Annotated in this window: 304 protein-coding genes, 3 tRNA genes and 3 pseudogenes; 148 read left to right on the top strand and 162 right to left on the bottom strand. The window is 68.4% G+C overall.

Features of this window, described 5'->3' with window-relative positions; all coding sequences use genetic code 11:
* The 8 genes and pseudogenes from F6X38_RS09620 to F6X38_RS09590 all read right to left on the bottom strand — a co-directional run.
* Positions 1-1,880, bottom strand: a 1,880-nt coding sequence (locus F6X38_RS09620; protein WP_425482842.1) for a PAS domain-containing protein, incomplete at its 3' end; no start/stop codon positions are given.
* Positions 1,881-1,907: 27 nt separating this feature from the next.
* Positions 1,908-2,159 (bottom strand): annotated as a pseudogene (locus tag F6X38_RS24285) (PAS domain S-box protein); the annotation flags it as partial.
* Positions 2,160-2,360: 201 nt separating this feature from the next.
* A complete protein-coding gene (locus tag F6X38_RS09615; RefSeq protein ID WP_150969485.1) occupies positions 2,361-3,146 on the bottom strand; it encodes an NAD(P)-binding domain-containing protein in 786 nt (261 codons plus the stop codon).
* A 34-nt stretch (positions 3,147-3,180) separates the two neighbouring features.
* Positions 3,181-3,681: a Ros/MucR family transcriptional regulator gene (locus F6X38_RS09610; RefSeq protein ID WP_150969484.1), complete on the bottom strand. Its 501-nt coding sequence runs from the start codon at positions 3,679-3,681 to the stop codon at positions 3,181-3,183.
* Positions 3,682-3,880: 199 nt separating this feature from the next.
* Entirely contained in the window at positions 3,881-7,045 is a 3,165-nt protein-coding gene (locus tag F6X38_RS09605) for an efflux RND transporter permease subunit (RefSeq protein WP_150969483.1), read from the bottom strand.
* A gap of 2 nt (positions 7,046-7,047) precedes the next feature.
* Entirely contained in the window at positions 7,048-8,250 is a 1,203-nt protein-coding gene (locus tag F6X38_RS09600) for an efflux RND transporter periplasmic adaptor subunit (protein ID WP_246191276.1), read from the bottom strand.
* Positions 8,251-8,522: 272 nt separating this feature from the next.
* A tRNA-His gene (locus F6X38_RS09595) sits at positions 8,523-8,599 on the bottom strand.
* A gap of 87 nt (positions 8,600-8,686) precedes the next feature.
* On the bottom strand, positions 8,687-9,187 hold the full coding sequence (locus F6X38_RS09590) for a phasin (protein ID WP_246191275.1): 501 nt from the start codon (positions 9,185-9,187) through the stop codon (positions 8,687-8,689).
* A gap of 235 nt (positions 9,188-9,422) precedes the next feature.
* Here F6X38_RS09590 and F6X38_RS09585 point away from each other — a divergent pair, with 235 nt between their 5' ends.
* Positions 9,423-12,680 (top strand): sensor histidine kinase, encoded by a 3,258-nt coding sequence (locus tag F6X38_RS09585; RefSeq protein WP_150969481.1) that lies wholly within the window; start codon positions 9,423-9,425, stop codon positions 12,678-12,680.
* 7 nt (positions 12,681-12,687) lie between these two features.
* Here F6X38_RS09585 and F6X38_RS09580 read toward each other — a convergent pair whose 3' ends face one another.
* Positions 12,688-14,643, bottom strand: coding sequence for an acetoacetate--CoA ligase (locus F6X38_RS09580; RefSeq protein WP_150969480.1), 1,956 nt, complete (start codon positions 14,641-14,643; stop codon positions 12,688-12,690).
* A 165-nt stretch (positions 14,644-14,808) separates the two neighbouring features.
* On the opposite strand from F6X38_RS09580, the gene F6X38_RS09575 reads away from it, so the two are divergent.
* A complete protein-coding gene (locus F6X38_RS09575; RefSeq protein WP_150969479.1) occupies positions 14,809-15,900 on the top strand; it encodes a hypothetical protein in 1,092 nt (363 codons plus the stop codon).
* On the opposite strand, the gene F6X38_RS09570 is transcribed toward F6X38_RS09575, so the two are convergent.
* The 6 genes from F6X38_RS09570 to F6X38_RS09545 form a co-directional block, all read right to left on the bottom strand.
* Complete coding sequence (locus F6X38_RS09570) at positions 15,890-16,723, bottom strand: ABC transporter permease (RefSeq protein ID WP_150969478.1); 834 nt, start codon at positions 16,721-16,723, stop codon at positions 15,890-15,892. The two genes, F6X38_RS09575 and F6X38_RS09570, sit on opposite strands and share 11 nt — an antisense overlap.
* Positions 16,720-17,634, bottom strand: a complete 915-nt coding sequence (locus tag F6X38_RS09565; protein WP_150969477.1) for an ABC transporter permease subunit — start codon at positions 17,632-17,634, stop codon at positions 16,720-16,722. The genes F6X38_RS09570 and F6X38_RS09565 overlap by 4 nt, the downstream gene beginning before the upstream one ends.
* 6 nt (positions 17,635-17,640) lie before the next feature.
* Positions 17,641-18,801: an ABC transporter ATP-binding protein gene (locus F6X38_RS09560; RefSeq protein ID WP_150969476.1), complete on the bottom strand. Its 1,161-nt coding sequence runs from the start codon at positions 18,799-18,801 to the stop codon at positions 17,641-17,643.
* Positions 18,802-18,875: 74 nt separating this feature from the next.
* Entirely contained in the window at positions 18,876-19,973 is a 1,098-nt protein-coding gene (locus F6X38_RS09555; protein ID WP_150969475.1) for a polyamine ABC transporter substrate-binding protein, read from the bottom strand.
* Positions 19,974-20,077: 104 nt separating this feature from the next.
* Complete coding sequence (locus F6X38_RS09550; RefSeq protein WP_150969474.1) at positions 20,078-20,599, bottom strand: GNAT family N-acetyltransferase; 522 nt, start codon at positions 20,597-20,599, stop codon at positions 20,078-20,080.
* Positions 20,600-20,618: 19 nt separating this feature from the next.
* The gene (locus F6X38_RS09545) at positions 20,619-21,410 is read right to left on the bottom strand and encodes an aspartyl/asparaginyl beta-hydroxylase domain-containing protein (RefSeq protein ID WP_150969473.1); all 792 of its coding nucleotides are present in this window, start codon (positions 21,408-21,410) and stop codon (positions 20,619-20,621) included.
* A 126-nt stretch (positions 21,411-21,536) separates the two neighbouring features.
* On the opposite strand from F6X38_RS09545, the gene F6X38_RS09540 reads away from it, so the two are divergent.
* The 12 genes from F6X38_RS09540 to F6X38_RS09485 all read left to right on the top strand — a co-directional run bounded on the left by F6X38_RS09540 (position 21,537) and on the right by F6X38_RS09485 (position 35,190).
* Positions 21,537-23,081: a glutamine synthetase family protein gene (locus tag F6X38_RS09540; protein WP_202617957.1), complete on the top strand. Its 1,545-nt coding sequence runs from the start codon at positions 21,537-21,539 to the stop codon at positions 23,079-23,081.
* Positions 23,081-24,367 (top strand): NAD(P)/FAD-dependent oxidoreductase, encoded by a 1,287-nt coding sequence (locus F6X38_RS09535; RefSeq protein ID WP_150969472.1) that lies wholly within the window; start codon positions 23,081-23,083, stop codon positions 24,365-24,367. The genes F6X38_RS09540 and F6X38_RS09535 overlap by 1 nt, the downstream gene beginning before the upstream one ends.
* Before the next feature lie 129 nt (positions 24,368-24,496).
* Entirely contained in the window at positions 24,497-25,093 is a 597-nt protein-coding gene (locus tag F6X38_RS09530; RefSeq protein ID WP_150969471.1) for a biliverdin-producing heme oxygenase, read from the top strand.
* Positions 25,090-27,681, top strand: a complete 2,592-nt coding sequence (locus tag F6X38_RS09525; protein WP_150969470.1) for an HWE histidine kinase domain-containing protein — start codon at positions 25,090-25,092, stop codon at positions 27,679-27,681. The genes F6X38_RS09530 and F6X38_RS09525 overlap by 4 nt, the downstream gene beginning before the upstream one ends.
* A gap of 118 nt (positions 27,682-27,799) precedes the next feature.
* The gene (zwf, locus tag F6X38_RS09520; protein ID WP_150969469.1) at positions 27,800-29,275 is read left to right on the top strand and encodes a glucose-6-phosphate dehydrogenase; all 1,476 of its coding nucleotides are present in this window, start codon (positions 27,800-27,802) and stop codon (positions 29,273-29,275) included.
* 43 nt (positions 29,276-29,318) lie between these two features.
* Positions 29,319-30,011, top strand: coding sequence for a 6-phosphogluconolactonase (gene pgl / locus F6X38_RS09515; RefSeq protein WP_150969468.1), 693 nt, complete (start codon positions 29,319-29,321; stop codon positions 30,009-30,011).
* 20 nt (positions 30,012-30,031) lie between these two features.
* Positions 30,032-31,852: a phosphogluconate dehydratase gene (gene edd / locus F6X38_RS09510; RefSeq protein WP_150969467.1), complete on the top strand. Its 1,821-nt coding sequence runs from the start codon at positions 30,032-30,034 to the stop codon at positions 31,850-31,852.
* 236 nt (positions 31,853-32,088) lie between these two features.
* The gene (locus tag F6X38_RS09505) at positions 32,089-32,736 is read left to right on the top strand and encodes a trna delta -isopentenylpyrophosphate transferase (protein WP_150969466.1); all 648 of its coding nucleotides are present in this window, start codon (positions 32,089-32,091) and stop codon (positions 32,734-32,736) included.
* 219 nt (positions 32,737-32,955) lie between these two features.
* On the top strand, positions 32,956-33,345 hold the full coding sequence (locus F6X38_RS09500; RefSeq protein ID WP_150969465.1) for a hypothetical protein: 390 nt from the start codon (positions 32,956-32,958) through the stop codon (positions 33,343-33,345).
* Positions 33,346-33,377: 32 nt separating this feature from the next.
* A complete protein-coding gene (locus F6X38_RS09495; protein ID WP_150969464.1) occupies positions 33,378-33,626 on the top strand; it encodes a hypothetical protein in 249 nt (82 codons plus the stop codon).
* Positions 33,627-33,670: 44 nt separating this feature from the next.
* The gene (locus tag F6X38_RS09490) at positions 33,671-34,030 is read left to right on the top strand and encodes a hypothetical protein (RefSeq protein WP_150969463.1); all 360 of its coding nucleotides are present in this window, start codon (positions 33,671-33,673) and stop codon (positions 34,028-34,030) included.
* 83 nt (positions 34,031-34,113) lie between these two features.
* On the top strand, positions 34,114-35,190 hold the full coding sequence (locus F6X38_RS09485; RefSeq protein ID WP_150969462.1) for a catalase family protein: 1,077 nt from the start codon (positions 34,114-34,116) through the stop codon (positions 35,188-35,190).
* A gap of 3 nt (positions 35,191-35,193) precedes the next feature.
* Here the strand turns inward: F6X38_RS09485 and F6X38_RS09480 are convergent, their stop codons facing one another.
* Both F6X38_RS09480 and F6X38_RS09475 read right to left on the bottom strand, forming a co-directional pair.
* On the bottom strand, positions 35,194-37,053 hold the full coding sequence (locus F6X38_RS09480) for a GumC family protein (protein ID WP_150969461.1): 1,860 nt from the start codon (positions 37,051-37,053) through the stop codon (positions 35,194-35,196).
* A 101-nt stretch (positions 37,054-37,154) separates the two neighbouring features.
* The gene (locus F6X38_RS09475; RefSeq protein ID WP_246191274.1) at positions 37,155-38,114 is read right to left on the bottom strand and encodes an endo-1,4-beta-xylanase; all 960 of its coding nucleotides are present in this window, start codon (positions 38,112-38,114) and stop codon (positions 37,155-37,157) included.
* Positions 38,115-38,356: 242 nt separating this feature from the next.
* Between F6X38_RS09475 and F6X38_RS09470 the strand changes: the two genes are divergently transcribed.
* Positions 38,357-39,625: a lipopolysaccharide biosynthesis protein gene (locus tag F6X38_RS09470; RefSeq protein WP_246191273.1), complete on the top strand. Its 1,269-nt coding sequence runs from the start codon at positions 38,357-38,359 to the stop codon at positions 39,623-39,625.
* On the opposite strand, the gene F6X38_RS09465 is transcribed toward F6X38_RS09470, so the two are convergent.
* Genes F6X38_RS09465 through F6X38_RS09455 form a run of 3 tightly spaced genes read right to left on the bottom strand, consistent with a single transcriptional unit; the run spans position 39,597 to position 42,535 of the window.
* Positions 39,597-40,475 (bottom strand): DUF6492 family protein, encoded by an 879-nt coding sequence (locus tag F6X38_RS09465; protein ID WP_150969459.1) that lies wholly within the window; start codon positions 40,473-40,475, stop codon positions 39,597-39,599. The genes F6X38_RS09470 and F6X38_RS09465 overlap by 29 nt on opposite strands.
* A gap of 6 nt (positions 40,476-40,481) precedes the next feature.
* On the bottom strand, positions 40,482-41,291 hold the full coding sequence (locus tag F6X38_RS09460; RefSeq protein WP_150969458.1) for a WecB/TagA/CpsF family glycosyltransferase: 810 nt from the start codon (positions 41,289-41,291) through the stop codon (positions 40,482-40,484).
* On the bottom strand, positions 41,288-42,535 hold the full coding sequence (locus tag F6X38_RS09455) for a glycosyltransferase (RefSeq protein WP_150969457.1): 1,248 nt from the start codon (positions 42,533-42,535) through the stop codon (positions 41,288-41,290). Before F6X38_RS09455 ends, F6X38_RS09460 begins: the two co-directional genes overlap by 4 nt.
* A gap of 210 nt (positions 42,536-42,745) precedes the next feature.
* Between F6X38_RS09455 and F6X38_RS09450 the strand changes: the two genes are divergently transcribed.
* The 7 genes from F6X38_RS09450 (at position 42,746) to F6X38_RS09420 (ending at position 49,018) form a co-directional block, all read left to right on the top strand.
* Positions 42,746-43,726: a glycosyltransferase family 2 protein gene (locus F6X38_RS09450; protein WP_150969456.1), complete on the top strand. Its 981-nt coding sequence runs from the start codon at positions 42,746-42,748 to the stop codon at positions 43,724-43,726.
* Positions 43,695-45,065 carry an O-antigen ligase family protein gene (locus F6X38_RS09445; RefSeq protein WP_150969455.1) on the top strand — a complete coding sequence of 457 codons (1,371 nt, stop codon included), beginning with the start codon at positions 43,695-43,697 and terminating at the stop codon, positions 45,063-45,065. The genes F6X38_RS09450 and F6X38_RS09445 overlap by 32 nt, the downstream gene beginning before the upstream one ends.
* Positions 45,062-46,213: an acyltransferase family protein gene (locus F6X38_RS09440; RefSeq protein WP_150969454.1), complete on the top strand. Its 1,152-nt coding sequence runs from the start codon at positions 45,062-45,064 to the stop codon at positions 46,211-46,213. The genes F6X38_RS09445 and F6X38_RS09440 overlap by 4 nt, the downstream gene beginning before the upstream one ends.
* A 64-nt stretch (positions 46,214-46,277) precedes the next feature.
* Entirely contained in the window at positions 46,278-46,742 is a 465-nt protein-coding gene (locus F6X38_RS09435; protein WP_150969453.1) for a DUF2948 family protein, read from the top strand.
* 28 nt (positions 46,743-46,770) lie between these two features.
* Positions 46,771-48,063, top strand: coding sequence for a histidinol dehydrogenase (hisD, locus tag F6X38_RS09430; RefSeq protein WP_150969452.1), 1,293 nt, complete (start codon positions 46,771-46,773; stop codon positions 48,061-48,063).
* Complete coding sequence (locus F6X38_RS09425) at positions 48,060-48,536, top strand: UPF0262 family protein (protein WP_150969451.1); 477 nt, start codon at positions 48,060-48,062, stop codon at positions 48,534-48,536. The genes hisD and F6X38_RS09425 overlap by 4 nt, the downstream gene beginning before the upstream one ends.
* Before the next feature lie 2 nt (positions 48,537-48,538).
* Entirely contained in the window at positions 48,539-49,018 is a 480-nt protein-coding gene (locus F6X38_RS09420; protein WP_150969450.1) for an arsenate-mycothiol transferase ArsC, read from the top strand.
* Here the strand turns inward: F6X38_RS09420 and F6X38_RS09415 are convergent, their stop codons facing one another.
* Both F6X38_RS09415 and F6X38_RS09410 read right to left on the bottom strand, forming a co-directional pair.
* A complete protein-coding gene (locus tag F6X38_RS09415; RefSeq protein WP_150969449.1) occupies positions 49,019-50,614 on the bottom strand; it encodes a DHA2 family efflux MFS transporter permease subunit in 1,596 nt (531 codons plus the stop codon). It lies immediately after the preceding gene.
* Positions 50,615-50,632: 18 nt separating this feature from the next.
* On the bottom strand, positions 50,633-51,931 hold the full coding sequence (locus tag F6X38_RS09410) for an HlyD family secretion protein (RefSeq protein ID WP_343033210.1): 1,299 nt from the start codon (positions 51,929-51,931) through the stop codon (positions 50,633-50,635).
* A 157-nt stretch (positions 51,932-52,088) separates the two neighbouring features.
* Between F6X38_RS09410 and F6X38_RS09405 the strand changes: the two genes are divergently transcribed.
* A complete protein-coding gene (locus tag F6X38_RS09405) occupies positions 52,089-52,733 on the top strand; it encodes a TetR/AcrR family transcriptional regulator (RefSeq protein WP_161992685.1) in 645 nt (214 codons plus the stop codon).
* A 6-nt stretch (positions 52,734-52,739) separates the two neighbouring features.
* Here the strand turns inward: F6X38_RS09405 and yihA are convergent, their stop codons facing one another.
* The 4 genes from yihA to rpmH are packed head-to-tail and all read right to left on the bottom strand — an operon-like array spanning position 52,740 to position 55,820.
* Positions 52,740-53,420, bottom strand: coding sequence for a ribosome biogenesis GTP-binding protein YihA/YsxC (yihA, locus tag F6X38_RS09400; RefSeq protein ID WP_425482838.1), 681 nt, complete (start codon positions 53,418-53,420; stop codon positions 52,740-52,742).
* Entirely contained in the window at positions 53,417-55,255 is a 1,839-nt protein-coding gene (yidC, locus tag F6X38_RS09395; RefSeq protein ID WP_150969447.1) for a membrane protein insertase YidC, read from the bottom strand. The genes yihA and yidC overlap by 4 nt, the downstream gene beginning before the upstream one ends.
* A gap of 3 nt (positions 55,256-55,258) precedes the next feature.
* Entirely contained in the window at positions 55,259-55,675 is a 417-nt protein-coding gene (gene rnpA / locus F6X38_RS09390) for a ribonuclease P protein component (RefSeq protein ID WP_202617956.1), read from the bottom strand.
* Positions 55,676-55,685: 10 nt separating this feature from the next.
* Positions 55,686-55,820: a 50S ribosomal protein L34 gene (rpmH, locus tag F6X38_RS09385; protein WP_150969446.1), complete on the bottom strand. Its 135-nt coding sequence runs from the start codon at positions 55,818-55,820 to the stop codon at positions 55,686-55,688.
* 330 nt (positions 55,821-56,150) lie between these two features.
* On the opposite strand from rpmH, the gene F6X38_RS09380 reads away from it, so the two are divergent.
* From F6X38_RS09380 to F6X38_RS09360, 5 genes are all read left to right on the top strand, one after another.
* Positions 56,151-57,677, top strand: coding sequence for a sensor histidine kinase (locus F6X38_RS09380; protein ID WP_246191272.1), 1,527 nt, complete (start codon positions 56,151-56,153; stop codon positions 57,675-57,677).
* A 191-nt stretch (positions 57,678-57,868) separates the two neighbouring features.
* A tRNA-Arg gene (locus F6X38_RS09375) sits at positions 57,869-57,945 on the top strand.
* 448 nt (positions 57,946-58,393) lie between these two features.
* Positions 58,394-60,025 (top strand): FAD-dependent oxidoreductase, encoded by a 1,632-nt coding sequence (locus F6X38_RS09370; RefSeq protein WP_150969445.1) that lies wholly within the window; start codon positions 58,394-58,396, stop codon positions 60,023-60,025.
* A 268-nt stretch (positions 60,026-60,293) separates the two neighbouring features.
* Positions 60,294-61,238 (top strand): sialate O-acetylesterase, encoded by a 945-nt coding sequence (locus F6X38_RS09365; protein WP_150969444.1) that lies wholly within the window; start codon positions 60,294-60,296, stop codon positions 61,236-61,238.
* 418 nt (positions 61,239-61,656) lie between these two features.
* Entirely contained in the window at positions 61,657-62,064 is a 408-nt protein-coding gene (locus F6X38_RS09360; protein ID WP_161992683.1) for a MerR family transcriptional regulator, read from the top strand.
* A 108-nt stretch (positions 62,065-62,172) separates the two neighbouring features.
* On the opposite strand, the gene F6X38_RS09355 is transcribed toward F6X38_RS09360, so the two are convergent.
* The 3 genes from F6X38_RS09355 to F6X38_RS09345 form a co-directional block, all read right to left on the bottom strand.
* A complete protein-coding gene (locus F6X38_RS09355; RefSeq protein ID WP_246191280.1) occupies positions 62,173-63,510 on the bottom strand; it encodes an HlyD family type I secretion periplasmic adaptor subunit in 1,338 nt (445 codons plus the stop codon).
* Between the two features lie 68 nt (positions 63,511-63,578).
* Positions 63,579-65,723 (bottom strand): peptidase domain-containing ABC transporter, encoded by a 2,145-nt coding sequence (locus F6X38_RS09350; protein WP_150969441.1) that lies wholly within the window; start codon positions 65,721-65,723, stop codon positions 63,579-63,581.
* Between the two features lie 39 nt (positions 65,724-65,762).
* Positions 65,763-66,089 carry a hypothetical protein gene (locus F6X38_RS09345; protein WP_246191271.1) on the bottom strand — a complete coding sequence of 109 codons (327 nt, stop codon included), beginning with the start codon at positions 66,087-66,089 and terminating at the stop codon, positions 65,763-65,765.
* A 385-nt stretch (positions 66,090-66,474) separates the two neighbouring features.
* Between F6X38_RS09345 and F6X38_RS09340 the strand changes: the two genes are divergently transcribed.
* Positions 66,475-70,776, top strand: a complete 4,302-nt coding sequence (locus F6X38_RS09340; protein ID WP_150969440.1) for a N,N-dimethylformamidase beta subunit family domain-containing protein — start codon at positions 66,475-66,477, stop codon at positions 70,774-70,776.
* 137 nt (positions 70,777-70,913) lie between these two features.
* On the opposite strand, the gene F6X38_RS09335 is transcribed toward F6X38_RS09340, so the two are convergent.
* The 14 genes from F6X38_RS09335 to F6X38_RS09270 all read right to left on the bottom strand — a co-directional run bounded on the left by F6X38_RS09335 (position 70,914) and on the right by F6X38_RS09270 (position 87,488).
* Entirely contained in the window at positions 70,914-71,627 is a 714-nt protein-coding gene (locus tag F6X38_RS09335; RefSeq protein WP_150969439.1) for a Crp/Fnr family transcriptional regulator, read from the bottom strand.
* A 644-nt stretch (positions 71,628-72,271) separates the two neighbouring features.
* On the bottom strand, positions 72,272-73,060 hold the full coding sequence (locus tag F6X38_RS09330) for a response regulator transcription factor (protein ID WP_246191270.1): 789 nt from the start codon (positions 73,058-73,060) through the stop codon (positions 72,272-72,274).
* A 562-nt stretch (positions 73,061-73,622) separates the two neighbouring features.
* Positions 73,623-74,873, bottom strand: a complete 1,251-nt coding sequence (locus F6X38_RS09325) for a DegT/DnrJ/EryC1/StrS family aminotransferase (RefSeq protein WP_150969438.1) — start codon at positions 74,871-74,873, stop codon at positions 73,623-73,625.
* Complete coding sequence (locus F6X38_RS09320; RefSeq protein WP_150969437.1) at positions 74,870-75,844, bottom strand: NAD-dependent epimerase/dehydratase family protein; 975 nt, start codon at positions 75,842-75,844, stop codon at positions 74,870-74,872. The genes F6X38_RS09325 and F6X38_RS09320 overlap by 4 nt, the downstream gene beginning before the upstream one ends.
* 16 nt (positions 75,845-75,860) lie before the next feature.
* Positions 75,861-76,553 (bottom strand): acyltransferase, encoded by a 693-nt coding sequence (locus tag F6X38_RS09315; protein WP_150969436.1) that lies wholly within the window; start codon positions 76,551-76,553, stop codon positions 75,861-75,863.
* Positions 76,543-77,649, bottom strand: coding sequence for a DegT/DnrJ/EryC1/StrS family aminotransferase (locus F6X38_RS09310; RefSeq protein ID WP_150969435.1), 1,107 nt, complete (start codon positions 77,647-77,649; stop codon positions 76,543-76,545). The genes F6X38_RS09315 and F6X38_RS09310 overlap by 11 nt, the downstream gene beginning before the upstream one ends.
* On the bottom strand, positions 77,646-78,683 hold the full coding sequence (locus tag F6X38_RS09305) for a Gfo/Idh/MocA family protein (protein ID WP_150969434.1): 1,038 nt from the start codon (positions 78,681-78,683) through the stop codon (positions 77,646-77,648). The genes F6X38_RS09310 and F6X38_RS09305 overlap by 4 nt, the downstream gene beginning before the upstream one ends.
* Positions 78,680-79,186: an acyltransferase gene (locus F6X38_RS09300; protein WP_150969433.1), complete on the bottom strand. Its 507-nt coding sequence runs from the start codon at positions 79,184-79,186 to the stop codon at positions 78,680-78,682. Before F6X38_RS09300 ends, F6X38_RS09305 begins: the two co-directional genes overlap by 4 nt.
* Before the next feature lie 487 nt (positions 79,187-79,673).
* On the bottom strand, positions 79,674-80,765 hold the full coding sequence (gmd, locus tag F6X38_RS09295; protein ID WP_150969432.1) for a GDP-mannose 4,6-dehydratase: 1,092 nt from the start codon (positions 80,763-80,765) through the stop codon (positions 79,674-79,676).
* 79 nt (positions 80,766-80,844) lie between these two features.
* A complete protein-coding gene (locus tag F6X38_RS09290) occupies positions 80,845-82,869 on the bottom strand; it encodes a GumC family protein (protein WP_161992682.1) in 2,025 nt (674 codons plus the stop codon).
* A 131-nt stretch (positions 82,870-83,000) separates the two neighbouring features.
* Entirely contained in the window at positions 83,001-84,143 is a 1,143-nt protein-coding gene (locus tag F6X38_RS09285; protein WP_150969509.1) for a glycosyltransferase family 4 protein, read from the bottom strand.
* A gap of 29 nt (positions 84,144-84,172) precedes the next feature.
* Positions 84,173-85,276 carry a glycosyltransferase family 4 protein gene (locus tag F6X38_RS09280; protein WP_150969430.1) on the bottom strand — a complete coding sequence of 368 codons (1,104 nt, stop codon included), beginning with the start codon at positions 85,274-85,276 and terminating at the stop codon, positions 84,173-84,175.
* Positions 85,273-86,283, bottom strand: coding sequence for a glycosyltransferase family 2 protein (locus tag F6X38_RS09275; RefSeq protein WP_150969429.1), 1,011 nt, complete (start codon positions 86,281-86,283; stop codon positions 85,273-85,275). The genes F6X38_RS09280 and F6X38_RS09275 overlap by 4 nt, the downstream gene beginning before the upstream one ends.
* A complete protein-coding gene (locus tag F6X38_RS09270) occupies positions 86,280-87,488 on the bottom strand; it encodes a polysaccharide biosynthesis/export family protein (protein ID WP_150969428.1) in 1,209 nt (402 codons plus the stop codon). The genes F6X38_RS09275 and F6X38_RS09270 overlap by 4 nt, the downstream gene beginning before the upstream one ends.
* A 481-nt stretch (positions 87,489-87,969) precedes the next feature.
* On the opposite strand from F6X38_RS09270, the gene F6X38_RS09265 reads away from it, so the two are divergent.
* A complete protein-coding gene (locus F6X38_RS09265) occupies positions 87,970-89,178 on the top strand; it encodes an O-antigen ligase family protein (RefSeq protein ID WP_246191269.1) in 1,209 nt (402 codons plus the stop codon).
* Complete coding sequence (locus F6X38_RS09260) at positions 89,175-91,289, top strand: right-handed parallel beta-helix repeat-containing protein (protein ID WP_150969508.1); 2,115 nt, start codon at positions 89,175-89,177, stop codon at positions 91,287-91,289. The genes F6X38_RS09265 and F6X38_RS09260 overlap by 4 nt, the downstream gene beginning before the upstream one ends.
* A gap of 39 nt (positions 91,290-91,328) precedes the next feature.
* On the opposite strand, the gene F6X38_RS09255 is transcribed toward F6X38_RS09260, so the two are convergent.
* Together F6X38_RS09255 and F6X38_RS09250 are read right to left on the bottom strand one after the other, a co-directional pair.
* Positions 91,329-92,684, bottom strand: a complete 1,356-nt coding sequence (locus F6X38_RS09255) for a UDP-glucose dehydrogenase family protein (RefSeq protein WP_150969426.1) — start codon at positions 92,682-92,684, stop codon at positions 91,329-91,331.
* 181 nt (positions 92,685-92,865) lie between these two features.
* The gene (locus F6X38_RS09250; RefSeq protein WP_150969425.1) at positions 92,866-93,747 is read right to left on the bottom strand and encodes a phytanoyl-CoA dioxygenase family protein; all 882 of its coding nucleotides are present in this window, start codon (positions 93,745-93,747) and stop codon (positions 92,866-92,868) included.
* Between the two features lie 258 nt (positions 93,748-94,005).
* Here F6X38_RS09250 and F6X38_RS09245 point away from each other — a divergent pair.
* From F6X38_RS09245 to fcl, 6 genes and pseudogenes are all read left to right on the top strand, one after another.
* Positions 94,006-94,839: pseudogene (locus F6X38_RS09245) on the top strand (WecB/TagA/CpsF family glycosyltransferase); the annotation flags it as partial.
* A 91-nt stretch (positions 94,840-94,930) separates the two neighbouring features.
* Positions 94,931-96,457, top strand: a complete 1,527-nt coding sequence (locus F6X38_RS09240) for a sugar transferase (RefSeq protein ID WP_425482837.1) — start codon at positions 94,931-94,933, stop codon at positions 96,455-96,457.
* 40 nt (positions 96,458-96,497) lie between these two features.
* Positions 96,498-97,556 carry a UDP-glucuronic acid decarboxylase family protein gene (locus F6X38_RS09235; protein WP_150969422.1) on the top strand — a complete coding sequence of 353 codons (1,059 nt, stop codon included), beginning with the start codon at positions 96,498-96,500 and terminating at the stop codon, positions 97,554-97,556.
* Positions 97,553-99,481, top strand: a complete 1,929-nt coding sequence (locus F6X38_RS09230) for a glycosyltransferase family protein (RefSeq protein ID WP_150969421.1) — start codon at positions 97,553-97,555, stop codon at positions 99,479-99,481. Before F6X38_RS09235 ends, F6X38_RS09230 begins: the two co-directional genes overlap by 4 nt.
* Positions 99,478-100,968 (top strand): oligosaccharide flippase family protein, encoded by a 1,491-nt coding sequence (locus tag F6X38_RS09225; RefSeq protein WP_161992681.1) that lies wholly within the window; start codon positions 99,478-99,480, stop codon positions 100,966-100,968. Before F6X38_RS09230 ends, F6X38_RS09225 begins: the two co-directional genes overlap by 4 nt.
* A 14-nt stretch (positions 100,969-100,982) precedes the next feature.
* Positions 100,983-101,942, top strand: coding sequence for a GDP-L-fucose synthase (fcl, locus tag F6X38_RS09220; protein ID WP_150969507.1), 960 nt, complete (start codon positions 100,983-100,985; stop codon positions 101,940-101,942).
* 163 nt (positions 101,943-102,105) lie between these two features.
* Here the strand turns inward: fcl and F6X38_RS09215 are convergent, their stop codons facing one another.
* Entirely contained in the window at positions 102,106-104,091 is a 1,986-nt protein-coding gene (locus F6X38_RS09215) for a right-handed parallel beta-helix repeat-containing protein (protein WP_150969419.1), read from the bottom strand.
* 626 nt (positions 104,092-104,717) lie between these two features.
* Between F6X38_RS09215 and F6X38_RS09210 the strand changes: the two genes are divergently transcribed.
* Entirely contained in the window at positions 104,718-105,290 is a 573-nt protein-coding gene (locus F6X38_RS09210; protein WP_161992680.1) for a DUF4142 domain-containing protein, read from the top strand.
* A 62-nt stretch (positions 105,291-105,352) separates the two neighbouring features.
* On the opposite strand, the gene F6X38_RS09205 is transcribed toward F6X38_RS09210, so the two are convergent.
* The 6 genes from F6X38_RS09205 to F6X38_RS09180 all read right to left on the bottom strand — a co-directional run bounded on the left by F6X38_RS09205 (position 105,353) and on the right by F6X38_RS09180 (position 111,509).
* Positions 105,353-105,616 carry a hypothetical protein gene (locus F6X38_RS09205; protein WP_150969417.1) on the bottom strand — a complete coding sequence of 88 codons (264 nt, stop codon included), beginning with the start codon at positions 105,614-105,616 and terminating at the stop codon, positions 105,353-105,355.
* Position 105,617: 1 nt separating this feature from the next.
* Entirely contained in the window at positions 105,618-106,820 is a 1,203-nt protein-coding gene (locus F6X38_RS09200; protein WP_150969416.1) for a geranylgeranyl diphosphate reductase, read from the bottom strand.
* On the bottom strand, positions 106,817-108,166 hold the full coding sequence (locus F6X38_RS09195; RefSeq protein WP_246191267.1) for a BCD family MFS transporter: 1,350 nt from the start codon (positions 108,164-108,166) through the stop codon (positions 106,817-106,819). Before F6X38_RS09195 ends, F6X38_RS09200 begins: the two co-directional genes overlap by 4 nt.
* 2 nt (positions 108,167-108,168) lie before the next feature.
* On the bottom strand, positions 108,169-109,077 hold the full coding sequence (gene chlG, locus F6X38_RS09190) for a chlorophyll synthase ChlG (RefSeq protein WP_150969415.1): 909 nt from the start codon (positions 109,075-109,077) through the stop codon (positions 108,169-108,171).
* Between the two features lie 66 nt (positions 109,078-109,143).
* Entirely contained in the window at positions 109,144-110,532 is a 1,389-nt protein-coding gene (gene ppsR / locus F6X38_RS09185) for a transcriptional regulator PpsR (RefSeq protein ID WP_150969414.1), read from the bottom strand.
* 65 nt (positions 110,533-110,597) lie between these two features.
* Positions 110,598-111,509, bottom strand: coding sequence for a cobalamin B12-binding domain-containing protein (locus F6X38_RS09180; protein WP_161992679.1), 912 nt, complete (start codon positions 111,507-111,509; stop codon positions 110,598-110,600).
* Positions 111,510-111,765: 256 nt separating this feature from the next.
* On the opposite strand from F6X38_RS09180, the gene bchF reads away from it, so the two are divergent.
* Genes bchF through hemA (F6X38_RS09110) form a run of 14 tightly spaced genes read left to right on the top strand, consistent with a single transcriptional unit; the run spans position 111,766 to position 127,175 of the window.
* Positions 111,766-112,290, top strand: coding sequence for a 2-vinyl bacteriochlorophyllide hydratase (bchF, locus tag F6X38_RS09175; RefSeq protein ID WP_150969412.1), 525 nt, complete (start codon positions 111,766-111,768; stop codon positions 112,288-112,290).
* Complete coding sequence (locus tag F6X38_RS09170; protein ID WP_150969411.1) at positions 112,287-113,588, top strand: ferredoxin:protochlorophyllide reductase (ATP-dependent) subunit N; 1,302 nt, start codon at positions 112,287-112,289, stop codon at positions 113,586-113,588. Before bchF ends, F6X38_RS09170 begins: the two co-directional genes overlap by 4 nt.
* Before the next feature lies 1 nt (position 113,589).
* Positions 113,590-115,101: a ferredoxin:protochlorophyllide reductase (ATP-dependent) subunit B gene (bchB, locus tag F6X38_RS09165; RefSeq protein ID WP_150969410.1), complete on the top strand. Its 1,512-nt coding sequence runs from the start codon at positions 113,590-113,592 to the stop codon at positions 115,099-115,101.
* The gene (locus F6X38_RS09160; protein WP_150969409.1) at positions 115,076-118,780 is read left to right on the top strand and encodes a magnesium chelatase subunit H; all 3,705 of its coding nucleotides are present in this window, start codon (positions 115,076-115,078) and stop codon (positions 118,778-118,780) included. Before bchB ends, F6X38_RS09160 begins: the two co-directional genes overlap by 26 nt.
* Entirely contained in the window at positions 118,777-119,700 is a 924-nt protein-coding gene (gene bchL / locus F6X38_RS09155; RefSeq protein WP_150969408.1) for a ferredoxin:protochlorophyllide reductase (ATP-dependent) iron-sulfur ATP-binding protein, read from the top strand. Before F6X38_RS09160 ends, bchL begins: the two co-directional genes overlap by 4 nt.
* On the top strand, positions 119,700-120,401 hold the full coding sequence (gene bchM / locus F6X38_RS09150; protein ID WP_150969407.1) for a magnesium protoporphyrin IX methyltransferase: 702 nt from the start codon (positions 119,700-119,702) through the stop codon (positions 120,399-120,401). The genes bchL and bchM overlap by 1 nt, the downstream gene beginning before the upstream one ends.
* Positions 120,398-121,822 (top strand): BCD family MFS transporter, encoded by a 1,425-nt coding sequence (locus F6X38_RS09145; protein ID WP_150969406.1) that lies wholly within the window; start codon positions 120,398-120,400, stop codon positions 121,820-121,822. The genes bchM and F6X38_RS09145 overlap by 4 nt, the downstream gene beginning before the upstream one ends.
* Before the next feature lie 18 nt (positions 121,823-121,840).
* On the top strand, positions 121,841-122,599 hold the full coding sequence (puhA, locus tag F6X38_RS09140; RefSeq protein WP_150969405.1) for a photosynthetic reaction center subunit H: 759 nt from the start codon (positions 121,841-121,843) through the stop codon (positions 122,597-122,599).
* Positions 122,596-123,270 carry a photosynthetic complex putative assembly protein PuhB gene (gene puhB, locus F6X38_RS09135; RefSeq protein WP_150969404.1) on the top strand — a complete coding sequence of 225 codons (675 nt, stop codon included), beginning with the start codon at positions 122,596-122,598 and terminating at the stop codon, positions 123,268-123,270. Before puhA ends, puhB begins: the two co-directional genes overlap by 4 nt.
* Before the next feature lie 14 nt (positions 123,271-123,284).
* Positions 123,285-123,737, top strand: a complete 453-nt coding sequence (puhC, locus tag F6X38_RS09130; protein WP_150969403.1) for a photosynthetic complex assembly protein PuhC — start codon at positions 123,285-123,287, stop codon at positions 123,735-123,737.
* A complete protein-coding gene (locus F6X38_RS09125) occupies positions 123,734-124,030 on the top strand; it encodes a hypothetical protein (protein ID WP_150969402.1) in 297 nt (98 codons plus the stop codon). The genes puhC and F6X38_RS09125 overlap by 4 nt, the downstream gene beginning before the upstream one ends.
* The gene (gene acsF / locus F6X38_RS09120; RefSeq protein ID WP_150969401.1) at positions 124,027-125,094 is read left to right on the top strand and encodes a magnesium-protoporphyrin IX monomethyl ester (oxidative) cyclase; all 1,068 of its coding nucleotides are present in this window, start codon (positions 124,027-124,029) and stop codon (positions 125,092-125,094) included. Before F6X38_RS09125 ends, acsF begins: the two co-directional genes overlap by 4 nt.
* Positions 125,095-125,101: 7 nt before the next feature.
* Complete coding sequence (gene puhE / locus F6X38_RS09115; protein WP_150969400.1) at positions 125,102-125,932, top strand: putative photosynthetic complex assembly protein PuhE; 831 nt, start codon at positions 125,102-125,104, stop codon at positions 125,930-125,932.
* Between the two features lie 28 nt (positions 125,933-125,960).
* Positions 125,961-127,175 (top strand): 5-aminolevulinate synthase, encoded by a 1,215-nt coding sequence (gene hemA / locus F6X38_RS09110; RefSeq protein WP_150969399.1) that lies wholly within the window; start codon positions 125,961-125,963, stop codon positions 127,173-127,175.
* Between the two features lie 99 nt (positions 127,176-127,274).
* Here hemA (F6X38_RS09110) and pufM read toward each other — a convergent pair whose 3' ends face one another.
* The 11 genes from pufM to F6X38_RS09055 form a co-directional block, all read right to left on the bottom strand.
* Positions 127,275-128,201: a photosynthetic reaction center subunit M gene (gene pufM / locus F6X38_RS09105; RefSeq protein WP_150969398.1), complete on the bottom strand. Its 927-nt coding sequence runs from the start codon at positions 128,199-128,201 to the stop codon at positions 127,275-127,277.
* Positions 128,202-128,259: 58 nt separating this feature from the next.
* Entirely contained in the window at positions 128,260-129,084 is an 825-nt protein-coding gene (pufL, locus tag F6X38_RS09100) for a photosynthetic reaction center subunit L (protein WP_150969397.1), read from the bottom strand.
* A 106-nt stretch (positions 129,085-129,190) separates the two neighbouring features.
* Positions 129,191-129,379 (bottom strand): light-harvesting antenna LH1, alpha subunit, encoded by a 189-nt coding sequence (gene pufA, locus F6X38_RS09095; RefSeq protein WP_150969396.1) that lies wholly within the window; start codon positions 129,377-129,379, stop codon positions 129,191-129,193.
* 12 nt (positions 129,380-129,391) lie between these two features.
* Positions 129,392-129,625 (bottom strand): light-harvesting antenna LH1, beta subunit, encoded by a 234-nt coding sequence (pufB, locus tag F6X38_RS09090; RefSeq protein ID WP_150969395.1) that lies wholly within the window; start codon positions 129,623-129,625, stop codon positions 129,392-129,394.
* Between the two features lie 178 nt (positions 129,626-129,803).
* Positions 129,804-130,040, bottom strand: a complete 237-nt coding sequence (locus tag F6X38_RS09085; RefSeq protein WP_150969394.1) for a hypothetical protein — start codon at positions 130,038-130,040, stop codon at positions 129,804-129,806.
* A gap of 50 nt (positions 130,041-130,090) precedes the next feature.
* On the bottom strand, positions 130,091-131,542 hold the full coding sequence (gene bchZ, locus F6X38_RS09080; RefSeq protein WP_150969393.1) for a chlorophyllide a reductase subunit Z: 1,452 nt from the start codon (positions 131,540-131,542) through the stop codon (positions 130,091-130,093).
* On the bottom strand, positions 131,543-133,078 hold the full coding sequence (gene bchY, locus F6X38_RS09075) for a chlorophyllide a reductase subunit Y (RefSeq protein ID WP_150969392.1): 1,536 nt from the start codon (positions 133,076-133,078) through the stop codon (positions 131,543-131,545). It abuts the gene before it with no gap.
* 5 nt (positions 133,079-133,083) lie between these two features.
* A complete protein-coding gene (locus F6X38_RS09070) occupies positions 133,084-134,097 on the bottom strand; it encodes a chlorophyllide a reductase iron protein subunit X (RefSeq protein WP_150969391.1) in 1,014 nt (337 codons plus the stop codon).
* Entirely contained in the window at positions 134,085-135,032 is a 948-nt protein-coding gene (gene bchC / locus F6X38_RS09065; RefSeq protein ID WP_150969390.1) for a chlorophyll synthesis pathway protein BchC, read from the bottom strand. The genes F6X38_RS09070 and bchC overlap by 13 nt, the downstream gene beginning before the upstream one ends.
* A gap of 89 nt (positions 135,033-135,121) precedes the next feature.
* Complete coding sequence (locus tag F6X38_RS09060; protein ID WP_150969389.1) at positions 135,122-136,324, bottom strand: methyltransferase; 1,203 nt, start codon at positions 136,322-136,324, stop codon at positions 135,122-135,124.
* A gap of 40 nt (positions 136,325-136,364) precedes the next feature.
* Positions 136,365-137,246, bottom strand: a complete 882-nt coding sequence (locus tag F6X38_RS09055; protein ID WP_150969388.1) for a polyprenyl synthetase family protein — start codon at positions 137,244-137,246, stop codon at positions 136,365-136,367.
* A 90-nt stretch (positions 137,247-137,336) separates the two neighbouring features.
* Here F6X38_RS09055 and crtD point away from each other — a divergent pair, with 90 nt between their 5' ends.
* The gene (gene crtD, locus F6X38_RS09050; protein ID WP_150969387.1) at positions 137,337-138,914 is read left to right on the top strand and encodes a 1-hydroxycarotenoid 3,4-desaturase CrtD; all 1,578 of its coding nucleotides are present in this window, start codon (positions 137,337-137,339) and stop codon (positions 138,912-138,914) included.
* A gap of 137 nt (positions 138,915-139,051) precedes the next feature.
* Positions 139,052-139,819: a hydratase gene (locus F6X38_RS09045; RefSeq protein ID WP_202617955.1), complete on the top strand. Its 768-nt coding sequence runs from the start codon at positions 139,052-139,054 to the stop codon at positions 139,817-139,819.
* Here F6X38_RS09045 and bchO read toward each other — a convergent pair.
* The 3 genes from bchO to bchI are packed head-to-tail and all read right to left on the bottom strand — an operon-like array spanning position 139,767 to position 143,415.
* On the bottom strand, positions 139,767-140,672 hold the full coding sequence (bchO, locus tag F6X38_RS09040; protein WP_150969386.1) for an alpha/beta fold hydrolase BchO: 906 nt from the start codon (positions 140,670-140,672) through the stop codon (positions 139,767-139,769). The genes F6X38_RS09045 and bchO overlap by 53 nt on opposite strands.
* Positions 140,673-140,680: 8 nt before the next feature.
* Positions 140,681-142,396, bottom strand: a complete 1,716-nt coding sequence (locus tag F6X38_RS09035) for a magnesium chelatase subunit D (RefSeq protein ID WP_150969385.1) — start codon at positions 142,394-142,396, stop codon at positions 140,681-140,683.
* Complete coding sequence (gene bchI, locus F6X38_RS09030; RefSeq protein ID WP_150969505.1) at positions 142,393-143,415, bottom strand: magnesium chelatase ATPase subunit I; 1,023 nt, start codon at positions 143,413-143,415, stop codon at positions 142,393-142,395. The genes F6X38_RS09035 and bchI overlap by 4 nt, the downstream gene beginning before the upstream one ends.
* A gap of 351 nt (positions 143,416-143,766) precedes the next feature.
* Here bchI and F6X38_RS09025 point away from each other — a divergent pair, with 351 nt between their 5' ends.
* On the top strand, positions 143,767-144,207 hold the full coding sequence (locus F6X38_RS09025) for a pseudoazurin (protein ID WP_150969384.1): 441 nt from the start codon (positions 143,767-143,769) through the stop codon (positions 144,205-144,207).
* Positions 144,208-144,276: 69 nt separating this feature from the next.
* Here the strand turns inward: F6X38_RS09025 and F6X38_RS09020 are convergent, their stop codons facing one another.
* Together F6X38_RS09020 and F6X38_RS23325 are read right to left on the bottom strand one after the other, a co-directional pair.
* Positions 144,277-144,735: a TspO/MBR family protein gene (locus F6X38_RS09020; protein ID WP_202617954.1), complete on the bottom strand. Its 459-nt coding sequence runs from the start codon at positions 144,733-144,735 to the stop codon at positions 144,277-144,279.
* A 136-nt stretch (positions 144,736-144,871) separates the two neighbouring features.
* Positions 144,872-145,198, bottom strand: a complete 327-nt coding sequence (locus F6X38_RS23325; RefSeq protein ID WP_161992678.1) for a hypothetical protein — start codon at positions 145,196-145,198, stop codon at positions 144,872-144,874.
* Positions 145,199-145,507: 309 nt separating this feature from the next.
* On the opposite strand from F6X38_RS23325, the gene ppsR (F6X38_RS09015) reads away from it, so the two are divergent.
* Positions 145,508-146,908 (top strand): transcriptional regulator PpsR, encoded by a 1,401-nt coding sequence (gene ppsR / locus F6X38_RS09015; protein ID WP_161992677.1) that lies wholly within the window; start codon positions 145,508-145,510, stop codon positions 146,906-146,908.
* A 40-nt stretch (positions 146,909-146,948) separates the two neighbouring features.
* Here ppsR (F6X38_RS09015) and F6X38_RS09010 read toward each other — a convergent pair whose 3' ends face one another.
* On the bottom strand, positions 146,949-147,740 hold the full coding sequence (locus F6X38_RS09010) for a DUF2189 domain-containing protein (RefSeq protein ID WP_150969382.1): 792 nt from the start codon (positions 147,738-147,740) through the stop codon (positions 146,949-146,951).
* A gap of 281 nt (positions 147,741-148,021) precedes the next feature.
* The gene (locus F6X38_RS09005) at positions 148,022-148,294 is read right to left on the bottom strand and encodes a hypothetical protein (RefSeq protein ID WP_161992676.1); all 273 of its coding nucleotides are present in this window, start codon (positions 148,292-148,294) and stop codon (positions 148,022-148,024) included.
* Between the two features lie 184 nt (positions 148,295-148,478).
* On the opposite strand from F6X38_RS09005, the gene F6X38_RS09000 reads away from it, so the two are divergent.
* From F6X38_RS09000 to F6X38_RS08990, 3 genes are all read left to right on the top strand, one after another.
* Positions 148,479-149,795, top strand: a complete 1,317-nt coding sequence (locus F6X38_RS09000; RefSeq protein ID WP_150969380.1) for a DUF3422 family protein — start codon at positions 148,479-148,481, stop codon at positions 149,793-149,795.
* A gap of 229 nt (positions 149,796-150,024) precedes the next feature.
* Positions 150,025-150,381 carry a hypothetical protein gene (locus tag F6X38_RS08995; protein ID WP_150969379.1) on the top strand — a complete coding sequence of 119 codons (357 nt, stop codon included), beginning with the start codon at positions 150,025-150,027 and terminating at the stop codon, positions 150,379-150,381.
* Between the two features lie 412 nt (positions 150,382-150,793).
* Positions 150,794-151,183 (top strand): response regulator, encoded by a 390-nt coding sequence (locus F6X38_RS08990; RefSeq protein WP_150969378.1) that lies wholly within the window; start codon positions 150,794-150,796, stop codon positions 151,181-151,183.
* Between the two features lie 77 nt (positions 151,184-151,260).
* Here the strand turns inward: F6X38_RS08990 and F6X38_RS08985 are convergent, their stop codons facing one another.
* Positions 151,261-151,740 carry a MarR family transcriptional regulator gene (locus tag F6X38_RS08985; RefSeq protein WP_150969377.1) on the bottom strand — a complete coding sequence of 160 codons (480 nt, stop codon included), beginning with the start codon at positions 151,738-151,740 and terminating at the stop codon, positions 151,261-151,263.
* A gap of 212 nt (positions 151,741-151,952) precedes the next feature.
* Here F6X38_RS08985 and F6X38_RS08980 point away from each other — a divergent pair, with 212 nt between their 5' ends.
* A complete protein-coding gene (locus tag F6X38_RS08980; protein WP_150969376.1) occupies positions 151,953-152,168 on the top strand; it encodes a hypothetical protein in 216 nt (71 codons plus the stop codon).
* 73 nt (positions 152,169-152,241) lie between these two features.
* Here the strand turns inward: F6X38_RS08980 and F6X38_RS08975 are convergent, their stop codons facing one another.
* Positions 152,242-153,369, bottom strand: coding sequence for an epoxide hydrolase family protein (locus F6X38_RS08975; protein ID WP_150969375.1), 1,128 nt, complete (start codon positions 153,367-153,369; stop codon positions 152,242-152,244).
* Positions 153,370-153,560: 191 nt separating this feature from the next.
* Between F6X38_RS08975 and F6X38_RS08970 the strand changes: the two genes are divergently transcribed.
* Positions 153,561-154,361 carry a DUF1206 domain-containing protein gene (locus F6X38_RS08970; protein ID WP_150969374.1) on the top strand — a complete coding sequence of 267 codons (801 nt, stop codon included), beginning with the start codon at positions 153,561-153,563 and terminating at the stop codon, positions 154,359-154,361.
* 39 nt (positions 154,362-154,400) lie between these two features.
* On the opposite strand, the gene F6X38_RS08965 is transcribed toward F6X38_RS08970, so the two are convergent.
* The 4 genes from F6X38_RS08965 to F6X38_RS08950 all read right to left on the bottom strand — a co-directional run bounded on the left by F6X38_RS08965 (position 154,401) and on the right by F6X38_RS08950 (position 162,497).
* The gene (locus tag F6X38_RS08965) at positions 154,401-156,506 is read right to left on the bottom strand and encodes an acyltransferase family protein (RefSeq protein ID WP_161992675.1); all 2,106 of its coding nucleotides are present in this window, start codon (positions 156,504-156,506) and stop codon (positions 154,401-154,403) included.
* Between the two features lie 173 nt (positions 156,507-156,679).
* Positions 156,680-159,829, bottom strand: coding sequence for an Ig-like domain-containing protein (locus F6X38_RS08960; protein WP_150969372.1), 3,150 nt, complete (start codon positions 159,827-159,829; stop codon positions 156,680-156,682).
* Between the two features lie 201 nt (positions 159,830-160,030).
* The gene (locus F6X38_RS08955; protein WP_161992674.1) at positions 160,031-161,011 is read right to left on the bottom strand and encodes an O-antigen ligase family protein; all 981 of its coding nucleotides are present in this window, start codon (positions 161,009-161,011) and stop codon (positions 160,031-160,033) included.
* A gap of 391 nt (positions 161,012-161,402) precedes the next feature.
* Positions 161,403-162,497, bottom strand: coding sequence for an acyltransferase family protein (locus F6X38_RS08950; protein WP_150969370.1), 1,095 nt, complete (start codon positions 162,495-162,497; stop codon positions 161,403-161,405).
* A 285-nt stretch (positions 162,498-162,782) separates the two neighbouring features.
* On the opposite strand from F6X38_RS08950, the gene F6X38_RS08945 reads away from it, so the two are divergent.
* Positions 162,783-163,136, top strand: coding sequence for a hypothetical protein (locus F6X38_RS08945; protein ID WP_150969369.1), 354 nt, complete (start codon positions 162,783-162,785; stop codon positions 163,134-163,136).
* Positions 163,133-164,806, top strand: a complete 1,674-nt coding sequence (locus tag F6X38_RS08940; RefSeq protein ID WP_150969368.1) for a GDSL-type esterase/lipase family protein — start codon at positions 163,133-163,135, stop codon at positions 164,804-164,806. Before F6X38_RS08945 ends, F6X38_RS08940 begins: the two co-directional genes overlap by 4 nt.
* Before the next feature lie 16 nt (positions 164,807-164,822).
* Here the strand turns inward: F6X38_RS08940 and F6X38_RS08935 are convergent, their stop codons facing one another.
* From F6X38_RS08935 to F6X38_RS08905, 7 genes are all read right to left on the bottom strand, one after another.
* Positions 164,823-165,479, bottom strand: coding sequence for an SGNH/GDSL hydrolase family protein (locus tag F6X38_RS08935; protein WP_246191266.1), 657 nt, complete (start codon positions 165,477-165,479; stop codon positions 164,823-164,825).
* Positions 165,476-166,609, bottom strand: coding sequence for an endo-1,4-beta-xylanase (locus tag F6X38_RS08930; protein ID WP_150969367.1), 1,134 nt, complete (start codon positions 166,607-166,609; stop codon positions 165,476-165,478). The genes F6X38_RS08935 and F6X38_RS08930 overlap by 4 nt, the downstream gene beginning before the upstream one ends.
* Before the next feature lie 5 nt (positions 166,610-166,614).
* Complete coding sequence (locus F6X38_RS08925; RefSeq protein ID WP_150969366.1) at positions 166,615-167,502, bottom strand: polysaccharide pyruvyl transferase family protein; 888 nt, start codon at positions 167,500-167,502, stop codon at positions 166,615-166,617.
* Positions 167,499-168,356 carry a glycosyltransferase family 2 protein gene (locus F6X38_RS08920; RefSeq protein ID WP_150969365.1) on the bottom strand — a complete coding sequence of 286 codons (858 nt, stop codon included), beginning with the start codon at positions 168,354-168,356 and terminating at the stop codon, positions 167,499-167,501. The genes F6X38_RS08925 and F6X38_RS08920 overlap by 4 nt, the downstream gene beginning before the upstream one ends.
* 9 nt (positions 168,357-168,365) lie before the next feature.
* A complete protein-coding gene (locus F6X38_RS08915; protein WP_150969364.1) occupies positions 168,366-169,634 on the bottom strand; it encodes a glycosyltransferase in 1,269 nt (422 codons plus the stop codon).
* A 192-nt stretch (positions 169,635-169,826) separates the two neighbouring features.
* The gene (locus F6X38_RS08910; protein WP_150969363.1) at positions 169,827-170,669 is read right to left on the bottom strand and encodes a sugar phosphate isomerase/epimerase family protein; all 843 of its coding nucleotides are present in this window, start codon (positions 170,667-170,669) and stop codon (positions 169,827-169,829) included.
* 74 nt (positions 170,670-170,743) lie between these two features.
* The gene (locus F6X38_RS08905) at positions 170,744-170,959 is read right to left on the bottom strand and encodes a DUF1344 domain-containing protein (RefSeq protein WP_150969362.1); all 216 of its coding nucleotides are present in this window, start codon (positions 170,957-170,959) and stop codon (positions 170,744-170,746) included.
* A gap of 178 nt (positions 170,960-171,137) precedes the next feature.
* Between F6X38_RS08905 and aroC the strand changes: the two genes are divergently transcribed.
* From aroC to F6X38_RS08870, 7 genes are all read left to right on the top strand, one after another.
* Positions 171,138-172,232 (top strand): chorismate synthase, encoded by a 1,095-nt coding sequence (gene aroC / locus F6X38_RS08900; protein ID WP_150969361.1) that lies wholly within the window; start codon positions 171,138-171,140, stop codon positions 172,230-172,232.
* A 50-nt stretch (positions 172,233-172,282) separates the two neighbouring features.
* Complete coding sequence (locus tag F6X38_RS08895; RefSeq protein ID WP_150969360.1) at positions 172,283-173,212, top strand: histone deacetylase family protein; 930 nt, start codon at positions 172,283-172,285, stop codon at positions 173,210-173,212.
* Positions 173,213-173,235: 23 nt separating this feature from the next.
* The gene (locus F6X38_RS08890; RefSeq protein ID WP_150969359.1) at positions 173,236-173,511 is read left to right on the top strand and encodes an exodeoxyribonuclease VII small subunit; all 276 of its coding nucleotides are present in this window, start codon (positions 173,236-173,238) and stop codon (positions 173,509-173,511) included.
* A 137-nt stretch (positions 173,512-173,648) separates the two neighbouring features.
* Positions 173,649-175,565 (top strand): 1-deoxy-D-xylulose-5-phosphate synthase, encoded by a 1,917-nt coding sequence (gene dxs, locus F6X38_RS08885; RefSeq protein WP_150969358.1) that lies wholly within the window; start codon positions 173,649-173,651, stop codon positions 175,563-175,565.
* A 23-nt stretch (positions 175,566-175,588) separates the two neighbouring features.
* The gene (locus tag F6X38_RS08880) at positions 175,589-176,818 is read left to right on the top strand and encodes a class I SAM-dependent RNA methyltransferase (protein ID WP_150969357.1); all 1,230 of its coding nucleotides are present in this window, start codon (positions 175,589-175,591) and stop codon (positions 176,816-176,818) included.
* A 7-nt stretch (positions 176,819-176,825) separates the two neighbouring features.
* On the top strand, positions 176,826-177,467 hold the full coding sequence (locus tag F6X38_RS08875; RefSeq protein WP_150969356.1) for a DedA family protein: 642 nt from the start codon (positions 176,826-176,828) through the stop codon (positions 177,465-177,467).
* A gap of 113 nt (positions 177,468-177,580) precedes the next feature.
* Entirely contained in the window at positions 177,581-178,441 is an 861-nt protein-coding gene (locus F6X38_RS08870; protein ID WP_150969355.1) for a fumarylacetoacetate hydrolase family protein, read from the top strand.
* Here the strand turns inward: F6X38_RS08870 and purD are convergent.
* Positions 178,438-179,694 (bottom strand): phosphoribosylamine--glycine ligase, encoded by a 1,257-nt coding sequence (purD, locus tag F6X38_RS08865; RefSeq protein ID WP_150969354.1) that lies wholly within the window; start codon positions 179,692-179,694, stop codon positions 178,438-178,440. The two genes, F6X38_RS08870 and purD, sit on opposite strands and share 4 nt — an antisense overlap.
* Before the next feature lie 121 nt (positions 179,695-179,815).
* Here purD and ubiA point away from each other — a divergent pair, with 121 nt between their 5' ends.
* Positions 179,816-180,817 carry a 4-hydroxybenzoate octaprenyltransferase gene (ubiA, locus tag F6X38_RS08860; RefSeq protein ID WP_150969353.1) on the top strand — a complete coding sequence of 334 codons (1,002 nt, stop codon included), beginning with the start codon at positions 179,816-179,818 and terminating at the stop codon, positions 180,815-180,817.
* A 4-nt stretch (positions 180,818-180,821) separates the two neighbouring features.
* On the opposite strand, the gene F6X38_RS08855 is transcribed toward ubiA, so the two are convergent.
* The 12 genes from F6X38_RS08855 to F6X38_RS08800 all read right to left on the bottom strand — a co-directional run bounded on the left by F6X38_RS08855 (position 180,822) and on the right by F6X38_RS08800 (position 194,125).
* The gene (locus F6X38_RS08855; RefSeq protein ID WP_150969352.1) at positions 180,822-181,403 is read right to left on the bottom strand and encodes a DUF6101 family protein; all 582 of its coding nucleotides are present in this window, start codon (positions 181,401-181,403) and stop codon (positions 180,822-180,824) included.
* 171 nt (positions 181,404-181,574) lie between these two features.
* Positions 181,575-183,005 carry an FAD-binding oxidoreductase gene (locus F6X38_RS08850; protein WP_150969351.1) on the bottom strand — a complete coding sequence of 477 codons (1,431 nt, stop codon included), beginning with the start codon at positions 183,003-183,005 and terminating at the stop codon, positions 181,575-181,577.
* A 4-nt stretch (positions 183,006-183,009) separates the two neighbouring features.
* On the bottom strand, positions 183,010-183,987 hold the full coding sequence (locus F6X38_RS08845) for an L-threonylcarbamoyladenylate synthase (RefSeq protein ID WP_150969350.1): 978 nt from the start codon (positions 183,985-183,987) through the stop codon (positions 183,010-183,012).
* Between the two features lie 300 nt (positions 183,988-184,287).
* A complete protein-coding gene (locus tag F6X38_RS08840) occupies positions 184,288-185,862 on the bottom strand; it encodes a glycoside hydrolase family 25 protein (protein ID WP_150969349.1) in 1,575 nt (524 codons plus the stop codon).
* A 309-nt stretch (positions 185,863-186,171) separates the two neighbouring features.
* Positions 186,172-188,745 (bottom strand): glycine--tRNA ligase subunit beta, encoded by a 2,574-nt coding sequence (gene glyS / locus F6X38_RS08835; RefSeq protein WP_150969348.1) that lies wholly within the window; start codon positions 188,743-188,745, stop codon positions 186,172-186,174.
* 105 nt (positions 188,746-188,850) lie between these two features.
* Positions 188,851-189,777: a manganese catalase family protein gene (locus tag F6X38_RS08830; RefSeq protein ID WP_150969347.1), complete on the bottom strand. Its 927-nt coding sequence runs from the start codon at positions 189,775-189,777 to the stop codon at positions 188,851-188,853.
* A 119-nt stretch (positions 189,778-189,896) separates the two neighbouring features.
* Entirely contained in the window at positions 189,897-190,814 is a 918-nt protein-coding gene (gene ypfJ, locus F6X38_RS08825; protein WP_150969346.1) for a KPN_02809 family neutral zinc metallopeptidase, read from the bottom strand.
* Positions 190,815-190,897: 83 nt separating this feature from the next.
* Complete coding sequence (locus F6X38_RS08820; RefSeq protein WP_150969345.1) at positions 190,898-191,839, bottom strand: glycine--tRNA ligase subunit alpha; 942 nt, start codon at positions 191,837-191,839, stop codon at positions 190,898-190,900.
* Between the two features lie 74 nt (positions 191,840-191,913).
* Complete coding sequence (locus F6X38_RS08815) at positions 191,914-192,096, bottom strand: hypothetical protein (RefSeq protein ID WP_150969502.1); 183 nt, start codon at positions 192,094-192,096, stop codon at positions 191,914-191,916.
* A gap of 71 nt (positions 192,097-192,167) precedes the next feature.
* Positions 192,168-193,043 (bottom strand): S49 family peptidase, encoded by an 876-nt coding sequence (locus tag F6X38_RS08810; protein ID WP_150969344.1) that lies wholly within the window; start codon positions 193,041-193,043, stop codon positions 192,168-192,170.
* A gap of 97 nt (positions 193,044-193,140) precedes the next feature.
* Entirely contained in the window at positions 193,141-193,920 is a 780-nt protein-coding gene (locus F6X38_RS08805; RefSeq protein ID WP_150969343.1) for a methyltransferase, read from the bottom strand.
* Positions 193,907-194,125: a putative signal transducing protein gene (locus F6X38_RS08800; RefSeq protein WP_150969342.1), complete on the bottom strand. Its 219-nt coding sequence runs from the start codon at positions 194,123-194,125 to the stop codon at positions 193,907-193,909. The genes F6X38_RS08805 and F6X38_RS08800 overlap by 14 nt, the downstream gene beginning before the upstream one ends.
* A 213-nt stretch (positions 194,126-194,338) precedes the next feature.
* Between F6X38_RS08800 and F6X38_RS08795 the strand changes: the two genes are divergently transcribed.
* From F6X38_RS08795 to moaB, 4 genes are all read left to right on the top strand, one after another.
* Positions 194,339-195,355, top strand: a complete 1,017-nt coding sequence (locus F6X38_RS08795) for a polyprenyl synthetase family protein (protein ID WP_150969341.1) — start codon at positions 194,339-194,341, stop codon at positions 195,353-195,355.
* A 175-nt stretch (positions 195,356-195,530) separates the two neighbouring features.
* Positions 195,531-197,384, top strand: coding sequence for a tetratricopeptide repeat protein (locus tag F6X38_RS08790; RefSeq protein ID WP_246191265.1), 1,854 nt, complete (start codon positions 195,531-195,533; stop codon positions 197,382-197,384).
* Positions 197,385-197,389: 5 nt separating this feature from the next.
* Positions 197,390-198,319 carry a 4-(cytidine 5'-diphospho)-2-C-methyl-D-erythritol kinase gene (locus F6X38_RS08785; protein ID WP_246191264.1) on the top strand — a complete coding sequence of 310 codons (930 nt, stop codon included), beginning with the start codon at positions 197,390-197,392 and terminating at the stop codon, positions 198,317-198,319.
* Positions 198,316-198,858 carry a molybdenum cofactor biosynthesis protein B gene (moaB, locus tag F6X38_RS08780; protein WP_150969339.1) on the top strand — a complete coding sequence of 181 codons (543 nt, stop codon included), beginning with the start codon at positions 198,316-198,318 and terminating at the stop codon, positions 198,856-198,858. Before F6X38_RS08785 ends, moaB begins: the two co-directional genes overlap by 4 nt.
* 158 nt (positions 198,859-199,016) lie before the next feature.
* On the opposite strand, the gene F6X38_RS08775 is transcribed toward moaB, so the two are convergent.
* The gene (locus F6X38_RS08775) at positions 199,017-199,517 is read right to left on the bottom strand and encodes a glycosyltransferase family protein (protein ID WP_246191263.1); all 501 of its coding nucleotides are present in this window, start codon (positions 199,515-199,517) and stop codon (positions 199,017-199,019) included.
* 132 nt (positions 199,518-199,649) lie between these two features.
* On the opposite strand from F6X38_RS08775, the gene F6X38_RS08770 reads away from it, so the two are divergent.
* Both F6X38_RS08770 and F6X38_RS08765 read left to right on the top strand, forming a co-directional pair.
* The gene (locus F6X38_RS08770) at positions 199,650-200,804 is read left to right on the top strand and encodes a PA0069 family radical SAM protein (RefSeq protein ID WP_150969337.1); all 1,155 of its coding nucleotides are present in this window, start codon (positions 199,650-199,652) and stop codon (positions 200,802-200,804) included.
* Between the two features lie 87 nt (positions 200,805-200,891).
* Complete coding sequence (locus F6X38_RS08765) at positions 200,892-201,575, top strand: ribonuclease HII (protein WP_150969336.1); 684 nt, start codon at positions 200,892-200,894, stop codon at positions 201,573-201,575.
* Between the two features lie 15 nt (positions 201,576-201,590).
* Here F6X38_RS08765 and F6X38_RS08760 read toward each other — a convergent pair whose 3' ends face one another.
* The 8 genes from F6X38_RS08760 to F6X38_RS08725 form a co-directional block, all read right to left on the bottom strand.
* Positions 201,591-202,070, bottom strand: coding sequence for a F0F1 ATP synthase subunit B (locus tag F6X38_RS08760; protein ID WP_150969335.1), 480 nt, complete (start codon positions 202,068-202,070; stop codon positions 201,591-201,593).
* An 11-nt stretch (positions 202,071-202,081) separates the two neighbouring features.
* Positions 202,082-202,693 carry a F0F1 ATP synthase subunit B gene (locus F6X38_RS08755; RefSeq protein WP_150969334.1) on the bottom strand — a complete coding sequence of 204 codons (612 nt, stop codon included), beginning with the start codon at positions 202,691-202,693 and terminating at the stop codon, positions 202,082-202,084.
* 72 nt (positions 202,694-202,765) lie between these two features.
* Positions 202,766-202,993 (bottom strand): F0F1 ATP synthase subunit C, encoded by a 228-nt coding sequence (locus F6X38_RS08750; RefSeq protein ID WP_150969333.1) that lies wholly within the window; start codon positions 202,991-202,993, stop codon positions 202,766-202,768.
* Positions 202,994-203,075: 82 nt separating this feature from the next.
* Entirely contained in the window at positions 203,076-203,837 is a 762-nt protein-coding gene (locus tag F6X38_RS08745; RefSeq protein WP_150969332.1) for a F0F1 ATP synthase subunit A, read from the bottom strand.
* Positions 203,838-203,945: 108 nt separating this feature from the next.
* The gene (locus tag F6X38_RS08740) at positions 203,946-204,278 is read right to left on the bottom strand and encodes an AtpZ/AtpI family protein (protein ID WP_150969331.1); all 333 of its coding nucleotides are present in this window, start codon (positions 204,276-204,278) and stop codon (positions 203,946-203,948) included.
* Between the two features lie 73 nt (positions 204,279-204,351).
* On the bottom strand, positions 204,352-205,533 hold the full coding sequence (locus tag F6X38_RS08735) for a cell wall hydrolase (RefSeq protein WP_161992673.1): 1,182 nt from the start codon (positions 205,531-205,533) through the stop codon (positions 204,352-204,354).
* Positions 205,534-205,678: 145 nt separating this feature from the next.
* Entirely contained in the window at positions 205,679-207,103 is a 1,425-nt protein-coding gene (der, locus tag F6X38_RS08730; RefSeq protein ID WP_150969329.1) for a ribosome biogenesis GTPase Der, read from the bottom strand.
* An 11-nt stretch (positions 207,104-207,114) separates the two neighbouring features.
* Positions 207,115-207,987 (bottom strand): tetratricopeptide repeat protein, encoded by an 873-nt coding sequence (locus tag F6X38_RS08725; protein WP_161992672.1) that lies wholly within the window; start codon positions 207,985-207,987, stop codon positions 207,115-207,117.
* Positions 207,988-208,153: 166 nt separating this feature from the next.
* Here F6X38_RS08725 and F6X38_RS08720 point away from each other — a divergent pair, with 166 nt between their 5' ends.
* Complete coding sequence (locus F6X38_RS08720; protein WP_150969327.1) at positions 208,154-208,621, top strand: YbaK/EbsC family protein; 468 nt, start codon at positions 208,154-208,156, stop codon at positions 208,619-208,621.
* Positions 208,622-208,624: 3 nt separating this feature from the next.
* Here the strand turns inward: F6X38_RS08720 and F6X38_RS08715 are convergent, their stop codons facing one another.
* On the bottom strand, positions 208,625-209,656 hold the full coding sequence (locus tag F6X38_RS08715) for an aldo/keto reductase (RefSeq protein ID WP_150969326.1): 1,032 nt from the start codon (positions 209,654-209,656) through the stop codon (positions 208,625-208,627).
* 294 nt (positions 209,657-209,950) lie between these two features.
* On the opposite strand from F6X38_RS08715, the gene F6X38_RS08710 reads away from it, so the two are divergent.
* The 5 genes from F6X38_RS08710 to F6X38_RS08690 all read left to right on the top strand — a co-directional run bounded on the left by F6X38_RS08710 (position 209,951) and on the right by F6X38_RS08690 (position 217,346).
* Positions 209,951-211,228: an extracellular solute-binding protein gene (locus F6X38_RS08710; protein WP_150969500.1), complete on the top strand. Its 1,278-nt coding sequence runs from the start codon at positions 209,951-209,953 to the stop codon at positions 211,226-211,228.
* Between the two features lie 121 nt (positions 211,229-211,349).
* Positions 211,350-212,183, top strand: coding sequence for a carbohydrate ABC transporter permease (locus tag F6X38_RS08705; protein ID WP_150969499.1), 834 nt, complete (start codon positions 211,350-211,352; stop codon positions 212,181-212,183).
* On the top strand, positions 212,180-213,022 hold the full coding sequence (locus F6X38_RS08700) for a carbohydrate ABC transporter permease (RefSeq protein WP_150969325.1): 843 nt from the start codon (positions 212,180-212,182) through the stop codon (positions 213,020-213,022). Before F6X38_RS08705 ends, F6X38_RS08700 begins: the two co-directional genes overlap by 4 nt.
* Positions 213,023-213,045: 23 nt before the next feature.
* Positions 213,046-216,069 carry an alpha-mannosidase gene (locus F6X38_RS08695; RefSeq protein ID WP_150969324.1) on the top strand — a complete coding sequence of 1,008 codons (3,024 nt, stop codon included), beginning with the start codon at positions 213,046-213,048 and terminating at the stop codon, positions 216,067-216,069.
* 47 nt (positions 216,070-216,116) lie between these two features.
* Positions 216,117-217,346: an ROK family transcriptional regulator gene (locus F6X38_RS08690; protein ID WP_150969323.1), complete on the top strand. Its 1,230-nt coding sequence runs from the start codon at positions 216,117-216,119 to the stop codon at positions 217,344-217,346.
* Here F6X38_RS08690 and F6X38_RS08685 read toward each other — a convergent pair.
* The 5 genes from F6X38_RS08685 to tssH all read right to left on the bottom strand — a co-directional run bounded on the left by F6X38_RS08685 (position 217,315) and on the right by tssH (position 223,767).
* Entirely contained in the window at positions 217,315-218,394 is a 1,080-nt protein-coding gene (locus F6X38_RS08685; RefSeq protein WP_150969322.1) for an ROK family transcriptional regulator, read from the bottom strand. The two genes, F6X38_RS08690 and F6X38_RS08685, sit on opposite strands and share 32 nt — an antisense overlap.
* 95 nt (positions 218,395-218,489) lie before the next feature.
* Positions 218,490-219,377, bottom strand: a complete 888-nt coding sequence (locus F6X38_RS08680; RefSeq protein WP_150969321.1) for a hypothetical protein — start codon at positions 219,375-219,377, stop codon at positions 218,490-218,492.
* Positions 219,374-220,411 (bottom strand): hypothetical protein, encoded by a 1,038-nt coding sequence (locus F6X38_RS08675; RefSeq protein WP_150969320.1) that lies wholly within the window; start codon positions 220,409-220,411, stop codon positions 219,374-219,376. Before F6X38_RS08675 ends, F6X38_RS08680 begins: the two co-directional genes overlap by 4 nt.
* Before the next feature lie 92 nt (positions 220,412-220,503).
* On the bottom strand, positions 220,504-220,980 hold the full coding sequence (locus tag F6X38_RS08670; RefSeq protein ID WP_150969319.1) for an Hcp family type VI secretion system effector: 477 nt from the start codon (positions 220,978-220,980) through the stop codon (positions 220,504-220,506).
* Positions 220,981-221,025: 45 nt separating this feature from the next.
* Positions 221,026-223,767 carry a type VI secretion system ATPase TssH gene (gene tssH, locus F6X38_RS08665; RefSeq protein ID WP_150969318.1) on the bottom strand — a complete coding sequence of 914 codons (2,742 nt, stop codon included), beginning with the start codon at positions 223,765-223,767 and terminating at the stop codon, positions 221,026-221,028.
* Between the two features lie 235 nt (positions 223,768-224,002).
* Here tssH and tssA point away from each other — a divergent pair, with 235 nt between their 5' ends.
* The 17 genes from tssA to F6X38_RS08580 all read left to right on the top strand — a co-directional run bounded on the left by tssA (position 224,003) and on the right by F6X38_RS08580 (position 247,843).
* A complete protein-coding gene (gene tssA / locus F6X38_RS08660; RefSeq protein WP_150969317.1) occupies positions 224,003-225,043 on the top strand; it encodes a type VI secretion system protein TssA in 1,041 nt (346 codons plus the stop codon).
* A gap of 88 nt (positions 225,044-225,131) precedes the next feature.
* A complete protein-coding gene (gene tssB / locus F6X38_RS08655; protein ID WP_150969316.1) occupies positions 225,132-225,653 on the top strand; it encodes a type VI secretion system contractile sheath small subunit in 522 nt (173 codons plus the stop codon).
* Positions 225,654-225,684: 31 nt separating this feature from the next.
* Positions 225,685-227,163 (top strand): type VI secretion system contractile sheath large subunit, encoded by a 1,479-nt coding sequence (gene tssC / locus F6X38_RS08650; protein ID WP_150969315.1) that lies wholly within the window; start codon positions 225,685-225,687, stop codon positions 227,161-227,163.
* Positions 227,164-227,179: 16 nt separating this feature from the next.
* Complete coding sequence (gene tssC, locus F6X38_RS08645) at positions 227,180-228,592, top strand: type VI secretion system contractile sheath large subunit (protein ID WP_150969314.1); 1,413 nt, start codon at positions 227,180-227,182, stop codon at positions 228,590-228,592.
* Entirely contained in the window at positions 228,589-229,419 is an 831-nt protein-coding gene (locus F6X38_RS08640) for a type VI secretion system accessory protein TagJ (RefSeq protein ID WP_150969313.1), read from the top strand. The genes tssC (F6X38_RS08645) and F6X38_RS08640 overlap by 4 nt, the downstream gene beginning before the upstream one ends.
* A complete protein-coding gene (gene tssE / locus F6X38_RS08635) occupies positions 229,412-229,912 on the top strand; it encodes a type VI secretion system baseplate subunit TssE (RefSeq protein WP_150969312.1) in 501 nt (166 codons plus the stop codon). The genes F6X38_RS08640 and tssE overlap by 8 nt, the downstream gene beginning before the upstream one ends.
* Positions 229,905-231,686, top strand: coding sequence for a type VI secretion system baseplate subunit TssF (tssF, locus tag F6X38_RS08630; RefSeq protein ID WP_150969311.1), 1,782 nt, complete (start codon positions 229,905-229,907; stop codon positions 231,684-231,686). The genes tssE and tssF overlap by 8 nt, the downstream gene beginning before the upstream one ends.
* On the top strand, positions 231,683-232,672 hold the full coding sequence (gene tssG, locus F6X38_RS08625; protein ID WP_150969310.1) for a type VI secretion system baseplate subunit TssG: 990 nt from the start codon (positions 231,683-231,685) through the stop codon (positions 232,670-232,672). Before tssF ends, tssG begins: the two co-directional genes overlap by 4 nt.
* A 13-nt stretch (positions 232,673-232,685) precedes the next feature.
* Entirely contained in the window at positions 232,686-233,897 is a 1,212-nt protein-coding gene (locus F6X38_RS08620) for an FHA domain-containing protein (RefSeq protein ID WP_150969309.1), read from the top strand.
* A complete protein-coding gene (gene tssK / locus F6X38_RS08615) occupies positions 233,894-235,234 on the top strand; it encodes a type VI secretion system baseplate subunit TssK (RefSeq protein WP_150969308.1) in 1,341 nt (446 codons plus the stop codon). Before F6X38_RS08620 ends, tssK begins: the two co-directional genes overlap by 4 nt.
* A complete protein-coding gene (tssL, locus tag F6X38_RS08610) occupies positions 235,231-236,700 on the top strand; it encodes a type VI secretion system protein TssL, long form (RefSeq protein ID WP_202617953.1) in 1,470 nt (489 codons plus the stop codon). The genes tssK and tssL overlap by 4 nt, the downstream gene beginning before the upstream one ends.
* The gene (gene tssM, locus F6X38_RS08605) at positions 236,697-240,188 is read left to right on the top strand and encodes a type VI secretion system membrane subunit TssM (protein ID WP_150969307.1); all 3,492 of its coding nucleotides are present in this window, start codon (positions 236,697-236,699) and stop codon (positions 240,186-240,188) included. The genes tssL and tssM overlap by 4 nt, the downstream gene beginning before the upstream one ends.
* Before the next feature lie 5 nt (positions 240,189-240,193).
* Positions 240,194-241,600 carry a type VI secretion system-associated protein TagF gene (tagF, locus tag F6X38_RS08600; protein ID WP_150969306.1) on the top strand — a complete coding sequence of 469 codons (1,407 nt, stop codon included), beginning with the start codon at positions 240,194-240,196 and terminating at the stop codon, positions 241,598-241,600.
* A 208-nt stretch (positions 241,601-241,808) separates the two neighbouring features.
* Complete coding sequence (locus F6X38_RS08595; protein WP_150969305.1) at positions 241,809-242,975, top strand: polysaccharide biosynthesis/export family protein; 1,167 nt, start codon at positions 241,809-241,811, stop codon at positions 242,973-242,975.
* A 157-nt stretch (positions 242,976-243,132) separates the two neighbouring features.
* Positions 243,133-243,312, top strand: a complete 180-nt coding sequence (locus tag F6X38_RS08590) for a hypothetical protein (protein WP_150969304.1) — start codon at positions 243,133-243,135, stop codon at positions 243,310-243,312.
* A 203-nt stretch (positions 243,313-243,515) separates the two neighbouring features.
* The gene (locus F6X38_RS08585; protein ID WP_150969303.1) at positions 243,516-244,745 is read left to right on the top strand and encodes an efflux RND transporter periplasmic adaptor subunit; all 1,230 of its coding nucleotides are present in this window, start codon (positions 243,516-243,518) and stop codon (positions 244,743-244,745) included.
* Positions 244,742-247,843 carry an efflux RND transporter permease subunit gene (locus F6X38_RS08580; protein WP_150969302.1) on the top strand — a complete coding sequence of 1,034 codons (3,102 nt, stop codon included), beginning with the start codon at positions 244,742-244,744 and terminating at the stop codon, positions 247,841-247,843. Before F6X38_RS08585 ends, F6X38_RS08580 begins: the two co-directional genes overlap by 4 nt.
* A gap of 6 nt (positions 247,844-247,849) precedes the next feature.
* On the opposite strand, the gene F6X38_RS08575 is transcribed toward F6X38_RS08580, so the two are convergent.
* Positions 247,850-248,689 (bottom strand): universal stress protein, encoded by an 840-nt coding sequence (locus F6X38_RS08575; protein ID WP_150969301.1) that lies wholly within the window; start codon positions 248,687-248,689, stop codon positions 247,850-247,852.
* Positions 248,690-248,828: 139 nt separating this feature from the next.
* Between F6X38_RS08575 and F6X38_RS08570 the strand changes: the two genes are divergently transcribed.
* The 9 genes from F6X38_RS08570 to F6X38_RS08530 all read left to right on the top strand — a co-directional run bounded on the left by F6X38_RS08570 (position 248,829) and on the right by F6X38_RS08530 (position 258,414).
* A complete protein-coding gene (locus F6X38_RS08570) occupies positions 248,829-250,355 on the top strand; it encodes an MFS transporter (RefSeq protein WP_246191261.1) in 1,527 nt (508 codons plus the stop codon).
* A 49-nt stretch (positions 250,356-250,404) separates the two neighbouring features.
* Positions 250,405-251,328 carry a 2-hydroxyacid dehydrogenase gene (locus F6X38_RS08565; protein ID WP_150969300.1) on the top strand — a complete coding sequence of 308 codons (924 nt, stop codon included), beginning with the start codon at positions 250,405-250,407 and terminating at the stop codon, positions 251,326-251,328.
* 94 nt (positions 251,329-251,422) lie between these two features.
* The gene (locus tag F6X38_RS08560) at positions 251,423-252,583 is read left to right on the top strand and encodes an ABC transporter substrate-binding protein (RefSeq protein WP_425482836.1); all 1,161 of its coding nucleotides are present in this window, start codon (positions 251,423-251,425) and stop codon (positions 252,581-252,583) included.
* 17 nt (positions 252,584-252,600) lie between these two features.
* Entirely contained in the window at positions 252,601-253,605 is a 1,005-nt protein-coding gene (locus tag F6X38_RS08555) for an ABC transporter ATP-binding protein (protein ID WP_150969298.1), read from the top strand.
* Positions 253,602-254,534 carry an ABC transporter permease gene (locus F6X38_RS08550; protein ID WP_246191260.1) on the top strand — a complete coding sequence of 311 codons (933 nt, stop codon included), beginning with the start codon at positions 253,602-253,604 and terminating at the stop codon, positions 254,532-254,534. Before F6X38_RS08555 ends, F6X38_RS08550 begins: the two co-directional genes overlap by 4 nt.
* A complete protein-coding gene (locus tag F6X38_RS08545; RefSeq protein WP_150969297.1) occupies positions 254,524-255,333 on the top strand; it encodes an ABC transporter permease in 810 nt (269 codons plus the stop codon). Before F6X38_RS08550 ends, F6X38_RS08545 begins: the two co-directional genes overlap by 11 nt.
* Positions 255,334-255,345: 12 nt before the next feature.
* Positions 255,346-256,773 carry a gamma-aminobutyraldehyde dehydrogenase gene (locus F6X38_RS08540; protein WP_150969296.1) on the top strand — a complete coding sequence of 476 codons (1,428 nt, stop codon included), beginning with the start codon at positions 255,346-255,348 and terminating at the stop codon, positions 256,771-256,773.
* 497 nt (positions 256,774-257,270) lie between these two features.
* The gene (locus F6X38_RS08535; protein WP_246191259.1) at positions 257,271-257,852 is read left to right on the top strand and encodes a sugar transferase; all 582 of its coding nucleotides are present in this window, start codon (positions 257,271-257,273) and stop codon (positions 257,850-257,852) included.
* Between the two features lie 187 nt (positions 257,853-258,039).
* Positions 258,040-258,414: a DUF6481 family protein gene (locus F6X38_RS08530; RefSeq protein WP_150969295.1), complete on the top strand. Its 375-nt coding sequence runs from the start codon at positions 258,040-258,042 to the stop codon at positions 258,412-258,414.
* Between the two features lie 21 nt (positions 258,415-258,435).
* Here the strand turns inward: F6X38_RS08530 and gloA2 are convergent, their stop codons facing one another.
* The 3 genes from gloA2 to F6X38_RS08515 form a co-directional block, all read right to left on the bottom strand.
* Positions 258,436-258,843: an SMU1112c/YaeR family gloxylase I-like metalloprotein gene (gene gloA2, locus F6X38_RS08525; protein ID WP_246191258.1), complete on the bottom strand. Its 408-nt coding sequence runs from the start codon at positions 258,841-258,843 to the stop codon at positions 258,436-258,438.
* Positions 258,840-260,483, bottom strand: a complete 1,644-nt coding sequence (locus F6X38_RS08520) for a peptide chain release factor 3 (RefSeq protein WP_150969294.1) — start codon at positions 260,481-260,483, stop codon at positions 258,840-258,842. Before F6X38_RS08520 ends, gloA2 begins: the two co-directional genes overlap by 4 nt.
* Positions 260,484-260,599: 116 nt before the next feature.
* Positions 260,600-261,505, bottom strand: a complete 906-nt coding sequence (locus F6X38_RS08515) for a LysR family transcriptional regulator (RefSeq protein ID WP_150969293.1) — start codon at positions 261,503-261,505, stop codon at positions 260,600-260,602.
* Between the two features lie 93 nt (positions 261,506-261,598).
* Here F6X38_RS08515 and F6X38_RS08510 point away from each other — a divergent pair, with 93 nt between their 5' ends.
* On the top strand, positions 261,599-262,474 hold the full coding sequence (locus tag F6X38_RS08510; protein WP_150969292.1) for an aldo/keto reductase family oxidoreductase: 876 nt from the start codon (positions 261,599-261,601) through the stop codon (positions 262,472-262,474).
* A 5-nt stretch (positions 262,475-262,479) separates the two neighbouring features.
* Here F6X38_RS08510 and F6X38_RS08505 read toward each other — a convergent pair whose 3' ends face one another.
* The 4 genes from F6X38_RS08505 to F6X38_RS08490 form a co-directional block, all read right to left on the bottom strand.
* Positions 262,480-263,550, bottom strand: a complete 1,071-nt coding sequence (locus F6X38_RS08505; RefSeq protein WP_150969291.1) for an ABC transporter ATP-binding protein — start codon at positions 263,548-263,550, stop codon at positions 262,480-262,482.
* 16 nt (positions 263,551-263,566) lie between these two features.
* On the bottom strand, positions 263,567-264,349 hold the full coding sequence (locus tag F6X38_RS08500) for an ABC transporter permease (RefSeq protein ID WP_150969290.1): 783 nt from the start codon (positions 264,347-264,349) through the stop codon (positions 263,567-263,569).
* Complete coding sequence (locus F6X38_RS08495; RefSeq protein WP_246191278.1) at positions 264,346-265,179, bottom strand: ABC transporter permease; 834 nt, start codon at positions 265,177-265,179, stop codon at positions 264,346-264,348. Before F6X38_RS08495 ends, F6X38_RS08500 begins: the two co-directional genes overlap by 4 nt.
* Positions 265,180-265,369: 190 nt before the next feature.
* Entirely contained in the window at positions 265,370-266,395 is a 1,026-nt protein-coding gene (locus F6X38_RS08490; RefSeq protein WP_425482840.1) for an ABC transporter substrate-binding protein, read from the bottom strand.
* Between the two features lie 383 nt (positions 266,396-266,778).
* Here F6X38_RS08490 and F6X38_RS08485 point away from each other — a divergent pair, with 383 nt between their 5' ends.
* Genes F6X38_RS08485 through F6X38_RS08475 form a run of 3 tightly spaced genes read left to right on the top strand, consistent with a single transcriptional unit; the run spans position 266,779 to position 269,905 of the window.
* Positions 266,779-267,213, top strand: a complete 435-nt coding sequence (locus tag F6X38_RS08485) for a MarR family winged helix-turn-helix transcriptional regulator (RefSeq protein WP_161992671.1) — start codon at positions 266,779-266,781, stop codon at positions 267,211-267,213.
* 18 nt (positions 267,214-267,231) lie between these two features.
* Complete coding sequence (locus tag F6X38_RS08480; RefSeq protein WP_150969287.1) at positions 267,232-269,541, top strand: sensor histidine kinase; 2,310 nt, start codon at positions 267,232-267,234, stop codon at positions 269,539-269,541.
* A gap of 13 nt (positions 269,542-269,554) precedes the next feature.
* Entirely contained in the window at positions 269,555-269,905 is a 351-nt protein-coding gene (locus tag F6X38_RS08475) for a response regulator (protein ID WP_161992670.1), read from the top strand.
* Here F6X38_RS08475 and F6X38_RS08470 read toward each other — a convergent pair.
* Positions 269,902-270,621 carry an endonuclease/exonuclease/phosphatase family protein gene (locus tag F6X38_RS08470; RefSeq protein WP_150969285.1) on the bottom strand — a complete coding sequence of 240 codons (720 nt, stop codon included), beginning with the start codon at positions 270,619-270,621 and terminating at the stop codon, positions 269,902-269,904. The two genes, F6X38_RS08475 and F6X38_RS08470, sit on opposite strands and share 4 nt — an antisense overlap.
* Positions 270,608-271,168, bottom strand: a complete 561-nt coding sequence (locus F6X38_RS08465; protein WP_202617951.1) for a sugar transferase — start codon at positions 271,166-271,168, stop codon at positions 270,608-270,610. The genes F6X38_RS08470 and F6X38_RS08465 overlap by 14 nt, the downstream gene beginning before the upstream one ends.
* Before the next feature lie 31 nt (positions 271,169-271,199).
* Between F6X38_RS08465 and F6X38_RS08460 the strand changes: the two genes are divergently transcribed.
* Positions 271,200-271,364, top strand: coding sequence for a hypothetical protein (locus tag F6X38_RS08460; RefSeq protein WP_202617950.1), 165 nt, complete (start codon positions 271,200-271,202; stop codon positions 271,362-271,364).
* Between the two features lie 122 nt (positions 271,365-271,486).
* Positions 271,487-272,773, top strand: coding sequence for a 5-aminolevulinate synthase (gene hemA, locus F6X38_RS08455; RefSeq protein ID WP_150969284.1), 1,287 nt, complete (start codon positions 271,487-271,489; stop codon positions 272,771-272,773).
* Between the two features lie 10 nt (positions 272,774-272,783).
* Here the strand turns inward: hemA (F6X38_RS08455) and F6X38_RS08450 are convergent, their stop codons facing one another.
* The 4 genes from F6X38_RS08450 to F6X38_RS08435 form a co-directional block, all read right to left on the bottom strand.
* The gene (locus F6X38_RS08450) at positions 272,784-273,950 is read right to left on the bottom strand and encodes a pyridoxal phosphate-dependent aminotransferase (protein WP_150969283.1); all 1,167 of its coding nucleotides are present in this window, start codon (positions 273,948-273,950) and stop codon (positions 272,784-272,786) included.
* A gap of 81 nt (positions 273,951-274,031) precedes the next feature.
* Entirely contained in the window at positions 274,032-274,499 is a 468-nt protein-coding gene (gene mscL / locus F6X38_RS08445) for a large conductance mechanosensitive channel protein MscL (protein WP_150969282.1), read from the bottom strand.
* Positions 274,500-274,620: 121 nt separating this feature from the next.
* Positions 274,621-275,076, bottom strand: coding sequence for a secondary thiamine-phosphate synthase enzyme YjbQ (locus F6X38_RS08440; protein ID WP_150969281.1), 456 nt, complete (start codon positions 275,074-275,076; stop codon positions 274,621-274,623).
* A gap of 87 nt (positions 275,077-275,163) precedes the next feature.
* Positions 275,164-275,634 carry a hypothetical protein gene (locus F6X38_RS08435; protein WP_150969280.1) on the bottom strand — a complete coding sequence of 157 codons (471 nt, stop codon included), beginning with the start codon at positions 275,632-275,634 and terminating at the stop codon, positions 275,164-275,166.
* A 129-nt stretch (positions 275,635-275,763) separates the two neighbouring features.
* On the opposite strand from F6X38_RS08435, the gene F6X38_RS23875 reads away from it, so the two are divergent.
* Both F6X38_RS23875 and F6X38_RS08430 read left to right on the top strand, forming a co-directional pair.
* Entirely contained in the window at positions 275,764-276,117 is a 354-nt protein-coding gene (locus F6X38_RS23875) for a DUF952 domain-containing protein (RefSeq protein WP_246191257.1), read from the top strand.
* Positions 276,114-277,211, top strand: a complete 1,098-nt coding sequence (locus tag F6X38_RS08430; RefSeq protein WP_246191256.1) for a quinone-dependent dihydroorotate dehydrogenase — start codon at positions 276,114-276,116, stop codon at positions 277,209-277,211. Before F6X38_RS23875 ends, F6X38_RS08430 begins: the two co-directional genes overlap by 4 nt.
* Here the strand turns inward: F6X38_RS08430 and F6X38_RS08425 are convergent.
* Entirely contained in the window at positions 277,208-278,551 is a 1,344-nt protein-coding gene (locus F6X38_RS08425; protein ID WP_150969278.1) for an MATE family efflux transporter, read from the bottom strand. The two genes, F6X38_RS08430 and F6X38_RS08425, sit on opposite strands and share 4 nt — an antisense overlap.
* A 51-nt stretch (positions 278,552-278,602) precedes the next feature.
* Here F6X38_RS08425 and F6X38_RS08420 point away from each other — a divergent pair, with 51 nt between their 5' ends.
* From F6X38_RS08420 to F6X38_RS08385, 8 genes are all read left to right on the top strand, one after another.
* Entirely contained in the window at positions 278,603-279,505 is a 903-nt protein-coding gene (locus F6X38_RS08420) for a histone deacetylase family protein (protein WP_150969277.1), read from the top strand.
* A 99-nt stretch (positions 279,506-279,604) separates the two neighbouring features.
* Positions 279,605-281,353, top strand: coding sequence for an alkaline phosphatase (locus F6X38_RS08415; RefSeq protein ID WP_150969275.1), 1,749 nt, complete (start codon positions 279,605-279,607; stop codon positions 281,351-281,353).
* A 71-nt stretch (positions 281,354-281,424) separates the two neighbouring features.
* A complete protein-coding gene (locus F6X38_RS08410; RefSeq protein ID WP_150969273.1) occupies positions 281,425-281,889 on the top strand; it encodes a hypothetical protein in 465 nt (154 codons plus the stop codon).
* Between the two features lie 3 nt (positions 281,890-281,892).
* Positions 281,893-282,567 carry an ABC transporter ATP-binding protein gene (locus F6X38_RS08405; RefSeq protein WP_150969271.1) on the top strand — a complete coding sequence of 225 codons (675 nt, stop codon included), beginning with the start codon at positions 281,893-281,895 and terminating at the stop codon, positions 282,565-282,567.
* 3 nt (positions 282,568-282,570) lie between these two features.
* A complete protein-coding gene (locus F6X38_RS08400; protein ID WP_150969269.1) occupies positions 282,571-283,815 on the top strand; it encodes an ABC transporter permease in 1,245 nt (414 codons plus the stop codon).
* 82 nt (positions 283,816-283,897) lie between these two features.
* On the top strand, positions 283,898-285,253 hold the full coding sequence (locus F6X38_RS08395) for an esterase-like activity of phytase family protein (RefSeq protein WP_150969267.1): 1,356 nt from the start codon (positions 283,898-283,900) through the stop codon (positions 285,251-285,253).
* 95 nt (positions 285,254-285,348) lie between these two features.
* Positions 285,349-286,176 carry a UDP-2,3-diacylglucosamine diphosphatase gene (locus F6X38_RS08390; protein ID WP_150969265.1) on the top strand — a complete coding sequence of 276 codons (828 nt, stop codon included), beginning with the start codon at positions 285,349-285,351 and terminating at the stop codon, positions 286,174-286,176.
* Between the two features lie 2 nt (positions 286,177-286,178).
* Positions 286,179-287,213 (top strand): glycosyltransferase family 4 protein, encoded by a 1,035-nt coding sequence (locus F6X38_RS08385; protein ID WP_150969491.1) that lies wholly within the window; start codon positions 286,179-286,181, stop codon positions 287,211-287,213.
* A gap of 3 nt (positions 287,214-287,216) precedes the next feature.
* On the opposite strand, the gene F6X38_RS08380 is transcribed toward F6X38_RS08385, so the two are convergent.
* From F6X38_RS08380 to F6X38_RS08335, 10 genes are all read right to left on the bottom strand, one after another.
* On the bottom strand, positions 287,217-288,242 hold the full coding sequence (locus F6X38_RS08380) for an endonuclease/exonuclease/phosphatase family protein (protein ID WP_150969263.1): 1,026 nt from the start codon (positions 288,240-288,242) through the stop codon (positions 287,217-287,219).
* A gap of 28 nt (positions 288,243-288,270) precedes the next feature.
* A complete protein-coding gene (locus F6X38_RS08375; RefSeq protein WP_150969261.1) occupies positions 288,271-289,368 on the bottom strand; it encodes an ABC transporter ATP-binding protein in 1,098 nt (365 codons plus the stop codon).
* Between the two features lie 10 nt (positions 289,369-289,378).
* Positions 289,379-290,293 (bottom strand): ABC transporter permease subunit, encoded by a 915-nt coding sequence (locus F6X38_RS08370; RefSeq protein ID WP_150969259.1) that lies wholly within the window; start codon positions 290,291-290,293, stop codon positions 289,379-289,381.
* A gap of 6 nt (positions 290,294-290,299) precedes the next feature.
* On the bottom strand, positions 290,300-291,184 hold the full coding sequence (locus tag F6X38_RS08365) for an ABC transporter permease subunit (protein ID WP_150969257.1): 885 nt from the start codon (positions 291,182-291,184) through the stop codon (positions 290,300-290,302).
* A 17-nt stretch (positions 291,185-291,201) separates the two neighbouring features.
* Complete coding sequence (locus F6X38_RS08360; protein WP_150969256.1) at positions 291,202-292,539, bottom strand: extracellular solute-binding protein; 1,338 nt, start codon at positions 292,537-292,539, stop codon at positions 291,202-291,204.
* A 110-nt stretch (positions 292,540-292,649) separates the two neighbouring features.
* Positions 292,650-293,876: an OprO/OprP family phosphate-selective porin gene (locus F6X38_RS08355; RefSeq protein ID WP_161992669.1), complete on the bottom strand. Its 1,227-nt coding sequence runs from the start codon at positions 293,874-293,876 to the stop codon at positions 292,650-292,652.
* A gap of 36 nt (positions 293,877-293,912) precedes the next feature.
* Positions 293,913-295,526, bottom strand: coding sequence for an inorganic phosphate transporter (locus F6X38_RS08350; protein ID WP_150969253.1), 1,614 nt, complete (start codon positions 295,524-295,526; stop codon positions 293,913-293,915).
* Positions 295,527-295,618: 92 nt separating this feature from the next.
* Positions 295,619-295,888 (bottom strand): DUF6460 domain-containing protein, encoded by a 270-nt coding sequence (locus tag F6X38_RS08345; protein WP_150969251.1) that lies wholly within the window; start codon positions 295,886-295,888, stop codon positions 295,619-295,621.
* 70 nt (positions 295,889-295,958) lie between these two features.
* On the bottom strand, positions 295,959-297,620 hold the full coding sequence (locus tag F6X38_RS08340; protein WP_150969249.1) for a cisplatin damage response ATP-dependent DNA ligase: 1,662 nt from the start codon (positions 297,618-297,620) through the stop codon (positions 295,959-295,961).
* Positions 297,621-297,632: 12 nt separating this feature from the next.
* Positions 297,633-298,451: an exonuclease domain-containing protein gene (locus F6X38_RS08335; RefSeq protein ID WP_150969247.1), complete on the bottom strand. Its 819-nt coding sequence runs from the start codon at positions 298,449-298,451 to the stop codon at positions 297,633-297,635.
* Positions 298,452-298,608: 157 nt separating this feature from the next.
* Between F6X38_RS08335 and F6X38_RS08330 the strand changes: the two genes are divergently transcribed.
* The 4 genes from F6X38_RS08330 (at position 298,609) to F6X38_RS08315 (ending at position 301,908) form a co-directional block, all read left to right on the top strand.
* Positions 298,609-298,684: transfer RNA gene (locus F6X38_RS08330), tRNA-Thr, on the top strand.
* A 467-nt stretch (positions 298,685-299,151) separates the two neighbouring features.
* The gene (locus F6X38_RS08325; protein ID WP_246191255.1) at positions 299,152-301,095 is read left to right on the top strand and encodes a methyl-accepting chemotaxis protein; all 1,944 of its coding nucleotides are present in this window, start codon (positions 299,152-299,154) and stop codon (positions 301,093-301,095) included.
* A gap of 5 nt (positions 301,096-301,100) precedes the next feature.
* The gene (locus F6X38_RS08320) at positions 301,101-301,574 is read left to right on the top strand and encodes a hypothetical protein (RefSeq protein ID WP_150969245.1); all 474 of its coding nucleotides are present in this window, start codon (positions 301,101-301,103) and stop codon (positions 301,572-301,574) included.
* Between the two features lie 136 nt (positions 301,575-301,710).
* Positions 301,711-301,908: a hypothetical protein gene (locus tag F6X38_RS08315; protein ID WP_150969243.1), complete on the top strand. Its 198-nt coding sequence runs from the start codon at positions 301,711-301,713 to the stop codon at positions 301,906-301,908.
* Between the two features lie 171 nt (positions 301,909-302,079).
* Here F6X38_RS08315 and F6X38_RS08310 read toward each other — a convergent pair whose 3' ends face one another.
* Complete coding sequence (locus tag F6X38_RS08310) at positions 302,080-302,271, bottom strand: hypothetical protein (RefSeq protein WP_150969241.1); 192 nt, start codon at positions 302,269-302,271, stop codon at positions 302,080-302,082.
* Positions 302,272-302,354: 83 nt separating this feature from the next.
* On the opposite strand from F6X38_RS08310, the gene F6X38_RS23320 reads away from it, so the two are divergent.
* The gene (locus F6X38_RS23320) at positions 302,355-302,528 is read left to right on the top strand and encodes a hypothetical protein (protein WP_161992668.1); all 174 of its coding nucleotides are present in this window, start codon (positions 302,355-302,357) and stop codon (positions 302,526-302,528) included.
* A 510-nt stretch (positions 302,529-303,038) separates the two neighbouring features.
* Here F6X38_RS23320 and F6X38_RS08305 read toward each other — a convergent pair.
* Complete coding sequence (locus F6X38_RS08305; RefSeq protein WP_150969239.1) at positions 303,039-303,536, bottom strand: MarR family winged helix-turn-helix transcriptional regulator; 498 nt, start codon at positions 303,534-303,536, stop codon at positions 303,039-303,041.
* A gap of 301 nt (positions 303,537-303,837) precedes the next feature.
* On the opposite strand from F6X38_RS08305, the gene F6X38_RS08300 reads away from it, so the two are divergent.
* Together F6X38_RS08300 and F6X38_RS08295 are read left to right on the top strand one after the other, a co-directional pair.
* A complete protein-coding gene (locus F6X38_RS08300) occupies positions 303,838-304,188 on the top strand; it encodes a MarR family winged helix-turn-helix transcriptional regulator (protein WP_210248883.1) in 351 nt (116 codons plus the stop codon).
* 210 nt (positions 304,189-304,398) lie between these two features.
* Positions 304,399-304,626 (top strand): hypothetical protein, encoded by a 228-nt coding sequence (locus tag F6X38_RS08295; protein ID WP_150969235.1) that lies wholly within the window; start codon positions 304,399-304,401, stop codon positions 304,624-304,626.
* A 287-nt stretch (positions 304,627-304,913) separates the two neighbouring features.
* On the opposite strand, the gene F6X38_RS08290 is transcribed toward F6X38_RS08295, so the two are convergent.
* The 8 genes from F6X38_RS08290 to F6X38_RS08265 all read right to left on the bottom strand — a co-directional run bounded on the left by F6X38_RS08290 (position 304,914) and on the right by F6X38_RS08265 (position 308,343).
* Positions 304,914-305,375, bottom strand: coding sequence for a MerR family transcriptional regulator (locus tag F6X38_RS08290; protein WP_150969233.1), 462 nt, complete (start codon positions 305,373-305,375; stop codon positions 304,914-304,916).
* 210 nt (positions 305,376-305,585) lie between these two features.
* Positions 305,586-305,732 carry a hypothetical protein gene (locus F6X38_RS23315; RefSeq protein ID WP_161992667.1) on the bottom strand — a complete coding sequence of 49 codons (147 nt, stop codon included), beginning with the start codon at positions 305,730-305,732 and terminating at the stop codon, positions 305,586-305,588.
* Positions 305,733-305,858: 126 nt separating this feature from the next.
* Positions 305,859-306,104: a hypothetical protein gene (locus F6X38_RS08285; protein ID WP_150969232.1), complete on the bottom strand. Its 246-nt coding sequence runs from the start codon at positions 306,102-306,104 to the stop codon at positions 305,859-305,861.
* Positions 306,104-306,415: a hypothetical protein gene (locus tag F6X38_RS08280; RefSeq protein WP_150969230.1), complete on the bottom strand. Its 312-nt coding sequence runs from the start codon at positions 306,413-306,415 to the stop codon at positions 306,104-306,106. The genes F6X38_RS08285 and F6X38_RS08280 overlap by 1 nt, the downstream gene beginning before the upstream one ends.
* Positions 306,415-307,251: a hypothetical protein gene (locus F6X38_RS08275; RefSeq protein ID WP_150969228.1), complete on the bottom strand. Its 837-nt coding sequence runs from the start codon at positions 307,249-307,251 to the stop codon at positions 306,415-306,417. Before F6X38_RS08275 ends, F6X38_RS08280 begins: the two co-directional genes overlap by 1 nt.
* The gene (locus F6X38_RS08270; RefSeq protein WP_150969227.1) at positions 307,248-307,814 is read right to left on the bottom strand and encodes a hypothetical protein; all 567 of its coding nucleotides are present in this window, start codon (positions 307,812-307,814) and stop codon (positions 307,248-307,250) included. Before F6X38_RS08270 ends, F6X38_RS08275 begins: the two co-directional genes overlap by 4 nt.
* Before the next feature lie 42 nt (positions 307,815-307,856).
* Positions 307,857-308,027 carry a hypothetical protein gene (locus F6X38_RS23310; protein WP_161992666.1) on the bottom strand — a complete coding sequence of 57 codons (171 nt, stop codon included), beginning with the start codon at positions 308,025-308,027 and terminating at the stop codon, positions 307,857-307,859.
* A gap of 13 nt (positions 308,028-308,040) precedes the next feature.
* Positions 308,041-308,343, bottom strand: coding sequence for a hypothetical protein (locus F6X38_RS08265; RefSeq protein ID WP_150969225.1), 303 nt, complete (start codon positions 308,341-308,343; stop codon positions 308,041-308,043).
* Between the two features lie 108 nt (positions 308,344-308,451).
* Here F6X38_RS08265 and F6X38_RS08260 point away from each other — a divergent pair, with 108 nt between their 5' ends.
* Both F6X38_RS08260 and F6X38_RS08255 read left to right on the top strand, forming a co-directional pair.
* A complete protein-coding gene (locus tag F6X38_RS08260) occupies positions 308,452-308,703 on the top strand; it encodes a helix-turn-helix domain-containing protein (RefSeq protein WP_150969223.1) in 252 nt (83 codons plus the stop codon).
* Positions 308,700-309,188, top strand: coding sequence for a hypothetical protein (locus F6X38_RS08255; RefSeq protein ID WP_150969221.1), 489 nt, complete (start codon positions 308,700-308,702; stop codon positions 309,186-309,188). Before F6X38_RS08260 ends, F6X38_RS08255 begins: the two co-directional genes overlap by 4 nt.
* A 646-nt stretch (positions 309,189-309,834) precedes the next feature.
* On the opposite strand, the gene F6X38_RS08250 is transcribed toward F6X38_RS08255, so the two are convergent.
* Positions 309,835-310,116, bottom strand: coding sequence for a hypothetical protein (locus tag F6X38_RS08250; protein WP_150969220.1), 282 nt, complete (start codon positions 310,114-310,116; stop codon positions 309,835-309,837).
* Positions 310,117-310,248: 132 nt separating this feature from the next.
* Between F6X38_RS08250 and F6X38_RS08245 the strand changes: the two genes are divergently transcribed.
* From F6X38_RS08245 to F6X38_RS08210, 9 genes are all read left to right on the top strand, one after another.
* Positions 310,249-310,521, top strand: coding sequence for a hypothetical protein (locus F6X38_RS08245; RefSeq protein ID WP_150969218.1), 273 nt, complete (start codon positions 310,249-310,251; stop codon positions 310,519-310,521).
* Complete coding sequence (locus tag F6X38_RS08240) at positions 310,518-310,754, top strand: hypothetical protein (RefSeq protein WP_150969216.1); 237 nt, start codon at positions 310,518-310,520, stop codon at positions 310,752-310,754. Before F6X38_RS08245 ends, F6X38_RS08240 begins: the two co-directional genes overlap by 4 nt.
* Positions 310,751-310,996: a hypothetical protein gene (locus tag F6X38_RS08235; protein ID WP_150969214.1), complete on the top strand. Its 246-nt coding sequence runs from the start codon at positions 310,751-310,753 to the stop codon at positions 310,994-310,996. The genes F6X38_RS08240 and F6X38_RS08235 overlap by 4 nt, the downstream gene beginning before the upstream one ends.
* On the top strand, positions 310,996-311,649 hold the full coding sequence (locus F6X38_RS08230) for an SOS response-associated peptidase (RefSeq protein ID WP_150969212.1): 654 nt from the start codon (positions 310,996-310,998) through the stop codon (positions 311,647-311,649). Before F6X38_RS08235 ends, F6X38_RS08230 begins: the two co-directional genes overlap by 1 nt.
* Complete coding sequence (locus F6X38_RS08225) at positions 311,649-311,939, top strand: hypothetical protein (RefSeq protein WP_150969210.1); 291 nt, start codon at positions 311,649-311,651, stop codon at positions 311,937-311,939. Before F6X38_RS08230 ends, F6X38_RS08225 begins: the two co-directional genes overlap by 1 nt.
* The gene (locus tag F6X38_RS08220; RefSeq protein WP_246191254.1) at positions 311,936-312,433 is read left to right on the top strand and encodes a thermonuclease family protein; all 498 of its coding nucleotides are present in this window, start codon (positions 311,936-311,938) and stop codon (positions 312,431-312,433) included. The genes F6X38_RS08225 and F6X38_RS08220 overlap by 4 nt, the downstream gene beginning before the upstream one ends.
* A 282-nt stretch (positions 312,434-312,715) precedes the next feature.
* Entirely contained in the window at positions 312,716-312,895 is a 180-nt protein-coding gene (locus F6X38_RS08215) for a hypothetical protein (RefSeq protein WP_150969209.1), read from the top strand.
* 228 nt (positions 312,896-313,123) lie between these two features.
* A complete protein-coding gene (locus tag F6X38_RS24280; protein ID WP_425482839.1) occupies positions 313,124-313,528 on the top strand; it encodes a DUF3800 domain-containing protein in 405 nt (134 codons plus the stop codon).
* Positions 313,441-313,986: a hypothetical protein gene (locus tag F6X38_RS08210; protein ID WP_210248882.1), complete on the top strand. Its 546-nt coding sequence runs from the start codon at positions 313,441-313,443 to the stop codon at positions 313,984-313,986. The genes F6X38_RS24280 and F6X38_RS08210 overlap by 88 nt, the downstream gene beginning before the upstream one ends.
* Positions 313,987-314,219: 233 nt before the next feature.
* Here the strand turns inward: F6X38_RS08210 and F6X38_RS23870 are convergent.
* The 6 genes and pseudogenes from F6X38_RS23870 to F6X38_RS08185 form a co-directional block, all read right to left on the bottom strand.
* Positions 314,220-314,384, bottom strand: a pseudogene (locus F6X38_RS23870) (IS1595 family transposase); the annotation flags it as partial.
* Positions 314,383-314,718: a hypothetical protein gene (locus tag F6X38_RS08205; RefSeq protein ID WP_150969205.1), complete on the bottom strand. Its 336-nt coding sequence runs from the start codon at positions 314,716-314,718 to the stop codon at positions 314,383-314,385. The pseudogene F6X38_RS23870 and the gene F6X38_RS08205, both read right to left, overlap by 2 nt.
* Before the next feature lie 109 nt (positions 314,719-314,827).
* Positions 314,828-315,034, bottom strand: a complete 207-nt coding sequence (locus F6X38_RS08200) for a hypothetical protein (RefSeq protein WP_161992663.1) — start codon at positions 315,032-315,034, stop codon at positions 314,828-314,830.
* 87 nt (positions 315,035-315,121) lie between these two features.
* Complete coding sequence (locus F6X38_RS08195; protein WP_150969201.1) at positions 315,122-315,589, bottom strand: hypothetical protein; 468 nt, start codon at positions 315,587-315,589, stop codon at positions 315,122-315,124.
* Positions 315,586-318,693: a hypothetical protein gene (locus tag F6X38_RS08190; RefSeq protein WP_150969199.1), complete on the bottom strand. Its 3,108-nt coding sequence runs from the start codon at positions 318,691-318,693 to the stop codon at positions 315,586-315,588. The genes F6X38_RS08195 and F6X38_RS08190 overlap by 4 nt, the downstream gene beginning before the upstream one ends.
* Positions 318,693-319,052 (bottom strand): hypothetical protein, encoded by a 360-nt coding sequence (locus tag F6X38_RS08185; RefSeq protein WP_150969197.1) that lies wholly within the window; start codon positions 319,050-319,052, stop codon positions 318,693-318,695. Before F6X38_RS08185 ends, F6X38_RS08190 begins: the two co-directional genes overlap by 1 nt.
* Before the next feature lie 387 nt (positions 319,053-319,439).
* Between F6X38_RS08185 and F6X38_RS08180 the strand changes: the two genes are divergently transcribed.
* Positions 319,440-319,751 carry a hypothetical protein gene (locus tag F6X38_RS08180; protein ID WP_150969195.1) on the top strand — a complete coding sequence of 104 codons (312 nt, stop codon included), beginning with the start codon at positions 319,440-319,442 and terminating at the stop codon, positions 319,749-319,751.
* Here the strand turns inward: F6X38_RS08180 and F6X38_RS08175 are convergent.
* Genes F6X38_RS08175 through F6X38_RS08165 form a run of 3 tightly spaced genes read right to left on the bottom strand, consistent with a single transcriptional unit; the run spans position 319,743 to position 322,571 of the window.
* Complete coding sequence (locus F6X38_RS08175) at positions 319,743-320,549, bottom strand: hypothetical protein (RefSeq protein WP_150969193.1); 807 nt, start codon at positions 320,547-320,549, stop codon at positions 319,743-319,745. The genes F6X38_RS08180 and F6X38_RS08175 overlap by 9 nt on opposite strands.
* A gap of 25 nt (positions 320,550-320,574) precedes the next feature.
* A complete protein-coding gene (locus F6X38_RS08170) occupies positions 320,575-320,988 on the bottom strand; it encodes a DUF350 domain-containing protein (protein ID WP_150969192.1) in 414 nt (137 codons plus the stop codon).
* Positions 320,989-320,996: 8 nt separating this feature from the next.
* Positions 320,997-322,571 carry a DUF2491 family protein gene (locus tag F6X38_RS08165; RefSeq protein WP_150969190.1) on the bottom strand — a complete coding sequence of 525 codons (1,575 nt, stop codon included), beginning with the start codon at positions 322,569-322,571 and terminating at the stop codon, positions 320,997-320,999.
* Positions 322,572-322,834: 263 nt separating this feature from the next.
* Between F6X38_RS08165 and F6X38_RS08160 the strand changes: the two genes are divergently transcribed.
* Positions 322,835-323,053 (top strand): hypothetical protein, encoded by a 219-nt coding sequence (locus F6X38_RS08160; protein WP_246191253.1) that lies wholly within the window; start codon positions 322,835-322,837, stop codon positions 323,051-323,053.
* Positions 323,054-323,064: 11 nt separating this feature from the next.
* The gene (locus F6X38_RS08155; protein WP_150969187.1) at positions 323,065-324,846 is read left to right on the top strand and encodes a cell wall hydrolase; all 1,782 of its coding nucleotides are present in this window, start codon (positions 323,065-323,067) and stop codon (positions 324,844-324,846) included.
* On the opposite strand, the gene F6X38_RS08150 is transcribed toward F6X38_RS08155, so the two are convergent.
* From F6X38_RS08150 to F6X38_RS08135, 4 genes are all read right to left on the bottom strand, one after another.
* A complete protein-coding gene (locus F6X38_RS08150; RefSeq protein ID WP_161992662.1) occupies positions 324,769-325,275 on the bottom strand; it encodes an AAA family ATPase in 507 nt (168 codons plus the stop codon). The genes F6X38_RS08155 and F6X38_RS08150 overlap by 78 nt on opposite strands.
* Positions 325,276-325,473: 198 nt before the next feature.
* Positions 325,474-325,695 (bottom strand): helix-turn-helix transcriptional regulator, encoded by a 222-nt coding sequence (locus F6X38_RS08145; protein ID WP_150969184.1) that lies wholly within the window; start codon positions 325,693-325,695, stop codon positions 325,474-325,476.
* Positions 325,696-325,811: 116 nt separating this feature from the next.
* Positions 325,812-326,627: a hypothetical protein gene (locus tag F6X38_RS08140; RefSeq protein ID WP_210248881.1), complete on the bottom strand. Its 816-nt coding sequence runs from the start codon at positions 326,625-326,627 to the stop codon at positions 325,812-325,814.
* Positions 326,624-327,829 (bottom strand): tyrosine-type recombinase/integrase, encoded by a 1,206-nt coding sequence (locus F6X38_RS08135; RefSeq protein ID WP_150969181.1) that lies wholly within the window; start codon positions 327,827-327,829, stop codon positions 326,624-326,626. The genes F6X38_RS08140 and F6X38_RS08135 overlap by 4 nt, the downstream gene beginning before the upstream one ends.
* Before the next feature lie 282 nt (positions 327,830-328,111).
* Between F6X38_RS08135 and F6X38_RS24275 the strand changes: the two genes are divergently transcribed.
* Complete coding sequence (locus F6X38_RS24275; protein WP_425482834.1) at positions 328,112-329,512, top strand: BrnA antitoxin family protein; 1,401 nt, start codon at positions 328,112-328,114, stop codon at positions 329,510-329,512.
* A gap of 458 nt (positions 329,513-329,970) precedes the next feature.
* On the opposite strand, the gene F6X38_RS08125 is transcribed toward F6X38_RS24275, so the two are convergent.
* Positions 329,971-330,363, bottom strand: coding sequence for a DUF2293 domain-containing protein (locus tag F6X38_RS08125; RefSeq protein WP_246191252.1), 393 nt, complete (start codon positions 330,361-330,363; stop codon positions 329,971-329,973).
* 403 nt (positions 330,364-330,766) lie between these two features.
* Between F6X38_RS08125 and F6X38_RS08120 the strand changes: the two genes are divergently transcribed.
* The gene (locus tag F6X38_RS08120; protein WP_150969179.1) at positions 330,767-331,120 is read left to right on the top strand and encodes a hypothetical protein; all 354 of its coding nucleotides are present in this window, start codon (positions 330,767-330,769) and stop codon (positions 331,118-331,120) included.
* Positions 331,121-331,437: 317 nt separating this feature from the next.
* Here the strand turns inward: F6X38_RS08120 and F6X38_RS08115 are convergent.
* A partial coding sequence (locus F6X38_RS08115) for an aldehyde dehydrogenase family protein (RefSeq protein WP_150969178.1) occupies positions 331,438-332,020 on the bottom strand: 583 nt, incomplete at its 5' end.

Genomic DNA, 332,020 nt, shown 5'->3' with positions numbered 1-332,020 from the left:
CGCTCCACCACCTCCGGCGTCATGCCGGTGCCGTTGTCCGACACCGCCATCACCACGTACTCGCCGGGCACCATGTCGCGCTCGGTGGACGAGCGCTGGTCGAGCCGGCGGTTGGTGGTCTCGATCAGGAGGCGGCCGCCGTCCGGCATGGCGTCCCTTGCGTTGATGCAGAGGTTGAGAAGGGCGTTCTCGAGCTGGTTCGGGTCGACCAGCGTCGGCCAGAGCGCCGGCTCGGCCGCGGTGTCGAGCGCGATCTGCGGTCCGACGGTGCGGCGCACCAGCTCCTCCATGCCGGCGACGAGGCGGTTCACGTCGGTGGGTTTGGGGTCCAGCGTCTGGCGCCGCGAGAACGCCAGCAGCCGGTGCGTCAGGGCCGCCGCCCGCCGCGCCGCGCCGCCGGCCGCCGCGATGTAGCGATCGAGTTCGGCGACGCGCCCCTGCGCGATCCGCGCCTCCATCAACTCCAGCGAGCCCGAGATCCCCGCCAGGAGGTTGTTGAAGTCGTGCGCCAGCCCGCCCGTCAACTGCCCAACCGCCTCCATCTTCTGCGATTGACGGAGCGCTTCCTCGGCCTGCATCAGCTCGGCCGAGCGCTCGGCGACCCGTTGCTCCAGCGTCTCGTTCAGAGACTTCAGTTCGGCGAAGGCCCGGTCGCGCTCGCCGGCCACCGCGCGGCGCTCCTCGATGTCGATGAGGACGCCGGGGAAATGCAGCGGCGTGCCGTCCGGCGCGTGATCGACGCGTCCGTTCGCCTCCAGCCAGTAGTACTGCCCGTCGATCCTGCGGACGCGGTACTGATGGGCGTAAGGGCCGCCACGAGCGATTGCGTCGCTGATCGCCTCCGCCAGCCCTTCCCGATCATCCGGGTGGACGGTCGCCACCACCTGTTCGAGGCTCAGCCCCGAGCGTCCGAGCGCCGGGTCCAACCCGAAGGAGCGAGCGAAGGCCTCGTCCACGGTGAAGCGGTCGGCTGGAATGTCCCAGAACCATGTGCCGATGATCGCGCCGGCGGCGAGCGCGAGCTGCACGCGCTGCGCGTTCTCCTGCACCAGCGCCTCGCTGGCTCGGAGCGCCGCCTCCGCCCGCTTGCGGGCGGTGATGTCGCGGAAGAGGACGAGCACCTGCCTGCGGCTCGCCGGTTCGACCCGCGCGGCTGACACCTCGATGAAACGCCCGGCGGTCGGGAAGTCGCGCTCGAAGTGGATCGCTTCGCCGGTCCGCAGCACGCCGCCGTAGAGTTCGATCCACCCGTCGGCCTCGTCGGGGGCAAGGTCGCGGAGCGTCCTGCCGACGATGTCGGGAATGCCCGTATGCCGCTCGTAGCCGGCATTCGCCTCGACATGCTCGTAGTCGCTGAGCGGTCCGTGCGGCCCGTCGAAGAACTCGATGATGCAGAAGCCGTCGTCGACCGCCTCGAACAAGGCGCGATAGCGCTCCTCGCTGCGCGCCAGCGCGTCGCGCGCCGACCGCTGCTCCGTGACGTCGCGGGCGATGCCGACGAAGCGCAGGGGACGGCCCTCCGCATCGGGCTGGAACTCGCCCTTGCGCGCGATCCAGCGCGATTCGCCTGTGTCGGCGCGGCGGATGCGGTATTCGACGTCGCGCGGCGCGTCACCCACGCGGCGGCCGGCGTCGTTCGAGACGAGCCGCCGGTCGTCCTCGACGACGAGCGCCTCGAAGTCCCGCGCCGCGCGAGCCTCACGATGATCGAGACCGTAGAGGCGCGAGAACTCCTCGGTCGCCGTCAGCATGCCGCTCGCGATCTCGACCGTGAACAGGCCGACTCCACCGGCTTCCTGCGCCTGCTGCAACTGCGTCTGCAGTTCCTCGAGCCGCACCCCGGCGAGGTGCTGCCCGGTCCGGTCGCGGAGTACCTTCACGAAACCGGTATGGCCGCCGGCGTCGTCGCGCAGCGGCATCATCTCGCCGGAAGCCCAGAACCGCGTGCCGTCGGCCCGCAGATGCCAGCGCTCGTCGACGCCGCGGCCTTCGCGGAGCGAGGCGTCCATCTCCTTGCGCATCTGGCTGCGCTCGCGATCGGTCGGAGTGAAGAAGAGCTCGGCGCTCTGCCCGATCACCTCATCGGCCTTCCAGCCGAGAATGCGCTCGGCACCCGTATTCCATTCCGTGATCGCGCCATGCCGGTCGGTGACGATCACGGCGAACTCGGTCACGCTGTTCAGAATCTGCTGGTAACGGTCCAAAGCCCCACCTGCCCACGCCGCCCGCGATCGTGCCTGCCCCGTTCACCGACCGAGGGAAGGGCTTCGAAAGCGCCGTCTTCATAGGTGAGTTGCGGCTGACCGGAAAGAGTTCGAAACGTCGGAACCCCCGACCGATCGGGCTATCCGCGCGACGCGTCAGGCCAGCGGCGACGCGCTCCTCGTGATCCGCGCGAGAAGGTCGTCGAGGCCGGACCGGATGGTCGCGTCCACGCCATGGCGGGCGAGATGCGCGAGGAACTGCTCGTTGAGGCCGCCCGCCGTCACGTGCTCCTTCGCCAGTTCCCCGAAGTCGCCCGTCGCCGAGCGCGCGGTACCGGCGAGGCCGGCGAGCAGCAAGCGGACGTAGCTGTCCGCCTGCGACCGGCCCAGCCCCTGCTCCGCCAGCCAATTCGCCACCGAGCCGGCCGCCGCGAAATGCCCGGCCATGATACCGGAAGCGGCGGACATGGCATCGAAGGCCTTCGCATCCGTCGTCTCGATCGCGACGCCGGTGCGGTCGAAGATGTCCTTCACGACGGGATCGGGCGGCATGACCGGCGTCGGCGACGCCCGGTCGGCAGCGGAAGGCAACGGGATCGCCCGAACGACGCGCGTGGCCGGAGCGACGATGGAAGCGATCGTGTCGGCCGAGACCGTCGCGACGAGGCTGACGACGAGGTGGTCGGGCCTGAACCGCAACTCGGACAGGACCTTGCGCACGATGCCGGGCACGACGGCGATCACCACGACATCCGTCGCATCGAGCACCGCTTGGTTCGACGCAGCGACGGCCACTCGCCCAGGGTAGCGCTCGGCGAGCAGCGCCGCAACGGCGGCGCCGCGCGGCGACAGCGTGACGGCGATGTCGTCCGGCTCGTCGTCGAGGAGGCCGACGACCACGGCCCGGCTGATCGCGCCGGCGCCGACGAAGCCGAGCCTCACCGCGCCGCGCCTACCGCGCCGGCGCGTCGGCTCGTCACGCCGCTTCCTTGGCCTTGCGCGGCGCGCGGCGCTTCGGCGCGGGCTTCTCCGCCACGGCGGGCGGCGCTTCCTCGACGGGGGCGGCCTTCGGCTTGCGGCCGAGACCGATCTGCATCGCGAGCGCCGAGCGCGCCGCGGCATAGCTCGGCGCGACCATCGGATAGTCGCCCGCCAGCTTCCACTTGGCGCGATACTCGTCCGGCGTCATGCCGTAGTGCGTCATCAGGTGACGCTTCAGCGATTTGAACTTCTTGCCGTCCTCCAGGCAGATGATGAAGTCGTCGGTGACGGACTTCTTGATCGGCACGGCCGGCACCAGCGGCTCTTCGGCGACGGGCTCGGGCTTGGCCGTGCCCGCTTGCGTCAGGCCGTTGATCACCGCGGTGATGAGTTCCGGCAGCGCCGCACGCTCCAACTGGTTGTTGGCGGCGTAGGCGGCGACGATCCTCGCCGCGAGCTCGGCGGGGGAAACCGTCAAGGACGCATGAGTTTCCATAGATGATTCGATCCGGAACGATATGAGATGAGCCGGAGATACGGATATGGAAGACGAATGTCCATGTAGCGAGGCAGGCACCTACGAGATTTATTTGCCGAAAACTACGGAACCAAATAATTCGCGATGATTTCGAGCTTTTCAGGCGGCCGGGCGGCGCGGCGCGGAGCGCCCCGCCCTCTCCCGCAACGCCGGCTTCCTATGCGGGAGTCGGCTCGCCTCGCGCGGCGTCGGACGCTTCTTGCGGCGAGGCGCCCTTTCGCTCGCGGGTGAGGAGGCGGAAGAACAGCGGGATGAAGAAGATCGCAACGAAGGTCGCAAGGATCATGCCGCCGATCACGCCGGTGCCGATCGAGTGGCGGCTCGCCGAGCCCGCGCCGGTGGAGATCGCCAGCGGCACCACGCCGAAGATGAAGGCGAGCGACGTCATCACGATCGGGCGGAAGCGCAGGCGCGCCCCTTCCAGCGCGGCATCCACGATGGACAGCCCCTCCTCGCGCTTGATGACGATGAACTCGACGATGAGGATGGCGTTCTTCGCGGCGAGACCGACCAGCGTCACCAGACCGATCTGGAAGTAGACGTCGTTCTGGAGTCCGCGCAGCCAGATGGCGAGGAGCGCACCGAACATCGCGAAGGGCACGGCGAGGATCACCGCCAGCGGCAGCGACCAGCGCTCGAACTGCGCGGCGAGGATCAGGAACACCATGACGATGCCGAAGCCGATCGCGATGAGACCCGTGCCGCCGCTGGCGATCTCCTGATAGGCGGAGCCCGTCCATTCGATGCCGTAGCCTTCCGGCAGGCTGCCGGCGACTTCCCGCATCGCCTCCAGCGCCTGGCCGGACGAATAGCCCGGCGCGGGGTTGCCGGTGACCTTCGCGGCGGTGAAGACGTTGAAGCGCTCGATGAGATCGGGGCCGACGACGCGCTGCACCTTGAGGAGCGAGTCCAGCGGGATCATCGAGCCGGAAGCCGACTTGACGAAGACGAACTTCAGGTCCTCCGGCTTCTCGCGGAACGGCGCCTCGGACTGGAGGCTGACGCGGTAGTTGCGGCCGAGTAGGGTGAAATCGTTGACGTAGAGCGAGCCGAAGGTCGCCTGCATGGTGGAGAAGATGTCGGAGATCGGCACGCCGAGCGCCTTCGCTTTCTCGCGGTCGACGTCGATCCGGTATTGCGGCACGTTCGGCGAGAACGTGGTGCGCACGCCCGCGAGTTCGGGGCGCTTCGAGGCGTCCGCGACGAGCTTGTTCGTCACCGAAACAAGCCCCTGCACGCCGCTGCCGCGGCGATCCTGCACGTAGAGCTCGAAGCCGCCGGTGGTCGACAGGCCCTGGATCGGCGGCGGGCTGAAGGCGAGCACCATGCCGTCCTGCACGGCCGCGTTCGCGCCGATGAGCTGGCCCGGCAACGCGCGCCCGTCCTCCTTCGGGTCGGTGCGCTCCTTCCAGTCCTTCAAGGTCACGAAGGCGGTGCCGGAACTGGTGCGCTGCGTCGAGGCGAGAAGGTCGAAGCCCGCGAAGGCGACGACGTGCTGCACGGCGGGATTTTTGCGGATGTTCTCGGCCACCGTCTGCATCACCTGCGTGGTGCGCGACAGCGAGGAGGCCGGCGGCAGGATCGCCACCGCGAAGTTCGAGCCCTGGTCCTCGTCCGGCACCAGCGAGCCGGGAATGGTGGTGAAGAAGTACGCCGCCCCACCGCAGATCGCCGCGAAGACGACGAGGCCGAGAACGGCATGGCGAAGCAGGAAACCGACGCCCCCGACATAGCCGTTCGTCAGCCGCTCGAAGCCGGCGTTGAACCAGCGGAACGGCGCGAGCGGCGGCTTGTGCGACTGCTTCAGGATGATCGCGCAGAGTGCCGGCGTCAGCGTCAGCGCGACGATGCCGGAGATCGTCACGGAGACCGCGATGGTGACCGCGAACTGACGGTACATCGTACCGGCGAGCCCGCCGAGGAAGGCGACCGGCACGAAGACGGCGCAGAGCGTCAGGACGATCGCGATCACCGGCTCGGCCACCTCGCGCATCGCCCGCGTCGCGGCCTCCGGCGCCGGGACCTTCTCCTCCGACATGATGCGCTCGACGTTTTCCAGCACCACGATCGCGTCGTCCACGACGATGCCGATGGCGAGCACCAAGGCGAAGAGAGTCAGGAGGTTGATCGAGAAGCCGAGCGCCAGGAGGACGCCGAAGGTGCCGAGGATCGACACCGGCACGGCGATGATCGGGATCAGCGTGGCGCGGAGGTTCTGCAGGAACAGGTAGACGACGATGAAGACCAGCACCATCGCCTCGATGAAGGTCTTGATCACCTCCTCGATCGAGGCGGTGATGAACTTCGTCGTGTCGAAGGGTACGGCATAGGTGATGCCGTTCGGGAACGAGGCCTGCAGCCCGTCCATCGCGGCCCGCACCGCCTCCAGCGTGTCGAGCGCGTTGGCGCCCGGCTGCAGGTAGATGCCGATCGGCACGGCGGACAGGCCGTTGTAGGTGGCGTTGAAGGCGTAATCCTGCGCGCCGAGCTCGACCCGCGCGACATCCTTCAGGCGGAGCGTCGCGGCGTTGGTGCCGTCCGATTTCAGGATGATGTTCTCGAACGCCTTGGCGTCCGGCAGGCGTCCGACCGTGGTGACGGAATAGGTGAAGGCGAGGTCGTTCTTGTTCGGCTCGGCTCCGAACTGGCCGGCGGCGAACTGGGCGTTCTGTTCCTGGATCGCCGCCTGCACGTCGGCCGGCGTCAGGTCGTACTGCGCCAGCGCATCGGGCCGCAGCCAGACGCGCATCGAGTAGTCGCGCTGGCCGAAAAGCTGCGCGTCGCCGATGCCGGGCACGCGCTTGATCTGGTCGATGACGTAGAGGAGCGCGTAGTTCGACACGTAGGTCGCGTCGTAGCGCGGGTCGGTGGAGCTCATGGTGAGCACCGCGAGGATCGACGACGAGCGCTTGTTCACCTGCACGCCGAGCCGCTGCACCTCCGTCGGCAGGCGGGACAGCGCCTGCTGCACGCGGTTGTTCACGTCGATCGTCGCCTGATCGGGATCGGTGCCGATCTGGAAGGTGACGGTGATCGACATCGTGCCCGACGCGGAGTTCGTCGAGTTCATGTAGAGCATGTTCTGGACGCCGTTCACCTGCTCCTCGATCGTCGCGGCGACGGTCTGGGCAAGGGTCTCGGCGCTGGCGCCCGGATAGTTCGCCGAAATGACGACCTGCGGCGGCACGAGTTGCGGGTACTGCTCGATCGGCAGCGCCCGCATGCCGGCGAGCCCGGCGATGGCAATGACGATCGAGATCACCGCCGCGAAGATCGGGCGGCGGACGAAGAAGTAGCGGACGTCCGCGGAAGCGACGGGCATTTTCATCGGGCGGCGGTGCCCTCGTCCGCTTCGGCGCGCCGGTGCGGATCCGGAGCCGCCATCGGCTTCACGGGCGTGTCGGGCCGCACCTTCACGACCCCGTCGGTGACGACGCGGTCGCCGGAATTCAGGCCTTTCGCGACGATGATCGTCTCGTTCAGCTCCCGCCCGACCTCGATCGGCCGGACCTTCGCGACGTTGTCGTCGCCGACCGTGTAGACGAACTGCCCCTGCGGGTTCTGCATCAGCGCGGTCGCCGGGATCTGGATCGCGTCGTCGATCGCGAGCCCGTTGATCACGACCCGGACGAACTGGCCCGGCAGGAGCTGCTGGCCGGGGTTGGGGAACACGGCACGGGACGAGATCGTGCCGGTCGCCGGATCGATCGCCGCCGAGGTGAAGTCGATCTTGCCGGTCTCGTTGTAGAAGTTGCCGTCGCCGAAGGAGACTTGCGCGGACAGGTTGTTCGCGCCGCCGGCGATACCTTCCTGGATGAGACGGCGGATCTGGAACGCTTCCGTGTCGGCAGCCGAGAAGTTCACGTAGATCGGATCGAGCTGGCTGACGCGGGTCAGCAGGGTATTGACGCTGACGAGGCTGCCCTCGGGGAACTGCTCGCGGCTGGTGATGCCGCCGACGGGAGCCGTCACCGTCGCGTAGGTCAGCGACAGGTTGGCGGTGTCGAGCTGCGCCTTGGCGGAGGCGAGCTGCGCTTCGGCGAGCTTGCGCGTGGCGGTGGCGTCGTCGAGGCTCGCCTTGCTGGAGGCACCGGTGCGGGCGAGCGAGGCGACGCGGTCCTCGGTCTGTCGCGCGTTGGCGAGCTGGGCATCGGCCTGCTGCACCGCCGCATCGGCCCTCGCCACCTCGGCCTCGAACTCGCGCGGATCGATGCGGAACAGGACCTGATCCTGCTTGACGGCGGAGCCCTCGACGAAGGAGCGCTCGGTGAGGATGCCGGCGACGCGCGCCCGGACCTCGACCTCGCGCGACGCCTCGACACGCGCGGCATATTCGAAGGTGATCGGCAGCCGCTTCGCCTCGACGGTCGCGACCGTCACTTCCGGCGGCGGCGCGGAGGGCGCGGCGCTGCCGGCGCCGGTGGTCTGGTTGTTCTGCGCCAACGCGGCAGGCTTCGCCTCGCCCTGGCCGTTGCCGCTCGCTCCTTGCGCGAACGCGCTCCCCGCCGCCCAAACCGTGAGGATCAAAGCCGCGGCGATTCCAGACTTCATCGATACCAACCGGACGCACTCGTTTCGCAGTGCGGCATTATCCGGTTCCCCCGCGTTCGGACAATGACTTGATGGTGAGGATTACCTGCCAATAAGGCGCGGCGCGAGGCTTCTATCGTTTCCAAGCTTCCAACCGCGGCTCCATACCGCAGCGAATATCGCTTTCACCGGAAAGACGAGGCCGCGCACCTAAGCCGCGTCAGGCGACGACCCGTGCGCAGGAATTCGGCGATATACACGAGATGGAATGGTACGGTTGGCTGGAGTTGAACCAGCGACCTTCGGAGCCACAATCCGACGCTCTAACCAACTGAGCTACAACCGCACGGAAAGGCGCGCTCGCGCCTTTCGGAGCCAGATAGAGGCTTTCGCGGGGCGAGGCAAGCCGAAGCTCGGCCCACCCGGGAGCAGCTCACATGTTGCGGGCGGCATCCGACGCGCGCTGGAAGGCCTCGCGGCCGGGCTTCAGCATATCCTGCGCGATGGACTGCGTCAGCGACTGCATCTCCTTGGCCTGATCGGTCGAGGTCTCGATCTGCTGGCGCACATAGCTCGTCTGCAGTTCGACCACCTCGGCGAAGGACTTCGCCGACATCAGCTTCTCCAGATGCGAGAAGCCGAGATCGGCGTTGTGCCGCATGGCGTCGATGGCGCGCTTGGAAAGCTGCAGCGAGCTCTGATGGACGTTCTCCATGGTGGATTCCAGCGTCCGGGTCGCCTCCTCGGCGGCCGATTTCATGCGCGAATAGGCTTCCCGCGACTGTTCCATGGAGCGCTGGGTCATCTCGCGGAACGTCTCGTTCATCCGGGCGGGGTCCATGCCCATCGCGTCCTGGGCGTTGCGGGCCGCCTGTTCGCCTGCCCGCCGCATCTCCGCCATCGGGTCGCGCGCGTCGTCGTTCTCGTCAGCCATCTCGCCATCTCCTTCCGGAAGGCCGCCGGCAAGCCGACGGCGACCGTGTCCCGTCCCATCCCGTTCCGGTCGAGCAACGCCGGCTGCGACGCTTCGTTGCAGCGTGACGCGTTAACCCTCCCCGTAGCTAGTTCGCCACCTCGCATCCATTTCGTGGATACGCCGCGCGGCCGCCGTTATTAAGGGGTTGTTAACGGTGGCCAAGAATGAATTCCCGTCTCGACGGAATGGTGTCATGAGTTCTGCGTTCCGTCCGTTCCTGCTCGAGCTGCTGGCGATCCCGGAAGCGCGCGCGGCGCGGCGCGGCAGGGCGTTCGCCTATCTCGACGAGACGCTGGAGCGCGTCCTTTTCGCCAACGCGGCCGGCGAAGCGCTGTTCGGTGTGCGGCAGGACGAGTCTCCCGCCGCACTGCTCGCCCGGCAGGTCCGCTCGGGTTTCCGCACGCTGGCAGGCGGGGCCAGGTTCCCGCTCCTCGTCCGCGCCCATTCCGCGCGCGCCGCCTTGCCTGTCGCCGCGCTGGCGATTCGCTTCTCCACGGACGGCGGCGCGGCGATCCTTCTCGCCGCCTGCAAGACTGAAGCGACGGCGAACGTCGATCCGCGGCGGCTCCTCGCCACGCTCGGCGAGAGCGACGGCGTCTGTGCCTTCGACGCCGACGGAACGCCGGTCGCGGGCGATGCGTCCGGTATCGGCGACGGCTTGCCCGCCACGGTCGCGAGCTTCGCCGCCGGGAATGCGGCGATCGGCGAGGCCGGCGGCGTCCGCCTGTTCCGCATCGACGTTGCGCTGATCATCGCGGTGCCGGCGGCGAGCGCCTCCCTGCCGGCGGAAGAAGCGCCTTCGGCGGATGCCGCGGCGGCGGAGGACAGCGTGCCCGCGCCTCGCACCGATGGACTGCCGGCCGGGGATGGCGCCTGGAAGCGTCTCCCGCTCCGCTCCGTCTGGAGCGTGCCGTCGCCCGCGGCCGACATCGGCGCTTCGGCCGCCGCTCCGCCGCATTCGAGCGCCGAGCCGCTACCTGAGCCACAGGACGAGACGCGGCAGCCGGTCGAGCGCGAGAGCGCGGTGATCGTGCCGGACGCGCCGTCGGAGGACTTCGACGCGATGGACCCGGCCGTTTCCACCGACGACGAGAAGCCGGCGGAGGCGGACGCCGATCTCGTGCCGTCCGTGGCCGAACCGGGTCTCGGGACGGAGCCGATCGCGCCCTCCGCTGCGGCGACCGACGATGCAGGACAACCGACGCCGGCCTTCGTCGCGCGCCTCGATGCGCCGCCGCTCCGTTTCGTCTGGCAGATCGACGCCGAAGGGCGGTTCCGCTCGCTTTCGCCCGAATTCGCCGAAGCCGTCGGGCCCCGCGCCGCGGCGGTGGTCGGGCGCACCTTCGGCGATGTCGCCGAGGCGTTCGGCTTCGACGAGGCCGGCGCGATCCGCCGTCTGCTGGAGCGCCGCGACACTTGGTCGGGGCGCACGGTGCTCTGGCCGGTGGAAGGAACCGACCGGCGCGTGCCGATCGATCTCGCCGCGCTGCCGACCTATTCGCGCGACCGCGCCTTCGACGGGTTCCGGGGCTTCGGCATCGTGCGGAGCACCGACCACGAAGCGGATGCGGCAGCGCACGGCCTCGCCCTCGCCCGCCCCGCCGTCGCTCCGGTGGAAGCGCCCGCGCCGGCCGAGCCCGAAGTGCTGCCGCCGGCAGCGGCTCGGAAGCCGCTGATCCGGCGGTTCGAAGCCGACCTTCCCGGCGTCTCGTTCGGCCGGCGAGAGGCGCCGCCCCAGTCGCCCGCCGCCGAGCAGGACGGCGCGATCCGCGTCGAGCGCCGCCGCACGAGCGAAGCTACCTTGTCGGAAGCCGAGGAAGCCGCGTTCCGCGAGATCGGCGCGAAGCTCGGCCAGGGGCGCAGCGAGGCCGGGACGGCCGACACGCTGCGCTTCGAGACCCTCCTCCCGGATCCGGCGGCACCCGCTGCCGAACTCGTCGATCCGCCCACGATCGATGCCACGCTTGGGTCGAGCCCTGCCGAAGCCTCGGGCGAGCCGCTTGCTGCTTCCGATATCGAACCGACCCTTGCGGCGCTCCCCCTGCCGGTTCTCGTTCAGAGCCGAGACAGGCTCGTCTTCGCCAACCGCGCCTTCGCCGAGTGGAGCGGCTATGCCGACGTCGAGCGGCTGAACGCGGCCGGCGGCCTGGAAGCGCTGTTCGTGGAGAGCGCCGGCGGCCCGGCCGAAGGCGCGATGCGGATCCGCCGCGCCGACGGCGAAACCGTGGAAAGCGGCGTCCACATGCAGCGCGTCGCCTTCGCCGGCCATTCGTCCTTGCTGATGACGTTCGAGCGGCTGCCGGCGGCCGCCCCCGCGCCGGACGCGGATGATCTCCGCCGCGAGGTCGGCGAGCTTCGGGCCGTGCTCGACATCGCGACGGACGGCGTCGTCATCGTCGATCCGGAAGGCTCGATCCGCGCCGCGAACGGCTCGGCGGAAGCGCTGTTCGGCATGCCGGCGGCGGAGTTCGCCGGTCGGCCGCTCGCCGAGCTCTTCGCGCACGAATCGCGGAAAGCCGTGCTCGATTACCTGGAGATGCTGAAGGACCGGGGTCTCGCCGGCATCATGAACGACGGGCGCGAGGTGATCGGCCGCGTTGCGCAGGGCGGCTTCGTGCCGCTGTTCATCACGGTCGGGCGCGTGCCGGACGAGCGCGGCTGGTGCGTGGTGATCCGCGACATGTCGCACTGGAAGCGGATCGAGGAGGAACTCGTCAACGCCAAGCGGGCGGCGGAGGCCGCGAGCCTCCACAAGAGCCGCTTCCTCGCCAACATCAGCCACGAGCTCCGGACGCCGCTCAACGCCATCATCGGCTTCGCCGACGTCATGGCGTCCGAATGCTTCGGGCCGATCGGCAACGAGCGCTACGTCGAGTATCTCGGCGACATCAAGCGTTCCGGTCACCACGTCCTCGACCTCGTCAACGACCTCCTCGACATCTCGAAGATCGAGGCGGGGCGGATGGAGCTGTCCTTCGAGGCGGTGTCGCTGAACGAGGTGCTGGCCGAGGTCGTCGCCACCATGCAGCCGCAGGCGAACCGCGAGCGGGTGATCGTGCGCTCCAACCTGCCGGCCTCCGTGCCGCCCGTCGTCGCCGACCGGCGGACGATCCGGCAGATCGCGCTGAACCTCCTGTCGAACTCCGTCCGCTTCACGCCGGCCGGCGGGCAGATCATCGCCTCGACGACCTATACGGCCGAAGGCGACGTGCTCCTCCGCGTGCGCGACAGCGGCATCGGCATGACGCCGAGCGAGATCGAGATCGCGCTGACGCCGTTCCAGCAGGTGCACCGGCCGGACGAAGGGCGGAGCACCGGCACGGGTCTCGGCCTGCCGCTGACGAAGGCGATGGCGGAGGCGAACCGCGCCAGCTTCGCGATCCGCTCGACCCCGGGCGAAGGCACGCTGGTCGAGATCGCCTTTCCGTCACAGCGCGTCCTGGCGGACTGACCGCGGTTCAGGTCGCGAGTTCGGCGCGCCCGGCGAAATGGCGAAGCGCGTCGGGGTTGGCCAGCGCCTCGACGTTGCGCACCGGCCGGCCGTGCACGACCTCGCGCACGGCGAGCTCGACGATCTTGCCGCTCTTCGTGCGGGGGATGTCCGGCACGGCGAGCACCTTCGCCGGCACGTGGCGCGGCGAAGCGCTTTCGCGGATGCCGAGGCGGATGCGGCGGACGAGCTCGTCGTCCAGCGCGTATCCGGCCGCCAGCCGCACGAACAGGACGACGCGCACGTCGCCCGCGAAATCCTGGCCGACGCAGATCGCCTCGGCGATCTCCGGCATCCGCTCCACGACGTTGTAGATCTCGGCCGTGCCGATCCGGACGCCGCCCGGGTTCAGCACCGCGTCGGAGCGGCCGTGGATGACGATGCCGCCGTGCTCCGTCCATTCGGCGAAGTCGCCGTGGCACCAGATGCCCGGAAACCGCTCGAAATAGGCGGCGCGATAGCGCGATCCGTCGGGATCGTTCCAGAACGCGACCGGCATGGATGGAAAGGCTTTCCGGCAGACGAGGTCGCCCTTCTCGCCGCGCACCGGCGCGCCGTCGTCGCCGAAGACGTCCATCGCCATGCCGAGGCCCGGTCCCTGGATTTCGCCTTCGAAGACCGGCAGCCACGGCACGCCGAGCACGAAGCAGGAGACGATGTCGGTTCCGCCGGAGATGGACGCCAGATGCACGTCCGCCGCGATGCCGGAATAGACGAAGTGGAAGCCCTCCGGCGACAGCGGCGAGCCGGTGGAGGCGATGACGCGGACGGTCGAAAGGTCGTGCGTCTCGATGGGCCTCAGGCCCTCCTTCCGCACCGCATCGATGAATTTCGCCGAGGTGCCGAAGAACGTCGCCTGCTCGGCTTCGAGGAAATCGAACACGGCGTTGCCGTTCGGGTGGAAGGGCGAGCCGTCGTAGAGGAGCAGCGTTGCGCCGCTGCCGAGCGCGGCGGCGAGCCAGTTCCACATCATCCAGCCGAGGGTGGTGAAGTAGAAGACGCGGTCGCCTTCGCCGATGCCGCAATGCAGGCGGTGCTCTTTGCGGAGCTGGAGCAGCGTGCCGCCCGCGCCGTGGACGATGCACTTCGGCATGCCGGTCGTGCCGGAGGAATAGAGGATGAACAGCGGTTGCGCGAAGGGCAGCGGCTCGTATTCCACCGCCCGCGCATCGAAGGGGCCGAGGAAATCGTCCAGCGTCGCGCCGTTCCGGCAGGCGGCCGCGACGGCTTCCGCTTCGCCGATCAAAGGCACGATCACGGTGCGCTCCGGCGCGAGCGCCGCCGATACGGCCGCCAGCTTCTCGGCGGTGTGGATCGTCTTGCCGCTATACCAGTAGCCGTCGGAGGCGAAGAACAGCTTCGGGCCGATCTGCCCGAACCGGTCGAGCAGCCCTTGCGCGCCGAAATCCGGCGAGGCGGAGGAGAACACCGCGCCGATGCTGGCGCAGGCGAGCATCACCGCCACCGCTTCCGGCATGTTCGGCAGCATGGCGGCGACGCGGTCGCCCTCCCCCACGCCCGCCGCACGCATCGCCTGCTGCAGGTGGGAAACGAGCGCGCGCAACTGCCCGCGCGACAGTCGCCGCTCCAGCCTGTCCTCGGCGCGAAAGACGATCGCCTCGTCCTCGTCGCGACCGGGGGCGAGCAGGTTCTCCGCGAAGTTCAGCCGCGCATCCGGGAAGAAGCGCGCCGTCAGCATGTCGTCGCCGTTCGCGAGGGCCCGCTCGCCTTTCTCGCCACGAATGCCGCAGAAATCCCAGACCGCCGACCAGAACGCCTCGCGGCTTTCGATCGACCAGCGATGCAGCGCCGCGTAGTTGCCGGGATTAGCGCCGGACTGAGGCCGCACGTCCTCGGCAAAGCGCGTCAGCGGGTGCCGTGCGACGTTCTCCGGTGTCGGAGACCAGAGCATCCTTGCGTTCATGCCGTCGCCCTCTCCTGCGGCTCCTGCCGGTTTGGTGGCATGCCGGCACGCAGCGATCAATCGCGCTCGCGACGAGCGGCTCCCGGCGCGAAATTCATTTCCCGGCAATCCATCGCCATCATCATGCAGGACAACGGGCTTCGCCGCCCACCGAACGACAGCGCGATGAACAGCCACAATCCGATCCTTCTCCCGCTCGCCTTCGTCTGCGTCCTCGCACAGGGAATCGGTCCGTCCGCGGCGGCCGGGGCGAAGCAGGCGGCGACAGCGGCTGCGCCGCAGCCGGACGAATGCGCGATGCGCTATCACGCTTCGCTCGGCCGGATCGCCGCGGACGACCTGCCGCTCCTGCGCGACGGTGCGGCGGCCGGCACGGCGAACTCCTCGACCGAAATCGTCGCCGATCAGGCGCTGCCGGGCGTGCCGCTGTTCATGGCGCCGGGACGCCAGCGCTCGCGGGCCGAGATTTCGGCGCTGACGGCGGCGGTGGCGCTCGCCCGCACCCGCGGTCGCTCGACCGCGCTCGCCGGCGGCAACGCCGCCGACCGGGCCTGGATCGCCGCCCGCCTCCGGGAGGACCTCGGCGACTACCTGAACCAGAAGCCGACGCCCTATCTCTGCAGCGGCGTACCGGCCTATCTCGAAACGCTGCGCAGCTTCGCCGCCCGCCTCGGGCCGGCGGGCGACCGCCGCCAGGAATGGATCGCGACGCAGCGGGGCCTCGCCGAGAACTCGATCCGCGCCGCCGGGGACGCGATCGGCAAGGCGAGGCTGACGATCGCGCTGCCGGCGTCCGGCACCGACCTTCGCCCGGCCGCCGGCATCGCGCGCACCGACCCGCCCCCGCCGCCGCCGCCGGCACGGCAGCCCATGGAACTCGGCACCGAAGCCGGTCTCCTCGCCGCGATCGACCATCTCGTCGCGGACGCCAAGGCCGCGAACATCATCGACGACCTGACCGTTCCCGCGACGACGGACGCGACGGCCCCTGCCGCGCCGCCGCCGCCACGCCCGGTCCTCGCGAAGCTGGCGGAAGCGAAACCGCTCGTCACCTCGGCACGTCCCCGCATCCGCGACCGCACCGCGCGGCTGAAGCTACTCGCGGCGTTCTCGGATCTTGAGATGCTGGACTACCTGATGAAGGCGCCGGCCGAGATGCCGGACCCGATCGCCTCCGCGATCGGCAAGACGCTCGGCGACGTCGAGGCCGCCCAGAAGGCCGACTGCACCTGCGGCGGGGCTGCGGTCAGGCCGTAGCGGCTTCGGCCGCCGCCGCCATGCGCTCGTCCCGCTCGCGCCGGACGAGCTTCCGCTTGGCGAGGAGCCCCGAGACGATCACGCCGACCGAGACGAGGGCGATCAGGATCGTGCAGACGGCGTTGATCTCCGGCGTCACGCCGAGCCGCACCTGGCTGTAGATGCGCATCGGCAGCGTCGTCGCGCCGGGCCCCGTGGTGAAGCTGGAGATCACCAGGTCGTCGATCGACAGCGTGAAGGCGAGCATCCAGCCCGACGCCACCGCCGTCCAGATCACCGGCAGGGTGATCACGAAGAAGGTCCGGCCCGGCGGGCAGCCGAGGTCCTGCGCCGCCTCCTCCAGCGAGCGGTCGACGGAAACCAGCCGCGACTGCACCACCACCGCGACGAAGCACATGGTGAAGGTGACGTGCGCGATGGTCAGCGTCCAGAAGCCGCGGTCGAAGCCGATCGCGACGAAGAGGAGCAGCAGCGACAGGCCGGTGATCACCTCCGGCATGACGAGCGGCGCGTAGACGAAGCCGGAGAACAGGAGCCGGCCGCGGAACCGCGCGAAGCGCACCAGCGCCATTGCGGCGAGCGTGCCGAGCACGGTCGCGACCGTGGCCGACAGGATTCCAACGCGCAGCGTCACGAAAGCCGACTGGATGAGCTGGGCGTTGTGCCAGAGCGAGGCGTACCACTGCGTAGAGAACCCGCCCCAGACCGTCACCAGCCGCGAGGCGTTGAACGAATAGATCACCAGGATGATGATCGGCACGTAGAGGAAGGCGAAGCCGACAACGACGGACGCGACGTTGAAGGCGCTCCAGTGCCGCTTCATCGATCCACCTTCGCCTGCGCGCGCTGGAAGAATACGATCGGCACCACCAGCACGAGGAGGAGAAGCACCGCGACGGCGGAGGCCACCGGCCAGTCGCGGTTGTTGAAGAACTCGTCCCAGAGCGTCTTTCCGATCATCAGCGTCTCCGAGCCGCCGAGGAGGTCCGGGATGACGAACTCGCCGACCGCCGGGATGAAGACGAGGAAGCAGCCGGCGACGACGCCCGGCAGCGACAGGGGAAAGGTGATCCGCCAGAAGGCCTTCGTCGGCGGGCAGCCGAGATCGTTCGCAGCCTCCAGCAGCCGGCCGTCCAGCCGCTCCAGGCTCGAATAGATCGGCAGCACCATGAACGGCAGGTAGGAATAGACGATGCCGATATAGACGGCGGTCTCGGTGTTCAGGATCGTCAGCGGCGCGTCGATCAGCCCCAGCCAGAGCAGGAATTGGTTGAGCAGCCCCTCGTTCTTCAGGATGCCGATCCAGGCGTAGACGCGGATCAGGAAGCTCGTCCAGAATGGCAGGATCGTCAGCATCACGAGGATGGGCCGCAGGCCCAGCGGGGCGCGCGCCATGCCGTAGGCGAAGGGATAACCGACGAGGAGCGAGAGCAGCGTCGAGACGAAGGCGATCTTCAGGCTCGACAGGTAGGCGTCGATGTAGAGCGGGTCCTCGAACAGGAAGCCGTAGTTGTCGGCGGCGAACTGCTTCACGCCGTCGACGATCGAGGCGAAGCTCGGCCCGAAGACCGGCAGATACGGCGGCTGCGCGATCGCCGTCGTCGAGAGCGAGATCTTCAGGACGATCAGGAACGGAACGAGGAAGAAGACGAGGAGCCACAAATACGGCACCCCGATCACGACAGTGCGGTAGAGGCGGCCGACAGGCGCTTGCCGGAAGTCCTGCTCCGCCATCGCCGGTCAGCCCGTCAGCACCGCGCCGGCATCCGGCGCGAAGGTTAGCCACACGTCGTCGTGCCAGGTCAGCGGCTCGGCGGCGGAACGCGTCGCGTTGAGGACGGTGGCGCGCATCAGGCCGCCGGTCTTCAGCTTCACGACGTAGCAGGTCACGTCGCCGAGATAGGCGATGTCGTAGAGCTCGCCCTCGAAGGCGTTGCGGCTCGGGTCCTCCGGCGGGCGGCGGCCGATCCGCATCTTCTCCGGCCGCACCGCGAAGGCGACCGCCGTGCCCGGCGACACGGCGAGCGCCGAATCGACCTCAACGACCGAGCCGTTCGCCGCGATCCGCAGGCGGCCGTCCCGATGCTCATCCACCTTGCCGTCGATGAGGTTCACGTTGCCGATGAAGTCGGCGACATAGCGGCTCGCCGGGGCTTCGTAGATCACGGCGGGGATGGCGATCTGCGCGATCTTCCCCTCGCGCATCAGCGCGATGCGGTCGGCCATCACCATCGCCTCCTCCTGATCGTGCGTCACGATCACGAAGGTGAGGCCGAGATCGAACTGGAGATCGGTCAGCTCGAACTGCGTTTCCTCGCGCAGCTTCTTGTCGAGCGCGCCGAGCGGCTCGTCGAGAAGCACGACCTTCGGGCGCTTGGCGAGCGCGCGGGCGAGCGCCACGCGCTGCTGCTGGCCGCCGGAAAGCTGTTGCGGCTTGCGCCGGGCGAAGGGCGTGAGCTTGACGAGCTTCAGCATCTCGGCGACGCGGTCGTCGATCTCCGACCTCGCCATGCCGCTGTCCTGCTTCAGGCCGAAGGCGACGTTCTTCTCGACGCTCATGTGCGGGAAGAGCGCGTAGCTCTGGAACATCATGTTCACCGGCCGCTTGTGCGGCGGCACGCCGACGAGGCTCGCGCCGTCGAGCCGGAGGTCGCCGCTCGTCGGCTCCTCGAAGCCGGCGAGCATCCGCAGCAGCGTCGATTTCCCGCAGCCGGAGGGGCCGAGCAGCGCGAAGAACTCGCGGCTGTAGATGTTCAGCGACAGGTCGTCGACCGCCGTGAAGGTGCCGAAGCGCTTGGTGACGGCGGCGACCTCGATCAGCGGCGTCGAGGCCGGATCGTCCCAGGGTGCGAAGGTGCGGCGGATGCTGCCGAGGGATTTGGGCGAAAGCGTCGCTGCCATGGGCGCTCATGTGGAGGAACTGGACGGCCGGCTCCTGCCGGCCGCATGTGACGGGCCGATGACGGCGGCAGGCGTCAGCGCCCGGTCTTCACCGTGGTGAAGGCCCGGGTCACGAGGCGTTGCGCCTTCGCGTCGTAGGGCTGCTTGATGTAGAGGGTCTTCAGCACGGCCTCGTCGGGATAGACCGCCTTGTCGTCGAGGATCGACTTATCGAGCAGCGGCTGCGAGGCCTTGTTGCCGTTCGCGTAGGACACAAAGTTGCTCGCCTTTGCGATGATTTCCGGCCGCTGCATGTAGTTGATGAAGGCGAGCGCCTCGTCGACGTGCGGCGCGTCGGCGGGGATCGCCATCTGGTCGAACCACATCAGCGCGCCTTCCTTCGGGATGTGGTAGCTGATCTCGACGCCTTGCCCCGCTTCCGTCGCGCGCGACTTCGCCTGCAGCACGTCGCCGGAGAAGCCGACCGCGACGCAGATGTCGCCGTTGGCGAGCGCGTTGATATATTCGGACGAGTGGAACTTGCGCACGTTCGGCGCGGCCTTTGCCAGGAGTTCTTCCGCCTTCTTGATGTCGTCGGGCTTGGTCGAGTTCGGGTCTAGGCCGAGATAGCTGAGCGCCGCCGGAAACAGCTCGCTCGGCGCATCCAGCATGTAGATGCCGCAGCCCTTCAGCTTCTCGGCATTGGCCGGGTCGAAGACCAGCGCCCAGGAATCGACCGGCGCGTTCGGCAGCGCCTCCGCCACTTTCTTGTCGTTCACGCCGATGCCGGTCGTGCCCCACATGTAGTTGACGGAATACTCGTTGCCCGGATCGTAGTTGGCGACCTGCGCCTGCACGAAGTCCCACATGTTGGAAAGGTTCGGCAGCTTCGACTTGTCGAGCTTCTGGAAGACGCCGGCCTGGATCTGGCGCGACAGGAACTCGGCGGAAGGCACCACCACGTCGTAGCCGGTGCCGCCGGCGAGGAGCTTGGTTTCGAGGATCTCGTTGGAATCGTAGGTGTCGTAGACGACGTCGATCCCGGTTTCCTTCTTGAAGTCCTCGAGGATCGAGGCGTCGATGTAGTCCGACCAGTTGAAGATGCGAACCACCTTCTCCTGCGCCCCGGCCGCCGGCATCAGGCTGAGGAGAACGGCGGCGGCCGCCGCGCCTTTGAGGACCATCCGCTGCATCGGGCCTTGAGCCTTCCTTTGTCCGCATGTCGCCCGGAGCGGGCGGTTCGCCGCACTATTCAGCATGTCGCGGCATCTGCCTAGAGGTTCTGCAGCGCCGGTGTTCAGCCGGCGCGCGGCGTGAATTCCACCGCGCGCTTGCGGCGCAGGAGATAGCGCGCGCCCTCGCCGTAGGAGAGAAGCTTCTCGGCCGATACGTCGCGGCTCGCATCGGTGAAGCCGAAGCGTTCCCAGAACGGCACCGTGCCCCGGATCGCGACGAGGCCGGTCTCGCGGAAGGCCGCCCCGGCGTCGAGCGCGTGGTAGACGCCGATGCGAGCGTGGCCCGCCCCGCGCAGGCGCGGCGCGACGACGACGTCGTGGATGTAGTAGCCGTCGGCATCGGTCGGCAGCGCGCCGAGAATCGCGCCGAGCGGCGGCGGGTCGCGGAGCTTGGCGGGATGGGAAACGGCGTAGCCCTCGACGCCCGATTCGCCGAACAGCACCTGGCAACCGGCCGGGAAGATCGCGAGCCGGTCGGCGAAGACCTCGGCGCGCTCCTCGAAAGCGGGATGAACCTCTCGCGCCAGCGCGACCACGCCGTCGAGGTCGCTTGCCAGCATCTCGCGCCAGACAGGTTCGTCCATCCCAACGCCCCGACAGGTTCTACCGGTGCTTCCGGCCGGCTCCGTAGAACATCTTCTCCCACGCTTTGTGCGCCTTGTAACCCTCCCGGATGAAGGGCGTGAACATCGCGAGGTTGAGGATCGCCTTGTTCGTGAGGTTCGCCGGAAAGGTCATCGGCTTCTCGAAGTCGACGAACAGCACGACACGGACCTTGTCGGAGTGGTTCCAGGCCTCGTGCTCGTAGGCGTCGTCGAAGATCAGCGCCTTGCCTTCCTCCCAATGGCAAAGCCGGTCGGCGACGCGGATGGCGATCTTGTCCGGCTCCGGCGGCACGACGAGGCCGAGATGGAAGCGCAGGACGCCGTTATAGGGGCCGCGATGCGCCGGCAGGTGCTTGCCGGGCTCGAAGATCGAGAACATCGCCGACTTCAGTCCGGGAATCTTCTGCAGGATGCGCCAGGTCTCCGGGCACTGGCGGATCGCCTCCTCCGACTTGATGCCGTAGCCGCAGAGGAAGAAGGTCTTCCAGTTCTGGTCGGACGAGATCGAGCGGACTTCCGAGGAAATCTCGTGGAAGGCTGGAAGCTCGCCCTTGCGCACCAGCACGCGGTCGAGTTCGGCACGGATGAGCTTCCATTCCGCCTCCACTTCGCGCGCCCAGGGAAAGGCGTCGGTCGGGTAGACGGGCGGGTTGCCGACAGCGGAATGCTTGAGATTCAGCCGCTCCGCTCCCTCCACCAGCTTCATCACGGCGCGCGCCACCGCGCCGTTGCCGGACATGGTGTCCTCGATCCCGTCCGTCTTGGCCTTCTGCTCTGCACCTGCCGACATCGCGCGCCCCGTTCGATCAATCGAGCGGGACTGCGCCCGCCATGCTCCGGCGTCAAGCAGGAAGCGCGGCTTTCCTCGGCAGGGAGCCTCGGATATGTTCGGCCTCGAGCGTTTTCGAAGGGTCGCATGTCCGAAACGAGACCGAAGTCGTCGCGTCCGCAGACGCCCCAGCGGATCGGACGCAAGCCGCCGCTGGCCGGCGGCGGCAACGAGGCGACCCCGGTGGCGAGCCAGTCCCCCGCGCCGCGCCGCGACTTCGTCACCCCCGGAGCGGAGGCCGTGGAGGGGCCGCGCTCCTTCCTCGATTCGCGCCGCGGCGTCGCCTCGATGACCGAGGCGGTGGACTGGCTGCGCGTGCGCGGCATCGAAGACGTCGAATGCATCACGCCGGACCTTGCCGGCGTCCCGCGCGGCAAGATGATGCCGGCGAAGAAGTTCACCGGCAACACGTCGCTGGCGCTGCCCTCCGCCCTCTTCATGCACACGATTTCCGGCGAGTACCCGGAGGAGACCGGCGAGTTCCGCTATTCGCCGAACGACGGCGACCTGAAGCTGATGCCGGACCTGTCGACGCTCTCCGCCGTGCCGTGGGAGACCGACCCGACGGCGCAGGTGATCTGCGACCTCGTGGACACGCAAGGCGTCGCCGTCGGCTACACGCCGCGCAACGTCCTGAAGCGGGTTCTCTCCCTCTACGAATCGCGCGGCTGGCTGCCGATCGTCGCACCGGAGATCGAGTTCTACCTCGTCTCGAAGAACGTCGACCCGGACTATCCGCTCGTTCCCCCGATCGGCCGCTCCGGGCGGCAGATCCAGGGCGGGCAGGCCTATTCCATCGGCGGCGTCAACGAGTTCGACGAGCTGATCGACGACATCTACCACTTCTCGGACGCTCAAGGGTTGGAGATCGACACGCTGATCCACGAGGACGGCGCGGCGCAGCTCGAAATCAACCTGCGCCACGGCCATCCGGTGGAGCTTGCCGACCAGGTGTTCATGTTCAAGCGCACGATCCGCGAGGCGGCGATGAACCAGAACATCTACGCGACCTTCATGGCCAAACCCATCCAGGGCCAGCCGGGCTCGGCCATGCACATCCACCAGTCGGTGGTGGAGATCGAGACGGGCCGCAACGTCTTCTCCGAGCCCGACGGCTCGGCGTCCGAAACCTTCCGCCACTTCGTCGGCGGCATGCAGCGCTACGTGCCGGCGGCACTCGTCATGATGGCGCCGTACGTCAATTCCTACCGCCGCCTTGTCTACGGCATGTCGGCGCCGACCAACGTCGCCTGGGGCTACGACAACCGGACGACCGCGTTCCGGGTGCCGCCGTCCGACCCGGCGCAGCGGCGCGTCGAGAACCGTCTCCCCTCCTCCGACGCCAACCCCTATCTCGCGCTCGCGGCCTCGCTCGCCTGCGGCTGGCTCGGCATCGTCAATGGGATCGAACCGGACCAGCCGACCGACCGGACGGCGAACGAGGACGGCGGCATCTCGCTGCCGCGCGGCCTCCTCGAAGCCGTCGCCGCCTTCGAGGCGGAGGTGTCGTTCCAGGAAGTCTTCTCCCGGGAATTCGTCGGCACCTATGCCGGCATCAAGCGCGGCGAGCACGAGACGTTCATGCAGGTGATCAGCCCCTGGGAGCGCGAATACCTGCTGCTGCAGGTCTGATGGGAGACTACCAGTCCCCCATCTCGCCGGGCCGGTCCTGGTACGAGGACTCGGTCGGCGAGCGACCGGCCTATCGGGCGCTGGACGGCGATCTCGCGGTCGACGTCGTCGTGGTCGGCGGCGGCTTCACCGGCCTGTCGGCAGCGACGCATCTCGCGCAGCGCGGCGTCTCGGTCGCCGTCCTCGAAGCGCACCGCTTCGGCGACGGCGCCTCGGGCCGCAACGGCGGCCAGATGAACACCGGCCAGCGCCTGTGGCCGGAGGAACTGGAAGACACCTACGGCTTCGAGCGCTCGAAGGCGCTGTTCGATTTTGCCGAGGAGGCGAAGGCGCATCTCCTCGACTTCGCGAGGACGCAAGGGATCGACATCGACTACCGGCCGGGGCAACTCTCCGTCGCCCACAAGCGGCGGCTCGTCGCCGACTACCGCAGCCACGCGGAGACGATGCGCGAGCGCTACGGCTATCCGCATATCGCCTTCATGGACGCCGCCGAGACCGCCGAGCGCCTGGGTTCCGCCCAATACTTCGGCGGCACGCGCGACACCGGCACTGGGCACATCCATCCGCTGAAGCTCCTCGTCGGCTCGGCGAAGGCGGCTGCCGCCAACGGCGCGAAGCTCTTCGAGCGGACGCCGGTCCTGTCGCTGGCGAACGAGAACGGGCGGGTCCGCGCGAGAACCGTGCGCGGCACGGTCACCGCCGAGCGCGCGCTCCTCGCCACCAACGCGCATGGCGGCGGGCTGGAACCGGAGGCGGCGCGGCACATCATGCCGATCCGCTCCTTCATCGGTGCGACCGAGCCGCTGCCCGCCGGTTCGGACGTGCTTGCCGGCGGCGAGGCCGTCGACGACTCACGCTTCGTGGTGCGCTATTTCCGCCGGACCGCCGACGACCGTCTGCTGTTCGGCGGGCGCGAGGCCTATACGAGCGCGGCCGGCGAGATCGGCTCGCACATCCGGCGGATGATCGCCGCGACCTTCCCGCAGATCGCGGACCTGCCCCTCACGCATGCATGGGGCGGCTCGGTTGGGATCACGGTGGAGCGGATGCCCTTCGTGCGCACCGTCGCTCCCGGCGTCACCGCGATCGGCGGCTTTTCCGGCCACGGCGTGATGATGGCGAACTTCTCCGGCCGACTCTACGCCGAGCGCGTCACCGGCAACCGCGACCGCCTGCAGCTTCTCGAAGACCTGCGGATCACGCCCTTTCCGGGCGGGCGGCGCTTCGCGAACCCGATCCTGTTCCTGGCGATGACGTGGTTCGCGCTCCGCGACCGGTTTTGAGCCGGCCGCGTCGAGCTCCCGTGTTGAAATCGCAGCGGGAAAACTGCTAGGTCGCGTCCGGTTGAAACGGCAGCAGCGCAGACGTCGATCGAACCCTTTCCGGCACGGCCCGAGGCCCGCACCGAACCCTTGCCGGAGCCTTCGCTACGTTCGCGCCTGCGCGCCGAAACGCGGCCCGCGCACGAGCGCCTCGACGCGTCCTTCGCCGGCCTCGCCGAGGGCGATCCGACGGATTACGGCCTGTTCCTGCGGATGAACGAAGCCTGCCACGGCGCGATCGAGCCGCTGCTCGCCGCCTCGCCCCTCGCGGCGGCCCGGCCGAGATCGGCGGCGGGCGACCTCCACGCCGCGGCGCTCGCCGACGTCGAGGCGATGCGGTTGCGGCGGATCGTCCCCGCCGCCTTTCCGCTCGCGAAGCCGACGCTCGCCCAATCGCTCGGCATCGCCTATGTTGTCGAGGGATCGAAGCTCGGAGCCAGGCAGATCCTCCGCCGGCTGCGAAAAGCCGCCGACGAGGAAACGGATCGGCTCCCCGTGGCGTTTCTGGAAAGGGCGGCCGGGGGCGCCGACGGCTTCAAGGCCTTTCTCGAAATGGCCGAAACGCTCGTCGCGACCCGTGCGGAACAGGACGTGGCGGTCGAGGCGGCGGACGCGACGTTCGGTTACTTTCTTGATGTCGTGCGGCGCGCTGGCGCGGGCGACGAGCGCGGCGGTAGGGTGAATTGACGGCAGAACCGACAACCACGGACGAGCCGGTCGACCTTTCGAACTGCGACCGCGAGCCGATCCATCTTCTCGGCCACGTCCAGCCTTTCGGCTTCCTGGTGGCGGTCTCGATGGACTGGCTGATCCAGTACGTCTCGGCCAACGTGAAGGACTATCTCGGCGTCGAGCCGGACAACCTGCCGGGCGAGCCGCTGTCGGCGATCTTCCCCGAGACCGCGATCCACTCGATCCGCGGCCGCCTGCAGGTGCTCGCCTCGCACGACGGCTCGGAGCGCCTGTTCGGCTGCGACCTCCTCGGCCAGAACCGCTTCTTCGACGTGGCGGTGCACGTGTCCGGCTCCTCGATCATCATCGAGGCCGAGCCCGCCGAGACCGAGAAGGCGATCAATCCCGGCGCGCTCGTGAAGAGCATGATCGCGCGCATCCAGAAGACCGCCGATCTCGACCAGCTCTACCGCGAGAGCGTCAGGCAGCTTCGCGCCATCACGGGCTTCGATCGCGTGATGCTGTACCGCTTCGCCGGCTCGGGCGCCGGCGAGGTGATCGCCGAGTCGCTGCGCACCGGCCTCGACCCGTTCCTTGGCCTGAACTATCCGGCAACCGACATTCCGCGCCAGGCGCGCGCTCTCTACATCCGCAACCAGACGCGCATCATCGCCGACGTCAACGCCGTGCCGGTGCCGATCCTGCCGGCGGCCGACCCCTACGGCCAGCCGATCGACTTATCGCTGTCGCTCCTCCGCAGCGTCTCGCCGATCCATATCGAGTACCTGAAGAACATGCGGGTCTCCGCCTCGTTCTCGGTCTCGATCGTGATCGACGGCAAGCTGTGGGGTCTCTTCGCGCTGCACCACTACCAGCCGCGCCACCTGTCGATGGAGGTCCGGGCCGCGACGGAGCTCTTCGGGCAGATGGTGTCCTTCATCGTCGAGGGCCGCATCTACAAGGAGCGCCGCTCGGCGGAGGAAGCCGTACGCGAATTGCACGATCGCCTTATCGGCAAGATCGTCGCGACGACGCAGAGCATGGAGGCGCTGGCCGACTTCTCGGACGAGCTGAAGCAGATCATCGGCTGCGACGGGCTGGTCGTCTGGTCGAAGGGCGAAGCGCACGTGTCGGGTCGCGCCCCGACCGCCGACGAGCTGCCGGGACTCGCGCGCTTCCTCAACCGCGCCGCGGCGAGCCGCGTCTATTCGAGCTCCGAGCTCGCCGCCGTCTATCCGAAGGCGGCGGACTTCGCCGATCGCGGCGCGGGCGTCCTCGCGATCCCGATCTCGCGCAGTCCCCGCGACTACATCCTGTTCTTCCGCCGCGAGCTGATCCAGACCGTGAAGTGGGCGGGCAATCCGGAAGCGGCCAAGGAGATGACGACCGGGCCGAACGGCCCGCGCCTGACGCCGAGGAAGAGTTTCGAGGCCTGGCAGGAGACGGTGCGCGGCAAGTCGCGCGGCTGGACCGAATCCGACCTGAAGGCGGCCGAGGCGCTGCGCGTCTCGATCCTCGAAATCCTGCTCCGCTACAACGAGGAGACCGAACGCCAGCAGGGCATGGCCGCCCAGCGCCAGGAACTGCTGATCGCCGAACTCAACCACCGCGTCCGCAACATCCTCAGCCTCATGCGGGCGATCGTGGCGCAGTCGAAGCCGGGCGCGAACTCCGTCGACAACTTCGCCCGCATCATCGGCGGGCGCATTCAAGCGCTCGCTCGCGCGCACGACCAGATCACCAGCGACGACGCCGCCGCGACGCTGCTGCACGACATCATCGAGACCGAGGTCTCGGCCTATATCGCCGCCAAGGCGAGCCGGGTGCATCTCTCGGGGCCGGACATCTTCGTGGAAGCGAAGGCCTTCTCGACCCTGGCACTGGTGTTCCACGAGATGGTGACGAACTCGGCGAAGTATGGCGCTTTGTCCGACTCCTCCGGCTCGATCGACGTCGAATGGCGCATCGACGGGAACGACGCCTGCGCCATCGAGTGGCGCGAGCGTGGCGGCCCGCTGGTGCAGCCGCCGAAGCGGCGCGGTTTCGGCTCCACCATCATCGAGCGGTCGATCCCGCACGATCTCCAGGGCGAATCGAAAATCCGCTACGCACTGACGGGGCTCGAAGCCGAGTTCCTCTTGCCGCCTTCGGTGTTCCATACCGACCGGGTCGCCCGCCGCCGCGAGCCGGACATCGTGGAGACCATCCAGAACGGGCCGTCGTCCGCTGCCGCCGCGCCGCGATCCTACGATGGCATGAACGCCCTGGTTGTCGAAGACAACATGCTGATCTCGCTCGACGCCGAGCAGATGCTGGTCGATCTCGGGATGCAGCGGGTCTTTCTCGCGGCCAGCGTTGCCGACGCGCGCAAGGTCCTGTCCGAGGAGGCGATCTCCTTCGCCCTTCTCGACGTCAATCTCGGCTCGGAGACGAGCTTTCCGCTCGTCGCCAACCTTGCCGAGCGCAACATCCCCTTCGTATTCGCGACAGGCTACGGCGAGCAGGTCGACCTGCCGGCCGAGAACGGTCCCGTGCGGGCGTTGAAGAAGCCCTTCTCCGCCGAACAGTTGCAGGCTGCCGTTTCGGACATTCTTGCACGCTAGAAACAAATCTTGAAAACAGCGACAAGCGTCGCCCAAGCTCCGTGCTGGCATTTTTCAATCGATTAGATTATCGCCGCCGCAGGGCTCGGCGCGTCGCGCCATCTCGGGAAAGGAACCGATGACCAGCCAGATCATCCCGGTCGATCCGTTCGACTACGTCGTGTTCGGCGGCGGCGGCGACCTCGCCGAGCGCAAGCTCCTGCCGGCGCTCTACTACCGCGACCACGACGGGCAGTTGCCGGCGAGCGCGCGCATCATCGGCGCTTCGCGCTCGGCGACCTCCGACGAGGACTACCGCGCCTTCGCCCGCAAGGCGCTGGAAGACCATGTCGGCTCCGACAACCTGGAGGCCGAAGCGGTCGAGCGCTTCCTGTCGCGCCTGCACTACTACGCGGTCGACGCGCGCGCTGAGGAGGGCTGGGACGACCTGCGTCAGTTCCTGGACGACGGCGGCCGCGACCGCATCCGCGCCTTCTATCTCGCCGTGTCGCCGTCGATCTTCGGCGACATCGCCACCAAGCTCGCGGAAAAGGGGCTCGTCACCGACAACACCCGGCTCGTGGTGGAGAAGCCCGTCGGGCGCGACCTGAAGTCGGCGACCGAGCTGAACGACGTCCTCGGCCGGCACTTCCGCGAGGACCAGATCTTCCGGATCGACCACTATCTCGGCAAGGAGACGGTGCAGAACCTGATGGCGCTCCGGTTCGCCAACGCCCTCTACGAGCCGGTCTGGAACTCGACCCATATCGACCACGTCCAGATGACGGTGGCCGAGTCGGTCGGCCTCGAAGGCCGCGTCACCTACTACGACAAGGCCGGCGCGCTGCGCGACATGGTGCAGAACCACATCATGCAGCTCCTTTGCCTCGTCGCGCTGGAGCCGCCGTCGTCCATGACCGCCGACGCGTTGCGCGACGAGAAGCTGAAGGTGCTGCGGGCCCTCACCCCGATCGACGCGTCCAACGTCGAGACACGTACCGTGCGCGGCCAGTACCGGGCCGGCGCCTCCAAGGGCGGCGCGGTGAAGGGCTATGCGGAAGACCTGGGGGACACGAGCGACACCGAGACCTTCGTCGCGATCAAGGCGGAGATCGGCAACTGGCGCTGGGCCGGGGTGCCGTTCTACCTCAGGACCGGCAAGCGCCTGTCGCAGCGCATGAGCGAGATCGTCGTCACCTTCCGTTCGATCCCGCACTCGATCTTCGACGCCTCGGTCGGTCACGTGCAGCAGAACCAGCTCGTGATCCGTCTGCAGCCGGACGAGGGCGTGCGGCAATGGCTGATGATCAAGGACCCGGGTCCCGGCGGCATGCGGCTTCGGCACGTGCCGCTCGACATGAGCTTCGCCCAGTCGTTCCGCACCCGCAATCCGGACGCCTACGAGCGCCTCCTGATGGACGTGATCCGGGGCAACCAGACCCTGTTCATGCGGCGCGACGAGGTCGAGGCGGCGTGGCGCTGGGTCGACCCGATCCTGAAGGCCTGGGAGCAGCGCGCGATGAAGCCGCAGGGCTACACCGCGGGCACCTGGGGACCCTCCTCCTCCATCGCGCTGATCGAGCGCGATGGGCGGACCTGGCACGAACCGGAATAAGGGCGGATCGCTGCCGGCGGCGGCGAGCGGAACGGAGGCTGCCATGATGCATCGCTACGAGAACCGCGAGGCGCTCGCCGAAGCGCTGGCGGCCGGCGTCGCCGCCGTGCTGGCCGGCGGCATCGCGACGCGCGGCGGCGCGACCCTCGCCGTATCCGGCGGCTCGACGCCGAAGCTGTTCCTCCAGACGCTCGCGAAGGCCGACATCGACTGGGCGAGCGTCTGCGTGACGCTCGTCGACGAGCGCTGGGTGCCGGAATCGAGCGACCGTTCGAACACCGCCTTTCTCCGCCGCCACTTCCTGCAGGGGCCGGCGGCGCAGGCTCGCTTCGAGCCGCTGCACGAGGACGCGGAGGCGCCGGAAGACGTGCTGGACGAGATCGAGGCCCGCTTCTCGCGCCTGCCCAGGCCGTTCGATGCCGTGATCCTCGGCATGGGCGGCGACGGGCACACCGCCTCGTTCTTTCCCGGCGGCGATCGGCTGGTGGACGCGCTCGATCCGGCGGGACGCCTCAGCGTCGTGCCGATGCGGGCGGGAGGCGCGGGCGAGCCGCGCGTGACGCTGACCCTGCCGCGCCTCGCCGACGCGCGTTTCCTCGCGATCCACATCGAGGGGATCGAGAAGCTGAGGGCGCTGGAGGCCGCCGAGGCCGCCGGCCCCGAGACCGAATACCCGGTTCGCGCCGTGCTCCGCGCGCCCCGCGAACAGCCGCTCCAGATCTTCTGGGCACCCTGACCGACCGGAGGCCACACGCCATGACCGCCGACCGCCGTATCGAAGCCATCACCGAGCGCATCCGCGAACGCTCGTTGCCGACGCGCGAGGCCTATCTCGCCCGCATCGCCGAGAAGCAGGCGAAGGGCCCGAAGCGCTCGCGTCTGTCCTGCGGCAACCTCGCTCATGGCTTCGCGGCCTGCGGGCCGGACGAGAAGGCCCGGCTCGTCGGCGACCAGGTGCCGAATCTCGGCATCGTCTCCGCCTTCAACGACATGCTGTCGGCGCATCAGCCCTACGAGACCTATCCGGCGATCATCCGCGACGTCGCGCGCGAGTTGGGCGCGACCGCGCAGGTCGCGGGCTGCGTGCCGGCGATGTGCGACGGCGTCACGCAAGGGCAGACCGGCATGGAGATGAGCCTCTTCTCGCGCGACGTGATCGCGATGGCCGCCGCCGTCGGCCTCAGCCACGACATGTTCGACGCCGCCGTCTATCTCGGCATCTGCGACAAGATCGTGCCCGGCCTCGTCATCGCCGCCCTCTCCTTCGGTCACCTCCCGGCGATCTTCGTGCCGGCCGGCCCGATGACCTCCGGCATTCCGAACGACGAGAAGGCGCGGGTACGCCAGCTCTACGCCGAGGGCAAGGCCAGCCGCGCCATGCTGCTGGAGGCCGAATCGAAGAGCTACCACGGCCCCGGCACCTGCACCTTCTACGGCACGGCGAACTCGAACCAGATGCTGATGGAGATCATGGGCCTGCATATGCCGGGCGCGTCCTTCGTCAATCCGGGCACGCCGCTCCGCGACGCGCTCACTAGGGAGGCGGCGCGTCGGGCGCTCGCGATCACCGCGCTCGGCAACGAGTACACGCCGGCCGGCCTCGTCGTCGACGAGCGCGCCGTGGTGAACGGCGTCGTCGGGCTGCATGCGACGGGCGGCTCCACCAACCACACGATGCATCTCGTCGCGATGGCCGCAGCGGCCGGCATCCGCCTCACCTGGCAGGACATCTCGGACCTGTCGGAGGTGACGCCGCTCATCGCGCGCGTCTACCCGAACGGGCTCGCCGACGTGAACCATTTCCACGCGGCCGGCGGCATGGGCTTCCTGATCCGCGAACTGCTCGGCCACGGCCTCCTGCACGACGACGTCCGCACCACTTTCGGCACCGGGCTGTCCGGCTACACGGTAGAGGCGAGGCTCGGCGGGGACGGCTCGGTCGAGCGCGTACCGGTGCCGGTGGAGAGCGGCGATCCGAAGGTGCTGACCACCGCCGACAAGCCGTTCTCGGCGAACGGGGGCCTCCGGATCATGACCGGCAATCTCGGCGAGGCGGTGATCAAGGTCTCGGCAGTGAAGCCGGAACGCCGCATCGTCGAAGCGCCGGCGAAGGTCTTCCACGACCAGGACGAGATGAAGCAGGCCTTCGATGCCGGCGAACTCACCGGCGACTTCGTGGCGGTGGTGCGCTTCCAGGGCCCGAAGTCGAACGGCATGCCGGAGCTCCACAAGCTGACGCCGCTCCTCGGCGTGCTGCAGGATCGCGGCCAGAAGGTCGCTCTCGTCACCGACGGGCGGATGTCCGGGGCGTCGGGCAAGATCCCGGCGGCGATCCACGTGACGCCGGAAGCCAAGGCCGGCGGCGCGATCGGCAAGATTCGGGACGGCGACGTGATCCGGGTCGACGGCGAGGCCGGCCTTCTCGAGATCCTGGTGGACGAGGAGGACTTCGCGCGCCGGCCGCTTGCCGAAGCCGACCTGTCGGGGAACGAATTCGGGCTCGGCCGCGAACTCTTCGCACCGTTCCGCGCGATGGTCGGCAATGCCAGCCACGGCGCGAGCGTCTTCACCTACTGACACCGCCGCATCGCCGGGACGGACAACGCGTCCGTTCCGGCATCCCTGCCCTTGCACCGTCGCCCCGAAGTGAACATATAGGGAACATAGAGTTTACGGATGCGATATCGCCCGGTGGCGCGGAACGAACGCGTGCCGAGACCGATATACCCGCCGGGCCGCCCATCCGCCGCATATGTCACGAGTTCGGTTCGAGATCCGCGTCCGCCGGGAGCGCCGAGACAGGGAGCTGACGAATGAACGCGGCCGACAAGCAGATTTCCGATATCCTGGCCAAGTACGGCGAGCCCTTCGCCGGGAACATCTGGCGCGTGCAGGGCAACGCCGTCATCTATCACAAGGCGCTGGAGCGGATCGCGGCGCAGGCGAAGATCACCTACGACATGCCGACGATCCTCCGTTCCGAGCGCGACGAGGCCGTGATCCTCGTCACCGGGCACATGGGCGAGCGGTCCGAATGGTCGATCGGCGAGGCGCTGATCGACGTGAACTATCGCGTCTCCGGCCGGCAGGCGGCCTATGTCTATGCGATGGCCGAGAAGCGGGCGAAGGACCGCGTGATCCTGAAGCTGATCGAGTTGCACGGCCTCGTCTATTCCGAGGAAGAAGCGGACGATTTCAAGGAGGCTCGGCCTGTCGCGGGCAAGACGCTTGCCGTCGGCAAGCCGAAGGCGGAGACGGTCGTACTCGAAAGCGATGCCGGGGCGGAACTGAAGGCGAAGATCGACGCTGCGAAGACGATCAACGCCGTGACCGATCTGATGCTCGATGCCGGCACGCAGAAGAACTTGGGCGAACTGCCGCCGGGCGTGCGCGACGAGGTCCGAGACTACGCGAAGGCACGTCTGGTGGCGCTCGGCTGGCCGCAGAAGAAGGCGGCCTGAGGAAGGTGCCTGCGCCCATCGTCATTGGACGGACGACGCGTCCACTGAGCGACAATCGCTCGCGAATATAAGCACTTGATCGGGCGACGAGCATTGCGGCGACCGACTCGCCCCGCTATATGTGTTCCCGTTCTGTTCTTTTCGGAAACGGGCTCCTGCTCGCTGCGAACAGATGAACGGAATTGCGATCGGGCAACGGGTACGAGAGGCGCGGCCAGCATGGGTACCGACGGAACGCTCTTCGAAAACCGGGACTGGGCGGTGACGGCGGAGGGGCTGGAGCACCAGCCGACCGGCTACTTCATCGAGCGCGAGCAACTCGGTCGCAAGCGGGGCGACGGCTTTCTGGCATGGCCGCTGCACATGCTGGAAAAGGCCTGGATCGCGCCGGACACCTTCGCCGAAGCCTTCGTCGCGGCGGCCCGGCTTTTCGTGCTTCCGGGCGACGCCCTCGCTTCGACCTTCGCCGAAGCCGGTCTCACCGAAGCCGCTTCCGGCTGGCGGCGGCGGACGGCCGAGATCGTGCCGCACCCGGCGCTTTCCGTGCCGGACAAGGCGGATAAGCGGGAAGACCATCGTGAAACGGCGGCGCGACGCCGGTGCGGCTGACCTGCGCTTCGCATAAAGAATGGGATCGGAACATGACTGAGATCGATGTCGACATGGCCATCCATGCGATGAGCGAGGCCGTCGAGGGGCTGCTCGCCGCCGTGCGGGACAAGCACGGACGCGAGCACGTCGCCGCCAACCGGCAGCGGCTCGTCGAGGAGGTCGGCCGCCTCTACGATAGCCTGAACGTTCCGGGCGATGCGCCGGCAGCGCGGCCGTCGACGGTTTCCCGCCCTCGCGGGCGAAGCACGGCGAGCGTCCCGCAGCGCCGCGTCGCCTGAAGCTGCGGGCTTCGCAACGGGAGGTACGGGAGGAGGATCGACGGATGACGGACCCGAAAAACGAGACGCTCGCCGCTCTGGGCGAACTCGAACTCGCTGTCCGCGAGGCGAAGCGCGCGGTGGCGCGCGAGGGCTTCGACCTTTCTCATCGCGGCCACGCCTCGCGCATCGACCTAGCGAACCGCCTGAGCACCAGCCTGTCGCGCCGCTTCGCCGAGGCGCTCCACGCGGTGAACGGCATGGCGATCGGCCATGACCTCGTCGATCCGGACTATGCCGACATCGTCGCCTCCGTCATCGCGGATGCCTGCGCGGACGAATACGAGCCGGCCGTGGAGCGGCAGCGCTCGCTCGCCGCGGCAGAGGCGCGCGAGACGGCGTTCGGCCGTCGTTTGGCTGCCTAAAGAACGGGCCACCCTTCGTTCCCGCGCAGGAGGAACGGATCGTTCGTGCAACGATTTCAATCGGGTTCTCAGGAGGCCTTCCGATGCCCGTTGGAGTACCCGTACGCTATTCGCCCGCAGTTGAGGACGTTCGTCCCGGCGAGGGAGAAACCGTCCGGCACCTAAACGAGACCTTCGACACGATCCTCGAGACCACGGCGAACGACTACGGCCACGCCGTCCGCTCGGTCCACGCGAAGGCGCACGGTATCCTGGAAGGCACGCTGGACATCGCGGAAGGGCTCCCGCCGGAACTGGCGCAAGGGCTGTTCGCCAAGCCGGGCCGGCATCGGGTCTACCTGCGGATTTCGACCAATGCCGGCGACATCCTGCCGGACGCGATCTCGCTGCCGCGCGGCGTGGCGCTGAAGGTGCTGGATGTCGAGGGCGAGCGGCTGCTCGGTGCCGAAGGCGGCGCCCAGGACTTCGTCATGGTGAACGGCCCGGTGTTCCAGACGAAGACCGCCGACCAGTTCCTCGGCAACCTCAAGCTGCTAGCCGGGACGACCGACAGGCTGGAAGGCACGAAGAAGGTGATGTCGGCGGTGCTGCGCGGCGTCAACACGGCGCTCGGCGCGGTCGGCATCGAGAGCTCGAAGCTGCAGTCGCTCGGCGGCGCGCCGAACGTCGACCCGCTCGGCGAGACCTATTACAGCGTCACACCGTTCCGCTACGGCGACTACATCGCCAAGTTCTCCCTCGCCCCCGCATCGCCGGAGCTGAAGGCACTGAGCGGCAAGACGATCGACGCCGGCGGCCGACCGGACGCGATCCGCGAGACCGTGCAGGCGGAAATGCAGGGGATCACCGCGGTCTGGGACCTGCGCGTCCAGCTCTGCCGCGACCTCGACAAGCAGCCGGTCGAGGACCCGACGGTGGAATGGAAGGAGGACGAAGCCCCGTTCCAGACCGTCGCGACGGTCACCGTCGCGATGCAGGACAGTTGGGACGAGGCGCGTGTCCAGGCGGTGAACGAGGAGATGCGCTTCAGCATCTGGACCGGGCTCGCCGCGCACCAGCCGCTCGGCAACATCAACCGGGCACGGCGGGACACCTACAGGCATTCCGCCGAATTTCGGCAGCGCTTCAACCGCTGCCCGATCCACGAACCGGCAGGCTGAGCCTCAAGCCAGCCGGCGCCTGCGGATTTCCGTGATCGCCGCGCGGACCGAGCGGAGCTCATGCTCGATCAGCTCGGTTTCCGGCCGGCGGGTCGCCGCGTGATCCGCGCTGACGCCGATCGCACGCAACCGCTCGCGCAGAGCGGTGCGCGCATCGCCGGGCGGTAGCGGGGGGATCGAAACGGTCGGCGGGGTCATGACCGCCGCTGGCGCATCCTCATGGGGAGCATCGACCGGCTCGACATCCGCAACGACCTGCGGCGGTGGGATGGTCGGCACCGCTTCCGGCAGCGGCGCCGCGGCGGCGCGGCGATGCGCGGCGCGGTCGGCTTCCGTCCAGATCGCGCGTCCCGAGCGCGGCGCGGCGGCTTCGCGCCGGTCGAGCCGCAGGAAGCCGACGGCAAGGCGCAGCATGGCGATGCCAGCGAGCAGGCTGAGCCCGAGCACGAAACCGGCGACGGCGCCCGCGACCGCGATCAGCTTGCGCGACGGGCCGTTCGACCGGATCGGCGCGGTGGCCTCGCTGATCACGTGGATGTTCGCGGTGTTGAGGCTCTCCTGCTCGCTGGTCTCGCGGGCACGGAGGAGGAACGCCTCGTAGACGGCGCGCGAGGCATCGACCTCGCGCTCCAGCTCGCGCAGCTTCACGAAGGACTCGCTGGTCAGGATCTGCTTCGACTTCAGTTCGTCGAGCTGCGTCGTCAGATCGCGCTCGGTGCTTTCCGCCCGCGCCAGCTCGGTCTGGCCCGCGGCGACGATGCGGCCGAGCTCGCGGCGGATGGAATCGCGCGCCGCGCCGAGCGCGCTCTCGATCGCGATGCGCTGCGGATGGCGCGGCCCGAGCTTCGCCGCCAGGCTCGCGGCCTGCTGCGCGAGGTCCGCCGCGTTCTGGCGCAGCCGCACCAGCGACTCTGAACTCAGTTCCTCCGGCAGCGCCCCCTTCACCACGTCGTCGACGCTGGCTTCGCGCAGTGAGTCCGCCTTCACGCGCAGCGCGGTGATGTCGGCGCGCGCCCGGGCGAGTTGGTCGTTGATGCGGGTGATGTACTCGTCGTCGACGAGCTTGCCGTTGACGCCGATCAGCGAGTTCTTCGTCTTGTAGTCCTCGACGCGGCTCTCGGCTTCGCCGACCGTCTTCTGCAGCTCGCTGAGGCGCGACGACAGCGCCACGGTCGCGCGGCGCGCCGTATCGGACTGGATGCGGCCGATCTCGGCCATGAAGCTGTCGCCGACGAGATTGGCGAGCCGCGCCGACTTCGCGGCATTCTCGGTCTTCACCGACAGCGTGATGATGAAGCTCTTCGGTTCGCGCGCGACGGTCAGCGCATGGCGCAGCGCCTCGTTGACCCTGACGCTCGCTTCGGCCGGGCTGACCGGTTTCGCGGGTTCCATCAGCTTCGCGACGGAGGGCGGCAGCAGCGACAGGACGCCGGTGCGCCGCTCGCCGTTGAACTCGGGATCGTTGGCGAGATCGCCCTTGGCGATCACGTCCGACAGGACGCGGTCCGAGGTCGCGACCGCCGTCTGGCTCTCGATCAGCGCCAGCGTCGCGTCGGAGGGCAGCGCGTTCGGCGCCACCTCGTTCTGCACCACCTTCAGGTCGCGCGGATCGAGGAGGATCGACGTCGAGGCGAGGTAGGTCTTCGGCGTCGCGGAGGCGAGCATGATGCCGAGGCCAAGCCCGGCGGCGGTGGTCGCTACGGCCAGCCAGCGCCAGCGCCAGACGAAGCGGCTGACATAGACGGGGTCGAACGTCGCCGCGACCCGCCGCCGCCGCTCGGGGCCCGCATAGCTCGACGCCGCCTCGGCCTCACGGGACCGCGCCTCGCTCTGCGTCGGATGGGGATCGGTCGAGGTGAACATGCCGGAGGGGTGCCCTAGTGAGGCCGCTTCCCCCGAATGTCGGCGGAAAAACCGAAAATATCCTTAACCAACCGTAAGCGCGCGAACCGCGCGGCGCCGGCTCAACCTTCGCGCAAGCGTTTCTCGATCAGCCTGAACCAGTGCTTCGGGCGGCCCGTCGCGTCGAAGGGGAGCGGACGCGACGGCGTGCCGTCGCCGTGCGGCATCACGTCGTCGACCCAGCTATGGCGATCCGTCATGCCCCAGGCGATCACCGCGAGCGGCGGGCCGGCGGCGAAGACGCCTTCGAGAAGGTCGCCGACGCTTTTCGCCGCCGCCGCATCCTGGCCCGCCGGGCCGCCAGAAATCTTCCAGTCGATCACGTCGAGTTCCGTGACGATGAGCGCGATGCCCATCCGCTTCAGCGCCTCGCCGAACCGACCCAGCGCCTCGATGTCGACGGCCTGGTCGGCGTAGAGGTGCCCCTGGATGCCGACGGCGTCGATGCGGATCGCGGCGTCCTGAAGCTGCCGGGCGATCTCGACGATGCTCGCGCGGCGTCGGTCGTAGCGCTCGCCGCGAAATTCGAGGTCGTAGTCGTTGAGGACGAGCTTCGCCTTCGGGTCGGCGCCCGCGACCGCCCGGAAGGCGATCGGGATGTGGCGGCTGCCGAGCGCGCGTTGCCAGAACGAGTCGCGCATCGGCGCGTCGTAGGGCGCCTCGTGGGCGACCACCTCGTTGCAGACGTCCCAGCTCTCCAGCCGCCCGGCATAGCGGCCGACCACGGCGTCGACGTGCCGGCGCAGTTCCGTTTCGATCTCGCGCGGATCGTTCAGCGCCGCCAGCCAGGGCGGCACGCCGTTCCACCAGACGACGGTATGGCCGCGCGAGCGCTTGCCGTTTTCGGTTGCGAAATCGACCAGCCGGTCGGCCGGCTCGAAGGCGAAAACCTCCCGCTCGGGATGCACCAGATCGAACTTCAGTTCGTTCATCGGCAGGACGATGTCGCAGTGGTCGCGGAACAGCGCCCGGTAGCCGGCATCGTCGAAATATTCGGCCTGAATGGCCGAGCCGAACGGCACTCGCCGCGGCGCGGCAGCGAAGGCGGGACCGGAAGCGACTACCGCAGCAGAGGCCGCACCTGCCAGCAGGGAACGCCGCGTTAAGCCCGTGCCGCTACCGTGCCGCCCCAACAAATCATGCTTTGCAAAGCTCGCTGGGGTGCGGCAAGTTGTCATCGGGTTCGGCCACCGGGCTGCAACGGAACGGCGTGAAGCGCTTGGACGCACTGTTCGGCGGAAAACTTAAGCTCGAGCTAAGCCAGTTGACGGCATTCGCCCATCTGGTCGGCGGCTCCGCCGGGCGGCTGGTGATTTCGCTTGCCTATTTCGTCTCGGTCGCCAACAGCCTTTCGGTCGGCGATTTCGGCTTGTTCGCCACCGCGTCGGCGACGGGCATCATGCTGTCGCGCATCGCCGGCTTCGGCTTCGTCTCGCCGCTCTACCGCGCCGCGACGGTGAAGCGCCGGCTCGTCGGCACCTATACCGCCGGCTTCTTCGCGGCCTTCCTCCTGTCGCTGCCCGTCGTGGCGCTGGCGGCTGCCGGGTTCTATGCCCTCGTCTTCCGCCCCGACATGACGCTCGCCGCATTCGCGGCGGTGATCGCGGCGGAGGTGCTGTTCTGGCGGCCGCTCGAAGTCGCCTGCATCGTCAACAACGGCCTCGGCCGCTTCGGCCGCGCCGCCGTGATGGTGATCGTCGGGACGGCGATTCGCGCCGTCGCCGCCGTGCTCTTCGCGCTTATCGGTTCCGGCGCGCTGATCGAGTGGTCGCTCGCCTATATGGCGGCCAACGCCGTCGCGGCGCTGGTGGCCTACGCGGCGTTCTATCCGCGCATTCATCTGCGCTTCCGGCCGGCCCTCTACCTGTCGCGCTGGCGGGATTCGGCGGGCGTCGCGACGGCCGAGATCATCTTCTACCTGCAGTCGGAGCTCGACAAGCTGCTCGTCCTGTCGATCGGCGGCCCGGTCGTCGCCGGGCTCTACGCCATGCTGATGCGGCTGATCGACCTGACGGCGCTTCCTGTCCGAGCCTTCAACACGATGATGGTGCAGCGCCTGATGCGCGCGCCGGAATGGCTCGCGGCCTGGCGGCGTCGCTGGCTGTTCGAAGGCGCGATCGCGGCCGTTTCCGTCGCGGGCCTCGCGGCGATCGGCGTCCTGCTCTGGATCGCGCCGAACGCGCTCGGCCGCAACGTCGCGGGGGCCGCGCCGCTCGTCGCGACGGCGCTGATGGTGCCGGCCTTCCGCAACATCGTCGAATACCACAGCGAGATCCTCTACGCCCGCGGGCGGACCGGCTCGCGCGCGCTGATCCTGGCGCTGGTCGGGCTCCTGAAGGCCGGGCTGCTCGTGGTCATTCTCGGCCATGCCGATGCGGCGAGCACCGCCTGGATCATCGGCCTCAACGGGCTGTTCTTCGTGCTCTGGCTGGCGTCGGCGAGCGCGACCTACTTCACGCTCGACTGGAGCCGCCTGCAGGAGCGGCAACTGCCGGGACCGTCGCTTACGCCAGCCCCGCAACCCGGCGAATGAGGCCGGGATCGGTGCCGGTGAAGGACTGGACGCCGATCGCCACCTCCGCCGGGTCGAGCCCGCCGACGAAGTCGCGGAGGCTCGCCTCGCTCATCGCCCCGCCCGCCCAGTAGACGCGGCAGATCGAGCGCGCCGCTGGCAGATGCGCGTCCGGCCGGCGCTCGACCTCGTCGACGAAGCGTCCGTAGATCGTGCATTCCGACAGGGCGCGGGTTCCGGCGAGCGCGGCGATCCAGGAGCGGCCCGTCACCGCCTCGATCCGCGCCGTCATGGCGCGAACCGTGTCGGTGCGCCAGGCGATGCCGGTCGCGATGTAGCCGACATCCGGCTCGCCCTTCGCCTCGATGCCGAGCAGCGCGCCGGACTTCGCCCACCAGCGCCGGTGGTCGGCGGCGAACTGCGGCAGGACGGAATGGGCGGGGCCCGCCGCGCGGTAGAAGCGCGCCGCCCGCCCCGAGCGCATCGCGGCGACGTCGAACGGCTTCACGAAGACGGTGTCGGAATCGCAGGAGATCATCACCTCCTCCGGCATGCGCACGGCGGCCGCGATGCGGCGCAACTGCTGCACGTGCCAGCCGCGCAGCGGCGGCCCCAGCGGCGACAGCCAGACCCGGCGCCGGCCGAAGCTCTTCGGGTCTGGGAACGCACGCAGCCAGAACGGCAGGAGGTCGCGCTCGCCGACGATCTCGCGCTTCGGGCCCGCAAGCCCGACGAACGCGGCGACATCCCGGTCCTCGACGAGGATCACGTGCCGCGTATGGCCGCTGACGTGCCGGTCGATGCTTTCGCACAGCAGGCGGCAGCGCTCGAAGTCGCCCCGATAGCTCGCCGTGACGATCGCGGTGCGCATCGCTGGTCAGCCGCCAGCCGGACGGCTTTTGCGAGCCATGAGCCCGACGAAGACGCGCCAAAGGAAGACCGGGTTGCCGAGCACGTAGCGCCGCCAGAGGCGCGAGGGCTCGCCGATGAGGCGGAACAGCCATTCCATCCGCAGGCGCCGCCAGGCGAGCGGTGCGCGGGCCACCCGGCCGGAAAGAAAGTCGAACAGCGCCCCGACGGCGATCACGACCGTCGTCTCGCGGATCGTCACGTGCTCCGCGATGAACAGTTCCTGCTTCGGCACGCCGAGCGCGACGAGGGTGATGTCCGGCGAGAAGTCGCGCAGGCGCGCCAGCACGATCTCGGTTTCGAGGCCGGGCCGGAAGTAGCCGTGCGACACGGCGCGGAACTCGTGGCGCGGCAGGGCGCGCTGCAGGTTCGCGGCCGCCTCCTCCGCGACGCCCGGTGCGCCGCCGAGCAGCGCGACGCGCCGCCGGCCGCCGAGCGCGCGCAGGAGCGCCGGCACGAAGTCGGTGCCGTTGAGGTTTTCCGGAAACGGCCGGCCGTGATGCAGCTTGGCGGCGAGATCGACGCCGATCCCGTCCGCAAGCACGGTGAAGCCGGCGAGGGTCGCGCGATACTCGGCGTTCGTCGCGGCGACGTTGACGCAATGAGCATTGGCGAAGGCGAGCGCCGTGAACTCCACTCGGTCGATGCGCGACTGAAGCTCGTCGATCATCGTCCGCCGGTCGACGTCGGCGATCTCGACGTCCAGCAGTTGACGAAGCGGGATCGGGAGCCGCTCCGGCTCGTCGATCGGCCAAGCGAGGTTGCGGACGGCGCTCACGAACCGACGACCACGGGTTCGGGCAGCGCCGGGAAGACCGAGACCTGCGGCAGGCGTTCGCGGCCCCGCGGACGCTCGAACTCGGCCATCGTGGCGAGGCGCGTGACCGCTTCCTTCACGGCGGCGGCAAGGGAGCGGCGCTGCGCCAGCGCGAAGGCAGGACCGCCGCCGCGACGGACGCGCCCGTCGCGCTCGCCGGCGACGGCGTCGATCAGGGCGGCGGCGAACTCGCGGGCGTCGTCGGCGACGGCGACGTTCCCCGGCATCGTCGCGACGCCGCGGAGCGCCGACGGCGTCGCGACCGCGGGAATGCCCTCCTCGAACGCCTCGATGGTCTTGAGCTGGACGCCGGTCCCACCCTTCGAGGCGAGCGCGATGACGCGCGAGGCGCGCACGAAGGCTTGCGCGTCCGGCACCCGGCCGAGCACGGAGACGTTGGCGGGAACGCGGGGCGGACGACCGTCGAAGCTGCCGGCGACGGCGACGGTGATCTCCTGCGGCAGCCACGGCACGACTTCCCGGAGGAACCAGTCGAGGCCAAGCCGGTTCGGCGCCCAGCTCCAGGTGCCGATCAGGCCGATGTCGTGGCGGCGCAGGCCGTCGTCGCCGATGGAGGGACGCCCGACCGACAGCGGCAGGACGAAGGCGGCCGGGTTCCTGTCGACGCCGAGGCCGGCGAGATCGTCGGCGCTGAGCGCATGGACGATCCGGGCCTCGCGGCAGACCCGTTCCTCCACTTTACGGAGCAGCGCCGCCTCGCGGCGGTACAGGAAGCGGCGAAACGCCGAACGCGAGGTCGCGGCGTTCTCGCCCGCCGAGCGGTGCTCGACATTATGGGCGACGAAGATCGACGGCTTCGCGCCCGCCAGGAACGGATAGGCCGCCGGCATCTGCACGGAATTGAGGATGAAGCCGTCGACCGGCCCGGCCTCCGCCAGCCGGCTCCAGAGCGTCTCGGCATCCATCGTCGCGAGCTTCGCCGCGGAAACCGGCAGGCCGAGCGCGAAGGAGCGCGCCAGCCACGCGGCCTTCTGGCGGCGGCTCGCCCCGGCATTCTCCGGCACGAGTTCGCCGAGCGAGATCTCCCCCGGCTTCGGGACGGGCGAGCCCGGCCGGCGGAAGCCGGCGAAGCTGAGGCGCACGCCCTGCCGCCGGTATTCGTCGGCGATCGCCCGGTTGGCGATCTCGAAGCCGGACCGCGGCTCGTCCGTCGGCAGCATCGAACTGATGAAGAGGAGATGCATTCCGGGACCGTGCCAGCGCTGAACCCGGGAGCATCGTGCATTTCAGTCGTAACCGACCGGCTAAAGGCGACGGTTGCATTTTGATACAACCTGTAGATTGGTTAGCGATCGATTACACAACCATAGCTTCTCCGTTCCGAGTTTGTTTACGGGTCCATGCTCCAATCCGCCGGCGCCGGAACAGGTCCGGTCCCATCGCCGGGAACGCCGATGATTGAGGCCATGTCGATCGAAGCGCGCCCAGCCGGTGGCCCCGAGACGGCCGTCGAGTGCGCGGTGACGCTGCCGACCTTCCGCCGCCCGGACCATCTCCTGCGGACGTTGGAATCCTTGGAGCGGCAGCGCACCCGTCGCCGGTTCGCGGTGATCGTGGTCGACAACGACGCCGAGCGTCTCGAAGGCGTAACGGCGGCAAGCCCGTTCTTCGCGGCCGGCCGCCTCCCCGGGCGCGTCGTGCTCGCGAGCGAGCGCGGCAACTGCCACGCCTACAATGCCGGCTGGACGACGGCGCTTGCCGAATACCCGGAGGCGCGGTTCCTCCTCGCGATCGACGACGACGAATGCGCCTGCGAGCACTGGCTCGAGAGTCTGGTCGCGACCGCCGAGCGGACCGGGGCCGACATCGTCGGTGGCCCGCAGCTTCCCGTCTTCGAAGGCGCCGGGACGAGCCTCTGGGCGCATCATCCGGTGTTCACGCCGCCCTATGCCCGCACCGGGCCGGTGCCGATCCTCTACTCGTCCGGCAACGTCGCGTTCCGCCGCCACGTGCTGGAGGCGATGGGCGCACCCTTCCTTGACCCGGTGTTCAACTTCACCGGCGGCGGCGACAGCGACCTCTACGCCAGAGCCCGGCGCCGCGGCTTCCGCTTCGCCTGGAGCCAAGAAGCCGTGGTGCACGAGACGACGCCGGAGCGCCGCACGGAATTCTCCTGGCTGCAGGCGCGCTCGCTGCGCAACGGCGCGCTTTCCTCGATCATCGAGCACCGGGCCGATGGCAGCTTCAAGGGCCGCACGAAGACGCTGGCGAAGAGCGCCTGCCTGCTTCTCGCCTCGCCCTTCCGCGCGGCGCGCCTCGGCCTCAGCACCCGTTCGGCGGTCATCGGCCTCTACCCGATGAACGTCGCCGTCGGCAGGTTCCTCGCCGAGTTCGGCCGCGTGAATGAGCAGTATCGCCGCCCCGAGCAGAACTGAGGCCGGGCCGCGGGAGCGGCCGGCCGCGAAGTCCGACAGCGTCGTCGCGGCGCTGCGGACCGGGTTCGGCGCGCTGATCCTCACGGCGCTGCTCGTCACCTTCTCGCCTTTCCAACCCTTGAGCCCGGCCACCGCCGACAGCGGCAACCTCGTCAACCAGCTCGGCTACGGCCTCCTCGGCGCGCTGGCGCTCCTCGGTCACGTCCTCTTCACCGATCGCGCCACGGCCTTCGCGCTTCTGAGGCCGACCTGGCTCGTCGTCGCGGGCTGGATGCTGTTCTCCGTGACGCAGTCGAACTGGCCGGATGCCTCGCTCCGCGCGGTCCTGTTCTCGCTGTTCGCGATGTGCGCGGCGACCGGCGCGATCTGCCTGCCGCCGACGGCGAAAGCGTTCCGCGCGAGCCTGGTCTTCGCCGCCCTCGCCGTCCTTGGCCTGTCCTATCTCGGCCTCGTCCTCTGGCCGGACGCCGCGATCCACGGCGCCACCGGCGACGAGCCGGAGCATGCCGGCCTCTGGCGCGGCATCTACAGCCACAAGAACGTCGCCGGCCCGGTGATGGCGGCGCTGTTCTTCGCCGGCCTCTACCTCGTCCGCAGCGGCACGAAGCGGGCCGGCTGGCTGGTGCTCGTTCTCAGCGCGCTTTTCGTCCTGAAGACTGGCTCGAAGACCTCTGCGGGCCTCGTGCCGCTGGTGGCGCTTCTGGTGATCGGTGGCCGGGCGTCCGGCGGCCGCTCCCTGCCCTGCCTGATTCTCGCCGCCGCCGTCGCGGCGATGGCGGCGCTGACGCTCGGCGCCGCGATCTCGCCTCTTCTCAACGACGCGGTGCAGTTCGTGCTGCCGGGTACGACCTTCACCGGCCGCATGGACCTCTGGCGCTACGCGCTCGACCTGATGCAGCCGCGCCAGTGGACCGGCTGGGGCTTCGAGTCCTTCTGGACGACGCCGATCGTCACCGACGCCGAGCGGCCGTTCGAGCTTTCCTGGGATCCCGGCGGCGCGGTGAACTCGCATTCCGGCTATCTCGACGTCGCGATCGCGCTCGGCTGGCCGGCGCTGATTCCAGTGGCGGCGATGCTGCTCGTCCTGCCGATGGCGGACTACATGCGCTGCCGCGAGGGCGAGGAGAGCCAGCGGCTGGCCGACTTCTTCCTGATGGTGCTCGGCTTCATGCTGCTGAACTCCTTCCTCGAAAGCTACCTCCTGAAGCGCAACGACCCGACCTGGATGCTGACCTTTCTGTCGGTCGTCGGCCTGCGGCTCCTCGCCCGCTTCCGCGTCGTCTCCGGCGACGAGGCGGCGACCCTCCAACTGAAACCCGCGGGAGCCGCGTTGCCATGACGAGCGAATCCGGGCCCGCGACGCGGCAGGCGCGCTTCGAGGCGCTGGACGGGCTGCGCGGCGTCTGCGCGCTCATGGTGGTGCTGCTGCATCTGCCGCTGTCCGGCTGGCTCGGCGAGGTGCGGCTGTTCCGCCATTCCTTCCTGTTCGTCGATTTCTTCTTCGTCCTGTCCGGGTTTGTCATCGCGCATTCCTATGCCGGACGCCTCGGAAGTATGGGGCAGGTCGGGCGCTTCGCGCTGGCGCGCTGGCGGCGCGTCTATCCCCTGCACCTCGCGATGCTGCTCCTGTTCGTCGCCTTCGAGACGGCGACGCTGCTGGCGAAGGGGCCAGGCGCGGCGTTCATCGGCGGCAACTCGCCGAACGCGCTCCTCGCCAACCTCTTCCTCGTCCACGCCTTCGGCACCGTGCCGTCGCTCGGCTGGAACTATCCGAGTTGGAGCATCTCGGCGGAGTTCGGCGCGTACCTCCTATTCGCCTTCGGCTCGCTCCTTTTCGGCCGCCGGCTGCTGCCGGTCCTGCTCGGCCTCGTCGTGCTGGCGGCACTGCCGGCGCTCGCGCATTTCGTCGGTCATGTCGATACGACGGTCGCCTTCGGCTGGCTGCGCTGCCTCGCCGGCTTCTCGTGCGGCGCGCTGCTGCGCCTCGCCAGCCGCCCGCCGGCCGCGGGTCCCGCCTCGGCGATGGCGCGGGGGACCATGCTGGAGGCGGCAGCCGTTCTCGCCGTGGTCGGCTTCGTGATCGCGGCCGGCGCAACGCCGCTATCGCTCGCCGCACCGCTGCTGTTCACGCTCGTCGTCGCTGTCTTCGCGCGCGAGGAAGGAGCGGTCAGCCGGCTGCTGAAGACGCCGGAATGCGCCTTTCTCGGCCTCGTCTCCTATTCGATCTACATGACCCATGCCTTCGTGATCTCGCGCCTCGTCAATGTCGGCACGGTGCTCGAAGCGCGTACGGGCCTCGATCTCGTGGAAACGCTGCCCGAAGGCGCGAAGGCCTTTTCCGCCCTCGCCTCGCCACTTGCTCTCACCGCCGCGCTGACGGCAACGATCATCTTCAGCGCCTTCACGTACCGCTTCGTCGAGGTCCCCGGACAGCGCATGCGCTTCTCCGCCCGCCGATCGATGCAGGCGGGAGCGGCGGCCCTCTAGCCGACGCCGGTGGTGCTCCTTAAGTGCGCGGGGACAAGCTTTCTGCGCGTGAAACGGAGACCCGATGGCCGGCCTCAGGCTCGATGCGATGGACGAGGACGACCTCCAGATCCTTTCCGCCTACTGCCAGGACGCGATCGCCGCGCCGGCCGACTTGCGCTTCATGGCGCGCGAGGGTCGCTTCGTGGCGGCGCTCAACCGCTTCGCCTGGGAAACGGTGAAGACGCCGTCGCGCTGGCGCTTCCTGCGGAAAACCCAGGCCTACGAGCGGCGGCGGGCGATTCTCGACTTCGGTCGCGTCCGCTCGGCCCAGTCGATCGGCGTCGGCCAGGGCTCCACCGATACGCCGCTGGTGCTGCTCGCCGTACGCTTCGCGCCGAAGGACCCGCCGGGCGGCACGATCGAGCTTGTCTTCGCCGGGAACGCCGCGATAAGGCTCGACGTCGAATGCGTGGAAGCGCGACTGACGGACGAGGACGCCGTCTGGTCGACCGACCGCCTGCCCGATCACGAGAAACCCGTCGCCTGAACCGGCGCCGCCGCACGGAGAACCGGTCTTGCCCCTACGGCTCGACGCCGCCGCCGACGACTTCGAGACGCGGTTCCGCGCGCTTCTCGCCGCAAAGCGCGAAGTGTCGGAAGAGGTGGACGAGGCCGTCCGAGCGATCCTCGCCGACGTCGCGACCCGCGGCGACGCCGCGGTCATCGACTACACGCAGCGCTTCGACGGCCTGTCGCTGACGCCGGAAACGCTCCGCATCGGCAAGGACGAGATCGAGGCCGCCTACGCCGCCATGGAGCCGCACACCCGCGAGGCGCTGGAGCTCGCGCATGCGCGCATCCGCAGCCATCACGAGCGCCAGCGCCCGACCGACGACACCTATGTCGACGCGCTCGGCGTCGTGCTCGGCAGCCGCTGGACGGCGATCGAGGCGGTGGGACTTTACGTGCCGGGCGGTTCCGCCAGCTACCCGTCCTCGGTGCTGATGAACGCCGTGCCGGCGGCGGTGGCGGGCGTCGCGCGGATCGCGATGGTGGTGCCGGCGCGGGCAGGCGAACTGAACCCGCTGGTGCTCGCCGCCGCGCGGATCGCCGGCGTCGACGAGATCTACCGGATCGGCGGCGCGCAGGCCGTCGCGGCGCTCGCCTACGGCACGGAGAGCATCCGGCCGGTCGCGAAGATCGTCGGCCCCGGCAACGCCTATGTCGCCGCCGCGAAGCGCCGCGTCTTCGGCACGGTCGGCATCGACATGATCGCCGGCCCGTCCGAAGTGCTGGTGATCGCGGACGGCGAAAACGACCCAGCCTGGATCGCCGCCGACCTCCTGGCGCAGGCCGAGCACGACGCGGCGGCGCAGTCGATCCTGATCACCGACGATGCCGGCTTCGCCGACGCGGTGGAGGCGGCGGTGGCCGTGCAGCTCAAACAGCTTTCGCGGCAGGACACGGCTGCCGCGAGCTGGCGCGACTTCGGCGCGGTGATCACGGTGCCGGACCTCGACTTGGCACCGCCGCTCGCCGACCGGATCGCGGCCGAGCATCTGGAACTCGCCGTCGACGATCCGGACGCGATGTTCGCCCGCATCCGCAACGCCGGCGCCGTATTCCTCGGCCGGCACACGCCGGAGGTGATCGGCGACTACGTCGCGGGCTCCAACCATGTCCTGCCGACGGCGCGCTCGGCCCGCTTCTCGTCTGGCCTGTCGGTGCTCGACTTCGTCAAGCGGACGTCGAGCCTGAAGCTCGGCCCCGAGCAGCTCCGTGCCCTCGGTCCCGCCGCCGTGGAACTCGCGCGCGTCGAAGGACTCGACGCGCATGGGCGCTCCGTGTCGATCCGGCTGAACCTTTGAACCCGCCCGCCCTCCCCCGCCTGATCGGCATCGAGCTCGACGATACGCTCGGGCGCGCCGCGCCGCATATCGAGAACGAGCGTGCCGTCGCCGTGGCCGACCTTATCGAGGAGAACGAGTTCCGCCCGAACGGCGCGCCGGACGGGCCCTACCGGTTGAAGCTGTCGACCAGCGCCGGCCGGCTGGTCTTCGACGTGCGGGACGAGGGCGACGCGCCGCTCGTCGTCCACATCCTGTCGCTGAGCCCGCTGCGCCGGGTGCTGCGCGACTATTTCCTGATCTGCGACAGCTACTACGAAGCAATCCGCTCGGCGACGCCCTCGCAGATCGAGGCGATCGACATGGGGCGACGCGGCATCCACAACGACGGATCCGAACTCCTGCGCGACCGGCTCGCCGGCAAGATTGAGGTCGACCGCGACACGGCCCGCCGGCTGTTCACCCTGATCGGCGTCCTGCAAAGGCGGGTATGACGATGTCGCGTGGGTCCGCCGACCGCCAGACCTCCCCCGGCGCGGCCCGCCCGGTCTCCTCCGTCCTGTTCGTCTGCGGCATGAACGCCATCCGCTCGCCGATGGCGGAAGCGGTGACGCGCGCGCTGCTGCCGAAGGTCTACACGGTCTCGGCCGGCGTCCGGAAGGGCGATGCCGACCCGATCGTCGGCGCGGTGCTGGCCGAGCGCGGGCTGACGCTCGGGCTGCGCCAGCCGCAGTCGATGGAGGAACTCGCGGACAGCTACTTCGACCTCATCGTGACGCTGGCGCCGGAAGCGCATCACGTCGCCCTCGATCTCACGGGCGCGCAGGCGGTGGAAGTGGAATACTGGCCGATGCCCGACCCCTCCGCCGTGGAAGGATCGCGCGCCCAGATCCTCGACGCCTATCGCGACGTCCTCAGCCGCATCGAAGCGAAGATCATGGAGCGGCTCGCGCCGGCCGGCGCGCCGGCCCGGTGATCAATGCCCGCCGCCACCGCCGCCCGGCGCGGCCTTCGGCTTCGCGATGAAGATCGACAGGGCGATCAGCGCCGTGAACAGGCAGGTGAGGAGCACGAACACGTCGCCGAAGGACAGGATCGTCGCTTCGCGCCGCACGAGGTTCGTCATCTGCGCGACGGACGTCATGTCGCCGTTCAGCCCGTTCGCCGTCATTGAGGCGGCCATCGAGGCGAAGCGGTCCTCGACGACGCCCCGGCCCCAGCGGACGTTCTCCGCCAGCCGCTCGAAATGCATGACTTTACGATCGGTCAGCACCTGATTGATCAGCGCGAGCCCGACCGCGCCGCCGAGATTGCGGGTCAGGTTGTAGAGACCGGAGGCGCCCTTCATCTTCTGCGGCGACAGCGTGCCGAGGGCGACGTTGTTGATCGGCACCATCGCCATCATCAGGCCGAAGCCACGCAGGATCTGGGGGATGAGCAGTTCCCAGAAATCCCAATCGTGCGTCAGCCCGGACATGATGTAGGTGCCGAGTGCGAAGGACGTGAAGCCGATCGCCATCATCACCCGCGGATCGAGCACCGTGGTCAGCCGGCCCGAGATCGGGGCGGTGGCGAACATCGCGAGGCCGGAGACGAACATCGTCTCGCCGATCATCAGCGAGTCGTAGCCGCGAATCTGGCCGAGATAGACCGGGTAGAGATAGGTCAGGCCGTAGAGGCCGATGCCCATGACGAAGGAGAACAGCGAGCCGAAGGCGAAGTTGCGGTTCGCGAAGGCGGTGAGGTCGACGATCGGCTCCTTCGCAGTGAAGGCACGCCAGAAGAACAGGATGCAGCCGACGGCCGAGACCATGGCGCAGACGAGCACCGCCTGATCCTCGAACCAGTCGTTGTGCGGCCCTTCCTCCAGGACGTATTCGAGCGGCCCGAGAAAGGCGGCGAGGCCGGCGAGGCCCCACCAGTCGAAGGCGTCGAACAGCTTCCAGTTCGGCTTGTCGAAGTCGATGAGGTTCCACGCGGCGGTCGCCACCACGATGCCGGGCACGACGTTGACGAGGAACAGCCAGTGCCAGGACAGGGCATGGCTGAGATAGCCGCCGACCGTCGGGCCGATCGTCGGCGCGAGCGTCGCGACGAGGCCGATCATCGGCGAGACCAGCGCGCGCTTCGAGGGCGGGAAGATGGTGAAGGCGGCGGCGAAGACGCTCGGGATCATGCCACCGCCGATGAAGCCCTGGATGGCGCGGTAGACGATCATCTGGTCGATGTTCGTCGCCGTGGCGCAGAGCGCCGAGGACGCCGTGAAGCCGGCGGCGGCGAGCGAGAAGAGGACCCGCGTCGACATCATCCGGCCGAGGAAGCCGGACAACGGGATCATGATGACTTCCGCGATGAGGTACGCCGTCTGCACCCAGGGAATCTCGTCGCCGGACGCGGCGAGGCCCGCCTGGATCTCGGACAGCGAGGCCGACACGATCTGGATGTCGAGGATCGCCATGAACATGCCGAACACCATCGCCAGGAAGGCGAACATCCGGCGGGCCGGTATGGCGTCCGGCGCCGCCTGCGGACCAGGCGGCGCTCCGGCGGAAGCAGCGGTAGCGGCGGACATGGAAGCGTCCTAGGACGGTTAGCGGGAGGCGTCCGGCTTGGCGGCGTCGATCACTGCCGGCGCGGGCTTGTCGCCGTTGACGGCGGTCGCGTGCTCGGGATCGGGGGTCGTGCGGATGTCGACCTTGACCACCGACGACAGGCCCGGCCGCAGCCGGCCGGCAAGGTCGCGCGCGTGGTCGATCTCGATCCGCACCGGCACGCGCTGGATGACCTTGGTGAAGTTGCCGGTGGCGTTGTCGGTCGGCAGCAGCGAGAAGACCGAACCGGAGGCTGGCGAGACGCTCTTCACCGTGCCCTCGAACTCGCGGCCGGGGATCGCGTCGATCTCCACCGCGACCTTCTGGCCGGGGACGATCTCGGCGAGCTGCGTCTCCTTGAAGTTCGCGTCGACATAGACCTTGTCGATCGGCACCACGGCGGCGAGCCGCCGCCCGGGCGAGACGTAGTCGCCGGGCTGCACTTCGAGATTGCCGACGACGCCGTCATAGGGCGCGCGCAGCGTCGTGAAGGACAGGTCGCGCGCCGCCTGGTCGCGGGCCACCTGCAGCTCCTGCAGTTCCTGCGCGGCTTCCTTCTCCTGCGCGTCGAAGACGAGGACGTTCGCCTTCGCGGCTTCCACGGCCGCGACCGCGCCGGCGAGTTCGGCGACCGCCGAATCGCGAGCGCTTTGCGCGTTGTCCTGCTGCGCCGTCGTGCCCGCGCCCGATCGGGACAGGTTCGAGGCGCGCTTCAGGTCGAGCTCGGCCTGCGCGAGCCGGGTCGCCGCGGCGGTCTTGGTCGCCTCGGCCTGCGTCACGGAAGCTTCCGAGGCCGTCCGCTGCGAGCCGATGCGGCTGATCGCGGCCTGCTTCGTCTGGATCTTCGCTTCCGCCGACCGGAGGGCGAGCGCGTAGTCGCCGTCGTCGATCTGGACCAGCGCGTCGCCAGCCTTCACTTGGCTGTTCTCCTCGACCGGCACCGCATGGACATAGCCCGTCACCTTCGGCGATAGGATCGACATGTCGGCGCCGACGTAGGAATCATCGGTCGAAACGAGGAAGCGGCCTTCGGTCCAGTAATAATGGCCGTACCAGGCACCGCCGCCGAGTGCGGCCAGCGCGAACAATGGCAGGAGAAAACGCTTCGCGCCGCGCTTCTTCGGCAGGGCGGCCGCGACCGGGGGCGCGGCGGGAGGGGTCGGCTCGGCCTTCGGCGCGGCCGGCTCCGGCGCGGGCGCCGCGCGCTTCGCGTCCGGGGCGGGCGTGGCCGTTTCAGACCGGAGCTGGAGCACCATCCCGGCCGTTCCGCCGAGTTCGCTGGATGGCTTGTCGTACATGAGGAAGCCGCCTACATTCGAACCGAACCGTTCAGTTCGATCTTGAAGTAGCGTCATTTCTTGTGCATTGCAAGATCGTGACGGCGACGGGAAAAGATTATTGCACAGCATCGTTGTGGAAGCTTTGATGCGGAGCGACGACCAATCCGGGAGCGACATGAGCGAAGTGCTCGACCACGCCGACAGGGCGACCGCAGGCGAGAAGCCGACCAAACGTCAGCAGATCCTGGCCGGCGCGCACGCGGTCTTCAGTTCGCTCGGCTTCGACGTCGCCTCGATGGACGACGTGGTGAAGGCGGCGAAGGTGTCGAAGTCGACGCTCTACGTCTATTTCCGCTCGAAGGAAGAGCTTTTCACCGCGCTGATCCAAGAGGAGCGCGAGCGCTATTTCCAGGAGATCGGCGCGATCTTCACCGATCCCGGCCACCCGGCCGAGACGCTGCGCATCTATGGCGGCAAACTCGCCCGGAAGCTGACCTCGCCGGAGGCGGTGCGGGCGAACCGGACCGTGATCGGCGTCGTGGAGCGCATGCCGGAACTCGGCCGCTCGTTCTACGAGAGCGGGCCGCAGCGCGCGATCAAGCTGCTCACCGCTTATCTCGACTCGGCCGTCGCCGCCGGCACGTTGCGGATCGAGGACACCGAGCTCGCCGCCAAGCAGTTCATCGAACTGGCCTCCGCCGGCATCATGCGCTGCCGGCTGTTCGGCTACCAAGCCGGCATGCCGGATGCGGCCGAGATCGAGCGCACGGTGGACGCGGCCGTCTGGCTGTTCATGCAGGGCTACGGCACGAAGGCGTGAGCGGCGTCAGCCTGCGGCGGCGAAACCCGTGATTGCGGCTTTGAGGTCGTCGAGGCCGGTGCCCTTCTCCGAGGAGGTCGCGACGATCTCCGGGAAGGCGGCGGCGCGCTTGCGGATCGCCTCGTGCGTCGCGGCGACGAGCTTCGGCAGGCCGACCGGCTTGATCTTGTCGGTCTTCGTCAGGACGATCTGGTAGGAAACGGCGGCCTTGTCGAGAAGGTCGAGCACGTCCGCGTCGTTGCGCTTGATGCCGTGCCGGGAATCGATCAGCACGAAGACGCGCTTCAGCGTCGAGCGGCCTCGCAGATAGTCAAAGACGAGACTCGTCCAGGCGTCGACCTGTTCCTTCGGCGCTTCGGCATAGCCATAGCCGGGCATGTCGACGAGGGCGATCGGCGGCAGGTCGGCCCCCTCCCCCGAATAGCCGCCCGGCACGAAATAGTTCAACTCCTGCGTCCGCCCCGGCGTGTTGGACGTGCGCGCCAGCCCCTTCTGGCCGACGAGCGCGTTGATCAGCGACGACTTACCGACGTTGGAGCGCCCGGCGAAGGCGATCTCGGGCGGTCCTTCCGGCGGCAAAACGTCCATGCGCGGCACGCCGCGGATGAACACCCAAGGGCGCGCGAAGAAGCGGTGCAGGTCGAGGGCGGCGCCGTCCGCCGCCACCGCCGCAGGCCGCTCCGTCACGCTTCCTTCTTCTTGCCGCGGAACAGGTCGCGGATATTGTCGAAGAGTTCGATCTTCACGCCGTTCCGCTTCATGATGATCGACTGCTGGGTGATCGACAGCGTGTTGTTCCAGGCCCAGTAGATCACGAGACCTGCCGGGAACGCGGCCAGCATGAAGGTGAAAACCAGCGGCATGTAGGTGAAGATCATCTTCTGCGTCGGGTCCGGCGGCGTCGGGTTCAGCCGCATCTGGACGAACATCGTGACGCCCATGACGAGCGGCCAGACGCCGATCATCAGCGCGTGCGGCACCGAATAGGGAAGCAGGCCGAACAGGTTGAACAGGCTCGTCGGATCGGGCGCCGCGAGATCCTGGATCCAGCCGAAGAACGGCGCGTGCCGCATCTCGATCGTGACGTAGAGCACCTTGTAGAGCGCGAAGAAGACGGGGATCTGCACCAGCATCGGCCAGCAGCCGGCGGCGGGATTGATCTTCTGCTCCTTGTAGAGCGCCATCATCTCCTGCTGCTGCTTCATCTTGTCGTCGGCGTAGCGTTCGCGCAGCTCGGTGATCTTCGGCTGCATCTCCTTCATCTTCGCCATCGACTTGTACGACTTGTTGGCGAGCGGGAAGAAGAACAGCTTCAGGACGACGGTGACGATCAGGATCGCGGCGCCGAAATTGCCGGTGAACTTGAACAGCCAGTCGATGGCGGTGAACATCGGCCGCGTGATGAAGAAGAAGTAGCCCCAGTCGATGAGCTGGCTGAAATGCGGGATCGCCTGCTGCTCCTCGTACTTCTTCAGGAGCTCGACCACCTTCGGCCCGGCGAACAGGCGCTGCGAAACGGTGGCGGACGCGCCAGCCGCGACGTTCAGCGGATCGGCGACATAGGCGGACTGATAGGATGGCCGGTTCGCGGCGGAATACTGGAAGCCCGGCTGGAAGCCGCGACCGGGCTCGGGCACGATCGCCGCCGCCCAGTACTTGTCGGCGATGCCGAGCCAGCCGGACGAGGACTTCGGCGGCTTCGTGGTGCCGGCCTTCTCGATCGAACTGTAGGTCGATTCCTCCAGCCCTTCGTCGCCGAAGACGCCGAGCAGGCCTTCGAACACGACCCAGGCGGACGCGACCGCCGGCTTGGAGAAGCGCTTGACGATGCCGTAGGGCTGCACCGAAACCGCCGCCGTGCCGCCGTTGCGCACCTCGTCCTTGATCTCGAACATGTAGTCGCGATCGATCGAGATGGTGCGGTTGAAGGTGATGCCGCGGTCGTTCGTGTAGGTCAGCGTGACGGGCGCGTCCGGCCGCAGCGTGCTGTTGCCGGCGACCTGCCAGGTGGTGTTGGCATCCGGCAAAGCGCCGACGTTCTGGCCGGTATAGCCGAACTCGGCGAAATAACCGATCGGCTTGTTCTCCGCGTCGAGCGCGTCGTCCGGCGAAAGCAGCACGATGGTCGGCGAGGCGTCGTCGACGGTCTCGTGGTAGTTCTTCAGGCGCAGGTCGTCGAGGCGAGCGCCCTTGAGGTTGATCGAGCCGGAGATGGTCGGCGTGTCGATCGCAACGTTCGGGCGCGCCGCGACCGCCGCCTCGCGTCCCTGCGCCCGGCCCGCCGCGCCGCCGTTCGGCACCACGCTTTCCGGCCCCGCCGGGGTGGGCGTGTCGTTCTGTGCCGTGCCGGCCGGCGTCTGCGGCGCCTGCAACGAACCCTGCTGCGACCCGGCGGGAATGCCGGCGTCCTGCTGCGCCTCGCGCTGCGCGGCGACGCGCGGGTTCACCACCAGGAACTGCCATCCCACCAGCACGGCGATCGACAGCGCCATGGCGATCAGGAAGTTGCGGTTGTTTTCCATCGATCAGACCCCAGCGCGGCCGCGGGGCGGCGCCATTCCATCCTGCGGCGCGTCCTCGCCTGCCGCCATGCCGGCGGCATCCTGCGCCGGTCGAACCTTGCTCAAGCGTCGATGCAGCTCGCTTCGCAACCGCTCGAAGGCCAGATCCAGCACCTCGCGCCGGGCGACGATCACATAATCGAAGCCTCGGGCCATGTCAGCCCCGCAGGAGGTGCGGATCGCTTCGCGAAGGCGGCGGCGGATGCGGTTCCGCTCCACCGCGTTGCCGACCTTGCGCGTCACGGTCAGGCCGAAACGCGGCTCGGCGCCGTCGTGCCTGTCCAGGGCTTCGATGAAGAAGAACGGACCGCCCAGGCGGCGGCCGCGGCGCGCGGCCAGGAAATCGGCTCGCCGCCGAAGCCGCGCGATGTCGAAGCCCAAGCCTCGGGAATCAGGCCGACAGGCGCTTGCGGCCGCGGGCCCGGCGGGCGGCGACGACCTTGCGGCCACCGGGTGTCTCCATGCGGGTGCGGAACCCGTGGCGGCGCTTGCGGACGAGCTTGCTCGGCTGGTAGGTGCGTTTCATCGTTTCTTTTCCCCGCACTCGATGCGCGGGTCCTTCGAATCTGGTGCGTCGGCTGCGGGCAAGCGCGGACCGGGCACGCGAGCACCCGTTCGTCCGCTCGTGGGCGGCTTATAGGAAGACTGCCTCGCGAAAGTCAATCCGGCCGCGGGAGAGCGCTCGTGCGGGCGAACGAACGACGGTTCGATTGGAAACAGCGCGGTGGCCACCTAGTATGCATTCCGTCGCCGCATCGCCTTCTCGCGCCGCGCCGCGCCGCCGGCCGATCCCGGCTCCAGCGGCAGCAACGGTGTTGCCGTCCATGCGGGCCGGGCGAACGATGATGGAGCGGTTTTGGACATAAGCGCGCGCACCGGCGGAGACATCGAGACGGGACGGAAGGCGGCGCCGATCCGTCGGCCCCTGTCGGTGCGGATCCTCTGGCTGACCCTGCTCGCGGTCATGCTGGCCGAAGTGCTGATCTTCGTGCCGTCCGTCGCCCGTTTCCGGGCGGAATGGCTGCGGCAGAAGCTGGAAACGGCGGCGCTCGCGGGGCTGACAATCGAGCAGCCGCGCGCCGACGGCGAAGCCGTCCTCGGACCGCACCAGCAGGAGGTGCTGCTCGCCACGCTGCAGGCGGACCTCGTCGCGATGACGAGCGGCGGCGTCACCCGCCTCCTCGCCCGCAAGGAAACCATCCCGACGCTCGACCGCCAGATCGACGTCGGCAAAGCCGGCTGGATGCAGCTCGCCGGCGGCGCGCTCGACACGCTGCTGTTCGGCGGCGAGCGGACGATCCGGGTGCTCGGACCGGTGGGCGGGCGCGAGGATGCCGACGTCGTCTCGGAAGTGGTGATGCCGGAGCGCAAGCTCCGCAACGCCATGCTCGCCTATGCCCGCAACATCTTCCTCCTGTCGCTCGCCGTGGCGGTCTTCGCGGCGCTGCTCGTCTACGCGGCGATCAACCTTCTCCTCGTGCGTCCCATCCAGGCGATGACGCGTTCGATGATCCGGTTCGGCTCGGCGCCGACCGACATGGCGCGGATCATCAAACCGGGCGGGCGGCCCGACGAGATCGGCGCGGCCGAGCTGGAGCTCGCCGGCATGCAGTCGACGCTCGCCGCGACGCTGCGCGAACAGCGGCACCTCGCTGATCTCGGCCTCGCGGTTTCCAAGATCAACCACGACTTGCGCAACATCCTCGCATCCGCCCAGATGGTGTCGGACCGGTTGTCGGACGTTCAGGAGCCGCGCGTGCAGCGCGCCCTGCCGATGCTGCTGCGCAGCCTGGACCGCGCGCTGATCTATACCGAATCGGTGATGAGCTACGGCAAGGCGGTGGAGAATGCGCCGGTGCGGCGGCGCATCCGGCTCCGCCGGCTGGTGGACGACGTCTTCGAACTGGCCCCCGTTCCGGCAGGCAGCGATATCGAGCTGCGCAACGACGTCGCCGAAGCGTTCGAGATCGACGTCGATGCCGATCAGTTCTTCCGGGTGCTGAACAATCTCGTGCGCAACGCGGTCCAGGCGCTGGAGGACGACGGCGAGGATCTGATCGTGCGCCGCGTCGCGATCTCGGCGGCGAGGCAGACGGGAGACGGCGCCGTCCTCATCCGCGTCGAGGATACCGGTCCCGGCCTGCCGCCCCGGGCGCGCGAGAACCTGTTCCGCGCCTTCCGCGGCTCGACGCGTTCCGGTGGCACCGGCCTCGGCCTCGCGATCGCGGCCGAGATCGTCGAAGGGCACGGCGGCGACATCCGGTTGTCGGAAGCGGCGCGGGCGGGCACCGTCTTCGAGATACGCCTGCCGAGCGTTCCCGAGGCGAGCGCGAACGGTTCGTCGCCTGCATCCCCACCCGCAGCGCCGAACGGGAGCGGTTGAGGCGGGACCGGACTTCTCCTACCGCCCTATTCCATCCGCTCCTCCGAAACGCACAGACGATGCCGTTTCCACCGTGTGAGCCGCAACTCGGCCGCGGGCCGGCTGAACAAATGCCGGCGAGACGTCTTGCATCGGCTCCGTCGAGCCGGTATCAGGCCATCCAGCGCGGGACGGATGCTCCCGCCGCAAGGGCGCCCGTAGCTCAGCTGGATAGAGCACCAGACTACGAATCTGGGGGTCAGAGGTTCGAATCCTTTCGGGCGCGCCACTTCCGTACAGATCTGCGAACATCGACCGTGCCCACCGTGCTGCCTTTCGCGGCGTTGGCCGGTCCCGCGACGGTCGGCGACGAAGCCCCTGCGGATGCACGGTATCTGACGCGAATTGGGGTCCTGAGGGTCTCATGTCGACGGTGTTCGTGAATTCAGGACAGTTCGGCTACGTCCGCCTCCTCCTTTCGGCGTAAACGGTTCAATCGAAAGGTGCGGATCATTTGCCGTCTGCGGCGTGGGAAAAGGAGGAGCCAATTCGTTAGTCACCGAAGCATTCGGGCGAGTTCCAATGTTCCTGAACCTCCTTCGCTTGATCGACCCTCGCGCCCCAAACCCGGCGAAGCCGAACATTGAAGCATCGAGCCGGCCCTTTGGCGAAAGGTATCGCGATCACGCGTCCATCTGAATCCAGATCACTGTTGGTTGCTTTGTCCGGGTGCGCCGATGATTCACGATGGAAGAGGGGTCAGTGCGAAACTCGATGCCGACATCTGCATCGTAGGAGCAGGACCTGCCGGAATAACTCTTGCGCTCGAACTCGCCGATACCGGGCTGAAGATCGTTCTGCTGGAGAGCGGCGGGGAAGTACACGATCCAGAGACGCAGTCTCTCTACTCCGCACTCAACGTTGGAATAGATTACGAGGCGCTCGAGCGGACGCGAAGCAGGCTGCTCGGTGGAAGCAGTAACTGCTGGGGCGGATGGTGCAAGCCGCTGGATCCCCTCGATTTCGTCGAACGCGACTGGATTCCCGACAGCGGCTGGCCATTCGGCTCGGAGGAACTGGCCGAGTACTATGTCCGCGCGCATTCGTACCTTCATCTCGGCGCGTTCGATTACAGCGAGGCTGCCTGGATCCAGGAGCTGGGAAGGAAGAAGGTCGCGACGCTTCCGCTGGACAATTCTGTACTCACCAACCGGCTCGTCCAGTTCAGCCCGCCCACCCGCTACGGCAAAGCCTATCGCAACCGGCTTTCGCAGTCCTCCACGGTCAACCTCGTGTTGTGGAGCAACGTCTGCGAGATTCGCCCCCCGGAGCGGACGGGGCAACCGCTCGAAGTGGACGTCCAGACATTGAGCGGAAACCGGTTCAAGGTCGAAGCCCGCTCGGTGGTCCTGGCCGCGGGGGGCATCGAGAACGCCCGCCTGCTGCTGCTGTCCCGCGGTTCGCGGAACTGCGGGCTCGGCAACGAGCATGATCTCGTCGGTCGTTACTTCATGGATCATCCTCGGATCCGCTCCTCGACGCTGAGGATCGCCAACCTGCGCCAGCATCGCCGGTTGTACGATTGCAGGCTGGCGAAGACCCGCCAACGCTCCGGCGTCAACCCGAACAAGATCGCCGCATTCATCATGCCGACGCCCGAGACGCAGCGCGAACGCCGCCTGCCCAATTCGCGCTCCTACTTCTTCGGACGGTACTCGTTCGAGGAGTCGAGGATGTTCCAGGCGGTGACGGCGCTGAGGACCCACACGATCAGTCGGCGTCGGTTCGGTCAGACCCAGACCGTCGGAACGGGCGCCCTGGTGAAGAACCTGCTTTCCGGGATGCTGGCGTCGCCGCAAGGGGCGTTGGGGGTGCTCGACCAGGCCGTGAACCTCCCGATCGCATCCCGCCGCCTCACCCTGGAAACGATCATCGAACCGATCCCCAATCGCGACAGCAGGATCAGCCTGGCGGACGGCAAGGATCGTCTGGGGCTCAATCGGGTCTTGGTGGACTGGCGACTGACGGAGCAGGACTCGCGCAACATCCGGTCGACCACGAAGCTCATCGCTTCCGAACTGGTCGAAGCGAAGATCGCCACTTACGCTCCGCAGTCGGCGAACGACTGGGACGGCGGCGTCGCGGGATGTTGGCATCACATGGGCACCACGCGGATGCATGTCGATCCGCGGAAAGGCGTCGTGGATGCCAACTCGAAACTGCATGGCAGCGACCATGTCTACTGCGTCGGAAGCTCCGTCTTTCCGACGGCCGGCAGCGACTGCCCGACGCTGACGCTGGTCGCCCTCGCGATCCGCCTGGCCGACCACTTCAAGCGAAACATGGCCAAGGTGTTGCTGCAGGCCTGACGCGACCCCGTCCCTCACGCCGTCGAGACGCCCACCTGCCATCGTCCGCTTTCGGATGGAGCGGGCAGAGGAAAGGCGACCCTTGTCAGTCGCATCGCACCGTCCGCCTCACCAGAACCTGGAGGCGGACAGAATATAGCCTCGGGGAAGGAACAGTCGAAGACTTCTCTTCCGTAGCGTAAATGTGAGTTGATCTTCCGGGAATTGCGTTTCAGCAGGGCATCGCGGCTCGTGGGAAGCGACCTCGCCGAACGCGGCCGACTTATTGATGACGAACCCCAGGGCGGCTCCCGTGGCTTCATCTCGTCGACAACTATCGATAGGCGTGACGGTCGTTTTCATCGCCTACCTGCTCGGGGCCTACAGCGGCCGGTACGACGCCTTCCCCTTCCCCCTGTTGCGCGCCATCGGATCGACCTTCACGACGAAGCAGCCGACCCGTTTCACCTTCGATAAGCTCGACATTCTGGTCTCGGACGATCAGAAGCGGCCGACCTCTTGTCCGAGGCAGACAGACCGTACGGCGGTTCTTCTGGTCATGGGCCAGTCGAACGCCGCCAATCACGGCGGGCAACGGTTTCGCTCCAAGCATGGCGACGAGGTGATCAATTTCTTCGGCGGAAAATGTTTCGTAGCGGCATCGCCGCTGCTGGGAGCCGATGGCATCACCGGCGAGTACTGGAGCGAGCTCGGCAATCTCCTCCTGGACAGGGGAGCCGTCGACCGGGTCATTCTGGCCCCCGTCGCCGTCAGCGGTTCGAAGGTGTCGCGCTGGACGCCGAGCGGGGATATCCATCCGCGGGTGGTCGAAACGGTCAGGGAGCTGACGACGACGGGCTACCGCGTGACCCGGACACTGTGGACGCAGGGAGAGATCGACTACGTCGTCGGCACCGGCGAAGAGGCTTACCGAGACCGCTTTCTGCAACTCGTCGACTCGCTCAGATCCGAAGGCGTCGCGTCGCCGGTCTACGTTTCGGTGACCTCGAAATGCCTGGGCGAAAGCAACGGCGGAACGCAGACGCATCTGGCCGACAACCCGGTGACGCGGGCTCAGCGATCGCTTCCGAACGCCGCGCCGGGCATCAGGGCGGGGGTGAACACGGACGAGCTGCTCGGCGACGACGACCGCCACGACGATTGTCATTTCGCCGCGACCGGCGAGGAGAAAGTCGCACGGGCCTGGGCGGATTTGCTGGCCGGAGATCCGTGAGCCCTTCGGAGCCGGCGCCGGGCGATCGCATTTCCAGCCGGTCCAGCCTTCGCACGGTCCGCGAGGCTATGTCGCCTTCGGAGTGAATGCCGTCGCGCTCGCTTCCGTCGGCACCGCGCTTCGCCTCATTCGAAAGTCGTCGAGACCATCCCGCCCGTTCCGTCGAATAGTCGGCAAAAAGTCGATTCCGGTGAGGACGAAACGCCGCACGGTAGTCTTAAGACGCATGATCGATGAACCGGCGGATCGCCCGACAGATCGAGGCATCTGTCCTATTTGGGCACTGGCTATTCCCGCACGCGCCTCGATACTTCCCCCATTGAGCCAATCGAAGCATCGCGACCGGGGGTCGTTGCGGCGCGGCGGGAGATGCTGGTCCGCAAATCGTGATCTGGACGCTTTGACAGAAAGCGACGAGATGGCGAATGTCGAACAACTACTTGATCTGAACGGCGCGGAAGTCGAGCCGAAACAGGTCTATCGGATCGGCAATCTGGCGAGGGAGTTCGGCATATCCCTGCGCAGTCTGCGGTTCTACGAGGCGCGGGGCCTCCTGCATCCGCGTCGGCGCGGCACGACGCGGCTCTATTCGCCGGACGATCGCAAGCGCCTCCGCCTCATCCTGCTCTGCAAGCTCGTCGGCTTCTCGCTCATGAAGATCGGGCAGATCGTCAACGACTATCTCGGCACGGGGTCCGAGGTGAAGCGGGTGCGCGACCTGCGGGAGGTCTTCCGTCAACAACAGAACGTCCTGCAGGCGCAGCGCGAAGGACTCGAGACGTCGATCGCCGCATTGGAGATGATCATCTCGACGCTGGAAAAGTGATGTTCCAGCCGGATCGGCAACCGCCCGCCTACCGGCCCGGTCTCGATCCGTCCTGCGGGCCGAGCGCCTCGCGAGCGCTCGGCGGGCGCAAGCCCGGCCGCGGCTACGTCAGGGCTCCCGCATGCTTTCGTCCAACCCCCGAAGCAGCGGATAGAGCAGATACGAGATGACCTTCCGGTGCCCGACCTTGATCTCGGCGCTCGCCGTCATTCCCGGCAGCAACCGGAAACCCTCCGAGGATTGGCCGACCGTCGCATCGGCCAGTCGCACCCGTGCCCGGAAGACGACGGGCATCGAGGGCCTGGATCCGTCGACCTTCGGCTCGCCGTTGAAGGCGTCGCGGCTGATGGTGCGCACCGTGCCGGCCATCGTGCCGAACTTCTGGAACGGGTAGGCGTCGAACTTCACCCGCGCGCCGTCGCCGGCGAGAACGCGGCCGATGTCGGCGGAGCCCACGGAGACTTCCGCCTCCAGCGGGACGTCGAGCGGAACGAGGGTGACGATGGGCTCGGCTTCGCGCACCACCGATCCGATCGAACGCTGCGCGAGTTCCAGCACCACGGCGTCCGCCGGGGCGCTCAGGCTCACCATATTCCGCCGGAGGGCGGCCTTCTTCAACTCCTCGGCGACCGTATCGCGCTGGCCGCGCAGGTCGACCAGCTTATCGAGCAGGTTGCGCCGGAAGTCCTCGATGAACGCCTGTCGCTCCGCCTTGAGCTTGTCCCGAGCGTGCTCCGCCTCGACACTCCGGCCGAGCGTCTGAGCCAGGGTGGCGTTGACGTCGAGCCGAGTGTCGCGCGAGACGAGAAGGTTCAGGAACGAGCCGACCTCCTTCTTGTAGAGCGTGTCGCGGGCGGTCTCGATCTCGCCGAGCGTCGCAATCCGGTTGCGCAGGATGTCCGCCTGCTCCTGGCTCGTGCGGATGGTGGCGGCCTGCGCCGCGATCTGCTCGTCGTAGTTCTCGATCTGGGCGGCATAGAAGGCCTCCGTCTGGTCGAACAGCCGTTGCTGCAGCCTCGCGTCGGGCGCGGCGGCCGCCTCGGGCCGGTACTGAAGGTCGTCGACCTCGGCCTCGATCCGCTTGACCTGCGCGTCCAGCGCCGCGAATCTCGCCTGCTGCTGCTCCATGTCCGATTGGCTGAACGTGGCGTCGAGCGTCGCCAGCCGATCGCCCGCGTGAACCCGGTCCCCGACCGCGACGTCGATCGAGCGGATGATGGAGGTTTCCAACGGCTGGACGACGATCGTGGGCTTCGTCGTGACCAAGCGGCCGGGCGCCACGACGATTTCGTCGACCGAGGCGAGCGAGGCCCAAAGGATCGCGCACGCGACGAATGCGGTCACGGCATAAAGCGTCAGACGGGCGACGCCCGGCGGCACGCGCTCCTCGAGTTCGATCGCGTCGGTCTGGAAGTCCGAGACGACCGGTAGCCGCATCGGCCGCATCGGACGAACGACGATCTGGTTTCTCGGCGAGAGGACGGGGGCGAGCGATGTTCCCGGCTGCGCGTCGCTCATGCCGCCTGCCTGTTCTGGTGCGCCCATAGCTGATGGTACGGCAGGCAGCGCGAGATGAGCTGCTCGTGCCGCCCGATGTCGGCGATCCTGCCCCGGTCGACCACGAGAATGGCGTCGGCATCGACCAGCGTCGAAAGCCGATGCGACACGACGATCACCGTTCGGCCGAGCGCGATCGTCCGGAGGTTCTGGCGAATGATCGCCTCGCTGTCGGGATCGAGCGCGCTCGTGGCTTCATCGAAGATCAGGATCTTCGGATCGGTGATCACCGCGCGGGCGATGGCGAGGCGCTGGCGCTGGCCGCCCGACAGGTTGGCCGCCTCCTCCTCCAGCATGGTGTCGTACCCTTGCGGCAGCCGTTCGATGAACTCCTCGGCCCCCGCCAGGCGCGCCGCGTTGGAGATTTCCTCGATGCTGGCATCGGGCTTCGCCGCCGCGATGTTGTCGCGCACCGAGCCGCGGAACATGAAGCTGTCCTGCAGCACCACGCCGATGCTTCGCCGCAAGTGGACGAGGTCGATCTCCCGCACGTCGATGCCGTCGATGCGCATCACCCCCTGCTGGGGTTGGTACAGGCCCTGGATCAGCCGCGTGATCGTCGTCTTGCCCGAACCGCTCTTGCCGACCACCCCCGACAGCGAGCCGGCCGGGATCGTGAAGGACGCGTTGTCGAGCGCGGGCGCCCCGTCGGCGGCGTAGCGGAAGGAGACGTTCTCGAACTCGATCCGGCCGGCCAGTCTCGGCTGCATCCCGCGAGCCCGGCTGAACTGCTCCGGCTTCTGGTTCATCACCTGCCCGAGCATCGTCGCGGACAAGGCGACGTCCTGGTATTCGTGCACCATGGTGACGATCTGGACGAGCGGTCCGGATACCCGCCCGGCCACCATGTTGAACGCGACGAGCGTGCCGACGGTCATCGTGCCGTTGAACACGTCGAGCGCACCGAACCCGATGATGGCGACGCCCATCAGCTTCTCGATCAGTCCCGACAGGCTCTGGGCGACGGTCGAGATCTTCTCGACGCGGAAGCGCATGGAGATCGCCTGGGCGGATCGATCGTCCCAGATCCGGCGCTGCCGCGGCTCCAGCGCCAGCGACTTCACCGTGCGCATGCCGTGCACGGTTTCGACCAGGAGGGCCTGGCGCTCCCCGTCGGCCAGGTAGAGGGCCTTGAGCCGCCGCTGGAACGGGCCGATCAGTGCCATCACCACGAGGCCGATGAGAGCCGTCGAGCCCAGCACCACCAGGGTCAGCTTCACGCTGTAGAGGAGAAGGACCGGCACGAACACGAACAGCGACAGGCCGTCCAGCAACGTCAGGAACAGCCGTCCGGTCAGAAACTCGCGGATGCGGCTGGTCTGCTGCATGTGCTTGACGAGCACGCCGGCGGACATGTGCTCGAACAAGGCGATCGGCAGGCTGAGGAGATGGCCGAAGGTACGGGTGGCGACGCGGATGTCGATCCGGTTGGTGGCGTAGAGGAGCAGGTAGCGCCGCAGGAACGTGAACGCCGCGTCGAACGCCAAAGCCAACGAGATGGCCACGGTCAGCACCATCAGCGTGGCGTAGCCCTCGTGCACGAGCACCTTGTCGATGACGAGCTGGAAGAAGAGCGGCGTGGCGAGACCGAGCCCGTAGAGCATGAGCGCGGCGACGACGACGTCCGCGAAGAGCCGCCGCTGCTTCGCGAGTTCCGGCAGGAACCAGGCCAGGCCGAAAGGTCGATCGGGGTCGGAGAAGCGGTACGCCCGCTTGACGAGCAGGACCACGCCCGTCCAGTGGGCGCAGAAGTCCGCCTCGGAGAGCCGGAACCGCTCCGGCCGGGCGGCGAGCGGGTCGAGCACCTCGATGCCGACGTCGGCGTCCTCGCCCGGCGCGCTGCCCACGACGACGACCCAGTTGCCGTTGTCGAGTTCGGCGAGTGCGGGATAGGCCTGGCGGAGACCGAGCAGCCCGTCCCACGACAGGTGCGCCAGACGGGTCCGCAACCCGGCATCGCGCGCCATCCTCATGAGCCGGCGCGCGTCCACCGGTTCGTCCTCGACGGCATAGTCGTGCAGAAGCCGCTCCGCCGAGAGATCGACACCATGGTGCCGGGCGACGAGCGCGAGGCAGTGAAGGTTGGTATGCACGTGATCCATCCTCGCCGGAGGGCGCAAGCCCTTTCGGTGGCGTCGGCGTCAGTTGAAGTTGGGTGAGACGTTCGGGCCGGGCGCGGGCTTGGCCGTCTCACCGTTGCCGACGCTCTCGATCCTGACCGGGCGCGCCTTCACGTCGTCGAGCCGCCGGATCGCTCCCGCCTGCACCAGCCCGGCCAAGGCTTTCTGCACGAGTTCCGCCGCATTCGCGAAAGCCTCGACCGACATGACGATGCGCTGCCGGAAGACAGTCTTCGGACTGTCGTTCTCGTCGCGCTCGGTCGCGGAAAGGTTCGTCAGGTCGATCCTGACGATCGACCCGGTGACGGTGATCTCGCTGATGCCGTCGACGTAGATCTGGTCCTGCATGTTCGTCTCCCGGGCGTCCGATCGAATGCCCCCAGCCGGAATGGATGCATCGTCGCCGGGTCGGGACCGGAGCGGGGAAGACCCGCGGGCAAAGGCACCGGATGCCCGCGCGGCCTATCCGATCGGGTGATCGAACGGCGTTGCGGGAGCCATGCTGCACCGGGCCGGCGGTCGCGGAAACACCGACAAGTTGAGCGGAACGATCCCGCGAAAGGCGTAATCGCAGTCCGATCGACGTATCCGGGACAGGGGGAGCTAAGCCGAAGGTTCGCCGCCCCGGAAATTAAGGCCGACTTCTCGCTTCGACCCCGAGCCTGACAAATCGTCCTCGTTTCCAAGCCGATCTACGACCGAGCCAGCCGGGTCGAAGCGAAAGGCCGACGACATGCGATACGCCGACCTGTTCTCCCGATCGTTTTCCGAGCGAGACGATTCGAGGCTGCGCGCCTGGCGGCGGCTCCTGCAGAAATGGCAGAACGAGACGGGCCGCGCAGCCGATGCGAAGCCTGCGGGCGGGCTCGATGCCCACGAAAGCTTCGGGTCGGGCGTCGGCGCGGTATCCTTGCCGTCGCTGGCGATCGCGGCGGCCGAGCCCCGCTCCGCCGCGGCGCAGTCGCTGGCGCCGGTCGCCGTCGACGCGAAGCCGTGCGGCGACTACGTCCCCCTCGCCGTTCCCAAGTCCGACAGCCCGAACGCGGGGGCGCAGGGCTCGGCCGCGGTTCCGGCGCCGCTCGCCGCGAGCGTGGCAGCAGCGCCCGAGAAATCTCTCCTGGCGACCGGCCCCGCCTCGGCGGCGGCGCCGTCGTCGGATCAGCCGTCCGATCTGCCGCAACCCAAGGTCGCGCCTTCCAATTGCTGCGGATCGTGCGGTTACATCAACTGCCCGACGAAGCTTCTCAGCCAGTCGCTCGGCACGCCGGGTCAACTGGCCGGACAATTAACGAATCCGATGAGTTCCGGCAGCGCCGGCTCCATCGCATCCGGAGGGAGCGGCAAGATCGGCGCCTCGACGAGCGACCCGATCCCGTCCCGGGAGACCGTTCCGCTCGCGGGCTGGAACCCGCAGCTCCCCGGCGGCGGCGAGACCGGCACCGCCACGCCCGTGCGCCCGATCGGAAGGCTTACCGGCCCCGCCACGACCATCGTCAAACCCGTACCGAGCAAGGCGACGCCGAGCAGGAACGGGGTCGGGAGCGTCGCGGGCAACGCGATCTCGATCGAAAACCAGAAGCTCGGCAATCCGGAAAGCGAGTGGGGCATCGACGGCGCCGGCAGCTCGAACATCGAAGGCTTCGCGACCGACATCAGCGTCAACCACGGTCAGACGATCAACTTCAAGATCAACACGAATTCCACCGACTACCGCATCGACATCTACCGCCTCGGCTACTACGGCGGCCTCGGAGCGCGGAAAGTCGGGACCATTCAGCACTCCGGCCTGCAGACGCAGCCGGCGCCGTTGCGCAACGCGGCGACCGGCGCGGTGGACGCCGGCAACTGGTCCGTCTCGGCATCCTGGGACGTGCCGGCGGACGCGGTATCGGGCGTCTACATCGCCAAGCTCGTGCGCCAGGACGGAACCGCCGGAGAGAACCACATCCCCTTCATCGTTCGGGACGACAGCAGCCACAGCGACGTCGTCTTCCAGACGGCGGACGAGACCTGGCAGGCCTACAACGGCTGGGGCGGCGCCAACCTCTACGGCGGCAACGGTCCGGCGACGGGCCAGGGCGCCGGACGCTCCTATGCGGTCAGCTACAACCGCCCCATCGCGACACGCGGCAACGTCGGCACCTATGCCGGGCCGCAGGACTACCTCTTCGGCGCCGAATACGCCGCGATCTCGTGGATGGAGCAGAACGGCTACGACGTGTCCTACATGGCGGGCGTCGACGCCGACCGCTTCGGCAGCCTTCTCCTGAATCACAAGGCTTTCGTCGACGCCGGTCACGACGAATACTGGTCGGGACAGCAGCGCACAAACGTCGAGGCGGCGCGGGATGCCGGCGTCAATCTCATGTTCTGGAGCGGCAACGAGGTCTACTGGAAGACGCGCTGGGGCAACAGCTTCAGCAGCGACGCCACCGCCTACCGGACGATGATCAGCTACAAGGAGACCTGGGCCGGCGACGGCATCGATCCGTCGAGCGAGTGGACGGGGACCTTCCGCGACCCGCGCTTCGGCTCCGCGGCGGGCGGCGGCGCCAGGCCGGAAAACTCCCTCACCGGCACGCTCTTCCAGGTCGACGACGTCGGCTCCAACCTGGAATCCATCGCGATCCCCTACGAGGACGCCAGCCAGCGCTTCTGGCGCAACACCAGCGTCGCCAATCTCCAGCCCGGGCAGACGGCGAAGCTGACGAAGAACTATCTCGGCTACGAGTGGGACGAGGCGCCCGACAACGCCTTCACGCCCGCCGGGCTGGTGCGTCTCTCGTCGACGACCCTGCCGGTCGGCTCCTACCTCCTGGATTACGGCAACACGACCGGGAACGCCGATGCGACCCACAGCCTGACGCTCTACCGCGCGCCGAGCGGCGCGCTCGTCTTCGGCGCGGGTACGGTCTACTGGTCGTGGGGGCTCAGCGCCAACCACGACAACGAAGCGACGGCGAGCGATCCCCGCGTACAGCAGGCGATGGTGAACCTTTTCGCCGACATGGGCATCCAGCCGGCGACGCTGCAGTCGGGGCTGATCCAAGGTGTCCGTACGACGGACACCACCGCGCCCACATCGACCTTCACGGCGCCGGGAACCGTCACCGCAGGCGATCTCGTCACCATTTCCGGCACCGCTTCGGACGTCGGTGGCGTGATCGCCGGCGTCGAGGTTTCCACCGACAACGGCACGAGCTGGCACCCGGCCAAGGGCAACGGGACGTGGACCTACACCTTCGCGCCGCAGGTCGCCGGCACATACACGGTGCGCTCGCGCGCCGTCGACGACAGCGTCAACCTCGAGACGCCGGCGGCCGGACAGTCGTTCACCGTGAAGGCGCCGACCTACGTCACGCTGTTTCCGGGTTCGGCGACCCCGGCGGTCGTCAACACCACCGATGCGACCTCGGTCGAACTCGGGGTGAAGTTCCAGTCCTCGGTCGCCGGCCAGATCACCGGCATACGGTTCTACAAAGGCAACCTGGATACGGGCACCCATACGGGCAAGCTGTGGTCCAGCACCGGCACGGTCATGGCGACCCTGACGTTCGCCAACGAGACCGTCAGCGGCTGGCAGACGGCGACGTTCTCCAGCCCGGTGACGATAACGCCCGGCACCATCTACACCGCTTCATACCACAGCAATACCGGCCATTATTCCAATACCGAAAACTACTTCACCTCGAATGTGACGAGCGGACCGCTGACGGCTCCGGCCGCCGGCAACGGCGTCTTCGCCTACGGCACGAACAGCATCTTCCCGACGCAGACCTTCCAGTCGACCAATTTCTGGGTCGACCTGATGTTCCAGCCTGGCGGGACGGGTGGGACGAACCGGGCGCCGGTGGCGGTGGCGGATGCGGCGGACGCGACCGAGAAGGGCGGCATCGGCAACGGCTCGGGCGGCGCCGCCGCCACCGGCAACGTCCTTGCCAACGACACCGACCCCGATGCCGGCGACAGCAAGACCGTCACCGCCGTCGGCTTCGGCTCCACCGCCGGCACGCTCGGCACCGCGCTGGCCGGCGCGCGCGGCAGCCTGGTGCTCAACGCCTCGGGCGCCTTCACCTACACCGTCAACGAAACCAACGCCGCCGTGCAGGCGCTGCGCCTCAGCACCGACACCCTCACCGACACCTTCTCCTACACCATGCGCGACAGCGCCGGCGCCACCGCTTCCACCACCCTGACCGTCACCGTCCACGGCGCCAACGACTCGCCGGTGCTGGCCGCCCAGACCGGCACCCAGACCGCCGTGGTCGGCTCGCCCTTCTCGCTGATGCTGCCCGCCGGCACCTTCACCGACGTCGACGGCGGCGACGGGCTGGCCTACACCGCCACCCTCGCCGACGGCTCGGCGCTGCCGAACTGGCTGAGCTTCGATGCCGGAACGCGCACCTTCGCCGGCACCCCGACCAGCGCCGACCTCGGCACGCTCGGCATCAAGGTCGCGGTCGCCGACCTCGGCGGCCTCGCCGCCAGCGAGACCTTCAGCCTCAACGTCTCCAACACCGCGCCGCCGCCCTCGGCCGTCAGCCTGTTCGCGCCCTCCGCGACGCCGGCCCAGAACGGGCTCAACGACGGCCGGCAGATCGAACTCGGCATGAAGTTCCAGTCCTCCACCGCCGGCCAGATCACCGGCCTCAAATTCTATCGCAGCTCCGCCGACACCGGCGCCGACGTCCTCGACCTGTGGACCGCCACCGGCACCAAGCTCGCCAGCGCCAGCTTCACCAACACAACCGCCCGAGGCTGGCAGACCGTGAACCTCGCCAGCCCGGTCACCATCGCCGCCAACACCACCTACGTCGCCTCCTACCACACCACCGGCGGCTACGTCGCCACCAGCAACGGCTTCGCCAGCGCCGTCACCAACGGCCCCCTCACCGCCCTGTCCGACGCCGCAGCCCCCGGCAACGGCGTCTACTCCTACGGCGGAACCGCAACCGCCGGCGTCTTCCCGCGAAGCACCTTCGGCGCCACAAACTACTTCGCCGACGTCGTCTTCCAGCCGCAGTCAGCCGTGTAGGGAGTGCGGTCGGGCGCCGGGCATGCGGCCTGCCGGCGGATCGCAGGCGGAGCCGCGAGACACCCTGCTGGCACTGCGAGCGCGCGAAATGTGTCTCGATCCGCGCGGCCCGATGGGCGCCCGGCGCGAAGGGTCGATCACTCTTCCAGATAGCTGCGGTCGAAACCCGTCGCCTCGACCAGCTTGCTCCTGTTCAGAAAGATCACGGTTCCGTTTCGGAACATCACCAGCTCGCGTTCCCGCAGGCGTCGGAGAATGCGATTGAGGTGCGTCGTTGTTATGCCGAGGGCATCGGCGAGGATCGGCTGCGAAATCGGGCATTCGTAGCTGTCGTTCGAGAAGCGGCCGATCGAGCCCATGCGGGAACCGAATTCCAGGAGGAAATGGGCCGTACGCTCCAGCGCGTCGCGCTTGCCGATGCTGACCAGGTGCTCGGCGATGATCGCCTCGTCGTGCGCGACGCACCGCAGCAGCGCCGCCGCCAGACGGGGATGCGACTGGACGAACTCCAGGGAGCGGTCCATGTTGATCTTCGTGATCTGGAGGTTTGTCAGCGCGACGAAGGTCTGATCCGACATTCGAAGCATGGAGCTGTGAAGTCCCAGAAAATCCCCCGGGATCTGAATATCGATGATCTGACGTTCGCCATCGGGCAATCGCTTGCACGAATAGGCCCAGCCTTCATGCAGGATGTAGGCCGAGGATCGATGCTGACCCTCGTGGATGATCTCCTTCCCGGCCGCGATCTGCACGCTCGGACCCTGCAGGGCCTGCAGGACTCGCAGTTCGTCCGGCCTTAGATCGATGAAGGCCTCAAGCTTCCGAACGAACGCGTCAATTATCGCCTGCATTTGAAGTCGAGTTTCTCGTCAACGCACGATCCATCGAAAAGGCTTCGGCATCCGACCTGCGGCCCAAAAGGATAATACATAGACTCCGAAATGGTTCAATGAACTCGACGAAATATCCCTCGTCGAAATCTCCGAGGAACGAAGGTTATCCCACGATATTACGCAAAGTAAGATGGCCGCTGACGGGCGGCGGGTCCCGGAATCGTGGCGACCGCTCGGCGGACCTCGTGAGGCGAGCGGTATCGTGGCCATGCGAAGGCGCACTGCCGCGCCCGGATCCGACCGATCGCCGGTTCCTGAACGCGACGGGCATTCCCGCCCGCCATCCTGCACGACGCAGCGGCCTGCCCGTCAGTAACCGAACCGACGCCGAAAAATTCCACCGAGGCGGTTTTTTCCTGATGCGCTGTCGCAATCCAAGGTCGCGACGCCCAGCGCCGGAGGCACCGACCTCGCGGTACTCCGCGCGGCTCGCCGCAGCGAGCGGCGAAAACGGCGCGAACCGGCATTTGTCGGAGGCTCTTTGCCTTTGGTTGCATGGCATCCCAAAAGGCGGCGTCCGAGAATGGCAGCGGCGCGTGGCGGCCCCCGGCGGCGCGCGCGCAGCTTCGCGGGGGATGGTCTCCCTTGGCGGATCGCTCAGGTCAAAGCCAATTCTCTCTTGCGTCTATCTGCGTCGAGAACAGTTTATTGATCTTGAACGCGACTTCGGTCCTGTTGGTGGCCTTGAGCTTCTTCATGATGTTGCGGATGTGCACCTTGACCGTACTTTCCCGCAAATTCAATTCGTAGGCGATGATCTTGTTCGCCTTGCCGCGTCTCAACGCCTCGACGACTTCGGACTGACGAAGGGTGAACATCCCGTCCAGGGGTCGCGCGGATGTGTCGGCGCCCCCCAGCATGTGGCGAAGCGACGTGACGCTGTTCACCGGGACGAATATCCCGCCGACGAGTGCCAGATTGATGACCTCAAGACAGACGTCGATCCCGACCGAGCTGGGAATGTAGCCTTTCACGCCGCATTCCAGGGCGATCAGGATCTGCAAAAGTTCTTCGGAGTCCGCCAGCAGGATCACGGGCGCCGGAGCGACGTCGTTCACGATGGTTCTGATTTCGCTCTCGACCACAGGATCGGAGACCTTCCGGCCGCCGATGTTCAACAGGACGGCCAACAAGGGCAGAGAGCTGTCCCGCATCTGCTTCCAGTCGCCGATCGCGCTGAAATGGAGAACTTCCATGCCGCTCCGGCGGGACCTGATGCTTTGCGCGAAGCATTCCCGGTCGAGGGCGCGAGGATCGATGATCACCAGCGAACGCCCGGTCTTTGTGAAGGCGTCGCCGGAATCGGCTTCGAATGCATCTCCCGCCTTCATAGTCTGCGGCGGGATCGGGGCGTGCGATCCGATAGCAAAGTTCGCGATGTCGAGGTTCATATCGCACCTTCCCGTCGTCATGATCCAATCATCGGCGGAAACTGACTCGATCAGCATCCGGTGGTTGTAAATTCTCAATACAGGTCAAGTCGGTCAGCGTGAGTCGATCCCGACCCTTTCCGACTTTCTTACCTAGAGACAGGTAACACGGAGAATTGCGATCGAGCCTTAACATAGAGCAATGATTGAGAGTTCTATGAGCTAATTCTTCACAGATGCATGCGCACCTAACTTTCGAACGGACGATCGGCGGCGTTCGAGGGGTTCCACAGCGGCGCAGTTCGGAGGTGATAGCGGCTTCCAACCGGTCTTGACGGGCTCCGTCGGCTCGCGGCGGGAAGGAGGTCGCCGAGCGCGACCACAAGCCTTGCCGACCCCTTCGATCTCGGACCGGACAGCGCGCGGCCGATCCGGGCGCGGATCGCTCGCGGGGCGCTGAAGCGCAGGCGGCCGCCGTCTGTGCGACAGGCGGGCGGCGCGCGTTCCAATGTCGGCCGCGCGGCGCGCGTCCGGAACGGCGTCGAGATGTCGAGGCAGAATCCGGCGGAGGCCGAACGAGCCGTCAGGCGGCGGAAGGAGCCTTGCGCGCGAGATCGGCGGCTTCGGAACGCGGGCGCACCGATCGGGCCGGGGCCGGTGAGGGTCCCGACGAGCGGGCGATCGCTTCCAGCGCTTCCGCCGTCGCCCAGACGTCCGCATCGCTCATTCCCGAGAACAGCGGCAGGATGATCGAGCCGTTCTGCGCCTCGACGCTGCGGTTCAGGCTCGAGCCGCAACGGAAGGATCCCGGCCCGGCGTAGGCGTCCTCGAGATGGATGTTCATGATGCCGCGACGGGTGGAGATGCCCTGATCGAGAAGTATCTGCATGATGGTGCGCTGGCTGCCGAGCCTCGACACGTCGACGCAATAGCTCTGCCAGTTGCTGCGGGCCCATCGCGGCTCGACCGGCGTCGCGATGCCGGGTATCGCGGCCAGGGCCTCATCGTATTCTCGCGCGATGCGGCGGCGTTCCTCGACGATGCCCGGAAGCCGCCGGAGCTGCTCGCGGCCGACCGCCGCCTGCAGGTCCGTCATCCGGTAATTGAAGCCGAGTTCCGGGTAGCGTTCGAAGATCACGACGGGCGATCCGTGCCGCGCCGCGTCGGTGACGCTCATCCCATGCTGCCGCCACAGGCGGAACTTCGCATCGAGCGCCGGGTCGGCCGTGGTCAGCATGCCGCCGTCCCCGGTGGTGACGACCTTGCGCGGATGGAAGGAGAAGCACGCGACCGTGCCGTGCGGCTTGCCGATCTTCTCCCAGCGTCCGTCCCAGAGGATCTCGCTGCCCGTCGCGCAGGCCGCGTCCTCCACGAGCGGGACGCCATGCGCCGCCGCGATCGTCGCAAGCCGCTGGAGAGCGCAGGGCATTCCGAGCTGATGCACACACAGGATCGCCTTGGTGCGCGGCGTCATCGCCGCTTCGACCAGCGATGGATCGATGTTGAAGCCGTCGGATTCGATGTCGACGAACACCGGAACGGCGCCGCAATAGCGGATGGCGTTCGCGGTCGCGACGAAGGTATGGCTCACCGTCACGACTTCGTCGCCGGCACCGATGCCGAGCGCCAGCAACGCCAGATGGAGTGCGGTGGTGCAGTTCGAGACCGCGCAGGCGTGCGGCGCACCGGTCAGCGCCGCGAATTCGGCTTCGAAGGCGGCGACCTCGGGCCCCTGCGTGACCCAGCCGGACAACACCACGCGGCGCAGCGCCTCCGCCTCCTGTTCGCCGAGCAGCGGCCGGGCGACGGGTATCTGCCGAAGGGGGGCGCTCATGCCGCCACCGCCGCCGTCGAGGCGCGCTCGCCGCGCCACCAGACGACGAGGTCGCGCAGGCCGTCCTCCAGCGTGAGGACCGGTTCGAAGCCCAGCATGCGTCGCGCCTTCCCGATATCGGCCAGCCGTCGCGACACGGGGTTCACGCTGCGCGGCGGCCGATGCTCGACCGAGCCCTCGGCGCCCATGATCCGCATCAGGGTCTCGGCGAGTTCGAGGAGGCTCGTCTCGCGTCCGCTCGCGATATTGAAGACCTCGTCGGAGACCGCCGATTTCGCGGCGATGACGTTGGCGCGCGCCACATCGCGCACGTCGACGAAATCCATCGTCTGGCTGCCGTCGCCGAAGATCAACGGCGCGCTGCCCGCCGCGATGCGCTCCATCCAGCGGATCAGCACCTCCGTATAGGCGCCGTGGACGTCCATTCGCGGCCCATAGACGTTGAAGTAGCGAAGCGCCACGTAGCTCAGGCCGTTCATCTCGGCGAAGGAGCGCAGCAACGCTTCGTTGAACGCCTTCGCCGCCCCGTAGATCGTGCGGTTGTTGTAGGGATGGTGGGCCTCGGTGGTCGGAAAGCTTTCCGCCAGGCCGAGAACGGAAGCGGACGATGCGGCGACGAGCCGCGAAACACCGGCCTCCACTGCCGCCTCGATGACGTTGAACGTGCCGTTCGCGAGGACGTCCATCGCGAGCCTCGGATCCTCGGCGCATTGCGTGATGCGGAGCGCGGCCTGATGGAAGACGACGTCGACGCCCTCGAAAGCCTCCGCGAGCAGCGAGCGGGACCGTATGTCGCCGTCGATGACGGTGAGCGGGACCTTCGAGGCGGCGCCGGCGAGGTTCTCGCGGCTTCCGCGCACGAAATTGTCGAGGATGATGAGTTCGCGCGGCGCTTCCGCCGCGACGAGGTCGGCGATATGCGAGCCGACGAGGCCGGCGCCGCCGGTGATCAGTACCCGTTTGCCCTTCACCGTCCGCTCCTCCCTCTCAAGTCGAGACCGTTTCCGTCCGCCAGCGCAGGAAGCGGGCCGGCACGCCGGCGACGATCGCGAACGGCGGCACGTCTTCGGCGACCACGGCGCCCGCGCCCACGATGGCGCCCCGACCGATCGTCACCCCCGGCAGGATCGTCGCGTTGGTGCCGATATCGGCCCACGCCTCGATGCGAACCGGCTTGATCTCGAGATCCGTCCGGATCACCGGGACGTCGACCGGCAAGCCGGTGTGCGTCGAGCCGAGAAGCTTGGCGCCGGGTCCCCAGCCGACCGAGTCGCCGACGATCAGGTCGCGAGCGTCCAGGAATGCCTGCGGCCCGATCCAGACGTTGTCGCCGATGACGCACCGGCCGTCGTAGCGCCCCTGGATGCAGGCCCCTGCCCCGACGAAGACGCCGCGCCCGATCCGGAACGTTTCCGGATGCCGGAACATCGCGCCGCTGCCGACCTCCAACCCGTCGCCGCAGCGCGCCGCCAGGGCGCGCCAGATCGTCCGCCGCATCGTCGCGTCGAGGAAACCCGGGCCGGTGATGAACCGGCCGTAGAGCTCGATCAGCCCCGCGGCGCCGTAGTGCTCCCGGAGAGCGGCCGCGAGGGGCGGCTCGAAGGCGGGCGCGGCGCTGGGCGCGGCGCGGCCGTGGACCGCTTCGACGACGCGCGCACCCGCGCTGGCCTCAGGCGACATGGAGGCAATCCTCCAGGGCCGCCGCCACGATCGCCAACTGCTCGTTCGTCATTTCCGGGTAGAGCGGCAGGGACAACACCTCCCGCGATGCCGCTTCCGCCTCGGGGAAGTCGCCGCTGACGTAGCCGAGATCCGCGTGGGCCGGCTGGAGATGGACGGGGATCGGATAGTGCAGACCCGTCTGGATGCCCTCGGCTTCGAGAGCGAGCCTCAGCCTGTCGCGATCGGGCGAGCGCACCGCATAGACGTGGAAGACATGGCGGCGGCCGACCGCGGCGACCGGCTTTCGCAGATGCGGCATGTCGGCAAGCAGTTCGGAATAGCGTCGCGCATGGGCGCGGCGTGCCTCCGTCCAGCGCTCCAGATGGCGCAACTTGACACGCAGAACCGCGCCCTGGATGCCGTCCATCCGGTAGTTGTATCCCTTGACGACGTGATGGTAGCGCTTCGATTGCCCCCAATCCCGGAGCGTGCGCAGCATTTCCGCCTGCTTGTCGTCGCTGGTCACGACGATGCCACCCTCGCCGCAGGCGCCGAGATTCTTGCCGGGATAGAAGCTGAAGCAGCCGGACGCGCCCATGCTGCCGGCGCGGTGGCCGAAATATTCCGCGCCGTGCGCCTGGCAGGCGTCCTCGATCACCGCGAGGCCGTATCGGTCGGCGATCTCGTTGATCGCGTCCATATCCGCCATCTGGCCGTAGAGATGGACCGGAACGATCGCCTTCGTCCGCGCCGTGATCGCCGCTTCGATCCGCTCCGGATCCATGGTGAACGTGGTCGGCTCGATGTCGACCAGAACCGGCGTCGCGCCGGTGTAGCAGATCGCCGATACGCTCGCGACGAAGGTGAAAGGCACGGTCACGACCTCGTCGCCGGGCCCGACGCCGGCCGCGAGAAGAGCGAGATGCAGGGCGCTCGTTCCCGTGTTCACCGCCACCGCATGCTTCGTGCCGCAGTAGTCGGCGAACTCCGCTTCGAAGCGCGCCACCTCGTCGCCAAGCACGTATTGCGCGGAACCCAGAACGGCGAGGACGGCGGCGTCGAGCTCGTCCTTGATGCCGGCATATTGCGCCTTGAGATCGAGGAACGGGATCATGCGACACGACGCGTCGGCTTGAGTTCGACGACGCGGCCCTGGCCGGCGAGCGACTGCGTGGCCGCTTCGAGGATCTGCACCACGCGCAGGCCCGCCCGCCCGTCGGCGGTCGGCCTAGCCCCGGTTTCGATGCAGTCGACGAACTCGCGCAGCTCGATGCCGAGCGCCTCCGCGACCTCGAGATGCGGCGCCCACATGTCGCCGGACCGATACCCGACCAGCGCCTGGTAGATCTTCTCGCCGTTCTTCTGCGGGTTGCCGTTGAGCGTGATGCCCTTGTCGTAGACCTTGATCTTCTCGCTCGGTTCGAGATCGTCGTAGACGATCATGCTGCGGCTGCCGCCGATCAGGGTGCGCCGAACCTTCACCGGCGCGAGCCAGTTCACGTGCACGTGGGCGATCAGGTTCTTCTCGAAGAAGAGGTTGAGGTAGGCGATGTTCGCCGGCTCGCCCGGAACGTGGCTCATGCCGGTCGCGGATACGGCGACGGGCCGCAGCGGGATCACGTAATCCATGATCGAAAGATCGTGGACGGCGAGGTCCCAGATGACGCTGACGTCGTGCTGGAACAGGCCGAGGTTCACGCGAACCGAGTCGTAGTAGTACATCTCGCCGATCCTGGTCTCGACGAGTTCCCGCATCTTCCGGACCGCTCCGGTGTGGATGAAGGTGTGGTCGACGGCGAGCACCAGCTTGCGTCGCGCCGCCTCGTCCACCAGCTTCTGCGCCTCGTCGATGGACGCCGCGATCGGCTTCTCGACGAAGACGTGCTTGCCGGCCATCAGCGCGCTCATGGCGAGCTTGAAATGGGTGTGGACCGGCGTCGCGATCGCCACGGCGTCGACCGTCGGATCGGCGAGCACCGAGCGGTAGTCGTCGGTGATCGCGACCCCGGGATAGCGGGTCAGGATCGGGGCCATGCGATTTTTGTCGAGATCGCAGACGGTCACCAGGCGGACGCCGGGCGTGTCGGCGAAGTTCCTGACGAGGTTCGGTCCCCAGTATCCGTACCCGACGACGGCGACTCCGATCATCGTGCGATCCTCGGATAGGCGGGTTCCCGCGGCGCTTCCGCGTTCCGGCCGATCGGCCGGGCGGGAACGCCGGCCACGATGGCGAAGGCCGGCACGTCCCGCGTCACCACGGCGCCGGCGCCGACAAGGGCGCCCTCCCCGATGACGATGCCCGGCAGGATGGTGGCGTTGCTGCCGATCGAGGCCCCGCGCCGCACATGGGTGGCGATCACCGTCCAGTCGTCGTCCGTCTGGAGCGATCCATCGGCCGTCAGCGCGCGTGGATGGCGATCGTTGCTGAACATGACGCCGTGGCCGACGAAGACGCCGTCCTCCAGGGTCACCCCCTCGCAGAGGAAGCTGTGGCTCGACACCTTGCAGTTCCGGCCCACGACGGCATTCTTCTGGATCTCGACGAACGCGCCTATTCGCGACCCCGCCCCGATGCGGCAGCCGTAGAGGTTGACGAGATCGGCATGATGGACGACCACGCCTGGTTCGAGAACGACATCGGGAGAAATCATCGAGAGGCCCCTCCTTTCGTCGACGCGCCCGTCGCATGACGCGCGACGACGGCTTTCCATGTCGCCGGCTCGCCTTTCGCTCGTCGATCGTCACCGAAGCCGCAATACTGCTCCAGGTCTCGGTGCCGACGAGCGAAGTCGAACGAATTTCGAACAAGACTTTCCTCGCTACGAGAAGACTATCGGGCCTCCGGGTAAAGCAGCGAAAACGTCGTAACGGTGCCTCCGAAAGTGGTAACTGCAGGTGCGCCCCGGACCGCGATGCGACTGCTGATTGCGGCGAGCCGACGGACGTGGCGATCCGGCGATCGCCGGCCGATTGCCGGTCGATTTCGCTCGGGCGGAAAATGGCGAGGATCCGATGCGGAGCGTGCCGCCGGCGCCCGCATCCGCAGCGTCGCGTCCGGCTGCCTCGGCGCGTGCCGGCGCGCCGCCCGTCAGGGCGGGGCGCGGTTCTCGGCTTCGGATTCGACAGGCCGTGGCGCGATCAGCCGACCGCGAGCCAGGCATCCTCGTCGAGGTGACGGTAGGCGGCCTCGCGGGAGATCGTCGCGAGATCGGCTCGCACCATCTCGCGCACCATCTCCTCCAGCGTCACCGACGCCGACCAGCCGAGAACGCGCTTCGCCTTGCTGGGATCTCCGAGAAGCAGATCGACCTCGGTCGGGCGGAAGTAGCGGGGGTCCACGGCGACGACGACCTTTCCCGTTTTCGCGTCGCGGCCCTTTTCGTCGATCCCCCGCCCCTGCCATTCGAGCCGCATGCCGACTTCGGAAAAGGCGGCCTCGACGAAGGCCCGCACCGAATGTTTCCGGCCGGTGGCCAGCACGTAGTCGTCGGGACGGTCCTGCTGCAGCATGCGCCACATCCCCTCGACATAGTCGCGCGCGTGCCCCCAATCGCGCTCCGCGTCGAGGTTGCCGAGATAGAGGCGCGTCTGCAGGCCGAGCGAGATCGCGGCCGCGGCCCGCGTCACCTTGCGCGTGACGAAGGTTTCCCCGCGCAACGGGCTCTCATGGTTGAACAGGATGCCGTTCGACGCGTGCAGCCCATGCGCTTCCCGATAGTTCACCACCATCCAGTATGCGTAGAGCTTCGCCGCGGCGTAGGGCGAGCGAGGATAGAAGGGCGTGCTTTCCGATTGCGGGACCGCCTGCACCTTGCCGTAGAGCTCGGAAGTCGACGCCTGATAGAACCGCGTCTTGTCCCGCAGGCCCAGCAGGCGGATCGCCTCCAGCAGCCGCATCGTCCCCAGCGCGTCGGCATTCGCCGTATATTCGGCGGTCTCGAAACTGACCTGCACGTGGCTCTGGGCGGCGAGATTGTAGATCTCGTCCGGCCGAACCTCCTGAACGATGCGGATGAGGTTCGTCGCGTCGGTCATGTCGCCGTAGTGGAGCGTCAGCCGGACGTCGCGTTCGTGCGGGTCCTGGTACAGATGATCGATCCGGCCGGTATTGAAGGACGACGAGCGCCGCTTCACCCCGTGAACCTCGTAGCCTTTGGCGAGGAGGAGTTCCGCGAGATAGGCGCCATCCTGGCCGGTCACGCCGGTGATGAGGGCTTTGGGTCGGCTCATCTGAAATCCCCTATCGTCTGCGGCCACATCGCTCGTCCGGCCGGAAAGCCGGGATTTCGACCCTGTTCGCGGCGACCGCTCACGTGAGATGATCGTCGAACATGTACAGGGAATGCTGCCTGGGCTTGACCTTGTTCATGGTGACGAAGACCCGGCCCGAGCTTCTTATCCGCTGGAAGGCCGCTTCCACCGCTCGGCGGCCGGTCTTCGCCCACCGCACGACGAGAACCGTCCTCTCGCAAATTCCGGCCAGACGGACCGTATCCATCGAACCGAGCGCCGCTGCGCTGTCGAAGATCACGACCTGTTCGCGCGCGCGGCCCATCTCGACGATCTCGGCCAGGCGGCCGAAGTCGGCGGGCCGGTGCGGAACGGGCCTACCGCGCGGTATGAAATCGATGCCGCTCTCGGTCTGGTGCCGGACGATCTGGTCGAGGCAGGCCTGCTTCGCCAGGAACTCGTTCAACCCCTCCCCCGACCCGGCGTCGAACGACTTGCCGAGGGTTCCGGCCTTCCGGTCCGCGTCCACGAGCAGCACCCGGTGTCCGGTCGAGGCAAGCTCCATCGCCAGCGAGCGGGCGAGGAACGACTTGCCCTCGCCGGCATGAGCCGACGTGACGACGAGGCTCGCGGGAAACCGTCCGCCGTTCGCCTGCTCGATCGAAGCCACGACAGCGCGGATCGCTTCGTTCGGGCCTCCGTCCTCGGAAGGGTCGGAACGCGCCAGCAGCCGTCGCCTGGCTCGCTCGTTCATACGCGGTATCAGCCCGGCGCGATCGATCCTGCCCGCATCCTCCAGTTGGTCGGCGCTGCGGAGCGTCTTGTCCATCATCTCGCGCACGAAAGCAGCGGTGACGGCGACCGAGATCGACGCCAGCAACGCTCCGATCATGTACGGAAGGCGGCCGCGCCCCTGCGGCACGAGCGGAACCGAGGCCGGCGAGAGGATCTCGACCTCCGTTCCCGGGAACGTGGCCTGCGCCACCAGCTTCCGGTGCAGTTCCTCGAGCTTGTCGAGCGCCGTCTGCTCCCGGTCGGAAGCGCGATCGAGCTCCGTCAGCCGCGCCTCCGCCAGATTGGAGCGGGAAAGTTCCTGGTTGGCGACGGCAAGGGCCCGGCGCAGCGAGCCCGCTTCGCGATCGATCGCCGCGAGCTTGCCCGTCTGGGACTTGAGATACGATTTCACCGCCGCATCGAAGTCGCTACGGGCCTTGCGGATCCTGCCGCGCATGTCGACCACCTGCTCGGCATTGTCCCCGTAGGTCTGAAGGAGCTGGTCGAGATCCCGCTGCTGGGTGAAGAGGTCCCGTTCCATCTCGCCGAGACCCGCCGGGAAGGCGAGGCCGAGTTGCGGAAGCGCCCCGTCCGCCGGCTTCAGGGCCGCGATCGTCGCCTCCAGTTCGGCGCGGTCTTCCATGATCTTGGCATGTCGCTCGCCCAGTTCGGCGATCGACCTGATCCGCTCGGCCTGGGCGTCGCTCGAAACGGATCCCGCCGTCTCGCGATAGCTTGCGGCGGCGGCGCGTGCGGCGTCGACGCGGGCCTGCTGCTCGCCGGTGCGCTGGTGGATCCAGCTTTCGGCCGAGTTCAGCCGGTTGCGGATGGTGCTCTTCCGCGCCTCCAGATAGACGCCGATGAGCGCGTTCGGTACGGCCGCGGCCAGCTCCGGGTCGCGCGACTCGAAGCCGATCTGGATGACGTTGGACAGCCCGTCGCGCCTGACGCTCAGGGCCATGTGATATTCGGGGATGATGCGTTCGATGCTGTCGGAGGCCACCGGTTCCGGCTTCCCGTCGTCGAACAGCCCACGCATCGCCTTGCGCAGGCCTTCGAACGCGGAGACCTTCCGCAGGGCCGGGTTGAATTCCTCGCGCTCCGAGAGATGCAGATCGTGGATGACCCGCTCCGTCGTCGCTCTGGACAGGAGCCGTTCGGTTTCCGAGCTGAGGTTCAGCGGATCGGGCCGGCCGAGGTCGCTCGTGTCCAGAGTCGCAACCAAGGGGCTGTCCAGCATGAGCCTCGCTTCGCCCCGATAGGTGGGCATCAGCCCCCAGATGACGGGAGCCGCCGCCGCCGTCAGCAGCACGCTCGTGATCGCGATCATCGGCAGTCTTCGCCGAACGATCCTGAAGCCCGAGGTCAGGTCGAGTTCGTCCGGTCTCGGCGCGATGGGCAGCGGGGAGGCGTAACGCGCCACCGCCCGGGAGGCCCTTTCGGCCGAGGGCATGACCACGGTCATCGCGAACGCGCCGTCATTCGGGTTCGAACGGGAACGGACGCGTAGATCCTTTCCAGGGACCTCGAATAGGTCGCCATGCTAAACCGCGACAGGTAGTGGGCGCGGGCGTTCGCCGAGAGAAGGCGCCGGGTTTCCGGATCGCTCACCAGCTCCGCGAGCGTCGCGGCCAGCGCAGGCGCGTCTCCCACCGGGACGAAGAGGCCGGTTTCGCCGTTGGTGATGACCTCCTCGTGTGCGCCGACGCGGGTGGTGACGACCGCGAGCCCGTGGGCGAGCCCCTCGATGACCGCCATCGCCATGCCTTCGGCGTGCGAGGGCAGGACGAGGATGTCGGCCCGCGCGCACAGTTCGCGCGTCCGGTCGGCATCGAGCCACGACGGCATCTCAACCCGTTGCGAGAGACCCAGCGCCGCCGCCTCCCGGCGGTACTCCTCGACCGGTCCGTCGCCGGCGAGGACCGCCCGCCACGGGAGCCGGGTCATCGCCGGGTCGCCGAGCGCGAGAAGCAGTTCGGGGACGCCCTTGCGCTCGCTCAGGCGGCCGAGAAACACGATCAACGGCGGCTCGCCGGAGCGCACCGCCGGCCGCCCCGGATCGGGCACGCAGTTGTGGGCGACGTCGATCCGGCTCGCCTCGACGCCGAGCAGCGCGGTCAGCATCGCGCGATCGCGCTCGCCGAGCGCCACCACGCGATCGGCGCGTCGGAACATCCGGCGCGTCAGACGCTGCCGGAACGGCGTGCGGGCATCGAAATCGGCGGCATAGTCGTAGTCGTGCAGGTGGAGGACGTGCCTGCAGCCCAGTCGATGCAGCACTTCCGTCAGGATCAGCTTGCGCAAGGTGCTGCCGCGGCCGGCGACATGGACATGGTGGATGAGGTCGGGATCGACGATCCTGTCCTTGACCACGAGAACGCAGGCCCGGAGCAGCCGGGACAGCGAGAAGGGCGCGAACCAGCGCGGTCCTCTCGTGTCGGTGACGCGATGCCTCGTTCCGGCGGTTCCGGCGGCATCGGCGATGTAGCCGACCAGGCGCCCGATCCCGCCGCCGTTCTCCCGCCCGCCCGCGACGTAGTGGCGGACGGCGGCGGGGGAGCCGAACACCGCCCCGCCTCGCGTCGCGGCGGGCGACCCGCCCATGCTTCCCAGCGTCGGAGCAAGATCCTGTCTCATGCGCGTGGCTCTGCGACGGCGCGGTAGATCGAAGCCGCCTGGGATCCGACGTTCTCGGGAGAGTTGACCCCGGTCGCCCAAAGGCGGGCGTTGGTGGCGCATTGGGTCCTGAGCGCTTCGCTGTCCGCCATGAGCCGGATGGCCTGGGCCAGTCGCGCCGGATCGCCGGGCGGAACCACCATGCCGAGGCCGTTGGGCTCCACGGTATCGCGCAGCTCCCCGACATCGGTCACGATGACGGGTTTGCCGAAGGCGGCCGCGAGGTTGAGCACGCCGCTCTGCGAAGCCTCGGTGTAGGGCAGGACGACGATGTCGGCGTCAAGGAAAAGCTGCGCGACCTGCTTGTCGTCGATGTACCGATTGCGGATGTCATAGCGGGCCGGATCGCCCATCACGGAGCGGAAGGCCCAGGGATCGTCGCCGCGGCCGGCGACCGTGACGCGCAGATGGGGAAGCGCGTCGCCGAGCGCGGCCTCGGCGCGGATCAGCAGTTCCAAGCCCTTATACGCGAAGATCCGCCCGAAAAGCAGGACGTTCAGCGTGCCGTCCTCGCGACGACGCACCATCGCCTCCCGCCGCGCGAGATCGGCGTAGCGGTGAATGGCGGGATGGGGAAGCACGTGGACCCGGTCCGGCCGCTTTGCATATCGCTGGAGCGCCATGCGCCGCAGGCCGAAGCCGTGCACGATGAGGTGTTGCGATTGCCTGACGATCAGGTCGGTGCACCATCTGGGCAGCACCCGGGTTTCGGCGTCGCCCGGATGCAGCGCCACGTCGTGGATCGTGGTGATCAGCGGGGCGGAACGCCAGAACGGCGCGGCGAAGTTCAGCCAGAGCGTGTTGTGGCTGAGGAGATGGATGAGGCTGGGACGCTCCTGCCGGACGAGGTGCGTCAGACGGAGAAGGAACCCCGGATTGGCGAGCGAGCGATGCCGCGGCCAGTCCAGGAGGCGCACGTCCACGGACGGCTCGAACCACGAGGTGAGATGCGCGTACTGACGGCGGGGAACGCCCAAGACCACGGGCAGGTGGCGGGCGATCCCGTTGGCGAGAGAGATCGTATAGTCCTCAAGCTCGGATACGAGGAGCAGCGCCTTCATCTCGCCGTATCCTGGAATGCCGGAGGCCGGTCGCCCCGGACGAGATCGCGAGCGGTGCGGACGGCGTCCCGCGCGCGTCTGAGAGGGTTCGGCTCGCCGGCGAAGCGCAGTCCCTCGAAGGCGAGCCCGAGCCCGCGTCGCCAGTCCGTCCCGTCCAGCCTCGCCGCCGCCGCTTGGTACGGGAAGTGATCGTTCAGGCGCAGGCGGCCGGGCAGATCTCGCGCCGCGAGAAACCGGTTCGTCGCGTCGACCACCGCCTGCCAATGCGTCATGCGCTTACGCAGCATGGCGGCGTCGTCCGTCGCCCGGTACCAGTTGTTGGAATGGATCCGGTAGAAGCCTTGGGTGTCCGGCAAGGCGGCCACGTGCCCGACGAGCGGATAGATGCCGGCGAGCCAGGCGTCGGCGGAAATCCGGAACTGTTCCGGTATGTCTCCGACGGCGTCCCAGGCGCTGCGCCGCACCGCGATGGCGGAGGTCATCGGGAACGGCCACCAGCCGGCCGAGCGCATCAGCGCCGGCGCGAGATCGCCCGAGCACAGGGTCCGCGGGATCGGCTTCGAGGTGGGCGTCTCGTCGACCAGCGTCGGCTGCAGCCGGTGATACGTCAGCGAAACCCCCGGCTCGCGGCGAAAGGCTTCCACGACCGCCGACAGCTTCCCCGGCGACCACCAGTCGTCGGCGTCGAGGAAACAGACGAACTCGCCGCGGCTCGCCCGCACGCCGGCATTGATCGCCGCCGCCTGGCCGCGGTTGTCCTGGGCGAGGATCGTCGCGCGGTCGCGATAGGCATGGAGAACCGCCAGCGAGTCGTCGCTCGATCCGTCGTCGACGACGATCACCTCGAAGTCGGAAGCGTCCTGGGCAAGGGCGCTGGCGACCGCCCGTCCGACGAAGCGGCCGTAGTTGTAGTTGTTGATGACGACGCTGACGACCGGCCGCCGCGCGCCGGGCTCGGTCGTGCGCGGCCGCGCCGCCGGGGTCTGGGCCTGCGGCAGGGCGCTCATCCGGTGGCGCCTCCGGCGAGGGAAACGTCAAGAATGTCGCCCGGCAGGACGGCGGTATCCATCAGGGCCTTGATCGTTTCCTCGCGGCCCCCGACCGACCGGTAGATGACGACGACGGGTTCGGACGGCGCGCCCCTCGCCTCCGCGGCGTCGGCGCTCTGGTTCATGATCTGCGCCGTGACCGCGTCCAGCTCGGCCTTCAGTCGGTACCGATCGAGCATCGCGCCGCGCAACTGCTGGCTGATGTCGCTGCGCCACTTGATGTCGGCGGACTTGAATTCGTAGTCGATCGTCGAGCGGTTCTGTCGGGCGCGCGCCGCGAAGGCCTCGCTTTCCAGCATGTCGCGGGCGTTGCGGGATTCCTCGCGCTGGAGGTCCTGGAGGCGCGACAGGGGCGCCAACCCCCTCTGGACCAGCGACCGCGCGGCTTCCATCTCGGTCTTGCTGAGGTCGCGCTCGTTTTCCTGGAGGTCGGCCTGCTGCTTGAGGACGTCGATCTCGAGATCGAGGAGCGCCATGCCGTCGCGTAGTTGCGCCTGGCTGGCGGACCACGTCGCCAACCGATCGTGCAGTATCTTCTCGTCCAGCGATGCGAGCGCATCGGCGTCCCGAGCCGGAACCGTGCCCGGCGCGACGCCGGGCTTGGCGGCTTCGTCCCGGGTCAGTTCGGCCTCCAGCCGCGCGATGAGGCTGTTGGTCTGGAGGAGCTGGTAGCTGTAGGTCTGCCACCTCGCCCGCAGTTCCGGGGCGCTCGTCTGCGACGGTCCGTCGCCGTCCGACCGGCCGACGCCGCCGCCGAGGATGAGAGCGTGGCGAACCGTCAGGCCGGGCTCGTAATCCACCGCACCCGGCCGCCGCACCCGGCCGCCGACGTAGAACGGCCGATACTTGGCGATCTCGACCAGGATGGTCGGCGATTTCAGGATATCGCGTTCGACGAACTCCTCGGCGAGGCGCGCCCGGATCGCGTCCAGCCCCATGCCCGCCACCTGCATGCTGCCGAGCTGGGGCAGCATGATCCTGCCGTCGACGTCGACCTTGCTTTCGATGCCGAGCTTGGGAGCCTCCGCGATGGAGACGCGCAGCATGTCGCCGCGCTCGACCAGCACCTCGCCCCGCGCCGTCGACGGCGCAGAGGCGCAGGACGCGATCAGGAAGATCCCGAGTGGCAGGCGCATGGACCAGGCACGAACGAATGCAACCATCGAAAATGCCGTCCCTCGATGCGGCCCGCGGTGCCCCGCGCCTCGCGAAGGACCGCCGCGCGTCGCCCTGCGTCGATGCTTCCGAAGCCTGAGGATAGCGGCGCGTCGGCGCGGACTGGAATTACGCCAATCGGCACTAGCTCGCGCAGGCGCATCCGCAATTCGGTGGAACTCTCCCCCTGCGTCGAGCGCAACATCGCCTTTGGACGTTGCATGCCCCCGATGGAGGTAGACTTCTCAGCATTTGTGCACGGTTGCCTGTGGGCGGGGGCGGACGATTGTTCTCCGGCACCACGCGACCCGAGGCATGAGCAGAGAAACCATCCAGTTCGGGGGGCCTTCGACGGCCCTCCCCCGGTCTCGCGAAGGCGCCGGGCCGACAGCGGCGCTCCGGCAACCGAAATCCGGCGGCCTGACGATCGACTGGCGAACCATCGAATGGTGGGGAGCCGGAATATCCATCTTCCTTCAGAGCGGGGCCGTGCTGCCGCTCCTGATGTCCGACGCGAACGGCGACCTCGGCGACCCGGCCAAGGCCGAGCTGCGCCTGGTCTGGTTGCCGGTATACGCCTTCACGGCAGCGGTTCTGATGCATCATCCCCGCCAGTTCGCCGACGCGTTCAGGAGGAACCTCCTTCTCAACGTCCTTCTCGCGATGCCGTTGTTCTCGGTCTTCTGGTCGATCGCTCCGTCCGTGACCCTGCGGCGGGCCGGCGGGCTCGTGTTCACGGTGCTCCTCGCCTACCTCCTGGCGCTGCGGTTCACACCGCGGCAGTTCCTCCTGCTGCTGCTAGCGGCGCTGGGACCGTGCATCGCGATGAGCCTCGTCGTTCTGGTCGCTTCTCCGGGCCTTGCATGGATGCCCGACGGCGACGGGGCGATGCGCGGCATCTTCCTCCACAAGAACAGCCTCGGCTGGTATTCGTGCATATCGGCGCTCGTCTCGGCCGTCGTGGCGATGGACGGCTCGCTCGGCTACCGGCGCACCGCGGTCGCGCTTCTGATCGGAAGCCTCATCTGCCTCGCGGGGTCGACGTCGATGACGGCGACCATCGCGGCCTCGACCGCCTGCTGCCTGATCTGGTTCTATTCGGTGCTGCCGAAGGTCCGGGGCGTCGCCCGCGTGGTCTTCGTTCTCGTCTTCGTTCAGGCGGCAGCCGTCATCCTGATCACGCTGCACGAATTCCTGGTTCCGGTTCTCGAGGCGCTGGGCAAGGACGCCACCCTGACCGGCCGGATCCCCCTGTGGGAACAGGTCGACGTCGCGACCGCTCGCCGGCTCCTGCTCGGATACGGCTACCAGGCGTTCTGGACGGAGGGAAATCCGGATGCGTGGACGATCTGGTCGAACGTGAACTGGATGGCTCCCCATGCCCATAACGGCTACCGCGACATCCTTCTCGGCTTCGGGCTGGCCGGGATGACGGTCTTCGCCATGGTCGCGTTGCGCGCGTTCAGGCAGGGCGCCGGCCTTCAATGCCGGGCTCCCGGAGAAGGATGGCTCTTTCTCAACGTGTTCTTCCCGATGGTTCTCGTGATGAACCTCACCGAAAGCCTGTTCCTGCTGCAGAACGACACGATCTTCATCCTTTTCGCCACGACCATCATCATGTTCTCGCAGCACTCGCCGCGGTATGCGACCGGCCTGCCGACGCTTCGGGACGGGCTGCCGGAACTCCGACGCCGATGAAACGCCCGGCGGCGGCCGCCATCTGGGGCATCGGACTGGCTGTCCTCCTGGTTCAGCCGGTCACCGGCACGGAACCGGTGGGCGCGCCCGTCGAACCGGAGCGCGACAGCGCGATGCCGGACTGCGCGACCGGAGCCCCGCTACCCCCGAAAGGGACGGCCGCGGAACGGTCGCGACCGCCGTCGCGCGCCGTGTTCCACGTTTCTCCGGACGGACGCGACACGTGGCGCGGCGACCGTGCGAAGCCGAACGAAGCGCGTACCGACGGCCCGTTCGCGACCATAGAGGCGGCACGCGATGCGGCGCGGGCCCATGGCGCCGCCAGCACGATCATGGTCGGGGGCGGCGACTACTACCTCACCAAGGCCATCGTGTTCGGCCCGCGCGATGCCGGGCTCGTCGTCATGGCCGCATGCGGCGAGACGCCGGTGCTGCACGGAGGGCCCCGGGTCGACGGATGGACGCGGCGGACCGGTTCGCGCTGGACCGCCCGGCTCCCCCTGCCCGCCGGCGAAGTCGTAGGCGACCTCTTCGTCGACGGCGCCCTCCAGACCGAAGCGCGCTTTCCCGACGCTCCGGCCGACGGCGATCCCCGCAAGGGGTGGCTCTTCGCGGCCAAACCCCGAACGGCCGCCGATGCCGATGAAAGCAACACCAGCTTTCGTTTCCACGTCGGCGATCTGCCGCCGCTCGGCGACATGGCAGGCCTCGTCGTCCATATCGTCGGCGGGTTCCGTCCGGGGACGCAATGGGGCAGCGATACCATGCCGGTGGTTTCCGCCGACGCCGCAACGCAGACGATCCGCACTCGCGGGACCGGCTATTTCTTCACCGGCGAGGGCAGTCGATACTTTCTTTCGGGCGCCGCGACGTTGCTGGACGCTCCCCGGGAGTGGCGATACGCCGCCGCCGCGAGCCAGCTCGACTACATCGCGCCGGGCGCCTCGTTCGGCGAAGAAACGGTCGTCGCGGGCATACTGCCGACGTTCTTCAGGTTGAACGACGCCGACGACATGGTCGTGGCGGGGCTGCGGTTCGTCGAGGGATCTCCAGCGGGCAGCGGCAAGTACGGCACCGACACCAGGGGATTCGGCGCGATCAGGCTGGAGCATGCCGATCGCGTCAGCCTGCTGAACAACACGATCGGCAATGTCGGCGTCGGCATCCACGTATCCGAAAGCCAAGGCGTCTTCGTCGCCGGGAACGAGATCGGCCCCACGGCGGGCAACGGCATCTACGTCGGCACCGAATACGGCAGCTTCGGAAAATCGAACGACGCGGAAATCGTGTCGAACCGCATCCACGACGTCGGGCGGGTCTATTTCGAGACCGCAGGCATATGGTTCCAGGCGGCCGACGATCTGAGGATCGCCCACAACCTCATCGAGAACGCCGCGCAGTTCGGCATCATCGGCGGCTCGCTCTGGGGCCAGCAGGATGCGGTGTACCGGGCGGTCATCGAATACAACGACGTCCGCAACGCCAACCAGCGGACGGCCGACGGCGGCGCCATAAAGATGATGGGCGAGCAGGGCGACTGCCAGAACAGCGTGATCCGGTACAATCTCGTCACCGGCACGAACCATCTCATGAACCGGGCGGACGGAACGTTCTGGCCGTCGGGCTACGAGAAGGTCGGCGAATGGCCGTCTCCCGTCAGTTGGGCCATCTACACCGACGGCAGGGCAAGCGGCATCCGCATCGAGGGAAACGTTCTTTCCAGGAACGTCGCGGCGATCGGCATCAACGGCGGCTGGAACAACGTCGTGACGGGCAACGTGGTCGCGCACGGTTCCGGCGCGGCGTTTCACGTCGACGATGGAACCGGCAGGGGGTGGCGGCCGCCGTGGGCACGGCCGAACCGCATCGAGGACAACATCGTCTCGCTCGACGGAAGCGGCGCCCTCGCCGCTTCCGTCTACGCACCGGGCAACGGCGGCGACTACGTGCGGTTCGCGCGCAACCGCTACGACGGAAACCTGAACGACCGGAGCTTCCTGATGGAGCCCGAACTCATGCCGTCAGGGCTGTACGGGAGCCTCGCGGACTTCCAGAGCGCCGGACAGGACGCCGGCAGCGTGGGCGGCGGCCCGGCTTCCGGCGATCCATGAGGCCGGCTCGGCATGCCCCGCGAAGGCCGGGGCGAAAATCTACGCCGACAGCCTGATCGTCTGGGATTGCGGTCTCTCGGCACCGGGAGCCGCGCCGCAGCCGATGCCCGTATAGGCGAAGCCATACGCGGCGAGTTTCGCCGGGTCGAAGACGTTTCGTAGATCGACCATCACAGGGCTCTTCATCGCCGCCTTCAGGCTGCGAAGATCCAGCGACCGGAACTCGGCCCATTCCGTGACCACGACGACGCAGTCGGCGCCCTCCGCCGCCGCCAGAGCGCTCTCCGCGTAATCGATCGACGGCAGGAGGAGGCTCGCCTCGTGCATGCCTTGCGGATCGTAGGCGTTGACGATTGCCCCGCCGTCGAGGAGCGCGGGGATGATCGCCAGGGCCGGCGCGGCGCGCATGTCGTCCGTATTGGGCTTGAAGGTCAGGCCGAGGATCGCGATCCGCCGGCCGCGAACGCTTCCGCCGCAGGCCGCGACGACCCGGCTCGCCATGTTGCGCTTCCGTTGCTCGTTGACGGCCAGCGTCGTCTCCACCAACCGCAGGGGGGATCCGAAGTCCTGTCCCATCCGGACGAAGGCCAGCGTGTCCTTCGGGAAGCACGAGCCGCCGTAGCCGGGCCCCGCATGCAGGAACTTCGGTCCGATCCGGGCGTCCATCCCGATCCCGCGCGCGACTTCCTGCACGTCGGCGCCGGTCGTCTCGCAGAAGTCCGCGATCTCGTTGATGAAGGCGATCTTCATGGCGAGGAACGCGTTGGAGGCGTATTTGATGATTTCGGCACTGCGGCGCGACGTGAACTGAACCTGCAATCGATCGCGGCGGAGCGGGCGGTAGACCTGCGCCAGGACGGTGCGGGCCCAGTCATCCTCGACGCCGATCACGATCCGGTCGGGGCGTTTGAAGTCGTTGATCGCCGCTCCCTCGCGGAGGAATTCCGGATTGGAGGCGACCGCGATCTCGGCCCGCGGATTCACCTGCCTGATGATCCGTTCCACCTCGTCGCCGGTGCCGACCGGAACGGTGGATTTCAGTACGACGACAGTGAAACCCTTCGCCGCTTCGGCGATCGAGGCGGCGGCGGAATGGACGTAGGATAGATCGGCATGGCCGTCGCCCTGCTGCGAAGGCGTTCCCACGGCGATGAACACCACATCGGCGCTCGCGACCGCGGACGACAGATCGGTCGTGAACGACAAGCGACCCGCCTCGGCGTTGCGCACCACCAGTATGTCCAAACCGGGCTCGAAGATCGGTACGACGCCGGCCTGCAGCGCCTCGATCTTCGCTTCGTCGAAATCCACGCAGACCACGTCGTGGCCGACGTCGGCGAGGCATGCGCCGCTCACGAGGCCGACGTAACCCGAACCGATCATGGCGATTCTCATCGACTTGCTCTCCCCTTCCTCGCCGATGTCGTCGGCATCGTTTCGATGCGGCGTTCGCACGGCGGAACTCCACCATGCCTGCGCCGGTGTGCGATTATGGCGGCGCGTTCCGGCGCCCGTGTTCTGCGAGAGGTCCGAGCCTGTCGGGTGAGGCTGACGCCGCGCTTCCGGGCCGCGTCCCCTAGTGCCGCACCAGCGAGACGTCGTTCCTGCTCATGCGAGCCAGCAGGTCAGTGGCGACGTCGCCGTAATCCGACCCGCTGTGACGGCGGGCGGCACCGGCGTAGACGCGTGTCCACTCCTCCGACGAACCGAAGGTCATGAAGATCGCCATTCGGTCTTTCTGCCCGACGTGCAACAGCCGCAGCATCGACCGCGATTTGGTGAAAGCCTTCTGCGGATCGATCTGCAGCCGTTGCGGGAGCTCGTCGAAGACCCTGCGCAGGATCCTCTCGGTTCGCGTCGGCAGCTGCCCCAGATGATCGATGCGGATGTCGAACACGATCGCATCGCCCGCCCGGACGGCCGTATTCCTGACCGGCAGGTGCGAACCGTTCGCTTCCTTATGCGATCCGGGCCTGACTTTCAGAGTGCCCGGGCTCGTCTCGTCCTGATCCTGGAGATAGAGCGCGATCTTGTACACGTGGAAGTCCTCGTCCGTGAAGACTTCCTCCCCCAGGAACGAATGCAGATGATCCGTGTCCTTGTGCCAGTTCGACGTGGTGTTCATCATCACATCGCATTCGCCGGTCAAGAGGACGTGCAGCGGGGATGCGGCCTGCTTCATGATGCGCAGGATCGGTTCCGCGATGACGATCTCCGCGATTCCGGGAACGGCGTGCATGGCCTGAACCTGCATTTTCCCGCCGTAGATGTACCAGCCCTTCGTACTCAGGTGCTTCTTCGCCAGGCACCGCAGGCGTTGAACCTGTTCCTGGGTCAGCACGTCCCGGACGATCGCATAGCCGTCTGTAAGCAGCGCGCGTCGCAACGGCTCGGGCCGCCGGTGCGATCCGCCGGCAGTTTCGAGTGCCGATCCCGATGCAGGTGTATTGGTCAGCAACGTCCCCGCTCCCGTATCCGCCGCCAAAGATGGAGCGAGCATCTTTCGGGAAGTCGAGGAGCGTCAAATCAGGCTTTCGAGGTAGGTTTGTCCGACGAAAGGCAGTCGAGCGCAGCGCTCCGTATGAAACGGGATCAAAGGGATACCGATTTGCCTAAGCCCGTACCCGGAAGGATGGGTGGGGGCACTCGAACCTCGAAGTTATAGTGCCGGGGACGTTGGCGGTTCGCGAACCGGACGCTTTCGGGGGCACCGGTCATGGGGCAATCATCGGGACATCGCGGAGGAGCGCTCGGCTCCGTACTGAAGCGGCATCCGGCATGGGTGAACCTCCTAGGGGTTCGCGTGTCCGCCGTGAATCTCGCAAGCGCGACCGCCCTCATCGGAGCGGCCGTCGCGCAGGGCCGGAGAGGCTATGTCTGCGTGCGGGACGCCCACGGCGTCGTCCGATGCCAGACGGATCCGGAACTGCGATCCATCCATAATCGGGCGTTCCTGGTGACCCCGGACGGCATGCCGCTCGTCTGGGCGCTGAAGATGGCCGGGCACGGCGAGTGCGGCCGGGTCTACGGGCCGGATCTCATGCTCGCGGTCTTCGCGGCTGGCGAAGCGACGGCCGTGCGCCACTTCCTCTACGGCGCGACGCCCCGGACCCTCGAACTGCTGCAGGCCAGGCTGCTCGAACGGTTCCCGGCCGCCCGGATCGCCGGTGCCTATGCGCCGCCGTTCGGCGACCTCCGCGCCCTGGAGGCGGCCGACGTCGCCGAGCAGATAAATCGGTCGGGGGCCGACATCGTCTGGGTAGGGCTCGGGAGCCCCAAGCAGGAACTCTGGATGGCGCACATGCGCCATCGCCTGGATGCTTCGATGCTGATCGGCGTCGGCGCGGCCTTCGATTTCCACGCGGGGGTCAAGCGTCAGGCGCCGAAGATCGTTCGCGGCAGCGGCTTCGAATGGGCGTTCCGCCTGCTGTCCGAACCCCGGCGGCTCTGGAAGCGCTACGCCGTGGTCGTTCCCACCTTCCTCGTCCTGGCCGCGCTGCAGGGGCTGAAGCTTCGCCGCGTCCCCCTCGAAGAGGCTCACGACGCCTCGAGCGGGCGCGCGCGCGGCCTCGGAGCGGCCGCCCAATCCCGTCCGCCGGGCGCGGAAGCTCCGATCGATCGCCTCGCGACGGAGGCCGGCGATGAGTGAGGTCGCCGCATCCCTGTTCACTTCGTGCGCCGAAACCGCGCGATCGTCGGCGGACGCGCTGGAAAACGCGTCGTTGAGGACCGCGTCGGATGTCCTTCCGAGCGCGGTCCCCGAAGGCTCGAAAACGAACTCCGCCGCGGATGCCGGTCTCTCGATGCGGGAATGGGAGCGCCTGCCGACCTTGTTGATCGACAGGCTGCCGCGGCTGGCGACGCAGTTGCTGCTGATCGCCGGAGACGTCGGCGCCTACTTCGCGGCCTATTTCGTCCTGCTGCCGTTCCTGCCGGAGGAGCCGCAGGGCATCGAGCTCGACCGCATACTTCTTCTCCTCGGAGCGGCGTCCATCATCGTCTTCGCTTCGGAGGCACTCTATCCGGGATACCGCTTCTACGGTCAGGAGCATCTCCGCCGCCGGACGATAGGTACCCTGAAGGTCGCCGGACTCGCCGGCATCGGAGCGATCCTGGTGCCGGGCGGCTGGCCGCTGGCATTTCCGATCGTCGGCTTCCTCGGCCTCGGTCTCGCCATCCAGCCGGCGACCTGTCACCTGGCGCGGCGACTGTGCCGGATGCTCGGCGTCTGGGGCGAACGGGCCGTCATCATCGCCGGGCCCAATCGGGCTCCCATTCTGACGGCACACTTCACCCAGTGCTGGCAGTACGGCATCCGGCCGGAGTCCTTGTCATCCGAGAGCCGCCGCAGGGGACGCGACGCTGCCGCACGCATCGCGTTGATCACCGGAGATACCGCATCGGTGCTCGATGAACTGACGGCGGCGCGCTCGCGGTTTTCCGAGATCGTCCTGCTGGCCGACACGCCGAAGCTGCGGATCGCCGGCTTGCGACCGGCGGACCTGAACGGCCAGATCGGTATCCGCGTCGCCTTCGGGAACAGGCGGCCCGGGCTGGAATGGCCCCGCAGGCTGATGGATCTCGCGATCGCCGTTCCGGCCGCGCTCCTGACAGCGCCGCTCGTCATGGCCGCCGGAGCGGCGATCTACGCCATCGACGGCGGCCCGATCTTCTTTCGGCAGGCGCGCGAGGGACTGTCGGGCAAGCCGGTGCACGTGCTCAAGCTCAGGACGATGTACAAGGACGCCGAACGGCGGCTGGACTCCGTGCTGCGCGCCGACCCGGCCATGGCGGCCGAGTGGTCGAAGCACTTCAAGCTGCGGAAGGATCCGAGGATCCTGCCGGTGATCGGGCATCTCCTCCGTTCGACCAGCCTCGACGAACTTCCGCAGCTGCTCAACGTGCTCGCCGGACAGATGGCGATCGTCGGGCCGCGGCCCTTTCCCGGATACCATCTCTCGGCGATGAGCGGCGAGTTCCGGAAGAAGCGCCGCTCGGTGACGCCCGGCCTCACCGGCCTCTGGCAGATATCCGAGCGAAGCAGCGCCGATCTCGACCTGCAGTGCCAGTTGGACGATTTCTACATCGACAACCGGTCCCTTTCCCTCGACCTGCACATCCTGCTGCAGACGATCCCGGCCGTCTTCAGGCGGGACAGCGCCTACTGACCTCCACATCCGCCGACGCGAAGCGAGAAGGAACACGGGCATGCATGCACGCAAACGCATTCTGGTCACGGGCGGTGCCGGGTTCCTCGGATCCTTCCTGTGCGAAAGGCTTCTGAGCGAGGGCAACGACGTCCTTTGCGTCGACAACTACTACACCGGCTCGCGCGAGACGGTCCTGCATCTTCTCGACGATCCGCATTTCGAGATGCTTCGCCACGACATCACCCAGCCGCTCTACGTCGAGTGCGACGAGATCTACAACCTCGCCTGCCCGGCCTCGCCGGTCCACTATCAGTTCGATCCCGTGCAGACCCTCCGGACCAGCGTGCACGGGGCCATCAACCTGCTCGGACTGGCCAAGCGCACCAAGGCGAAGATCTTCCAGGCCTCCACGAGCGAGGTCTACGGCGATCCCGCCGTCCATCCCCAGACCGAGGACTATCGCGGCAGCGTCAACCCAATCGGTCCGCGCGCCTGCTACGACGAGGGCAAGCGCTGCGCCGAGACGCTGTTCTTCGACTACCACCGCCGGCACGGCATCGATATCCGCGTGGCCCGCATCTTCAACACCTACGGGCCGCGGATGCATCCGAACGACGGGCGCGTCGTCTCGAACTTCATCGTGCAGGCGTTGCGCGACGAACCCATCACCGTCTTCGGCGACGGCCGGCAGACGCGATCCTTCTGCTACGTCGACGACCTGATCGAGGGCTTCGTCAGGCTCATGGGGGCGCCCGACGGAACCACCGGTCCCATCAATCTCGGCAATCCCGCCGAGTTCGAGGTGGTGGAACTGGCCGAGCTCGTCGTGGAGATGACCGGCTCGGCCTCGCGCATCGTGCACAAGCCGCTGCCGATCGACGATCCGACGCGCCGCAGGCCCGACATCAGCAAGGCGCGGAACGAATTGGGCTGGCAGCCGACCGTGCCGCTGCGCGAGGGGTTGGAGAAGACAATCGCCTATTTCGAGCGCAGGCTCTCCGGACGTGCCGAGCATCTCGACGACCGGATCGCGGTGCTTTCGATCCCCGCCGCCCGTCCGCGCATCCGGCGGCACGTGGGCGATCGCCTGCTCGACGGGATGCGGTCTCCGACATGAGCGCATGCGCCACGCCCCGCAGGCCGAAGCTGGTGTTCTTCCAGTGGGATCACCAGCCCAACGCGGCGGCCGCCGGGTACCTGCTGCTTCATATGCAGCAGCACGTCAGGTGCCTCGCCACGCATTTCGACGTGGTCGTGGTGAACCACGACAGCGACTATGCCGAGATATGCGACAAGCACGAGCCGGACCTGACGCTGTTCGAAAGCGGCTATCGCTCGCATGGGTCGAAGCGGACGAGGATCGCCAATACGAACGCGCGGCCGGGCGTGCCCAAGCTCGGCCTGCACAACGCGGACCCATGGTGCGACAGGCGGGCCGGCTTTCTGTCGGACATGGAGCACTGGGGGATCGAGACCTTCTTCTCGATCGGCACCATGATGCCGGCATACACGCCGCAGCTCGGCGAAAGCCTGTTCGTCTGGCCCAACTGCGTCGATCCCGAGCTGTATCGCGATTACGGGCAGCACAAGACCATCCCCGTCACCCTCACCGGCCAGGTTCACGGCCTCTATCCCTGGCGGCAGCAGGTCTTTCCCTCGCTTCGGGAGCGCTATCCCTGCCTGGTCTCGCCGCAGTTCGCCTATGAGAGCACCTTGGCCTCCCTCTCGCTGACCGGAGAGGCCTATGCGCGCGTTCTCAATGCGAGCCTCGTCGTTCCGACATGCGGGACGGAAGGCCGGGAACTCGTGCGCAAGCATCTCGAGATTCCGGCCGCGAACGCCTGCCTGATCACCGAAGGCACGGCGGCGCTCGCGGCGGCCGGCTTCGTGGACGGGGAGAACTGCGTCTTCGCCGACCGCCGCGACGTCGTCGAACGGCTGGAGCATCTCTTCGCCCATCCCGACGAGATGCGGCGCATCACGCAAGGGGGCCATGCCCTGGTGCATTCCCGTCATACGCTGCGGCACCGGCCGCAGATCTACCAGTGGTTCATGCTGAACCAGGATCTCGGCGCCGACGAGAAGATCATCCAGCCAGGGCCTTTCGCGGATCTGGTCAAGGTCGACCGCGCGTCGCAGCGCGACAGCGTCCACGTCGTCGGCTCGACGCACGACCGCGCCTTGCTGGCGCAGGGCGATTCCTTCCTGTCGCAAGGACGGGTGGAAGACGCGCGACGATGCTACGCGCGATGCCTCGACTACGTGTCGTATCTGCCCGAGGCGAGGTTTCGCCTGGCGCTCTGCGCCCTGCAGTCCGGGCGACCGGACGAGGCCCGCGAACGTCTTGCCGGCCTGATCGAAGTGACCACCGTCGATTACGGCGCGAGCGATCCGGACCCGGTCGAATGGGCGTATTACCTCATCGCCCTTCTGTGCGACGGCCGGTTCGGGCAGGCCCGCGGGATGCGGAAATTCTACCCGGGCCTCTCGCATCCGGAACTCGCCCGGGTGCATTCGGCGATCGATTGGCTGACCGGGGGCGAGCACCGCTCCTTCGCGGACGGCCGATCCTCCGGACACCGGAAAAGCGTTCATCGGATGCCGAGCCGCAGCGACGGCCGGTGGTTCGCATGGTTGGCCGAGGTCCTCGAAAGCTGCGGTCGTCCCGGCCTCGCGGCGCGGCTTCGCGAGTTTCCCGCCGACACGTCCGTGCGGGCGAATGCGCCGCGTGGAGCGAAGATCCAGGCGACGATGCCGAGCCGAACCGATCTCTATGCCGGCGTCGACCGGCTGATGCTGGTTCTTCGGCTAAGCGCTTTTCGACCGAACGTGCCGCCGATGCCGGAATTTCGCTATTTCCGGCATCTGACACGCGGCATGGCGCGCGCGCTGCTCAAGGGCCGGCTGCAACGCGTCCGCCATGCGCTGGCCGCCCTCCGCCGGCCCTTCGGCTCATATCGGCTTTCCGGCCGACGCCGCGGGCCGAAATCGTCTCGCGGCGCGATCCGATGGCTGCCGTCGCCCACGGACATGTCTCGATGAGCGCCATCCGCAAATCGATCGCCTTCTCGATGGTCGACAGATACCTGTCGCAGATCCTCCTGATCGCGACGACGGCGACGATGTCACGGCTTCTGACGCCGGCGGAAACCGGCCTGTATCTGACAGCCAACGCCTTGATCCTGCTGATCGACAACTTTCGCACCTTCGGCGTTACGATCTACATCGTCCAGGAGAAGGATCTCACTCGCGAGATGGTGCGATCCGCGTTCACGATCATCCTGATCCTGTCCATGGCGCTGGGCGCGGCGGTGTGCCTGACCTCGAATTTCGTCGCGGCCTTCTATGGCACGCCGGAACTGGAGACGCTGCTCGTCGTCTCGGCATTCGGGTTCCTCGGCCTTCCGATCAGCGGGCCGATCATGGGGCTCCTGCAGCGGGACATGGCGTTCAAGGCCATCGCCGGCATCAATATCGCGTCCGGGCTCGCGGGGCTCGTCGTCACGATCACGCTCGGCTTCAGGGGTTTCGGACCGGTGAGCTACGTCTGGGGCTTCGTCACCGCCAGCTTCGCCTTGAGCGCGCTGGCGCTCGTCGCGCGGCCGGTCTTCTGGATCTTCCGGCCCTCCTTCGCCTGCATCCGACAGTTGCTGTCCTTCGGTGCCGCTTCCTCGCTGATCACCGTCTCGAACATGGCGTACGACTTCCTCCCCCGCCTGGCTTTCGGCAAGCTCCTCGGCTTCGACGCCGTCGCCATCTATTCGCGGGCCGTCACCGTCTGCCAGTTGCCGGATCGCGCCGTCGTATCGGCTTTGCATCCCGTCGTGCTTCCCGCGCTCGCCGCGCATCGACGCGCCGGCGGCTCCGTGAAGGAAGGCTATCTGCACGGCCTCGGCCTCATAGCGGCCGTGCAGTGGCCGGCGCTGATCATGCTCGCGCTGCTCGCCGACCCCGTCGTCCACGTCCTGCTGGGATCGCAATGGGGCGCGGTTCCACCTCTGGTTCGCTTGATGGCGATCGGTAACATGGCTCTCGCGCCGGCGGTTCTGACCTTGCCGGTGCTGGTTTCGACCGGGCGCATCCGCAGCGCCGTCCTGTCGAGCCTGATCAGCCTGCCGCTATCGTTCGTGATCGCCTTCGCCGCCGCCTTCTACTTCGGGCTCGAAGCCGTGGCCGCCAGCCTCCTCGTCATCGCGCCGCTCCAGACGGCGATCGCCTACGCCTTCGTCCGCGCCGCGATCGGCGTGGGATGGGGGGATCTGGCCGCCGTCGCCCGGCAGAGCGCTTGTCTCGCGCTGGGCACGGCGCTGGCTCCGCTCGCGATCGTCGCCGCCTCTCCGACAGGTTTCGACCTTGGCTGGTTCCAGACGCTGGCGGTCATCGCCGGCGGCGCGTTGGGCTGGCTGGCGGCCGTGTTCGTGATCGATCATCCCCTCAAGCGGGAACTGGCGGGCGTCCGGGTCTTCCTCCAGACGCTCCCGTATGGAGACGTCCGTCTGCGGCCGCTCGCCGCGTGGCGGTCGCGGTGAGATCGGGAGCGAACATGATCGACGGGGACACGGCGAAACCGACGTACGATCTTTCGGGCAAGCGGGTGTGGGTCGCGGGGCATCGCGGCTTGGTCGGGGCGGCGCTCGTCAGGAGGCTCGAACGGGAGAGCGTCGAGCTGTTGACGGTCGGAAAGGACGAGCTCGATCTGCGTCGGCAGCAGAACGTCGAGAACTGGATGAGGTCGGAAAAGCCCGACGTCGTCATCATGGCGGCGGCCAAGGTCGGCGGTATCCAGGCCAACGTGACCCAGCCCGCCGACTTCATCTACGACAATCTCGTGATCGAGACCAACATCGTGCATGGGGCGCGGTTGTCGGGGGTCGAGAAGCTGCTGCTTCTCGGCTCCACCTGCATCTATCCGAAACTGGCGCCTCAGCCGATCCGGGAGGAATTCCTGCTGACCGGCCCGCTGGAGCCGACGAACCAGTGGTATGCCGTGGCGAAGATCGCCGGCATCAAGCTCGCTCAAGCCTATCGGCGCCAGTTCGGCTGCGACTTCATCTCGGCCCAGCCCACCAACCTGTACGGTCCGGGCGACAATTTCGATCTCGAAACGAGCCATGTGCTGCCGGCGCTTCTCAGGAAGGCGCATGAAGCGAAGGTGAAAGGCGCGGCGTCGGTGTCCGTATGGGGTTCCGGTACCCCGCTCCGGGAATTCCTGCATGTCGACGATCTCGCCGACGCGCTCGTTTTCCTGATCGAGACCTATTCCGACGAAGACCCCGTCAACGTCGGCTCAGGCACGGAGATCACGATCGCCGATCTTGCTCGCACCATACTGGACGTGGTGGGCTACCGGGGCGAACTCGTGTTCGATGGTTCGAAATCCGATGGAACGCCACGCAAACTGGTCGACATGTCGAAACTCGATGCGATGGGATGGCATGCCCGCATCGGCCTGAAGGAAGGCTTGGCGTCGACATACGAGTGGTTCCTGACGGCTTCGAAATAGAAGCTGCCGATTGTCGGACGCTGCCGTCCATCCGGCCTCCCGATGCCGCCATCGGGCCGCGAGCCCGTATGGCGCCGTCTTCGAGCATGACCCTGAATGCGCCGTCGACCGGACCGGTTCAGGATCCGTTGTGGCGATCGGGCGACCGCCACAACGGGTATGGTTACAGGATGAAATCGCCTGCCCCCAGGTGGACGAGGCCCTTCAACTGAACCTCGAAGTCATGGATGCCGTCACCGTTGAGGTCGCCCTGCACAATGGTAGCATCGTTCGCGGACCCGGCGTTGTCGTCATAGTGCCAGGCGAGCGCTCCGGCCTTGTGGTCGAAGAGGGCGTTCTCCTGCGCTTGGAAATGGAAGGTTCCATCGCCCTGCGCCGAGCCGTTCGCATCGATCCCCGAGAAGTCGAGCTTATCGACGCCTGCCTGGAAGTCGGTGATGACGTCGCGGTTCGAGCCTGACCCGGCTTCCGCGTGTGCATTGAAGTCAAACCTGTCCGAGCCGGTGCCGCCGGTCATGATGTCCCTTCCGGTACCGCCCACGATGACGTCGCCGCCGTCGCCGCCGTTCAGCGTGTCCGCGCCGGCACCGCCATTGAGAACGTTGCTGCCGCTGTGGCCGGTCAGCACGTCGTCGTAGCTGGAGCCGGTCAGGTTTTCGATGCTGACGAACTTGTCACCGGTGGCATGCCCGCCCGATGCGGTCCCGGTCGCCAGATTGACGTTGACCGCACCGGAGCCCGCATAGCTGGCCGTATCGATGCCGGTACCGCCGTCGAGCACATCCGCGCCGGCGCCGCCGTTCAGCACATCGTTACCGCCGAGACCCTTGAAGGTTTCGTTGCCGCCGTTGGACTGACCGGTGTGCGGCAGGATATCGTCGCCTTCGGTGCCGGTGTTTCCATTGATCGGCGCGGTCGGCGGCGTCGATATCGGCGTGGTCGGCTTCGACGGTGCCTGGCCGGAGCCCGATTCGTAGGCGCCGATATCGACAACCCCGACGACCCGGGTGTGGCCGTCCAGATCGACCGTACCGACGCCGTACTCGCTGGTTCCGTGATTGATCGCCGCCGAGCCGGAGCCGAGATGGAAGTCGCCGTGCGCTGCCCCTAGGAATTTCGGGTCGACGCCGAGCTGGTTGCCGTTCGCCGTGCTCGGCATCGCGTTGCCGCCGTCGGTCTTGACCGAGGCGTGGCCGGCGGTGCCGTCGTAGGTGAGGTTGTTGGCCCAGACGACGTTCTTGTTGATGTAGCCGCCGGTCGAGGTGTTATCGATCGCGGTGTTGTTCTTGTTCAACGACGGGTCCGCTACGGCGATGTTGTTGACCCAGGTGTTGTTGCTCGACGCCGAATTGCTGAGCTCGCCGCGCCATGTGCCGGAGTTCAGCGGATCCTGATTGTTGTGGTATGCGGTGTTGTTCGCCACCGTGACGGAGTCGCTCCAGGTAACCTGGACGCCCTTGCCGCCGTTGTCGTAGACGAGGTTGCCCTCGACCAAGGTCTTGAACGTATAGTTCGGATGACCGCTCGCCTGCGTGCTCTGGAAATCGTCGATGATGATGCCGTTGCCGTCGGTGTGCGCACCCGACTTCGTGACGTTGTCGTGCGAGATGTTGTCGCGCACGATCGTCCGGTAGCCCTCGGTCGACGTATTTCCGGTGATGTTCCGGTTCTCGTAGACCGAGATGCCGGAAAACCAGCCCGTCGATGCGTTGTTGTAGGTCTCGTTTCCTTCGATCTTGATGTAGTCCGACCCGTTGAACTGAATGCCCGACTCGCCGGCGTCGTGGACCTTGTTGTTGAGAACGGAGACGTGGTGGACGTTGTTCGCTTCGATACCGTCGCCGCCGCCGCCCTTGATGTCGAAGCCGTCGATCGTCACGTAGTTGGCGTTGACGCTGATCGCGTTGTGCGAGCCTGCGGGCGGGCGGATCAACGCCCCGCCGGGCACTTCCGAGCGCAGCGTGATGTCGCCTGCCGCCGAGCCGTCCTTGGTGATGTTGATGCTTTCGGCGTAGGTCCCGGCCTTCACCACGACCTCGTCGCCGGGCTTGAGGTTCGACGACATCGCCCCGCCGATCGTGCGGAAGGGAGAGGACGTGCTGCCGTTACCCCCGCTGCTACCGGTCGTCGCTACATAGTACTTCGTCATGCTTTGCTTTCTTGAACTTCGCGTTGTGCTTGCTGATTGATCTTTTCAGTTGATCCGCCATTGCGGCGGCGCGGTATAGGATCATGCCTGTGAGAGCGCAACAGCAACGCGACAGTCAGAGCGTGAGAAACGCGGCCTCATTGCAGCCACAATATGCGAAGCAATCCGAATTTACCTTTTGAAATACATACATAATTTCGGACCTAACGAATTATGGCCACATAAACCTTCTCACGCGTTGCGAACAATTATTTCTGCAACTATGGCGTTATTGGTTCGTTGAAAATGTTAGGCAAACCCGATGGGCTTGACGTGGATCGATATTGCGTCAACCAAAATCGACACTTTTTTCGAAATCGGCAGTCTCTGGCGTCGTCGCGGTGCCGATCGGCACCGGTCGAAATGGCATTCGGCAGGTCGGCCGCTTCCGTCGCCGGTTCCGGAAAGTAATCGGCAAACCACGCGATGTGGTCGCCGGGGTTCGGTGAGAATCCCCGCGCACCTCGAATATCACGATGGACCCCCGATCAATTGGATCGGCGCCGAGGCGATGCTCTCGCCGCAGCGACTGGAACTTAGCGATTTTCGGCAAGTTGCTGCGTCATTCGCAAGCGGAGGAACGCGCCATGGTCAAACGTGCATTCGTTTCTTGCATATCCGCCGTGCTGGTTCTCGCCACGCCGGTTTTCGCGCAGTCGCAGGGCGACTCGTCCATTCCGACGATCCCAGAAAGCCAGATCGAGCCGCGTTCGCTGTCTTCGACCTACGAGTTCGTGGCGACGGCCGACGCCGCCGACGCCTTCGTGATCTCGGCAGGCGAGCTGGCGCTGCAGAAATCCGGTTCGGACGACATCAAGGCGCTGGCGAAGACGCTGGTCGACGACCACACGCGGATGCAGCAGGAACTGCGAGCGGCCGGCAAGGCGGACAAGACGGAAGTCGCGTCCGCCTCGCCCGATGGCGAGCAGTTGGGCCTCCTCAACAAGATGAAACCGGTCGCCGGGGCGGACTTCGACCGTCTCTACGTCGAGAGCCAGATCTTCGTCCATCAGCGCATGATCGCGGTCTACAAAGGCTATCAGAAGGAAGACAACAACCTCGGCCGCTACGCCGCGAAGACGCTGCCGCAGTTGACGCAGCACTACGCGACGGTGCTCGAGGCGGCGAACGGACTGCAGGTGGTCGGCGCCGTGCAGTAGCGGCCGCCGCTTCCCGAAGCCGACATCGCGGACGATCCGCCGGAAGGCGGATCGTGGCCGGGCTAGCGCCTCAGCCGCTGCGCCAGATCGGCGAGGTGCGCCAGAAACCCGAGGCCGAGCCAGAGCGCTACGGCTCCGGGACTGGGGCCGAGAAGCGCCGAGCGGAGCGCCATGATCAGCGACATGCCGGACAGCGCGTTGGCAAGAAGCGTGCGGGAGGGCGTCTCCCGGCGGAAGACGCCGAGCAGCACGAGTTCGGCGGCGAGCACGAGCAAGGCGACGAGCGTGACGCGGCCATCGAGAACGAAGGCTTCGATCGCCTGCATCCTATTGGAAGCCGAGGCGCAGCAGTTGCGCCACGTCCTTCGCGAAAACGCGGAAATAGGCGAGCGGATCGGCGCGCACGAGCCGCTTGTTCAGGTAGGAATCCCACACCAGACGCTGGATGTCCGGGTCTGCGCAGAGGGCTGCGAACCGCTCGCGGCGCCTGTCGTTCCGGTACCAGAACCCTTGCATCGCCCGAAGCATCAGGAAGATGCGTCCGTGCTCCCGCATGAAGCGCCTGCGGGCGGTCGCCATCACCCTGGCGTCGCCGGTCTCAAGAAATTCGGCGGCAGTCTCCGCCACCAGCCTGCCGCAGAGCATCGCGTAGTAGATGCCCTCGCCGGAGGCCGGCGCGACGACGCCCGCCGCGTCGCCCGCCAGCAGCGCCCGCCGGCCGTCGTCCCAGCGACGGAGCGGCCGCAACGGCAGCGGCGCGCCTTCCGCCCGCAGCGTTTCGCATTCCGACAGGCCGCCGGCGAGGCGCAGCCGGCGCGTCGCCTCGCGCAGGTCGAAACCCTTGCGGGCGCTCCCCGTCCCGACGCTCGTCGTGTCGCCGTGCGGAAAGACCCAGCCGTAGAAGTCCGGCGACACGGCCTCCCCGTAGAAGACGTCGCAGCGCTCCGGATCGAAAGCGGCGCTCCGGCCACGTGGCGAGCGGACGATCTCATGATAGGCGAAGACGAAGGGCGGCCGGGTTTCCGGTGCGAAGAGGTCGCGCCGCACCGCCGAGTTCGCGCCGTCGGCGCCGACGATCATCCGCGCCGAAACCGTTACGGAAGCGGCGCGGCCCTTTTCCCGGAACGAGATCGCGAGGGCGCCGTCGCCCGATGGACGAGCGGTTTCGAAGCGCGCGGCGAGGACCGTCGCGCCCGCTCCGGCCGCCCGGCGTCGCAGCCACGGATCGAAGATGTCGCGGTCGACCATGCCGACGAAACCGCCGTCGATCCGCATGTCGACCTGTCGTCGCGACGGCGCGGCGATCCGCGCCGAGCGGATGTGCGCCGTGAGGAGGCTCGGCGGGATGTCGAAATCCGCGATCAGCCGGGTCGGGATCGCGCCGCCGCAAGGTTTCGTGCGGCCTTCCCGGTCGAGAAGCAGCACCCGGCGGCCGTTGGCGGCCAGGTCGGTCGCGGCGGTCGCGCCGGCCGGACCGCCGCCGACCACGACGACGTCGTAGTCGCACGGCTCCGGCGCGGGGGGTCTCATGCCGGGGCCCGGCGGGAGTTCCACCGGGGAGCGGCGGCGTCCCTCCGCTCGCCTCCCTCGGGCACTCGATGCGGCATGGAGATGCGGACCGCCAGCGCCGCCGACGCCGTGAACCCGGCGGCCTCGATCAGGAACACGCCGGCATAGGCCGCCGAGCCCGGCGCGCCGGCCAAACGCATCGCGTCGACCGCGGCGGCGCCGAGAAAGCCGCCGAGCCCGAAGCCGAGGCCCTGCGCCGCGCCCCACAACCCCATGCGCAGCCCGGTGCGTGTCGGTCCGCCGGCGCCCGCCAGCGCCATCATGGATGCGACCGCCGCGACGGCGAAGAGCCCGTTGGCGAAACCGAGCGCGAAGACGTTCGCGCGAAGCGGCCAGGCGTGCGACCCCGACGCCGCGCCGGCGAGCGCCAGGAGCGCGGCGGCGGACAGAAGGCATCCCGTGACGCCAAGATGTTTCAGGACCGCCGGAAAACGTCGATGGAAGGCGGTGCCGCCGAGGCCGCCGAGCAGCATCCCGGCGAGCACGCCGCCGTTCTGCACGCCGGAAAGCGTCGTCGTCTCGCCCGGCGTCATCCCGAAGACGAGGCCGGCATAGGGCTCCAGGATCAGGTCCTGCATCGAATAGGCGATCATGGACACGAAGACGAAGACCGTGAAGCGGCGCGCCTCGGGGTCGTGCCAAGCGTCGGCGAGACCGGCCCGAAAGGTTTCGAAGGAACGCGTCGCACCGGCGGGCGGCGCGGGAAGAGTGCCCTTCTCGACGCCCGCCAGGGCGAGAACCGCGACCGCCGTCGCCAGAAGCGCCACGGCGGCCGTGACCGCGATAAGGCGATCCATCGAGAAGGGATCGAGGAAACGCCCCGTGGCGAGGCCGGTGATCGCGATGCCGAGGATCATCATCAGCCAGACGAGCATCGCCGTCGCGGGGCGGCGCGCGTCCGGCGTATACGACGCGATGAGCGCCAGAAGCGAGGTTCCCGCGGCCCCGACGCCGAAGCCGATCAGGATGAAATCGACGATGGCGAGGCCGAGGCCGATCGCGAAGCTGTCCGCCATCACTGCGACCGCCAGGGCGGCACCGGTCACCGCCGCCGCGAGAAGCGCGACACCGCCGAGGATCCACGGCGTGCGGCGTCCGCCGGCGTCCGAGCCGTGCCCCCAGAGCGGCCGCGCGATCTGGACGCCGTAATGCGCGCCGACGAGAGCACCCGGCACCAGCGCGGCGAGCCCCAGTTCCACGATCATCACGCGGTTCAGCGTCGAGGTCGCCAGCATGGCGAGCGCGCCGATCGCGGCCTGGACGAAGCCGAGCCGGACTACCGTCCGCCAGCCGAAGGACGCTTCCACGGTCAGGCGCTCCCCAGCGAGCGAAGCGCGACGGCGGCGGCCAGCATGCCGAGAACGTAGAGCGTCGTGCCCGTCGCGTTGTACCAGGCCGCGAACCGGAGCGGATCGCGCAAGAGCCGCCGCATGCAGGCCACCTGCCCGACGAGAAGAGCCACGACGCAGGCGGCATGCACCGGGAAGCCCCAGTGGACCAGAAGACCGGCGACGACCAGCTGCGGCACGGCCATGACCGCGCAGGCGAGCCGCGCCGCGCGGTCGATGCCGAGCGTGGCGGGCAGGCTGGCGAGGCCGGTGCGCCGGTCGCCGCGCACCGACTTGAAATCGTTCAGCGTCATGATGCCGTGCGCGCCGACGCTGTAGAGCAGCGCTGTCACCAGCACCGCCGCGCCGGGAAAGGCGCCCGTCGCGGCGGCCGCCGCCGTGAACCACGGCAGCCCTTCGTAGCAGAGGCCGACGGCGGCGGGACCGTACCAGCCGCTGCGCTTCAGGCGGAACGGCGGCGCGCTGTAGGCCCAGGCGAGAAGCAGCCCGCCGAGCGCCGCGCCGAGGACCCAGGGTCCGAGCAGAAATGCGACGGCGATCGAGAGCACCGTGCTCGCCAGCGCGATCGCCAGCCCCCATCGACCCGGCATCCGGCCGGACGGAATGACGCGATGCGGCTCGTTGATGACGTCGACCTCACGGTCGAACCAGTCGTTGACGGCCTGGCTGGTGCCGCAGACCAGCGGACCCGCCAGGAGGATGCCGCCGATCACGTAGGGCCACCGCTCGACGATCGCGGTGCCGGACGAGATGACGCCGCAGCCGAAGGCCCACATCGGGGCGAACCAGGTGAGCGGCTTCAGGAGTTCGATCGTGGCGCCGAGCCCCGGCACCCGGGGCCGACTGGGAAGGGCGATCGGTTCGGCCATGGCCGAACGCTAGCTTTTACGTCTCCAAGCGTCAAATGAAATTGACACTCACGATATCGCGAGAGTTCAGTCGTCGGTGCCGGCCCCATCGACATCGGCGATGTTGTAGCGCTTCATCTTCAGGTAGAGGCTCTGCCGGCTGAGGCCGAGCATGTCGGCCGCGGATGCGCGGTTGTTCTCCGTGAGGCGCAGCGCCGCCTCGATGCACAATTTTTCGATGACGTCGGCGGTGTCGCGGACGACGTCCTTCAGCGGCACGCGCCCGACGAGTTCGGTGAGTTGCAGCCCCGTATCCGGCCGGTTGACGACAAAGCCCGGGTGGATCGGCTGGACGTTCGACACTTCCCGGATCGCGAGGCCGAACAACGGTCCCTGCCGCCCCGAGAACCTCGCCGCCGAGACCTCGATCGGTCCGCCGCCGCCAAGATCGTCGCGGACGACGGAGGCGAAGCGGCGCATCACGCCGTGCTCGCGCAGGTTTGCCATCAGCACCTGGACGTCGACCGACGATCCGCCCAGCCAGTTGTCGACGGCCCGGTCCTCGATCCGGTCGAAGGTCATGACGCGTATCAGGTCAAGGAAGGCGGGGTTGGCGTCGACGATGTTGTTCTTCTCGTCGAGGACGATGAGGCCGTCCGGAATGGCCCGGACCAGTTCGGCCATCGCGTCGTCGGCGCCGGCGCGGCCCTGCGCGACCGGCTCCTCCCGCCCCAGGCGAAGAAGCAGGTTCGTGCGCCCCGACATCCGGAAGGGGATCGCCCGGACGAACAGCCGCTCCTGCGTGGCCGCCTGGCGCGCGTCGAAGGCGTCGGCGCGGCCCCGCGCCTCGATGCCCCGGAGGCTTTCGGCGGCGGCGGCCTGATCGAGCTTGGAAAAGATCGAGGTCGCCGGCAGGCCGATCAGTTTCTCCGGCCGTCGCCCGAGCATCTCGATGGCGCCCTCGTTGGCTTCGAGAACCCGCAGCGTCTGCCCTTCGACGATGAGCATGGGCTCGGCGGCAAGGTGGAACACGATGCGGTAGCGCGCCTCCACGTCGCGCAGCTTCCGGTAGTCGTCCTCCATCTCGACCTGGGCCGTCACCAGCCGTTGCTGCATCTCGGCCATCGGCCTGAGATCGGTGCCGAACGCGATCCGGTTGGGCGAGTTCGCGAAGGCGACCACGCGGTAGCTGACGGGAAGATCGGTCCTGTCCGCCGCCGGATGGTTGACCTGCCGCGGACGCGTCGGCGAACCTTCGGACAGGCTCGCGAGCAGCCCGTCGATCTTCTCGCGGCTTTCCGGCGTGACCGTGTCCCGCCAGGGCTTGCCGACCCAGGCCTCGATGGCCCAGGCGGCGAGCGCACCGTCGCGGAAGGCGACGTCCAGCACATGCCCACTCGGCGAAAGCACCACCGCGACATCCGAATTGCCCATCGCGAGCGCCGTCGCGGCTTCCGCGTCCAGTCCCGCGAACATGGCGTCGTGAGAGTGGAAAGGTCGGGACACGTCGATGGGCGCCGGTTTCCGATCGAGGGGCGGGACTAGTGGGCGAGGACCGTTCGAGGTTGCACCTTCGCGCGCTTCGCGAGGAAGGCCTCGGCCAGCCTGACGCCGGAGGACGCATCGGTCGCGACGAAGTCGAACCCGAGGTCGAGCACCTCCTGCGGATGCCGGACCGCAGCGCTGCCGCCGGCCATCAGCACCACCGACCCGCGGCGCGATCCGGCCCGCAGCCGCTCCGCGACGGATCGCAGCGCGGGAAGCCACCGTTCGGAGCCGATCGACACGCCGACCGCCAGATAGTCGCCCGCCGCCGCCTTGCGGATCAGCCGCTCGGCGTCGCCGCCGCCGCAGCGGTCGACCGTCCATCCGGCCCGCGCGAACGCATCCTCCACGACGACGAGGCCGAAGCCGTGCTGTTCGCCGGGCGCGGGAGCGAGGAGCAGCCGGCGCGCCGCATCGGGGCGCACCGCCGCAGGACTGTCGGCGGCGAGGCGGGAGAAGATCTGCTGGATCCGCGCGAGCGCGACCGTCACCTGCAGGAAGTCGTTCTCGTCGGCGATCCACCGCTCGCCGATGAAGCCCGCCGCCGGCGCGAACAGCGAGGCGGCCAGGCTTTGCGGGTCAGGGGTCTCGGAGAACGCGTCCTCGGCGATCGCGCGGCAACGGCGGGGACTGTCGTCGAATAGGGCTTCGACGAAATCGAGGACGCGAGGATGCGGCGACGGCGCTTCCGCCGCTTCGGACGATCCGCGTTCGGCCGGCATTCGCACGGTGCGACGCCTCGCGGCGACTTCCGAGATGGCACGGGCGATCAGCGACCCGCAAGCGGCGGGACCGTCGGCGTCCGGCGTTTCCGAGGCCCGCAGCCCCGGCAGGACGTCGTCGAGGCCGAGCGGAAAATCCGGCGGCGAGCCGGATGGAACGGATGATGCCAGCCGTGCTTCGCCCATGATCGGCGCCCTCCCTCGCCTCGGACGAAAGCTCCGCCTCTCCCGGAACTCCCGTCCCATTCCCTGACGACAGCCTCGGCAGGCCGACGAACAGGCCGAACCTCCGCGGTAGCCTATGGCGGAATTTCGCGGTTGGCCAGCCTGCCTTCCCTCGAAATCGTAAAAATTATTATACGTCACTTTTGATTGACACTTTGCCGGCGCGAGATTTAGGCTCCGACCGTATCAGCATCCGAAGCCCGGGAGGTGGCGGACGATGGCGCGTTCACTCCGTCTCCGCTCCGGCGGCCAGGCCAAACCGCTCTACACGCCGGATCAGCGGCGACGCCGCGACGCTTCTGCCTGGACGCTCGTGCAAGGCGTCCTCGCGCCGCTCCAGTTCGCGGTCTGCCTCGTCAGCGTCGGCCTCATCGCCCGCTATCTCGTGTCCGGTGAGGGGCTGGCCATCGCCAACGCCTCGGTCGTCGCGAAGACAGGCGTGCTCTACGCCATCATGATCACCGGCTCGATCTGGGAAAAAGCAGTCTTCGGACGCTGGCTGTTCGCCGACGCCTTCTTCTGGGAAGACGTCGTCAGCATGGCCGTCCTGGCGCTCCACACCGCCTATCTGATGGCGCTCGCCGGTGGGCTTCTCGGCCACGAAGCCCTCCTGATACTGGCCCTCGCCGCCTACGCCACCTACGCCGCCAACGCGGCGCAGTTCCTTTTGAAGCTGCGGGCCGCCCGCCTCGGCGCCGGTTCGGGCGAGCTGCCGGCCGCCGCGCTGGAGCCGGCGCGATGACGGCCGCAGCACCCGATCGCACCGCCGCTGCGGACTGCCGGGCCGGATCGCCGGTGCGGCCGATCCGCGAGCGCGGCCAGCACGAGGTGTTCTGCGGCCTGACCTCGATCCTCTGGCTGCACCGCAAGATGCAGGATGCCTTCTTCCTCGTGGTCGGCTCGCGCACCTGCGCGCACCTCATGCAGTCGGCGGCGGGCGTCATGATCTTCGCCGAGCCACGCTTCGCCACCGCCATCATGGAGGAGCGCGATCTGGCCGGCATGGCCGACATGCACGACGAGCTCGACGCCGTGGTCGCCCGGCTCGTCGCGCGCCGGCCCGGCATCCGCCTCCTGGTCCTGGTCGGCTCCTGTCCGTCCGAGGTGATCAAGCTCGATCTCGCCAAGGCGGCCCATCGCCTCGACCGCGCCTACGGTCCCGCCCTGCGCGTCCTGCACTATTCGGGCAGCGGCATCGAGACGACGTTCACGCAGGGCGAGGACAATTTTCTCGCCGCGCTGGTGCACGACCTGCCCGCCGCCCCCATCGGCGAGGCGCCTTCGCTCCTCGTCGCCGGCGCGCTCGCCGACGTGGTGGAGGACCAGTTCCGCCGCATCTTCGAAGCGCTCGGCATCGGCCGGGTGGCGTTCCTGCCGCCGCGCTCCGCCGCAGAGCGCGCGGCAGTCGGGCCGCACACCCGTTTCCTCCTCGCGCAGCCCTATCTCGGCGAAACCGCGAAGGCGCTGGAAAGCCGCGGCGCCCGGCACCTGCCCGCCCCCTTCCCGCTCGGCGAGGAAGGCACGACGGCGTGGCTTCGGGCCGCAGCGGAGGCGTTCGGCGTCGATCCCGGCCGCTTCGAGGCGATCGTCGCCCCGGGACGCGCCCGTGCCCGCGCGGCGGTGGCGAAGCGCCGGGAAACGCTCGGCGACAAGCGCATCTTCTTCTTTCCCGACAGCCAAGCCGAACCGGCGATGGCGCGGTTCCTCCATCGCGAGCTCGGCGCGGAGATCGTCGAGATCGGCACGCCGTTCCTGCATCGCCGCCATCTGGAAGCGGAGTTCGCGCTTTTGCCGGACACGGTGACCGTCAGCGAGGGGCAGGACGTCGACCGCCAGCTCGACCGCTGCCGCGCCGCGAAGCCGGACCTCGTCGTCTGCGGTCTCGGCCTCGCCAACCCGCTGGAGCGTGAGGGTTTCGCCACCAAGTGGTCGATCGAGCTCGCCTTCACGCCGATCCAGGGCTTCGACCAGGCCGGCGACCTCGCCGAACTGTTCGCCCGGCCGTTCGAGCGGCGGGCCCGTTTGAAGCTGGAGGCCTGAAATGCAGCTCGCGGTCTGGACCTACGAGGGACCACCCCATGTCGGCGCGATGCGGATCGCGGCCTCGATGCGCGGCGTCCATCTCGTGCTCCACGCCCCCCAGGGCGACACCTATGCCGACCTCCTGTTCACCATGATCGAGCGGCGGGACACCCGCCCGCCCGTCACCTACACCACCTTCCAGGCGCGCGATCTCGGCAGCGACACGGCGGAAATCTTCAAGACCGCCTGCCGCGAGGCGGTGGAGCGCTTCCGGCCGGACGCCGTCCTCGTCGGCGCGTCCTGCACGGCCGAATTGATCCAGGACGATCCCGGCGGGCTGGCGAAAGCCCTGCCGCTTCCCGTTCCCGTCGTGCCGCTGGAGCTTCCGTCCTATTCCAAGAAGGAGAACTGGGGCGCGGCGGAGACCTTCTACCGGCTCGTGCGCGCCTTCGCGCTGGCCCCGGCGGGTCCGGCGGCGACAAGGCCGGCCGGCTCGGTCTGCAACATCCTCGGCCCCGCCGCGCTCGGCTTCCGGCACCGCGACGACGTCGCGGAGGTCCGCCGCCTCGTGGAGGGTCTGGGCCTGACGGTGAACGTCGTCGCGCCGCTCGGCTCCAGCGTCGCCGACCTCGCCCGCCTGCCGGAGGCGGACTTCAACGTCGTGCTCTATCCGGAAATCGCCGGCGTCGCGGCCGACTGGTTAAAACGCGCCCACGGCCAGCCGGCCGTCACGGTTCCGCCGATCGGAGTGAACGGCACGGAAGCCTTTCTCGCGGCCATCGCCGCTGCGGCTGGTCTCGACCCGGCCACCCTGCCCCGATCCGAAACGGCGCGCCTGCCCTGGTACTCGCGCTCGGTCGACTCGACCTACTTCACGGGCAAGCGGGTCTTCGTCTTCGGCGACGCGACGCATGCCGTGGCAGCCGCGCGCGTGGCGGCGGACGAGCTCGGTTTCACCGTCTGCGGCCTCGGCACCTACTCGCGCGAGTTCGCCCGCGAAGTGCGCAGCGCCGCCGCAACCTACGGCCTCGAGCCCCTGATCACCGACGACCACCTCGCGGTCGAGGAGGCGATCGTCGTCGCCCAGCCGGAACTCGTGCTCGGCACGCAGATGGAGCGGCACGTCGCGAAGCGCCTGGGGCTCCCCTGCGCGGTGATCTCCGCGCCGGTCCACGTGCAGGACTTTCCGGCCCGCCACTCGCCGCAGATGGGCGTCGAGGGCGCCAACGTCCTCTTCGACACCTGGGTGCATCCGCTGATGATGGGGCTGGAGGAGCACCTTCTCGGCATGTTCCGCGACGACTTCGAGTTCAACGACGCGGCCGAGCCCTCGCACCTGCCGCGCGCGCCGGCATCATCCATCGAAACGACGCTGCCCTGGCGCGAGGACGCCGAGCAGGAGCTGAAGAAGATCCCCTTCTTCGTGCGCGGCAAGGCGCGCCGCAACACGGAGAAGTTCGCCGCCGAGCGAGGCCTCGGCACGATCACCCTCGAGACGCTGTACGATGCCAAGGCCCATTACAGCCGCTGACGCGATCCCGGTCGCCGTCACCGTCGTGACGCTCGACAGCCACATGGCGAGCGCGGTGGAGCGTGCGCGGGAGCTTCTGAAGCGCGAGTTGCCGGGTCTTCGGCTGACGCTCCATTCGGCCGCCGAATGGGGCAGCGATCCGATGGGGGCCGAGCGCTGCCGACGCGACATCGAGACGGCCGACATCGTCGTCGCCAACATGCTCTTCCTCGAAGAGCACATCGGGGCGGTGCGCCCCTGGCTGGAGGCGCGGCGCGAAGCCTGCGACGCGATGATCGGCTGCCTCTCGGCGGCCGAGATCGTGCGCACGACCAAGCTCGGCAGCTTCTCGATGTCCGGCGCGCCCGGCGGCGCGATCGGCCTTCTCAAGCGGCTGCGCGGCGCGGACAAGCGGAACCAAGCGGGCGGGCGCCAGCAGATGCGGCTCCTGCGCCGCCTGCCGCAGATCCTGCGCTTCATCCCCGGCAAGGCGCAGGACGTGCGCGCCTATTTCCTGACGCTGCAATATCTGCTCGCCGGCTCCGACGACAACGTCGCCAATCTCGTGCGCTTCCTCGTCGGGCGCTATGCGGGCGGCCCGCGCGAGGCGCTGCGGACCGTGGTCCAGGCGAAGCCGCCGGCGGCCTATCCCGAGACCGGCCTCTACCATCCGCGCCTGGCCGGCCGCGTCACCGAGGACCGGGCGGCGGTGCTGAAGCTGCAGCCGCGCGCAGCCAGTCTCGGCACGGTCGGGCTCCTCGTGATGCGCTCCTACGTGCTCGCCGGGAACAGCGCGCACTACGACGGCGTGATCGCGGCGCTGGAGGCGAAGGGGCTGCGCGTCCTCCCCGCCTTCGCGAGCGGCCTCGACGCCTGCCCCGCGATCGAGCGCTTCTTCCTCGATGCGGACGGCAAGCCCGTCGTGGACGCCCTGGTGTCGCTCACCGGCTTCAGCCTCGTCGGCGGCCCCGCCTACAACGATTCGAAAGCGGCCGAGGCGATGCTCGCCCGCCTCGACGTGCCCTACCTCTCCGCCTTCGCCATCGAGTTCCAGAACCTCGAACAGTGGCGCGCCGGCGATGGGGGCCTGACACCGGTCGAGACGACGATGATGGTCGCGATCCCCGAGATCGACGGGGCAACGGGGCCGATCCTCTTCGGCGGCCGGTCGGGCGCGGGGAAAAGCCGCGACATGGCCGGCGAGCCCGAGCGGGCCGCGATGCTGGCGGCGCGGGTGGCGAAGCTCGTGCGCCTGCGCCGGACGCCGAGGGAAGACCGCAAGGTCGGAATCGTCCTCTTCAACTTCCCGCCGAACGGCGGCGCGACCGGCACCGCCGCCCATCTCTCCGTCTTCCGCTCGCTCCACAACACGCTGAAGGGGCTGAAGGCGGCCGGCTACACGGTGGACGTTCCCGCCACGGCGCAAGCTCTTCGCGAGCGCGTGCTCGGCGGCAATGCCGAGCGCTTCGGGCAAGCCGCCAACGTCGTCGCGCGCATCCCCGCCGACGCGCATGTCGCGACCGAGCCGCATCTCGCCGAGATCGAGCGGCAATGGGGGCCGGCACCCGGCCGCCAGCAGAGCGACGGCTCCACGATCCTCGTTCTCGGGACAAGCTTCGGCAACGTCCTCGTCGGCGTGCAGCCCGCCTTCGGCTACGAGGGCGACCCGATGCGGCTCCTGTTCGAGAAGGGCTTCGCCCCGACGCACGCCTTCGCCGCCTTCTACCGCTACCTCGGCCAAGATTTCGGCGCGGATGCCGTCCTGCATTTCGGCACGCACGGCGCGCTGGAGTTCATGCCCGGCAAGCAGGTCGGCCTGTCCGGCGCATGCTGGCCAGACCGGCTGATCGGCGACCTGCCGAACGTCTACCTCTACGCCGCGAACAACCCTTCCGAGGGCACCATCGCCAAGCGCCGCGCGGCGGCGACGCTGGTGAGCTATCTCACGCCGCCCGTCGCCCATGCCGGCCTCTACAAGGGCCTCCTCGACCTGAAGGCGACACTCGATCGCTGGCGCGCGCTGCCGCCGCAGGAATACGGCGAACTCCAGCGCCTGGAAGCTTCGCTGCGAACCCAGGCGGAAGCGCTGGAGCTTGGCGAAGGCCTCGACTGGACGGCCGCCGGAGCCGTTTCGGTTCTCGCCGAGCGGCTGGCGGAAGTGGAGACGACGCTGATCCCGCACGGCCTCCACGTCGTCGGCGAAGCCCCCGACGTCGCCGAGCGCGCCGACCTCCTCCGCTCGATCGCCGACGCCTCGCATGGCCTCGACCTTTCCCCCGCCCTGGCCGAGCGGCTGGCGAAGGGCGAGACGCCCGACGCCGTTCTCGCGGCGGCAGACATCGACCCCGACGGGCCGCTCGCCACGGCCGTTCGCGCGCTGGCGGACATCGCGCCTAAGCTCGGCGGCGACGGCGAGATCGACGGCATCCTCGCCGCGCTCGACGGGCGCTACGTCCGCCCCGTCGCCGGGGGCGACGTGGTGCGCTCGCCGGTGATCCTGCCGACCGGGCGCAACATCCACGGCTTCGACCCCTTCCGCCTGCCGAGCGCGTTTGCGGTGGCGGACGGGCGGGCGCAGGCGGAACGCGTGCTGGAACGGCACCGGCAGGATCACGGGACGCTGCCCGAAAGCATCGCCCTCGTGCTCTGGGGCACGGACAACATGAAGAGCGAGGGCGGGCCGATCGCGCAGGCGCTCGCGCTGATCGGAGCATTGCCCCGCTTCGACGGCTACGGCCGGCTGGCCGGCGCGGATCTCGTGCCCCTGGAAACGCTCGGCCGCCCGCGCATCGACGTCGTGATGACGCTCTCCGGCATCTTCCGCGACCTCCTGCCCCTCCAGACGAAGCTTCTCGCGGAAGCGAGCCTTCTCGCGGCCACCGCCGACGAGCCGGCGGAGCGGAACTTCGTGCGCAAGCACGCTCTCGCCTATGCGGCGGCCCACGAGTGCCCGATCGAGACCGCCGCGCTCCGCGTCTTCTCCAACGCCGCCGGGGCCTACGGCTCCAACGTCAACCACATGGTCGACAGCGGCTGCTGGAGCGACGAAGACGAACTCGCCGAGGCTTATACGCGGCGCAAATGCTTCGCCTACGGCCGCGACGGCGTGCCGGCCCCGCAGCCGGAGCTGCTCGGTGCGATACTCAGGCACGTCGGCGCGGCCTACCAGAACCTCGAATCCGTCGAGCTCGGCGTCACCACGGTCGACCACTACTTCGACACGCTCGGCGGCATCGCCCGCGCGGTGAAGCGCGCGGCGGGCACCGACGTGCCGGTCTATGTCGGCGACCAGACGCGGGGGGTCGGCAAGGTCCGCACGCTCGCCGAGCAGGTGGCGCTGGAATCGCGCACCCGGACGCTCAACCCGAAATGGTACGAGGCGCTGCTGGAGCACGGCTACGAGGGCGTCCGCCAGATCGAGGCGCACGTGACGAACACGTTTGCCTGGTCCGCGACGACCGGCGAGGTCCCGTCCTGGATCTACGAGACCATCACCGAGACCTTCGTCACCGACGCCGCGATGCGCCGCCGCCTCGCCGAACTCAATCCGCGCGCGACGGCCAAGCTCGCCAACCGGCTGATCGAGGCGCACGAGCGCGCCTACTGGACCCCGGGGCCGGAGATGCTCGACGCGCTCCGCGAGGCCGGCGACGAGCTGGAAGACCGCGTCGAGGGGATCGTGCTGGAGGCCGCGGAATGAACGTCTACACCAATCCGCGCGCATTGCGTCGGGCCGCCGGCCGCGAGGCCAATCCGGGGGAAGATGGCGAGGGCAGCGTGCAGGTGGCGCTCGACCCGTCGCTTCAGATCGGCGGGGCGAAGGTCTTCGCGGTCTACGGCAAGGGCGGCATCGGCAAGTCGACGACCTCCTCGAACCTCGCGGTCGCCTTCTCGAAGCTCGGGCAGCGCGTCCTCCAGATCGGCTGCGACCCGAAGCACGACTCGACCTTCACCCTGACGAAATCGCTGATCCCGACCGTCATCGACGTCCTCGAAGGCGTCGATTTCCATGCCGAGGAGCTCAGGCCGGACGACTTCGTGTTCGAGGGCTACAACGGCGTCAGATGCGTCGAGGCGGGCGGCCCGCCGGCGGGAACCGGCTGCGGCGGCTACGTCGTCGGCCAGACGGTGAAGCTCCTGAAGGAGCATCATCTCTTGGAGGACACCGACGTCGTGATCTTCGACGTCCTCGGCGACGTCGTCTGCGGCGGCTTCGCCTCGCCGCTCCAGCACGCCGAGCGGGCGATCGTGGTGGCCGCCAACGATTTCGACTCGATCTTCGCGATGAACCGCATCGTCGCGGCGATCAAGGCGAAGTCGAAGAACTATCCGGTGCGCCTCGCCGGCGTCGTCGCCAACCGGTCGCGCGACACCGACCAGATCGACCGCTTCAACGCGGCGATCGGGCTGAGGCGCCTCGCCCATTTCGGCGACGTCGACGCGGTGCGCCGCTCGCGCCTGAAGAAATCGACGCTGTTCGAGATGGACGAATCGCCCGACGTGCTGGCGGTCCGCGCCGAGTACATGCGGCTCGCGGAGACGCTGCTCGCCGGCACGGAAGAGCTCGACGCGAGGCCCATGAAGGATCGCGAGATCTTCGACTTCCTGGGGTTCGACTGATGAGCGAGGGAACCTACGCGCGCCGGCGCGCCGAAATCCGCACCTATTTCGACAGCACCGCCGTCGAGAGCTGGAAGCGCTTCGCGAGCGACACGCCGCTCGGGCGCATCCGCTCCAGCGTCCGCGAAGGCCGGGCGCGGATGCGCGCCGCGATGCTGGCCTCGCTTCCCGCCGATCTGTCCGGCTGGCGGGTGCTCGATGCCGGCTGCGGCACGGGCGCGATGGCGGCGGAACTCGCCCGGCGCGGCGCGGACGTCCTCGGCGTCGACCTCGCGCCCGAGATCGTCCGGTTCGCCGCCGACGCCCTCCCGCCGGAAATCCTGCCCGGCCGCGTCGCCTTCCGCTCGGGCGACATGCTGGACCCCGGTCTCGGCCGGTTCGACGCCGTGGTCGCGATGGATTCGCTGATCCACTACGCCGAGGGCGATGCCGTCGCGGCGCTGGCCCGCCTCGCCGCGCGGACCGACGGGCGCATCGTCTTCACCTTCGCGCCGCGAACCCCGGCGCTCGGGCTCATGCACGCGCTCGGCCGCCTGTTCCCGCGCTCGAACCGAGCCCCACGCATCGTGCCCGTCCGTCCGGCGGCCCTGAAGGCCCGGCTCGCCGCCGAGCCGGCGCTCGGCGACTGGCGCATCGAGCGGACCTCGCGCGTCGGCCACGGCTTCTACACGTCCGAGATGATCGCGATGGTGCGGCGATGAGCGGGCGCGGCATGGCGAGCCTCTGGCGCCAAGTCGGCACGCGCTTCCTGCCCTTCGCCGACGCGGCTTCGGAAACCCTGCCGCTCGGCCGCCTCGTCCGCCTGTCGCTGTTCCAGGTCTCGGTCGGGATGGCGACCGTGCTCCTCACCGGCACGCTCAACCGGGTGATGATCGTCGAGCTCGACATCCCGGCCTCGGTGGTCGCCTTCATGGTGGCGCTGCCGATCGTCTTCGCGCCGGTGCGCGCGCTCGTCGGCCACCGCTCCGACACCTACCGCTCGATCCTCGGCTGGCGGCGCGTACCATTCATCTGGATGGGCACGATGCTGCAGTTCGGCGGCCTCGCGCTGATGCCCTTCGCGCTCCTCGTCCTCACCGGCCGGGGCGAGCTGACGGTGCCCTATGCCGGCGAGGCCGGCGCGGCCGTCGCCTTCCTGCTCGTCGGCGCGGGGCTGCACACGACGCAGACGGCGGGCCTCGCGCTCGCGTGCGACATGGCGCGGGAGGATGCGCGGCCGCGCGTCGTCGCTCTGCTCTACTTCATGCTGCTCGTCGGCATGCTGCTGAGCGCCCTCGTCTTTTCCGTGGTTCTCGCGGATTTCAGCCACACGCGCCTCATCCAGGTCGTGCAGGGGGCGGCGCTGGTCACGCTGCTCCTGAACATGGTCGCGCTCTGGAAGCAGGAGGGCCGCAACCCGGCGCGCACCGCGCCCGACCGGCCGCGACCGGCCTTCCACGAGGCCTGGGAGGTGTTCGCCGCCTCGCCCCGCACGCGCCGCATGCTGCTGGCGGTGGCGCTCGGCACGGCGGCCTTCTCCATGCAGGATATCCTGCTGGAGCCTTACGGCGGCCAGGTCCTGCGTTTGAGCGTCGGCGCGACGACCATGCAGACCGCCCTGATGGCCGCCGGCACGATCGCGGGCCTCGCGCTCGCCGCCCGGGCGCTCTCGGCCGGCACCGACCCGGTACGGCTCGCGGCCTACGGCGCGCTCTCGGGGTTGCCCGCCTTCTCCTTCGTCATCTTCTCCGCGCCGCTGGAATCCGTTTCGCTCTTCCGCCTCGGCGCGGTTCTGATCGGCTTCGGCGGCGGGCTCTTTTCCGTCGGCATGCTGTCGGCGGTGATGGATCTCGCCCGGAACAGCGAAAGCGGCATCGCGCTCGGCGCCTGGGGCGCGGTGCAGGCGACCGCGACGGGCCTCGCGGTCGGCACGGGCGGCGCGGTGCGCGACCTCGTCCAGTCGCTTGTCGCGCGCGGCGATCTCGGCGCGGTCTTCGCGCATCGCGACGCCCCCTACGGCGTCGTCTACCACATCGAGATCGCGCTGCTTTTCGCGACGCTCGTCGCGCTCGGACCGCTCGTCCGATACGCGGCGGCGACGGATCGGCCCCGGCCCTTCGGCCTCGCCGAACTGCCCGGCTAAAGGGAGGACTTGAGGGAGATGGGCAACGTCACGGGCAACATCGATCTCGCCCAGATCGCGATCTACGTGTTCTGGGGCTTCTTCATCGGGCTCGTCGTCTGGCTGCGCCGCGAGGACCACCGCGAGGGCTACCCGCTGGAGGCGGATCCGGGCGGCGGCATCGACATGCGCGGCTCGTTCCTCATCCCGAAGCCGAAGGTCTACCGGCTCCGCAACGGCGAGACGCGCACCGTGCCCCGCTTCGACCGCGACACGCGTCCCCTCGCCGCCCGCCTCGCCGCCCCCTGGCCGGGCGCGCCGCTGGTGCCGACCGGCGACCCGCTCGTCGACGGCGTCGGGCCGGCGGCCTGGGCGGACCGGCCGGACGTGCCGGACCAGACCTGGGACAACCGCGACAAGATCGTCCCGTCTCGCCTCGCGCCGGAATTCTACGTCTCGAACCACGACCCCGACCCGACCGGCTTCCCGGTGATCGCGGCGGACAACGGCCAAGCCGGGACGGTGGTTGAGATCTGGATCGACCGGTCGGAGCATGTCGTCCGCTACCTCGAAGTCGATGCGGGAGGCGGAACGGGTCCGTTGCTGGTGCCGATGGCGCTCTCGAAGCTGAAGGGCGAGACGGTGAAGGTGAAGGCGCTCCTCGCCAGCCAGTTCGCCAACGCGCCGCGCATCAGGTCCGCCGAGTCGGTCACGTTCCTCGAAGAGGACCGGATCTACGCCTACTTCGCGGGCGGGCACCTCTACGCCACGCCGGCCCGGTCGGAGCCGCTGCTATGAACGGGACCCACGACGACTTCGCCTTCGAACCGGTCCCCGGCCTGCCCGAACGGCTACCGGAGGGCGAGACGCTGCTCTGGCAGGGCTCGCCCGAATGGCGCTCGCTGGCGCGCTCGGCCTTCCACACCCGCAAGGTGGCGCTCTACTTCGCCGCCCTGATCCTCTGGCACTGCGTCTCGGCGGTGAAGGCCGGCGATACGGTGGCGGCGGCGATCCTTTCCGCCCTGCCGCTCCTGGCGGGTGGAGCGGCGGCGCTCGCCATCCTGACCCTTCTCGCCTTCCTCTACGCGCGCGGCACGATCTACACGCTGACGACCAAGCGCTTCGTGTTCCGCTCCGGCCTCGCGCTGCCGATCACGCTCAACCTGCCGCTCGCGCTGATCGACGGCGCGGCGATGACGAGATCGGCTAAGGCGGCCGGCAGCATCGCGCTCACTGTCGCGAAGCCGAACCGCGTCGCCTTCCTCGTGCTCTGGCCGAACGCCCGGCCGTGGCGCGTTCTCGATCCGCAGCCGACCCTGCGCTGTATCCCGGATGTCGAGGCCGTCGCGGCCCTCGTGGCGCGGACGCTCGAAGCGGAGGCGGGAGCCGTCCGCCGGCCCGTCCGCGCGGCCCCCATGCCGACGGGCGAGGTCATGGCCTTCCCGAGCGGCCGCACGGTCGCGGCCTGAGAGGAGGCGGAACGATGAGTCAGGTTCTCAAGAAGGATCCGCAGCGGAACGCAGTGATCGCCTGCGGCGGGCTGATTGCCACCGCGCTCGTGCTCGCCGTCCTCGGCCGGCATGCGCCGGCGACGCCCGTGATCGCGCCGGACACGGCCTCGGAATCGGCGCGGCTCCTGTTCGGCGATCTCGCCGACGGCGGCGTCGCGGTGACGGAGGCGGGCACCGGCCGGGAGATCGAGCGTCTCGTTCCCGGCGAGGGCGGCTTCGTCCGCGTGACGATGAGGAGCTTCGCCGGCGACCGGAAGCGCAAGGGCCTCTCCGCCGGCGAGCCCTTCACCTTGGCGCGGATGCGGAACGGCGAGCTGCTGCTGCAGGACCCGCTGACCGGCCGTACCATGCTGCTCGACGCCTTCGGCCCATCGAATGCCAGCGTCTTCGCCGAACTTCTCGACCATGAAAGGGCGATACGATGATCGCGGCATTGAAGCGCGAGAGGTTCGACGTTCCCTGCACGATCGAGATCGAGCACACCTGGGAAAGCCTGCACGCCCATGTCGGGCTCGAAGGGATCGAGGTCGGCCCCGGCGACGAGGTCCACGTCCACGGCGAGGCGATCGCGGTGCCCTATGGCGAGCGCGTCACGCTGCACCGCACCGCGACCGTCACGAAGGCCAGCGCGCCGGAACGGCTCTGGGTGCGGATGACCGGCGACTTCGAGTTCATGGAACTCCTCGAATTCAGCTTCTCGTCGGGAGAACGGCTATGACCATCGAGCGGATGTCGCTGAAATCCCGCGACACGGACGGCATGGCGATGGAGTCGACGCTCCTCTCGCCGCGCTTCTACACGACCGACTTCGACGCCCTCGACCGGATGGACGTGTCGGGCGTGCGCCGGGAATGGGACGAGCTTCTCGCCGAGATGGAGAGCGACCCGAACAAGGGTCACTTCAAGCAGGACGAGCGCTGGGACCGGATCGACTTCGACGCCCTGCCGACGGCCTTGCGCGACGAGTTCGTCGACTTCCTCGTCTCCTCGCTCACCGCCGAGTTCTCCGGCTGCGTCCTCTACAAGGAGATGAAGAAGCGCGGGAAGAACCCCGAGATCGTCCGGCTCTTCTCCTTCATGAGCCGCGACGAGGCGCGCCATGCCGGCTTCATCAACGACGCGCTGAAGGAGTTCGGCATCGGCGTCAATCTCGGTTTCCTGACGAAGGCGAAGAAGTACACGTTCTTCCGGCCGAAGTTCATCTTCTATGCGACCTACCTCTCGGAGAAGATCGGCTACGCCCGCTACATCACCATCTTCCGGCATCTGGAAAGCCATCCGGAGCGGCGTTTCCACCCGATCTTCAAATGGTTCGAGAAGTGGTGCAACGACGAGTTCCGCCACGGCGAGGCCTTCGCGCTGCTGATGCGCGCCAACCCCGGCTATCTCGCCGGCCTCAACCGGCTCTGGGTGCGGTTCTTCCTTCTCGCGGTCTACGCCACGATGTACGTGCGCGACCACGCGCGGCCGGCCTTCCACAAGGCGCTCGGGATCGATCCGACCGACTACGACTTCCGGGTCTTCCACCTCACCAACGAGATCTCGCGGCAGGTCTTCCCGCTCGTCCTCGACGTCGCGCATCCGAGGTTCCGCGAAGGGCTGGAACGCCTGCGCGTCATCAACGAGAAGGCGCAGGCGCTCGCGAAGGAGACCGGCCTCGCGGCGCGGCTGAGGCGCACCGGCCTGATGCTCGCGGCGGCCCTCGCCTTCGCGCGGCTCTTCGTGCTTCCGGCGCAGCGCAACGAATTGCCGGACACGAGCCGCATGCAGCCGGTCTGGTAGGCCCGAGATGGCCGCCACCCTCGCCGCGATCCTCTTCGCGCTCTTCGTCTGGTGGTTCTCCACCGGCCTCGTGATCTATCTCGACGGCCTGCCGCGAGAGACGTTCAAGTGGAGCATGCTCGGCGCGACGGTTCTGCTCGGCCTGTCCTGGTACGGGCTGCGGGCGTCTTCGGACGACACGACGACGGGCGGCGCCTATCTCGCCTTCGCCTCGGCGCTCGGCTGCTGGGCCTGGCACGAGATCAGCTTCTACATGGGTTACGTGACGGGTCCCCGGCGTCATCCTTGCGAGGAAGGCTGCCGGGGCTGGAGGCATCTCGGGCACGCGTTCCAGGTCAGCCTCTGGCACGAACTGGCGATCCTCGCCTCGTTCGGCGTGGTGGCGGCGCTCGCCTGGGGCGGGGCGAACGAGGTCGGGTTCCGGACCTTCGTGATCCTCTGGTGGATGCACGAGAGCGCCCGGCTGAACGTCTTCCTGGGCGTCCGCAACATCAACGCGCACTTCCTGCCGCCTCACCTCGCCTACCTGAAGAGCTTCCTCACCGTGAAGCCGATGAACCTTCTGTTTCCCGTGTCGATCACGCTCTCGACGGCGGTCTGCGCGGTACTCGGCACGGAGGCCGCCTTCACCACCGATCCGTTCACCCGCGCCGCCAACACCTTTCTCGCCACGATGATGGCGCTCGCGATCCTCGAACACTGGTTCCTCGTGCTCCCCGTTCCGGTGGAAGCCTTATGGAACTGGAGCATGCGGTCGCGCGGCGCCCATCCGCGCCACGAGCCTTCGAAACATCGCCTGACGCCGGCCGCCGCGCTGCGGTCGGCCGGGCAGGAATAGCCGCATCGGGGAACCGCGGGAGGGGCAGATGGACTTCGAGTCGTTCTTCGGGAACAAGCTCGACGCGCTGCGGGAGGAAGGCCGCTACCGCGTCTTCGCGGAGCTGGAGCGCCATGCCGGCGACTTCCCGCGCGCGACGCGGCACGCCGGCGGCGCGAAGGGCGAGGTCACCGTCTGGTGTTCCAACGACTATCTCGGCATGGGCCAGCATCCGAAGGTGCTCGCCGCGATGCACGAGGCGCTGGACCGCTGCGGCGCGGGGGCCGGCGGCACGCGCAACATCTCCGGCAACACCCACGACCACGTGCTGCTCGAACGCGAGCTGGCGGACCTCCACGGCAAGGAGGCGGCCCTGCTCTTCACCTCCGGCTACGTGTCGAACTGGACGGCGCTGTCGACGCTGGGCTCGCAGATCCCCGGCTGCGTCGTCTTCTCGGACGAAGGCAACCACGCCTCGATGATCGAGGGCATCCGCCATTCGCGCGCCGAGAAGCGGCTGTGGAAGCACAACGACCCACGCGACCTCGACCGGCTCCTGTCGGAATACGGCGCGGGCGTGCCGAAGCTCGTCGCCTTCGAATCCGTCTACTCGATGGACGGCGACGTTGCCCCGCTCGCCGAGATCGTCGAGGTGGCCGAGCGGCACGGGGCGATGACCTATCTCGACGAGGTCCACGCCGTCGGGCTCTACGGCCCGCGCGGCGGCGGCATCGCCGAGCGGGAGGGCCTGATGGATCGGCTCGACCTCATCGAGGGGACGCTCGGCAAGGCGTTCGGCGTCGTCGGCGGGTACGTCGCCGCGTCCGCGAGAACCTGCGACTTCATCCGCTCCTTCGCGTCCGGCTTCATCTTCACCACCGCGCTGCCGCCGGCGGTCGCCGCCGGGGCGCGGGCCTCGATCGCGCACCTGAAGCAGAGCCCGTTCGAGCGGGCGCGGCACCAAACCCAAGTCCGCCGGGTGCGCTCGCGGCTGGAGACTCTCGGGATCCCGGTGATGCCGAACCGGAGCCACATCGTGCCGGTGATGGTCGGAGATCCGGTGAAGTGCAAATGGATCAGCGACACGCTGCTCGACGGCTACGGCATCTATCTCCAGCCGATCAACTACCCGACCGTGCCGCGCGGCACGGAGCGGCTGCGCATCACGCCCTCGCCCCTCCATTCGGACGCGGACATCGACCACCTGATCGGCGCCCTGTCGGACCTCTGGTCCCGCTGCGCCATGGCGAGAGCCGTCGCCTGAAGGCGCAGCGGCCACAACCGGCAACGGAAAGCGGGAGAAATTCAAAGGCCGGCGGATAGCCGGCCTTTCTCGCGTCCTCGGAGGCTGTCGAGCGGTCGCTCAGCCCGGCAGGGCGAGGCCGTGCTTCTGGCCCCATTCGAACCAGTTGTCGACCACCGTGCCCGAGAGCAGGATGCCGATCCCGCCCGTCAGCGGGCAGAGGATCGCGAACCACCACGCCCAGCGGTGGACGGATTCGAAGGTGGCGTTGAAGCCCATGGTCCAGCGCCAGAACAAGGCGGCGCGCTCGGCCGCCGTGCCCCGATCGACGATCTGCTCGATCTCGCGCTCGCCGCCGAGCCGGCTGACCGCCAGGATCGTCGCGCCGTGCATCGCGAACAGGACGGCCGAGCCGTAGAGGAAGGCGATCGAGAGCATGTGGAACGGGTTGTAGAACAGGTTCCCGTGGTTCAGCGAGAAGTTGTTGGTCCAGTCGAGATGCGGGAAGATGCCGAACGGCACGCCCTCGCTCCACGAGCCGAGCAGCAGCGGGCGGATGAAGCCAAGCACGAGGTAGAGCCAGATCGCGGCCGCGAAGGCCCAGGGGATGTGCGTGCCGAGGCCGAGCGCCCGGGCGCGGCGGTACATCCGCGCCCACCAGAGCAGGATCGCCGAGGTCATGAAGAAGCCGGCCATCAGCCACCAGCCGCCCTCCTTCAGCGGCGGCAGGACCTTCAGCCCGTGCTGCGGCAGCGGCGGGTCGAGCGACAGCCAGAAGAACTGCTTGACGAATTCTTGCGGGTCCCAGTTCACCTTGGCCAGCATGTTGAGGCCGATGATCTCGATGGCGACGAAGCCGCACATGATCGAGGCGAGGCCGAGGCCGCCGAGATAGATCGGCCCGAGCTGGGCGTCGCCGAACTTGCCGAGCCAGTACGAGTAGCGGGCCTGCCTGCCCCGCGCCCAGACGCCTTCCGGGATCGGGACGCCGAGGTCCAGCTCGCCGCGAAGCTGCACGCGCGAAAAGATGTTCTGGTACTCGGCCATCGCGGCCTCCTCGCCAAGCCTGCCGTCTGTCGCCTCTGTCGCGGACCGTGCGGCCCGCCTATTTCCAGATCGGGATGCGCTGCCACCAGTCCCACCATTCCGGCCAGCCCTGGCTCCAGAGCGGCCCGCTGATGACGATGCAGATCGCGCTAAAGACCGAGGCGGAGACGGCGAGGAACAGGCCCAGCCGGTGGATGCCGAGCGTGCCGATCGAGTAGCCGATCGTGTCGCGGAAATAGGTGTTCTCGTGCTCGGCCGTCTTCACCTCGCGGCCCTTGCCGGGATTGGTGGCGGCGAGGATCAGCCCCCCGTGCAGCGCCAGCGCCAGGCAGTTCGTGAAGAAGAAGGTGATGGCGATCATGTGGACGGGGTTGTAGTGGAAGTTGCCGTATTGGTAGCCGGTGTTCGACACCCATTCGAGGTGCGACATGAACCCGTACGGAAAGCCGTTCGCCCAGGCGCCGAGCAGTACCGGCCGGATGACGACGAGCGTGACGTAGGCGAGGATCGCGGCGCTGAAGGCCCAGGGGACGTGCATCCCCATGCCGAGCTTCCTCGCGATCTCCGCCTGCCGGAGCGCCCAGGACACGAAGGCCCCGATGGCGCAGATCGTGACGACCTGCCAGAGGCCGCCTTCCTTCAGCGGCGCGAAGCCGAGGCCGACCTCCTGCGCGGGCGGGTTGATGCTGATCAGGAACGGGTTCCACGTCGGCCCGATCGCCGCGCCGTAGAGGATCAGCGAAATGCCGACGGCGGTGAAGAAGACGGTGGTCACGCCGAAGAAGCCGACGAAGAACGGCCCGACCCAGAAGTCGAAGAGGTCGCCGCCGACCAGGGTGCCGCCCCTGACGCGATATTTCCGCTCGAAGCTGAGCAACGCCATGACCCGGACCTCCCCGAAACGCTTGTCGCGTGACGACCTGGACGCTTGCGATGCGGGCGGTCGACGGTCGCGGGCCGCCCGCATCCTTGTTTGGCAGGGTTCCCGCCTAGCCGGCCTTGACCGGTCCCTCGATGCTCAGCGACGCCGCCGGCGTTGCGGGCGCCGGCCCTTCCAGCCAGTTGAACCGGTTGGTGCTGAGCAGGATGAAGTGAATCACCAGCGCGAGGATGAACAGGAACAGGAAGAGCGCGATCAGCGTCCTGCGCGGATCGAACAGAAGCCACATTCTCCACATCTCGGCCGCCTCCTAGCTCAACATCGAGACGACGGCACCGAACGCGTGCGTCGTGTGGGCATCGAGCGACGCGTAGCCGTTGGGTCCCGGCAGCCAGGGCCGCCAGATCCACGCGAGGATGTGGGCGAAGACCGCGACCCCCACGAAGACGAGGAAGCTCGTCTGGAAGATCTTGTGGAACTCCTTCGCCTCCGCCTCGGACATTCCCGTGAACGACCCGTCGGTTGCGGGAGGTCTGTCGGGCATGCCCGGCCTGCTGTCGATGCTTGGTCTGTCGACAATTCCTTCACTCATTGACATCATCAACCTCCTTTCCTCGGCCTTGCGGCCGGTGGCCGCGCGACGATCGCGCGGCATCGAGGCCGCGGCTCCCGGAGGCCCGCGGCGTTTTCCGGACGATTGGGCGACCGGAAACGGGCCGACCTCATTTGAAGGCGAAGGGGATGCAGGACGCCGCCCCCACCCTCGCCTCGGTGAAGACGGAACGGCGTGGCTCGCCCGGCGCCGGAGGCCGGCCGAGAAACAGGGCGAGCAGCCGCCGGACCACCGCGACGACGAGGAGTTGCGGGTAGATGAGGCAGAAGATCAGCCAGTATTCGCGCGCCTCCTCGCGCCGCCGGCGGCGGTACTCCGTGTGCCTGTCGACCTCGATCGTGGACATCGCCTGCCTCCCGGTCATTCACGCCCCGCGCTCTCCCGAGCGCTCAGGACTCATGCGAATTCGCGTCCAGCCCGCAGCGCCTCGGCGACGCGCGCCGCCGCGACCCTGTTCTCGCCCGCCCGGCGCGCCGCGCCTTCCGCGCCGTCGCGCAGGCGCTTGGCGGCCGAGATGCGCACGAGCACGGGCTCCGCCTCGATCGCCGCGTCCATCGCGCGGAGCGCGTCCGCGTCCCACGGCAGTTCCTGCGTGAGCCGCGCCACCGTGGCCTCGACCTGATCGAGTTCGAGCCCGAGCGGCAGGATCCTGAAGAGCGCGTCGAACAGCGCGTTGCAGACCTCCTGCACGAGGTAGGTCGCCCCCGCGTAGCCCATGAAGGGCGTGCCGGTGTGCCGCCGCACGATCGCGCCGGGGAACGAGGCCGGGATGAACGAGGCACGCCCGCCGGCCTCGGCCGCGTACATCCGTTCGTTGAACGAGCCGAAGAGGACGAGCGGCTGCTTGGCGCGCACCGCCTGGCGCACCGCCGCGTTGTCGGTCTTCTCCCCGGCCCGCCGCTGATAAGCGAAGGCGCAGGGGAAGCCCATGTCCTCTTCGAGGAAATGCCGGATGCCGCGCGCATAGGTCTCGGAGGCGACCACGCCGAAACTGGCGGTGGCGAAGAAGTCCTGCGTCACCGAGCGCCAGAGATCCCAGAGCGGCTTCACCGTCGTCATCTTCTCGCGCGCGATGAAGGGCTCGGGGTCGAGGCCGGTCAGCTCGCCGAGCTTCTCCAGGAAGGCGGTGGTGGAATGGAGGCCGATCGGGGCCTGGAGGTAGGGCTTCTCCAGCGCCTCGCAGAGCTTGCGGCCGAACTCGCGGTAGAGGCAGACGTTGACGTCGGCTTCACCCAGCTTCGGCACGTCCGCGATGTCGAGGCCGAGCGGGAAGACGCAATTCACCTCGCAGCCGATGCCTTCCACCAGGCGGCGGATCTCGGCGAGGTCGGAGGGCATGTTGAACGTGCCGTAGATCGGTCCGACGATGTTGACGCGCGGGGGTGCGCCTTCCGGCCGGGGCACGGCCTTGCGAGGCTTCTTCCCTTTCGGCCCGAACTCCTTCCACAGCCAGAGCATCGCCCGGTCGGCGCTCTGCCACTGGTCCTCGTCGATGGTGCGCGGCAGGAAGCGCATGATGCCGGTGCCTTCCGGCGTCACGCCCCCGCCGATCATCTCGGCGATGGAACCCGTCACCACGACGCTCGGCTTCGCGGGGTCGAGGGTGCCGTGCGCCCGCTTCATCGTGCCTTCCGTGCCGGTCTGGCCGAGTTCCTCCTCGGCGAGGCCGGTGACGACGATCGGCAGTTCGTGCGGCGGCAGGGCGTCGGTGTAGTGGAGCACCGAGGTCACGGGCAGGTTCTCGCAGCCGACCGGGCCGTCGATGACGACCTGCAGGCCCTTCACCGCCGTGAAGACGTAGACCGAGCCCCAGTAGCCCCCTGCCCTGTCGTGATCGAGGACCAGCATCTAGAAGTCCTCCATCCGGACGGAGGGCTTCGCGGCGACGGGCGGCCGGGCGGCGGGCGCCTCGACGGGTGGCAGGCGCGCGGCGTCCGGCCAGATACCGGCGCGGTGCTCCTTGCCGACGCCCTCGAAGAAGGCGGTCATGGCGTCGAAGCGCGCGGTGTTGCCGCTCGCGGCGTTCACCACCGCCGCGAGCGAACCCGCGCCCGCCGGCCCCATCAGCGGCCGCGCCGAGATGAGGTTGGTGAAGTAGAGCGCCGGAACGCTGCGCTGCTTGGCGTGCTGCACCACCGGCGTCGTGCCGACCGCCACCTCCGGCCGGAACTCGTCGAAAGCCGCGAGGTCGGTTTCCAGCGAGGCGCGGAACTCGACATGGACGCCGTGCGCCCGCAGCCACTCGGCGTCGGCGACGTTCCACGGCGTCTTCGGGCAGGCGGTGCCGACATAGCGAAGGTCCGCGCCGGATTCCTTCAGGAGCCGGCCGACGATCAGTTCCGAGCCCTCGTAGCCGGAGAGCGTGATGCGGGCGGTGATCGGCGCGCGCGCAAGCGCTTCGCGCGTCGCGCCGAGGACCGGCCCCTTGGCCGCGTCGACCTTCGCTCGGCCGATCCCGCAGGCAGCGCCGACCGCGTCGAGCCAAGCGCTCGTGCCTTCGACGCCGACGGGCGCCGAGCCGACGACGGTGCGGCCCGCCGCCTCGAACTCGCGCACGCTCGCCTTGTAGAACGGGTGGATCGCGGCGACCGCGGCGCAGTCGAGCGCGGCATAAAGCTCGCGCCATTCGCGCGTCGGCACGACCGGCCCGGCGGCAAGGCCCATCGGCTCCAGCATCCGGCCGATGGCGACGGGATCGGCCGGGAACATCTCGCCGAGCAGCGTCACGGTCGGGCGGTCCGCGAGCCCCGCGCGGGGCGCGGCCACCGGGCCGGCGGCGACTTCCGCCCGCGCATAGGCCAGCATCGCGCCGGCGAGCACGTCCTTCGCCTCCGCATGCGTCGGCACGCCGAAGCCCGGCACGTCGATGCCGATGATCCTGACGCCGTTGATCGCCTTCGGCAGCGCCTTCAGAGGCACGCCGGAGGCGGTCGGCACGCAGAGATTGGTGACGATCACCGCGTCGTAGAGGGCGGGATCGGCGAGCGTATGCACCGCCTCGCGGATGTCCTCGTAGAGCTTGCCGGTGACGAGCGTCTCGGAGTTGAACGGCACGTAGCCGACCGTGCGCTTGGCGCCGTAGAAGTGCGAGGTGAAGGTCAGCCCGTAGACGCAGCAGGCGGAGCCCGACAAGACGGTCGCCGTGCGGCGCATGCGAAGGCCGACGCGCAAAGATCCGAATGCCGGGCACATCGACTGCGGCTGATCGTGCGGCCCCTGCGGATAGTCGGCGCGGAGCTTGCGCATGAGTTCGCCGTTGCCGGCGGCTTCCGCCGCGCGGGAAAGTTCCGCCTTGCCGCCGTGGCAGCCGGAGCTTTCGGCGGCGGCGGAAGCGTGGACGGCTTCCGTTGCGGTGCCCGAGTCGATGTCCGCCCGCCCGTCCATCGCCGTCAGACCGCGTCGTAGACGACTTCGAGGGACGGCTTCGCGACGACCCGGCCGCCGCGCATGTCGGCCTCCGTCGCGGGTTCCAGCGCCACCGAGCCGCCGGTCTGCTCGGCGGAGAACAGCGCCAGCAGCTCGTCCTGCGTCAACGGGGCCGGGCGGCGCGGGCCGGAGGCGGCGACGTTCTGGGCGAGCTCGTCGAAGAGCGGTCCCCAGCGACCTTCCGGCGTGCCGACGATCTGATAGTTCGCGCTTTTCCGGCGGATGTCGTCGTCGGCGGGAATCGCCGCGAGGACCGGGATGCCGACGGCCTTCGCGAAGGCCGCCGCCTCGCCCGTCCCGTCGTCCTTGTTGATCACCATGCCGGCGACGCCGACATTGCCGCCGAGCTTGCGGAAGTAGTCGACCGCCGAGCAGACGTTGTTGGCGACGTAGAGCGACTGAAGGTCGTTCGAGCCGACCACGATCACCTTCTGGCACATGTCGCGCGCGATCGGCAGGCCGAAGCCGCCGCACACGACGTCGCCGAGGAAGTCGAGCAGCACGTAGTCGAAGCCCCAGTCGTGGAAGCCGAGCTTCTCCAGGAGCTCGAAGCCGTGGATGATGCCGCGCCCGCCGCAGCCCCGGCCGACCTCCGGGCCGCCGAGCTCCATGGCGAAGACGCCGCCCCGCTTGAAGCAGACGTCGCCGATCCGCACGTCCTCGCCGGCGGCCTTCTTCTTCGCCGAGGTCTCGATGATGGTCGGGCAGGCGCGCCCGCCGAACAGCAGCGAGGTCGTGTCGGACTTCGGATCGCAGCCGATGAGGAGAACGCGCTTGCCGCGCGCCGCCATCATGTGGCTGAGATTGGCCAGCGTGAAGCTCTTGCCGATCCCGCCCTTGCCGTAGATGGCGATGATCTGCGTCTCCTTCTTCGCCTCGCCGGTCGCCACCGGTTCGGGTTCCATCGCGGCTTCCGCCCGGACGCTTTCCACCAGCGCCAGAAGGCCGCCCTCGGAAGCGGATGTCAGTGCGTCCATGCGAGCGGCCTCCAGTCGAGCACCATCTTCAGGCAGCCCGGATCGCCGAAGGCGGTCGCATAGGCGTCGGCATGGGCGCTCGGCGCCGCCTCGTGCGTGACGAGACCGTCCAACGACAGCCGCCCGTCCGCCGCCATCTCGGCCACCGCGACGAGGTCGTTGCGCCGCCATTCCGCGGCGACGCGGATCGAGGCCTCGCGCATGAAGGCCGGCGGGAAGGCGAAGGACAGGCGCCGGCTGTAGAAGCCGGCGAGCACGATCTCGCCGCCGCGCGCGAGGCGGGAAACGAGGGCGTCGAGGATGTCCGGGTCGCCGCTCGCGTCGCAGACACGAGCGTAGTCGCGGCGCTCGTCCGCATCCGGATCGACCACGTCGTAGCCGGCCGCGCCCGTGCGCCGCCGGGGATCGCGCTCCCAGACGGTCGGGCGTCCGCCCCCGGCCACGACGAGGCGGGCGACGAGGCGACCGAGGACGCCGTGCCCGACGATGAGTTCCGGCCCCTTGCGGGTGTCCGGCGAGACCGCGTGATGCGCGGTCGCGGCCAGCGCGAGGAGAACCGCCTGCCGCTCCAGCGCGCCGTCCACCGGCATCGCCTTCGCGCCGGGAATCACGACCCGCGACGAGGCGCCGCCGAACAGGCCGCGCGCGTCCCGATAGCAGTTCGCCCCCGGCACGAAGACGCGCTCGCCGACCTTGCGGCCGGACAGGGGCCCCGCTTCCACGACGCGGCCGACCGACTCGTAGCCCGGCACCAGCGGGTAGCCCATGCCTGGAAACGACGGCATCTTTCCCGACCAGAGCAGGCGTTCGGTCCCGGTCGAGATGCCGCTCCATTCCATGTCGACGACGATATCGGCGGGCGTCGGATCGCCGAGCACGAGGTCCGACAATCGCGCTTGGCCCGGCTCTTCCAAGAGGATCGCCTTGGCTTTCATCGTCCGATCCCTCCCACCGGGGCGGCACGGCCCGCGGCTTGGATGTGATGTGTAATTTTATATTTACAACATTAATTGTCAAACAAATTTTACAGTGGCCGAACGCCCCTCGCGCCCTTTCCAGCTGGCGCCGGCCCGCGCCTGAGAGGCTGCGGCCTTGCCCTCGCCGCGAGGCTTCGCGCGATCACGGGAGTGTTGGTCTCGAGCGGTACGACGCCGTCGAAACCGGCCCGATGCAGCATCCGGCCGATCTCCCCCGTCGTTCGCGGCCGCCCCTGTCCCACGGCGAAGAGGTAGAAGCCGAAATAGGCGTCGCCGCTTTCCCGCGCGCCGGGCGTTCCCGCCATCGGCTCCGTCACGAGCAACGTGCCGCCCGGCGCGATCGCGCGCCGCACCGCTTCGAGGATCGCCAGCGCCTCTTCGTCGTCGTGGTCGTGGAGCACGCGGTTCAGCGTCACGACGTCGGCGCCGGCCGGCAGCGCGTCGGCGAAGAGATCGCCGACGACGACCTCCCCGCGATCCGCCAGCCCCGCCCGCGCGATGTTCGCGCGCGCCGTCCCGGCGACGGCCGGCAGGTCGAAAAGCGTGAGTTCGAGGTGCGGGGCCTGCTTGCCCACCGCGATCAGGAACGAGCCGTCGCCACCCCCGACGTCGAGCAGGCGTTTGTGGCCGCGGAACGTATAGGCGTCGAGGATCTCCGCGTTGACCAGCCCTTGCGAGGCAGCCATGAGCTCGGTGTAGCCCGCGCGGTCCGGCGACGAGGGTTCATGCCCCTCCTCGTCCGTTCCGGTCTCCTCGCCCTTGCCTTCCCCGTAGGTCCAGTAGCGGCCGAGTTCCGGCTGCGTTTCGCCCCTCAGCAGCGCGATCGGGTCGGCGAGATCGCGATAGAGCATGTCGTGGTGCAGGATCATCGCCCTCGCGCCGGGATTGTCGACGAGCGCCGCCCCGAGGCTCCCGAGCGCGTAGCGGCGCCGGCCGCGCGCCTCGACGAGATCGAGCGCGGCGGCCCCTTTCAGCAGCCGCTCCGCCGCCGGCTCCGGCAGGTCGGTTCGCCGCGCGATCTCCGCAAGTTCCAGCGGGCCCGCGGCCAGCATGTCGAAGAGACCGCACCGGACAGAGGCGTAAAGAATCTGCGAATAGACGAAACCGGCGGACAGGTCGAAGAGCGCTTTCGCTTGGCGACGGGCGTAGCCCTTCGTCAGCGGCGAGTTCGCCGCCCTGCGGCGGAAATCCGGATCGGCGATCCGGCGAACGCGACCCTCGCGCATGCGATCCAGCCAGGTCGGCAGCATCTGCACCTCCTCGAACAGCCGGGTTGTCCATCCAGTCTCGTCAAGCCGCGTATTGCGTCGCGTCCTCCGGCAGGAAGCGCGACGCCTGCAGGCGGATCTGCGTCTTGAGGGCGTCGGCGCCAGGGCAGACCGGCACGCCGTCCGTCGCTTCCTCGACGAGCGACTTCAGGCGCAGCGCCGCGCCCCGGAGCCCGAGTTCGCGAACCGCGTTCGGACGGCCGAGGGCCTCGTCGCGGCCGACCGGCTTGCCGATCGTCCGCTCGCTGCACATCACGTCGCGGATATCGTCGGCGACCTGATAGGCCTCGCCGAGCCGGTAGCCGAGGAGCCCCCAGGCATCCGCCGCCGCGGCACCCGCAGCTACGGCTCCCGCCTGCGCGGCCCCGGCGAAGAGCGCCCCCGTCTTGGCGCGCTGGTAGAGGCCGAGATCGGGGTCCGGCTCGCTCTCCCAGCCCTGACCCGCCACGATTCCGTTCGGCATGCCGACGGCGCGCGCGATCACCAGCGACAGGCTCGCCGCGCGCAGCGGATCGGCGGCGGCCGCCAGCGCCACCGTCTCGAAGGCCAGCACGATCAGCGCATCGCCGGCGAGCAGCGCCAGCGCCTCGCCATGCGCGGCGTGGACGGAGGGCCGCCCCCGGCGGAGCGCGGCGTCGTCGAAGCAGGGCATGTCGTCGTGCACGAGCGAAGCGCAATGGAGAAGCTCCACGGCGACCGCGGCGGCATTGGCGACCAGCGGCCGGTCGTCGCCGCAGGCGAGCGCCACCGAAAGCGCGAGGCGCGGGCGGATCCGCTGGCCGGCCGGGAAGACCGAGGCCTCGCAGGCCGCGGCGAGGCGCGGCGGCGCGGCGGCGCCCGTCACTCGGGCGAGCGCCCGACGCAGCGCGTTCTCGATCCTCTGCGAAAGCTCGTCTCCAGCCATCCGATCCTCCCGAGGCAAAGGCGTATGGACGCGACCATATGTAAATGATAGTTGACACAATAAATGACAAAAGAAAACGACAATCGTCCGATGGGTGGGCGGCAGGCGCGCCGCCGGGTCGTTGTTGTCGGCGCCGGCATCGGCGGCCTCGTCGCGGCGCTCGTCATGGCGGTGGCCGGCGCCGAGGTGACGGTTCTGGAAAAGGCGCCGCGGTCGGGCGGCAAACTGCGCCGTGTTGCCGTCGCCGGGCACGCGATCGAGTCAGGCCCGACCGTCCTCACCATGCGCTGGGTCTTCGAGGCGATCTTCGCGACGGCAGGGGCTCGGCTCGACGCGCACCTGCGGCTGACGCCCGCGAGCGTTCTCGCCCGGCACTTCTGGGACGACGGTTCGGTGATGGACCTCCACGCCGACGAGGACGCTTCGGCCGCGGCGGTGGCGGCGCTCGCCGGCCCGAACGAAGAGGAGGGCTACCGCGCCTTCCGCCGCTTGACGGCGGAAGTCTTCGGAACGCTCGAAGCGGGCTTCGTCGAGCATCCCGCCCCCAACATCGCGACATTGACGCGATCGGTCGGCCTTGGCGGCCTCGCGCGGCTGTCGCGCATCGAGCCGTTCAACGCGCTCGCGAAGGTCGTCGGGCGTCACTTCCGCGATCCGCGGCTTCGCCAGCTTTTCGGGCGCTACGCCACCTATTGCGGCTCCTCCCCCTATCTGGCGCCCGGCCCGCTGATGCTGATCGCCCATGTCGAGCAGCGCGGCGTCTGGCTGGTGGAGGGCGGCCTGACGCGGATCGCCGAAGCGCTGGAGCGGATCGGGCGCGAATGGGGGATCGAGTTCCGCCACGGCGCGGAGGTCGCAGCCATCGAAGCGCCGCGCGGGACGGCGACGGGCGTCCGGCTTGGCTCGGGCGAAAGGATCGCTGCCGACGCGGTGGTATTCAACGGCGACCCGGCCGCCCTCGCCGCCGGGCTTCTGGGAAGCGACGTCAGCCGGGCCGTACCCGGCGTCGCACCCGGGCATCGGTCGCTGTCGGCGCTGACCTGGTCGATGCGGGGGGACGTGCAGGGCTTCCCACTGTCGCATCACAACGTTTTCTTCTCGAAGGACTATCCGGCCGAGTTCCGCGACCTCTTCGCCCGGAACCGGCTGCCCGAGGACCCGACCGTCTACGTCTGCGCGCAGGATCGCGACGCGCGCGCCACGGCCACCGTCCGGGGCGAGGAAAGCCTCTTCCTGCTCGTCAACGCGCCGGCCCGGTCCGACACCCATCCCTTCAGCCAAGAGGAGATCGCAGCATGCGAGACGCGGATGGTGGTACGGCTGGCGCGGGCAGGCTTGAGGATTTCCGGCAGGCGCGAAGCGAGCGTCCGGACGGAGCCGGGCGATTTCGCGGCGATGTTTCCGGGGTCAAGCGGAGCGCTCTACGGCCGGGCGTCGCATGGCTGGGCGGCGTCGTTCCGCCGGCCGGGCGCGAAGACCCGTATCAAGGGGCTGTTCCTGGCGGGAGGGGGGACGCATCCGGGCGCGGGCGTGCCGATGGCTGCGCTATCGGGCCGGCACGCGGCCTCGGCGGTGCTGACGCATTTGGCTTCGACCGCGCGGTCCCGCCCGGCGGCTATGCCTGGTGGTATCTCGATGCGATCGGCGACGACGGGCGGAACGCGCTGACGGTCATCGCCTTCATCGGCAGCGTCTTCTCGCCGTACTACGCGGCGGCGCGGCGGCGGCGTGAGGGCGCGGCCGATCCCTTCGACCATGTCAGCATCAACGCCATCCTCTACACGCCGCACGGCAAGCGCTGGGCGATGACGGAGCGGGGCCGAGGCACCCTGAATGCCAGCGCCGCACGCCTCGCGATCGGCCCGAGCGCCTGGACCTGGACCGGCCGGCAGCTCGTCATCGACATCGACGAATGGACCGTGCCCGTTCCGAAGCGCCTGCGCGGCCGCATCATCGTCGAGCCGGGGCCGGTCTTCGCGGAGGAAATCTGCCTTCACGACAACCGCCGACATTTCTGGCGGCCGGTCGCGCCCTGCGCCCGCGTCGAGGCGCGGTTCGACCATCCCGATCTCGGCTGGCGGGGCAGCGCCTATCTCGACATGAACCACGGCGCGGAGCCGCTGGAAGCGGGCTTCCGCCGCTGGGACTGGTGCCGGAGCGAGGCCGACGGCGGGACCCGCATCCATTACGAGACGTCGCCGCGCGAAGGTGGGCCGCGCAGCCTCGCGCTCGAATACCGGCGCGACGGGACGCTCGCCTCGCTCGCGGCCAAGCCGAGCCGGCCCCTGCCGCGAACCGGCTGGCGCGTCGCGCGCTCGGCGCCGGGAGCGGCGCATGTCGAACGGACGCTGGAGGACACGCCCTTCTACAGCCGCTCGATGCTCGGCCAGGACGGGTCGCGGCGGCGCGCGATCCACGAGACGGTCGATCTCGACCGTTTCCGCTCGCGCTGGGTGCAGGCGCTGCTGCCGTTCAAGATGCCGCGGCTCGCGGGTCGAGGCGGCGCCTCCGTACCCGTTCTCAGCCCGGCCCTGCCGGGACGACTCCGGCCTCCGCTGCAGCCCGGCGAATGAGCGCGGCGATCTCGGCCGGCTCGCTTTCGTGCACGAGATGGCCGCCGCGCCGGATCGGCACGACCCGGGCGTTCGGCATGCGGGCCGCGACGGTCCGCGCGTCGGCCGGCGGGATCGCCCGGTCGTCGGCGGCGGCGACGAGCACGAGCGGCATGGCGAGAGCGGGCAGACGCCGCTCGATCGGGTCGAGGTCCCAGTTCGCCATCATGCCGAGCGTCGCCGCGACATGGCCGGACGATCGGAACAGGCGCGCATAGAGTTCGACGCCGCGCGCATCGACGGCGGAGCCGGTGCTTTCGAGCAGCCGGCGCGTGGCGTCGCGGCTGATCGCCCGGAGCGCGAACAGCCGGGGCGCCAGCGGATTGAGGAACAGCAGCTTGGCGAGCGGCGAGAACAGCGCCGCCCCCCGGATCGGCAGCAGCGCCCCGTTGAGGGCGACCACCGTTTCGGGACGGATGGAGCCGTCGAGCGCCATCGCGACCAGAACGGCGGCGCCGGCGGAATGGCCGACCGCGACTTGCGGCTCGAACCCCGCTTCGGCGAGGACGCCGCGCACGAGCCTCGCCATGCCCGGCAGCGAGAGGCCGTCGCCGGAGGCGGGATGCTGCGTGAAGCCGTGGCCGGGAAGGTCGAGCGCCAGCACTCGGAATCCCGAGGCCGCCAGCAAGGGCGCGAGGTCGCGGAACGAATGGGTCGCCGCCCCCGTGCCGTGGACGAACAGGACGCGCGGCCCCTCGCCCATCTCCTGCAGGTGCCAGAGCAGCCCGCCGGAGCGCACGAAGCGGCTGAATGCCCGGTTCGGCCAGTCGCGGCCTTCGACGCTCCAAGACGGGCTGCGCAAACCACCGAACATGGAAGCCGTCAGGCCTTCATTCTCGCGCCGACTTCCTGGGCCAAGCTTCGCGCTCCTCCTTGCGGCAGCGCCAGGTATTCGGCGCCGAGGTTGCGGGCGAGTTCCGCCGTGCGTGGCTGCGCTCGCCGGGCCGTGTCGATCAGGATGGCGCGGACGCCCGATTGCCGAAATCGCAGCGCCGCGCCCGCCAGATCCGCGGCCAGCTTATCCGCTGCGCTCGTGCCGTCCAGCGCGACATTGCCGCGTCCGTCGGTGAGGAAGACCACGATCGCGTCCTGCCCCTTGCGCACGGACGCCGCCGCCACTCGCGAGGCGAGGAGGATGCCGTCCGCCAGAGGCGTGCCGCCGCCGCCGGGCAAGGCCGCAAGGCAGCGCTTGGCGCGGACCAGCGAGCGCGTCGGCTCGAGCAGCGTTTCGGCGCGCCGGCCGCGAAAGGCGATCAGGGCGACGCTGTCGCGGCGGACGTAGCATTCGGCCAGCAAGTGCTCCACCGCGCCCTTGGCTTCGGCGAGGCGCTCCACCGCGGCCGAACCGGAGGCGTCGACGGCGAAGATCGCGGTCGTACCGGTCTTCGTCCTAGCGCGGACGAAGCGGAAATCGTCCTTGCGCACATGGAGCCGTTTCGAAGGCGAAGCCTCCTGCATGCCGGTGCGCGCGCGGATAAGCTGCCAGGGCGCCGCCTGCCGAAGCGTCGCGAGAAGGTCGATCCGCGCATCCGGAACCGGTTTCCTGGCGCTCGGCGTCAGCGCACGGCCACGCCGCCCGTGCGCCTCCGTCGCACCGGCCTTGCCGGCGATGCCGCGCTTCGCCCGCTCGCGCGACGTCGCCTGGAGGGCGAGGAGCACGTTCCGCGGCAGGACGGTCCGCACGGCGTCGAGAACCACGTCCGGCGCAACGCCGTCGGTCGCCGGCGCTGGCTCGCGATCCGGATCGCGAGGCGCGACGCCGTCTTCCGGGGGCGCGTGCGAAGCAGGTTCTTCCGCCTCCGCCGCGCTTTCCGCCGGGTCCGGCAGCCGCACGCCGAGCACGAGCCGCAGCGCCGCGACGGCGTCTTCCGCCTCGACATGAGTAACGCCGCGAAGCGCGGCAACCGCGCGCGCCGCTCGAACGAGGTGCAGCGGCGCGCGGAGGGACGCGAGCCCGAGCGCCGTCGCTGCCGAAGCGAGCGCTGCCACCACATCCTCCCCCATCTCCACAGCGCCGAGCCGCGAGCGCGCGGCGCGGATGTCCGGCGTAACGATGGTCCGTGCCGTTTCTCGCCAGGACAGGGCATCGAGATCGACGACCAGCCCGAGGCGGTCGGCAAGGACGGGCACGAGCCGTTCGTCGTCCTCCGCGCTTTCATCGAGCGCGATCAGCGCGAAACGAACCAGCTTCTCGTCCAACGCCGCCGCGATCACACCGGCGGCGGTGCGGTCCAGCCGCTCCGCCATGGCCACGACGAGACAGCCGCCGTCCACTGCCTCCAGCAGTCCGGGCTCGGCGACCGGACGGCCGCGCCCGAGCGTTGCAGCGAGGTCGAGGCCGCCGACCAGCCGCTCTGCCGCGATGCCGCCCGCAACGCGCCGGATCGGCACCTCGGGGCCGAGGCAGCGCGCGAGCTCGTCGAGCCAGCGGTCGCGCACGGGTCCGGCTCGCGAGCGCACCCGGATGCCGCCGAGCCCGCGGCCGTCGACAGCGACGAGGGCGGCGGCGAGACAGGCGTCCACCCAGGCGCTCGTCACGCGGCGATCTCGACGAGGGCGCGCTCGACGCGCGCGCCGGAGCCGCTTTCGTCCAGCGGATCGCGCCGCAGCCGGTGCCGCAGCGCGGAGACGGCGACGGCGCGGACCGCGCCGGCGGTCACCGCCGCGCCGCCCTCCAGCGCCGTCAGCGCTCTCGCCGCCCGGACGAGCGTCAGTTCGCCTCGAAGGCCGTCGACGCCGAGCGCGAGACAGAGCGCCGCTGCCTGCTCGAGGACCGCATCCGACGTCGCGACGGAGCTCAGCGCGTCCCTCGCCTTGCCGATCCGCGCGCGGAGCGCCGCGTCCTTGCGTTTCCAACTCTCCGCGAAGGCGCGTGGATCCCGGTCGAAGGCGTCGCGGCGCTTGACGACCTCGACGCGCGTCGCGACATCGCCCGGCGAAGCCACTTCCACGGAAAGCCCGAAGCGGTCGAGCAGTTGCGGACGGAGCTCGCCTTCCTCCGGATTGCCACTGCCGACGAGCACGAAGCGCGCCGCGTGGCGAACGCTCAGCCCTTCCCGCTCCACCACGTTGAAGCCGGAGGCCGAAACGTCGAGCAGGAGATCGACGAGATGGTCTTCGAGGAGGTTGACCTCGTCGATGTAGAGGAAGCCGCGATGGGCCCTGGCGAGAAGGCCCGGTTCGAAGGCCTTCTCGCCCGAAACGAGCGCCTTTTCGAGATCCAGCGCGCCGGCGACCCGGTCCTCGGTCGCGCCGAGCGGCAGGTCGACCACGGGAACCGGGGCCTTGCGCGACTTCGCGCGGCCGTTCGCGGCGTCCTTCGCGCATTGCGGGCAGCGATCCCGCTCGTCCGCGGGGTCGCAGTTGTAGCGGCAGTCGCCGGTCACCCTCATCGGCGGCAATAGCCCTGCGAGCCCCCGGATCGCGGTCGTCTTGCCCGTGCCGCGATGGCCGAAGACCAGGATGCCGCCGATGCGCGGATCGACGGCGGCGAGCAGCAGCGCCCGCTTCATCTCCTCCTGGCCGACGATCGCCGAGAACGGATAGCTGAACTCCATGCCGTGACCCGTGCAACGCCTGCCCTGCACCGTCCGGAACCGCTTTCCCGCCGGCGCGCCGGAATGGCCGACAGTGTGCCGGACACTTCCGACTGTCAATCTGTTTTGACATATCTGCTTTGACAGATTTCGGCTTTGGGAGTAGCTCTTGCCATCGGAAGGCATCGAGCCGCCGCGACGGCGGAAGGAGGGTTCGGCCGAGCCGGAACGCCCGCGCCCGGCATGCTATCTCGACGAAAATCCCGTCGCTGCCAGCCTCGTTTCATCCATCACCGATCCGTTCCGTCCGGCCCGCACCCCGGTTTCGAGGGGTGGCAGGTGGATGGCGTTCAACCAGGGAGGAGAAAGTCCATGAAGTCTGCGTTGATGTTGCTCGCGGCCCTGCCGCTCGTCGTCGCCGTGCCCGCCATCGCGGCGGACCATCAGGTGAAGATGGTGAACAAGGGCGCGAAGGGCGAGATGGTGTTCGAGCCGGACCTCATCACGGCCGCGCCCGGCGATACCGTGACCTTCATCCCGACCGACGCGGGCCACCTCGCCGAAACTATGAAGGGCATGGTCCCGGCCGGCGGCAAGGAGTTCAAGGGCAAGGCCGGCAAGCCGGTGACGATGACGGTCGACGCCGAGGGCGTCTACGGCATCAAGTGCCAGCCGCACTATTCCATGGGGATGGTCGCCCTCGTGGTCGCGGGCAAGCCGACGAACCTCGCCGAGGCGAAGGCCGTCAAGCAAGTATCCCCGAAGGCGAAGGCGCGTCTCGACGAACTGTTCGCAGAGGTCCCGAGCAACTGAGGCGGCGGCGCGGCTTGCGATGCCCAGCCGAACCGGAGGGCGCCGCGGGCGCGCTCCGCGGTTCGAGGCCTACGGCGCCGCCGCGTTCATCCGGAGCACACCCCAGTTGAGCGCAGCGGCGATCGTAACCCAGATCAGGTAGGGGACGAACAGGATGGCGGCCGTCGCGGAAATGCCGGCCGCCGCCACGATGAAGGCCGCGATCGCCAGCCAAAGGAGCAAGACCTCCGCCATGGCGAGATCGATCCGGCGCATGCCGAAGAAGATCGCCGACCAGAGCGCGTTGAGCACGAGCTGGATGCCCCACAACCAGACTGCCGGACCGCCCGGCTCGTTCCGCCACACGAGCCACCCGGCGATCACGATCATCACGTAGAGCACGGACCACACGGCGCCGAAGGCCCAGTTCGGCGGCGTCCAGGACGGCTTGCGCAGCCGTTCGTACCATTCGCCCGGTCGAAAGAAGCCACCGCTCGTTGCCGCGGCGAATCCGAGGAGCCCGAAGACGGCGAGGGTCCAGTCGATCAAGCTCCTGCCTCCCGTTCCCGCCTTGTCGATCCGATCAGCTAAGCGAGCGGTCGGCCGAAAAAAGAGCGCATGTCGATAGGCGCGCTCCTGTCGGTGTTTCCGCCGGACCGCAATGGGGCCCTAGATCGGCCAATCGTCAGTTGGCCGGGAGGCCGAGTTCCTGACGCTCCAGCCGTCGCGGCCGGGGATGGCGTCGGCGCTTGCCGTCGGCGTCGACGGGCCTGTCGCGGGGCTGCTTGTCCTGGCAGACGAGACGATAGATCTTCGCCACCTCGCTCATGAGACCCAGGCGAACCAGTTCGCCGAGCGCTTCGGGTTGGTCGGCGATGCCGTGCGCCCTTCGCCAGCCCTCTACGGCCGCGATGAGATCGTCGTTCACATAGGCGGCCACGCAATAGCGGCGAAGAACACCCTCGCCGGGCCATGGCTCGCCGTCACCCCCCGATGCTTCGCTGTTCCACACGGCACCCTCCTCCGTCGCGAAGCGGCTGCGAAGTCTTGTCGCTTCCTTGCCGCACAGCATTGCGAGGGTAAGGTTAGGTCCAAACCGGCGGCGGCGTCCATACCGTCCGTGCCGTTTGCCAGCAAATATTCGCGCCTCGGGCGGCTGGCGGCTCGCGCATGTCCCGGTGACCGGACGCACCGCTTCGGCAGCACGCCGGTGGAGAACGCGATCCTTCGGATCGACTTTCTCCGGCACCGATTGTGTCCGGTGAGCACGAGCCGATATAACGTCGGCGAGCAGACGCTTCCCCCGAGTTATCCCGACCCGATGGCATCGAAACCTTCCCCGCCGCGCCTGCAGCTTCCGGCCGCCGATAGCCAGACCCTCGCCGATCTCATCGCCGCCTCGGCCGACCTGACCATGGTGGTCGACGCCAACGACGTCATCGGCGATCTTTCCCACAACCTGCAGGACGTTTCGGCCGCGCCGATCGCCGCGTGGCGGGGCAAGCGGATCGACAAGGTCGTCAATCATTCCAGCCATCCCGCGCTGAAGGCCATGCTGCTTTCGGCGCGCGAGGGCCGGCCGACGAGCGGCTACGAGATCGGCCACTCCCTCGGCGGCGGCGACGCGCTGCCGCTGCAATATTCCGCCTTCCATGTCGGCGGCGACGGCGAGATCGTCCTGATCGGACGGGACCTGCGTCCGACCGCGAGCCTCCAGTCGCGCCTTCTCAACAATCGGCAGTCGCTGGAGCGGAACCGGCGGCGCCAGCGGCAGGCGGAAACCCACTACCGGATCCTGTTCGAGACGGTCTCCGACGCCCTCGTCGTGCTCGACGCCGACACGGGCAAGGTGCGGGACGCCAATCCTCGGGCGGCGGCGCTGCTGCGCTCGGCGCCGGCGGCCCTTGTCGGCAAGGCGCTGCCGGCTCTTTTCGAGAAGGGCGAGCGGGCGGAGATGAAGGCGATGCTCGCCCGCGTTGCCGCCACGGGCGCTCCGGCCACGCTGTCGACCGATGCCGCAGGCAGTCGGGACGGTCTGTCGCTCGCCGCGGAACTCTTCCGCGCCGACGACCTGAAGCTGATCCTCGTCCGCCTCTCGCCCGGAAGGCCCGACCGCGGCCCGGATGCCGCACTGGACGCCGGTCTCGGCGACCTCGTCCGCAACGCGTCCGAGGCGATCCTGCTGATCGACGAGGACGGAACGGCAAACTGGGGCAACGAATCGTTTCTGGCGCTGGCGGGCATTCCCCTCGCCGCGCAGGTCGTCGGGCGTCCGCTGGACGCCTACCTGCAGTGGCAAGGCATGGACCTCGACTCGATCCTCGACCGGGTGCGGACGAGCGGACGCATGCCGATGGTATCGGGCGTCCTGAAGGCGGTGGACGGACGTTCCCTCGAGATCGAGACGTCGATCGTCGCCCGGTCCGGCGAGCCCGGCTCGGGCTATGCGCTCGTCATGCGCCCCCGTTTCGAGGGCGAGGGCGACCCGGGCCGCGGCACGGGCGGCGGCGCCCTCCTCCGGGACGATTTCATCGAGATGGTCGGCCGCATGCCGATGAAGGATTTGATCCGCGACACGACCGACGTCATCGAGCGCATGTGCATCGAGGCCGCGCTCAAGCTATCCGGCAACAACCGAGCCTCGGCGGCACGGATGCTGGGCCTCAGCCGGCAGGCGCTGTACCTGAAGCTCAACCGCTACGGCATCGCCGACGACGAATGACCGCACTGGGGCCGGCGGCTTTCGCGGTCGACGGGCAACCTCATTCGACCAGCTTGCGGTAGAGATGCCAGGTCGCATGCCCGAGCACGGGCAGCACGACCGCAAGGCCGATGAACAACGGCACCGAGCCGGCGAAGAGCAGCACCCCGATGATGCCGCCCCAGACCAGGATCGGCACGGGGTTGAGGGCGGTCGCCCGCAGCGACGTCCCGACCGCGGCCGTGACCGTCATCGGACGATCGAGCAGCAGCGGAAACGTCACGACGCTGATGCTGAGCGCGACGATCGCGAAGAACAGCCCAACGATGTTGCCGACGACGAGCAGCGTCCAGCCTCGCGCCGAGGTCAGGACATCCGACGCGAAAGTCGTGAGGGACTCCTGGCCCTGCCCGGAATAGATGAGCGCGTATATGGCCTGCGCGCTCAGGAGCCAGAGCAGGAAGACCGCGAGAAGGACGACGCCGAACCCGACGATCGAGGTGAGCTGCGGCGAAGACAGAACGTCGAAAGCGTGCCGCCAGGACATATCGGCGCCGCTCTCGCGCCGGCGGCTGATCTCGTAGAGGCCGAGCGCCGCGATCGGACCCAGCAGCGCGAAGCCGGTGACGAGTGGATAAAGCAGGGGAAGCGCGCCGTTGCCGGACGTCCACAAGCCGATCAGGACGCCGACGATGGGATAGATGAGTACGATGAACGCGTAGTGGGAAGGCTTGTCCATGAAGTCGGACCAGCCTTCGCGAAGCGCGGCCTTGACGTCCGCGACGCCGATCGTGCGAACGTGGACATCCGTCAGCGTTCGGTGCGAGATCGGGTTTTCCGCAAGCTTTGCCATGACGATTTCTCCCGGGCCAATTGACCGGAGCGACGGCAGCCTGAACTCTGGGTTATTCCTCCGATGCTTTCCCGACACAGGCCGAACGCCGCTCGATGCGATGCACGCTGCCTTCGCCTCGCTGCACGCTTGTCGCCACGTGGCGACAGGCTGCTTTCGAGGCGTTTCGTCGACAGTAGATATGTGCGTGCGACGGGCCGTCGAGGGGCGCGCCGCCCGGCCTCGGCTCCGCTTGCCGCAATCCGGCTACGGATAGCTGCGGCCGGTCGGCGGCAGAGGCTTCACCGCAGGAAATAGGCGGAAGCGAGAAGCGCCATTGCGAGCAGGGCGACGACCATGACCGCCAGCAGATCCGGCAGCACGCCGTCGGCAGTCCGGTCGGATTCGACTTCCGAGTCGTCGCGCCCGAGCAACGCCCGGCTGGCGATCTCCTGATTCTCGCGCTTGCGCAGCGAATAGGCGAAGGACGCGCCGACGATGATCACACCGGACAGCAACGTGAAGAACGTCAGGACGATGAGCGGGCTGCTGCTGGTCACGGCTTCCATCTCCACCCACGGATGAGCGGCTAATCGGCCGGCCACCACAAGGTTCCCCGGCCGGGCGGCAAGCGTTGCGAGGCGGCTGACGGATCGGGCACCCCGTTCGCCCAGCGGGCAGGCGTCTCGACAATCCGGCACGGCGGATGCGAAGATCGCCTTCGGATCGAATCCTCCCCGTTTAAGAGAGGTTCCGGCGATGCCAAACGAGCGATCGCAGTTCGATCTCGAACAGGCGGTGGTCGCCCCCCTCTTCGGCTTTGCGGCGCATCCGGAACGGTCGGCCGCGCTCGGCGAGATCCATGCGCGCCCGCACCCGGTGCTCGAAACGCCGAGCGTGCTGATCCAGATCGCGTTCATGACCGAAGCCGGGTCGACCAAGGACGAGGCGCTGCTTCGCGAGCTTTCGCACCTCGCCGGCGCCGCCGCGCCCGGCCGAAGCGTCCGGCAGCATGCGATGCCCTGGTGGAAAGGCTCCTTGCGGTGGGAACGCCACACCGAATTCTCGACCTATCTCTGGATCGGGCCTCTCGATGCCGACGGGCCCGAGCCGGGAGACGTGCCCTTCGGCAGCGGCTTCCAGCCGCCGGGCGCGGCGATCTCCGGCATCCGCCTCGAACTGCGCGAAAGGACGGCCGCGGCGGAGCAACTCGTCGCCTCGTTCGATCCGGGCAGCCTCTGCCTCTCGCTGGTGGAAGCCGGCAGCGCGACGGTGGCGACGGATTTCCAGCAGGATGCGGACGGCCTGACGCGCATCCTCGTTCTTGACGGCGGCCTTTCGCCGGAACGCCTCGGCGCGCTGTGCCAGCGGGTGATGGACCTCGAAACCTACCGGACGCTCGCGATGCTGGGGCTGCCCCTGGCGCAATCGCTGTCGCTGCGCACGCGCCACATGGAGGATCGCCTGGCGACGCTGACGGGCGAGATACGGGAGGCCGAGCGGCGCGACAGCCAGACCCTCTTGTCGGAACTGACCGACCTTGCCGCCGAGCTCGAAGCCGACGCCGCCGCGAGCCTCTATCGCTTCGGGGCCAGCCGCGCCTATGACGGCATCGTGGAGGAACGGCTGGCGGAACTCGGCGAGCAGCCTTTGTCCGGATTCGATACACTGCAGGCGTTCCTGCAGCGACGCCTGGCGCCGGCCATGCGCACCTGCCGATCGGTGGAGGAGCGGCAGGCCAACCTGTCCCAGAAGCTGGCGCGGGCGGCGGACCTGCTGCGCACCTGGGTCGATGTCGAGGTCGAGAACCAGAACCGCGATCTGCTCGCTTCGATGAACGATCATGCCCACGCGCAGCTTCGGCTGCAGCAGACCGTCGAGGGCCTCTCGGTGGCGGCGGTATCCTATTATGTCGTCGGTCTCGTCGGATACCTGGCGAAGGGAGGCGGCGTCTTCGGGCATGCGGTCGCGCCCGAACTCGTTACCGCGGTCTCGGTGCCCGTCGCGGTCGTCACGATCTGGTGGCTCGTCCGCAAGGCGCGGCGCGCGCATGGCGGCATCGCCGACAGGACTTGAACCGGCGGCAGCGTCGGCATCGCGAGGACGGCGGCATCCTTCCCGGTTCGAGGCTTTACTTCCGTCTCGCCGCCGCTGATGTTGAAGCCGCCATGTATCGCGTCGGCCAGGATCATGCCGCGGTGCGATGCGCTCGGCGAGAGACGCCAACGAGCGTGTCCACCGCGACGTCGGCCGCCATGCCAGTCAGTCGGAAGCATCGATGATCAGATAAATCGGGGAGATCGACGTGGAAAAGGCTTCGCAGATCGTCATCGCGACGAAGATTCCGTGCATGCGATACGAAGGCGGCGAGGACGAGCGCCTGTGCGTCGTTCTCGCCTATGCGCTCGGCTTGATCGGGACGCGGCACATCGTGACGGAGGCATCGCGCTCCATCGCCAAGATCTACACTTACCGGGGCGAACTGGTGGTCGCGACGAACCAGCCGCTGCCGGCGTCCTGGCGAATGGCGTTCGAGCGCGCCTGGGAGGAAGTCGGCTACGAGCCGGCGGACAGCGTCTCCTTCGTGAACGTCGACGCCTCGGAATGGGACGGGTTCTGGCGCCATCGCAGCTTCGACGGCGACGCGAGACCTCGCCCGTAACGGTCCGCCTCGACGGACGGACGACGGTCCGCCCGCCGACGGTCCTCTTTGAAGGCGCGCTCGATCCGGTCCCGGAGCAGCTTTACGAGGCAGGCCAGCGCCGTGCGGTCGCCGGTCGTGACGAAAATCTCGACCGGCGGCATGCTGGGAACGAGCTTCAACCGCCGAGCCTGGCGAGTTCCGCCGCGCCGGTCGAGATGCGCGCGACGTAGAAGCTGCGGCTCGTATACTGAACCGATCGCCTGCTGCGAATGCTCGGCAGCGCCCCTATCGGCCGCAGCGATGAGTCGGCAGAGCCATCGGCCGGAGCCGATATGTAGGAGCGACCAATAAATCCTTGATCGGATCCTGCCGCGCCCCGCGCCGTCGCGCGTTCCCGCATGCATATCCACTGTGACGAGTGCGAAGCGACATGACGATCTCGGGTGACTTGGGCGAGCTGGTCGGCAAGAACGTGCTTGTGGTGGAGGACGAGTACTTTCTGGCGACGGAGATGGCGGAGGCGGTGCGGCAGGCGGGCGGCACGGCGCTGGGTCCGGTGCCGGACGTGGAAGGGGCGATGGCGATCATCGCCGCGGCGCGGGTCGACGCGGCGGTGCCCGACATCCGGCTGGGCGACGAGACCTCGTTTCCGGTGGCGGCGGCCTTGAAGGCCAAGGGCGTGCGGGTCGTGTTCGTCACCGGCTACGACGACTGGTTCCTGCCGAACGAACTCGACGACGTGCCGGTCTACCGCAAGCCCGCCGACCCCGACAACGTCGTCCGCATCCTCCTCGAACCCAAACCCGGCGACAAGGCCTGATGCAGGCGGCAAGGAGGTCCGCGCCCTTCGTGCTGGTGAACCAAGGGCGAAGGGCGATCCGACCTTTTCTGGAGAATCTACCGCAAGCGACGCAGACGCGTCGCCAGAACGAGATCGAGCCGGCCGAGCGTCGCGGCGATCTGCTTGTCCTGGCCGAACGCGGCGGCGAGCTCGGCCTCCAGCGCCTGCTCGATGCCGCGCACCGCCTCCGCCTTCTTCCGTCCGGAGTCGGTCAGGTGCAGGAGGACCCGGCGCGCATCCGTCACGTCGGGTAGGCGCACGACCCAACCTTTGCGTTCCAGGATGTCAGCCATCTTCGATACTGTCGACGCGCGGACCGATAGCGCATTGGCGATATCGATCACTGAGCGCGGTGCATGATTCTCGAACAGCAGCAGGAACTGATCCTGCCCGACAGCGACATCGATATCGGCAAGCTTTATGCCGACGAGCTGGCGCACGGACTTCGAAATCGACAATAGAGGCGGAAGAAGGACGAGATCCCCTGTTTCGTCTCTGCTCATATCCATCGATCTGTTGACCGCCGCGCTTGCCATCGTCGGTTTCCCTCCGCCGGTCTTAACTCCATGACAAATAGTCAGATTTGTCGAAATGTCGCATCTATCGATTGCATAGCCAGCGGATGACTTCGGGCGGATTTTCTCCCGTTGAACCCCATGAATAGAAAGCGATATTAGCACCTTTCATCGTGAAAAGGTCGCATGCCGATCAAAGCCTTATCTACCTGCCGCAAAGAACTTGTCGGCACTTGGAAGCGAAAGCGAGCCAGCCAAGAAGTTCCTTCAGAATTTCGCCGAAACGGCGCTTCCGCTCGATGCACTATGTGTCTGCGCCGATGTCAGGCTCGGCGGCGCTTTCGTCGACAGCGAACAACAAGATTTTCGGCGTCGTCTCCGAGACGCTGCCGGCCAAGGTCGCCGCCCAGTTCCATAGCGGCTTGTGGAACCCGGATTCGGCCGACTGAACGGTTCCAGCAGTTTCCTGGAGGCCGGCGGGGTACGCTTCCCGCCGTGTCCGCTTCGCCAGCGGGTCCGGTGCTATCGCTTGTCGGCGAAGAAGGCGCGCATGTCGGCGAGGAGCAAGTCCGGCTGCTCCAGGGCGGCGAAGTGGCCGCCCTTCGGCATCTCCGTCCAGCGCCGGATGTCGTAGGTCTTCTCGGCCTGACTGCGCGGCGGTGGCGGGAAGACCGGATCGGGAAAGGCGGCGACACCGGTCGGAACCGCGATCTGGGTGCCCGCCGGGAACTGGCTCGACCCTTCGAGCATGCGGCCGCGATACATCCATGTCGACGTCACGAAGCTTCGCTCCGCGAGGTAGAGCATGACGTTCGCGAGGATCATATTCTCGTCGAACGTTTCCCAGAGTTCCGGCCGCCCGTCAGTGCTCCGACGGATATCGGCCCAGGCGCCGAACTTCTCCAGGATCCAGGCCGCCACGCCGACCGGGCTGTCGGCCATCGCGACGCCGAGCGTCTGCGGCCGCGTGCCCTGCTGGTGCGAGTAGCCGCCCTCCTCCTTCGCCAGTTCCGCTCGCCGTGCCGCCCAGGCGAGTTCGTCGGGGCTTTTCGGCACGGCATCCTCGGCCTGGATCAGCACCATGTTCAAATGCATCGCGGCGCAAAGGTCGTCGTGACCCTTCGCCATCCATGCGGCGATCGCCGCGCCCCAGTCGCCGCCCTGCACGAGGTAGCGCTTCGCACCGAAGAGTTCGAGCATCAGGAGGTGGAACAGTTCCGCCGTTTGCCGCGGCCCGATCGGCGACGCCGGCCGCCCCGAGAAGGCGTAGCCCGGCAGCGACGGCACGACGACGTCGTGCCCGTCCGCCACCAGCGGCCCGACGAGGCGCTCGAACTCGATGAACGAGCCCGGCCAGCCGTGCAGGAGCAGCAGCGGCGGTCGCGAGCCGTCGCCCTTCACATGGACGAAATGCAGCCGCTGGCCGGAGATTTCGGTGGTGAACTGCGGCATGCGGTTGAGACGCGCCTCCTGCGCGCGCCAGTCGAACCGCGACAGCCAATGATCGACGAGACGACGCAGGTCCGCGAGCCCGACGCCGGACGTCCAGCCGCCGGCATCCGGCAGGCCTTCCCAGTCGAACGCCTCGACTCCGGCGCGGATGCGGTCGAGCCGCTCCTGCGGCACGGCGATCGTGAAGGGCTGCGGCATGGCGGGCTCGTTCGGTTGCCCGGCACGAAAGGCACCGGCGCTCTGCATCGAAGATCGAGCGCACGGCGAGGCCGGCAAGCCCGTCGCATCGCGCAAGGAACGATGCCGACGCCGATGGCGGCCACGGCGACGGGCTTCCCGGACGCGCCGACCTATCTAGAATTTCCCGCCGGCCGAAGGAGGATCACCGCTTGTCCGCAACCGACATCATTCGACGGCATGGCGGGTGGATCGAGAAGTCCGCACGCTCCGGCTACGCCGCGCGCGGCGTCGTGTTTCTGATCATCGGTTGTTTTGCTTTCAAAGCCTCCTACTCGACCGGACGGACGATGGGCTCGAAAGATACCGTCCAGTTCGTGTTCGGCTCGTTCGGCGGCATCGCGCTGCTCGTCGGGCTGGTGCTTGCGCTCGCGGCCTTCGCCGCCTGGCGGCTGTTGCAGGCGGTCCGGGACGTCGACGGTCACGGCACGAGCGCGAAGGGCATGGCGGTGCGCGCAGGGCTGACCGGCAGCGCCGTATCCTATGCCGCGCTGGCGGTCTTCGCCGGAACGCTGGCCATCGGGGTCGGCTCGTCCGGCGGCGGCGCAAAGGAGGCGCTGGCAAAGGCCTTCGAGGCCGGCTGGGGAGAAGCGCTGACCTGGCTCGCCTGCGCGCTGCTCGTCGCGGTCGGCATCGCTCATCTCTTCAAGGGCGGCACGGCCGGGTTCGAGAAGTTCCTGTCGGTTCCCGCGGAAAGCCGGAACTGGCTGATACCGGTCTGCCAGTTCGGCCTGATCGCCCGCGGCCTCACCTTCCTGCTTCTTGCCTACCTCATCGCGACGGGCGTCGCTTCGCTGGAGGACAACCAGACACCGGGCCTCGCCACCGCGCTCGAAGCCATGTCCGGCTGGCGCTTCGGCTGGGCCTTCCTCGCCGCGACCGGGCTCGGTCTCATCGCCTTCGGCATCTACGCATTCGCGGAGGCGAGATACCGCCGCATCGAGGTCCGCTGACGGCGCGCGCGACGGAGGATGTTCGAGAGCGAGAGCCGGTCAGTTGCTGAACGGCGGACGACCATCGGCGTTGCGTGCGAGGTTCCGAGGCGCCCCGGCCTCGCCGGCGGCGTTCTTCGCGAATTCGGCCGTGATCGCCGCCCGGAAGCTCGGGAATAGCATGTCGTTGCCGAGGCCGCTGAGGTGGTCCTGATCGAAGAACAGCGGCTTGCCGTCTCGGACCGCCTCGCAAGACGGCCCCGGACACAGGACCGGGAACGGGTCCCAGATCCCGATGCGCGGGAAGCGGGCGACCATCGCCTCCATCGCCGCGACGACCGGTGCCCGCCGCTCCTGCAGTTCCGATGCCGGAACGGAGAAACCGGCCCGGCAAAGCGGGTTCATCCGGTTGAACCAGTCGAAGCAGCGGAACGGCACCGTCTTGAACACGGGCGTCGGCGCTTCGAACACGATCCGCGCGCCGCTCTTCAGCAACTGGCCGGTGACCGCCTCGGCGCGGGCCTCGTTGATGGTTGCCGGCGAGGCGCTCGCCGGCTGCGCGGCATGCGCTTCGCCGACATCGCCCCATTGGTTCACGAAGCGCCGGATGCGGAGCGTCGGCAGGAACATCACGTCCTCGGGCTTCAGCGCCCCCTGCAGGTCCGAAGCCAGCCGGCTTTCGAAGTCGCGGCAGCGCTCGCTGCCCTCGCTGGAACTGAAGCCGACCATGCCGCAGCCGGGCAGCGAGTACATCCGGACCTCGCGGCCGGTCTCGTAGGCGAAGCGCTTGAGCAGCCGGGCGTAGTGGTCCGTGTGGGAATCGCCTGCCACGAACAGTCGCCCCTTGTCCGGCGGCGAGGCGCATCCTTCCGGCGCGAAGACGGCGAGATGGACGCCGGCCACGTCCCGCTTGTCCTCGGCCACCGTGCAAGTTCCGACCGGAAGCCGGAGGTTCTCGGATTCGGGATACCAGGTCGCGAGATCGCCCGTGGCGCTCAAGGTCAAGGCCGGCTTGTAGTGGAACAAGGTGCCCGCCGTGACGGCGACCAGCCCCGCCGCCAGCGCCGCGCGGGCGATCGGGCGGAGGCCCGCACCGGTCCGCCGCTGCCAGTCGCGCGCCGGCGCCTCGATCCATCGGTAGCCGAGAACCGAGAGCAGCCCCGTCAGCCCGGCGGCGACGGCCATGTCCAGCCAGCTTTCGAGGCCGACCGTCCAGCGCATCATCACGTAGACCGGCCAGTGCCAAAGGTAGAGCGAATAGGACAGCCGTCCGACTTCGAGCGCCGGCCGGGAGCGCAACAGCCCCGCCGCCGAGAGGTCCGGCCGGGACAGCGTCCCGGCGATGATGCCGAGCGTTCCCGCGATCGGCAGGATCGCCCAGGGAACCGGAAAGCCCGCCAGCGGCGGACAGGCGAGCCCGACGGCGAGGAGCAGCGCCGAGACCGCGACGGTCGCGTTCGCCCGTCCGGGGTGGTGGAGGAACGGCTTCCAGCTGTCGGCGGTCAGGCAGAGGAGCATGCCGGCGCCGAGTTCCCAGAAGCGCGGCGGCAGAAGGTAGAAGGCTCGCAGCGGCTGCGTCTGCGTCCACCACAAGCCGACGAGCAGCGAGGCAAGGGTCAGCCCGATCAGGATCGCGGTGCGCAGCCGGACGAAACGGACGCCGAAATACATCAGGAACGGAAAGACGAGGTAGAACTGCTCCTCGACCCCAAGCGACCAGGTATGCGTGAACGGGTTGAAGCTTGCGCTCGGCGAGAAGTAGTCGTTCCCCTTCGACAGGACGATGTTGCTGAGGCCGAGGATGGCCGCCATGCCGGTCCGGTCGATGTCGCGGCTCAGCCATGCTTCCGGCACGAACAGCACGAAGGCCAAGGCCGTCAGGACCACGACCGTACCGAGGAGCGGAAAGATGCGGAACAGCCGGCGGGCGTAGAAGAAGGACAGGAACGACCCGAAGGACGCGAACTTCCGGTCGATGATCGATTGGGTGACGACGAAGCCGGAAATCGCGAAGAAGACATCGACGCCGAGAAAACCGCCGGGGAGGAAGCTTTCCTTCAGGTGGAAGATGAGGACGGACAGGACGGCGACGGCTCGCAGGCCGTCGATTTCCGCGAAGTAGCGGTGCTGCGAACGGTTCAGGGCGCCGGATTTCGAACCGTCCACGACGTTTCCGTTTGCTGGCGGCCCGTTTCGCCGCACGAGAGATGCGCCGAGGCGCAAGAATTCCGCAGTGGCTTACCGCCGCCGGCCCTCTGAATCAAGATGCTGCAGCGCAGCAAAGCCGAGCGGCCGGCGCATGGATGGCGCCGGCCGCCCGTTGTTCTCCGAAGCTGCGATCAGGTGAACAGGAAGAAGTCCGGCTTTACCTGGGTCGGTGCGACGTTCTGCAGGGTGACGCTGTCCGCCGTCCCGAAAGTGATCACCGTGTCGTGGCCCGACGCCGTGAAATGGAGGTCGGCGAACTTGCTGACGCCGGCATGGTCGAACAGGATCGTGTCGTGCGTCGCCGCCGAGACGGTGAAGTTCTTGATCACGTCCTTGCCTGCGCCCTTCCCGAAGACGAACGTGTCCTGCCCGCCGCTGGTGAAGGTATCGGCGACGCCCGCATGCGAGACCAGCTTGATCCCGGCCGAGTAGCTCGTCTGCTGGTGGGCGCCGGAAGCGTCGGTGACGTCCGTCCAGACCTTCTTCGTGCCTTCGTAGTGGTCCTGCTGGGTCGTCGAGGCGATCTTCGACGAGCTGGCATAGCTGAAGGTGAAGACGTCCTTCGACTTATCGACGGCCGTGATGGTCGCCGAGGTCTGGCGGCCCGCCGTGTCGTAGCTGTGCGCCTCGCTGGAGCCGTTCGCTGCCGTCTTGGTATCGGCGACGACCTTATCGGCTGCCCAGGACGTGGTAGCCACGACCTTGCCGGCGGTGTCGTAGACCTTCTGCTGCTTGTCGTAAGCGGCGTTCTTGATGCCGTACTGCGTGTCGACATGCGACCCGTCCGTCTTGTAGACGGCCGAGAACGTCTTGTTGCCGACGGCATCGTACTTCTCGGACAGCAGCAGCTTGCCCGCGGCGTTCTTGTCGGTCACGCTGGCGGTTCCGTTCGTCGCGAAGGTCTTCTCGAGACGCGTCCCGTCCGGATCGAGGTTGCTCTGATAGACCACCTTGCCATCCTTCCATCTGGTGGTGGCGATGACCTTGTCGGACGTGTCGTAGGTGTTCTGGAACGTGTCGTATCCAGCACTCCTGTAGCCGTACTGGGTGTTCACGTGCGAGCCGTCCGCCTTGTAGACCGCGGACCAGGTCTTGTTTCCGGCTCCGTCATAGATCTCCGTCAGCGCAGGCTTGCCGTTGGAGAAGAACACGTCCTTCTTCAGGAGCTTGGTCTCGTCACCGGCGGTGAATTTCACCACCGTCTTCGATCCGTCCGTGGCGGTCTCGGTGTAGCCGGTCTTCAGCTTCGTCTTCGCGTCGACCACGTAGACCTTGCTGGCAGCCGGCGTCTGCGTCGCCGGAGGCGTCGAGGTCACGGGCGTCGAGACCACGGGCGTCGGAGCCACGACCACTGGGTCAGCAGGCTTCGGCACGGTGACCGGCGCGGTATCCGACGCCTTCGCGGGCGTGGTGGCGGCATCGCTCGTCGCCGGGGTGGTGCCGCCGGTCGTCTGTGCGATCACCTTGCCCGCTGCATCGTAGCTGATCGTCTTCAGGACCTGGTCGGGCTGACCGGGCTTCAGGGTGACCTCGACGCGCGAGCCGTCCGCCTTGGTGACCGTGTAGTTGATCTCCTTGCCGGTCACGCCGTCGTAGAAGTGGGTCTCCTTGCTTCCGTCCGCCTTCCAAGTCTGGAGGAAGATCTTGGTGCCATCCGCCTCGTAGCGCTCCTGCCGGATCATCGTACCGGCCTTGTCGTAGGCGTAGATCTCGGTCGTGTAGGCCCTGCCCTTCAGTCCGAGATTGCCTTCGACGCGCGAGCCGTCCGCCGCTCTAATGACGTACTTGTATTCAAGACCGGTCTTCGGATCGAAGATATGCGTCTCAGAGGCTCCGCTCTCGGTTTTGATGATGCGGGTCGTCAGCTTGTTGTCGGCGTTGTACTGCTCGTTGAGGGTCGTTACCCCGGATTTCGAGATGTCGAGGATGCTGGTCTGGCCGACCGTGCCCTTGTCGATGATGTGCCGCGACCCATCGGCGTTGTTGATTTCCCGGTAGGTCTCGACGCCCTTCGTGTAGCGGACGAACTGCTGCACGTTCCCCTTTTGATCGTAGTAGGTGTCGATCCGGTCGTAGCTTTTCCCGGCCACGGGGTTCGTCTGGTAGAACGAGTAGGTTCCGCCCTGGATCTTCGAAAGCACGTCCTGCCCGTACTTGAAGACGTACGAGAAGATCGAGGACGAGACGGTCAGCACCGTGCCGTCGGTGACGACGATGGAGGCGACGTTGCCCTGCGTGACGATGTCCTTCAGGCGCGCGCCAATCTCGGCGCCGGTGCCGATCTCGATATAGGACGGCAAGGACTGCAGGCCGCTTCGACCCGTCGCGTCCGTCGCGATCGTCGTCAGCGCAGTCTCGGCGCCCTTCGGCACCTTCACGCTCAGCGTGTAGTGACCGTCGGCGTCGACCTTCGCGACGCCGAGCTTGGTGTCGCCGTTGTAGACCGCGACATTCGTACCCGCCTTCGCGGTTCCCGACAAAGCCACTACGCGCAAGCCGTCAGCGGCTACCGCCCCGACCTTGTCGACCGCGAGCTTCGGCGCGTCGATGAAGATATCCTTTGCGGGCATCGCGACCGCGGTGCCGGTCTTGATGTCGAGTTTACCGAATTCCGCGGAGATCGTCTCGGTCGCTGCGCCGTCCCGGTAGAGGCCCTCGCCCCACAATACCTTCTGCTGACCCTGATAGCCGAGCGGACCCGAGTAGTCCGCGAGCACGACGCCATCTCGGGTGACGACCAAGCGGCCGTTTCCATCGGGGTCGAAGACCGCTTTGATGTCGAATTTGTAGTCGTGGCCCCGCTCGATGTTCTTCAGGTCGGTATAGACGACCTTCGCGACGGGCTTCCCGTCCGTTCCCGTATAGCGAACGGTCAGCTTCATCTTTTCGCCCGTCATGCCGAGTTCGAACGGCGGCGAGTAGCCGGTGAGATTTCCGGTCCACTCCGCCAGATGCAGTTGGCCGAGGACGAGCCAATTGGCCGTGTTTGGACTGCCGGGATCGAGCTTGAAATTGAATCCGACCTCGACCGGCTCCTTATTGCCGAACAAGGTCTTGCTGGCGAGCTGAGTCCGCTCGGACTTCATGCCTGATCGGGTATCCCAGTTGAACTGATCGCCATCCCGGAGTTCGAAGCGCATCACGTCGCTGCCGACGTAACTGACGCTATATTTCTTGTAGGACGACAGAAAGTCGAACTGGATATTGTCCAGTACAATACGGTAGGAAGCGGACGTTTGCGTGTCCGCAAGTTGATCCGGAGTAATGATGCGAGGAGCCATGTCACGCCTTCCTTGAACGGATGCCCGACACCTATTAGTAGTAGCGACCCTCTAAAGCCTTGTAGATGAATACATTAGCATTTTATCCAGTGACATCGAAGCTCGCGGCGACGCACGAGAATTTGAATAGACTGGAGTCCCCCCGAGAGTGGCGGCCGGACTTCACGACCGCCGAATCCGTAGATCGCGGAAAAGCCGAAATCACGTCGGTAGCGTTCGGTAACGATCCCGACGCTCCTTCAATTGCCGACGGCCGGAAAATCGAGCCTCGTTCTGTCGAACGACGCTCGCGCTTCGTGCGAATGACGCAACGGCGAACGCGAACCAGAACATGTCGTTCAGGGCCGGGTCTACGATGATGGTTTCCGAATAACTGCGGAAGGACAACAAGAGGAACACCGCCATCGGCAGGACGATGGGCAGTGCCTGGCGCTTCGCGATGAGTGTCAGAAGATTGATCGTCGCCACCGCCCACATCAGAACGGCGAGCGTCACGCCGGGCAGCCCGAGTTGGAAGCGAAAATCTATCCAAGCGTTATGCGCGTGGGCGATCGGCCAACCTAGTTCCGCATAAGCAAGCTTTTTCATCCATTCAAACGTCCAGGCTCCCTGTCCGTATCCCCAGATCGGGTTCTCCGCGATCATCCCCCATGCGAAGCCCCAAATGTCCGCCCGGCCAGTCAGCGTCCCCTCTCGCCCGAGAATGCTGAACAGGATGCCGCTGCTCAACACGACCACCGCGAGGATGCCGACACCGGCAGCAGCGAATGCGAGGGTCACGATCGGACTGCGGGTCCGATTCACGACGAAGAGGATAATGACTATGACTGCGGTAACGACCGCCAAGGCGAGGATCGCCGTGGCAGAGTTGGCGAGCTTGAGCAATAGAAGGGCAAGCAGAGCGAGTGGAACGACGTATTTGAGCGGATAGACCTTCAAGTATCCGCATATCAGCGAGATCGTGAACGCAAACGCCACCGTGACGCCCAGCCCATTCTTGTGCTGCATAGCACCACGCCACGCCCCTCTTTCGTCCGTCGTCAGCGACAGCGCGGGCATTGCGACAATCATCGCGAGCGATACGACACAAGATATCAGCAGCGCGATAAACAGCATTTTGAGCAGCCGCTGGAGTGGAATGAATTCCACTAAGTAGATTGCGTAAAGGGAGAAGACGAGCAATCGACCCGAGCGATTGAAAGATGTGCCAGGCGTTTCCGCCCAACGGGACGTTATCATTGCCCACAATATAAAAAGGAATATTGGCCAGTTTCGACGAAGCACCAAGATGGAAAACTGTGGTCTTTGAGCAAATAACCAGAGTACGTATGATAAGATTACGGTTAAGATAATGGTTGTGTTGAAGGGCGTTTTCGGAACGAGCGTATTGAGACCAATCGGGATGAGATACGAGTCAAGCGGGAATAAGGTGCCAAGGCAAGGAAACGCGATAATCAGAATAAGGAACGTCTCTCGGATAGAAAATCCGAAGATCGTGATCGAGCGTTTAGGCCTTACGAGCGGGCGTGCGTAGGCGTTAGCAAGGACCGGCCGGTGGACGCTCATCGGACGCTCAAGCCCTTCCCGTCGCCCGCGCCTCGTCCGGCGCTTTCCCGCGCGTCGAGGTCAGCGACTTTAGCGCGCTCGCAATCCGCCTTTCGACGACCACGTGGAACAGGACGCCTGCGCCGATCCCGATGAGGCCGAGGAGAAGAACCGCGATGTCGACCGGCAAATCTCGTGTCGGCAGCCGCGTCAGGGCCTGCGCGCCGAACGACAGTGCGATCGGGTGAACGAGATAGATGACGTAGGACGCGGCCCCCAGGAGCGCCAGCACGGCCGGCAGGCGGCGCGGGCGCCGGCGCTCGAGTTCAACGCAGCCGGCGACGAACATGGCGGCGGGCAGGCCGAAGGCGAGACGTCCGACGAGCGGATGATCCTGAACGGTGGTCGCGAACAGCATCGTCGCCACGAAGATCACGACGCCGACGGTCGCGAGCAGGAGCGGCGCCGGGACGCTGCGATGCCGCAGCATGACGGCGACACCGACGCCGAGGATGAACTCCATGTTGAAAGGATTGAAGAAAAAGGTCAGGGGGAAAGTCTCGACCTGCAGCAGCGACGCCGCGACGATCGCCGCGAACCAGATCGGAAGCAACAGGAGCGCCTTCCGGCCCGCCGCGATGATCGCCGCGAAGACGGCGTAGAAGAAGATCTCGTGCACGAGGGTCCACGCCACCCCGAGGACCGGCGGCACGGGATAGGGGAGCAGCAGCGCCGACATCGCGATGTTGACGGGATCGCGCTGGCTGGGAATCCCCCCCTGCGGAAATGCGACATATAGCGCCGTTAGCGGCAGCAAGACCGCCCAGTAGGGCGGATAGATCCGCAGGAACCGCTTCAGGGCGTAGCGGGGAACCCGCGCCGGCTCGCCGATGTCGTTCCAGTGCACCCAGGCGATGATGAAGCCGCTGAGGACGAAGAAGAAGTCGACGCCGACGTTGAAGTTGCCGAGATGGTAGCCGAACGGCACCGCATCGAAGAAGCGCGGCTGCTGGGCGATGCTGCCGGCGTGATGGAACACCACGAGGCCCGCCGCGACGGCGCGTCCGACCTCCAGCGCGCCGAACTTCAGTCGATCGTTTCCGCCATTGCCGACAGTCGCCATGATCTATCCCGCAAAGGTCTTGCCGTTGATCGGTCGGCGGCCGGCCTGCCGTCGTCGGTGACATGCCTTGGACGAGGTCGTCCGAACTGCGAGGCGAAAGACCGGCAGCGGCGCATCGCCGACCCGTCTTGCCATCCGCGCGCGGACGCTTCCATTCTCCCGGCTTGCCTTATGCCGGCATTCCTTCGCATGTGCGAGACGAAAACCGCAAGGCTGCCTTGCAAAGTTATCCCCTCGGCCCCGGTGCTCCGTAAGCTTGCAATCGGTCAGTCAGCGAGGTTCCGGATGCAGCTCTTCTTCGACAGCTATCCCAACAATTCCGGCCGCGCGCAGTTCGCACCGGCCTTCCCCGACTACGTCGAAGACGTCGTCCTGGCTGCCGACACGCTCCTGCGCCTGCCGATCCCGGTCGAGGCGCGCTTCGCCGTCTTCAGCTTCGACGGCGACGTTCGGGTGCGCCTCGGCGACGCAGCGACCATAGTCGCGCTGCCGGCCGCGACGTCGCAGACCGGCAGCGGCGGCGAACTCAACCCCGTCGCTCGGCGCATCTCGCCGCGGCAGGGCGAGGCGGCACCGGCGACGCATATCTGCATGCGCGCGCCGGCCGCCTGCACTGGCTCGGTGAGCTTCTACGCATGAGCGGCCTTCTGAACGGCTACCCCACCGTCCGCGGCGGCACGCGCCGCCTCGCCATCGCGCTCACCGCGCTCGTCGTCGGCGAAAACGCCGCGCCCGGAACCGAGGTAGGGCAGCTGACGGGGCCGGCGGAGGGCTGGTCGTACCATCTCGTCGACAACGCAGGCGACATGTTCGCGCTCGACGGGCGGCGGCTCGTCGTCGGTGCGACGCCGCTGAACTACGCGACGACCCCTTTCCCGAAGCTGCTCGTCGCCGCGACCGACGGCAAGCGCGCCGCGGCGGATCTCCTCGCCGTCAGCGTTCGGCGCGCCCTGCCCGAGCTGCCCTTCGCGGCCGGCGCGAGGGTCGCGGCGATCGGCGACTCGCAGATCGGCTACAACAACACGTTCGGCGCGAAGGTCTCGGAAGCCAACAAGGCCGCCTATTCGACGGCCTACGGCTTCATCGAGCAGGCGCAGTCGCTCGACCAACGCTTCCGCTTCGACAACTGGTTCGACCCGGCCGATCCGCGCGGGCTCAATTATGCCGGCGCCAACCAGGGCCTGCATGGCGACCACATGGAATGGCTGTCGCAGCCGCAGTATCTCGGCGGAATGACCGCCCGTCTGCCGGCCGTGCTGGCGCGGCGACCGGACATCCTGATCATAGAGGGCGGCCTCAACACGCTGCATTCGGGCGACGATACCGACGGCAAGCCGCTGCCGGCGAGCTACGTCATCGCCAAGCTCGATCGGATGCTGGTGGACGCCCGCGCCGCCGGGGTCTGGACGATCCTCGTCGCCGTCTATCCGACGGGCCTTTGGCCGGCCGGCGACTCGCGCCATGCCGAGCTGGCGAAGCTTGCCGAGTGGTGCCGCGCGCAGGCCGGGCGCGAGGGCGTGATCGGCGTTCTGGATGCCGCCGACCTGCTCGCCCCCGCGGGCGTCCTCGACGCGGCGATGTTCAAAGCCGACAAGACGCATCTGTCGGTGCGCGGCGCGCTGGCGGTCGCGCGGCAGAAGCTGCTGCCGCTCCTCCAGACAGCGATCCGGCCGGGCTCCACCTTCGACCAGGACCCCGGCCGGGCGAACCTTCTCGCCGCCTCGGTCGCGAACATGGCGGGCACCGGCGGCACCACCGGTGGCGGGCTGTCGGCCAATGGCGAGACCCGCAGCGGACAGGTCGCGACAGGCCTGACGCTGACGATCGGCCGCAACTGCTCGTTCGTCGCCTCCAAGAACACGATCGCCGGCCCGAGCGAGGAGCAGGTGATCGCGATCACCCCCGGCGGCACGTCCGCCGGCGCCTATGCCGAACTGACCTTATCGGGCATGGTCGCCATGGAGGCCGCCGATCCGAACCAATGGTACCAGGCGTTCCTAGAGGTCGAAACGGGCGGTGACGGTCTCGGCTTCGCCTCGCTGATCGCCCGGCAGCAGCAGGGGGCGACCATCGTCACGCAGACGCAGGCCCTCCAGCGCGAATCGAGCGCCGACTTCGCGCTCGGCGACGGCGGCGGAGCGCGCAGCTTCTGGCTCCAGACCGAGCCCTTCCGCTCCGCCGACGCCTACGACCGGATCGACATTCGGCTGCTGCTGACGTTCTCGAAGACGACCGCGCCGTTCACGGTGCGGGTGCGCAAGCCGATCGTCCGGCGCGTTGCGGACCCTCGCCCGGCTTGGGGATACTAGCGGCGGCCGGCGTCGCTCACGGCCGCGTCGGCTCGCAGGTCGGCACGAGATGGCGGACGAGCTCCGGCACCATGATGCGGGACGCGATCTCCGGGCGCGGATGCGAGCCGTCGGGAATGGCGTCCGCGATCTCGTCCGGCGTCAGCTTCGCCCAGAGCGGCGCGAAATCGACGAAGCCGTCGCCGAGCGTCTCGGCGGCGGCGCGGTGCGCGGCGATATAGAGGCCGAGCAGGGGGCGGCCCCAGTTCCGCCGCCCGGTGAAAGGATTCATGCCCATGCCGTAGAGACGGGCGTTCGGCAGGCCGGCGCGCAGCTCGCGGAAGATCTCCGCGATGTTGCCGCGGCTGCCCCAAAGCGTGATCGGCCGGTGCAGGGCGGCATCGTTGGCATAGAACTCCACCAGCACCACATCCGGAGCGAGCGCCACCACGTCGCCGACATGCTCCAGCCCCCAGTCGGAGGTCGAACCGCTACGGGCGACGGTTCGGACCTCGACGGGTCGGAGCAGGCAGGTGCGGAGCGCTTCCTCCAGCGGTTTCTGCCAGCCGCCGCGGGCCGTCAGCGAGGTTCCGAACGTCGCGACCCTGAAGGTCGGCTCCTCCGCCTGCGCCGGCAGGTCGAGGAAGGCACCGGCCACGATCATCGCCGCCGCGGCGGCCAGGAGCCGGCTCATCGGCTCGGCGCGTTGCGGAACGCGCTCGCCAATGCATACCATATCGGCTTGCGCTCGAACGCCTCGTCCAGAGGCATGCTGCGCTGCGGCAAGCCGTCGAGGCGCGGCGCGTAGCCGGTCAGCCAGTTCTCGGAATCCGACAGGCCCCAGGTCAGGACGCCGGTCACCGCTTTCTCGTCCAGCGCCGCGTCGAGATAGCGCCGAACGAGCGAGGCACCGAAACGGTCGCGCTTGCCGATGTCGCCACCGACCTTGCGTTCGTTCATGTCGAGTTCGGTCAGGCGGATTCGCAGATCGAGCCCCGCCAGATCCGCCAGGAACTTACGAAAGACGCCTTGGCTGAACGGATACCAGGCGATGAGATGGCTCTGAATGCCGACGGCGTGGATCGGCGCGCCTCGGGCCTTCAGGGCCTCGACGAGACGGAGCACCGCCGCTCGCTTGGCTGCCTGGTCGATGCGATCGTATTCCAGCCCGAAATCGTTGTAGCAAAGGACAGCGTCCGGATCGGCCTCGTGCGCGACGCGGAAACAATCGGCGAGAAAATCGTAGCCGCGCTCGTAGGGTCCCCAGCGGCGCAGGCCGTCGGGCCGCCCCTCCGGCACGTTGACCGCCTCGTTCACCACGTCCCATTCGCGCACACGCCCGCGATAATGGCCCATGATGTCGCGGATATGGGCGAAGACGAGTTCCTCGCCCTCTCGGCCATGAAGACGCGGGATCGCCCAAAGCGGCGGGTTCTGGTGCCAGACCACGGTATGACCGCGCAGGGCGAGGCCGTTGTCCGTCGCGAAGCGCAGCAGTTCGTCGCCGGCACGGTAGTCGGCACGACCCTCGGCCGGCGCTGTCGGACGCCACTTCATCTCGTAGCCGGCGACGATGCTGGCAACCTCGCGCAGGACGGCTTCCCGCATCCGGGCGTCGTCGCGCAACGTCTTCTCGAACACCGCGCAGCCATAGGTGAGGCCGCGACCTGCCGCGATGGTCTTCAGCGCTTCACCCTCGACGGACGCCGCCGGACGCGGCATCCCCAGCGTCGCGCAGGACGCACCGAGGCCGACAAGGACGGTGCGACGTCCGACCCGCGCTTCCGCCGCACTGAGCGAAAGATCGGTGGAAGCGCCGCGCATCCGGCTCAGCCGTCGACCGGCCGGTGGTCGGCGAGGATGCGCTCCGCGTTGGTCTGCAGCTTGTCGAGCACCCGGTCGAGCGCGGCGTCGGAGCTGAGCTGCGGCTCGATGCGGCGGGCGCGCGCCAGACCCGCGGCCGCCGCGGCGACGAAGCCGAGGTCGACCGATCGGACGGCGAGCTTGACGAGGCCGGTCGGCTTCTCGAACCAGTCGTCCTTGCCGCTGAGCGCGAGCCGCGCCTCGCGGACCGACGACGGCGGCAGCGTGTGGGGCCGGAGCGAGACGTCGAGCGCCTCCGCCCAGTCGTACCACTTCATCCGGTGGGTCGCGTCGACCGGCGTGATCGCCACCCAGGGCACGCGCAGCGCGTCGGAGACGATCGCCCCGTGCATCGCCTCGGTGATCACCATTTGGCTGCGGCAGATTTCCTCCAGCACCTGCTCCACCGGCAGGCGGGGATTGAGGAAGTGCACCCCGGCGAGCTTGCAGACCCGCTCCCAGAAGCCGCGGCCGATGCTCTGGTAGTGCGGCATGAAGGACACGGGGATCGTCTTCGGGAAGCTGTTCCTCCAGTGCCGGGCGATCAGGATCGCGGTATCGCCGGCGACGGCTTCCGGCCCGAGCCCGCATGCCGCCGCCGAGCGGGGGCCGCGCACGCAATAGACCTGCCATTTCTCGTCCAGCTTCGGCGGCGGCGTGTAGCCACCGTAGCCGGAGCCGAAGACGATCTTCTTCGCGTCCTTCGGATGATGGTCGAAGAGGATCGAGCCGATGGCGAGCAGCATCTCGTCCTCGTTCTCGTCGAGCACGCCCGGCAGCAGCTTCGGGACGAGCCAGGGGTTCAGCTCGTCGCCGAAATTCGTGTGGAACCCTCGGAAGAAGTAGAGCTTCATGCGGCCTTCGCGGCGCCTCGGTGGATCAGGAAGTCGCGGTAGCCCTTCCGCATGGCGTCTCTGAAGTCGGGCTTGGATTTCAGCTTGCCGGTCTCGCGGACGAACTCGCGGAAGATCCGCACGCCCTTCCGGGAAAAGGTGTGCTTGGCGAAGATCGCGCCGCCGCCGTAGTAGTAGTACAGCTCGCGCTCGGTGATGTTGTCGTCGGTTCGCCGGTGATCGTGCGAGACCGCCGCGTCCGGGCTGTAGACGCCGGCCCAGCCGGCGGCGCTGGCTCTCAGCCCCATGTCCCAGTCCTCGCCGGCGAGCGGCGTGCCGGAGCCGAAGCGCGGATCGAACCGGCCGATCTCCTCCAGGCATTCGCGGCGGAACGCCATGTTCGAGCCCTGCACGAAGCCGCGCCAGATGAACTTGCCCGGCGGCATGTAGCGGATTTCGGGATACTCGACGCAGCCGCTCATCGACGTGGCGGGATCGTGCCGCCAGACGCGCCCCGAGCCGAAGCCGAGCTTCGGGTCGCTCGCGAAGACGCGAAGCCAGTTCCGCACGAGCCCCTCGTCGGCATAGCAGTCGTCGTCGACGAAGATGTGGATGTCGCCGGTCGCTTCGGCGAGCGCGACGTTGCGGCCGGCCGAGTTGCCGGGGACGAATGTCTGCCGGACCCGCACGTCGTAGCGGCTCCGCGCGGCGAAGGCGTGCAGGCGCTCGAAGGAGGTGCCGTCGTCCGAGCCGTTGTCGACTAGGAACAGTTCCATCCCGGCGGGCGCGTCCATCGCCTCGATATGATCGAGGCAGGTGCCGAGCCGCTCGCCGCCGTTCTTCGTGCAGACGGTCAGGCTGACCTTTGCCGCCATGATCCTTCCTCAGTTCGCCGCGAGCGAGGATGCCGCCGCATCCGGCTCTAGCATCCCGCGCACCGCCGATGCCATCATGGCGCGGCCGTAGGTCGTCTCCTGCAGGCGCCGGGCGTCGCGGGCGAGCCGTTCCCGCAAGCCTGCGTCCTCGGCCAGCCGCACCAGCGCCGCCGCGAAGTCCGGCATGCTCCCCGCGACGAGGAGATGCCGGCCGTCCTCCACCGACAAGCCTTCCGCGCCGATCGGCGTCGAGACGACGGCGCGGCCGAAGGCCATCGCCTCCAGGATCTTGATCCGCGTGCCGCCGCCGAAGAAGATCGGCGCGATGACGGCATGCGCCGCCTCGTAGTAGGGCACCACCGACGGCACGTTGGAATGGAGTTCCGCTCCGGCACGGGCGAGCTTCTCCCGCAGCGCCTCCTTCGGGTCGAAACCGACCACGACGAGGCGAACGCCGGGCACGCGTTGCCGCACGATGGGCCACGCCTCGTCGAGAAAGCGATGCAACCCCTGCTCGTTCGGCTTGAATCCGAGGTTTCCGACGAAGAGGATCGTAAAGTTTCCGTCCGTCGCCGGGGCGAGCAGCGGCCTGTCAATGACGTTCGGCACCTCCGCGACCCGCGCGCCCGGCACCCGCCGCGAGAGCTCCGCCGCGTCGTTCGCGCTGCAGATGCTGACCGCCTGCCACGAGGCGAGAACCCTGTCCTCGGCGTCGGTCATGCGCTTGACGTCGAGGGTCATCGCGAGCTTGCGGTCGAAGCGCTTCCAGCCGAGCGTTTCGGCCTCGCGGACGAAGAACTTCGACAGGACGTCGTCGAAATCCACCACCTTCCGCCCGATCTCGACGAGGCCGTCGGCCGACAGCGCGTCGATGATCGCCGCCGAGGGCAGGCGCGCCGCGAAGGCGACGTCGTAGCGCCGCTGCGGCAGGCCTTGAGCGAGCGAGCGAAGGTCGGCGAGCGGCAGGCGCGGCGCGTTCGGCGACCCCATGCGCAGGAAGTCGAGCCAGGCGCCGAAGCGGCGATGGACGAGCCGCGAGCGCTCGGCGCTGCGTTTCCAGCCGGGTAGTCCGGCCACCGTTACGCTCCGCGCAAACCGCCGGATGGCGGTTTCCTGTTCCCCGGACAAGCGCAAACCCGTATCGGGATGGAGGATGACGAGATCGACCTCGCCCGCTTCCGACAGCGCCCGGAGAAGGAACCACGCCCGCTGCGAGCCGCCGACCCCGTTCTCGATCGGCACGAACTGCATGCAGCAGAGGATCGACTTCGCGGTCATCAGATGCGCCCGTCGACCCGGGCGGGATGCGGCACGAGTGTCGAACGCAGTGCCCGCGGTTCGCTCCCTGCCCTCACCATCCAGTCTCCGCGTTGCAGCCCGCGTGCGTTTTGCACTGCACAATCACACTCGGTCAAGCGAACGGCAGCCATGCGGAAAGCGCGCGGTTAACGTGTCGGGACGATCGCTCCGTCAATTCGCTGCTGACGTGCGGTCGCCGACGATGCCGCGCAGGAATCGCGCGACGCCTTCCGCTTCGCCGGCGGCGAGGCCGTGCGTGACCAGCGCGCCGTCGAAACCGGCATCGCGCAGCGCGCCGACATAGTGCGGCCAGTCCACCGCGCCCTGCCCGGCCGTCGCGAAGCTGCCGTCCGTGCGCCTGTCCTTCGCGTGCGCCAAGGCGATATCAGGACCGAGCAGCCGAATCGCCTCCGTTATGGCGACGCGCACATCTTCCGTCTGCCCGTGCTCGAAGAGGTTCGCCGGGTCGAGCACGATCCGGATCGGCCCGCCGGGAAACAGGTCGAGCAGCGCCCGCGCCCGCGCCGCACCGTTTACGACGTTGGCGAGTTCCGGCTCGACGCCGATGCGGACTCCATGCCGCTCGGCGACGGGCACGATGCGGCGGAACTCCGCGACCATCTCGTCCCAGGCGGCCGGCGTATCGTTGTCCGGGTGGAAGCGCCATTGGTCGTCAGGGTCGCGACTGCCGGAGCAGACCGTGACGAGCCGCGTCCCCATCCGCGGCGCGGCGGCGGCGATCGCCTCGAAGGCTTGTCGCCCTTCCGCGCGTTTGGCTTCGTCCGGATGCGTTATGTTGTAGGTCGCCGACACCGCCGCGATCTCGATGCCCGCCGCGTCCGCCGCTCGGGCGATCGCCTCGGCTGCGTCGTCGGGCACATGTGTCGGCAGGGGCCCGAGGCCGGAACAGGCCATGTTGTACTGGACGGCCTCGTAGCCGGCCGCGCGCGCCGCGCCGAGCACCGCGTCGGGCGTCTCGCCCTCGAAGGTCTTCGCGAAGATGCCGAGTTTCATCGCCCCGTCCCGACGTCCGACAAATCGGCCGCTTCTAGCGCGGGTTCGCCGGCGGCGGGAGGGGCTTCTGCGGATTACCCGAGGATCACGTGAGCTTCCATGCCGGGCGTGACGGCGTCGTAGTCGAAGCCGCTCGGCAGCGCGTAGCTGGAGCCGTCCTCGAAGGTGAGGAGCGCGCGGTCGCGGTCGACGGTCGCGACGGTACCGCTCTTCTCCTCGGCGCAGACCGGAATGGTCAGTGCGACGCACAGGAAGGAAGAGGCGAAGAAAGCGATGATCTGCTTCGTCATGGAACTCGAAACCCTCGACTGCGCCCCGCCGACCCCTATCGACGGGACGGGAGGATTGTGCCGACCCGATTGTGTCTTTTTCCGATCGGGCGGCGGCGGCACGACGGAATTTGACCCGGTCGTTGCGCTCGCTCTACATCGCAGCCGAACGACGCTCTCTTCGCAAACACCCGTCCCGATGTCGCACAACAGTTTCGGCCATCTCTTCCGCGTGACGACCTGGGGCGAGAGCCATGGCCCCGCGATCGGCTGCGTCGTCGACGGCATGCCGCCGGGCTTGGCGTTCCGGCAGGCCGACATTCAGGCCTGGCTCGACAAGCGCCGTCCGGGGCAGTCGCGCTTCACCACGCAGCGCCGCGAACCGGACGAGGTGCGCGTCCTCTCAGGGACCATGCCGGGCGAGCATGACGGCGAACTGATCGCCACCGGCACACCGATCGCGCTCGAGATCGAGAACGTCGACCAGCGCTCGAAGGACTACGGCGAGATCGCGCGGCGCTATCGCCCCGGCCACGCCGACATCACCTACGACATGAAATACGGCATCCGCGATTATCGCGGCGGCGGCCGGTCCTCGGCGCGCGAGACCGCCTGCCGCGTCGCGGCCGGCGCCCTCGCCCGGCTCGTGGTACCGGGCGTGCGGGTCCGCGGCGCGCTCGTCCAGATCGGCGAGAAGCGTATCGACCGCTCGCGCTGGGACGATGCGGAGATCGACCGCAACCCGTTCTTCTGCCCCGACGCGGAGGCCGCGCGGGAATGGGAGGGCTATCTCGATGGCGTGCGGAAGGCCGGCTCTTCGGTCGGTGCGGTGATCGAGATCAATGCCACCGGCGTTCCGGCCGGTCTCGGCGCGCCGCTCTACGGCAAGCTCGATGCCGATATCGCCGCCAACCTCATGTCGATCAACGCCGTGAAGGGCGTCGAGATCGGCAACGGCTTCGAGTCCGCCACGCTCACCGGCGAGGCGAATGCCGACGAGATCCGGATGGGCAACGACGGGCGGCCGCACTTCCTGTCCAACCACGCCGGCGGCATCCTCGGCGGCATCGCGACGGGCCAGCCGGTGGTCGCGCGCTTCGCGGTGAAGCCGACCTCGTCCATTCTCAACCCGCGCCGCTCGATCGACGCCGACGGGAACGAGGTGGACGTCGTGACGAAAGGGCGGCACGACCCCTGCGTCGGCATCCGCGCGGTGCCGGTCGGCGAGGCCATGGTCGCCTGCGCGCTCGCCGATCATTATCTCCGTCATCGCGGCCAGACCGGGCGCGGTTGATCGCGGAGGTCGCGGCTTGATCCCGCCTTCGCCGCGCTAGTTCGGCCCGCATGCCGACGCGCATCTACCATCACCCCGTCTTCGCCGAGCACATGACCGGCCCCGGCCATGCCGAGCGGCCGGAGCGCATGGAGGCCGTGGCGAAGGCGCTGTCCGATCCGGCTTTCGCGTCGTTCGAGCGGACCCTGGCGCCGGAGGGCTCGGTGGAGGCAGTCTACCGCTGCCATTCCGAGCAGCATGTGCGACGGATCGCGAAGTCGATTCCCGCCAGCGGCACGCTTCGGATCGAGGCCGATACGGTGGTCAGCCCGAAGAGCTTCGAGGCGGCGCTCCGCGCGGTCGGCGCGGCCTGCGCCGCGGTCGATGACGTCGTGGAAGGCCGAGCCGACAACGTCTTCGTCGCCTCCCGGCCGCCCGGCCACCACGCGACGCCGGAAGAGGCCATGGGCTTCTGCCTGTTCAACGCGGCCGCGATCGCCGCGCGCCACGCGCAGGCTACTCATGGGATCGAGCGCGTCGCGATCGTCGACTGGGACGTCCACCACGGCAACGGCACGCAGGACATCTTCTGGAACGACCCGACGGTGCTCTTCGCCTCCACCCACGAGATGCCGCTCTATCCCGGCACCGGCGCGAAGACCGAAACCGGCACGGCGAACAACATCGTCAACGCGCCGCTCAGCGCCGGCGACGGCGGCGAAGCCTTCCGCGACGCGTTCGAGACCCGCGTCCTGCCGGCGCTGGAAGCATTCCGGCCAGACCTCGTGATCGTCTCCGCCGGCTTCGACGCGCATCACCGCGACCCGCTGGCGAACCTCCGCTTCGTCGAGGACGACTACGACTGGGCGACCGGTCGGCTGATGGGGATCGCCGACCGTTTAGCCGGCGGCCGGCTGGTCAGCCTGCTCGAAGGCGGCTACGACCTCGTCGGACTGGAACGCTCCGTCGCGGCGCATGTCGCGCGGCTCGGCCACGGCTGAGCGGGAGCGGAGAAGGAGAGCCGATGCCCGCCGACAACGCCGCCGTCGCCCTGCCGGCCGACGATTCCGACATCAAGCGCATGAGCTTCGAGGATGCACTCTCGGCGCTGGAGAAGATCGTCTCGGACCTGGAGCGCGGCGACGTGCCGCTGGACGTGTCGATTCGCATCTACGAGCGCGGCGAGAAGCTTAAGGTCCACTGCGAACGCCTGCTTTCGGCCGCCGAGGACCGGGTGGAGAAGATCAAACTGTCGCGCGCCGGCAAGGCCGTCGGCACCGACCCGCTCGACCCCGCTTGAGGCGAGCGAAGCGGGTGGACTCGCGCATCCGGTGTGCCGCATTGATGGACAGCGGGGCGTGATTAGTTTTTAACCGTTTTAGAACGGGACCTGAGCGACGCGCGGGACCCACTTTCCGCGGAAGGCATGGCGTTCCCTTGTTTCAACATCTCGACACCCCGCTCCTCGACACGATCGCAGGTCCGGACGATCTGCGCGCGCTGCCGGAAGCCAGACTGAAGCAGGTCGCCGACGAAGTCCGCACCGACCTCGTCGACGCGGTTTCGCGAACCGGCGGTCATCTCGGCGCCGGTCTCGGCGTCGTCGAACTGACGGTCGCCCTCCACTACGTCTTCGACACGCCGCGCGACCGGATTATCTGGGACGTCGGCCACCAGGCCTATCCGCACAAGATTCTCACCGGCCGGCGCGAGCGGATGCGCACGGTCCGGCAGGAGCACGGGCTCTCGGGCTTCGCCAAGCGGGCGGAGAGCGAATACGACGCCTTCGGCGCCGGCCATTCCTCCACCTCGATCTCGGCCGGCCTCGGCATGGCGGTCGCCCGCGACCTTTCGGGCGGGCGCAACAACGTCGTCGCGGTGATCGGCGACGGCGCGATGTCGGCTGGCATGGCCTACGAGGCGATGAACAATGCCGGCGCGCTGAACGCCCGGCTGATCGTCATCCTCAACGACAACGACATGTCGATCGCGCCGCCGACCGGCGCGCTCAGCGCCTATCTGGCGCGGCTCGTTTCCGGCAAGACCTATCGCGGCCTGCGCGGCCGGGCGCGCAGCCTGTCGAAGCGCCTGCCGAAGCTGGTGCAGGAGGGCGCGCGCAAGACCGAGGAATACACGCGCGGCTTCTTCACCGGCGGCACGATGTTCGAGGAGCTCGGCTTCTACTATGTCGGCCCGATCGACGGCCACGACCTCGACCACCTGCTGCCCGTCCTGAAGAACGTTCGCGACGCCGAGGAAGGGCCGATCCTCGTCCACGTCGTCACCAAGAAGGGCAAGGGCTACGCGCCGGCCGAAAGCTCGGCCGACAAGTACCACGGGGTCTCGAAGTTCGACGTGATCACCGGCACGCAGGCCAAGGCCAAGGCGAACGCGCCGAGCTACACCGCCGTCTTCGCCGAGGCGCTGATCGAGGAGGCACGGCACGACGAGCGGATCGTCGCCGTCAACGCCGCCATGCCGAACGGCACCGGGCTCGACCTCTTCGGCGAGGCCTTCCCGACGCGCACCTTCGACGTCGGCATCGCCGAGCAGCACGCCGTGACCTTCTGCGCCGGTCTCGCGGCCGAGGGCTACAAGCCGTTCGCCGCGATATACTCCACCTTCCTCCAGCGCGCCTACGACCAGATCGTCCACGACGTCGCGATCCAGCATCTGCCGGTGCGCTTCGCGATCGACCGCGCCGGCTTCGTCGGAGCGGACGGGCCGACGCATGCCGGCTCGTTCGACACCGGCTATCTCGCCTCGCTCCCCGGTATGGTGGTGATGGCGGCCGCCGACGAGGCGGAGCTGAAGCACATGGTGCGCACCGCCGCGTCCTACGACGACGGCCCGATCTCGTTCCGCTACCCGCGCGGCAACGGCGTCGGCGTCGACATGCCGGAGCGGGGCGAGGTCTTGGAGATCGGCCGCGGCCGGGTCGTCCGCGAGGGCTCGAAGGTCGCGATCCTCTCCTTCGGCACCCGTCTCGCCGACGCGCTTGCCGCCGCCGAGGAGCTTGAAACCTTCGGCCTGTCGACCACGGTCGCCGATGCTCGCTTCGCCAAGCCCCTCGACACCGACCTGATCAAGCGCCTCGCGCGCCAGCACGAGGTGCTGATCACGGTCGAGGAAGGCGCGAGCGGCGGCTTCGCCGCCCAGGTCCTGCAGTTCCTGGCGACGAGTGGCCTCCTCGACGAGGGCCTGAAGGTGCGGCCGCTGGTGATGCCGGACAGCTTCGTCGACCACGCCGCGCCGGAAGCGATGATCAAGGGCGCCGGTCTCGACAAGGCCGGCATCGTCGATGCCGTCTTCAAGGCGATCGGCACCGGCGCGAAGCGTGTGATGCAGGCCTGACCGCCGCCGGCCCGAGCGGTGCGGTGAGGACGGAAGTCGCGATCGAAGCGCTCGGCGCGAAGGGCGACGGCGTGGCGCGGCTCGGCGGCGAGCCGGTCTTCGTGCCCTTCGCCCTGCCCGGCGAGCGCGTCGTGGTCGAGAGCGCCGGCGCGAGAAGCGCGCCCGTCGAAATTCTCGAACGCAGCCCCGAGCGACAGGAACCGCCCTGCCCGCATTTCGGCGCCTGCGGCGGCTGCGACCTGCAGCATACCGGCGACGCGCTGTACCGCCGCTTCAAGCGCGGCCTCGTGGTGGACGCCTTCGCTTCGCAAGGTCTCGAAGCCCCGATCGCCGAACTCGTCCCGTGCCGGCCCGCGACGCGGCGGCGGGCCGTCTTCGCCGGCGCGCGGACGGGCGGCGGCGGTTTCGCCTTCGGCTTCCACGAGCGCCGGAGCGAGCGGATCGTGCCGCTCCATGTCTGCCACGTCGTCGTGCCGGCGATCGCCGCGCGCCTCGAAGCCCTCGGCCGCCTGGCGAGCCTGATCGCGCCTCGCCGCGGCGAGGTGCGGCTGACCGTCACCGCGACGGACGGCGGGCTCGACCTCGCGGCCGCGGACGCCGGGAAGCTCGACGAGCGCCAGCGGCGAAACGTCCTGTCCTTCGCGCTGGCGCAGGATTTCGCCCGGCTGACGGTGAACGGCGAGACCATCGTGGAAGCGCGTCGGCCGCGCGTCGCGGTCGGCACGGTGGCGGTGGAGCCGCCGCCGGGCGCGTTCCTCCAGGCCGTGCCATCGGCCGAGGACGCGATGGCGAAGCTCGTGCTCGAGCATCTGGCCAAATCGAAACAGGTCGCCGACCTCTTCGCCGGCATCGGCACCTTTGCGCTGCGGCTGGCCGAGCGGAGCACGGTGCGCGCCTACGAGTCGGACGCCCCGGCGCTCGCCGCGCTCGACAAGGCGCGCCGCGCGGCGCCGAAGCTCAGGCCCGTGGCATTCGAGCGTCGCGACCTTTTCCGCCGGCCGGTGACGGCGAAGGAGCTGGCGAGCTTCGACGGTGCGATGTTCGACCCGCCGCGCGCCGGCGCGGAGGCGCAGTCGCGCGAGTTCGCCGCCTCGAAGCTGCCGCGCATCGCCGCCGTATCCTGCAATCCGGCGACGCTGGCGCGCGACTGCCGCATCCTCGTCGACGGCGGCTACCGGGTCCTCTCCGTCACGCCGATCGACCAGTTCCTCTGGTCGCACCACGTCGAAGCGGTCGCCCTGCTGGAGCGCTGAAGCCTCGATGCTGGACGCCCTGATGAATTGGCTCGCCGACTACGGCGCGGGCATCGTGTTCCTGACGATCCTCGTCGAGTCGTCCGGCCTGCCGGTGCCGGGCGAGAGCCTGCTCGTCGCGGCCGGCGTCCTCGCGGGTCAGGGGCGCCTGCCTTTCTGGGAAGTGTTCCTCGCCGCCTGGGCCGGCGGCTTTCTCGGCGACAATGTCGGCTATCTCCTCGGCCGCCGCTACGGCCGCGGCTTCGTCTACCGCTACGCCGCACGCTTCGGCATCCCAAAGGACCGCGTCGCGCATCTGGAACAGCGATTCCTGAAGCGCGGGCCGCCGATCATCCTCTTCGCCCGCTTCATCTTCATCCTGCGCCAGCTCGCCGGCTTCCTCGCGGGCACGGCGCACATGCCCTACGGCCGGTTCTCGTTCTTCAACCTTCTCGGCGCGGCGCTGTGGCCGGCGGCCTATTGCGGCGGCGCGTACCTGCTCGGCTCGGCCGTCGAGAGATATCTCGCCGCCGGCCGCTGGGTCTTCGCCGGCGTCGCGCTGATCTTCGTCGTCGCCCTCGGCACGACGATCTGGACCTTCGTGCGCGAAGCGCGCCGTCCGGCCGATGCCGCCGGAGAGCCGCCGCCTCCGACGACCGATCCTTCCTGACCGTGGAATAGCGCCACCACTCGTTGCGCGGCTCGCCAACGCGAACGGGTGTTCGTTCCGCCCCGCTGGTATAGATGGACGCTCGAAAGCGGGTACGGGACGGAGGAGCGGCAATGCGGCTGGTGCGGTTCGGCAGGCGAGGCGCGGAGCGTCCGGGCATGCTCGACCGCGAGGACCGCATCCGTGATCTATCCGCGTACGTTCCCGACTGGTCCGGCGCGGCTCTCGGACCGGACGCGCTCGCCGAGATCGCCGGGCTCGATCCGGCTGCCCTGCCGCCGGCGCCGGAAGGCTCGCCTCTCGCCTCGCCGATCGGCCGGGTCGAGAAGGTCGTCGGCGTCGGGCCGAACTTCCAGGAAAGTGCCCAACTCGCGGGCTTCCGTATCAACCCGGAGCCGACCGTCTTCATGAAGGCGCCGACCGCCGTCTGCGGGCCGAACGACCCGATCGAGCTGCCGCGCCTTTCGACCCGCACGGACTGGGGCGTCGAGCTCGGCGTCGTGATCGGCTCGACCGCCAAGTACGTGACGGTGGAGCAGGCCATGGAGCACGTCGCGGGCTACACGCTCTGCAACGACGTGACGGAGCGCAACCTGCAGCTCCAGCGCGGCGGCCAATGGTTCAAGGGCAAGTCGCACGACACTTTCGCGCCGCTCGGCCCATGGCTCGTCACGAAGGACGAGATGCCGGACTGGGGCGAGACCACGCTCTGGCTGGAGGTGAACGGCGTCCGCCAGCAGGAGGACAAGGCCGGCCGCATGATCTTCAAGGTGCCCTATCTTGTCTCCTACATCTCGCGCTTCACGCGACTGGAGCCGGGCGACGTGATCATGACCGGCACGCCGGGCGGCGTCGGCCTATCCTACGACCCGCCGCGGTTCCTCGGCGACGGCGACCGGGTGCGGCTCGGCGGCGACGGGCTCGGCGTACAGGAACACGTCTGCATCGCGAACTGGTCCGACAACGACCGCTAGAGCGCCTTCAGGCCGATGTCTGTGCGGTGGAAGCCGCCCGGCCAGTCGATGGCCCGAACGGTGCGATAAGCCACGTCGCGCGCTTCGGCGGCATCCGATCCCAAGGCCGTGACGCCGAGAACGCGTCCGCCATCCGCGACCAGCCGATCGCCGTCGCGGCGCGTGCCGGCATGGAAGATCGCGGCATCGCCGGTATCGGCCGGCAACCCGATCGGCGTGCCTTTGGCGTAGGCGCCGGGATAGCCCTTCGCAGCCATCACCACGCAGACCGCCGCCTCGTCCCGCCACCGCGGTTCGATGCCGGTGAGGCTGCCTTCGGCCACCGCGCGAAGGATCGGCAGGAGGTCGGATTCGAGCCGCAGCATCAGCGTCTGGCATTCCGGGTCGCCGAAGCGGACGTTGTATTCGATGAGCCTCACGCCGTCCGTCGTCAGCATCAGGCCGGCATAGAGCACGCCCGTGAACGGCGAACCCGCCTCCCGCATGCCGGCGAGCGTCGGGCGGACGATCCGCGCCATCGCTTCCTCGACCAGCGCCGGCGTCATCGCGGCGGACGGCGAGTAGGCGCCCATGCCGCCGGTATTCGGCCCCTTGTCGCCGTCGAAGGCGCGCTTGTGGTCCTCGGCCGTGCCGAAGAACAGCGCGTCCGTGCCGTCGCAAAGGCAGAACAGGCTGGCTTCGCGGCCTTCGAGGAACTCCTCCACCACGACCTCCGCGCCGAGGCCGAAGGCGTCCGCGAAACAGGCGTCGACCGCCCGCAGCGCGTCGTCCAGCGCCAGCGCGACGGTGACGCCCTTGCCGGCCGCGAGCCCGTCCGCCTTCACCACGATCGGCGCGCCCATCTCGCGGATGTAGGCCTTCGCCGCGTCGGCATCGGCGAAGCGGCCGTAGGCGGCGGTGGGAATGTTCTTCAGCGTGCAGAGGTCCTTGGTGAAGCCCTTCGAGCCTTCCAGCCGCGCCGCGGCGGCGGACGGCCCGAACACGGCGAGGCCGGCGGCGCGGAGATCGTCGGCGAGGCCGGCCACCAGCGGCGCTTCCGGCCCGACCACGACGAGGTCGACCGATTCGTTCCGGCAGAATTCGGCGACCGCCGCATGGTCCGCCGGATCCACCGGCGCGATGCGGGCGTGCTCGGCGATGCCGGGATTGCCGGGCGCGGCCCAGAAGCTGCCGAGTTCCGGCGACTGCGCGATCTTCCAGGCGAGCGCGTGCTCCCGCCCGCCCGAGCCGATCAGAAGAACGTTGGTCGCCATCGAATCCCGCCGCCGCTGCCGTTTCCGGCGGCGATACGGGCGCGCGCCCCTCCGGTCAACGTTCAGCATCCCCGCCGATTGCGGCTTGACGCCGGGGCAAGAGGATTCGAAGGCTGCAGCGATGCCCTTGCACAAGACCGGTCCGATCGACGTCCTGTTCGGCGAGCGCGTTGCCGACGCACCGTCCGGCAACTTCGTCTATCGCGTCCTGCCGCGCCGGCTCTGGCCCTTCGCGCAGCTCGCGCGCTGGGACCGCCCGATCGGCTGGCAGCTCCTGCTCTGGCCCTGCTGGTGGTCGGCGGCGCTCAGCCCCCAGGCGATCGGCCCCTCGGCCGTCGCCACCGGCCTGCCGGACGCTTGGCATCTTCTGCTCTTCCTCGTCGGCGCGATCGCCATGCGCGGGGCCGGCTGCACCTACAACGATCTGGTGGACGAGGGGATCGACGCCAAGGTCGCCCGCACCCGCTCGCGCCCGCTCCCCTCCGGGCGCGCCACCCGCGGTCAGGCGAAGATCTTCATCGTGCTGCAGGCGCTGGTCGGCTTCCTGGTGCTGATCCAGTTCAACCTGTTCGCCGTCCTTCTCGGAATCGGCTCGCTCGCCATCGTCGCGGCCTACCCGTTCCTGAAGCGCGTGACGGACTGGCCGCAGCTCGGCCTCGGCCTCGCCTTCTCCTGGGGCGCGCTGATGGGCTGGGCGGCGGAGTGGGGCCGGCTCGAATGGCCGGCGGTGCTGCTCTACGCGGGCAGCGTCCTCTGGACGATCGGCTACGACACGATCTACGCCCATCAGGACAAGGAGGACGACGCGCTGGTCGGCGTCCGCTCGACCGCGCGGCTGTTCGGTGAAGGCACGCGGCTGGCGGTGGCCCTGCTCTACGGCGGCACGCTCGCGTTCTTCGCGCTCGCCTGCGCCCTGATGAACATGGCGGGCGACGGTCCGGCCTGGCCGGCCTATGCGGGCCTCGCGGCGGGGGCCGGGCAGATGTTCTGGCAGATTCGGCACCTTCGGATCGACGACCCGGAAGGGTGCCTCCGCCTGTTCCGCTCGAACAACCGCTTCGGCTGGATCGTCTTCTCCGGCTTCGTCGTATCGGCGCTCTGGTCGCTTTCCTTCCCGCTCTGAATTCTCAGTCGCGGACGATGATCTCGTCGCCGGCGACGATCATGCGCAGGCCGAGACCACCGGGCTGACGCCGGGCGAGGAAGCGCGGGCGGCGGTTGCGCACGCCGCTGGAGCCGCTGCGCCGCGGCGCGGGACCGGTCGAAAGGACCCCGCCGAGCGTTTCCTCCAGCGCCGCGACGCGGCCGTCCGCTTCCACCATCAGCATCGGCAGGTTGAAGAGTTCCGACCAGCCGCGCCAGTCGGCGGCGACGTCGTAGAGGTCGGTCGCGACGAGCAGCGGCACGCAGAGCTTCGGGTCCTGATGGAAAAGCTCCAGCGTCACCGTAACCTCGCCGCCTTCCGCTTCCATCGCCCGCGCCGCGACGCCCTGGAAGGCGGTCGGCGGCAGCGCGATGGTCATCGGCACGCCGGAGCGTTCGAGCTTGCGCGAGATCGCGACGCCGCGGCGGTCGATGCGGTAGCGCACCGTCTCGCCGGCATCCACGGTCTCGAGCACCTGGCGGCGGTCGAGGAACGTCGGGTCGATGCGGATGGGCTCGTTCGCCCATTCGGGGCGAGGATGCGCGATGGAGATCGCCTGTTGCATGTGTCTGGCTCCTGCCTGTCGGTTCCGCCGGAGCGGTTCTTCGAGCGGCCGATGTGTCCCGGCCTTGGATGAGACGACACTATCGGGGCCGCGTTGCAGGCAGGCTAAGAAAGTCGGTTAAATGTCGATGAGCACTTCTAAGGTTATCGAGATGAAAACTTGGACGAAACTTTAAACGACTTTTCCGGGATTCAGGATGCGGTAAGGATCGAACACGCCCTTCAGGGCACGCATCAGTTCGATCTCCGGACCTTGCTTCACGCGGGCGAGTTCGTCGCGCTTCAACTGTCCGATCCCGTGCTCGGCCGAGAAGGTGCCGTCCAGCGCGAGGACGATGGCGTGGACGAGGTCGTTGATCTCGCGCCAGCGGCCTAGGAACGCCGCCTTGTCCGCGCCGACCGGCTGCGAGATGTTGTAGTGGATGTTGCCGTCGCCGAGATGGCCGAAGGCGACGATGCGCGCGCCCGGAATCGCCTGCAGCACCGCCGCGTCCGCCGCCGCCAGGAACTCCGGCACGCGCGCCACCGGCACCGCGACGTCGTGCTTGATCGAGCCGCCCTCCGGCTTCTGCGCCCAGCTCATCTCCTCGCGCAGCCGCCAGAACTCCTTCGCGTCCGACAGCGACTGCGCGATCGCGGCGTCCTCGACGATTCCTGCTTCCAGCGCCGGGCCGAGGATGTCTTCCATCGTCGCGCGCGCGTCCTCGTCCGAGCGCTGCGAGGAGATTTCCATCAGCACGTACCAGGGATGGGCCGTCGCCAGTGGGTCGCGGGCGCCGGCGGTGTGCCTCAGCGTGAACTCCATCGCGACCCGCGCCATGAACTCGAAGCCCGTCAGTTGCGAGCCCGCGCGGTCCTGCGCGCGGCCGAGGAGGTCCAGCGCCGCGTCGGGCGAGGCGACGCCGACATAGGCGACCTCGCGGCCCGCCGGCTTCGGAAAGAGTTTCAGGACGGCCGCAGTGATGATGCCGAGCGTCCCTTCCGAACCGATCAGCAGGTTCTTCCAGTCGTAGCCGCGATTGTCCTTCCGCAGGCGGCGAAGACCGCTGACGACTTCGCCGGACGGAAGGACGGCCTCCAAGCCGAGACAGAGCTCGCGCGCGTTGCCGTAGGCGATCACCGCCGTGCCGCCGGCATTCGAGGACAGGTTACCGCCGATCTGGCAGGAGCCTTCCGAGCCGAGCGACAGGGGAAACAGGAAACCCGCCTCGCTCGCGGCTTCCTGCGCGCGCGCCAAGACGACGCCGGCCTCCGCGACGATGACGCGCCCGATGGGATCGACCTCGCGGATACGATCGAGCCGCGACAGCGACAGGACGACCTCCGCCTCCCCGCGCGCCGACTGGCCGCCGACGAGGCCGGTATTGCCGCCCTGCGGCACGATCACGGTCCGGGTCTCAGTCGCGAGCCGCATGATCGCGGCGACCTCGGCGGTGCTGCCGGGGCGCAGCACGAGCTTTCCCCGCCCGCGCCAGAGGTCGCGTGGCTCGATCATGTAGGCGGCAATCAGGTCCTCGCCGACGAGCGCGTTCGCCGGCCCGACGATTCCCGCGAACCGCTCCACCAGTCCGGGCGCGAGGGTCGCCGTCGCGATGTCGTCCATCCTGCTATCCTTCCACGATGTCCCGCGGCGCGGCCGCGCGAGCGAGCCGGTCGTTCACGGCTTCGCCGATGCCTTCGCGTGGGATCGGCATCACGGCGATGCGCTCGACGCGCGCCGCATCGAGTTCGGCGAGAACGGCGAAGAGGTTCGCCGCCGCTTCCGCGATGTCGCCCGCGAGGCTCAGTTGCGACACGCCCGCAGCCTCGCCCTCACCCGCGACGGGCCCGCCGCCGAAGCGCACGAGCCATTCGCTAGGACGCACGTCAGTCGCATCGAGGCGCACCAGCCCGTGCGGCGCGTAGTGCGACAGCATCTGGCCCGGAGCCTCGATCGGCGCATCGGCCGCCGCCGATATCACGGGCAGACCCGAAGCCGCCTCGATCGCCTCGCGCGACAGCCCGCCCGGGCGCAGCAGCACGATCCGATCCGCTTCCAGCCGGACGATCGTCGATTCGACGCCGACGCTCGACGGGCCGCCGTCGAGCACGAGGTCGACCCGCCCTCCCAGCATGCGCGCCACATGCGCGGCGCTGGTCGGGCTGACCTTGCCGGAAGGGTTGGCGCTCGGCGCCACCACCGGCCGCCCCAGTCCCTCGATCACGTCCCGCGCGATGCCGCGCGGCATCCGCACGGCGATCGTCGGCAGTCCGGCGCGCGCCAGGACATGGATATCGGAAGCGGACGATGCCGGCAGCACCATCGTCAGCGGCCCCGGCCAAAAATGTTCCGCGAGATTTCGTACGGCTGCATCGAAGACGACGTGCTGCGTGGCCATCTCGATCGACGCGACATGGGCGATCAAAGGGTTGAAGCGCGGCCGCGCCTTCGCGGCGTAGATCGCGGCCACCGCGCGGCCGTCGGCGGCATCGGCGGCGAGGCCGTAGACGGTTTCAGTCGGCAGCGCGACGAGTTCGCCGCGCGCCAATCGCGCCGCCGCCGCTTCCGCCGCGCCCGGCTCATCCGCCGACAGAATTCGAACCATGGCGCCCATTGGCACGAAACGCGCCGGCTTGGCAAAGACGAGGTTGCGATAGGGTGAGCCAAAAACGAAGAGAGCAGCGGCTCGAGGGGGCAGCCGCTGCTCTCTTATGACCGTCCAGAGGGGTGCTGGACGTAGGGTCTTCGTAGCATCGTTCGCTCTGGAACATCGGGGCTTGAGGGGGCTGGCCCGGATATTCGTCATCGAGGACGATCGATGTTGCTGCTAGAACAAGACGTCCCCGAACTTGGTTCCGCACCCCGGCGAATTTTTTTCGAGAAAATTTCGCGGGGCTTCGAACCGTCAGCGCGTGGCGATGAAAGCGGTTCCGATCCGGGCGTCGGCGAGGGCGAGATCGCGCGGCAGGGCGGCGTCCCGGTCTCGCGCGGCGAGGCGGTCGCTACGGCCGGCATCGACCGGCGCGGAGGTTTGCGAGAGGACGAAAGCCGGCATCGGCAGCGCCGCCGCCTGCTGGCCGGCCTGCGATGCTTCGAGCCAGGCCTTCACCTGCGAGCGCTGGCTCGCGCCGAGCGCCGAGCGATTGGCGGCCTCCGCAGCCGAGACCGGCGACGCGCTCGGAGCCGGAACGATCGCGGCGACCTGCTGCATCGCGGAACCGAGCCCGGCGAAGGCGCTCGACCCGTCCGGACCGGGGGCGGCAGTCGCCGCGACGGCGGCCTTCGCATCGGCATGCGGAGCGTCGGCCTCGCGATCCGCCTTCTCGCGGAGCGCGGTTTCAGTGAGGAGCTTCAGCGGATCGAGCGGCGCCTTGTGTGTCTCGGCCGGGCCGTAGGCGGAGACCAGCGTCGCGGCGGCCGCATCCGGCGCGGCGGAAGCCGGCTGCACCGGGTCCGCCGGCTTCGGCATCTCGATCTCGCCGGCGATGACCTTCTCGACATGCCGTACGGTCGGGTCGGCGATGGCGGCAACCTTGCCGGCGACGGAGGCGACGAGGTCACCGGCCGCCGCGCCGAGACCGGCCACGAAGGCGGACGGGCCGCCGTCCGCTGGTGCGCCGTCGTCCAGCGGCCGGACGAGCTGGTTGAACGGCCAGGCGGCGCGCAGGCCATCGGCGTCGAGCGTCGAGACGTTCACGTCGATGTCGCTCTTCGCGCCCTTGATCCGGTACGGGCACTTCTTGGCCGAGCAGTTGTGCATCGACGAGAACTGCCACAGCGCGTAGGCCGGCCAGACGTCCTCCGGGAACTTGCCGGAGATGTCGTCACGGTAGCGCGCGTACCAGAGCGGCAGGCGCGACAGGAGCTTGTACTTGTCGCGGTAGTCGGCGATCCACTTCGCCGTCGAGCCGTTCGTGTAGAGAACCGGGTAGCGCCCGGTGCGGATGAAGATCTGGTTGGCGAAGATTTCGGCGTCGGCGAGCGACATCCATTCGGACGTGTTGTCCTCGATGTCGAGGGCGATCAGCTCGTCCGGGCCCGGCTCGGCGAAGTCGATGAAATGGTCGGCCTGCTCGCGCGGATTGCCGGGGCGGCCGAGATGGTAGGCGCCCCATTTCAGGCCGAGCTCCTTCGCCATGGCCCGGCGCGTCATGTAGAGTTCCTTGGTGACGGAATATTTCCACCACCGGTTCTTGCAGAGCAGTTCCTCGTCGCCGCTGCGGCCGCGGCAGTTCCAGTCCGGCGCGAGGCCGTCGGATGCCTTGTTGATGAAGCCGACGACACGCTTGTCGGTGGTGAGTTCCTTCCAGTCGATCGGATTGAACTCGTAGGCGTCGACGACGATGGCGCGGTCGGAGGAATTCCAGGGCTTGACCCAGGCGGCCTGTGCCGGAACCGCGGCCGCCGCCAAGGCGGCGGAAGCGGCGGCGACCAAGCCGAGCCGAACGGCAACCGTGCGAACGGCGCGCAGTATCTGCATTCACCCATTCCCCTCGAAGTCGCCCGGCTTTGAAACCTCGAAAGGTTTCAACCCCTTCGCGAGCGGCTGATGGAACCGTTCTGATCGCCCAATCGGGCAGGTTCCGGGCAAAGGCGATAAAATGCGATCACGAAATGTAACGAACAGTGAGCAATTCAGCTAAGTCGTTGTTCCTCAACGAATACGAGCTTGCTCGAAGCTTTCGTAGCCGCCTCGGACGGACGGCTTGGCTGAGGCAGAGCGAGAACAGCAACGCCAATCAAGGCGCTGAAATGGCATGGAAAACCGCTTTGGTGCCCGAAAGGATGGTCAGCCCGCGATGCGTGAGAAGTCCGCGACACGGTGCATCGCCTGCCGGATCCGCGCGAGAAGCGCCAAGCGGTTGGCGCGGATCGCCTCGTCCTCGGCGTTGACGAGAACGCGCTCGAAGAAGGCGTCGGCGGGGCCGCGTAGCGTCGCCAGCGCGGCGGTGGCCTTGCCGTAATCCTCGCGCTCAAGCGCGCTGGCAAGTTCTATCTCCGCCCGGTCGATCGCACCGGCGAGCAGCTTCTCCTCCGGCTCGGCGAGACGCGCGAGATCGACGGCGTCCGCGATGCGCGTGCCCTTCTTCTCCTCGATGCCGAGGATGTTCGAGGCGCGACGATAGGCGGCGAGGAGGTTCCGCCCGTCCTCCGTGTCGAGCAGCCGGCCTAGAGCTTCCACTCGGCGCGAGACGTCGAGCAAGTCGTCATTCGCCGCCCCGGCTGCCCCCCCAGACAGGACCGCATCCACTAAATCGTGCCGCGCCCCGTCGTCACGGAGTTGCACCTTCAGACGGTCATGGAAGAAGGAGAGCAAATCTTTGGCTTCATCGTCGAAATATCTGCTAATCGTTGGATACTTTCCGCTATCGGTTATGTCCTGATGAGACAGCAAAGGTTCATTGCCCGTTAACCAATCTCCTTCTTCTCCAACCCGCTTATCCAACTCCTCGATTCGGCGCACCAAGCTGAACACAAGCATAGAATCCCGATTGAAATCGCTTTCCGTCTCCGTCCAATAATTTGGTTTCTGAAAGAGGAGAACCTCAACATTCTTTGCGCTAGGATTAGCGTCCTTCATTTCAACAAATCTTCTGGAATAAGCCTCCCACGCTTCGTCAAATAGCTCTCCGTAATTAATAATCATAAATCCAGGCATTCTTGAGCGGAAATAACGCTCCATTTCTCCTGACGACGCCATTGAGGATACATATTCAAGATAACCTGAAAACTCGGCAAAGTCCTTTACAGCTAGCTGATGCAGCAGCGCTTTGCTTAGTAGAGAAATTCGAAAGCTCAGCCTATTGGATAAAACGATGCGAATTATACCGAGCGCAGCTCTCCTTAACGCGTAAGGGTCTTTGGAACCGGTCGGCTTCTCGTCGATCGCCCAAAAGCCGACGAGGGTGTCGAGCTTGTCGGCGAGCGCGACCGCCACCGCCACGGAATCGGTCGGCACGGCGTCGCCAGGACCGAGCGGCTTCCAGTGGTCCGATACCGCAGCCTGGACGGACGGATGCTCGCCCTGCAGCTTCGCATAGTACCGGCCCATCACGCCCTGCAGTTCGGGGAACTCGCCGACCGCCTCCGTGGTGAGGTCGGCCTTCGCCAAAAGCGCCGCGCGCTTCGCCAGCGCAGGATCGGCTCCGACGAGCGGCGCGACCTCCTCCGCCAGCGCCGCGATGCGCCGGACGCGCTCGCCTTGCGTGCCGAGCTTGGCGTGGAAGGTGACGCCGAGCGCGTCGAGCTTCGCCATGCGCTGGTCGAGCGGCTTGGCGAGGTCGAGGCCGAGCGCCTCGGCCGACGCCCGCAGCCCTTCGAGATCGGCAAGGTCCGCCTGATCGGTCCGCCAGAAATACAGCGCGTCCGACAGGCGGGCGCGCACCACCTTGCCGTTGCCGCGCGCGATCTCCGCGCCGCCGTCGCTGGCTTCGATGTTGGCGACGAGCAGGAAGCGGTTCGACAGCCCCTCCCCGCCCGGCCGGCGGGTGACGAAGCACTTCTGGTTGGCGCGGATGGTGAGTTGCACGACCTCCGGCGGGATCGCGAGGAAGCTTTCCTCGAACTCGCCCATCAGCACCTGCGGCCACTCGACCAGGCCGGCCACCTCCTCCAAGAGCGCCTCGTCCGGCACGACTTCCAGCCCCGCCGCGAAGGCGAGATTCTCGGCATCGGTGCGGATGATCTCCTTGCGACGCTCGGCGTCGAGCACCACGAACGCCTTCTGCAGGTTCGCCGCGTAGTCGTCGAACCGGCGGACGCGGAACTCGCCCGGCGCGTGGAAGCGGTGGCCGATGGTGGTGTTGCCGGAGCGGATGCCGCCGACGGCGAAATCGACCACCACCGGCTCCTCGGTCTCAGGGCCGAAGGTGCAAAGGATCGATTGGAGCGGGCGGACCCAGCGCAACGAGCCCGGCTCGCGCGACGCCGCGCCCCAGCGCATCGATTTCGGCCAGGGGAAGTCCCGCATCACCTGCGGCACCAGCTCGGCGACGATCTCTTCCGTCGCGCGCCCCGGCTTGCGGACGACGGCAACATAGAAGTCGCCCTTCTTCGGATCGCTCCGCACCTCGGCCTCGGCCACAGAGGAGAGCCCGGCGCCGCGCAGGAAGCCCTCGATCGCCTTGTCGTTCGCGTCGGTGCGCGGCCCTTTGCGTTCTTCCGCCGTGTCGCGCGAGCGCGCTTCGAGGCCACGGATGTCGAGGGTCAGGCGGCGCGGCGTCCAGTATTCCCGCGCGCCCTCGTAGGTGAGGCCGGCCGCGACGAGGCCATCCGTCACCATGCGCTTCAGGTCGCCCGCGGCCTTGCGCTGCATGCGGGCGGGAATTTCTTCGGAGCGAAGTTCGAGCAGGAGGTCGGGCATCGGGCTTGCGGCAGGTCCGGTTTCTCGCCGGAAACACCATGCCGAACTGCCGAATGCAAGAAGGCGCTCGCGGCGCGGCCTATCCGGGCCGCGAGCGCCGATCGTTCAGCGCGAGGCCTTGTAGAGCTTCTCGGCGATCTCGAACATCTCCTCCGGCGCGTAGTCCGGCGTGAAGGCGGACGGAACGCCCGTCAACTGGTGGATCTTGCCGCCTTCCGGATGACCGTCGACGACTTCCAGTTCGCCCGCCGGATCGCCCGGCAGCGCCTGCTCGCCGTTGCCCCAGATGCCGGCCATCTCCTTGTAGTCGTTCGGCGAGAACGTGTAGAGCCGCCGGTGCGAGCCCTCGTCCAGATACTTCTGCGATTCCGGAATCTTCGACAGGTCGATGTTCGGGGTCGGCAGGAACTTCTCCAGCTCGACGCCGGTGATCTTCTTCAGCGCCAGCGCGTAGGCATGGGCGTGGACCGAGCCGCGCACCAGAAGGTAGCCGCAGACCTCGCGGCTGGTCGGGTCCGAGACCGTCTCGTAGACGCGCAGCTTGTGCAGGCGCGCGCCGCATTCGAGGTGGAAGTTGTGCAAGAGGTCCACCACGACGTTACCGGTGGTGGTGATGAAGTCCTTGTTCCAGGACAGGCCGTTCGAGTCGGCCGGCACCACGCCGCCGCCGTGGCTGAGGAAGGACGCCGCGGAGCGGATGTTCTGCATGTCCTCGAAGGGCGTGCCGGAGATGTCGCCGCCGTCGCCGGCATCGCCGCCCTCCTTGTCCGGCCCGTTCGCCAGCATCGCGACGCCGTTAGAGACGAGCTCGACATGGCCGAGTTCCTCCGCCGTGATCGAGGCGACGAGGTTGTAGAACGGCCGGAGCTTCGATTTCGAGCGGAAGTTGAAGCTCTGGAACATGTAGTTGCCGAGCGTCGACATCTCGCCGTACTTGCCGCCGAGCAGTTCCTGTAGCGCCGCGGCGGCGTTCGGGTCCTTGCGCTTCGGGGCCGGCAGTTCGGCCTGCAGCTTGTCGATTCGAAGAAACATCGGCTTGTCGTCCCCGTCGTTGATGACGTGGACTGAACGGCCCCCAGGTGGGGCCGTTCCGGTGGCAGGACGACGCAACCGGTTGGCCGGCTACCGAGCCTCCCTCGCCACGCGCTGGCTCAGATGCGGCCGCCGAAGGTGTCGCAGGCTTTGACGTCGCCAGTGTCGAACCCCTTGCGGAACCAGCTGACGCGCTGTTCGGACGTGCCGTGGGTGAAGGAGTCCGGCACGACCTGGCCGCGGCTTTCCTTCTGCAGCGTGTCGTCGCCGATCTGGTTGGCGGCGTTCAACGCCTCGTCGATATCGCCTTCCTCAACGAAGCCGGCGCTCTTGTCGTCGTGCGCCCAGATGCCGGCATAGCAGTCGGCCTGGAGCTCGACGCGCACGGAGATGGCGTTGGCTTCCGCCTCGCTTCCGGCTTGCTGCTTGGCCTGATCGGTCTTCGGCAGCGTGCCCATCAGGTTCTGAACGTGATGCCCGACCTCGTGCGCCACCACGTAGGCCTGGGCGAAGTCGCCCGGCGAGTTGAGCTGGCCGGCGAGCTGCCGGAAGAAGCTCGTGTCGATGTAGAGCTTGGAGTCGCGCGGGCAGTAGAACGGCCCGGTCGCGGACTGCGCGAAACCGCAGGCGGAGTTCACCTGTCCGTCGAACAGGACGAGCACGGGCTTCTTGTACTGCTGGCCCATGTCCTGGAAGCGCTTGGTCCAGACGTCCTCGGTATCCGCGAGAACGGTTGCGACGAAGTCGTCCGTCTTGTCCGGGGTTCCCTGCACGCCCGGCCCGCTGCTGCCGTTGTTTGCGGTGGTCTGGTTCTGCGTCTGCTCGTAGCCGCCCCCGCCGCCGTTGAGCATGTCGAGGAACTGCAGCGGGTTGATGCCGAAGCCGAGCCACAGAACAAGCGCGATGATGATGATGCCGATCCCGCCGCCGCCGCCGGCGCGGATCGGGATGCGCATGCCCCCGCCGCCCGGCATGCCGCCGCCGGATCCCCGCACGTCCTCGATGTTGTCGGACTGCCGTCGACCTTCCCACCGCATGGCCTGCCTCGCTTCAGCCGTATCCCTTGCGCGGCGATATGGAGGAGACGGATGGGAAGGGAATTACTTCCGGCTTCGGCGACTCACGCCGCGTGTTTCGCGCCGCCGGCTTCGGTTCTGAGGAACGCCTCGCCGCAGGCTTTGGCCAGCGCGCGGACGCGGAAGATGTAGCTTTGGCGCTCGGTCACCGAGATCACGCCGCGCGCGTCGAGAAGGTTGAAGACGTGGCTCGCCTTGATCGTCTGATCGTAGGCAGGCTGGGCCATGAGGTGGATGCCGGCGTTCGCTCCCGCCCCCGCCTCGCCGGCGGCGAGGAGCGCGTTGCATTCCGCTTCCGCCTCGTCGAAATGGCGGAGCAGCACGGCCGTGTCGGCATGCTCGAAATTGTAGCGCGAATATTCCTGCTCGGCCTGCAGGAAGACGTCGCCGTAGGTGACCCTGGCGTCGCCGTCGCGGCCGTTGAAGTTGAGGTCGTAGACGCTGTCGACGTTCTGCACGTACATGGCGAGGCGCTCCAGCCCGTAGGTGAGCTCCCCCGCCACCGGCGCGCATTCGATGCCGCAGACCTGCTGGAAGTAGGTGAACTGCGACACTTCCATGCCGTCGCACCAGCATTCCCAGCCGAGGCCCCAGGCGCCGAGCGTCGGCGATTCCCAGTCGTCCTCGACGAAACGCACGTCGTGGAGCGCGATGTCGATGCCGATGGCGCGGAGCGAGCCGAGATAGAGCTCCTGCAGGTTCGGCGGGTTGGGCTTCAGGATCACCTGATACTGGTAGTAGTGCTGCAGCCGGTTCGGGTTCTCGCCGTAGCGCCCGTCCTTCGGGCGGCGCGACGGCTGCACGTAGGCGGCGTTCCACGGTTTCGGTCCGAGCGCACGCAAGGTCGTCGCCGGGTGGAAGGTGCCGGCGCCGACCTCCATGTCGTAGGGTTGCAAGATCACGCAGCCGTATTCCGCCCAGTAGCGGTGCAGCGTCAGGATCAGCCCCTGGAACGAGCGCTCCGGGCGCAAGGCATCGTCGGACATCGGCTTCGCACCTGGCATGAGCATCGCGCCGCCGGTTGCCACGCGCGGGTGCGACGCGTCAAGCGACGGCGCGGTCAGTCCTTCTTCAGGCGATAGACCCCGTCCGCGTCGCGGACCAGCGTGCCGTGGCTGCCGTTGCGGGTCTCGGCCTCGCTGCGGCGGCTGCGCTCGGCGGTGCGCACCGCGTCGGTCTTCAACTGCTTGAAGCCGAGCCAGGCCGCGGCGCCGACGAGACCGAAGAAGAGTAGCTGCGGCATCAGGCTCACCGGATCGAATTCCACGGCGGACTATGCTCCCGTGCCCGGCGGCCGTAAAGCGGGCCGGCGGGTCATAGCCCGTAACGCGCCCAGAGCAGCCGATCCTCGGCCACCTCCGCGAGCCCGTTCGCCAAGCCCGCGCCGACGCGCGCTGCATCGAACGCAGGCGCGGCTTCTGCGGTTCCGGCGACCTGCCGGCGGCCGAGCAGCCCGCGTCCGGCCTGGATCATCTGCGGCTTCACCTTGTCGCCGTAGCGCTCGCGCAAGGTGCCGCGGAGATCGCCGACGCGATCGGCGAGGCCAAGCTCCACCCCACGCGTTCCCGCCCAGAACAGGCCGGAGAAGAGGTTCGGATCGTCGGCGAGACGCGCGCCGCGCCGCTCCTTGACGAGGGCGATGAAGGTCGCATGCACCTCGCGCTGGAGTTCCAGGAGATGCGCCACGTCCTCCGGCTTTTCCGGCCGGAACGGGTCGAGAACCGCCTTGTTCTGGCCGGCGGTGTGGACGCGCCGCTCGATGCCGAGCTTGTGGATCGCCTCGACGAAGCCGAAGCCGCCGGAGACCACGCCGATCGACCCGACGATCGAGGACGGGTCGACGATGATCTCGTCGCCGGCGCAGGCGATCATGTAGCCGCCGGAGGCCGCGACGTCCTCGACGAAGACCAGCACGTCCTTTTGCTTTTCCTCCGCAAGGTCGCGGATGCGCTTGTGGATGAGCCGCGACTGAACGGGCGAGCCGCCGGGCGAGTTGACCGCGATGGCGACGGCCGGCGCGTCCTTGCGGGCGAAGGCTTTCTCGAGAAGCGGCGCGACGCTGCCGATGGACAGCGTCGGTCGGAACGGGCCGGACTGCGCGATGATCGGCCCTTGCAGGCGGACGACGGGAACCACGACCTCCTCCCCGCGAAAGCGTTTCGGGAGATAGGGTTTCAGCGAGAACGCCACCGGGAGGCCGCCTTTCGGATCGAACGGGTTTCAGCGGATGTAGGTTCGGCGCGAGGCCCCGCCAACGCGCGCGGCGTTTTCGCGCGAACGGGAAGCCTCAGGCGAGCCCGAGATCGATCGCGGCCGTCCCCTCCCCGACCATCCGCTCCAGCAAATAGGGCGCGCCCGTCGCGTCGCGCAGCACGAGCGGCGGGAGCAGACGCAACGGCGCGCGCGAAGCCCGGCGGGCATGGACGAGGATGCGGATCGCCGGTTCGCCCTCCTTCGTGTGGACGGCGAGGATACGAAGGTCGCCTAGCCGGTTCTCCGCACCGGCGAGGATTTCGGCGAGACCGTCCGGTCGGGCGATCAGCGCTAGAATGCCGCCGGGCCGCAGCAGCGCGGCGGAGACCGCCACCCAGCGCTGGAGGAAGCCGCGCTCCGGCGCGGCGGTCGCGGCGGCGCGCTTGACATCCGGCGAAAGGCGGCCGCCGGGCGGATGGAACGGCGGATTGGTGATCGCGAGGTCGAAGCCGCCGTCGGAGAGGCCCGCCGCCTCGCGCGCCGGACGGGAAGCGAGGATGTCGACCTCCACCGCATCGAGACGCGATGCGAGCGGCGCGTTCTCCGGCAGAAGAATGGAGCGGCGCGCGAGGGCGAGCGTCTGTGCGTCGCGTTCGGCAAGCACGACGTCCAGCCCCTCGCAGCGGGTCGCGAGCGCGAAGCCGGCGGCCCCGCTGCCGGCGCCGAGATCGACCGCCCTCCCCTTCGCATGAGACGGCACGCTTGCCGCCAGCAGCAGCGCGTCGAGCCCCGCGCGGAGACCCCAGCCCTTCGGCTGGATCAGCTCGAACCGGCCGCCGAGGAAGCGGTCGCGCGTTTCCTCAGGACAGCTCATGGCCGAGCTCGGCGTCGCGGAGGATCCGCCGCGCCTGCTCGATCCGCTCGGCGTCGACGAGGACGCGTCGCGGTAGCGCGCCGATCGACCCGTCGAGGATGCTCATATGCGTGTCGGCCACGAAGTGGTCGATCCCGGCATCCTTCAGGAGCGAATCCACGAAGGAGATCAGCACCGGGTCGTTGGAACGCATGAGCTCGCGCATGATCTGGGATGTTTCCGAACGGGCCTGGCGGGCGCGATCATCGCATTGCCGAAAACCCGCCGCAATCCGGTGCGCCGAGGGTGGCACCCGGACGCATCGCGCTTCCGTTTCGTTCCGTCCGCTTTAAGTTGAAGCTTGTCCGTGAAGCCTCGCGGGACTAGTGCTCGCAGCACGAGACGAGGCGGACTGCACAGCCGCGAAGGAGCGTTCTTCTTGAGTCTAGCCAGCCCCGCTCAGGAAAGCCGGCGCAAGCCGTCGATCGAGGCGATCGTCGCCTTGACGCGGGACAGCATGGGCGAAGTGAACCGCATGATCCTCGCCATGGCGGGATCGAACGTCGCGCTGATCCCGGAAATCGCCGAACACCTGATCTCGTCGGGCGGCAAGCGCCTCAGGCCCATGCTGACCATCGCCTCCGCACTCGCCTGCGGCTATCGCGGCGGCGACGCGCACGTGAAGCTCGCGGCCAGCGTCGAGTTCATGCATACGGCGACGCTGCTGCACGACGACGTGGTGGACGAAAGCGACCTTCGCCGCGGCCGCAAGACCGCCCGGACGATCTGGGGCAACCAGGCGAGTGTCCTCGTCGGCGACTTCCTGCTCGGCCAAGCCTTCAAGACCATGGTCGAGGTCGGCTCGCTGACCGCGCTGGACATCTTGTCGCGTGCGTCCGCCGTGATCGCCGAGGGCGAGGTCTGGCAGCTTTCGGCCTCGAAGAAGCTGACGACGACGGAAGCCGACTATCTGGGCGTGATCGAGGCGAAGACCGCCGCGCTCTTCGCGGCCGCCGCCGAAGTCGGCCCGGTGATCGCGAATGCGGGGCCGGACCTGCGCGCGGCGATGCACGCCTACGGCCTCAATCTCGGGCGCGCCTTCCAGCTCGCCGACGACGTGCTCGACTATCGCGGCTCGACCGCAGCGCTCGGCAAGAACATCGGCGACGACTTCCGCGAGGGCAAGATCACGCTTCCCGTGATCCTTGCCCATGCGCGCGGCAGCGAGGCGGAGCGCCGGTTCTGGCGCGAGGCGCTGGAGGAGAACCGCAACGACGACGGGGCGCTTGCCGAGGCCTGCCGGCTGCTCGACCGGCACGGCGCGCTGGAGGCGACCGTCGCACGGGCGCGCGGCTTCGGCGACGCGGCCTTCCGCGCCGCCAGCCAGTTGCCCCGCTCCGAAATTCGTGAGGCGCTTCTCGAAGTCGTCGAGTTCTCGATCGATCGGATCAATTGACGGACGATGGGAAGTCCGCCAGAATCCGGCCGTCTTCCCGTGCGGGCCGGTCGCAATGTCGACATGCTGGTGGGCGAGGAAGGCCGGCTCGGCGATGCTCAAGCGGGCTCGGCAGCGCTTCGAAAGCTCCGGCGAAGGGCGCGCTCTGACATCTCTTCAAGATAAGGATCTTCGCGTGCAGAAGACGCCGACGTGCCGGATGGCTCTGGTTCTCGCGCTGGCGGCGGTTTTGACGGCGCCGGCAGGCGGCGGAGCGCTCGCCGCGCCCGGCGAAGCCCCGGTCAAGCCCGCCGGAACGGCGGCGGCGAGGCTCGGCAGCGAGACCTTGTCCGGCGCCTATCTAGCCGCGAAGTCGGCGCAGCTCGGCGGCGACATCAACACCGCGGTCGACTATTACGCCAAGGCGCTCGCCATCGACCCGAACGCCGAGGCGCTGCAGCAGGACGCGATGTTCGCCTTCTTCGCGGCCGGCGATTTCCGCCGCGGCGTCGAGCTCGCCGCGAAGCTGCGCGACAACGACGAGGCCGGCAAGGTGGCGCGTATCGCGCTCGGCATCGACGGCCTGGTTCGTGCCGACTACGGCAAGGCGATCGAGGAGCTCGACATCCTCGACCCGAGCGATCTCGACGCGCTGCTGCTCGGCCACCTGCAGGCCTGGGCGGATCAGGGCGCCGGCCGCACAAGCCAAGCGATCGAGCGGATCGCCGATCTCAACAAGGCGAACTGGTATCCGGTCTTCAACGACTATCAGGCCGGCCTCGTCGCCGCCGTCGCGGGCCGCGCCGACGAGGCGCGCCGCCGCCTGTCGAAGGTCGTCGCGGACCGCTCCAACGCGCAGACCTCGCCGGACGCCTTCGTCGGCGCGAGCGAGGCGCTGGCGCGGCTGGAAGCCGCCGCCGGCCGCAAGAAGGAAGCCCTCGCCGCCGTCAACAAGGGGCTGGCGCTGGCCGAGAACTACGATCCGCTGACGACCCTGAAAGGCGAGATCGAGAAGGGCGACAAGGTCGCGCCGACGATCGGCTCGGTGAAGCAGGGCGCGGCCGAAACGCTCTACATCCTCGGCCAGGCGATCAATCGCGGCGAAGGCCAGCAGGTCGCGATCCTCTACTTCCAGCTCGCCCGGGCGCTCGACGCGCAGAACCCGCGCGTCCTCGTGGCACTCGCCGGCATCGCCGAGCGCGCCAACCGCTACGACGACGCCATCGGCTACTACGACGCGGTGCCGGCCGGCTCGGCGCTGAAGCGCACCGCCGATCTCCAGTCCGGCCTCGATCTCTGGTCGGCCGAAAAGAAGGACGAAGCGCGCGCGAAGCTGCGGAAGGCCGTCGAGACCTACCCGGACGATCTCCAGGCCTATCTCGCGCTCGCCGACATCCTGTCCTCCGCCAAGGACTACGCGGAGATGAGCCGGACGCTCGATCAGGCCGTCGCCCTCGCGGTGAAGACCAAGGAGGAGAGCTGGAACATCTACTACCAGCGCGGCATCGCCTTCGAGCGGACGAAGCAATGGCCGAAGGCGGAAGCGGACTTCCGCAAGGCGCTGAAGCTTTCGCCGAACCAGCCGCAAGTGCTGAACTATCTCGGCTATTCCTGGGTCGACCAGAACCAGAACCTCGACGAGGGGCTGAAGATGATCCGCACCGCCGTGGATCTTCGCCCCAACGACGGCTACATCGTCGACTCGCTCGGCTGGGCTTACTATCGCCTTGCGCGCTTCGACGATGCCGTCGAAGAGTTGGAGCGGGCGATCCTCCTGAACCCCGCCGATCCGACGATCAACGACCATCTCGGCGATGCCTATTGGCAGGTCGGCCGCCAGCGGGAGGCCCGGTTCCAGTGGAGCCGCGCGCTCGTCGGCGACCCGAAGCCGGAAGCCGCCGACGTCGCTCGGATCGAGGCGAAGCTGCGGGACGGCCTGATGCCGGCCGGCAATCGCAAGGCCGACGCGCCCGGCCAGCCGGCGGAAACGCGCGCCGACACCGCGGCGCCGCAGCCGAAACCGGGCGAGCCGTCGTCGACCGTGCGCTGAGCGCCGTGGACGGCGACCATCTCGGCAACGTGATCGAGCTTGCTGCCGGCACGCACCTCGCGCCGGCGAAGATCAACCTCGCGCTCCACGTCACCGGGCGGCGGCCGGACAGGTATCACACGCTCTCCAGCCTCGTCGCCTTCGCGACTGTGGGCGACCGTCTCACCCTAGAGCCGGCCGAAGCGGACGGGTTCGCGCTGGAAGGACCGTTCGCGGCAACGCTTCGCGAGAGCTTCACACCCGGCGCGCCGAACAGCGTCCTCGAAGCGCTGGCCCGCATGCGCGTCGTTGCGCGGCGGCACGGCCGGACGATCGCTCCGGCTCGCATTACGCTGGCGAAGCACCTGCCGGTCGCCTCCGGCATCGGCGGCGGCTCGGCCGATGCCGCGGCCCTGGTCCGCGCGGCGGTCGCCGCCTGTCCCGACCTCGCGGTCGATTTCCGCGAGGCCGCCGAAGCGCTCGGGGCGGACGTCCCGATGTGTGTCGACTGCCGCGCCGCCTGCGTCTCCGGCATCGGCAAGACGATCGAGCCGGTCGGCGACTTCCCAACGATCCCCGCCGTACTCGTCAATCCGGGTGTGCCGGTCTCGACGCCGGCGGTGTTCCGCGCCCTGGAGCACCGCGACAACCCGCCGATGCCGGAACTCCCGACGTTCACCGGCATCCACGACGTTCTCGAGTTCCTGCACGCGACGCGCAATGATCTCGAACCGCCGGCGATCCGGATCGCGCCGACGATTGCCGTTGCGACTGCCGCCTTGCGCTATGCGGGCGCGAGCTTCGCTCGGATGTCCGGCTCCGGGGCAACGGTATTCGGGCTCTTCGAAAGCGATGGCGCGGCCGGCCGCGCGGTCGGCGCGATCAAGGACCGGCATCCTGGCTGGTGGGTCGCCGCGACGTCGCTCGGCTCGGTCGCAACGGGAGGTTCCGCATGAGCGAACGCAGCTTCGTTCCGCTCTCCATCGCCGTCCTGACGGTCTCCGACAGCCGCTCGCTCGACGACGACCGCTCCGGCGCGACGCTGGCCGAGCGCCTCATCGAGGCCGGCCACGTTCTCGCCGACCGTCGCATCGTTCCGGATGACGTCGAGACTATCCGGGAAACGGTGCTCGGCTGGACGCGGGATCCGGCGGTCGACGTGGTGATCACCACCGGCGGCACCGGCTTCACCGGCCGCGACGTGACGCCGGAAGCGCTGGAGCCGATCTTCGAGAAGCGCATGGACGGCTTCTCGGCGATCTTCCACCGCGTCTCCTACGAGAAGATCGGCGTCTCCACCATCCAGTCGCGCGCGACGGGCGGCGTCGTCAACGCGACCTTCGTCTTCGCCCTCCCCGGCTCGCCGGGCGCCTGCCGCGACGGCTGGGACCTGATCCTCAAGGACCAGCTCGATTACCGCCACCGCCCCTGCAACTTCGTCGAGATCATGCCGCGCCTCGACGAACACCTGCGCCGCGAGGGACGCTCAGCCTAGGGCCTGTTGGACAATTCGCCGGCGGATGGCTGACGAGGGATTTCGTCGTTCGCAAGGCGCCGAACTTGAGTGATGCCGGCGGCATCGGCGAGGTTCGGCAATGCAGCGACGGCGAAAAAGCACCGCCGGACTGACCCGAGCGGGTTGTCCAACAGGCGCTAACGCGGACGGATCGTGGCGGTGAGGCGTCGCGCCGCCGGCCGCCGTGCGATGCCGCCCTTGCCATAGAGTTCGACCGCCTGCGCCTTCGGCGCGACGAGTCCGTCGACCAGCGGGCGCTGCCCCCGTTGCAGGAGGCGGCGCAGGAAGCCGCGCCCGTCGCTTGGCACGCGCGAGAAACGCGCCGCTTTCGGCGCTCCGTCAGAAGACCCGTCCGCCAGATGTTCCGCGACCGCCTCGATCCAGCCGGCGGACAAGCGTGCGCCCGGCTCGATCAACATGACCCAGTCGCCCTTCGCATTCGCCACAGCCTGAGCCGCCTCCAGCTCGGCAACGACGCGGCAGCCGGCATGGTCGGCGACCTTGCGCGTCGCGGCGTCGGTGCCGCGGTCGACGACCAGAACCTCGCGCACCAGTCCCTCGACAGCACCCGGCACGAGCGTCGCCAGCGTCGCGGTCAGCGCGACGGCATCCTCCCGGCAATCGATCACCACGGACATCATGCTTCGGCCACTAACGATTCGACCGGCAAAACGCTAGCGGTGGACGCGTGCCGATCCGTTCTTGCAATGCTCCGGTCCGCAAAATAGGATTATTTTCATAGCTGATTCGCCAGCAGGATATGTGCGCGGATGGGACATTTCGCAGAACCTCAGCGTCGAGGCAGCGCGGCTGACGGCGTGAGGCACAGACCGGCTCGCTCGATCGGCGGCGCCGCGAACGCCATAGCCGAACCGCGCGGACGCGGGGCGGCGGTCAACCCGACGGGCCGTTTCGAGCCGCGGCGGCGGGCAGCGGAACACGATGGCTGGGATCTCGCTGAGGACCTGCCGCCGCTTCGCACCGAAGTTCAGGTCGAGACGCCGCGCACGATCATCTCGCGCAATACCTCGCCGGACATCTCGTTCGAGCAGTCGGTGAACCCCTATCGCGGCTGCGAGCACGGCTGCGTCTACTGCTTCGCGCGTCCGACGCACGCCTATATGGGCCTGTCGCCGGGGCTCGACTTCGAGACGAAGCTCTTCGCCAAGCCGGACGCGCCGGCGCTCCTCGAACGCGAGCTTGCCGCGCCCGGCTACCGGCCGCGCACGTTAGCGATCGGCACGAATACCGATCCGTATCAGCCGATCGAGAAGGAGCGGCGCATCATGCGCGGCCTCCTCGAAGTGCTGGAGACCGCGCGGCACCCGGTCGGCATCGTCACCAAGTCGGCGCTGGTGCTGCGCGACCTCGACATCCTGGCGCGGCTGGGGAGCCAAGGTCTCGTGAAGGTCGCGATCTCGGTGACGACGCTCGACCGCCGGCTGGCACGGGCGATGGAGCCGCGCGCCGCGACGCCGGGCAAGCGGCTCGACGCGGTGCGGGCTCTGAGCGCCGCCGGCGTGCCGACCATGGTGATGACGGCTCCTATCGTGCCGGCGCTGAACGACCACGAGATCGAGCGGCTCCTGGAAGCGGCCGCGGCGGCTGGCGCGAAGGAGGCTGGCTACGTGCTTCTCCGCCTGCCGCTGGAGGTCAGCCTGATCTTCCAGGATTGGCTGCAGCGGCACTATCCCGATCGGCACCGCCACGTTCTGACGCTCCTGCGCTCGATGCGGGGCGGGCGCGACTACGATGCCGAATGGGGCAAGCGGATGGTCGGGGCCGGCCCCTATGCCGAGCAGATCCGCCGGCGGTTCCAGATGGCGGCGACGCGTTTCGGCCTCAACGAGTCACGGTTGAAGCTGCGTACCGATCTCTTCCGGCCGCCGCTTCGGGCGAACGGGAAGCAGCTCGCGCTGTTCTGAGCCGGATCGTCGCATCGGCCGGCCGCCGGTCCCCGTCGGCGCCCGGCCTTGAGGAGAATCGGGGGATGCGCGAAAGCTGGCCGCACCATGCCTCGCCGTCGTCCCGATTCTTCCACCCCTTCTCGCATACGTCACATCCTCCCCGACTTCGCGATCGAGCGCGAGCGGCTGCTGAGCGGCGCGGCGTCGGTCGCCGGCATCGACGAGGCGGGGCGCGGGCCGCTTGCCGGTCCCGTCGTCGCGGCGGCGGTGATCCTCGACCCGGACGCGATTCCCATCGGACTCGACGATTCGAAGAAGCTCTCCGCCGCCGCGCGGGAGCGGCTGTTCGCCGAGATCCTGGCGCATACGACGGTCGCGATCGGGAGCAGCAGCGCCGAAGAGATCGATCGGCTCAACATCCGGCAGGCGACGCTGCTCGCCATGCATCGGGCAGCCGTCGGGCTCGCGGCAGACGCCTGCCATTTCCTCGTCGACGGCAACGACGTTCCGCCGCTTCTTGCCCAGCGCGCCTCGTTCGTCATCGGGGGCGACAGCCGTTCCCTGTCGATCGCCGCCGCCTCGATCGTCGCGAAGGTAATGCGCGACCGGATGATGGCGCGTCTCGGCGAAGCGTTTCCGCACTACGGCTTCGAGCGCCACGCCGGCTACGGTACGCCGGATCATCTTGCCGCCCTTCGCCGATATGGGCCCTGCTCGCATCACCGGCGGAGCTTCGCGCCCGTCAGAAACGCGAAAGCCGCCGGTTCGGAGCCGGCGGCTTCGAACTGACGGGTGACACGACGCCTAGTGCAGGCGCTGACTAATCTCGCCGAGGGACTGCTCGATGAAGCGGCCGGCTTCGCCGGACGAGCCTTTCTCGGCGACGATCTTCTTCGCGGCGGTGACGGCGATGTCGATGGCCGACGCCTTTACCTCGGCGATGGCGTCGGCTTCCGCCTGCGCGATCTTCGACTCCGCCATCTGCGTCCGGCGGGTGACGTATTCCTCGTTGCGGCGGCGCGCATCGGCGAGCAGGGCCTCGGCCTCGCGGGAGGCGCTCGCGACGATCTCCTTCGCATCGCGCTCCGCTTCCTGCCGGCGGCGCTGGTATTCGGCGAGCTGCGTCTTCGCCTCCTCCTTCAGGAGGCGCGCCTCTTCCAGTTCTCGGCGCACGCGGACCGAATGGTCGTCGAGCGACTTCGCCATCTTGGGGAAGCCCTTGAAGTACCAGACGACCGCGAAGAAGACGACGAGGGAAACGAAGGCCCAGAAGGTATTGTCCATCGTCTCCTCCCTTAAGTGCGCACGCTGGCGACGGCGCCAGCCGCCTCTTCGCGCGACACGTCGATCCTGACGATGTCGGCAAGGATCGTCTGCGTCACGTCCTCGGCGATCTGGCCGACATCGGCGAGCGCGCGGGTCTTGATCTCGCCGATCCGACCCTGCGCTTCCGCGAGACGGCCGTCTAGTTCGCCTTCGGTGCGCTTGCGCTCGGCTTCGGCGTCGGCCTTCGCCTTGTCGCGGGCTTCCGTCGCGATCGCGTGGGAGCGCGCCCTCGCCTCCGCCAGTTCCTGCTCGTAGGCGGCCTGCGCGGCGTCCGCGTCGGTCTTCATCTTCTCGGCCGCGTCGAGGTCGGCGGCGATCCGGCCGCGGCGGTTCTCCAGCGTCCCGCCGATCTGCGGCAGGATGGTCTTGCGAAGAACATAGAAGAACACGCCGAAGGTGATGGCGAGCCAGAGGATCTGGGAGGGGAAGAATTCGCCGTTGAAGGGCGGGAACGCGCCTTCGTGCGGGACTTCCGTATGGGCCGCCCCTTCGGTGGGGCCATGCGCGGCGTCGGGAGCCGTGACCGCGGGCACGTGGGCGTCCGGCGTCTCGGTCTGGGCAAGGGCGTCGGTGACGAACATCAGGCGCTCCGGGGCGGGAACGGCCGGGGGCTGCGGTCAGCCTCCGGCCGTGTCGTTACTGCTTCGGCCGAATCAAACGGCGAAGAGGAGGAGCAGCGCGATCAGCAGCGAGAAGATGCCGAGCGCTTCCGTCACCGCGAAGCCGAAGATCAGGCGGCCGAACTGGCCGTCGGCGGCCGAGGGGTTGCGCAGCGCGCCGGCGAGGTACTGGGCGAACATGTTGCCGAGGCCGAGCGCCGTGCCGGCCATGCCGAAGCAGGCGAGGCCCGCGCCGATGTACTTTGCAGCTTCCGCGTCCATGGGAACTCCTTCGTGTTGTCTCTTGCGTGGTTGCGAGGACTGCGGCGCCGGACGCGGCGCCGCAGGATCGGGTGGGAAACGCTTAGTGGTGAACGTGAACGGCGTCGTTCAGGTACATGCAGGTCAGGACCGCGAAGACGTAGGCCTGCAGGAAGGCGACGAGGAACTCGAGCGCCGTCAGCGCGATCGTCATGAAGAGCGGGAGAATGGAGCCGAGGACGCCGAGCGCGCCGAGGCTCGACATCGACACCACGAAGCCGGCGAAAACCTTCAGCGTGATGTGGCCCGCCAGCATGTTGGCGAAGAGACGAACCGAGAGCGAAACCGGGCGCGACAGGAAGGAGACGATCTCGATGATCGTCACCAGCGGCAGCACGGCGGCGGGCACGCCGCTCGGCACGAAGAGCTTCAGCCAGCCGATGCCGTTCTTCATGAAGCCGTAGACCACCACCACCCCGATCACGAGGAGCGCCAGCGAGAAGGTGACGATCAGGTGGCTGGTGACGGTGAAGAAGTACGGCATCATGCCGAAGAGGTTCGCGACCAGCACGAACACGAAGAGCGAGAACACGAAGGGGAAGAAGCGCATGCCGGCCGTACCGGCGGCGTCCCGCAGCATGTTGGCGACGAACTCGTAGGAAAGCTCGCTGACCGACTGGACGCGCGAGGGAACGAGTTCGCGGCCGCGCGTCGAGAAATACAGGAAGCCGAGGGCGACCGCGGCGGTGATCACCATGAACAGCGAGGAATTGGTGAACGAAAGATCGAGACCGCCGATGTTGATCGGAACGATGCGGAAGAGCTGGAACTGATGGATCGGATCCGTCGGATTATGATGTTCCAAGTGTCCGGGGCCCTTCCCTGCCTCGATTTCGCCGCTGATTTGAGCGTTGCCAATAGCGGGACGAGGCGCGTCGCGCAACTCCCGGCGAACGACTTTCTGCGGTCAGGGTCAGCGAGGCGGCGCGCCGGTGCCGTCCGGCTTCTTCGAGGTGGAGCGGATGACGTTGAGGACCCCCGCCGCGAAGCCGATCAGCAGGAAGACGATCAGGCCGAACGGCGTCGTGCCGAACAGGCGGTCGATGCCGTAGCCGATGGCGGTGCCGACGAAGACGCCCGCGACGAACTCGCTGGCGATCTTGAAGCCTTCCGCCGCCCCGCGCATTCCCTGCGTCGGGTTGGCGGCCTCGCGCTGGTCGGGCTGCCGGGCGCGACTCTCCGCGATGCGCGCCGCAAGCGCGTCGCCGCGCTTGCGCAGATCGTCTTCGGAAGGATGATCGCTCATTACGGAAGCCTCGGTGTTTCCCGAGGCACATGGCGGAGCCGCGGTCGCGGCGCAAGTCGCCGCCCGCGACGGCTCAGTTCCAGCCGCCGCCGTAGGTGCGGTAGAAGATGTGGCGGCCGATTTTGTCCACCTTCTTCATCGCGCTCGCCCAGCGCGGCCGCACATAGGTCGCGTGGTAGTGCGTCGCCGACCCGACCTCCGGCAGCCAGGTCTCGCCGCGCGTCACCTCGCCGGCGATCCGGAGCGCCGTCGAGAAGGCGCGCTTGTTGGTGACGCGCTTCCGGTGTCCGTCGCAGGCGAAGGAGAACTGGCAGCGATTGCGCCAGTTCTGGTTCTGGTAGACGACGCCGCAGATCGTGTCCGGATAGGTCGGGTTGCGGACGCGGTTGAGGATCACCTGCGCCACCGCCGCCTGGCCGGTCTCCGATTCGCCACGCGCCTCGAAATAGATGCCGTTGGCGAGGCAGAGCTGTTCCTTCGACGAATAGGCGGCGGCCGGCAGCGGCGTCGCGGCCCAGGAATGGTCGTTCCGCCCGATCGGGGGCACGAAGCCGGTGCTGCCGCGCAGGATGCGGCCGAAGAGGGTGGAGGCGGGGTTCGCAGCCGGCTCCGCGGGACCGTAGGCGAGCGCCGCGGTCTCGGACACGGCAGCCGTCGTGACGGCCGTCGCGCCCGTGCCGAGCCGCGCCGTCTTCGTGTCGAGCGAGGCGACCATCACGGCCGGCGCGGCGGTGGGCAGCGGGATCGCGCCGCCCGCCGGCTCGAAGTTCATCGCGACCTGGACGAGATCGCCGCGCGGGTCGTCCGTTTCGAGGAAGGTCGTCTGGATGGTGCTGTCGTCGGAGAGCGGCGGCGTCAGCAGCGACTGGCGCTCGAGGATCGAGCCCGCCGTGAAGGCCTTCGGCGGCGCGAAGGGCGCGACCGTGAGGACGCGGCCGGTCTTCTCGCGCCGGTTGACGCGCGCTTCATCCGGCGAATCCACGTCGGGGCGCGGGGCGTCCATGGTGTAGAGCTCGCCGCCGGGAGCGGATACGCCGGCGCCCGCCGGCACCCGTCCATCCGTCTTCGCGCCGAAGGACACGGTCGCCTTCTCGATGGCGCCGGCAGGCGACGGCACGAAGAAAGCCTGCCAGCGCGGCGCGGCGCGGCCGCCTTCGAGCAGGCTCGTCATGTCCTGATAGGCGACGGATGTCGTGAGAAGCGGCAGCAGGGCCAGGGCGGCGAGCCCGGCGCGCCCCGGCGCACGCAGCCGCAACGCTCCAGCCTTTCTCAGGCCGCGAACCGACATCCCTCGCATGCTGACGAACCCGCTGCAGCCCCATCGAGGCCCGAGCATCGCCCAGACATGTTTTTTCTTGGTTAACGGGAGGTTGCGCTAAATGCTTAATGAGCGATTAGGCTCATTTCGCGCGCTTGGCGCGGCCCGCATAGGGGTTCTGTCCTTTGCGGAAATTCAGCCGGATCGGCACCCCGCCGAGGTCGAAGGTCTCGCGCAGGCCGTTGACGAGGTAGCGCTGGTAGGAGGCGCCGAGCGCTTCCGGCCGGGTGGTCGAGAGCACGAAGGTGGGGGGCCGCGTCTTCACTTGCGTCATGTACTTGATGTTGACGCGCCGGCCGGCCACCGCCGGCGGCGGATGATGCGAGGTGACGCGGTCGAGCCACTGGTTGAGCTTCGCGGTCGATATGCGGCGGTTCCAGGTCTCGTGCGTCTGCGCGATCGACTGCATCAGCCGGTCGAGCCCCTCGCCGGTTTCGCCGGACACCGGCACCGCGCGGATGCCGCGCGCCTGCGGCAGGAGCCGTTCGGTCATCTCGCGCAAGGCCGCGAGCACGGCCTGCCGGTCCTCCACGAGGTCCCACTTGTTGAAGGCGATCACCGGCGCACGGCCCTCGCGCACCACGAGGTCGGCGATGGCCAGATCCTGCCGCTCGAAGGGGATGGCGGCGTCGAGCACGATCACCACGACCTCCGCGAACTTCACGGCGCGCAGCGCGTCGGCGACGGAAAGCTTCTCCAGCTTCTCCTGCACCTTCGCCCGCCGGCGGAGGCCCGCCGTGTCGAACATCTTGATCCGCCGGCCGCGCCAGTCCCATTCCACCGAGATCGAATCGCGCGTGATGCCGGCCTCCGGCCCGGTCAACAGCCGGTCCTCGCCGAGGAAGCGGTTGACCAGCGTTGACTTGCCGGCGTTCGGCCGCCCGACCACGGCGATGCGCAGCGGCTTCGTCGCGTCGTAGGCCTCGATCACCTCTTCGTCATCGCCGCCGGGCGGCGTGATCGGCACGGAGGTTTCCGCTTCCTCCACCTCCTCCTCGTCCAGGGCGAAGGCGTCGGGCCCGAGCGCGGCGACCATCGCGTCGCGGAGATCCCCCATGCCCTCGCCGTGCTCGGCCGAGATCGCGACCGGCTCGCCGAGCCCCAGCGAATAGCTGTCGTAGAAGCCGGCGTCGGATCCCCGCGCCTCGGACTTGTTGGCGACGAGCACGACCGGCCGACCGCGGCGGCGCAGAAGGTCGCCGAAGAACTTGTCGTCCGGCGTGATCCCCGACTTCGCGTCGACCAGGAACAGCGAAAGGTCGGCCTCCTCGATCGCCCGCTCGGTCTGGCCGCGCATACGCGCCTCCAGGCTCTCGTTCGGGGCGGTTTCCAGGCCAGCCGTGTCGATGATCGAGAATTCGAGGTCGAGCAGCCGCGCTTCGCCGCCGCGCCGATCGCGCGTCACGCCGGGACGGTCGTCGACGAGCGCCAAGCGCTTGCCGACCAGCCGGTTGAACAGCGTCGACTTGCCGACGTTCGGCCGGCCGACGATCGCGACGGACACCATCGAGGCGGCCGTCAGTTCGACGGAGCGGCCGGCGCCCCGGCAGGGGCGGCGGGCGCGGGAGCCTCCGGTGCCGCCGGCGGAATGCCGGCGTCCGGCGCGGCTTCGGTGGGCTCGGGCGATCCCGGCGGCGAGGAAAGGTCGAGCGGGATCGGCGTGTCGGGCAGCGCCGCTGCCGGTGCAGGAGCCGCCGCCGGCGCGGTGGCGGCTTCGGCGGCAGCCGTTTCCGGGGTGGTGCCGGCTTCGGCGAGGGCGAGCACGACGTTGGTGCGCAGCGCGATGCCCTGCGGCGTCCGTGGATCGTCGCGGTTCGCCTGCAGGAAACGCTTGGCGTCGTCGAGCTTGCCGGCCTTCCAGGCGGCGAGGCCCAGCGCCTCGCGCGCCGCGTAGCGCAGCGGCTCGGCATCGCCGGACAGGCGCTCCACGCGGGCGCGGACGTCGTCGAGGCTGCCGGTGTCGACGAGGACGTAGCCGGCCCGGATCGAGGCGATGTCGCGCAGCGATTTCGGCGCGTTCGCGTCGTTCGCGACCTTGTCGAACCCTTCCAGCGCCGCCTTTGCATCGCCCTGGCGGGCGTGGATCGAGGCGATGCGGAGGGTGGCAAGCTGCGGATAGGAGCCGAAGCCGTCCGCCGCGATGGCTTGCAACTGCTTCAGCGCCTCGTCGGGCTTGTTCTGATCGGCGAGGTCCACCGCCGCGGTGAAGCGGTCGCCGGCCGCGTTCGCCTTGCTGAGCTGGTACTCGCGCCAGGCGACATAGGCGCCAGCCGCGATCACCGCGAGCACGGCGGCGGCGAGGATCAACCGGCCGAAACGCTTCCACAGGTCGTGGACGCGCTGCTGGCGGATCTCCTCGTTGACCTCGCGAAAGAACGTCTCGTCGCTCATCATCTCGTCCGAACGGTCGCCGGCCTCCCTTTCGGGAGGTTCCAGCCGAATTTCGGCCGTTCTAGAGGCTGTTCGCCGGAAACGAAAGCGGCAGCACCCTTCGCGCTTGCGGAACGGCGGCGGCGACCGATCTTTCGCGGCACGCAAGCGGGAAAGGAATGCCGCGATGAGCCTCGATTCCGTGCGCGAGTTCCTGTCGCGTCACGCGCCGGACCTCGAAGTCCTCGTGCTCGACACGTCCACCGCGACGGTACCGCTCGCGGCGGCCGCCCACGGCGTATCGGACGGCCAGATCGCGAAGACGCTGTCGCTGCGAGTCGGCGAGCGGCGCTTCCTCCTCGTCGCGCGCGGCGACGCGAGGCTCGACAATGCCAAGGCGAAGCAGGCCTTCGGTGGCAAGGTGTCGATGCTGGGAGCCGAAGAGGTGGAGCTTGCGACCGGCCACCCGGTCGGCGGCGTCTGCCCGTTCGGGCTGGCAAACGCCCTTCCCGTCTATTGCGACGTCTCGCTCCGTGACTTCGCGGAGGTGGTGCCGGCCGCGGGCTCGACGCACAGCGCGGTCCGGATCGCGCCGGACCGGCTGGCCGCCCTCGCGAACGCCGAATGGGTCGACGTCTGCAAGCCGGTCGCTTGAAACCTACCGCCCGCCCTGGATCTTGCGGTTGCGCTGGTTGATGCCGCCCTTGCCGTAGGGATAGTCGGCCATCTGCGGCGCGCTCACCGTGGACAGACGCTCGATCTCCTCCGGGGAAAGCTCCAGCGAGGCCGCGCCGAGATTGTCGGCGAGCTGTTCGGTCTTGCGCGCGCCGAGGATCACCGAGGTCACGGCCGGCTGCACTGCGAGCCAGGCCAGCGACACCTGCGCCGCGCTGGCGTTCCGCGCCTTCGCGATCTCGGTGACGGCGTCGATCACGCCCCAAGTCCGCTCCTGCGCGTTGCGGGCGGCATAGGCTTCCATGCCGCGCTCCGGGTTCTCGCCGAGCCGCGTCGCGCCGGTCGGCGTTTCGTCGCGCTTGTACTTGCCGGCCAGCCAGCCGCCGGCGAGCGGCGACCACGGCAGGAGGCCGATGCCGGCATCGAGGCAGGCCGGCACGATCTCGTGCTCGATGTCGCGGACGAGGAGGTTGTACTGCGGCTGCAGCGTCACCGGCGGAGCCCACAGATGCGCCTTCGCCAGGTGCACCGCCTTGGTGATCTGCCAGCCGAGGAAGTTCGAGAAGCCGTAATAGGCGATCTTGCCCGCCGCCACCGCGTCGTCGAGGAAGCGCAGCGTCTCTTCCATCGGCGTCAGCGCGTCGAAGGCGTGCATCTGGTAGAGGTCAATCTGCCCGATCCCGAGCCGGCGCAGCGAATCGTCGAGCGCCTGGGTGAGGTGCCGGCGCGACAGGCCGATGTCGTTCGGCCCGTTGCCCATCGGGAAACGGCCCTTGGTGGCGATCACCATCTGCCGCGCCCCGTCCGGATTGCCCTTCAGCCAGCGCCCGACGATCTCCTCCGAGATGCCGGCGCTGTAGACGTCGGCGGTGTCGATGAAGTTGCCACCCGCCGCCGCGTAGTCGCCGATGATCCGGTGCGAGGTCGCCTCGTCGGCCTCCTGCCCGAAGGTCATCGCCCCGAGACAGAAGTTCGTGACGATCGCGCCGGTATTGCCGAGCTTGCGATATTCCATCGGTGATCTCCCAAGTTTTGCGAGCGCGCGGCAGAGGATGCCGCGTGGCAGCAAGGCTTTCCGGTCCCGGCGCTGGCCGTACCTTTCGGCGCGAACCTAGCGGCGGATCGACAGGCGACAGCGCCGCTTGCATCGCCGGCTAATGGTCATGGCGGTCTCTGCCTCTCGCCCGCGCCGTGGTTGCCAATACAAAAACAAAGTGATTTACTCAACTCGCAGGTCGGCAGCCGGCGAAAGATCGGCACCACCCTTGGCTCGGGAGGATGCGAGATGACGAAGGCATTGCGGCTGCTCATGCTGGCCGGCGCGGCTTGGGGAACGATCCTTTCCGGCGCGGGAGCGCAGGAGCTCGTCACCAAGGATCTCGTCGGCAAGCCCGACGCGCCGAAATCGCTGGTGCTGCGCCTCGCCGGCGACGGGCCGAACTCGCCGGACCCCGACTGGGCGGCCGGCTACGCGAAGCTCTTCGGCGACTTCATCGCCAAGCATCCCGATTGGAAGTTCGAAATGCAGACGATGTCGAACGACATCGGCCAGGAACAGGCGCGGATGCTGGAACAGGTGAAGTCCGGCCGCGGCCCGGACTGCGCGGCGGTCGATTCCTTCCAGCTCGCGCTGTTCAAGTCATCGAAGGTGCTGAAACCCATGACGGCCTACTTCAAGCCGGAGGAGGTTTCCGACCTGTTCCCCTACGTGCAGCAGGGCATCAAGGGCGACGACGGCGAGATCTACGCCTGGTGGTATTCGACGGACCTTCGCGTCCTTTATCGCAACAAGTCGGTCGTGCCGGAAGCGCCGAAGGATTGGTCCGAGCTGAAGAAGGCCGCCCTTGCCTCGGTGGATGAGGGCACGGAAGGCTTCCTGTTCAACGGCTCGCGCTACGAGGGCACGGTGTTCGACTGGCTATCGAACTTCTGGTCGCAGGGCGGCCAGCTCGTCGACGACAAAGGCAAGCCGGTCTTCGCGGCAGGCGAGAACCGCGCGAAGATCCTGAAGGCCATTGGCTACTACAAGGACCTCGTGGATTCCGGCGCCGCGCCGAAGCGCGTCACCACGATCGGCAACTACAACGATCTCAACGCGGCCGCGGCCGCCGGCACGACCGCGCTCTTCGTCGGCGGCAACTGGCAGCTCGCGCAGTTGAAGAATACGCTCGACGAGGACGAATACGCCAACTGGACCTTCGACCAGATCCCCGGGCCGACGGCGGACGCCCGTTCCACCGGCACCGGCGGCTGGACGCTCGCCTCCTTCACCGACGACAGGGAGAAGACCGAGATGTGCGCGACGGTCGCCCGCGAGATCTACGCCGGCCCCGGTACGGCGCTGCAGCAGAACCTGCCGACGGCGAAGGCCCTCTTCACGAAGTTCGACGTCTACAAGACGCCGGAGTTCCAGAAGTTCGGCGAGTTGCTGCAGTACGGGCAGGCCCGGCCGGGCGTGCCGATCTACCCGGAAATCTCCAACCAGCTCCAGATCGCGATGGGCGACGTCCTGTCCGGCACGAAGACGCCGGAACAGGCGCTGGACGCGGCCGCCGCCGCGGTCGACGCCGCCTACAAGCGCCTCTGACGCGCGCGGCCTCGCCTTGAGCGGGATCACCTTCACCTCGACCGGCGAGACGCGGGCCGCCGGCGGGCTTCGCTGGCGGCTCGGCGAAAGCCCGGCGCTCTGGCTCCTGCCGATCGCGCTCATGCTCGGGGCCTTCTACCTCTACCCGATCGTCGACGTCTTCCGCTTCGCGGCGACCAACGCGTCGCTGCTCGGCCGCGACGAGGTCTACACGACGGCGACGATCCGGGGCGTCCTCGGCAACCCGGACCTCGTCGGCGTCCTCTGGACGACCTTCGTCTTCACCTTCTTCTCGGTGGTCGGCCAGCAGGCGCTCGGCCTCGCCATCGCGCTCGTCGTCGTGCGGGCCGAGCAGCGGAGGCTGCGCGGCGCGACGGTGCTCCGCACGATCGTGCTCGTCGCCTGGGTGATCCCCGGCATCGCCAATGGCCTCATCTGGCAGATGCTGTTCTCCGAGGCGCCCTTCGGCGCGATCAACTCGACGCTGTCGCTCGTCGGCCTGCCGCGCGTCGCCTGGCTGTCCGATCCGCAGATCGCGATGTTCTCGGCTGTGGTCTCCAACATCTGGCGCGGCACCGCCTTCTCGATGATCGTGCTCTATGCGGCGCTGAAGGGTATCGACCCGGTCTACTACGAGGCGGGACGCATCGACGGGGCGAGCGCGCCGCAGATGCTGCGGCACCTGACGCTGCCGCTGATCCGGCCGGCGCTGCTCGTCAACTCGATCCTCATCACCATCCAGACGCTGAACACCTTCGACGCGATCATCTCGCTCACCGGCGGCGGGCCCGGCCGGGCGACGGAGGTGATCTCGCTCTTCACCTTCAACACGGTGTTCCGCAACTACGACCTCGCGGCCGGCAGCGTCCTGTCGGTGCTGATGCTGGCCATCAGCCTCGCGCTGGCGCTGGCCTATGCCGTCTTCCTGCCGCGCGGCCGGGATGCCGAGGCATGATCTCGACCCCGCGCGACCGCCTCGCCGACGGTCTCACCTACGGGGCGATGCTCGCCATCGCCGCCTTCTTTCTCCTACCGCTGCTCTGGCTCCTGTCGTTGGCAGTCCGGACGCGGCGCGAAATCTTCCGGGGCGCGAGCCGCTTCATCCCGAACGATCCGACGCTGGAGAACTTCCGCACCATTCTCTCGGGCGCCGAGTTCCCGACCTACCTGTGGAACGGCCTGTTAATCTCGGCGGTCGCCGGCTTCGGCTGCCTCCTCGTCGCGGCCCCGGCCGCGTATGCCTTCTCGCGGCTGAAGGTTCCGGCGCGCGGCCTCCTCTTGATGGGCATCCTCGCCTTCCAGATGGTCTCGCCGCTGGTGATCATGGTGCCGCTCTACCGCTACATGAACCGGCTCGGACTGATCGACACCCATCTCGGCGTCATTCTCGTCTACATCGCGATCAACCTGCCGATGTGCACTTGGCTCCTGAAGGGCTCGATCGACGCGATCCCGAAGGAGGTCGAGGAGGCCGCCGCGATGGACGGCTGCTCGCGCTTCGGCATCTTCTGGCGGATCACCCTGCCGCTCGCCGCGCCCGGCCTCGCCTCGGTGTTCATCCTTGCGGTGATCTTCGGCTGGTCGCAGTTCCTCGTGCCGTTCCTGCTCCTCACCGAGAACTCGCTGCTGCCGGTCGCGGTCGGCATCTTCAAGTATGCAGGCTCGCAGAACGCCTCGACCACGCAGCTTCTTGCGGCCGCCTGCCTCGTCGCGGTCGCGCCCGCCATCGTCGCCTTCCTCGTCCTGCAGCGGCTCATCGTCGGAGCCATCACCGCCGGCGCGGTGAAGGGCTGATCGTTCACACCCGGAGTGCATGCATGTCCTCTCTGACCATCCGGCAGCGCCTCGACCGGCTCGACGTGCGCGTCGCCGAGCTCGACTGCTGGCGCGACCGCGAAAGCGTCGCCGTCGACGGCTGGCGTCTCGACGGCGAACCCATCGCGCTGGGCGCCTTCTGGCCGGACCGGGAGGGCGTCCACCGCTTCGAAGCGGAGGCGACGGCGCCCGAGCACTGGCCGCTCGAAGACGTCGAGCTGCAGCTCGACCTCGGAGGCGAAAGCCTCGTCGCCCTCGTGCCGGAGGATGGGGAGGCGAAGCATTTCGGCGTCGATCCGTACCACCAGCAATTCCCCGTGCCGGCGCCGAAATTCCGGATCGAGTCGGAAAGCGTCGCCCGCCTGCCCTTCGGCGAGCCGGTGCCGGAGCCGCGGCTGAACAAGGCGCGCCTCGCCTGGATCGACCGGCCGGTCCACGATCTCGTGCTCTTGCTCCGGCAGGTCTCCGAAGCCGCGCGCACGCTCGGCGAGACCCACGAGGCCGTGCTCCCGATGCTCAAGGCCGCCGAGCGCTGCTTCGCCGCGCTGGACTGGCCCTCCGCCACGGCGGACTACGTGTCGCGCACGGCGCACCGGCCGATGCAGCGGCAGATCTGGCGACTGCCCGAATTGAAGGACGCGCCGGACGCGCTGCGGCAGGATCACCGCGCCAGCGTTTCGGAAGCGCACGCGACGCTGACGGCCGAACTCGCGGCGCTGCGGGAGCGCTTTCCGCAGACCGGCCGGATCGCGATCACCGGCCACGCGCATATCGATCTCGCCTGGCTCTGGCCCTATGCCGAGACGCGGCGGAAAGCCCGTCGCACCTTCCACACGGCGCTGCGGCTGATGGAGCGTTTCCCCGACTACATCTTCAACCAGTCGACCGCCGCCTACTACGCGCAGCTCGAAGAGGACGATCCCGAACTCCTCGCGTCGATCAAACAGCGTGTCGCGGAAGGCCGATGGGAAACGATCGGCGGCATGTGGGTCGAGCCCGACACCAACATGCCGACCGGCGAGAGCTTCGTGCGCCAGATCCTCTACGGCCAGCGCTACTTCCGCCGGACCTTCGGCGTGGAGCACCGCGTCTGCTGGCTGCCGGACTGCTTCGGCTTCTCGCCCGCCCTGCCCCAGCTTCTGCGCCAGGGCGGCATGGACTCGTTCTTCACCATCAAGGTGAACTGGTCCGAGACCAACAAATTCCCGCACGACCTGTTCTGGTGGGAAGGGCTCGACGGCTCCAAGGTTCTCGCCCACACTTTCGACAACCCGGTGCGCGGCTACAACGGCAGCGTCGAGCCGCGCGCGACGATCGAGACCTGGCGCAACTTCCGCGGCAAGGCCCACCACGACGAAAGCCTGCTCGCGGTCGGCTACGGCGACGGCGGCGGCGGCACCACGCCGGAAATGCTGGAGCGGCAGGCGCAGCTCGCCGATTTCCCGGCGGTGCCCCAGCTCCGGCCGGCGCGCGTCGAGGACTTCTTCGCGAGGGCCCACGAAACCGCGAAGACGGCGGAGCTGCCGGTCTGGCTCGGCGAGATCTATCTCGAACTCCACCGCGCGACGCTCACCACCCAAAGCCACACCAAGAAGCGCCATCGCGAGGCGGAGCGCGCGCTGATCACCGCCGAGACGGTGTCCTCGCTCGGCGTCCTTCTCGGCGCGCCGAAGCCGGCGAGCCTGGAGCCCGCTTGGCGCCAGACGCTCAAGAACGAGTTCCACGACATCCTGCCCGGCTCCGGCATCCGCGAAATCTACGAGGACGCCGAGCGCGAGCTGGAAGAGGCGCGCGACGCCGGCCTCGCCCGCCAGCGCGAGGCGATGGACGCGCTCGGAGAGCTCCTGCCCGCCGGCGAAGGCGGCGCGGTCGTCGTCGTCAATCCGAGCCTCGCCGACCGGCCGATCCGCTTCCAGTCGCCCGACGGCCGGCCGGTCGCAGCGAAGGGCACCGTGCCGCCGCTAGGGCTCGCGGTGCTGCGGCAAGCGGACCTCGCGCCGGCGGACGGGCTGTCGGCGAGCGAGCGGGTCCTGGAGAACCGGCACATCCGCGTCGAGATCGCAGAGGACGGCACGCTCAGAAGCGTCGTCCACAAGGCAACGGGCCGCGAGGCGCTGGCGGGGCCGGGCAATCGGCTCGTCGCCTATCCGATGGACAAGCCGCGCAACTGGGACGCCTGGGACGTCGAGGACGACTACGAGGCGAAGGGCGTCGAAGCGGGGGAGATCGTGCGGTTCGAGCTCGTGGAGAACGGTCCGCACCGCGCCGCGATCCGCATCGAGCGGCGTTTCCGCGATTCGACGATCACCCAGCATTACAGCCTCGCCGCGAACGGGCGACGCCTCGACATCGAGACCGAGCTCGACTGGCACGATCGCCGCGTCCTGCTCCGCGCGCTGTTCCCGCTGGCCGTCCGCAGCGATTTCGCGACCTTCGAATGCGCCTTCGGCGTCGTGCGCCGCGCGACGCATGTGAACACGTCCTGGGATGCGGCGCGCTTCGAAGTGCCGGCGCACCGCTTCGCCGACCTCTCGGAGCCGGGCTTCGGCGTCGCGCTGCTCAACGACGGCAAATACGGCCACTCGGCGCGCGGCGACACGCTAGGCCTCAGCCTCGTGCGCTCGCCGATCTACCCGGACCCGCTCGCCGACGAAGGCCGGCAGCGCTTCACCTATTCGATCCTGCCGCATCGCGGCGACTGGATCGAGGGGGGCGTCCGCGAGGAGGCCGAAGACCTGAACCAGCCGCTGCTGGCGGCGGCCGCGTCCGGCTGCGCGCCGTGCACCTACGCGCCGGTTCGCCTCGACGGCCATGCCGTGGGACTCGCCGGGCTGAAACCGGCGGAGGACACGGACGACCTGATCCTGCGCGTCTACGAGCCGGCCGGCGGGCGAGGCTCGCTCACCGTTGAAACGGACGGTTGGCGGGTCGCGGAGGAGGTCGACATCCTGGAGCGCCCGCTCGGCGCGGCGCGCTCCGACATCCGCCCCTTCGAGGTCCGATCGCTGCGCCTCGCGAAGGGCTGAGACCCCGGATGCGGGACGCCGGGTCCGATGCTAGAAGCGCCGGACCCATGCGCGACCTTGCCGGCTCCAATTCCGAACTCGCCGCCGATCACAATCGCGGCGTCGTGCTCCGCGCGATCCACCGGCATCGACCGATCTCGCGCACCGAACTGGCGAAGCGCTCCGGTCTCACCAAGCAGGCGGTGGCGCGGATCGTCGAACGGTTGATCGACGAGGGGCTGGTGATCGAGGCGCGGCGGCGGCGCGGCGTGAAGGGCCAGCCGGCGATCGAGCTGGAGATCGATCCGGGCGGCGCCTCCGCGGTCGGCATCAGCCTCGCCCGCGACTACGTGACGGCGATCGCGGTCGACGCGGTCGGCAACGTGCGCGGCCGGGTGCATGCCGAGCGCCGCTTCATCCCGCCGGACGAGTTCTTCGAGTTCGTGGAAGGCACGCTCTCGACGTTCCGCCACCGCCGCGCCATCGATCCCGGCCGGATGGCCGGCATCGGCATCGCCGTGCCGGACTGGCTCGGCGAGATCCCCTTTCCCGGCATGACGGATGATTTCCGCCGCTGGTCGGGCACCGACATCCGCGGCCGGATGAGGCGGATCGCCGACCACCCCGTCTTCATCGAGAACGACGCGACCGCCGCCACGATCGGCGAGCTGAACTACGGCCTCGGCCTCGAAGCCCGCAACTTCTTCTACGTCTTCGTCGGCGCGGGCCTCGGCGGCGGCGTGGTGCTCGACGGCGTCTGCCATCACGGCACGAGCGGCCTCGCCGGCGAGATCGGCTGGCTCCCGACCGTCGGCCCGGCCGGTGCCGGCGGCGAGGCGCGGCCGCTCGGCCGCATCCTGTCGCTCTACGCGCTCTACGACCACCTCGCCGCGCATGGCCACCCCGTCGCGGAGCCGCAGGAGTTGCTGCGGCTCGATGAAACGGGCAGCGCGCTGGTCTCGGATTGGCTGCGCGCGGTCGCGGCACCCGTCGCGGAGGCTGCCGCGAATATCGGCCTGCTGCTCGATCCCGACGCGGTCATGGTCGGAGGCCGGCTGCCCGTCCGGCTGATCGACGAGCTGCTGCTCTACGTCCACGACATCCTGGTGCGCGAGGGCCGCGAGGCGCCGCCGATCCACCGGGCCGTCGGTTCGGAGGACGCCGCGGCGCGGGGAGCGGCCGCGATGCCGCTCGCCGATCTCCTGCGCCTCGACTCGCGCGATCCGAACCAGCGGCTGCGCTCGCCGCTCGGGTCGCGCGACGCCGTCACCGGCGCGGATCGGGCAGCAGCCGGCTGAAGAACGTCGCGGCGGCGGCCCCCATCGCCGCGCCGTCCTCGGCGAGCGTCGCGGGCGCGATCCAGGGCAGCCAGAACGGCTGCTCGGGATGGCCGACCCGCCGGGCGCGTTCCTCGTTCAGGCGGTCGGCGATCGCGGCGAGCACCGCTTCCGGCAGGCGTCCGCCGACGAACACGGCGGCGGGTCCAAGAAACCCGGCGACGGCGACGACGGCATCCATCAGAGGCAAGGCCGCGCGGTCGAGCCAAGCGCGCCAGCCGGCATCGAGGATACCCGGAGCGGCCTCGGCGAAGGGAAAACCCGGCATCGCCCCGGCGCCGGCCACGGCGTCGAGCGGACTGCCGTCCCCGTCGACATGCATCCGGCCGAGCCGCCCGGCGCGGCCCCGCACGCCGCGGAACAGCCGGCCTTCGATGACGAAGCCGGCCCGAACCGTGCGGTCGATGAAGACGGTAGCGAAGCTGCCGTCTTCCGGCATGCCGAAATGCAATTCGCCGAGCGAGGCGGCGTCGGTGTCGCGCAGGATGAACGTTTCCGGCGACGCGGCGAGCAGCGGCTCGAGACAGGGCATGGCGGATAGGGAAACGCCTTCGCCGAGCGCGACGCCGCAACCGGCGAGGCGATCCCTCTCGGTGCCGATGCAGGCGAGCACGGCATCCCGCAATTCCTCGACCTCCCGCCGGTCTTCGACGTCGAAGCGCCGGCGCAGCCTGACGCGGCCGCGAAGATCGACCACGACCGCGGTGGCGGCGCGCTCCCCCGGCAGATCGATGCCGAGCCCGAAGGCGGCGTTTTCCGCGAGACCGAAGCCCGCCGCGCGTCCGGCCCGTCCGGCCTTCGCGACGAGGCCTCCGGCGAGAAGCTGCTTCAGAATGTTGCCGACGCCGGGTTCGGACAATCCGGTCAGCCGCGCGAGGTCGGATCGGGCGAGCGGTCCCCCGCGGCGGATGGCTTCGAGCGTGATGCGCAGGTTGTGGTCGGCCGCCTGGACGAGGTTGCGGCCGGCGGTGCCGGCCTCTGCGGTCCTTCCAACGGCATCTGCCTTCATCCGAACCGCCGGCCGCTCCGCTTCACCGCTTCGTGGCAGTTAACCCCTGAGCGTCGATGGAGAAAGCGAAAACGTTCTCCGGCGGCCGGCGCTCGTCAGCCGCCCGGCGCGCCCTTGGCCGCCCGCAGGATCTCGGTCATCGCGGCACGGCCGTCCTTGTCGCTGCTTGCCGCAAAGGCCGCGACCAGGGCGTCGCGCTTGGCACGGCCGCCGTCGCTCTCGTAGAAGGCGAGGAGCGCCGCGACGTCCTCGGGCGCGAGCTGCGCCAAGGCCATCTCCCGGCGAAGCGTCGCCGTTTGCGCCGCCGGCCCGCGCTGGAACGGCGGTTCGTCGTCTTCTGGCGATGCTTCGCGCGTCGCTCGAAGCGAGTCCTCGACGATCGTCGCGATCCCGGCTTCCCCGGCGCGCCGCAACGGCTCGCGTTCCACCAGCGCGGTCCGAATCGCCCATTCGATCCGCTTGCCCGCCAGCGTCTGCTCGGAGGCGATGCCGGCGGCGGCGGTCAACGGTGCGAGCCGCTCGATCGCCGCCTTGTCGGGGCGCGCCGCATAGCGCGCCTCCATGTCCGGCCCCTCCGCCTCGATCCGCTCGGGGGAAAGCTTCTCCAGCGCGGCTTCGGCCGCGGCGAGCCGATCGGCCGCCGCCGAAAGCCCGGCGGGGGCTTCCGCGGCGCCCGTTCCGGCAAGCGCCGTGCGCTGGGCGGCAAGTGCCTTCGCAGCATCGAATGCGTTTGCGGGAACGCTCGGGAGCGGGTCGTCGGGCACGCCTTCGCGCGACCGGAGGCGAACGACGAAGCGGGCGACCTCGGTCGGCAGGTTCCCCATGTCAGCATAGGCCGCCTCGGGCCGCTCGATGCGGATCAGCAGCGTGTCGGCCGTATCGGCGCGCGCGGGAAGTGCGGCGACAAGCACCATTGCCGCCAGCAGCGCGCAGGGTCCCGCCGCGCGGCTCGGCCCGGCGGACGAGGGCGGCAGTTCGATCAAACCCGAACGTCCAGGAAGTTCTGGGGCCGCGTCTCGGTCGCGAGACGTTTCAGGGTATCCTCCGCCTTGCGCAGGTCCGCGGCCTTCTGCTGGGCCCGCCCGCCGGCTCGGCCGGAAACGTGGAACGGGCTCGAGTAGACGGCCCGGTGCAGTTCCTCGATGCGCCGGTCCACCGCGGAGCCGAGATCGCTGTAGGCGACGTAGGTTCCGGCCTCCGTACCCCACCAGCGCGACTGGCCGCCGGTGGCTTTCGGATACGCTTTGGCGTTCGGCGAGATTTCGATCGGGCTGCTCCTGCCGCCCGAGATGCCCGATTCGCCGGAGCCGAAATACTGCGCCGGCACTTCCTCCAGAGAATCGGATTCGAGCAGCGCCGCCATGTAGAACGACAACTCGATCTTGTCCGACAGCGGGCGCTCCCTGGTGGTGCCGCTCGGCGGGTTGGCGATCGGCGCCCGGAGCATCATCTCGAACAGGCTGTGCTTGCGTTGCTCGCTGAGGCTCGCGTCGTTTTCGATGCTCTCGGCCACCTTGTGCGCGCAGAGCTTGTAGTTGGTGAGGACCTGTTCCATCTTCGCGTGCTGCGCCGTCGGCGAAAGCGTCGCGAGGCTCGCGGTCGAGGTCACCGCGTTCTTCACCGCGTCCTGGGCTTCCTTCGTGAGCCGGGTGCGGACTTCGTCCAGCACCTTGCCGAGGGCGAAGACGACCGTCGGGTTGGTCGCGCCGGCATGAAGCACGGTGAAGGCGAGGTTCAGGTTGTAGCGGCAGATCATGCTGAGGGCGGCGCGGCTCGCGAGGGCTCGCAGCGAGGCCTGCCCGACCGTCGCCATCAGCACCGAGCCCGTCACGATCGAGGCGGCCGTCACGAAGAGTTCGGCGCGGGCGAGGTCGACCTTCTCCTGCTGCGCCTTGACCTGCTGGAACTTGTCGTGCGCGGCGGCGTAGGCGGCGATATAGGGCAGGCCGACATTGGCCCGCCATCCGTCGTAGCCGTCGTCGACCTTGTTGCGGAAGTTCTGGAGCCGGTCGGCCATCGGGGATCCTCGTGTCGGCGGATGGAGCGTTGAAGCCGGCACGGCCGGCGGCCCCCGCCGGCCGTGCCGGCGGGGTTGTGCGCGGTCGGTCCTCAGGCGGCCCTGGTGGTCGCCAGATCGTAGGAGGCGATGGTCGGCGACTGCGGCCGGTCCGACTCGTCGTAGGGGATGTACTTCACTTCGAGCTTGGTGAAGTTCAGCCGGATCGTCTCGACCGGGCGGTCGCCGTTGGAATCGATCGAGTAGTTCGCGATCAGCGTGTTGGTCAGCGTGTACTCGATATAGGTCTGCCCCGGGCTGCCGGTGGAGACGAGGTGGATCACGGCGCGCTTGCCGGAGCGGCCGGTGCAGGCCTCGCCGAACAGGCGCGTCGAGGACGAGTCGCTGATCTTGGTGAGCACGATTTCGGAAACGTTCGGCTCGGAGGCCTCGCGGTTCGCGGCCGAGCCCGCGGACGTCTTCATGTTGCGCGCGACGTTCCAGTGGATCGCCTCGATGTCCATCCACTTGCGGTGCTGCTCGTGCGTCGCATCGCCCTGGATTCCGTCGATTTGCAGGTAGATCGGCATGGGGAATCGTTCCTTATCTGTGGACCACTGGCCGCGGCTGGCGCGTCAGGAAGGCAGGCGCTGGCGCGCCGGTTCGACCGCCTGCCGGACGCCCTTGCGCGTCGCTTCGGCCTGCGGCGAGATCCGCCGGCGGGACCCGCGCGGCGAATGGGGGTGCGAGCGCGCCGGCAGCGGCGCGTCGGCGACGGTGAAGCCGGTGTCGCCCGCATGGTCGACGGCGACCGCCTTCGGCGTCCGCCCGTCCAGCATGGCTTCGAGGAAATGCGTCGACAGCGCCGGCAGGAGTTCGCGCGACACGAGGCCCTCGATGGCGCGCGCGCCGGTATGATCGAGCGCCGCGCCCTCCGCGAGATGCGCCCGGGCGGCGCCAGAGACTTGGAGGGCGCAGCCGGCATAGGCCGTCGACACCCGCTCGGCGAGCCGTCCGATCTGGATCGCCGCGATCGCCTCGAAGGCCTCGCGACCCAGCGGCAGGAACGGCAGGAGCGTGGTGCGGCCGAGGAAGGCCGGCTTGAACTGCGCGAGGAGCGCGTCCTGCAGCAGGGCCGGCAGCGCGTCGGCGCCGGGCATCGTGTCGGGGTCGGCGGCCAGCGCTTCCAGCACCTCCGACCCGGTATTCGCGGTCATCAGCACGGTGGTGTTGCGGAAGTCGATGTCCCGCCCCTCGCCGTCGCGCAAGGATCCCTTATCGAAGAGCTGGTAGAAGATGTCCTGGACGCCGGGATGCGCCTTGTCGATCTCGTCGAGGAGGAGGACGCCGTAGGGCCGCCGCCGCACCGCTTCCGTCAGGACGCCGCCCTCGCCGAAGCCGACATAGCCGGGAGGCGAGCCGAGGAGCGTCGAGACCTTATGCTCCTCCTTGAACTCCGACATGTTGATGACGGTGAGGTGCTGCGGGCCGCCGTAGAGGAGATCGGCCAGCGCCAGCGCCGTTTCGGTCTTGCCGACGCCGGAGGTGCCGACCATCAGGAACACGCCCGGCGGCCGGCGCGGATCGGCGAGGCCGGCGCGCGACACGCGCATCGCCTCCGCCAGCACGCCGAGCGCGTGCGGCTGGCCGACGACGCGCTCGCCGAGGCGCCCAGCCAGGGTGTTCACCGTCGCGATGCCGTCGGCGAGGAGCCGCCCGACCGGCACGCCCGTCCAGCGCGACACGAGGGCGGCTATGGCTTCGGCATCGACGACGCGGTGCACCAGCGGCTCGCCGTTCCGCACCGCCTTCGCGAACTTCGCCTCGACGGCGGCGAGTTCGCGCCGCGCCGCCGCGTCGGACGAGTCCGCCTCGACCCGTGCCTCCAGCGCGTCGGCGTCGGCGGCGAGCGCCCGTTCGGTCTCGAACCGCTCGCGTAGCGCGGCGCTTTCGGTCTCGATCGACGCACGCCGCGCCGCGATGGCCGCGAGGCGTGCCTCGATCGCCTCGGTGCGCGGCTCGCGCGCCAGGCGCGCCGCCTCGGTCGCCAGGAGCTCGATCTCGCGGGAAAGGCTCGCCAGCGCCGCCGGTTCGCTCTCACGCCCGAAGGCGACGGAGGACGCAGCGGTGTCGATGAGGCTCACCGCCTTGTCGGGAAGCTGGCGCGCCGGGATGTAGCGGGCCGACAACCGCACCGCCGCGGCGAGCGCCTCGTCGCGGATGCGCACGCCGTGATGCGCCTGGAAGAGGTCGACGACGCCGCGCAGCATCCGCACGGCCGCTGCCTCGTCTGGCTCGCCGACAGCCACGGTCTGGAACCGCCGGGTCAACGCCGGGTCGCGCTCGATATGGCGCTTGTATTCGCTCCAGGTGGTCGCCGCGATGGTGCGCAGCTCGCCCCGCGCCAGCGCGGGTTTCAGGATGTTGGCGGCGTCCCCCTGCCCCGGCTGATTGCCGGCGCCGACGAGGCCGTGCGCCTCGTCGATGAACAGGATGATCGGCAGCGCCGAGGCCTTCACCGCGTCGACGACGCCGGTCAGGCGGCGCTCGAACTCGCCCTTCACGCCGGCCCCGGCCTGGAGCAGGCTGAGGTCGAGCCGAAGGAGGCGCGTGCCCTTCAGCTTCTCCGGCAGCGCGCCGGCCTCGATCGCGAGCGCGAAGGCTTCCGCCACCGCGGTCTTGCCGACGCCCGCCTCGCCGACGAGGATCGGGTTGTTCTGGCGGCGGCGGAGCAGGATGTCGATCACCTGCCGCAGTTCGTCGTCGCGGCCGACGACGCGGTCGATCCGCCCGGCCCGCGCGTCCGCCGTCATGTCCTGCGTGTAGAGGCGGAGGAAGTCTTCCGTCGGTCCCGGCGCGCCCTGCCGTTGCCCGGTCTCCACCGAATGGCGACCGGGTTCCGGCGCGGCCTCGGCGGTGCGGCCGGCTTCCGCCAGCCAGGTTTCCAGTCCGGCGGCGCTCGCCTCGCGCAGCGACGGGGCGACGGCACGGCTCAAGGACCGGAGCGAAGCCTCGGCCGTCATCGCGGCGAGGAGATCGCCGGCGAGGATGCGCGGCCGATTGTGCTGCAGCGAGGCCGAAACCCAGGCTTCCCGCGCGAGGAGCACAAGCGTCGGCGAAAAGGCCGGCGTGCCGCCCTGGCCGCGCCGGAGGTCCGCCACCGCCGCCGCGGTTTCGCGCCGGTAGCCGTCCGCCGGCACGCCCACCGCATCGAGCACGTCGCGGAAGGCGGCCGTCTCTCCCAACGCCTGCATCCAGTGCGCGAGCTCGACGCTGTCGTGGGAGTTCCGGACGGCGGCGGCGGCGGCGGCCTCCAGACTCACGCGGCACTCGGCGGACAATCGCGCAATCAGGTGGTGCAGATCGACAACGGGCATTCAACCCCCAGGGCTCGTCAGTCGGGCGTAAGGGTTTCGGTCAAAATACGGCATAAAAATGGCATTCGAAATTTATTCTCGAACGTTGCAAATACATCTTGCGCGTCCGAATGAACATATGCCAGACCTTCCGCGACGTTTCCTGAAACTGATTGATTATCCACTGAGCAACAAGCCGGTCGTTCTTAGATATATTGCAGCATTGTGACGGCATGGCACGCAGGCAGGGTTTTGAATGGATCCAAAGAGCGCCGATACTATAGTGCTCACTGATTTCATCACGGAAGGTCGTCCGACGGGCGTGAACCTGCGGACCGATCCGGTGCATCGCGAGCTCTACTACCGGCTGAAGGATGCCCGCTCGGCGGCGCGCGGCGCCGAGCGCTCCGTCGTGCCCGGCGAGCCGATGCGCCTCGCCTCGGCCTGGAGCGATGTGCGCGCCCTTGCCGTCCAGGCGCTCACCGAAGTGACGAAGGACGTCGAGGTGCTGGCCTGGCTGGCCGAGGCCGAACTTCGCATCGGCCGGTTCGCCGGGCTGGCGCGGGTCTTCGACGCCGCCGCCGTCCTGGTCGAGGCCTCGTGGGACGAGATGCATTCGATCGACGGCGACGGGCCCGAGGACAAGGCGGCGCCCTTCGCGGGCCTCAACGGCGTCGGCGGCGAGGGCACGCTGATCCAGCCGATCCGGCTCTGTCCGCTGGTGCCGGACGCGCACTTCTTCGAGTTGAGCCTTTGGGACTACCAGGTGGCGCAGCGGGACGGCAGCGGCCGGCTGCGGGACGCCGTGGCGGACGCCGGCCGCGACGCGATGGCGACGCATCTGGAAACGGTGCGGGCGTGCCAGGCGGCCTTCGCGCGCCTCACCCAAGCTCTTGACCGGCGATGCGGCCCGCATTCGCCGCCCTCCTCGAACACCCGCGCCGTCCTGGAAGAGGTCCGGGCGGCGATCAGCGACGTCGCGCAACTCTCCGATGCGGTCGAAGAGGTCGCGCCGGCCGCTGCGGCCGGCACGAACGGCAAGGCGTCGCCGGCCAACGCCGTCGCGCGGCGCGGCGAGATCGCGTCCCGCGAGGAGGCCTTCCAGCGGCTTCTCGAGGTCGCGGCCTATTTCCGCCGGACCGAGCCGCACTCGCCGCTGTCGTCCTCGATCGAAACGCTCGTCGCCCGCGGCCGCATGGATTTCCTGCGGCTGCTCGAGGAGCTCCTGCCGGATCCGCACGTCCGGCGCACCGTCCTCGCCTCCGCCGGCATCCAGCCGCAGGGCGAGATGCACTGAAGCTGAAGGCGAAGAGAAACCATCCCTCCCCGGAAGTCACCGCTTCGACGAAGCTTCGAAACGACTTCCCCAGCCGAAGGAACACGACATGGAAAGCGTCCACGACAAGCTCGAACGGGTCCGCAAGCCCCGCGTCCACATCAAGTACGAAGTCGAGACCGAAGGCGCGATGGTCGAGAAGGAGCTGCCCTTCGTGGTGGGCGTCCTCGGCGACTTCTCGGGCAACCCGACGCAACCGCTGAAACCCTTCGGCGAGCGCAAGTTCGTCCAGATCGACCGCGACAACTTCGACGAGGTGATGCGCCGCATGACGCCGGGCCTCACCCTCGCCGTCGAGAACACCCTCGCCGACGACGGCACGGACCTGCCGGTCTCCTTGAAGTTCGAGAGCCTCGACGACTTCGAGCCGGCCGCGGTCGCCAACCAGGTGCCGGCGCTGAAGAAGCTCCTCGACGCCCGCAACCAGCTCCGCGACCTGATGGCCAAGGCCGACCGCTCGGAGGAGCTGGAGAACCTCCTGGAGCGCATCCTCCAGAGCGAGGCCGACATGAAGTCGCTCGTGGACGAGCTGAACGCCAAGGTCGCGGCCCAGCGCCCGACCGTCAACTGACCCGACCGACCTTCGCGGGAGATACCAAGCGATGAGCAACCAGACGCAAGCTCGCAGCGAAGCGGTCGTTCTCGACCAGCACGCCCCGCTGCTCGACCAGGTGATCGGCGCGACGCGCCAGACCGAGCCGGACCGGACGCAGGACCTCCTGCGCACCCTCACCGACGAGGCGCTGAAGGGCACCGTCACCTACAACCGCAACCTGACGATCACCCTCAACGAGGCGATCGCCGCGCTCGACGCGCAGATCTCGCGCCAGCTCGCCGCGATCACGCAGTCGCCGGAATTCACCAAGCTGGAAGGCGCCTGGCGCGGCCTCCATCACCTCGTCTCGAACACCGAGACGAGCTCGAACCTGAAGATCCGCGTCCTCAACGCCACGAAGCGCGACCTGTCGCGCGACCTGTCGAAGGCGGTTGAGTTCGACCAGTCGCGGCTGTTCAAGGCGATCTACGAGGACGAGTTCGGCACGCCTGGCGGCGAGCCGATCGGCGCCATCGTCGGCGACTACGAGTTCGACAACTCCTTCGAGGACGTGCAGCTCCTGCAAGGGCTGTCGTCGGTGTCGGCCGCCGCCTTCGCGCCGTTGATCTCGGCCGCGAGTCCGAAGCTCTTCGGCTTCGAGGACTTCCGCGAGCTCGCCCGGCCGCGCGACCTCGAGAAGATCTTTGAGACAGCCGAATACGTGAAGTGGCGTTCGTTCCGCGATTCCGAGGACTCGCGCTTCGTGACGCTGGCGCTGCCGCGCGTCCTCGCCCGCCTGCCCTACGGGCCGGACACGGTGCGGGTCGACGAGTTCAACTTCGACGAGACGGTCGGGCGGCCGAACGGGCAGTTGCCGCACGAGCGCTACTGCTGGATGAACGCGGCCTACGTGCTCGGGGCGCGCCTCACCGCGGCCTTCGCCCGGAACGGCTGGTGCACCGCGATCCGGGGCGCTGAGAACGGCGGCAAGGTCGAGGACCTGCCGATGCACGTCTTCCAGAGCGACGACGGCGATCTCGACCTGAAGTGCCCGAGCGAGATCGGCATCACCGACCGGCGCGACGCCGAGCTCGGCAAGCTCGGCTTCCTGCCGCTCTGCCATTACAAGAACACCGACTACGCCGTGTTCTTCGGCGCGCAGACCGCACACAAGGCGAAGAAGTACGACCGGCCGGAGGCGACGGCGAACGCCGCCATCTCGGCGCGCCTTCCCTACATGATGGCGACCTCGCGCTTCGCCCACTACCTGAAGGTGATGGGCCGCGACAAGATCGGCTCCTTCATGGAGGCCGAGGACTGCGAGGCCTGGCTGAACCGCTGGATCGCGGGCTACGTCAACGCCAACGAGACGGCCGGCGAGGAGATGCGGGCGAAGTTCCCGCTGCGCGACGCCAAGGTGACCGTGCAGGAGGTCGCCGGCCGGCCCGGCTCCTACAACGCGGTGGCGTGGCTGCGGCCCTGGCTCCAGATGGAAGAGCTGACCACCTCGTTGCGCATGGTCGCGCGCATCCCGGAAAAGAGCTGATCGGCCGGGAGCCGCGATGCTGGAAAGCCATGCAACCGAGGGCGCGGCCGCCGAGACGGCAGCCGCGGCCCGCCGCGCCGCGCTGCTGGCGAAGGGCGATCGCCTCCTCGCGGCGATCGACCGCGCGGTCGCGCGCCAGACGAGCCGCATCCTGCACCATCCCGACTTCCAGGCGATGGAAGCGCGCTGGCGCGGGCTGACGCTGCTCCTCCGCGCGGCCGGCAACGCGCCGGACGTGAAGGTCAGGATCCTCGACGCCGACTGGCCGGAGCTCTCGCGCTCGATGGAGCGTTCGGCCGAGTTCGACCAGTCGCGCCTGTTCGACCTCGTCTACAACGAGGAGTTCGGCATGGCGGGCGGCGAGCCCTTCGGCCTTCTCGTCGGCGACTACGCGCTGTCGCACCGGCCCGGGCCGCGCGGCGAGGACCCGGTCGGCACGCTCGGCGCGGTGGCCTCGGTCGCCGCCGCGGCCTTCTGCCCCTTCGTCGCGGGTGCCTCGCCCGAGCTGCTCGGCCTTCGCGACTTCGCCGACCTCGATCGGCTGCCCGACGTCTCGAAGGCGCTGCTCGACCCGGCACTGGAGCGCTGGCGGCGGCTCCGGACCCGCGAGGACACGCGCTTCGTCGGGCTCGTCGCGCCGCGCATCCTGCTCCGCGGCCCGCACGCACCCGCCACACGGCGGCGCGTCGATGGCTTCGGCTTCAGCGAGGACGGCGCGGCGGCGGACGGCCTCCTCTGGGGCAACGGGGCCTTCGGCTTCGCGGCGCTGGCGATCGGCCGCTTCCGCGAGTCCGGCTGGTTCGCCGACATGCGCGGCGCGCCGCAGGACGAGGACGGCGGCGGCCTCGTGCCGGCGCTCGGCCCCTTCGATCTCGGGCTGGAAAGCGCCGGCCTCGCCGAACAGCCGGCGGTGGAGGTGCGCTTCACCGGCGCGCAGGAGCAGGCGATCAGCGAGGAAGGCCTGATCCCCGCCGCGACGACGTACCTGTCCAGCCGCGTCGTCTTCAATTCGAACCCGTCGCTGCACCGGCCCCAGGCTTACGACAGCCCGCATGCCGACCAGAACGCGAGGCTCGCCGCCATGCTGCAATACGTTCTCTGCGCCTCGCGCTTCGCGCATTACCTCAAGGTGATCCTGCGCGACGAGCTCGGCCGGCTCGCCGACGCAGGCTCGGTCCGCGAGCGGATCGAGACTTGGCTCGCCGGCTACACGCTCGGCAACGACGACGCGAGCCCGGCGCTGCGCACCCGCCATCCCTTGCGCCTCGCGGCGGTGGAGGTCGAGGAGCTGCGCGGCCGGCCGGGCGCCTATAGCTGCCAGGTCCGCCTCCAGCCGCATTTCCAGCTCGACGACGTGTCGACCAGCTTCCACCTCGTCGCCGAGACCCTGCCGGCCGGTGCCGGCGCAACCGCGAGGGCCGTCGCATGAGCGCCGCATCGAACCAGACGGCCGGCGAGGTCGCGGCGCTCCTTGAGCGTGACGACCTCGGCGGAGCCGTCAAGGCGGCCGGCGAGCGGCTGCGGGCGAGCCCGAACCGCGACGACCTCCGCCTCGCGCTGGTCGACCTTCTGATCCTTTCCGGCGATCTCGACCGGGCGGACAAGGTCGCGGCGCTCGGCGCGACCATCCGGCCTGCGAACGCGGTCGGCATCACGCTGCTGCGGGGCGTGATCCAGGGCCTGATGGCGCGCCGCGCCTGGCTCTCCACCGGCGCGCTGCCCGCCTTCCCGAACGGACCGACGACGCGCGACCAGGCGGCGGTGCGGCTGCAGCTTGCGCTGAACGAGGGCGACGGCGAGGCGGCCCGCGCCGCGCTGGCCGAGATCGACGCCGCGCCGGCCGGAACGGACTTCGAATGGAACGGCGAGCCCGTCGCCGGTTCCTTGCGCGACCTCGACGACCGCCTGCCCCACGCCTTCGAGGCGGTAACGAGCGGTGGCGCCTATCTCTGGATCGACTTCGAGCGTGTCCGGGGCGTCGAGTTCGCGCCCGTCGCGCGGCCGCGCGACCTCGCGCTCCGCCGCGCACGGATCGAGCTTCGCGACGGCGCGGCGGCCGACGTCTTCGTGCCGGCGATCTATCCGGAAGGGCCTGGCGAAGCGGACGACGCGCTGCGCCTCGGCCGGCGTACCGACTGGGCGGAAGCGCCGGGCGGCCTCGCGCTCGGGCGCGGCCAGCGCTCCCTCCTCGTCGGCGAGGAAAGCCGGACGCTGCTCAACGCCTCGCGCATCTCCTTCGGAGGCGGCGATGCCTGATCCGCTGGAGCGCTTCCGCCCGACGAGCGAGACGCTGGCGCGCTCGGTGCTCGACCGCCTGCTCGACGCCGATCCGGACCTCGCCGCCGATCCGCGCCGCACCATCGGCGCGCAGGTCGAGGGCTTGCGCGAGGCGCTGCGCCGCGACATCGAGATCCTGCTCAATACGCGCTGCCGGCCGGACACGCCGCCGGACGGTCTCGCGGACTCGCTGCTCGGCTACGGCGTCGACGGCTTCTTCGCGACGAGCCTCGTCACCGACGAGCAGAGCCGACGCTTCGCCCGCGGCATCGAGGCGCGCATCCGCCGCTTCGAGCCACGGCTCGAAGCCGTGAGCGTTTCCGTGCTGCCGGCGCGGGTTCCGGCGCAGCGCTCGCTGCGGCTCCGGATCGAGGCGATGCACCGCCTGCAGCCCGGCATGCCGCCGATCTCGTTCGAGACCGCCGTCGATCCCTCGACGCAGCGCATCCGCGTGGAGGCCGCGCATGGCTAGCGTCGGCGGCTTCCTGCAGCGCTACTCCGAAGAGCTCGGCAGCCTTCGCCGCCGCGCCGCACGCTTCGCCGAGGCCAATCCGAAGATCGCCGGGCGCCTCCGCCTTTCCGGCGATGCGGCGGACGATCCGCATGTCGAGCGCATCGTGCAGAGCTTCGCCTATGTCGCGGCGCGGGTGCGCACCAAGCTCGACGACGAGTTCCCGGAACTGACCTCCGGCATGCTGGAAGCGCTCTACCCGCACTATCTCGCGCCGGTCCCCTCGATGACGGTGATACGGCTCGACCCGCCCGCCGGCCTCGACGCCGTGCAGCGCGTGCCGCGCGGTTCAAGCATCGCGGCCGAAGCGGTGGAAGGCGAGCGCTGCCGCTTCCGCACCACGCAGGACGTCGCGGTCGCGCCGGTGCGGATCGAGGCCGCGACGCTCGCGAGCCGGCCGGTGGAAGCGCCGCCCGCGTCGCTCTGCCCGGATCCCGCCGCGGTCCTGCGCCTCGCCGTCCGCCCGCTCGACGCGACGAAGCCGGCCGGCAAGGTAGGCATTCGTTCGCTGCGCTTCTTCGTCGCCGCGCCGTGGCGCGAGGCGACGGCGATCCACGAGCTGATCCTGAACCACACGAAGGCGATCGCGCTCGCCCGCCATGCCGGCGATGCCGAGGCGACGATCCTGCCCCCTTCGCGCCTGAAGCCCGTCGGCTTCGAGGACGCGGAGGGGATGCTGCCCTATCCGCCGTCGAGCTTCGTCGGCTACCGCCTTCTCACCGAGTTCTTCGCCCTGCCGCAGAAGTTCCTGTTCTTCGAGATCGACGGGCTGGAAAGTTGGGACAGCAGCCGGCTGGAGATCTTCCTCTACTTCGACGAGGCGCGCACCGACTTGGAGCGGGCGGTCGGCCCGCGGACCTTCGTGCTCGGCGCGACGCCCGCGGTGAACCTCTTTCCCCAGCGCGCCGAGCCGATCGCCGTCGACGGCACGCGCACCGACTATCCCTTGGTGCCGGACGCCCGTCGTCACGCGACGCGCGAGGTCTACGGCGTCACCTCCGTCACCGTCACGGACGGGCGGAACGGCGGCCCGGCGCGGCGCTTCTTCGAGGAGGGCGGCGCCGGCGGCGCGCCGGCCTGGCACCTTCGCCGCACGACCGACCCGGCGGACGGCACCGGCGAGGTCTCGATCGGCTTCGCCGAGCGCACGGGAGGTCTCGAACCCGGCCCCGATCTCGTGGCGGGGGTCGAGACGCTTTCGTTCAATCGCGACCTGCCCGAGCGCCTGCCCTATGGCGGCGGCCATCCGCGTCTCGAACTCGTCGACGACGCGGCCGGCCTCGCTTCCGTCGAGGCGATCGGCGCGATGACGCCGGTGCTCCGGATCGAGGACGACGACGAGCGGCGCTGGCGGCTCGTCTCGCACCTCAACCTCAACCACCTGTCGCTCGCCGACGGCACGGGCGCGGCGCTGAAGAGCCTCTTGCGGCTCTACGCGATCGGCGATCGCCGCGAGAGCGGCCTGCTGATCGACGCGATCTCAGGGCTGCGCTCCGCGCCGGCGACGGCGCGCCTCCACGGCGGCGGCATGGTGGCGGGCACCGACCTGACGCTCGTCTTCGACCCCGCGCAGATCGACCGCGGCGCGGCCTATCTCTTCGGCTCCGTCCTCGACCGCTTCTTCGGCCTCTACGCCTCGATGAACAGCTTCACCCGGCTGACGGCGGAGTTCCGCGGCCGCGACGGCATCATCGCCGCTTGGCCGGCGCGCGCCGGCGCGAGGCCGCTCCTGTGAGCGCGCTCCTGAAGGACGAGCCGGAGGCAACGGCCGACGCGCTGGTGGAACGGCTCCTCGCCGAGCCGCACCAGTTCGAGGCGTCGACCGCGCTGCGCGTCGCGGAACGCTCCGGCTTGGCCGTCGACGTCGAGGCCGACGCCAGCCTGGCGCTGGCGCCCGCCGCGATCTCGCAAGCGAAGCGTGGCGCGAACGGGCGGCTGGCGCTGCGCACGCCCCTGTCCGGTCTCGTCGGCGCCTTCGGCGCGCTGCCGCCGGCCTATACGGAAATCCTCCTCGGCGAGCGCCGCCGCCGGTCGAAGAGCCTCGCGGCCTTCCTCGATCTCTTCGGCGACCGCTTGTTCCGCCTCTTCGCCGCCTCGCTGGAGAAGTACCGGCTGGCGCGCCTCGTGCGCTGGGAAGGCGTCGGCGGCGGCAACCGCATTGCCGGCGCGCTGCTGGCGCTGGCCGGCCTTCGGACCGAACGGCTGCGCGACCTCAACCGGGCGGTCGGCGACGAGGCCGTGCTGCGCCATGCCGGCTTCTTCGCCAACAGGACGCGCAACGCCGCCTCGCTCGCGGCGATGCTTTCCGCCGACAGCGGCCTTCCCGTCGCGGTGGAGCAGTTCCGCGGCCGCTGGCTCTCCGTCGCCCCGGCCGAACAGACGCGGCTCGGCGGAGGCGCGCGGCTCGGGGTCGACGCGATGGCCGGCGCGAAGATCAAGGACCATTCCGGCGCGTTCCGCGTCGCGATCGGCCCGGTCGGCTACCTCGACTACCTGTCGCTGGAGCCGCGCTCGCCGCGGATCGAGCGGCTGATCGCCCTCGCCCGCCTCTATGCCGGTCCGGGCCTCGCCTTCGACGTGCAGGTGATTCTCCGGAAGGGGGACGTGCCGGAATGCCGTCTCGGCGATCCGGCGCATCCGGCGAAGCTCGGCTGGAACACCTGGGCGCGCTCCCTGCCCTTGTCCGAAGACAGCGGCGACGCCGTGATCCCCGCCCGCTGACCGGAGGCCCTTCATGCGACTGAAGCTCGTTTCCCGCAATTCCACCGTCGCCGATGCCGGCCGGAACTTCCGCGTCCTCGAAGGCGGCGGCGAGCTGACGCTCGGGCGCGGCCGCGAATGCGGCTGGCGCATCGCCGACGCGCCCCCGGCGATGGGCGCGGTCGAGGCCCGCGTCTTCCGCGACGGCCGGGGCTGGCGCCTGCGCGACGAAGGGATGAACGGCGTCACCGTCGACGGCGCGACGCTGGTGGAAGGGCAGAGCACGGAGCTTCGCGACGGCTCGACGGTGAGCTTCTGCGGCTTCCGCTTCACGGCCGAGATCACCGGCGTCGCGGAACCCGACTGGACCGATCCCGATCCGGGCCTGCGTTTCGGCGACGACGCGCCGAGCATCACCGCCATCCTCGCCGACGTCGCGCCGACCGGCGGCACGGCGCGCGGACCGCTTCCCGGCCGTTTCGGCGACCTCGCGCTGGAGGAGATCGGCCGCCGGCCACCGCAGGAGGAGCGCGAGCCGGTGCCGGTCGGCTGGCAGGGACCGCCTGACACGGCCTTCGTGCCGGCCCGCATCCCCGACGACTGGAACACGGCATCCCCGACCGCCAGCCATGCCGAGCACATGACGGCGACGAGCGCGCGGATGCGCCTGCCGCAGGCCGCCGGCGAGCGGGAACGTGACGCGGCCCCTGTCCTTCCGGACGTGAATGGACCCGATGCGGACGCGCTGATCGCGGCCTTCCTCGAAGGCGCGCGCTTCGCGGTGCCGGCGACGGAGGGAGCCGGCGATCCCGTGCGCTTCATGCGGCGGATAGGCGAGGAGATGCGGACGCTGGCCGACGGCGTCGCGGCGCTGGAGACGATCGCGGCGGACTTCCTCGACGGCCTCGCCGCCACCGGCCGGCCGCGGGCGGATGCGACCCGGCCGCTGGCCGAGCGCATGGGGGCCTGCGTCGAGGCGCAGCGCCGCATCCTCGGCGCGGTGGAAACCGTCGCGGAAGCGGCAGCGCGCGAGTTCGATCCGCGCGCCATCGAAGCGAAGGCCGACGAGAAGGCCGCCGCGCTCGGCCCGCTCGCCCTCGGGGCGAAGCTGCTGCCGGGACAGGCGGAGCGCGGCTACTGGCGCGCCTATCGCGACGCCTGCGGCCCGGCCGGGGGCGGCTTCTTCGCCGCCCGCCTCGCCGCCGCGCTCGGATCGGACGACACGACCGGAGGAGACGCCCGATGAGGCACGAGAACCGCGTCGCCTGGAGCGAGGGCATGTTCCTGCGCGTCCAGCATTTCCAGCAGGCCGACCGCTGGACGGAGCGCCTCGTGCGCAACGCCGTGCGCGACACGCGCCCCTACCCCTGGGGCGTGACCGACATCGTCGTCGACCGCGAGGCGCTGAAGATCGGCCGCTTTGCGCTCTCCGCCGTCCGCGCCATCCTGCCGGACGGGACGCTGGTGGAAGCGCCGGGCGACGCCGACCTGCCGCCGCCGATCGATCTGCCGCCGAATCTCCGAGACGCCGTGGTCTTCCTAGCGCTTCCCGTCCGCCAGCCCGGCCGCGCCGACATGGCGACGAACGGCGGCGCCGGCGCGCCGAGCGTCCGGATCGTCGCCGCGCCCTTCGAGGCGCCGGACGCGAATGTCGAGACCGACTTCATCGCGCCGATCGAGGTCGGGCGGCTGAAGCTCCGCCACCTCGTCAGCGGCGACGAGCTCGCCGGCTTCGAGCGCGTCGGCCTCGCCCGCGTCCTCGAAGTCCGGCCCGACATGGCGGTGATCCTCGACCCGGACTACGTGCCGCCCTCGATGAACTGCGGTGCGGACGGGCCTCTGCAGCGCCTGCTCGTTGAACTCCTCGGCATCCTGCGCCACCGCGCCGAGGCCGTCGCCGAGCGGATCGGCGACCCGACCGTGCGGGGCACGGCGGAGGTCGGCGACTTCCTCCTGCTCCAGACGCTGAACCGCGTCGAGCCGCTCTTCGCCCATCTGGTCGACAACGCCGCGGTGATCCACCCGGAGGATTTCCACCGCGCGGCGATCCAGCTCGCGGGCGAGCTTTCGACCTTCACCAAGCCCGACAAGCGCGCCGCGCGGTTTCCCGCCTACCGGCACGACGACCTGCAGGCCACCTTCGCAGCGGTGTTCGAGGATTTGCGCGCCTCGCTCTCGGCCGTCCTCGAACAGGCTGCGGTGCAGGTTCCGCTAGAGGAGCGGCGCTTCGGCGTGCGCGTCGGCACGATCAACGACCGCACTCTCCTGCGCGACACCGGCTTCGTCCTCGCCGTCCGCGCCGACATGGCGGCCGAGGCGCTGCGCCGCTCGCTGCCGAACCAGATCAAGGTCGGCCCGGTGGAGCGGATCGCCGAGCTCGTCAACGTCGCGCTGCCCGGCATTCCGGTGCGCCCGCTGCCGGTCCTGCCGCGCCAGCTCCCGTACCGCACCGGCACGGTCTACTTCGAGCTGGATACCGCCGCGCCCTTGTGGAAGCAGCTCGACACGTCGGGGGCGATCGCCCTCCACCTGTCGGGTGAGTTCCCCGGCATCGAACTCGAACTGTGGGCTCTGAAGGGATGAGCGAGACCCTGACCCGCCCCGCCGCCGAGAACGACGACCGGTTCGCAGCGGACAACCGCGTCGCGGCCGGCATCGCCGAGGTGTTCGACGACATCGCGCCGGTACGCGCCGACGCATCCGGCGAAGCCGCGCAGGTCGCCGCCTGGGCGCCGGAGAACTTCCTGAAGGACTTCCGCATCGCCGGCGATGACGTGCCGGCGATGGTGGCGAGCGCCGCGCCGCTCCTGAACCTCGCCCACGCGCTGCGCCATCGAACCGACGGGCCGGACATCGCGGCTTTCCGCGACGCCACGCTCGCCGCCGTGAAGGCCTTCGAGCGCGACCTCGCGGGCGCCCGCATCGCGCCGGACCGGGCGCGCGCGGCGCACTACGTCGTCTGCGCGACGGTCGACGACGTCGTGCTGTCGCAGCCCTGGGGGGTTTCCGGCGGCTGGGCGAAGTCCGGCCTCGTCTCGACCTTCCACATGGACGTCACCGGCGGCGACCGGGTGTTCGACCTCCTCGAGCACTTCCACCGCAATCCCGGCGCGAACCGCGACATCCTCCTTCTCATCTATCTCTGCCTGTCGCTCGCCTTCGAGGGCCGCACCCGCGTCTCACCGCGCGGCTCGCTCGAACTCGGGCAAATCCGCGACGGTCTCTACCGCACGCTGCGCGGCCAGTTCGGCGCCTTCGAGCGCGAGCTCTCGCCGCACTGGCGCGGCCTCGCCGCCCGGCACAAGCCGCTGCGCACCGCCAACGCGCTCTGGCTGATGCTGGGGCTCGCCGTCCTGGCGCTGGCGCTCGGCTACCTCCTGTTCCTCCAGTCGCTGAACCGCGTCTCCGACGCGACGCTGGCGACGCTGGCCGGGCTCGGCCCGACCGACGCGCCGAGCCTCCTCGCCGTCGCCGAGCCGCCGAAGCCGCCGGAGACCCAGCCCGTTCCGGCCGTGACGCAGCCGGCGGCGACAGTGCCGGCCGAGCCCCCGAAGCCGACGCCGTTCGAAACCTTCGCCGGCTTCTTGAAACCGGAGACCGACGCCGGCACGGTGCGTCTCCAGCCGGAACGCGACGGCGTCCTCGTGCGCCTCTCGAACAAGGGCCTATTCGACACCGGCAGCGCCGAGGTGAAGCCGGAGTTCCGCGAACTCCTGAACAAGATCGGCGGCGCTCTCTCCGCCGACGCGATGAAGGCGGTCGTCATCGGCCACACCGACAACGTGCCGATCCGCACGGCGCAGTATCCGTCGAACTGGCACCTGTCGCAGGCGCGCGCCAAGGCGGTGGCCGACGTGCTCGCCGGCTTCGCCGGCCGGGACGCGGTCGCCTACGAAGGCCGCGCCGAGACGCAGCCGATCGCCGACAACGGCACCGACGAGGGCCGCGAGGCCAACCGGCGCACCGAGATCTTCGTCGCCGGGCCATCGGGCGCGGGGGCGTTCCCGGCGGCGACGCGAGCGACCGGTGAGGCGGGAGAGACGCGATGAATCCGCTCAACCTCTATTACACGCTCCGCGCCTACGTCGATTCCTATGCGGGGATCCTCGGGCGGCGCTTCCTCGCGCTGGTCTGGCTGATCGCGCTCGCGATCATCATCTGGTTCTACGGCTCCTATGTCGGCTTCGGCTCGTTCCAGCCGCTGGCCCCGGAGAAGAACCGGCTGATCGCCATCGGCGTCGTCTTCGTCGGCTGGCTCGGCTGGGTGATCTGGAGCTGGTTCCGCCGCGACCGCGCCGACAAGGCGATGATCGACGCCGTCGCCGGCGACGGCGAGCGCCAGGCCGCCGCCGAAGCCAGAGCCGAGGTCGACGTGCTGCGCGGCCGCCTGAAGGAGGCGATGGCGCTGCTCCGCAAGGTCGTGCGCCGCCGCTTCGGCACGGTCTACGAGCTGCCCTGGTATCTCGTGATGGGCGCGCCGGGCTCCGGCAAGACGACCAGCATCGTCAATTCGGGTCTGAAGTTCCCGCTCGGCGAAGGGCTCGGAGCCGAGCCGGTCCGCGGCGTCGGTGGCACGCGCAACTGCAACTGGTGGTTCGCCGAGGAGGCGATCCTCATCGACACCGCCGGCCGCTACACGACGCAAGGCGATGCGCGAGGGCTCGACAAGGCCGGCTGGCACGGCTTCCTGAAGCTCCTGCGCAAGCACCGCCGCGCCCAGCCGCTGAACGGCGTCGTGGTGACGCTGTCGATCGCCGACCTCCTCGACCGCGACCCGGACGAGCAGCTCGCCGAGGTCCGCGCCGTCCGCCAGCGCCTGTCGGAGATGGACGAGGTCTTCGCGGCGCGCGTGCCGGTCTATCTCGTCCTCACCAAGGCCGACCTCCTCGACGGCTTCGTGCCGTTCTTCGACGGGCTGGCACGGACGGAGCGCGAGCAGGTCTGGGGCATGACCTTCGATCTGCCGCTCAGCCAAACCGGGACGGAGGTGCCGGACGCCTTCGTTTCCGAGTTCGAGCTCCTGCGCGGCCGGGTCGGGGCGATGCTGATGGAACGGTTGCAGCAGGAGCCGGACATCGAGGAGCGCGGCCGGATCTTCCGCCTGCCGGCCCAGCTCGCGCGGCTGCGCGACCCGATGCGCGAGGTGCTGACCGAACTCTGCTCCGGCTCGAAGCTCGTTTCCGCGCCGCTGGTGCGCGGCGTCTACCTGGCGTCCGGCACGCAGGGGCTGGAAGACATGCCGGTCCCCGTCACGGCGGCGGCCGGACGATCGGCCCGCACTCTCAAGCGTTCCTACTTCCTGTCGCGCCTCTTCGCCGGCGTGATCTTCGAGGAAGCCGCGCTCGTCGCCCGCGACAAGCGGCTGACGGGCCGGCGGCTGATGCTGCGCCGCGTGGCGGCGGGCGCCGCGGCCTGCGCGGTGGCGCTGGTGTTCGCCGGCTGGACGGCCGCCTTCCTCCACAATCGCGCTGCGATAAACGAAGCCGACGCCGCCAGCGCGCGCTACGCGGCGCTCGCCAAGGACATCCCGGTGCGGAACGTCGCCGACGAGGAGTTCCTCCGCGTCCTCCCCGCGCTCGATGCGCTGCGGCAGGCGGAAGCCGGCTTCGAAGCCACGCGCGCCCTGCCGATCGACTTCGGCCTCGACCAGCGCGAGAAGATCGCCGGCAATCACCGCCTCGCCTATGCGCGGGCGCTGAACGCGCTGCTCCTGCCGCGCCTGATGGTGCATCTCCAGAACGAGCTGCGCCGCGCCGACCGCCCGGCCGGCGAGACCTTCGACACCCTGAAGCTCTACGCCATGCTCGGCGGCCTCGGCCCGGTCGACCCGGACTACGCCGCGAACCGGGCGGCGAGGATCTTCGCGGCGCTCTATCCCGGCGACGGGAATACCGGAACGCGCGAAGCGCTGACCGCGCATGTCGAGGCCATGGTGGAGCGGCCGATCGCGCCGATCCAGCCGGACGCGCGGCTCGTCGCCGACGCCCGCGCCAAGGTGCGCGGCATCCAGCCGGCGGAGCGGGTGCTCGACGTCCTGGCCGCCCGTCCGGAAGTCGCCGCCCTGCCGGCCTGGCGGCCGGCGGATGCCGCCGGCGTCGTCGGCTCGCCGGCCTTCGCGCGCCGCTCGGGCGCGGCGATGAGCGACGGCGTCGAGGGCCTCTACACGAAGAACGGCTTCCAGGCGGCGGTGCTGCTGGGGATCGGCTCGGCGGCGGAGGCGGTCGCGAAGGAATACTGGGTGCGGGGCGAGCCCGCCGCCGCGGCGCCCGCCCCTTACGATGTCGCGAAGGCCGCGACGCAGCTCTACTTTGCAAGATTCGAGGAGACGTGGCGGACGACGCTCGCCGATATCGAGGTGCGGCCAGCCCCCGATCTTGCCGGCATGACCGAGACCGCGCGGCTCCTTGCCGCCGAGCCGCGGCCGATCGAGGCGCTGGCGAGGTCGGTCGCCGACGCGACCGACCTGCGCGCCGTGCCGCTGGCGCTGCCGGCGGAGGCCTCGCTGGGTTCGTTCGTAACGTCGGCGAACGCCGCTCCTGCGGGCCTGCCGTTCGACGCGAGCACCGTGCCGGACCCCTACGCGGATCTGCGCGAAGCGCTCGTCGCGCCGAAGGACGGCAAGTCGCGGATCGAGGCGATCGCGCCGCTGGTCGACGGCCTCTACGGGCAACTGTCGCGGGCCACCTCCTCCTCGGCCGAGGTCGCGCAGATCTTCGACGTCGACGGCCAGCTCGTCGCCGCCAACCAGGCGCTCCTCGCCGAAACGCGGCGGCTGCCGGAGCCGGTCGGCCGCTGGACGGGGAGCCTCGCCGCCGGCGTCGACGCCTTGGCGGTGAAGACGGCGCGCAACTCGCTCGACGCCGCGTGGCAGGGCGACGGCGCGAAGGTCTGCCAGGCCGCGATCGCCGGACGCTACCCGTTCGACCGCAACACCGACCGCGACGTCGCGATGGACGACTTCATCCGCGTCTTCGGGCCGAACGGCACCTTCGAGAAGTTCGAGGCGCGGCTCGCGCCCTTCGTCGACAGGACCGGCGGCGAATGGCGCTGGAAGGGTGCGCTCGGCACCGGCGGCCTGCGCGACGAGGCGCTGGACTCGTTCGAGCTCGCCGGCCGCATCCGGCAGGCCTTCTTCCCCTCCGGCGAGAAGCCGGCGATCCGGCTCGACATCACGCCGGTCTCGCTGGCCGATGCCGCGAACGCCGTGGTGCTGGAGATCGACGGTTCGCGCGTCGTCTATTTCCACGGGCCGATCCAGCCGAAATCGATCACCTGGCCGGCCACCACCGGCGACAGCAGCCTGGCGCGCGTCGTGTTCCAGCCGGGCGGCTGGGAAAAGGCACTGTCGCGCGGCGGGCCCTGGTCGGCGCTGCGTCTCTTCGACGAGGCGCGCATCAAGCAGGAAGGCCCGGACCGGTTCCGCGCGACCTTCGACGCGAGCGGCGCCAGCGCGGCGTTCAACGTGCAGGTCGGCTCGATCATCAACCCGTTCGCCACCGGCGCGCTGTCGCGCTTCCGCTGCCCGACGCGGCTCTGACCGCGATGGGGCTCGTCCAGCGCATCGCGGCGAAGGAGACGGGCGTCGAGGCCGGCTATTTCGGCAAGGTCTCGACGGAGGGCGATTTCGTGTCGGACGGGCTGTCGCGGACGCTGCGCGACCGGCTCGACCGCTGGCTGCAGCAGGTCATCGCCGAAAGCCGCCGGACGCTCGGCGAGGAGTGGACGGAGCGCTTCGACCGGATGCCGGCCCGTTGCTTCGCGCTGGGTCCGGCGATCACCGGCGGCGCGGCGCTCCGCGGCGTGATGGTGCCGAGCCGCGACCGGGTCGGGCGACGCTTCCCGCTGATCGCGCTCGCCCGGCTCGACAGGTACCGGGGCACGCTCGCCGAACTCTGCGCGGCGGACGGGTGGTACGCGGCGGCCGCCGCGACCGTCGGCTCGGCCGGCCGGGACGGCGCGGCGCTCGGGCGCGTCCGCGAAACGCTGGAAGGCCTGCCGCCGCAGATGCCGGCGGTCGGCCTCAGGCTGTTCCGCCGCGCCGATCCGGACCACGCCCGCTCCTGCTGGTGGCGGCTCGGCGACGGCGGCGAGCGGTTGGTGGTGGACGACCTGCCTGGCGCAACGGACTTCACGGCGATGCTCGGTGCCCCGCGCCCGCCGCCCGAGCGGCGGGTCGTGCCGCCGCGGTCAGCGGTCCCGCTGCCCGCGCGACAGGTCGTGCCGGCAGCCCCTGTTGTCCGCCCTCGACCGGTCCAAGCGTCACCTGAGAGGGCTGTGCTCGCGGTTTCGGCGAGCGGCGCGACGCATCCCGGCACCCGCTGGCGCATCAATGCCGACGCGGTCGGCCGGCTCGACCGGCCGCGCATCCTCGCGCTCGCGGACGGCATCGGCGACGGAGCGGAAGCCGCGGCGGCGGCGCGGCTCGTGGTGGAGCGGCTGGATCGCCTCGCTGCGCCCGATACGCCGGGAGAGGCGCTGCAGGTCGTGAAGGGCGCGCTCGGACATGCCGACGCGCTCATGCGGGCGGGCCGGGCGGCCAGCAGCGACGAGGGGTCGGGTACCGGTGTCGTCGCGCTCGTCACGGGCGCAAACCGCTTCGCCGTGGTCTGGGCCGGCGACGCGCGGGCATATCTGCTCCGCGACGGCACCATGCGGCTTTTGACGCGCGACCATGTCGAGGTCGGCCTTCGCCGACGCCTGTCGCGCCATGTCGGCGGACCGGGACAGTTCCATCCGGACACCATCGAGGAGGCGGCTGCCCACGGCGACCGGTTGCTCCTGTGCACGCGGAGCCTGGTTCAGACGCTTGGCGAGCGAGCGGTCGCCGAAGCGCTGATCGCAGGTGCCGCCGCCGCGCGTCTCATCGAGGACGCGTTGATCGGGGGAGTGAGCGAGAACGTCAGCGCCGTCGTGGCGGATGTTCGTCTGCCAGCGGACGCTTCGGGATGAGACCGAGATCCGGCGGTATGCGCTTAACGATGCGGCAGACAATCTGTGCGCGATCCAACACAGCTGTGCTCCATTCGCATCAAGCGGCGATACGGAAATCAATAGCCGGGTTGAAAAGCCGCGCCGCCGCGCCAAAAGTGTCGCAAATCCGGCGGAAGCGTGACGCGCTCGCCGCCCGCCGAACGGGCTTGAGGGGAAGACGGGCAGGATGAGCGAGCGGCACAGGGCGAGCCGGAACGACCGGCGGATCAAGCGCGCACTGCCGCTGCTGCTCCTTGCGGGAACGTTGCTGTCGGGCTGCGGCACGCCCGGCGCCGGCCCCTCCGCCGGGCGCATCGAGCGCACGGCGAACTCCGCGCCGCAGGGCAACTTCCCGGTGGTCGAACTGTCGGACCGCTCGCTGTCGCTCGCCGGCGCGGGCGAACCGCTCGGCTTCGCATCGCTCGGCGGCCGCCGCTTCGATTCCAACGTGCTGCGGCCGGGCGACACCGTCGACATCACCGTGTTCGACACAGGCGAGGAAGGCCTCCTCTCGGCCGCGAGCAGTAAGACCCTGCCGCTCGGCAAGTTCCGCATCGACCCCGCCGGCTACGTGACGCTGCCCTTCGTCGGCCGCATCCGCGCCGCGGGCGGCAGCCCCGCGGCGCTGCAGAGCAAGATCGCGGCAAGCCTCAAGGGCTCGTCCGTCTCGCCCCAGGCCGCCGTGCAGGTGACCGAGACGGGCGGCAGCGGCTTCACCGTCAACGGCGGCGTCAACAGCGCCGGCCGCTATCAACTCACCGGCCAGGGCGAGCGCCTGCTCGACGCGATCGCGATGGCGGGCGGGCCGAAGACCGCGCCCGGCGAGACTTCCGTCACGCTGCTGCGCGGTTCCTCGCGGGCCAGCCTGCCGATGGACCGCCTGATCGCCGAGCCGGGCGAGAACGTCTACGTCCAGCCGAACGACCAGATCTTCGTCAAGGCCGAGGCGCCGAGCTTCATCTCGCTCGGCGCGTTCCGCAGCCCGGGCGAATACCGCTTCGAGACCGGCGAACTGACGATGGCGCAGGCCGTGGCGCGCTCCGGCGGCCTCGCCGACGACCGGGCGAACCCGAAGAAGCTCTACCTCTTCCGCTACGAGCCGGCCGAAACCGCGCGGCGTCTCGGCGCGCTGCCGCCGAACGATTCCCGCGCGACGCCGGTGCCGGTCGCCTACCTCGTCGACATGACGAAGACGCAGTCCTTCTTCCTCACGCAGTCGTTCCTGATGCGCAAGGGCGACACGCTCTACGCGCCGAATGCCGGCGTCATCAACTTCGCCAAGGCCTTGCAGGTGCTGAACCCGCCGGTTCCGGCACCGACCTATGCGGCTCCCGCTCCGACGAACTCCTACTGAGCCCGGCGGTCATCCGGCGCAGGAACGGCAGCGCTGCGCGATTGGGTCGGAAGTGCGACAAAATCAGCTTCACGCAAGCTTTTTAGTGAAACTCGTAGCTCTTCGGCAATCACGGACCAGATATGTTCTAGGAATGACAGTGCGTGGAGTGGTTCCCATGATCGAGAAGAAGGGAGGCGTCATGCAGATGTCGGCTACCCCGACTCGCTGCATGGAGCATGAACGAAGCGCACGCGATCTTTCGAGCGATCCGCTGAGCCCGGCACGCGGCATCATGCTCGGCTGCGCCATCAGCGCCGGCCTGTGGGTGGGCATCGTCGCCTTGGCGATCTCCTGACCGGCTTCCCGCCGGCATCGATCTGAGAGGCTTGCGGGATCGCTTCGGGGCACGTCGATGCGCGCCGGCACCGTTCGCCGAGCCGAGGCAAACCCCCGCCCGGAACATGACGAAGAGTTCACGCGGCGCGCCATTGTATCCGCCGGATCCGTAACGATAACGAGAGAGCGCTCGCGCCTTTCGCGTTCACCGGTTCTCCCCGCATGCGTCGTTTCGGTCTCGTTCTCCTTTGCCTGCTCGTCGCCGCCGGCGGTTATGTCGAGCGGGCGCGCTGGCTGCCCTACGCGCCGCAATGGCTGACGGAGGCGATGGCGTCCACCCCGCCGAAGGGCGACCCCCGCGCCGCCGATGGCGAAGGCGGCCGGCGGCGGGGGGGCGGCGGCAACGGGCCGCGCACCGTCGCCGTGGTCACCGCGAAGGCCGAGGCCGGTTCGCTGCCGGTGGTGCGGCGCACGATCGGCTACATCCGCCCCCTCGCCTCCACCGAACTTGCCGTCGAGACCACCGGCATCCTGTCGGAGATCACGGCGAAGGACGGCGCGATGGTGCGGAAGGGCGATCTCCTGGCGAAGCTCGACAACCGGTCGGCGACGGCGGCCGTCGCGAAGGACAAGGCGGCGCTGGCGCGCGACCAAGCGACGCTCGACAATACCCATGCCAATTTCGACCGCGTGAACCGCCTCGTCAGGAGCGGCGCGACCTCGACGCAGGCCGGCGAGGACGCGGACGCCGCCGTGAAGACGGCCGAGGCGACGGTCGGCGTCGACCAGGCGACCTTGCAGGCCGACGAGGTGCTCCTGTCGAAGACCGAGATTCGCGCGCCCTTCGACGGGCGACTGGGTGCCTTCACCCTGTCGCTCGGCGCCCTCGTCCAGCCGGGCACCTCCGTCGTCGGCATCGCGGAGGTCGCACCGGTCTATGCCGAGTTCTCGCTCCCCGACACCGATCTCGCCACCGTCCGCAAGGCGATGGGCGATCAGCAACTGCGCGTCGAGGTGCGCTCGTCGCTCGCCTCCGAGGCGACGTCGGCCGAGACGGGGCCGATCGTCTTCATCGACAACAAGATCGTCGAGGCCTCGGCCAGCGTGACGCTGCGCGCACTCCTCGACAACAAGGATCTGTCGCTCTGGCCCGGCCAGTCGATCGACGTGAAGGTCTCGGCCGGCGCCATGGACGGGCTCGTCGTGGTGCCGAGCGTCGCGGTCCAGCCGCGCGAGAGCGGCTCGATCGTCTACGTCGTCGGGCCGGACTCGAAGGTCGAGGTCCGCAAGGTCGATGTCGCCATGCGCGACGGCGCGAAGGCCGGCATCGCGAACGGGTTGGAAGCCGGCGCGACGGTGGTGGTGGAAGGCCAGGTCGACCTCGTCGACGGGACCGTGGTGAAGCCGACCGACGCGCCGGCGAAGACGGCCGATGCGGGAGCGCGGGGGTGAGCGTTTCCGCCGTCTTCATCCGCCGCCCCGTCGCGACGATCCTTCTCGCTCTCGGGCTGATCCTCGCGGGCGTCGCCGGCTATCGGCAACTGCCCGTCGCGGCGCTGCCGCAGGCCGACTTCCCGACGATCAACGTCTCGGCGCAGCTTGCCGGCGCCTCCCCTTCCACCATGGCGAGCGCCGTCGCGACGCCGCTGATCAAGCAGTTCCAGACCATCGCCGGCATCGACAACATCAGCGCCAGATCCTCGCTCGGCAACACGTCGATCACCGTCCAGTTCGAGCTGTCGCGCGATATCGACGACGCGGCGGCCGACGTGCAGGCGGCGATCGCCCGCTCCACCCGCGCCCTGCCGGACAATCTCACGACGCCGCCGAGCTACCGGAAATCCAATCCCGCCGACGCGCCGGTGATCCTCCTCGCGCTGACCAGCGACGGCGCGCCGCTGACCAAGGTCGACGACATCGCCGAGAACGTCATCTCGCCGGCGCTCTCCACCATCACCGGCGTCGCGCAGGCGCAGGTGTTCGGCGCGAAGACCTATGCCGTCCGGGTCGACGTCGACCCGCGCAAGCTGTCGAGCCGCAACCTGTCGCTCGCCGACGTGGAGAAGACGCTTCAGGCGGCGAACAGCCAGACGCCGGTCGGGACGCTGCAGAACGAGGGGCAGGCGCTCACCGTCGACGCGCCGACGCAGCGCTCCAGCGCCGAGGAGTTCAAGACGCTGATCATCTCGCGCCCGAATGGCGCGATCGTCAGGCTCGACGACATCGCCCGCGTCGAGGACAGCGTCCAGAACCTCAACCAGGGAAGCTGGCTCGACGGCAAGCCGGCGATCGTGCTCGCCGTGCAGCGCCAGCCGGACGCGAACACGGTGGAGGTCGTCGACGCGATCAAGGCGCGGCTGCCGGAACTCCAGGCCTCGCTGCCGGCCGGCATGCAGGTCGCGGTCGTCAACGACCAGTCGCGCTCGATCAAGACGGCGGTCGAGGACGTGCGCTTCACGCTGGGGTTGACGATCGCGCTGGTGATCCTGGTGATCTATCTGTTCCTCGGTCAGGCGCTCGCGACCTTCATTCCCGGCGTCGCGGTGCCGCTGTCGCTGATCGCGACGCTCGGCGGCATGTACGTGCTCGGCTTCTCGATCGACAACATCTCGCTGCTCGCGCTGACCTTGTCCGTCGGACTCGTCGTCGACGACGCGATCGTGATGCTGGAGAACATCGTCCGGCACATGGAGGAAGGCGTGCCGCCGATGCAGGCGGCGCTGCAGGGCAGCAAGGAAGTATCCGGCACCATCGTCTCGATGTCGCTATCGCTCGTCGCGGTGTTCCTGCCGATCCTCCTGATGGGCGGCGTCGTCGGGCGCGTCCTCAACGAGTTCGGCGTCGTGGTGGCGCTGGCGATCATCGCCTCTGCCGTCGTGTCGCTGACGGTGACGCCGATGCTGGCGGCGCGCCTGCCGCACCGCGCGCCGAGTTCCAAGGGTTTCGCCGCGCTGTTCAACCGCGGCTTCGCGGCGCTGACCCGCGGCTACGACCGCTCGGTCGGCTGGTGCCTCCGGCACAAGGCGCTGGTGTTCCTCGTCTTCCTCGGCTCGGTCGCCGGCTCGGTATGGCTGATGGCGACGATGCCGCGCTCCTTCATCCCGGAAGAGGACATCGGCCTCCTGACGATCTCGACGCAGGCGCGGCAGGACATTTCCTACGAGGCGATGCGTGACCTGCAAGGCAAGGCGGCGGCCGCGGTTGCGGACAACCCGGCCGTCGCGCACGTCACCTCGACGCTCGGCGGCGGCCCCGGCGGCGCCACCTTCAACACCGGCTCGATGTTCGTGCAGTTGAAGGACCGGACCGAGCGCCCGAAGCTGGCCGAGACGCTCGGCTCCATGCGCCGAACTTTAAGCGCGATGCCCGGCCTCAAGACCTTCATCACGCCGGTGCAGTCGCTCCGCTTCGGCGGCCGCTCGACGCAGAGCCAGTACCAGCTCGTCGTCCAGTCGCTCGATGCGGCGACGGTACGCGAATGGGCGACGAAACTGGCGGACGCGATGCGCGCCGACCCAAGCCATTTCATCGACCTCGCCTCCGATCTCCAGGCCAACGGCCTGCAGGCGCGCGTCGTGATCGACCAGGACAAGGCGGACGCGCTCGGCATCACCTCGGAGACGATCCGCTCGACGCTGGAGGCCGGCTTCGGCACGCTGACCGCGACGCAGATCCAGTCGACCGGCGACAGCTACGACGTGATCCTCGAATTCGATCCCACCATCCCGTGGTCCGAGGTGCTGCTGCGCAACGTCCGCGTGCCGACGACGGCGGGAACGCTGGTGCCGCTCGCTTCGATCGCGCGGATCGACCGCGCGGCGGGACCGGTCACGATCAACCAGACCGGCCAGCTCACCGCCGTCACCATCTCCTACAACCTGCCGGCCGGGGTCTCGCTCGGCACGACGACGCAAGCCGTCGACGCGATCAAGCGGGACATCGGCCTACCGGCCAACGTCTACACCTCCTATGCCGGCACGGCGCAGGTGTTCCAGCAGTCCTCCTCCAACGAGGGCCTGCTGATCGGTGCGGCGGTGCTGGTGATCTACGTGGTGCTCGGCGTCCTCTACGAGAGCTTCGCCCACCCGATCACCATCCTCTCCGGCCTGCCGGCGGCGGCGCTCGGCGCCCTGTTCTCGCTGTCGATCCTCGGCTTCGACTTGTCGCTCATCGCGATCATCGGCCTCCTGATGCTGATCGGCATCGTGAAGAAGAACGCGATCATGATGATCGACGTGGCGCTCGCCCTGCAGCGCGAGGAGGGCAAAGCCCCGGCGGAGGCGATCCGCATCGCCTGCGAGCGGCGCTTCCGGCCGATCATGATGACGACCTTCTGCGCCCTCCTCGGGGCGTTGCCGGTGGCGCTCGGCTCCGGCGCGAGTTCGGAACTGCGCCAGCCGCTCGGCGTCGCGGTGGTCGGCGGTCTCGTGGTCAGCCAGGTGCTGACGCTGTTCATCACGCCGGTGATCTATGTCGGCATCGAGCGCATCGCCGCCTTCCTGCGGATGCGCCCGTCGGTGCACTCGCCGCTCGGCCAGCCGGCGGAGTAGGCGAGGTCAGTGCGCCATGAGCACCGGCATCCGGGCCTTCGCCAAGATGTGCTGCGTCGCGCCGCCGAAGATCATCTGCCGGATGCGGCTCTGCGTGTAGGCGCCCTTCACCAAAAGATCGCAGCCCGCGCTTTCCGCCTCGCGCAGGATCGCCTCGCCGGACCGGATGCGGGCTTCCGGCAGCAGCTTCAGGTCGGCCGGAACGCCGTTGCGGACGAGCCGCAGCCGGATCGCCTCGCCGGAGGGCGCGTGCCCGAGCGCCCCGTCGTCGGCGAGGAGCAGGACGCGGCGCGCGCGCTGGAGGAAGGGCATGGCGAAGGCGATGGTGCGTGCCGTTTCCGTCGAGCCGTTCCAGGCGATCGCGACGGTCTCGCCAAACTGCGCGACGGGACGCGGTGGCGCAATCAGGATCGGGCCGCCGCTTTCGAACAGCGCCGATTCCAGCGTGCTGATCGTGGAGGCGCCGGGCTCCGAGCCCGGCTGGCCGACGACGGTGAGGTCGAAGCCGCGCCCGTAGGAGCCGAGGAAGCCGTCCCCTTCCGGCCGGTCGTGCGCCCAGCGCCAGCGCGCGGCTTCGCCCGGGCCCGGCCCATCCTCGGCGATCCCCTTCGCCCGCATGAAGGCGACGAACTTCGCCTTGGCTTCCGCGGCCGTCTGGCTCTCGTTCCAATGGGTCGGGTCGACGGTGATCAGGCTTTCGGGGTCCCAGCCGATCGCCGACATGCCGAAGCTGCGTAAGGGGAAGCCCTCGATCAGGCTGCCGAACGCCCCCGCGACGAGCCCCGCGAGCTCGAGGATCCTCTCCGCGTGGATGGAGGGTTCGACCGGAACGAGCAGGGTTCGCATGCGGCGCTCCTTCTTCGGCGGACGAGGGCACGCGACGACGGTGCCCCTCGCGGTTCCGTGCCCTAGATAACCTCGCATATCCAACCGGAAAGCGGGATGCCCGGCGGCGCGAGCCCGCGCGGTCGCGCCAAGTTCGATCATGCCCCCAGCGAAAAGTTCGGCGGAAGCGGCGGAAAGCCGGAACCGCGACGAGGCGGCCGCCATGGCCCCGGATGCCCGCGCGCAGTTCCTGACGATGTTCCCGTCGATCATGCTGCCGATGTTCCTGGCGGTGGTCGACCAGACCATCGTCGCGACGGCCCTGCCGGCCATCGCCGCCTCGCTCGGCGAGGTCGACCGGCTGTCCTGGATCGTCGTCTCCTACCTCGTGGCGACCACGGTTGCCGCGCCGGTCTACGGACGGCTCGGCGACCTGCTCGGGCGACGGCGGCTGATGCTCGTCGCGCTCGGCATCTTCATCGGCGCTTCGGTGCTCTGCGCTCTCGCCCGCTCGATCGAGACGCTGACGGTGGCGCGCGTCCTGCAGGGCGCCGGCGGCGGCGGGCTGATGACGCTGTCGCAGGCGCTCGTCGGCGAGGCGATCCCGCCGCGCGAGCGGGCGCGCTACCAAGGCTATCTCGCGGCGGTCGCCGTGTCGTCCAACGCCTTCGGGCCGGTGGCGGGCGGGTTCCTGACGCAGCATTTCGGCTGGCCGTCGGTGTTCCTCGTCAACGTGCCGATCGGCATCGCCGCCGCTTTCCTGGCGCTCCGCCTGCCGGCCCGGCCCGGCAACCGCGAGCCGTTCCGCTTCGACGTCCTCGGGCTTTTCCTGTTCGCGGCCTTCATCACCTCCGCGCTGATCGCGCTGGAACGCGCAAGGGTGTTCGTCGCCGCCGGCGGCTACGGCTTTCCGCTGCTGATCGTGCTCGCTGCCGTCGCGGCGGTCTTCCTGATCTGGCGCGAGCGGCGGGCGCGCTCGCCGCTGCTGCCGATCCCCCTCCTCCAGCACGCCGCGATCTGGCGCTGCGACGCGATGGCCGCCTGCCACGGCGGCATGCTCGTCTCGCTGATCACCTTCCTGCCGCTCTATTTCGGCATCGTGCACGGCACGTCGGCCTCGACCACCGGCCTCCTGATGCTGCCGATGACGGCGGGCATCGGCATCGGTTCGCTGGTGACGGGGCGGATCGTCAGCCGCACCGGACGGACGGCGATCTTCCCGTCGGTCGGGATGACGATCGTCGCCTCCGTGCTGGCGCTGATCGCCTTCGCCGCGCCGTTCCTCCCGCCCGTTTCGATCGCCGCGATCTTCGGCGCGACGGCGATCTTCATGGGCTCGGTGATGGGCGTCGTGCAGCTCACCGTGCAGCTCGCCTCCGGTCCGAAGCAGCTCGGCGCGGGCGCGGCGACGGTGCAGTTCTCCCGATCGCTCGGCGCGGCCCTCGGCACGGCGCTGGTCGGCACCGTCCTGTTCGCGACGCTCGCCGCGACGAGCCCGGAAGCCAGCGCCGGCTTCGCGCGCATCCTCGAAGGCGGACCGGGCACGCTGGCGACGCTGGGGGCGGCCGAGCGACAGGCGATCCGCGAGGGGCTCGACCTCGCCTTCCGCAACGCCTTCCTTTGCACCGCTGTCTTCTCCGGTTTCGCCGCCATCCTCGCCTGGACGCTGCCGATCCGCCGCCTTTGAACCATCGTTCCTGTTGTTTCGCCGGCGGGCGCTGTATGCGCTTCACCCCATGAAACGCCTGTTCATCGCTTCCAACGACGCCGCTCGCATCGCCGAACTCTTCCGCTCGGAACTGCCTGGGCACGAGGTGCTGACAGAACCGCTGGAGGGCGGACCGCCGGTCTCCTATGCCGTCGTCGGCCGCCCGCAACCCGGCGTCCTCGCCGGCCTGCCGGACCTCGAACTGGTCCTGAGCCTCTGGGCGGGCATCGAGCACCTGCTTGCCTTGCGCGAGATTCCGGACCACGTGCCGATCGTCCGGCTGGTGGACGAAGGGCTGGCGGGCGGCATGGCAGACTGGGTGCTGGCCCACGCGCTGGCCTGGCACCGCAATCTCGGCCTCTACCGGGATTTCCAGGCGAAGCGCGAATGGTCACCGCAGCAGGAGAAGCTCGCCCGCGAGCGCATCGTTGCCATCCTCGGCGCAGGCGCGCTGGGCACGCCGGTGGCGGAGCATTTCGTCCGCTTCGGCTTCCAAACGCGCGTCTGGAGCCGCTCGGGCCGCGCGGTCGCCGGCGCCCAAAGCTTCGCCGGCCGGGAAGGCCTGCCGCGTGCCGCGGCAGACGCGGACATCCTCGTCAATCTCCTGCCCCTCACACCGGAAACAACCGACATCGTCGACGCCCGGCTGCTCGCCGCTCTCGCCGACGGAGCGTTCTTCATCAACGGCGCGCGCGGGCGGCACGTGGTGGATGCCGACCTTCTCGCGGCGCTGGATGCCGGCCACTTGTCCGGCGCGGCGCTCGACGTGTTCCGCACCGAGCCGCTGCCGGCGGACGATCCGCTGTGGCAGCACCCGAAGGTCATCGTCTCGCCGCACGTCGCCGCGCCGACGCACCCGGCCGTCGCGGTGAAGGAGGTCGCGGAAAGCATCCGGCGTTTCGAGCGGGGCCAGCCGCTGCCGAACACGGTCGACCGAAGCCTCGGCTACTGAATCGGCGTTTCGGGCGGATCGTCGCACGGCGGTCGATTGACGGCGGCTGCGGCGCGTTGAAGAGTGCCGTCCTCGTCACGAATCGGGAGCGCGGATGATGGCATCGGTATCGAGGAAGGCCGTGGCGGTCGCGCTGGCGGCGCTGCTTCCCTGCCAGGCCGCGCTGGCGCAAAGCGCGATGACCAGCGTCGGCGACGGCGAGGGCCAGCTCAACATCGTCGCGTGGCCGGGCTATGTCGAGCGCGGCGAATCCGACAAGAACTACGACTGGGTGACCGGCTTCGAGAAGGAGACCGGCTGCAAGGTCAACGTCAAGACGGCCGCTACTTCCGACGAGATGGTGACACTGATGAACGGCGGCGGCTTCGATCTGGTGACGGCTTCCGGCGACGCCTCGCTGCGGCTGATCGCCGGCAAGAAGGTGCAGCCGATCAACACCGACCTCGTGCCGAGCTGGAACAAAGTCGACCCGCGCCTGAAGGACGGGCCGTGGTTCACCGTCGGCGGCCAGCATTTCGGCACGCCCTACCAGTGGGGTCCGAACGTTCTCCTCTACTCGACCGAGACGTTCAAGGAAGCCCCGAAGAGCTGGTCCGTGGTGTTCGAGCCGCAGGACTTCCCCGACGGCAAGCCGAACAAGGGCCGCGTCCAGGCCTATGACGGGCCGATCTACATCGCGGACGCCGCGAACTACCTGATGGCCAAGAAGCCGGAACTCGGCATCAAGAACCCCTACGAGCTGAACGAAGCGCAGTACGCCGCCGTCATCGAACTGCTGAAGGGGCAGCGCCAGCTCGTCGGCCGCTACTGGCACGACTCGGCCGTGCAGGTCGACGACTTCAAGACGGAGGGCGTCGTCGCCTCCTCGTCCTGGCCGTTCCAGGTCAACACGTTGGAGGCCGACAAGCGGCCAGTCGCCTCGACCATCCCCGCCGAGGGCGCAACGGGCTGGGCCGACACGACCATGCTGGCCAGCGACGTCAAGAACCCGAACTGCGCCTACAAGTGGCTGGAGCACTCGCTCGACCCGAAGGTGCAGGGGGACGTGGCCGCCTGGTTCGGCTCCGTTCCCGCCGTGCCGGACGCCTGCAAGACGAGCGAGCTGCTCGGCGCGGAAGGCTGCAAGACCAACGGCTTCGATAACTTCGAGAAGATCAGGTTCTGGCGGACTCCGACCGCGAAATGCGGCGACGGCAGCCAGTGCGTGCCCTATTCGCGCTGGGTCACCGACTATATCGCGGTCATGGGCGGCTGAGACCGACAGCGGCAAGCATGGCTCAGACGGCGGTTTCGCTCCGCGGCGTCGAGCGCCGTTTCGGGGACGTGACGGCGCTCGACGGTATCGATCTCGATGTCGCGAGCGGCGAATTCTTCGCGCTGCTCGGGCCCTCCGGCTCCGGCAAGACGACCTGCCTTCGCGTCGTCGCCGGCTTCGAGCGGCCGACCGCCGGGAGCGTCAGGATCTTCGGCGAGGACGTCGGCCGCGTGCCGCCTTATCGGCGGGCGGTCAACACGGTGTTCCAGGACTACGCGCTGTTTCCGCACATGAGCGTCGCGGAGAACGTCGCCTATCCGCTGATGCTGCGGAAGGTGGCGAGGAGGGACCGCCGCGCCCGCGCCGAGGAGATGCTGGCGCTGGTGCGCCTCGCCGGCTACGGCGACCGGCGGCCGACGCAGCTTTCCGGCGGCCAGCGCCAGCGCGTGGCTCTCGCCAGAGCGCTGATCTGCCGGCCGAAGGTGCTGCTGCTCGACGAGCCGCTCGGCGCGCTCGACCTCAAGCTGCGCGAGACGATGCAGGAGGAGTTGAAGATCCTGCAGAAGGATCTCGGCATCACCTTCGTCTTCGTGACGCACGACCAGGGCGAGGCGCTGTCGATGGCGGACCGCGTCGCGGTGTTCGACAAGGGCCGCCTCCAGCAGGTAGGCGCGCCGGAAGAACTCTACCGGCGCCCGGCGAGCCGCTTCGTCGCGGATTTCGTCGGCTCGTCCAACGTTTTGCCGCCCGCTCTGACGGAACGCCTCGCCGGCCGGCGCGCCTTCGCGAGCCTTCGGCCGGAAAGCCTCCGCATCGCCGCGGCCGGCGACGATTCGGAGAGGCTCGCCGGCCGGCTCGTCGCGCGGAGTTTTCTCGGGGCCACCGTCCGGCTGGCGGTGGTTGTCGGCGAGACGCGCCTTCACGCCGTGGTGCCGGCCGGGACCGCGGTGCCGGCGGAAGGCGAGACGGTGGCGCTCGCCTTCGATGCGGCGGCACTGCATCTGATGGAGGACGAGGCGTGACGACGGCGGCGGCATCGGCGCGGCCGACGAGGGGCGCCGCCGACCTCTTCTGGCGCCGCCCCGGCCTCCGGACGCTCCTGATGCTCGGCGTGCCGCTCCTCTGGCTGATCGTGGTCTATCTCGGGTCGCTCGCGAGCCTCCTCGTCCAGAGCTTCTATTCGCTGGACGACTTCTCCGGTCTCGTGGTCGAGGAGTGGACGCTTTCGACCTACGCGCAGCTCTTCACGGCGGCGAACCTCGCGATCATCCTGCGCACGCTCGGCATGGCGGCGGCCATCACGCTCGCGAGCGTCGCGATCGCCTTTCCGATCGCCTACTTCGCGGCGCGCTACGCCGCGGGGCGCTGGAAGGCCTTCTTCTATCTTAGCGTCATGCTGCCGCTCTGGTCGAGCTATCTCGTCAAGGTCTACGCCTGGAAATTGATCCTCGCCAAGGAGGGCATCCTGACCTGGGCCTTCGCGAAGCTCGGACTGTCGCCCCTGCTCGACTGGTACCTTTCGCTCCGCGTCGTCGGCGGCAACTCGCTGTCGGTCAGCACCACCGGCACCTTCCTGGTCTTCGTCTATATCTGGCTGCCCTACATGATCCTGCCGATGCAGGCGGCGCTGGAGCGGGTGCCGGCGAGCCTCGTCGACGCTTCCGCCGATCTCGGCGCGTCGCCGGCCGAGACGTTCCGGCACGTGATCCTGCCGCTCGGCTTTCCCGGCGTCGTCGCCGGCTCGATCTTCACCTTCTCGCTGACGCTCGGCGACTACATCGTGCCGCAGATCGTCGGCACCTCGCGCCTGATGATCGGGCAGGCCGTCTATGCGCAGCAGGGCACGGCCGGCAACATCCCGCTCGCCGCCGCCTTCACCGTCGTGCCCGTCGTGATCATGGCGGCCTACCTCACCCTGGCTCGCCGCCTCGGAGCCTTCGATGCGCTCTGACGCCGCCGCCCCGCTGCCGCTGAAGCTCGCCGCCGGCGCCGGGCTCCTCTTCCTGTTCGCGCCGCTCTTCCTGATCTTCGCCTACGCCTTCACCACGGAGGAGCGGAGCTTCGTCTGGCCGCCGCCGGGCCTGACGCTCCGCTGGTTCGCGGTCGCCTTCGAACGGCCGGACGTCTGGGCGGCGCTGCAGCTCTCGCTGAAGGTCGCGGCGGTCTCGACGCTCTTCGCGATCCTGCTCGGCACGCTTTGCGCCGCCGCCGTCAGCCGCTCGCGCTTCTTCGGGCGGGAGACCGTCTCGCTGCTCGTGATCCTGCCGATCGCGCTGCCCGGCATCGTCACCGGCATCGCGCTCCGCTCCGCCTTCGCGCTGGCCGAGATCCCCTTCTCGTTCTGGACGATCGTCGCGGGCCACGCGACCTTCTGCATCGTGGTGGTCTACAACAACGCGGTCGCGCGCTTCCGCCGCCTGTCCGGCACGCTGGTGGAGGCCTCGATGGACCTCGGAGCCGACGGTTTCCAGACCTTCCGGCACATCGTGTTGCCGAACATCGCCTCGGCGCTCCTCGCCGGCGGCATGCTGGCCTTCGCGCTATCCTTCGACGAGGTGATCGTCACGACCTTCACCGCCGGCCAGCAACAGACCCTGCCGCTCTGGATGCTGGAGGAGTTGATCCGCCCGCGTCAGCGGCCCGTCACCAACGTCGTGGCGCTCGTCGTGGTGGTCGCGACCTTCCTTCCGATCCTTCTCGCCTATCATCTGACGCGCGAGGGCGAGGGAACCCTCGGCACCGGCCGCTAAAGGAGCCTTTCCATGGACACCGCGATGCTGATCGGCGCCTCGTTCGAGGCCGGCACGGAAGCCGAGGAGACGATCTTCGACCCGAAAACCGGCGCGGAGATCCTCAAGCTCGCCGAGGCATCGCCCGCGCAGATCGACCGGGCGGTGGCGGCCGCCGAGCAGGCGTTCGCGTCGTGGTCGCGAACGACGCCGGGGGAGCGCTCCGGCTATCTTCTGCGCATCGCCGACGCGATCGAGAAGGACGCGAGCGAGTTCGCCGCGCTGGAAGCCCGGAACTGCGGCAAGCCGATCAACGCCGCCCTGAACGACGAGATCCCGGCGATCGTCGACTGCTTCCGCTTCTTCGCAGGCGCGCTTCGCACCCTGCCCGGCCAGGCGGCGGGCGAATACCTTGCCGGCCACACTTCGATGATCCGGCGCGACCCGGTCGGGATCGTCGGCTCGATCGCGCCCTGGAACTATCCGCTGATGATGATGGCGTGGAAGCTCGCGCCCGCCATCGCCGGCGGCAACACGGTGGTGTTCAAGCCGTCCGAGCAGACGCCGCTGACCGCGCTGAAGCTCGGCCGCGTTCTGGCGGACGTCCTGCCGGAAGGCGTCGTCAACATCGTGCTCGGCCGGGGCGCGAGCGTCGGCAACGCGCTGATCAACCACCCGAAGATCGACATGCTGTCGCTCACCGGCGATGTCGGCACGGGTCGCAAGGTGCTGGAAGCCGCGGCCGGAACCGTGAAGCGCACGCATCTCGAACTCGGCGGCAAGGCGCCGGTGATCGTCTACGACGACGCCGACGTCGACGCGGTGGTGAACGGGCTTCGTGCCTTCGGCTATTACAATGCCGGCCAGGACTGCACGGCCGCCTGCCGCATCTATGCCGGGCCGAAGATCCACGACCGGTTCGTCGCCGACCTCGCATCGGCCGTTTCCAGCATCCGCTACGGCGAGGCCGATGACGCGGCGAACGAGATCGGCCCGCTGATCTCGGCCCGCCAGCGCGATCGCGTCGCCGGCTTCGTCGACCGCGCCGCGGAAAGCAGCCACATCGAGATCGTCACCGGGGGCAAGGCGGGCGGCGGCAACGGCTACTTCTTCCAGCCGACCGTCGTCGCGGGCGCCCTCCAGGACGACGAGATCGTCCGGCGCGAGGTCTTCGGGCCGGTGGTCTCCGTGACGCGGTTTTCCGAACCCGACGAGGCGGTCGCCTGGGCGAACGATTCCGACTACGGTCTCGCCTCGTCGGTCTGGACCCGCGACGTCGGGCGGGCGATGGAGACGGCGGCGCGGCTCCGCTACGGCTGCACCTGGGTGAACACGCACTTCGCGCTCGTCAACGAGATGCCGCACGGCGGCCTGAAGCGTTCCGGCTACGGCAAGGACCTGTCGGCCTATGCGCTGGAAGACTACACCGTGGTGCGTCACGTGATGATCGCGCACGGCTGAAAGCCGCCGGATTCGCCGGTCGCGACGCGCGCCAGACCAGCGTCGCACCCGGATAGATTGTTAAGTCCTCACTGAGCTTGACAAAGCTTCTTAAATGAATTGTCTGTGGCGCGCGAAAGGTTCCAGGCGGCTTGTTTCGATCATGCCTGCCTTGCAACCTGCGCATGCCTCCGGACCGGCGGCGGACGATAGTCAAGCGTTTATAGGTAGTTAAGGATCAAGCGTTCGAACCGCTGCCGACTGCCCCGGCGTGCCGTGGGTCTCGAACTATTGACTCAAACTTCGAAACCGCATTTACGTCGCCGCAACCATCTTCGCAGTTGCGAAAAGGATTGCCCGAAGACGGGTGGTCCGATCGCACCGGCGAAGAGAGTCGAAGGGCGCTGGCGGAAGAGGTTTCGATGTCCTCTCTTCATTCGAACAGAAGCGAGGCGACCGCGTTGCAGCCCGAGGTCGTCTCCTATCGTTCGCTAGGCGGAAACGCCTACCGGACGGGATTGCTGAAGCGTGCGGTCGATCTGACCGTCGCGGGCGTCCTGATCATCATGCTCCTGCCGATCTACGTTCTCATCGCTCTGGCGGTGAAGCTGACTTCGCCCGGCCCGGTGCTGTTCCGGCAGCAGCGTTACGGCATCGGCAAGGTGCCGTTCGACTGCCTGAAGTTCCGGTCGATGACGGTCTGCGAGAAGCCGGACGAATTCGTGCAGTGCGTCCGCGACGACGTGCGCGTCACGAAGGTCGGCAAGATCCTGCGCCAGACCAGCCTCGACGAGCTGCCGCAGCTCTTCAACGTGCTGCTCGGCGAGATGTCGCTGGTCGGCCCCCGCCCGCACGCCATCCGTCACGACGATCAGTTCGCGGCGCATATCTTCGGCTACGATCGCCGCTTCGCGGTGAAGCCCGGCATCACGGGTCAGGCACAGATCATGGGCCTGCGCGGTCCGACCACGACCGTCGACGTGATGCGCAAGCGCGTCGAGGCCGATTTCGACTATGTCCGCAGCGCTTCCTTCGTCGGTGACGTGAAGATCATCGCGAAGACGGTGCCGGCGGTCCTGAAGGCCGAGAACGCCTTCTGAGCCTCCGGTGGCAGGCTGCATCGAAAGCCGGGGGCGGGGTGTCGGAAGACACACCCGCCCTTGATTTTTTTCCCGTGGCCGAATAAGCGAAGTTCCGCTCGGCTCCGGTCCCCGGCGCGTTGCGTCCGGTACGCCGAACGCCCATATCAGAGCGATCCCCACAGCACCCGAACGATCAGGGCTAGTCTTGAAGACCCCCAAGGATACCGATTTCAACGAGCGCAAAAAGGCTGCGCTCGACGCCAAGAAGGCGTTGCTGGAAAAGTTCAAGGCCAAGCCCGACGAGAACGACCCCGCGGTGCAGGCCCGGTTGGCCGAGCGCGCCGCGCGGGCCGAGGCCAAGCGCGTCCGCGAAGAGGCGAAACGCGCCGAGGCCGAGCGCATCCGCCAGGAAGAGGATGCCCGCAAGGCCGCTGAGGCCGAGCGCAAGCGCCTCGAAGAGGAGGAAGCGCGGCGGATCGAGGAAGAGCGCCAGGCGCAGCTCGCCAAGGACCCGATCGCCCGCATGATCGCCGAGCAGGCGGCCTTGATGGGCGCGCGCAAGCGCGGCGGCCGGCGCTGACCTGACGGACGACGCCCGGTCTCAGGTCTCGTAGAGTTCGAGCGGCAGGCCGTCCGGGTCCGCGAAGAAGGTGAACAGCCGGCCGGTGAGCTCGTCCCGCCGGATCGGCTCGACGACGATCCCCTTGTCCTCGAGCCGGCGCACCGCTTCCGTCACGTCTCGAACGGCGAAGGCGAGGTGCCGCAGCCCCTGCGCTTCCGGCTGCGTCGGGCGCGGCGGCGGATCGGGGAACGAGAACAGCTCGATCTGCGCATCCCCGACCGCGAGGTCGCATTTCCACGAGCGGCGCTCGGCGCGGAACGTCTCGCGGATCACCCTCAGTCCCAAGAACTCGACGTAGAAGCGTTTCGAGCGCTCGTAGTCGGCGCAGATGATCGCGACATGGTGGATCGCGCCGACGAGCGGCGCCAACTCGCCGGCGGCGCTCACGCCGCGTGGCGCTCGCGCGTCGCGGTGAAGCGCACGGCCGGATAGTTCTTCTGCGCGTAGGAGAGCTCCCACGAGTTGCGGGCCAGGAACACCGGCCGGTCCTCGCGGTCGCGCGCCAGATCCCCTTGGTTCGCCTTGACGAAGCGGTCGAGCTCGGCCGCGTCGTCCGTGTCCACCCAGCGCGCCGTGTCGAAGGGCGCGGCTTCCAGCATGATCTCGACGCCGTATTCGACGGCGAGACGCGAGACGAGGACATCGAGCTGCAGCGCACCGACGACCCCGACCAGCCAGGAGGAGCCGATCACCGGGCGGAACACCTGGATGACGCCCTCCTCCGCCAGATCGTTCAGCGCCTTCTGCAGCTGCTTCACCTTCATCGCGTCGGGCAGGCGCACGCGGCGGATCATTTCCGGCGCGAAGCTCGGAATGCCCGTCACCGTCAGGGTCGAGCCTTCCGTCAGCGTGTCGCCGACCGAGAGCGTGCCGTGGTTCGGGATGCCGACGATGTCGCCCGCCACCGCTTCGTCGGCGATCTCGCGATCTCTGGCGAAGAAGAACATCGGGGCGGAGACCTTCATGTCCTTGCCGGTGCGCACGTTCTTCAGCCGCATGCCGCGCTTGAAGACGCCGGAGGTCAGCCGCACGAAGGCGATGCGGTCGCGGTGGTTCGGATCCATGTTCGCCTGGATCTTCAGGACGAAGCCGGACACTTCCTTACCCGACGGCTGTATCGCCGCCGGCAGCGCCGGCTGCGGCAGGGGCGAGGGCGCGAAGGTGGAGATCGCGTCGAGAAGGTCGCGCACGCCCACCTCGCGCATCGCCGAACCGAACACCACCGGCGTCAGGTGGCCGGAGCGGTAGGCGTCGACGTCGAAGGCGGGAAGCGTGCCGCGCGCGATCTCCAGTCCCTCGATCGACGGGCCGAAGATCGGGTCCGTGGCGAGCGTCGGATCGGCCGCGAAGGCGTCGAGGCTCGCGAATTCGACCCGCTCGCGGGTGTTGCGGGTCAGGCGCACCGGACCTTGCGCCCCCACCTGCACGATGCCGCGGAAATCGGTGCCCATGCCCATCGGCCAGGTGACCGGCGTCACGTCGAGCGCCAGCGAGGACATGATCTCGTCGAGGATCTCGAGCGGATCGCGTCCCTCACGGTCGATCTTGTTGACGAAGGTGATGATCGGGATATCGCGCAGGCGGCAGACCTCGAAGAGCTTCAGCGTCTGCGCTTCGATGCCCTTCGCCGCGTCGATCACCATGATGGCGGAATCGACCGCGGTCAGCGTGCGGTAGGTGTCCTCGGAGAAGTCGGCGTGGCCGGGCGTGTCGAGGAGGTTGAGGACGAGGCCGTCATATTCGAAGGTCATCACCGAGGACGAGATCGAGATGCCGCGCTTCTGCTCGATCTCCATCCAGTCGGAGCGGGTGCGGCGGCGCTCGCCGCGCTCCTTCACCTGCCCGGCCAGCCGGATCGCGCCGCTCTCGAACAGGAGCTTCTCGGTCAACGTCGTCTTGCCGGCGTCAGGGTGCGAGATGATCGCGAAGGTGCGGCGCTTCAGGTGGCCCTTGTCGGCGGAGAACAGCTCCGCGTCGCGGATGGCGCTCGCGCCTTCGAGGGCGTCGGCGAGGTTGATGTCGTCCATGAAAGTGCGGCTCGCTCGGAATGCGGTCGGAGCCGGCGGCGGCACGCCTAGGCTCACATCATGCGGTCTCATATCACGATGGCGGCGGGAAGGTGCAATCCTCCGGCGGCGCGCCGTCAGCGTTCGGGGTGCGAGCGCACGAAATCGACGAAGGCGCGCAAGGGCGCCGGCAGCAGCCGGCGGCCGGGATAGTAGAGGAAGGGCCCGGAGAAGGAGGGCCACCACGCCTGCAGGACGGGCTCCAGCGCGCCTGCGGCGAGATGGGGGCGCAGCCAGTCCTCGAACAGGCAGACGATGCCGCTGCCGGCCAGCGCCGCGTCGACCATCAGGTCCGCCCCGCCGCCGAGGCGCACCAGGAGCGGCCCGGTCGGCTCGACGCGCACCGTCTCGCCGTTTCGCTCGAACTCCCAGGTCGCCATCGCGCCGCTGGCGAACTGGCCGCGCAGGCACGCGTGGGCGAGAAGCTCGCGCGGATGCTCCGGCCGGCCGCGATGCTCGAGATAGTTCGGCGCGGCGGCGCAGGCGAAGCGCTGCCGGCGCGGCCCGATCGGCACCGCGATCATGTCCTGCTCCAGCCGCTCGTCGTAGCGGATGCCCGCATCGCAGCCGGCGGCGAGGACATCGACGAAGCCGTCGTCCACCACGACCTCCAGCCGGATGTCCGGATAGGCCGCGAGGAACGGCGGCACGATCGCCGGCAGCACCAGCCGCGCCGCGCTGACCGGCACGTTGAGGCGCAGCGTCCCCGCCGGCCGGTCGCGGAAGCCGTTCACCACGTCGAGCGCTGCCTCCACCTCGCCGAGCGCCGGGCGAAGGCGTTCGAGGAGACTTATCCCTGCCTCGGTCGGCGCGACGGAACGGGTCGTGCGGTTCAGCAGCCGGACGCCGAGCTGCGCTTCCAGCCGGCGGACCGCCTCGCTGAGGCCCGACGCGCTGGCGCCGCTCGCCCGCGCGCCCTCGCGAAAGCCGCCCGCCCGGGCCACGGCGACGAAGGCGTTCAGATCGCCGAGATCGGCCTTCATCGTGCGCCGTTCCGCACGGCCCGTGCGCCTGCCGTCATCTTATCCGCCTCCCGCTCCGGCGATAGCTATGCGCCATCAACAGGGAGAATTGCCATGTCCAGCATCGAAAAGGCCGGCACCTACAGGCTCGGCGATCGCACCGTGAAGCGTCTCGGCTACGGCGCCATGCAGCTTGCGGGCAAGGGCGTGTTCGGGCCGCCGAAGGATTCCGACGCCGCCCGCGCCGTCCTGCGCGAGGCGGTGGCGCAGGGCGTCGATCATATCGACACCAGCGATTTCTACGGTCCGCACGTCACCAACCGGCTGATCCGCGAGGCGCTGCATCCCTACCCGCAGGACCTCGTGATCGTCACCAAGGTCGGCGCGGTGCGCGGGGACGACGCCTCGTGGAACCCGGCGCAGTCGCCGGCCGAACTCGAGCGGGCCGTCCACGACAACCTCGAGAACCTCGGGCTCGAGCGGATCGACGTCGTGAACCTCCGGATCATGGGCGACGTCCATCGTCCCAGCGAAGGCTCGATCGCCGAACAGTTCGAGGCGCTGGCGAAGCTGCAGGCTGAGGGCCTGATCCGGCACCTCGGCCTCAGCAACGCAACGGGCGCGCAGGTTCGCGAGGCGGAAGGGATCGCGCCGGTGGTCTGCGTGCAGAATCAGTACAATCTCGCGCATCGCGACGACGACGCGCTGGTGGACGAGCTCGCGGCCAAGGGCATCGCCTACGTGCCGTTCTTCCCGCTCGGCGGCTTCTCGCCCCTGCAGTCCTCGACGCTTTCCGACGTCGCGAGCCGGATCGGTGCGACGCCGCTGCAGGTGGCGCTCGCCTGGCTGCTCCGCCGCTCGCCGAACATCCTCCTGATCCCCGGCACCTCGTCAGTGGCGCATCTGACCGAGAACCTCGCCGCCGCCGATCTCGACCTCACCGAGGACGCCATGGCGGACCTCGACGGCATCGCCGCGAAGGCCGCCTGACGCCGCTACTCCGCGGCTTCGGCGAGCGGCTGGTCGAGAAGCTGGCCGTCCGCCGGGGCGAAGTGGAGCGTGACCTTCTCCCCCCGCGCCGGGGGCGGGGTGGCCGGATCGTTGAAGTTGTCCATGAGAAGGGTCGTGCCGCCGACGCGCACGCGCATGCGGACCACCGAGCCGAGGAAATCGACTTCCTCGATCGTCCCCTCCAGCCGGTTTTCCTTCGCCGCCACCGGATGGAGCGACAATGCCTCCGGCCGGAGCGCCAGCGTCAGGGGACGGCCGGGCGCGTTGCCGTTCGCCGGAACCCGAATCTCCTGCCCTTCGACGCGCATCCGCCCTTCGCCCGCCGCCTCGCCTTCGAGGAGGGAGAGCGTGCCGATGAAGGAGGCGGCGAAGCGCGTCCGCGGGTGATTGTAGATCTCGAAGGGGGTCCCGACCTGCTCGGCGCGACCCTCGTTGAGGACGACGATGCGGTCGGAGATCGACAGCGCCTCCTCCTGATCGTGCGTCACGAAAATCGCGGTGATGCCGAGCTTCCTCTGCAGGTCGCGGATCTCCTGGCGCAGCGACAGGCGGATCTTTGCGTCGAGCGCGGACAACGGTTCGTCGAGCAGCAGCAGTTGCGGCCTGACCGCCAGAGCCCTCGCCAGCGCCACGCGCTGCTGCTGCCCGCCGGACAGCTGGTAGGGGTAGCGGCCGCCGAGATGGCCGAGCTTGATCAGCGCCAGCATCTCCTCGACGCGACTCCTGATCTCTTCCTTCGGGCGGCCCGCCACCTTCAGGCCGAAGGCGACGTTGTCGGCGACCGTCATGTTCGGGAACAGCGCATAGGCCTGGAACACCATGCCGACCTTGCGGGCGTTCGGCGGGAGGTGCGTCACGTCGCGCCCGTCGACCGTGATCGTGCCGGCCGTCGGCGCCTCGAAGCCGGCGACCATGCGGAGCAGCGTGGTCTTGCCGCAACCGGACGGTCCGAGGAACGTGACGAACTCGCCCCGCTCGATGGCGAGGTCGAAGTCGTGGACGACGGTGTGCGGGCCGAAGCTCTTGCGCACGCTTTTGAGGATCAGGAAACTCATGCGGTCTGTCCCCGTCTCAACGCGTTGTCTTCGGCGCGCGGCCGCCGAGAAGCTGAAGCATGCCCATACAGCCCCAGGTGACCGCGAAGGCGACGATGGCGAGCGCCGCCGGCTCGTAGGCCCGGTTCGCGCCGACGTTCTGCAGGTACGGCCCGAAGCCCGGCCGGTTGAGGAGGCTCGCGAAGACGAACTCGCCGATCACGATCGCGAAGGTCAGGAAGGCGCCGGATAAGACGGCCGACCGCACGTTCGGCACGATCACGGAAGCCATGATGCGCCAGCGCGACGCCCCGAGGCTTTCCGCGGCTTCCGTCAGCGTGCGCACGTCGATCGACGACAGGCCCGTGTCCACCGCGCGATACATGTAGGGCAGCGCCAGGACGGCGTAGCCGCAGATCAAGAGGACGTTCGTTCCCCCGTTGGTGGCCGTGAGCGGCAGCCAGGACGCCGAGTTGTACATCCTGAGATAGCCGAACACGATCACGATCGCCGGGATCACCAGCGGCAGGAGCGTGACGAACTCGACCACCGTGCGCATGCGCGGCAGCTTGAGGCGCACCCAATAGGCGGTCGGCACCACCAGAAGCGAGCCGAGCACGATCGTCGCCAGCGCGGCGACCGCCGAAAAGGCGAAGGTCGCGCGGAAGTTCGGGTCGCCGAAGATCACCTCGTAGGCGCGGAACGAATAGGCGCCCCTCACCATGCGAAGCGAGAACTCGAAGGTCGCGACGAGCGGCAGCAGGAAGTAGAGCGCGCCGACCGCGACGAGGATCCAGGGACCGACGCGGGACGTCTTCATCGCTGCCACTTCTCCGCGCGCGAGCGCAGCCAGATGTAGATGCCGTTCGACAGGCCCGTGATCACGATCATCCCGAAGGCGAGCGCATAGCCGAGATTGGCGTCGTGCAACACGTCGCCACGGATCTGCGCGTAGAGCAGGATCGGCACGATGTTGAGCGAGGAGCCCGTCAGCGCATAGGCGGTCGCGATCGCGCCGAACGCGTTGGCGAAGAGCAGCAGGAAGCAGCCGAGGAGGCTCGGCGCCAGGACCGGAAGCGCCACCATCCGCCAGTATTGCCAGCGCGAGGCGCCGAGCACGAGCGAGGCCTCGCCCCATTCGCGTTTCAGGCCGTCGATCGCCGGCGCGATGATCAGCACCATCAGGGGAATCTGGAAGTAGAGATACGTGATGGTCAGCCCCCAGAACGACAGGAGGTTGAAGCCGAGCCGGTAGAGGTTGATGCCGAACCAGTCGTTGAGGAGTACGGTGAGAAGGCCGAGCCGGCCGAGCGTCGCGAGAAAGGCGAAGGCGAGCGGCACGCCGGCGAAGTTGGACGCGACGCCGGAAAAGGTCATCAGCGTCGGGCGGATCCATTCCGGCAGGCCGCCCTTCACCACCGCGTAGGCGAGCGCGAAACCGATGAGGGCACCGAGCAGGGCGGACGCAGCCGAAACGCGGATCGAAATCCAGTAGGCCGCCAGGATCGAGGGCTGGAAGAGCTTGGCGAGGTTCGCGAGCGTCGGGTTGCCGGCCGCGTCCTGGAAGGCGCCGATCACCAGGTTGACCGTCGGCAGGATCAGGAACAGCAGCGCGAAGACCACGAACGGCACGAGGCCGAGCCAAGCCATCGACGAGCGGCGACGCGTCGCCGGCGCCGTCGGGCCGGACCCGGCGATCGCCGATCCGCCGAGAACGGCGCGCGGTGCGGCATCGGCCTCGAGCGCGCTCATGACGGACTCCCGGAAGCGGTCGAAGGGGAAGGTATCGTCCGGACCAGCATGTCGTTCAGCACTCCCCCTTCGCGCCCGTCTCTCCGTGCTACTTGACGTTCGCCCCCACGGTCTTGTCCCAACCGGCGGCGATCGTCGCCTTGGCGGCGTTCTGCTGGTCGAGCGTCGGGAACACGGCCTTCTCGTAGGCCGAGGCCTCCGGCAGCTTGGCGAGCAGCTCCTGCGGGATCTTGCCGGCCTTCGACAAGGCGTTGAACCGGATCGGGTGGCAGTAGCCCTTCAGCCAGCCGAGCTGGCCTTCGTCGGAATAGAGATATTCCATCCAAAGCTTGGCGGCGTTCGGATGCGGCGCGTAGGCGCTGATCGCCTGCACGTAGACGCCGGCGACGACACCGGTCTTCGGGATGACGATCTCCGTTTCCGGGTTGCCGGCGAGCGTGTCGCGGCCGGCAAGAGCGTTGTAATCCCAATGGATCAGGATCGGCGTCGCACCCTGCGCGATGGAGGCGATCTTGCCGGTCACCGGCACGAAGTTGCCGGACTTGTTGAGCTCCGCGAAGAATTCGAGCCCGGCCTCGGCCGCCTTCGAGGCGTCGCCGCCGGTCTTCGACAGACCCGCCGCGTAGACCCCCTGGATCGCTTGGTTGGCCGTGCGCGGGTCGCCGGCCAGCGCCACCGAATTCGCGTAATCGGGCTTCAGCAGATCCGCCCAGTCGGTCGGAACGTCCTTCACAATGTCCTTGTTCACCTGAAGGGCGAGCACGCCATAGTAGTCGCCGTACCAGTAGCCTTCCGGATCCTTCGCATCCGCCGGGATCTCGTCCCAGGTGGAGACCTTGTAGGGCTGGATCAGCTTGTCGGCCTTGGCGGACGGACCGAAGGACAGGCCGACGTCGATGACGTCGGGCGCCTGCGGGCCCTTGTTGTCCTTGTTGGCCTTGATCGCCTCGATCTCGTCGCCCGAACCCGCGTCGGGGTTCAGCTCGTTGACCGTGATCTCAGGATACTTCTTCTTGAACCCCTCGATCACCGCGCCGTAGCCGCACCAGTCGTGCGGCAGGGCGATCGTGGTGAGCTGCCCTTCCTGCTTGGCGGCCGCGACGAGCTCGTCCATGCCCTGCGCCTGCGCCGCTCCCACGGCATTCGCCGCGACCGCGGCGAGCGCGATCGCCGACGCGGCGCGCTTCAAACCGTTCCCCATTGCCCCATACCCCCTGATCATCGTTCGCCCTCGAACCCCATGCACCGGCTCAGCCGGATGCCGCGGCGCACCTAGCACCGTCATATGACGGTTGGATGTTGCCCGGAATACCGTCCGGCGCAAGCGCCATCCGCGCTCGCGGCGTCGCGTCCGCAGCCGTCGCGAATCAAAGCGGCACCGCGCCGGGCTCATTCGACACAACTCTTGCGCCGTAGCCGGAACAGACTCTACGCTTGTGGCCTGGAAGGCGATCGGCGAATCAGGCAGCGATCGCTTCGGTGGGAGAGTCAGTGTCGTTGACGAGGGAGGCCATCTCAGCCTCGGCGCTTGCCAGTCTCCTGGAACAGGTGGCGCGCCGGATTCACAGCCAAGGCTATGCGGCGGACCTGTTTCCGGCGCAGTGGGCCGCGATCCGCTATCTCGATTCGGCGCCGCCGCAGCTTCGCACCGCGATCGATCTGGCGCGCTTCCAGGGCCTGGCGTCCGGCGCGGTCGCCCGCACCGTCCGCACCCTGATCACGAAAGGGCTGCTCGTGAAGGTCGGCACCATCGGCCGCGGCAGGGCCGAGCAGCTCGATCTCACCGAGGAAGGTCAGAAGCTCCTGGCGGAGGATCCGCTGCATGACATCGCGAAGGCGCTCGAAACCCTGAACCGCAGCGAGCGGGAAAGCCTCGCGCAGAGCCTCGAGATCGCCATTCGGGCGACGATGCCCGAGCAGGAAACCGGCTGACGCGCGGGGAGCGCGACCATGCTTCCCAAGGTCCGGACATTCCTGCTTCTCGCCGTCCTCACGCTTCTCGGTGCCTGTTCGGCCTTGGAGGACGATAAGGTCATCTTCCTCGGCGACGCGGCAAAAGCCTATGTCGACATGTCCGGCACGCTCGGTCTCGACGAGGCCGTGCGGCGGCAGGGCGAGCTCTTCGGCGACATGGCGGCGGTGCGCGGTGCCTGGTCCTTCCCTTCGGCGGCCCGCATCTGGATCGCCCTGCCGATGCCCGACGCGCGGCGATTGGTCGCTTCGGGCTGGCGGGGAACCTTCGGCGTGGTGATCAAGGAGCCGCGCATCCAGCATATCGAGGCGGCCGCCGTCACGCCCGCCGGCATCGTCACCCGGAGCTGGGACTGGAACGACGAGCGCCGTCGCGCCGGCAACGGCTATCGCTATCCGTTCATCGGTTTCGAGCCGGACGACATCGACGACGGCACGGTGTTCCTGCGCATCCAGACGCGGCTGCCGTTCGAGAACGCGTTCTGGCTGACGGACTTCCAGAACTTCTTCGGCAAGTACAACGTCGAGACGACGCTCCTTTCCGTCATCATCGGCGTGAAGGTCGCCGTCCTCATCTATATCCTGACGCTCGCGGTCTCGCTGCGCCGCGCGACGAACGCCTGGCTCGGAGCCTGCATGGCTTCGGGTCTGATCTACGTGCTGTGCGAGAGCGGCTTCCTCGAAGCCCAGCTCTGGCCGGGGCGTGCGGAGCTGGCGCAGTCGCTGGCGCTGGGGATGCGCCCGCTGCTCCAGGCCACCATCGTGATGTTCTCGGTGAACTTCCTCGGTCTGTACCAGCATCGCTCCGCGACGACCAAGGCGGCGTGGACCGTGGCGGCGATCCTTTTCGCGCTCGCCGTGGCGAGCCTCGCCAGCCTCGAGCTCGCCCTCGCGATCCGCCCGTTTGTGATTCCCGTTCTCGGCACCGCGACGATGCTCGTCCTCGGCGCGCTCGGGGTGGCGGCCGCGCGTCTGCGGCGCAGGCGGCTCGCCTTCTTCGCGACGGCCTGGACGCCCACCCTCCTGACGATCGCGGTCACCTTCGTCGTGCGGGGGCAGCCGAATTTCGGCGGCGCCTCGCTCACCGAGGACGGCGTGTTCCTCGGCATCTCGCTGTCGTTGATCCTCTTCACGATCTACGCTTCCTTCGATGTCCGGCAGCGCGAGAAGCTGCTCAGGCGGCAGATCCTCGACAATGTCGACCGCTTCCGCGGCTTCGCCGAGATCGGAACCGACGGCTTCTGGGAGATCGACGGCACCGGCCGGCTGACCTTCCTGTCGGGGCGCGAGATCGGCCCGACGCGCCTCGCCCTCGGCGAGGTGCTGACGGACCGCCTGGAGGAGGCCGCCTCCGCCGACTACGTGCGCCCGATCCGCGAGACGATCGCCGGGCGGCTGCCGTTCGACGACCGGCGCATGCGCCTCGGCGAGGGCGAGCGCGACGTCTGGATCAGCATCAGCGGCCGGGCCATCGTCGGCGCGCCCGACGGCCAGGCCGGCGTCGGCGTCTATCGCGGCGTCATCCGCGACGTGACGGAGGAAACGGAGCGGGAAAGCCGCCGCGTGATGGAACAGCAGATGCTGGCGCTCGGCCAGCTCGTCGGCAGCGTCGCGCACGAGGTCAACAACCTGATCCACCCGATCGTCAACCTGACGAAGCGCCTGCGCAACCGCCGCACCGGCGCCGGCGCCGAGGACGCCGAGTCGATCCGCATCATGGACCTCATCGACACGTCGAGCCGGCAGGCGGCGAAGGTCGTGTCGGAACTCCTGCGTTCGACCCGCGACCAGCGCTGGAAGGACATCGACCGCCCGCTGTCGCTCGCCGTCGAATACAGCGTCGAGGCGGTGCGCCCGGCCCTGCCGGCGAGCGTCAAGCTGGACATCGTCACCGAGGACGTGTCGAATCCGACCGTGAAGATGGGCGACATCCTGCAGGTCGTCGGCAATCTCGTCTCGAACGCCGTCCATGCCATGGATGGGCGCGGTCAGGTCGCGATCGCGCTGACGTCGCAGCCGGAGGGCGCGCGGCTCACCGTGTCGGACGACGGCGCCGGCATGGACGAGAGCGTGCGGATGCGCGCGATGCAGCCCTTCTTCACGACCAAGACGGACGGACGAGGGACCGGAGTCGGCCTCTACGTCGTTCAAAGGATCGTGCGCGACTACGGCGGCTGGATCACGATCGATTCGACGCCAGGTCTCGGGACGACATTCACGATCCTGTTTCCGTTTCGAAAGGAAGACGATGGAATCAGCGGGGAAAACGCGGTCGGCGCTCGTGGTTGACGACGTGCCGATGATGCGCGAATCGCTTGCGCTCGCCCTCGGCGACGCGGGCTTCGAGGTATCCACGGCCGGCAACGGCAAGGAAGCGCTGGAACTCCTGCAGACGCGCGAGTTCGACGTCCTGATCACCGACATGTGGATGCCGGAGATGGACGGGCTGCGCCTCCTGAAGGAGATCCGCGGCAAGAACCCGGCGATGCGCATCTTCGGCATCACCGGCGGCGGTCCGCGCCTGACGATCGAGACGATGAGCTCGCTCGCCGAAATCTGGGGCGCGGAACGGGTGTTCCTGAAACCGTTCGACGACGACGATCTGATCGCCGCGATCGAGGCGCCGCGCGGCGACGCTTCCGGCAACGGCTAGCGGAGCGCGAGCATCGCCGCGAGCGGCAGGTGGTCGGAGGACCGGCGCGCCCGCGCCTCCAGCGTCAGGTCGATCGAAACCGGGGCGAGCGGGATCCCGGCCGAGGCGTAGATCCGGTCCATCGGCACGAACGGGCGGCGTGCCGGCCAGGTGGGCAGGCTCGCGACGTTCGGCAGCGCCGCGCCGAGGAACCGTGCGACGGAGCCGTTTCTGCGCCAGTCGTTGAAGTCGCCGAGCGCGACCGTCGGCAGTTCGCGCTCGGCCGGGAGCGCCGCGAGGAACGCGGACTGGCGCTTGCGGTCGCCCGGCGCGAGGCCGAAATGGGTGGCGAGGACGCGCAAACGCCCGAGCGGCGTTTCCGCCACTGCGTCGATCACGGCGCGCGGCTCGATGCGCCCGCCCGGCAGGCGACGCACCGCCACCTCGCCGAGCGGCCAGCGGCTCCAGAGCAGGTGGCCGTAGGCGCCCTCCCCGCGCCCCGTCAGCCGCGCCTCGGCGACATGGCCGCCGAGAAGAGCGGCGAGCCGCTCGAAGGCGCCCGGCCGCCGCCCGGCCCAGGCGCGGCCATCCACCTCCTGCAGCGCCAGAATGTCGGGCGCGAGGCTCGCGATCACCGTGGCGACGCGGTCGAGGTCGCAGCGCCGGTCGGCACCGACGCCGCCGTGGATGTTCCAGGTGACGACGCGGATCGCGGCGCTCGCCTCACCGCGCGACATGGTCGCCCTGCCCGCCGCCGAGCACCGTCCGCAGGATGATCCCGAGATCGCCGAAGAAGGAGCGGGTCGCGATATAGCTGGCGTCGACCTCCGCCAGCCGTTCCGGCGTCGACATGTCGACACCCGTCACCTGCGCCAGCCCCGTGATGCCGGGCCGCGCGGCGAGGACGCCGAGGCGTTCGCGCGCCGCGATCACGTCGTCCTGGATGGGAAGGCAGGGGCGCGGGCCGACGAGGCTCATCTCGCCCTTCAGAACGTTCCAAAGCTGCGGCAACTCGTCCAGCTTGTAGCGGCGCAGCCGGCCGCCGAGCCGCGTCACCGCGCTCGCCGGCGTGTCGTGCGTAGCCTGGCTCCGCGTCTCGACGCCCATCGTGCGCAGCTTGCAGCAGACGAACGGCACCCCGTTGCGGCCGACGCGCTCCTGGCGGAAAATGCCCGGGCCCGGCGAATCGCGACGCACGAGGACGGCGAGCAGGAGGATCGCCCAGCCGAGCACCAGCAGCCCGCCAAGGCTCGCTGCCACGTCGAAGGCCCGCTTCAGCGCCATCCCGCCCCCATCCGCATCCGGCTCCCGCCCCTTGACCGACGACCGACCGCCCAAACCCGACAAGCGCCGCGAGCGGCTGGAAGCGCAACTGCGCGAAAACCTGAAGCGGCGCAAGGAGCAGGCGCGGGCCCGCCGCGAACCGCCGCAGGACGACGCGGCGGACGACGCCCCGCCCGGCGAGACGGCCGACGGTTGATCACGTCCTCGCGAGCTTCCGGAAACCCGGCGATCGGGGCCGGGATGCGCGTTTTCGCATACCTGTCCGGCGTGGACAGGCCCGGCGCGGCACCTTAGAACCGCTCTCGACAGGAGTGCCGCATGACCGACTACCGTGGCCTGTTCGAGGCCGCCATCGAATCCCTGCATGCCGAACGCCGCTACCGCGTCTTCGCCGATCTCGAGCGGATCGCCGGGCGGTTTCCGCAGGCGGTCTGGCGAAACGGCGGAGAGGCGCGCGAGATCACCGTCTGGTGCTCGAACGACTATCTCGGCATGGGTCAGCATCCGGCCGTGGTTGGGGCGATGCGCGACGCGGTCGAGACGATGGGCACGGGCGCCGGCGGCACCCGCAACATCTCCGGCACGAACCACCCGCTGGTCGCGCTGGAGGCCGAACTCGCCGACCTCCACGGCAAGGAAGCGGCGCTGGTCTTCACCTCCGGCTTCGTGTCGAACGAGGCTTCGATCTCGACCATCGCGAAGCTCCTGCCGAACTGCCTGATCCTGTCGGACGAGCTGAACCACGCTTCCATGATCGAAGGCGTGCGCAAGTCCGGCGCGGCGAAGCAGATCTTCCGCCACAACGACGTCCGGCACCTCGAAGAACTGCTGAAGGCCGCCGGCCCCGACCGGCCGAAGCTGATTGTCTTCGAGAGCGTCTATTCCATGGACGGCGACGTCGCGCCGATCGAAGCGATCTGCGATCTGGCGGTCCGCTACGGCGCGATGACCTATATCGACGAGGTCCATGCGGTCGGTATGTACGGTCCGCGCGGCGGCGGCATCGCCGAACGTGAGGGCCTGATGGGCCGGCTCGACGTGATCGAGGGCACGCTGGCGAAGGCCTTCGGCGTCCTCGGCGGCTATATCGCCGGATCGAGGGCGGTGATCGATGCGGTGCGCTCCTATGCGCCGGGCTTTATCTTCACCACCGCGCTGCCGCCGGCCCTCGCCGCCGCGGCCACCGCCTCCATCCGCCACCTGAAAGTCTCGGGCACCGAGCGCGCGGCGCAGCAGCGTCAGGCAGCGCGCGCCAAGGCGGTGCTCGGCGCGGCCAAGCTGCCGGTGATGCCGTCCGACACCCACATCGTGCCGCTGCTCGTCGGCGATCCCGAACTCTGCAAGGCAGCCAGCGACCGGCTCCTGGAGCGGCATGGCATCTATATCCAGCCGATCAACTACCCGACCGTGCCGCGCGGCACGGAGCGGCTGCGGATCACGCCGACGCCGCTCCACGACGATGCCCATGTGGAAAGGCTCCGCGACGCCCTCGTCGAGACCTGGGGCGCACTCGGCATCCCGTTCGGCCGCATCGACACGGGCGTCGACAAGCGCGCGGACGCGAACAGCGCCCTGCCTTTCCTCGCCGCCAAGGCCGGCGGCTAAGGGCCGCGCTTCAGCGCTTCCTGATCCAGTCCGCCAGCCGACCGGCTGCCGCTTCGACCTGATCGAGCCGGCGGTGGAAGCAGGCGCGCATGAAGCGCGGCGCGGACGGGCCGAAGGCGGTGCCGGGCGCGAGCCCGACCCGCGCGTCGTCGAGAAGTTGGAAGGCGGCGGCCCGCGTGTCCTCCACTCCGTCGATCGCGAAGAAGGCGTAGAACGCGCCGTCCGGCGGCGTCAGCGCCACGCGGTTGGTGGCGGTGAGCGCCTCGCAGAAGATGTCGCGCGCCTGTTTCGCTCGCTCGACCTGGGCGGCGATGAACTCTTCGCCGCCCTCCAGCGCCGCGACCGCGCCGCGCTGCATGAAGGCGGCGACGCCCGAGGTCGAATACTGCATCAGGTTCTCGATCACCGGGCCGAAGGCGGGCGGCGCCTCGATCCAGCCGATGCGCCAGCCGGTCATCGCCCAGTTCTTCGAAAAGGAGTTGACGAAGATCACCGGCTCGTCCGCCTCCATCACGTCGTGGAACGAGGGGGCGCGGCCGCCGGCATAGTGGAAGCGGCTGTAGATCTCGTCGGCGACGAGCGTGACGTCGGTCTCACGCACGAGGCCCATGATGTCGCGCAGCGTGTCGGTGGAGGCCGTCCAGCCGGTCGGGTTCGACGGCGTGTTGACGAAGAGCACTCGCGCGCGAGGGCCGAGCGCCTGCCGCAGCTTGTCGATGTCGAGCCGCCAGCCGCCCTCCGTCCAGTCGAGCGCCACCTCGCGCGAGACGGCGCCGGCGACGCCGACCGCCGCCGCGAAGTTCGGCCAGGCAGGTCCGACATGCACGACCTCGTCGCCCTCGCCGGCGAGCGAGGCGACCGCCATCTGGATCGCGTGCATGCCCGACGCCGTGACGAAGAAGCGGTCGGGCGAAAGCTCCTGCCCGTAGAGGCGGCTCGCATAGAGGCCAAGCGCCTGCCGGAGTTCCGGGATGCCCCGCTGCCAGGTGTAGAAGGTCTCGCCCGCTTCCAGCGACCGCGCCGCCGCGTCCGCGATGAACCGCGGCGTCGAGAGATCGCCCTCGCCCGCCCAGAGCGGGATGACGCCGTCAAGCCCGCGCCCGTGGTTCATCACGGCGACGATGCCGCTTTCGGGCGCCGTCGCCGCTCGGGCGTGCAGGCGGGCAAGAGGATCCATGGAAGGGCTTTCGGGATGCGCCAAGCGGGAAGGCGCTTCCCCTCGCGCGTTCGCGCGGCCCCGTCAATCCGCCGGCATGCGTCAGACCGGGCTGCCGCCGAGCGTCGGCCGCACCGGCGCGGGCCCGGACCCGGTTCGCGCCGCGAGAAGGTCGCGGATCTCGCCGAGCAGCTTCTCCTCCGCCGGCACTTCCTTGATCTCGTCGGGCTTGGCTTCTTCCTTGCGCTTCAGGCGGTTCATACCCTTCACGATCAGGAACAGGATGAAGGCGACGATCACGAAGTTGATGAGGAGCGTGATGAACTTGCCGTAGGCGATCACCGCGCCCTGCTCGCGCGCGGCGTCGAGCGAGGTCGCCGTGACGTTGCCGGACAGGGCGACGAACTTGTTCGAGAAGTCGATGCCGCCGGTGATGAGCCCGACGATCGGCATGATGATGTCGGAGACGATCGACTGGACGAGACCAGAAAAGGCCGCGCCGATGATGATGCCGATCGCCAGATCGACCATGTTGCCCTTCAGGGCGAATTCCTTAAATTCCTTCAGCATGGGAAACCATCCTCCGGCACACGCGGAAGCAACCGCGCATTGCGGATGACTAGGCCTCTCGCCTCCTCCGGCAACATCCCTGCCGCGACGGAAGCGTTTATCCCCAGCTAAATCGCGACGCTCAGTCGCGGCCGGCGATCACGGCCTTGCCGGGCGGGGCGGCGCGCGTGCCGGAAAAATGCAGCAGCACTTCGCGGGTGTGCGGCCGCGCCCGGTGCTCCACCACGTAGAGGCTCTGCCAGGTCCCGAGCGCCAGCCGACCGCGCAGGACCGGGATCGCCATGCTCGTCTGCATCAGGACGGCCTTGATGTGCGCCGGCATGTCGTCCGGCCCCTCCACCGAATGGCGGTAGAGCGGGCCGGCGGGGGCGAGGCGGTCCATCGCGTCGAGGAGGTCGGCGCGTACGTCCGGGTCGGCGTTCTCCTGGATGGCGAGCGAGGCCGAGGTGTGCCGGATGAACGCGGTCAGGAGACCGTCGCCCGCCTCGAAGGCGTCGAGCCGGTCCTGGACGGCCGAGGAGATGTCCAGCATCGAACGCGGCTTGGTGCGGATCGACAGCGTTTCGATGAACTGCATCGGCCTTTGACAATGTCGGGCGGGATCGGGCGGCTTTCGAAGGGAATGCCACGGGATCGCCCGGGCGACAATCGTCCCGGCCGCCGTTCAGGTCCGGTCGGGGCTCGTCTCGCTGCCGCCGTCCTCGTGCTCGAACTCGCGGGCGATGTCGCGAAAGGCGCGGAACACCCGCTTCACCCGGCCGATCGCCTTGTCGAGCTCGGCATCCGTATCGTCGCGGCCCGCCCTTTCCGTCGTGGAAGGATTCGGCGACGCCTCGTCGTCTTCGTAGGCGCCGGAGTCGCGCCGCGACTGGTCCTTACCGTCGTCGCCCTCGGCGCCGTCGTCCGCGGGCGGCGCGGCGGCGGTGTCGTCCGCGTCCTCGCTCGGCCGGCACTTCAGCGCACCGCCTTCGACGCGGCAGAGACTGACGTCGCCGGTGACGGTATCGAGCCGCGCGACGCCGCCCGGCACCGGCTGCATCTGGTACCGGCCCGGCTGGTTCGGCCCCGGAACGAGGCTCTGCGCCGCGGCCGGCGCGGCGGCGAGAAGGAGGGCGAGGACGATCGCTGCTTTCATGGGGTTCCTCCCGCTGCCGAAGAATGGCCTTGCGCCGAGGCTATGCGCGCCCACGGCGGCGACAATCGGGCCGCTTTGCCGCCTCGGCCTCGATTGACGGGGAAAACCGGCTCTGGCACGGCTCGCGGCATGGCTTCCGACGAACCCGTCTACAAGATCGTGCCCGCCGCCCTCTGGAAGGAAGTGGAGCGCTCCGGCGTCTTCGAAGGCGCGCCCGTCGACCGGGCCGACGGCTTCATCCATTTCTCCACCGCCTCCCAGGTGCGCGAAACGGCGCGGCGGCACTTCGCCGGCGAGGGCGATCTCCTGCTCGTGGCGGTCGATCCGGCTTCCCTCGGCGCGGCGCTGCGCTGGGAGCCCTCGCGCGGCGGCGACCTCTTTCCGCATCTCTACGCTTCGCTCCCCGTCGCCGCGGCGGTCTGGGCGAAGCCGCTGCCGCTCGGGGCCGACGGCGCGCACGCCTTTCCGGACGACGTGCCGTGAAGCGCGCCTACGCGCTTGCGCGCCCCTTCCTCTTCCGCCTCGATCCGGAGCGCGCGCATCGCCTGTCGATCCGGGCGCTTCGGCACGGGCTGGTACCGCGCATCGACGTGCCCGTGGACAGCCGGCTGAGGGTCGAGGCCGCGGGCCTGACCTTTCCGAACCCGCTCGGCCTCGCCGCCGGCTACGACAAGGACGCCGAGGTGCCGGACGCGGTGCTGCGCCTCGGCTTCGGCTTCGCCGAGGTCGGCACGCTGACGCCGCTGCCGCAGGCCGGCAACCCGCCGCCGCGCGTGTTCCGGCTGCCCGGTCAGCACGCCATCATCAACCGGCTCGGCTTCAACAACGACGGCCATGCCGACGCCTACGAGCGGCTGCTCGCGCGCCGGCGGAAGGCCGGAATCGTCGGCGTGAATGTCGGGGCGAACAAGGACTCGGCCGACCGGATCGCCGACTACGTCGCCGGCATCAACCGCTTCGAGCCTGTGGCGAGCTACCTCACCGTCAACATCTCCTCGCCGAACACGCCGGGCCTGCGCAAGCTCCAGACCGGCGAGGACCTGAACCGCCTGCTGGAGGCCGTCGTCGCCGCGCGCAACGGCTTCGCGGCCGTGACCGCGACGCCCAGGAAGCCCGTCTTCGTCAAGGTCGCGCCGGACCTGCAGCGCGAGGATATCGCGGAAATCTCTCACGCCGTCGCCACCTACCATGTCGACGGGCTGATCGTGTCGAACACCACGATCGGGCGCGACACGCTGCCGGCCGGCGCGGAGCATCGCGAGGAGACGGGCGGGCTCAGCGGCCGCCCGTTGTTCCGCCGCTCGACCTGGGTGCTCGCGGCCTTCCGCCGGGCGCTGGGGCCGGACGTCGCGCTGATCGGTGCCGGCGGCGTCGATTCGGCGGCGCGGGCGGTGGAGAAGATCGAGGCGGGCGCCGATCTCGTGCAGCTCTACACCGGTCTCGTCTACGGCGGCTGGACGCTGCCTTCCACGATCCTCGGTGGCCTCGGCCGCCACATGGAACTCGAAGGCGTCCGGCGCATCCGGGACCTCCGCGACCGGACGACCGACAAGGTGCTGTCGGCGGGCCCGGGCTAGTTTCCGAATGTCCGCCTGCGGTGCGCCGGCGTCGCGGCGAGGAGCGTGAAGCCGCGCAGCGCCAGGAAGAGCTGCAGCGCCGCCCAGAGGCCGTGATTGCCGAAGGCCGGCAGCAGCGCATAGGCCGCGAGCGCGAAGAGGAGTGCCGACAGGAGCATCATGTTCCGCATGGTCGCCGACCATGTCGCGCCGATGAAGACGCCGTCCATCAGGAAGGCCAGCGCGCCGGCGAAGCAGGAAAAGGCGGCCCAGCCGATGTAGGGCGCTGCCGCGGCGCGCACCGGCGTGTCTGTGGTGAGGAAGGAGACAACCGTCTCGCCGCTCGCGAAGAACAGGAGCGCCAGGAGGGCCGACATCACCAGTCCCCAGCGGATGGTCAGCGTCACGGAGCGGTCGAAGGCCGGCCGCCAGTTCGCCCCGACCGCGCGGCCGACGAGCTGTTCGGACGCGTTGGCGAGCCCGTCGAGGAAATAGCCGCCGACCATGAACATCGTCAGCAGCACGCCGTTGGCGGCGAGCGTCAGGCTGCCCAGCGACGCGCCGAGCCGCGTGAAGAGCGCATAGGCGGCGAGGAGGCAGAAGGAGCGGATCATGATGTCGCGGTTCACCGCGACCATGCGCCCGAAGGACGGCCGGTCGAGCACGCGCGTGAGCGCCGGCCGGCGGTGCCGGTCGAAGCCGGCGAGGACGATGCCGAGGCCGACGAGCGCGCCGATCGCCTCGCCGGTCGCGGTGCCGAGCGCGACGCCCGCGATGCCGCCCTCCAGCACGAGGCCGAACAGGATCGAGAAGACGATGTTCGCGCCGTTGATCAGGAGCTGGAGCAGGAGCCCGAGCGTCGCTCGCCCGCGTCCCAGCACGTATCCCAGCACCGCGAAGTTGAGGAGCGAGAAGGGCGCGGCCAGCATCCGCCAGAACACGTAGGTGCGCGTCGCCCCGGCGACGCCCTCGTCCGGCGCGATCGCGAGGAGCCCGAGGAAGCTGACGGCGGGCTCGGCGAGGATGAGGAGCAGCCCGAGACCGAGCGACAGGATGGTCGCGCGCCAGAAGGTCGCCTGCATCTCGGTCTCGTCGCCGGCCCCGAAGGCCTGCGCGGTGAGGCCGGTCGTGCCGGTGCGCACGAAGTTGAAGGTCTGGAAGGCGAAGTCGAAGATCAGCGAGCCGACCACCAGCCCGCCGAGTGCGGTCGCATCGCCGACGCGCCCGATCACCGCGGTGTCGGTGATGCCGAGCAGCGGCTGCGTCAGGAAGGCGAGCGTCATCGGCAGCGCGATCCGGAGGACCTCGCGGTTCGTCACGTCGAACGGCCGCTGCGCCGCGCTTTCGGTCGCGCTCGTCATGCCCCCTCCCCGTCTCGCCCGCCCTGGGCTCACGCCTTATCTGGCACCGCGATGCGGCTGCCGATCGTCCACCATCCGGCCTTCGATGCGCGGTTCGACGCGAAGCACCGCTTCCCGATGTCGAAGTTCTCGCGTCTGGCGGAAATCCTCGTCGAGGACCGGCTGGTGGGCGCGAACGGCTTCGCGGTGCCCGACCCCGCTCCCGAAGGCTGGCTGTGTCTCGCCCATTCGCGGACGTATGTCGAGGCGGTGCTCGCCGCCGCGGTGCCGCGCGCGACCGAGAGGGCGATCGGTTTCCCGGTGGACGAGCGGGTGGCGCTCCGGTCCCGCACCGCGACGGGCGGCACGGTGCTCGCCGCGCGGCTCGCGCTCCGGCACGGCCTCGCCTGCAACACGGCCGGCGGCAGCCACCATGCGAGCCGCACCGGCGGCGCGGGCTTCTCGGTGTTCAACGACGTCGCGGTGGCGGCCAGCGTGCTTCTCGCGGAAGGCGAGGTCGGCCGCGTCCTCGTCTTCGACTGCGACGTCCACCAGGGCGACGGCACGGCGCTGATCTTCGCCGGGACGCCGCGCGTCTTCACGCTCTCGATCCATGCGGCGAAGAACTATCCCGACGTGAAGCCGCCGTCCGACCTCGACATCGCGCTGCCGGACGGCACCGGCGACGCGGACTACCTCGCCGTTCTCCGCGACGCGCTGGAGCGGGGCTTCGCCGAAGCGCGGCCCGACCTCGTGTTCTTCAATGCCGGGGTGGACCCGCACGCCGCCGACCGGCTCGGCCGCCTCGCCTTGAGCGACGAAGGCCTCGCCGAGCGCGACCGGCGGGTGATCGGCTTCTTCCGGGAGCGGAACGTGCCGGTCGCCGGCGTCATCGGCGGCGGCTATTCCACCGACATCGAGGTGCTGTCGCGCCGGCACACGATCCTGCACCGCGTGGCCACCGAATTCGTCTGAGGACGGAGGGCCGTTCCGCCGCCGGGCGCCGGGAACTGTCACCGACCTGACATGGAGACCGGCTACTCCGCCGCCGTCCTACCCGTTCGGAGAACCGGCATGCGCGGCGCCCTCGCATTCCTCACCGCCACCACCCTTCTCACGTCGGCCGCCGGTGCGGCGACGGTCATGCCGCTCGACCGCGCGACCATCCTCGCCGGCTCGCCCTTCGACGTGAAGGTCGAGTTCAAGGGCGTCGTCGACGAAGGCGCCGTGACGGTCACGATCAACGGCAGGCCCGCCGCCGACGTGCTCGGCAAGCCGGCGGAGTTCATCGCCAAGGAGGACGGCGTCGAGGCTTCGGCGGTGCGCATGCACGGCGTTTCCATCAAGGAGCCCGGCACCTACACGGTCGAGGCCAAGGCCGGCGACGAGACGAAGACCGTCGCCTGGGACGTCTACGGCACGACGGCGCAGCCGAAGGCGAAGAACATCATCTTCCTGCTCGGCGACGGCATGTCGGTCGCCAACCACACGGGCGCCCGGATCATGTCGAAGGGCATGACCGAGGGCAAGGCCAACGGCCGCCTCGCGATGGACGACCTCGACCGCATGGCGCTGATCGGCACCTCGTCCACCAACGCGGTCGCCACCGACAGCGCCAACACGATGTCGGCCTACATGACCGGCCACAAGACGGCGGTGAACGCGCTCGGCGTCTATGCCGACCGCACCAAGAACTCCACCGACGATCCGAAGGTCGAGACGATCGCCGAAGCGCTGCGCCGCACGACGAAGAAGTCGGTCGGCATCGTTTCCACCGCCGAGATCGAGGACGCGACGCCGGCCGCGGTCGTCAGCCACACGCGGCTGCGCGCCGACAAGGACAAGATCGTCGGCATGCTGTTCGGCGTCGCGCCCGACGTCGTGCTCGGCGGCGGCTCGGCCTACTTCCTGCCGCAGTCGACGCCGGGCTCGAAGCGCAAGGACGACACCGACTTCATCGCGAAGTTCAAGGACGCAGGCTACGCGCTCGCCACCGACAGGAACGAGCTCGCGACCGCCGCCGGCTCGAACCAACCGAAGCTCCTCGGCCTGTTCCACACCGGCAACATGGACGTGACGCTGGACCGCGAGTTCCTGCACAAGGGCACGGTCTCGAAGTTCCCGAACCAGCCCGGCCTCGTCGACATGACGAAGGCAGCCCTCGACAAGCTCTCCAAGAACCTGGACGGCTTCTTCCTGATGGTGGAAGGCGCCTCGGTCGACAAGATGATGCACCCGATGGACTGGGAGCGCGCGATGGTCGAGACCATCGAGTTCGACAAGGCAGTCGCCGTCGCCCGCGAGTTCCAGCGCACCCATCCCGACACGCTGATCGTCGCGACCGCCGACCACACCCACGGCGTCTCGATCATCGGCACGATCGACGACGACAAGCCGGGAACGGCGATGCGCGAGAAGGTCGGCACCTATGCCGAGGCCGGCTTCCCGAACTACGAGGACAAGAACGGCGACGGCTACCCCGACCGGGTGGACGTGTCGCGGCGCCTCGCGATCTTCGCCAGCAATTACCCGGACTACTACGAGACCTTCCGCCCGAAGCTGGACAACCCGTTCGTGCCGGCGGTCCAGAACGAGAAGAAGGAATACGTCGCGAACGAGGCCTACAAGGACGTTCCCGGCGCGGTGTTCCGCGAGGGCAATCTGCCGAAGAGCGCCGACACGGCGGTGCACGCCGTCGACGACGTGGTGCTGCAGGCGGCGGGACCCGGCGCGGAGGAGTTCAAGGGCTATATGGAGGAGAGCGACGTCTACCGCGTGCTCGCCGACGCCTTCGCGCTCGCGCCGGCCGGCAACACGAACTGACGCTTCGCGGACAACCTGATGCCGGCTCCGGGTTTCGCGACCCAAAGCCGAAGCCGTTCGAGGATGCGAGGATGCGAAACCACCGTCACACCCGCCGCCGGATGCTCGCGGGGATCGCGGGCGTCATGGCCCTCGCGCCGCTCTCCCGCATTGCCCGCGCCGCCGCGGACGCGACGCTGTCCTTCGACGAGCTCTACGGCCGGACCACCGTGCTCGGTCTCGAATTCTCCGACAAGACCAAGTCGCTCGCCGGCCGGGAGGTCGGGATGAAGGGCTTCATGGCCCCGCCGCTGAAGGCGGAGGCGAAGTTCTTCGTCCTCACCGAGATCCCGATGGCGCTCTGTCCCTTCTGCTCCACCGACGCGGACTGGCCGGACAACATCGTCGTGGTCTACCTGAAGGAAGCCCAGACCTTCGTACAGGCGAACCGGCCGATCGAGGCGACGGGGCGGCTCGAAGTCGGCTCGTGGCGCGATCCGGAAACCGGCTTCGTCAGCCTCGTCCGCATCGTCGATGCCGAGTTCGCGACCGCCTGATCCATGCTGGCCCTCGCCGTCCGCGATCTGGAGGTCCGCTTCGCGGGCCTCGACACGCCCGCCCTCGCCGTACCCGACCTGGCGCTCGCGGCCGGCGAGCGGGTCGCCGTCACCGGCGCCTCGGGCTCCGGCAAGACGACGCTCGTCAACATGCTGACCGGGCTCGACCGGGCGACGCGCGGCAGCATCCGCTGGGGCGACACCGACATCGCCGCGCTGCCCGAGCGCCGGCGCGACCGCTGGCGCGGACTGCATGTCGGCCTCGTCATGCAGGATTTCCACCTGTTTCCCGGCCTTTCCGCGCTCGACAACGTGCTTCTTCCCATGCGCCTGCGGCTGAAGCGGCCCGACGCCGGGATGCGATTGCATGCGGTGCGCCTCCTCGACCGCGTCGGCATCGCGCGGCATGCCCAATCCGCGGAAACGCTGTCGCGCGGGCAGATGCAGCGCGTCGCCGTCGCCGGGGCGCTCGTCGGCCGCCCCGGTCTTCTCGTCGCCGACGAGCCGACCGCCAGCCTCGACGAGGCCGCCGGCGGTCAGGTGGCGGACCTCCTTCTGGAACTCGCCGCCGAGACCGGCACGACGCTGATCGTCGCGAGCCACGATCCGCGCCTCGTTTCGCGCCTCGGTCGCGAGCTGCGGCTGGAGAACGGCCGCATCCGGGCGTCGGGGCCTTAGCCGGTGCTCGGCCTCGTTCTCGCCGATCTTCGGCGTCACGCCGCGGGCGTCCTCGCGATCGCGCTCATCGTCGCGCTGGCGAGCGCGCTCGGCGTCACCGTGACGCTCAGCGAACGGGCGTTGCGGCTCGGCAGCGCGCGGGCGGCGGCGGCCTTCGATCTCGTCGTCGGCGCGCCGGGCTCGGAAACGCAGCTCGTTCTCTCCGCCGTCTTTCTGCAGCCCGCGCCGCTGCCGCTGCTTCCCGGCCACGTCCTCGCCGAGTTGCGTGCCGATCCGCGCGTCGCCTTCGCCGCGCCGGTCGGCTTCGGCGATTTCGTCGGCGACGATCCGATCGTCGGCACCACGGCGGACGTCGTCGCCGGACTCGGCCGGATCGCGGAGGGGCGAGCGTTCGAGCGGATGGACGAGGCGGTGGCCGGCGCGGCGGTGGACCGGCCGCTCGGCTCGACCTTCACCCCGCTGCACGGACGGGCGGCGGAGGGCGGCCATCCGCATGCCCGCATCGCCTACCGGATCGTCGGACGCATGGCCCCGACCGGAACGCCGTGGGACCGCGCCGTCCTCGTGCCGATCCAGGCCGTCTGGAAGGCGCACGAGCATGAGGCGAACGAGACGCCGCCCCTCCTCGCCTCGGCGCATCCGACCCCCGCGCACGCCGACGACCCGGTGCCCGACGCGCCGCTCGACGCCGCGCTTCTCGCCGACCCCGCCGCACCGGGCGTGCCGGCGATCCTCGTCAAGCCGAAGACGATCGCCGACGCCTACAAACTCCGCCAGCAATACCGGGGCGACCGCAGCCTCGCGGTGTTCCCGGCCGAGGTGCTGACCCGTCTCTACGGCACGCTCGGCGACGCGCGGAGCATCCTCGCCGCCGTCGCGGCCGGGGCGCAGGGGCTCGTCGCGGCGGCGATCCTCCTTACCGTCGTCGCGCACGTCCTCGGGCGCCGGCGGCAGATCGGGGCGCTCCGGGCGTTCGGCGCGCCGCGCGGCATCGTGTTCGCCGTGGTCTGGGTCGAGGTCTTCGCGGTGGTCGGCACGGGCATCCTCGCCGGCTTCGGTCTCGGCCGTGCCGCAGCCGGGTTCCTCGCGCGGATCGGGGGCACGGCCAGCGGCGTCGCGCTACCGGTCGAGTTCCACCGCGAGGATATCTGGTCGCTCCTCGCGCTTCTCGCGGTCAGCGGCGTCGCGACGCTCGTCCCGGCGCTCCTCGCCTACCGCCAGTCGCCGGCAGACGCTTTGCGGGGCTGAGCGTCATCGAACGGTCATCGGAGCGTCAATCGCCCGTGACCCAAGCAGGATGTCTTCCGCGCCGCAATCGGAGACCGCCCCCATGATTCTCGTGCGAAGCCTCGCCATCCTCCTCGTCGGCGCATCCGCCGCCTTCGCCGCCGACAACGAAGGCACGCGCTTCGACGCGGTGCTGGCGGGACAGGCCGTGCTCCCCGCCGATACGCTGGTCGCCGCGCCGGCCGACGCGCCGGAATTCCTACGCCAGGCCGGCAAGTTCACGACGCCGGACCGTAAGCGCACAAGCGAACTCGGGAAGGTGCCGGGCATGGACGGCAAACGGCCGACCGGCTTCGGCCTGCCGCTGGACGGGCAGGCCGTGCAGGGCTTCTCCGGCATCCGCCGCATGCCGGACGGCACGTTCTGGAGCCTCAGCGACAACGGCTTCGGCTCGAAGGCGACGTCGAGCGACGGGATGCTGATGCTGCACCATCTCGCCTTCGACTGGCAGGCGGGCAAGGTGGATCGCCGGGAGACCGTCTTCCTCAGCGATCCCGACAAGGTCGCACCCTTCCCCATCGTGATGGAAGGCTCGGACAAGCGCTACCTCACCGGCGCGGACTTCGACGTCGAATCCATCCAGCCGGTGGCGGACGGCTTCTGGATCGGCGACGAGTTCGGCCCCTGGCTCATGAAGTTCGACCGCGACGGGCATCTGAAGGAAGTCCACGACACGCGCGTCGGCGAGGTGAAAGTGCTTTCGCCCGACAATCCGACGCTCCAGCTTCCGGCCGACCCGACGAAGCCGCTGCCGGCCTTCGACCTGAAGCGCTCCGGCGGCTTCGAGGGGCTGGCACAGTCGCCGGACGGCGCGAAGCTCTACGCGCTACTCGAAGGCCCGCTGTTCAAGGACGGCGCGCCGGAGAAGACCGCGGACGGCTGGACGGCGCTCCGCATCGTCGAGTTCGACGTCGCGAAGGACGACTGGACCGGCCGTTCCTGGCTCTACCCGTTCGCGCCGGGCGGCGAATCGATCGGCGACTTCAACATGCTGGACGACCGGACCGCGCTGGTGATCGAGCGCGACAACGGCGTCGGCCGCGCCTCCGCCGCCTGTTCCGCCGAGCCGAAGCCGGACTGCTTCGACAAGCCCGCCAAGCTGAAGCGCGTCACCAAGATCGCCTTCGACGACGCGAACGTCGGCAAGGCGGTCGACAAGCTCGGCTTCATCGATCTCCTGGCGATCAAGGACCCGAAGGGCGTCGCGAAGCAGGGCGGCCACGACGGCCTCTACGACATGCCGTTCGTCACGATCGAGAACGTCGACCGGGTCGACGCGACGCACATCGTCGTCGGCAACGACAACAACTTCCCGTTTTCCGCCGGCCGCGCGCCGAACCGGGCCGACGACGACGAGTTCGTGCTGCTCGAAGTGGCGGAACTCCTCGACGCGCGCTGAGCGGGACGGGCGAGGTTTTCCACAGGCCCGTCACACCGCTGTGACCGGCGTCGGGCAAAGCTCTGCCCGACGCGGCACTCACGGAAGCTTTGGCCATGGATGCGACGGCGACGCGGCGGTTCCGGACGCTCTTCATCTCGGACGTCCATCTCGGCTCGAAGGCGGCGCGCGCCGACCTCCTCATCGACTTCCTGCGCCTCCACGAGGCGGAGACGATCTATCTCGTCGGCGACATCGTCGACGGCTGGCGGCTGAAGCGTTCGTGGCACTGGCCGCAGTCGCACAACGACGTGGTGCAGAAGCTCCTGCGCAAGGCCCGCAAGGGCGCGCGCATCGTCTACGTGCCCGGCAACCACGACGAATTCCTGCGCGACTTTCCGGGCGAGCACTTCGGCGGGGTCGAGGTGCGGCAGTCCGCCGTCCACACTACCGCCGACGGCCGGCGGCTCCTCGTCATGCATGGCGACGAGTTCGACGTCGTGGTGCGCAACGCCCGGCTGATCGCCTATCTCGGCGACTGGGCCTACGACGCGGCGATCGCGGTCAACCTCGTCTTCAACCGCGTCCGCCGCGCCTTCGGCTTCCCCTACTGGTCCTTCTCGTCCTGGGCGAAGCTGAAGGTGAAGAACGCCGTCGCCTTCATCGGCGCCTTCGAGGCGGCGCTCGCCGCCGAAGCCAAGCGCCAGGGCTGCGACGGGGTTGTCTGCGGCCATATCCACCACGCCGAGATCGGCCGGCGCGGCGAGGTCGAATACGCCAATACCGGCGACTGGGTGGAAAGCTGCACCGCGATCGGCGAGCGCGACGACGGCTCGCTGGAACTGATCCGATGGGCGGAAACCGTCGCGGTCCCGGCGATCGGCCGCCGGCGCCCCGTCACGACCGCGCCGAGCCTCGCCGACGCCGACCTGGAAGCGGCGTGACGATGCGTCTCCTCCTCGCCACCGACGCATGGGAGCCGCAGGTCAACGGCGTCGTGCGGACGCTCGCCAGCCTCTGCAGCGAGTTGGAAAATCGCGGAGTGGAAGTGCGCGTCGTCGCGCCGAAGGATTTCCGCACCCTGCCCTGCCCGACCTATCCGGAGATTCGCCTCGCGCTCGCGACCTCTTTCCGGCTCGGCCGCGTCCTCGACGAGTTCCGTCCCGACGCCGTCCACATCGCGACGGAAGGGCCGATCGGCATGGCGGCGCGGCGCGCTGCGATGGCGCGGGGGACGAGCTTCACCACCTCGTTCCACACGCGCTTTCCGGAATATCTCGCCAAGCGCGCGCCCGTGCCGGACAGCTTCTCCTACGCGCTCTTGCGCCGCTTCCACGCGCCGGCGACGGCCTGCCTCGTCCCGACCGAGAGCATCCGGCGCGATCTCGAAGCCCGCGGCTTCCGCAACCTCCGGCTCTGGACGCGCGGCGTCGACCGCGCGCAGTTCCATCCGCGCGAGGCCGTCGATCTCGGCCTGCCGCAGCCGATCTTCCTCACCGTCTCACGCCTCGCGCCGGAGAAGAACCTCGACGCCTTCCTGTCGCTCGACCTGCCGGGCTCGAAGCTGGTCGTCGGCGACGGCCCGATGCTGAAGGAGCTCGCCGCCCGTTACCCGAAGACGCATTTCACCGGTCTCCTCGCCGGCGAGGCGCTGGCGCGGGCCTATGCCGGCAGCGACGTCTTCGTCTTCCCCTCGCGCACCGACACGTTCGGCCTCGTCCTGATCGAAGCGCTCGCCAGCGGCGTGCCCGTGGCAGCCTTTCCGGTGCCGGGACCGCTCGACGTCGTCGGCACGAGCGGCGCCGGCGTCCTGTCGGACGACCTTCGTGCCGCGTGCCTTCGGGCGCTCGCCGTGCCGCGCGAGGCGGCGGTCGCGCATGCCGCACGGTTCACTTGGGAGGCCTGCGCTGATATCTTCCTCGACGCGGTGGGGGAGCAGATGGACCCGGCTGCCACCCGCCGGCTTGATCTCGCCGGCTGAGAGCTAGCGCAACTCGAAGCTCGCGGCGACGAGATCGTGGTCGGACAGCGCCTCGCCGTCCGTATCCAGCGCCGGCAGGTCAGCCGGCGCGGACGCCACGAGACCGCGGTGGAACAGCCAGTCGAGCCGGCGGTGCGGCGTGCGCGGCGTCGAGGTGCGGCTCGGACGCTGCGTCGTCGCGGCGAGGTTCGCGTCCCGCCACTCGAAGCCGGCGGCCCCCAGCACCTCGAACATCGGCTCGTGCGCTTCGGGCCGTTCGAACCAATCGCCGGCCGTCTCCATCGACAGAGTGTTGGTGTTGAAGTCGCCGCCGATCAGGATCGGCGCGCTTCCGGCCGCCTCCATCAGGCAGCCGACGAGACGTTCGGTCTGCCGCGCGCGGTCGGCCGGATCGGTCTTGCTTTCGAGATGGACGGAGGCGACGAGGACACGGGTCCCGCCGAGCGCGATCCAGCCCCCGACCGCCATGCGCCAGCCGAGCCGCTTCTGGCCCTTCGAGACCTCGCGCCACCAGACCCCGCCCTCGTCGAGCCGCAAGACGAACGGATCGAGGATCGGCGCTTTCGCCAGCAACGCGTTGCCGTGGAAGCCGAGTTCGTTACGCGCGCCCGCCAGTTCCGCCTGCTCACGCTCGTCGCCAAGCCCGAGTTCCAGGAACTCGACACCGAAAGCATAGGTCATGCCGAGCGCGCCCGCGAGTTCGGCTGCCGTGTGGCGGTTGCCGGAGCGCGCCATGCCGACATCAGTCTCGGTCAGGAACAGGACATCGGCGCCGGAACGCCGGACGAGATCGGCCGAGCCTTCGGCGTACTTCACGCGTTCGCCGTTCCACGCCGCGACGCGGATCGATCCGCCGAGCGGCGAGCCCACGCCGGTGCCGCCGGCTTCCAGAGCATCGAAGATACCGGCGGCCGAAGCGAGCCGGTCGTGCTCCGCCATCGTCGGCGGCGCTGCCGCGATCTCGATCAGGATGTCCGATGATGGCGCTCGGAGGCGGTCGACGGCGCGTCGAACGAAGCGGTTGGTCATGGCTAGGCTCGTGCTGGACGAAGTGAAATTATTCGGCCGCCACCGCCAGCGGCAGCCGCGGTTCGATTCGCGCGCCGGTCGCGGGATCGAAGAGATGCGTGCGCGACGGCTCCAGGCGGAGCCATGCCCGCTCGCCCGGTTCGAAGCCACCGATGCCCTCCGCCAGCGCGGCGACCTGCGGGCCACTGTCGAGGTTGGCGTAGACGACGCGCGAGGCGCCGAGCTCCTCGACGAAATCGACGGTCGCCGGCAGCGCGCCCGGCTCCGGCTGCGCCAGGAGGCGCACATCCTCCGGGCGGATGCCGAGCACGAGCGGCGTGCCGGGCGCGACCGCTTCGGCGAGGTGCACCAGTTCCTGGGTCGACACGGCGAAGGTTCCGCCGGGGGTGGCGTTGCCCTCGAAGAGGTTCATGGCGGGCGAGCCGACGAAGCCGGCGACGAAGCGGCTCGCCGGCCGGCGGTAGACGTCCGCCGGCGTGCCGACCTGCTCGACGCGGCCGCCGTTCATCACGACGAGCCGGTCGGCCAGCGTCATCGCCTCGACCTGATCGTGGGTCACGAAGATCGAGGTCGCGCCGAGCCGGCGATGGAGGCGGCGGATCTCGGCGCGCATCTGGACGCGGAGCTTGGCGTCGAGGTTCGACAAGGGTTCGTCGAACAGGAACACCTTCGGCTCTCGGATGATCGCCCGGCCCATCGCGACGCGCTGGCGCTGGCCGCCGGAAAGCGCCGCGGGCTTGCGATCGAGATAGGGTTCGAGGTCGACGATCTTCGCCACCGCCGCGATGCGACGGGCGCGCTCCGGCTTGGCGACGCCGGCGACCTTCAGGGCGTAGCCGATGTTCTCCGCGACCGTCATGTGCGGGTAGAGCGCGTAGTTCTGGAACACCATGGCGCAGCCGCGCTCGCGCGGCTCCAGCTTGTTCACGACGCGGCCGTCGATCGCGATCTCGCCGCCGCTGATAGCTTCGAGCCCGGCGACCATCCGAAGCAGCGTCGACTTCCCGCAGCCGGACGGCCCGAGAATCACGACGAACTCGCCCGACCGGATGTCGAGATCGACGCCGTGGACGACGGCGTTGGAGCCGTAGGATTTGCGGACCTGCCGGATGGCGATGGCGGACATGGCCGGCCTCCTATTTCTCGGTGGCGACGAGGCCGCGCACGAACCAGCGCTGCATCAGGATCATCACGACGAGCGGCGGGGCCATGATGATCAGGGTGCCGGCCATCGCGACGTTCCAGTCCGGCAGGCCGAACTCGCCGGGGATGAGCGCCTTCAACTGCGTCGTCGCGGTGCCGAAGTTCGGATCGGTCGAGATGAGAAGCGGCCAGAGATACTGGTTCCAGGCCGCGACGAACATGATCGTCGCGAGCGCCACCATGTTGGAGCGCGACAGCGGCATCAGGATCTCGCAGAAGAAGCGGATCGGCCCCGCGCCGTCCATCCGCGCGGCCTCGGCGATCTCGTCCGGTACGGTCAGGAAGAATTGCCGGTAGAGGAAGGTGCCGGTGGCGGTAGCGACGAGCGGCAGGACGAGGCCGAGATAGGAGTTGAGCAGGCCCCAGTGCAGTGCGACGCGGAGGCCCGAGAGCCGCTCGATCGCCCAGGTCGTGCCCGTCGCGTCGAGGATCGCTTGGAACGGCTGCAGCGCGTTGGCGGCGACGGCGTAGGTCGGCACGATCCGCACCTCCAGGGGCAGCATCAGCGTCGCGAAGATCGCCCAGAAGATCAGCATCCGGCCGGGAAAGCGGAAATAGACGATGGCAAAGGCCGCCATGCCCGCGAAGACCACCTTACCGGCCGCGACGGCCGAGGCGAACACAAAGCTGGTCAGGAGGCGCGGCCCGAGATGCGCCCGCTCCCAGGCCTCGGCGAGGTTGCCGAACAGGCTGCCGCCCGGCACGAGCGGCATCGGCACTTGGTTGACTGCGTGGAGATCCTGCGTCGCGGCGATCAGCACCACCGCGAAAGGCAGGAGCGCCACGATCGCCCCGAGCGTCAGGAGCGCGTAGCAGACGGCGTCGAAGATCGGGGTGCGCTCGACCATTTCGCCCTACCGGTAGTGCACGCGCCGCTCGACGAAGCGGAACTGGACGACGGTGAGCACCATCACGAGCGCCATCAGCACGATGCTCTGGGCGGCGGCGCCGGAATAGTCGAGGCCGCGGAAGCCGTCGAAATAGATCTTGTAGACCATCAGCTCCGTCGAGCGGGCCGGGCCGCCGGCCGTCATGATGTCGACGATGCCGAAGGAGTCCTGGAAGCTCTCGGTGATGTTGATCACCAGCAGGAAGAACAGCGTCGGGGTCAGGAGCGGCAGTTGTAGGTCGCGCATCCGCCGCCCCGGTCCCGCGCCATCCATCGCGGCGGCCTCGATCAGGGAGCGCGGGATCGACTGCAGCGCGGCGACGAAGAAGATCAGGTTGTAGCCGACATACTTCCAGGCGAAGGCGGCGATGATCGCGATCATCGCGTGGTTGCCGTTCAGCGTCGGATTCCAGAAGCCGGGCTCGATGCGGTTCAGCACCGCCAGCAGCCCCGCCTCCGGCCCGGTGATGAAGCGGAAGGCGAGGCCGACGGCCGGCGCGACCATCGCATAGGGCCAGATCAGGACCGAGCGGTAGAAGCGCGAGCCGCGGAGCTCGCGGTCGACGAAGAGCGCGAGCATGAGCGACACTGCCATCGCGATGCCGGTGGAGGCGAGCGCGAAGACGAGGCTGCGCGCGATCGAGTTCCAGTAGGCGGCGTCGCGGAACAGCGCTTCGAAGTTGGCGATACCCACCCAGGCGTTGCCGCCGCCCCACGGCTGCTCCAGCGTCAGCGCCCAGTAGAGCGCCTGGGCCGACGGCCAGTAGAAGAAGACGAAGATCAGCAGGAGAACGGGCGCGGCGAAGAGAAGGCCGACGCCCGTCGAGGAGAAGGTCGCGCGCTTTTCCAAGGCGGAAAGCTCCCGCCTTACGGCAGTTGCTTGCCCTCGTAGGTCCGCTCGAAGCGGCGGAGGATCGCGTTCGAACGCTCGGCCGCGCCGTCCAGGGCGGTCTGGACGTCGGCGTTCTGGATCATGATCTGCTGCAGGCCGTTGGCGATCTCCTGGCGGATCTGCAGCAGGCCGCCGAGGCGGTTGCCGCGGGTCACCGGGCTGGGGGGCGTGTAGGACAGGCTCTGGATCGCGAGCTCCCGGCCCTTGTAGGGAGCCTTCGCGTAGAAGCCTTCCTTCTGGAGGTAATCGTAGCCGGATTTGCGCACCGGGATGTAGCCGGTGACGGTGGACCAGGTCAGCGCTTCCTCCGGCTTGGCAAGGAACTGGAAGAAGGTCGCCGCGCCCTTGTATTCGGCATCGGACTTGCCGGCGAGCACCCAGAGCGTCGCGCCGCCGACGACCGAGTTCTTGCGCTCCGTGCCCTCGTAGACCGGCAGCATCGCGACGTCCCAGTTCATGCCGGGCTTGGCGGTGCGGCCGATCGTGCCGTGGTCGCCGACGGAGGTGAGGATCGTCTGGCAGTCGCCGGCCGCGAAGGCCGCGACGAAGTCCTGGCCGGTGTCCTTCGACTTGATGACGGCGTAGCCGGCGTCGTACCAGCCCTTCAGGTCCTTCACGAAGCGGACCCATTTGCCCTTGTTGAACACCATCTCGGCGCCGAGGCCGTCGTAGCCGTTGTTCATGGTGGCGTTCGGCTCGCCGTGGACGGCAAGGAACTGCTCCTCGAACTGCCAGACCTCGTTGCGCGAGATGTCGAAGCCGAGCGGACAGGCGTAGCCCGCCTCCTTCAGCGCCTTGAAGTCGGCGGCCGCCTCTTCCCAGGTCGCGGGACCGTGGTCCTTGCCGATCTTCGCGTAGGCGTCCTTGTTCCAGTAGAGGAGCGCCGTCGAGGAGTTGAAGGGGAAGGAGTACATCTCGCCCTTCGACGTCGCGTAGTAGCTGGCGATGCCGGGGAAGTAGTCGTTCCAGTCGATCTGGAAGCCGTAGTCCTTCATCAGCTTGTTCGCCGGGTAGAAGGCGCCGGACAGCATGATGTCGAGCGTGCCGACGTCGGAAACCTGCGCGATGGTCGGCTGCTGGCCGGCGCGGAAGGCGGCGATCGTGTTCTGCAGCGAGGCGTCGTAGGAGCCTTGGCTGGTGCAGACGACCTCGTAGTCGCCTTGGCTCTTGTTGAAGCGGTCGCATTGTTCCTGGACGCGCTTGGCGATGTCGCCCGAATTGCCGAACCAGAAGTCGATCTTCACGGGGGCCGCCGCGGCGGGCGTGGTGAGGACGGCGGCGAGCGCGAGGGCGCCGAGGGTCTTCGGTAGCATGGGGCGGTTCTCCGCGGCCTGGACGCCGCCCCGCCGGGATCGCGGGGCGCCGGGAACCGCTTAGCGAGCTCGCGCGAAGCTTCGATGACAGTCCGGGCGGCGCTTGCGCCTCAGTAGACGAACCAGACGCGGAAGATCGCGGTGTTGATCTCGTCGCCGTCGTTCGGGCCGTCGACGACGGCGGTATAGGTGTCGCTGGCGGAAAGGCGCAGCTTGTCGTTGAGATACCAGTTGACGATGCCGGTGCCGCCGATCTGCCGGCCGGACGCGTCGGCCGCCGCGTCGCTCGCCTCCGACAGGTCGAGGTAGTCGAGCCGGCCGCCGATCTCCAGCGCGCCGAACCCGCCGCCCTTCGTGATCGGGTCCTTCGGCTTCACGCGCTTGAAGATGCCGTACTTGCCGTCGTAGTCGCGGTGATCCTCGGTGAGGAAGGCGAGGATGCCGAGATAGCCGCCGTGCAGGAAGGCTTCGTCGCGCTGGCCGTCCTCGACTTCTCCGAACGTGTACTCGCTCTGCACCGTGAAGCGCCCGACCGCCGCGCCGAATTCGAGGTTCGCCGCGAGGTAGTCGTCGACGTCGTTGTAGGCGCCCGTCGTGATCGGCGACACCTCGAACAACGCCGTGCCGTTCGAGCCCGAGAACGACCGGGGGATCCCGGTGTCGAACGAGGCGCTGAGCGCGGCGCCCAGATGGATCGACGCGTCCGGCCCGTAGAGCGGCGCGTAGGTGGCCCGCGCCGAAACGGTGGTGCCTTCGCCCAACGGCTGCTCATCGTTGATGTCCGCCCCGAACACCCCCGCCCCGAGGCTGTAGTTCTCCTGCCCGTAGAACAGCGCGGCGCCGACCGCCGCCTGCGGCTGCAGCGTGGCGTTGGTGCCGTTCTCGTTGAACAGCGCCGACCGGCTGCCGATCAGCGACTGCATGGAGAACTGGTTCTCCTGCTGCCCGACCTGGATCGTGCCGTTCTTGTTGAAGTTCCAGTCGAGGTAAGCGTAGATCGTGTCCGGCCCGCTGTCGCCGCCGAAATCGGCGGCGTAGCGGCCGCCGAAATCGTAGAGGCCGAAATCGATGTAGAGGCGCGCCCGGCGGAACCAGGCGTCGGTGTCGTCCACATTGTCGAGGATCTCGTTCGGCGAGGACGAGATGTGGCCCGGCTCGAACTGGAAGAACGGCGCGATGCTGACATAGGCCTCGTCCGTGCCGAAGCGCAGCGGGTTCTTCTCGACCGAGGGCTTCAGCGGCGTGGCGCCGCTGATCACCGGCTGCTGGGCGAGCGCCGCCGATGCCACAAGCACGGCGGCGACGCCGAGCGGAAGAGCGCTCGCTATGCTGCGCATGACACTCGATTCCCCGTCAGGTCGCGACGCCATCGTTCAGAACAGGTGGACGAAGATGAAGTAAAGCAGCCCGGCGATGAACATCGAAGCCGGCAAAGTGAGAATCCAGGCGGCGGCGAGATTGCGCACCGTCGACATCTGGAGGCCCGAGCCGTTGGCAACCATCGTACCGGCGACGCCGGACGACAGGACGTGCGTCGTCGAGACCGGCAGGCCGTAGCCGTCGGCGAGGCCGATCGTCGCCATGGCGACGAGTTCGGCGGACGCGCCCTGGCCGTAGGTCAGGTGCGACTTGCCGATCTTCTCGCCGACCGTCACCACGATCCGCTTCCAGCCGATCATCGTGCCGAGGCCGAGCGCGAAGGCCACCGCGACCTTGACCCAGGTCGGGATGAAGCGCGTTCCGGCATCGAGCGAGCCCTTGTAGGCGGCGAGCGTCTTCGTCTCGTCCGGCGAGAAGCCGCCGGCCTTCTCCTGAGAGAGGCGCTTGATCGCCTCGGAGGCGAGGTACATCTCGTTGCGCACGTTCTTGGTCGCCTGCGCCGGCACCGCCTGCAGCGAGCCGTAGCGACCGACCTCGCCGTCGATGTTGCGCACGAAGACGGCGAGCGCCGGCACGGTGTCGGGGCTAAGCGTCTTCTCCGAGATGAAGTGGGTGATCGCGCCCGCCGGGTCGGCCGGCGCCGGCGCACCGTTCGCGTGACGTTCGAACACCTCGGCCGCCGCGGACGAGTTGGAATGGAACTCGGCGGTATAGCTCGCGGGCACCGCCTTGTTCAGCGCGTAGGCGGTCGGCACCGTGCCGATCAGGATCAGCATGATGAGGCCCATGCCCTTCTGCCCGTCGTTGGAGCCGTGCAGGAAGCTGACGCCGGTGCAGGTGAAGATCAGTAGGCCGCGATTCCAGGGCGGCGGCGGTTGGCTGCCCTTCGGCTCGCGGTAGAGCGCCTCGTTGCGCACGACGAGCCGCATCGCCGCGAAGAGCAGCGCCGCGAGCCCGAAGCCGAGCAGCGGCGAGAGCAGCAGCGACCAGCCGATCTTGATCGCCTCGCTCCATTCGACGCCGGCCGTGCCGCCGTGGCCGCTGATCAGCGCATTGGTGAAGCCGACGCCGATGATCGAGCCGATCAGCGTATGGGACGACGAGGACGGCAGGCCGAGCGACCAGGTCGCGAGGTTCCAGACGATCGCGGAGATGAGCAGCGCGAAGACCATCGCGAAGCCGGCATCCGAGCCGACCCTGAGAATCAGCTCCACCGGCAAGAGCGAGACGATCGAGAAGGCGACCGCGCCGCTCGACAGGACGACGCCGAGGAAGTTGAAGCAGCCGGACCAGACCACGGCGACGTGGGCCGGCAGCGAGTGGGTGTAGATCACCGTCGCCACCGCGTTCGCCGTGTCGTGGAAGCCGTTGACGAACTCGAAGCCGAGCGCGATCAGCAGCGCCACGAACAGGAGGGCGAAGGGCGTATAGGTCGTCGGCTCGGCGCCCGACTGAGCGACGTCCGCCCAGATGCTCCAGGCGACGTAGACGACGGCCGCGAGGATCGCGACGACGAAGCCCCACCGCCCTCCGGCGCCGAGACCCCGGTCGAGGTCCGGGCCGCGCCGTTCGCCGGCGATCCGCTCGCCGTCCGCAAGTGCCGTCATCGCCGCGCTCCCGAACTCGCAGTTGCAGGGCGGGAGCCTATCGATCTCGTATGACAGCTCGACGTCGGGCGCCGATCGGCGAACAGGGTCGGCTAGCGTCGCCCGGACTTCAGCAGACGCGACAGGAGAAACAGCGGGAAGACGATCGCGGCGCCGAGCAGGAAGTAGTTCACCACGCTGTCGAGCGAGCCGAACAGCGTGCGCCATACGTCGCGGAAGCTTCCCTCGATCCAGAACAGGATCTCGCGCGGCGTCCAGCCGAGCCAGGACAGAAGCACGCCGACGAGGAGCGAGATCACCACGAGCCGCACGAGGACGCCGAGCGGCGAGCCTCCGAGGAAATCCGATACCCGATCGCTCATCCGTGCCGCCTGCCCCGTTCGCGCCCTTCGGAGGAACAGGTAAGGGCGTGCGCGCGAGCCCGCAAGCCGATCATGCGGGCAGCATCGCCTCCAGCGTCTCGATGCGGTCAGCCTCGAAGGCTGGCTTGTCCCATCGAAGGCGCGACACGCGCGGAAACCGCATCGCGATGCCGCTCTTGTGCCGGCCGGAGCGCTGGAGGCCCTCGAAGGCGATCTCGAGGACGAGCCCGTGGTCGGGATCGGCCCGCACGGACCGCACCGGTCCGAACCGCTCGACCGTGTTGTCGCGCACGTATTTGTCGAGCTGCTTCAGCTCCTCGTCGGTGAAGCCGAAATAGGCTTTTCCGACCGGCACCAGCGCCGGATCGTCGGCCGGCCCCGCCCAGACGCCGAACGTGTAGTCGGAATAGAAGCTCGACCGCTTGCCGTGCCCGCGCTGCGCGTACATCAGCACGGCATCGATGACGTGCGGGTCCTGCTTCCACTTGAACCACGGCCCCTTCGGCCGTCCGGGTACGTAAGCCGAGTCCCAGCGCTTCAGCATCAGCCCCTCGATCACCGCGTGCGGCGGGTCGGCGCGCAGCCGCGTCAGGTCCTCGAAGGTCTCGAAGAGCACGAAGGGCGAGACGTCGAAGCGCGTCTTGTCGAGATGCGTCGCGAAAGCGTCGAGGCGCTCGCGCCGCGCCTTGAAGGCGAGCGGGCGGAGATCCTCGGCGCCGTCCTGAAGGAGGTCGTAGCAGCGCAGGAACACGGGATGCTTCCGGATCACCGCGGCCGAGACCGTCTTGCGGTTCAGGCGCTGCTGCAGGTCGGAGAAGGTGCCGACCACGATGTCGTCCTCAACCCGACCGCCATGCGGATCGACCAGCGGCTCGCTGTCCGCCGCGGGGCGCGCGACGAGGAGCTCGCCGTCGAGCGAGCCTTCGAACCGCATGTGCTCCAGAAGGTCGGGGAACGCGCTGGATATGTCGTCGCCGGAGCGCGAATAGAGCTTCGCCGTGCCCTTCTCGCAGGTCGCCTGGACGCGGATGCCGTCCCACTTCCATTCGGCCGCATATTCCTCGCGGGTGATCCGCTCGTAGTCCGGCGGCTCCAGCGGCTGCGACAGCATCACCGGTCGGAAGGGTGAGCGCGCCGCGGAGACCGGCTTGCCCGCCTCGCCTTCCAGCCAGGCGAAGAGATCGAGATATGGCGCCTGGAGCCCGTGCCAGAGTTCCTCGATCTCGGCGACATCGACCTTGCCGAAATCGGCGAGCGCCTGCTTGGCGAGCCGCGCCGACAGCCCGATGCGCATCGAGCCGGTGACGAGCTTCAGAAGCGCGTAGCGACCGGAGGAGTCGAGCCGGTCCAGCCATTCCTCGACGAGCCGCGGGCCTTCCAGCCGCGAGGCGCGGTTCAGCGTCTCGACGATCTCGGCCAGCGTCGGCACGTCGTTCCGCCCGCGCTCCTCGCCGTCGTGCGGCGAGGGCCAGACGAGGGCGATGGCCTCGGCCAGATCGCCGACATAGTCGTAGGAATAGTCGAACAGCACGTCGTCGATCCGGCTCGACATCAGCGCGCGCAGCATCGCCGGCTTCACCGAGCGGATGTCGAGCCCGTCGGTGATCGCGGCCAGCGCATAGCCGCGCTCCGGGTCGGGCACGGCGCGAAAATAGTCCGTCATCAGCTTCAGCTTGCCGTTGCGCGACGGCGTCAGCACCAGACGGTCGAGGAGTTCGGCGAAACGCTTCACCGGGAGCCGCCCCTACTGCACGGGAAGCGCCGGCGCGGCCCGCACCCCGCGCAGACGCAAGTGGTCGAGATGCCAACGCGCGGTGAAGGCGGCGTCGGCGTCCATGTCCGGCTCCCGGACGAGCCATTCGAGATAGTCCGTCGGCACCTCGGCGAGCGGCACGCCCTTGTGGCGGCCGAAGCGGAACTTCGCGAGGAGCGCCGGCTCGGCCGAAACCTTCTCGGCGCGGAGCAGGAAATCCGCGAGGTCGGTGCAGCGAGGAGCGAGAACCCACGCGATCTCGCGCAGCAGCACCGCCGTGCAGAGCGCGTCGTAGAGCGCGCGATGCGGGTGGAGTTCGGCGAGCAGCGGCCTGACGTCGGAAAGGTCCAGCGGCACGTATTTCACGAGACTCTGCAGGCCGTGCGCCCGGACGCTCGGGAACGCCCGGAGCGCCAGCCGGTAGGTGCACAGCCAGCGGCCCGGCAGCTTCAGGCGCGAGCGGTCGAACTCGGCGCGCTGCGCCGCGTAGTACGGCGCCCCGGCGAAGGGCTGCACCGCGTCGGCGAACGATGGCGCGCCCACCAGCATCGCGTCGGTGATCTGGTGGACGCGGCGCGCATGCGGGTCGATCTCGACGCCAGCCGGATCGACCAGCGTCTGCATCGGGTTGCTGATCATGCCGGAGCCAAGGTCGAGGTCGGCGGAGCCGATCTCGATCACCGCGTCCTCCGCGAGGCGCTGGCCGGCGGTCTCGACGTCGATGACGCGCACCAGCACCGGCGGAGTTTCCGCGAAAAGCGGCAGGGTCTCGGGGCGGGGCGGAAAGAGGTCGGACATCGTTCGCGTCATGTCGCGCGCCGCCGGGCTTCTTCAAGCTTCCCACGACGTCGCGACAACGGCGGGCGCGAGGTTCGCCGCCGAGCGGCCAAGTCGCGCCTTGAAAAGGCGGTTGTTTCTGATATGACGCACCCCATCGGTGACGGCTCGACCCTCCGTCGCACGAGAAGCCGCTTTAGCTCAGTTGGTAGAGCACATCATTCGTAATGATGGGGTCGCGTGTTCGAGTCACGCAAGCGGCACCAATTCTTTCATTAGCTTAGCTCCGCTCAAGCGCGATGCTGCTTCCCGGAATGCGGATTTGGGAAGCGCATGGGAAGCGAGCGTCGAGTTGGCACGCTAGGCTCGGCTGGCCAGCGCGCTGTGCCGCTAGGGCCAAAATTCACGAAAGCGCCCGACTGGCAACCTGACAAAACTGACGGAACCCATCTGGGCACGCCGCACATCGCAGCGATCATAGATCATGATGGTAGCGGGAGCCCGTTACCGTCACATTCCCCGAGATGCTCGCCCGTCGTTCCTGCTGCTGCTTCATGCAAGCAAAAGGCGAGCCTGAGCTATAATGTCGACCGCAACTCAACCGACGTTGATGCAGCCATCAGTTGCAACTACACTTCTTTGAGTCAATTCGGATTTAACTCTTTCGGAATGACTTAACGGCACACTGAGCATATAGCTGCAGCGAGGCGCGCGCGGCTGAGGGTTGTCTCCCATGCTGCAGAACCTCAAAATCTCGACGAAGATCATCGGGACGGTCATTGCCGTCAGCCTCATCGGGCTCGGTCTCTCGGCATACGCCGCGGTGCAGATGAAAGGTATCGACGACGCCTATTCGGATCTGCTCGACCGGAGGGCGGCGAACGTCATCGAACTCGTCCGTGCCGGCAAGAAGGTCAGCGATGCGTCTTACGCGTCGTACAAGGTCGCGGTCTACGACGGGGCGAGCGACGAAGCCAAGTCCTCTGCCACAACCCGTCAGGAAGAAATGGCCAAAGCCGCGCAGTTTCTGACGGAAATCCGGCCCAACTTTCCGGAGGCCAAAGCCGATTTCGACAATCTTGATGCGCTCGCGAAGCAAATCGATGCAAGCGGTGCCGAAGGCGTTGCCGCCGGTTTGAAGAACGACGACAACACGGCGAGAGCTGCACTCGCGAAGATGGACGCGACGGTGGCGCAATTCGATAAGGACTACACCGCTCTCCGCGATCGGCTGCTGTCTGAAACTGAAAAGGCTTCTGACGCTTTAACTGCCAGCACCTGGTCGACGATCTATACGACGCTGACCGGTACTCTTCTCGGGATGCTGCTTGGCATCGGCGGTGCGCTCTTCATCTCGTCGAAGGGCATCACCGGTCCGCTGAGCCTGCTCGGCCGGCGGATGAAGGAGCTTGCCGCCGGCCAGCTCGATGTTCCGGTGGAAGGCCAGGACCGTCGCGACGAGGTCGGGGCGATGGCGAAGGCCGTGCAGGTGTTCAAGGACGCGGCGAACCAGAACAAAGCCCTCGAAGCGGAAGCCGAGGAAAGCCGGCAGGCGCAGGCTTTGAGCCGCGACCGGCAGGCGGCGATCGACAATGCCAAGGCCGAGGACCTGCGGGTGTTCGTGCATGCGGTGGAGGTCGGCTTCAACGGTCTTTCGCAGGGCGACCTGACGGTTCGCATGGCAGGTCCCGTCGCGCCGGAATTCGAGCCGATCCGCACGAAGTTCAACGATGCGGTCGGCTCGCTGGAGGACGCGATCGGCTCAGTAGTCGGCGCGGTGGGAACGATCCGGGTCGGGCTAGGTCAGATCACGGTGGCGGCGGGCGACCTGTCGCAGCGCACTGAGCAGCAGGCGGCGAGCCTGGAGCAGACGGTGGCGGCGCTCAGCGAGGTGACGCGTGGCGTCAACGACACGGCGGCGAGCGCCGCACAGGCGCAGGCAACGGCGCACACGACGCAGGGCACCGCCGAGAAGGGCGGCAGCATCGTTGCAGAAGCGGTTGCTGCGATGGGCGAGATCGAAGCTTCTTCGAACAAGATCGGCAGCATCATTTCAGTGATTGATGAGATCGCCTTCCAGACCAACCTGCTCGCCCTCAATGCAGGCGTCGAGGCGGCGCGGGCCGGCGAGGCGGGGCGTGGGTTCGCGGTGGTGGCGCAGGAGGTGCGCGGCCTGGCGCAGCGCTCGGCGGAGGCGGCAAAGGAGATCAAGGACCTCATCCATGCGTCGTCGGCGCAGGTCGGTCGCGGCGTGGAGCTGGTGTCGGCGTCGGGCCGGAGCTTGGACGAGATCGTGGCGGGGGTGGGCGACTTGGCGAAGGTCGTCAACACCATTGCGCATGCGGCCAAGGAACAGGCGGTCTCCCTGAAGGAAGTTTCCACCGCGGCCGACCAGATGGACAAGGTCACGCAGCAGAACGCCGCGATGGTGGAGGAGACGACGGCGGCAGCGCAGTCCTTGAGCGGTGAGACCAAGGAACTGGCCGGGCTGACCGAGCGGTTCCGCACCCGGGCCACAAGCGGCCGGGCCGGTTCGGCGCCATCCCGCGCCGCGCAGCGTCCCACCGCAGCGGCGCCGGCCCACAGGCCCACGCCCGCGCCCGTCGCGCAGATGAAGCACAGCGGCCAGGGCGGCGCGCAGCCGAAAGCCGCCGCCGACAGCTGGGAAGAGTTCTGATCGGCATGGACGGGAGCAAAAACAATGCGTCGGATCTGGCTGAATCCGACGCTGCAACAAACGGCAGCAACACCGACGGGTTGATTGGAAGCCTTGGTAATCTCAGGGAGACTGTTCAACAGTTGGACTTTTGGGCGAGATCTTTGAAAGCTCTTCGTCGACGAGCAGCGTTTTCGATTGTGCCAAAAGTTCAGCGCCCTCTTCGTACGGCTCCCCACCGCACCATCGGCAACAACGTTGGTGCTTGGCTCATCCAGATCGAGGCGACGAGCGGCCCTGACGGTCATCCTTCCGCCCTTTACGCCGCAGCGTACGAAAAACACCGGGATGCGATGTTTGCGGTACGACGATTGCAAGCCTCAAGCGACGGCATGGATCGTTCGGAATACTCGACGGGCAGATGTGACGTGGTTGGTGAACTGAGCGCTGAGGCAACGTCGGCAATGAACTTGAAACTTGGCGAACTGCGGCGGTTGTAGGTGAACATCTTGCCAAATCGTCGAGTATTTGGACGAGATGACTCACCTCGTCTCTCTCTGATCGCTGCTTGTCGTCGCTTTCGTGGAGATCGCCAGAGGCTTGGAACCCCTTTACGTTTCGCGTAGGCAGCCTCGCATGCCAGACCCGCAATACGTCATCCGGCGCTACATCTCGCTCGGCCCCACCTACGCCGTCGACGACTGCGGTGTCCGCGGGCGCGTTGCGGCTTTACAGGCCGCCGAGCACATGGCCGCAGACTATGTCGGCGTGGCGGTCCTCGACGAGATCGGCGACGTCGTGGCCACCTTTGGTTCGGTCCCACGATCAGGCTAATGCCTACTGCCTTCCTGCCTGCATCGCACAGCAGACGTCTTGTTCAGCGCACTGCCAGGATGATTGGGCTCGGCGACGTTGGGTAGTATTCCGCCCGCTTCCGCTTGCTGATCGCATCAACCTGCTGTTGCAGGACGGCGATGTTCGCCATAATCATAGGAAGCCCGCTGATCAACCTTCAGGATGGCTGCCAGTGGTCTCGTAGCCCACTTCGATGAGGACCATGCCGATCAGATACATCAGAAAGTGGTGATCCATGCCCTTTGCCAACTGATATGATTGCAACGTGAGGTTTGCAATTTCGTCGAGCACGTCGTCGCGAGTGCGGTTATCATTCTCAGGCGGCTCGTCGCCGAATGCCATGCCATGCTCCTGCCGCCATCCTCCAGGCGTAATCCGCAGCCCTGCATGGTCTACGAAAAGTAGCAAGATCAGTGAGCGATAGAATGATCGTGGCTGACGAAGTACGTGAGCGCCTAGAGCGTCTGCCCAGCGAGGAGCTGGAGCGCATGGCTCGGCATACGATCCGGCCTCTCATGCTCGAGATAGAGCGCCGCGGTGGATCGCTGATCCTGCGCAGCGAGGAGTTCGTCGACCCCGTGCCGGACGCAGCCGAGTGAGACTGTCGCTTAACGACTTCACGTCCGAGCAGCGCCGCACGATGATCCGACTTGACCACCGTCTCGGCTCAGTGCCGAACCCGTTGCCCGCCCCTCACGAGACGAACCTGATTGTGCTGGCCCGGTTCGGGATCGCATGTACGGCCGCGCGTCGGCTGACCGAACTCGGTCGGCAGCTTGTGGACGAGGGCGTGGCTGGTTGATCGCCGAGGAGTTCGGTAGCCACCCGACGACTTCCACGTATCGCTCAGTAGGCGTGGTTCGTACAGACGCTCCATGCATGCGCAGCCCCAAGTCCGCGTCACTTACTGCACGTCTATTGTCCGTAGATTGATCATGACCGCACCGCTCGACGGAATTTTGGAGCACGCTTCCAAGACCCTGCCTTCGCCCGTTTTCGTCCAAATGCGGGATGATCTGCGAGCCAGACGCCCAGTACAGATCTCAAGTGAGGGATGCTGGTTCGAGTACGAGGTAATTGAGAGGGCAGAGTTGGCATAGCTGCTTGCGTTATCGATGCCGGCGAAGCCGCTTTTCCAGCACGTAATCAACGCTCAGGAGCTTCAGGACATCTCGCTCCGCCTCTCGTCCCAACGCCTTCCGCAACTCCGCCTCGAAAGCCTGATGCGCTGCTTCGACGCGCAACGTTGCGTCTCGACCCTTCTCCGTCAGACCAACCATTACAAGACGCTCGTCGAACTGATTGCTTGAGCGAACGACATACCCATTAACCGCCATCCGATCGATCATCTTCGACACCGTCGAGGGTCGGATGCCGAGTTCGATTGCCAAATCTCGCACTGCCAGTCGGCGGCCCTTCAAGACGATCAGCAGTTCATCCTGTCCCCTCTCGATGCCGGTGCCTCGCAAGATGATCTCGTGCAGCGTTCGAACGCTGCGAGCTACGGACAGCAGCAGCGGCACCAGAGGTGGATCGGCCGCTCTACCCCCATTCTGATCGACACCGAAGTCGTCCCACTTGATCGCGTCTTCACTGGAAATCGACACGCCATCACTCCGCTATGACGTCGGGCCGGACGAAACGGTTGCTAGGCCTGGCACATTGGTCAATGCTCTTTCCTACTACGGAGGCCGTGATTGCGTCGCACATAGATCATGGCTGCCGCAACCCTTCCCCACCGTCTTGCGCATCTGCAGGATGACGCATCGATAGACGTGCGCAGTGCGTTCGATCCGTCGACAGCTACGATTTCCCCCCGCAACTTTTTCGAGCGCGGTCAAGTTCGTTTCCCATCGCCATGAAGCGAAAGCGGTGGGCATGATACGCGCAGCCATTCAGCCTTCCGCCGTGAGTGCCACGCCGGTACCGAACGCCGGAGTCGTTCCCTCACTCCTCTCGATCTCCAAATCCATTCGGCAGCTCCTCAATATTAGCCTGGTCGAACTTGAACTTGCTGCAGGACAGGATCAGCTCCTGCTTTGCCTCGCGGACAATGGCGATACGTACGTCACCGAAGCGGCTCAGCAGCTCTCCGTCAGGATGTCGACGATATCGAAAATGGCCGACATTCTCTGTGGGAAAGGCTGGGTGACGAAGGGCGTCTATATTGAGGATCAGCGGCGTGTGCGCCTGCGGCTGACCGAAAAGGGAGAGCATTGCGGACGCTGCCCGCCAAGCTCACTGCCGACTGGAGCGTGAGCTATCGCATGCGATTGGGGAAGACGCCGAACTCCTGACAAATCTTACGACAGCTAACATCGCTGTGTTGTCGCGGCTTAGTCGTCTTCGCTAGCCCGTCTCACTGCCGCCGACCAGCCAGCGCGCCCGACGTCAGAGTGCTGAGACCAGCCAAGAGTTCGCTGAAAAGGCCGCGGCGAAGTTCAGTTAACGCCGTGACGGATGCGAATAATGGGTGAGAAGGGTCTGGCACTGGCGCGAGCCGCGGGTCGCTTCGTCGGTTCCGATCTCACGAGCAGCGCAAACATGTGCCCGTGGCAACCCGGCAAGCATCGACATTTCCGAGATGCTTGGCTCGCTGGTTTTGGTGAAGGCCGCGTCGCTCGCCTTTGGTTCAAAGACGAGGATTGGCCGGCGATCGAGATCAGCTTGGAGGCTTTTAAAAAAGCGGTCGACTAGTCGCCCGAAGGCCTATCATTCGTGGACAAGCGAATGCTCAGTGAACTAGCGTGCTGGTGTCGATGAAGCCGGAGGCTCAAGCCCCAAACTTTCCTCCACATCGGCAGACAGCGTTGTCTCCCCAGCAAGACGACGCTGCCACCAAAAGAAAGCCCGCCATGGCGAGCCGGGCGGGCAATGTTCTGATTGGAGTACTTGCCTGACGACCATCCCATGATCGTCAGGTTTTGACAATGTCCAGCGGCAGCGTATTTCGCGTCGCAGGAACGTTATCGCTCTTTGCTTGCCTATGCCGCTTTCAGGGCAGCAAGCGATGCGTCAATGGCGGCCATCGACGCTTCCAATCCCTCGCGTTGCGACAAAAGCTGCGAGCGTTGCCGTTGGAACGCCGCTCGCAGCTCATCGAGCTGTCGCTTCGGCGAAGTCGTATGAAGGTAGTGCTCAACAAGGCGCTGGATCTCGGTGAGAGAGAAGCCAAGCGTCTTGCACAGCAGTATCAGCCGAAGGCGCCGGTAATCCATTGACGAGTAAATTCTCGTAACCCCCCGGCGCGTAGGCTGTAAGAGGCCACGATCCTCATAGAACCGAAGCGTGCGTAAGGTGACACCAAACTCTCTGGATAAGTCGCCGATGCGATAGAAGGCCTTTGGCTCAGCCGCCTGTGGTGTGAGGCCAAGCATTTCTTCGACAGACGGTTTGCTGATAGTGGGTTCGGTCGTTTTCGAGCGACCCTGCGCTGCACTGCTCATGCCTGCCCTGCCTATGCCGGTTATGCTGGGGATGAAGGCTCCTGACGGGGTAGTTCTCACACAGCCGGCTAATCTCCGGCAATTAAACAAATCAATTCAGAGGAAAATTCCTGCCGGGGCGAAAGCCGGCGGTCAGTCACGAGTGATGGCGCTGGTAGTACCCTGTCTTGATGTTTGCCCGGGGTCCTAACCCAGCCGGAACTGAAAGTTTCAGCTCAGGACAGTGATGGCAATGCCAAGCCAGACCATGGCGCTGATCGCAATCCCGAACAAGATGCCGCGCGCCACACATAGAGTGTCATTAATTTGGTTGATCCCGCCGCGTCCCCAAGTGGCATAATCAACGTTGTACGTCACGATCCGCTCTCCCGCCGTCCGAACAAGCTAGACTATTGTAATGATTATTGGCGGGGAAGCGCCAAGAACTGTGCCGCCTACTGTTGCGTCGCTACGGATCGGCGGAAGCGTCGAGTGACCAGACCTCTACGTCTCGGCGCAACACGCAGCGGCGTGGGGCTCCTCCCGATCATCCGTTGCTCCCCAGGCCATTGTCTTCGTCCAGCCGAGCGACGGTTCGAAGTCCGCATCGCCGTCCAGTTCGTCGAGGATGTCGACAAGCCGTTGGATCTCGGCAGCGATCCGTTTTCGCAACCGATCGCGAATGCGCATCCGCTGTTTCGCTGCCGCGGTTCGGAACCGGTCGGGGTTGTAGGCAAGCAGCGTAGCCATCACGCCACCCCTCCTGCGATACCCTGCATGGCGTGGTGCGCCAGCCGCCGGTCGAGGGCGAGGCTGGCGATCTGCCGGAAGCGTTCCTTGTCGCCCGGCGTGACCTGCCCGAACTCGTCCAGCAGCTCGCCGATCGCCACGAGCGTCTCGGTCTCGAACCGCTCCCTAACGTCGGCCGGCATCGGTAGCGCGAACATCAGGATGGCGCAGTCCGCCGTCTCTCGGCCGATCCGGGCGGCCAGCGCGGCGACGCGCTCGGCCAAGGGGTTTGCGAGCGGCGCGAACGCCTCGATCGGGGACGGGCCGCCCATCAGGACGCCCTCCCTTCCGGCCGGCCAAGGAACAGCGTCTCGTTGATGTCGGCCGCGCCGTTGGCGATCATGTCGTCGACGACACGCCGTAGGTGCCCCATCAGTGCCGGAGCCAGCCGACGAAGCAGCACGAGGCTGAAGTCGTCCTGCTCGTGCGCGTACTCGAACAGCGCCAGCATGCCGAGTTCCGCAGGCGAGACGCCAGTCGCTTCCGCCTCGATGCGCTCGCGCACCGCCCAGCGCCGCTCATAGGCGGCGTCGTAGGCCGCCTCCAGTCGCGTCAGGCCAACGGCGGCCTTCCACGCGAGCTGCTCGCGGCGACGCGCGACGAGCTTGCGCATGCCCGCAATCGTTTCGAGACGCACCCGCCGGCGCTCCTCGCCCTTCAGCAGCCTGGGCATGCGATGCGTGAACGAGCCGTCCGGCTGCTTCTCGAACGCGCCGCCGGCGTACAGCGCCGCCTTCCGGGCTTGCCAGTAGTCCCTCGGTCCTCGGCGGATGATCTCGAAGCCATGCTCCTTGACGGGTGGGAGCGGCAACTCGGCGACTTCCGGCCAGCCCGACGTCGCGCCGCCCTTCGTGCCGTCGTGCAGGAGACGGCTTGGACCGGGTTGCGCCCAGGCCGGCATCGCCTTCTCGGCAGCGTCCATCGCGCGAGCGATGCGCCACTCGTCCTGCGCCTCGGCGAGGTACTCCACCAGCAGCGCATCGATGTGGGTGGCGAGCGGATCGGCGGCAGCAGTCGATGCTGCCTCCACGGTAAGCACGCTGCCGGCCGCTGCGGTGGCGAGGCCAGCGCTGGCGGTGGTGTGAAGGAAACGACGACGCGAGATCATGCGAGCGTCCTCCCGCCGCCGGCAGCTTCGATCTCGCGGACGAAGCGCTCTAGGCTCTCGTCGTCCCAGTCCCAGTCCAGCATCGGCTCGGGGCTGTCGCCCCATTTGGCAAGGTCGAACCGCAGCGTCCGAGCCTTCACTGCGAAGCCGGCCAGCGTTGTCGCCGACAACGCTCGGATCTTCTCCGTGACGGCAGCGACCCGCTCCGACCATTCGTCAGAGGGGCCCCAGTCGCCATCCACCGCGACGCTGTAGTCTGCCCACCACGCTTCGAAAGCCGGGCCACCTTCTGTCGGAGCCGGCCGGGCCGCCTGGAAGGCCTCGGAAGCCGCTTCCGCCTTTGTCGTGCTGGATTTGTATTGCGCGAACAGGGCATCGAACTCGATGCCGAGCGCGACGAGTTCGGCATCGGGATGCTCGGCCGCTTGCGACGACGAGGTCAGTACGGCGATGCCGCTGGCCGCGACGACGGCGGCGCTGGCGTTGGCACTGGTGCGCAGGAAGGCACGGCGGGACACGGCGGGCGCAGCTTCGCCGGTCGCCCGGATCGGGACGTTAGGCATTCTCGGATCTCCTGATGACGGATGGCGGTGTTCGGGGTGGCCCTACTCGGCCGGCATGTTCAGCGGCGGACGCGGCAAGGGCGGCACGCGCAGCATGTCCATGATGGCGTTGTGGACGAGCGTGGCGGCGTTGAGCGGCAAGGCGCGGACGAGCGCGAGGCCGGGATCGGCGAGCGGCGGCTCGGACGGCTTGGCGGACGCGGGTTTGGTCACGGCGGCTCTCCTCTCAGGCGTGCAGAGCGAAGCGGGTGCGGACGGCGGCGGCGGCGCGCTCGAAGCTCATGTGCGCCGGCAGGTACTTCAGCGCGTCCATCGCCGTGTGGAAGGCGGTCGGCTCGGCCGACGTGACAGGCACGGCGATGACCGCAGCGGCGCGACGCTGGCGGGCAGCGTCGGCCTTGGCGTTAATCCAAGCCTGCCGCAGGACGCGACTGAACAGGCGGCGGCAAAAGCGATCGTAGCGGGCGGCGATAGCCACCTTGCGGTACGATGCCCACGCGGCGGTCATGATGGTGGAGCGGTTGATCATTGCCAGTTGCCTTTGGATCGTTCGTGATCCATTATGTATGATAAGCGATCCAGAATGTAAACCCTTTTGTATCGCCCGTTATCCAGAATGTTTCACGTTGAGGGGCGAATGATCGAAGCCAGCCAGTTAAGGGCGGCGCGAGGCCTGATAGAATGGTCGCAAACGCAGCTTGCTGAGGCGGCGGGTCTTTCCCTGCCGACCATCAAGCGGATGGAGAAAGTTGGCCCCGGCCGGAGTTCCGCCGACAACGTGAATGCCGTCCGTCGCGCTCTCGAAGCCGCTGGCGTCGTCTTCCTCGAGGCTGGTGCGAGTGCTGAGGGTGGGCCTGGCGTCAGACTGCGGAAGGATCTCGGAACATGATTGGCCGCCTCGTCCTCGCGTTGTCGGCCGCAAACATGCTCGTCGTGTCGGCAAACGCCGAGGTTGGGAAGCGCTACCTCAACGCCCGCTTCGTCTATGGCATCACGATCCCTGCGGGCTTCGGGCCGATCCGGGAAGCCGACAACGGCGACGGTGGCCATTCAATCTCGAAGCTCGGCCATGCTGACCTCGCCGTTTGGGGCTCGAATATTATGGAAGGCAGCTTCCAGGACGAAGCGGCAACGCGCCGGACGGACGATGAGCGTGACGGCTGGCGCATCGTCTACAGCCGCAACGCGCCAGACTTCGCCGTTCTGTCCGGCACCCGGGGCGAACGCATCGTCTATCAGCGAGCTATCCCCGCCTGCCCGGAGCAAGTCGCCTTCTTCCGGCTCGAATACGATGCAAGTGCCAAGCAGGCGATGGATCCGGTCATTCGGGGACTGACGAAGTCGTTCAAGCGGGTCCAGGGCTGCGATCGTTGATGCTATCTGACCCGTTCATCGCCGAGAACGGCGGCCGGGCCGGCGTCAGGCCGCGGAAGGAACAGTGACGTTGACGTCAGGCGGCACCGGTTGTGCAAAACGCGGCGTCAATGTGGCAAACACCGCTTTAGCGTGTAACAGTCCCCTGAGCATTTAGGGGAAATAGCATGCGCATCAGGATCATTGCGTCGTTACTGGCAGCAGCCGAGTTCGCCGCCTGCGCCACTACGCCCCCGCCGTCGAGGGATGTGGCGAGCCTGACGAGCAAAGACACCCTGAACCTCTGTAAAATCGCGCTTACCGACAACGACGAAGCCTATCGAACCGCGGCCGCCAAGCTCGCTGTCCGGCGCGGCGCCACCCTTGAGAAGTGCCAGCGGCTCATTGCGACTGATGGCGCCATCATGACGGGCATCGCTGTGGTTGGGGTTGGTGTGGCGGCCGGAGCTGCCGCCCCAGGTGGATATGGGGGTTATGGTGGATACAGACCGTATCGCGGCAACTGCCCTACGCCTGACAGCATCGACGCCGCTGGTAACCGTTGCGGTCGTCGGAGTGCTGCGTCACGCCCAGGCGGGTATAGTGGCTACGGCGGCTACTAGTCGCCTGAACGAATGGACACGGTAGTGGTGCCGTGCACCGTTCGTCATGCCTGCTCATCTCTCCAAACCGGCCGGCGTACCGTCTCGACTCGCACGAGGCGACGGATAACGAGCCCACGCCAGTCGGAGCCGACCGGCCGCCACGTGCGCACCGTTACGTAATCTTGCTTGTCGCAAGCCTCGCACCGGATGCGCCGCTCGACGGTATCCACGTCGATATCGCCGAACAGGAGGCGAAGGTCATCGGGATCGTAGTGCCGGGATGTGCGGCAGAGATTGCAGCCGATCGCGACCAGAAGCCCTTGCCGCTTCACCAGCGTCAGCAACGGTCCATGCTGATATCGGCTTCGCCCCATGGCCGGCCAAGCTGGGGCGATATAGGAATATAATCAAGCGCAACGGCCTGCATTCCGGCACGTCGTTTTATCGAACGCTGCCATTCGGTTGGTTGACGGACCTTGCCCAATCAAACGAATGTGCCGGGAATGAATTTCTCGCTTGACGACCTGATGCCGTCCCAGCGCCGCCTCCTGGCGAAGCTCTGCGGCACCGACGCGCCGGCCACGGCAATTGGCTGCGAGATTTCCGAGCTGTCGGATGCTGAAGTCATCACCGCGCAGACGATGTTCCCGCTCGGCCTGATTGAGGTCGTAGACGGCTGGCGAGGCACGCATTGGCTGATGCTGACGGTTGTGGCGCAGCGGATGATGATCGAAGGGCTGACGGAATGACTGTGACGTGGGCGGATCTCAGCCAATCGCAGCGCCGCACGCTCATCGCGCTTGACCACCGCTACGGATCGACGCCGGACGAGTTGAGCGCCCGTCAGGCGGAGGACGCCCGCGTGCTTGAACGATTCGGCCTGGTAGACATCGCCGAGCGGTGTCTAACGGATTTCGGCCGCTCCGTCGTTGATGACGGCGTCGGTCCGGCTCCCGTTGAGAGCGAGGCAACAGCCCATTGAACGTCACTTGGTCCGATCTGACAGAGGTGCAGCAGCAGCTCTTGGTTAGGCTTAACGACGGCTACCCGCATGAGGACAGCGTTGGCCGTTCGGTAGATCAAATTTGTCCGGAACTTCTCGCCACCGCAGGATCGATGATCGTGCTTGGGTTGGTGGAAGAAATGCCCGGCTGGAGAGACAGCCTCTGGCTGCGGCTGACGGAAGCTGGCCGGCGTATCGAAGACGGAAGCGCAGTCGGCTGATGTGCAACCTTTACTCGATCACCAAAGGCCAGGCCGCGATCCGCGAGTTCACTAACGCGGCGCTGAACAACGCCGGCAACCTGCCCTCTCTCCCGGGCGTGTTCCCCGACACCTCCGCTCCCATCGTCCGGGTGACGAGGGGCGAGCGCGAACTCGCGATGGCGCGCTGGGGCATGCCGTCGCCGAAGTTCGCCTTGGAGGGCAAGAAGACCGATCCGGGCGTGACGAACATCCGCAACACCAAGTCCTCGCACTGGCGGCGCTGGCTTAACCCCGAGCACCGCTGCCTGGTGCCGCTGACGTCCTTCTCGGAATACGACACGATCGACGGCAAGAAGGTGCCGGTCTGGTTCGCCGCCAACGACGACCGGCCGCTGATGGTGTTTGCGGGCGTCTGGACGACATGGACCAGCGTCCGGAAGATCAAGGAAGGCGAGGTCACGGTCGACGCCTACGGCTTCCTGACCACCGATCCGAACAAGGAGGTGAAGGCGGTTCATCCGAAAGCCATGCCGGTGATCCTGACGACGCCGGAGGAGATGGATACGTGGCTCCGGGCGGGTTGGGACGAGGCGTCGGCGCTGCAACGACCGCTGCCGGACGGGAGCTTGCGGATCGTCGCCAAGGGTGAGCGCAAGGACGGAGACGAGTGATGACGGTCGACCCATTCGCCGCGTTGGCGGAGATCCTAGAGCGGCCGCTCTACCCGCTGACGCTCGAACGCTTCACGCCTGAGCAGCGCGCTTTGATCGCGATCCTGCTGGACGGCGACAATACCGGCATGGGGACGAGTGGAAAGTCGCTAACGCTGGCCGAACGGGAAACCGCGCTGGAACTCTTTCAGGACGGCATTGCGGATTACGTGATCGACCCGGATGGATCTGAGTGGCTTCACCTCACAGCCCGCGGCGGACGATTGGCAAACGGGGAAGCGATCGGATGAGAGCATCTATGATCGCGGCGGCGGTGCTGCTGGGGATGGCCTCGACGGTCAGCGCCGCGCAGCCGATCGCCGGCCGGGTCGAAGTCGTCGACGGCGACACGATCAAGGTCGACGGCACGAAGGAACGCGTTCGCCTGTTCGGCATCGATGCGCCCGAAAGCCGGCAGTCTTGCCGCAACGCCGCCGGCCTGCGGTATCTCTGCGGCGCACGGGCGGCCGACGCCTTGGCGCAGATCGTCGGCCGCAACGGACAGGTCGCCTGCGAGGAACAGGACCGCGATCGTTACGGACGGATCGTCGCCATCTGCCGGCTTGATGGGAAGGACATTGGAGCCGCGATGGTGAGTGGCGGCTGGGCACGAGACTACGCGCAGTACAGTCATGGTCGCTACGCGGCACGCGAGGCCGAGGCGAAGGCGAAGCGCCGCGGCGCGTGGGCTGGTCGCTGGCAGGCACCGTGGGAATGGCGGCGAGAGAGGCGGGACGGCGGCTGAACGCGAGGCGCTGGCACATTGGACGCCGCCGGCCGGACGGCGACGACGGTTCTGGCAGCAGCTGGCGTCACTACGCGGACAACATCGGCAGCCAAAGGCTGCACGCTGCCTCGAGGGTTCCGGGCAGTCATTCACGGAGTTTCGATGCGTCGCCTTCTGGTTCTCTTGCCGTTCCTCGCGCTGTCTGCAACCGCGAACGCCTCGTCGCCCGACGCATGGGCTGCATTTACGCTCGCCGTTGCCGAGAAGTGTGCGGCGTCCAGCGGACTGAAGCACGCGCACGTGTCTGAGCTTGTGCAGTTCGACGACACGCTGAACAAGGTCGTGACGCTCGTCACCGGCGTGTTTCCGCAGCGCACCTTGAAGGGCGCGAAGGGCAAGATGCTGTGCGTCTACGACAAGCGGACGAAGCAGGTGTGGATCGACGAGGCGAAGGGCTGGAGCGCGCCAGACCTACACTGACGGCTGGCGCGGATCGCGCTGGCTGATGCTGACCGGGGCGGCGCGTCAGCGGGTCGCGGACGGGATCGGAGATTAGGCGCCGAGCGCGAAGTTTCATCGACAGTTTGCTGTGGCGCCCTCTAGGGTAGAGCCAAAGCGTTGCTCAATGTCATCGGTCTCAAGCTGACACGCGGCTTCGCGGAACTGGTCGATTTGGCCTTTGCGCGCCTCACTTTGCTTCGTCGTGGAATGACCCTCGAGCTACAATCCCAAGAACCCTACTTCTTAGCCTACATCGATGAGGCGGGCGATCCTGGCATCAGGACCGTCGCGCCGATTGATCCCAAAGGCGCGAGTGAATGGTTTGTTGTCGGCTGCACTGTCATGCGCGCAACCAATGAGCCTAAGCTGGTGGATTTGGTTCGTTCGATCAAAGTCGATATCCGATCTACTCAACGGCCCGATTTGCACTTCAGGTACCTAATGAGCCGCGAAGGTTGGCAGTTTGCACTGCGGTTGCGAGCGCAGAATTACGAAATTTTGTTGTTATCTCAAACAAAAAGAATATGCGAAAATACAAGAACCCAGCAGCCGAAGCTTTCTCGATGCACCCGAAGGACTACTTTTACAATTATTGCATCCGTGTCCTGTTAGAGCGCGTCAGCGAATGGTGCGCTCACCGAGCGGTGAAAGAAACCGGACGTCCGCAACCCGTCAAATTGATCTTCAGCAAACGCGGCGGTCACAGTTATCGTCATGTCTACACCTACCTATCGCTGCTCAAGAAGCAGACCGAAGAGAGCCGTTTGTTCCAAACGGCCCGGGCGGTTGACTTCCGTGTTGTGGATCCCGCAAACGTGGAAGTTATAGCTCACCAGATTAATGCCGGTTGCCAAGTCGCAGACGTTGTTGCGAGCGCCTTCTTCCAAGCGGCAAACGCTGGCACCCGGCACTGGACGACGCGACATGCTGAGGCTTTGAGGCCCCGCATGGCGTCCAGAGGCAGCATCTTCGCGAACGCCGGCGTAACGCTTCTCCCGTGGAAGAACTGGACGTTGAACTTGTCCGAAGATCAGAAGTCTATCTTCCGCTTCTACGGATATCAGATTTAGGGGTGGCGGGTCCTGGCCTCGTTACCATCGGGGGCATGTAGGCCACCATCCAGTGGGCGACCGTCCTTACCGACTGCTTCACACGACGATGAAGCCCGAGGGGGTTCCAGCGTACCCCGCCGCGTCGAGAGTTAAGCAGAAGTTCGGGAAAGTCAAGATGTTTCAATGCGTTATCCCTGTTGCTGATAAGCCTTTGATACTGACTCGCTTTCCCGCAGAAGCCGCCTCTGAACGGCTGCGACTTCGTTAATCCGCCGGTAGGTCAGACGCATGCCCTTCACTCCGGTTAGCGCGCGCGGCACCCTTCCGTTATCGTCAACGACACGCCTAATGCGGTTGTTGTAACGGAAGTCGAACTTTGCGAGATAGCGGTGCAGGTGCTTCTCACTGCACTCCTCACTTCGCCGCCTCCAGCTTCTCCAGCCTTGGCAGGATGTCGGCGGTCTCGATGGCCTTCCGCTGCGCCTCGATGACGGCGACGATCTGCTGCGCCTCGGCCGGCGATAAGTCCCCGTAGGACACAGCCTCGATCACGGCAGCGATGGCATCGCGAACGCCGTCCGCCGTCGAGGTGTCCGGCAACGCGATGGTGACGCGCTGCTGCGTCGGCGCGAGGCGCGGATGTACGAAGGGAGCGACGGCGTTCGCCGCCCAAGCGCGGTCCTTCAGGTCAGCCGTCTCGTCTCGATAGAGGTTCGTCAGGAAGGCGAGCGGCGACAGACCGGAACCCATCAGTTCGGCGACAGCATCCGCTGTCCGGCGGTTCGGGACGCCCGCCGGTCTTCCTGCTCCGTCACGGGCTCCACCGCGCGCCATCCGTCTGATTTCCTCTGATTGTTTTTCAAACGGCTGGCGGCTTCGCGTAACCGACAAGCTGGATCACGAGGTCGTCGACCCGCTGTACCACGCCCATCTCGGCGAGCTGTTCGGCCCGGTCCTCGTCCTCGTGGCCCATGCGGCCGGTACACATGAAGACGCGACCATACTGCGGCAGATCGGTGACGCTGCGCTGTTCGAGCTTCGCCACGCGGTTTTCCAGCGTTCCCATATCAGCCCCTAGGTCCTGTCGCTCGCGGAATGAAGTCGGCCGGCACCAGGTCGGCGATCGGCCAAGGCACGATGACGCGGCGGACGATCATGTCATCCGGCCCGGGATGCTGGCCGAGTGTGGCGAAGGCCCGTGCCTCGTCCTCGGCTTCGTGCTCCTGCCGAACGACAGTCGAGAACACGCGGCGCGTCGGATGCGTGCCTTATCCTTCACGTAGGTGTCGGCGATGAAACACTGCCAGTCGATCCAGTCCGGCAGCGTCATCAGCCCGTTGTCGGCAATGCCGCAGTCGGCCAGCTCGCGCCCCTCGTCGGCGAGGTCGTCAAACGTCGCCACGAAGGCGTCGATGTGCTGCGCCAGAGGTTCGGCGTCCGGCGTGTTGTCGGTCCTTAAGGCTCCGGCAAGGGCGTGGACCCAGGCATCCGACAGCGGCGTCAGCGCCGTATGCAGCCGCCGGCAGGCCGTGTAGGTGGATGGCTGCTGCGCCAGCCAGATCCCCATCAGATCGCCGAGCACGGAGGCCGCAACGTCGTCCTGTACCGTCTGGACGCTCATCGGGGCACCGCCCCGCGCTGTTCGGGTTCAGCCTGGTTCGGTCCCGCCACCGCACCGACCGTCGCCGCCCGGCGGTAGTACTGGCCGAGTAGTTCCCAGGTCGCCCGCTCGGTCTTGCGGGCGGGCGTCGCGAGCAGCAGCTTGGCCCGGGTCGGGTTGAGCAACGCATCGGCCACCAGATCCTCGATGCTCTCGATGCCGGCGCGGCGGATATCGGCGATGGTCTTCGCGCCCACCGCGCCGACTGCCGCCGAGATGGGACCGCCGCCGAGCATGAACCCGCCCGCGCCGCCGGCCGCCGTGGGCACGTTGGCGAAGATGCGGGACAGGAGCGTCGGCTGGCTGCCGAGCTTGCCGGCCTGAATGGCGTCCTGCACGGTGTTCGAGCCGCCCGGCAGCTTCACCGAGGCGACCGAGCGGTTGGCGCGCTGCAGGTCGGCGGCGACCCGCTGCATGGTGCCGATCTCGGCGTCCGAGAAGCCGGCCGTTCGAAGCGCCGCGCCGTTCTGCCGGACGAAGCTCTGGAAGCCGTCCGACTTCACCGTGCCGATGCCGGAGGTGCCGGCCTCGGTGTTCCCGACGAACCGGCCGGCGATGTGGTCGACGATGGCCTTCCGCAATCCACGCTGCGCCGGCTCGCTGCCGCGAATGGCGTGGCGAAGGCGCAGCATCTGCGCCGCCGCATCCTGGCGCTGGAAGACGGCGCCGACTGTGCGCGTCACATCAGAGGGATCGTCGAGGCCGAGGAGGCGACCGAGCACGCCGCGGGCCGCATCGTCGCGTGCTGCGTTCTGGCGCTGCACGACATGGGCGAGCGTATTGGCGGCAGCGGAAGCGTCGGCAAGACCGGCGTCGAGTTCGGGGAAGGCCCGGAGCGCGTCGGCGTGGGAGCGGCGCCAGGCGGCGAGCCGGGTGGGATCGAAGGTGCCGTCGTCGCGCAGCGCCGCCCGCCTGGCCCGGTCGACGGCGTAGCCGGTCAGGGTGTCCAGCGCCGGCCCATCGCCGACCGCCCGGCGATACGACTGGATAGCGTCGAAGGATTTGGCCTGCGGGAAGAAGATCCGCGCCGGCACCGAGCTATCCGGCACCGCGTAGGGGGCGTTCGTTGCCGGACGCTGGCGCAGCGGCCGGAGCGTCGGGTTGTCGAAGGTCGAAAGACGGTCGGACGTTGCCGCACGGGCAGCGGTCAGGCGCTCTTGGGCGGCTCGGTCGAACCCGATCCCGACGTCATCGCCCGGTAGTCGCGGATTGCTCGGAGCATCGGGAAGTCGCCTTCCCGTTTCGCCTTCTGCTCCAGCCATGCCAGAAAGGGACCGTGGTCCTCCGGCGCCATTCGCTCTAAACCCTGACGGACCTTCTCCGCCAAGCGTTCCGGTGGCTTGCTGTGATCCGGCTTCTCGTTGTGCAAGCCATTCTTCCTGAGCGCGTCGGAAGTTCGCAGCGAATGTGTCTTCCTCGCGCATCTCGCCGCGAGCGACCGCTTCCGCCTCCTGTTGAACCCTGCCGGCGACGGCGCCGTCAAGGTCGGCGTGGATAGCGGAGGACAGCTTGGCCATCCGGGCATAGGCCGGGCTTTCGCCGTTCGCCATACGCTCGGCCCGCATCGCCGCCTTTACCCGAGAGGACAGCGCGGTGACTTCCGACAACGGCATGGCGTCGCCGTACTGCCCGACGACGCCGTAGATCGCCATCTCCTCGCCGTCCGGCTGCTTCGCCGACTTCGGGATGCCGCCGAGCAGGCTGTCCGCCTCGCCCTTCACCGTGCCGACGCCGAGCGTCATCGTGCCGTCCGGGTCGACCGCGTTCCACAGCTCGCGTTCCCGCTGCTTCACCGTCGCCCGCGCCGCCTCCAGCGAGGTCCGCAGGCTGGCGCCGGCCGCGTCGGGCGTCTGCCCCGCGCCAAGGCGATCCGCACTCGCCCGTGCGCCATCCCGAGCCCGCGTCACAATGTCGTCGGCCTCGCGGTCGATGTCGGCGAGCTGGCCCCGAATAGCGGAGACCACCGTCTCCGGTGCGCCGTCCGGCTGGATGGCACCGATAGCTGCGACTTGGGCGGCGTTCTGTTCGGCCCGGCGCTGCATGAAGCGGTCGGGTTGGCGGGCGGCGGCCCCGCGCTCCAACGCGCCGATCCCCATGTCGCCCGTCGCCTGGAACGTCGTCGGTTGCGAGCCCGGCACCAGTTCCGGCGTGCCGGCCTCCAGACTATCGCGCAGGGCTTGGCTGTCCGTCGCCGACGACCGGAGGCGATCCGCAGCGAGGCGTTGGCGTCCGCCCTGCGTCAGCGGCTCGGCGTACCGGCCGATGTGCCGAACACCTTCCTTGACGATCATCGGCACGCCGAGGAGGCCCGCGCTGCCGGCACCCGCCGCCATGCCGCCGAGCAGACCGGCCAGTGGTTTCAACGGCTCCGGCGCCGCGTCGGCCGCAGCCGTGCCGCCCGCGCCGCCGGCCGCACCGATCACGGCGTTGGCGACTGCCTGTCCGCCCGTCGCCGAGCGACCAAACGCGCCCTCCGCCAGCCGCATGGCCTGCGGCGAGGCGTTGACGATGCCCTTCTCGATGAGGGTGCGCGCCGCCAGTTCCGGCACGATCGCACCGGCCGCACCCGCACCAGCACCGCGAGCGACCCGATCGCCTTCCGTTTGCGCCACGGTGTTTGCCGGATCCAGCCGGGGATCGATGCCGCCAAGCGTTTCCGCGATGTTGCGCGAGCCGAGGAAGCTGGTGTCGGGAAGCTCGGGGGCGTTCCCACCTGTCACGGCGTTGGTGGCGCGGATGCCGAGGTTCATCAGCCCGCGCGTCGCGTCGACCGGAGCCCCGAGCACCCCGTACAGCGCCTCGTTGGCGCCGGCCGTGGCGTTCATCGCCGCGCCACCGAACTTGCCCTCGGCGTGGCCTTCGGGCTTCCGGCCGTTGGCGACGTTCTCCCGGCCGCGCATGATGGCCTCTAGCTGCTGGCCGGAGAGGTTCGGCGCATAGGCCTTCACTGCGTCGGCCGTCGTGCCTTCCTCGGCGAGGTACGCGTCGATGTCGGCTTCCGGCGCGTTCTGCGCCGCCATCCGGTAGACGTTCGACTTGATGCGGGTGAGATCGAGATTGCTCATCAGCGCAGCCCGTACTTGCCCTTGAGGTTGCTCGGCACCGTGCCGGTCTGCGCCTGCGGCGCGTCCGCCGGACCCGGCTGCGACGCACCGCCCCGGCCCGGAAGCATGGTGCGGGCGGGACCGAGACCCGTTTCGATCGCGCTGAGAGCTTGCCGCCGAGCCGCGCGCTTCTGCTGCAGCACCTCCGCGCCATCACCGGGCTGCGGCAGGTACGTCTTGCCGTAGATCGCCATCTCCTGGTCGGTGATCGCCGCGCCGGAGTCCTTGCGCAGCACCGAGGCCAGGAACTCGCGTCCCGCCTGATCGGCCTGCTGGTAGTCCGAGCTGGTGAAGAAGTTGCCGAACGGCAGACCGCTCACCGTCCGATTGCCGTAGTCGGCGAGGTTGTCGCTGACGCCCTGATCGCTACATCGTGGCAGCCACGGGCATGAAGGAGAAGAACGTCAGTTTCCTGCTGACGAAGATGCATCAGGCAGGCGAAGTGGAGCGTCCGTTGCGTGGCGTCTACACCACCCCTAGGAACGCTAGTATCGCTAGGAACGAGGCCGACGATGCGTGAAACCCCTGCGAACACGCGATTTCAGCTTCTCCGCTTTCCTAGCGCCATTCCTAGCGATAGCCCCGTTCCTAGCGACGCCGCTAGGAATGCAAAGCCCTGCGCCGTAAGGCTTCCTAGCGATACTAGCGTTCCTAGCGGGGGTTCGGCTGAGCGAAGCAGAAGACCGCCTTCCAAAAGGGGATTGGACATGAGCGGCGTTGCCACTCATCGCGTTCTCGTCGCGCCCGGCGAATGGAAGACGATCCCATTTGCAGCTGTTCACGCCAAACGTTCGGAGGTGACCATCCGCCGTTGGATCAAGCAGCACGGTATCAGCCGGCAGTCCTGCCCTGGCGCACCGCACGAAATAAACATGATGGCGCTGGAGATGGTCCGACACGGCGATCTTGGAGCCTTGAACAAGCTGCGCGTCGGCGATTGGGAGGCAGCCGAGGTGCAACGCTACTTGTTGCTCCTCGGCATGTCGTTTCCTTCGCAGCCGTCCTTGTTGTCAGGATGAACCGATCTGCTTCACAGAGCTGCCACCGATCTGCTTCTGGCGCAAAGCCGCCAGACGGTCATTGAGGTTCGTCGGCGCAGCGAGCTTGCCCTGCGCCTGATCCATCGCGGCGGCGATGTTCGGGTCGTCCTGCTCGGGCCGCGTCGGCGCCAGAAGCTTCGCCTTCGCATTGGCAGCCTCAGCATTCGCCAGATCTCGCGCCGCGTTGTCCTGCATGGCCTTCAACGCGACCGACAAGCCGCTCGTCGCACCGGAGAGGCCGGCTGCCTGCCGCGCGGCTTCCGCCCGACGCTCGGCCATCTCGCGCTGCTGCTCGGCGCGGCCCATGTCGCGTTGCGCCCTCGTCAGCGCGTCGCGCGCGCCCTTCAGCTTCTGGCCCGCCTGATTGTAGGCCTCTTCCAGAGATCGAAGGAACTCGCCGGCATCCGTCTCGTCCTGCTTCTCACGTTCGATTTCAGGCGCCATCTCCTCCAGCATGCCGACCAGCGTCGACAGGCTTCTCTCCACCTCGCCCTTCTTCGCCGGATCGGTTTCGGCATCCATCCGGCTTTGCAGCGTTTCGGCCGCGGCCATGCGCTGCTGCGACAGTCGCTGGATCGCGTCCGCCTCGCGCTTCTCCTTGTCGAACGCCACGCGTGCCTCGGCGACTTGCCGGCCGAGCGTGTCGAGATGCTCCTCCATCGTGCGCAGTTCCGCCTCCGTCGCCGACTTCGGGTCCCATCGCACGATCGCTTCGAGCGCACCGTTCACGGCTTGGTCGCGCTTCACGCCGACCATGTTGCGGATGAATGAGAGCATGCCTCGCCTCCTGTTCGGTTTGGAATCAACCGGCCATCGCGCCGGCGTTGATGAGCGCTACCGCGATCTGGATACCGATCAACACGAGCGCAGCCGCGACGTTGCCTGCCTCGATCATCGCGCGCAGATCCCGGATCAACCGGCTTGCGACGATGAAGGTCAGGATCTGGATCACCAGCGCGACAAGACCCCAGACTACGATGTCGAGAACCACGGTGCTGGAGGCCAGCGTCTCGCCGAGCGGCAGCGCGATGGCGATCAGCGTTCCGGCGAGAACGATGCCGGCGGCGAGGTTGCCTTCCCGCACCAGTCGCCATTCGTGGAACGGCGTGATCGCCATGTAGGCGCCGATGCCGAGCACCAAGAGCAGCAGCGTCACCGCGAACTGCTCGATCAGAACCGGCAACCCCTGCTGCAGGGCGGGGAAGATGCTGTTCATGACGCTCCTTACGCGAGCTGGAGGGTGACGGGATTGATGTCGATGCCCGATCGGATCTCGACGGAGGCGCGGCCGGCGTCCTGCAGCGCGGATACCATGATGTATTCGGTGGCAGGTCCCGGCTCCGGTACGCCCGTCGCGGCGGCGTAGAGCATGACCTCGCTCTCGACGGTGCGCGTGCCGGCCAGATCCTCGATCGTTTCGGTAAACTTGCGCGGCTCGACACGACGCTCGCTCGGCGACCAGACACGATCGTAGGTCTTGCCATCCTTGGTCTGGAAATCCGGCCAGCCGATCATGCCCTCGTTCTTGTCCAGCCAAGCGCCCCATTCGTCAGCATCCGCGGGCGTAACCTCGTCGATCGTAGCGAACAGGCGGCATTCGTCGGGATCGCCGCTGGCGTCGAGGTGAAGCTGCACGAGGCTGCTGCCGTCTGGCAGGTAGAGCCGCACCAACTGCGTATTGCCGGACATGACGCGGCCTATGGCCGTGACGCTGACCTGACCGCTCAGTTCCGGCAGCTTGATCGCTGAACCGGCGAGAACGAAAGGCGTCGGATCGAGCGACAGCGTCATTCCGACCCGGAACTTCGAGGGCGTGTAGGTCTCACCGGACATCTTCCGCTTGAGGATGTTGCCGGCTGTCGAAATGGGCGTCGAGGACGAAGGCACTGTGGACCCTCCGGATCGTGAGGCGCGACGCCAAACGAAGAAGGCCGCCCCACCGACACCGACCGCCAGGATCGGCAGGAGCAGCCCGGTACCACCACTGTTATCGTTGGCAGCGTTCCCGATGTCAGGCGTACGCGTCGGCTGCGCTTCGGCGACCTCGGGCGGCACATCGGCCGGCAGGGTGCCTGGCGTCCGGGGTTGCCCATCACGTTCCTTCAATTGGCGGTCGAGTTCGTCGAGCTTGGTGCGAAGCTCAGCGTTGTCCTGCGCTTGCCGTTCGGCTTCTCGCCGCCATTCCTGATAGCCGGGATCGTTCTGGTTGTTGTGGAACCATTCCCCCGTGCCCGGACGATTGAGGTTGCTGAGGAGCGCCCACAGAAACAAGCCGTCCCAGATGCCGAAGTTGCGGTTGCCGACGTTGTAGGGCGGCGGAGCCCAGCCGCGGTCGCCGTACCAGCCGCCGCGATTGTTGCCGTACCAACCGCCGCTTGGGGCGTAGTCAGGCCGCGTGGTTGGTCGGCGGCTGTAGGGCTGCTGCGGCCGGGGCGCGTATTGAGGTTGCGGAGTCGCCTGCTGCTGGCGCCTGTAGTCGTCGAATGCCGTGCCGGAACGTTCTCGCGAAAAGCTGCTATCGCCCGCCGAGGCGGGTGGTGCGTAACGCGGGCGATTGAAACTGGACGACGGGCGACTGTAACCGCCACTGCTTCGTGTGGACGGTGTTCGGTAGCCGCCGGAACTGCCACGATATCCACCGCCGAACGACGGTGTCCGTGACGACCCGCCCGATCGGGAGTAACCGCCGCTGGACCGGGCCGAAGCGTCGAGCGACGCCGCGAGCAACGGCCCTGCGGCCAGCAGCGTCCCAAAACACAGTCGCAGGATGGTGGAGTGGATCGAGCGAGCAGTCGGCACTTGTTCTGTCGGTCCTCGCCGGGCACCGGCTAGAACCCGCTCGCGACGGCCGAGTTCCGAAAGCAGCGGGATTACGACGCCGGAAGCGCCTCCGCGATCAGTTCGGAGGTTGTTCGGCGGTACCCTAGCCTGCCTTTGGAAGGGCCGGCGTAAGCGCGCCAACGGTTTCCGCACGGCTATTGATCAAACATGATCAACTGAGAGGAATTCAATCCTCGCCACTCAGATGCAAATATCCTGCCATCGGCATGGAGTTGCACATCATGGCTGCTGCCAACCTTTTCCTATCCGGTGCGCGGGTGAACCGCGACTTTCGCGAGGCGCTGTTCGATGCCGCCAACCGGGCGGGCGTGACGCCGAACGAGTTCTGCATCACCGCTGCGGCCGAGAAGCTGATGGCGTCCGGCCGGCGCTTTCCGGGCGTCTTCCAGGCCAACGACTTCGAGATGGTCGGCGTGCTGCCGGCGCGCGACGCCGCCTGACGATGGCGCGGGTGGCGCGATCGGTTGCGGAGGTAATCGCTGGCGAGGCCGGCGGCCGGACCCGTGCGGCGCGCTACAACGACATGCGCCATATCGCCAGCGTGATCGCCAACCGTGCGGTGCAGCTCGGCGTCACACCGGAACAGGTCGTCTCCCGCCAGTCCGAGTTCAACGCCTACGGCAAGCGCATGCCGGGCGGCACGGCGGATCTCGTCGGGCTCGCCGAGGACGCGATGCGCGAGGTTCAAACGGCCGGCCCCGTCACCCGTGCCACCTTCTATGCGACGCCGGCTGCGAAGGGGAACCTGCCGAAGGGGCTGCAGCGCGAGACGAAGACCGCTTCCCACGTCTACTTCACCGATCCGAAAAACCGCGCAGTCTACACCTCAGCCGGACTGCGGACCCCGGCCGTCGAGGGTCGTGCCAAGCTCGGGAAGCCGGCCGACAGCTACGATGTCGCGAACCTGCCGACGCCGACGCCTCGGGACGTGACGCTGGCGAGCACGATGCCGTCGCGTCCCGTGACGCCAACGCCCACTCCGCCGACGCAGGTTGCGTCCAACGGCAGCTTCGGCGGTCTCCTGTCCAGTCTCGCCGCCAACATCGAGAGCGGCGCGGCCCGGCTCGGCGGGCTGATCGGCCCCAGCGCAGCGGCGGCAGCGGAACGGCCGGCACCGTCCTCAGCATCTCCCGGCATCGGCAGCCTTTTGACCGGCACCAGCCTCGCTTCGATGCGATCGGTTCCGACAACCAGCGGCAACGAGCGGGCACGTGGGCTGGTCGCCTCGCTACCGGCTGCTGCGCCGATGTCGTCGGCTCGGGAAGCGAATATTGCCAGTCGCCTCGAAGCAGCCTTCGCGGATGCACCCGATGCCAGCCGAACCGGCCGCATCACCAGGGCGGCCACCATGTCGCCAGAACAGGCCGCCAACGTCGCCGGCCGGCTCGACGCCGCGTTCTCCGGGCCCCCGGCGGCAACGGCGGCACCTGCGGCACGGCCAGCAGCGATGTCGCTCGTCTCGCCGGCCGCCGCCGCAACGACGCCGACGCGCTCGGCCGCGCCAGCCAATCCCTTCTCCGGCGGCTTGTTGTCCGATGCGGCGATGAGCGCCATCGATAGCCGGCCGGCGGGGCTCCTGTCCGGCAACGAACGGGCGCGCCCTCTCCAGCAGCCCGGCCTCCCGACCATGACGCCGAACCAGGCACTGGACGCCGACGTGGCGGAACAGCGGGCTCTCAACGACGCGAAGCGACAGGCGGCGATCGACGCGGCGACGCAGCCGCAGCGGATGGCACCCGTCCCCCGCCAGGCCGCCGCCCAGGTCGCGTCTCTGCCAGCCCCGGTGAGGGTATCGCCAGAACCGATGGATGCACCCGCAAGGGTCAAAGGGCCGATCGACACCGTTCCGACGCGAACCCGCACCGCCGGGCAGGTCCGTCAGCAGGCCGAAGCGACGGGTATCGGCCTTCCTTCCATTCCCGCCGCCCCGGCACCCGGCAGCGGCTTCGGTCGCTTGGCATCGAAAGCAGTCAGCCTCGTCAGCCCGGCGCCGGGCGGCTTGCTCGGCCTTGCCACTGGCGACGGCTCGTTCCGCAACCGCGACATCGGCCAGACGGTCGGCGGCCTGCTCGGCGCCATCGCCGCCGGCCCGATCGGTGGGATGCTTGGCGGCTATCTCGGTAATCAAATCGGCAACTCAACCTACGGCACGCCGTCACGGGCGGCGAGCGCGGCGCTCAACGCCGGGTGGGATGGGTTCGGCGCAGGCCGACAGGCCGTTCGAGCCGGATAGCGCTTCCAGCGGGTCGTCGGCGCCGCCCTTTCGCGTATGATGCAGCGCCACCACCGCCACGCCGTGCTCGGTCGCCCAGCCCTGCAGCTCGGCCATGATCGAGTAATCGTTCTCGTACGCGTTCCTCGCCGCGACGCCGGCCGGCTTGATCCGCTGCAAAACGTCGATGACCACCAGCGCCGGCCTGTCGACCGACTGCCGCCAGCGCTCCAGTTCGTCGATGAAACCTTCGTTCAGCGCCGGTGCTTCCGTGACGAACTCCAGCCGCGACAGGTTCGGCCGCTCTTTCTGGTTCGGGAACAGCGCGTCGACCCGGCGCTGGATGCGGCGGTGACCGTTCTCCATGTCGATGTAGAGAACGTCGCCCTCCGGCATGGCGCGGTCGTAGAGTTCGGCGCGGGCCTGCTGGAGACCCAGGACGATGCTCATCAGCGCAGCCTCCCGCGGTCGAAGGCCAACTCGGCGATGGTGCGCGCCAGCCACGGGCTGACGGCGTACTGCCGGGCGACGAATGATACTTGAAGGTAGGAGGCAGAGGCGGTATCTACGGAACTGTCCGCCAAGACACATTCCGAGACCCGTCGTTGCCCACCAGCACGGCGGGTTTCGACTATCTGAGACATGGTATCAGACCGCCTCCATCTTCGAGGCAGCGTTGAGGAAGTCGACGAGCGTTCCGACGCGCCAGCCGAGCTTGCGTTCGGTCAGTCTGATAGGAGCAGGCACTCGGCCAAGGCGGTACTGCCGACGGAAGTGCGGAAGACTGATGTTGAGAAAGGCGGCGGCTTCGGCCGCGCCGATCACCCGCTGGCGGGCAAGGTCGGCAGGCAGTTCAGTGTGGTTAAACATCGATCCCGATCCGAACCGAAGCGAGCTTGCTTCGGCTTCATGGGATCGAAGATGCGCTTAGATGCGCTTGGCTTCTGCCGGTTACTCTTATCACCCGCTGAAAACCCGCCGGAAACTCAGTCTCGATCAATTTCCGGCATGGGCTCAGGACGCATTTTCTTGAAGATCGAATCGACAAACGGCTGGATGGTTGCTCGGGCCATCCCTCCATCGCCACCGCCTACCTCGCTCGTGTATTCCATTATTCGGCGGATCAGTTCCTCCGGGCCTTCCGGCAAACCTTCTTCGTGAACGTTGAACACTGTCCAGGCGGCGGCATCAAGCCACGCTGAGTTGCGAGGCCGCCCGCCCTTTCCTGGTTTGCGGGTCGCGTCCTTTGGCGGCTCGGCTACCCCAGTGCCGTCGCTCAATAAAGCCGCAAAGGACGCGCGTTCGACCACTGCAAGCCCATCGTAGCCGTTCATGCCGACCTTCATCGGCATCAGACCATGAAGGTGGACGGCATCCGCCCGCGGAGCGTTCCAGGCATCGGCCTGTAGGGCGTAGAGTTTCCCGTCATCAAGCATGACGGCGGCCTTCACCGCCTCGTCCGACAGAAAGCCGCGCAGTTGCCACCATGCTTCCCTGTACCGGTCGGACAGGAGCGAGTGTTTCCCCAAAGCTTCCTCCGCCGCGTTCATCGAGAGAGCGTATTGCCGTTCCTCGGCAGTCGGGTAGACGAACGGATGAGAATTATCGCCGCTCCGAACGGTCCTCCTTTGTTCCGCAGCAATGTCCATGAGCGCCATTGCTGTCATGTGCAGCATCAAACGTTCGGCGTTTTCGGGAATGAGCCCCCGTCCGGCAAATTCATCACCATAGAGGGCAATGGTAAGCTTTCGGACGGCGGCGCGTATTTCCAGATACTTGGGAGGAACAAACCTGAACATCATGGCCCCACCACCCGCCCCAGATGAGCGGACCAAGCATCCAGCGCCGCCCGTTTCTCGGCTGCGTAAGTCGCCCGATTGTAAATCCCAGCGACGCCGGCCCGGTGACCACTGACGTGGTTCAGCACCGCCTCGACCACGTGCGGCAGGACGCCGAGATCACCAAGGCGCGTCGCCACCGTCCGGCGGATGTCGTGCAGCCGCCAAGGTGGCATCGGCTTCGCCTTCGCCGCGGCTGCCTCGGCGCTCTTCTCCAATTCGGCGACAATCCGCGCGTCCAGCGCCGACTTCGATTTTGACCAGCCCGAGAACGGCCCGTCCCTTGAGCCGAAAACAAAGTCGCGGTCGGCGCGCTTCGGAACAACAGCGATGATGTCGGAGGCGGCCATCGACAGGGGCACGTCGTGCGGCAGGCCATTCTTCGTGCGCTCCCGCGGCAGGCTCCACAGCAACTTCATTGTATGCAACTCGGCGCGCATCATGCCGCCGACTTCCTCGCGGCGTTGCCCCGTCAGGATCAGGAGACGAACAATGCGGCCATAATCTCCATCGCCGGCATGGCGCCACACAAGCGCCAGTTCGTCGTCAGACAGAACCCGGTCGCGGGAAACTTCCTCCGTCGCCTTCCGCGTTCCGTTCACCGGGTTGGCCTCGGCGATGCCCTCGCTGATGGCCCATGCGAACAGCGACGACAGGCAGGCGCGGGCACGGTTCGCGGCGAAGGGTCCGCTCTCCTTCGCAATCTCGTTGAGGCGCATCGCCACGTCGGCGCGCTGGATGCCGTTCAACGGACGTACCCGGAGCGGCTTCCAGTGCTTGTTTAGATGGACAAGCAGGGAGGCGTAGCTGTTCGGCCGCAGGCGACGCTTCGCCGGGCCTTCCACGTAATCGTCGGCGATGTCGCCGAGCAGGGCGGCGGTTTCATTCCGCTTGTTCAGCTTCTCGGTTTGCGGATCGGCACCGAGTTGCACCTTCGCCAAGATCGCCTTTGCTTCGTTCCGGGCCGCGTCGAGGGACAGCCTGTCGGCCGAGCCGATGGTCAACCGTCGCTGCTTCGAGCCGACGCGGTATTGCGCGATCCAGACCTTCTTACCCCCTGCCCTCAGCCGGATGCCGAACCCCGGCAAGCCATCATCGAACACGATATGGTCGGACTTGCCGTCCGGCAGCGCGAGCCTCGCAACCGATGGTCCCGTGAACCGCATACCGCCTCACCGCTGGGAAGCTCATGGGAAGCAATCTCCTGCTTCCCAATCATCACTTGTGCTTCCATCCCTGAGAAGGTATCGCCTGCAATCGCAGCGTATGCAATACCTTGAGAGCGCCTATGCTCACTTATGGTGCCATTACAGCCGATACTTCGTAATGATGGGGTCGCGTGTTCGAGTCACGCAAGCGGCACCACTTCCCTCGCGTTGAAAACGCTAGAGGATTGGTCTAGCAGGGAAATCAGAGGCCGAAGCTGGTACACAGCTAAGGTCCACACGATGTCCCTGGCGATGCCTAGTCCTTGGAAGCACCGGGAAACCGGAACCTACTATCTCAAGCAGCGGGTGCCGGCTGATTTGGTCAGTAAGGCCCGAGGGCTGACACTCGAGCTATCCGTTGCCGGCACCCTTTGGCGCGTCAGGGTTGGGGATCAGGTCAAGGTGTCGCTGCGAACAAAGGACATTGGGCCCGCCAAGCTGCGCTATCGGGAAGCCGATGAAAGCCTCCAGGGTCATTGGGCACGGCTCCGCAGCGACGTAGTGGAGTTGAGCCACCGGCAAACAATCGCTCTCGCAGGGGAGATCTATCGGGCCATACGGGCCCCGTTTGAGGACAACCCAGGCAGCGCCGAAGCATGGGAAAAAATCTCCCTGCTTTGTCTTATCACGTTGGAGGACGGCGCAATGACCACGGAGACGCTGACGGCTTATCAACGGGAAACCCTTGAGCTTGCCGTTGGTCGTGCCGCCGACATGCGCCTAAACTCCAAGGGACTGCGGGTAACGCCAAGATGCCGCGACCGCCTTCTGATCGAAGCAACCAAGGCAATAGCCGACGCTGCGGAGGATACGGCGCGGGAGGCCGCTGGAGACTATACGCCTTCCACAAAGGCTCAGCGGTTTCCCTCGTGGCTGCCGTCAGCGAGACCCCAGAAGCCTATCGGCTCGCGCCAAACCATCACCGGCCTGCTTAATCGCTGGACCGAGGAACAAACGCTGAGCGGTCGATCCGGGACCACCACGCGACGTTGGAAGCCCATCATTAGGTCCTTCGTTGGGTTCGTGGGACACGACGCCGCCGAGAGCGTCACGCCTGAAAACGTCCGTGAGTGGCGGCAGGCGGTTCTCACCTCGGGAGCATCGATCCCCCGGACATTCAATCGCAACCACCTCGCTGCCGTCCGGTCGATCTTCAACGTTGGCATAGGTGCTGGACTAGTCACGAAGAACCCAGCCGCAGGGCTGAAATTCCCGGCCGCTGAGGTGGTCCAGACGCGGGCCAAGGGTTTCACCGCTGATGAGGCCGCCGCCAGCCAAGCCCAAGGAACGGAAGGTGCTCCCATGACAGCGACACGCGGCAAGGCGGCTCAGGAGTTCCAGGCTGGCCAAGGCTATACCCAGGAGGACTGGGAGGCCGTGAGCGACAGCCCCGACCTGACTGAGGAAGAGCTGGCCACTCTCAGGCCTGCCCAGGAGGTTCTGCCTCCCACCTTCTTTGAGGGTCTAGGAGCAGCTCGAGCGGAGGCCCAGAGGGGCCGAGGACGCCCCAGAAGCGAGGCTGCCAAGGTGCCGGTCACCCTGAGGCTCGAGCCGGACGTGCTCGACCGGTTCAAGGCTGCCGGGGGTGACTGGCGGCAACGCATGCAGGATGCCCTCAGGAAGGCCACCTTGGAGGCCTGAGGCCAGCCACCAGGCCCAGCTGGGGAGACCTCCTCACCTAGACCACCCACGCTCCAAATTTGAAGCATGGTCCAGCCCACCCAAGGGGCCGTCTTGAGATCCGAGGCGGTCCCCTCTTCATGTCTGTCGATCGCTGCCGGCATGAACTAGAGCCGGCAATTCGGCCCTAGCCCCAGTCCGGCTGGCGGGACCACCGCTTGGCCAACCCCCGACCACCACAGCACCACCGCAGCTGGGCCCTGAGACTGTCACGCGAACCAAGCTGCGGGGGTTTTCGCACCTTGCATTGGGTCCGTCGCGTAATCAGCAGCTGTGGGGGTCTGACCCCTACGGCGTCGTCTCGCCAGGCGGCTCCCGCGGCGTCGTCCGCTCCCACCAGTCCGGCCCCGCCGGCTCACGCCCCCCTCCCCGCCTTCTTCCAGAGCCGTGAGCCTGACGGCTCCCTCAGGGCCAGCGGTCTAGACGCTCGCCCGCTCGTCAGCCTTCTGGACAGTCTGCCGCGCAAGCCAGCCCTCGAGGAACGTCGCCACGTCAGCGTTCTCGTTGGCGATCACGCCGGGATTGTCCTTCCGTCGCCCCGTCTTTTGACGCCGCTTGGCGACCGCGCGGCGGAACTCAGCATAGGCTTGGTCTGCCTCAGGGGACCCCTGCCGCCACGCTGCAGCTGTGTCTCTGACCTCTGCAGCCACGACCATCCGCGCCTCCTCGCGTGTCAGCCCGTGGCCGCTGCCGTTGATCCTCAGCAGCCGGTCATAGTCCGTCATCTCGTGCCGGATCATTGTGTCGACCAGCAAGCCGGCGATCTCGCCTAGGCGGCCGAAGTGCCCGCCCCTCCGGACCCGCTCGACCATCCGCTGGCTCCAACCGGGGCCGCAGCCGGGGTACATTGCGGCGAGGTAGGTTCTCAGCTGGTCGCAGAAACGGGCGTGATCCTCGGGCGGGAGGTCGATCTTGGGATAGCGCGGAGGCTTCCTGGACGGCAAGTCGCTGGGTTGAGGTGGCTGCACAGGCTGGACGATACGGCGCGTTTCATCTTTCGACTAGTCCCGAAAATGATCAGCGTTCGCAACGGGTTGGAATTAGGGCCACCAATAGCACCAGCTGCCGACCGCAACGCTGCGACGGAATTGGGGTGACCAATAGCAGTGCGCGCGCAATCGATAGGCGAATTGGGCCCTCCATAGCAAAGGCGCTGCTGCAGCGATGTTTGCCCGTCTGTCTCCTCATTGGTGTTTGCCCCATTGGTAGCGGTTCATGGGGAGCAACACACAAGCGGCCCTCGAGTTCGCCAACCAGGTGGTTAACCCGCCGGACGGCTGGGAGCGGAACTTATCCAAGGAACAGCTCGACACGATCGACAGCGGCATCAAGGGCAAGCTGGGGTGGGGCGACAGTGACACCTACGTCAACGCCTATGCTGGTTCGATCCGGAGCCTGGCGAAGAAGTTCGTTGTCACCGGCATGGACCCCGCTAAGGCGGTTACGGCCGCCACCGACGCGGTGTTCGCCAACAGCGTCAGCTACGAGACCGCCTGCAGGGATGGCACAGTGCGGGGACGTTTGGCAAAAATTCACAGCTATCCACTGGGTCCCCTGCCCTTGCCGTGAGACCACGGCGCTGGTACACAGGACTCAAGGCTTTGGCTCTGAAACCCCTGCTCCACAAGGGTTTGCGCGTTTCGATCCTGTGTTCGAGTCACGCAAGCGGCACCACTTCCTTCCATAACAAGCGCAATCCTTCTTCGATGAGGAACGCCGCCGGCCCGTGCCCGCGTCGAGGATGTCGCGGGCGTCGCCGCGGCCTGCGGCCTGCGGCCGGCTGAAGGATCGAGCCACTGGTCGGCTCTACCGGATCCGGCGCCGGCCAGGCCGGTCGTTCCCCGTCGCGGCGGTCGCTTCCTCCTGTCCGCTGGTATCGTTTCCGCCTACCGCATGACCGGCATGGAGAACTCGGCGCCGGACTTGATGCCGGAGGGCCAGCGGCTGGTGACGGTCTTGGTTCTGGTCCAGAACTTGATCGCGTCCGGGCCGTGCTGGTTGAGGTCGCCGAACACCGAGCGTTTCCAGCCGCCGAACGAGTGGTAGGCGAGCGGCGTCGGGATCGGCACGTTCACCCCGATCATCCCGACCGGCACCCGGGACGCGAAGTCGCGGGCCGCGTCGCCGTCGCGCGTGTAGATCGCGACGCCGTTGCCGTATTCGTGTTTCGCGGGGAGCGACAGCGCCTCCTCGTAGTCCTTCGCCCGCACCACCGAGAGAACGGGGCCGAAGATCTCCTGCTTGTAGATGTCCATCTCCGGCGTCACGCGGTCGAACAGGCAGGAACCGACGAAGAAACCGTCCTCGTAGCCCTGCATGCGGAAGTTCCGGCCGTCGACGACGAGCTCCGCCCCTTCCTGCACGCCCTTCTCGACGAGGCCGAGGATCTTCTCCTTGGCCGCCTTCGTCACCACCGGGCCATAGTCTGCGCCTTCGTCCGTGTAGGGGCCGATCTTCAAAGCCTCGACC

Origin of the sequence: Plantimonas leprariae, from assembly GCF_008802405.1 — a bacterium.
Classification (GTDB): domain Bacteria; phylum Pseudomonadota; class Alphaproteobacteria; order Rhizobiales; family Rhizobiaceae; genus Plantimonas; species Plantimonas leprariae.
The sequence above is the reverse complement of the archived record's forward strand: the minus strand, read 5'-3'. Positions and strand labels throughout refer to the sequence as shown.

Coding starts and splice junctions, on each gene's coding strand:
- F6X38_RS08720 (WP_150969327.1), top strand. CDS start 208,154: ATGAGCCTCGATTCCGTGCGCGAGTTCCTGTCGCGTCACGCGCCGGAC.
- F6X38_RS08355 (WP_161992669.1), bottom strand. CDS start 293,876: ATGCGCAGCATAGCGAGCGCTCTTCCGCTCGGCGTCGCCGCCGTGCTT.
- hemA (WP_150969399.1), top strand. CDS start 125,961: ATGGACTTCGAGTCGTTCTTCGGGAACAAGCTCGACGCGCTGCGGGAG.
- F6X38_RS09355 (WP_246191280.1), bottom strand. CDS start 63,510: ATGCGGCCGATGCGGCTACCGGTCGTCTCGGACTTCCAGACCGACGCG.
- F6X38_RS23320 (WP_161992668.1), top strand. CDS start 302,355: ATGATCGTGGCTGACGAAGTACGTGAGCGCCTAGAGCGTCTGCCCAGC.
- tssB (WP_150969316.1), top strand. CDS start 225,132: ATGGAAAGCGTCCACGACAAGCTCGAACGGGTCCGCAAGCCCCGCGTC.
- tssK (WP_150969308.1), top strand. CDS start 233,894: ATGAGGCACGAGAACCGCGTCGCCTGGAGCGAGGGCATGTTCCTGCGC.
- F6X38_RS08620 (WP_150969309.1), top strand. CDS start 232,686: ATGCGACTGAAGCTCGTTTCCCGCAATTCCACCGTCGCCGATGCCGGC.
- F6X38_RS08555 (WP_150969298.1), top strand. CDS start 252,601: ATGGCTCAGACGGCGGTTTCGCTCCGCGGCGTCGAGCGCCGTTTCGGG.
- F6X38_RS08260 (WP_150969223.1), top strand. CDS start 308,452: ATGATCGAAGCCAGCCAGTTAAGGGCGGCGCGAGGCCTGATAGAATGG.
- F6X38_RS08350 (WP_150969253.1), bottom strand. CDS start 295,526: ATGACGGCACTTGCGGACGGCGAGCGGATCGCCGGCGAACGGCGCGGC.
- F6X38_RS08915 (WP_150969364.1), bottom strand. CDS start 169,634: ATGACCGCGAAGTCGATCCTCTGCTGCATGCAGTTCGTGCCGATCGAG.
- F6X38_RS09415 (WP_150969449.1), bottom strand. CDS start 50,614: ATGTCCGCCGCTACCGCTGCTTCCGCCGGAGCGCCGCCTGGTCCGCAG.
- F6X38_RS09145 (WP_150969406.1), top strand. CDS start 120,398: ATGAGCGGGCGCGGCATGGCGAGCCTCTGGCGCCAAGTCGGCACGCGC.
- F6X38_RS08990 (WP_150969378.1), top strand. CDS start 150,794: ATGACGATCTCGGGTGACTTGGGCGAGCTGGTCGGCAAGAACGTGCTT.
- F6X38_RS09435 (WP_150969453.1), top strand. CDS start 46,278: ATGGCCGGCCTCAGGCTCGATGCGATGGACGAGGACGACCTCCAGATC.
- purD (WP_150969354.1), bottom strand. CDS start 179,694: ATGGCGACCAACGTTCTTCTGATCGGCTCGGGCGGGCGGGAGCACGCG.
- F6X38_RS09235 (WP_150969422.1), top strand. CDS start 96,498: ATGCATGCACGCAAACGCATTCTGGTCACGGGCGGTGCCGGGTTCCTC.
- F6X38_RS08175 (WP_150969193.1), bottom strand. CDS start 320,549: ATGCTCTCATTCATCCGCAACATGGTCGGCGTGAAGCGCGACCAAGCC.
- bchY (WP_150969392.1), bottom strand. CDS start 133,078: ATGGACGGGCGGGCGGACATCGACTCGGGCACCGCAACGGAAGCCGTC.
- F6X38_RS09025 (WP_150969384.1), top strand. CDS start 143,767: ATGAAGTCTGCGTTGATGTTGCTCGCGGCCCTGCCGCTCGTCGTCGCC.
- F6X38_RS08705 (WP_150969499.1), top strand. CDS start 211,350: ATGCTCGGGGCCTTCTACCTCTACCCGATCGTCGACGTCTTCCGCTTC.
- F6X38_RS09495 (WP_150969464.1), top strand. CDS start 33,378: ATGACTGAGATCGATGTCGACATGGCCATCCATGCGATGAGCGAGGCC.
- F6X38_RS09280 (WP_150969430.1), bottom strand. CDS start 85,276: ATGAAGGCGCTGCTCCTCGTATCCGAGCTTGAGGACTATACGATCTCT.
- F6X38_RS08695 (WP_150969324.1), top strand. CDS start 213,046: ATGTCCTCTCTGACCATCCGGCAGCGCCTCGACCGGCTCGACGTGCGC.
- F6X38_RS09180 (WP_161992679.1), bottom strand. CDS start 111,509: ATGGGCGAAGCACGGCTGGCATCATCCGTTCCATCCGGCTCGCCGCCG.
- puhA (WP_150969405.1), top strand. CDS start 121,841: ATGGGCAACGTCACGGGCAACATCGATCTCGCCCAGATCGCGATCTAC.
- F6X38_RS08490 (WP_425482840.1), bottom strand. CDS start 266,395: ATGGACGAGCTCGTCGCGGCCGCCAAGCAGGAAGGGCAGCTCACCACG.
- puhB (WP_150969404.1), top strand. CDS start 122,596: ATGAACGGGACCCACGACGACTTCGCCTTCGAACCGGTCCCCGGCCTG.
- F6X38_RS09410 (WP_343033210.1), bottom strand. CDS start 51,931: ATGTACGACAAGCCATCCAGCGAACTCGGCGGAACGGCCGGGATGGTG.
- F6X38_RS09310 (WP_150969435.1), bottom strand. CDS start 77,649: ATGATCCCGTTCCTCGATCTCAAGGCGCAATATGCCGGCATCAAGGAC.
- bchZ (WP_150969393.1), bottom strand. CDS start 131,542: ATGCTGGTCCTCGATCACGACAGGGCAGGGGGCTACTGGGGCTCGGTC.
- F6X38_RS09240 (WP_425482837.1), top strand. CDS start 94,931: ATGAGTGAGGTCGCCGCATCCCTGTTCACTTCGTGCGCCGAAACCGCG.
- F6X38_RS08585 (WP_150969303.1), top strand. CDS start 243,516: ATGCGTCGTTTCGGTCTCGTTCTCCTTTGCCTGCTCGTCGCCGCCGGC.
- F6X38_RS08465 (WP_202617951.1), bottom strand. CDS start 271,168: ATGGCGCTGAAGCGGGCCTTCGACGTGGCAGCGAGCCTTGGCGGGCTG.
- crtD (WP_150969387.1), top strand. CDS start 137,337: ATGGGTGGGCGGCAGGCGCGCCGCCGGGTCGTTGTTGTCGGCGCCGGC.
- F6X38_RS08690 (WP_150969323.1), top strand. CDS start 216,117: ATGCGCGACCTTGCCGGCTCCAATTCCGAACTCGCCGCCGATCACAAT.
- F6X38_RS09255 (WP_150969426.1), bottom strand. CDS start 92,684: ATGAGAATCGCCATGATCGGTTCGGGTTACGTCGGCCTCGTGAGCGGC.
- F6X38_RS08540 (WP_150969296.1), top strand. CDS start 255,346: ATGGACACCGCGATGCTGATCGGCGCCTCGTTCGAGGCCGGCACGGAA.
- tssC (WP_150969315.1), top strand. CDS start 225,685: ATGAGCAACCAGACGCAAGCTCGCAGCGAAGCGGTCGTTCTCGACCAG.
- aroC (WP_150969361.1), top strand. CDS start 171,138: ATGTCGCACAACAGTTTCGGCCATCTCTTCCGCGTGACGACCTGGGGC.
- F6X38_RS09540 (WP_202617957.1), top strand. CDS start 21,537: ATGTCCGAAACGAGACCGAAGTCGTCGCGTCCGCAGACGCCCCAGCGG.
- F6X38_RS09055 (WP_150969388.1), bottom strand. CDS start 137,246: ATGGCTGGAGACGAGCTTTCGCAGAGGATCGAGAACGCGCTGCGTCGG.
- F6X38_RS08930 (WP_150969367.1), bottom strand. CDS start 166,609: ATGCGCGGCGCTTCCACCGATCTTTCGCTCAGTGCGGCGGAAGCGCGG.
- F6X38_RS08725 (WP_161992672.1), bottom strand. CDS start 207,987: ATGAGCGACGAGACGTTCTTTCGCGAGGTCAACGAGGAGATCCGCCAG.
- F6X38_RS09545 (WP_150969473.1), bottom strand. CDS start 21,410: ATGTCGGCAGGTGCAGAGCAGAAGGCCAAGACGGACGGGATCGAGGAC.
- F6X38_RS08380 (WP_150969263.1), bottom strand. CDS start 288,242: ATGACCAACCGCTTCGTTCGACGCGCCGTCGACCGCCTCCGAGCGCCA.
- F6X38_RS08570 (WP_246191261.1), top strand. CDS start 248,829: ATGCCCCCAGCGAAAAGTTCGGCGGAAGCGGCGGAAAGCCGGAACCGC.
- F6X38_RS08170 (WP_150969192.1), bottom strand. CDS start 320,988: ATGAACAGCATCTTCCCCGCCCTGCAGCAGGGGTTGCCGGTTCTGATC.
- F6X38_RS09000 (WP_150969380.1), top strand. CDS start 148,479: ATGCCAAACGAGCGATCGCAGTTCGATCTCGAACAGGCGGTGGTCGCC.
- F6X38_RS08800 (WP_150969342.1), bottom strand. CDS start 194,125: ATGCGCGAGCTCATGCGTTCCAACGACCCGGTGCTGATCTCCTTCGTG.
- F6X38_RS08925 (WP_150969366.1), bottom strand. CDS start 167,502: ATGAAGCTCTACTTCTTCCGAGGGTTCCACACGAATTTCGGCGACGAG.
- F6X38_RS09070 (WP_150969391.1), bottom strand. CDS start 134,097: ATGGACGCACTGACATCCGCTTCCGAGGGCGGCCTTCTGGCGCTGGTG.
- bchM (WP_150969407.1), top strand. CDS start 119,700: ATGAGCGAGGGAACCTACGCGCGCCGGCGCGCCGAAATCCGCACCTAT.
- pgl (WP_150969468.1), top strand. CDS start 29,319: ATGATGCATCGCTACGAGAACCGCGAGGCGCTCGCCGAAGCGCTGGCG.
- F6X38_RS08220 (WP_246191254.1), top strand. CDS start 311,936: ATGAGAGCATCTATGATCGCGGCGGCGGTGCTGCTGGGGATGGCCTCG.
- bchF (WP_150969412.1), top strand. CDS start 111,766: ATGGCGCGTTCACTCCGTCTCCGCTCCGGCGGCCAGGCCAAACCGCTC.
- ppsR (WP_150969414.1), bottom strand. CDS start 110,532: ATGTTCGCGGGACTGGACGCGGAAGCCGCGACGGCGCTCGCGATGGGC.
- F6X38_RS09565 (WP_150969477.1), bottom strand. CDS start 17,634: ATGGCGGAGCAGGACTTCCGGCAAGCGCCTGTCGGCCGCCTCTACCGC.
- F6X38_RS08670 (WP_150969319.1), bottom strand. CDS start 220,980: ATGCCGATCTACCTGCAAATCGACGGAATCCAGGGCGATGCGACGCAC.
- der (WP_150969329.1), bottom strand. CDS start 207,103: ATGGTGTCCGTCGCGATCGTCGGCCGGCCGAACGTCGGCAAGTCGACG.
- F6X38_RS08820 (WP_150969345.1), bottom strand. CDS start 191,839: ATGTCCGACGATGCCTTGCGCCCGGAGCGCTCGTTCCAGGGGCTGATC.
- F6X38_RS09060 (WP_150969389.1), bottom strand. CDS start 136,324: ATGCTGCCGACCTGGCTGGATCGCATGCGCGAGGGTCGCGTTCGCCGG.
- glyS (WP_150969348.1), bottom strand. CDS start 188,745: ATGCCCGACCTCCTGCTCGAACTTCGCTCCGAAGAAATTCCCGCCCGC.
- F6X38_RS08840 (WP_150969349.1), bottom strand. CDS start 185,862: ATGCAGATACTGCGCGCCGTTCGCACGGTTGCCGTTCGGCTCGGCTTG.
- F6X38_RS08375 (WP_150969261.1), bottom strand. CDS start 289,368: ATGTCCGCCATCGCCATCCGGCAGGTCCGCAAATCCTACGGCTCCAAC.
- F6X38_RS09290 (WP_161992682.1), bottom strand. CDS start 82,869: ATGATCGCGATCACGAGCGTGCTGCTGACGGCGGCGGCGGCTCCCGTC.
- F6X38_RS09330 (WP_246191270.1), bottom strand. CDS start 73,060: ATGAACCTCGACATCGCGAACTTTGCTATCGGATCGCACGCCCCGATC.
- F6X38_RS09335 (WP_150969439.1), bottom strand. CDS start 71,627: ATGCAGGCGATAATTGACGCGTTCGTTCGGAAGCTTGAGGCCTTCATC.
- F6X38_RS09340 (WP_150969440.1), top strand. CDS start 66,475: ATGCGATACGCCGACCTGTTCTCCCGATCGTTTTCCGAGCGAGACGAT.
- F6X38_RS08870 (WP_150969355.1), top strand. CDS start 177,581: ATGCGGCTGGTGCGGTTCGGCAGGCGAGGCGCGGAGCGTCCGGGCATG.
- F6X38_RS08740 (WP_150969331.1), bottom strand. CDS start 204,278: ATGAGCGATCATCCTTCCGAAGACGATCTGCGCAAGCGCGGCGACGCG.
- F6X38_RS09455 (WP_150969457.1), bottom strand. CDS start 42,535: ATGCATCTCCTCTTCATCAGTTCGATGCTGCCGACGGACGAGCCGCGG.
- edd (WP_150969467.1), top strand. CDS start 30,032: ATGACCGCCGACCGCCGTATCGAAGCCATCACCGAGCGCATCCGCGAA.
- F6X38_RS08160 (WP_246191253.1), top strand. CDS start 322,835: ATGGCTGCTGCCAACCTTTTCCTATCCGGTGCGCGGGTGAACCGCGAC.
- F6X38_RS08480 (WP_150969287.1), top strand. CDS start 267,232: ATGCTTCCCAAGGTCCGGACATTCCTGCTTCTCGCCGTCCTCACGCTT.
- F6X38_RS08700 (WP_150969325.1), top strand. CDS start 212,180: ATGATCTCGACCCCGCGCGACCGCCTCGCCGACGGTCTCACCTACGGG.
- F6X38_RS08595 (WP_150969305.1), top strand. CDS start 241,809: ATGAGCGAGCGGCACAGGGCGAGCCGGAACGACCGGCGGATCAAGCGC.
- hemA (WP_150969284.1), top strand. CDS start 271,487: ATGACCGACTACCGTGGCCTGTTCGAGGCCGCCATCGAATCCCTGCAT.
- F6X38_RS08415 (WP_150969275.1), top strand. CDS start 279,605: ATGCGCGGCGCCCTCGCATTCCTCACCGCCACCACCCTTCTCACGTCG.
- F6X38_RS08200 (WP_161992663.1), bottom strand. CDS start 315,034: ATGGGAACGCTGGAAAACCGCGTGGCGAAGCTCGAACAGCGCAGCGTC.
- chlG (WP_150969415.1), bottom strand. CDS start 109,077: ATGGCCGAACCGATCGCCCTTCCCAGTCGGCCCCGGGTGCCGGGGCTC.
- F6X38_RS09360 (WP_161992683.1), top strand. CDS start 61,657: ATGGCGAATGTCGAACAACTACTTGATCTGAACGGCGCGGAAGTCGAG.
- F6X38_RS08205 (WP_150969205.1), bottom strand. CDS start 314,718: ATGGGTTCCGGTCTGTCGCCGCTCGCCTTCCTGACGAACCTCTATCGA.
- F6X38_RS09500 (WP_150969465.1), top strand. CDS start 32,956: ATGGGTACCGACGGAACGCTCTTCGAAAACCGGGACTGGGCGGTGACG.
- F6X38_RS08805 (WP_150969343.1), bottom strand. CDS start 193,920: ATGAGCTGTCCTGAGGAAACGCGCGACCGCTTCCTCGGCGGCCGGTTC.
- F6X38_RS08855 (WP_150969352.1), bottom strand. CDS start 181,403: ATGCAACAGGCGATCTCCATCGCGCATCCTCGCCCCGAATGGGCGAAC.
- F6X38_RS08830 (WP_150969347.1), bottom strand. CDS start 189,777: ATGTTTCTTCGAATCGACAAGCTGCAGGCCGAACTGCCGGCCCCGAAG.
- F6X38_RS08770 (WP_150969337.1), top strand. CDS start 199,650: ATGGGACATTTCGCAGAACCTCAGCGTCGAGGCAGCGCGGCTGACGGC.
- F6X38_RS08560 (WP_425482836.1), top strand. CDS start 251,423: ATGATGGCATCGGTATCGAGGAAGGCCGTGGCGGTCGCGCTGGCGGCG.
- bchO (WP_150969386.1), bottom strand. CDS start 140,672: ATGTTCGGTGGTTTGCGCAGCCCGTCTTGGAGCGTCGAAGGCCGCGAC.
- F6X38_RS09420 (WP_150969450.1), top strand. CDS start 48,539: ATGTCGCGTGGGTCCGCCGACCGCCAGACCTCCCCCGGCGCGGCCCGC.
- F6X38_RS08715 (WP_150969326.1), bottom strand. CDS start 209,656: ATGGAATATCGCAAGCTCGGCAATACCGGCGCGATCGTCACGAACTTC.
- F6X38_RS08270 (WP_150969227.1), bottom strand. CDS start 307,814: ATGCCTAACGTCCCGATCCGGGCGACCGGCGAAGCTGCGCCCGCCGTG.
- puhC (WP_150969403.1), top strand. CDS start 123,285: ATGAGTCAGGTTCTCAAGAAGGATCCGCAGCGGAACGCAGTGATCGCC.
- F6X38_RS08590 (WP_150969304.1), top strand. CDS start 243,133: ATGATCGAGAAGAAGGGAGGCGTCATGCAGATGTCGGCTACCCCGACT.
- F6X38_RS08845 (WP_150969350.1), bottom strand. CDS start 183,987: ATGGTTCGAATTCTGTCGGCGGATGAGCCGGGCGCGGCGGAAGCGGCG.
- F6X38_RS08510 (WP_150969292.1), top strand. CDS start 261,599: ATGTCCAGCATCGAAAAGGCCGGCACCTACAGGCTCGGCGATCGCACC.
- F6X38_RS08125 (WP_246191252.1), bottom strand. CDS start 330,363: ATGGTCGAGCGGGTCCGGAGGGGCGGGCACTTCGGCCGCCTAGGCGAG.
- F6X38_RS08515 (WP_150969293.1), bottom strand. CDS start 261,505: ATGAAGGCCGATCTCGGCGATCTGAACGCCTTCGTCGCCGTGGCCCGG.
- F6X38_RS08920 (WP_150969365.1), bottom strand. CDS start 168,356: ATGGCGGCAAAGGTCAGCCTGACCGTCTGCACGAAGAACGGCGGCGAG.
- F6X38_RS08765 (WP_150969336.1), top strand. CDS start 200,892: ATGCCTCGCCGTCGTCCCGATTCTTCCACCCCTTCTCGCATACGTCAC.
- tssM (WP_150969307.1), top strand. CDS start 236,697: ATGAATCCGCTCAACCTCTATTACACGCTCCGCGCCTACGTCGATTCC.
- F6X38_RS08685 (WP_150969322.1), bottom strand. CDS start 218,394: ATGAAGGCAGATGCCGTTGGAAGGACCGCAGAGGCCGGCACCGCCGGC.
- F6X38_RS08310 (WP_150969241.1), bottom strand. CDS start 302,271: ATGGCATTCGGCGACGAGCCGCCTGAGAATGATAACCGCACTCGCGAC.
- F6X38_RS08815 (WP_150969502.1), bottom strand. CDS start 192,096: ATGCCGCAGCTACTCTTCTTCGGTCTCGTCGGCGCCGCGGCCTGGCTC.
- F6X38_RS08545 (WP_150969297.1), top strand. CDS start 254,524: ATGCGCTCTGACGCCGCCGCCCCGCTGCCGCTGAAGCTCGCCGCCGGC.
- rpmH (WP_150969446.1), bottom strand. CDS start 55,820: ATGAAACGCACCTACCAGCCGAGCAAGCTCGTCCGCAAGCGCCGCCAC.
- pufA (WP_150969396.1), bottom strand. CDS start 129,379: ATGTGGAGAATGTGGCTTCTGTTCGATCCGCGCAGGACGCTGATCGCG.
- acsF (WP_150969401.1), top strand. CDS start 124,027: ATGACCATCGAGCGGATGTCGCTGAAATCCCGCGACACGGACGGCATG.
- F6X38_RS08940 (WP_150969368.1), top strand. CDS start 163,133: ATGAGCGGCCTTCTGAACGGCTACCCCACCGTCCGCGGCGGCACGCGC.
- bchI (WP_150969505.1), bottom strand. CDS start 143,415: ATGGAGTTCAGCTATCCGTTCTCGGCGATCGTCGGCCAGGAGGAGATG.
- F6X38_RS09350 (WP_150969441.1), bottom strand. CDS start 65,723: ATGGATCACGTGCATACCAACCTTCACTGCCTCGCGCTCGTCGCCCGG.
- F6X38_RS09315 (WP_150969436.1), bottom strand. CDS start 76,553: ATGTCGCCTGAGGCCAGCGCGGGTGCGCGCGTCGTCGAAGCGGTCCAC.
- F6X38_RS08275 (WP_150969228.1), bottom strand. CDS start 307,251: ATGATCTCGCGTCGTCGTTTCCTTCACACCACCGCCAGCGCTGGCCTC.
- F6X38_RS08335 (WP_150969247.1), bottom strand. CDS start 298,451: ATGACGCGAACGATGTCCGACCTCTTTCCGCCCCGCCCCGAGACCCTG.
- F6X38_RS09010 (WP_150969382.1), bottom strand. CDS start 147,740: ATGGCAAAGCTTGCGGAAAACCCGATCTCGCACCGAACGCTGACGGAT.
- F6X38_RS09270 (WP_150969428.1), bottom strand. CDS start 87,488: ATGGTTGCATTCGTTCGTGCCTGGTCCATGCGCCTGCCACTCGGGATC.
- F6X38_RS09550 (WP_150969474.1), bottom strand. CDS start 20,599: ATGGACGAACCTGTCTGGCGCGAGATGCTGGCAAGCGACCTCGACGGC.
- F6X38_RS08750 (WP_150969333.1), bottom strand. CDS start 202,993: ATGGACGCGGAAGCTGCAAAGTACATCGGCGCGGGCCTCGCCTGCTTC.
- F6X38_RS09230 (WP_150969421.1), top strand. CDS start 97,553: ATGAGCGCATGCGCCACGCCCCGCAGGCCGAAGCTGGTGTTCTTCCAG.
- F6X38_RS09160 (WP_150969409.1), top strand. CDS start 115,076: ATGCCAAGGCCCATTACAGCCGCTGACGCGATCCCGGTCGCCGTCACC.
- F6X38_RS09370 (WP_150969445.1), top strand. CDS start 58,394: ATGATTCACGATGGAAGAGGGGTCAGTGCGAAACTCGATGCCGACATC.
- F6X38_RS08910 (WP_150969363.1), bottom strand. CDS start 170,669: ATGAAACTCGGCATCTTCGCGAAGACCTTCGAGGGCGAGACGCCCGAC.
- F6X38_RS09325 (WP_150969438.1), bottom strand. CDS start 74,873: ATGAGCGCCCCCCTTCGGCAGATACCCGTCGCCCGGCCGCTGCTCGGC.
- F6X38_RS09405 (WP_161992685.1), top strand. CDS start 52,089: ATGAGCGAAGTGCTCGACCACGCCGACAGGGCGACCGCAGGCGAGAAG.
- F6X38_RS08495 (WP_246191278.1), bottom strand. CDS start 265,179: ATGGCTTGGCTCGGCCTCGTGCCGTTCGTGGTCTTCGCGCTGCTGTTC.
- tssE (WP_150969312.1), top strand. CDS start 229,412: ATGCCTGATCCGCTGGAGCGCTTCCGCCCGACGAGCGAGACGCTGGCG.
- F6X38_RS09170 (WP_150969411.1), top strand. CDS start 112,287: ATGACGGCCGCAGCACCCGATCGCACCGCCGCTGCGGACTGCCGGGCC.
- F6X38_RS08240 (WP_150969216.1), top strand. CDS start 310,518: ATGACTGTGACGTGGGCGGATCTCAGCCAATCGCAGCGCCGCACGCTC.
- F6X38_RS08435 (WP_150969280.1), bottom strand. CDS start 275,634: ATGAAAGCAGCGATCGTCCTCGCCCTCCTTCTCGCCGCCGCGCCGGCC.
- F6X38_RS08500 (WP_150969290.1), bottom strand. CDS start 264,349: ATGAAGACGTCCCGCGTCGGTCCCTGGATCCTCGTCGCGGTCGGCGCG.
- F6X38_RS08440 (WP_150969281.1), bottom strand. CDS start 275,076: ATGCAGTTCATCGAAACGCTGTCGATCCGCACCAAGCCGCGTTCGATG.
- pufB (WP_150969395.1), bottom strand. CDS start 129,625: ATGCCCGACAGACCTCCCGCAACCGACGGGTCGTTCACGGGAATGTCC.
- F6X38_RS08405 (WP_150969271.1), top strand. CDS start 281,893: ATGCTGGCCCTCGCCGTCCGCGATCTGGAGGTCCGCTTCGCGGGCCTC.
- F6X38_RS08420 (WP_150969277.1), top strand. CDS start 278,603: ATGCGGCTGCCGATCGTCCACCATCCGGCCTTCGATGCGCGGTTCGAC.
- tssL (WP_202617953.1), top strand. CDS start 235,231: ATGAGCGAGACCCTGACCCGCCCCGCCGCCGAGAACGACGACCGGTTC.
- F6X38_RS08475 (WP_161992670.1), top strand. CDS start 269,555: ATGCGCGAATCGCTTGCGCTCGCCCTCGGCGACGCGGGCTTCGAGGTA.
- F6X38_RS09225 (WP_161992681.1), top strand. CDS start 99,478: ATGAGCGCCATCCGCAAATCGATCGCCTTCTCGATGGTCGACAGATAC.
- F6X38_RS08470 (WP_150969285.1), bottom strand. CDS start 270,621: ATGTCGCGCGGTGAGGCGAGCGCCGCGATCCGCGTCGTCACCTGGAAC.
- F6X38_RS09445 (WP_150969455.1), top strand. CDS start 43,695: ATGAGCAGTATCGCCGCCCCGAGCAGAACTGAGGCCGGGCCGCGGGAG.
- F6X38_RS08760 (WP_150969335.1), bottom strand. CDS start 202,070: ATGGACAATACCTTCTGGGCCTTCGTTTCCCTCGTCGTCTTCTTCGCG.
- F6X38_RS08755 (WP_150969334.1), bottom strand. CDS start 202,693: ATGTTCGTCACCGACGCCCTTGCCCAGACCGAGACGCCGGACGCCCAC.
- F6X38_RS09450 (WP_150969456.1), top strand. CDS start 42,746: ATGATTGAGGCCATGTCGATCGAAGCGCGCCCAGCCGGTGGCCCCGAG.
- F6X38_RS08210 (WP_210248882.1), top strand. CDS start 313,441: ATGCGAAAATACAAGAACCCAGCAGCCGAAGCTTTCTCGATGCACCCG.
- F6X38_RS08575 (WP_150969301.1), bottom strand. CDS start 248,689: ATGCGAACCCTGCTCGTTCCGGTCGAACCCTCCATCCACGCGGAGAGG.
- F6X38_RS09555 (WP_150969475.1), bottom strand. CDS start 19,973: ATGCAGCGGATGGTCCTCAAAGGCGCGGCGGCCGCCGCCGTTCTCCTC.
- F6X38_RS08295 (WP_150969235.1), top strand. CDS start 304,399: ATGGGTGAGAAGGGTCTGGCACTGGCGCGAGCCGCGGGTCGCTTCGTC.
- F6X38_RS09200 (WP_150969416.1), bottom strand. CDS start 106,820: ATGAGACCCCCCGCGCCGGAGCCGTGCGACTACGACGTCGTCGTGGTC.
- F6X38_RS08425 (WP_150969278.1), bottom strand. CDS start 278,551: ATGACGAGCGCGACCGAAAGCGCGGCGCAGCGGCCGTTCGACGTGACG.
- F6X38_RS08890 (WP_150969359.1), top strand. CDS start 173,236: ATGCCCGCCGACAACGCCGCCGTCGCCCTGCCGGCCGACGATTCCGAC.
- F6X38_RS09605 (WP_150969483.1), bottom strand. CDS start 7,045: ATGCCCGTCGCTTCCGCGGACGTCCGCTACTTCTTCGTCCGCCGCCCG.
- F6X38_RS08935 (WP_246191266.1), bottom strand. CDS start 165,479: ATGAGCCGGCTCCTGGCCGCCGCGGCGGCGATGATCGTGGCCGGTGCC.
- gmd (WP_150969432.1), bottom strand. CDS start 80,765: ATGAGCCGACCCAAAGCCCTCATCACCGGCGTGACCGGCCAGGATGGC.
- F6X38_RS08895 (WP_150969360.1), top strand. CDS start 172,283: ATGCCGACGCGCATCTACCATCACCCCGTCTTCGCCGAGCACATGACC.
- F6X38_RS08505 (WP_150969291.1), bottom strand. CDS start 263,550: ATGAGTTTCCTGATCCTCAAAAGCGTGCGCAAGAGCTTCGGCCCGCAC.
- F6X38_RS08180 (WP_150969195.1), top strand. CDS start 319,440: ATGAGCGGCGTTGCCACTCATCGCGTTCTCGTCGCGCCCGGCGAATGG.
- F6X38_RS08285 (WP_150969232.1), bottom strand. CDS start 306,104: ATGGCTACGCTGCTTGCCTACAACCCCGACCGGTTCCGAACCGCGGCA.
- F6X38_RS08565 (WP_150969300.1), top strand. CDS start 250,405: ATGAAACGCCTGTTCATCGCTTCCAACGACGCCGCTCGCATCGCCGAA.
- F6X38_RS08775 (WP_246191263.1), bottom strand. CDS start 199,517: ATGTCCGTGGTGATCGATTGCCGGGAGGATGCCGTCGCGCTGACCGCG.
- F6X38_RS09275 (WP_150969429.1), bottom strand. CDS start 86,283: ATGAGCGCCCTGCCGCAGGCCCAGACCCCGGCGGCGCGGCCGCGCACG.
- mscL (WP_150969282.1), bottom strand. CDS start 274,499: ATGCTGAAGGAATTTAAGGAATTCGCCCTGAAGGGCAACATGGTCGAT.
- F6X38_RS09260 (WP_150969508.1), top strand. CDS start 89,175: ATGAAACGCCCGGCGGCGGCCGCCATCTGGGGCATCGGACTGGCTGTC.
- F6X38_RS08945 (WP_150969369.1), top strand. CDS start 162,783: ATGCAGCTCTTCTTCGACAGCTATCCCAACAATTCCGGCCGCGCGCAG.
- F6X38_RS09440 (WP_150969454.1), top strand. CDS start 45,062: ATGACGAGCGAATCCGGGCCCGCGACGCGGCAGGCGCGCTTCGAGGCG.
- yidC (WP_150969447.1), bottom strand. CDS start 55,255: ATGGAAAACAACCGCAACTTCCTGATCGCCATGGCGCTGTCGATCGCC.
- F6X38_RS08315 (WP_150969243.1), top strand. CDS start 301,711: ATGCCAGACCCGCAATACGTCATCCGGCGCTACATCTCGCTCGGCCCC.
- F6X38_RS08520 (WP_150969294.1), bottom strand. CDS start 260,483: ATGGACGACATCAACCTCGCCGACGCCCTCGAAGGCGCGAGCGCCATC.
- F6X38_RS08225 (WP_150969210.1), top strand. CDS start 311,649: ATGACGGTCGACCCATTCGCCGCGTTGGCGGAGATCCTAGAGCGGCCG.
- bchC (WP_150969390.1), bottom strand. CDS start 135,032: ATGAAAGCCAAGGCGATCCTCTTGGAAGAGCCGGGCCAAGCGCGATTG.
- F6X38_RS09535 (WP_150969472.1), top strand. CDS start 23,081: ATGGGAGACTACCAGTCCCCCATCTCGCCGGGCCGGTCCTGGTACGAG.
- ppsR (WP_161992677.1), top strand. CDS start 145,508: ATGGCATCGAAACCTTCCCCGCCGCGCCTGCAGCTTCCGGCCGCCGAT.
- zwf (WP_150969469.1), top strand. CDS start 27,800: ATGACCAGCCAGATCATCCCGGTCGATCCGTTCGACTACGTCGTGTTC.
- F6X38_RS08385 (WP_150969491.1), top strand. CDS start 286,179: ATGCGTCTCCTCCTCGCCACCGACGCATGGGAGCCGCAGGTCAACGGC.
- F6X38_RS08290 (WP_150969233.1), bottom strand. CDS start 305,375: ATGAGCAGTGCAGCGCAGGGTCGCTCGAAAACGACCGAACCCACTATC.
- F6X38_RS09365 (WP_150969444.1), top strand. CDS start 60,294: ATGACGAACCCCAGGGCGGCTCCCGTGGCTTCATCTCGTCGACAACTA.
- F6X38_RS09590 (WP_246191275.1), bottom strand. CDS start 9,187: ATGGCTGACGAGAACGACGACGCGCGCGACCCGATGGCGGAGATGCGG.
- F6X38_RS08395 (WP_150969267.1), top strand. CDS start 283,898: ATGATTCTCGTGCGAAGCCTCGCCATCCTCCTCGTCGGCGCATCCGCC.
- F6X38_RS09345 (WP_246191271.1), bottom strand. CDS start 66,089: ATGCAGGACCAGATCTACGTCGACGGCATCAGCGAGATCACCGTCACC.
- F6X38_RS09480 (WP_150969461.1), bottom strand. CDS start 37,053: ATGTTCACCTCGACCGATCCCCATCCGACGCAGAGCGAGGCGCGGTCC.
- pufL (WP_150969397.1), bottom strand. CDS start 129,084: ATGGCGTTGCTCAGCTTCGAGCGGAAATATCGCGTCAGGGGCGGCACC.
- F6X38_RS23875 (WP_246191257.1), top strand. CDS start 275,764: ATGGCTTCCGACGAACCCGTCTACAAGATCGTGCCCGCCGCCCTCTGG.
- F6X38_RS08360 (WP_150969256.1), bottom strand. CDS start 292,539: ATGCTACCGAAGACCCTCGGCGCCCTCGCGCTCGCCGCCGTCCTCACC.
- F6X38_RS24275 (WP_425482834.1), top strand. CDS start 328,112: ATGTCCCTGGCGATGCCTAGTCCTTGGAAGCACCGGGAAACCGGAACC.
- F6X38_RS08390 (WP_150969265.1), top strand. CDS start 285,349: ATGGATGCGACGGCGACGCGGCGGTTCCGGACGCTCTTCATCTCGGAC.
- F6X38_RS09465 (WP_150969459.1), bottom strand. CDS start 40,475: ATGCGCACCGCGATCGTCACGGCGAGCTATCGGGGCGACTTCGAGCGC.
- F6X38_RS09085 (WP_150969394.1), bottom strand. CDS start 130,040: ATGTCCACGATCGAGGTCGACAGGCACACGGAGTACCGCCGCCGGCGG.
- F6X38_RS08320 (WP_150969245.1), top strand. CDS start 301,101: ATGGACGGGAGCAAAAACAATGCGTCGGATCTGGCTGAATCCGACGCT.
- F6X38_RS24280 (WP_425482839.1), top strand. CDS start 313,124: ATGACCCTCGAGCTACAATCCCAAGAACCCTACTTCTTAGCCTACATC.
- F6X38_RS08255 (WP_150969221.1), top strand. CDS start 308,700: ATGATTGGCCGCCTCGTCCTCGCGTTGTCGGCCGCAAACATGCTCGTC.
- F6X38_RS09610 (WP_150969484.1), bottom strand. CDS start 3,681: ATGGAAACTCATGCGTCCTTGACGGTTTCCCCCGCCGAGCTCGCGGCG.
- F6X38_RS08135 (WP_150969181.1), bottom strand. CDS start 327,829: ATGCGGTTCACGGGACCATCGGTTGCGAGGCTCGCGCTGCCGGACGGC.
- F6X38_RS08640 (WP_150969313.1), top strand. CDS start 228,589: ATGAGCGCCGCATCGAACCAGACGGCCGGCGAGGTCGCGGCGCTCCTT.
- F6X38_RS08985 (WP_150969377.1), bottom strand. CDS start 151,740: ATGGCAAGCGCGGCGGTCAACAGATCGATGGATATGAGCAGAGACGAA.
- ubiA (WP_150969353.1), top strand. CDS start 179,816: ATGCCCTTGCACAAGACCGGTCCGATCGACGTCCTGTTCGGCGAGCGC.
- F6X38_RS08850 (WP_150969351.1), bottom strand. CDS start 183,005: ATGGACGACATCGCGACGGCGACCCTCGCGCCCGGACTGGTGGAGCGG.
- F6X38_RS08195 (WP_150969201.1), bottom strand. CDS start 315,589: ATGAGCGTCCAGACGGTACAGGACGACGTTGCGGCCTCCGTGCTCGGC.
- F6X38_RS09305 (WP_150969434.1), bottom strand. CDS start 78,683: ATGATCGGAGTCGCCGTCGTCGGGTACGGATACTGGGGACCGAACCTC.
- F6X38_RS08450 (WP_150969283.1), bottom strand. CDS start 273,950: ATGGATCCTCTTGCCCGCCTGCACGCCCGAGCGGCGACGGCGCCCGAA.
- F6X38_RS09205 (WP_150969417.1), bottom strand. CDS start 105,616: ATGCAGGCGATCGAAGCCTTCGTTCTCGATGGCCGCGTCACGCTCGTC.
- F6X38_RS09570 (WP_150969478.1), bottom strand. CDS start 16,723: ATGAAGCGGCACTGGAGCGCCTTCAACGTCGCGTCCGTCGTTGTCGGC.
- F6X38_RS08265 (WP_150969225.1), bottom strand. CDS start 308,343: ATGATCAACCGCTCCACCATCATGACCGCCGCGTGGGCATCGTACCGC.
- F6X38_RS08280 (WP_150969230.1), bottom strand. CDS start 306,415: ATGGGCGGCCCGTCCCCGATCGAGGCGTTCGCGCCGCTCGCAAACCCC.
- F6X38_RS08875 (WP_150969356.1), top strand. CDS start 176,826: ATGCTGGACGCCCTGATGAATTGGCTCGCCGACTACGGCGCGGGCATC.
- bchB (WP_150969410.1), top strand. CDS start 113,590: ATGCAGCTCGCGGTCTGGACCTACGAGGGACCACCCCATGTCGGCGCG.
- tssH (WP_150969318.1), bottom strand. CDS start 223,767: ATGCCCGTTGTCGATCTGCACCACCTGATTGCGCGATTGTCCGCCGAG.
- F6X38_RS08675 (WP_150969320.1), bottom strand. CDS start 220,411: ATGGCCGACCGGCTCCAGAACTTCCGCAACAAGGTCGACGACGGCTAC.
- F6X38_RS09045 (WP_202617955.1), top strand. CDS start 139,052: ATGACGGAGCGGGGCCGAGGCACCCTGAATGCCAGCGCCGCACGCCTC.
- F6X38_RS09580 (WP_150969480.1), bottom strand. CDS start 14,643: ATGAACGCAAGGATGCTCTGGTCTCCGACACCGGAGAACGTCGCACGG.
- F6X38_RS08145 (WP_150969184.1), bottom strand. CDS start 325,695: ATGTTTAACCACACTGAACTGCCTGCCGACCTTGCCCGCCAGCGGGTG.
- puhE (WP_150969400.1), top strand. CDS start 125,102: ATGGCCGCCACCCTCGCCGCGATCCTCTTCGCGCTCTTCGTCTGGTGG.
- F6X38_RS08325 (WP_246191255.1), top strand. CDS start 299,152: ATGCTGCAGAACCTCAAAATCTCGACGAAGATCATCGGGACGGTCATT.
- F6X38_RS09560 (WP_150969476.1), bottom strand. CDS start 18,801: ATGGCAGCGACGCTTTCGCCCAAATCCCTCGGCAGCATCCGCCGCACC.
- F6X38_RS08975 (WP_150969375.1), bottom strand. CDS start 153,369: ATGCCGCAGCCCTTCACGATCGCCGTGCCGCAGGAGCGGCTCGACCGC.
- F6X38_RS09125 (WP_150969402.1), top strand. CDS start 123,734: ATGATCGCGGCATTGAAGCGCGAGAGGTTCGACGTTCCCTGCACGATC.
- ypfJ (WP_150969346.1), bottom strand. CDS start 190,814: ATGCGGTGGGAAGGTCGACGGCAGTCCGACAACATCGAGGACGTGCGG.
- F6X38_RS08140 (WP_210248881.1), bottom strand. CDS start 326,627: ATGATGTTCAGGTTTGTTCCTCCCAAGTATCTGGAAATACGCGCCGCC.
- F6X38_RS09505 (WP_150969466.1), top strand. CDS start 32,089: ATGAACGCGGCCGACAAGCAGATTTCCGATATCCTGGCCAAGTACGGC.
- F6X38_RS08345 (WP_150969251.1), bottom strand. CDS start 295,888: ATGAGCGATCGGGTATCGGATTTCCTCGGAGGCTCGCCGCTCGGCGTC.
- F6X38_RS08950 (WP_150969370.1), bottom strand. CDS start 162,497: ATGGCGACTGTCGGCAATGGCGGAAACGATCGACTGAAGTTCGGCGCG.
- fcl (WP_150969507.1), top strand. CDS start 100,983: ATGATCGACGGGGACACGGCGAAACCGACGTACGATCTTTCGGGCAAG.
- tssF (WP_150969311.1), top strand. CDS start 229,905: ATGGCTAGCGTCGGCGGCTTCCTGCAGCGCTACTCCGAAGAGCTCGGC.
- pufM (WP_150969398.1), bottom strand. CDS start 128,201: ATGGCCGAGTACCAGAACATCTTTTCGCGCGTGCAGCTTCGCGGCGAG.
- F6X38_RS08905 (WP_150969362.1), bottom strand. CDS start 170,959: ATGACGAAGCAGATCATCGCTTTCTTCGCCTCTTCCTTCCTGTGCGTC.
- F6X38_RS09575 (WP_150969479.1), top strand. CDS start 14,809: ATGAACAGCCACAATCCGATCCTTCTCCCGCTCGCCTTCGTCTGCGTC.
- F6X38_RS08150 (WP_161992662.1), bottom strand. CDS start 325,275: ATGAGCATCGTCCTGGGTCTCCAGCAGGCCCGCGCCGAACTCTACGAC.
- moaB (WP_150969339.1), top strand. CDS start 198,316: ATGAGCGAACGCAGCTTCGTTCCGCTCTCCATCGCCGTCCTGACGGTC.
- F6X38_RS08410 (WP_150969273.1), top strand. CDS start 281,425: ATGCGAAACCACCGTCACACCCGCCGCCGGATGCTCGCGGGGATCGCG.
- F6X38_RS09485 (WP_150969462.1), top strand. CDS start 34,114: ATGCCCGTTGGAGTACCCGTACGCTATTCGCCCGCAGTTGAGGACGTT.
- F6X38_RS08710 (WP_150969500.1), top strand. CDS start 209,951: ATGCTGGCCGGCGCGGCTTGGGGAACGATCCTTTCCGGCGCGGGAGCG.
- F6X38_RS09210 (WP_161992680.1), top strand. CDS start 104,718: ATGGTCAAACGTGCATTCGTTTCTTGCATATCCGCCGTGCTGGTTCTC.
- F6X38_RS09490 (WP_150969463.1), top strand. CDS start 33,671: ATGACGGACCCGAAAAACGAGACGCTCGCCGCTCTGGGCGAACTCGAA.
- bchL (WP_150969408.1), top strand. CDS start 118,777: ATGAACGTCTACACCAATCCGCGCGCATTGCGTCGGGCCGCCGGCCGC.
- F6X38_RS08230 (WP_150969212.1), top strand. CDS start 310,996: ATGTGCAACCTTTACTCGATCACCAAAGGCCAGGCCGCGATCCGCGAG.
- tssC (WP_150969314.1), top strand. CDS start 227,180: ATGCTGGAAAGCCATGCAACCGAGGGCGCGGCCGCCGAGACGGCAGCC.
- F6X38_RS09300 (WP_150969433.1), bottom strand. CDS start 79,186: ATGATTTCTCCCGATGTCGTTCTCGAACCAGGCGTGGTCGTCCATCAT.
- F6X38_RS09285 (WP_150969509.1), bottom strand. CDS start 84,143: ATGGGCGGGTCGCCCGCCGCGACGCGAGGCGGGGCGGTGTTCGGCTCC.
- tssA (WP_150969317.1), top strand. CDS start 224,003: ATGGATCCAAAGAGCGCCGATACTATAGTGCTCACTGATTTCATCACG.
- F6X38_RS08120 (WP_150969179.1), top strand. CDS start 330,767: ATGGGGAGCAACACACAAGCGGCCCTCGAGTTCGCCAACCAGGTGGTT.
- tagF (WP_150969306.1), top strand. CDS start 240,194: ATGGGGCTCGTCCAGCGCATCGCGGCGAAGGAGACGGGCGTCGAGGCC.
- F6X38_RS08960 (WP_150969372.1), bottom strand. CDS start 159,829: ATGGCTCCTCGCATCATTACTCCGGATCAACTTGCGGACACGCAAACG.
- F6X38_RS08190 (WP_150969199.1), bottom strand. CDS start 318,693: ATGAGCAATCTCGATCTCACCCGCATCAAGTCGAACGTCTACCGGATG.
- F6X38_RS09585 (WP_150969481.1), top strand. CDS start 9,423: ATGAGTTCTGCGTTCCGTCCGTTCCTGCTCGAGCTGCTGGCGATCCCG.
- F6X38_RS08370 (WP_150969259.1), bottom strand. CDS start 290,293: ATGGTCGAGCGCACCCCGATCTTCGACGCCGTCTGCTACGCGCTCCTG.
- F6X38_RS09215 (WP_150969419.1), bottom strand. CDS start 104,091: ATGACGAAGTACTATGTAGCGACGACCGGTAGCAGCGGGGGTAACGGC.